The following is a 453,180-nucleotide window of genomic DNA, read 5'->3' on the forward strand; positions in this document are numbered from 1 at the left end:
GCCATAGTCGCCGGGCGCGCTCGCGACGGCGCGGCCGTCCTGCACCAACAGGACATTCGCGCCCTCGCGCGAGTAGATCGGCTTTTTCGCGTAAGTCTGGCCGAGAGAGCCCGCGCGCGGGTCGTCCGCGAAATAACATTCCAGCAGATTGGGATGGCCCGGCGCCATTTCCCACAAGAGCGCCAGCATTCCCTTGTTGGAGAGCACGGCCTTCCAGGGGGGCTCCAGAAAGCGCGTTGCGCGCATCGCGGGCGTGAAGCTGAATTCGTCGGCGAACATCCACTCCCAGGGATAGAGCTTGAAGAGCGTCCCGATCGGCCGCAGGTCGCGGTCGCAGAAGGTCGTCCCCTTCAGGCCGATATCCTGCATGTCGAGCAGCGCCGCAGCGCAGCCCGCCTGACTTGCGCAATCGGCAAGATAGGCGATCGTCCCGAAATCCTCGACGCTCGAGCTCATTGCGCCGAAGTGCACGAAGCTTTTCGGCGCGATGTCGCCCCACCGCGCGATGAGCTTTTCGTGAAGCGCATTGAACTGGTCGGCGTCCTTCGGCAATTCCCCGCTGTCGACGAGTTGCTCCAGCCAGTGCCATTGCACGACGGCCGACTCGAAAAGGCTCGTCGGCGTGTCGGCGTTGTATTCGAGAAGCTTGGGCGGGCTGCGCCCGTCATAGGCGAAGTCGAAGCGCCCGTAGAGCGACGGATCGCGCCGCCGCCAGCTTTCTGCGATGAGGCTGCGCGCATGTTTCGGAACGCGCAGCCGGTCCATCATTGCTTCGCTGTCGACGACGCGGCCGACCAGTTCAAGACACATTGCGTCGAGTTCGCGAGTCGCCGCCTCGATGTCGTCCTCGATCTCCCGGAGCGTGAACACGTAACGCGCGCTCTCGTCCCAATAGGCCTCGCCGTCGATGTAAGCGTAGGCGAAACCGATCTCCTCGAAATGCGGCTCGACGTTCGGGCGCGGCGCGGAGGCTTCGCGTTTCATCAGCCGCCGCCGAAGTGAAAGCCGCCCGCGTGGCCGAAGCCGCCGAACAATACGCCATGGGTCGACCCGGAGCCGCCGCCCCAATGCCAGCCGCCGCTGCTGGATCGGCGATAAGAGGAGCCGCTGCTGCTGTGCCTGCAGATCAACTCCTCGGGATTTGCGGGATCGGGATCGCAGTTCAATTTCTTGTCGAGCCAGTCGATGACCTCGTAGGCGCCCAGCGACAGCGCGCCCATCAAGGCGAGCGAAATCGCCAGCGACCGCTTCTGCCCTGAGATGAACGGCTCATGAGGCGGTTTGGGCCTGTGCGTCACGACCGGCGGCGGCGCGCGCTTGCCGAAGGTCTTCGGCTTCCCCTCCTCGGTCATGACGTCACGGACTCATGCAGGCGGCGCTGAGGAGCCCCGCGGAAATCGAGACCGCCGCGACCCAGATCGCCGCGCCGAGAGCGTTCTCCTCGATCGCCCGGGAAAGGCCGGGATGCGCGAGCCGCGCGAGGCCATAGGCGACGATCTGCGTCAGCAGCGCGACGAAGCCCCAGGTCGCGAATTCCGGGATAGAGCCGGTGTGGTGGATCGCGCCCGCGAGCGCGATGGCGAAACCCAGCAGGCTCCCGCCGAAGGCGATGGCGGCGGAGGCGTTTTGCTCCTCGACGATCAGGCTGAACTCGTCATGGCGCGTCACGCGCGTGTAGATCAGGCAAAAGGCGGCGCTAAAGCCGATAGCGCCGGCGAAATAGACGGCAAAGGCCAAAAGTCCGCTGAAAAAATCCGGCACGGAATCCTCTCTTTCCGAGTCGGACGCAATTGTAGCACAACGGCGCGCGCCAGTTGCCGCCCGGCTCGCGTCATTCCGAATAGGCCAAGGCGCCGGCGGGAAGCTTGGCGGCTACGTCCTCGTAGCGGCTGGTCCGCTTGTCCATCATGGATTCGAACGCGTCGTGAACCTCCGCGACGGTCCGCTCCTTGAGCTTGCGGCCCTGCGCCTCATAGAAGATCGGACGGTTGGCCCGCGCGGGCTTGGGCAGCAGGGCGGCGGCCGATATCTGGGGCGTTTCGACCATCGCCTTCATGAAGCGCTCTGTGTCGTCCGGCCCGAGGAAGTGGATCAGGTAGGTCTCTCCGGGCGTAAGCGCGCGGCCGATCTTTTCGGCGATTCGGGCGCTGTCCTTTTTCAGCATTTCGGCCGCGAGCGCGGCGGAAAGATAGGGGTCGTTGCGCAAGCCGAGGATTTTCGCGCGCGTTTGCGGCGCGACGCTCGCGATGGCGTCCTGCCCGCTGGCGATCGCCCTGGCCTCCTCGACGCGGCCGTAGCGGTGGCCAAAGTCCTTCACCGCCTTGAACCAGGTTTTCTCCACGAATTGGAACAGGCCGGAGGCCGACGACGTCTTCGCCTTGGCGGTGGAGGAGAAATTCGATTCCTTGTCCGCAATCGCCATCAGCAGCGCCGGATCCATGTCCGTCTTGGCGGCGGCCTGGACGACGCGCTCGACGATCGACTGCTGGACCTTCACCGGGCCGAAGCGCATGACTCCCGGCGCATCGGCCGCGTCCCTGCCGTCCGCCAGACGATGCGACCAGGTGAGCGCGGCCTGCTCGAGAGAGAAATCGCTGTCGAGCGCGGAGTCCGCCTCGCCGCGCGCGAGTTGCACAAGGACGCTCGCCGGCGCCCGCGTGCGCGCGATGCGGCTCACACGCTCGGATCTCGGCGACTCGTCGCGTTTGACGGAGAAGGATACGGCTGCGAGCGCCGACAGGATCGCGCCAACACAAAGCGCTCTGAACGCGACATGAGAGCAGCTGTGGGCGCAAAGGAGCGACAGGCGGTCCCGCAGACCCGGCTTGTGCGCAAACTCCGTGGCAGGCGTCGAAAAATCCGTCATTCCTCGCGAAAGCTCCCTCTCTCCGCAAAGCGGCTTGAGCGGGAGTCTAACGCGGCGGCGCGGCGAAAGAGCGACGCCGGGCGTCACGTCCGCGCCACAATCCCCACCCGGCGGAACGCAAAGGACTGCCCGGAAAAACGGCGGGGCGCGGCCATGGCGGCGCGGGGCGCCGATCCGCCGTCACATTTGCGCCATGAAACAGACAGCGAACGCGGGATCGCTTTCGAAATCAGAGCGAGATTTTCGAGAGCAGGCTCTGCAGCAGGTGATATTCCGGCCCGGCGACCGGCGTCGTGCGCGAGAGGAAGTCGACCGGCTTGCCGTCCTCCATGCCGTAATCGGCGACGCGCGTGACCTTCTTGGACTTGTCGAAATACACGGCGACGACGTGCTGGTCCGTAATCTGCTGGGGCATGAAGGCGAGGGAGCGTTCGACGCGCTGGCTGACGTAGTACCAGGCGTCGCCGCCGACCGTGGAGGTCGTGGAAGGCGTGCCGAGCGCCTGCATGACCTGAGGCGCCGCCATGCCCGGCTTCACCTGCGCCAGCCTGCGCTGGTCGATCACAGCGCCGCGGTTGATGACCCCCTCGTAGCCGAGACAGCCGGACAGCGTCAGCGCGACCCCGCATGCCGCGACGAGCCGCAACGCGCCGGCGGCCGCCATATTTCCCGATTGAATGCGCAAGCCCCGCCCCGCCATATAGAACTCCGCCAAACTGGATGTCGCCATTTTTCTCCCGGCGCGAGCGCGCCGCGAGGATCGTAAAGCCGTGTGGCTTGCCTATCCTTCGATTGCAGCGAATGCAAGCCGCTCCCGCAGAGGTTCAGGGCAATGCCGGCGGCCTCTCGCCGGGGGGCTTTCGCTGGAGCTGGCCGCGGGCCACATGTAATTAGACAAAAGATTTTCGACACGCCGAGACGCGGGAGGCCGTCCATGACCGGCAACAGAGTTCATCAAAATCCCCCGCCCCTGTCGCGCCCGCTTTCGCTCGCGGAGACGCCGCCAGAAGGGCTGGAAATCGAAATTGTCGCGACGGAGGCCGAGCGCGCCGCGCTGGCGGAACTCAATGGGCTGCCGGCGATCATGTCGTTCGGGGCGAAGCTGCGTGCGCGGCGCTGGCGCGGCGATGGTCTCGATGTCGAGGGCGAGTTGCGCGCCCGCATCCGCCAGACCTGCGTGCTCACTCTGGAGGAGTTCGACTCGGAGATCGTCGAGCCGATCGAGATGCGTTTCGCGCCCCCGCGGGAGGCGCCCCGCGTGTCCCGACGGCGCGGGGAAGAGGAGCCCGTCGCCGTCGAACACGACGCGCTCGGCGAGGATCCGCCCGACCCGCTGATCGGCGGCGTCGTCGATCTTGGCGCGGTCTCATCCGAATTCCTGACCCTCGCCCTCGACCCCTACCCGCGAAAGCCCGGCGCGGAATTCGTGGAGCCGGCGCCCGAGACGGCGTGGGCCACGGCGTCTCCCTTCGCCCGGCTCCGGGCCGCCGGCGGCGAACCGCCGAAGGACGCGTAGCGTAAATCATGGCCGGACGATGCGACGATGCTGGCGCCTCAAGGCACTTGCGCCGTCGCCCGCCAAATGGCAATCAGCGCCCGTCTGCAAGCAGATAAGGGCCGGCGGGGCGCGAAAGCCCGAACGAAACGAAACCGGCGGTCGGGGGGAAGACGGATAAGATGGCGCAGGAAGTTCGGATCGCGGTCGACGCGATGGGCGGCGATTTCGGCCCGTCCGTGACGATCCCCGGCTGCGCCGCCGCTCTCGACCGCAGGCCGCAGAGCCGTTTCCTGCTCGTCGGCGACGAAAAAGCCATCCAGGCGGAACTCGCCAAAGCGCCGCGCCTCGCCGAGCGCGCCGAAGTGCGCCATTCGGACGTCGCGATCCGCATGGACGACAAGCCGAGCCAGGCCCTGCGCTACGGGCGCCGCGTGTCCTCCATGTGGATGGCGATCGAGGCCGTCAAGAAAGGCGAGGCCGACGCCGCCGTCTCCGCCGGCAACACCGGCGCGCTCATGGCCATGGCGAAGATTTGCCTGCGGACGATGGCCCGCGTCGACCGGCCGGCGCTCGCCTGCCTGTGGCCAACGCTGCGCGGCCAGTCCGTCGTTCTCGACGTCGGCGCCTCCATGGGCGCCAACGCCAGCCACCTCGTCGATCTCGCCATCATGGGGTCGGCCATGGCGCGCATCATTCTCGGGATCGAGCGCCCCACGGTCGGGCTGCTCAACGTCGGCACGGAAGAAATCAAGGGCGTCGAGGAAGTGAAGGCCGCCGCGGCCATCCTTCGCGAGTCCAATCTGCCGGGGCTGGAATACGCCGGCTTCGTCGAGGGCGACGGCATCGGCGCAGGCGCCGCCGACGTCGTCGTGACCGAAGGCTTCACCGGCAACATCACGCTCAAGACCGCGGAAGGCACGGCGAAGCAGATCGCCGCCTATCTCAGGGCCGCCATGAGCGGCTCCCTCCTCGCGAGGCTCGGCTATCTCCTTGCCCGCGGCGCCTTCGCGGAGCTCAAGGGCAAGATGGACACACGCGCGATCAACGGCGGCGTGTTCCTCGGCCTCGAGGGGGTCGTCATCAAGAGCCACGGCGGCGCAGACTCGGTCGGCTTCGCCCGCGCGGTCGAGATCGGCTACGAGATGGCCAGCAGCGATCTGCTCAACCGTATCCGCGACACGGTCGCGCTGGCGCATCAGCTGGAAAGTCGCAGCGCCGTCTCTCCCTCGAACCCGCCCCAGGAAGCCGCTCAGTGACGACGGAACATCCTCTTTTTCGCTCCGTCGTTCTCGGCGTCGGCTCGTATCTCCCCGCAAAGACCCTCACCAACGACGACATGGCGAAGATCGTCGACACGACCGACGAGTGGATCTTTCAGCGCACGGGCATCAAGGAACGGCACATCGCCGCGGAAGGCGAGACGACCTCCATGCTGGGTGAGAAGGCGGCCCGCGCCGCGCTTGCGAACGCCGGCCTCGTTCCCGACGACATCGACCTCATCATCGTCGGCACGTCGACGCCCGACTGGACCTTCCCCTCCACGGCCACGCAAATTCAGGCGGCGCTCGGCGTTTCGCACGGCGTCGCGTTCGATCTACAGGCGGTCTGCTCGGGCTTCGTCTTCGCCGTCGCCACGGCCGACAAATTCCTTCGTTCGGGCTCGCACAAGCGCGCGCTGGTGATCGGCGCCGAGACATTTTCGCGCATCATCGACTGGGAAGACCGCACGACCTGCGTTCTGTTTGGCGACGGCGCCGGCGCGATGGTGCTCGAGGCGCGGCCTTCGACCGGCGGCATGGACGAGCGCGGCGTATTGACCACGCATCTTCGGTCGGACGGACGCCATCGCGCCAAGCTCCATGTCGACGGCGGCCCCTCGGCGACTCAGACGGTCGGCCATCTGCGGATGGAAGGAAAGGAAGTCTTCAAATTCGCGGTCGGCAAGGTGACGGACGTCGTCGTCGACGCCTTCGCCGCCGCCGGGATCACGCCTGAACAGCTCGACTGGTTCGTGCCGCATCAGGCCAATCGCCGTATTATAGACATGTCGGCGCAGAAGCTCGGCATCGCGCCCGAAAAGGTCGTGGCGACGGTGCATCTGCACGGCAACACCTCCGCCGCGAGCGTCCCGCTCGCGCTCTCCGTGGCGGTCGCCGACGGCCGCATCAAGCGAGGCGATCTCGTGATGCTGGAGGCCGTGGGCGGCGGCTTTACCTGGGGCTCGGCGTTAATTCGGTGGTAAGCCAAAGAAAACAATACTGTTTTTATTTATCGCTACTATTTGTCGCGATATTTTATACAACCTGAGCTTGATTTCCTCCGCCAATTCTGAAAAATTCCGAAAAAGAATGGGCAAGCTGACGTCTGCGGCGGTGAATTTGTCGCTTGTGCGCTACCAGTGATTGAAAACCAGCGGATTGCCCACGCTTCGCGTGCGCATGGCGCGGACATTTGGCCCTGCCGCAAAACGTTTTTTGTTGAGAATACGCAAGGCGAAACATGACGGCGGAGGAAAGGCGCGTTGGATCGGCGGGCGGCGGCATTCACGTCAGCGGAGGCGCATCGAGAACCCTCACGCGCGCGGACCTCGCCGACGCAGTGCATAAAAAAATGAACTTTGGCCGCGCGGAGTCGGCCAAAATGGTCGAGATGGTGTTGGAGGAAATTTTCAACTCCATCGTCAACCGCGAAGATGTGAAGCTTTCGTCGTTCGGGGCTTTTCAGGTTCGGGCGAAACGCGAAAGGGTCGGACGCAATCCGAAGACAGGGCAGGACGCAAAGATCAGCGCCCGCCTCGTCGTGACATTCAAGCCCTCGAACATCCTCCGCGATCGGGTCAACAACGGCTTCGACGGCGAACTGCGAGGGGATGGCGCCGACCATCGATACGAAGACGACGACGAGGACGATTGAGCCGAACGGCGGGCCGGGAAACCCGCCTCTTGACAAGACTTCGCGCGGCGTGCGCCAACCGCGCATGGCCAAATCCCGTCCCCAGTTCGTCTGCCAGAATTGCGGCGCCGTCGCGTCGCGCTGGCAGGGCCGCTGCGAATCCTGCGGCGAATGGAACACCATCGTCGAGGAAACCGACCCTGGGCCGGCGGCGGTCCGGGTCATGCGCGGACGGCCCTTCGAACTCGAGGGCCTCGCCGGCTCCGACCGGCCTGCCGCGCGCATCGTCACCGGCATGGACGAATTCGACCGCGTGACCGGCGGCGGTTTCGTGCCGGGCTCGGTCCTTCTGCTCGGCGGAGAGCCCGGCATCGGGAAATCCACCCTGCTCATTCAGGCTTGCGCCGCGCTGGCCCGCCTGGGCGCGCGCGTCATCTACATATCCGGCGAGGAAGCCGTGGCGCAGGTCCGGCTGCGCGCCGCGCGCCTCGATCTCGCCGACGCGCCGGTGGAGCTTGCCTCCGCGACGCAGGTCGAGGACATCCTCGCCACCTGCGCGACGGGCAAACGCGCCGCGCTGATCGTCATCGACTCCATACAGACGATGCACACCGAACTCGCGCCCTCGGCGCCGGGCACGGTGACGCAAGTGCGGGCAAGCGCGCAGGCGCTGCTGCGCTACGCCAAGACCACCGGCTCGACCATCATCCTCGTCGGCCACGTCACCAAGGAAGGCCAGGTCGCGGGCCCGCGCGTCGTCGAGCACATGGTCGACGCCGTGCTCTCTTTCGAGGGCGACGCGGCGCATCATTTCCGCATGCTGCGCGCCTCCAAGAACCGCTTCGGCGCAACCGGCGAGATCGGCGTCTTCGAGATGACCGGCCGCGGGCTCGCGGAGGTCGCCAATCCTTCCGCCCTCTTCCTCGCGGGCCGTGACGCGACCGCTCCCGGCGCGGCGGTGTTCGCCGGCATGGAAGGCCAGCGCCCCATGCTGATCGAGATTCAGGCGCTCGTTGCGCCGACTTCGCTCGGCACGCCGCGGCGCGCCGTCGTCGGTTTCGATCAGAACCGGCTGTCCATGATCCTCGCCGTTCTGGAGGCGCATGGCGGCTTGAAGCTCGGCATGCACGACGTCTATCTCAACGTGGCGGGCGGGATGCGCGCCGACGAGCCCGCAGGCGACCTCGCGGCCGCGGCGGCGCTCGTGTCGTCGCTAACCGGCGCCGTGCTGCCGGCCGATCAGGCCTTCTTCGGCGAGATCGGGCTTTCGGGCGCCATTCGCCCCGTAATTCACGCGGGCATGCGTCTGCGCGAGGCGGCCAAGCTGGGGTTTCATCAAGCCGTGCTCGCCCAGGGTCAGCAGATCAACGACGACGACCGGCGCGCCGGACTGATCCTGCGGCCCTGCGCCGACGTCGCCCAACTCGTCGCGGCGATCGCGCAAAACGCCCCGCGGACCCGCGCCCGCGCCTAAAAATATGGTCAATTATGCTTTCCGCCGACAGCGGAGTTGCGCTAGAAGCTTCCCGTCGCAACCGCCGGGGCGATCGCCCTGCCGCATTCGATGGCCGAGAGCCGAAGCGTTTTCGAGGCGGAATGCTGCGACTGGCGCGCGCGCGGCGCGCTGGCTGTAAAGCGTTCCACGGAATTTCGGGCGTCAGGGCGAAAAAAAGAGGACAGCGATGCCGTCATACCTCGATTTGGCAGTCATTACGATCGTTCTGGTCTCCGGCATGCTGGCCCTCCTGCGCGGCTTCACCCGCGAAGTGCTGGCGATAGCCTCCTGGGTGGCCGCCGCCGTCGCGGCCTATTACTTCCACCCGATGGCGATGCCTTACGTGAAGCCCTACATATCAAAGGAAGAGCTCGCGCTGGCGGCGTCGGTCGCGGCGGTGTTCTTCGTTTCGCTCGTTTTGGTGTCGATCGTCACGGTGAAACTGTCGGACATCATCCTCGATTCCAAGATCGGCGCGCTGGACCGTTCGCTCGGATTTGTCTTCGGCGCGTTGCGCGGGGCGTTGCTCGCGGTGGTCGCCTTCGTTTTCTACGGCTGGCTGGTTCCCGACGCCAACCAGCCGGAATGGGTTCGCAACGCGCGCGCCAAACCTCTCTTGCAGGCGGGCGGCGAGAAGCTGCGCGAATTGCTGCCCGACGACATCGACAGCATCGTCGCCAAGATTAAGGCGAAGAAAGCCGGCGCGCCGGGCGAAGAAGCGCCGCCGGCCGAATCCGATGCCGAAAAGGCGCCGGCGGAGACGCCGCCGGAGGGCGAGAAGACGGACGCCCAGTAAGACGGTGAGATCGGGGAGCGGCGCTTGCCGGCGCTCCCCGCGGGTGGCAAAGACGATGCTGCCGGCGTGGCGCGTCACGCCGATGTCCGCACGGGAGATCCTGAAATGACCGAGTCGGCGCAACACGACCATTTCATTCCCGGCCAGATCGAAGAGACCGACGATCTCGACGGAGACCGGCTCAGGGAATATTGCGGCGTCTTCGGCGTCTTCGACCTGCCCGACGCCGCCGCGATCACCGCGCTCGGCCTGCACGCGCTCCAGCACCGCGGCCAGGAGGCCGCCGGCATCGTCTCCTACGAGGCCGGAAGATTCCATGGCGAGCGGCGCCTCGGCCTCGTCGGCGACCACTTCTCCAAGGAAAGCACCATCAAGCGCTTGCCTGGCTCGGCCGCGATCGGCCATGTGCGCTACGCCACGACGGGCGAAACCATGCTGCGCAACGTGCAGCCCCTTTTCGCCGAACTGAACACAGGCGGCTTCGCTGTTGCACACAACGGCAATTTGACCAACGCCCTGGCGCTTCGCCGGGAGCTGATCATGGAAGGCTCGATCTTCCAGTCGACCTCCGACACGGAGGTGCTTCTCCATCTCGTCGCCCGCAGCCGCCGCGCCCGCGTCGTTGACCGTTTCATCGAGGCGCTGCGCCGGCTCGAAGGCGCTTATTCGCTCGTCGTTCTCTCGGACGAACTCCTGATCGGCGCGCGCGATCCGCTCGGCATCCGTCCGCTCGTGCTCGGCGAACTCGACGGAAAATACATCATCGCCTCCGAGACCTGCGCGCTCGACATCATCGGCGCGCGTTTCGTCCGCGACATCGAGAATGGCGAGATCGTCGTAATTTCAAAGGATGGCCTTGAGAGCATAATGCCCTTCCCGGCGCAGGCGCCGCGTCCCTGCATCTTCGAATATATTTATTTCGCGCGCCCCGATTCGATCGTCCACGGGCGTCCGGTTTACAAGGTTCGCAAAGCCATGGGCCGTGAACTCGCGCGCGAGCAAATCATCGACGCGGACGTCGTCGTGCCGGTGCCCGACTCCGGCGTGCCCGCCGCGCTCGGCTATTCGCAACAGTCGGGCATTCCCTTCGAACTCGGCATCATCCGCAACCATTACGTCGGCCGCACCTTCATCCAGCCGACGCAGTCGGTGCGCGAAATCGGCGTGCGCATGAAGCACAGCGCCAACCGCTGCGTGGTCGAAGGCAAGCGCGTCATTCTGATCGACGACTCGATCGTGCGCGGCACGACATCCGTGAAGATCGTGCAGATGATGCGCGACGCAGGCGCGACGGAAGTGCACTTCCTCATTTCCTCGCCGCCGATCACCCATCCCGACTACTACGGCATCGACACGCCGCAGAAGGAAAAGCTGCTCGCCGCGACACATTCGCTCGAGCAGATGCGCGCCTATGTCGGCGCGGACTCCCTCGCCTTTCTGTCCGTCGACGGGATCTATCGCGCGATGGGCTATGCGGGCCGCGACAACGCCCGTCCGCAATTCACCGACCACTGTTTCACCGGCGACTATCCGACCTCCCTCACGGACCTCGCGGAAGAAAACCGCGCGCAGTTGTCGCTGCTGGCCGAAGCAAGTTGAAAACGGCGCCTGGCCAGGATCGCGTACCGCGGCCCGGTTTGTGGTATGGAGCGTCATGTCCGAGCGCGCCGCAAAAAGAATGAACGCCGCCGAGTTTCTGGGCGGGGTGGACACTCAGCCGAAGGGAAGCTTCGAACCGCTGCGCGGCGAAGTCGTCGCGATGGCGCTGGAACGGGCGGAGCACGGGGGGGTGAAGGCGAGGGTATGGCGCGCACTCGCTGACGCTATCGCGCGCGCGGGGCTCCCCTGCGAAGCCTTCGTGGACAGCCTCGGCGTCGCCGTCGACGAGTTCACCGTCTATCAGCCTGACGTTCTCGTAAATTGCGGCGAGGCGTTTTTTGGCGATTCTCTTGTAGCGCCCTCGCCCGTCGTGACCGTAGCGGTCATCTCGCCGTCCTCGCGCCGCCTGATCCTTCATTATTGTCGCGAGGGCGAGCGACTCGCCGTGTCCCTGCTGCGAGAGGGGACGATCTCGCTCGATCCGCCGGGTCTCTCCATCGGACTGGCCCACATCTTCCCCTAAGACCGGAGCGCCTTTGACCTCCCCCCGCATCGCCCTCGTCACCGGCGCCTCGCGCGGCATTGGCCGCGCCATCGCCCTCGAACTCGCGCGCGACGGCGCGCATGTCGTCGCGATGGCGCGCACGCAGGGGGCGCTGGAAGAACTGGACGACGAGATCCGGACCCTCGGCGGTCAGGCGACGCTCGTCCCCTGCGACGTCACCGACTTCGACGCAATCGACCGTCTCGGCGCGGCGATTTTCGAGCGCTGGGGCAAGCTCGACGCCTTTGTCGGCAATGCAGGCGCGCTGGGGCCGCTGTCGCCGCTTGCGCATGTGGACGTGAAGGACTGGAACCGCGTCATGGCGGTTAACGTCACCGCCAATTGGCGGCTGATCCGCTCCCTCGACCCTCTGCTGCGCGCCTCCGGCGCCGGCCGCGTGGCTTTCATCACCTCCAGCGCGGCTTACAAGGCGACGCCGTTCTGGGGCCCCTACGCGGTCTCCAAGGCGGCGCTCGAAACGCTGGCTCGCACCTATGCGAACGAGGTCCGCGGCGACGGCGTGACCGTCATGATCGCCAATCCGGGACGAATGCGCACGCGCATGCGCGCCCAAGCCATGCCGGGCGAAAACCCGATGACGCTGCCGGCGCCCGAGGATTTCGCAAAAAAATGCCTTCCGCTGCTCAGGCCGGAGTGGCGCGAGAGCGGAAGGCTCTATGACTTTCCCGCCGACCGGCTGATGGATTTTCACCGGCCGGCCTGACGCTCGCGCGGGGCCGGGCCTCGCGCGGCGTTATCATCAGTGGTGGTGGTGATGGCCATGCGGATGCGTGTGCCACTTTCCGCCATGCCTGTGACGATGGCTGTGGCCGTGCGGCGCCGGCGGGGGCGGCGGCGGAACGTAGGTCAGCGTCATGCTCTCGACGCCGGCGTTCCAGCCCAGACCCGATCCGGCCTGCACATTGAACGGCTGCAGCGAGAAGGTGTTGTCGGAGCCGCCGACGAGCATGGCGCCGCCGCCGCCCACGCCGACCTTGGCCGAAACGCCCGGGCCGACATAGTTGCCCGCCAGCGCGCCGGGGCCGACGTGACCCGTCGCCGCGATGACGCCCCAGGCCAGTTCGCCTTCCCCGTTGATCGTTATATTCGGGCCGACCTTCGTCAGCGTGCCCGTGTAATGGGCGGGACCGGCGCCCTCGGCGTCATCGTTGTAGACGCAGTCGATCTGCTGATTCTCGACGAGCACGCTGATGCCGTTGCCGAGCAGCTTGCACTGCAGCGTGCCGATGCGATCAGCGGCCGAAGCGGCGGCGGGCGCCAACAGCGCGAGAGCGCAAGCGCCCGCGAGCGCGCGCGAGAGATTGAAACGGGTGGACATAAGAAGACTCCTCCTCTTTCTTCGCTTCGGGCTTTGCCGCCCCTTGTCTTGCAATCGCAAAACTGAACGATTTGCGACGCATAGAACAAGTATATGACATCCGTCCGGATCGCCACAGTAGCTATACCGGCGCCGCCCGTGCGCGCGTGCGTCGTCGCACAGGACGGCCCTCAGTTAAAGACAGCGCCGATTTCCCTTTCTGTAAAAGCTTGCAAAAAGCGGTCGAGCGGACGATTTTCAGTTAATGAGGCGTTCCCTGCGCTTCTATGCGACGCAAGGACGCGGCGACGGACGTGACCAGATGAGCGCCAAGCTTCCGGTTTTGTACGAGCCAGACCTTTCGGCGGCGGATCTGGAGGCGCTCGCGGCGGCGGTCGCGGCGCTCGAGCGCCAGAGCTTCGCCGGACGAATCGCGTCTCTCGCGGGACGCGACGCCGGCTTCGTCGCATTCACGCTGCCCCCGCATGTTCAGGCCGTCGCCTCCGCCGCGGCGCAGAAGGCGCTGTCGGCCGCGCTCAAAGTGGCGTTGAAGAGTCTGGAGGGCGAGCCGCGCGGCGACTCGGCGCGCTACCATCGCCGCCTCGCCGCCGTCGCGGGCGGCCTTGGCGGCGCCGCTGGCCTCGCCAGCCTGCCGATCGAACTCCCTGTCTCGACGACGATCATGCTGCGCTCGATCGCTGACATTGCGCGCAACGAGGGAGAGAACATCGCGAATCCCGAGACGGGCCTCGCCTGTCTCGAGGTTTTCGCGTTCGGCGGCCATGCTGGCGACAGTCTGATCGAAGGCGGCTATCTCGCTGTGCGCAGCCTGCTCGCGAAATCGGTCAGCGATGCGGCGCGCTATGTTGCGGCGCGCGGCCTTGCGCAGGGGAACGCGCCGGCGCTCGTTCGCCTCATCAGCCAGCTCGCCGCGCGATTTGGCGTCGTCGTGTCGCAGAAAGCCGCCGCGCAGGCGGTTCCGGTCGTCGGCGCCGTCGCCGGCGCGGCGATCAACGTCGCCTTCACCGAACATTTCCAGACGCTCGCCCGCGGGCATTTCACTGTGCGGCGTCTGGAGCGGGTCTACGATCCCGCGCTCGTCCGCCGCCACTATGCGCGGATCGCCCGCGCGGAAGGCTATTGGGAAGCGCCGGGCGCCGCCTGATCATTTGCGCGCGGCGGCCAGAAGATCGTGGTTCTGGCCCATATTGGCGATGACCGATTCATTCTCTTCCAGCAGCACGACGTCGGCCTGCGCGAGGCTGCTCTCGAAATCCGCGACCGACTCGAAACCGTGCTCCCGCAACTGCGCGCCGCCGCCCTGATTGTCGACCAGAAATCTTTTCCGGCCATATTCCCCGGGCGCCTTGCGGACATAGTGCCAGTAATCCGCCTGTGCGGCGCAAGGCGACGCCTCGACGAGATTGGCAATCACCTCGACAAGAAAGCTGCCGCCGACCGCCAGAAGCCTCGGCGCCTTCGCGCAGACGCCGAGGCTGCGGCCCTGAATGGACGCTGTCGGATATTTGGCGTCCGGCCAAACGAGATTGAGCAGGTTCAGCAGATCGCGATCCGTGCCCAGGGCCTCCGGCGCCTCGCGCCAGTCGAAATCATAGCGCGGGATCGGCGACGCCTTGCCGTCCGCGTTCAGCGTCCGCGTCAGTTCACGCGTGGAAATCGCCGAGCCGAGATAATTCCAGTGCGTGCCGCCGCGCGGGAAGAGATCGATCGGATAATCCGGCATCGCAGCGGTCGTCAGCGACGCGCCGTCGACGAAAGCGACGCCGCGGGCTTCGAGCGCCTGCCGATACGCCGCAAGCTTCTCCGTGGTTCCTTTTGCGAGGGACGCGCAATAGAGGCGCTCGGGCAGATAATGGCTGTAGCGCGCGGCCTTGGAGGGCGAGATCAAATAAACGAAGCGCTTGCCCTTCGCTTCCACCAGAGTCTGGGTCTCGCGAACGCCATCCGCCCAAGCCGCGACGGCGACGGGATCCGGTTGCGCGCCGCGACCGCAGAACTCATCGACGTAAAAGCTTTCGAACAGCTCGCGCTCTTTGCCGACGACAATGTTGGGCGCGCCGGATTCGTGGAAAACCGAATAGAGGAACTGGTTCTTTGCGCGGACCGCCAGCGGAAAAACCGGAAGCGATTGGCCGAGACTGGTCGAAACGGCTCTTTGCAAGTCGCCCGACAAAAAGGCGTCGACGGTCCAGGATGGCGGCTTGGGAGCGGGAACGCCCCAGAGCGGCGTGGCGCTACGCACGCGCAGCTTCGGCCACGCGCGCTCGACGGCGAGGTTCCAGACCGTGATGGCGAACAGGACGCCGATTAATCCGGCGCAGGCGAAGATCGGCAAGCGGGCGAGGGAAACGCGCGTCATCGGCCTAGAACCGGAAATAGATGAAAGGTTTGAAGGGATCGGCGACGCCCTTGGCCAGCGCCGCGACGAAAAGCAGCGCCAGCGCGCCATTCGCCGCCAGCGCATAGCGCCGCCGCAGGGCGCTCCAGTCGAAGCCCGGCGCGTCCGCGCCAATGCGCTGAGCCACGCACACGCCCGCTGCGACGATCGCCATGGCCACATATTCCGAAGGCGCCGAGAAGGGCGCGACGCCCTGCGCCCATGGCCGCGCCATCAGCGAAAGCAGGGCGCCGGCCTGTTCCAGCGACGTGGCGCGAAAGAGCGTCCACCCGACCATGACGATGAGCATGGTGACGATATTCGCGAGCCAGTCCGGGAGGCGCCTCAGACGATCGACGAGAAAGAGCCGGTCGAGCACGAGAAACACGCCGTTGTAGGCGCCCCAGAAGATGTAAGTCCACGCCGCGCCGTGCCAAACGCCCGAGGCGAGGAAGCAGACCCACAGATTGACGTAGGTGCGCGCTTCGCCCTTCCGGTTCCCGCCGAGCGGAAAGTAGAGATATTCCCGAATCCAGCTCGTCAGCGACATGTGCCAACGCCGCCAGAAATCGGTGATGCTCGTGGCGATGTAGGGCATGTCGAAATTTTCGAGCAGGCGAAAGCCGAACATGCGCGCGAGACCGATCGCCATGTCAGAGTAGCCCGAGAAATCGAAATAGATTTGCAGCGTGAAGAAGATCACGCCGGCCCAGGCGTCGCCGGAGCCGAGCGTTGCGACGTCGCGCGCGAAGACGGCGTCGGCGCCGCTGGCCATGACGTCGGCGACCAGCAGCTTTTTCACGACCCCAAGCATGAAGCGCGACAAACCGTTCACGAAGTCGTCGACGTCCGCGTGGGGGCAGGTTTCGAACTGGCTCGCGATGTCGTGATATTTGATGATCGGTCCCGCCAGAAGCTTCGGGAAGAAGAATACGTAGAGCCCATAGAGCAGCGGCCGCCGCGCCGGCGCCGTTATCCCGCGATAGACGTCGACGAGATAGGTGATCTTCTCGAAGACGATGAAACTCACGCCGATCGGCAAGGCGATCTCGGGAATGCCGATCCCCGGCAGAGTGAGCGCGCGCAGCAGCGCGTCGAGATTGAACGCGAGGAACCCCGTGTATTTGTAATAGACGAGGATCGCGAGATTGGCGACGACCCCGACCGCAAGCCAGCGCCGCGGCCGCCCGTCGCCCGCCGCCGCGCGCGCGATCCGTTGGGCGACGAGAAGATCGAGCGCGATCGACGCGAAAACCACGAGAACGAAGACGGGTTCGCTCCAGCCGTAAAAGACGACGCTGGCGAGAAGCAGGACGAAGACGCGACGCCGACGGTCGGCTCCGAAGAAAAGATAGAGAAGATAGACCGCCGGCGCGAAGAGAAACAGGAACAGCGGTTCGTAGAAAAGCATGAGATTTCCAGCTTATGGCGGCGACTGTCTACCAAGCCCCGCCGCGAGCGGCAAGGTTGCGTTCACCCCATCGCGAAAAAGCTCAGCTTTTGATTGCAAACGATGTAGGATGCGTCCCATTCGAACCGGCGTCTTATTGAATCGATTTCATGGAGATCGAATTGGGTAGGCTCGCGTTCATCGCCGTTTTGTTGATTTCGCTCACGCCCTTCGCCATCGCCGCCCCCGCGACGCCCTCGAACGCGATCGTCCCGGTCAAGGCGGTCATGCCCGCCCTGCTCCAGCCTCGCATCGAGACGCCGGATTGCCGTCCGCCGCATACGATCCGCTGGCCGGCGCCCTCGCAGTTCGGTCTTTGGGGAACGGAATTTCTGGCGACGCTGCCTGCCTTTCTCGCCATGCAGACGCTGGCGACGCTGGGCTTCCTCTCCGCGGCGGCCGGCCTAGGCGGACTCGTGACGCGGCGCGGGTGGAGCCCGTGCGTGGCCCGAAAAGCGTTGAGCGCCTTGCTGTTCGCGACGCCTTTCGCGGTCGCCGGCCAGATCGGCCCCACGCCCAATCCATCGCATGAACTGGCGAGCTTCGCGTCATTGCTCGCGGTCCTATGCCTATTCGCTCTGCCGGCGTTCGCGGCCTCGCCCTTGTTTCGAACGACGTTCAGGGCGGTCATCCGCCCGGAAGACGACCCCGACGCCGTCAAATGGTTCGTCGCCGGATATGCGGCGGGGGAGCTCCTGCTGATTCTCATGGCTTTCTGGGCCATCCCGCGCCATTCCGCCTACTTCGCCGTCGCATTTGCGTCGATCACGGCCGGAGATCTTCTCGCCGGGCTCGTCGGACGCAATCTCGGACGGCTCAGCTATCGCACCCGCGCCCTTTTCTCCCGGCGGAACTACACCCGCACGCTGGAAGGAAGCGCCTGCGTCGCGGCGACGGCCGCATTCTGTCTTGTCGCCATGGAACCGGAGCTGCCGCCGCAACAGTTCTGGCTGGCGCTCCTGCTGCTGCCGGCGGCGCTCGCCCTAGCCGAAGCCAAGGCGCCGCACCGGTGGGACGAGCCCGCGATGCTCGCCGCCGCCCTGGCGACATCCGTGGCGATCGTGCGCCTGGCGAACGGCTGCTGAGCGCCGCCTAACCTTGCGCGCCCGGCCGCGAGCCCCTATCACCCTCCCCCATGGCCGACGACTTCTCCCCCAAATCCGACTTCCTGCGCGTGCTCATGGAGCGCGGCTTCGTCCACCAGTGCTCGGACTTTCCCGGCCTCGACGAAAAGGCCGCGGCGGGCGGCCTCGCCGCCTATATCGGCTTCGACTGCACGGCGCCGTCGCTCCACGTCGGCTCGCTCCTGCCGATCATGATGCTCGCGTGGCTGCAACGCACAGGCGGGAAGCCCTTGCCGCTGATGGGCGGCGGCACGACGCGCGTCGGCGATCCTTCCGGCAAGGACGAGAGCCGCAAACTGCTGACAATCGAGCAGATCGATTCGAACAAGGCCTCGATCCGGCGCGTCTTCGAGCGCTTCCTGACCTTCGGCGACGGCCCGACCGACGCCCTGATGCTCGACAATGCCGAGTGGCTCGCCCCTCTCAACTACATCGAATTTCTGCGCGAGGTCGGCCGGCACTTTTCAGTCAACCGCATGTTGACGATGGACTCGGTGAAGTTGCGGCTCGAACGCGAGCACGAATTGTCCTTCATCGAGTTCAACTATATGTGTCTCCAGGCCTATGACTTCGTCGAGATCAGCCGCCGCCACGGCGCGCTGTTGCAGATGGGCGGCTCCGACCAATGGGGCAATATCATCACGGGTCTCGACCTCGGCCGCCGCATGGGAACGCCGCAGCTCTACGCCCTGACCTCGCCGCTCCTGACGACGTCCTCGGGCGCCAAGATGGGCAAGACGGCGGCCGGCGCCGTGTGGCTCAACGCCGACATGCTGTCGCCCTATGACTACTGGCAATACTGGCGGAACACGGAAGACGCCGACGTCGCGCGCTTCCTGAAGCTCTTCACCTTCCTGCCCATGGACGACATCGCCCGCCTCGCCGCGCTCGAAGGCGCCGAGATCAACGAAGCGAAGAAGACGCTGGCGACAGAGGCGACCGCGCTAATCCACGGCCGCGAGGCGGCCGAACAGGCGGCGGAAACCGCGCGCGCGACCTTCGAGGAAGGCGCGCTCGGCCTTTCGCTGCCTCGGGTCGCCGTGTCTGCGGAAGAAATCGCGGCGGGCCTCGGCGTGCTTTCAGCGTTCGTCAAGGCCGGCCTCGTCGCGTCGACGGGCGAGGCCCGCCGTCAGATCAAGGGCGGCGGCCTGCGCGTCAACGACGCGGTGGTGACGGACGAACGCGGCGCACTGTCCGAGAAGGACTTTGAGAAGGACGGCGTCGCGAAACTCTCGCTCGGCAAAAAGAAGCACGTGTTGCTGGAGCGCGCTTGAAGCGCGCCGAAGCAATCGAACCCTCGCTCCGCCTCAGCGCCGTTCCGGCATCCGCGCCGTTCCGTCCAGCACGCCCATGATCTTGCGCATCAGTCCCGGCGCGATGGCGGAGAGCGGGTTCACGTTGACGACGGGCGACGAGAGCGATCCCGTGACGCGATAGTTCAGAGCGAAAATCCCCTCGTGCTGGCCGCCGGCGATGACGACGCCGAGGACGGGAATGTTCGACAGCAGACTGTTGAGCGCATAGGCGGGCACATAGGATCCCGACAGGTCGATGCGGTCGCGCGGAAAGTCGAAGAACCCGTCGAAGGTCATACCGATTTCCGGGCCGGACATCACGCCCTCCCGCACAGACAATTGGCCGCTGGCCCAGGTGAAATTAGACTGCAAACGTCCCACACGCACCGAGTCCGGATCGAATCGCATAACGCCCTTGTCGTCCGTGCGCGCGGCGCCGCCTTGGGCCATCAACTGGCGCATGGCGGGCTCGCCCTTCACGTAGAAATCGCGAATCCGGATCGACCCGTCCGCGCGGTTCTGGCCAAGCTGCACAGTAGCGTTCAGAACGCCGCTTTCCATTTTCCGGTAGAGATCGAGAAAGGCGAGGAAAGATCCGCCATCGTTCGTGGAAATTTCCAGTTGCTCGCCGCCGCTCTGGCTGCGCAGCGTCGCCGCGACCTGTTCGCGGCCGAAATTGCCGGTGACGGACAGGGCCCGCGGATGGCCGCCGCGCGTTTCGTAATGAAAATCGACGTTGGAAAGTATCTGCTTCCCGTGGCCGGTGACGATCGGCGCCTTGAAGTCGACGTCGACGTCGTCGACTGAAGCGGCGCCCTTCCCGGAAGCGCCCGTTGCCTTGCCGCCCCCGGAGCGGATGAGCGCGGCGAGCATCGGTCGCGCGTCGAAATTGGATCCGCGCGCGACGATTTTCAGCGCGCCGCCGCCGCGCTGGAGGTCGATCTTCATGTCGTCGCCCGGCGACAGGCGCGCCGGCGACAGTTTCGCAGCGCGAAACGCGCCCTCGCGCGTCAGTTCGATCACGCCCTGCGCCTGGATGGGGCCGGCGTCGAAGCTCAACTGGTCGAGCGCGATTCCATCCCCCCGCTTCGTCAGCAGGAAAGACGCCTTCGCCGGCCGGCCGGCCGCTTTGACGACTCCGGGAATGGGGTTGTCGAAAACGGTTCGGGTGAGATCGAGTTCGATCTGCGTATTGAGGTCTTCCGCGGGCAGCGGCGTGCGCACGACCGCCGCAACGGTACCGCTCACGCCCGGAAGGGAATAGCCGGCGCGCTGGCGCGCCGCTTCGTCGAAAACGAGCGTGACCTGCGCGTGCGCCGGCCCTTTCTCGCCGAAGCCGCGCTTCAGTTCTATCGTCGCCGGCGCGCCGTAAATCCGCCCCGCGCCATTGACGCGCAGACCAGCGCCGTCGGCCAGGACATGCAGGCTGGCGCCCTCCAGCCGCTCCTTCCCGATGAGCCGTTCGATGGTGAGGCTGCTGGCGTTGGCGTCGATCGAGAAAGTCGTCATCTCGTCGCGCGCCTTGTCCCCGATCTCGAAATTGAGCCGCAGCTTGCCGTCGATCTGGCCCTTCAGCGCGGACGAATCGACGGGAACACTCGCATGAGGCGAGACGGCGGGCAGCGACAATATGTCGGCGACCGCCTCGACGTTGCCGGCGATCCGCAGATCGAGCGCCGCCGGAGTGGGGCGCAGCGCATTGTCTGCGACGGAAAACCGCCCTTCGGACAAGGTAAGACGCCGTCCCGGAGCGGTTTCGAGCGCGCCGGACGTCGCCTCGAAACTGGCCGTTCGGCCTGTCACATGGAGACGTCCCGAGACTCCGACGAAGGGCGCGAGCCCGGGCAGAACGTCGATGACCGTGGCGTTGACGACTTCGCCGACGGCTTCGACCGAATCGTCGGGCGGCGGCAGCTCGTAGCGCATGGCGGTCAGCGCGTCGTCGTCGAATTCGCCCGCGCAATGGGCGCGCTTGATTACGCCGACCGGCACATGCGACACGAACCAGGCGCGCACGGGCGGCGTGACATGGGTCGGCCACAGGCGCGCCAGCGTCTGTATCTGCGTGTCGGCGACGTCCAGCGTATAGGCGACGCGCGGCGCGCCGCGATAGACGACGGAGCCCGTGACGTCGACCCGGACATCGGGGCCCGAGAAACGGAAACGGTCGACCAGCACACGCCCCTGCCCGTGCATCACGCGCGCCTGGAGCGCGCCTTCGCTGACCGCGACATCTTTTTCAGCGGCGCGCTCCGGCGCCACGACGGTCGGCCGCAAGAGGCGCAGACCGATCGTCCAGGCGTCCGCGCCGGGATCGGCGCCCGCAGGAAGCTCCGCCGGCGCCGACGCCTCGCCGGCGATGGCCATGTCGAAACCACCGGCCTTGAACTGGACGGGGGCGACGACGATCTTGCGCGCACCCACGTCCCAGGCCGCCTCGGCGCTGATCCTATCGATCATCACGGGTTCGTGATCCGGCTCCTCGAGCCGGAAGAAGCCATGGCCGACCGCGAACCCGCCCTTGGCCTCGAGCACGTTGTCGTCAGGTCCAAGCGCAAAGGACAGGTCAAGCGAGAACGGCGCATCCGTATCGAAGCGCGATGTGCGGAATCCGCCCACGAGCGAGGCCTCGTCGAGCGAGAGATCGCGTAATTTCGCGAGAAATTCCCTCCGGCGCCCCGGCGCTCCCTTGGCCACGGCGACCGCGCTCCAGCGCCGTGACGGCCCCGTCGCCGCGAGGCTGAAGCGCATGGCGCCCTCGCCCTTGTCCAGGCTCAGCGCCACGTCGTCGTAGCGAATCACGCGGTCGATCGTGCGGTCGTCAATGACGAGCCGCCCGTGCCGCAGGCCGACGCGATCGAGCACGCCGATGGGGCTATCTCGGCTTGTCGCGAGGTCCATGACGCCGCGCAGCGCCGCCGCAGCGGTCTTGAGCAGCGCGACGCGCTCCACGGGAACGACGGGCGCTGGGGACTCGGGGGCTGCCGGCGGTTCGACCGGCTTGGCGGCGGAGACTGGTTCGGCCCCGGCCGAAATGGCGACGGCGCCGTCCGGCTGAACGGACAGGCGGAGTTCGAGGTCGAGCACCTCCAGACGCCTCGGCTGGACCCGGCCAAGGAGAAGCGAAGGAAGATCGAGCGACAGCTGCGCGCGGGGCGACGCCACGATGGGGCGCCCGCCCGATTTCACCACGAGGCCGTCGATCGACAGCGTCGGACCGTGATCGGCGTTCGCGATCGACACGCCGGCAAGCTGAAAGTCGTAACGCCCGGCGAAATATTCGTTCAGGGAGGCGACGATTCTCGGCGTGAGCCAGGCGAAGCTGAGGGGTCCGCGCGACAACAGCAAGAAAAAGGCGCCGAGCGCCACCAAGGTGAGCGCCAGCGAGCCGAGGCCGACGCAGGCCGCCCCGCGCGCGAGCCCGCCCATGCGTCCGCGCGGCCGCAGTCTCGGCTGCCGCCGCCGCTCGGCCAGCCGACCGTCGCGATCCTCACGCCCAGCCTGTTCCGTCAATCAACCTCGCTTGCGGCGATCAGGGCCTTTACAGAAAACGATGCGAACTTGTCGCTAGGCGCGCTTGCCCGCCGGCGCCATGTCTGCATTCTTTAGCCGGATTCTAACGGCGGTTGCGACGAAAGGAAGGCGCCATGGCCACGAAAGCGGCGACGACGAAATCCGAGAGGGGTAAATCCAAAGCCGGGACCGCGTCCGCCTCCGCGGCCGAGAAATCGAAGGCGACGGCAAAGGTCGAGGCCGCGCCCGCGGCGGGCCCCGGCGAAGGCGACGCCGCGCCGCAATTCGATCTCCCCGGCGCGGGCGGCGAAACGATTTCGCTCGCCGCGCTGAAGGGAAAGAAGGTCGTCCTTTACTTCTACCCCAAGGACGACACCTCTGGCTGCACCAAGGAAGCGATCGAATTCAACGGCTTGCGAGACAAGTTCGCGAAAGCGAAGACGGTCGTCATCGGCATGTCGCCCGATTCCGTGAAGAGCCACGACAAATTCCGCGACAAATACGAACTCGCCTTCCCCCTCGCGTCGGACGAATCGAAGGACGTTCTCTCCGCCTATGGCGTCTGGGTGGAGAAGAGCATGTACGGCCGCAAATATATGGGGGTCGAGCGCTCCACATTCCTCATCGACGCCGACGGCAAGATCGCGAGGGTCTGGCGCAAGGTGAAGGTTCCCGGCCACGCCGAGGAAGTGCTGGAGGCCGCGAAAAAGCTGTGAGGGGCCGGAAAAGCGTCCCCGCCCTCACGCCGGCGGGGACGGCTGCGCGTCAATTGTGCTCGTGTTCGGCGGCGGGCGCAGTATCAGCCGGCGCGTCGCCGCCTGTCGCCGCCTTCCTGGCGATGATCTTCGCCATGTCGTCGGCGCCCTTTTTTGCCGCCGCGAGATCGGGCTTCAGCGCCAGCGCCGCCTCGTAGTCCGCCCTGGCGCGCTCGAAATCCTTCTTGCCGCGCCAGGCGTTGGCGCGATTCACGAGGGCGTTGACGTTTTTCGGGTCGATTTTCAGCGCGGCGTCGAAATCCGCCAGCGCCTTGTCGAATTCGCCCTTCGCGTAATGGCACGCGCCCCGCCCGTTGTAGGCGGATGCGAGCCTGGGCTCGCGTTTGACCGCCTGCGAGAAATCCTCGATCGCGCGGTCGTGCTCCCCTTTGCCGTGAAGATAGGCTCCGCGGGCGACGAGCGGCGCGGCGGATTTCTTGTCAAGCTTCAACGCCTCTTCGAGATCGGCGAGCATTTTCTCCGCGTCGCCCTTCATGCGCCAGGCCGACGCGCGCGCCATGAAGGCGGCGACATTCTTCCTGTCGCGCGCGATGACCCGATCGTAATCCGCGATGGCGGCGTCGAGATCGCCCTTCGCGTGCTGGGCCGCGCCGCGCGCGAGCATCACGACGGTCGAGGTCGCGTCGAGCTCGAGCGCCTTGCCGAAATCCTCGATGGCGCGGCCATAATCGCCCTTCGCTTGATAGGCGCTGGCGCGATTCACATAAGCCGCGAGCTGATTGTGCTTCGTTTCTTTCCTGATGTCGGCGATGACCTGCGTGCAGCCCTGGATCCGCTGGTCGGGGTCGCCGGAGCGGCAGAGCTTCCAGCCCGGGCTGACGCCGCCTCCATGCGCCGCGCGCGCTTGCGAAACTGTGAGGGCGCCGGCGCAGAAAGCGAGCGCGACCGCCGCGCGGGCGGCGACGGAAAAATGATCGACCATTTGGCGGAAAAGCTCCCTGATGAAGAGTGGCGACGGCATGCTACTCGTTTGGGCGCCGGCCGCAACATCAATAATGCGCTGTTTCCGGCGGGCCCGGCTGCGGATACGCTATCGTTCAATTGCGATTCGCATTTTCCAGGAGTTTTCCATGATCGTCTCCACGACGAACGAGGTTGCGGGTTATCGCATTGTTCGCCATCTCGGACTGGTCCGGGGCATTACGGTGCGATCGCGCTCCGTCGTCGGAAATTTCTTCGGCGGCCTCCAGACGATCTTCGGCGGCAAGCTCTCGGTCTATGTCAATCTTGCGGAGGCGACCCGGCAGGAGGCCTTCGACCACATGTGCGCACACGCCGCCGAGGCGGGCGCAAACGCCATTATCGGAATGCGTTACGACGCCAACGACATCATGGACGGCGTCACCGAGGTTCTCGCCTACGGCACAGCCGTCATCGTGGAACGCGCATAGCGCGAAAAAGCTTCAGACTTCGGGCGAAACTGGGTAGACTGGCGTCAATGAGCCTGCTGACCACCACCGACGAACTGGCCGCCATCTGCGACCGCTTCTCGCGGCACCCCTTCGTGACCGTGGACACCGAATTTTTGCGCGAAACCACCTTCTGGCCGAAGGTGTGCGTGATCCAGATCGCTTCCCCCGAGGAAGCGGTGGCGATCGACGCGCTCGCGGAAGGGATCGACCTGTCGCCCTTTTTCGAGCTTATGGCGAACGCCGAGGTCGTCAAAGTCTTCCACGCCGCCCGCCAGGATCTCGAAATCATCTGGCGGCTCGCGCGGCTGATCCCCGCGCCGCTCTTCGACACACAGGTCGCGGCCATGGTCTGCGGCTTCGGGGAGCAGGCCTCCTATCTCGAACTCGTTAAGGCGATCACCCGCGCAAATCTCGACAAGTCTTCCCGTTTCACCGACTGGTCGCGGCGGCCGCTCTCTCCGGCCCAGATCGACTACGCCATCGCCGACGTCACCCATCTGCGCGACATCTACACCACGCTGAGATCGCGGCTCGAACGCTCCAACCGGCTTGACTGGCTCGCGGACGAAATGGAGACGCTCACCTCGCCCGCGACCTATGAGCAGCACCCGGAGAACGCCTGGGAGCGGCTGCGCCATCGCGCCCGCAAACCCCGCGACCTCGCCGTTCTGATGGAGCTCGCCGCCTGGCGCGAAGCCGAGGCGCAGAGCCGCGACGTCCCGCGCTCCCGCGTGCTCAAGGACGACATGCTCATCGAAATCGCCCAGGCCGCGCCGCGCACGCCCGAGGCGCTCGCCAATCTCCGCTCTTTCCCTAAGGGAATGGAGCGCGCCCGCGCCGGCGCGGACATCATCGCCGCCGTCGAACGCGGCCTCGCCCGCGATCCGGCCAGCATTCCGCGCATCGAGCGGGAGCGGCGCGGCTCGAACGGCGCCACGGTGGAACTGTTGAAGGTGCTGCTGCGGCAGGTCACCGAGCAGACCGGCGTCGCCGCCAAGATGATCGCCACGGTCGAGGATCTGGAGGCGATCGCGGCGGACGACCGCGCCGACGTGCCCGCCCTCAAGGGTTGGCGCCGGACCATTTTCGGCGAGCGCGCGCTTGAACTGAAGCGCGGCCGTCTAGCGCTCGCGATCGAGAACGGCAGAGTGGTGACGCTCGATTGGCAGGACGCCGAGCCCCAGGACGCCGAGCCGGCGCCCTCGACCGAATCGCCCGCTGAAGCCTCGGTCTCGGACTGACCAGCCGAGGCGCGGACCCGCAAACTTCCAGCGAACCAAGCCGCCCGGCCTGTCGCGGCTTCGCGCGGTCGCGCGCTCACGTCAGAAAAGGAAACGCCTGCGCGCCCGAAAAGCGCTTCGGCCACCCCTTCTGCGGCGCTGCGGCCTTCGGACGCAGACCGCTCGTGCGAGGCGTTCCAAGGGTCCAAAACCGGCAAAAGCGTCAGTCCCGCTGAGCGACCGAGGCCGGCAATAATGATAGACACATTCTATCATTTCGGAGCATAGGGCGCTGTCGTCACAGATCTTTTTCTCTTTGTGAGCATAATAATCAACCACGATCTGAGCCAAAAACAAGCTCCTCCGGCTGACGTGGAAATGACTTCTCTATATCCATATAGATCAATGTTATACGATATTTTTTTGCGGCGCAGTATTGAAATGCTGCACCGCGGCGCTACCTTCCTCTCAGCGACGGCCGGCTGCGGCAACGCCAGCCGGAGATAGGACGGAAGGCGCTCAGGGGAGCGCTCTACCGCCTTCGTCGATAGAAGAAAGGAATAGATCATGAAAACACGGTATATCGCGACGGCGCTCGGCGGAGCCCTGGCCCTGACGGCTGCGACGCCCGTGTCGGCCGCCGATTCCTGGTCCGCGATGACGATGAAGCCTTTGATGGCGACCAGTCTCGACGCCGGGGGCGCCCATGTCGTGAGCTATTTCCAGAACGTCGACGGCGCCTGCCGGCTGACCCTGATGATGGCGGACGCCGCGGAAGGGGGCGCGCGGACCCCGGCGCGCGTGCAGCTCACGGTCGCGCCGGGCCGGAGCGCAAATGTCGACGACGCCGACGGCAAATCGTCGCGCTTCACCTGCCTTAAAAGCGCGGAAGCGATGAACGTGATCCGCGTCGATCGGTTCGCCGCCTTTCGGGCGGAGTGATCTCTACCCGCGCGCCTTCCGGATGGCCGCCAAAGCGCGGCCATCCTCACGCCGCCGGCGGCGGCGCCTCTATCCCAAGCCGCGCCGCAACGCCACTCGAATTGTTCATGACGTCCGCGAGCGTGTAGCGGTCCAATACGGCGAAGAGCGCTTGCAACGACTCGTTGAAAACGCGCTGAAGGCCGCAGGCCCCGAAAATCACGCAGCCGTTCTGACCCGCGCCCAGACATTCGGACGCCGCAAATTCCGGCTCGAACATCCGCAACAACCCTCCAACATTGAGTTGGGCCGGCGCCTTCGCGAGACGCAGTCCGCCGTTTCGGCCCCGCGTGGCGATAACCAGATTCAGGCGCGCCAGCTCCAGCGCGACCTTTCGCAAATGGTTCTCGGACGCCGCGAAGGCAGAGGAAATTTCAGGGATCGTCGCGCCCCGCTCTCCGGCTATCGCTAGAAAGATCAGAATTTTGAACGAAAGATCGCTGTGCGTCGTCAGCCGCATCCGTGGTCCTATCGCGAAGCTTTTATGTGGCTCTATCGTCCCGCTTTGGCAGGCTTATTATAAAGATGCATCAGGAATACATCTTTAGGGAGGAACCACCATGTCCAGTCTTTATGAGCGTCTCGGCGGCGAGAAAGCCGTCAACGCCGCCGTCGAACTCTTCTATCGCAAGGTTCTCGCAGATGGGCGCATCGCGCGCTTCTTCGATGGCGTCGACATGGACGACCAGATCGCCAAGCAGAAGTCGTTTCTGACGATGGCCTTCGGCGGCCCGAACAAATACACGGGCCTCGACATGCGCAACGCCCACAAGCGCCTCGTCGCCATGGGGCTGAACGATTCCCATGTCGACGCCGTGATCGAGAACCTCAACAGCACCCTGCGCACGCTCGGCGTTCCCGAGAAGGAAGTCAAGGAGGTTGCGGCGCTCGCCAATTCCGTCCGCGACGACGTGCTCGGTCGCTGATCGCAGTGTCGACGCTCACCTACAAGGATCGCCCGGTGGACATCTCGCCGGGCGAGACCGTCCTCGAAGCGCTGCTGCGGGCGGGCGTCGACGCGCCTTATTCGTGCCGCGCCGGCAATTGCCAATCCTGCTTGCATCGCGCGGTCGAGGGCGGCCCGCCGCCGGAGTCGCAGGTCGGCCTGAGCGACGCCCAGAAGGCGCTGGGTTTCTTCCTTCCCTGCGTCTGCCGGCCCAGGGGGCCGCTCACCATCGTTCCGCCCGACGACGTGGGCGCGTCGCTCGAAGCCACGGTCCATTCGATCGACCAGCTGTCGCACGATATCGTGCGTCTGCGCATCGAGACGGAAAATTTCAGCTACCGGCCGGGTCAATTCCTACAGCTCATCGCCGGCGAAGACCTCAAACGTCATTATTCGCTCGCGAGTCATCCCGAGGAAGATCCCTTCCTCGAAATGCACATTCGCCTGCATCCCAACGGCCGCATGAGCCGGCATGTGATGGAGAAGCTCGGCGCAGGCCACAAAATCCACGTCGCCGGCCCCTCGGGCACGTGCTTCTACGAGGGCGTCGACCCGGACCAGCCGCTCGCCCTGATCGGCGCGGGGACCGGCCTCGCCCCGCTCTACGGCGTGCTGCGCGACGCATTGCGCCAGGGCCATCGCGGACCCATCCGCTTGTATCACGGGGCGCGCGATCCCAAGGGCCTCTACCTGGTGGACGAACTCCAGGCGCTGGCCGGCGCACGCGACAACGTCGACTACTTCCCGTCGCATCTCGACGCGAACGCGCCCCATGGCGGGGACGTCGCCGCGCTGGCGCTGGACGCCGAGACGCCGCGTGTGGCTCAGACCGCCTATTTTCTCTGCGGCGGCGAAAATCTGGTGAAACGGCTCAAGCGCGACCTGTTCATGGCCGGTGCCAGCCTGAAGGCGATTCGGTCGGACGCCTTCACGCCGGCGGCGTGACGACGGCTCGACAGGCCCGCCTCCACGCGACTACGTCGCGATTTCGATCGCGGCGTCGACGCCAAGAAGCCGCCCGAAGGCTTTCAATCGGCTGAGCACCCGGTCGCTCACGAGGTCGGCAAAATCGCCGGGCAAGGTCAGGACGAGCCCCTCCTTGCGAAGACGCAGGCTCGTGCGCGGCAGGACGCCCGGGATCGAGGCCGACAGGAGATAGGCCACCCGCATCGCGGCGCCGAGGAGGCGCGCGCGCACGAAAAGCCGCGTCGTAAGCAGGCTGCGCAGCATCCCCACGCTGTCGCCGCCGTCCGGCCCCTCGTGACGCAGGACAACCGCGAGCGAAAGAAACGCCCGGCCCGGATGGTCGACCGAAACGAACGGCCCCTGCGTGACGACGGTCAGGGCGCGCTCGGAACGATATTCCGGATGCGCGCGCCAGGCGATGTCCGACAGCAGGCAGGCGGCGTGACGCAGACGTCTTTCCTCGGGCGTTTCGTCGATGACGCCCGAGGCCATGAACGCGTCCGTCCAGGCAATCAGATTGTCGCCATAGCCCGGCGCGCGGGAAAACAGAACCTCTAGCTCGCGCGAGGCGGACAGCAAGGGATCGACACGCCGTTCGGACTCGGCCAGGCGATCGAAAAGGAGCCCCTCCCGCACGCCGGCCGCCGAGATGACGATTTCTTTCGGCTTGGCGCGGCGGATGATCTCATCGAGCACGATGGCGCCGTAGGCGAGAAGCGGCCGGCGCGCGGCGGAGACAACGCCGATGTCCTCGATCGCCTCGCTGTCGATATGTTCGACGAGCGCGGCGAAATCCGCCGCCTCATTCGTCTGGATGCGGTAATTGTGCATCACGCCGAGCGGATAATTGCGCTGGCGCATATGCAATTTCGCGAGCGACCGCCAGGTGCCGCCGACCGCGTAGAACGCGCGGCCCTTGAGATGTTCGAGCGGCTTCGCGTCCGCGATGGCCTTGCGGGCGATGCGCGTCGCGTCGCGCGGGGAGCGCCGCGAAGCGTCCATGAGGGCGAGGCCGCCGAGCGGCAGCGTCACGCCTTTCCCGAGTTCTTCGCCCTTCACGTCGATGAGTTCGAGCGAGCCGCCGCCGAGGTCGCCGACGACGCCGTCCGGCTGATGAATCGCCGAAACGACGCCGAGCGCCGACAGTTCCGCTTCGCGCTTGCCGGAGAGGAGACGGATGTCCCGCCCGATCGCCGCGCGCGCGGCGTCAAGAAAGGCGGGGCCGTTCTCCGCGTCGCGCGCGGCCGCCGTCGCAATGACCTCGATGTCCGAAACGCCCATCGTGTCGCACAGCGCGCGATAGCGCCGCAGCGCCATCAACGCCTTGTCGACGCCCTCCGCAGGCAGACGGCCGGTGGTGACGACGCCCTTGCCCAGCCCGCACATCGCCTTTTCGTTGAAGATGGGCGTCGGCGCGCGCGAGAGCGACTGGTAGGCGACGAGGCGCACGGAATTGGAGCCGATGTCGACGATGGCGACCGGCGCCGCCGTCGCCTCGACGGGCTGCTGGCGGAAAAGCGACCTAAGCATCTTGCTGGCGTTTTAGCAGCGAACGCGGCCGCCAGTCCTTGAGCGATTTGCCGCGGCCGGAAAGGCTCGGATGCGTCATGAAATATTTATGCGCGTTGAAGCGCTCCTCGCCGTCTGGCGGCGCGACTCGCTGCGAGGAGCCATCCGGCAGCACGCGATAGCTCTGCTCATTGTCGATGAGATTGGCGAGCATGATCTGATCGAGCAATTGCTGGTGCACCGTCGGATTGACGATGGGCAGCAAGACCTCCACGCGCCGGTCGAGATTGCGCGGCATCAGATCGGCCGACGAGATGTAGACGTGCGCGCGCGGATGCGGCAGCGGGTGGCCGCCGCCGAACGCGTAGACGCGGGCATGCTCCAGAAAGCGCCCGACGATGGATTTGACGCGGATGTTTTCGGAAAGTCCCGGAACGCCGGGCCGCAGGCAGCAGATGCCGCGAACGACGCAGTCGATCGAGACGCCCGCCCTCGACGCGGCGTAAAACGCGTCGATGATCTCGGGATCGACGAGCGCGTTGCATTTCGCCCAGATGGCGCCGGGCTTGCCGGCTTTGACGAATTCGATCTCCCGCTCGATGTGTTCGAGCAGTTTTTTCTTCAGCGAGATCGGCGACACGGCCATGCGTTCGAGCCCCGCGGGCTCGGCGTAGCCGGTGATGTAGTTGAAGATGCGCGAAACGTCGCGGCCGATGACGGGGTCCGCCGTGAAGACGGAGATGTCCGTGTAGATGCGCGCCGTCACGGGATGGTAGTTGCCCGTGCCGATATGGCAGTAGGTCGCAAGCCCCGCGCCCTCGCGCCGCACGACCATCGACAGCTTGCCGTGCGTCTTGAGTTCGATGAAGCCGAAGACAACCTGCGCGCCCGCGCGCTCCAGATCGCGGGCCCAGCGGATATTGGCTTCCTCGTCGAAACGCGCCTTCAGTTCGACGAGCGCGGTAACCGATTTGCCCGCCTCCGCCGCCTCGACGAGCGCGCGGACGATAGGGCTGTTGTTCGAGGTGCGATAGAGCGTCTGCTTGATGGCGATAACGTTCGGATCGCGCGCGGCCTGTTGAAGGAACTGAACAACGACGTCGAACGACTCGTAGGGATGATGGACGCAGAGATCCTTCTGCTTGATGGCCAAGAAACAGTCGCCGCCATTGTCGCGCACGCGCTCCGGGAAGCGCGGATTGTACGGCTTGAATTTCAGATCCGGCCGGTCGAGCGCCACGAGTTCGGAGAGATCGTTGAGCGCAAGCATGCCGTCGATCTCGAACGTCTCGGTCGGCGCGACGTCGAGTTCGTCGGCGACGAGCGCGCGCAGCGTCTCCGGCATGTCGGCGGCGACTTCGAGACGGATCACCGATCCGCGCCGCCGGCGTTTCAGCGCCGTCTCGAAGAACAGCACGAGATCTTCCGCCTCTTCCTCGACCTCGAGATCGCTGTCGCGGATTACGCGGAAAAGCCCCTGCCCGCGCAGCAAATAACCCGGGAAGAGCCGCTGCGCGTTCATCGCAATCAGCGTTTCGAGCAGCATGAAGCGCTCGCGGGTTCCACCGTGATTGGGCAGATGAACGAAGCGCTCGATCTTCGCCGGCAGGCGCACGAGGGCCTGCAGCGTCTTGCGATCGCCGGGCCGAACCAGCTCCAGCGCCAGAGTGAAACCGAGATTGGGAATGAACGGGAACGGATGCGCCGGATCGACGGCGAGCGGCGTCAGGACAGGAAAGATGCGGTTGAGGAAATGATCCTCCAGCCATTCGCGGTCCGGCTTCGAGAGGTCGCCGGGCTCGACGATGACGATGCCGACTTCCTCGATTTCCCGGCGCAGATCGCGCCAGCGGCGCAACTGCTCCTTGGTGAGGCGCACGACGCGCTCGCTGATCTTGGCGAGTTGCTCGGCCGGCGTCAGCCCGTCCTGCGACACGGTGGTGAGGCCGGAGCGCACCTGGCTGCGCAGACCCGCGACGCGCACCATGAAAAATTCATCGAGATTGTTCGCCGAGATCGACAGGAAGCGCAATTGCTCGAGCAGCGGATGATTCTTGTTCGACGCCTCCTCGAGAACGCGCCGGTTGAATTCGAGCCAGGAAAGTTCGCGATTGATGAAGCGTCGCGGCGAAACCGCGAGTTCCTCCGGGTGCTCCAGAATTTCGCCCGCCGGATCCATGACCTCGATCGCGGCGACCTCGACATCGGCCCCGCTGCGCTCGACGTTCTCTTTCATTTTCGCCTTCATGCCGCTCCGTTCCGCCCCTTTGCATCATGCCACAACCGCGCCGCGCGCGGCAGGCGAAAACGTCGCGCCTTCACTCCTCCGCGCCGGGCGGCGGCCCGGCGAAGCGCTCCATCACCTGCGCGGCGAGCGCGCGGGTCACGGGACGCCGCTGGGCGAGCGCCTCCCGATCCAGCGCCGCGACAAAAGCGCGCGCGGCGTCCAGCGAGCGTTCCAGGCGCAGCGCGGCATAGGCGAGCGCCGGAGGCTCGACCAGCAGTTGCCGGTCGCGAAACAGCTTCTCCAGCACGGCGCGCATCAGCTCGTCGTCGGGCGCGCCGATTTCCACCACAGGGGCGCGACGCAATCGTGACAGAAGATCCGGAAGCCGGACGTCGGCGGCGGTCGGCCGCCGGCGCGCGCTCATCAGCACGAAGACCCGGTTCTCCACCGCGACATTGAGCAGATGAAAAAGGGCGGTCTCGTCCGTCGCGCGGTCGACGTCGTCGATGACGATGGCGGCCGGAGACTGCGCCATAAGGCGCCCGACGTCAGGCAGCGCGTACGGATCGGCGCGGCAGGCATGAGCGCGCGCCGTGAAGATCGCGAGCAGGTGGCTCTTGCCGCTCCCCGGCGGGCCGACAAGCAGCAAAATCCTGTCCGGCCAGTCGGGCCAGCGCTCCACCATCGCCAGCGCCGCTTCGTTGGAGGGCGCACGCAGGAAGTCGTCGCGGCCGTAGCGCGGCGCGAGCGGCAGCTCCAGCGGAAGCTGGACTGGCCGGCCCCCCCCTCCCATAGCGGCTCAGGCCCTGTCGCGGGCGTAAGGGCTCTCACGATAGAGCGCGCTGGCGCGGTAGCGGCGGGCGAGAAACCGCATCAGGGCGCCAAGCGCGGCCGCGGCCGGAACCGCGACGATGAGGCCCGTGAAGCCGAAGAGGGCGCCGAAGGCGAGCAGCGCGAACATGATCCACACGGGATGCAGGCCGACGGACGCCCCGACGAGACGCGGAGAGAGCACGTAGCCGTCCATGACGAGGCCGGTGGAGACGATGGCGATCGCCTCGATGGGGAGGTTGATATGCGGCCACGCTTGCACCACCGCGATGATGATCGAGAGGACAAAGGCCGTGATCGACCCCACATAGGGGACGAAACTCAGAAAGCCGGCGATAACGCCGATGAGAAAGCCGAAATTGAGCCCGATCGCGGAGAGCCCCACGGCGTACCAGACCCCCAGGAAGAGACAGACGAGCGACTGTCCGCGCACGAATCCCGCAAGCGCGCGGTCGATGTCGCGCGCGAGCATCCGCACGTCCTCCCGATGACGCGGCGGAACCAGATCGTCGATGATCTGGACCATGTGATCCCAGTCGAGCAGCATGTAAAAGGCGACGACCGGGGTGATGACGATGAGAGATATGACGTTGATCAGCGCATAGCCGCGCCAGACGAGCGACTTGATAAAATCCCCGACCAGCGCCGCGCCCTGGCTGGCGAGGTCGTTGAAATATTTCTGCGCGTCGAAGCTCGCGCCCGCGGCGCCGAGGCCGTATTTCTCGAGCCATTGGTTGATGGTCTCGTTGGTGAATTGCTCGCTCCAGTCCGTGATCAGGCCGTGCAGAGTCTGTAGATAGCCGGGCAGCGCGGTCAGGAATCCGGTCAGCTGATGCGAGAGAATGGGCAGGAGGACGACGAGCGCCGTCACGACGAAAGCGATGAAGGCGACGAGCAGGAGCAGCGCCGCGCCGAGACGCGACGCGCCCATGCGTTGCAGGCGGTCCGCGACGGGATCCAGCAGATAGCCCAGCGCCGTGCCCGCGACGAAGGGCGCGAGGACCGGACTCAAAAGATACAGGACCGCCGCCAGTGCGAGAAGCGTGATCCCCCAGAGCATGAGCTGACGCTCCAGGCTCAGCCCCGCCCATTTGACGCTGCCTCGCGAGAGTGAGTCGCCCGGCTCGACATCGACAACCGCGACCGTCATAGACTCGTCCGCTGGTTTGTGCGCGCCCCGACTACGGGCGGCCGCCGGCTGATCCTTCCGCGCCATTGCTCACGGCCTCATGTACTGGACCCAGAGCGACAGATAGACGCCCGCGGAAGCAACGGTCAATGCGGCGACGCTCGCGATCAACGCGCTTCGTGCTTCGTCCAACCTCAGGCCGTAGGCCTCGCCGGCCAAGACCAATCCGGCGAGCGCGATCTGCAAGGCGGTTGTGATCTTCGAGGAAAAGTGCGGCCTGACCTTGACAGGGCGAGCCAGAAACCACGCCACCAGCACGCCGCCCAGGATCAACGCGTCGCGCGAAACGACGAGGATCGCGAGCCAGGGCGGCAAATCGCCGGCGATCGCCAGCGAAATATAGATCGAAACGATGAGCGCCTTGTCGGCCAGCGGATCGAGCACCGCGCCGAGTTCCGACTGGAGGCTGAAGGTCTTGGCGAGCAGGCCGTCGAGCGCGTCCGAAACGCCCGCGACGGCGAAGATGACGAAGGCCTCGGGCCATCTGCGATCGACGATCATCATGACGGCCGCCGGCGTCAAGACCAGCCTGCCAATCGTGATGAAATTCGGTAGCGACGCAAACCAGTTGAAGGCCATGATCTCTATCTGGCGCGCGCGCGGCGCGTCACAATCCCTTGCGCCTCCCCGCCCGCATGACGAGCGCCGAAACCCCCAGCGCGACCGCGACGAGGCCGAGCAGCAGCGTCGAGATCGCGTTGATCTGCGGGGAAACGCCGAGCCTCACCTGCGAATAGATGCGCATCGGCAGCGTCGTCGCGCCGGGCCCCGTGGCGAAGCTCGCGATCACCAGATCGTCGAGCGAGAGCGTGAAGGCAAGGAGGAAGGCGCTCGCAATGGCCGGCGCGATCTGCGGCAAGGCGACGAGCGCGAAAGCCTTCGCCGGCGTCGCGCCCAAATCCATCGCCGCTTCCTCGAACGTCGGATCGCAGCCGCGCAGCGCCGACAATAGCGCAACCGTGGTGAAGCACATGGTCAGCGTCACATGGCCGATGACGAGCGTCCCGAAGCCGCGGCCGACGCCCAGCGTGACGAAGCAGGAAAGCAGCGCCAGGCCGAGCACGACCTCGGGCAGCACGAGCGGCGCATGAATCGCGCCGAAGAACAGCATCCGCGACCGAAAGGCGCCGTAGCGCGCGAGCGCAATGGCGGCGAGCAGCCCGAGACAGGTCGCGATGGTCGCAGAGACGGCCGCGGCCGCAAGGCTGACCTTGGCGGACTGGATCAGAAGATCGTTGTCCAGAAGCGCGGCGTACCATTTCGTCGAAAAGCCGCCCCAGACGGAAACGAGACGCGACGCGTTGAAGCTCATCGCGGCGAGAATGACGATCGGCGCGTAAAGGAACAGGAAACCGGCGGCGAGAACGGCGCGGCGCGCGGCATTTGCGGCCGCGCTCATCGGCCCCCCTCCTCTTCCCGCAGCCGCGCGCGCTCCCAGATCAGGAGCGGAAAAAGGAGAATGCTCACGAGAACGATCGCCGCCGCCGACGCCGCGGGCCAGTCGTGATTGGCGAAGAAATCGTTCCACAGCGTGCGGCCGATCATCAGCGTGTCGGAGCCGCCGAGCAGATCGGGAATGACGAATTCGCCGACCGCCGGGATGAAAACAAGCAGCGCGCCCGCAACGACGCCCTCGCGCGAGAGCGGCAACGTAACGCGCAGAAAAACCTGCGCCGGCGTGGCGCCGAGATCGGCCGCCGCTTCGCGCAGGCTCGCGTCCTGTCCCTCGAGCGCGGCGTAGATCGGCAGCAGCATGAAGGGCAGATAGGAATAGACGACGCCGACGACGACGGCGCCGGTCGTCGCGAACATCTCGATCGGCGCGTCGACGACGCCCAACGCCATCAGCGCGTTGTTGATGAGCCCTTCGTCCTTGAGGAGCGCGATCCAGGCGTAGACGCGGATGAGAAAGCTCGTCCAAAAGGGCGCGGCCGCGAGACCGATGAGAAAGGGACGCCATGGGCGCGGGCTGCGCGCGATCGCCAGCGCAAAGGGATAGGCGACAAGCAGCGTCGTCGCCGTCGAAACGGCGGCGATCCAGAGCGACGAGACGTATGCGTCGAAATAGAGGCTGTCGGCGAAGAGCGCGCGGTAATTGTCGAGCGTGAGCGTTTGCGCCTTCGCCCACCATTCGGCGAATGTGTCCGTGGGCAGGAAACGCGGCTCATAGGGCGGACGCGCCAGAACGGAGCGCGACAATGAAATCTTGGCGATGAGCAGCATCGGCGCGAGGAAAAAGGCCGCGATCCAGAGATAGGGAACGGCGAGCGTCAGCCGCTGGCCGAGCGAAAGGCGTCGCATCCTCACGCCTCCTCCGCAAACAGCACGCCCGCATCCGGCGCGATGGTCAGTTTCACGTCGTCCCCGATCGCGAATCGCCCCGCGTGCGCGCCGACGCGCAGCGCCATGTCGGGCGCGACGCGCACGCGCAGCAGCGTATATTCGCCGCGAAAGACAAAGTCCTCCACTCGGCCCGGAATGCCCTCCCCGTCCCGCGCCACGCCGATGCGCTCCGGCCGCACGCTCAGCGTCGCGCGCGCCCCTTCCGGCAGCAGGCATTCCGAACGCGGCAGATGCGCAAACGATGCGACGAAAACGGGGCCGCCGTCGCGCGCGACCGCGCCCTCGATGAAATTCGTCTCGCCGACGAAGCCCGCGACGAAGCGCGTCGCCGGCTTCTCGTAGATGTCGATCGGCGAGGCGATCTGCTCCACCTTGCCCGCGCGCATCACGGCGACGCGATCGGCGAGCGCCAGCGCCTCGTCCTGGTCGTGAGTGACGATGACGAAACTCGTCTGCGTCTTCCGCTGGACTTCCTTGAGCTGGAACTGCGTCTCCTCGCGCAGCTTGCGATCCAGCGCGCCGAGCGGCTCGTCGAGCAGCAGCAAGGCGGGGCGCGGCGCCAGCGCGCGGGCGAGCGCGACGCGCTGCTTCTGCCCGCCCGACAATTCATTGATGCGCCGCCGGCCGAAGGGCGCGAGCTGCGTCATCTCCAGCAGTTCGCCGACGCGCGTGCGAATCGCGTCTTCCGGCTCTCCCTTGCGGCGAAGGCCGAAGGCGACGTTCTCGAACACGTCGAGATGCGGGAAGAGCGCATAGGACTGGAACATCATGTTGACGGGCCGCCGATAGGGCGGCACGCCCGCGAGATCCTCGCCCCGCAGCGCAAGCCGCCCGCCGTCCGGCGTCTCGAAGCCGGCGATGCAGCGCATGAGCGTTGTCTTGCCGCAACCCGAGGGGCCGAGCAGCGCGAAGAATTCGCCCGCGCCGACGTCGAGCGAAACGCCGTCGAGCGCGAGGACGGCGCCGTATCTCTTTGTCACGCCTTCGACGGAAAGAAGCGGCGCGCTCACCTGCCGCCCTCGCGGCGAAATTCGGCGCGCCAGTGGCGCACGATCGCGTCGTTCGCCGGAATGTCCTCCAGCGACGCGAGGCGCAGGCCGTCGATCGCGAGCGCCTCAATCTGCGCGCGCGTCAGCGGCCAGGGCGGCCCGTCGACCGCCTGCGCCGCGTCGCGCGCCCGGGAGATGACCAGCAGGGCGCCGCCGGCCGCGACGAATGACGCGAGCGCCCGCGCGGCGTCGGGCAGCAGAACGGCAGGCAGCGCCTGAAGCGTATAGAGTTCGTGCACGAGATCGAAAGCGCCGCGCCACTCTGCGGGCGGGGCGAACAGATCAGCGGCGCGGTAGTCGACCGCGCTTTGCGGAAACCGCCGCCGCGCCCAATCGACAGCGCGTTCGACGAGGTCGAAGGCGGTCACCCGCGCGCCGGCGGCGGCCAGCGCCTCGGCGTTGTCGCCGAGCCCGCATCCGACGTCGAGCGCGCGCAACCCGGCGAGCGAACGCCCCTCGAGCCATTGCGACAGCGCGGGATGCGGCGCGAGCCCCGCCCAGGGAACGCCGGCCGGATCGTCGCCCGCGAGTTTGTAAACCGCCTCGAACCATTCGGCGCGTTTGGGGTCGGCCGCGACGCCGCCTTCGCGCTTGTGCGGATCGATCGCGTCGAGTTTTTCGCGCGCTTTGGCGCGGCGGGCTGCGAAATCGGCCTCGTTCATGACGTCGCTTTCGGTTCGCGCGCTTTCTCCACCCATCGGCCGCTCTCGTCCTGTTGCTGGTAGATCAGCCTGTGGCCCGAGTCGCGCAGTTCCTTCCACTGCGCGCGGGCGTTCTGCAGCTCGTGCGGATCTTCGCCGTCGAAGAGGAGAACCGCGCGTTCGCGGGGCGCCGCCTCGCGCGCGAGCACGGGCGCGATATGGGCGCCGTCGAGGAAAAAGCGCACGTCCGCGCGGTTGGGATTGTCGTCAGCGCAGGTGAGGTAAATCGGCAAGGTCTCGGGCGAGGCGTCTGCCTTCGTCCCATGCGGCAGGAAACTTTCCCGCCTGTACGACCACAAATGCAGATCGAGCGCCCGCAGACGCGCGTCGTTCACCGCCTGGACCGCCACGCGCCAGCCGCGCGAGAGCGAGAGCTCCAGCAAAGTCGGAAGCGTGTCTTCGACCCGGCGCGTCTGGTGGTGATAGAAGGAAATATCGACCATTGGCGCGCTCCCCCGACCCGTGACATGGGCTGTCGTCGGCGAACTCGCGCAGGGCCGCGGGCCTGTCGTCTTTCATCTCCCGGACGATCGACGACGGCGCGCGGCAGCGCGTACGCCTCACCCCTCGTAATAGTCCTTCACCAGCCGGTCGAGCAGCCGCACGCCCCAGCCGGATCCCCAGCTCTGATTGATGTCGCTCGAGGGCGAGCCCATGCCGGTGCCGGCGATGTCGAGATGCGCCCAGGGCGTCTTGCCGACGAAGCGTTGCAGGAATTGCGCGGCGGTGATCGAGCCCGCGTGACGCCCGCCCGTGTTCTTCATGTCGGCGAATTTGGAATCGATCAGCTTGTCGTAAGCGGGACCCATCGGGAAGCGCCACAACTTCTCGCCAGTTGCGGTTCCGGCCTTGGTCAGCCGGTCCGCGAGTTCGTCGTTGTTGGAGAAGAGACCGCCATATTCCTGCCCGAGGGCGACAAGGATCGCGCCCGTCAGCGTCGCGAGATCGACGATCGCCGCCGGCTTGTGCTTCTCGATGACGTAAGTAAGCGCGTCGGCGAGCACCAGGCGGCCTTCGGCGTCGGTGTTGATGACCTCGATCGTCTGGCCCGACATGGACTTCACGATGTCGCCGGGGCGCTGGGCCTTGCCGTCGGGCATGTTCTCGACGAGGCCGAGAACGCCGACGACGTTCGCCCTCGCCTTGCGGGCGGCGACAGCGTAGAGCGCGCCGGCGACGGCAGCGGCGCCGGCCATGTCGCCCTTCATGTCTTCCATGCCGGCGGCGGGCTTGATCGAAATGCCGCCCGTGTCGAAGACGACGCCCTTGCCGACGAAAGCGATGGGCGCGGCGTCACTGGCGCCGCCGTTCCAGCGTAGCACGACGAGGCAGCTTTCGTTCTCGGAGCCCTGCCCCACGCCGAGCAGCGCGCGCATGCCGAGTTCGGCCATCGTCTTTTCGTCGAGGATTTCGACCTCGACGCCGAGCTTCATCAGCTCCGAGGCGCGCCGGGCGAATTCCGCCGGCGGCAGCGCATTGGCGGGCTCGTTGACGAGAGTGCGGGCGAGAGCCACCGCTTCGGCGGTGTGCGCCGCGTCGGCGACAAGCGCTTTCGCGCTCTCCTCGTCCGCCACGCCGAGCGCCGCCTCGATCGGGCCGCCGTCCTTGTCGGCGTCGTCTTTTTTCTTGGTTTTGTAGAGATCGAATTTATAGGCGCGCAGCCAGCCGCCGAGCGCGAATTGCGCCGCCGCGGCGGCGGGCTCCGCCGGCGCCTCCGGCAAGTCGAACAGAATCACGGCCGAAGCGCCCTGCCCGAGCTTGGCCGCCGTCTGGCCGCCGAGCGAAAGATAATCCTCGAATTTCAATGGTTTATCGCCGTCGTCCGGCGTCCCGGCGCCGACGCCCATGACGAGCAGGCGGCTTGCTGGCGCGCCGACGGGCGCCAGAATTTCTAGACACGACCCCGACTTGCCCTTGAATTTCGCGGCTGCGGCGGCGCGGTCGATCTGAGGCTTCGCATCCTTCAGCAGGGTTTTGACGCGATCGGCCATCGCGAGATCCGTTCCCGCGAAGACGACGAGCGTGCGCGGACGGCTGGCGTCCTCCGGCGCCCGCAGCGCCGCCTCGGCGCCGTCGAAAGAAAGAACCTCGAATTTCGCGTTGAGAGACATTTTTGGCCTCGCTGGAGGCGCCGCCGACCGGCGGCGGCCGCGCTGTGAAATGTTGGGCGCGCAATATCGCGGCCAAGGGCGCGGGTCAAATCATGCCCCCAAATCGCCGCGATCCGAACGGAAGATGATTCCGTTGCGAAAAAGCAACGTTCGGTAAATGAATGCGTTGGGAGCCTGCTCGACAGATCGGCGCCGCTTGCGCGGGCGCCCGGCAGCGTCTAGCCATGGCTTTCGGAGTCGCCTCGGGCGCTCGAGTCAGTAACAGCGGGAGCGAACCGGGGCCGATGGCGACGAAGACGCGAATTTGCGCTCCGACGCTTTCGATGCGCGCGGTCCGCGGAGCGTCGTCATGATCGGCGTCACCATCACCCGCTATTTCGCCTGGCGCTTCACGCGCACGATTCTGACGATCTTCTTCACGATTTTCTGCCTGATGTTCGTCGTCATCTTCGTGGAGATGCTGCGGCGCGCGAGCGACAATCCGCAGGCGGGCGCGGGCGTCGTGGCGCTGATGACGGCGATGAAGGTGCCGGCGGCCGCCGAGATGATCCTGCCCTTCGCGGTCCTCTTCGGCTCAATGGCGACCTTCGTCGACCTGACGCGCAAGCTCGAACTGATCGTGGCGCGGGCGGCCGGCATGTCGGTCTGGCAGTTCATTGCGCCGCCCGTGCTCGCGGCGCTCGTCATCGGCATTTTTTCGATCGCCGTTTACAATCCTCTTTCCGCAGAAATGAAGCAGCGGTCCGACCAGATGGAGCTGGAGCTTTTCGGCGTGCCGGGAAGCATCCGAATCGACCACAGCGTGTGGCTGCGCCAGCATGGCGTCGACGGCCTTGCCGTCATCCACGCCATGGACTCGTCGAACGGCGGAATCGACCTCACCGCGGTGAGCGTCAACATTTACGGCAAAGATGGCGGCTTCCTCGAGCGCGTCGAGGCCGGGAAGGCGCATCTGGAGCCTGGCGCCTGGGCGCTGACGGACGCCACCATCAGCGCGCCCGGCGAGCCGGCCCGTCAAGTAAAGACCTATCTGCTCGCGACGGATCTCACGCCCGAGCAGGCGGCCGCCGCGACCACGCCTCCCCAGGGCACCCCCTTCTGGGATCTCCCGGAAATGACCGCCCGGACGGCTGAGGCGGGGCTCGACGCCACCGGCTACAGGTTGCAATTTCAGACGCTTCTGGCCCGGCCGCTACTTCTCGTCGCCATGGTTCTGGTCGCCGCTAGCTTCTCGTTAAGGTTCTTTCGATTTGGCGGCGTTGCGAAGACCCTTTCGGGTGGCGTCGTGGCAGGCTTCGTGCTTTACGTGTTAACTAAAATCCTCTCGGATCTCGGGGGCGCGGGGCTGATCAGTCCGCTCGTCGCCGCATGGTCGCCTGCGCTTGTCGGGAGCATGTTGGGCACGCTCACTTTACTTTATTCGGAGGACGGCTGATGGGCTCGCGCCGCCTCCGCCTTCTCCCCGCGCTTCTCGCCAGCGCCTCCGTTTTCGCCGGAGCGTCCGCCCTTGCGGCGTCGCGCCCCGCGGCGGCGACGCAGGATACGGCCGCGCGCATGGTCGTCGAAGCCAGAGAGATGGTCTACGACGAGAAAAAGAATACGGTGACCGCCCGCGGACAGGTCCAGATCCTTTTCAAGGGCCGGATCCTAGAGGCCGACCGCGTCGTCTACGACCGCAACACGTCGCGCGTTTTCGCGGAGGGCCACGCGAAGCTCACCGAAGCGAACGGAACCGTCGCCCGCGCGGAGCGTTTCGACCTCACCGACGACTTCAAGCAGGGCTTCATCGAAAGCCTGCAGGTCGACTCGGCCAACGACACGCATTTCAGCTCGCCGCGCGCAGAGCGCGCCGACGACATCACGACCTTTCTGATGGGCGCCTACACGGCCTGCGAGGCCTGTAAGGACGACCCCTCGAAGCCGCGCACCTGGGTGCTGAAAGCGAAGCGGATCATCCACGACAACGTCGAGAAGATGATCTACTACGAGGACGCCTCCTTCGAGCTCCTCGGCACGCCGATCGCCTACGTTCCCTTCTGGTCGTCGGCCGATCCGACGGTCAAGCGCAAATCCGGCTTTCTCACGCCGGTCTTCACATACCGCTCCCAGCTCGGAGCCGGCTTCGGCATACCCTACTTCTGGGCGATCTCGCCCGACGCCGATCTGACCATTACGCCCGCCGTCTTCTCCCGTCAGGGGCCTTACCTCACCGGCGAGTTCCGCAAGCGCTTCGACAATGGCAGCCTGTCGTTCCGGGCTGAGGGCGCGCATGTGGGCGATCCGGGCGCCTTCGCCGCCGCCCCGCTCGGCGCGGGCGGCAAGGAATGGCGCGGCGCGCTCCAGACGCAGGGGGAGTTCTCGCTCAACGACCGCTGGCGGGCGGGCTGGGACATCACGGCCCTCTCGGATCGATATTTCCTGCAAGATTACAAGCAGTACAACTATCTGCTTCAGAACTACTTCTTCCGCGAAGCGTCGTCGACGATCTATCTGAACGGCCAGGGCCCGCGCAGCTTCTTCGACATGCGGGGCTATTACTTCCAGGTCCTGTCGCCCAACGACGTGCAGGCGCAGCAGTCGGTCGTGCATCCGGTGACCGACTACAATCGCGTCTTCGACATCGAGCCGGCCAAATTCGCCGGGATCGGCGGACAGGTCGAACTCGACGCGAATGTCACGAGCACGTCGGGCGACGTCGCCAACTACGAATCGATCAATCCGCGCCGGCTCGACGTCATCTACGGGCTCTACAACGTCTGTTCGATCTATTCGCCGACGATCGACCGCAACGGCAGCCAGTGTCTCTTGCGCGGCGTCGGCGGCGATTACGAGCACGCGACGATCAGCGCGAACTGGAAACGCAAGGTCATCGACCCGATCGGCGGCGTATGGACGCCCTTCGCCTTCGCGCGTTTCGTCGGCAGCTATCTGAACTACGACCGCCAGGGGCGGTTCCCGATCTACAGCTACGACGCGTTGTCGGCGACCTATTCGCCGATTCCCAACATAAATCAGGGACTGTTCCTGAACGGCGCGGACAACCGCTTCCGGGGGCAAGCGACGCCCGGCGTCGGCGTGGAGTGGCGCTATCCGCTGCTGGCGAGAAGCCCCATCGGCAATATCGTTTTCGAGCCGATCGTTCAGCTCGTCGCCCGCCCGAACCAGACGTCCATCCCCTCGCTCGTCAACATCGACGCGCAGAGTCTCGTCTTCGACGACTCGACGCTGTTCGAATGGAGCAAGTTCTCAGGCTACGACCGTTTCGAGACCGGCACCCGGCTCAACTACGGCGGCCAGGCGACTCTGGCGCTCACGAACGGCGGTTACGTCAACGCCATGCTCGGTCAGTCGACCCAGATCGCGGGCGCGAACGCCTATTCGACCGCCGACGCCGCGAATGTCGGCCTGAATTCGGGCCTCGACACGCGAACGTCTGACATCGTCGGCCGCTTCGCCTTCGCGCCGGCGTCCTTCGTCAGCTTCATGGCCAAGGCCCGCTTTGACCAGAGCACGATGTGGGCGCGGCGGATCGATCTGCTCTCGACATTCCATATCGATCCGTTGCACCTGGAGCTGCAATACGCGAACTACTCGTCGCAGCCGGCGATTGGCTTCGATGTGCGCCGCCAGGGTCTTTCGGCGACGGGCCGCTACGACCTCACGAAGCATTATTTCCTCAACGGCACCGTCACCTTCGACATGAGCCGTTATCTTTACAACTCCTGCACGAGTCTGACCGGCGTCTGCCCCACGTCGAGCGGCATCAACGTGGTCGGCACGGCGCCGCTGTTCTCGGTCGCGGCGCTCGGCGCGGGCGTCGGCTATCACGACGAATGCACCACGCTGGCGGTCAACTATTCCCAGATCTATCAGCCGCAGTCGACCACCGGCCTGCCGGCGCGCAACCAGTCCGTGATGGTGACCCTGCAGTTCCGCACGCTCGGCGAGGCGCGGTTCAACTACGGCCTCGGTTCCGTGCTGGTGAACGACGGCGTCCGCAATCCGACGTCGAATCTGCGCTGAGCCATGCAACGGGCCGGGCCAAATGACAGGCGTCCGGCCGTTTGTTAGAAGCGCGCGAGCGGAACGCCCCGCGCACGAAGGAGAAAGAGATGCGCCTCCCCCATTTCCTGGCCGCTGCGCCGCGGCGCGCCCTCGCGCTCGCGGCCGCCGTCGCGGCCCTGTCGCTCGCGGCCACGGCAACGACCCGGGCGGCCGGCGAGTTTTCGGCTGCGCAGAAGACGGGGATCGAGAAGATCGTTCATGACTATCTTGTCGCCAACCCGGAAGTCATTCGCGAGGCGATCGACGAACTCGAGAAACGCCAGAAGCAGGCTGAAGCGGCCTCGCGCGAAAAGGCCGTGAACGAGCAGGGCGACAAGCTCCTCGGCTCCGTCAACCAGGCCGTCGTCGGCAATCCCGACGGCGACGTCACGCTCGTCGAATTTTTCGATTACAATTGCGGCTACTGCAAACAGTCGCTCGCCTCGGTCGCCAAGCTCATCGAAAATGACCCCAAATTGCGCGTGGTCCTGAAGGACTTCCCGATCCTCGGCGCCGACTCCGTCGAGACCGCGCAGATCGCGACGGCGGCGCGCATGCAGCTCAGCCCCCAAAAGTTCTGGGAATTCCACAAGAAGCTGCTCTCCACCCGCGGCCATATCGGCAAGCCGCAGGCGCTGGCCGCCGCCAAGGAGGCGGGCGCGGACATGGATCGCCTCGAAAAGGACGCCGCCAGCCCAGAGACTCAAGCGGCGCTGAAGGAAGTCGCCACGCTCGCCGACCAGCTGAAGTTCGACGGCACGCCTTCCTGGGTGATCGGCAAGGAAGCGGTCGTCGGCGGCCTGCCTTATGCGCAGCTGAAAGCCAAGATCGACAATATGCGGAAATGCGGCAAGGCGACCTGCTGAGAAGCAGGGCGCGCCCGCCTTTCCACGCCTGACGGCGACCCCTTAGCCCGGCGCCCGCGGCCGTCTTCCGGACGCGTCGCCGGGCTTTCTTTGTGGACGCAATGAGTCTAAGAAAAGACGCGCGTCGCGCTTGTTGGAACAATGGGATCGTTCGGGAACGCAATGCCAGCCGTACACGTGCTCAACGGTCCCAATCTCAACCTTCTGGGCAAGCGCGAGCCCTCGATATACGGAACCGCCACCCTCGACGACATTCGGGCGACGCTCGAAAAACGCTGCGCGGAGCGCGGCGCCGATCTGATCTTCAAACAGTCCAACAGCGAGGGCGATCTCGTCGCCTGGATTCAGGAGGCGGGACAGGCAGGCGCGCCCGTCATTCTCAACGCGGGGGCGCTGACCCATACGTCCATCGCGCTTTATGACGCGATCAAGGGCGCGCAGGCCTCGGTGATCGAGGTGCATCTCTCCAACGTCCATGCGCGGGAGAGTTTTCGTCACCACTCCTACATCTCCCCTGCGGCGCGGGGCGTGATCCTGGGCTTCGGCCCGCTTTCATATTATCTGGCCCTTGAGGCCATTCTCGAAAACATCTGAGAAAGACCTGGGAAACATGGCGCGCAAAGCTCAAACGCCTTCGAAAGCCGCGCGCGGCCGCAAACCGGCCGCCGCTCCCGCCGCCGCCCGGCTCGCGCCGGCAGCACCGTCGCCGCTGATCGACCCGGCGCTGCTGCGCACCATCGCCGAGCTCGTCGCCGCGAGCGACCTGACCGAATTTGAGGTCGAAAAGGGCGATCTGCGCATTCGCGCCGCCCGCATGCCGGCTCCGGTCTCCGTGCCGGCGACCGTGACGATCGCCGCGCCGCCCGCTCCGCAGGCCTATGCGCCCGCCCCCGTCGCCGCCGCGCCCGCCACGGCGCCCGCCGCAGCTCCGAAGCCCGCCCCGGCCCCCGTCGTCGAGGAATCGCTCGCCGACCACCCCGGCGCGGTGAAATCGCCGATGGTCGGCACGGCCTATCTTCGCCCCAATCCAGACGCCAAGCCCTTTGTCGAGATCGGCGCGCGCGTGTCGGCCGGCGACAAGCTGCTGCTCATCGAAGCGATGAAGACCTTCAACGACATCGTCGCGCCGAAGTCGGGCGTCGTGACCGCCATCATGGTTGAGGACGGACAGCCGGTCGAATATGGCGAACCTCTCCTCGTGATCGAATAAGGTTCGCGAATGTTCGATAAAATCCTCATCGCCAACCGCGGCGAAATCGCGCTGCGCATTCTCCGCGCCGCGAAGGAGCTCGGCATCGCGACCGTCGCCGTGCACTCGACCGCCGACGCTGACGCCATGCACGTCAAGCTGGCCGACGAGTCGGTCTGCATCGGGCCGCCGGCCGCGCGCGATTCCTATCTCAACATCCCCTCGCTGCTCTCGGCCTGCGAAATCACCGGCGCGGACGCGGTGCATCCGGGCTACGGCTTTCTCTCGGAGAACGCCCGTTTCGCCGAAATCCTCGAGGAACACAACATCACCTTCATTGGCCCGAAGTCGGAGCACATCCGTCTGATGGGCGACAAGATCGAGGCCAAGGCGACCGCCAAGCGGCTCGGCATCCCCTGCGTGCCGGGCTCGGACGGCCCGATCCTCTCCGAGAAGGAAGCGCTCAAAGTCGCGCAGAAGATCGGCTTCCCCGTGCTGGTGAAGGCGGCCTCCGGAGGCGGCGGCCGCGGCATGAAGGTCGCCCGCGACGCGCATGATCTCGCCATCGCCATTGCGACCGCGCGCACCGAAGCCAAGGCGGCCTTCGGCGACGATACGGTCTATATCGAGAAATATCTCGAAAAGCCGCGCCACATCGAGATCCAGGTTTTCGGAGACGGCCGCGGGGAAGCGATCCATCTGGGCGAACGCGACTGTTCGCTTCAGCGCCGGCACCAGAAGGTGTTCGAGGAGAGCCCCTCCCCCGCCCTGAACGACGCGCAGCGCCGCGAGATCGGCGAAACCTGCGCGCGGGCGATGCGCGAGCTGCAATACTCCGGCGCGGGCACGATCGAATTCCTCTACGAAAACGGCGAGTTCTATTTCATCGAAATGAACACCCGCATTCAGGTCGAGCATCCGGTGACGGAATCGATCACGGGCGTCGATCTCGTTTGCGAGCAGATTCGCGTCGCGGCCGGTTCGCCGCTGTCGATGAAGCAGGAGGAGGTTCATTTCTACGGCCACGCCATCGAATGCCGCGTGAACGCCGAGCATCCCTCGAGCTTCCGTCCCTCGCCCGGCCGCATCGCCTATTATCACCCGCCGGGCGGCGTGGGCGTGCGCGTCGATTCTGCGGTTTACCAGGGCTACGCCATCCCGCCGAACTACGACTCGCTCATCGGCAAGCTGATTGTCCACGGCCGCAACCGCACCGAGGCGTTGATGCGCCTGCGCCGCTCGCTCGACGAATTCATCGTCGACGGCATCGACACCACCCTGCCGCTGTTCCGCACGCTGGTGCGCAACTCGGACGTGCAGAACGGCATTTACGACATCCACTGGCTGGAGCACTTCCTGGCGACGGGCGGGATCGAGCCAGGGTTCTGAGGCGGAAGGAAAAGAATGGCGCCCGCTTCAATTTGTCGAATTCGGCGCTATCCTGTCGCCATGTCCAAGCCCGGCGCGTCCTACGCCATCACGCCGCAACTTCTGCTGCGCGCTTACTCCATCGGCCTCTTTCCCATGGCGGAGAGCGCCGAGGACGACCAGCTCTTTTGGGTCGATCCCGACAAGCGCGCGATTTTTCCGCTCGACACTTTCATCGTCTCGCGCTCGCTGGCCAAGACGGTGCGCTCGGACAAGTTCGAGGTCGTGGTCGACCGCGATTTCGACGCCGTGATCGAGGGTTGCGCCGCGCCGGCCCTGGATCGTGAGAAGACCTGGATCAACAGCGAGATCCGCAAGCTCTACCGCGAACTCTTCGACATGGGCTTCGCCCATACGGTCGAGTGCCGGCGCGAGGGACGGCTCGTCGGCGGCCTTTACGGGGTCGCCATGCGCGGCGCCTTTTTCGGCGAGAGCATGTTTCACCGGGAGCGCGACGCCTCGAAAGTCGCGCTGACGCATCTCGTCGCCCGGCTGCGGGCCGGCGGCTACCAGCTCCTCGACACGCAATTCATGACGTCGCATCTCGCTTCTCTCGGGGCGATCGAAATTTCGCGCGACGCGTATCATCGCGCGCTCGAGGATGCGCTGTCCGCCAGAGCCGATTTTTACGTCTGGAAGCCCGAAGCGCCGGTGAGCGGCCGCCAGGCGCTGGCGGCGCTCGACGACTGATCAGAACGGCAGAAGCGGACTTCCCGTCGGCTCCACGGGCGTCGCCGCGGGGGCCTCGGCGCGCGGCTTTTTCTTCTTCTTGCGCGGCGCTGGCTGTTCCGCAGGGGCTTCGCCCGTCATGGCGTCCGGCGCGGGAGACTCCGCGGACGGCTGGGGCGGCGCCGAATCGGCCGGTCCGATCGGCGCGTTCTCCACCGGCGCGGGCGCCTTGGGTTCGACCTTGCGCGATTTCTTCTTCTTGCCAGTCTCCGGGGCCGGAGCGGCGGCGGCGTCGGAAGGCGTCGCCGTCTGTTCCGCCGAAGCGGCCGGCGCGACTTCTTCCTTGCCGCCCTTGCAGTCGACCAGCCACACGTCATAGACGGGGTGCTCGACGCCATGGAGGCCCGGGCTCGCGGCGAACATCCAGCCGGAGAAAATGCGTTTGGCCTCCTGCTTGCCTTCCGGCTTGGCGTCGGCCTTCGCCTGCAATTCGAGCTTCGCCTGGCGCTCCTGCTTCGTCACGATCTCGTCGACCTCTACAAAGGCCGTCGTCTGCGGCGTCTCCGTCTGCGGCCGCGTGTTGCACACGCGCGGCGTGACGTTCAGCGTGCCGAACTGCACCGTTTCGTCGATCGCGACGTCGAAATTGATGATCCGGCCGGTCGTCTTGTCGAGCCCGGCGAAGACAGCCGTGGGATGGCGAATGGGTTCGGCGGCGGCTACGCCGAAAAACGCGGCCACAAAGGCGCCGATCGCGGCGCCATAGCGTAGGGATGCTTTCATCGGGTCACCGCGCCGCGCGAGGCGGCCAGAGGAAAACGCAACCAATTTGAAAACAGGAAAGAAAGGCGTTTCCAAGGAGAGCCGGCGTCAGCCTTCTGGCCGCCAGGCGACATAGTCGCCGCCCGAAGGCGCGCGCTGACCGGTCGAGAGCTGCGATCCCGGCGGGCGATAGGCGAGCGGCGTGCCGGTCATGTTCGGCTGATGCGGCAGCTCCCATTCCTTGCGGACATAGCTCTCCTGCGTGGGCGGCGTGTCGACCGTGTGATGAAGCCAGCCGTACCAGCCTTGCGGAACCGCTGAACCTTCGCAATAGCCGTTGAAAATCACCCACCGGCGCTCGATCCCGAGGGCTTTGTCCTTCTTGCCCCCGCGGCGGCGGTAATAGACGTTGCCGAATTCGTCGGTCCCCACGCGCTCGCCATAGAGCAGCGTCCACAAGCCCGTCGAGAGCGTCGCCTTGTTCCACCAGGTGAAGAATCGGACAATGTAGGACATGCGGTCTTCGGCCTCTTGCTCGCGACGCGCCGCCAGATCTCCCGATCCCGGCGCACGCCCGTCGGCGTCGTCGCGTCTCTTATGGCGTCGCAATGCGGCGGTGTCTAGTCTCGCGTGGCGGCGACGAAGGCGCCGAAGGCTCTCGGCCCGTCGCCGGTCTCCGCCTTGCCGGCGACAGCGAGCGTTTTCGCGTCGATGGCCCACAGTTCGTTGGAGAACCAGCTCGTGACGTAAATCCGCGCGCCGTCGGCGCTCGCTGCGATCCCTTCCGGATATTCCCCGACCTTTACGACAGCTACCGGCGCAAGCGTCGAGGCGTCGAAGACGCTGACGCTGTCGGCGTGCTGGTTGGCGACGAACACGCGGCCGGAGGCGAGCGCGACCGTATAGGGTCGGCTCTGTGTCTTGAGCACGGCTACGACCTTTCCGGCGGCGATGTCGATGACGCTGGCGTCGTCCGATTCGACATTCGCCGTATAGGCGCGCGCGCCGTCGGCGTCGATCGTGACGCCGAAGGGATGCCTGCCCACAGGAATGACCGCGCGGCGTTCGAAGCTCGCGGCGTCGATGACCGAGACGGCGTTGTCGTCGCGGTCGGCGACGAGGATGGTCCCGCCGTCGGGCGTCACGGCCACGCCCGAGGCCATCGCGCCGACTCCGACGCTGCGCGTCTCGCCCTTTTCGGGATCGATCTCGACCAAACGACGACCATACAGGTCGGCGACATAGACTCGGCGGCCGTCCGGGGCGACCGCGACGCCGAGCGGCCCGCCCTGAATGTCGATCCGCCGCACGATCTTTCGCGCCTTCGCGTCGACGACCGTCAGAAACCTGCCTTCCGGGCTGGTGACATAGGCGCGGGCGCCGTCGCGGCTCACGGCGATCCCGGCCGGCTTGCCGCCGATCGGCAAACGGGCGAGCGGGGCCATCGTCGCGACGTCGATCACGTCGAGCGCGTCAGCCCCCTGCGCCGTCACGAAGGCTTCGTCGGCGCGGGCCGGCGCGGCGCAGGCGAGGAGCGCAGCCGCGAAGGACGCCACGGCGGCCAAAATGGCGCGGCGGCAAAACCCGCGCCCTCCGTGCGCCGAAACCACGACCTTCACCTCCCCTCCACCCGCGCCTTGAGCGCGGCGAGATTCGCCCGATGCAGCTTTGTCACCGCGGCGAGGGCCGTGTCGTCGTCGAGGCCGGGCGGCGGATCGTTGAAGGGATGGCCGCGATAGAAGCGGCCTTTCCATTCCGCGAGCGTCCGGCCGCCGTCGCCGGGCTTCACCGTCACATGGGTCATGTAATTGATGGCGGGCAGGCGCTTCACGTCGTCGCGGTCGCGATGCCAGGCGAGGGTCATGCGCTCCGCGTCCCATCGCACGAGCGTCTCCTCGACCGCGCCGCCGTCGGCCATCACGAGCCTGCGCTTCGCCTGCTCGGGCGAATTTCCGCCGCGCGCTTCCACGCGCGCGACGCCGGGGAGCCAGTCGTAATTGGCGAAATCGCTCGCCACCGCCCAGACTTTTTCGGGCGGCGCGTCGATGACGATGGTTTCGACGGATTTGAGCGGGGCCGCGCCATGCGCGGCCCAGGAATCCGGACCCGGAACCGGGGACTCCGCATCGGCCGCGACAGCCCCTCGGGCCAGGGGGGCGAGCGCCGCCAGCGCGGCAAGCGCGGCGCGGCGCGTCAGGCTGGACATGTCCGATCCTCCCGGCGGCCCCTCTCGCCCCGGCTTTACTTGCCCTCGAGCTTCGCCTTCAGCGCGTCGAGACCAGTCTTGTAGACGTCCGTGACGGCCTTGACGGCGGCCTCGTCGGAGAGTTCCGGCGGCGGGTCGTTGTTCATGAAGCCGCGATAGAAAGCCCCCTTCCATTCGACTTCCGTCTTGCCGCCCGCGTCCTTGACCGAAATCGTCGCGGCGTAGTTGTTCACCGGCAGAACCTTCACGTCGACATTGTCGATCCGGTATTTGATTGACTTACCGGCGTCATAGGCCTCGATCGACTCCTCGATCACGCCGCCGTTCTTGAGCGTCAGCTTGCGCTTGGCGCCCTTTTCGTTGCCGCCCGTCCCTTCCGTCTTGGCGACGGCCGGATGCCAGCTCATGTCCTGAAAATTGCCGACGACCGCCCAGACCTTGTCGGCCGGGGCGTTGATCTCGACCTTCTCGACGACCTTCTGGCGCGAGGGGCCGTGCGCCAGGGCCGGCGCCGACGCGAGCCCGACGGAAACGAGCGACAGGGCCGCAACGACCACGGCGCGGCGCGCAATCACAAAGGACATGGGAATTTCTCCTGGGGAACCTCTCCTTGGCCGCTTCTCGGGCGGCCCCGCACATAAGGGCGCCCGATGCGGCGGCGTCAAGGCCGGGCGCGCCGAATGGCCGGCGGTCCGACGCTCGCGCCCGCAAGGAAAAGGATGCGGCGCCGAAAACGCCTGTGACGCCCGCAGGCTGTCACACACCCGTCTCACAACCGCGCCATCAGCGCGCCATGCCCTATCTCCGCGCGCTTCTCTTCGTCGCCGCAATGGCGGCGGCGTTCGTCTTCGTCGTTCCCGTGCAGGCGCTCGCGCGGCGGCGCGGATGGGCGATCCAGCACGACATCCAGACCGGCTTCTGCCGCGTCATGCGCCGCATCATCGGCATCGATGTGGCGCCGATCGGCGCCCTGCCCGGCGCCGCTCCGCGGATCGTCGTCGCGAACCATGTGTCCTGGACGGACATCGTCGCGCTCGCGAGCCTCTATCCCTTCGTCTTCCTTGCCAAGAGCGAAGTTGCGCGCTGGCCCGTCCTCGGCTTTCTGGCCAGATTGCAGGGCACGGTCTTCGTGACGCGCGGCGCGCGCGCGGACATTCCGCGCGTCAACGCCGCCTTGAGCCGCGCCCTGCGCCAGGGCCGCGACGTCGTCATCTTCGCGGAAGGCACGTCGAGCGACGGCGCGACAGTCCTGCCTTTCAAGCCCGCGCATTTCGAAGCGGTCGCGCAGCATGGCGACGACGTCGCGATCGCGCCCGCCGCCATTCTTTATTCGGACGGAGAACGGGCGGTCGACGTCGGATGGTATGGCGACATGACTTTCCTGCCGCATCTTTGGAGCTTGATGAAGCGCGGCGGCGTGTGTTGCCGCATCGCTTTCGGAGACGCGATCGCGCCCGCGGGCAAGGATCGCAAGACGCTGGCCACGGAGACGCACGCGCGAGTGTGCGAGATGTTGACGGCGCTTACGCCGCGCGCCGCTCCGCGCCGCTGAAGTAGTCGATATAGCGCGCGCCGATTTCCGCGACCGGCATGACGACGAAGACGTCCGTCGTGTTGAACTTGATGTCGACCACCGCGCCGTCGCCAAAGCGCGCGCCGAGCCGGAGATAGCCCTTGACGAGCGGCGACAAGGCGTCGCGCGCCTTTTTGGCGTCGAGCGCCTCTTTCGGGACCATCGCCATCGGCAGATAGAGATCGCCGCGCGCCCGCACTTTCCACTGCCCTTCCGCGCCGGCGTAATAGGCGAGATAACTCAGCGCCTCCGCATGAGCGGCCGGACTCACGCCGGGGAAACTCGCGCAGCCGATCATCACGTCGATGCGATGCGCGCGCACATAGGCGAGGAGCCCCCGCCACAAAAGCTCGATCGTGCGCTTGCTGCGATGCGACTCCAGCACGCAAGAGCGCCCGAGTTCGAGAATGCGCTTGCCCGGATGGCGTGCGAGCAGCGGCGCGATGTCGTATTCGCCCGCTGAATAGAAGCCGCCCGCCCGCGCCGCCATGTCGCCGCGCAGCAGGCGATACGCGCCGACGATCTTCGGCTTCGTCTTGCCGCGCTTGTTTTTCCAGGCATGGTCGATGACGACGAGATGGTCGCAATATTTGTCGAACCGGTCCGAGTCTCGGCGCGTGAAGGCTGTCTTCGCGTCGGGAATCGCGCCGCCTTCCTTGTAAAAGACCTGAAAGCGCAGGCGCTGCGCCGCGCGGATTTCCTTTTTGCCGCGCGCGAGCCGCGCCTCGAGCGCGCCGAGCCGGCCGAGCGTTTCGTCGAGTTCGGCTTTATTCGGCGGCGGCTGGAGGTTCGCAAGGGCGGCGATCGTTCGGCCAAGGTCCGCGCTGGTCGTCCACATCCGCGTCTCTCTCCTCGCGCTGGTCGAGGACCAATGATCACGAATCGACAAAGCTTTTGTGACGCGGCGCAGGTGACGCCGCGGGCGTGGCGCTCTAGTTTCCGCGCCTCTTCGTCCGGAGGAATGAATGGCCTTGCGCCCGAATCCGTTTCTGCTGTCCTGCGTCTGCGCGCTCGCCGCCGCTCCGGCCTCGGCCGGCGCCCCTCCCCTCGCCGGTTGTTACATGCGGGTTTACGACGCCGCCGAATTGAAGACGCGGCCGGGCCAACTCGTGGGGCGCGCGCAGGTCTCCGTCGTCAGGACCGCCGTGCCGGAAACCCCGGGCGAGACGGAGCCGGTCGTCGCAGATGCGCTGCTCGCGCTGTGGTCGGGCGAGACCGCGTTCACCACGATCGGCACCTGCCACGAGGAAGGCGCCTCGCTCGTCTGCAACGCCGCGGGCTCCGACGAGAAAAAGCCCATTTGCCAAACGCGGGAGGATGGCGTGCGGAACTGCCGAATCGCGCTCGCCGAGCCCGGCTCCTTCCGGCTCGCGCAAACCCCCGAGGGCCTGCTTTTGACCGTCCGCGAGCGACTCGAACTGCCTGGCCCGGAAAGCGGCGCCTATCTCTATCTCGACCCTGACAACGCGGCGAATCGCGCCTTCCTTCTGCGCCCGGCTCCAGAGGCGGCGTGCAAATAGGCCGCGGCGCCGCAAAAGCCGGCTTGCCGAATCTCGCCTTTTCGTCGAGCCTCCTCGCCGCGAGGGACTGGAATTGTCCCCAATATTCACTATTTTCTCCACATATTGTCCGCCTGTTAATATCCGACACAATATCTTGACGATCTCTTCAGACTCGCGCAGTGTGGAGCTACAAGATCATGACGCGGCGGCGGACATTCTCCCCGAGGTCGCGCCGTCTCCGGCGCAAGCCGGCCAGAGGCGTCATTTTGCTTGAGCGTAATCCTCGTATCCGGCGGCGCCGCGCGACCCTTCTGTTCGAAGACGCCTGGCGCGCCTCTTTCGAGTTCGGATCGGCGAACCTCTGCGTCGCTTGGCCGGCGAGCGGCCGTGCGCGAGCGTTGGCTTGCGCCTAAAGGAGATTGAAGGGCATGAAAATCGAGCGGCGTTACACCACGGCGGGCGAGTCTCCTTACGCGTCTATCGAGTTCCGCACGACGAAGAGCGAGATCCGCAATCCCGACGGATCGGTGGTGTTTTCGCTCGAGAATATCGAGGTTCCGGCCCAATGGAGCCAGGTGGCCTGCGACGTGCTCGCGCAGAAATATTTCCGCAAAGCCGGCGTGCCCGCGCGCCTGAAGAAGGTCGAGGAAAACTCGATCCCCTCTTTCCTGTGGCGCTCGGTCGCCGATGCGGAGGCGCTCTCGGAGCTGCCGAAGGATCAGCGCACCGGCTCGGAAATCTCCGCCAAGCAGGTCTTCGACCGCCTCGCCGGCGCCTGGGCCTATTGGGGCTGGAAGGGCGGCTATTTCGACGCGGAGGAAGACGCGCAGGCCTTCATGGACGAATTGCGCTACATGCTCGCCATGCAGATGGCGGCGCCCAATTCGCCGCAATGGTTCAACACCGGCCTGCACTGGGCCTATGGCGTCGACGGGCCGAGCCAGGGTCATTTCTACGTCGACTACGCCAACGGCAAGATGGTGAAGTCGAAGTCGGCCTATGAGCATCCGCAGCCGCACGCCTGTTTCATTCAGTCGATCGAGGACGACCTCGTCAACGACGGCGGCATCATGGATCTCTGGGTGCGCGAGGCGCGCCTCTTCAAATACGGCTCCGGCACAGGCACGAACTTCTCGAAACTGCGCGGCGAAAAGGAGAAGCTCTCGGGAGGCGGCTCCTCCTCGGGTCTGATGTCCTTCCTCAAGATCGGCGACCGCGCGGCGGGCGCGATCAAATCCGGCGGCACGACGCGCCGCGCCGCGAAGATGGTCGTCGTCGACATCGACCACCCCGACGTCGAAGCCTTCATCGACTGGAAGGTGAAGGAGGAAGAGAAGGTCGCGGCGCTCGTCACGGGCTCGAAGATCGTCAAGAGGCGCCTCAAGGCGATCATGCGCGCCTGCATGAACTGCGAGGGTCCGGGGGACGACTGCTTCAATCCGGAAAAGAATCCCGCTCTCAAGCGCGAGATCAAAGCCGCGCGGCGCGACGAAGTGCCGGACAACTATATCAAGCGCGTCATCCAGTTCGCCAAGCAGGGCTACAAGGACATTCAGTTCGACACCTACGACACGGACTGGGACAGCGAGGCCTATCTCACCGTCTCCGGCCAGAACTCGAACAATTCGGTGCGCGTGACGGACGCCTTCCTGAACGCGGTCGAAACGGACGGCGACTGGAATCTCATCAAGCGCCTCGACGGCAAGACGGCGAAGACCGTCAAGGCGCGCGACCTGTGGGAGAAAATCGGTTACGCCGCCTGGGCCTCGGCCGATCCCGGCATTCAGTTCCACACGACAATCAACGACTGGCACACCTGCCCGGCGGGCGGCGAGATCCGCGCCTCCAATCCGTGTTCGGAATATATGTTCCTCGACGATACGGCCTGTAACCTCGCCTCGTTGAACCTGTTGCAGTTCCGCGATCCGGCAACGAAAAAGATCGACGTCGATTCTTATGAGCACGCGGTGCGGCTGTGGACTGTCGTGCTGGAAATCTCTGTGCTGATGGCGCAGTTCCCGTCGAAGGAAATCGCGCAGCTTTCCTATGAATACCGCACGCTCGGCCTCGGCTACGCGAATGTCGGCGGCCTGCTGATGTCTTCGGGCGTCCCTTATGACAGCGAGGCCGGACGCGCGATCGCCGGCGCTCTGTCCGCGATCATGACGGGCGTGTGCTACGCGACTTCCGCCGAGATGGCGAAGGAGCGCGGCCCGTTCGCGCGCTTCATGGAAAATCGGGAGTCCATGCTGCGCGTCATCCGCAACCATCGCCGCGCCGCGCATGGAGAGCGCACGGGCTACGAGGGTCTGCATACGCCGCCCGTTCCGCTCGACTACGCCGCCTGCCCCGATCCGCAGCTGATGGCGCGCGCGGCCGCCGCCTGGGACAAGGCGCTGGCGCAGGGCGAACTCTATGGCTATCGCAATGCGCAGGTCACCGTCGTGGCGCCCACGGGCACGATCGGCCTCGTGATGGATTGCGACACAACCGGCATCGAGCCCGACTTCGCGCTCGTGAAGTTCAAGAAGCTCGCGGGCGGCGGCTATCTTAAGATCGTCAACCGCGCCGTGCCGGAGGCGTTGCGGGCGCTCGGCTATCGCGAGAGCGAGATCGCGGAGATCGAGGCCTACGCGGTCGGCCACGGCTCGCTCGCGCAGGCGCCGGGGATCAATACCGCCACGCTGCGCGCCAAGGGCTTCACGGACGAGAAGATCGCGGCGATCGAGGCCGCCTTGCCTTCGGCCTTCGACATCAAATTCGTCTTCAACAAATGGACGCTCGGGCGGGATTTCCTGGCGAGCGCATTGAAGGTGAGCCCCGAGCAGCTCGAGGACAAGAATTTCGATCTGCTGACGCATCTCGGCTTTTCCAGGCAGGAGATCGAGGCGGCCAATATTCACGCCTGCGGCGCCATGACGCTGGAGGGCGCGCCTTTCCTGAAGGCGGAACATTATCCCGTGTTCGACTGCGCCAATCCCTGCGGCCGCACAGGCAAGCGCTATCTTTCGGTCGAGTCGCACATTCGCATGATGGCGGCGGCGCAGCCCTTCATTTCGGGCGCGATCTCCAAGACCATCAACATGCCGAACGAGGCGACGGTCGAGGATTGCGAGCAGGCCTATCTGCTCTCCTGGCGCCTCGCGCTGAAGGCGAACGCGCTCTATCGCGACGGCTCCAAGCTATCGCAGCCGCTGTCGGCGCAGCTCATTCAGGGCGACGACGACATCGACGCCGCGGAAGCGGTGGAGGAAGTCGTCGCCCAGAACATGCCGGCTCGCGCGGCGCATGTCGCGGAGCGCGTCGTCGAGCGCGTCGTTCATCAGCTGGTTCGCGAGCGCGAGAAGTTGCCGGATCGCCGCAAGGGCTATACGCAGAAGGCGGCGGTCGGCGGCCACAAGGTCTATCTGCGCACGGGCGAATACGCCGACGGGCGCCTCGGCGAAATCTTCATCGACATGCACAAGGAAGGCGCGGCCTTCCGCAGCTTGATGAACAATTTCGCCATCGCCATCTCGCTCGGCCTGCAATATGGCGTGCCGCTCGAGGAATATGTCGACGCTTTCACCTTCACCCGCTTCGAGCCCGCGGGTCCGGTGCAGGGCAATGACGCGATCAAGAATGCGACGTCGATCCTCGACTATGTGTTCCGTGAACTCGCGGTCTCCTATCTCGGCCGCCACGACCTCGCGCATGTGTCGCCAGAGGACATCGGCCACACCGTGCTCGGCAAGGGCGAGCACGAAGGCAAGGCGCCGGAAAACATCGTCTCGCGCGGCCTGTTGCGTTCCAAGACCGACAAGCTGATGGTCGTCAACGGCGGCGCCGTCGCTCTGCGCGAGACGCCGGAAGTGACGCGCGAAGAAGCCGTCGAGCCCCTCTCGACGCTCGGCTGGACCGAGCCCACCAAGACCGTGCAAGGCGTCGCCGAGAAACGCGCCGAAGCGCGGATGAAGGGCTATGTCGGCGAGGCGTGCCCGGAGTGCGCGAATTTTACCTTGGTGCGGAACGGGACGTGTCTGAAGTGCGAGACGTGTGGGTCAACGACGGGGTGCAGCTGAGGACGTAATCTCTCAACCGCTACGGCGGGGCTATTTCCTGCGATGGCGTCGCCAATGATCGCCCGCGCATTCCTCCTCGTTCGAGACGCGCCCTCTGGGGGCTCCTCAGGACGAGGATCGCTTGTTGGCGCTGCTAGAGGCATTCTCCATAAACGCGCATGCGCACGTAAGGCCCCTCACCCTGAGGAGCCTGCAAAACAGGCGTCTCGAAGGGCAAGGGGCCGTCTCCAGTGATGAGTCACGCCACCGCCCGCACCCTCTCCGCCCCGCGCCCCAACTCGGCCTCCGCCGCCTCCGCGCTCATGGTCGAAAACATCCGCTGCAACTCCGCCCCCGTGCGCGGCGCGTAATCCTCGATTCCATCGCGTCCGTAAAAGGCCTTAAACATCGCCCGGGCGCTGTCGAGCGAGAGCGGCCCGACCTCGATCACCTCGTCGATCCGCCCCGGCCGCACGATGGCGGGGTCGAGGCGGTCGAGATGGTTCGTCGTCACGATGAATTTCAGCCCATCCGGCGTCTGCATGCCGTCCATCGAATTCAGGATTTCATGCAGCGGCGCGGCGCGCGCGGCGTCGTCTTCCTTCGCTTTCGTTCCGCGGTCGAGGCCGTTCGCGATCGTGTCGATGTCTTCGATGACGAACAGATCTTTCGCCGTCCCGGACTTGAAGGCCGCGCCGAGGCCATGCAGCGATTTCACATATTTGATGTCGAAATCGAAGTCCGAGGCGAGCGCGTGGATGAGGCTCGTCTTGCCTGTGCCGGGCGGGCCGTGGAGCGCGACGCCGAGCTTCCAGGGAATGCCGCGCGACGCATGCCACTCCTGCGCGCCCAGAAACCAGTTGAAGCGCGCGACAAGCCGATCCTTGATCGCCTGATCGACGAAAACCGTCTCGAGCCCGCGCTTGCGCCGCCGCATGCCGCCGTCGCTTCCGCCGGCGCCGTAAAGCGAGACATAGATCGAGTTTCTGTGCTCCTCGGGCCGGCAGTCCCGCAGGAAGCGCTCGACCACGGCGCGGTCGCGAGTCAGGAAGGAGACAGCGATCGTCTCAAACGGCGTGATCTGCTGCGTGGAGCGCGTCTTGGAATATTTGAAGAGAATTCCTTCATAAACGCCCCAGCCGCCGCCGAAGCCAGTTTTCAGCGCGCCGTCCTTGATCTCCAGCGACCGGCTGAAGAAGTCGAGCCGCCGGCCTTCTATGAAGGCGTCGACGTCGCCGTATTCATTGGAGAGACTTTCGACGAAGACCTTCGTCCACAAGGTTCGCTCGACGAGGCCGAAAACCGTCTCGGGAACCGTTCGCAGGACATACATCGCCGTGCCGAAGGCGAGCGTGCCGACGCCGCCGGCGAGAAGCTGGTTGGAGGCGAGCGCCGAAAATGCGGCGTCGAGAATGGTCATGAGCGCCCTTCGTCCCCGCGTCCGGCGCACCGTCGCGGATACGCCGGGAACGCCCCGGCGTCACAGCCTCAACAGATGAGAACGGCGCGCCGGCGCCGCAAGGCTTGCGCGCGTCGGGCGCGCCCACGCCGCGCAGACTCTCTAAAATTCCCGTCGAACCCGCCTTGCCGGCCCAATGTCCCCGCCCCCTTTATAATAATCAGAGCGCGGTTAGCCGGGGCCGCCCGGCGCGTCTCGCGCTCGCGGAGGAACGGCCATGGAGACGCAACAACCCCTCACCCCCGAACAGCGCGGCGAAGTGCGCGAAGTTGTCGCCGTGTTCGACAATCTCGACGCGCTTCAGTCCGCCATCGACGATCTGCTGACCGACGGCTTCGACCAATCCACGATCAGCCTCCTCGCGGACGAGGCGACCGTGCGGGAGAAACTCGGCGCCGATCGCGTGCCGGCGGAAGCGCTGGAGGACAATCCCGCCGCGCCGCGCAGCGAATACATCGACCCCGAAGCGCGCAATCAGGCAAAGGCCGGGCTAATCGGAGCCCTGATGTATATCGGCGCGATCGGCGGCGCAGGGGCCGTGATGGCGGCGGGCGGCGCGCTCGGCGCGGCCATTGCGGCGGCCATCGTCGCGGGCGGCGGCGGCGGCCTCATTGGCGCAACGCTCGCCCAGATCGTCGGCGCGCGCGAGGCCGCCTGGCTCAAGGACCAGATGCAGCACGGCGGGCTCTTGCTCTGGGCGCGCGTCTGGGACGACGCAAAAGAGAAGACCGCCATCGCCATCATGCGCAGGAACGGCGGCCGCGACGTCCACGCGCATACGGCCGCCGCCTGACGAGGCGTCGCCCTCCCCCAGCGCAACGGGGAGGGCGACCGCTTCACGCGGCAAGCGCTGGGGTCTTACCAGCCCCAGCCCCAACCATTGTCGTATCCCCAGCCGCCACAAACATTGACCCACTGGCGCTGCCAGCCGAAAGCGGTCCACACCCAGTGGGGGCGATAGCAGCCGGAACCCCACGCCGCGCCGTAAACCGGCCAGCCGGCGCCCCAATAATAGCCGCGCCAGGGGCGGCGCCATCCCCACCCCCGATACCCCCAGCCAACGGGGCGATATCCCCAGGGCCGATGACCCCAACCGCCGCCGCCCCAGCCCCAGGGCCGGTGCCCCCAGCCGCCGCCCCAGATGGTGCGCGGCCCGCCGGCGACCACGCCGCCATGCCAGCCCCCGCCGCCGAAGCCGCCGCCATGCCAGCCGCCGCCAAAACCGCCTCCGCGGAAGCCGCCGCCGTGGAAGCCGCCGCCGAATCCGCCTCCATGAAACCCGCCGCCTCCAAGCGTCTGAGCCTCGGCCATGCCCGCCGACGCCAGAAGCGCCGTCGCGAGCGCCGCGGTCGTAATCTTGAGTTTCTGGATCGCCATATCCGCCTCCCTGCTGAAGGGCGCTGAACCGCAGAACCGCGCGGGCGCGCGTTCCGCCGCCCCTCCCGCAACAAAAATAGATGCCGCCGCAAGGGGCGCACTTCAAGGCGAAGACCCTGCGGGGTTTCCGGCCGCCATTCGCATTAAAATAGAAATCTGTGGTTCAGCCTTTTCCTTAGATAAAAAACGCCATGTGTCGCATTCATGCAACAGTTTGGTTCACAGTCGTTACGACGAACAAAATAAATTTCTTTCAACGCCTCCACTTGTACGAAAATCAGAAACCGCATGAAAAAGACAAGACGCTGCGCCAGCGCCGCTGAACGCATCAGATGTGAGCCATTGCAGCATTTTTCATGCCTTTATTTTGCCCGCGCCGCCGCCTAATCGGGAGCCGCGCCGTCGCTGAAACCACGGCGTGCGGAAAGCGTGCGCCTGTTGCGCACGCCGTCAGGAGAGTGCTGTTGAAAAAATTGTTGATTGGAGCCGCCATCCTTCTTTCCTCGAGCTTCGCGGCTGACGCCGCCTGGGTCGGAAAGGCCTCGTACTACAATCTCGGCGGCCGCACCGCGAGCGGCGGCCATGTCGGCGCCTTTACGGCGGCGCATCGAACCCTGCCCTTCGGCGCGAAAGTGCGCGTCACCAATCTGAAGAACAATCGCTCGATCGTCGTGACGATCAATGATCGCGGACCCTTCACCGGCGGCCGCGTGATCGACGTTTCCGCCCATGCCGCCGATGCGCTCGGCTTCCGTTCCGCTGGCGTCGCGCAGGTTAAGGTCGAGCCGGTCTCCGTGGCCGAGGCTCAGTAACGCCACCACAGCGCGGTGATCGCGCCGCGCTCGGCCGGCGAATTGACGCCGCTGAGCGCGGTCACCCCGCCGATCTGCACGGAGATCGCGGGCGTCACGTCATAGACGGCGCTCAGCTGAAATTTCTGCGCGGCGACAAATGTCGCCATGCCGCCCCTCGGCGCAAAAGCCGAGAAGCTTTGCGCCATGACCATCAGCCGGTCCATGGGGCGTAGGCCCGCGGTGCAATCCGCACGCACTTCGTCGCCGTTCTGTCCGCGCGAGCGAAAGCCGAGCTGTGCGTCGAGAAAGCCGGACATGCCGAAAAGGGCGAAGGGACGCCCCATGAGAAGACGGACGTCGAGTTGCGCCGCGTCGCGCATGTCGAGAAACCGCCGCGCCTCCTTCGAGGCCGCTCGAACGCTCGCCTCGAGGGAGAAGACATAGTCGCAATATGCGAAAAGCCGCATGCGCGCGCCCGCGGCGCCGATCCCGAGACCGGCATATTTCGGCCCAGGCGGCCCCGCGACGGAAAGCGGCAGGCCCGCCTTCGCTTCCTCGATCAGAAGATTGAGATGATCCGTCGGAACGGCCGCGCCGTGAAAGTCGAAATAACCGGCTTCGCCCACGAAATTGAGCCAGTCGGCGACGCCGTGCTCGACATAGATCTTCGTCTCGAACTTGCGATAGGACGGCGTCTTGATGAGCCGGCCCTGCGCATCATAGGCGTTGCTGGCGTCGGCGAAAGTAGTCGTGACAATCGCCTGTCCCTTCCCCTCGGGATAGAGCCAGGCGCCCGCCAGCACGGAAAAAGGCGCGCAAAACCAACATATGACACACAATGCCAAAAGCGACGCACGCATGACGCCACGCCAAACGCTGCGCCGGGCGGCGCGATACAGCTTGAACGCTACCGTCAGACCAGGAAGGTGGCAATATGAATGTAAACAGTCTGTCTACAGACGTTCCGTGTACGTTTCTCTCATGTTCTCTGCGGTGAAAGTCTTGCCCTTGTAGAGGACGCTTTCCAGCCGCAACTCGCCCTTGGGATCGAAGGCGTCGGGGCGCAGACGCAATTCGCCGTTTTCGAATTCGAGTCCGAGCATGGCGTAGGCGGCTGAGATCATGCGCGCGGCGGCGCCCGTGTACCAGCCCCAGCCGCCGCGGCCTTCATAGCCCTCGCCTTCATAGACATCGGCCGGCTGCTGATGCGGCGGCAAGCCGTAGATGTCCGCCTCGGCGGGGGTTTCGAGTTTCGAGATCGGCGAAATGGCGATCCAGCTCTCGAAGGCCCGGCGGAACAGTTCCGCCGCCGCCTCGGCGTCGCCGCTCGTTTTCGCCTCCGCGCCGAGCTTGGCCAGCGCGTCCACGAACCAAGAGACGCCATGCGAATATTGCCCGCCGTTCTCTCGAACGCCCGGCGGATATTCCGCGCTCCGGCCCGGATAGGGGTCGGAATGTTCGTTGAACGGCGGCGTCACGAGCAGGATGCGGTTTTTGCGGCCGAGCACAGCGAGCGCCTTTTCGATCGCCTCGCGCCCGCGCGCGAAATCGACCGCATGGGTGAGCGTCGGCCAATGCGCGGTCATGGCGCTCATCGGCGCGATCTCGCGGCCGTCGTCCGCGAAATCGCGCACGTAGCGATCGCCGCGCCAGCATTTGTCGAGCGCGTCTCGCAGTTTCGCGGCGCGTTCGCGATAGCGCTCGGCGCGCGCCCTGTCGCCCTTCTGCTCGAAAAGCGGCGCGATGTCGACGAGGATGCCGTGCAGGAAGAAGCCCAGCCACACGCTCTCGCCCCGCCCTTCGGCGCCGACGAGATGCATGCCGTCGTCCCAGTCCCCGGAACCGACGAGCGGGAGGCCATGCGCGCCGAAACGGTCAAGCGTATAGTCAATCGCTCGGGCGCAGTGACCGAGCAGCGTGTCTTTGTCGCGCGAGATCAGCGGCACGGTCGCCTCGCCCTCCTGATCCTTGGGCACGGGATTGGCCTCGAGGAAGGTCTCGACCGCGTCGAGGATCGCCATGTCGCCAGTGCCCTTGACGTAGCGGATCGTGACATAGGGCAGCCAAAGATGCGGGTCGGACGAATGGGTGCGATCCGCCAGTCCGGTCCCGCCATTGGGCGCGCGATGCCACCATTTGCAGGCGTCGCCCTCGAGATACTGGTGCTTCGCGTGCAGCAGGATTTGCGCGCGGGCGCGCTCCGGCGCGAGATGGATGAGCGGGATCACGTCCTGCAACTGGTCGCGATAGCCCGTCGCCCCCGAGCGCTGCGACGGCCCGGTGCGGCCCCACAGGCGCGAGGCGAGGAGCTGATAGGGCAGCCAGTCGTTGACGAGGCGGTCCACGTCCGGCCTGTTGGTCTTGATGCGCAGCACGGACAACTGCCTGTCCCATGCCGCAACGCTCGCCTCCAGCTCCTTTTTGGCGAAAGCGGGATCTCGCGCGAGCGTCGCGAGCCGCCGCGCCTCCTCCATCGTCGTCGTCTGGCCGAGGGCGACGACGACGGTCGCTTCGTCGCAGGCCGGCACGTCGATGGCGCCGCAAAATGCCGCGACCTTACGCTCGTGCTCCGGCGCGCCGGCGTCCGGATGCCCGTGCTCCACCATGTAGGGCAGATAGGGATTGCGGCTTTCGTGGCCGAGGAAGCGGCGGCGCGACGTTTCCGCGAATTCCGCCGGGATCGAGGTCGAGACGAAGGCCCAGCCCTTGACGAAATTGTTGCGCGGATTTCGGAAATAGATCGTGTGCAGATCCTCGTCGATCACGGACTGGACGGCGCCGAGGCTCTCCGTCGGGATTTCGGCCAGAATGACCTCCATCGCCGGGACGATCTGCAACAGGCGTTCATGCATCGCCTTGTTGCGGATTTTCAGCAGACGAAACTCGATCGGCTCCGTCGGACTCACGAAGACCGTCATCTCCAGTTCGAGATGGTCGCGCTCCGCGCGGAAGATTGCCGAGCCCGGCGCGAAGGTGACGTCGTAGCGCGCGTCGCGGCGACGCAGGGGCACGAAGGTCGGGCTATGCGCGTCCGTGCGGGCAAGATCGTAGACGTAGATCATCTGCCCCGCCGGCGCCATGCGGCCCTCGCCCAAGCGGAAGGGGGTGAAACTGTTCAGGCGGGAATTGCTGGAGAATGAGAAGATGTCGCCGTCGTTCGTCAGAACGCAGCCTTGCCCGACGGCGTTGGCGATGACATGGGCGAAGGGGCGCGGCGTGCCCGGCTCCAGCGTGAGGCTGCGTCCGTCCTCCGAAAAAGCGTATCGGTTGCGCGGCGGCGCCGGCGGCATGACGAGCGACCGCTTGCGCGACAGGGCGCGGTCGAGGATTTCTGGCGCGACAGGGGCGACGCCGAGATGGCGCGCGACGGAATCCGTGGCGCGACCCATGTCCCTCGCCCAGCCGTCGACGATGATCAGCTCGGCCGTTCCCGCCGGCGCGATGTCGATTTCCACGCGCAGGCTCGCGCAGGGATCGAAACCGTAGAGCAGGCCCTCGTCGCCGGGATCGCGCGGCGTTTCGCCGAGGCCGAGCAGACTGTCCGGCGCATTGGTCGGCCCCATGCCGTAGAAGCGGGACTTCACGTCCTCGTAGCCGAGGACCGTCATCCTGGTGTCGGGCCCGGCGCCGATGGCGTGAAAGCCGATTTCCGGCGACAGGCGCCGGTCGGCGTGACGCCGCGCGCCGCCCTTGAGCAGTCGGTTCTGCGCGAAAATGGCGTTGAGCGACCGCACGTACCACGTGCCGACGTGAATGGCGTTGTAGGCCGCGTCGCGCAATTCGACGTTCGTTTCGTTGAGCACCCATTCGCGCAGCGAGGCGAGAACGAGCTTGCGCGGGCGAGGCTCGAGATTGACGATCTTGAGATGCTGGATCTCGACCGCCTCGTCCGGCGCAAGCGAGACCCGCGCCTCGACCGCGAAGCCGTTGTTCTCCGCCATGAAGAAGAGGCAGTTCTCGCCCGCGTCGACGAGATTGGCGCAGGCGCCGGGGCAGCGCGTCGGCGCCTCGCCCACGGACCACAGCTCGCCGCCGTCCTCGCGCAGGAAAAGGAATCGTCCGCGCGGATGGGCGTGGTCGTCCGGCCGGCGCGTGAGGTCGATCGGCGGACCGCCGCGCGCGACGCCCTCGATGCGGATCGCGCCCTGCCCGTCCTGGAACCACTCGCTGGTCATCAGACCGTTGGTGAGCTTCATCGGCCGCGAGCCGGGCGCGCCGCCGGCGCCGGTGACGCCTTCGAGCGGGATTTTCTGCGCCTGGGCGAGGCGCGCGAGCAGGAACAGCACGAGGCCCAGCGCGACGAAGCCCGCATAGGCGAGATAGCCGCCGACGAGATAGGTGTAGGACGGCGGGCGCGTCGCACTCATCTGCTCGGCCGCGCTCCACGCCTTGTCCCATTCCGCGCCGCGCGGAATGTAGAACGGCAGCAGCAGCGGCGCCCAGGTGCCGAAGCGGCGGATGCCCTCCGGTATGGCGCGGCTCACCTGCTCCTTGCCGAGGAAGCGCGCGGCCCTTTCGTCCAGGGCGTCGCCGCCAACGAAGGAGAAATTCACCAGCGTCGCCACGCGCAGGCCCATGTGGTCGAACCAGATGAGCACCCGCAACACGTCATAGGCCAGCAGCGCCGTGAAAATATCGAGACTCCAGGCGCGGAACTCCTCGTCCGGCAGAATGTAGCTCATCCAAATGGCGACGCCGGTGCGAATGAGCCCGTCCTGATTGTACCAGGTCGGGTCCGGCGCCGCCTTGAGGAAAGAGTAGATCACCGGCGCCATCCACAGGCCCCAGCGCAACACGCGCACGGCGTTGTCGACGAGCATGTCGAGCCCTTCCCAGCTCGCCAGCTGGCGCAGGGGCTGAAGGCTGCGCTGGACAAGCGCCGTCAAGAAGAACAGATTGATCGAGAAGAGCGGCGCCGCGAAAACCCACTGAATGACGCCCGACAGCGACTCGTCGTAGAACAGTCGCACCCCGCCGTCGACGACGCCGAGGTCGGTCGCGCCCCATTTCGAGAATAGCGGACGGACGATATAGGGATTGATCGGCTGGCTGGCGGCCGCGTAGTCGAGCGCGGTGTAGGCGTAGAATTTCCTGACCACCGTGCCGAGCTGATCCGCGTCGAAATACCAGGCGATGGCCCCGGCCACGAAAGCGCCCAGCATCGCGCCGAGCGTGTAGACGCGCCAGCTGCGCAGACGCTGACGGCGGCCGCGGGTCAGTTCGCCGACGTCGAAGGCGGCGTCGACGCCCGCATAGGCGAGCGCGCCCGTCGCCGCGCCAAAGAGAAAGCGGTCCGGCCCGCTCGCCGCCGGCAGATCGATCATCAGCGCGATTCCGACCGCCGCGCCCGCCACGAGGCCGCGCGCGTAATTCGAGGGGCGGATGTAGGCCTCCTCGAGACGCCCCAAGAATGGCGGCGTCGAGTCGGTGCTCTCCATGATGGCGCGCGCCAGCGGATAGGTCGCGGCGCCGATCAGCGCCGCGCCGACCGGTCCCGTCATCGTCACGACGGCGAGCGCGGGCGGGAACGAGACGATGAGCCCCACCGCGAGCACCAGCGCCATGAAGACGAGCCCGTACACGAAGCCCTTTTCGGCGCCGGTCTTCCAGTCGTGATAGACCACGACGGACAGCGACGGCGTGGCGCGCAAAAGGCCCGCGATGGCCTGCGTGACGAGATAGGTCTGGCCCCACAGTCCCGCCTGCGCGAGCGCCGCCGCCACGGCCGCCGCCGCCGCTGCGACCGGCGCCGGAACGTAGGGCGTGACGAAGACCGTGACCGCCGTCGCGACGAAGGGCGTCAACGAGGCGAGAAAGGCGGAGACAAACAGAATGCCGTGCGGACGCCATTGCCGCGGCAGGAAACGCCCCAGCGCGAGCGGCACGCCGACGACCACGGCCTCGTTCAGTAGAAACAGAACGAAGGTTCGGCCAACGATTTTTTTCAGGAACTCGGGAACGTCCTGACCGAGGAAAAACGCCTCGCCGATCTGCGTGATCGGCGGCGAGCCGAGCGCGATGATCAAGCTGAACAGGAAGGGGAGCAGGAAGAGCGCGATCCGCAGCGGCATACGCGATCGCGCCGTGAGCGCGACGACGCCGGCGAGGTAAACGATCGTCGCGGCGCCCGCGCCGACGGGCGATAGAAGAAAAAGCTGCTCGAGCGTGTCGGGCGCCCGCCACAGCACCCAGGACCTGTCGCAGAGCGCCGCGAAGACGCCGACGGCCAGAAAGTCGACCGCGAAATTGACCGCCTGCCGGCCGCCCTCGCTCGAGGGACGCAGGAGATAGAGCGCCGCGCCGGAGAAAAAGCCGGCGACAAACAGATGGTCTCTCCCGCCCGACGCCTCGAGCGCCGCGACGACGGCGAAGACGACGCCGAAAAGAATACGCTCGAAAAGTGCGCCGCCAGTCTCCGATTCGCCATGGGTGTGGGCCATGGAGTTCCTCCGGGCGTCCGTTGGCCGGCGCCATCTTATGGTTAATTGCCGGAATCACCGGCAGCCTAGCTGATTCCCTAGCCGCAGGGCGGGGGAAAAGTCGACTCCCGCCTCCGTAACGCGCCTGCGGCGCTTCGCATCGGCCGCCGGAGCCGTTATAGTGAAAAAAGCGTTAATTCCGCGCGCCGGCGAGGGCGAAGCGAGTGAGCGACATGGAAGAGCCAGTGCCCGCATCGACCGACAACGGCCGCCCGACCTTGCGCGTGCGCTCGTCCGGCGCGTCGATCGACCGCATCTCTGCGATCGTCGCGGCTGATAGCGGCGCCGCGAAGGCGGGCGAGCGAAACGCCGATTCGGCCGGCAAGGCGTCGCTGGACCAGCGCATGGCGGGCCTTGCGGCCGCCCTGCGCCGCGCGCGCGTCGAAAACGCGGAACATTCCGCCGCGCTCGCCGATCTGCGCGCCGCGGAGATCGCGCGGCTGGACATTCTCTCCGACGCGCTCTCGCCCGTTCTGGCGCAGGTTCCGCCGGATTGCGACATTTTCGACGTCGCGGTTTCCCCCGGCGAGCGTCCGCGCCTCTTCATCGACCAAATCGGTTTCGTCGAGATGGATCGCGACCGCCGCACCTACCGTTTCCTGCAGGACACGCGGCACGGCCGAATCACGCTGCGTGAGAGCGGCGACGTCGAGGACATGGTCGACGCCGTGACGGATTATATCGCCCATCGCCTCATCGAGCGGGAAAAGGCGCTCGCGATCGATTATGCGAGCGGCGGCGCGGCGCGGACGATCCGTTCCCGCGGCAAACCGACCGAGGCGCGGGCCGGCTTCTGGAGCGGCAATGCGTTTCAGGCGTTTCTGTTCTTTATCGAGTTTCTGGGATCGGCCGCTTTCTTCGGCTTTCTGGCGGTCATCGTCCTATGGGCCTACCGGACCTACGTCGCGCCCTGACTCCAGCTTTCCGCGTCAACCTCCGTCACCTCGCCGGCCTCATTGAGGCCGCGCCGGCGCAGACTGATCCGCAGGGCGCCGTTCTCCCGCTCGATCCGGTAGAGATTATAGGCGGCCGCCGGATAGTGCCCGCCCGGCCGCGCCGAGGCCGAGGCCACGCCGACGACCGGCGTGTTGCCGCCCGCCCCCGAAAGCCATGCGAGGCTCGGCTTGTGGTTGTGCCCATGCAGCACAAGCTCCGCGCCGTGGCGGGCGATCACGGTCTCGAACTCCGCGGCGTCGTCGAGTCCGCGCAGGACGCGGGCGCCGCCGACATGCGGCGGGTGATGCAGGAAGACGACCCGCACGAGCCCCTCGGATCTGGTCTGGTCAAGAAGACGGCCGAGCGCATCGAGCTGGTCTGACCCCAGACGCCCCGACGCGATGAACGGGGCGGTCGGCACGCCGGAGTCGAGACCGATCAGGGCGACGCCCCCGCGCCGGCGCAGGAAGGGAAAGCCCGCCGTCCCGGTGTCTCCCGCCGTCCAGGGCGCGAAGACCTCATGCACGAGTTTCGTCGCGTCGGCGACATAGGCGTCGTGATTGCCGGGCGTGAAGCTCACTTCCCCGGGCGCTCCCAGCGTCGCGAGCCAGTCCTTGGCGAGCGCGATTTCGCCCGGCAGGCCAATGTTCACGATATCGCCGGTCATGACCACATGGTCGGGCGCGTGCGCGCGCATGTCCGCGACGAGGCGCGCGAGCACGCCCATGTCGTGCTGGGCCGAGCGCTTGTAGAGCCAGTTCACATAGCCGGTGACGCGCTTGCCGAGCAGCTCCGCCAGATTAGGCCGGGGAATGGGTCCAATATGCGCGTCGGAGAGATGGGCGAGAAGAAAGCTCACGTTCGACCTTCGTTGTGTCCGAATAGTCCTAGAGCCTTCGCGCGTCATTTGCCATAGTCGCGCCATGAGACAGGAAACGCCCGCGACGAGGGCGCCGGAAAAGGACCGGCCCGAGTCCTCTCTCCGCGCGCGGCTGACGTCGCGGCTCATCACCTTCGGGGCGCTGTTCCAGCGGCCGATGACGCTCGGGGTCCGGGGACTCGTCATCGATTCCGAAGACCGCGTCCTGCTGGTGCGCCACACTTATGTCCCGGGCTTTTATCTGCCCGGCGGCGGCGTGGAAGGCGGCGAGACTCTGTTGCAGGCGCTCACGCGGGAATTGCAGGAGGAAGGCGGCGTGCGGCTGCTCGGCGCGCCGGCGCTTCATGGCGTCTACCTCAACCGCCGCATTTCCGCCCGCGACCACGTTGCGCTCTACGTCGTGCGCCACTTCGCGTGGGAAGGGCCGCGCGAACCCAACCGGGAAATCGCCGAAGCCGGCTTTTTCCCCCTTTCCGATCTGCCAGGCGACGCGACGCCGGCGACGCGCGCCCGCCTCGCGGAGGTCTTGAACGGCGAGCCGGTCTCGCCCTATTGGTGACCCATGTTTCGGATGAAATTTCCCCTGTCGCTCGTCCTGACCGCCGCCCTTGCCGCGCCGGGAGCGGCGCGCGCCCAGAGCGACGCGCAGCATGTGATGGACGCCATCTTCCAGATGTTCGACCAAAACGGCGACGGCTACATCACGACGACGGAGGCCAATCATTTCATCGACAAGACCTTCGCCGACATGGACCCGAAACGCACCGGGAAGATCGCCCCGGCCGCCTGGCTGAATTTCAGCTTCGGCCTCGCCGACATTGCCGCCGACCAGGGTCGCACAGACGCCTATGACCGCGCGAAATACAAGATTTTCAAGCGCTGGGACCGCAGCAGGAGCGGCTTTCTGTCGCTCGATGATTATCGCGCCGGGGTGCTCGGCGACGCGCGCATAGGGGTCGGAGCCAAAGCGGCGGACGAAAAGGATATGAAAATCGACCTCGCCGCCTTCAAGCGCGCGCCCTTCATCCGCCAGCTGATGCGCAGCCTGCATTGAGCGCCAGCGCGCCCAAATCCCGCCAGCCATAGGCGAGGTCAGGCAGGACCATGCCGTAAATTTCCCACACGCCTTCTATTCCGACGGGCGTCGCGCCATGCGCTTCATAGAACGCCCGAGCGTGCAACGCGTCTCGAAACACCCAGACGCTGGCGCTGGCGCAGCCGTTGTCGATCAGGCGCCGGGCCATCGCGGCGAGAAGCCGGCGTCCGACGCCGCGCCGCTGAATGCGCCGCAGCAGATAGAGCGACGAAATTTCTCCCTCGTATCCGAACGGCGCGAGCTTGTCGGAGCTTTGCCGGCGACAATGGCCGAAGCCTGCAGGCCCGCCGGCGTCGTCGAGCGCGAGAAAAATGGCCGCGGCGGGATCGCCGCCCTCCGAGAGCCGCCCCCGCCATCTCCCGGTCCATTCGTCGAGGTCGAGTCCGGCGAGCGTCTCGGCGGGCATCATGCCGGCGTAAGTCTCGCGCCAGCAGGCGATGTGAATTTCCGCAATGGCCGGGGCGTCCTCCGCGGTCGCGCGGCGAATGGGCGTTCTCGTCATCGGGGTCAATCTCTCACGGCGCCGGGAGGCCGCGCAACGCGCCGTTTTGCCCCCGGCGCGGCGCATGATAAGGGCTCGGCGACAAGCCAGCCGCAATGATCGACCTCGTCATCAAATTCTTCCCCCTCACGGCCGCCGACGAAGCGCAGATCGAGAAGCTCGACGAACGCGCCTTCGGACCCGGCCGATACGCGCGCACGGCCTACCGCCTGCGCGAAGGCGTCGCGCCGGATTTGTCGCTTTCCTTCGTTGCGCGCGTCGGCACGCTGCTCGTCGGCGCGAACCGCATGACGCCAATTCTCGTCGGCTCCTCGCCGGCCCTTCTGCTCGGGCCGCTCACGGTGGAGCCGGCCTTCCGCTCGCAGGGGGTGGGCGAAACGCTCGTCAAGCACTCCCTGGACGCCGCGCGGGAAGCCGGTCACGGGCTCGTGCTGCTCGTCGGCGATCTGGACTATTACGCGCGCCTGGGCTTCGCCCGCGTCCCGCGCGGCAAGATCGTCATGCCGGGCCCAGTCGATCCGGACCGCCTGCTCTATTGCGAATTGCGCCCCGGCGCGCTCGACGCCGCAAGCGGCAAAATGCGGCGCGTCTGACACGATGAAGCGCCGCATCCTTCTCGAACGCTATGACGCGCTCGTGCGCGAGCGGGGCCTTCATCCCGACGCCTCCCAGGACGAAGCGGTGACGAAGCTCCAGGCGCTGGTCGACGCGCTCGGCGACGGCGCCCGTCCCGGCGGCGGCCTGTCGCGCCTGCTTCGGTTCGTCGCTCCCGACCGCGAGCGCCCGCGCGGTCTTTATCTCTGGGGGCCGGTCGGGCGCGGCAAGACCATGCTGATGAACCTCTTCTTCGAGGCCGCGCCGGTCGAGCGGAAGCGGAGGACTCATTTCCACGCCTTCATGGCCGACGTGCACGAGCGGCTGCACCGCGCCCGGCGCGCCGCAGCCGAAGGGGTTGCGGACCCGGTCACGGCGATTGCGCAGGAGATCGCAGCGGAGACGCGGCTGCTCTGTTTCGACGAATTCGCCGTGACCGACATCGCCGACGCGACGATTCTCGCACGGCTTTTCACGACGCTCTTCGCGGCGGGCGTCGTCGTCGTCGCCACGTCCAATGTCGAGCCCGGGCGCCTCTATGAAGGCGGCCGCAACCGCGACCTTTTCCTGCCCTTTGTCGCGCTCTTGCAGAAGCGGCTGGACGTCCTACGGCTCGCGGGACCGATCGACTATCGCGCCCGCCACGATTGCGAGGGCGAGGTCTTTTTCGCGCCGGCGGACGCGCGGGCGCACGCTGCGCTGGACGCGCTCTTTTTCTCGCTCACCGGCGTCAAGCACGGCGCGCCGGAGACGATGGAGGTGAAGCGGCGCGCGGTCTTCATTCCGCAGGCGGCCGGCCGTGTGGCGCGCATGGGCTTCGCCGACGTCTGCGGACGCCCGCTCGCCGCCGGGGATTATCTGGCGCTGGCGCAGCGCTTCGACGCCGTCATCGTCGACGACGCGCCCATCCTCGCGCCGGAACAGCGCAACGAGGCGCGCCGCCTTATCATGCTCGTCGACGTGCTTTACGAAGCGCGCGCCCTCCTGGCCATGTCGGCGGCCGTGGAGCCCGAACGCCTCTACGAGGCGCGAGAAGGGAACGAGGCGCGCGAGTTTCGCCGCGCCGTTTCCCGCCTCGCCGAAATGCGCGGGCGCCGCTATCTCGAAAGCTGCGCGGCCGGCAGGCGGCTGCTGGCCCCGACGTCGACCTGAGCCGCGGGCTTCACGGCTTCGCCATGCACTCCTTGATGTCGCTTTCTTTCTTCATGCGCTCGAACGTATCCGCGCAATAGCGCTCGAGGTCGGCCCGCAGCTTGGGATCGCCGGCGGCGGCGCGCATGCCCATGGCGCCGTCGAGCAATTCTTTCTGCGCCGCATGAACCTGTTTGGGCGTCAGCAGCGAAGAACAAGATTCATAGCGCTTGAGCAGGGCGTCGCATTGCGGGATCCCCGTCGGATCGACGGCGTAGGCGGGCATGGCGGCGAGAACGAACAAGCAAGCAAGACGGTATTTCACGGGTCCTGGCCTCATTGGCGTTGTTTGGAGGGAAGCCTTTAGCTCATTTTCGCGTCGGGCGGGACAAGTCTCTGGCGAGACCGGAGCAAATCCCGCGACGGGCGCGCGGCGGGCGCAAAAAACAAAGCGGGCGGCGGGCCTTTCCTGGGACCCGCCGCCCTGCTGTCTCCGGGATAAGTGTCTCGCGAATCCCGAAGAATCCCGTCTCGCTCAGAGACCCGCGAGATAACTCGTCGGATCGACCGGCGTGGAGCCCTTGCGCAGCTCGAAGTGGAGCTGAGGGGAGCCGACATTGCCGGTCTGGCCGGACTTGGCGATCGTCTGTCCGCGCTTCACCGAGTCGCCGCGCTTGACCTCAAGTTCGCCATTGTGGGCGTAAGCGGTGACAAAACCGTTCGGATGGCGGATCAGAACCAGATTGCCGTAGCCTTTCAGCTCGCTGCCGGCGTAGGCGACCGTGCCGCCTTCCGCCGCCTTCACCGGCGTGCCCTCCGGCACGGCGATGTTGATCCCGTCATTGCCGCCAGAGGAGAAGCCCTGAATGATGCGGCCGCGCGCCGGCCAGCGGAATTCGGGCTTGTCGCTCTCCGTGACGGAGACTTTCGTCGCCTCCTCCGCCGGCGGGATGGATGCAGTGGGCGTCGACTTGTCGACCGCCTGTCGCACCGGGGTCGGCGCGGGTTCGGCCGGCTTCTCGGCGGCGGCGAGTTTCTGCTGCTTCTCGGCCTTGGCCTGCTCTTCGCGGGCGGCGGCTTCCTCACGCGCGGCCTGGGCCTTGGCGAGACGCTCGGCCTTCGCCGCTTTGGACGCCTCGGCCTTGGCGAGCTTCGCCTCCTCCGCAGCCTTGGCGGCCTCCGCCTTCGCCGCTTCGGCCTTCGCCATATCGGCCTTGGACTTCGCGGCCTCGGCCTTGGCGAGCTTGGCCTTTTCGGCCGCGGCTTTGGCTTCGGCGGCCTTCAGCTCCGCGGCCTTCCTGGCCTCGGCCTGCTTCGCTTCCGCGACTTTTTTCGCTTCGGCGGCTTTCGCGTCGGCCAGTTTCTTGGCCTCGAGCGCCTTCGCCTCGGCGGCTTTCTTCGCTTCGGCGGCTTTCGCCTCCGCAGCCTTCTGGGCCTCGAGCTTGGCGAGTCGCGCCTCCTCCGCAGCCTTTGCGGCCTCGGCCTTCTTCTGGCGGCGAATCTCTTCGTCCCGCGCAGCAGCTTCGGCCTTCTTGGCCTTGGCCTCTTCCTCGCGAGCCAGCTTGGCGGCGCGCTCGGCCCTAGCCTGCTCCTCGCGGGCGGCCTTGGCGGCGGCTTCCGCCTTGCGCTGCTCCTCGCGGGCGGCGGCGGCTTCGGCCTTGGGATCAGGCTTGGCTTCAGCGACCTTCACCGGCGCGGCGGGGGGCGCGGCCGGCGCGGCATGGGCGACGCCGCCGGCGCGGTAGACCGGAATGATGATGCGAGAACCGGGCTGAACCTGCGAGGCGCTGGCAAAGCCGTTGGAGCGCAGGAGGGCGTCGGTCGGCACGCCGAAGCGCGTCGCCAGCATGCCCGCAGTCTCCCCGGGGCCGACAGTGACCGGCGTGCCGCCGTCAGCAGTCCAGTGGGATCCGCCCGAGCCGGCCGGAACCGGCGCAGCGGAAGCGACTGGCGCTGGAGCGCGCGGCGGCGTCGTCGCCGATGCGGTCGGCGGCGGCAGGGGCCGGGAGTCGACATGCGGCCTCGACGGGATGGCGCCCGTCGGCGCGCGGTCGACGCCGCGAGACGAGATTTTTGGGGCGCCGCCTGAACCGAAAGGATCGGAGAAAGGGTCCGAGAAACGCGAGGCGTCTGAACAGCCCGCCATCAACGCGGCCGCCCCCGCGGCCAGCAGGAGCCGCACTGCGGCCTGCGAATAAGCAATTTGACGCTCTATAGCCATGACGCGACCCACTCGCACGCACCATCAACACGAAAGTTGTATGCGCGAGCGGGTTAAGGAGCCGTTTAAGATGAACGCGGGATGAGTCGCTTCACGAAAATCTTCAGCATATCGGAATCCCTCGGCCTATAGCGCGTTTGCGACGCCAAGCGTCGCGAGTCCAAGGCTGTGCGGACCAAGGTCGGTTTCCCGCATCTCCCCCCCTTCGATGCGGTCAACCTTAATCAATCGTTGACGCGGACGCTCCTCGGGGTCGCTCTGCTCGTTGAGAACGTAAACGAGAGATCCCCCGGGCGAGAGAATTCGAAGCAGCGCGGCGGGCGAAGCCTGAAGCGCGGCCTGAACGACGATGCGATCGAACGCGCCCAGCGCAGGCGCAGGGTCGAGCCCGTCGGCGTGCAGCGCAGCGACGTTCGACGCCGGCAGCGCCGCGAGGCGGCGCGCCGCCTCGATGGCGAGCGTCTGGAAACGCTCCAGCGTGACGACCTCCTGCGCGAGCCGGGCGAGGATCGCCGCGCCATAGCCCGATCCCGTCCCGACTTCGAGCACCCGATGCCCGCGGCCGATGCGCATGACCTCGATCCGGCGGGCGAGGTCGGCCGGGCGGCACATGCTCTGTCCGCAGCCGAGCGGCAAGGCCATGTTGCGATTGGCGAGATCGCGAAACTTGTAGGGCGCGAAAGCCTCGCGCGGCACGGCCTCGATCGCGCGCATCACCGATATGTCGCGCACGCCCGCCTGCCGCACCGCGAGCATCAGCACGGCGCGCTCCTCGAAGGCGGCGGGGGCGACGCCGGGCGCGCTCATAGACCCTCCTCGAAGACGGCGGCGAGCCGCGTGACGCTCGGATGGTCCGTGAGGTCGAGCTGGAGCGGCGTCACCGAGATCTTATTTTCGTCGATCGCCAGCAGGTCCGTGCCTGCCCCCGGCGAGAAATTTCCCCGCTGGAAGGAAATCCAGTGATAGGGGTTCCCTCGCCCATCTTTGCGCTCCTCGATCCGCATGAGATCGTTGCTGCGCCGGCCCTGCATGGTGACGGCCACGCCCTTGACCTCGTCGGCGTGACAATTAGGAAAGTTCACGTTCATCAGCACGTTGCGCGGGATGCCGGCGGCGAGGAGCTTGCGCACGACGGCGAGGCCATGCGCCTCGACGCAGTCCCAGTAAATGGTGCGCCGGCCGGCGAAGAAGTCATAGCACTGAGACAGCGCGATCGCGGGAATGCCGAGGATCGTCGCCTCCATCGCCCCGGCGATGGTGCCGGAATAGGTCACGTCCTCCGCGAGATTCTGACCGCTGTTGACGCCCGAGATCACGAGGTCCGGCGGATGATCGAGCATCAGCTTGCGTACGCCCATGATGACGCAATCCGTCGGCGTGCCCTTCACCGCGAAATGACGGGAGGAGATTTCACGCAGGCGGAGCGGATCGTTGAGCGACAGGGAGTGGGCGACGCCGGACTGTTCGAACTCCGGCGCGACGACGAAAACGTCGTCGGAGAGTTCTCGCGCAATTCTCTCGGCGATGGCGAGGCCGGGCGCATGAACGCCGTCATCATTTGTGACGAGAATGCGCATTCAGGCGGCAACCATGAGAATTTTATCGAAAACCTGACAATAAAAAATCTTCGCGGCGAGGATAGATCGCCTCGGTTTCGCCCTATCTTCTTCAGTGCGAGTAACTTTGTTCAGGAGGCTCATATGCGCAAACTTTGCCTTTCCCTCGTTGCCGCCGTCGCCGTCCTTGGCGCGGCTCCCGCCGCCTATGCATTCGAGGCGATGCTCGGCGGCAGTTTCGGACTGCATGAACATCCGGGTTCGCGTCATCACATCATGACCCTCGGCGCAGGCGACATCGTGAACATCGACCATTGCGACCACGGCTGGTGCGCCGTGACGCACGGACCGCATAGCGGCTACATCTACCTGTCCCGCGTGCTGGACGGCCGGGTTTACGGCCCGCGTGGCGGGACGATGGGCGTTCAGGACAGCGGCCCCGCCGAACTCGGCGCGGCCATCGTCACGGCGCCGTTCGACGCCGCTGGCGAAGTCCTCGACGCAGGCGTCAGCGTCCTGCGCTGAGGGTCTCCCCGAGGTCGGGAAAAGCCTCCAACCGGGAGCTTTTCCCGTTCCTTGAGTTTACGCGCCCGGCGCGATTCGCGTCAGTCCGCTCATATAGGGCCGAAGGACGAGCGGCATCGTCACGGAGCCGTCCGCTTCCTGATAATTTTCCAGCACCGCCACCATGGCGCGGCCGACCGCGACGCCAGAGCCATTCAGCGTATGCACGAAACGCGGCTTGCCGTCCGGGCCGCGCGAGCGGGCGTTCATGCGGCGCGCCTGGAAGTCGCCGCAGACCGAGCAGGATGAAATCTCGCGATATTTGCCCTGCCCCGGCAGCCAGACCTCGAGATCGTAGGTCTTCTGCGAGGCGAAACCCATGTCGCCGGTGCAGAGCACGACCTTGCGATAGGGCAGTTCGAGCGCCTGGAGAACTTTCTCGGCGCAGCCCGTCATCCGCTCATGCTCGTCGAGCGACTGCTCCGGCGTCGTGATCGAGACCAGCTCCACCTTGTAAAACTGGTGCTGGCGGATCATCCCGCGCGTGTCCTTTCCGGCCGCGCCGGCCTCGGCGCGGAAGCAATAGGTGCCGGCGGTGAGACGCATGGGCAGTTGCGACTCGTCGAGAATGGACTCGCGCACGAGGTTCGTGAGCGGCACTTCGGCGGTGGGAATGAGCCAGTAGTCCATAGCCGGCGTAAATTTCGTTGCGTCGCCATCCGCCTTCACAGCGGCGTCGAACGCTTCTTCAAAAGTGAGCTGTCGGACCGCGCCGAACTGATCCTCTCTGAACTTCGGCAATTGCGCCGTGCCGAACATGGCCTCGTCGCGCACGAGCAGCGGCGGGTTCACCTCCATATAGCCGTGCTCGCTCGTGTGCAGATCGAGCATGAATTGCGCGAGCGCGCGTTCGAGCCGCGCGAGCGGCCCCTTGTTCACCACGAAACGCGCGCCCGAGAGCTTGGCGGCGGCCTCGAAATCCATGAAGCCGAGACCCTCGCCGATCTCGAAATGCTCCTTTGGCGTAAAGTCGAATGCGCGCGGCGCGCCCCAGCGGGCGACTTCGACATTGTCGTTCTCATCCTTGCCGTCGGGAACCTCGTCGAGCGGCGTGTTGGGGATGCTCGCGAGCGCATTGTCCAGCTCCGCGACGGCGTAGCGCTCGGCCTCCTCCAGCGCCGGCCAGTTTTCCTTGATCTGCGCGACCTCCGCCTTGAGCGCCTCGGCTTTCGCCGCGTCTCCGGCCTTCATCGCGAGCCCGATTTCCTTCGAGGCGGCGTTGCGGCGCTCCTGTGCGGCCTGCAATTGGGCGATGGCCGCGCGGCGCGCGTCGTCGAAAGCGAGGAGTTGCGCCGACATCGGCGCGAGCCCCCGCCGCTCCCGTCCCTTGTCGAAAAGTCCAGCGTTCTCGCGAATCCATTTGATGTCGTACATGTCGGGCTACCGGCGGGGTGGAGGAAAATTTTTCAAGCTGTCACGCCCGGCCTGCGCCGGACATCCACGCGGCGCCGCCGTGACGTCATGCGGAGGAAACGCCGAAGCCTCTCGGCGTGGATGGCCGGGACAGGCCCGGCCATGACGGCGGGCTGTTCGGCGTCTTTGTCTCGCAGCCGCGATAGAGGGTCAAGCGGACGCAATGTCGCTTATTGCTGCGCCGCCGCCTCTTGCGCCGCGCGTTTCTTCTCGACCATCCGCACGGAATAGATGGAGAGTTCGTAAAGCGCCATGCCGGGAAAGGCGAGCGCGAGCTGGGAGAAGACGTCCGGCGGGGTGAGGATCGCCGCGATGACGAAGACGATGACGATGGCGTAGCGCCGCTTCTCGGCGAGGAATTGCGACGACACGATCCCGACCTGCCCAAGCAGCGTCAGAATCACCGGCATCTGGAAAACGACGCCGAAGGCGAGCACCAGCGTCATGATGAGCGAGAGATATTCCGAGACGCGCGGCAAAAGCTCGATTTGCGCCTTGCCCGGCTCGTTGGCCTGCTGCATCCCGATGAAGAAACGCAGCAGATTGGGCATCACCAGAAAATAGACGACCAGCGCGCCGATCGCGAAAAAGATGGGCGTGGCGAAAAGATAGGGCCGGAACGCCGCGCGCTCGTGCCGGTAAAGCCCCGGCGCGACGAAGGCGTAGAGCTGCGACAGCACGATCGGACATGAGAGGAAGGCGGCGGCAAAGAGCGCGACCTTGATTTGCGTGAAGAAATATTCCTGCGGCGCCGTGTAGATCAGGCGCGCCTCCGGCCCTGCGACCTGCGTATAGGGAATGACCAGGAGGTTGTAGATGTCCTTCGCGAAGAAGAAAGAGAGGATGAACATCGCCAGAAAGGCGAGCAGCGCCTTGATGAGGCGCTCGCGCAACTCCATCAGATGTTCGATCAGCGGGGCCTTGCTGGCCTCGATTTCAACTTCGTCTTCCGGGCTCATTTTTCGGCCTTTTCGGAAGGGCCGCCGGCTTCGCCGTCCCTGGTCTGCGCGGTCTTCGGCGACGCCCTCTCGCCAGGCTCCTGCCCCTCCGCCGCGCCGACAATCTGCTTGCGGGCCTCGGCCATCGGATCGAAAGCGCCGTCGAGTTTGACGCCTTTCATGATCTTTTTGTTCGTCTCCTCGATTTCCTTCTGGAGATCGGAGAGTTCCGCCTCGCGAAGCGCCTCCATGAACTGCCCCTGGAACTCGGCCGCCATGCGGCGCATCCGGCCCGTCATCTGGCCCAGCGTGCGCAGCACGCGCGGCAGATCCTTCGACGGAATCGCGATCAGCGCCACGATGGCGATGACGATGAGCTTGCCGGGGTCGAGATCGAACATTTCCCGTTCCGAGTGGACGGCGGAGGGGCTCCACACATCTTATGAGAGGGGCGGAAGATCGCGCGCCCCCGCTAAATCCAGACTAGGACGACTTTCCTCCGCCGCAGCGGCGCGGGAAAGACCAAAAAAGCCCCGGCCTCTCAAACCTTGTTGCCGTCGGCGGATTTGTCCGCCTCAATGGCGCGGCGTTCGGCGGTCTGCTCGACGGGCTTTTGCGCGTCCGCCACGTCGTCCTCCGCCATGCCCTTCTTGAAGGCCTTGATGCCCTTGGCGACGTCGCCCATCACGTCGGAGATTTTGAACTTCCCGCCGAACAGCACGAAAACGACGCCGCCGACGATGATCCAGTGCCAGATCGACAGGCTGCCCATGACGCGAACCTCCGGAAACATGATGGACCGGGATCGCCGGCCGATGTGAGGGGAACCTATGCGGCCGCGCGCGTAAAAACAAGGCGAAGAGGCCTACGGACGCAGCCTTTTTGCGCCGCCGGCGCGCGCCTCAGGCCTCGTCGTCGTTGAGCGGCTCCGGCGCCTCGGGCTCGTCCGGGAACTCCATTTCGAGGAGTTGCGGAACCTCGTCCTCCAGCGGCTCCTCGTCGTCGCGCAGCATGATGTCGTCGGAAGGCTGCGGCACGCCGAAGCCCTTGGGCAGGCGCCCGTCGAAGAGGCCCGCAGCCTTCAGCTCATCGAGGCCCGGCAGGTCGCCGATCTGCTCGAGCCCGAAATGCATAAGGAAAGAATCGGTGGTGCCGTAAGTGATCGGCCGGCCGGGCGCCTTGCGGCGGCCGCGCAGACGTATCCATCCGGTCTCCAGCAGCGTGTCCAGCGTCCCTTTGGAGATGGCGACGCCGCGAATCTCCTCGATCTCGGCGCGGGTCGCGGGCTGGTGATAGGCGATGATGGCGAGCGTCTCCAGCGCGGCGCGGGAGAGCTTCTTCTCCTCCACCTGCTCGCGCGCGAGGATCCAGTTCAGATCGGCCGCGGTGCGGAAGAACCATTTCTGGCCGACGCGGGTAAGGTTCACGCCGCGATTGGCGTAATGCGCCCGCAGCCGCTCCAGCACCTGCGACAGCTCCACGTCGTCCGAGATTCGCCGCGTCATTTCAGTTTCATCGAGCGGCTCGGCCGAGGCGAAAAGCATCGCCTCGACGATGCGCTCCGCCTCGCGCAGGGCGACTTCGTTGCGTGCGAGCGCCTCGTCGCTGTTGACGTCGAAGAGTTCGACTTTTTCCGCGGGCTGCGCCAAGGCGCGTCCTCCTTATTGGAAGTTTTCGGCCGTCCGTTCCGCCGGGGCCGGGCGCTTGCGTAGCCAGAGCGGCGCGAAGGGCCGGTCCTGTCGAATGTCGAAGCGCCCTTCCCTGACCATTTCCAGCGAGGCGGAAAAAGACGAGGCGCGGACGGTGCGGGCCGTTTGCAGATCAACGCAATATTGCAGCAGGAAGTCGTCCAGCACCGTCCATTCCGCGGCGGCGCCCGCGAGACGCTCCAGCGCCTCGCGGGCCTCCGCCAGCGACCAGACGTTCCGCTGCTTCAGCACGACCCGGGACACGGCGGTCTTCTGCCGCTGCCGGGCGTAGGCCGACAGCAGGTCGAAAAGGCTCGCCTGGTATCTGGGCTGCGAAATCGTCTCGAGCCCCTCCGCCCTGCCGCGCAAGAACATGTCTCGCCCAAGGCGGCCACGCTGAACGAGGTTGTCCGCCGCGAGCCGAATGAGCTCCAGCCGGCGCAGACGCTCGGCGAGCGCGGCGGCGAGATCGGCGGCGGACGGCTCGTCGCTGTTCTTCGGCGGCTCGGGGAGCAGCAGGCGCGACTTGAGAAAGGCGAGCCAGGCGGCCATCACGAGGTAATCCGCCGCGAGTTCCAGCCGCACGCGCCGCGCGGCCTCAATGAAAGCGAGATATTGCTCGGCCAGCGCGAGAATGGAAATACGGGAGAGATCGACCTTCTGCCGGCGCGCGAGCTCCAGCAGCAGATCGAGCGGCCCCTCGAAACCATCGACGTCCACGAGAAAGGCCTCGCCTTCCGCGCGCGGTTCGTCCGACAGATCGAATGGAAGTTCCTGGGCCATTGAATCTCCAGCGAATCGGCGCGCGTTTACGCCTTACTCACCTTGTCGCGCGGAGAGTGTTCTCTTTGAGGCGCCGCCGCAAGGCCGCGACGCCGTCCAAGGCCTTCATCCACAAGATAGAGGGGTGGATAACGCCAGCATCTACTCCCCGTAGATATCGGGAACGGCGATTTCCAGGCCTGGCGGATCGAGCGCGAGGGCGCCCTCACGGATAACGCGGGTGAGGATCTCGATCCCCTCCCCGCGCGTGGCGGAAATAGGCGGCGAGCTTCCCCGGCGCGTCATTCCCGCCAGTCGAGGGCGAGAGAACCTCGACGACGATGACGGGGCTTTCGACGAGGATCGTGTCGGCCGGCAATTCCGGACCACAATAGACTTGGGCGTCGGGCTCGAAGACCGTATCGGCGTCAATCTTCACAGCCATGCCGTCGGGGAGCGCGTGACACGGCAGGCCCGTCCGCCGGATCGCGTCGTGAAGGGCCATGTAAACCCGGCCCTCGGTTTTCGCATGAGCCGCGCGCTCGGACGACTGTGCGAAAACTTCGCCGCCGGCAAGCTCGTAATGTCCCGCCTGCGTCTGCGACCAGGCGAGAATTTCTTCCGCGCTCATGCGCGGCTGGGGAAGAGCGGCGGCGGTCATAACAAAGAAGATAGCCTGACCTCGCGCAATGCGCCACGACGGCGCGTCATGCGACCGCCGCGATCGCCCCCTCGAACTCGGCTGCCGCCGCCGCCAGGTCGAACGCGCCAACCTCCCGCACACACTCCAGCGCCTTCTCCGCCCGCTCCGCCGGCTTTCCGGTCAGTTCCGGCGCGCCTTCGGCGACGGGAGCCGCCTCGGCGAGGTCGCCATTGCAATGCAGGACCATGTCGCAGCCGGCCGCAATCGCCCGCTCGGCGCGGTCGCGGAAGCCGCCGGTCAGCGCCTTCATGGACAGGTCGTCAGTCATCAGCAGGCCGTCGAAGCCGATGAGGCCGCGGATAATCTCGCGCACCACCGTCATCGACTGGGTGCCGGGCGCGTCGGGGTCGATCGCCGTGTAGACGACATGGGCGCTCATCGCCATCGGCAGATCGGCGTTGGCCCTGAAAGGAGGGAAATCGACCGCCTCCAGTTCGGCGCGGGGCGCATCGACGACCGGCAGTTCGAGATGACTGTCGGCTCTGGCGCGGCCGTGGCCGGGGATGTGTTTCATCACCGGCGCGACGCCGCCCGCCATCAACCCTTCGGCGGCGGCGCGGCCGAGACGCGCGGCGCGCGCCGGGTCGCGGCTGTAGGCGCGGTCGCTGATGATAGCGTGCGAGCCTTCCGCCGGCACGTCCAGCACAGGCAGGCAATCGACGTCGATCCCGACTTCGCGCAGGTCGTGCGCCATCAGCCGCGCCCCGAGCCAGGCGAGGCGTTCGGCTTGGGCGGCGTCGGCGCCCGCCGCCTCGAATCGCGCGGCGCTGGGATAGGCGCGCCAGTTCGGCGCATTGAGCCGTTGCACGCGGCCCCCTTCCTGATCCACGAGCACGGGCGCATGGCGGCCGAGCGCCTCGCGCACATCCGCGGTCAGCCGTCCCAACTGCTCGCGACTGTCGACGTTGCGGCGGAAGAGGATGACGCCCCAGGGCGCGGCGTCGCGCAGAAATGCGCGTTCCTCGGCGTCGAGGAAAAGGCCCTTGAGGCCGCAAATGAAGGCGCGCATGGACAACCCTTATCGAAGTGCGCTGTCAGGGCGGCGACGGCGCCGCCAACCAGATGCGCGACGCGGCTCTGGTTCGCTTCGCCGACGCCGGCGGAGGGGCTCAGTTCCCGGCTACGAAACAGCTGCCGCCAGCCGACTTGACCTTGTTGCAGATGGCGGTGGCCGAGTCCTTGCTCACGCCGGCGACCCGGACGCGATAGACCGTTTTGTCGCCCACCTTGGCGGGTTTGAACGTCGGCTTGACGCCATATTTCGCGGCGACCGTCTTGATGAGGGCGCGCGCCTCGTCCTCGCTGCCCGCCGCGCCAAACTGAACGGCGTAGGCGCCGCTCGTCGTGGGCGTCGCCGGGGCGGCCGCATCGCCGCCCGGCGCGGGCGCCGGTTCTGCCGCAGCCGTTTTCGGCGGAGCCTTGGGCTTGGCGGCCTGCGACGTCGTCACGGGCTTGGCCTCCGGCTTCGGGGTCGCGCCCCTGGTCTGCGCGGGTTCGGCCGGCGGGGAACTCGTCGCCTTCGCCACAGCCGGCGGCAAGGCCGCCGCGTCGTCCACGCGACTGCCGTCCGGACGCACGGTGACCGTCTTCACGCGCTTGGGCTGCGCGCCGAGCGCGGGCTCATGCGGCGCGTCCACCGGTCCGGCGCCGAGCTTTACGGCCTTCGGAGCCACGGTCGGATCGATCGCCTGTTCCTGATGCGCGACCACCTGCTTGACGGGCGTGGAATCCTTCCGGTCCAGAACGGCCGCGCCGCTGGCGTTGGGCTGATCCTGCTCCGCGTCGGCCGAAGGCTTCACCTTCACCGGACCGGGCGGCGCGTCGATCACCGCGATCTCCTTGGAGCCGCCGACCCCATTGCGGTGCATGAAGCCCCACGCGATGCTGGCCACCGCGACGACCGATACGGCTGCGATCGCATGCCAGGGACGAAGACGGTCGCGCAGACCGCCGCGCGGTTCGGCCTCCGGCGCTTCCTCGGCTCCGTAATCGAGGTATTGCGAGTCGTCCTGCCAGCCGCCGTCGTCGCCAGGATAGGCAGGGTCGTATTGCTGGCCCGCGTAACCGGGCTCTTCGGCGTAGTCCTGCTCCTGATGGGAGCCGCCGGGCTGGTCGAAGCTTTGGGAGGGATAGGCGCGCGGATCGAACTCCGGCTCGTGGCGCGCGTCGTCGGCATAGCGGCGAGGCTCCGGCGACGGCTGGGGCGCCGCATCGAAAGATCCGCGCAAATCCTCCTCCCACTCCCGCGCGGCGTGCGGAGCGGCCGCGCGCTGCGGCTGCTGGGCGCGCGGATCCGGCAGGATGTGGCCGAAGGGATCGGCGTCCTCGCGCTCGCCCATCAGCCGGGCGAGTTCGCTCAAAGGATCGGCCTTGGCGGCGGGCTTTGGCTCGGGGCCGCGCATGCGACGCTCGAATTCGCTCAGGTCGACGGCGGGGCCTCTGACTGGGGGTTCACGCATGATGCACCTCGATCGCTTCTTCCCAGGCGCGGAGCTGTTCGGAGCGCGTCGCGCGCAAGGCCCAGGGACCGAGGTTTCCGCGTCAACGCATTTCGTCGGGGGCGCTCACGCCGAGAAGTCTTAGGCCCGACCCCAGGACGACAGTTAAGGATAAAACCAACGCGACCCGGGCGCTCGTCAAATCTCTCTCCGTTGCATTAACAAAGCGTAATTGTGGCTGATCTTTGCCGCGGCTCCAATGGGAGTGGAAGACGCTTGCGATTTCATGAAGATAGAAGGCCACGCGATGCGGCTCGTGCGCCGCCGCCGCCGCCTCTATGGCGCGCGGATATTGCGCGATCATGCGCGACAGCTGCGCCTCGCCGTCGTCCGTCAGCAGCTCCAGCTTCGCCTTCGCCAGCGTCGGTAGGGCGACGTCGAGGTCCGGGAAGGCCGCGAGCGCCTGCCGCAGCACGGATTTCGCCCGCGCATGGGCGTACTGGACGTAAAAGACGGGGTTGTCCTTCGACTGCTCGATGACCTTGGAAAGGTCGAAGTCGAGCGGCGCGTCGTTCTTGCGGTAGAGCATCATGAAGCGCACGGCGTCGACGCCGACTTCGTCCACGACCTCGCGAAGCGTGACGAAATCGCCGGCGCGCTTGGACATCTTCACCGGCTCGCCGTTGCGCATCAGCTTCACGAGCTGGCAGAGCTTGACGTCGAGCGCGACCTTGCGATCCGAAAGCGCGGCGACGGCGGCGGCCATGCGCTTCACGTAACCGCCGTGGTCGGCGCCCCAGACGTCGACGAGCGTGTCAAAACCGCGGTCGATCTTGTCCTTGTGATAGGCGATGTCGGCGGCGAAATAGGTCGGCGATCCGTCGGACTTCTTCAGCGCGCGATCGACGTCGTCGCCGAAATCGGTGGAGCGGAACAGCGTCTGCTCGCGGTCCTCCCAATCGTCGGGCAGCTGGCCCTTGGGCGGCGGGAGGCGACCCTCGTAGACGAGACCCTTCTCACGCAGCCATTCGATCGCCGCGTCGATCTTCGAGGGGCCGTTCGAGCGGTCATGCAAGGTGCGCTCGGAGAAGAATATCTCGTGCCGGATGTTCAGCGCGGCGAGATCGTCGCGAATCATGTCCATCATGGCGTCGATGGCGGCCTTCTTGACAATCGGCAACCATTCGCTCTCCGGCTTGTCCAGCAGCGCCCTGCCTTGAGCCTTGGCGAGCGCGGCGCCGACCGGCTTCAGATAATCGCCGGGATAAAGACCTTCGGGAATCGCGATCGTCTCGCCCAGCGCCTCGCGGTAGCGCAGGAAGGCGGAGCGGGCGAGCACGTCGACCTGAGCGCCGGCGTCGTTGATGTAATATTCGCGCGTGACCTCGCAGCCTGAAAAGGCGAGCAGATTGGCGAGCGCGTCGCCGAACACCGCGCCGCGGCCGTGGCCGACATGCATCGGCCCCGTCGGATTGGCCGAGACATATTCGACATTGACCTTTCCCTGCAGCGCGCCCGCCCTGCCCTTCTCGACGCGGCCGAAATTCTCGGGGTCGAGGAGCGCCGAGCGCAGCACCTGCGCGAAGATTTCCGGCTTCAGGCGGATGTTGATGAAGCCTGGTCCGGCGACCTCCGCCGTGGCCACGCCCTCCGATTGCGCCAGCGAAACGCAGATTTCGACCGCCAGCTCCCGCGGATTGGCGAAATGGGCCTTGGCCTCCTTGGCGAAGACCATGGCGGCGTTGCAGGCGAGATCGCCGAGCGCGGCGTCTTTCGGCGGCTCGACCACGAAACGAGACAGGTCGAGCTCGGGAAGGCGGCCCGCGGACTGAATCCCCGTCAGGATCGCGGCGATGCGGGCATGGAAAATGTCGAAAATGTTCATCTGACTTCCGGGGGGAGAGGATCGGGCGCGGGTTTAGCAGGTCCGTCGCGTGAAATCATCCGCCCGGCTCCCTCTCCGAAGAAGACCGCGCCATGCGCGCCCGCGACCGCCCCGAAAACGACGATCAGGCTGATCGCCAGCAGAGAGCGATGCAGCCTTTCCACAAGGGCGAATGTCCCGTCCGGATCGGCGGCCGCGCGGCGCTCGAGCCAGCGGTGGAGAAACAGCGGTTCGGCTGCGAACAGCATCAGCGTGAAGACCGCCCAGACAGCGACCATGCCGTGCATCCACCAGTAACCGACCGAGCGGAAGCGGTCCCACATCTCGAATTCCGCCGTCATATAGAAACCGCTTGCCCCGGCGAGAAGCGTGCTCGCGCGCGCCTGCCAGGCGAAGCGGCGCTCGATCGCATCGAAGAAAGCGAGCTTGTCGCTCCGGTCCATCCGCCGGATCGCCGGCAGCAGCACGGTCGTGACGAAGGCCGCGCCGCCGATCCACAATACGACGGCCGCCACATGCAACGCTCTCGCCAGCGCGAGCTTGTCCATCTGTTTCTCTCCCCCGAATGCCCGCCGGCCGCCCTCACGCGCCGAAGACGCGCTTCACTTCTCCCAGCGCGTAGCGGTCCGTCATTCCGGCGATATAGTCCGCGACGACCACGGCCCGCGCGGCGCCTTCCCGCGCCGCCGCGAGGCTCGCCCACTCCGGCGGCATCCGCGACGGCGTTTCGAGAAAGGCCGGGAAAAGCCGGGAAATCGCGTCGCGGGCGCGCTCCCAGACGTCTATGATCTGGGCGTGGCGATACATATGGGCGAAGAGGAACCGTTTCAGGTCGCGTTCGGCCTCGATCATCGCCGGCGAGAGCCCCACCATCGCCTCCCCCGCCCCGCGCGCCTCCGCCGCGCTTTGCGGCGCCAGCCGGGCGAGCCGGGCCCGCGAGGTCGCGATGGCGTCCTCGACGAAGCGGGTGATGACCCGCCGCACCAGCTCGTGAATGACGCGCCCCCGCTCGAGGCCGGGATGTTTTTCGTCAATTTCGGCGAGCAGGCGCGCGACGAAAGGAGCGCCCGCCGCAATATCGTCGAGCGAAAAGAGCCCGGCGCGCAGACCGTCGTCGATGTCGTGGCCGATATAGGCGATGTCGTCCGCCTGCGCAGCCGCCTGCGCCTCGACGCCCGCATAGCTCGACAGCTCGAGCGGACAAAGCGCGTCGAACTCCAGCACGTAGCGGGCGGGCGGACGCAGCGCCTTCGGCCCCGTCAGCGGCCCGTTGTGCTTGACGATGCCCTCGAGCGTCTCCCAGCAGAGGTCGAGCCCGTCGTAATCCGCATAGCGGCGCTCGAGCAGCGTGACGACCCGCAGCGCCTGCGCGTTATGGTCGAAGCCGCCGTAGGGCTTCATGCAGGCTTCGAGCGCGTCCTCCCCGGCGTGGCCGAAGGGCGTGTGGCCGAGATCGTGCGCGAGCGCGACGGCCTCGGCCAGATCCTCGTCGACCCTGAGCGCCCGGGCGAGCGCGCGGGCGATCTGCCCCACCTCGATCGTATGCGTGAGCCGCGTGCGGAAATGGTCGCCGTCGAGCGGCACGAAGACCTGCGTCTTGTGCGCGAGGCGGCGGAAGGCGGTGGAATGGATGATGCGGTCGCGGTCGCGCTGAAACGCGCTGCGCGTCGGCGACGGCGCCACGGCGAATAAACGTCCGCGGGATGTCGTCGCGTCGCAGGCATAGGGCGCGAGGGGCTCGCGAAGCGCCACGGTCGGGCTCCCGTCATTGAAAGGCCCGGACGCCGGGCCTATGTTGCAGCGCATAGCCCGCATTTCCGGGCCAAAGCAAGAATTCAAGAGGGACATGGGCATGACGGCGACGGCGGCCAGCGATGTGGCGCTCACCGACCAGGCGGCGAAGCGAATCGCCGCGCTCCTCTCCGGCGAGACGCCGGGCGCGGCGTTCCGCGTTTCGGTCGAGGGCGGCGGCTGCTCCGGTTTCCAGTATCAGTTCGCGATCGACCCGTCGCCGACGGCCGAGGACGCGCTAGTGGAGCGGGACGGCGCGCGCGTCGCCATCGACCCGGCCTCCCTGAGCTTTCTGGCCGGCGCAAAAATCGATTTCGTCGATGATCTGATGGGCCAGTCCTTCCGAATCGACAATCCGAACGCGACATCCTCCTGCGGGTGCGGGACGAGCTTCTCGATCTGACGCGCGCCCGTCATTTCGCGGGGCGATACCGACCGGATCGACGGATCACTCACGGAGCTTCCCTTGGACGCGCTTTTCCTCGGCCACGCCTACATCGACGTCACCATGGTGACGGACGACATGCCCACCGGAGATGAAAAGTCGGTGGCGAAGGATTACGCGGTGAGTTTCGGCGGCAACGCCGTCACCGCCGGCTTCGCCTGCGCCAAGCTGGGGCACGACGTGCATATCCTGACGACTCAGGCGCGCGACTGGCTCGGCCATATGTTCGCGGAGATGGCGGACCTTTATGGCGTGCGGCTGCACCCGCGAAAGGTCGCGCGCTCCTCGCTCTCCTTCGTATTGCCAAACGATGGGAAGCGCGCGATTCTGCGCGCCCGCGATGATAATTACCTCCAGCCGTTCCTGCGCCTCGACATTTCCGACGCGAGACTCCTGCATCTCGACGGCCATATGTCCGACGCGGCGCTCTATTACGCCAAGGCGGCGCGAGAAAAGGGCGTGCTCGTCTCTCTCGACGGCGGGGCGCTGCGGCCCTGCATCCGGGAGCTGATCGACTTCGTCGACGTCGCCGTTGTGTCCAAGAAGCTCTGCGAGCAAATGTCGTTCAACGAAATCGAGATGCTCGCGTGGCTGAAGTCGAGGGGATGCCGCGTGGGCGGGGTCACCGTCGGCGAAAAAGGCACGTTCTGGTATGCCGACGGCGGCGAGATCCAGCATTTGCCGTCGCTGCGCGTTCCCGCGGAACAGGTCGTCGACACTTCCGGCGCCGGCGACGTCTTTCACGGCGCCTATTGCGCGTCCTATCTCGAACGCCCCGAAGCGTCCTGGGGCGCGCATTTCGACTTCGCCCGGGCGGCCTCGGCGCACAAGGTCCAGCATCTCGGCAACGAGGCGGGCCTGCCGACCCATGCGGACATTGCCGCCGCAAAAGCGGCCTTCGAGGAAGGGATGAGCCTGGCGCCCGCCGTTTGAGACGAGTTTTCAACAGGGCGCGCAATGGGGGCTTGGCAAATCATCCCCCGCCCTGTATACGCCCCCTCACGTTCCCCGATAGCTCAGCTGGTAGAGCACGCGACTGTTAATCGCTAGGTCGTAGGTTCGAGTCCTACTCGGGGAGCCATTCAAATCAAAGACACTTAGAATCTTTCACAGAGAGTTGGAACCTTCGTGTTTCGCGGCAGTAAGCGCTGAGGCAAGCGCTTGCGGGCGACAGGCGGCGAAGGAGCCGTCGTCCTCCTGACGCCCATCGAGAACCGAGCGTCCGCAAATGATCGCCGCCGGCGAGCCGTCGATGACCACCGCAAGCCGCTCGCTCGTTACGGCGCTACGAAAAGCGCCCATCACGAGCCGGTTGCTCCGCGTGAGCTACGCCTCCTCCCGGGACACGGCCGCGAAAAGTGTCGTATCGAGGCGTAGAATGGAGTGCGCATGACGCAGCCTACGCCATTGAGACTAAAAAGAAAATGCTGACAAATCAAGATATTAGATTCGCCGTCGCGCCTATGATGGATTGGAGAAAAAAGTCTAATATTTCATATATTTGAGTCGCCACGTGTGCAGTTCGTGTGCATTGACTGTTCGCTTTTTCTTCCTCCACGATAACGCGCGCAATGATGCGCTGTCGCGCGATCAGATCCGATCAAGGCAGATTCGAGCGCTCCCCACTCGATTGTGCAAATTATCCTTAAGCCTTTGAAAAATTGATGATACCAGCTAGTTCTGACGGTCAATCACCGACTGCAAGCCCCTACGCTTTTGATTTTGTTGGAAGAATTCCGGGAAAAATATTTTCGAGGTTTCGACATCAAGCTCATTCGGCCTTGAGGCCCAGTTTTTGGCTGCCCAGCGTCGCTGCGGAGGCCGCCCCAAAAATACCGTCAGTTGTCTATGGCAGGATTCACACTTCGGATCGAGCGGCTCGTGAGACCGCATGGTTCCACCACCGATCAGTCCTGGAGCACCCATAATAGGGGCTAGAAAAATGTAATCTTCGTGCTACATATTCGGCTTATCTGTAGTGCGAAGGTGGCAATGCCTACTCCCCATACCCCTCCAGCGGCTGTGCGCCGCGTCCTGCGGAAGCTCGGGGCGGATATCAACGATGCCCGCCGCCGCCGCAAACTGCCGATGGCGGTCGTGGCGGAGCGCGCTTTCACCTCCCGCTCGACCCTGCAAAAGGTCGAAGCTGGCGACACCAATGTCAGCATCGGCATCTATGCGAGCGTCCTTCAAGCCCTCGGTTTGCTTGAAGGGCTGGGCCAAGTCGCCGACATCGGCAATGACAGCGTTGGACAGGCGCTGGCCAGTGCCGATCTGCCCAAGCACGTTCATCTCAAGCGGCCAACAGGATCGTCCCGCGATGGCTGACTTCGAGGTCCACATCGATCTGTACGGCAGCACGCGCCCGATCGGATTGGCAAGGAGCAATCGCGTCCGCGGCACGGAGACCATTCTCTTCGAGTACGACCGTGCATGGCTGGAGGATCCGGACCGCTTTTCGCTCGAGCCGGCACTTGCACTGACGCGCGGCGCCTTCGCTCCTCCCGCCGGTCTGCAAACCTTCGGCTCAATCGGCGACTCGGCTCCTGACACCTGGGGCCGTCGCTTAATGCAGCGCGCCGAACGTCGCCTTGCCGAACGCGGGAACCGCGCTGTTCGGAACTTGGCGGAAAGCGACTACCTGCTCGGGGTTGCAGATGAAACGCGGCTCGGTGCGCTACGGTTTCGTTGGGTTGGCGATAAGACCTTCCAAGCGCCGATCACGACCGGCGTGCCGGCCCTGATCGAACTTGGCCGTCTACTTCAGATCACCGAGCGGATTCTTCGGGACGAGGAAACAGACGAAGATCTTCAGCTCATCTTCGCGCCTGGCTCGTCTCTCGGCGGTGCGCGTCCGAAGGCGTCGGTCATCGATCAACATTGCCATCTATCCATCGCCAAGTTTCCGAAGGAGACCGACGACTACAGCATGGAAACCTGGGAGGAGATCGCGCTGCGGCTGGCCGGCCAAGCCGGCATCGCCACCCCGCAACACCACCTGATCGAAGTCGCCGGTAAGGCGGTGATGCTATCGCGACGCTTCGATCGCGATGGCGCGATCCGCATCCCGTTCCTCTCCGCTATGGCGATGATGGGCGCCAAGGATGGCGACCGTGGCAGCTATCCCGAAATCGTCGATGCGCTCGCCCGGCATGGCGCGCAGGGGAAGACGGACGCCCACGCGCTTTATCGGCGCGTCGTCTTCAATGTGCTGATCTCCAACGTCGACGATCATCTGCGCAACCACGGTTTCCTCTGGCTCGGCAAGGCTGGATGGTCGCTCTCGCCTGCTTACGACCTCAATCCGGTACCGACAGATCTCAAGGCGCGCGTGCTCACGACGAATATCGATCTCGACGAGGGCACCTGCTCGCTCGATCTCCTGGAGAAGGCAGCGGAATATTTCGCGCTGACGCTGACGCAGGCCCGCGCAATCATCAAAGACGTCGCGACGGTGACCGCGACCTGGCGCGATACGGCCAAGGCTGTCGGCGCACGCACGGCCGAGATAGCCCGAATGGCCAGCGCCTTCGAGCATGACGATCTCAAACGGGCGCTGACGCTATGACGAGGACATTTCTGCACAGTTTCGAGCCGGCGACAGCGAGCCCCATCACCGGCACCACCGTCGACCTTGAAGTCTCAGACATCGAGGATGCCGGAATTCGGGAAGTGCTGCAAACGCCCGGCGCGGCATATGGCGCGTGGTCAATCCTCGACGCATTGCCCGCACCGACCGGCCCGGGAACGCCGTTCACCTTCAGGGAGCCGCTTGGACAGGCGCGCGAAGTCAAAGTCGCCCTGTCGGGCCTGTTCGGACGCTTCGTCGCTCGTGCCTATTTGGAGCGCTACTTTAATCTCTCCATCTTTGCCCATCTCGGCAGCCGAACGATCAATCTCGATCGCCGACGGCAAATTAAGGTCACGCGCCTGTCGCGTGGCGATCTGCCCGACTGGATCGCCTGCGTCGCCGATTTGTCCTCTCTGACGGTGGCCGAAGCGAAAGGTTGTCATGATGCCGGAGGACCGGCGAAAGCGCTGAACCGCGCGTGGACACAAGCCGGACGGATCGACGTCACCGCACAAGGTCGCAAGGTCACGTTGAAGCGCATTGCGATCGCAACACGCTGGGGCATGGCCGCGTCAGGCCCGACCGAAGCCCACCTCTCGGTTCGCGATCCGATCGATGAAGGCGAGCCTATCAATCCTCAAGAGAGAGATAAGCTATTCATCGGACTTCTGCGCCTGCACATCGCCAATTTGATAAAGCCGCTCGGTCACGCCGAGCTAGCTGACGCGCTCTACCGCATCACGCACCAGCCATTCGCGCGCAGGCTACAAGACGACCTCGGGCGCGCCCGGACGCTACTGGACGCCGCTCCGGTTAGGGAAGTGGAGAAGGCGACTGCCATAGACGGCCTGATCGGCGGGATCGTCACGCGCGCGGGGCCGATCACTGACGTCGAGGCAGCGCCCGCCGAGCAGGAAGCACTCGCCCGCCTCAACCTTCGGCCGGTCTTCGTTGGGATCGAGCGCGATCTCATCCGCGCCGCCATTGATGCGGAGCCGCAGACTGTGCGAACCCGCCTTACCCAAATCACTCATCCGGATGAATTTCCGCGACCTGACCGCGCCGGCGGCTGGATCGTCCCACTCGGTCAGGAGCGACGCATCATCGGCAGCGCCTGAACCAGCGGACGCAGAATATAGGACACCATGGGAAACAACCGGCAACACCAGACGCGGCATGAACAAGGGCGAAACAGTGGAAGCGCAGGAGAACGATCTTTCGAATGAGGCGGCGGCGCTCGCCGATATCCTGAAATGGTCGACCGATCTCCCGGGCTGGCAACGGGACGCACTACGTCGCCTTTGCAGCCAGACCAAGCTGGAGGCAGCCGACATCACAGCGCTTGTCGCGATCTGCAAGGGCGACGCGGCGGCCGCCCCGCTCGATGCCAGTCACGTGAGGGACCCTGCAGCCAGTCACGCCGTCGTTAGCCTCGGCGCGCTTCATAGCCTGTCTCATGTCAACGCGCTGGCGCCGGGCGAACGCCTCTCGTTCGGCAAAACAGGCCTGACCGTGATCTACGGCGACAATGGCGCTGGCAAATCCGGCTACGCGCGCGTCCTCAAGCAACTCTGCCGAGCCCGCTCGCCGAAAAGCGACGCAATTCTACCGAACATCTACGCGGCTGGCTCCGGCATCCCAGCTGCCAGCGTCGACTTTTTCATCGGCGGACAAAAGCGAAGCGCATCATGGACACAAGGAAACGCGCCTGACTCAATGCTATCAGCTGTCAGCGTTTTCGATTCGCGCACGGCTAACGTCCACGTCGAGAACACCAACGATCTCGCCTACACACCACTGCCACTCCGAATCCTCGCCGGTCTCGCGCAGGCATGCCAGGATGTGAAGGCGAAGCTGACCGCTGAGATAAAGGCACTCCAAGACCAAACGCCCGTGATCCTATCGAAACCCGAATGCAACATGGACACGCCGGTCGGCAAATTGATCGCCGGTCTCTCGGGCAAAGCGAACCGGGAAACCGTCGAAAAGCTCGCGGGTCTGACGGCAGAAGAAGCGACCCGACTTCAAACGCTAAATGCCGACCTTGCCAGCGACCCTGCGCGCACGGTTCGCCAGCTCCAGAACCAGGAGATTCGTATCAGTTCCGCGATTAAGCAACTCGAGCGGCTGACGGCCGCCGCTACGGACGAAAGCCAGGCAGCGCTACGCTCGGCCCACACGCAACTTGCAACTGCGCGCTCTGCCGCCGCAGCCGCCTCCGCGAGTCTGTTCGCCGATGAACCTCTGCCCGACATCGGCTCCAACGTCTGGAAGGCCCTGTGGGAGGCGGCCCGGGATTATTCGCGCGCCTCCGCCTATCCCGACCGCCCGTTCCCTGTAACCGAGATTGGCGCCCATTGCGTCCTTTGCCAGCAGCCGCTCACTGAGGAAACCTCGAAGCGGCTCAGCAGCTTCGAAACTTTTGTGCAGGACGAGAGCAAGCGCCGTGAACAAGAAGCCGTTGACGCCTATGAAAAGAAGCTCGAAGAGGTCTCGTCGCAAGCCCTCTCGATGAAGGACCTCGTCGCGATCGTTGCGACGATCCGCGATGATGTTGGCCAGGATGAAGTCGCGAACACCCTTCGCCGCGAGATCCTCAATCTCGCTTGGCGCCTGCGTGCCATTCTGCGGACCCACAGCCTCGCGACCCAGCCGGCTCTACCGCCAGCAGCGACCATCGCGCTTGATCCACTTCGCACCGTCCTCAGCGGCATCGCGACGCGTATCGAAGGCCTGCAGTCGGAAGCCAGTTCACCGCAGCGCGCCGCGCTCATCGCCGAGCGTGACAGCCTTGCTGACCGCAAGTGGCTCGGCGTGGTGAAATCCGACGTGCTTGCCCAAATAGAGCGCCTCAAGGCCATTGAGGCGATCGAGAACGTCAGCAAGGACACGACCACAAACAAGATCACGACCCAGAGCGCCCGTATCGCGCAAGCTCTCGTCACCAACCGCTTGCGAGGGAGGTTCGCGATCGAGGTAGACAAGCTCGGCGTCGCGGGCCTCGCCATCGAACTTCAGCAGGCAAAAGCCACAGCCGGCGTCCCCTTCTTCCAGGTCCGGCTGATCAACAAGCCGAACGAACCGGTCGGCAAGGTCCTCAGCGAAGGCGAACACCGTTGCGTCGCGCTGGCCGCATTTCTCGCGGAGCTGTCGACCATCGATGCGCAGTCAGCGATCGTGTTCGACGATCCCGTCTCCTCGCTCGACCATTTGCATCGCGACAGGGTCGCCGCTCGATTGGCCGAGGCCGGGCAGACGCGCCAGGTCATCGTCTTCACCCACGACATGGCGTTCTTGCTTCTTCTCGATGAAGCCTGCCGGGCGACCAACGATCGTGACGCAACGCCCGTGGCGTACCGCTTGATCAGTCGCGGGACGGAAAATGCGGGTTATTGTCATCAGGACCCACCGGCCAACGTCATGCCGCTCGACAAGGTAATCGGCGGAATGAAGGCGCATCTCGGCAATGTGAAAATCCATCACGAACGCGGCGACCAGGCGAAATGGCTGCGCGAAGTAACGTCCTTTCAGGATCAACTTCGCACGACTTGGGAGCGCACCGTCGAGGAGGTTGTAGGGCCTGTGATCCGCCGCCTATCCCGCAAGGTGGACACGACGGGCCTCATCAAACTTACCGTCCTCACAGATGCCGATTGCACCGCCATGCGGGAGGCGTTTGGGCGTTGCTCGGCGCTCCTTCACAGTCAGCCCGGTGAGATCAATCCCCGGCTGCCCGCGCCGTCGCTAATTGAGGCCGAAATCGACGCACTGGAAAAGTGGATCGCCGATATCCGTTCGAGGCAGGAGAAGGCAGCGTGATGACGGGTTATCGGACCATTCGGCCTCGCATCGGACCGCCCCATAATCGTGAAATGGTCCGAGCTGAAGCGAGCGTCCGACGTTATCCTGGCCGTCAGGCCCCATTACAGTCTCCCCGTCGAGCGTTGTTTTATGCAAGAGCTTGTGGACAAATGAGAACTTGCGACGATTTGGGCGAGCGCATGGGGGACAACGACACAGCCTTTGCCGATCGCTTGCCTAGCAGGCCGTTGAAAAAGGGGCCCGCGTCGGCTTTATTCCGCTTTGAGCGATATTTTCAGGTCATGTCCGAGCCGGTCTACCTGGCTCGGAGGCGCGGGGCGCGCTCCCTCTCGGCGTCCTGCCTCACGCTGTGGCGAGCAGCTTCGGCAGCCTGACGAGATTATAGGCGGCGGCTGCGAAGGTGAACGCGAAAACGACCCTGTCGCAGCACCGGAACTTCGTTTTCTCCTGCCCGGCGACTGTCTTGATCCAGCTGAAGCCCTCCTCGATCCGCTTGAGGATGCGCAGGCTGAGCCTGTAGCCTTCGTGCCGCGTCGTGCGCCGGTCGATGGCCGACGATCGTCCGCTCACATTCTGCGCGACATGCGGCGTCACCCGCATCGATCGCAGTTCGTTGACGAAATCCTCCGCGTCGTATCCCTTGTCGGCCGCGAGCGTGATCCTCTTCGCGCGATCGGCGCGCGGTTCGATCATATGCAGGGCTGCGACACGTTCGGCGTGGCCGTCGGCCTTGAGAGCATTGGCCTGCGGGGAAGGCCTTCCGCTGCGGCCGAGGCCCTTGGTCTCAGCCGACCCCTTCTGCGCGGAGTAACCCCGCAACGCCCGCGAGAGTGAGAGTGCAGGCCGGGTGTTCCGTGACGGGTTGAGGACCGAGAGAGAGGCTCCCGGCGCCCGTCATGGAGAAGCCCCATGACCCAGGTTGAGATTCTGGATGCCTCGCGCGGCGCCGAGGCCGGCTACAAGGTGGATGCGAGCCGCGGCGCCCGTGTCGGCCGCGTTTCGTCGGAGTGGTTTTCGCGGCCTTCGGATGAGCGCTATCTGTCGCTGTCAGAGCTGTTCGCGACCGTCCATGGGCGGACTGAACGCAGCCGGACACGTACGGTGGAGAGCGCCGCGATTCGTGTGGAGGCAAGCCGCGACGATTCCGAGCGGCTCGCGCTCATGCTCCCAGGCTCGGACGCCCCCGTCGCGCCGACGCATTGGAGCTTCGGCCAGATCGCAAGCCTCGTCGGCGCGCCGGCGACCTATCTTCGTCAGCTGCCAGCGCCGCTCGCCGGCATCAATCTGCAATATGGACTGACCGCGCATCGCGCCGAACAGGTCAAGGCTTTGGAGATTGAAGACGGGCGCGTCGAGCTGCGCGCGGTCACTGGTCCCGATTACGGTCGGATCTACGATCACGAACTCGTTTCCGCCGTGCAGTGCATCGCGGGCAATGGTGTGGGCGATACACGCTGGAAAGTGCCGGGTGTGCTGGACTGGTCGACTGGGATATACAACCCCAATGTCGACGTCACCCAAGACACGACGACGCTCTACGCCTCCGACCGCGACGTCTTCCTGTTCCTCGTCGACGATCTCAATCCGATCGAAGCCGGGCGACTGCCAGATGGCTCTCCCGACCTCTTTTTCCGAGGTTTTTATTGCTGGAATTCTGAAGTTGGCGCCAAGACGCTCGGTATCGCTAGCTTTTATCTTCGCGCAGTCTGTCAGAACCGCAATCTCTGGGGCGTCGAGGATTTCGAGGAGATCACGATTCGTCATTCCAAATATGCGGCCTCACGCTTTGCACATGAAGCGGCGCCGGCGCTGACGCGCTTCGCCAATTCCTCACCCATGCCCTTCATCAACGGCGTCAAGGCCGCGCGGGAACGGATCGTCGCCCGCAATGACGACGACCGTACGGACTTCCTGCGGAAGCGCGGTTTTTCAAAGACCGAGACCGCCAAGATCATCGACACTGTGCTGACCGAAGAAGGCCGTAAGCCCGAGAGCGTCTTATGCCGATATCGGCATAAGACGCTTTATGCGAGTTCGGGATTATGCCGAGTAGCGCCCCCGATCCACCGGATTTGCTTGAAGCTGCAGCCTGATTTTACTCCGGGTATAATCACGGTCCTCTTGGGTCTCGGTAACCCCTTAGGGATGCAAACATGCATATTTCAGCGCCTGACCACTCGGTTACCGCAGACTGACTGCGCCACCCGTGATTTAAACGGATGCGTTGGCGGAGTTTCTTGAACCGATGCCAGGAACGTCCTCCTTCGTGAGCTGCGGAAGCGCCGCCCGCCACTTTTTGTTCTGGCTCAATCGCAACCGCATTGCCATCAGCAGCGTGGACATGGCTGCTGCTTTATTGCTTTGCGAAGCACAGATGCCGCTGCCCTCGCTATAGCCCGAAGCAGTTGATCAATCCGGCCTACATCAGCCGGGTCGGGCGGTTTGTTCGTTTCCTGGAGGATCGCGGCGACGTTCCCCGCACCGACGATGTAGAAGACATCGCCGCACATCTGTCGTCTTACGCGGATCGGCTCACGGCTTTGGCAGCACAGCTGTTGGGCGCGGCGGGTAATTTTTTCGGCAGCTGAACATTTCGCTCGTCTGGGTCGTATTTCGCGGCTTCGATGGCGCGATGTCGACGAAGCCGTCGTCGAACGCTTCGTGCAGCATGACTGCCGCTGCTCGATCGGTGAGGCGCCAAGCTGGAGGAATCGGCGAGAAGAAGCGGCGGCGAGGGGCGCGTCGGTTTCTCGCATTCCTGAAGGACCAGGCGTCATCGCGTCGACCGGCGCAGCGGCTATGCCGGTAGAAGACCCTCGGCTTGCCGAGTTTCGCTTCTGGCTCAGCGGCAGCAGCACCGCCGGGAGCAACCGATGACGATCGATCGTTATCTCCACGAAACGTCGCGGTGGATTCATGGCGGCGCCTATTCCGACCGTGTATGACGCGGCGGCAATCCGGAATGTGGTCCTGAGCCAAGCGCCGTCCCGTTCCCGCTCGTCGTAACGGATGACGGCAACCGCGTGCTGCGAAGCTACCTCCGTTTCCTTGCCGCAAGGAGCGAGTGCCGTCCCGAAGCTTCGCCGGCGGTGCCGTCGGTTGCACGGCGGCGCTTGGCTTCCCTTCCAAAGATACGCGAGCCCCTCGACGATAGAGCGGATCATCTCCTTACCGTGCGGAACCGCGACGCCAGTCCGCCTTCGCGTATCTGGAATTGTCCTTCTTTTGGCGCGGCTCGGCTTGCGGCGGCGACATCCGCCGGCTGCGGATCAGCGACGTCGATTGGACGAACGCGCTGCTATGTGATGGAAAGGGACGTCGCTCCGTCAGCCTGCCGCTGCCGCAGGATGTGGGCGACGAATGCTCGCCTATATCGAGCGCGGCCGTCCGCTGGTTACGGAGGTACATTATTTTTGCGCGTCCAGCTGGATTCACCCCGCTCGCGTCATCCTCAGAGATCGCCGGCATCGTCTCCCGCATTCTGGCGCGAGGCGGAATTGAAGGTGTTCCCACTGGGGCGCATCTGTTCCGACAATTCCATCGGCGACCTCAACGCCGCGAGCAACCGGACGCCAGCCTGGAGTTGGTCGGCGCCGTCCTGCGACATCGATCGCCCGGCACGACCGCCATCTATGCTAAGGTCGATGTGCCGATGCTCATGCGGGTCGCGCAGCCCTGGCCGGAGAGGCGTCATGCTGAGTGAGGATGCGACGCGCTACGTCGCCCTTTATCGCCGGCTCGGGCTCAATTTCAGCGAACAAAGCCGGACGCTCCGCTTGTTTGCCGACTACGCTGAGGCGCACGGAGACCGGCACGTGCATCAGCCGCGTCCACGACTGGTGTCGGATGGTGTCCTCCCCTGTTCGGGCGAGATCGCGCTTCGACACCGTCCGGCGTTTTTGCGCGTTCCTCAACGCGAAGACCTCGGCAGCACCAGGTCCTCCGCCGGCGCCTTCGGCGAGGAAGCCACCGGCGTCCGGCCCCCCATCTTTGGAGCTATGAAATTCGCGCCATTATGGATGCGGCGTACTCGATTCCTCCGAGTGGCTCGATCAGTCCGATTACCTACCACCATCTCTTCGGCCCGTCGGCGGCGACAGGGCTCCGCAATCCCCGGAAGCCCTGGCGCTGCAATGCGATGATCTCACCGAGGATGGCCTGGTCGTTCGTACGGGGAAACCGAGAGCTGGTTGTTGCCGATCCACGCGACGACGCGACAGGCGCTGACGAATTACATCGCCATCCGGAACAGAAACCGGAGGTGATGGCGCTGATCTGTTCATCATAAAAACCGGGCGCGCGCCAAGCAAGGTCAGGGCGCACGTCGTGTTCGTCCAGATCGCGCGTCGCCTCGGACTGCGCGGGCCGACAGGGACATCGGCTGCGTCTGCACGACTTGCGGCACAGCTTTGCTGTACGCTCGTCGAAGTCTCCGGCGCGCATGATCGGCAGATCGTCGCCAATCATATGGTGGCGCTCAGCACATACCTCGGTCATGCGGACATCGCGCACACCTACTGGATCCGGAGGCCACCCGCGGTCTGTATGCCAGCATCGCCGTGGCCAGCGAGCGGTTGTTTAGGGAGGACGCGGCATGACAGCCCTTGCTCTCCATCTGACTCGGTCTTGCGCGAGCACCTCCCGCGATAGTGCAGCGCCAGCCCACATACCGTCGCGAGCTACGCCCATGCCTTCGCCCTGCGCGCTCCGCCGACCGTCTCAAGCGGCGGCCGAGCTCTATTCCGCTATCGAACAAATCGACCCAGAACTTGTGCTGAAGTTTCTCGACCAGAAGGCGAGCGGCTCAACGTCGCCAGATCGCGCAACGCCCGCTTTGCCGCAATCAGATCGTTCTTCCGCTATGTCGAGTACAAGGTCCCGCGACTTGCTGAACAGCGACGCCAATCGGCGTCGCCGATGAAGCGGACCGACAAGGCGTTGATCGACCATCTGACGCGGGAGGAGATACAGGCTTTGCTGGCCGCTCCCAATGCGGACACCAGGCGGCGCAGGGATAGGGCCATGCTGCACTTGACCTATGCCGCCGGATTAGGCGTTCTCCGAACTGCTTTCGTTGCGCATCGCAGACTTCCCGGATCACTCGCTCGCGACAATACGCATTCTTGGAAAAGGGCGGCGCGAGCGCGTGTTACCGCTATGGCGCGAGACGCAGGCGGTTGTGCGGGCGTGGATTGCGGTGCGCCCGGAAGCCTCTGGTCCCTGAGCTGTTTTCTCAATCGAGATGGCAAGCGCATGAGCCGTGACGGTTTTGCGATTCGATCGGCGCTGCACGTCGACATGGCAGCGGCCGCAAAGCAGCCTTCGCTGTTGCGAAGCGGGTAACGCCGCACGCGCTGTGCACAGCTGCGCCATGCACATGCTCGCTGCCACCGGCGACATCCGCAAGGTGTCCCTCGGCTCGGCCACGCAAGCCTGCAAAGCACAGAAGCCTATCTCCGCGTCGACCCTGCGGAAAAAGCTTGCTGTGCTCGCTGCGCACGCGCCGCCAACGATCCAGCAAGGTAGATTTCGCCCACCCGAAATAGGCCGCCGGCGAGCCTTGCTGACATCCAGCGCGCAAAATAGCGGTTGATCGATGAACCGGTCCCTCGGGTCGCAACAACCCGAGGGACCATAATTATGCCGAGTAAATCAGGCTGCAGCTTCAAGCAAAACCGGCGGATCGGCGCCACCTGCATAATCCCGAAAGTGCGCATAAAGCGTCTTCGACTTCGTGCAGGGCATTACGGCGATCGCGCGGAACAAGAAGTGCTGTTCTGCTCGCACCTGTTTTGAATGAGTTGGGGCGACGATAATCCGCAGAGGAAAGGGGCTCCGACACGTCCATTTCAGAGCGTAAGCATATGTCGGAGCCTGAAGCAGCTCCGATGCGGCGGATCGAGGTTTTCACGGGCGCGGGACGCCGGAGAACGTGGGGCTCCGATCAGAAGGCGGCGATCGTCGCTGAGAGCTTTGCGGGAGGACGCGAGCGTTTGTGAAGTGGCGCGGCGGCACTGGGAACCTACGGCGCAGCAGCTTTTTACGTGGCGTCGTCAGGCGCGCAAAGAGACCGCAGGCTCGCGCGGACGCAGGCGCGCCGCCATCGTTTGTTCCGGCAATCATGCAAGGGCCTGCGCCCGCGCCGCCGGCGAAGCGCAAACGCCGCGCCGTCGACCAGGAAATTGGTTCGACGCCGACGATCGAACTTGAAATTGACGGCGTTACGGTTCGGGTCGGACGCGGCGCGCAAGCGAAGACCATCGCGCGGTGATCCGGGCGTTGAACTCGCGAAATGATCGGCCCGACGGGCGCGGTGCGCGTGATGGTGGTGATGGAGCCCGTCCACTTCCGCAAGGGCGCAGAGGGTCTCGCGGCGCTGGGCGCGAGACGATGCAGTGCGATCCCTTCGACGGCGCGATCTACGTCTTTCGCGCGAACGGACGGACCGCATCAAGCTGGTCTTCTGGGACGGCACGGGCGTGTGCCTCTTCGCCAAGCGGCTGGAGGATGGCGAGTTCCGCTGGCCGAAGATCGAAGACGGGCTGATGCCAGTTGTCGGCGGCGCAATTTCGCGCCGCTGGAGGGGCTGGACTGGCGGCGCGTCCACAGCGCTACGCCGGCCGGCCTTGGCGGGATGATCTGCGACACAATGAATTCAGGGGGCGTCCAACAAACGTTTAAAGACCGCAGAAAATATGGTCTTCTGTGTCTATGGCGCAGGCGGTCGAGACGCTTCCCGACGATCCGAATGAACTGAAGGCGATGCTCCTCGCCGAGCGGGCGCGCAACGAGCGCCTCGTTCAGATCATCAAGGAGATGCAGCGTCATCGCTTCGGACGGCGCGCAGAGACGCTTCCCGATGACCAGATGCTGCTGGCGCTCGAACAGGCGCTCCAGCAGACGGAGCTGGTGCGCAGCGGCGGAGGGGGAAGCCAAGTCCGCCGCCGAACGCGAGAAGGCGTCCAAAGTGCGCCGCACGAACCGAGGCGCGCTGCCGGCGCATCTGCCGCGCATCGAGACCGTCGTCGTTGAGGACTACGCCTGCCCCTGCTGCAAGGGACTGCTGCACAAGATCGGCGAAGACGTCTCCGAGCGGCTCGACATCGTCCCGCGCAGTTCCGGGTGCTGGTGATGCGGCGCCCCCTTCGAAATACGCCTGCCGCGCCTGCGAGGCCAACGGCACCTGGCCCCGCCGCGGCTGATCGAGGCCATCTGCCGACCGAGGCGGCAATCGCCCATGTGCGCTCGAGGATGCCGATCACTTGCCGCTTTATCGCCAGGCGCAGATCTACGCCTCATAGGGACATTGCCCGCCACCGTTCGACGCTCGCCGACTGGGTTGGCCGCGCCGCCTGGCATTTGCGGCCCTGTTCATGAGCGGCTTCTGGAACACATCCGGTCGTCGACGAAAATCTTCGCCGACGAGACGACGGCGCCGGGGTGCTCGACCCCGGGCGGGGCCGCACGAAAACCGGCCAACTTTGGGCCTATGCCCGCGACGACCGGCCATGGGGCGGCGCCGATCGGCCGATCGCCTGATATGTCTATGCGCAAAACCGAAGTCCTCCGAGCAGCCGCTCGCGCATCTCGCTGGCTTCACGGGCGTCGTGCAGGTCGACGGTTACGCTGGCTATCGCGCGCTGGCGCACAAGAACAGCGTGGCGCTGGCCTTCTGCTGGTCCCATGTCCGCCGGCGCTTTGACCAACTCGCCGCGCAGGTCCTGCGCCGATCGCCAGCGAGGCGCTCGAACGCATCGGCGCGCTCTACGCCATCGAGAGCGACGTCCGCGCGCAGAACCCGGATGACCGGCGCGCGGCGACAGGACAAACTGCCGATCCTCGACGCCCTCGAGCCATGGCTGCTCTAAAAGCTCGCGCTGATCAGCCAGAAGACCAGGCTCGCCGAGGCGATCCGCTACGTGCTCTCGCGTTGGGACGGCGCTTCATCGACGACGGGCGGCATCCAGATCGACTTCAACATCGTCGAGCGCGCCATCCGCCCCGATTGCCCTCAATCGCAAGAACGCGCTTTTCGCGGGCTCAGACGGCGGCGCAGAGAATTGGGCGATCGTCGCCTCGCGATCGACCTGCAAGCTCACGGGCGTCGATCCGCAGGCCTATTTGGCCGACGTTCTCGTGAAGATCATCAGCGCCACCGCGAGCAAACTCGACGAGCTCATGCCCTGGGCCTACGCGCAGCCGGTCGCTCTCGAAGACGTGGCCTGATAGCAGCGGTTACGCAACAAACGCATCAAGACGCGCGGCTCGACCTCGAGGCGCGGGCGAAAAAGCTGTTCGAGCGAGCGGCGATCAGGCCCGCTGGTGCAGTGGGCCCCGTTCGACAAGATGGTCGTCACGGGCCTTCGCATTGGCCTCAATGATTTCCCGGCGTCGCCCTCAAAGTCAGAGGGCGGCGCTGCGCTTCGTGACGGGTTCGAGGCCGAGAGAAAGTTTCCCGGCTGCCCGTCGCGGAGTCGATCCCGATGGCGAAGTCAGTTCAGAAATCGAAGCTCAGCGCCTCGCGCGACATTCCCTTCAAGAAGCTGATCCTGTCACAGGCGAATGTCCGCAGGATCAAGGGCGTCTCGATCGAAGAACTCGCCGAGGACATCGCACGCCGCACGCTCCTGCAGAGCATCACGGTGCGGCCGGTGCTCACGATCCAGGCGCGGAGACCGGCAGGTCCGAAATCCCGCCGGCCTACGGCGCTACCGCGCGCTCGAACTTCTGGTGAAGCAGAAGCGCCTCGCGCAACGCCCCCATCCCCTGCGTGGCGCGATTGGAGGGAAATGGCCGAAGAAGACAGCCTCGCCTATACGTCGAAGCGCGCGCCCTTGCACCCGCTCGACTGAGTTCCTCTGCCTCCCCGACCTTGCGCGAACAGGAGCCAGGGAGGAGATCGCCGCCTGCTTCGGTCAGCGTCGCCGCTGCCAGTCGTCAACAGCGCCTGCGGCTCGCCTCCGTGTCCCCGGCGCTTCTCGAGGTCTATGCCGAGGACGGCATGACGCTCGACCAGCTGATGGCCTTCACCGTCAATCCCGACCATGAGCGCCAGGAACAGGTCTGGGAGGCGTATCAGCGTCTTGTAGAACAAGGTGGCCATCATTTCCGCCGGCTTCTCACCGAGGGCGCGGTCCGGGCATCGGACAAAGCGGGCGAAATTTCGGCGAAGATGACCGCCGCCGCGGCGGTCCCATCATGCGGGACCTCTTCCAGAGCGACGACGGCGGCTGGTGACAGTACGTCCCCCTTCTCGAGCGGCTCGTCGCGGAGAAGCTGGCCCGCGACGCCGAGCCCCTTCGGGCGGAGGGCTGGAAATGGGTCGAGACGGCGATCGACTTCCCCTATGGCCAGCACCGGACGGGGCTCCGCCATATAGGGCGAACGCCAGCCTCTGAGTGAAGCGGAAGCCGCGACCCGGGAGGCGCTTCGTCTCGAAGCGGATCAGCTCGAAGCCGCCGATCGGACGCCGATGAGATTCCCCAGGACGTCGATGCCTCGCCGAGATCGAGACCGCGCTCGAAGCGATGGAAGACTGTCGGTTATTTATACACCGGAGGACATCGCCCTGGTGGCTGGCGTCTTCGAAGAACGACGGATCGGCGACTGCGGATCGAGCGCGGCTATGTCCGCCCCGAGGACGAAGCGCCGATCCAGGAGCCTGAAGCGCTGATTCGACGAAGGCGAGACAGAGGACGTCGGCGAAGCACCTTTCGAGCAGCCCCATGGTGCGGCGCCGGATGGCGACGATGTGCTCCGGTCTGGCCCTGCGGAGGACGAGGAAGACGAAGGCCTTCGTCCTCTGCCCGACAAATTGCTCGACGGAACTCACCGCCTATCGCACGCTGGCGCTGCGCGAGGCGCTGGCATCGATCCACACATGGCCCTTCCCGCCGCGCTTCACGCCACGGCGCCCTACGGCTCGATCCGCTACGGTTCGGACACCTGCCTGCAGATCTGAGCCAGAATGTTTCCTTTTGGCGCAGGTCGCGGGGCTCTCCACACGCCGCTCGCGGCCAAGGTCGACGCCCGTCATCGACTGGTCGCAGAAGCTGCCGGCGGAGCCGCAAGACCTCTGGGAGGTTCTGACGACCTTTGACGTGGAAGCACGCCAGCGTCGCGCATTGCGTTCCTGACCGTCAACGCCGTGCATGAGCCCTGGAGCCGGCGCCCGCGCGCCATCGCCCATGCCGATCGTCTCGCTGCGTCCCTTTCCCTCGACATCGCGGCGACGGGTTGGACGCCGACGGCCGACAATTTTCTCGGCCGTGTGACCAGGCGCGGGATCGTCCAGGCGGTTCGCGAGGCGAAGGGCGTTGACGTCGCCCGGCGCATCGAAGGGCTGAAGAAAGGCGACATGGCACAGGAGGCGGAGCGACTACTTGCGGAACGCACTGGCTGCCCGAGCCGCTTCGCACGCCCGGACGCGCCCTGCATCTGCATGCTCCGAAAGGAACGCCCTCCGAGCAGACCGCCGAGGAACACGCCATGCCGGTCAAAGAAACGGCGGCGATCGCGCAGCCGAAACCGCCATCGACGCAGCCGCTTCCGAGGAAGATGCTGATGAGGGTGCTCGTCGACGAGCCCCAGGGCGTCGCCGCCGAGAGACCTCCCCGAGGCCGACAGCGTGGGGCTCGCCATGCGTTCTTCCTCTTTTCGGAGGGTGGAGCCGCGCCCAGGTCAGTCGCCTCCGAGCTGGCGCGCCGCCTTGCGCAGGACGCCGAGGCGGCTGACCGCGATCCGTCGAATGGCCGCCGCGAGGGTCGCGACCGGCTTGTCGGCGATGTGCGCAATACGCCCGGCCGCAGCCTGTTCGTCCGACCGACCGGACCAAGAGCGGCAAGGGGTCGCTGAACGACCGACGCCGCCACGGGTGAACATGGCGATCTTCTCGACATCATCCGCGAAAGCGCCCGCTGCGCCGACTTCGTCGGTGCCATTGATGAAGCGCGGCGCTTTCTGAGCCTGCCAAGGGATGACCCGCCGACCGAACGAGGGAGATCGGCTATCCAGGCTCCGAAAGCTTCTTCGGATGCCGCACGACGTCTCTTCCATATGTCGAGACCGATCATAGGCACGTTGGCCGAGCGCTATCTGCGACATCGCGGCATAACGATGCTGCACGATCTCGACAGCCTGCGCTTTCACCACCGTTGCTACTACCGGCCGGAGAAATCCTCCGCTGTCGAAACCTGGCCAGCATTGATCGCCGCCGTCACCGATCTCGACGGCAAGATCACCGGCGCGCATCGCACCTGGCTCGATCGATCGGGGCGCGACAAGGCGCCGATAGCCACCCCTCGACGCGCGATGGGCGACCTTCGCGGCAATGGCGTACGTTTTGGCGCGCCGCTCGACGTCATGGCCGCGGGCGAAGGCATCGAGACCGTGCTCTCGTTGCTATCTCTGCTGTCGACCATGCCGATGGTCGCTGCGCTCTCATCCGCGCATCTCGCCGCGCTGCTTTTGCCATCGACCTTGCGCCGTCTTTACGTCCTTCGCGACAATGACGCCGCCGGCAAGAAGGCTTCGGCGATCCTCGTCAACCGCGCCACCTCCGAGGGCATCGAGGCGGTCATCCTTGTTCCCCAGCTCGGCGACTTCAACGACGATTTACGTCGCCTTGGCGAAGATGCACTGCGCGCAGCGATCCGGACGCAGCTCGCGCCGCAGGATGTCGAGCGCTTCTTCTGGCTCTCGGCGTGAGTTTGCAGGTCGAGCATGTTCGCTGCAGACTTCTCGCCGCCGCCATCCTCGCCAATCCGCTTCCAACCGCCAGATCGCGCCGCAGCCCCGGCCTTCTGAGAGGGCGACCCTTGCGTCGCACGCGCTCGCCCGGCAATGGCTGCGGCCGGCTATTTTCCGTCGCGCCCTGCGGGCGCTTTACAGCGCGAAACAAAATAGCCGGCGCTTCGCCATCCTCCGCTGCGCTTCGGCCCGTCGCTTCGCTCCCGGTGCCGGCCGGACTCGTCCGCCGCCTTTTGTCGCCACGAAGGCCGCGAGGGTCGCGGCCCATCCGACGAAGGAGAGCGCCTATGACGACCGATCGCGACGACCGAGACTTCGAGACCACGCAAGCCGCCTCGCCAACCCAGCGGGTTCTCGCCGAACTCCAACTCTACGGCTACCGCCCCTTTCACGACGAACCCGATCCCCGGCCGCTGCCCGAGCCCAGCACGATCACCGGCGCCGTCGCCGACATCTTCGACGCGCTTGTCGCGACCCTGCGCGACAGCCGCCTCGAGCCCGACCTCGCAGACCTGCTCTGGTCGACAGTCAATCTCTTCCACCGCGCCATCGCCCGCATTGAGCGCGAACTCGACGACAACGAGCAGGCGCAAAAGCGCAGCCAGAAGGAGCAGGATGGCTCCGAAATCCGCTCGGTCGAGCTCGAACGGCTGATCTGCGAGGGGCAGACGCTCATCGAGCGCCGGGACAGCATGGAGTTCTTTCGCGACCAGGCCGCCGACGCCTTCGAACTGCACAGCGGCTCGTCCTGGCGTCCCCGCGGCGGCTCCAAGGTCAATCATCGATCTCTCACAGCGTCGCTGATCGACAGCCGCGACTTTCTCGCCGCCAAGCGCCGCGCCGACACCGAGCTTCTCCTTCCCGCCGGCCCACGGATCGCCTTCACCGGCGGGCTCGACTTCAACGATCATCGCGCGATCTGGGATCGGCTCGACAAGGCGCTGGCGAAACATCCCGGCATGGCGCTGCTCCATGGCGGTTCGCCCAAGGGGGCCGAACGCATCGCTTCCTGCTGGGCCGACAATCGAAAGGTGACGCAGATCGCCTTCAAGCCCGACTGGGCGCGTCACGCCAAGGCGGCCCCCTTCAAGCGCAACGACCGGATGCTCGAAACGCTCCCCATCGGCGTCATCGTCTTCCCCGGCTCCGGCATTTCCGCGAATCTGGCCGACAAGGCGCGGGTCCTCGGCATCCCGGTCTGGAGATACGAGAGCAGCGGCGCATAGGCGCCGCCACTGGTCAATGACGCGCCGTCGCCAAGGATTATCCATGTTCCTCTGACGACGATGTGCGTTGCGCCGCTCTTCGATGTTCCGCCGACCGCGCCACGCGCTCCTGCGCAAACAGAGGTCGCAGACGACGCTTCACATCACGCAGCGAAGACGCCCACAACTGCGGCGCGTCGCTATAGAGCCCGTCGCCACGCAAATGTCGGCGCAATCAAGATTGAGCCTGATGCATTGCGTGAGGCTCTGGACAGCCTGCTCTCCCAGGAAAACGTCGGCGCAGGAGGCGCAGGACTGCGCGCAATCGAAACATTCCTCGATATACCGCGCGAGAGCATGATTCACATTGCCCTGAACGTGAGGATGCGTGCTGATGATCTGCTCTGCGTGCATGGCTTTTCTCCAGATTTATGGAGAATGACCAATGCGCGCCGGCGCCAGATTGTTCCCGGCGCCGGCGCTCTGGATTTGCCGCCCTTACTCTTTTTCGAGAAGGTCGAAGTGGCGGTTGATGCCGGCCTGGACCAGGTTTCCGTCGAATTTGGTCTTGGTGTTGGCGGCGTAGGCGTAGAAGCCGTTGGGCTGCGCGACCGCGGTGAAGGCGGCGACGGATCCGAGGTCGTAGTGGAAATACTCCGCCTTGGCGCTCCAGTTCTTCATGAACACCCATTCGACGCCGCCGCCTGCCGTCCAGCCGATGCGCGAGTCCTGGAAGACGGCTGTGCCGTTGGTGAGGTTCGTTCCGGCCGCGCGCTGCGTCAGGAAGGCCGAGCTCGACGTCACGCCGCCATAGGCCATGCCGCCCGTGCCGTAGACCTGCACGGTCGGCGTGAAGAGATAGCCAAGGCGCCCGCGCAGCGTGCCGAGGTAATTCAGCGTCGTGTTGCGCTGCTGGTAATTCACGAAGGCATTGGCGCCCACAGGAACCGCGGACGACTGCCACTGACCGTCCGTATTGCCGGAAACCGCGCGAAGATCGGTTTCGAGGCCCGCGACGATGTTGTTGTCGAACTTCCAGTTCGTGCCGATCTGGAAGCCGCCGACGAAGCCCGCCAGATTGCTGGGGCCATTGTCGCGGAAGTTGGACGCTGCGGCGACGGGCGCGCTCGCAGGGGCGTTGTCGATCGGATAGACGATGCTGCGCGTCACCGGGCTCGACCAGGCGCCACCGCCGTTGAGGCCGACATAGGCGTCGCGCCAGCTCGGCTTCGGCTCTTTCGCTTCGGGTCCGATTCCCGCCCAGAGCTGCGAGACCGGATCCTGGGTGATCGGCTGGCCATCGCCGAAGGCGTTAGCGCTGACTTCGATGTAAAAGAAGTCGCTAGGGCGAGCCGTCAGACCATTGGTTGTGCCCGTCTGGCCGGGAAAGGACTGTGGGACGAACGGTTGCAGCGCGACCGGCGACCCAAAGCTCGAGGTAAAGCCGCCCGGCCAGAAGCGCGCATAGCTGATGCTCCAATCGATAAACTGGCTCAGCTTGTGCCGAATACGGATATCAAATTCCGAGCCGAGATAGTCGCCCCTGTTGCCGAGAGGCGCCGAAAGATTGGCGCGGCTCCACGGGGCCGCTGTACTTGCGAGCCAATAGGCGCTGAAGGCGGTATCTACTTTTACGTTCTTGGCTGGATCGAACTCAAGCCGTCCCTTCAGATTCTTGGTGTTGTCCCAGGCAAAATAATCGTTACGCGAGAAGGGCTGATTGAAGCCATAGAAGATGTCGAGCGTCTGGTTGGCGCTGTCGAAAGGGCTCTTGTCGCCAGAGCCATAGGCGTAGGACACGCTGACGCGCGGCTTCCAAGCGAGCTTGGAAAAAGTGTATCCGGCTTCGACCGCATAAGCGATCGCATCGTGTTGCACGGTGGTCTGGATCGCGTTGCGCCTGGCGCCAAAGTCACGAAGCTCGCCGCGCCATCCCAATTGTTTGTTGACGTTGGCGTCATAATCCAAATCGCCAAGCACGCCATAGACGCGCAAGCCCGGCGCATAGGTTTCACGCGGAAGTCGTAGCGCGTTCGACGAGTTCAGAACATCCGCAAACTGTTTGCGGCCGAGAAAATAGGGCTGGATCGTCGCATATTCCGACCAGCGGCGGATGCTAAGTACGCCGCCATAAATCCAGTTGCCCCATTCGGGCCGGTCCCATTCATATTGAAGCCGCCTGACCGGGCGCATCAAAAAGGAGTCTAAATCCCAATCATTGTCCTGCTTGCCGAGCTTGATGCGGAAGCCTTCAAAATTATTCGTCGTGTTTCGGAACTGGTTATTGCCGATCAGGCGTCGGTCAAGCAGTTCGAGATGAAACCGTCCCGCACGCAGCGAGAGCGGACGATCATTTCCGAGATCATCCTTTCCAAGCGCGTCCTTGAAGTAGAGTTCGCCATACGCCTGGATCAGCTCGTTCTCGTTGATATCCTGACCTGGCACCGGCTCGTAAATGCTGTTGTGGGAGCGCGCGTCTTCATATTCGACAGCAAAGCGCAATGGATCGAGAATCTTTTTGACGCCGAAATAGGCGCGCGTGCGCGAGAGCCACAGCGAATCTGGAAAATAGCGCCGTTGCGAAACAGGCGCGCCGGTAGCCGTGCTGGTCCAGGGTCGATAATCGTCCTGCCGGTATTCGAACCGGACCCGTTCATCGAGGCCGATGTTGAGCCAGTCGATCCCCTCGAACTGCTTGTACGTCTTGCCGAGCTCCCGGACATAGGCCGGCACGTCCGGCGCAGGGTCGAGCCGGTAGCCGCGCGTCTTGACGTAATAGCTCTTTTTTTCGTCAAACTTGTCGATGGCTTTTGGAGCCGTTTTGCTCTCGGCCTTCCCGCCGTTCGCTTTTCCGTCGGCCGGCTTCGCATCGGCTGCCTTTGGCTCGCCAGCCTTGGGCTTCGACGCCGCGGCCTTTCCGTCTGCTGCTTTCGACAGATCGACCTTGTTCTCCTGCGCGTGAGCGATTCCCGCGACGGCCATGAGCGCCGCGACGGCGACTCCGAGTTTCAGATCTCGCTGAAAGTTCCCCATTTGCCCAGCACTCTCGTTCATGTTTCGACTTATAGCCTGCGCCGCCGCCGCGACATGAACTCATCAAACCGTCAACAGGCCATCATGTCTAGTTATTTAATAGACTAACGCAGCTTCTTCGGGCGACCGTTGCGGGAATGCCACAAGCTTATCTGCTGGCCATCGCTCCGCTTTTGTATAAACCCACAGCGCGTCTGCGATCGCGCCCGAGCAAGCGGCACGAGCGCCTCTCTATTTCTGCAGGACGAAAAAGAGGCGTGGATAGCGGAGCAGCACTTTCCCGTTCGGGCGGCCGGGATAGGCCTGCGCGAGGCGTTCGCGGTAGCGCGCGAGAAACTCCTCGATCTCGGCAGGCGTCAGCAAATCCAGAAACGGGCGCAATCCGGAACCGGCGAACCATTCCACGACGTCATCGGGTCCATCGAGCGGATGCACGTAGATTGTCTGCCAGATGTCGACCTTGCGGCAGAGCGGCGCGAGGAGATCATAATATTCCTCCGCCTGGCCAACGACCGTGAGCGACTTCGCGACAGGCAACAGCCGGCTTGCCCAGGGGCCGTCGGCGGCGACCATGCGCATCGCAGCGTGGGACGGCTCATGCGTGTTGTTCGGCATTTGCACAGCAAGTCGCCCTCCGGGGGGAAGCGCGTGCAGCAGCCGTGTGATAGTGCCGCGATGATCGGGAAGAAAATGCAGCGACGCATTGGCGAAGATGACGTCGGCGCCCTCGGGCGGACGCCAATCGCCGATATCGGCATTCACGAATGAAGCGCCGGGGATGCGCGCGCGGGCAACGTCCAGCATATTGTCGGACGTGTCGACACCGACGACCGCCGCGCCCGGAAAGCGGCTCGCCAGCAGGGCCGTGCTGTTTCCCGGTCCACAGCCGAGGTCGAAGGCAAGCCGGATTTCGCAATAGGGGATGCGGGCGAGAAGATCGCGCGCCGCGCGCGTACGCTCCGCCTCGAATTTGAGATAGAGCTCGGAGTTCCAATCCGCCAGCGCGCGGCGCGGCGCATTTCCGGCGTCGACCCCCCCCTGCTCCAGCGCGGCCGCCGTCAAATGCCCTCTCCGGCGTCGACATATTCGCTTTCCTCGGCGGGAAAGATTCGCGCTTTAGCCAGAGACAGCGGCACGCGGTCGCCAAGGGCCGCCGCGCTTTCGATAGGCGAGTCGATTTCGAGCGTCTGATCGTAGCCGTCGATGGCGATGGTCGCGCGCATGCCGGCGGGCGTGCGGCGCAGGCTCTCCACGCGTCCCTCGAGTTCGCCCGCGCCGCTCGCGGCGACGGCGATGTCGGCGGGACGGAAGAAAACACGCGCGGGGCCGCTGCGCAAACCATGCGTGTCGATATGCAGCTCGCGGTCGCCGAACCTCACATGCCCCGCCGCGACCGTGACAGGCAGCGCCACCGCCTCGCCGACGAAGGAGATGACGAAGGGCGATGCCGGCTGGTCGTAGAGCTGCGCGGGGGTGCCGATCTGCTCGATGCGGCCTTCGTTGAGCACCACGACGCGGTCGGCGAGTTCCATTGCTTCGTCCTGATCGTGGGTGACGAAGACGGTCGTGAGGCCTGTCTCCTTGTGCACCTCGCGCAGCCAGCGGCGCAGATCCTTGCGCACGCGGGCGTCGAGCGCGCCGAAGGGTTCGTCGAGCAGCAGCACGCGCGGCTCGATCGCGAGCGCGCGCGCAAGCGCCACGCGCTGACGCTGGCCGCCCGAAAGCTGCGTGGGATAACGGCCCCCGAGCCCTTCGAGCTGCACGAAGCGCAAAAGCTCGTTGGCCCGCGCCTCGATCGCGCTTCTCGACGGACGCGAGCGGCGCGGCCGCACCTTCAGGCCGTAGGCGATATTGTCGGCCACAGTCATGTGCTTGAAGAGCGCGTAATTTTGGAAGACGAAGCCGACGCGCCGGTCCTGCACGGGAAGATTGGTGGCGTCCTCGCCGTCGAAATAGACATGGCCACGATCAGGGGCATTGAGCCCCGCGATCACGCGTAGCAACGTCGTCTTGCCTGAGCCCGAGGGTCCGAGCAGCGCGACGAGTTCGCCGGGTTGGATGTCGAGCGTTACGTCCCGCAGGGCGGGAAAGGCGCCGAAGTCCTGCTCGACGCCCTGAACGCGAATGGCGAAGCCCTGCTGGCGACCCAAGTTAGTGTCTCCTTCCGCGCGCGGCGAGCGCGTCCGCGTGTCGCCATTCGAGGAAAGTTTTAATCCCGAGAGTGACGAGTGCAAGGCTTGCAAGGAGAACCGAGAGCGCAAAGGCCGCGACATTGTTGTACTCATTGTAAAGGATCTCCACCTGCAGCGGAATGGTGTTGGTGAGGCCGCGAATATGGCCGGAGACGACGGAGACCGCGCCGAACTCTCCCATTGCGCGCGCATTGCACAAAAGCACGCCGTAAAGCAGACCCCATTTTATGTTGGGCAGCGTCACGGTGAGAAATGTCTTGAAGCCAGAGGCGCCGAGCGTCAGCGCCGCCTCCTCCTCCACGCTGCCCTGCTCCTGCATCAGCGGAATGAGTTCGCGCGCGACGAAGGGAAATGTGACGAAGATGGTCGCGAGCACGATGCCCGGCACGGCGAAAATCACCTGAACGCCATGCGCCGAGAGCCAGCCGTCCAGCAGCCCCTGCGAGCCAAAGAGCAGGACATAGACGAGGCCCGCGACGACGGGAGAGACCGAAAAGGGCAGATCGATCAGCGTGATCAGCAGGCTCTTTCCGGGGAAGGAGAATTTGGCGATCGACCAGGCGGCAGCGAGGCCGAACACGAGATTGGCCGGCACGGCGATGGCTGCGACGAGCAGCGTCAGACGGATCGCCGCGCGCGCGTCCGGATCCTGGAACGCCTCGAAGAAAGCCGCGGCTCCTTTGGTTCCCGCCTCGACGAACACCACCATCAGCGGCGCGAAGAGGAAGAGCGACAGGAAGGCGACAGCCGTCGCGATGAGCGCGTAGCGGGCGAAGGGCGAATCCTGCGTGACGGGCCGCACGCGCGCGCGGCGCCGGGCGGCCGGAATGTCGGCTGCGATCGACTCAGACATGACCAAATCTCCTGCGCGCCCACGCCTGGACGAGATTGATCGCAAGAAGCGCCGCAAAGGAAATCGCGAGCATGATGGTTGCGATGCCGGTCGCGCCGGGAATGTCGTATTGTTCGAGCTTCACGACAATAAGCAAAGGCGCAATCTCCGAGACATAGGCGATGTTGCCCGCAATGAAGATCACAGAGCCATATTCGCCGATAGCGCGCGCGAAGGCGAGCGCGAAACCCGTGAGCAGCGCGGGCGCGAGCGGCGGCAGCAAGACGCGCAATACGGTCTGGAGGCGCGAGGCGCCGAGCGTCGCGGAGGCTTCCTCGAGCTCGGTCTCGATCTCCGAGATGAGAGGCTGCACCGTGCGCACGACGAAGGGCAGGCCAATGAAGATCAGCGCGACGAGAATGCCCCAGCGCGTATAGGCGATCTTGATCCCATAGGCCGCGAGAGGCTCGCCGAACCAGCCGTTGGGCGCATAAAGCGCCGCAAGCGAGATGCCCGCGACCGCGGTTGGCAGCGCGAAGGGTAGATCGACGAAGGCGTCGAGCAGGCGCCGGCCGGGGAACTCGTAGCGCGTCAGCACCCAGGCGATGATGAGGCCGAAGAAAAGATCGACGAGCGCGGCGCAGAAGGAGATGAAAAAAGTCGTGCGCAGACCGGCCGCGACGCGCGGCTCGGTCGCGATGTCGTAGAGGCCGGAAAGGCCGAGGCCCGACGAGCGCCAGATGAGCGCTGCCAATGGCAGAAGCACCACGAGCCCCAGATAGAGCAGCGTGTAGCCGAAGGTCAGCCCAAAACCGGGAATGACGCTCGGCGCTTTGAAGCGCCGAGCGTTTTGTCCAGCGAAGTTCGGGGAGGTCACTTCGCCGGCTCTTGCTTCTGTATCTCGTCGAAGATCCCGCCATCGGCGAAATGCTTCTTCTGCGCCGCTGCCCAGCCGCCGAACGTCTTGTCGATGGTGACGAGTTCGAGCTTGGGAAACTTCTTCAGGTCGTCCTTTGCCGCATGTTCAGGATGAACGGGGCGATAGAAGTTCTTCGCGATGATCGCCTGCGCAGCCGGCGAATAGAGGAAGTCAAGATAGGCTTCCGCAAGCGGGCGATTGCCCTTGGATTCGGCGTTGGCGTCGACGACCGAGACGGGCGGCTCCGCGAGGATCGATTGCTTGGGCGCGACGATCTGGAACTTGTCTTCGCCGAATTCCTTGAGCGCGAGGAAGGCCTCGTTCTCCCAGGTGATCAGCACATCGCCCAGCCCGCGCTGCGCAAAGGTGATGGTGGAGCCGCGCGCGCCCGTGTCCATCACCGGCGCGTTCTTGTAGATCGCCTTGACGAAGTCCTTCACCTTGGCCTCGTCGCCGCCGAACTTTTTCAGCCCATAGCCCCAGGCCGCGAGATAGTTCCAGCGCGCCCCGCCAGAGGTCTTCGGGTTGGGGGTGATGACGGCGACGCCGGGCTTGGCCAGATCGTCCCACTCCTTGATCGCCTTGGGATTGCCCTTGCGCACGAGGAACACGATCGTCGAGGTGTAGGGCGCCGAATTGTTCGGGCGGCGCTTCTGCCAGTCCGGAGCGATCTTGCCGCTCTTGGTCGCGATGGCGTCGATGTCGGCGGCAAGCGCCAGCGTGACGATGTCCGCTGCGAGGCCGTCGATCACCGCGCGCGCCTGCGCCCCGGAGCCGCCGTGCGACGCCTGAACCTCGACCGTCTCTCCCGTGCGCGCCTTCCAGTCGGCGATGAAAGCAGGGTTGATCTGCTTATAGAGTTCGCGCGTCGGGTCATATGAGACGTTCAGCAGCGCCTGCCCCGCATTGGCGGTGAATGCCCATACAATGCAGACGCCTCCAATCAAAAATCGAGCCCAAAGGCGCTTCGTGAGCAGTCGATCCATACCTTGCTGCGGCATACCGATTCTCCAGATTTACTTTCAAATTCAACATCGGCAATATTCATATTATTCTATAGAGCTTGTCAACTAGTTATCAAGTTTCGTGGTCGCTTCGTTCAAAGTCCATCAAACAACGCGGTGGAAAGATAGCGCTCTGCGAACGAGGGGATGATGACGACGATGTTTTTTCCCGCGGCGTCCGGGCGCGCGGCGATCTCCAGCGCCGCGGCGACCGCGGCGCCCGACGAGATGCCGACAGGCACGCCTTCGATGCGGGCGAGCTGGCGCGCGGTCTCGAAGGCTGTCTGATTGGCGATGGTGACAATCTCGTCGATCACGCCGCGATCAAGAATGGGCGGTACGAAGCCGGCGCCGATGCCCTGGATCCTGTGTGGTCCCGGCGGGCGACCGGAGAGCACAGCGGAGTCTTCGGGCTCCACGGCGATGACGCGCAAGGACGGGCGACGCGGCTTCAGCACCTGGCCGACGCCAGTGATGGTGCCGCCAGTGCCGACGCCAGAGACGAAATAGTCGATCTCGCCATTGGTGTCGTTCCAGATTTCCTCGGCAGTCGTCAGACGATGAATCTCGGGATTGGCCGGATTCTCAAATTGTTGCGGAATGATCGCGCCGGGGTGCTTCGCGACAAGTTCATCCGCCTTGGCGAGCGCGCCCTTCATGCCTTGCGATGCCGGCGTCAGGACGAGTTCGGCGCCGAGCAAGGCGAGCATCTTGCGCCGCTCGATCGACATGGATTCCGGCATGACCAAAATCAGCCGATAGCCGCGCGCGGCCGCGACGAAAGCGAGCGCGATGCCCGTGTTGCCGGAGGTTGGTTCGACGAGCAGGGTCTTGCCGGGCGTGATGCGCCCGCTCTTCTCCAGCGCGTCGATCATGGCGACGCCGATGCGGTCCTTGACGCTCGAGATCGGATTGAAGAATTCGAGCTTGACGAGAATATTCCCCGTCACGCCTTTCGCGCGCGCCAGACGATCGAGGCGCACGATCGGCGTGTCCCCAATCGTCTCCGTGATGGAGTCATAGATCTTTCCGCGTCCAGGCTTCGCCCCTGGCGTGAAGCTGGCGTTGTGGATTGTCATCTGCGCGCTCCTATTTTTGCTGCCGAGTTGCTCAGGTCCGCTGTCATTCGTCTAAATCCCCGCGCCATGATCGAAGACGTCCATGCGCGCCTTGGCCTGGGTGATGTTGCTGCCGGGCGGCACGCTTTGCGTGAGCCACACATTGCCGCCGATGGACGAGCCGCGGCCGATGGTGATGCGTCCGAGCACAGTGGCGCCGGCGTAGATGACGACGTCGTCCTCGATGATCGGATGGCGCGGCTTGCCCTTTTCCAGATTGCCGGCCTCGTCGACGTCGAAGCGCTTCGCGCCGAGCGTCACCGCTTGATAGAGGCGCACCCGCTTGCCGATGATCGTGGTTTCGCCGATGACGACGCCAGTGCCGTGATCAATGAAGAATCCTTCGTCGATCGTCGCGCCGGGATGAATGTCGATCCCGGTCTCGGAATGCGCGATCTCGGAGACGATGCGGGCGAGCATCGGCGCGCCGAGCAGATAGAGCCGATGCGCCAGACGATGCCGGATGACCGCCGCGACGCCGGGATAGCAGAACACCACCTCATCGACGCTTTTTGCGGCAGGGTCGCCCGCGAAAGCCGCGCGAATGTCTTTGTCCAGCAGGGCGCGCACTTCCGGTAGGCTCTTCGCAAAGGCCTGCGCAATCTCTTCGGCGCGAGCCTGCAGCGCTCCAGACGCGCCTTCCACAGGGAAAAGCTGCAACTCCCGACGGATCTGGTCGCGCAGGGCGCGCAGGGCGCCATCAAGCGTGCGCGCGACAAAGCCGTCCGTCGTCGCCGGGGTCAGTTCGCTCGGACCGAAATGTCGCGGATAGAGCGCCGCGGTTAGATTCTCGACGAGTTCTGCCATCGCGGCGCGTGACGGCAACTCCGGCAAACGACCGTTTCCATAGCGACTGGTCTGCGAGGCCTTGCGCAGAGCGCCGAGCGCTTGCACGATCTCCTCGACCTCTATTGACTTGATGCGGCGCTCGAGCCTGTCGATTTGGTCCGTCATCCAGGAATTGCCTTTTCGGTTCAGGTGGGCGGCCAGCGACTAGACAGTCGCCCGCGCCAACACCTGACATTTTATATAGACTATATCAGCTTCTTTCCGCTGGCAACTGCGCGGAGCGGCATAGTCCGAGATAGTCGACCGATCTTGTAAAGGCTTGGCGTTTTACTAGACGTATCTATTTTGCATCGAGAATTATACCCAATTATTACTCTTGATGCCCAGCTTAATCCGTGTAGAGTGCGACAAGTCGCAAGCATTCGTTTGGCGACCTCTTGTCCTTTGAAGAGCGGCGTTCACGCCGGCGTTTCCATCTGGCCGTCGCCCTCGTTCACATCGCCCTCCAGGGAAGGTTGCATGACCGCAGAACCCGAAGTCCGCCGCACATTGAGCGAGGCGGCGGCCCGCCAACTCGCCAACGCCACGAAGACGCGCCCGCAATGGTCGGGCATTACGCCCCGCTGGCTGGTGTCGTTTCTCCCTTGGGTTCCGGTGGAGGCCGGCATTTACCGCCTGAACCGCGTGAAGGAATCCTCGGCGCTGAGCGACGCCGACGTTCAGTGCAGTCCGGCGCGCGACCGCGACGCCGATCTGCCGGAGACCTTCGTCGATTACGAAGACGCTCCGCGCGAATATTCGATGAATGCGGTGACGACCGTCCTCGACGTGCAGACCCGCGTGTCCGACCTCTACAATCACCCCTATGATCAGATTCAGGAGCAGGTCCGCCTCCTCACCGAGAAGGTGAAGGAGCGGCAGGAAGCCGAGCTGATCAACAATGCGGAATACGGTTTTCTCGCCAATGTCGCGCCGTCGATGAAGATCAAGACCCGCAAGGGTCCGCCGACGCCCGACGATCTCGACGAACTGATTTCGAAGGTCTGGAAGGAGCCGGCGTTCTTCCTCGCGCATCCGCGCGCCATCGCGGCCTTCGGGCGCGAATGCACGCGTCGCGGCGTGCCGCCGCCAACCGTCACCCTGTTCGGCTCGCCCTTCATCACCTGGCGCGGCCTGCCGCTAGTGCCGAGCGACAAGCTCTACATCGACGAGAACGGCAAGACGAACATCCTGCTCTTGCGCACGGGCGAGAAAAAGCAGGGCGTCATCGGCCTCTTCCAGCCGGGCGTTCCCGGCGAGGTGGCGCCGAGCCTTTCGGTTCGCTTCATGGGCATCAACCGCAAGGCGATCGCGTCCTACCTCATCTCGCTCTACTGCTCCGCCGCCGTGTTGACGCATGACGCGCTGGGCGTGCTCGAGGACGTCGACGTGAGCAAGTTCCACGAATATGGCGACAAGCGCGTCTGATCGGCGCCGCGACAATCCATGACACATTGAGAGCCGGCGGCGCCTCCGCCGCCGGCCAAAACGACCAAGGAAGCCGTATCCATGTCGCCCGCGAAGCCTGCAGGTCCCGCGTCCGCCGATCTGCCGCTCGACGCCGTCCCCATTCAGGACGCCGGCCATCACGTAACGCCGGTCTTCGACCCGGACATGATCGCGCGCCTCGCCAACGCCTTTTTCCAGTCGCAGCCTGGGCTGCTCGCGAACCACCCGCTCCCGTTCGGCCCGCCGGCAGCGACGCCAAGCCTACCCGATGCCCCCGCGCCCTCCATCGTAACGACGCTCGCGCCGCATGCCCCGGCCCGTATGCCCTACGGCCCGCCGGACATTCCGCAGACCACGATTCCCTCGGTCATCCCCACCCCGAATATTCCAGCGCCAGCGGCGCCGACCGGCCTGCAATCGCCGACGCGCCCGCTCGGCCTCGACCATGTTCCGCAGCCTGGCGCCTCGCTCGGCAGCACCGGACCGACTGGAGCCCCGGCCGATATCGACTACAGCCTCATTCCACGTTTTCTGGCACCCGATCTCGCCCTGGTTCCGCACGGCCACGCCGCGCCGCCAACATACAGCTCCACCGCGCTCGGCATGAGTGACGCAGGCGTTCCCGGCGGCGGCGCGCCGGCGCAGATCGACAATCTCTACTTTCTACACGAACGCACGCCGTCGAGCGCGCCTGGAGCGCCGGCGACTTCCTATCCGCCGCAGGCGCCCACGGTCGCGCCTCAGCCTGAGCTCGGACATCCCAACATTCCGGTTTCCGCGCCCAGCGCGCCCGCCGTGGCGGAAGCGAGCGTCTCCACTGCGCCCGAAAGCTTCGCGATTTTAGGCCCGTCCGAAGCCGACCCTCATCGACTTTCGGATGTCGCATCGCTCGCCACGCCGCCCGTCGGCGGCGAACAGTTCTCCAGCGGATTCGGCAGCGTTCCCGCGCCGGGCCAATCCGGTCCCGCCGCGAACGACACGCTCTATTTCGTCAGTCACAGCGGGGGACATCCCGGCATTCCCAGCGCGGCGGCCCCGGCGCAGCCTACCGCCGCGCCGCAAGGTTACGAGCCGCAACTCGCCGCCATTCCGGTGGAGACGCGTCAGCTTTTCGATCCCTATCGCGTGAAGCGCGACTTCCCGATCTTGCAGCAGCATGTGCATGGCAAGCCGCTCATCTGGCTCGACAACGCCGCCACGACACAGAAGCCGCAGTCGGTCATCGACCGTCTGTCGCATTTCTACGAATACGAAAACTCAAACATCCACCGCGCCGCCCATGCGCTCGCCGCGCGCTCGACGGACGCTTATGAAGCCGCGCGCGAGAAAGTCCGCCGCTTCCTGAAGGCGCCTTCCGTGAAGGACATCATCTTCGTGCGCGGCGCAACGGAAGGGATTAATCTCGTCGCCCAGGCTTGGGGGCGCCGCAATGTTCAGGAGGGCGACGAAATCGTCGTCTCGCATCTCGAACACCACGCCAACATCGTGCCCTGGCAGATGCTCTGCGCCGAAAAGGGCGCGCGGCTGCGCGTCGCTCCGGTCGATGATCGCGGCCAGCTCATTCTCGAAGAATATGAAAAGCTCCTGAACCCGCGCACGCGCATCGTCACCATGACTCAGGTCTCAAACGCGCTCGGCACAGTGACGCCCGTTCACGAGATCACCGCCATGGCGCATCGCCACGGCGCCTGCGTGCTGATCGACGGCGCGCAGTCGGTTTCGCATATGCCTGTCGACATGCAGTCGATCGGCTGCGACTTCTTTATCTTCTCGGGCCACAAGGTGTTCGGGCCCACCGGCATCGGCGCCGTCTATGGCAAGGACGCCGTTCTCGAACATATGGCTCCCTGGCAGGGCGGGGGCAACATGATCGCCGACGTCACCTTCGAGAAGACGATCTATCAGGACGCCCCTGAGCGTTTCGAGGCCGGCACGGGCAACATCGCCGACGCCGTCGGCCTCGGCGCCGCGATCGATTACGTCGAAGGCATCGGCATGGAGATCATCTCCCGCTATGAGCACGAACTGCTCGTCTATGCGACGGAGAAGATGCGCGCCGTGCCGGGGCTGACCTTCATCGGCACGGCGGCGGAGAAAGCGTCGGTGCTTTCCTTCGTCCTCGCCGGCCACAGCCCGATGGATGTCGGCAAGGCACTGGATCGAGAAGGCATCGCGGTGCGCGCCGGCCACCATTGCGCCCAGCCGATCCTGCGCCGTTTCGGCCTCGAAGCGACGATCCGGCCCTCGCTGGCCTTCTACAACACCTGCGAGGATGTGGACGCCCTTGTGGCCGCCCTCCTCAGGCTGCAGGCCGGCAAAGGGCGCTCGGGCAGATGAGTTGCCTGCTATAGTCTATAGATATAATTGACTATCTCCCCCCCAAGGTGCTAGCCTGACCTATTCAGGACGACGGGCGTCTGCGTGCCTTTTTGCGAGATGCTGACTCCAGGCGTGCGGCGCCGTTCGTCTTTTTCACCGCCTGAGGATCGGTACTGTTGATTACGCGCTGGAGGGGACGGACGGACGAAGGGGCGGACGGCCCGTCGCTTACGGGCCGAGCGGGGAGAGCGCGCCGGGCAACCCGCGGAACAGATCGGCCTCTGGGCAACAGGCAGCGAAGGCGAGGCGCACACGGCTGGCCGTCTCGACGACTCTGGCCGCGACCTTGATCAGCCGGAGCCGCAGGGTCGCGAACTCCGCCTTCGCCAGATCGCGGGCCTTGGGAATGGCGTCGCGCACTGTCAGCATCAACCAATAGGCAGCCGTGTGCAGCACGAGGCGCACCTGATTGGCGACGGCGGACCGGCAGGACGTGCGATCCGACGCCAGCTGCGTCTTGTGCAACTTGATCAGGTTCTCGGCCTGCCCGCGCGCGCAATAGAGGCTGTCGTAGATCCACTCGGGCGAGCCGTGTTCGAGATTGGTGACGACGAAGCGGATGTCGAGGCCGAGCGTCGTCGCCTCGATGCGAGCAACGGCGCGCCGCTCGCGGCTCCATGATTTCGCCTTGTGGCGCGTCTCGGCATAATCGCGCACGACCGGCTTGTCGGAGACAGCGCGCTCGGTACGGATCGCGTCGGCGGCGTCATCGACCTTCCTCGACAGAGGCTTCGAGCCAGGCAGCCCAAAGACGTAATCGACGCCATTGTCCTCGCACCACGCCATCGCCTCTGGCCGGGCGTAATGGCCGTCGCCGCGGAAAGTGAAGCGGGTCTTGGTCCAGCGCTTGCGGACATGCCGCACAAGACGCCGCAGATGCGCGCGCACTTCGACGCCGGACGGCGTCTTGCCCGGCCGCAGGACGACCGCGACCGGACGGCTGCGTTCGGTGTCGTAGACATGGATCGGCAGGAAGCAGCGTTCGTCATAATGCGCGTTGAACAGCGACAGCTGTTGATGGCCATGCACGACATCGCAGGTGTCGTCGATGTCCAGAATGACGGACGCAGGCTCGCGTTCGTAAGACGCCATCCACTGATCGACGAGCGCATAGGTCAGGCGGATCGCATCCTTCAGGGAAGGCGCGTTCTCCAGCCGCGACAGCGTCGGCTGCGAACAAAGATCGGCGCCGGTCTCGGGCAACCTTCCGCAGGCAAGCTTGAACGCGGGATCGGCACGCAGGCTGTCGAGATCGTCGGCGTCCTCATAGCCGCAGGCGATGGCGAAGGCGCGCGCGCGGATCATGTCGGCGAGCGTGTGCGTGATCCGGGACGGATCGCGCCGATCCGGAAAGGCGCGGGCAAGCCTATCGGCGATCCCCAGACGACGTTCGGCCAGCGCCAGCAACATGACGCCGCCATCGGACGTGAGGCGGCCTCCGTCGAAATCGGCTGTGACTTTCTTGCGAGCCACGGCTGGAAACGAGAACGGCAGAATCGTAGTGTCGGTCATGGCGGGCGTGGCTGGCGCGGAATGCGCGTGAGGTTGGCTTAGACACCCGAATCCTACGCGGCATCAAATCGCTATGCTACCCTTGCCAGCCTCGAAACACTCACGTCACGAATAAGAGCGGCTAGCACTCTCCGACCTTAGGCGTTTCGGGGATCTGAGTCGGTGCTGACCAAGAAGGGCAAATACGGCCTCAAGGCCATGGTGCATCTCGCATGCGCCGCGCCCGGCCGTCCCGTCCCGGTCATGGAAATCTCCGACAAGCAAAGCATTCCGAAGAAATTCCTCGACAGCATCCTTTGCGAATTGCGCAACGCCGGATTCGTCCACTCGAAGATGGGCAAAGGCGGCGGTTATCTTCTCGCCCGCCCGGCGCGGGACATCACCATCGGAGAGTTGGTGCGCGCCATCGACGGGCCGCTGGCGCCGGTGCCATGCGCAAGCAAGACACGTTATCGCCGTTGCGACGATTGCTTCGACGAAAGCACCTGCGCCGTCCGACGGGTCATGCAGAATGCGCAACAAGCGCTTTCCGAGGTGCTCGACAATTGCTCGCTGGAACGCATGAGCGAACTAGCGAGAGAAGACGCGCAAGCGCTCTTCTATGACATCTAGCAGGCTGTTGAAAAACCCCTCGCGCTTGCGGCGTTGATATGATTCCCTTTGTTCTCAGACGAGGGGAGAAGCGGATGCGGGGCGAGGATGCGCGGTCTGGCGCGCTGTTCAGCTACGTCGACCTAGAATCGCGGGTTCCGAAATCGCATCCATTGCGGGTGATCCGCGATCTGGCGAACGGGGCGCTCTCGTCTTTGGCCGGGGAGTTTTCGGCGCTCTACGCCTCGACGGGCCGTCCGTCCATTCCGCCGGAGAAGCTGCTGCGCGCCATGCTGCTGCAAGCCTTCTATTCGATCCGCTCCGAGCGCCAGCTCATGGAGCGGCTGGATTTCGACCTTTTGTTTCGCTGGTTCGTGGGGCTCGGGATCGACGATCCGGTGTGGGATCATTCGGTCTTCTCGAAGAACCGCGACCGTCTGCTCGACGGCGACGTCGCGGCGAAGTTTCTTTCCGCCGTGCTGGCGCAGCCGCGCGTGAAGCGGCTTCTGAGTAACGACCATTTCTCGGTTGACCGCACGCTGATCGAAGCCTGGGCGTCGATGAAGAGCTTTGCGCCGAAAGGCGCGAGCGAAGGCTCCAATGACGGGACGGACGATCCGCCTTCCGGCGGCGGCGGGCGCAACCGCGAAGCGGATTTCCATGGCGAGAAGCGTTCGAACGAGACGCACGCCTCGACCAGCGACCCGGAGGCGCGGCTTTACCGCAAGGGCGCGGGCAAGGAGGCGAAGCTGTGTTTCATCGGCCATGCCTTGATGGAGAACCGCAACGCGCTGTTCGTCGACGCGTGCCTGACGAAAGCCGATGGCCACGCCGAGCGCGTCGCCGCGCTGCATATGATCGAGCCGCGCGCCGACCGTACGACGCGAGTCACGCTCGCCGCCGACAAGGGCTATGACGCGGAGGACTTCGTCAACGAGTTGCGGACCATGCGTGTGACGCCGCATGTGGCGCAGAACGTCAGCAGACGATCATCGGCGATCGACGGGCGCACGACGCGGCACGCGGGCTACGGGCTCAGCCAGCGCATCCGCAAGCAGATCGAGGAGGGCTTTGGCTGGATCAAGACGATCGCCGGACAGGAGAAGACGAAGTTTCGGGGCTGCGACAGGGTGGGCTTCGCTTTCACCTTCGCAGCCGCCGCCTCATCGTACTGGACGCGGTTGAATAAGGCGTTGAGACGATTCACAAAAGCGATTCTTTGTCGGCAAACGAAGGATCGCTTTGATGCAGAATACATTCTCTAACGCCTTATCCGAGGCGGTATGCAACCACATCCCGTTGTCTGCTTCAAGGCGCGAAACGCTCGGGTGGCTGGCGTTGCTGATCATGCGGCAGGGCACGATCTGCCTGTGGCGGTTGGCGGCGCATGTCGCGACGGCGGCGGCGACTGATTCTGTACGGCGGCGCTTCTATCGGTTCTTTCAGCACGTCGAACTGGACGGCGCGATGACAGCGCGTGTCGTCGTCGATCTTCTCGGACTGCGCGGCAAGGCGTGGGTTCTGGCGATGGACCGCACCAACTGGGAGTTCGGCAAGACCACCATCAACATCCTGATGGTGTCGGTGCTCTGGAACGGCATGGGCGTTCCGTTGATCTGGACACTGCTGCCCACGGCGGGAAACTCCAACACGAAGGCGCGCACCGAGCTGCTGGATCGTCTGCGAAAGGCGTTTCCCGATCTGAAAATCGCCTCCGTGATGGGCGACCGCGAATTCATCGGCGACGCGTGGATGGCCTATCTGAGCGCGAGGAAAATCCCCTTCGTCCTGCGGCTTCGCGAGAACCAGCATGTCGTGCGCGCGGGCTATGACACTTGGACGATCGCCGACATTGCGCGGCGTCTTTGCAAGGGCGAAAGAATGATCCTCAATGGCAGGTGTCGGCTCGGGCAAAACGCAGGGGCTCACTCGTCGCTGGTGAGGATCGTCGTGATGCGCCTGCCCACGAACGAGCTTCTGGCGCTGGCGTGTTCGGGCCATCCGCATCGGGCGCTCGCCGCCTATCGCCAGAGGTGGACGATCGAAACCCTGTTCGCCAACCTCAAAACCAAAGGCTTCAATCTGGAGGATACGCACATCACCAACGCGGGCAAGCTGTCGACCTTATTGGCCGTGCTGGCGCTCACCGTGACGCTGTGCGTCAAAGCCGGCGTCGCCGCCGCGCGGCTACGCCCGATCCCGATCAAGAAGCATGGCCGGAGGGCGTGGTCACTCTTCGCCCTCGGCGTCGCGACGTTGCACAAAATCGCCGCCTCTGCCAAACCCGCTCAAATAATCGTCTTCCTCCGACAGCTCATGTCGTCGAAACTTCCTGTTAACGAATTGAAATCAATGGCCCGCTGAATGAGAGTCGAGTACGATGCCGCCGCCTATAATCTCATCCGGCTGCCCAAGCTGCTTGCGGCGGCGTGAGCCCGGAGCGTCGAAAAGGACCAGAGCGCGAGCGTCTCGAGCCCAATCGACAGCATCAAGCACGCAAAAATGCCGACCGAAACGGAACGACGCCAAAGCAGACCGCTTTTTCAACAGCCTGCTAGCCCGAAAACCAGCCCCAGAAAAAATTGCGCGATGAGACGCACGGCCTACCTCGTCGCCCAAAGATGGAAATACACGAATACCGTCGTCATTGCGGAAGCCATGAAGGTCGCCGTCGCAACCAGCGATCTGATAGACAGCCGCGAAAGTCTGCCCACGCCGTGGCCACTCGTGCACCCGCCGCCAAGACGCGCGCCCAAGCCCACAAGGAGCCCGGCCAGCACGAGCCAGCCATAGTGAGGCGCGAAGACCGGCGTGACGCGTTCGCCAAACGGGCCGGCCGCGAGGGGCGCCGCGGATAATCCGGCGAGAAAAGCGACGCGCCAGCCCGCGTCGTCGGGCTTCGGGGGGATCAGCCCTGCAAGAATGCTGCTGACGCCGGCGATGCAGCCGGATAGGAGCAACAGCGAGCTGGCGGAGAGTCCGTTGAGCGCGCCGCCAGCCAATGCGCTTGCGGGCGTAAAATGCGTCCAGTCGATCTGCACGAGAACCGCCTCCCCTCAAAGCGCCTCAGAATATTCGCCAATGTTGCGCTGAAGATACGTCCGGAAATTATAGATCCTACCATTACAGTCCTCGCTGCGTGACGTGAAGCGTCGGATGCGGCCTCTTTTCACGCAAGAGCGCGTGGCCCTTTCTGCGGAGAATTTCCTCGAAGGTCTACTCGGCGATGAGCGCCGCAAGACTGGCTGGACCGCGCCGAGGCAGCCGGCGATCCGGGTCCGTGGCGGCAACAAGCGATCCTTGGCCGCGGACGCTGGGATGCAGACGCGTTGCGTGACGTCGTGCGCGATTACGCGCTTGAAACACTGGCCGATGACGACGCGGTTTTCGTCATCGACGGGACGGGGTTCTTAAAGCAGGGCAAGGCGTCCTGCGGTGTCGCGCGGCAATATACAGGCTCGGCGGGCAAGATCTCGAACTGCCAGATCGGCGTCTTCGCCTGCTATGTCACGCCGCGCGGTCATGCGTTCATCGACCGTGAATTGTATCTACCCAAAAGCTGGACCGACTATAAGGGCGCATGGCCAGCGCGCATGTCCCACAGGAGATCGTCGACAGCGCGTCTGGCGGCCTTGCGACCAAGCCAGCGTTGGCGCGCGTCATGATCGAGCGCGCGATTGCCTCGAAAGTTCCGTTCTCTTTCGTGGCCGCCGACACCGTCTATGGCGTCGGCGATATCGATGGCGTTGCGGCGCGCCGGCAAGGGCTATTTGCTCGGCGTGAAATCCATCCGTATCGCTCCTGGGGCAAGCCACAGACCGTCGCCGGAACGGCAAAGGAAATCGCCGAGGGCTTGCCCGCCTCCGCGTGGCGCCGTATCTCGGCGGGCGCGGGAACGAAGGGCGAGCGCTTGCACGACTGGGCCTATCTCGAACTCGCCGATCTCGACGCCGGCGAATACAGCGAGGCGCTCTCCGGACAGGCATGGACACGCGGCCTCTTGATCCGGCGTAAAATCGCCGATGGCGATCTCGCCTTCTTCACAACATGGGCGCCGAGCGGGACATCGATCGAAAGACTGGCGAAAATCGATGGGCGTCGTTGGGCGATCGAAGACAGTTTCGAAACGACGAAGAACGAACTCGGCCTCGATCACAACGAGACGCGTTCCTGGCACGGCTGGCGTCGTCACGTGTCGCTGGTCATGCTCGCCTTCGCCATGATGGCCGCGATCCGCGCTCACGCCAATACGGTCGCGTCACCCCCAAAAACGGTTCGCCGAAAGACGACGCCCTGTTCGCCTCAGAGCTGACGAGCCCGTCGCCTATCCGCTGGTCCATGCAGGAAATCCGCCGCATCGCAACGCGCCTCGCGCGCGATCGCATCCGACCAGAGTTTGTCATCGTCTGGTCGCTCTGGCGACGGGCGCATCAGGCGATGGCCAAGCCCGCCCATATGAAATCGCAAATGTAATGCTAGGCGAGCCGGGACGGATCTTTCCCCGTCGTCGCACATCCGAGTTCGGACAGCTGAACGTCACATCTTCCGAAGACGAGAGCTTGCGGCATCGTTTGACGCGGAGGCTGCGGCGCGGACGCCGCTGCGATGAAGAGGCGCACTGCGGCTCCTCTCGTCGCGAAGGTCGCTCCGGTCTGAGGTCACGTCAACCGAACGCCGCCGACGCTTTCTTTTGCTTCACTTCGTAGCTCGCAGGACTTGTGCTGCAACCGATGTTGCGCGCCAACTCTCCGCATTGATCGCAATCCAGCCCGACGCCACCGCTGGTCTCTCTCTTGGCTGCATCTGGACGAAGGACGGCTGCGCCTCGATCGCCTAAGACGCAACAGCGGGTCAGCAACTTTCTTCCCCTGACGCCTGCGGCGTCATTCCTCGCGAGGCAAGAAAGCCGCTTCTCCACCGTCCTCCGCTTTGCTGCGGCCCCGCGGGTGCGTCGGCGGATCGCCTCCGTCTCTCGAAGCGCCATCGAGATCCCATGACGGCAGACAAGGCGCCGCTTGGTAAAAGCTGATCGCGCGATTGTCGCTGGGAGAAAGATCATGCAGTTTGGAGACGAGAGTGGAATAGCCGGTGAACTGAACGCGATCTTCGTGTCGTTGGAATTGAGCCGAAGCACTTGGTTGATCACGTCGCTGTCGCCGGGCGCGGGCGAGAAGATTTCGCGGCACACGATCGAGGCGGGCAATCTGGCGGCGCTTCTCGAGCGCTTTTCGCTGTTGCGGGCCAAGGCCCGGCAGCGGAGGCAGCGAGAGTATCCAATCGTCACAATCCACGAGGCTGGCTTTGATGGCTTCTGGGTTCACCGCGCACTGTTGTCGGAAGGGATCGACAGCCATGTCGTGGATGCCGCCTCGATCGCGACCTCGCGTCGCAAGCGCCGGGTCAAGACGGACCGCGTCGATGGCGAGACGCTCGTCCGAACCTTGCTCGCCTACAAGCGAGGCGAGCCCCGCATCTGCGCGATGCTGCGCGTCCCGTCGCCGGAATAAGAGGATCGGCGTCGCATCGGGCGCGAGCGCAAGACCCTGATGAGCGAGCGCATCCAGCACAGCAATCGGATCAAGGGACTGCTCTTCTCGCAGGGCATCACGACTTTCTCACCCTTGCGACGCGACCGCCGCGCGCGGCTCGAAGCGCTGACGACCGGCGATGGTCGTCCGCTGCCGGAGCATATGAAACGGCAGATCCTGCGCGAAATCGATCGCCTCGAACAGGTCATGGAGCAGCTGGCGACCGTCGATGCCGAGCGCGACGCCATGCTGGCTGCTGAGAGCAGTCGCGATACGTCTGTTGTAAGAATGTTGACCAACGTCGTTGGCATCGGCGCCGAGTTCGCTGCGGTGCTATGGTCGGAGGGCCTGTTCCGGCGCTTCGACAATCGACGACAGGTCGCCGCCTATGCCGGACTGGCGCCGACGCCATGGCAAAGCGGCGCTGTCGCGCGCGAACAAGGCGTAAGCAAGTCCGGCAACGGTCGACTGCGCAGCACGCTGATCCAGCTCGCCTGGCTCTGGATTCGCCATCAGCCGGGGTCCGAGCTCACCAAATGGTTCCGCAACCGTGTGGCCCAGAACGGCGGCCGGATGAAGAAGACGATGATCACCGCGCTGGCGCGAAAGCTGTTCGTGGCGCTCTGGAAATACGCAACCGCCGGCGTCGACATTGAAGGTGCGGTTGTGCGCGCATGATGTGATCTTGAGTTCCGTCGGGGCGTGATCAGCCCTGCGGATCGAGGTGGGCGACCGTATCTGCGGCCTGGCATAAAACGCCGTCATCGAGTCTGGTATCGCCCTCCTGAACCCATGCCGCCGAAAGCGGGATTATGGTGCGTCCGCCCAGGCGGCGACCGGATGTGAGGTTGATACGTGCATTGGCGCGGATCACGAACGGGTTCGGACCTCGTGTTGAAGTGGAGGAAACGCAACCGCCGCTGGCCGCCTTGACGCTTCTAACGGCGCGACGATCTTCATTGCCGTTTCTCGGCCGACAATGCCGAGCGAAGCCGCCGAGCGGCCTCTCATGGGGCTGGTCTGGCGCCGGGCCGTCCTATGCCTGCAACGGCTTCGCCGACCTTCTTCCCCTGACCGCAAGCGGTCATTCCTCGCGAGGCAACAAGCTCGGCTGCCGCCGTCCTCCGCTGCGCTGCGGCCCAAGGGTGCAGGCGTCCGTCCCGTCACCTCAAGACCGCCACGAGGTCGCATCGGGCGGCTTCGGGCAACAGCCAGGAGATACGACAATGGCTCAGATCGGCACCTTCACCCGGAACGACGACGGCACCTTCACCGGCACGATCCGCACTCTCAACATCAACACCAAGGCGACCATCAAACCCGTTGCCACCAAGGACAGCGAACGCAGTCCCGACTTCCGGGTCGCCGCCAACGGCGTCGAACTGGGCGCAGGCTGGAGCAAGGCCGCCAAGGACTCGGGCGCAGAATACCTCTCGGTGAAGCTCGACGATCCGTCCTTCACGGCCCCGGTCTACGCGACCCTGGTCCAGGGCGACAACGCCGAACACAAGCTCATCTGGTCGCGCTGACTTGCGCTACGGACGCTCCGCCTAAGGCGGAGCGTCCGATCTGCAACCCACAGTATCCCAGAGCACGCCGCCCTCTTGACCAACGGTCCCTCATGTGAGGCCGCGGTGGTCGCGGGTTCGAAAGCGAGATCAACAGGAGAATATCATGGCGAACATCGGCTCCTTCAAAAAGTCCGGCAACGAGTATCAGGGCGAAATCGTCACCCTCAGCGTCCAGGCTCGCGGCGTCCGCATCCTCCCCGAAACCAACCGCGCCAACGACAACGCCCCCAGCCACCGCGTCTTCGTCGGTCGCGCCGAGATCGGGGCCGCCTGGCCGAAGCGCTCCAACGAAGGCCGCGACTATCTCTCTCTGAAGCTCGACGATCCGAGCTTCACCGCGCCGATCTACGCCAACCTCTTCGACGACGAGGAAGGCGACGGCTACAGCCTCATCTGGTCGCGCGGCCGCAAGGCCAACGGCGAGTGATTGCGAGCGCCCCGCCCGAGCAATCGGGCGGGGTAGCCCCAAACTGGCGCGTTGTCTCGACCATCACGGGGCGGCTTTCTTGATCTTTTGCTGCGCGCCGCCGCCACTCGCGCTCGGGGCGGCTTTCGCTTTGCCCCTCGTTATTCGGGCCCCACCTGCCTTGGCGTCGCCGTTCGAAGGCGCGCGACGCCGAGCCTCTTCCTCCAAAGCGACTTCGTCTGGCGCAACGAGCGCCACCTGATCGACGTCCAACGCGAGCGCGAGCTCGTAAAGACTGAGGATTGTCGGGTTTCGCTTACCCTGTTCCAGCCCGCTCAAATACTGTTGCGTGAAGCCTGAACGTTCGGCGAATTGCTCCTGCGTCAGGCCCTTTTCGAGCCTGATCCGCTTCACATTCCGCCCGACCAGCTTCCGCATATCCATGCAGGGAGGCTGGCCTTTTACACACCATAATGTTTATCCACTATAGTATGTAAATCGCGCCCGCCCGCATTGGGACACACCGAGCAAAATTCCTGTAGAATGCTAATGATGCGGCAGGCCAATTTAGGAGACGCGACGTCATGAGCCGTCCCGATCCCATGCCCGTCGCCGATCTTGCGCCCAGCGAAGCGTCCGTCACAGACTATGATCGCGCCCACGCGGCGACGTATCTGCGACTGCTGGACGCGGCCGCCGAAGGCGCTTCATGGGAAGAAGCCTGCCGGATCGTGCTCGGCATTGATCCCGATCGAGAACCGCAACGCGCGGCAAGCGCGCATCAATCTCATCTCGAACGGGCGAGATGGCTCACTGCGGGCGGCTATCGAGATTTGCTCAAAGGCAGCTGAACCGTAGCTTCTGCAGACATTCGATTCGACTCCATCGCCGTCGATTCCCCATTCCGGTCGGATTCTGACGCGATTCTTGACACGTTTCTCCACAACCTTTGCAGGCAATATTCATTCGTCGCGAGAACCCCCATGTCGGATCAGGACTGGCGCTCGCCAAAGGCATACGATTATTTGCAGGACTTGAGCGCTCCGGGCCTCGCCTGGGAGTTTCTCAGACGCAACGCGGATTATCGCGCCGACTTCGCAGACCCAGACATTCGAGCTGCGCTCGACGCCGGCGTCGCCGGTGCGACGCGGCGCTGGGGGTTGCGATTTCGCGGTGGATCCCGAGCTGCGCGCCGACGAAGCGGAGATCTTTTGGCTGCCTGAGCTGCGCACATCGAGCGTCATTCTTGTCGCGTCGCCCATTCCAGCCGCCTCTGACGAGGAAACGACGCGATCGTCTTCGATCGCCCCTTCCGCCGCTGAGTTGCGAACTCATTCCAAATTAGTCGCTCACCGAACAAGTGACGATGGCGAACACGTCCTGTTGCAATCCGTGCGCGACCAATGCCAGCTTTGGCTCCCCGATCGGCAGGCAGGCGACGGACCACTCGCCGCAGTGATCCTGCTCGACGAACTTGCGCCGCACCGAGCCGAAGCCGCGTTGAAATTCTGGCGGTTACTGCGCGACAAGCCGCCGCTTCGCGCCGAACATCCTCCTGATCTGCGCCGCGTCTTCTCCCTTCTTCGCGCCCTCGACGGCCATCTCGGCGGCGCTTCCTATCGCAAGATTGCCGAACGCCTCTTCAGCAAAGCCCGCGTCACCGCCGATCCCTGGAAAACCTCTTCCCTTCGTGACGCCACGATCCGCCTCGTTCGCGGCGGCGTCGCGCTGATGCGCGGCGGCTATCGCAAGTTCCTCAAAAAATAGCGGCGCTCGCCAAAGCTTCTTCGGATGCTGTCGCCGGGTGGCGATTTTCGTCGCCCCCATCTTCGCCATCCCTCCCGCCCGTTTCCCTCCGCCATGGTGATCGAGCCAAGCCGCCGATAGCCGGCGGCGCGCCATGATCTGCCGAGGCCATCCATGTCCGCACAATCCGCGCCCCTGCCGCCGCGTTACCTTCGCACGCCCGAAGCCGCGCGATTTCTTGGTCTTTCAGGCCGCACGCTCGAAAAGCATCGCACCTACGGAACGGGCCCGCGCTACTCGAAACTCGGCGGCCGCGTCGTCTACCGCGTCGAGGACCTGCAAGCCTGGGCCGATCGCGGCGCCAAGGCGTCGACCTCCGACCCCGGCGTCGGAACCGTCCTGCCCGCGCGCCGGCACGCCGACCACCTTGCGCAGCGCGCCGCTCAACCGCGCGGCTGACCTTTCGGGAGCGACGAGAATGACGCCCCGAGACCGACACGCACGCATCTGCGGCGACGAACGGGAGCAGCTCGAACTCTTTCGAGCGCTGCCCGGCGAGCTCGCGCCGCGCGATGCGCAGGACCTCATGGCCTATCCCTTCTTCAGCCTCGCCAAGTCAAAGCGAACGGCGCCCATCGACTTCAGGACGGCTCAAATCGCGATCAAGGTAGAAGCGACCGCCGAGCATGGCATGGCCACCATCTGGGATGCCGACGTGTTGATCTGGGCGGCGTCCCAAATCGTCCAGGCGCGCGATAGAGGCCTCAAGACCTCGCGCCTGATGGCGACGACGCCCTATGAGATTCTCACCTTCATCGGCCGCGCCACGGGCGCGCGCGACTATCAGCGCCTGCGCGCCGCCTTCGACCGGCTGCAGTCAACCAGCGTCGTCACGTCGATCCGTCAAACGACTGAAAGACGCCGGCGGCGCTTCTCCTGGATCAACGAATGGAAGGAGACCGCTGATCCGAGCGGCCGGCCTCTCGGCGTCGAACTGATCGTGCCGGACTGGTTCTATGAAGGCGTCCTCAACGAAGCCTTGGTGCTCACAATCGACCGGGCATATTTCTCGCTGACGGGCGGTCTTGAGCGCTGGCTGTATCGCCTCGTTCGCAAACACGCCGGCAATCAGCAGGGCGGCTGGAGCTTCGATTTCGCGCATCTCCACGCCAAGTCCGGCGCGCTCTCGCCGCTCAAGCATTTTGCGTTCGATCTGCGCGGCATCGTACGGCGCCAGCCCATTCCTAATTACCGGCTCGACATCCGCCGAGGCCCGTTCGGCCGCGAACTTCTCATCTTCACGCCGCTCACTGCCGATCCGCTCGAGCGCGCCGTTCAGCGCCTCGATCGTCGTCTCGCCGCTGTGGAAAAGCTGTGAATAGCCTCGTGCTATCAGGGACCGAATCTATCGTGCTATCGGGGACCAAATCCTCGTGCTATCGGGGACCAAAATGGCGCCCAAGCCATTGTCGTCGAAGCCTTCACGGCGCTCGTAACTTACTAACTTCGGAATCCTTCGGATTCCTTCTAACGGCGGGCGCCTCCCGCTCGACTGCCGCCCCACGAGCAAAAAGCCAGCCGGGAAGAGAAGAAGGCGCGCCCGCATCGCGACATCCGCGACGCGCGCGCAGAGCCGGCCATTCGGGCGACAGTGACACCCCTTCGGCACAGCGAGCCATCGCGCTCCGGCGAGCGGACCAAAATCGGCGCGCATTTCCTCCGTTCGACCATGACGTGACCGGAGGCCAACCATGAACGCGCCGACCGAAGTCGAACTCTATTTCGTCAAAGGCAAAATCGAACGCTGGCTGCGCTTCGGCAAACCGATCAACGAGCGAACGCTTGATCGACGGCGGCGCGTCGCGACATTCGCGCCGGGCGCCATCTTCGCCTTCGTCCGCTGGGCGTCGAATGCGCATGGCACGCTCGTCTCGCGCATCGACATCCTGCGCGCCTGCGACGACGGCGAGCCCTGCTCCACCATTCCGGGCGTAAAGCCCGGCGCGGAAATTTTGCTACGGACGGTCGGCTGGGAGAAGGTACAGCGCGTCCTGCGCGCCATCGACGCCGTCGAAGCGCTTGGCTTTCTTCCGCAGGAAATCTGTCCCGACCATTGGCGGCACGTCCACAACCGGCTCGCAGCCGGTCTGCCGCCGCGCGCCTATTCGCGTGAGCGCCATCGCGCCTGGCTGATGCGTGCTGGCTTGGAGCGAAGCCCATGAGGACGCTCGCTCTCGCTTTCGTCGCCGTCTGCGCAATCGCGTCGACTTTCGCCGAGCGTCCTGTGCCGCTTCTTGTCTGGAACGCCTCCGCCAGCGCGCCCATCGGGCTTTACGCCGTCCATCCGGCTGGTGCCCTCGCTATCACTGATCTCATCGTCGCTCGGCCGCCCGAACTGCTCGCCGAGTGGCTCGCGACGCGCGGCTATCTGCCCAAAGGCGCGCTGCTCATCAAGCGAGTGGCGGCGCTTCCCGGACAGAAAGTCTGCCGAACGGACTTCACAATCTCTGTCGATGGGAGCGCCGTCGCGGAAGCCAACGCGCGCGATCACGCGGGCCGCGACCTGCCGCGCTGGAGCGGATGTTTCACGCTCAGGCCCGGCGAAGTCTTCCTGCTCAATTGGGACCATCCCGCGTCGCTCGACGGGCGGTATTTCGGGGCGCTTCCGGTTGAGGCTGTCGTCGGTCGCGCGCAGCCGATCTGGACGGAGGCGGAGTGATGATCGACCCATCGCTCTGCTGGGATGCAAATTGCACCCGCGCATCAATTGGTCGGCGTTCGGCAAGGCTTCGAACAATTGCGCGCGCCTTGCTCTGCGCCTTGTGGGCGTTTCCTGCATATGCTGAGTCCGCGCACCACGAGACGATATCGAGCCAACTTTCGCGCCGTCTCGCCATCACCAGCGCTCTCACGGAGGCGTCCAATCGCTTCCGGCTACCGGTTCATTGGCTGCGCGCCGTCATGCGCGCCGAGAGCGGCGGCGACGCCAAATCCATCTCCAGGAAGGGCGCGATCGGCCTCATGCAGCTCATGCCCGCGACCTACGCCGAATTGCGGACGCGCTACGGTCTTGGCGCCGACCCTTTCGATCCGCACGACAATATTCAGGCGGGAGCCGCCTACCTTCGTGAGTTGCTCGACCAATATGGCGAGCACGGCTTTCTGGCGGCGTATAACGCCGGCCCGGGACGCTATGAGGACTATCTTCGCGGTCGCTCTCTGCCAGCCGAAACGACGGAATATGTCCGACGGATCGCGTTCGCACTTTCACTCGGCGGAAATTCCGTAGGCCCTTATTCCGCCTCCTCTGGCAACGGTTCCTCTTCAATCTTTGTCGCGATCACCGCACCGGAAAAGCACGACGGTCAACTGCCGAGATACAGCGCCGATGCCGCTTTCGTAGCCGAAGGATCGACACGCCGCTCGCTCATTCCGGCGCGGATAGACGTCAGATTATTTGCAACAGATTTGCACACGGAGAACAGCCCCGACGCTTCGCCCCTCGCTGCTTTTTCACGCTCCTCCAACCTTTTCGCCGTTCGCGGACCTTCAGGAGCATCCCGATGACCCAACTCTCCCATTTTCGCAGGATAGCGCACGTCCTCGCGCCTTTGTGCGCGAGCGGCGCCAAGGGAGCGCCAGCGACCGACCTATTGCAGGATAAAAGGGACAGCCTGCGGCCTTGTCCGGCGGTCGGTTTGTGGTTTCGCTTCAATGCATTCACACAGGCTGTATTTTTCATGCGCAGCCTGTCCATCAAGGCATCCGTCTCGAAAGTCTCAACAATTTCTACCTCTTCTGCGCTTCGCCATGTCGAGTGACGACGACATTCGCATTCGGCCAGGCCGCATCCGCTCGACCAAGCCGGGAAGAACAAGGAGCTTCGTGTCGCGCGTGCTGGCGGCGACACAGAAGGCGGGCGGCCTGCATCGGTCGGGCGCGCACGGAAGGGGGCGGGGCGCCTTCGGCCGCGGCCGGGCGGCGAGCCTCTCGGCGCTGCGCGGCCTGACCTCCCATTCGCGCGGCGTTGTGATCAAGGCGCGCGTCGTAAGGCACGGTCTAAAATCGGCGCAGCTCACGACGCATCTTGCCTATCTACAACGCGACGGCGTCACCCGCGACGGCGCAACCGGACGCATGTTTGACGCCGATGGCGACGAGGCGGATGCGCGAGCCTTCGCAGGACGCTGCCAGAGTGATCGCCATCATTTCCGGTTCATCGTCTCGCCCGATGACGCCCAGGAGCTTTCCGACCTTCGCGCCTTCACCCGTGAACTCATGGGCGAGATGGCGCGCGATCTCGGGACCAAACTTGTTTGGGCGGCGATCGACCATTGGAACACCGAGCATCCCCACATCCATGTCCTGGTACGAGGCCGAGACGACGACGGCGCCGATCTCGTCATCAGCCGCGACTACATTAGCCGGGGTCTTCGCGCCCGTGCCGAGCAGCTTGTCACCTTGGAGCTCGGGCCGCGCAGCGAGCAAGAGATTCGACGGGCTCTCGAGCGGCAGGTCGACGCAGACCGCTGGACGCCGCTCGATCAGGCGCTGGCGCGGGAAGCCGGAACGCAGGACGGACTCGTCGACCTTCGACCGAATGCGTGTCAGGAGAACGATGTTGAACGGTCGATGCTGATCGGTCGCGCGCGCAAGCTCGAAAGGCTTGGGCTCGCCGCGCCGCTCGGCCCCGGCCAGTGGATGATCGGCGAAGAAGCCGAGAGCGTCCTGCGCGCGCTCGGCGAACGCGGCGATATCATCAAGCGCATCCATCGCGGCCTCAGGGAGCGAGGCGTCGAGCGGGCGACCGCCGACTTCGTCTGGGACAGCGACGTGCGCAGCGAGTCGATTATCGGCCGCCTCATCGCGCGCGGTCTCGACGACGAACTCAAGGGCTCGGCCTTTGCGATCGTCGACGGCGTCGACGGCCGCGCGCATCACGTTCGGCTTAGAGACATCGACGCCACGAGCGACGCCGCCCCCGGCGCCATCGTGGAGGTCAGGCGACTTCCTCCCCGGGATGCGGGGACGCCCCTTCTGGTCCTCGCCGTTCGATCCGACCTTTCCATCGAGGAGCAAATCAACGCGACGGGCGCCACCTGGCTCGATCGATGCCTCGTCTCGAGGGAGACTATGCCACTATCGGAATCAGGCTTCGGCCGCGAGGTCCGGGACGCCAGGGAAGCGCGCGCCGACAATCTTGCCACCGAAGGGCTGGCTCGCCGCCAAGGTCAGCGCCTTGTCTTCGCGCGCGATCTTCTCGACACGCTGCGGTCGCGCGAACTGAGCGAAGCTTCCAACCGACTCACAGCGCAGACAGGCCTTCCGCGGCATGCCGTCGCCGAGGGCGAGACCGTTGCTGGCGTATATCGTCAGCGCCTGACTCTCGCGTCGGGCCGCTTCGCCATGATCGACGACGGACTCGGCTTCAGCCTCGTCCCGTGGTCCCCGTCGTTGGAAAAGGAACTCGGCCGGCAGGTGTCGGGCACAATGACGCCAGGGGGCGTAGATTGGAGCTTTGGCCGGAAGAAGGGAATCGGATTGTAGGAGGAGGGGCATTGAGGCGTGCTGCTGGGATTTCCGAGCTCTCGCAGTCCTTGAGGTCACATCTCTCCCGGTATTTACGCGCCGTAGCACGACAGGCTGCGACACCTGATCAAGTCTTCTTGCGGGCGCGAGCGACGACCCCACAAGCTGGCGCCCATGTCCGCCACCCGCATCCTCTGGGGTCAGATCCTCGTCGTCTCCGCCATCGTGCTCGCGACCACATGGGGCGCGACTCAATGGACGGCGTGGCGACTGGCGGATCAGCCGGAGCTGGGTCCGCCCTGGATGTTGGTCGGAGAGTGGCGTCTTTATCCGCCGCCGGCCTTCTTCTGGTGGTGGTATCATTTCGACGCCTATGCGCCGGACGTTTTCGTCGAGGGCGCGGGCATCGCCGCCTCGGGCGGCTTCGTCTCCATCGCCGCCGCCATCGCCATGTCCGTGCATCGCGCACGCGAAGCCCAAAACGTCGTCACCTATGGATCGGCGCGCTGGGCGAGGCCGGAAGAAGTCGAAGCGGCGGGACTCCTTGGGCCCGACGGCGTGGTGCTCGGGAGATTGCAGGAGCGCTATCTACGCCATGACGGCCCCGAACATGTGCTGTGCTTTGCGCCGACGCGCTCTGGCAAAGGCGTCGGCCTTGTGGTGCCGACGCTGCTCACTTGGCCAGGCTCTGTCATCGTCCACGACATCAAGGGCGAGAACTGGTCCTTGACCGCCGGCTGGCGAGCGCGCTTCGGCCGTGTGCTGCTCTTCGATCCGACCAACGCCTCGTCCTCCGCCTATAACCCCTTGCTCGAGGTCCGGCGCGGGCCCGCCGAGGTACGGGACGTCCAGAACGTCGCCGACATTCTCGTCGATCCAGAAGGCGCCCTCGAGCGGCGCAATCATTGGGAGAAAACGAGCCACTCGCTCCTCGTCGGCGCCATCCTCCATGTCCTCTACGCCGAAGCCGACAAGACGCTCGCCGGCGTCGCCAACTTCCTCTCCGATCCCAGACGCCCGATCGAGACAACGCTCCGCGCCATGATGACGACGAAACATCTTGGTGACGCCGGTCCGCACCCGGTGGTGGCGTCGACCGCGCGCGAGCTTCTCAACAAGTCGGAGAATGAGCGCTCAGGCGTTCTCTCGACGGCCATGTCCTTCCTTGGCCTTTATCGAGACCCCGTCGTCGCGAAGGTCACACGGCGCTGCGACTGGCGAATCGCCGACCTTGTCTCGGCCGAGAAACCGGCGACGCTTTACCTCGTGGTGCCGCCCTCCGACATCTCCCGGACCAAGCCGCTAGTGCGCCTGATCCTGAACCAGATCGGGCGGCGGCTGACCGAGGAGCTGGACTCGAAGCAGCGGCGCCATCGGCTGCTGCTCATGCTGGACGAGTTCCCGGCATTGGGGCGACTCGACTTCTTCGAGTCCGCGCTCGCCTTCATGGCGGGATATGGCCTCAAGAGCTTCCTCATCGCCCAGTCGCTCAATCAGATCGAGAAGGCCTACGGACCGAACAACGCCATACTCGACAATTGCCACGTCCGCGTATCCTTTGCGACGAATGACGAGCGCACGGCGAAGCGCGTTTCCGATGCGCTCGGCACCGCGACGGAAATGCGCGCCATGAAGAACTACGCTGGCCATCGCTTAAGCCCCTGGCTCGGGCACCTGATGGTCTCGCGACAGGAAACCGCACGGGCGCTGTTGACGCCCGGAGAGGTGATGCAACTGCCGCACGCCGACGAAATCATTCTCGTCTCCGGCCTGCCGCCTATCCGCGCCAAGAAAGCGCGCTACTATGAAGACCGCCGGTTAAATGGGCGGATACTGCGGCCCCCGGAGCGCCACGTAACCGACGCTGGACTATCGGCCTTGAATTCCGCGGCCTCCAATGTGAGGGACGATTGGTCTGCCTTACCGCCGCCCAAGCGCGAAGCTGGGCCCGACGACGATCCCGCCAATGGCGGAATGCGCCGCGAGCCAGAGCTCCCTGAGCACGAGGACATCGCGCCGATCGAACCCACCCCGGCCCCACCGATCGACGCTTTCGCCGCCTACGCATCGGATGGCGAAGAGGCGATCAAGGCCCGACTTCTCCGCAGTCAGGGCCGCGCGCTCGCCCGCCAGGCGGCGCTCGACCCGGACGATAGCATTGCGTTGTAAGGTGACTGCATGGCGGTGAAACAGCGTCTCTCGGTCTATCTCGACGCCGACATGATGGCGCGGCTGGAAAATCTCGCCGCGACGGAGCGCGTTGCTAAATCTTCGATTGCGGAGGCGGCGATCATTTCCTTTTTGACCGCGGACGACGCTGATCGCTGGGAAGCGGCCCTCACGCGACGGCTCGACCGGCTCACCCGCTCCGTCGATCGCGTGGAGCGCGACCTCGAATTCTCGGTCGAAGCGCTGGCGCTCTATATCCGAGCCTGGCTCACGGCCACGCCGCCTTTGCCGGAAGGCGCGCAAGCGGCGGCACAGGCCAAGGGACGAGAGCGATATGAAAGCTTCATCGAGGCTTTAGGACGGAGGCTGGCAAAGGGGCAGCGATTGGCGAAGGAGGTTTTGGAGGAGGTCCAGTCAAATGTCCGCGACGGGAACTTTTAAAACATTGCGCGTCGTCTATTGCTCTCCCTGCGTGGACGAACATTTTGTGATGGTCCGCTCATGCCCAAAAGCGGTCTTGGCGTATTACCGTTTTGCTGGATCGCTCAGAGCCTGTTTGGAAAATCACGGGTGAGCATTCCGACGGATGAGAACGCCGCCCATGGCGACGTGGATCATGGCGGTTGAGACGTCGATACGGCGCTCGTAATCTCGAACGAGCCTGCGCCAGCGGATCATCCAGCCGAAAGTGCGTTCGACAATCCAGCGACGCGGCAGGACTTCGAAGCCCTTTTGATTGTCTCGGCGACGGATGATCTCGAGCACGAACTCCAGATAGGCGGCCTTGTCCATCAACTTGAGCCGGTCGTAGGCGGCGTCGGCGAAGAGATGTTTCACCCACGGCCAGCGCTTGCGGATGGCGTCGAGGATCGTCTGCGCCCCGGCGCTGTCGGAAATGTCGGCGGTCGTCAGATTGACCATCAGCAAGCGACCATCCGCATCGACCGCGATATGGCGCTTGCGGCCGACGATCTTCTTGCCCGCGTCATAGCCCCGCGTCTGCGCATGCGGCGCCTTGATCGACTGGCTGTCGATAACCGCCGCTGATGGGCTCGCTTCTCGTACTTGTCGTTCCCGATCGAGCATGAGCTCGACGTCATGGATCGTCTGGAACAGGAAACGTCGCGCCAGCTCGCGGAACCAGCCATAGACCGTGCGCCAATGACCGAAATGCACCGGCAGCATCCGCCAGCCGCAGCCTGACCGCACGAGATAGCGCACCGCGTTGATGACTTCGCGAAATTCGACCTCGCGCGGTCGACCCCTGCGTCCCGGCTTCGGCATCAACGGCGCGATCCGCGCCCATTCCTCATCTGTCAGATCAGACGGGTAGCGCTTGGTCTTTCGGGCGATCCTGGCCATCCGGCCCCGCTGCTTGCGTGTCCACATCCAAAGTGTGAATCATATTTGAAGCGAAACAGGAATCCCCAACATTCCGAATTTTCAAACAGATGGGGTGATTGGGGTCTACTCCCGGAAGGGCGGCTGCTCCTGTCGAGATGTGAGAACGTGGTCGGTGTCGTATCGCCACAAGCATCAGGAAGGAGCAGCCATGAGATATTTTGTCGGACTCGACGTGTCATTGGAAGAGACGTCGATCTGTATCGTCGACGAGGCGGGCCGGATCGTGAAAGAGCTTCGCGCCGCAAGTGAGCCGGAGGTTCTCATCGTGACTTTGCGAGATACGGGTCTGACGCTGGAGCGCGTTGGACTGGAAGCCTGCTCGCTGACAGCGTGGCTGCATGACGGACTGACGCAAGCCGGCTTGCCCGCGATCTGCATCGAGACCCGGCAGGCTAATGCGGCGATGAAGACGATGCCGAACAAGACCGACCGCAACGACGCCCGCGCTCTCGCCCAGATCATGCGGACGGGCTGGTTCCGGCAGGTTCATGTCAAGAGCCGGCAATGCCGGCTATGGCGCTCGCTTCTTGTCTCGCGCCGCACAATCCTCAACGAAATGCGGTCGATCGAAAACGTGGTGCGGGCGATCCTGCGGGAAACCGGCGTCAAGCTCGGCACACCGAGCCGGGCGGATTTTGTCGAACGCGTCCGCGAATTGGCCGGCGGTGATTCCGAGGCGACGCCGCTCGTCGAGCCTCTTCTCGCAATCCTCGTGACGATGCTGCGCGAACTCGCTCGTTTGACGAAGCGGGTGCTTGAGGTCGTCCGCAAGGAGGCGGTTTGTCGCCGCTTGATGAGCGTTCCGGGCGTCGGTCCGATCACGGCGCTCGCCTTCCGCGCCACGATCGACCAACCCGATCGCTTCCGGCATTCGAGGGACGTAGGCGCGCATCTCGGCCTGACGCCGGCCCGCTACCAGTCCGGCGAGACAGACATCCAAGGCAGGATCAGCCGATGCGGCGACGAACTCGCCCGCACGGCGCTTTACGAGGCGGCACACACGCTGCTCACACGCAGCCGCAAATGGTCGTCTCTGCGCGCCTGGGGCGTGAAGGTCGCCAAACATCGTGGCATGGCGCGCGCCCGTGTGGCGGTGGCGCGCAAACTCGCCGTCATTCTGCATCGCATGTGGACCGATGGCGTCGAATTCCGCTTTGGCAAGGAGCCCGCCGCGGCGGCGGTCGCTCTGGTCGCCTAACCCGAGCCAAAGCGGGGAGACGAACACAAAGCATTCGCTCGAAAGAGCGATCCGGATCGTTCCCTTGGGGACGATGGGCAAGGCGATCTCGTTAAGAGTCTCGAACCTGCCGGCGAAGGCCCGCAAAGTCGTGAAACAGATTGAGACGCCCGCCTTTCTGACCCCATCATGCGGCGGCCACGCGCCGACCGCGAAGAGAAGCCTGTGACCCACGAGAACGAGACCAGCAAAGAGAGTTACGATCGCCAAAGAGTTACGATTGCGACAGGACGGCTTGACGCCAACGACCCCAATCAGAGAAGGCTCTCAGAATTTACAGCTCAGACTCACCGACATCGCCCTCGGCTCGCCATGGAACATGGCGCCGTTCGAGGTCCAGTTGGCTTGGTTGGTGAGATTGGTGAGGCTGACGTCGATCTTGAGATTGTTGTCGAGGCTGTAGCCGAGCGTCGCGCCGAGCATCCGCTGCGGCGGCAGGGTGAAGCCGGGCGTGTTGGGCAAGGTCGCCTCGGCGCGGCTGGAATAGTAGTAGTTCAGGCCCAGTTCCAGCCCCTTCAGATCGCCACTGTCGAAACTGTAATTGGCCGAAAAATTGTAGACGCGCCGCGGCGCGCCGAGGAGGTCGCTGCCAGCTTGCGAGGGGACATTCGAGTCCTTCGAGACGACGGCGTGCAGAAAGGTCGCCACCGCGTTGACCTTGAGATTGGGAAGCGGCTCGCCGCCAAGATTGACCTCGATCCCGTGGCTGTGCTGCTGGCCGGTGACGAGCGAATAGAAGCCGGACGGATTGGCGGGATTGGGAATCGCGACATTGTCGCGGGTGATGTCGAAAAGCCCCAGCTCGAAGGTCATCTTGGTGTCGAGGAAGCGCCGACGCGCGCCGATCTCATATTGCGTATCCTGCTGGGGCGGTGGCGCTTCACCGCCCAGAAGCCGCACGCCGGTATTGGGAACCAGAGATTGCCCATAGGCAAAAAAGACCTCTGTCTCTCGATCTGCCTTGAAGAGAACGCCCGCACGCGGATTAAAATAGCCCTGCGTCCCCTTGCTTAGACTCGCTGTGGGCTCGCCTGTCAGCGATCCAAAAGGATCGAAGACGCGTTCCCGTTGCGCAAGGATGTCGTAGCGGCCGCCGATGAGGACGCGCCAGTTCTCGCTCAGATCGATGAGATCCTGCCCATAGAGCGAACGTCCGATCGCCCGCGCCACGCCGTTGGACCAATAGGCTCCGGCGTAGTCTACGCCGGGCTGATAGGCGGGAAAGAAGATGTTCAGCGGCGCGGCTTCGTAGCGGGATATGGCGTTGGAATAGCCGAAGAAATAATCCCAATGCTCGAGATTGAAGGAAAGGGTGTGGGACAAGGGGCCTGTATCGACATGTCCATTTAATCTGATCTGCGCATCGAAGCTGCGAATGGCGGTTCGAGAGCGGACAGGATTGCCGAAGAGGACCGACTGAAATCCGTCATAACCCCAGCCGGTGAACCATCCCCAGCGGTTGGCGAAGAGGTAGTAGTCCGCGACGGCGGTTAGCTTCCAATCCACGTTCAAAGCATGTTCGTAAGAGAACGTCACATCGTCATAGACGGGCGATTCATGCTCGTTGGCCGGAACGCCAGCATAAAATTCACGGGGAATAAGAAAGAAAATCGGATCGGCCGGAACGCCGTCGCGATAGACGTAGCGTTCTCCGTTGTGCTCCGCGCGTAGCGTTGTGCGGTCGCCATTATCCGCCGTCCAGGCAATCATAGGCGCGATGTCGAAGCTTCGTGAGCGCACGAAATCGACGAAACTTCCGAGCGTTTGAGCAGAGCCTGTAACACGGAAAAGCAGGTTCTTGCGCTCGTTGAGCGGCGCATTCACATCGATGGCCGTTCGCCGTAACCTAAAAGATCCGAGACTTGTCGAGATATTGGCGAAACTCTCTCCAGTCGGTGCCTTCCGGATGTAATTCGCAGCGCCGCCGTAGCCGCCTAGGCTCAGGACCTATTAAATTTGATTGAGTTGTGATTCACAAGGGGTTCCGATTCGGAGGCCTTGATGATGAGCGATCTGTTTTTACTGAGCCAGCGCCAGATGGCGCGGATTTCGCCATTCTTTCCTCTGGCGCATGGGGTTCCGCGCGTCGACGACCGGCGCGTCGTCAGCGGCATTGTCTACGTGATCAAGCACGGCCTGCAGTGGAAGGACGCGCCCAAAGGCTACGGGCCGCACAAGACGCTTTATAACCGCTTCATCCGCTGGAGCCGGCTCGGCGTCTTCGATCGCATCTTCGCCGCGCTTGCCGGCGAAAGCCCAAGCCCCGAACGCATCATGATCGACTCGACGCATCTGAAAGCGCATCGCACGGCGGCAAGCCTGTTAAAAAAGGGGTTCTTTCCCGCTGTATCGGGCGCACGAAGGGCGGGCTGAACTCCAAACTCCATGTCGTCTGCGACGGCGCCGGCAAACCACTCGTCATGATGCTGACTGAAGGCCAGATGAGCGATCACAAAGGCGCCCGGCTGATGTGCGACGCCCTACCGAAGGCCAAAACGCTGATCGCCGACAAGGGCTATGACAGCGACGCCTTCCGCGACGCGCTCAAAGCGCGCGGAACCGAACCCTGCATTCCGCCACGGCGCAATCGCAAAACGCCGCTCGACTACGACAAGGCGCTCTATCGTCAGCGCCACAAAGTCGAGAACCTGTTCGCCAAACTCAAGGACTGGCGGCGCATCGCAACCCGCTACGACCGTTGCGCCCACACCTTCTTCTCCGCGATCTGCATCGCAGCAGCCGTCACTTTCTTCCTCAATCAATGAGTCCTGAGCCTAACGCCTTGCCAAACAACATGGCGCTTGGACCCTTGAAGAATTCGACGTGATCCACCGTGGAGAGATCGACGCTTTGTGAGGTGTAGCCGTGCGCAGCGCCGTCGAAGAGCGTAACCCCGCTCGGGAACCCGCGCATGACGAAACTTGGAGAATAGGCGGCGTTGGAAGCAGACTCGTTGACGAAGACGCCGCTTTGATCACGCCCGAGGCTTTGTGCGCGCGGCGCGATGTCAGGCTTTTCGCCTGTCTGATGCTCCGGCTTCTCCTCGCGCCACTTGAGCTCTTCCGGCGTCCTCTCGCCAATCCGGGCTTTATGACGTTTGACGATGGACTTGTCCGCTTGTGCGCTGTGGGCGGCCTCATTGCAACGCGCCGAGCCGACAGCGATAAGCACCAGCATCGCGGCGAGCGTAAACGCCTTCATATCGGCCCATGAATCGCTCGCGTGCGAGGGCCGCTAACATTGCAACCCACGGACGAAAAGCGGGAACTGGTAGCGATTTGCGAAAACGGCGCGACGAAACTCTTCGACTGATTTTCTCCGCAAATGACGAAGCGACACATCGCGCCGAAATCGTCGCCGCCGGGAAATATATCGACCACCGCCAATTTTGGCGTTGCCCCTTTCACCACGCCTTGCGTGAGAAGAAAGCCCAGCAATTGGCGGCGCGGATACGCCGACATTGGCAATGAGCGGCGCAGACGTTCGATTTCATTCGTCTCAATCCTCATCGGTGCGTCTCTCAGCTAAGCGACGTAATGACCGGCGCATCCATGTTGGTCGCTGCGACGGACACGATCCGCCTGTCCGCGACGCGCTTTCAGGCGCTTCCACCAAATGCAGGCCCCTGTGAGCGACAGCGACGTCAGTCCCAAGCCGAACAGAAAGACTGCAATTTTATATGCGCCTCCGAACGCCTCGGCCTTATGCAACGCTGCCAACCAATTGGTGATGGTGTCGCCGGCGGCAATTGCGCTGGGAGCGTTGAAGGCGACGAAGGAGCCGTTCGCGGCGTTGAAAGTAACGATCGTTTGTGCTTCTGACGTCGCAATATCCAGATCGCTGTGCACGCCGTAGAGATAGACGCCTTGCGCGCGGTCGAGCGCGAGCCAGCTCTCGCGATCGATTTTAAAACCGTTGTGGCCGCCGACGTCCTGCATGATCTGCCGACCCCGGCTTAGCGCCGCCGCCCAGTCAGGCGACAAATCGCTGACGGTCATCGCTACTTTCGGGCCGGACTTCGGCGCCTCCTGAAATACGAAGAGCGTCCGCATAACCGGCAAGTAGAGTTCGTCTCTGAGATTGAAGGAGACCGACGACCAGGCGAAGACAAGCAGGAGCAGCCATAGCCATAGACCAGTGGCGCGATGGAAGTCATAAAAGACGCGGACCGCGCTGGCCTGAAATTTCACCTGCCAGGCAATCCCCCAGCGTTCGAGCCAACTGCGACGCGCTTTGCCCCCTTTCCCGGCGGACGCGGGAAGAGTGAGCAAGAATCCCACGAAGCAGTCGATCGTCCAGATGAGCGCGGAAACTCCCAGCAGTCGCGCTCCGAATATTCCCATCGCAAGACTGTAGTGAAACCGATAAATGAACGGCATGAGATTCTTGAGCCCTTGCGAGATGTCACCGAAGGCGCGACGCCCCCGTTCCTCTCCCGAATATGGATCGAGGTAGATTTCGGTGAAGTCGATCTTGTAGGGCTTGCTCGTCGCCGGATCGTCGCGCGGCTCCATGCGAATGAGCGTCGTGTCGCCGTCTTCTGCATCGAGAATAATGTCGGTTGCTCGAGCCTGGGGCGCCAACGCTTCAGCACGCGCAATCAGCGTCGCGGGATCGAGGCGAACGACACCTGGCTGAACATGATGCAGTTCAGGTGTCAGATAGTGATCGATTTCTTTGAAAGAGACGCAAAGGCTCCCCGCGAGGCCGATGATCGCAAGATGGCCGGCGAGGTAAAGACCCGCATATCGGTGGAGCGATGCAAGCATTTGCCGGCCCATGCCGCGCCTCCTTGTTGTGGACCGGTCGACCCCATTGGCGCTTTCCCAATGGGGCCGATGCTTTCGAGGCGGGCTTAGAATTCCATACGGATCGAGCCGAGGAATTTCTGGGGCGTGCCGGGCGTGATGAAGGCCCAGCTATTGGTTCCGACATAATAGGTGCGGTCGAAGAGGTTATCGATATTGAGTTGCGCCGTGAATTTCTTGTCGAAGGCGTTGAACGAATAGCTGCCCATGAGATTGAAGATCGCATAGCCCGGCAGCTTGTAGGTATTTCCCGGATCGCCGAAGCGTTCGTCCATCGCCTGAAAACCGCCGCCGACTTTGAGTCCAGCCAACTGGTGGCCCGGCTGGAATTCGTACGTGCTCCACAGGCTGCCGAAATTCGTTGGCGCCAGATACAAGCGATTGCCTGTAAAACCAAGGCCGCCATCGAAGCCGACGTCCTTGGTGATCTTGGCGAAAGGCATATAGGTGTAGGCGCCGATCACCCGCCAACCCGGCAGAATTTCACCGGACAGATCGAATTCGAGGCCCCGTGTTTCGGCTTGCCCGATCGCTCTCGTATAGATTGGATTGACAGGGTCAGGTGTGCCGATATTATTCTTTGTCAAATCCCAATAGGAAGCCGTTGCGAGGAGCTTGCCGTCCAGTAGCTCCGCTTTGACGCCGCCTTCCCACTGCTGGGCCGTTTGTGTTGGCGCCATATTCGCGTCGCGCGCGCGAAACAGCGCGTTGGAGGCGCCAAAGTTTTCCGTATAGCTGCCGTAAACGGACAGCCAGGGGACAGGACGCCACAGAATCGCGCCGCGCGGACTGACTTTATTGTCCTTCGACGTAAGGAAGTGAGCTATCGTGTTCGTCCCGCTCGCGTCGTCGTAGCGAAGGCCGCCCATCAAGAAGATATTGTAGGGTAGTTCGATCTGATCCTGGAAATAGTATCCATTCCACACTTGCGAATAGCCGATCTTTCCGAACGGATTTAAAGGATCCGCATAAATGACGGGATTCGCATAGATTGGATAGGGCAAATAGGTCGGCGCAAAGATATTGAAAGCCGGAGCTGCTGCGCAGCAGTCGTTCTGAAGGTAGTCGTTTATATGAAAATAGTCATAGCCGAAAAGCAGCGTGTGCTTGACGCCAAAAGTGTCGACTTTGCCAGTCAGATTGACAGTCCCATAATACCGGTTCGACTGGGCGCCCGGGGGCGTCAGATTGAAAAACCGGTCCAGGGTTCCATCATTATTCGCAGGGCCAAAGAAAAGGCTGTTGGCCGCTCCAAAGCGCCACCATTCGCCGGTGAAGCGCGTCATCAATTTCCAGTTTTCGTTGAGCTCACGTGTGAAATTGAGGCCGCTCAGGAAGCGGTCTCCAGAACTGCGACTCGTGAGCGGTTCGCTTACATAGCGCGAGCGCGGTATCTGCGCCGGGAAGCCGTACCGGACCATGCGATTTGGATAGAGCGCGGCGAGTTCGGGCGCGACCTGCGCGAGCGAAACCGCTCCGATCGGCGGTATGCCGGGGTCTACCGCATCGTTATAATGCTGATACTCGAATTCGACATTGACGCGCGTGTGCTGGTCCGGTCGCCAACTCACCACCGGAGCAATGAAGAAACGGTTGTTCTTCATGAAATCACGGAATGAATGGGCGTTTTCGTAAGCCATGTTGACGCGATAGAGAATCGATTTGTCCTGCGTCACCGGCCCGGTGGCGTCTACTGTGGTGCGGTAAAAATCAAAGGATCCGATCTGCTGCTGCACCGAATAGTATGCTGCATCGAGCGGCTGCTTGGTCACCAGATTGACGATGCCGCCGGGTTCCGCGCGGCCGTAGAGGATGGAGCCCGGGCCTTTCAGCACTTCGATGCGATCCAGATTGGCGGTATCGCGCTTGCTGGTGCCGCCGCCCAGCGCGCTCGGCATGAAAAAGCCGTCGCGATAGATGGTGTCATTGTAGAAGCCGCGAATCAGAAAGGCGTCCGACCCGCCCTGATTTGACGGGGCAGTCACGACGCCCGACACATTTTGAAGCGCCTGATCGACCCTCACGACCTGCTGGTCCCTCAGAACGGCCTGTGGCACGACCTTGATGCTGGCCGGGGTCTCCATGATCGGCGTGTCGGTCTTGGTCGCGGTCGCCGCGTCGAGGACCTTGTAGACCTTCGGATCGGCGGCGGCCGGTATATTCGGTCCGCCCTGTCCCGATTGACCGCCGCCCGCCGTCTGCGGTTGCGTCGCCGCGCGCGCGACGCCGCGCCCGCCTGCCCCAGCCCGGCCGCCGCCAGACGCCGCCCGCGTCGACGCGCCGACGTCGATCGTCGGCAGCGTCTGCTGGGCGAATGCGCCATGCGTGGCGAGCGCAATCGCCAGAACGCTTGCTCTGCTGAGGATAGGAAGACGCCGCATCGTGATCTCCTGGCTGGACGCCTCTCCGGCGTGACATTCGTGCCGCAAACCGCAACCCCTCGAAGCATCGAGGCAAAGCTGCGCCGAAGACCTGAGTAGCATTCGCGTCTGTCACGCCTCTGCCGTAACCTTTCACGAGTCTGTCACGGGCGTATTTCTTTCAACCTGTTGCAAATCCGCCACGCATCGGAAAAGCTACGAACGACAAATTCGGCACCGACCGGCTCCACCGAAGATCAATGTCTTTTTTTGGACGCAAATAGACTATGAAGGACCTCGCGAGGACCTGGGAGGCATCGTCTATGCGCATTCTGGTCGTGGAAGACGAATTGGAAATTGCAAGCCTGCTGGTAGATCAATTGCAAGACGCCGGATTTGAATGCGACTGCGCGGGAACCGCCGGCGAGGCGTACAGGATGCTCGGGACATCTTCTTATAACCTCGTCCTGCTCGATCGCCGTCTTCCGGACGGAGACGGCGTTTCCCACATCCCGACCTTCCGAAAGGCCAGTCCGAAGTCGCGCATCATTCTTCTGACCGCGAGGGATTCAGCGAATGACAAGGCGCAAGGGCTCGATGCTGGCGCGGATGATTATCTCGCCAAACCATATGAACCGGAGGAACTGCTGGCGCGCATTCGTGCAAGGCTCCGCAATTCTCCCGACGCCGCCTTGCCGCCGATCAAAGTCGGCGCTCTGACGTATGATCAGGGCACAGGTCAGATTTTCGTCCGGGGACGACTCATCGTTCTGCACAGACGGGAGTTTTCGCTACTGGAATCGTTAATGCGCCGCGTGAACCAAGTTGCGGTCAGACAGAGTCTCATGCAGGATATCTGGGGTCGTGACGAAGCAGTTCTGCCGGGCGCACTCGACACGCTCGTCTCTCGGCTGCGGCGCCGACTGGGAGACGAAGGGGCGGAGATCGCCATCCATCTTATTCGCGGACGAGGCTATCTCCTAACCGAGGCTGATGCATGCAAAGACAGCCATCTCTGACGCTCCGGCTGTCGGTTCTGTTGCTCGCCGGTCAGCTATTTTCGTTCGCAATTACAATGGTAGGGCTCCACATCGCGCCACTTGTCAGCGGGGGACCGGCCGCCGCCGTCAAATGGAACTATCTCGCGGAAATGCGTGCGCGCATTTACGTCGCAAACTCGATCGTCAAAACTTCGACAGGGGAGTTGCGGATTGATCCTTCTCCTGATCTACAAAGTCTCCTTCGCGCTCATCCGACTCTGCAATATGCGGTCTTCGATCCGAGCTCCGGCGTAGCGCTCAGCGGATCCTCCCCGGAACTCGCCACTGCGCTGAAGGGGCATAGCGGGATCGTCGCGGACGAAATGCGCGATTTCCGAATGCGTCATCTGCTGGATGGCGAGTTATCGGGATCATACATCCTGCAGGAAACGCCATTCGGTCGCTTGACCATCGCAACTCACGGATATGTTTTCGAGTGGCGCGATTTCTTTTATCACATTGGAAGCGATATCGTTGGCACTCTCAAAGAGAGCGCTTTCACGATTTTAATCGCTATCGGGATTGGTTGGATCACCTTGACAAAGGGCTTGGCGCCTTTGCAAGCCGTCGCTCAGCAGGTCAGCAAAATAGATATTTCATCGCTCAATCGGAAAATTCCGCTCGGGCGAACACCGAGAGAAATTTCACCGCTTGTCGAAGCGGTCAACGACGCGTTTTCTCGACTGGAAGCAGGCGTTACGCGCCAGCAGCGATTTCTCGCCAATGCGGCCCACGAGTTGCGAACGCCGCTGACGATCATGAACGCACGCATCAACGGACCGGAACGTCCTGACTTGAAGAGAGAGCTCGATCGCGATGTTCGGCGCCTGCGGAACATCGTCGAACAATTGCTCGTCTATGCACGGCTTGGCAAGAGTGATGGCATCACATTCGAGCAGATCGATCTGAGTGACATCGTCGCAGCAATCGTCGATGATTATGCACTTATCGCGGTTAAAAGTGGAAAGAGTGTCGAATATCGCGCGTCCGTAGAACACCGATATATGCAGGGCGATCGACGAGCCCTCGAAAGCGTCGTCGGCAACCTGATCGACAACGCACTTCGCGCGGAGCCCCTAGGAGGCGTCGTTATCGTCCGGGTGACGGAGGCAGGCATCGAGGTGATCGATCATGGCGCAGGCATTTCGGATGAAGAAAAGCGCCTTGTATTCGAACCCTTCTGGCGTAAAGAGGAATCAACCTCCGGAGCGGGGCTAGGCTTGGCGATCGCAAAAGAGCTCGTTGAAGAAATGGGCGGCCGAATTCGGGTGGTAGATACGGATCGCGGAGGAGCGACTTTCGAAATCGAGTTTACTGGGCTTTCACCCGCTGCTTAAGCTGCGTCGGGGCCAGTTGCACCCATGTTAGCTAACCTTTCTGGCTGGCTTATTTCCTTCTCTTGGCACGAAAGCACTGATCACTATCGGCCAATCATGGCGCAAAATGGGTCTTGAACCAGTCTCTAGCCGCTCTTATTCGTGACGTGAGTGTTTCGAGGCTGGCAAGGGTAGCATAGCGATTTGATGCCGCGTAGGATTCGGGTGTCTAAGCCAACCTCACGCGCATTCCGCGCCAGCCACGCCCGCCATGACCGACACTACGATTCTGCCGTTCTCGTTTCCAGCCGTGGCTCGCAAGAAAGTCACAGCCGATTTCGACGGAGGCCGCCTCACGTCCGATGGCGGCGTCATGTTGCTGGCGCTGGCCGAACGTCGTCTGGGGATCGCCGATAGGCTTGCCCGCGCCTTTCCGGATCGGCGCGATCCGTCCCGGATCACGCACACGCTCGCCGACATGATCCGCGCGCGCGCCTTCGCCATCGCCTGCGGCTATGAGGACGCCGACGATCTCGACAGCCTGCGTGCCGATCCCGCGTTCAAGCTTGCCTGCGGAAGGTTGCCCGAGACCGGCGCCGATCTTTGTTCGCAGCCGACGCTGTCGCGGCTGGAGAACGCGCCTTCCCTGAAGGATGCGATCCGCCTGACCTATGCGCTCGTCGATCAGTGGATGGCGTCTTACGAACGCGAGCCTGCGTCCGTCATTCTGGACATCGACGACACCTGCGATGTCGTGCATGGCCATCAACAGCTGTCGCTGTTCAACGCGCATTATGACGAACGCTGCTTCCTGCCGATCCATGTCTACGACACCGAACGCAGCCGTCCGGTCGCGGTCGTCCTGCGGCCGGGCAAGACGCCGTCCGGCGTCGAAGTGCGCGCGCATCTGCGGCGTCTTGTGCGGCATGTCCGCAAGCGCTGGACCAAGACCCGCTTCACTTTCCGCGGCGACGGCCATTACGCCCGGCCAGAGGCGATGGCGTGGTGCGAGGACAATGGCGTCGATTACGTCTTTGGGCTGCCTGGCTCGAAGCCTCTGTCGAGGAAGGTCGATGACGCCGCCGACGCGATCCGTACCGAGCGCGCTGTCTCCGACAAGCCGGTCGTGCGCGATTATGCCGAGACGCGCCACAAGGCGAAATCATGGAGCCGCGAGCGGCGCGCCGTTGCTCGCATCGAGGCGACGACGCTCGGCCTCGACATCCGCTTCGTCGTCACCAATCTCGAACACGGCTCGCCCGAGTGGATCTACGACAGCCTCTATTGCGCGCGCGGGCAGGCCGAGAACCTGATCAAGTTGCACAAGACGCAGCTGGCGTCGGATCGCACGTCCTGCCGGTCCGCCGTCGCCAATCAGGTGCGCCTCGTGCTGCACACGGCTGCCTATTGGTTGATGCTGACAGTGCGCGACGCCATTCCCAAGGCCCGCGATCTGGCGAAGGCGGAGTTCGCGACCCTGCGGCTCCGGCTGATCAAGGTCGCGGCCAGAGTCGTCGAGACGGCCAGCCGTGTGCGCCTCGCCTTCGCTGCCTGTTGCCCAGAGGCCGATCTGTTCCGCGGGTTGCCCGGCGCGCTCTCCCCGCTCGGCCCGTAAGCGACGGGCCGTCCGCCCCTTCGTCCGTCCGTCCCCTCCAGCGCGTAATCAACAGTACCGATCCTCAGGCGGTGAAAAAGACGAACGGCGCCGCACGCCTGGAGTCAGCATCTCGCAAAAAGGCACGCAGACGCCCGTCGTCCTGAATAGGTCAGGCTAGACGCAACGAGTGGTAACGCGCTTCGCCGCTTTTTGAAGACAAACATGGCCGGAGGCGCCCTGCCAATCCCCTGTCATTGCACGCCACGGCCCTACGCCCCTAACTGACTTGTTGCACTACCTCGGTTCCGGCCTTTCTTAATCAACCCCGGCTTGGAACCGCCGTCTCGCGGTTCAGCGGAACCGGGGACGGACGTGCACCCTCAAAACGACAACGCCGAAGCGCTATCGCGCAGCACCCGCATGTTGCGTACGGCGCTCGGCGCAGAGATCGCGGGCTGGCTCGAGGACGAGAGCGTCGTCGAGATCATGCTCAATCCCGACGGACGGCTTTGGCTCGATCGCTTGACGAGCGGACTCGAGGATACGGGCGCGCGACTGTCGCCTGAAGATGGCGAGCGGATCATCAGGCTGGTCGCGCATCATGTCGGCGCCGAGGTGCATGCCGGGGCGCCACGCGTCTCGGCGGAGCTGCCGGAAACGGGCGAGCGATTCGAAGGGGTTTTGCCGCCGGTCGTTTATGCGCCAGCCTTCGCCATCCGCAAGCCGGCGGTCGCGGTATTCTCGCTCGACGATTACGTCTCTGCTGGCGTCATGGCGCAAGATCAGGCGGCAATCCTTCGCGCCTCTGTCGCTGAGCGCAAAAACATCCTCGTTGCCGGCGGCACCTCCACCGGCAAGACGACGCTCGCCAACGCCCTGCTCGCCGAGGTCGCCAAAAGTTCTGACCGCGTCGTGGTGATCGAGGATACGCGCGAGCTGCAATGCGCCTCGCCCAATCTCGTGTCGCTGCGCACGAAAGACGGCGTCGCCTCGCTCTCCGATCTGGTCCGCTCCTCGCTCCGGCTTCGCCCTGACCGTATCCCTATCGGCGAAGTGCGGGGGAGCGAAGCGCTCGATCTGCTCAAGGCCTGGGGCACGGGGCATCCCGGCGGCGTCGGCACCATTCACGCGGGATCGGCACTGGGGGCGCTACGCCGTCTCGAACAGCTCATCCAGGAAGCCGTCGTGACGGTTCCGCGCGCGCTGATCGCGGAGACCATTCAAATCATCGCGGTTCTCGCCGGCCGCGGAAGGGACCGGCGATTGATCGAACTCGCCGCCGTCCAGGGCCTCGATTCATACGGCGACTACGCGCTCGCTGACCTCACCTCCGTCACCTTTGGAGACGTTCATGAATAGGTTTCTTACTCGCAATCGATTACGCGCTCGGATTTGTCTTGGGCTTTCCCTCATCGTCTCGATCGCCGCGCTTTCCACGCCGGCCCTCGCCGCCGGCTCCAACATGCCCTGGGAACAGCCGCTCCAGCAGATCCTGCAATCGATCGAGGGCCCCGTCGCCAAAATCATCGCCGTGATCATCATCATCACGACCGGCCTGACGCTCGCCTTCGGCGACACCTCGGGCGGCTTCCGGCGGCTGGTGCAGATCGTCTTTGGGCTCTCGATCGCCTTCGCCGCCTCGAGCTTCTTCCTTTCCTTCTTCTCCTTCGGCGGCGGAGCGCTGATCTGATGGAGAACGAGACCCTTCCCATCGACGGCGCGATCGCGGGCTTTCGCGTTCCCGTCCGCCGGGCGCTCACCGAACCGATCTTTCTCGGCGGCGCGCCGCGATCCATCGCCATTCTGAACGGCACGCTCGCAGCAGCGCTCGGCCTCGGCTTGCGGCTCTGGCTCGCTGGGATCGCCTTCTGGATCGTCGCGCAATTCGCGGCGGTCTGGGCGGCCAAGCGCGATCCCGACTTCCTCGAAGTCGTGCGGCGGCATTTACGCTACCCGGCGCATTTCGGGGTGTGAGGAGAAGCGGGAATGCTGAACCTCGCCGAATATCGCAAGAAGCCGCAAAGCCTTGCCGATTTCCTGCCTTGGGCAGCGCTGGTCGCGCCGGGCGTCGTCCTCAACAAAGATGGCTCGTTGCAGCGAAGCGCGCGCTTTCGCGGTCCAGATCTCGAAAGCGCCACCCAAGCCGAACTCGTCGGCGTCGCGGCGCGGCTCAACAATGCGCTCCGGCGCCTGGGATCCGGCTGGGCGATCTTCTTCGAAGCGCAGCGCAATCCCGCGCAGGATTATCCGGCGAGTTCCTTCCCCGATCCCGTCGCCGCCCTCATCGACGAAGAGCGCCGCGCCCAGTTCGAAGAGGAAGGGGCGCATTTCGAGAGCGGGTACTTTCTGACGCTCGTTTATCTGCCGCCCGAAGACGAGGCGGCAGGCGCCGAGAGCTGGCTCTATGAGGGCCGCTCGCAGGAAGGCGCGCCAAGCGCCGTTCTCTCCAGCTTCATCGACCGAACCGACCGGCTGTTGCAGCTCATCGACGGCTTCGCGCCGGAAGCCGAATGGCTCTCGGATGGCGAGACGCTGACCTATCTCCATTCCTGCGTCTCGACCAAGCGCCACAAGGTCCGCGTTCCCGAGACGCCCATGCATCTCGACGCCATCCTCGCCGACGCGCCGCTAACCGGCGGCCTCGAGCCCCGGCTCGGAGGCAAACATCTGCGCATCCTCACCGTCATGGGTTTCCCCTCCGCGACCCATCCCGGGATCCTCGACGAGCTCAATCGCCTCGCCTTTCCCTATCGATGGTCGACACGAGCCATCACACTCGACAAGACCGACGCGACGAGGGTCGTCACCCGCATCCGCCGGCAATGGTTCGCCAAGCGCAAATCCATCGTGGCGATCCTGAAGGAGGTGATGACCAATGAATCCTCCGTCCTTCTCGACACCGACGCCCACAACAAGGCGCTCGACGCCGACGCCGCGCTGCAGGATCTGGGCTCCGATTTGATCGGTCAAGCCTTTGTGACGGCGACGATCACCGTCTGGGACGAGGATGCCCTTCTCGCAGACGAGAAGCTGCGCCTCGCCGAGAAGGTCATCCAGGGACGCGACTTCACGTCGATGGTCGAGACGGTCAACGCCATCGAGGCCTGGCTCGGCTCGCTTCCGGGTCATGTCTACGCCAATGTCCGTCAGCCGCCGATCTCGACGATCAATCTCGCTCATATGATCCCGCTCTCGGCGGTCTGGGCGGGGCCGCTGACGGACGCGCATCTCGATGCGCCGCCGCTGTTCTTTGGCCGGACCGAAGGCTCGACGCCCTTCCGCTTCTCGCTCCATGTCGGCGACGTCGGCCATACGCTCGTCATCGGACCGACTGGCGCCGGCAAGAGCGTGCTGCTGGCTCTCATGGCGCTGCAGTTCCGTCGCTACGAAGGCTCCCGGATTTTTGTCTTCGACTTCGGGGGATCGGCGCGGGCGGCGACGCTCGCCATAGGCGGGAGCTGGCATGATCTCGGCGGCGCGCTGTCCGCGGAGACAATCGAACCCGTCACCTTGCAGCCTCTCGCCGCGGTAGACGATCCCGCCGAGCGCGGCTGGGCCGCCGAATGGATCGCCTCCATCCTCGCCCGTGAGAATGTCGCCGTCACGCCGGAGGTGAAGGAGCATCTCTGGTCGGCGCTCTCGTCGCTCGCCTCCGCGCCGATTGAAGAGCGCACTCTCACCGGCCTCTCCGTGCTCCTCCAATCCAATCCGCTCAAGCGCGCACTCAAACCCTTTTGCCTGGCCGGGCCGCACGGGCGGCTGCTCGATTCCGATGCGGAGGTTTTGGGCGCCGCGGACGTCCACTGTTTCGAGACGGAGGGCCTCATCGGCTCCGCCGCGGCGCCCGCCGTCCTCTCCTATCTCTTCCACCGCATCGAAGGCCGGCTCGACGGCGCGCCCGCGCTTCTCGTCATCGACGAAGGCTGGCTCGCCCTGGACGATCCCGGCTTCGCCACGCAACTGCGCGAATGGCTCAAGACGCTGAGGAAGAAGAACGCCTCCGTCGTCTTCGCCACCCAGTCGCTCGCCGATATCGAGACAAGCCCGATTGCGCCCGCAATCGTCGAGAGCTGCTCGACGCGGATTTTTCTCCCCAATGAACGCGCGATCGAACCGCAGATCCTGTCGATCTATCGCCGCTTCGGCCTGAACGACCGACAGATCGAGATCATCGCGCGGGCGACGCCCAAGCGCGACTATTACTGCCAGTCGCGGCGCGGCAACCGCCTCTTTGAACTCGGGCTTGGTCCCGTAGCGCTGGCCCTTTGCGCCGCGTCCTCGAAGACTGACCAAAAACTCATCGCCGAGATTTCAGCACGCGCCGGACGCGAGGGGTTCGCACGCGCCTGGCTTTCCGCGCGCGGCCTCGATTGGGCCGCCGAACTTCTGCCTCCCCCCACCGATCTGGAGACATCGTCATGACCCGCATTCGTCGCCTCGCAGCCGCGAGCGCATTCGCATTGTCGCTTGCTTTCCTCAGCGCGCCCGCCTCGGCGCAATTCGTTGTGTTCGATCCGACCAATTACGCCCAGAACGTTCTGACCGCGGCGAACACGCTGCAGCAGATCAACAATCAGGTCACCAGCCTCCAAAACGAGGCACGGATGCTGATCAATCAGGGAAGGAACCTTGCGAACCTTCCCTATTCCTCGCTGCAGACGATCCAGCAGTCGATCTCACAGACCCAGCAGTTGCTTCGCGAGGCCCAGCGCATCGCCTATGACGTGCAGCAAATCGACCAGGCTTTCTCGACGCAGTACGGCCCCGTCAATGCTTCGGTGAGTTCGGCGAGCCTTGTCGACAGCGCCAGGCAGCGCTGGCAAAACTCTCTGTCCGCCTTGCAGGACGCGATGCGCGTTCAGGCCGGCATCGTGCAATCCATCGACACAGCCCGTTCGGAAGCCGGCGCGCTGATCTCGTCCAGCCAGTCCGCGCTTGGCGCGCTGCAGGCGTCGCAGGCCGGCAATCAGCTCCTCGCCCTCCAAAGCAAGCAGCTCGCAGACGTGACAGCGCTCCTCGCCTCGCAAGGCCGCGCCCAGTCGCTCGAACTCGCGCGCAACGCCGAAGCCCAGGAACAGGCGCGCGAGCAAATGCGCCGCTTCGTTGCGCCAGGCCAAGCCTATCAACCCGGCAATGTCGCGATGTTTCATTGAGCGAGGGCTCCGTCATGAACTGGAGAGACTGGCTCGCGCCCGAGAATATCGGCTTTGTCGCCGTCGGGATCGTCATCGGAGCGATCGCGCTCATTGGCGTCGAATCCGCCTGCGACGCCGATGTCGCGGCGCGAACGAAACCGGCGTCGCTCTTGCCGAGCGGCGCGCCTTCGAGAGAGCCCGCCATCGATCCCGAGCTTTTGCGCTGCGCCCAGCTTCCCATTGAAGAGGCGGACGATCCCGCCTGCAAGGCGCTCTGGGCAAAGGAACGCAGGCGCTTTCTTGGGGACCGCAAGTCGACGACGGAGCCGGCCGAACATCTGATCGATATGTTCCCGTCACATCGCTCGCCCGCCGACGGCGTCTTGCCGAAGCCGAAGAGCGAGTAGCGCCATGGGCGGAACCGGCGTCATCGATCGCTTCCTCGAGACCTTCACCCGCTATATCGACTCCGGCTTCGGCCTGCTCGGCGGCGAAGTGGGGTTTGTGGCGACGACGCTGGTCGTCATCGACGTCACCCTCGCCGCGCTGTTCTGGAGCATGGGCTCCGACGAAGACATCATCGCCCGTCTGGTGAAGAAGACCCTGTTCGTCGGCGTCTTCGCCTACCTCATCGGCAATTGGAACAATCTCGCCCGCATCGTCTTCGAAAGTTTTTCGGGATTGGGCCTCAAGGCCGCCGGCGCCGGGCTCTCCGCTGCCGACTTCCTGCGGCCCGGGCGCGTCGCCCAGGTCGGCATCGACGCCGGACGCCCCCTGCTCGATTCCCTCTCGCAGCTTCTGGGCTACGTCTCTTTCTTCGAGAACGTCATCCAGATCGCAATTCTACTCATCGCCTGGCTCATCGTCCTCGTGAGCTTTTTCATTCTGGCGATCCAGCTCTTCGTCACGCTGATTGAATTCAAGCTGACGACGCTTGCCGGCTTCGTTCTCATTCCCTTCGGACTCTTCGGCAAGACCGCCTTTCTTGCCGAACGCGTCCTCGGCAATGTCGTCTCATCGGGCGTCAAGGTGCTGGTGCTTGCCGTCATCGTCGGCATCGGCTCGACGCTCTTCGCGCAATTTACGCAAGGTTTTGCAAGCCAGCCCACCGTCGACGACGCCATGGCGCTGGTCCTCGCCGCCCTCTCCCTTCTCGGTCTCGGAATATTCGGCCCCGGCATCGCCAATGGCATCGTTTCGGGCGGCCCCCAGCTTGGCGCGGGCGCGGTCGTTGGGACCGGGCTTGTCGCGGGCGGCGCGGCAGCGGCTGGATATGGCGCCCTACGCCTTGCGGGCGGCGCGGTCTCTGGGCTCGCCGGAAGGGGTGAGACGCAGGCCGCGGCGACATTGCCGCCCTCACGGGGGCCGCAGCCGCCCGGCGGCGTTGCCCCGCCTTCCGCGCCCCCTGACGGTTCTGGCGGCGGCTCAGGAATTTCGGCTGCGCGGCCATTCGCTTCAGTGGGCGCCGCGGCGGCCCCTCCGCCTGATGGCGGCGTCTCTTCAGGCGGCGGCGTCAATCCGGCGCTATCCGCCGAACCCGCGTGGGCGAAGCGTCTGAAGCGCTCCCAATCCGTCTCGCACGGCGTGTCCATCGCCGCCCATGCTCTCCGCTCCGGCGACGCCCATGGCGGCGGCGCCTCCGTCAATCTGTCCGAGGCCCGCTAATGTTCAAACGAAGCTCCGTCCGCTACGCGCGCACGCCCGAACCCGAAACGCCCTACCAGAAAGCCGCGCAGGTCTGGGACGAGCGCATCGGCTCCGCGCGCGTGCAGGCCAAGAACTGGCGGCTGATCGCCTTTGGCAATCTCTTCCTCGCCGGCGGTCTCGCCGGCGCCCTCGTTTGGGAGAATGCGCGCGGCTCGATCGTTCCCTGGGTCGTTCAGATCGACAAATTCGGCGAGGCGCAGGCCGTCGCCCCCGCCGTCGCGAACTACCAGCCAACCGATCCCCAGATCGCCTGGCATCTCGCCCGCTTCGTCGAGCATGTCCGCTCGATCCCGGCCGACCCCATTGTCGTGCGTCAGAACTGGCTCAAGGCCTATGATTTCGTCACCGACAAGGGCGCGCTGGCCCTCAACGACTACGCCCGCGCGAACGATCCCTTCGCCAAGGTCGGCCAGATCCAGATCGCCGTCGATGTCGCCAGCGTCATTCGCGCTTCGGACGATTCGTTCCGCGTCGCCTGGACCGAGCGCCGTTACGAGAACGCCAGCCTCGCATCCACCGAACGCTGGACCGCCATTCTCACCATCGTCGTTCAGCCGCCCCGCGACGCCGAACGGCTGCGCAAGAACCCGCTCGGCCTTTTCATTCACGCCATCAACTGGTCGAAGGAGCTTGGCCAATGACGCCATTCTCGTTTCGAGCTTTCACGAGCCTGCTTCTCTCGTCATCCCTGCTCGGCGCCTGTTCGACCTTCAAGCCGCCGGAGATCGCCTATGACGATCTGCCGGTTCCGGCGAGCCTGCAGAGCGATCCGCCTGGCCCGGTCAAAATCGTCGAAGTCCCGAAAATCCTGCCGCTCCCCGGCCAGCTCAAATCCCTTGCGCGAGGCAAAAGCGAGCGCCCCGAGCCGATCGACCCGAAGGCGCGGATTGAACAGGCCAACGCCGCCGCGCGCATGGAGCCGCGCCGCGCCGGCTATATCAACGCTGTCCAGATCTATCCCTTCACCGAAGGCGCGCTCTATCAGGTCTATGCCGCGCCGGGCGAGATCACGGACATCGCCCTGCAGGATGGTGAGCAACTCGTGGGCTCGGGCCCCGTCGCCGCCGGCGATACGGTGCGCTGGATCATCGGCGATACAGAGAGCGGCGCGGGCGCCGCCCGCAAGACACATATCATGGTCAAGCCGACCCGCGCGGATCTGATGACCAATCTCGTCATCAACACCGACCGGCGCACCTATCATCTCGAGCTGCGTTCCACCGAGAAGACCTATATGGCTTCGGTCTCCTGGCAATATCCGCAGGATGAACTCATCGCGCTGCGCCGTCAGAACGTCGCCGCCGAGGCCGCCGCGCCGGTCGATGTCGGCCTCGATCTCGCCCGGCTCAATTTCCGCTACGCGATCGACGGCGACGCCGCGCCCTGGCGGCCGCTGCGCGCCTTCGACGACGGCCGCAAGGTCTATATCGAATTCCCGCGCGGGATCTCCCAGGGCGAGATGCCGCCGCTCTTCGTCACCGGCGCCTCCGGCGACAGCCAGCTCGTCAATTATCGCGTGCGCGGCAATCACATGATCGTCGACCGGCTCTTCGCCGCCGCCGAACTGCGCTTCGGGTCCGACGACCAGAGAGTCGTCCGTATCGTGCGCAGCGACGGAAGGTCCGCCATATGAACGCGCCGGAACATGAGAAGAAGCTGGCGGAGGAGCTGCGGCTTCGACCCGAGCGGCCGCCGGTGACGCGGCTCTCGCGCCGCGTGCTGGTCACGCTCGCGGGCGTCTCGTCTGCCGCGCTTCTCGGAATGACCATCTGGGCGCTGCAGGGGCGCTCGCGTTCAGGCCCCACGCCGGAGCTCATCAACACGGACGCGAAGACCACCCCCGACGGCCTTGCGTCCCTGCCGCGCGACTATGCGGGCCTGCCGAAGAACGTCCCCAAGCTCGGGCCGCCGCTTCCCGGCGACCTCGGACGGCCGATCCTCGCGGCCCAAGGGCAATTGCCGTCCACCGGTCCTGATCCCGAACAACAGCGCATTGGCCAGGAGCGCGAGGCGGCGCGGACGGCGAAACTCTTTGCGACGACGAATATGCGCGAGAGGCCGTCGAGCAATGCCGAGGACGCTCAAAGATCGACGGTTGATCCAGGCGTCCACGCATCGGCGTCTCCAACCGAGCCGCCCCCAATCGATCCCGGCGACGTCCAGAACATGCAGGATCGCAAGCTCGCTTTCGTCAATGCGCCCGCCGATCGCCGCACCGTCAGTCCGGACCGCCTCGCCGCCCCGCCGTCGCGCTATGTCCTGCAGGCGGGCGCGGTCATTCCCGCTGCGCTCGTCACGGGCATCCGCTCTGACCTTCCCGGCCAGATCACGGCGCAAGTCACCGAGAACGTCTATGACAGCCCCACGGGGCGCTTTCTGCTTATCCCACAGGGCGCCAAGCTCGTCGGCGTCTACGACTCGCAGATCGCCTTCGGCCAATCGCGCGTGCTCCTCGTGTGGAATCGCCTCATTCTCCCCGATGGGCGCTCAATCGTTCTCGAGCGCCAGCCCGGCGCCGACGCCGCCGGCTATTCCGGGCTGGAGGACGAGGTCGATCATCATTGGCTCCGCCTCGCCGGCGCCGCTGCTTTGTCAACCATTCTCGGCGTCGGGACGCAGCTCGGAACGACCGGCGACGAAAACGCCCTCATCCAGGCGCTGCGCCGCGGCGGCGCACAAAGTCTCAACCAAACGGGCCAGCAGATCGTCGGACGCAATCTAAATATCCAGCCGACGCTCACCATTCGGCCAGGGTTTCCGGTGCGGGTGATCATGACTCGCGATCTCGTCCTCGCGCCTTACCGGGCGCCCGGCGACGTCGCCGCATCAGGAAGCGAGCCATGACCAAATTGAAGCTCTCTTCAGTGGAAGATGAAAAGCCCGTCAAGGTCACCGTGACACTGTCGGCGGCCCTGCATCGCAATCTGGTCGTCTATGCCGAAATCCTCGCGCGCGACTCAGGGAAGGCGATCGAGCCGGAAAAACTCATTGCGCCGATGTTGGAGAGATTCATCGCAAGCGACAGGGGGTTTGGAAAGGCGCGTCGTCGTGAGTAAAGACCGAGAGCGGTGACCCATCCAAGCATGCCAATCCAAAAGCGACCTCTGAATAGCGGAGATTCAGGCCGCACGAATTACACTGATCTCATGCAGCGTCTCGGGCCTCAAATGGGTGTACCGCCGCAGCATCTTCCAGTCCTTATGGCCCGTAACTAAAGCGACCTGCTCTATCGTGAACCCTGCTTCGAAAAGACGGCTCGTGCCTTCATGTCGCAGGTCATGAAAATGCAAATCCTCTATCTTTAATTCGCGGCATTGCCTTCGAAAGGCAGTTCCGACAGACTTCCCATTATAGGGAAAAATCCGTCCCTCGTTCGTCCTGGAGATGGAGCGCTGTTCTTCGATAATCGCGCATGGGTCGTAATCACGGATAGTGAGCAGCGGGATCCTCTGGTTATTTCCGTTCTTCTTTCGAGGATCCTTGCGATCTCGAATGAGCAACATCTTTTCAGCCGGATCAAAATCTTCCCATCGTATTCTGCTGATTTCATCCTGCCGCATAGCAGTTGCAATCGCGAACCGAACTATCCGACCGACCGGAATATGTTGTCTCGGATTATCGTCAAACGACGCGATGATACGATCGATTTCATCCTGCGTCGGCCGACGATCTCGTTCGGTCCCCTTCCCCACCAATCCAAGTCGACCCAGCGCAATGCGCGCAAGATCGATTGGTTCCATGGATACCTGAACGCCATGCACCGCGGCCGCATGCGACAATATCGTCTTGATGTAACCAAGGTCGATCCCGAGCGTAACCGGGCCCGCCCCTTCTTTCGCCCGATCTCGGCCGAATTGGATGAGGCGCTCACGATCCAGCTGACCAAGCTTACAAGCCCCAAGCCTTCGCTCCAGAAAAACCAAGCTGGCGGACTTCGAACGGCCGATCTGTCGGCCCACATCGCGAAGGTCATCTCGATGGAGGCGAACCAGATCGCCGAACGTCTTGGCGTCCCTTCGCGCGCGCTTTGTCGGAGACTCCCCGCGATCAATCCGCCGTTCGATGTCCAGCGCCCACTCCTCCGCGTCGCGACGGCGGAGAAATGAATCGTTGACATATTTTCCCTTGCGCCGAACTTGGACGCGCCAAGATCCCGATTTGAGCTTCGTGAACGTCGCCATTTCGTGTGCGCTCTGTGTGCACTGAAAGATCGAAAGGTAGCGAAAAGTGTCGTATCGAGGCGTAGAATGGAGTGCACACGACGCGACCTACGCCGTTGAGACTAAACAGAAAATGCTGACAAATCAAGATATTAGATTCGCCGTTGCGCCGATGATGGACTGGACGGATCGCCATTGCCGCTATTTCCACCGTCTGCTCTCCCGGCGGGCGCGGCTTTATACGGAGATGCTGACCGCAGGCGCGGCGATCCACGGCGACCGACCGCGGCTCATGGGCTTCGACGCCTTCGAACAGCCCGTCGCCTTCCAGCTCGGCGGCTCTGATCCGGCGCGGCTCGCGCAGGCGGCGCGCATCGTCGCGGATTTCGGCTATTGCGAGGTCAACCTCAACGTCGGCTGTCCCTCGGACCGCGTCCAGAATGGCGCGTTCGGCGCCTGCCTGATGCTGACCCCCGCGCTTGTCGCGGACTGCGTGAAGGCGATGAAGGACGCCGTCTCGCTTCCGGTCACGGTCAAATGCCGCATCGGCGTCGACGACCAGGAACCCGAGAAAGCCCTCTTCGACATGGCGGCGCATTGCGTCGAGGCGGGCGTCGACGCCCTCTTCGTCCATGCGCGAAAGGCCTGGCTGCAAGGGCTTTCGCCAAAGGAAAACCGTGACGTTCCGCCGCTGGACTATCCGCTCGTCCACCGGCTGAAAAAGGCGTTCTGCGAGACGCCGATCGCCATCAACGGTGGCCTGACGACGCTCGACCAGATTCGCGAGCAGCTCGCGGCCGTCGACGGCGTCATGATCGGACGGGCCGCCTACCACGACCCCGGCCTGCTTCTCGCGGTCGATCCGGAGCTTTTCGGCGCGCCCGCCCCCTTCGCCGACTGCTTCGCAGCGGTCGACGCGTTCCTCCCTTATATCGAGCGCGAATGCGCCAAAGGCGAAAAGCTCTCGAACATGACGCGCCACCTTCTTGGCCTGTTCGCCGGCCTGCCGGGCGCGCGAAGCTACCGCCGAAAGCTGGCCCTAGAGGCGGCACGTCCCGGCGCGGGACCTGAAGTCCTCCGCGCCGCCGTCTCCGAAGTGCGGAACGCCGTGGAGAGGATGCGGGAGGCCTCGGCCGCCTGATTTCAGCGCGCCGACAGCGCGACGAGCGCGGCGATCTCGGCCGCCTGTTGCGCAGCGCCAAGCACGTCGCCGGTGTAGCCGCCGATCTGCTTCTGCGCGAGTTTCGACACGCCCGCCGCGGCCGCGAAAGCCGCCATTGACGCCACGACGGTTTGCGCCAGCGTCGCGCCGCCGAAAAATGGCGCAAGGCCAAGGCCCGCGGCAATGTAAAGCGCGAGCCGCATCGCCGAAGGCGCCGGCGGCGCGGCCGCCGACCCAGCGCCGTCCGCCCGCGCCGGCAACAAGGTCATCAGCGGCCCAAGGCCCGCCACGCGCGATACGGCCGAGCTTGCGACAACCGAAAAAGCCGCCAGGAAGACGCCCTGCTCGACAATTGCGGCAAGGGCGAAAACGCGACAGGAAATCGCGATGCAAAGCGCGACCGCGCCAAACGCGCCCAACCGGCTGTCGCGCATGATCGCGAGCTTCTGTTCCCGGTTCACGCCGCCCCCGAAGCCATCCGCAACGTCGGCGAGTCCGTCCTCGTGGAGGGCGCCCGTCGCGAGCGTCAACGCGCCAATGGCGCAAATCGCGGACACGAGCGGCGGCGTGTGTAGCAATGATCCGGCGAGAAGCGTCGCGCCGCCGATCGCGCCAATGATCGCGCCGGCGATCGGCGTCGCCCACGCCGCGCGCGAGAAATCGGGCATGACGCGCCCGTCGCGGCCCGCGCCTACGGGAAGGCGGGAGTAAAACCGCAGGCAGTCGCGAATGTCGTCGGCGATCGAAGCGTGCATGCCCTTTTTTCGCCGAAGGCGCCGCCCGTGTCGAGCGCCTTCCGCGAAAACCTCAGCCGGCAGTCTGCATCACCTGAATCGCTGCAGGCGACAGAACCACAACCATGAGAACCGGCAGGAAAAAGACGATCATCGGAACGGTGAGCTTCGGCGGCAACGCCGCCGCCTTCTTTTCCGCCTCCATCATGCGCATGTCGCGGCTTTCCTGCGCAGTGATGCGCAGCGCCTGACCGAGCGGCGTGCCGTATTTTTCAGCCTGGATCAGCACCGTCGCAATCTGCTTGACGCCTTCGAGGCCGGTGCGGGCCGCGAGATTTGTGTAAGCCGTGCGGCGGTCGGGGAGATAGGAGAGCTCCGCCGTCGCGAGCGCGAACTCCTCGGCAAGCGGAATGGACTGCGCGCCGATCTCCTGCCCGACCTTGCGGAACGCGTGTTCGATCGACATGCCCGACTCGACGCAAATCAGCATCAGGTCGAGTGCGTCGGGGAAGGCGCGTTGCATCGACAGCTGACGGTTCGCGATCGTATTGCTCAGGAACAGCTCCGGCGCTTTCACGCCAAAATAAGTCGCGCCGATGACGATCGCGGCCTGCAACAACCCTCCCATCTCGGGATCGCCGAGCACGAAAATATAGAACACCGCCGCCAGCAGGAAGACGATCGGCGCCACCAGGCGGAAAAACAGAAAAGCAATCTCAGCCTGAGGCCCGCGAAAGCCCGCCGAAGCGAGCTTCATCTTCGAATCCTCCGTGTTGAGCCATTTCGAGAGCGAGAATTTGTCGACGATATTCTTCATGAAGGCCTTCGGCTCCTGCCTCAGGCCCTTGCTCTGCTGGCTCTTGGCGAGCGCGCGCTCGCGCTGGCGAATTCTCTCGCGCTCGCTGGAAACGCTTTTCATGCGCCGGGCCAGCGAGTCATTGCTCAGGAACGGCATCGCGAGCGTGATGATCGTCGCGACGACCGCCACGGCCGTCAATGCGCTGACGACAAACTGCGAACTTGTCGCCTTCTCGAGAATTTCTTCCATCTTGTCCGCCTTGTCGACCCCGACGCCTTCCTTTGAAGACGTTTAAGTCAAATATCGAAGTTAATCATCTTGCGCATGATGAACACCCCGATCGCCATCCAGAACAGACCGCAGGCGATGATCACCTTCCCGATGTTCGTCGTGAACAGAACCATCATATAGGAAGGGGTCGTGAGATAGACCGCTCCGCCGACGAGAAAGGGCAAACTGCCGATGATGCCGGCCGAGGCCTTCGCCTCCGACGACATCGCCTTAACCTTGCCTTTCATCTTCTTGCGATCGCGCAGAACCCGCGAAAGATTGCCAAGCGCCTCCGACAGATTGCCGCCGGACTTTTGTTGAATATTGATGACAATGGAGAAGAACGACGCCTCCGGCACAGGAACGCGTTCCGCGAAGCGCTCAACCGCTTCGCCGATCGACAGCCCGATCGCAGACGATTCAACAATGCGCCGGAACTCGCTCTTTACGGGCTCTTGCCCTTCGCTCGCGATGACTCGGAAACAGTCGGCGACAGGCAGACCCGCTTTCACGCCGCGGATGATGACATCGATCGCGCCGGGAAATTCCTCGATGAACTTACCGATGCGCCGCTTGCGAAGAAATGAAAGCAGCCAGTTCGGAAGACCGAGCACGCCGACGCCAACGCCGCCGATGGCGACCAAGGGATCCCCGTTGACGACATAGAGGAAAAATCCGAACAAGAGCCCAAAAACGACGGACCCCAGCAAGAATGCCTCCTTCGACACCGTGAGGCCCGCTTGCATGATCCGCTGCTCCAGATCGACCCTCTTCTTTTTGTTCTTCTCCTCGACCTCCTTGAGGCTTTCAGCGATCGCCTTGCGCCGCTTCGCAGGATCGACGCCGCCGCGCGACGACGCGCCGCGCTCGGCGGATCCGCTCGTGAGAGCCGCCTGCCGCTTCTGCGCCTTGATGTCGCCAGAGAGATAAGGATAAACGAAAGCGTACATCAGCGCCGCGACGGCGACGCCTATCAGAACAACGACGGCGATCTGGCGGTCCATGGCGCAACTCCTTCGTTTTTATTCCTCGTCACGCACTTCCGACGCGTCGAGCGCCGCAGCGAGTCGCTCATCCTCGCCATAATACCGCGCGCGCTCCCAAAACCGCGGCCGGCCGATCCCGGTAGACCGATGGCGGCCGATGATCTTGCCATTCGCATCTTCGCCCAAAATCTCGTAGACGAACAGATCCTGCATCGTCACCACTTCGCCTTCGAGGCCCATGACCTCCGTAATATGCGTAATGCGGCGTGAACCATCGCGCAGGCGCGCGGCTTGGATGATCACATCGACCGAGGAAACGATCATATCGCGAATTGTCTTAGCAGGCAGAGAAAACCCGCCCATGGTGATCATCGACTCGAGACGTCCCAGCGCTTCGCGCGGCGAGTTGGCGTGCAGCGTGCCCATCGAACCATCGTGACCAGTGTTCATCGCTTGCAGAAGGTCGAAGGCTTCGGGTCCACGAACCTCGCCCACGATGATGCGTTCGGGACGCATACGCAGACAGTTCTTGACCAAGTCGCGCATGGTTACGGCGCCCTGCCCCTCCAGGTTCGGCGGACGCGTTTCAAGACGCACCACATGCGGCTGCTGGAGTTGAAGCTCGGCGGCGTCCTCGCAGGTGATGACGCGCTCATCCGCTTCGATGTAGTTTGTCAAACAATTGAGAAGCGTCGTCTTGCCGGAGCCCGTGCCCCCGGAAATCAGAACATTGCAGCGCACGCGGCCGATGATTTTCAGCACTTCGCCGCCTTCAGGCGAAATTGCGCCAAATTTGATGAGCTGATCGAGGGTAAGTTTGTCCTTTTTGAACTTACGAATTGTCAGCGCCGGACCGTCGATCGCCAGCGGCGGCGCGATGACGTTCACGCGGGAACCATCGAGCAGACGCGCGTCGCAGATCGGCGACGACTCGTCGACGCGGCGGCCAACTTGCGACACGATGCGCTGACAAATATTCATCAGCTGCGAATTGTCGCGAAACCGGATGTTGGTAAGCTGAATTTTGCCGCCGACTTCGATATAGGTCTTGAATGCGCCATTCACCATGATATCGGCGATGTCGTCGCGCGCCAGCAAGGGTTCCAGCGGACCGTAACCGAGAACGTCGTTACAGATATCGTCGAGCAATTCCTCTTGCTCTGCGATCGACATCACCACGTTCTTGATCGCGATGATTTCGTTCACGATGTCGCGAATTTCCTCGCGCGCGTTCTCCGGATCGAGCTTCGAGAGTTGCGCGAGGTCGATCGCTTCGATGAGCGCGCCGAAGATGACGCTTTTCGTGATGTAATACTCTTCGGATTTCTTCTGTTCCGGCTGAGGCGGGGCCGCCGACGCTTCGACGCTGGAGGGCGCCGGGAGCGGCAATTGAGGCTTCACCGCCGGAGCCGCGGCGGACCCGCGCGGGCGGGCCGACGTATCGCCGACATTCGTACGCTTTCCGAACATTGCCGATTATCCTTGCGTCATGCCGTTGCGCGCCGCCTTCAGCTCGCTTTTTTACGCGAGAAACGCTCAAGGAGCGGCGACAGAAGAGTCTTCCTGGCGCGCCGCGCCGTCACGCGTCCCATCAGCGCACGACCCGCATCGTCAAGCGTTTCAACGATCTTCGAGCCCGCTTCCACTTCCGCCAGCATTTGACCATTGTTCGCCGCCGTGCCGAAAAGCTTTGCCTCGAACGGCACGACCCCGAACGGTTCGATCTCGATCGCCTTTGCGAACTCGGAGATGGAAATCTCCGGACGTCGAGGAACGCCGACCATATTGAGGATCACGCGCGGGGGATGGTCGTTGACGCGCGCCGCGCGAAGCGAATCGATAATCGTCTTCGTGTTGCGCAGATTTGCGAGATCCGGCGAGGCCACGATCACGACTTCGTCGGCGGCGACAAGGACCCGTTTGGTCCATGCGGACCACTGGTGCGGCACGTCAAGAACCGTACACGGCGTCGTCGAACGAAGGATGTCGAGAGTGGCGTCGAACGCCTGCTCCGGTAAATCGTAAAGACGGTCAACCGTCGCCGGAGCGGCGAGAATGCTCAGCGTATCGCTGCACTTCGACAGAAGGCGATCGACGAAATTGCTGTCCAGACGCTCCGGAGAAAACACCGCATCTGCGATCCCCTGGGGCGGGTCCTGATTGAAGTCGAGGCCCGTCGTGCCGAAAGGTAAATCGAGGTCGACGATGACGGTCTGATATTCGAGGAGCCGCGAAATCGACCAGGCGAGATTGTGCGCGATCGTCGACGCTCCTACTCCGCCTTTGGCGCCGGCGACTGCGACGACGCGGCCGAGAACCTCGGCGCTCGGCCCGTTATACAGATGCGAGACCTGGCTGATGAACCCGAGAATATCGAGCGGCGCGACAACGTAATCGCTGACGCCGCGCGAGGTCAGCTCACGGTAGAGCGCAATATCGTTTTCATGCCCGACGACCATCACCTTCGTGCCGGCGTCGCAAAACTCGGCGAGGCTGTCGAGCTGCTCGATGAGCGTCGCGCGATCGGCAAACGTCTCCAGCACGATCAGGTTGGGCGTCGGCGCGGATCGATAGGCTTCGATCGCGGCCGCGACCCCGCCCATGTGAACCTTCACATGAGCTTTCGCCATGCGGCGGTCCATCGCCGCGTCCTCGACAACCTGCGCGACGTCCGGCGACTCGCAGAACGCCTGAATCGAAATTCTCGGGACAGGCGCGATCTGGCTCGTCACGTCGTTGAGCGACGCGCGTTCGACTGCTGTATCGGTCATTACGAGCCACCCCCCACATTGCTGATGTCTGTCGCTTTGAGGCGCCACATCGTGCTCGGATCCGTGCCCATGCGCATACGGTTGATGCCGCGCATCCGCATCTCGATGTCGGCGGGCGTTTCGCCGCGCGGATTTGCGAGATCGCGCGGATCGGCGACCTGAGCGGCGAGCGTCGCCTGGGACGCGCAACCGAAATTCCAGTACGACTCGTTCTGCCATCCGTCGAGCGTGCTGCCCGAAGCGAGATCTCTCGGCCATTCGCCGCAACGGTGGCCGACTTTCGCCTTCAGGGACTGGAATGACAGCCGGATCGGCGCTCCGAGCTGGGGATCGGTAACTTGGTAGGTTCCTACCATGATGTTGCCGCGCAAACCCGCCGACGCCAAAGCACGCCGCACGGCGCCGGCTTCGCTCGCGGTCGCGACCGCGGCGCCGCTGCCGACCGGCGTGAGCATCGTGACCTGACCGTGGCCCAGTTCGTTGTACCTCGCGACGAACTCGCGAATGCGGCCTGCCGTTTCCTGGTCGACTCTGCCGTGCCGGCTCGACGGGAAAACGTCGAGGACATGCGGCGCGTCGCTCAAAATGACCGGATGCCGATCGTGGTAATCGTACGGCGTCGCGGGAGGCGGCAAGGTCCGCTGCACACCGCAGGCGCCGAGCGGCGCCGCCAACAACAACGCAAGTAAGCCCCCGCTGCGAAGCGCGCCCAGGCGCTTCACATGCGTTGCAAAGCCGCCTTGCGTCTTCGCCATTTTCAGTTTGGTCGACATTGTCGTCATCCCTCGCGGCCGTCGAGCGTCAATCGTGAATGAAGCCGATACGGCCCTTGAAGTTCTGCATCATCTGCGGATTGTTTCGCGACGAATAAATCCGGTTCATTCGGCCGAGCAGCCAGCCTTGCGGGTCCGAAGCGTCTGCGAAGCCGTCGTCTGGCTTCGAGATTTCCTGCTGCGTCACAGGCCGCACGATGTAGGGCGTGACGATCATCAGCAACTCGGTTTCATTGCGTAGATAGTCGCGCGAGCGGAACAGCGTGCCCAGGATCGGCAGATTGAGCAGCCCCGGAAGGCCGGTGATGGCCTGAGCGGATTTCTGCGTCAGTAAGCCCGCGGAAGCGATCGAGCCGCCTGACGGCAGTTCGACCGTGGTCTCGTTCTTGCGGGTCTTGAAGCCGGGAACAGACACGTTGGCGTAGGTGAAGGTGCTCTGAAGATCGACTTCGGTCACCTCCGCGGCGAGACGCAGCGAAATACGTCCTTCCGACAAAACGACCGGAATGAAGTTCAGCGATACGCCGTAGGATTTGAACACGATGCCGGGCGTACAAACGGGCTGCTGATTGCCGCCGGTGAAGAATGTACATCCGCCGGAGCCCGGCACCGGAATTTCGCCGCCGATGAGCATCTTTGCGGATTCGCCTGAAACCGCAGTCACGGTCGGTTCCGCAAGCAGGCGCGAAACGCCATAGCGCTCGAAGGCTTTCAACGTCGCCTGCGTGCCGTTGGGGCCGTTGATGAGGAGTCCGCTTGCGCTCTGGACGGAGTTGATGGCGAAGGGATTCTCCTGCACCAGACGTCCCCAGTTGCCGTTCAGCAAGGTTTCGCCGCCGGACTGCGCAGAGAAACCGAGCTGCTTGAGGACTTTCCGCTCGACCTCGGCGACGGTCACCTTGAGCATGACCTGGTCTTCGCCGCGGATTGTCATGGCGTTGATGACGTTGCCGTCCGCGGATCCGCCGACGCCGCCGGGAGCCGCCGTAGCAGGCGTGCCGCCAGAAACGGCGCCCGCGCCGCCGCCGCCCATTGCGCGCGAGGCGAATCCCTTGGCGATATCGACCGCGCGCTGCGCCTCGCCCGCCGAGCTAACGGTGCCCGTCAGTATGATGACGTCGTTGACCGTGCGCGCGGTGATGTTCGATTTGGGAAGAGCGGCCTTGAGAAGCGGCATCAGTTCGCCGACGTCGCGACCGATGCTGATCTCGAGATTGGCCACTTGCCGTCCATTGGCGTCGACGGCGAAGATCGTCGTCTGGCCGGCTTCGTTACCCATGATGTAGATTTTGCGCGGCGTGCGCACGACAGCGTCCGCGACCTTGGGATTTCCGACCACGACTTCCACGACGTCGCGCGGAAGGTCGACGATGATCGATTTGCCCTGCCCCATCGAGATCCGCCGCGCGATCAGGGCGCTGTCGTCGGACTCGACGCCCACGCGCTGCCCCTGTGCGCTGGCCGGGACGATTGCGGTCGCCGTCGCGATCGCCACCGTGGTCAGCGCGGCGCCGACGATGTTATGCATGAGGCGGCTCATATGCGGCGCTCCTCGTTTGCTGACGTGTTCGAGATGTAAGGGCTTCATCGGGGCGCTCATTTCATTCTCATATTTGATGCGACGCCGTGCCGGACGACCGTTAGCGTCTCGTCGGTTCCGGAGTCGGCCGGCGTTTCAGCCGCTGCGTCCTTGACGATGGCGTCAGTGATCGGTCTCAACGACAACACGAGCTGTCCAGTGCGCTGGGCGAGAATCACCTGCTCTGCCTGATGCGGATCGAGCTCAAGGGTCGCGGTCGATCCCGTGACGACCGGCTCCGCGCCCTTCTTTTCGACTGTCTGGCCCATAGCCAGGACGCGCACGTTCGAAAGCACCACTTCCGAGTTGTAGACTTCGTGTCCAAGATCCTTGGTCGCTTCCGTGTCGCGATATGTGCGGATCACGTCGACGCGATCATTCGGGAGGATGAAGCCGCCGGCGGTGTTGTTCAGCGTCACGTCGATCGCGATCGCCCGCTTGCCCGGCGACAGCATGGTCGACATCAAACCCGCCGTAACGCCCTTGACGAGACGCTCCTTGCGAATCGGCTCGCCGCCCGAAAACGGGATGCGGACATAGGAGGACTTGACGTCCTCCTTGGCGTTGGGAGCCTCGCTTTTGGAGATCGCGCCGACTGGAACGGAGCCTTTCGGCCAATCGACCCAATTGGTGTCAGCGTCGGTAAGTTCCGTGCCATAAGGCAAATCGCGCGCGGCGACGAGGACCTGATCGGTATTGACGGGCTGCGGCGCTACGACCGGCACTTCCGGCGGCGGGCTCGAGCTGTTCATCATCATGAACGCGGCGCCGCCGGCGGCCACTGCGACTGCGAGAACTGCGATTTGTGCCTTGTTCATCGTGCAATATCCAAGCCTCGCCAAATCGAGGTTGGACACGATTGAAGCGGATAAACGTCAAATTAGGGTTAATCAGATGTTACAAGCTGTCGTTAATCGAAAAACGTGAGGCAGCTTATTAAATTTCTGAATTTGCGCGCCGTTTCCCCGCCTCATTCGAAGAATGGCTGTCCGCGCGTTAACGTCTTCGTCGCAAAAGCCCGAGAGCTTTACGATCGACCGCCTAACGAAGCGGGCTACGGCGCTTTCGGTCAGATGCCGCTTAGCTTCGTCCAAACCCCGGTTTGCGGATAGATCATCAGTCCCGCGATCGCGAGCGCGATTCCGTAGGGTACGCCGTTGTTCTTTTCCGCCAGTCGCTCGACGAATCCGATATCGAGCAGACGGCGCGGCAGTTCGTTCCAGCGCAGCGCGATAATGACGAGCGTCAGCACGCCGCCCGCGATCGACGCCACCACGCCGTAATCCAGCAGGTTTTCCCAACCGAGCCAGAGAGCGGTCGCCGAAGCGAGCTTCGCGTCGCCGCCGCCGACCAGGCCGAACTGGAAGAGCACGAAGGTCAGCGCGAGCATGGCGAGACCGCATGAGACATGCATAACGAACGTGTGAAGCGATAAAGGCAGGTAGGCAGCGAGAATGAAATAGAAGAGGATCAGCAGCAACGACACCCGGTTGGGAATCGTCATCGTGAACAGATCGGAAAAGGCCGCAAAAACCATCAGCATCGGAAAGACGACGAGAGCCACGGCCTCGATCATGGGACGTTCCTAACCCGACATTGCCTCGCGGAGCGCCAGACGCGCCCAGCCGCGGAAGAATGCGGCCAAATCATTAACCTGCCGTTAAGCAGGGAAGTCGCTGATTTGACCGCCGAAAAGCCAACGGCCCCGTTTCCGGGGCCGCCGACGCGTTTCGCTCTCTGTGAGAACTTAGGCGAGGTTGCCCGAAACCTTGGCGAAAGTGCCCGAGAGGTTCGTGCCGAGGGCGCGGACGCCAGCGATGATGGCGACGCCGATCAGCGAGGCGATCAGGCCGTATTCGATAGCGGTGGCGCCCGACTCGTCCTTAACGAAACGCGCGAAAATCTTGCTCATGTTCCTGCTCCGAATCTGTGTTTGCATGTCGTCGGGCCTGCTCCTTTTATGACGACCCGCTCGAACGGCTCTGAAGCTAATCGCCGAACCTTTCAAAGTCGTTGACTGACAAAGCGCCAAATCGCCGAAATCTTGACGCTGAACATGCAATCGCGACATGCTTTCACGCGAAGATGGAAAGCGCCCAAGCCTCCCGCGCAGGGAAGCTGCGGCGGCCGCATCGTCCAAAGCGCCGTTACAGCTAGGAAATGGGAGAAATCCGGATGCGGCGTAGCCAACGACGCGACGCCTCCGCGAGCGAAATAGAAAATTTTAGCAATCGTTCACCATTAGCTGCTTTAGTCGTTTCAACCGCAATGGACGGGCGACGTCGCCGCCTCGAGCGGCGGTCCGATCGTCTGCCCCGTCGAAGACTCGCGGGACTATTTGATCAGAGAGCTTGCAGGATAGCGCCGAGCGACAGCGCTGCATGGTGAACCGCATGACATCGTTTCCGTTCATCCTCCGCGGGGCCATGTACCTGGCCTGTGTATTCGCAGCGTTCCAGGCGTCCGTCGCCGAGGCCGCCGGCGGCGACCGCGCCATTCGCGTCGACCTCGATTACGCGCGCATCGTGAAAATCCCGCAGGGAGCCCAGACGCTCGTCATCGGCAATCCGCTCATCGCGGACGTGACCATGCTCAAGAACAGCCAGCTCATGGTCATCACCGGCAAGAGCTTCGGAACGACCAATCTCATCGTGTTGGACAAATCCGGCGCGCAGGTGGGCGAATCCATCGTCACTGTGGTGCCGGCGGAAGACAAGCTCGTCGTCCAGCGAGGTTCGCATCGCGAGTCGCTGTCCTGCCTTCCCAAATGCGCCCGCGCAGTCGATCTCGCCGACGACATTCAATATATGAACACCGCGATCGAGGCGGTGAAGGCGCACGACAGCGCGGCGACCTCGATCCGGAAATAAAAGCTTTAGCGGATCCGGTAACCACGAAACGCTTTCGCGCCGGGAAGCCGCAGCATCGACAAAATGGGTAACGACCCGGCAACCAATCGCAGTCAGTTTGTGTCGAACTAGCGGGGACGGAGAGGCTCTCTCCGTCCGCGGGCGCTACGGGACAAAGACATGACAGCGGACTTGCTTTCAAACATCAAACTTCCGCGGTTGAAGGGCTTGTCGCGCCGGAAAGGCTTCGTCGCCGACCGCGCGGGAACGACAGCGATCGAATTTGCAATGATTTCGGTGCCCTTCATCGGCCTCATCGGGGCGATTTTCGAGACGGGCACGGTTTACTTCCGCACCGCGCAGCTGCAGATGGCGACCGAGACGGCGAGCCGGTCCGTGCTGACGCACAGCACCGCCGCGGGCCTTACCTACCAGCAGTTCATCAACCAGAATATCTGCACCTGGAAATCGAGCGGAGTCGTGAAACCCGGCACGCTGTCGACCATGTTCGACTGCGACAAGCTCATGGTGGACATTCGCAGCCCTGCGACCTGGGGCGCAGCTGACACCGGCAATAACTTCTACAACTCGCCCAATCCGCCCTCCTCGGTCATCAACATGCCCGCGCCGGGACAGATCGCGATCGTTCGTATCGCCTATCCCATGACGGTCATTTCCGGCATCCTCGGCGGCAGCGTCTTCAAGAGTTCGAGCTACGGCCAGATCCGAAATGGCCAGGTGCAGTACAACGGCGCCTGGACAACGATGCTGATGGGCATCGCCGCCTTCCGCGTGGAGCCCTGATCATGACGCGCATTCAATGGTTCCCGGCCGGAGCCGGCCTTAGGCGGGACGAACGCGGCATCGCGGCGGTCGAATTCGCGCTGATCCTGCCGCTCATGCTGATGATTTACATGGGCCTCGTGGAGTTGTCGCGCGGCATGCGCACGGCGCAGAAGCTCGATCTCGTCGCGCATACGCTCGCCGATCTGACGGCGCAGCAGTTGACCGGCGGCGCCAGCACCGGCCAGGCGGGTCTGACGGAGGCGGATATCACGTCGATCTTTTCGGCGGCGAATACGCTGATGGCGCCCCTTCCCACCAACACGCTGAAAATGACGATCTCGGAGGTGAACATCACCGGCACGCCCGCCGGCGCCCCGACGTCCTGGCAGGCGCGGACGGTCTGGACCGTGACGCGCAACGGCGCGACGCCGCGCCCCTGCCAGGTGCTCACGGCCGCCAATGTGCCGCCGGTCTCGAGCACGACGATGCCGACGAGCTACACGCAGATCACGAACGGCGTCAATCCGACGGAAGGACCTGTGATCGTCGCGGACGTTGTCTACCAATATTCGCCGGGCGTGAGCTTCGAGCTTTTCAGGTGGGGGTCGCCGCCGACCTGGACGATGTCGCGCACAAGCTACGCTCCCGTACGAAACACTTTCTCGCCGCCCCACATCCAATATTACATGAGCTCTGGAACGAACTGTCAGGGAACGCCCTGAGCCGCAAAGCGTCCGAAGCGCGATCGACCGCCGGCGTCCCGCGACGCCGGCGCTCTGTTGTCAGATCGTCTGATTATAGGCGCCGACCTCTGGGTTTTCGCGCAAGATCCCGTCAATGGCGGCGAACATCTCCCGCATCCGCGTCTCGGACTCAGGACTCTCGACGACGACGACGAGTTCCGGCTTGTTCGAGGAGGCGCGCACGAGGCCCCAGGTTCCATCGGCAACCGTCACCCGCACGCCGTTCACCGTCACCACGCCGCGGATCGGCTGGCCGATGAACTGTTCGCCCCGCGCCTTCATGGCCTCGATGCGCGCGGTGACCTTCTTGACGACGTCGTATTTCTTCTCGTCATCGCAATGTGGCGACATCGTCGGCGAGCCCCAGGTCTTCGGCAGATCATCGTAAAGATCGGCCATGCTCTTTCCGGGGTTGCGGTCGAGCATTTCGAGAATATGCACCGCCGTCAGCAGCCCGTCGTCGTAGCCGCGGCCGATCGGCGCGTTGAAGAAGAAATGGCCGGATTTCTCGAAACCGGCGAGCGCATTGAGATCGTTTACGCGACGCTTGATATAAGAGTGGCCGGTCTTCCAATAGTCCGTATGCACGCCGCGCGCGACGAGTTCGGGATCAGTGGCGAAAAGCCCTGTCGACTTCACGTCGACGACGAATTTGGCGCCCGGATAGACCTTGGAAAGGTCGCGCGCGAGCATCACGCCGATCTTGTCGGCGAAAATCTCCTCGCCGTTATTGTCCACCACGCCGCAACGGTCGCCGTCGCCGTCGAAGCCGAGCCCGACGTCTGCGCCCGTCTCGCGCACCTTGGCCGCGATCGCGTGCAGCATCTCCATGTCTTCGGGGTTCGGATTGTAGCGCGGAAAAGTGTAATCCGGCTCGACGTCGAGCGGGATCACCTCGCAGCCGAGGCGCTCGAGCATCTGCGGCGCGAAAGCCCCCGCGGTGCCGTTGCCGCAGGCGACGACGACCTTCATCTTGCGGGCGAAGTTCGGGCGGCGGCAGAGATCGTCGAGATAACGCGCGCCGAAATTCTCGATGTAACGATATGCGCCGCCGCCGGCCTCGCGGAACTTGCCGGAAAGAACGATCTCCTTGAGACGGGTCATCTCCTCCGGGCCGAATGTCACGGGGCGCTGCGCGCCCATCTTTACGCCCGTCCAACCATTGTCGTTGTGCGAGGCCGTCACCATGGCGACCGCCGGCGCGTCGAGGTCGAATTGCGCGAAATAGGCCATGGGCGAGAGCGCCAGACCGATGTCGCGCACGCGCACGCCGGAAGCCATCAGCCCCGCGATGAGCGCGAGCTTGATGGACGCGGAATAGGAACGGTAGTCGTGGCCCGTGACAAGGTCCGGCGCGACGCCCATTTCGTGGATCAGCGTGCCGAGCCCCATGCCGAGCGCCTGCACGCCCATCAGATTCAGCTCGGGCCCGAACTGCCAGCGCGCGTCATATTCACGGAAGCCCGTGGGCTTCACGAGCGGCTTCTGCTCATAATCGAATGTATTCGGGCGCAGGTTTTGAACGGGCGTGGGAAACATCAAAGATCCTTGGCGAAGCGAGGTCAGGCGATCGCCGTCGGTTTACACCGCCGCGACCCGCCTGCACAGCCGCAACCTCTCGATCGCGGGGCAACCGCCGGCCGATCTGCCGCTTCGCGGTTTGCGCGGTCGCTCAGCCCCGCGGCCTCGCCCGCGTCGTCGGCGCCGCCTTCGCGGGATCGTCCGGCCAGGGGTGGCGGGGATAGCGGCCCTTCATTTCCTTTTTCACCTCGTTCCATGAGCCCGCCCAGAACGCGGGCAGGTCGCGCGTCGTCTGGATGGGCCGATGGGCCGGCGACAGCAGTTCGAGCGTCAACGGAACGCGCCCGCGCGCGACGGCGGGATGCGTCGAAAGGCCGAACAGCTCCTGCACGCGCACGGAGAGGAGCGGCCCGTTAGGCGCCGCGTAATCGAGCGCGTGCCGCGAACCGGCGGGCGTCTCGAAATGCGCGGGCGCCTCGGCGTCGAGGCGGCGCATGAGATCGTAGGGCAACAAAGCGGTCAATGCCGCGTCAAGGTCGCCCGGAGAGATGTCGGCCGCCGACGTGCGGCCGAGAACATAGGGCGCAAGCCATTGCTCCGCGCCCTCCGCGAGAGCCACGTCGGAGAGATCGGGCCACTCCTCTCCCCCCGCCCGCCGCAGAAAGGCCACGCGGTCGCGCAATTGCGCCTGCCCCTTCGTCCAGGGCAGCCGCGCGACGCCCAGGGCGGCGACGCCCCGCGCCAGCGCCAGCGCGCTTTCCTCGCCGGGCTCCACCGCGAGATTCTGCTCGCCGAGCCGGATCGCGCCGAGCCGCCGAAACCGCCGCCGCCGCAGGCTCGCGGTCGCAGGATCGAAAACCGTCTCGTCGCGGGTCTCGAGGCGCGCGCCCGCGATCGCCTCGACCTCCTCCGCGTCGAGCGCGCAGGCGGCGAGGATGCGCGCCTGCGCCGCGCGGCCAGTGAGTTCCGCAATCGCCAGGAAAGGCGCGCGCGACAGCGGGTCTTCGACCGGCAGGGAGGCGGCGCGGCCGTTCGCCATGAGGAAATCCCCCTTCGCGCCGCGCGATTTGGCGATCCGGTCGGGATAGGCGAGCGCGATCAGCGCGCCGTCGGAGAGCGGCTTCGGATCTCGCTCCCGCGCCGCCGCCGTCGCGAGCCGCGCCCAGTTGGCCGCGAGGCGCCGCGCGTCGCGGGCGCGTTTCGAGCCGTCGCCATGCAATCTCTCCAGCCGGTGCGACAGGTCCGCGTCATTGCCGCCCAGTCCGCGCTCCGAAAGAAGCATGGCGAGTTCCGCCGCCCGCTCCGCCTCGCCGTGACGCGCGGCCTCTAGCGCCATGCGGGCGAGCCGCGGCGGCAGCGGCAAGGCGCGCAGCGCCCGGCCCTGCTCCGTGAGCCGCCCGTCGGCGTCCAGCGCGCCGAGCTCCCGATCGAGGGCGACCGCTTCTTTCCAGGCGGGGCCCGGCGGCGGATCGAGCCACTTCAACTGCCCCGGATCGGCCACGCCCCAGGCGGCGAGGTCGAGCGCGAGACTCGAAAGATCGGCGGCCAATATTTCCGGCGCCGCGAAGGCGGGAAGCGCGGCGGTCTGCGGCTCGTCCCAGAGGCGGTAACAAACGCCCGGCTCCGCGCGACCCGCGCGGCCGCGGCGCTGGTCGACGCTGGCGCGCGCAGCGCGGACCGTCTCCAGCCGCGACAGGCCGAGGCCGGGCTCATAGAGCTGCACGCGGGAGAGGCCCGAATCGACCACCACCCGCACGCCCTCGATCGTCAGCGAGGTTTCGGCGATCGAGGTCGCGAGCACGACCTTGCGCCGCCCCGGCGCAGAGGGGGAAATGGCGCGATCCTGCTCGCCCTTGTCGAGCGCGCCATAGAGCGGCGCAATGTCCACGTCCGCGAGACGCGCCTCCCCGAGGCGGGCGGCGACGCGCAGGATTTCGCCCTGCCCCGGCAGAAAGGCCAGAACGGAGCCTCTCTCCTCCCCCAGGGCGCGCAGAATGGCGCGGCTCACCGCATCCTCGACGCGCTCATTGGCGTCGCGGCCAAGATAGCGCGTCTCGACCTCAAAGGCGCGGCCTCGGGATACGATTGCCGGCGCGTTCCCCATCAGCGCGGCGACGCGCGCGCCGTCGAGCGTCGCCGACATGGCGACGAGACGCAGATCGTCGCGCAGCCCCGCTTGCGCGTCGAGCGCCAGCGCGAGCCCCAGATCGGCGTCGAGCGAGCGCTCGTGATATTCGTCGAACAGCACGCCCGCGACCCCGTCGAGCGCGGGATCGTCGAGAATCATGCGGGCGAAGACGCCCTCGGTGACGACTTCGATGCGCGTCTTCGCCGAAACCTTCGATTCTAGCCGCATCCGCAGGCCGACCGTCTCGCCCACCTTTTCGCCGAGCGTCGCAGCCATGCGGCCCGCGGCGGCGCGGGCGGCGAGGCGGCGCGGCTCCAGCAAAATGAGCTTGCCGCCCCGCGTCCATTCGGCGTCGAGCAGGGCGAGCGGCGCGCGCGTCGTCTTGCCGGCCCCAGGCGGCGCGACGATCACGAGATTGGGAGCGGAAGCCAGCGCCGACAGAATGTCCGGCAGCACGGCGTCGATAGGGAGGGCGTCCTGTAGGCGTGTCAATTTCAGCTCGGGACGACAAAAAAGCGCCCCCTCCTGTCGGAGGGAGCGCCCTTTACTATCAGGCTTCGCGTCAGGCCGCCTGCTGGATGGCCGAGAGTTTCCAGGCGTCCGGGCCGGAACCAGCGGGACGGCGGAAGGTCCAGACCTCGGTGGCCTGCGTCGCGCCGGGCGAGCCGGGCGCGGGCTTGCCGGTGGTCCGGTCCTCCATGACGTCGACGAGGCCGAAGCGCATGGCGACGGTGGCGTATTCGTCCGCACCCTCGCGCCAGGCTTCCGACAGGTCGCCCTGCAGGAGTTTTACGTCCGAAATCCGGTTGACCACGCCCTTGCGGCGGTTCGCCTCCAGTTCGTCGTCGAAGTAGGACGCCATTTCCGGCGTGGACAGCATGCGCAACGCGCCGATGTCCTCCCGGCTGTAGGCGGCCTGCGATTCGCCAAGCAGGCGCTCGAAGGCGTTGAAATCGGCCGTCTCGACCTTAATCGGCGTCGACCGCGGACGCTGCTGCGCCGCGCCGCCGCCAAAACCCATCGGGCCAAATCCAGAGCCGGCGACTCCCGGACGAAAACCGCCAAACGGCGCACCTCCGCCGAAGTTGAACGTCGAGCCCCGCGCGCCGGCGCCGGCCGCCGCATTGCGTCCCTGCCACCAGACGAAGGCCATGCGCGCCAGGAACGCGATGAGCGCGATCTGCAACAGCAGGCCGATGATCGACATGAAGCCGCCGACGCCGCCCCAGAAACCATGGCCCGTCAACATCCCGAGGAGGCCCGCGCCGAGCAGACCGCCGGCGAGGCCGCCAAAGAAGCCTCGGCCGAAGGACGGGCCGGCATAACCCGGATTATAGCCGGGCTGGCCCATGCCCGGACCCGGACGCGGCGTCAGGCTGCGCTCGAAGGGCGAGGCCATGCCGGGCGCCGTGCGGGTCGGCGGCGGCGCCGACCACGTGCGGGAGCCGCGCGAGCCAAAGCTGCCGCCCCCGCCCATACGCGCCTCTGCGACGGCCGGCGCAAGCGCCAGCAGAGCCGCGAGAGCCAGAGAGATCAGCGATCCGCGCTTATGCGCAAGAAACCGCAACATCGTGAGTTTTCCCCTTTCGCGGGGAGCGTCCGCTCCCCCTCGGTGAGTTGATATAGGGAGGAGCCCGTGAAGCTGCAAAGGCCAGGGCGGCGAAAATCGGATCGACTCTCCTTCCCCAGAAGTTCTTCCCTTCCCCAGAAGTTCTTCAAGGGCTAGGACGGTTCAGAAAAAACCACCCGACGGTCAGCCGCATGCGCCAATATCTCGACCTTCTCGACAAAATCCTGCGCGAGGGCGTTCGCAAGGAGGACCGCACGGGGACGGGCACGCTCTCCATCTTCGGCCACCAGATGCGCTTCGATCTCTCGGAGGGCTTTCCGCTCGTCACAACCAAGCGCGTGCATCTGAAGTCGGTGATCCACGAACTCCTATGGTTCCTGAAGGGCGACACCAATATCCGCTATCTGCGCGAGAACGGCGTCACTATCTGGGACGAATGGGCGGACGAGAACGGCGATCTTGGCCCAATCTATGGGATGCAATGGCGGAGGTGGTCCGCCGGCGGGGCGGAGATCGACCAGATCGGCAATGTCGTCGAGGAGATCAAGATCAATCCCTTCTCGCGCCGCCTCATCGTCTCCGCATGGAACCCGGCGCAGGTGGAGGACATGGCGCTGCCGCCCTGCCACTGCCTGTTTCAGTTCCATGTCGCGGAGGTGGGCGGCGTAAAGCGGCTCTCCTGCCAGCTGTACCAGCGCTCGGCGGATGTTTTTCTGGGCGTTCCCTTCAACATTGCGAGCTATGCGCTGCTCACCCACATGGTTGCGCAAGTTACGGGCTGCGTCCCAGGCGATTTCATCCACAGTCTCGGCGACGCGCATCTTTATCTGAACCACATTGAACTGGCGCGGCTTCAACTCTCGCGCGCGCCGCGCCCCCTGCCCCGCCTGACCCTGAACCCGGCCGTCTCCTCGCTGTTCGACTTCCAATTCGAGCACGTCGCGATCGAGGGCTACGATCCCTGGCCGGCGATACCGGCGCCGATCGCCGTATAGAGGAACGCATGAAACCGAAACTCGTGGCCGTGGTCGCGCGCGCCAGAAACGGCGTGATCGGCGTCGACAACGACCTGCCCTGGCGCCTGTCGAGCGACCTCAAGCGCTTCAAGGCGATCACCATGGGCAAGCCGATGATCATGGGCCGGCGCACATGGGACTCCATCGGCCGCCCCTTGCCGGGCCGCGAAATCGTCGTCCTGACGCGCGACCCGAATTTCCGGCCCGAAGGCGCCCATGTCGCGGCCAATCCGGCGGAGGCGCTGGCGACGGCGCGGCGGCTCGCCGAACTGGTAGGCTCAGAGGAAATCATCATCGCCGGCGGCGGGGACATATTCCGCGCCTTCCTCCCTGAGACCGATTCGATCGAACTCACGGAGGTCGCCCTCGATACCCCCGGCGACGCGCATTTCCCGCCGCTTGACCCGGAGGACTGGGAGGAAATCGCCCGTCACGCCCCGGCGCGCGGCGAAAAGGACGAAGCGGATTTCGAATTCGTGACCCTTCGCCGCCGCTCCGAACCGGCGCCGAAATAAGCCGCAAGAACCAGTTGCAGGGACGCCCCTCTATGGCTATAAGGCGCTTCGAAAGCGGCCCGCGGCCGCTGGTTCGGAGTGTAGCGCAGCCTGGTAGCGCACCTCGTTCGGGACGAGGGGGTCGGAGGTTCGAATCCTCTCACTCCGACCAAACGGTTTCATAGGATATTGATTTTCTTCTGGAAAGATTCGAGACGCTTTCCTTGCGCCCACCTCGGGCTTGAGATTTGATGAGACGCATTGAGAGGCGATGCGTCAGGGCTGCCGTCGTGCCGCGTGCGACCACCCGGCCAGTTAAGGCCTGCCGATGTCGGCGCCCAGCGCGGATTCCTCCTGTTGCTCGAAGGGAAGCTGCTCTGAGCGTTGGTCTGCGGGAGCGGAAGGTCGGCAACGCCAATGACCTCGAAGCGGCTTCCAGCCAGTTTTTTGACGTGCGGATCGTCCAAGTGGATGACCGTGGCGCGCTCGACGGCGGCTATGGTGTGTTTCGGCGTGCAATTTTGATCCCCTAATCCGGGGTCAAACTTCAGTGCCGATTGACAATTTGGGCCTGACTTACGTAGCGCCCACCCTAACTGCATGTCAGTTGCGCGTCGCCCCAAAGACGTCGGCTTGGCCGGCGATGGAGACGTCCTAGTGATTTCAGGTGTTTTGATGGTGGGCGCGACAGGGATTGAACCTGTGACCCCTACGATGTCAACGTAGGACCAATACGATTACAGAGCTTTCCCTAGAGCCCATGATCACCCACAAACACCTGTTATTTAAGCATATGTGATTTGCTTAGTTGCGCTTGGCGAGGCGTGAGATTACCTTTCGGCGCTGACGTATTGCTGACGTGAAGGCGCGGAATGCCCAAGCTCACGAAAACAGTTATTGACCGACTGCCCCCCAACCCCGCCCGCGACGTGTATGCGTGGGATAGCGAAACGCCGGGCTTCGGCGTCCGACTTATGCCGTCGGGCCGCAAGAGCTTCATTATCAACTACCGGACCGAAAGAGGCGTCCAGCGGCGCTTGGTCATCGGCGCGGTTGGCGCAATGACGCCCGACGAAGCCCGCAAGATCGCTCGCGAGCGGCTGTCCGAAGTGAGCCAAGGCCGCGACCCGGTTTCGGAGCGCAAGGAACGCCGAAGCGCTGTCACGGTCGCCGAGCTTTGCGCCGAATATCTCGAAGCAGCGCGCGCCGGGAGCGTGACGACGCGTTTTCGCCGGCCGAAGCGGGCGTCAACGGTCGCAATAGATGAGGGCCGCGTCGCCCGCCACATTCTCCCGCTCTTGGGCAGCAAGATTGCAGCCGAATTGACGCGCGCCGACGTGCAACGCATGGCGGACGCCATCGCCGCTGGCAAAACCGCTGCAACCGTCAAGACGAAGACGCGCGGCGTCGCGCGCGTGACCGGCGGGGCCGGAACCGCCGCCCGCGTCGTCGAATTGTTGGGCGGCATTTGGACTTGGGCCGAACGGCGCGGATACGTCGGCGACAAGAACCCTGCCCACGGGGTTGAGACACAGCGTGGGGAGGCCCGCGACCGCATTCTCTCCCGTGCCGAACTCGGCGCGCTCGGCAAGGCGATTGACAACGCCTCCCCTCGCCTGCCCCAAGCGGCGGCGGCTCTCCGATTGATCTTGCTTACAGGCTTGCGGCGCGAAGAAGCGTGCGGGCTGCGCTGGCGAGAAATCGACTTCGACGGCTCTTGCCTACGTCTTGAGACGACGAAAACCGGCCGTTCAACGCGCCCCGTCGGGAAAGCCGCAATCGACCATCTGCGCTCAATCACGCAAATGGACGATGTATTTGTGTTCCCAAACCGCACGGGCGACGGAAGCGCCGACTTGAAGAAGCAGATTGCCGCGATATTCGACGCCGCCGGACTGACCGACGCGCGGTCGCATGATGCACGCCGAACCTTTGCAACGATAGCCGCCGAACTCGGCTACGGTGACGCGACGATTGCCGAGCTAATCGGACATTCGAAGCGTGGGGTTACGGAACGGCACTACATCCGTCGCCCGGACGCCGTGCTTATCGACGCCGCTTCGCGCGTGGCCGAAACAATCGCAACAGCGTTGCGATAGGGCCGAAGTTAGCGTCAATCCGAGACGCAATCAGAAGCAACGAATGTATAAACTAGCTATGCGACAACACTTATAAGCACTCGTAGCGGTCAATACGATTGACTAAGCCGCAAACCAAGTCGTTATGTGTGTAAAATTCCCGGATATAGTAAATTTCCAGCTTCGCCCTACTTGAGGAATTAGGGCACACGTGCCTATCTTTGCCTCGTCATTACATCTACCAAGATGGGGAAGACGAGGCTTATCATGGAAGCGAAAGAGTTTTTGAGAACTCCCGAGGCGGCCGAATACCTTCGCACGCGCTACGGGATTGGAAACGCCAAGACGCTGGCCAAAGACCGCGTGCGCGGCGGCGGTCCTGAATTTCGGAAATGCGGTCGCGCCGTCGTGTATCCGCGAGCCAGCTTGGATGCATGGGCGCTCGGGAAAATGTCAGCGCCGAAGCGGTCAACGTCCGACAGCAAGGGCGGCTGAAATGATACCGCATGACGATCGCTCCCCCTTGCATATCGGCTTTGTCGCAACGCCTTTTGGCGCGCGCGTTCAATGCCTGTGGGATGTTCCGTAACCGCTGTTATCAGGCCACGTCTTCGAGAGCGACCGGCTGCGCGTAGGCCCAGGGCATGAGCTCGTCGAGTTTGCTCGCGAGATGGCCATTGATGATCTTCACGAGAACGTCGGCCAAATAGGCCTGCGGATCGACGCCATTGAGCTTGCAGGTCTCGATGAGCGAGGCGACGATCGCCCAATTCTCTGCGCCGCCGTCTGAGCCCGCGAAAAGCGCGTTCTTGCGATTGAGGGCAATGGGGCGGATGGCGCGCTCGACGATGTTGGAGTCGATCTCGATGCGCCCGTCGTCGATGAAGCGCGCCAGGCCGTCCCAACGCGAGAGCGCGTAGCGGATCGCCTCGGCGAGCCTGGTCTTCTGGCTGATCAGCGCGAGCTTTTCACGCAGCCATGGCTCGAGGGCGTCGAGGATCGGGCGGGATTTCTCCTGTCGCGCCGCGCGCCGGTCATCCGGGTTCTGCGCGCGGACGTCGCTCTCGATGGCGTAGAGCGCGCCGATGCGTTCGAGCGCCTCGCTGGCGATCGGCGCAGGACCTGCCGCGGCGAGTTCGTAAAAGCGCCGGCGGACATGGGACCAGCAGAAGGCCAGCGCCACGCTGTTCTTGTGCGCCAGCGCGCGATAGCCAGCGTAACCGTCGACCTGCACGACGCCCGTGAAGCCAGCGAGATGCGCGAGCGGCTGCTCGGACTTTCGGTTTTGCGCATAGACATAGACGGCGATCGGCGGATCGGCGCCGCCCCATGGCCGGTCGTCGCGGGCATAGGCCCAAAGTTGGCCGGTTTTCGTGCGGCCCCGCCCGGGGTCGAGCACCGGCGCCGTCGTCTCGTCGGCGAAGATTTTCGTCGACGACCGGATGTGTTCCAGAAGCCGCTCATGAACGGGCCGCAAATGCCAGGCGGCGCGGCCAACCCAGTCGGCGAGCGTCGAACGGTCGAGGGCGATCCCCTGTCGGGCGTAGATCTGCGCCTGGCGATAAAGCGGCAAGTGATCGGCATATTTGGAGACGAGCACATGGGCGATTGCCGCCTCGGTCGGCAGTCCACCCTCGATCAGCCGCGGCGGGGCCGGCGCCTGCACGATTGCGCCCTCGCAGGCGCGGCAGGCGTATTTGGGACGCCGCGTCACCAGCACCCGGAACTGCGCCGGGACGATGTCGAGCCGCTCGGAGACGTCTTCGCCGATCTTGTGCAGCAGTCCCTTGCAGCAGGGGCAGGCGTAGTCCTCGACATCGACGACGGTCTCGATGCGCGGCAGATGCGCCGGCAGCGCGCCTCGGTTCGTGCGGCGCTTTCTGGACGCCTTCTCGCGTTCGGCGGCGGACTTGGCTTCCCCCTCCGCCGCTGCGCCGGCTTCCGTCTGCTCGACCTCTTCGAGCGCCAGCAGCATCTGGTCATCGGGAAGCGTCTCTGCGCGCCGTCCGAAGCGATGACGCTGCATCTCCTTGATGATCTGAACGAGGCGCTCGTTGCGCGCCCGCTCGGCGAGGAGCATCGCCTTCAGTTCATTCGGATCGTCGGGAAGCGTCTCGACCGCCTGCGCCATAGACACAGAAGACCATATTTTCTGCGGTCTTTCGACGCTCTTCGACGCCCTGATTCATTGTGTCGCAGATCATCCCGCCAAGGCCGGCGCCGGCGTCTCCTTCACGCTGTGGACGCGCCGCCAGTCCAGCCCCTCCAGCAGCGCCGAAAATTGCGCCGCCGACAACCGCATCACCCCGTCTTCGATCTTCGGCCAGCGGAACTCGCCATCCTCCAGCCGCTTGGCGAAGAGGCACACGCCCGTGCCGTCCCAGAAGACCAGCTTGATGCGGTCCGTCCGTTTCGCGCGAAAGACGTAGATCGCGCCGTCGAAGGGATCGCACTGCATCGTCTCGCGCACCAGCGCCGCGAGACCCTCTGCGCCCTTGCGGAAGTCGACAGGCTTCGTCGCCACCATCACGCGCACCGCGCCCGTCGGGCCGATCATTTGGCGACTTTCAACGCCCGGATCACCGCAGCGATGGTCTTCGCTTGCGCGCCGCGTCCGACCCGAACCGTAACGCCGTCAATTTCAAGTTCGATCGTCGGCGTCGAACCAATTTCCTGGTCGACGGCGCGGCGTTTGCGCTTCGCCGGCGGCGCGGGCGCAGGCCCTTGCATGATTGCCGGAACAAACAATGGCGGCGCGCCTGCGTCCGCGCGAGCCTCGGTCTCTTTGCGCGCCTGACGACGCCACGTAAAAAGCTGCTGCGCCGTCAGACCGTGCCGCCGCGCCACTTCACAAACGCTCGCGTCCTCCGCAAAGCTCTCAGCGACGATCGCCGCCTTCTGATCGGAGCCCCACGTTCTCCGGCGTCCCGCGCCCGTGAAAACCTCGATCCGCCGCATCGGAGCTGCTTCAGGCTCCGACATATGCTTACGCTCTGAAATCGACATGTGTCGGAGCCCCTTTCGCTCCGATTATCGTCGCCCCAACTCATTCAAAACAGGTGCGAGCAGAACAGCGCTTACGATGTTCCGGGCAAGCTAAATCCGCAACTCGCACAAGCGGAGTGGCAACGACTCTATTGCAAAGCCGGCCCCATCTGTCGGGACATAGACGCTCACGAATTTCCAGTGCCAGCGAAAGTCATCGTGGACGATGGGCGCGGCGGGCTTGCCTTCGCGAACATGGTCATTGCCGAACTCGCGCCCAGCCCCGTTGACGCGAATTTCACGGGGCGTCGCCGAAGCTTCTACAACTGCAAAGGCAAGCGCCCGAACACGAAGGCGCAAATCGAAGAATACCGTGCAGCAAACTTCCACAAAGGGTTTCTCTTTGCGGGACTGGAAATGCTCTACAATCCATTCGAGCGTGACGAGCGACTATACCAAATAGTTGAAGAGGTAGGCTTGCGCGGACTACCGCCGCACTTAGCAGATTTTAACCGCTCACTGAATGAAAGAGCAAGGCGGAAGCGTTGGGAAGCTCTCAAGGGCCTGACGCAATACTACTGACGCGAGCTTTATCAACACCAATAAGAAGCCCTTTCAACAATGCACGATATATCGGAACGCTGTGAAGACGTGACGAACTTGCGCCGTCAACTGTGGGCGCAAGGTCATCGGCCTTTAGCCGTTCGGACCGGCGGCAAAGAGCCCGACGGCATGAATTGGAACGGGCGCGCGCGCGCAAATCCGCCATTCGCGGCGGTTAACCCGGCGCAATCGTGGGCGCTAAATACTGGTCTTTTGTGCGAGGGGCTAAGAGCCGTTGATATTGACGTTGACGACCCGGCGCGAGCGAACGCACTTCGTGGATTGGCGTTCGCGATGCTCGGCGGCGCGCCGGCCCGTGGGCGGCGGAATAGCCATCGCCTTCTTTTGCTCTATCGCGCCGCCCAAGGCACGCCGAAAAAACGCGCAATCGTTTCCGGCGTCTATACAAGCGCCGACGGCAAAGCCGAGAAAGTCGAAATTTTAGGCTAGGCCGTGTGGACGAATTTGATCAAGCAGAGGCCCGCAGCGAAACTGACGATGGACCGGAAGTTTCGGGCTGTCTTTTCGCAGCGTAGGGCGACGCGCTTGAAACGTTTGATGCGTCCCATGCCCTGCTCGATGCGGGCGCGGGCTTTGTAGAGCGTCCTGGCGAAGAATTTCGGTTTGACTTTTTCATTGGCCTTGTGCGGGATGACGGGCGCGACGCCGCGCGCCCTCGCCGCCGCGCGATTGGCCTTGCTGGCGTAGCCTTTGTCGCAAATCGCGGCGCGCGGCTGAATATCGGGGCCGATGTCGAGAAGCGTTTCGAAATGCGGCGCGTCGGCAGCCTCGCCGCCGGTCAGATCGAAAGCGATGATGTCGCCCGACGCGTCCGACTTGGCGTGGATTTTCGTGGTGAACCCGCCGCGCGAACGCCCGAGCGCCTGCGCTTCTTGCCCCCTTTGGCGCCTGCGGCCGATACGTGCGCGCGCACGATGGTTGAATCGAACATCTGGATGAGATGCGCCGTCGAACTCATGGAGGCGAGCGCATCCAAGAAGGCTTCGAACACGCCGGCCTTGCTCAACCGGTCGAAGCGCTTCCAGACGCTGTTCCAGTTGCCGAACCGTTCCGGCAGCGCGCGCCATCGCACGTTTTCGACCGTGAAGAAATGAAGCGCTTCGAGGAAACGGCGGTCATCCTCGCCTTTGCGTCCGCGACGCGGAAGGCAGGCACGAAACACCGCGAGCGTATGCGCCCAGTCTTCCTCATCCATCCGCGTCGACATGGCTTCTGGTCTCCGACTCAGTCGGAGCCCTATGAAATCATGCCTGATTCCGCGTGGGAATCCCCAAGCAATCTTCAATCGTCAATTCGTCCACACGGCCTACGGGCAACAGTTCGTCGCCTATGGCAACCACCCGACAGGCGTTCCGCTCGAATGGTGGCCCTTGCCACCCGACCAATTCGACCGCGCCGCGCTTACGCCGGTCACGGAAAACCAAATCACGGCGTTCCTCGCCGAAGCCGCCAACATCATAGCCGCGCCCATTGAGCAAGCCACGGCGCTCCCGAGGCCCGCTGTTGCGCCTTCCCACGGGGGTTATCCCTTCGCCTCTCCCGAGCCGGCGGGCAACCGTGAACGCGCCTACGCCGCCGACGCCCTCGCGAAGAACGCGGCCGAACTCTCAGGCCTTCACAGCGGCCGGAACCGGGCCTGCAACGCCATCGCCTTCCGCATGGGACGCATGATCGCGGCCGGCTGGATTGAGCGCGAAATGGTCGAAGGCGCGCTTTACGCAGCGATGGAAATTAACGGCTGGCGTGACGACAACCGCCACGGCGACCGCAAGGCATGGGCCACCCTGCAAAGCGGTCTGACAAATGGAATGCAACGACCGCATCCGCCTTTGGAGAAAGCCCCCGAAAACCCGAACCAACAAGCGGAATGGCAAGCGGTCTGGCGTGCCCATCAAGAGTATCTGGCGAGCGTTGGCGGCGGGGTGACGAAGTGAGCAACGTTACCCCGTTCAACGCCAATGCAGTCAATCCCGACTGGCCTCCGATCAAGGCCACGCCGTTTCCGTTCATTGACCCCGCGCACATTCCCCGGCGCGAATGGATTTTTGGCGACCACTACGTGCGAAAATTCGTGTCGGCGACAGTTGCGCCCGGCGGCACTGGCAAGTCGTCGCTCGTCATCGCCGAAGCGCTCGCGCTGACTTCCGGTCGCTTGATCCTCAACGCAACGGCAAGAAACGTCGCTCGCGTTTGGTATCACAACGGCGAAGACCCTATGGACGAATTGCAACGCCGCGTGACGGCGGCGATGTTGCATCATGGAATGCTGCCACAGGACATTGGCAACCAGCTATTCGTAACATCGGGCCGCGATACTGAAATGGTCGTCGTGTCCGCAGATGACGGCAAACCGCGTGTCGATAATGCGGTAATGAATAAGATCATTGCCGAGCTAATCGGCAACGGGATTGACGTTCTAATTATCGACCCGTTCGTTTCATGCCATCGCGTCAACGAAAACGATAATCCGGCGATTGATCTTGTCGCGAAAACATGGGGGCGGATTGCGCAGCAAGCGAATTGCGCAATCGAGCTTGTGCACCACTCGCGCAAGGCCAACGGGAACGACGTGACCGTAGATCACTCGCGCGGCGCTTCGGCTCTTGTTGACGCCGTGCGCTGCGCTCGAATGCTCAACGTCATGACCGACGGCGAAGCGAACGAATATCTAAAGGACATTCCAAATCGCAACCGCCATCTGTTTATCAAGGTCACAAACGGCAAGGCGAATATGTCGCCGCTATCCGCTCGCCCTTGGTGGTATCGCCTTGTTGGCCAGCCTTTGCCTAACGGCGACGTTGTGGGCGTTGTTGAAATTTGGACGCCGCCGAAGCAAGACGACGAACTTTCCGACGACGAGCGCCGCGTGATTATCGACGCCGTGAGAGGCAGACCGTGGCGGACGCATCATCTTTCGCCGGAATGGGTCGGGCGTCCAATCGGCGGCGCACTCGGGCTAGACCCCGACAACGCTGACGACAAAAGACGCATCAAGGCGTTTATCACCAAGCTCGTCAAAGACCGGGTGCTAGCGCCTGCAAAGGCTTTCGGCAAAGACCGAAAGGAATACGACCATTACGAGCTTGCCTGCCCCGATTTGCTGTCTGCGGGGGCTGCGGAGGTTCGCGGCCCGACTTCGACGGCGGGAGGCGAATGAAATGCGAAAACCCCTTATTTTTCATCGTTGCGGAGGTGCGGAGGTTGACTTTGCGGAAGTCACGTTGCGGAGGTTGAAAATCGAACCTCCGCAAAATGGCCAACGGCCGCAAATTTCCGCTCGCAAACCATTGAAAATGCGGGCCGCGGAGGTGCGGAGGTTCATTTCTTCTCTACCTCCGCAACCCCGTCTGCGGAGGTGCGGAGGTTTCCCCTTTAGGGGAACCGCCGCCGCAGACTTCCGCAGCGATGGCTTTGAGCTTCCATCCCATGGGTCCCCCCCCCCCGTGGGTAGCACAAACGAAGGGAGGCGACCGACTAGCAACGAACCGACATAACCGCCTCTGCAATCCCAACACAAGCGAAAGAAGCAACGATGACCGACAAGCACGCCAGACAAATGACCGACGCCGAATTTGAGGCGGAAACCGAAAAGCTGCTCAACGAAAGCCGCAAGCAAATGCAGCGCCGTATGCATCCCAACTTCTTCGCCGCCAACGCTGCCGGGCGCGCAATGAGCGAACGCGGCGAGCCGGCCAACATGCAAGGCTGGCAGGAAGTCTATGAGGAAAAGCTAGCGGAATACCGGGGCAAATCCGGCAACTGACATGACGCTACTGCCCTACGTGCAAACCCAACGCAAACGGACCCGCAATGGCTAGACCCTGCCTTTGCTGCAATCATCCCGAGCGAGATAAGATTGACGCCGCCATTGTCGGCGGCGTCAACGCCGAAGCTATCTCGAAACAATACGGAATAACGAAACAAGCGCTCTGGCGTCATCGTTCCGCGCATCTTCCCAAGGCGGCTATCGAGGCGGCAAAAGCCGAACGCGCCGAAGCCGAAGGGCGACGCGGCGCGACGCTGCTAGAGCAAGCGCATGAGCTTTTGGACAAGGCGCGCGACTTGCTGGCGAAGGCGGAAGACGGCGGCGACATTCAAACCGCGTTGCGCGGCGTCAAAGAGGCGCGCGAATGTCTCGTCTTCATTGGCCGGCTAACCGGCGACGTTGAGCCCGACGCGATCAACATCGTAGTCAACGCGCAATTCGTGGTTTTCCAGCAACTCATAATCGACGCGCTGGCCCCGTATCCCGACGCGTGCGCCGCCGTCGCCGCCCGGCTGGCCCACATTTCGGAACAAGCGCCATGACCCCGCCGCCGGGACTGTCGATTGCCGCCACACAGACGGCCCGTGGACGCGTCAAAACGGGCAAGCGCCCCATGGGTAGCTCCTCAGGCGCTCAACGCGCCCCACAGGCTGCTATGGCCCGCGCCCTTTTGCACGGGTTGGACCCTGTGGCCTTCGCCCGTGACCGTCTCGACTTCACGCCGGACGCTTGGCAAACGCGCTTGCTACAATCGTCGGCGAAGCGCGTCATTCTCAATTGCTCCCGGCAATCCGGCAAATCGACCACGACGGCGGTATTGGCGGCGCATACCGCAATCTATCGGCCGGGCTCGCTTACGTTGCTCGTATCCAAGAGCCTACGCCAGTCGTCGGAGCTATTCGCAAAGGTCAGCGGCTTCCTGTCTCGCGTTCCCGAGGCGAAGCTAATGACGAACAATAAGCTATCCTGCGAACTCGCCAACGGCTCGCGCATTATCAGCCTTCCGGGCGACGGCGACAGCATTCGCGGCTTTTCCGCCGTGACGCTGCTTATCGAAGACGAAGCCGCATTCGTTGACGACACGCTGTATATGGCGGTCCGCCCAATGCTCGCCGTCAGCGGCGGACGGCTAATCCTAATGTCAACGCCTCACGGCAAGCGCGGACATTTCTTCGACGCTTGGCACTCGGCGGACGAAGAATGGCAACGCGAGCGGATAACCGCCTACGACGTGCCGCGCATTACGCGCGAGTTTCTGGATACCGAACGCGCAACCATCGGCGAATGGTGGTTCCGCCAAGAATATATGTGCGAGTTTGTCGATAGCGTGGACCAACTGTTTTCGACTGACTCAATCATGAACGCCCTTACTGACGACGTGCAACCGCTTGCCCTACGGATTTTGTCATGAACGCGCTGACGCCGCCCCTGCATAGATGGCACGAACAAACCGAACCGCAATCGACGGGTTTTGTCGTCGGCGTGGACCTTGGACAATCCAAGGACTACACGGCCATAATCGTCAACGAACGGAAGACGGCGACGGAAACGACATTCGCGCGGGCTCGCTTTGAGCCGACGCCGCAAATCGAGGAACGCAAGGAAGTTGTGCACCATTCGCTTGTGTTCATGCATCGGCCCGCGCTCGGGACGCCCTACCCCAAGATCATCGACCAAGTGCGGGTGCTATTGGCGGACCTTCCCACGCGGTCCGAGCCCCCGAGCCTTGTGGTGGACGCAACCGGCGTGGGAAGGCCATGCGTCGATTTGTTCCGCAAGGAAGGGCTGGACCCGATAGCGTTGACGATTACCGGCGGCGAGCAAGTCAATCGGGTGACGAGCCGCGACGTTCGCGTGCCTAAAAGGATATTGGCGGGGCTGTTGCAAGTGGTGCTGCAAACGAGCCGGCTAAAGATTGCAAGGGGCCTGCCGCACGTGGAAACGCTCGTCAACGAACTTGAGAATTTCAAGGTGAAAATCAGCGTGAGCGGTAACGAGAGTTTCGAGGCGTGGCGTGAAAGCGTTCACGACGACCTTGTGCTTTCAACCGCCATGGCCGTCTGGCAAGCCGAAAATCGGCCGCAGCCGGTAAGGCATTTGCTCAATCGAATGTGGGACATTTGAGGACGAATGCTTTTTCGTTAGCGAAACAGCCCCGGCCGGTAATCCGGCCGGGTCGTAGCGAGCCACGCTCTTAGCTATTGACGATCATTTTAGATCTCCCGTAAGGAGTAGTTGCCGGAACGGCACAAAAATCAATGTCAGCGGCGCACAAGGCAATTTCAAGGCCTTTTTCACTCGACGGTGATTGGAGTCGTGGTTTCTGCCGCAGAATCAGCGATGTGATCCGTAACGATTATTTTCAGGGACGCCTGGCGCGCGGCCACGCTTTCTTTCGCAACGATGGAGTTAATTTCCAAAAATTGGAGGTAGAGCACATCGGTTGATTGCAACGATAACGCCGCCTCGATTGCTTTAGCTCTAGCCTCTGCATTCGGCGGGCAAGAGGCAGTGATTGGCCTGCTTCGCCATGCGTCAATTGCTTGGGTCCGCGGAAGTTCGCCTACATCACTCAAGCCGTCTTTAGTTGACAGGATTGCAAGCGCAGAAATATCCGGTCGGTTCATTCCATCGATTCCGTAATTTCTTATCTTAGTAGCAACGAATATCCGTAACGGATTCTTTGTACCGATTACCCAGTGATTATTTGATCTCTGCCTGATCTCAGAACTACACCAAACACGCTGAATGCGAGCGGCACTTGCTTCGTCAATAAGTATAGTTTCAGCAACTAGCGGATCTGACTTTGTTGCTGTCAGCTCGCGCTTTAAATATGTCGCGGATGCGCCGAGAACACCTATCACGAACGAAGCCATTGTCCCGGACCTTACCTCTTTTGGCATTGCGACAATACCAACGAGGTCACCGATAAGTAATATTAAACACATAATTACCGTTGATAAACCGACGTATTGGAGAGCAAATGTAAAACCCTCATGAAAATACACGGCCTTTGCCAACAGCGAAATTAGTATTAAGAGGACCAATGCAAGAACGCACCAATATACAATTGAGATTATTTTATATCCGGCACCGGCCTTAGTTTCACCGACCCCAGTATCAGACATGGCACGCTCCCAAATGCGCGGTCTACACTCAGAGCATATCACCGTTTCTAGGCAGCGCTACCGACAGGCCTATGTGCATATTTTATGATTTTTGCACGGAATTTACCACGCTGAATCCCAACGGCTTTCCCTGTGCAGAATATACGTGCAAAATTGCCCTATGATTTATGGCTACGCGAGAGTCTCAACCGACGGCCAAAGTGTCGACGCCCAAGTGACGCAGCTAAAGGCTGCCGGTGCGACGAAGGTGTTCGAGGAAACAGCGAGCGGCGCAAAACCAGACCGGGCGCAGCTTCGTCGTGCTCTCGAACGCCTCGGCGAAGGCGACTTGCTGCTTGTTACGCGCCTTGACCGGCTTGCACGGTCAACGCGCGATCTTCTCAATACGCTTGGCTCTGTCGCCGATAAGGGCGCGGGCTTTCGTTCCCTTGGCGACGCTTGGGCAGACACAACCACCCCACATGGGCGACTGATGTTGACGGTCCTGGGCGGTCTTGCTGAATTTGAGCGCGAATTGATCCGCGCTCGCACGGGTGAGGGTCGGGAACGCGCAAAATCACGCGGCGTGAAGCTCGGACGCAAGCCCAAGCTAACCGAGCATCAAAAGAAGGAAGCAATGGGCAGGCGTGAACGAGGCGACGAGACGTTGGCTGAAATCGGCCGTAGCTACAACGTAAGCGGCTGGACCATTGCAAGACTGCGATAGGGATTCAGAGACGCGGCGGACCAAACCTTTTAGCCTTACGGTTTGACGACATGAAAGATGCGCTCAAGCGGATATGCGAACTCCAACCCTATTATTCGGCTGAAAACACCACCGAAATGCGAGAGCGGGGCGCTCAACTCCGGGGCATCCTAAAGCCAGCAATCGAACAATTGGAGCCCATACTCGCGCCAGCGCTCGGGCGATTTGGGAACGACTTCTCCGTAGACGCATCCGACGGGATTGGGCGAAAGACAGAGCTTCCTTGGGTCCGGTTTTGCTCGAAAAGTATGTCGCCGAGCCCCACCGAGGGCTTCTACTCCGTGATCCATTTCTCGACCGACGGGAGCGCCGTCCATGTGACCGCAGGGTGCGGGTCTTCCCGGTTTCATAACGGTAGTTCAGTCCCGCTGCCCGACAGTGAATTAGATGCGCAGACCGCTTGGGCGCGCACCGTGTTGCTTGAAAATTTAGGAACCCTTGAACCGTTTTCCGACGCCCCGGACTTCAAGGCTACGCGGAAACTCCCGATCTCGTTTCAGCGAGCAACAGCAATTGCAAAGCGTGTGCCGTATGAAGAAATTGAAGCTACCGATTTCGAGAAACTTTTGACGCAGGCGGCCGAACGGCTGCGCTACATCTATGAGGCCCAGGCTACGGGCCGTGATTTAAGCCAAGCCGACCAGGCAGAACTCGAATTGCAAGCGGTTTTGAATCCTAGCCACGCGCTTACGTATCGTCAGGGCTATGGGCTTCCGGCTGCAGCGAAAAAGGTGGTTGAACGTCGGGCGATGGCAGTCGCGGAGAAGTGGCTAATAGACAGCGGCTACTTAGTCCACGATTGCTCAAGCAGCCGCCCTTATGATTTCGAAGCAAAAAACGGCAGCGACGTATTAAAGGTCGAAGTTAAGGGGACAACGAGTGACCGCGCGGACGCGCTGCTGATGACGCGTAACGAAGTAGAACTTCATCGGAGCGAAAAAGGCGCTACCGCCCTAATTGTCGTGTCGAAAATCCGCCTTTCAAATCAGAGCGAAGAATATGCCGCCGAGGGCGGCGAAGTTGAAGCAATGCTCGGCTGGGATATCGAGCTATGGGAGCTTGAGCCCACCGCATTTCGTGTGACAAGGAGGCGATGAGGTTTCGCGTTTTATAATAGACCGTATTGCGACGAACAAGTCGCGTCCTATTGTAATTTTAGCCAAACAACTCAGATTTCGCGTGCTGCAGAGTGCCCTCGAACGCGAGCTCTCCTTCAAGATTAATTGTCCAAATCGACTTCGGGTCAGGTTTGAACCCAGTGATTTCTAAGGATGGGCGTCGTAACTCAACCTCTCCAGAATAGTCTAGATATTTTCCACCACTATTCTGTCGAACGACAACGAGATACTTGTTATCTTTTGGCGCATATGGGTACGGAAAGTTAAACGTAAGGATGAGCTTGTCATCTGTAAAAGCAATATCACTCAGAAATAGGCCCTTCCTCAGAAATAAGGAACCCAAAACCTGCTCGGTGCCAGTTAGGTATGGGCAATGGATGTTTCTAGCGGAGAGGAGATATCGGAATGTAGATAAATCCGACTTTGTTCGGAAAACGATCGCGTGCAACCTATCATTAAGCGGGAGACTATCTGGAATCGCGACCTCCGCCATTCTGCAATCGTGTATATATTCTTTTTTGTCCTGAGTTACCGAGCTATCATGGTAGATGGCTTTAAAGTCAAGTGTATCAAAATCGCTGTCGGAAGAAAGCCAAACGTTGCGTTTCCTTTGGATGTTTCCGGCAGAAAAAACAGCATTCGGCATCGTAATGACTTCCGCGAATTTGAATACAAAACAGGCAGGTATCGACATTTGGTTTTCCTGCCTGTAGGGATCACTGCGGCACTTTATACCCTCGGTACGAAGATGGTATCCGTTCTTTGGGCGGAAATATAACCGCGCATTGCCGTGCGACTCCGTGTAAGCTGAGAGCGCCCCCTGGTTAGCTACGTCGTGAAAGTTCGTGACGCGATTGCGTGCAAAAATGCAGCCATCTTCTACAATGCTTATAGCATTGGTGACATGTGTCGTGTGATAAAGAAACTGCGGCCAGAACTTGTGCTGATAGCTTGACGCTAGCCGCTTGCTTTCTTCCTCTATATGTTTTTGTGCACGGGCTATTGAAAGAGGCAAATTTGATCATCTTTCGAGTCAGGCAGTGCAACGGACGTAGCTTTAGCTTTTTTCTCTACCCGACTGATATAAAGTCCGTGAGAAGGAAGCGTATTTTCGCGCTTCATTATCTCGGCAATCTTGACGTAGGGAAGCGCGCCAAGAATCGGGAAAAGGTAAGATTTCAAGCGCCTGGCGTCTCCCGGAAATTGGTCGCTGGAAAGAAATCCAGATTGAATGGTAGCCCACGTCCATTCTAGGAGTTCTGGCCTTAAAAGGACATTTTTGCTGTTCGTTTTTATGAAGATCCCTTCGTCGCCCCATTTCGCTTCAAAGGGCGTCGAATCTTTGAGTGTCTCAAAACGCCCCTTATGTGCGGCGATTTGCGCGTAAACATCATTGCGGAAGTCATCAAAAGAAGCCGGCATCCTAAACGCATGCGTCTCCTTATGCTCCGGAACAAAACCAACCGACACTTGCCGATCATGGACATAGACGGGAATTTCGAGTTTACTTAGATATTTCTCCATCAGCGGCTGCACTTCATCCCAGGATAAATTACCATTTCCGCATCCCAACGGCGGGAATGAGATCGAGGATATTCCCATGTCTTGATAAGACGCGACGAACGTCTTAAGTCCCGCCTCCACGTATTCAATTTTTGACGGCTGCCGCCAAGTCGTCTTCGTTGGAAAATTTAGAATCCAGTGGTCTGGGGCTCGCCATAAATGCAGCTTGCCGACGCTGAGTTCATGTTTGTCGCACAAGCGCTTGTACGCTTTGAACATATCCGGATACCGCTCCTTGAAACCAAGAGCGATACCTTTCCCCATAACGCCGACGACATTCACCGTGTTCACCAGCGTCTGAGCCGGCGAATCAAAGATGCTTGTCCTGACGTAAGTTAGCATGACAGCACCACACTCTCCCCGAATCGGAACTACGTTCTTTTTTTGTTCTAAATTTTAGCGGGTGCAGCGAAGGTTTCCAACAGGGAATTTTGCCCACAGGCAAAGTCAACGTCCGGCGATTGGCGCAGTTCCTTCCCACGGGGTGTGTCAGCTGCTACCGCCCCATTCCGCTCGCCCGATGCCGTGACCAATCGGGCCGAACGTCGCTCGGGCGCGCACCGCAGACCAGACAGCGCAATCGGCGCTTGAGGGTGGGCACTTCGACGGACCCCGGCGATCCGACATATCGACGCTCTCGCGACGGCCGCAGCCGCATTCGACGGCGACGGCGCGGACGCCAAGGCTGCGCATGTTCGCAAGGTCTATGGCCGGGCAAGTGTAGCACGTCGGGGAAGGCATGAGCGCGAGCTTAGGCCGCTGGGGCTCGGGCCGCCAAGATCGGGGCGGCGTCCAGCTGCGCTCGGGGCAAACCCCACCATGGGAAGGGACCAAGCCGGTCGCTCGAATGGCGACCGCGCGACAGCCACGGCCGCGCCTTTTGTGCGTTGCTGACGTATTGCTGACGCGGCTTCACGTCAGCAAGTCACCATCCACCTATGTCTTTGATTTGAATGGTGGGCGCGACAGGGATTGAACCTGTGACCCCTACGATGTCAACGTAGTGCTCTCCCGCTGAGCTACGCGCCCCCTTCCGGGGTCCGCCTCGTCGGCGGTTCGGGTGGCGTGTGTATAGTGGCGGACGCGCCGGGGCGCAAGCGCCTTTCTCGTTAAAAATGCATCCTCCGCTCCCGAACCCACAACGCCCGATCGGGGCGCGCCGAAGCGCGGGCGGGACCGCAACAAAGGTTGACGAAACGTTACATTCTCCGCTCCGTCTCGCGAAAGATTTGTGACAGATGCGGCATTTCATGCCTTGCAGCTTCGACCGGTTATGGCATGCTTGACTTTGCGGCCCTCGCCGGGGCCGCAAGATAAGGAGGTTCCGCATGTCCTTGCAGGGTCATATCGTCGAACTCCAACGCCGCCACGAGGCGCTCAAGAAGGAAATCGAGCAAGAGCAACTCCATCCGAACGCCGACGAGGCGAAAATTCTGGAGCTCAAGCGAAAAAAGCTGCAAATCAAGGACGAACTCGCCAAATTGCAGGGAAGTCCGACGCGCCACTGACGCGTCCCCTGGTCCCCCCAAATTCCAAAGCGAAAGACGTCTCTACATAGGCGGAGGGCGCTCTCCGCCTTATTTTTTGGCGCAACCCCTGCTCGCTGCGAATGCGCCGACAACCACGAGACGCCGCCCAATGCCCGTAACCGCCGACTATTGCCCCGAGACTCTTCACGAGAGCCTGGGAGACCCCTTTTTCGACCGTGTCGAAGCCGCACGCTTTCCAAAAACGATCCTGCGCTTTCGGAACCAGCGCTGGGCGGCGCAGGTCGGGCTCGACGGTTTGACCGACGAGGAATGGATCTCCCACTTCGGCCGCTTCGATCCCCTGCCGGGCGGCCTGCCCCAGCCGCTCGCTCTGCGTTATCACGGCCATCAGTTCCGGGTATACAATCCGGAACTGGGCGACGGCCGTGGATTTCTCTTCGCACAATTGCGAGACGCCGCCGACGGCCGTCTGCTCGACCTCGGCACCAAGGGCAGCGGCCAGACGCCCTGGTCGCGGCGGGGCGACGGGCGGCTGACCCTCAAGGGCGGCGTGCGCGAAATCCTCGCGACCGAAATGCTGGAAGCGCTCGGCGTCGACACCTCCAAGACCTTCAGCCTCATCGAAACCGGCGAGGCGCTCGTGCGGGGCGACGAACCCTCGCCCACGCGCGCGAGCGTGCTGGTGCGCCTGTCGCATTCGCACATCCGGATCGGCACCTTTCAGCGCCTCGCCTTTCATGACGACAAGGCGGCGATCGACCGCCTTCTGGACCACGTCTGCCGCCATTATTTCCCCGCGCTCGCGGAGCTGCCCGGCCCCGGGAAGGCCCGCGCCTTTCTGGAGGCGGTCGTGGCCCGAGTCGCGAAGCTCGGCGCGGGCTATATGGCGGCCGGCTTCGTCCATGGCGTTTTGAACTCGGACAATATCAACGTCACGGGCGAGAGTTTTGATTATGGCCCCTGGCGCTTCGCGCCAGCGTACGATCCCCTCTTCACGGCCGCTTATTTCGACGAGAGCGGGCTTTATTCCTTCGGGCGCCAGCCCGGCGCGCTCGCGTGGAATCTCGCACGGCTCGCGGAATGCCTGCTTCATCTCATCGGCCACGACGCAGCCCAGCAGGCGCTGGACGTCTTCCCCGGCCTGATCCAGCGGGAATACCGCGCCGCGCTCCTGCGCCGGCTGGCGCTCTCCTCCGCCGGCGAAGAGGCCGACGCCCGCCTCGCCAAAGCCTGGACGGATTTCCTGATCGCGACGCGGGCGCCTTTCGAACAAGCCTATTTCGACTGGCGCGGGGGATTGGCCAGCGCCGGGCGCGCCAAGGCCAGCCCTTCGGCGCGCTATTATGAAACGCCCGAATTCGTCGCCGTGCGGGAGGCGTTGGCGGAACATGAAACGACCGAGGCGGCCCGTCTCGATCACGCCTATTTCAAACGGCTCTCGCCCTGCGCCATGCTGATCGACGAGGTCGAGGCCATTTGGGCGCCCATCGCCGACAAGGACGACTGGTCCGCTCTGGAACGAAAGATCGCCGAGATCGCCCTGATGCGAGACGCCTATCGCCTCGCACCGGTCTGAGGCCCGGGACCGCGTTGCGGATTTCCGCTTGAACCCGTCTTGTGTGCGGCGCGATAATCGCAGAGATGATTCACGGCCCCTCGGGGCAGTCTGGTTGCGGCGATGAACGACAATCCCGGCGAGGCGGACCAAAGCGCGATACGCGCCGAGTTGGAGCGCCTGCGCCTCGAACACCATGACCTCGAAGCGGCGATCGACGCCCTGATCGCGGTCGGCGCGCCGGATCAACTCCAGATTCAGCGGCTCAAAAAGCGCAAACTCGTTCTGCGCGATCGCATCGTGCAGCTCGAGGACCAGCTCACGCCGGATATCATTGCCTAGAAGTTAATGAGGCACACGACTTGAAACCCTTTGGCCATAGGCGGCTCCATTGTCCGAATTCGGGACAGAAGCGAACCGCCTCCGGTCAACGAATGGGAAACCAAGTCATGCCTCGTCTCGGTCTTTCGATCAGCGAATCCTACGATCGCCGTCCCAAGGCCCCGAAGCCGGACCAGTACGGCCGCCGCGTCCGCACGGTGGAGGGCGTCCGCGTCGTCGACGCGCGGGAGCATCGGCCGATCTTCACGCCGCTCTATTTCAAGGTTACGGCGGCTCTCGTTCTACTTGCGACGGCGTCGATATCGCTTGCCATGTGGCGGCTCTTCAACTTCCCGCATTGACGTCTTTGGGCATGAAGCCGAGCGCGCGCAACAGTAGGGGCATTGTGAGCCCCTGCACAACGATGGAGAACGCCACCACGGCGAAGGTGGCGACCACGATGACGTCGCGCATGGGCAGCGTGTCGGGGAGCGACAGGGAGAGCGCGAGGCCGAGCGCCCCGCGCAATCCGCCCCACCACAACACGTGTTGCTCGCCAAAGCCGATGCGCCAGCGCGTCGGCAGGAAGAGCGCGCTCAGCGGGTAGACGGTAAGCGCGCGCGCGGCGAGGACGATCCCGATCACCGCGAAAAGCAGCGGCAAACCGTAATCCGCGAACGGCGTGGAAGCGACGTCGACGCCGATCATCATGAAGACCATGGAATTCGCGACAAAGGCCGCGAATTCCCAGAAGCCGTGGACGAACTCCCGGCCCTTGTAGCTGAGATAACTGCGATTCTCCTCGCTCAGCAGGCCGAGGTTGCCCATCATCAGGCCCGCCGTCACACAGGCCAGCACGCCCGAAAGGTGGAAATGCTCGGCGACAAGGAACGAGCCGAAGGCCGCGATGGTGGTGAGCGCGGCCTCGACCAGGTGCTCGGCCGTGCCCATGGCGATGACGATCGCTGTCGCGCCCACGAAGACGCCGACGGCGATACCGCCCAGCACGATACGCGCAAGCGTGGCGAGAATGTCGCCGGCCCCCTGCCCCGCTCCATGGCTCTCGGCCCAGGCCAGCGCCATCACGAACAGCACCGCCGCCGCGCCGTCGTTGAGCAGGCTTTCGCTCTCGACGAGGAGGCGTAGTCGCCCCTTGACGCCATTGTCCTTGAACATGGCGATGATCGCGACAGGGTCGATCGCCGCGATAAGCGCCCCGAAGACGAGCGCGGAGGCCGCCGGCCAGCCAAGCAGCGCGACGCAAGCCCAGGCCACAAAGGCCGCCGAAACGAGCGTTCCTAGCGCCGCCAAAGTGATCAGCGGAAGGGAATCGCGAACCAGCTCGCGCCAGGAAAGCGTCAAGGCTGCTTCAAACAGGAGCGGCGGAAGAATCAGATCGAAGATGAAGTCATGGGTCAGATGCGGTCCGAAGTCTGGACTTGTCGCCGTGATCACGGCGCCGACCAGGACGAGACCGACCGTGTAGGGCAGTTTCACGCGCCGGGCGGCGATGGCGACGATCATTGCGACGGCGAGAACGGCGACGGCTTTCGTGAGTTGTTCGTCCATGGGCCCGGCTCGGATGGCGTGAGGGGAAGCTTGGGCGGTGTTTAAAGCGACCGCCGGGCGAGGTCGATCAAAATCGGCGAAGCGCCAGAGAGACGGGAAATAACGCCGGCCGCCTCTTGACATGATCCGTGTCAAACCTGTTCACTGACGTCAACGGTTCCTTTCGGGGATCAAAAGGGAATGCGGTGCGGGCCTTCGGCCCAAGGCCGCGGCTGCCCCCGCAACTGTAAGCGGCGAGCGCGAGACCAATAAGAGCCACTGGGGCGACCCGGGAAGGCGGTCGAGCGCGACGACCCGCGAGCCAGGAGACCTGCCGTTGTTCGTGGTCACGCGCGAAAGCGCCGGGCGGGGTGCACCGGGGCGGCTCTCATCTGCGTCGCCCCGCCGCGGCGCGGGCGGCGGCCATTCGCAGTGACGGTCCACGTCTGCTGCGAGTCAGCCATGTTTCAACCGCGACGCCGTCTCGGCCTTCCATTTTTCGTCTCAACGATCGCTCTCTCCGCTTCCGCCGCCGCACAGCAGGCGCTTCCGACAATCGACGTCGGCGCGCGCCGTCCCGCCCGCGCGGCCGCGCACGGCCCGCAACCTGCGCAATCGCACGGAACGGGCGGCGCGTCGCCCCTCGTCGCAGCAGTGACGCGCCCGGCGCCTTCCGCTGCGCCGGCGCCACAGCCGTCGGGACCGAAGCCGCCGCCGATCACCTCGTCGAGCGAGAAGTTTTTCACGGGTCCCCAGGTCACGGCCTATCCCTATTCGCGTCCGAGCGAATCGCTTGAAATTGTGCCTGGACTTGTTGTCACGCAGCACTCGGGCGACGGCAAGGCGAACCAGTATTATCTGCGCGGCTTCAATCTCGACCACGGCACGGATCTCGCGATCTATCTCGACGGCATGCCGCTGAACATGCGCACCCACGGCCATGGGCAGGGGTATGCGGACACGAATTTTCTGATCCCGGAACTTCTGTCCTATGTGCTGGCCCGAAAGGGGCCGTATAGCGCGGAAGACGGCGATTTCTCCTCCGCCGGGTCGATCTACATGCAATATATCGACAAGGTCGACAAAGGCTATTTCGGCCTCACCGGCGGCAGTTTCGGCTATGGCCGCGCCTTCGCCATCCAGCCCTACAAGGATTTCGCGGGCGGTTCGGCCTATGGCGCGGCGGAGGCCAACTATTACAACGGCCCGTGGGAGCGGGGCGACAATCTGAGGAAGTTCAACAGCGTGCTGCGCTGGTCGCGCGGCACGGAGACCGACGGCGCGGCGGCGACCTTCATGGGTTACGTCAACAAGTGGTATTCGACCGACCAGATCCCGATGCGCGCCGTGACCTCGGGCCTCAAGTCTCTGTGGGGCACGCTCGACGCCACCGACGGCGGCGCGACGTCGCGCTTCTCGCTCTCCGGGCGCTGGAGCCAGACGGACGGCGATCATTCCACCCGCGTAGAAGGCTACGTCGTTCGCCAGACGCTGGAGCTTTACAACAACTTCACCTATTTCCTCGCGCATCCCGACCTTGGCGACCAGTTCCGTCAATTCGACAATCGCACCATCGTCGGCGTCAACGCCCAGCACGGGATCAAATGGACCGACATGTTCGGAGTTCCCGTCGAGACGCGGATCGGCCTGCAGGGCCGCTATGACGACATCCGCCTGGGTCTGCAGGAGAGCCTGCGGCGCACGCCCTATCAAACGATCGGCAATAATTACGTCGGCGAGGGCAGCATCGGAATCTGGACGGACGCCTCTGTTCATGTAACGCCCTGGCTCACGACGATCGGCGGCGTGCGCTTCGATTATTTCAACGCCAATGTGGCCAACGTCCAGTCGCTCTACGACGCGCCGAAGGTCTTCGACAGCAACGGTTTGCCGGCCTTCGTCTGGGCCGGGCCGTTCAACCAGGGCGTCAAGGGCGCCGCGCTTGTGAGCCCGAAGGCGTCGATCATCGTCGGCCCCTTCTACAAGACCGAGCTTTACTTCAACTACGGCGAGGGCTTCCATTCGACCGACGCGCGCGGCGCGGTGCAGCGCGTCGCGACGACGGAGCTCGGGGATGACGACGCCTTCGTTCCGGTTGCGCGCATTCCGCTGCTCGTGAAATCGCGCGGCGCGGAAATCGGCGCGCGCACGAAATTCATCGAGGGCCTCGATTCGAGCATCAGCTTCTTCTGGCTCAATCTCGAGTCGGAGAACCAGTATGTCGGCGACGCGGGCACGACGGAATTCGGCCGCCCGAGCCGCCGCTACGGCATCGAAATCGCCAACCATTACAAGCCGACGTCCTGGCTGATGTTCGACGGCGACGTGTCCCTTGTGCGCGCCCGCTTCCGCGGCGTCGACCAGCAGGCCTGGCTCGGCTATCTCGATCTGATCGCCCCCGAGGCGCTGCCCTATGGAACCTATCTCGGCAATGCGCCGGGCAATTATCTCTTCAACGCGCCGGCGATCGTCGCGATGGGCGGGCTGGAGATCGGCGAGTCGACGGGCTGGTTCGGCGGGCTGAAATACCGCTATTTCGGCCAGCGGCCGCTGACGCCCGACGGCTACCTCAAATCGCCCGCGACCGGCACGGTCAATGCGCGCCTGGGCTATCGCTGGGCGGACGGCTGGCGCTTCCAGATCGACGCCTTCAACATCTTCAACTCCCGCTCGGACCAGATCACCTACGGCTACGGCTCGCTCCTGCCGAGCGACCCGCTCTACCAGCAGTGCGTGGCCGGAATCGCCCCCGCTCCGGTCTGCGGCGTCGGCGTCATGGACCGCCATTTCAAACCCGTCGAGCCCCCGGCCCTGCGCGTCAGCATCGGAGGGCCGCTGACCGCGTTCTAGCGGCGCAATCCCATTGCGCGGCTTGCCACCCGCACGCCCTTCGTCTATGCGGCTTGGCTTCCCACGCTCGAGCCGATGGATTTTCAAGTGGCGAAGCAGAATGCGCCTGTCGCGGTCATCATGGGGTCGCAGTCCGACTGGGCGACCATGCGCCATGCGGTCGATACGCTCGCCGCGCTCGAGGTTGGCTGCGAGGCGCGGATCGTATCCGCGCATCGCACGCCCGATCGCCTCGTCGCCTTCGCCAAGGGTGCGGAAGCGGAAGGCTTCAAGGTCGTCATCGCGGGCGCTGGCGGCGCAGCGCATCTGCCCGGGATGACGGCCTCCATGACCAATCTCCCGGTGCTCGGCGTGCCGATCGAATCCGCCGCCCTCAAGGGCATGGATTCGCTCATGTCCATCGTGCAGATGCCCGGCGGCGTGCCCGTAGGGACGCTGGCCATCGGCAAGGCGGGCGCCATCAACGCGGCGATACTGGCGGCCTCGATCCTTGCGCTCGAAGACAGGGAGATCGGGGCGCGGCTCGCGGCGTTCCGCGCCCGGCAGACCGCAAGCGTGGCGGAAACGCCGCGAGATGAGGCGTAAAAAATGCTGAAACCCGGTTCGACCATCGGCATTCTCGGCGGGGGACAGCTTGCGCGCATGCTGGCGACGGCCGGCGCGCGGCTGGGCCTGAAGAGCCACGTTTTCTCACCCGTCCCCGACGATCCGGCCTTCGACGTCTGTTCGGCGCATACGCGGGCCGACTTCCTCGACGAGGCGGCGCTGGCCGCCTTCGCGGAGTCGGTGGACGTCGTAACGTATGAATTCGAGAATGTGCCAGCCCGCACGGCGGAGGTGCTCGGGGCGCATCGCCCGGTGCGGCCCAATCCCAAAGTCCTCGCGCTCACGCAAGATCGGCTGATCGAAAAGCAATTCGTCCAGAGCCTCGGCGTCGCCACCGCGCCCTTCGCGGAGGTCGGCGACGTGGACTCGCTGGCGCAGGCCGTGGCGCGGCTCGGGCGCCCCTCTATTCTGAAGACGCGGCGCTTCGGTTATGACGGCAAGGGACAGGCGAAGATCGTCGACGGCGTCGATCTCGCCAGCGCGTTCAAATCGCTCGGCGGCGCGCCCTGCATCCTCGAAGGCTTCGTGCCCTTCGCCAGGGAAGTCTCCGTCGTCGCCGCGCGCGGGGTCGACGGAGACTTCCGCGCCTACGACGTCTGCGAAAATGTGCATGAGAACCACATTCTCGCGACCACCACGGCCCCGGCGGCGATCAGCGAGGCGGCCGCGACGGCTGCGGTCGGCATAACGCGCGCGATCGCGGAAGCGGCCGGTTACGTCGGCGTCATCGCGGTCGAAATGTTCGTCGTCTCCGACTCTGCAGGCGAGCGTCTCGTCGTCAACGAGATCGCGCCGCGCGTGCACAATTCCGGCCACTGGACGCTCGACGGCGCCGTGACCTCGCAGTTCGAGCAACATATGCGCGCAATCGCCGGCATGCCGCTCGGTTCGACCCGCCGTCATGGCAGGGAGGTCGTCATGCGCAACCTCATCGGCGCCGCCGCGGACAAATGGGCGGACATCCTCGCCGAGGACGGCGCCTGCCTGCATCTATACGGCAAGAAGGAAAGCCGCCCGGGTCGCAAAATGGGCCATGTGACGCGGGTGAAGGCCTGAGGCGGGCGGCCCGCCTCCCCTACCCCTGCGCCAGCCAGTCCTGAGCATTCTCCAGAATCGCCGTGATCGCCGGGTGGTCGACCTTCCGGCGCACGGTGATGGCGTAGAAGCTCTCCGACACGCCGTCCAGTTCGCCGATCTTCTTCACGCCGTACTGCCTCTCGATCTGCTCCGCCACCGCGACCGGGGCCACAAAGAGCCCCACGCCCGCCGCCGCGAAGGTCTTCATCAGCGCGCTGTCCTCGATCTCGGCGCGGATCGCGGGGAAGATACGCTTGGCCTCGAACCACAGATCGAGCGACCGGCGGAGCGCGGTCGCCGGCGTCGGGAAGAGGAAAGGCGCGCCTTCGAGCGATCTGGGGAAATTTTCGATATATTTCTCGGCCACCTCCGGCGCGCCGAAGACCGCGACGCCGCACTGGCCGAGCAGGTGATTGTAGACGCGACCGCCGACGGAGGCCGTCGCCGGAGCGTCCGCGAGCACGAGATCGACGCCGTGGAGCGAGAGTTCCGCGAGCAGGCGCTCGACCTTGTCCTCATGGCAGACGACCTGCGTCTCCTCCGGGTTTTGGAGGGCCGGTTCGATGAGCCGGTAGACGACGAGCTTGGGAAGCGCATCCGCGATCCCAACGCTCAGCCTGTGCCCGAGCGCGCCGGCCCTCCCCTTCAGCGCGTTCGTGAGTTCGCGCCCCAGCGCGAAAATTTCGTCGGCGTAATTGAACACCGTGCGCCCCTTCTCCGTCAGGGTCAGCTTCCGGCCTTCCTTGCGTAGAAGCTGTGCGCCGATCGCATCCTCGAAAACGGCAAGCTGGCCGCTGATCGTCGGCTGGGCGAGGCGCAGTTTCTCGCTGGCGCGCGTCACGCTGCCCTCGCGCGCGACGTTCCAGAAGTAGAAGAGATGCTGGTAGTTGAGCCGGTCCATGTTCATCCATCGCAAATGACGATAGATTACATAGATATATTCTAATTTTCAATAGGCGGCTCGGATGTTTGAGTAAGAGGGGCTCGCCCGATCTCCCGATGCGAGTCCCCGTTTGCGTCCGGAGCCCATCGTGACCCGCTTTGTCGCACTCGTCGTCTTCGTCGCAGCGCCGACGCTTTCCGCGACGCAAGCGCCTTCAATGGACTTCTACGAGAGCCTTGGCAAGCCTCGAGAAAAACAGCGCGACGGTCGGGATGCCCGATCGGATCGCGTCGCCTGTCCTGCTCAGCGCGACGTCGCCGCCGGCTCGGCCCGCCGCCAATGGCCGGACGCTCGATACTACGGACGCCACGAGATGGCGTTCGATTGACGAGCAGGCGTCGGAACGCTCCGCCCGCGTCTCACTAGCGCAATCGCCTGCCCCGCGCCGCGAACCTGCAAACCGTCCCAGCGCGACAACTGCGGCGACGGCGTTTGATTGACTCCCCGCCCGCCCGCGATAAGGTCGCTCAATCGCAGAATATTTTTCTTTCCGGGAATGAGCCGCGCGAATGGGCAATGGACGGATTTCCGAGACGACGGGCGTCATCGTCGCGCTGCTGCTCGTCCTTGCCGCGTGCTACAACGCCCAACCCGTGATCGAGCCGGCGATATTTGCGGTCTTTATCATCGAGATCGCCTGGCCGATGCAGAAGTGGCTGCAAGAGCGGATCGGCAAGGCGGCGGCCCTTGCGATCACCTTCGCAGTCACCTCGGTCGTCGTTCTCGCGCTATTGCTGCTGATCGTTTGGGAAGGACGGCAGATTGCGGATTGGATCCGGGAAAACCTGGACCGCATACAGGAGTCGTTGATCCAGTCGACGTCCTGGCTTGAAGATCATGACATTTTCATTTTCGCCGCCATCGCGGATCAGTTCGACGCCCCGACCATCTTGCGCATTCTCCAGGTCGTCGCCCTTCGGATCAACACGATACTGGCGTTCGCCTTGATCGTGATGATTTATGTGATCCTCGGTCTCGGAGAAGCGAGCATATTGGCCGAGCGCGTCGCGGCCTGGAAAAATCCCGAGACGAGCCGCCATCTTCTCGTCGCGGGCCGGCGGATCGGTGAGAAATTTCGCAAATATATGGCCGTGCGCTCTATCGCCAGCGTCGCGACGGGCCTTGCGGTTTGGGGGCTCGCGCGCTTCATGGGCCTCGAACTGGCCGCGGCCTGCGGCGTGCTCGCCTTTTCGCTGAACTATCTCCCCTACATTGGATCGCTGATCGTCACCGTGTTCGTGCCGCTCTTCGCTTTCGTGCAGTTCGGATCCATCGAAACGACCGCCTTCGTCCTCCTGGGCGTCCTGTTCATCCAGGCTGTCATCGGCAGCTATCTCGAACCCGTTTTCGCGGGCAGGGCATTATCGATCTCGCCGCCGCTCGTGCTTTTCTCGATCGTGTTGTGGAGCTTTCTATGGGGGGCTCTCGGCGCCTTCCTCGGCGTTCCGCTCGCGATCGCGGCGATCACCCTCTTCGAGGAGTTTCCTTCGACGCGCGGCTTGGCCGACCTGTTGTCCGGCGGCCGCAGCGTCGTCAGCTGACGCCGCTCCTGCAACAGATTCAGCCCGGAAATCGTGATAGCGACGAGGATCAGAACCGCCGCCGCGACGGGCCACTTGCGAAGAAGCGCCTCGCCACGGTCGATGGTCTCGCCGGCGGCACCGGCAGGGCGGAGCATCCGCCGCACAACTGCTGCAACGTCGCCCTCGGGAACTTCCGGCAGACGATCGGCCCAGCGCCGCCCGATGATCGCCAGAAAAGCGCCCGCGACGATCGGCCAGAGCGCCTCCCAGAAGAGAGCGCTGTCGAGCGCGCCGAAGCCGAGGTTCTCCGCCTCGAAATAGTATGCGGACGGCGCCACGATCGAGGCTGCCGCGACAGCGATCCATGAGCCGACCATGGCGGGCCCCATCCTTTCGCCATAGGGCGTGGCGGCCGCAATTGCGCGCCGCAGGAAGTGCAGCATCAGCAGCGTCGTAGCAATCGCCGAAAGCGTCGACAGCGCGCTTGCGAGCCCGTCGCCAAGCGGCTGCTTGATTGCAAGCTTTGCGACGACGCCGCCAGAAATCGGCAACCCGGCGAGACTCAGGGCCAGCAGGCCGGCAAGCGGCGCCAGCCGTTTCAGGCGGGACGGTCCGCACCCCGACAGAACGCCGACCGCGAGAAACAGCCCGCCCTTCGCAAGACCATGATGGGCCGCGTAAAGCGCGGCTCCCATGGCGGCGCCGGCGTTTCCCGCTGCGAGGCCCGCGCCGAGCGTCGCTGCGACGAGACCCATCTGGCTCACGCTCGAATAGGCCAGCACGGCTTTCGCGTTCCTTTGCGTGAGACCGACGGCGACGCCGTAAAAGGCTCCGAACCATCCGAGCGCGGCGAGCGCCTCGCCCCACGGCGGCAACGCCTGATCGAACGGGAAGAAACGCACGAGCCCGATGACGCCGGCGTTGACGGCGCCGCCGCTCAGAACCGCAGCCGCCGGGACAGGAGCGGCGCGGTAAGTCGAGGGCATCCAGATATGCAACGGAAGCGTGCCGATCTTGCTTCCGAAGCCGAGGATCAGCAGGCCGATCGTCGCGTCGCGCCACGGAGACGCGTTCAGGTTTGCGACGCAGTCGGAGATGAGCAGGCTTCGATCCGGAGTCGCCGCCGCGAGCAGCGCAAAGGCGAGAATCAGAAAGGCCTCCCCGAGCAGAGCGACCGCGAGATACAAACCGCCCGCGTCGTCCCCGGCGCGCGCCCGTGCGACGACAAGGCCATAGGCCGGCAGGCTGACGAGCGCGAAGAAAAGATAAAAGCTCGCGAGATCCGCCGCCATGAACACGCCGATATTGCCGATCAGCGTCGCGAGCCAGAAGGGAACGAACGCGCCGCCACGCACGTCGTCGTCAAGGTAAGCGGCGGCGAAAATCCCGGCCGCGCTCCACAAAAAGGCGGTCACGCCCAACAGCAGCGCGCCTGGCCGATCGAGGACGAGGACGATCGGATAGATCATCTGATCGATGACGAGCGGCCCGGAATCATGCGCCAGAAAGGAGGCTGCGAGGGCGAAAAGCGGCGCGACCGTCAGATAGACGGGCGTAAATCTGCGAAGGCGCGAAGAAGCGCTGGCGAGCAGAAACAGGAACGGAACCGCAAGGGCCAGGGCGAGCGTCTGCGGCCCATGGGCGAAAGTTGCGAGCGCGGGAAAAACATCGTCGCTCATTCGACCCTTCCAATCGCCGCGGGCGCGCCGACTTCGAGCAAGGACGACAACTCCGGCGGCGCAAATCCCAGGACAATTGCGAAAAGAGCAAGGGCCATGGCGAGCGCGACGCCTCCGGGCGGGAGGCTCACGGGCGCGGAGTGTCCGGTCTCGGCGGACGCGAGCGCGAGCGCGATCACGCGATAGAGATAGGTCGCGGTCAACAGCCCGCCGAGAACCATGACGGCGGCCAGAGCCCATTGGCCGGTTTGGACGGAGGCGCTCAGTAGGAGCCACTTGGCGTTGAAGCCGCCGCTTGGAGGAAGGCCCATCAAGGACACGCCCGCGAGCGCGAAGATCACGATGGGCATCGGCGCCCTGCGGCCAAGGCCGCTGAACCCGGACAGACGATCGTGACCCAAAACGTCGGCGATGAGGCCCGCCGAAAGAAACATCGCCGCCTTGGCGAAAGCATGGGAGATCGCCTGAAGCGCCCCGCCGCTCCATGCTGCGCTCGCGGGCGCCCCGTGGCCGAGGGCGAGCGGAAACATCAGGAACAGATATCCGATCTGGGCGACCGTCGAATAGGCGATGATGAGCTTCAGGCGCTCCTGACGCAGCGCGAGGATGTTTCCGGCGAAAATGGCCGCGCAGCCCAGTATGGCGAGAACGGCCGCCGGCGCCTCGCTCATCTGCTGGGGCGCGAGATTGAGCCACAGCCTGACGACGACGAAGAAAGATCCTTTCACGACAAGCGCCGAGAGAACGGCGCTCGCCGGCGGCGCCGCGCCGGCATGCGCGGGCGGCAACCAAAGATGCAGGGGAAAGAGCGCGGTTTTCGCGAGAAGCCCCGCGGTCATCGCGGCGAGCGCAATCGCCGCCGCCGGCTCCGGCTTCATGATTTTCGCGAGAACGCCGATATCGAGCGCGCCATAGGCGGCGTAGACGAGCGTCGCGCCCAATAGGTAGAAGGCGGATCCCAACAATGCGAAGAGCAGGTAGCGCATTGCTGCGACGAATGTCTCCCTTTGTCCCTTCAGGCAGACGAGCGGCACGGCCGCGAAAGTGAGCATTTCCAGCGCGACATAAATGCTGAACAGATCCCAGCCGAGAAAAACGCAATTGAGCGCCGCCCAGATCGCAAGCAGCAAAGTCCAGAATCCGAAGTGCGCGCGGCCTTCCCCCTCCCCCGGCTTCGCCCGAAAGACGTCGCGGGCAAAGAGGCCCGCCGCCGAGGCGATCAGCGCAGTCGTGACGAGCATGGCGGCCGCGACGCCATCGGCTCTTATGGCCACGCCGAGCGGCGGCGGCCAGTCGCCGATGAAATAGACAAGCGGACGCTGGTCGCGCCACACGACGAAGGAGATCGCCGCAGAAAGCGCGACGCCGATCGGCATGAACGCGATGGCCGTCCGTTGCGCCCTGTATCCGCCCAAAACAACTGACAGCAGCATCGCGCCGACAGGCAGCGCGATTGCGAGCGGCAACAGCATGCCCTCCGAGCCCGACGAAACTGGAAAAAGCGCCGAGACGGCCATCAGCTATCGGGCTCCGGACGGTCTGCCTCTGCCCTAGACTCATCCGCAAGAAAGGGCGACCCGGTTTCCGCGAAATAGCGCAACAGCAGCGCCACTGCGAGCGCCGTGGCGGAGAAGGCGACCACAATTCCCGTGATCACCAAAGCCTGTGGCGCGGGATCGGCGCCAAGTCCGGCCGCCGCGCCTCTGCGCGCGACGGCGCCGAACAGGAGAAATACGCCGCCGCCCAAGACATTGAAGGCGACGATCTTGCGCAGAAGATGCGGATTGGCGACGAGCCCGAAGAGGCCCATGCCGATCAGCGCCGCGCCTGCGAGCCCGGCCAGAGTCACAGCGGTCATCTCAGCTGTTTCCCTCTGCTCGGCGCTCCGAGCGCGAGCAAGCCCAAGGCAATCGCAATCGAAAACGTCAACGCCGCCTCGATGACAAGAATGAAAGGCTTCGCGTAGCCTTCGGGATAGGCCAGAAAAGCGCCCGCGAGCGTGAAACCCGCGACGCCGATCCCGAGAAACAAGACGGGCCCGCCGATGAGCGCAAATCTGAGCCAAGGACGGCGGATGGGCGGCGGGTCTGCAAGGCCTGCGACCATGGCGAGAACCCAGACGGCCGCGAGAACAGTGCCGCCCTGAAAGGCGCCGCCCGGCTCTGTCGCGCCTGTCCAGACCAGATGCACGCCGACGAGAATTCCAAGTGGAGGAAGCGTTTGCCCGAGGAAGACGAGCGGCCCTTCGACGCGCGCGTTCCCCGGACGCGGGGGACTTGCGCCCCAATCCCGGTCGGACGCGAAACTCCACACGCCGACGACCGCAAAGACGAGCACGACCGCTTCGAGCAAGGTGTCGATCGCGCGATACGAGAGCAGAACCGCCGTCACAGGATTGCCGAGGCCCGTGGACGGAAGATGCTCCGCCGCAAGAGGCGCAAGCGTCGGCGCCGGCGTCGGCAGCGAGAGAAACGCAATGGCGATCCCTGCCGACAGAGCGGCGCAAAGAAGCGCGATTGCGCCTTTACCAGAGCGTCCGAGCGGTCGCGGGTCATAGCTGTCGCCATGGCCGATGCGCGCGGCGGCGCCAATCAGCAAAGCGCCCGTCACGCCGCCGCCGATGGCGGCTTCCGTCAGCGCGACGTCGACGGCGGAGAGACGAACCCAGACGAGCGCGAGAAGCAAGCCATAAGCGACGAAAGCGACGACCGACGCAATCGCCTGCCGCGCGACGATCGCGTAGAAGGCGACCGCCAGCGTCAGCAGAGCGAGGCTCGCGTCGAAAAGGAAGACGAGAGTCATCTCTTCGCGTTCCCTTCCTTTGCCCGGCGCGCGATGAGCTGGCTGAGCGTCGCCCCGCCGAGCTGCGCGATCGCCCAAACCAGCGCGAGCTTGGCGGCTGAAAGAAAATCGCCGCTCTGCGGCAGCAATCCCAGAACAATCAGCCCGAGGCCGGCGCTGTCCGCCTTCGTCAGCGCATGAAGCCTGGTCAGCGTGTCCGGAAAGCGCAGCAAAGCGACAGAGCCGGTCAGAAAGAAAAACAATCCGCCGCAGACGCAAAGTATCGTGAAGGCGTCAATCGCGAGCGTCGTCATCGGAAGCATTCGAGTTTTCGCTGAAAGCCGTCACAAAGGCGACGCCGGAGAAAGCGGCGAGCAATGCAAGAACGAGCGCGACGTCGGCCGCTCCGCGCGCCCCGCGGACCTCCGCGAGCAATAGCGCCGCTACGCCTCCGGTTCCAAGCAGCTGCGCCGCCATCATACGGTCTGCGTCGCTCGGCCCGCGAAGCACGCGAAAAAGCCCGACCGCCACTACGAGCACAATTATCGCCGCCGCGATGAAAAAGAAATCAGCCACGCACGCCTCTCAGACCGAGCGCTTTTTTCACGCGCGCCTCATCCGCGGCGAGCGACGCGGCGATGGGAACCCTGTCATCGAGACAATGCACCAGAAACACGTCGTCCTGTTCGGTTGCAATCACCACGCTGCCCGGCTGCATCGAGACGAGCGCGGCAAAGGCCTTTCGCGCGGGCCCTTGTGGAATGTCCGAGACAAAGGGCGCCAGACACGGCCGCAACGGAAGATCTCGACGAAGGGCGCGCCGGGCGATGTCTGCGCCGCCGGCGAGAGACTGGAATGGAAGCCTGAGCGCAATTTCGGCGCAAGCGGCAAGGTTCACGCTACCCCTTGCGGGCTTCAGGAGATACAGGCTCGCCGCCGCCGCGCCGACCGCCGATACGAGGCCGACAAGGAAATCCGCCGCCGAAAACCCGGAAATGACGGACCATAGGCAAAGAAAAATCGCGGCTCTGCCAACAAAGCCTATCATATCGCCTCACCTTCCGCCGCATCCCGAGCGCAGCGACTCCAGGCACAGATTGTCATTGAGCAGGACTCGAGGTCTCTGGCGATCGAAAGACGTCCCAGGCGACGAAGAGCACGACGGTGGCAGGCACCGCCAAGGCCACGCCCATCGCCCCGAAGAGCGCGCCGAAGACCATAATGAAAAACAGCAGAGCGATGGGCGGAACCATGAGCGACCGGCCCTGCAGGAAAGGCGTGATGAGATAGCCTTCGACGAAACTCGCGCCGCCCACGGAGAGCGCCGCCAGTGCGGCTGTGTCGACGCCATGCGGGAGGGCGACGAGCGCCGCGATGACGAGTGCGACGACCGAGCCGAAATAGGGAATGAAGGCCAGCGCGCCGCTGATCGTCGCAATCGCCATCGGGGCCGGAACGCCAAAAGCCCAAAGCGGAACCGCGGCGAAGGCGGCGTTCATTACGACCACATAGAGCTGGATCACGAGCCACTGGCGCAACACGACGCCGGAGCGCGAGAGAAACTCGATCATGGCGTCCCGACGCGAAGCAGGCGTCAAGGCCACGAGGCCCGAGGAGGCGCTCGCCGGATCGGCGGCGAGATAGGCCGCCCCTATGACGATGAAGATCGCCGTTCCCAACGCGCCGCTGAGGGCGGCGAGCGCCGCGCCGAATTTGTTGGCGACGGGGGCCGCGGCCTGAGAGAAATCGATGCTCATCAATTTCTCGACGAAACGCCCCCAGGGATGCTCCTCGATCACGCGCTCGATCATCGCCATGGCGGCGGGGATGTCCAGCGCGACCTCGTCATACTGCGCAAGAAGCTGCGCGCCGAATAGTTTCCCGAAGAAATAGGTCGCCGTCACGAGGCCAAGCGCGACGATGAGAAGCGAAACGCCCAGCGGCGCGCCCGCACGACGCGAGACGAAATCGGCCGAGCCGCGCCAGGCGACTGCAAGAAGGATCGTGGCGAAAACGATGGGAAGCAGATCGCTCAGCCGCCAAGCCGCAATCGCGCCTCCAAAGATCGCGACGATGATGAGCGAAACGGTAATCGCTTGGGAAACTAGATCGATGGCTCCGAGGCCGCGCGGATCGCTCCCTTTCAACAAACTGAACTTCATCAGTCGCCCCGAGTGAGAAGAAGCGCGTCGTCCAAGAACGACGCGCGGAAAAGAGGCGTTTAGCTCGCAGCCAGCGCGTCACGCAGCGCTTTTTCCTTGCTGTCGTCGAGCGAGGTTTTCAGGACCATGCCGCCGGTGCCTTTGACGGCCTCGAGAACCTTGTCGCCTGTCACCTTTCTGACGAGCAGAAACAGCGCGGCGTTGCCCGGACGCAGCGATTCCGAGAGTTCCTTCATGAATTTGTCGTTGACGCCGTAATCGGCCAAGGCGCCGCTCAATGCGCCCGACGCCGCGCCCAGCGCGACGCCCAGCAGCGGATTCAGGAAGATCATCCCAATGAGCAACCCCCAGAGCCCGCCAGAAGCTGCGCCTGCGGCGGTCGTATTGAGCAGCTGGTTGAGCTTTACATTGCCGTCGGGCTGCTTGACGGCGATCGCCGCGTCGCCCAGTTCAATCAAATATTCTTTTTGAAGCTCGAAGAGCTTGCTGCGCATCTCCTCGGCCTTTGCTTCCGTCTCATAAACGATGACGACCAGATCCGACATTTCTCCACTCCGCCTTTGAAGCTCCCATAGCGGCGATCGGATCAGCGCCAGGCGCAGATGCGACGCCCGTGCCGCCACCAGCAAACCCGGCGCACCGGCCGACGACGACAGACGCGCCGTCCTCCGCGCCACCAGCAGGTGGTGCGCACCGCGGCCTCTTCAACGAGATTGTCCGGCGAAGCGCCCTCGGCCAGCGCGCCCATCACCGGCGCGGCGCCGGCCTCGGCCGGGAGGAGAGCGGCGCTCGCTCCGGCGACGACTGCGCCGGCGAGAATGCGGTTGAGAAAAGCGCGACGAACGAGATCGGACATGGCTTCCTCCACATAAGGTCTTCACTCAAACCGGCGGATTTTTCGTCCGTGGCGATGACTGTGTCGACCAATCCGCTCTCGGGAAGATCCTCCAGCGCCACAGTCTTCAGGTTCGTTCCGCTGCGCTCTTTATGGCTTAGGACGATGAACGGTCTTTATTTCACTCGCATGACCGATTTGAGTAAAAGCGCTCACGAAAATAGTTTGTCATCATTCCACACCCGAGGCAACCGCATTGTCGACGGCCTGTCTGAGCTGATTGACCTGATCCGAATAGGCGCGGCGCATTTTGGGATCGATGATGGCAATCGGCGCGCTCAACGTCAGCCCTGTTACGCCCGCCACGCCCTGTGCGAGACCCATCGCAGCCCCGCCAACTCGCTCTCCGACGCCGCCCTCCGCTTCCCGCAAGGAGTCGCCATTGATCAGCTGCGTCCCGAGAAAACGCACCACATCGGGGTTTTCCGCAAATTTACTGTGCCGCGTGGGGTTGCTGCTGTCGACCCCCGTAAGATCGACGACATCGACGCCCTTCTCCGAGACCCAGGGCTTCGATTGCAGATCTGCGACGCCAAGCCGTTCGACATTGCCAGCGATGCTGCGCGAAAATTGCAGAGCGCGGTCCTGACGCGAGACGAAGACGACAATCTGGGGGCGCCTTTCTCCGAGGCTTTTAAGTTGCGCGCGAAATACGTCGACGTCGATGTCCGGCGACGCCAGTATCACCGCGTTGATTCGTTCCGGCAGCCCGCCGCGGCGAATCGCCATCTGCCGCAACGACTCCATCGCGAGCCATGCGCCCATGGAATGCGCAAGCACGGTGATCTCGCGAACGGCGGGACTTGCGGCGAGACGCGCGAGCAACTTTTCCAGCGCGTCGCGCGAGACGTTGGCGCTCTCGCGGTCATAGACATATTCGAAGAGACTTCCGCGAGATGGCCAGCTGAACAGAACCGGCGCGGCGTCGGCGCCGGAGTCGTGCGCAATCTGCGCGAAAGAGAACAGCGCGCTTTCGAACCGCGTGTTGAACCCGTGCACGAAAACAAGCGCGCGGCGGCTTTTGGGCGCGTTCTTGCGCAGCCAGCCGTCGAGATCGCCAAGGCCGCCACCCAGCGCCTCGACCCGCGTCACCGCGAATTCCGTCGCCGGGTCGGGCGGCGTCTGACGCGGCCACTGAACCCGCCCGATCTGGCGTGCGCCGTCTGGCGGGATCGATACGACAAAGCGCGAGAGCGACAGCTCTCCGCGTTCGCCGGAAAAAGCCGTCCCACTGTCGGGCGCCGGCGCACGGGTGGTGACGGCTAGCACGTCGAGCCGCGTCGCACCCTGCGCATCCGCCGCTACCGGAGCCAGCACGCCAGTCGGCGCGGCGCAGCCGGCCAGCGCGAACGCGCTGAAAACCAGCGTTGTCCAGTCGCGACGCCGCCGCCGAGACGCCCTCGAGACAATGTACGCGCCCTGGCGCATGCCGGCCGTTTCGATTACGCGTTGCTTCTCTCTGGGCGGAAGACGACGAAAATGGCGCCGATCACCAATCCGATGAGCACGAGAATGAGGGCGGATTGTTTCAGCCAGGCGATGGCCGGCACGGTGAGCGCCAGAAGAATGCCGAGAACGGCGATCTCTCCCGACACGTGAACGCCGGCGACGAAGGTTCCCAGCGCCAGCAGCAGCATGAGCGCAAGGCCCGTCGCGGGGCCGTTGAGGAAGGTGTTGACGGAGGGGAGCAGCAAAATGCCCATCGCGAGCAAAAACGCCGTCCAGTGCAGCGACTGGGTGACGAGAACGCGCCGGCGCTCCGCCTGGCTGGGCGCGCGCCGCCAGCCGATGGCGATGCACGCAAGGCCGATCGCAAAGCCGAGGAACTCCCAATAGCCGTTGAGCGGGCGGCTCGCCATGCTCGTGTAGGCGACCCCGATCAGCGCGAGGATCAGGACGATCAGATACGGCAATCGCGCGCGCAGCCACGACAACGCCCCGCCAGACGTCGGCCTCGATAGGTCGGTTGTGTTCGTCATCGCTGCTTCAACTCTCATGCCAGACAAATATATCGTCACTATACCAAGCTTGCGCGTCCTTGCAAAACCGCACGCGCCTTCGCTTTTGAACAGGGCTTTCGCAAAAAAGCAAAGCTCGCGGCAGCCGCTCATCCGCGAATTGGCGATGCGCCGAGATCCGGACTGGGCCGAGACAAGGCGCGAATCGAATCGCCGCCAATGATCGGCGACCTCTGCGACATCGCCGAACGGCGATCTCTCCCATAGCGCGGCGGCGGAGAAGGCTTTGCCATCTTGCGCGCTTTGTCTGTCTTGGGGAGACGAAGGCGAGGCCGCTCGCAACTGCTTTGGCGACCGCCGTTGCTCGGCGGAACGCGCTCGTATATGCCCTTCCGCGGATGAATGCAGCAGGCATTCGGCGCGGCGGCAGGACGACAAATGCGGGCAATGGCTCTAAAAGCGGCGCGCTGGGCCCTTGGGGGATTGGCCCTCTTCGTGATTTTTTTCGTGGGGTTTCGCGCGCACCAATCGCTGCAGGGTCCGCCCCTCGAGCTTTGGCATACTTACGCGCCGCAGGAACTCAGCGTCGGGGAAATCGACGAAGCGGACTGGGAAAAATACATCCAGGCCGAAGAACGGGCCTTCGCGTCCGTTCGGGAGAACGTCAGCGCCAAGCTGACCGCCGAGGAGCGCGTTTCCTTCAACCGCTATTTCGCCGGGAGCCCGGTGGATCCGGAACATTTTCATCAGAACTGGAACCGCTCCTATCGCCTCGAACCGAATGGGAAGCCGCTTGGCGCTGTCGTTCTGCTGCACGGACTGACCGACTCTCCCTACAGCTTGCGCCACATCGCACAGTTCTACGCGGCGCATGGATTCGCCGCCGTCGCGATCCGCATCCCCGCGCATGGCACGACGCCGGCCGCATTGGCCGACGTCGAGTGGCCCGATTGGCTCGCCGCGACGAGACTGGCCGTGCGCGAAGCCCGCCGGCTGGCGCCGCCGCCCGCGCCGTTGCATATCGTCGGCTTCTCGAATGGCGGATCGCTCGCGCTCAAATACGCCCTCGACGCGATCGAGGACGAACGGCTTCCCCGCGCGGATCGCCTTGCGCTCCTGTCCCCGATGGTGGGGGTCACGGCCTTTGCGCAGTTTGCCGGCCTCGCGGGTTTGCCGGCCATTTTGCCGGCTTTCGCAAGCGCTGCGTGGCTGAGCATTCTGCCCGAGTTCAATCCTTTCAAATACAACTCATTTCCCGTTAACGGCGCCCGCCAGTCGTGGCGTCTCACGGACGCCTTGCAGAGGCAGCTCTCCAGCCTGAGCCGCGACGGCCGCCTGTCGGCGCTCCCGCCGATTCTGACATTTCAATCGGTTCTGGATTTTACCGTCAGCAGCCGCGCGATCCTCTCCGGCCTTTATGAAATCCTGCCGTCAAACGGCTCGGAACTCGTGTTGTTCGACATTAATCGAAACGCCAAGTTCGGGCCCCTCTTCCGGCAATCGGCGGAGACGAAGCTCTCCGAATTGGCGCCGCCCCGGATCCGCAACTTTCGCCTGGCGATCGTGGAGAATGCGGGCGAGGGAACCGACGACGCGCGGGAGCGGGTCATCGAGGCCGGACAAGGCGCGGAGCGAAGCCGTCCGCTCGGGTTGAAATATCCGGGAGGGGTCTATTCGCTTTCCCACGTCGCCTTGCCTTTCCCGCTCAACGATTCCCTTTATGGGCTTTTTCCAGAGGGGGACGAGGACTATGGCGTGCATTTGGGCGCGCTGCCGCTTCGGGGCGAGCGAAACGCGCTGGTGGTCAGTCTGGACGCCCTGATCCGAATGTCGTCGAATCCATTTTTTCCGTATTTGCTGAAACGGATCGAGGAACTTCTTCCGCCCGACGCCAAAAACGCTTCGGCTGACCTCCCCTCGACGGCGCGCCAAAACACGCCGCAAGCGGACGCGAAAGTTCCCGCTCGCCGCCGCCGGCGCTGAAAGCGCGACGCGGCGGAACGCAAGCGTCCGTAGCCTTTCTCGGCCGGAAGACGCGGGCCTTCAATTGCGAGTATCCGCCGACGGTGTTACTATGATTTGCGATCAACATCAAAGCGTATTGATCGGGAGGAGTCGACAACAATGTTAAATGATGAAAACAACACGAAGCTTTCCCGCAGATCTTTTGTGGCCGCGCTCTTTGCGGCGGCGACGCTGATTCCGGCGGTCACGCTCGAAGCTTCCGACGCAGAGGCTCAGGAGTCGGTAGAGCGGCAGTTCAAGGGTTTCCGCCATCAGCCGCGCGTGTCCCGCCCGCGCAGCCCGACGAGGGGATCGCGTCGTCATCGTCGCATCGCGCGCGTTCGCCATACTGGCCGCCCGCAGCCGCGTCCAGACGCCGCCCCCGCGCAGTAATTGTGGGAAGCTTCGCACCGTCCTGCCGGCGCAGGGCGGTGCGGCCTGCCTTCTAATTGAACCGTTCCCATCTCTCAGCGTCCGCCTTTTTCGAGCGCTTCGCGCCGGCGTTATCATTCCATACCGCCGCGGCCTCCCCGCTCCCCTCAGAACGATCCGAAATGCGAGCCGATCGCGATGACGGCCACGAGCGAAAGGATCGCCCCGAGGATCGCGACGACGACAATATCCAGATAGCTCTCATTGTGCTTGCAGTCGCAGACGGCGAGCAGCGTTACAACAGCGCCATTGTGCGGGAGGCTGTCGAGCGTTCCGGCGCCGATCACGGCGACGCGATGCAGTAACGCGGGATCGATCCCTTGCTGTTCGGCAAGACGCAGATAGGTTTCGCCCAGCGTGTCGAGCGCGATCGTGAGGCCGCCCGACGCCGAACCCGTGAGCGAGGCGAGCACATTTGTCGCGATCGCCAGCGACACGAGCGGCCCGCCCCCGATCCCGAGCACCCAGTTCCGCACCGCGGCGAAAGCGGGCATCGCCGCGACGACGGCCCCGAAGCCCACGAGGCTCGCGACGCTGAGCAGCGGAAGCACCGAAGCGGTGACGCCCGCATCGACGCTCTCGCGGACCGCAGGGAGGCGCCGCCAGTTCAAGAAGACAAGCGTGATGATGGCGGCGGCAAGGGCGACGATTACCGACCAGACGCCGCCAACCGCGGCAAGCGTGGTCGGACCCCACCGCTCTTCGGACAGGAACGAATCGTCCATGCGCGGAATGACGCGCAGCGACATCATGAGATTGACGCCAACGACGACGATGAGCGGCAAGGCGGCGACGAATATGTTGGGACCTTCCGCACGCTGGCCGTGCGGAATTTCCGCGAGATCGAATTCGCGCGCGGTTGCGGCGCGCTCGCGGATCGCCTGATCCTGAGCGACATCCGCCGGTTGCGGCGCGTCGCCGAAGCCTTCCCCGCGACGACGCGCGGCGGCTTCCGCGCGCAACAGCCACCACATGCCGAAAATCAGCATGATCAGCGAGGCGATGACGCCGAGCCCCGGCGCCGCGAAAGCCGTCGTGCCAAAAAACGGCATCGGGATCGCGTTTTGAATCGCTGGCGTGCCGGGCAACGCGGACATTGTGAAAGTCGACGTTCCGAGCGCAATGGCTGCGGGCGCGAGACGCCGCGGCGTACCCGCCTTGCGGAACAATTCCTGCGCCATCGGCGCAAGGACGAAGAACGCGACGAAGAGACTGACGCCGCCATAGGTGATGATCGCGCCGGCCAGCACGACAGAGAGGATCGCGCGCCGCGGACCGAACTTCTCCGCCATGAACTGCGAAATCGCCATGACGGAGCCGCTGTCGTCCATCAGCTTGCCGAAGAGCGCGCCAAGCAGGAAGATGGGAAAGAATTGCGCGACAAAACGCGCCGCGCCGCCCATGAAGGTGACGGTCCAATGCGCAAGAAGCGGCTCGCCCGCAAAGAGCGCCGCGGCGAGCGCGGCCGCCGGCGCCAGCAGCAAGACGCTCCAGCCGCGATAGGCGAACCAGATGAGGCCGCAAAGCGCGATCAAAATACCGAGCAGGCCCATCGGATCAAACCCCTTCCAGCAGACTGTCCAGATCGAGCGTGGAGCGACGGCCGATGTCGTCGCCATGCGCCTCGAGAAAAGTTTGCGCGCAGCGTTGGCCCTCGTCGCGCAACATGCAGAGGAAATCCCACTCGGCGAGCAGTTTCGAGGAAGAACTGAGCTTCGTCATCATGTCGGATGTAATGCGGTGCATGCGCATTTCGGCCCATTGCGCGCCCTCGCAGGCGCCGCGGTCCGCCGCCTGACGCAGCAGCGCGATCATGCGCAACTCCTTAAGAAGAACGGAGTTGAAGGACACTTCATTGAGACGGTTCAGTATGTCCGTCGCCGAGCGGGGTTTTTCCTTGCGCTCGACGGGATTGATCTGCACGAGGATCGTATCGCGCGACGTGCATTCCCGCACGAGCGGCGTGATGGTGGGATTGCCGGAAAAGCCGCCGTCCCAATATTCCTCACCGTCGATCTCTATGGCGCGGAACATTGTGGGGAGACATGCGGAGGCGAGGATCGCTTCAGGCGTCAAATCGCTGTTTCTGAAGACGCGGGCGCGTCCCGTCGACACGCTGGTGGCCGTGACGAAGATTTTGATCGGAGCCCGGGCGAGCAAATCGAAATCGACGACCTCGGCCAGGATGCGGCAGAGCGGATTTACATTGTTGCCAAGAAAGTCGTAGGGCGAATACAGCCGCGACAGCAGATCCGTCGCCAGAAAGGCCGGTGAGGAATCCAGGGTCCAGCGGCCGAGCAAGACGTCTACGGGGTTGCGCTGAAGCGGACTGAGCCGCGCCGCCTCCGATACGCGTCGCCAGAAGAGTTCCAGCGTCTCACGGGCGCCCGAACTACCGCCCCTCGCGAAACCGCTGATCAGCGCCGCCGCATTCATGGCGCCAGCGGAGGTGCCCGAGATCCCCTCGATTTTCAACCAATCTTCCTGAAGCAGCCCATCCAGAACGCCCCATGTGAACGCGCCATGCGCGCCTCCTCCCTGGAGGGCGAGGTCAATGCGAATGACATCCCGTTGCATCGCCGACCTTTCAGGCGCGAACGCCAAAGGTTTTCATACGGTAAAACTGTGAAGGGGAAGCAAGACGCGCGCCGCAGACCGTCGCTGGGAGGATGAGGGGAGCCAGACCCAATGGGGGACTATGCGAGGCGCCGGGAGAAGCGCGTTTCTGTAGTGCGGATGGAGACGCCCCTTCACGTCGATTACGTACAAAGGACGTCGCGCGCCTCCACCAGCGCATTCGACAGGAATGATCTCGATCCGCGCTCAGCGCCACTGAACGCAGCGGCGGCGTCCGAAGCCGTGGCGCGTCGTCCAACGACGGGTCCATTTGATGCAGCGCGCGCCAGGAGGCGGACCGAACGTCGTTTGCTGGACGAGAGACGACGCCGCCGTCTCGCGCAGGTCGTCTGCGTCGAACATTATAGCCGCCTGGGACGAACCAGCGGCGCTCATAAATACGCCGCACGCCGCGCTCAGCAGCGCGGTCTTCAAATGCAATCTCACTTGGCAACCTCCCCTAGTGTTATCCCCGCCCAAAGGCGGAGCTTTCGGTCGCGAGATGCGTCCGGAAAGAATTACACAGCTTCCGTTGCCGGGGTCAATAGCCAGCCGTCCCATGCCGCCGTCACGACCTCGCAAGGCGTTGAAAATATCGGCTCTTGGTTACCCGGAGGGTTTCAATCCCAACGTCGTGGGCGCATTTGATTGTGATGACGCGGAACGGAAGGATCAACGCCCCCTCGGGCATGAAGCGACGCCTGCGTCAAACCATTAAGGCCAAGGCCCCTTGTTGGCCTCATAGGCCTCATTGGCGCGCGCGATTTCCGCGTTGCGCGTTGTCGGAGACCATCCGCCGCCGAGCGCCTGATACAGGCTCACCGCCGACTGGAGATGCTCGAGGCGCGCGCGCGTCAGAGCAAATTCATATTGAAAGAACGTGGTCTGCACGGTCGAGAGCGTGACGACGTCGATCGTGCCTTCGAGGAGTTGGGCCTGCGCGGCGTCGAGGGCGATCTTCGAAGCGGCGACCGCCTCCTGACCGATCTTCACGCTTTTCGCCGTTTCTTTCATTGCGATGAGGGCGCTCTCCGTATCGGCGAGCGCAGCGAGAATGCGTTGGCGGTAAAAGGCCGCCGCTTCGGCGAAGCGGCCCTTCTCCAATTCATATTGGCCCTGGAGCGCGTAGCCGTCGAAGAGCGGTTGCGCGAGATTGGCGCCGATCTGCCAGGCGACGGCCTCCGGCCGCATGAGATTGCGCAGCACGATGCTTTGCAGGCCATATTGCCCGTTGAGCGTGATGGACGGAAAGAACGCGGCGCGGGCGCGCAGGACGGAGAACTCCTGTGCGGCGAGCAGCGCCTCCGCCTCGGCGACGTCGGGCCGGCGCAGCAGAACCTCCGATGGCAGGCCGGGGTCGAGACGCGGAAACGTCAGCTTCGTAATTGCCGCGCCCTTTATGTCGAGCGTCTCCGGCGTCTGACCCAGCAATACGGCGAGCGCGACCTTGGTTTGACGCAGGGTCTGCTCGAGCGGCGGGATCGTGGCCTTCTGGCCGGCGACGACCGCGGCTTGCTGTCCATAGTCCAGCATGGTCGCGGCGCCCTTTTCCAGTCGCGCGGCGATCGCGCCAAGCACGCGCTCGGAAATTTTGACGTTCTCATGCGCGATGCGCAATTGCTCCTGAGCCGCGACGACGAGAAGCCAGGCGTTCATGACCGCGGCAACGGTCGCGATCTCTATGACGTCGCGATCGAAGCGCGAGGCGTTGGCGACGAGTCGCGCGGCGTTGGAGGCGTCCTGATTTTTGCCCCAGAAATCAATCTCGTAACTCGCATTCAGGCCAAGCGCGTAAAGGTTGTTGCGCGTGGCGCTGAACACCGCCTGATTTTCGACGAGCGCCGCGGCGTCGCGCTGCCCGGCCGCTTGCAGGAAGGCCTTCGCGGGATTGTAGTTCGGGGTCGCGCTCGTTCGCGTCCCGGGGATCTGGGTGCGCTGCGCCGTCGCGCCGAAACCGATCGCCGGCCAAAGCGCGGAGCTCGCGATACGCGCGCTCGCATCGGCCTGATCGATCCGCGCCATGGCCGCCGCGATCGCAAGATTGTCCTGCAGAGCGGTCTCCACGAGACTGGTCAGCTCTTTCGACCCGAACTTGACGGCGAACGCCGGACCCGCGGCAATCGGCTTCGCGGATTTCGGATCGGCCTCGCGAAAACGTTCCGGCGGCGGCGTGCTCGGGTCGGGCTTTTCCCATTCGAGGTTGCAGCTCGACAGCCCCGTCGTCGCAACGAGGATGGACGCAATATTCCAAGCGCGAAGCCCTGCCAGCATCCGGACCTTCAATCGGGGCCTCCTTCGCGCTGGACAGCGCGTAGCGCCGTCAGCATGGCGCATCCTTCCATCGTTCGACGTTTCGTTGCGCGCCACGGTGCAACGTCTTATCGACGCGCGTCGCGATCCAATATTCGCCGCCCGCCATTTCGTCAGTTATCCACAGAAAAGGCGTGAATGCACGGCCATCTTTGCAGACCGCTACGGCTTTTCCATTTACACCGTTGCCAGCGATCCTAGCAAAGACGGGATGGTCAATTGGTTCGCATTTGGCGTATGGCGACGAGGGGGAGCGCGCGCAGCTTCTTCTTGTGCGCATGTCTCGCGCTTCCCTTTCTGGCGGGATGTGGACGCAACGGAGACGATGAGGCGCTCGCGCCGCGGCCCGTCCGCGCCCTGACGATAGAGAGCGGCAAATTCGGCGAACTGATCGAATTCACTGGCAGTATTCAGCCGGAGAACCAGGTCGTGCTCTCTTTCCGCATCGGCGGCCGCATGATCGAGCGATTCGTCGGGACGGGCGACGCCGTCAGGGCCGGCCAGGTTCTCGCGCGATTGGATCCGCAACCCGAACAGAATGCGCTGCGTTCCGCGCAGGCGCGGCTGACGGCCGCGCAAGGCCGCCTGCGTGAGGCGCGCAACAATTTCGCCCGCGAACAGGCGCTGCTGCCACGCCGCTATACGACGAAAATCCGTTTCGACCAGGCGCAGGCGGCGCTCGAAGCCGCGCAATCGGATGTCGAAGACGCAACGGCGCAGCTCAAGATCGCCCAGGACCGCGTCGGATATACGGAGCTGAAGACCGATGCGGCGGGCACCATTGTCGCGCGCGCGGCTGAAGCGGGCGAGGTCGTGCAGGCGAGCCAGGAGATCTTCCGCCTCGCGCGCCAGGGCGGGTGGGACGCCGTCTTCGACGTGCCCGCCCGCGTGCTGAACCTCGCGCCGAGAGACGCACAGGTCGCATTGTCGCTCACCGAGGAACCGGGCGTCACGGCGATCGGCCGCGTGCGTCAGGTCGATCCGGCGGCGGATCCGAATACGCGGACCTTCCGCGTGCGGGTCACGATCCTGTCCCCGCCGCCGGCGATGCGGCTCGGCGCGAGCATCACGGGGCGCGTTCGACTCGATCCCTCCTCGGGAATCGCCGTGCCGCCGAGCGCGCTGACGGAGGAGGACGGCAAGCCTGCCGTCTGGATCGTCGAGCCCTCTACGATGACGGTTTCATTGCGGCCGATCAAAGTGCTGCGCTTCACGAGCGACGCCGTCTTCGTCTCGGAGGGATTAAAGCCCGAGGACATTGTCGTGACGGCGGGCGTCCAGGCGCTGCATCCGGGCCAGAAAGTGCGTCTGCTGGGCGACGCGCGGCCATGAGCGAGCTCAATCTTTCGGCCTGGGCCCTCAAGCACCGCTCCTTCATGATCTATTGCATGATCGCGGTGACGGTCGCCGGCTTGAGCGCCTATTTCAATTTGGGGCGGGACGAGGATCCGAATTTCACGTTTCGTACGATGGTCGTACAGGCCGCGTGGCCGGGCGCGACGATCGATGAGACGATGAAGCAGGTGACGGAGCGAATCGAACGCAAGTTACAGGAAACGCGCAGCCTCGATTTCATCCGCAGTTACACGCGGCCGGGTTCAACGGTCATCTTCGTCAATTTGAAGGGGTCGACGCCCCCCGACGAAGTCCCTGACATCTGGTATCAGGTGCGCAAGAACATCGGCGACATCCGCCACACGCTGCCGGCGGGCGTGGTCGGACCGGGGTTCAACGACGATTTCGGCGACACCTACGGAATCATTTACGGCTTCACGGCGGATGGCTTCACCGAGCGCGAGTTGCGCGACTACGTCGAGTCCGTTCGCTCGCGCCTCCTCGCGGTTCCCGACGTTTCCAAGATCGAGGTGCTTGGCGCGCAGGACGAAAGGATCTTCATCGAATTTTCCACGCGCCAGCTCGCGGGTCTCGGTATCGACCGGTCGCAGATCATCGCCGTCCTGCAGGAGCAAAACGCCGTGTCGCCGTCGGGGGTCGTGCAGACGGGCGACGAAAAGCTCTCCCTGCGAGTCTCGGGCGCGTTCCAGGATGAGAATGACCTTCTCGCCGTCACCATTCTCGCCAATGGGCGGCTGATCCGGCTGCGCGATATCGCCGAAATCCATCGTGCGCCGGTCGATCCGCCCCAACCGTTGTTTCACGTCAATGGCCGGCCTGCGATCGGCCTCGCCATCGCCATGCGGCCGGGAGGCGACGTTCTCAGGCTCGGGACCAACGTCTCGAAAACGATGGCTGAACTCAAGACCGAACTCCCGGTCGGGATCGAGCCCATTCTCGTGGCGAACCAGCCAAGCATTGTCGAGCATGCGATCGGCGACTTCATGGAATCGCTGTGGCAGGCGATCGCGATCATCATGGGGGTCAGTTTCGTCAGCCTCGGCGTGCGCGCCGGGGCGGTCGTCGCCATCTCGATTCCCCTGACGCTCGCCATCGTCTTTCCGATCATGCAGATGATCGGCATCGATCTCCAGCGCATTTCGCTCGGCGCGCTGATCATTGCGCTCGGCCTTCTCGTGGACGACGCCATGACGACGGTGGACGTCATGACCTCGCGCCTCGCCGCCGGCGACGACAAGGAAACCGCCGCAAGCTACGCCTACAAGAGCGTCGCCATGGCGATGCTGACCGGCTCCTTCGTCTCTGCGGCGGGGTTCGTGCCCATCGGCCTGGCGAAGAGTTCGGCGGGCGAATACACCTTTTCCATATTCGCGGTCGTCTCGATCGCGCTGATCGTCTCCTGGATCGTCGCGGTGCTTTTCACGCCGCTCGTCGGCGTTCTTCTTCTCAAGAAGCCTGAGGAACCAGCGGGCGCCGAAGAGGGACGGGTCTTACAAGCCTTTCGCGGTCTGCTCCTCGCCGCCATGCGCGCGCGCTGGGTCACGATCGGCGCGACGCTCGCATGTTTCGTTCTGGCGCTATTGGTCTCGCCCCTCGTTGCGCGGCAGTTTTTCCCGGCCTCCGACCGGCCGGAACTCGTCATTGATCTTTCCCTGCGACAGAACGCGTCCATCCACGCCAGCCGGGACGTCGTCGAGCGGCTGGACAAAATCCTGAAAGACGACCCTGACGTCGCGAACTGGAGCGCGTATGTCGGGCGGGGCGCGATCCGCTTCTATCTTCCTCTCGACGTGCAACTCGCGCACGACTTCTTCTCGCAATATGTCGTCATCGCGAAGGACGTCGCCGCTCGGGATCGGCTCCACAAGCGGCTCGAGGCCGTTTTGGCCGAGCGCTTTCCGGGGCTGGTCACGCGCATCGCGCCGCTCGAACTCGGTCCGCCCGTCGGTTGGCCGGTTCAGTATCGCGTGAGCGGGCCCGACGTCGAAAGGGTGCGCGAATTCGCGCTCGGTCTCGCAGCGAAAATGGGCGAGAACCCTTCCGTGACGCGCATCAATTTCGACTGGATCGAGCCCGCCCGGGCGGTGCGCGTGAAGATCGACCAGGACAAAGCGCGCCTGCTCGGTCTGAGTTCCCGCGCGCTGGCCAATGCGCTGCAGGGCGTCGCAACCGGTCAGACGATTACGCAGGTGCGCGACGACATCTATCTCGTCGACGTGGTCGCGCGGGCGTCCGACGAGCAACGCATGTCGCTCGAAGCGCTGCAATCGCTGCAGATCGCTCTGCCAAATGGCGGCGTCGCCTCGCTCAATCAGGTCGCGACCTTCGTCTTCGAGCAGGAGAGCCCGCTGATTTGGCGGCGCGACCGCCTGCCGACGCTGACCGTTCAGGCCGACCCTGCCGCCGGTCGGAGCGCGGAGGCCGCCGTCGCATCGCTTGCGGCAAGCGTCGCGGAGATGAACGCCAACCTGCCGCCCGGCTACAAGATCGAGACAGGCGGCACCGTCGAGGAAAGCGCCAAATCGCAAGGCTCCGTCTTCGCGCGCGTGCCGCTGATGCTGTTTCTGATGACGACTTTCCTGATGATTCAACTGCAAAGCTTCAGCCGGATGTTTCTTGTGCTGGCCATCGTGCCGATGGGCCTGATCGGAATCATCGCGGCGCTTCTGATCTTTGGGAAACCTCTGGGTTTCGTCGCCATTCTCGGCATTCTGTCGCTGCTCGGCATGATTGCGCGCAACGCCGTGATCCTCGTCGAACAGATCGAAATCGAGCGCGGTCTGCAAAGCGATCAGTGGAAAGCCGTCGTCGACGCGACACTGTCCCGATTCCGGCCGATCATGCTCACGGCCGTCTCCACCGTGCTCGGCCTTATTCCCATCGCCTCCACCGTTTTTTGGGGTCCGATGGCCTTCGCCGTCATGGGCGGGCTGCTCGTCGCAACCATCCTCACCCTCATCGTCACCCCTGCCCTTTACGTACTCGCTTTCCGCATCCGGGAGGCGGGTTGACCGCGCCCCCGATCGGTGAAATTGCGGGCGCTGACGCCGGCTATATTACCGATCGGCTTCTGGGCGCTTTTTGCCTGGCGCGCGAATAGTTCCAACAGCGCCTTGACCTTGGCCGGCGAGGCGAGTTTGGCCTTTACGGCAGGGAGCGCCTTCGTCAGGATCGAGACAGTTTGAGGAGGTTGCGCGCAATGACTGTTCATCTGGTCGAAAATAAAGAAAGTTGGCATGCGCTGCCGGCGAAGGACGCGATTGCGCGCCTTCAGTGCGATGCGGAAAAAGGGCTCTCCGTCGAAGAGGCCGCGCGTCGTCTGAGCGAATATGGGCCCAATCGGCTGCCCGAAGGGGCAAAGCGCGGCCCTCTGACGCGCTTTCTGCAGCAATTCGACAATATTCTCGTCTACGTGCTGCTCGCGGCCGGCTTCATCAAGCTGATGCTCGGGCTTTGGCTCGACGCCTCCATCATCACCGGCGTCGTTCTGATCAACGCGCTGCTCGGCTTCCTTCAGGAAGGCAAAGCTGAAAAGGCCCTCGACTCCATCCGAAACATGCTGTCCGCGGATGCGCGCGTTCTGCGCGACGGCTCGGCGCGCATCGCGCCCGCCGAGGATCTCGTTCCGGGCGATATCGTGCTGCTCGAGTCGGGCGACCGCGTGCCGGCCGATCTCAGGCTCATCGACGTCAAAAATCTGCGCACGGACGAGGCGGCGCTGACCGGAGAATCCGTGCCGGCCGAAAAGTCGATCGAGCGCGTGTCGGAGAACGCAACGGTCGGAGACCGAGAGAACATGGCCTTCTCCGGCACGCTCGTCGTGTCCGGGCGCGCGACAGGCGTCGTCGTCGCGACCGGCGCGCAGACCGAGCTCGGCCGCATCAATCAGATGCTCGCCTCAGTGGACGCGCTGGAAACGCCGCTTCTGCGCCAGATCGAGGAATTTGGACATACGATCGCGAAAGTGATCGGCTTCGTGTCGGCCGCCGTGTTCGCCTACGCCCGTTGGGTGCGGGATCTGCCGTTCGTCGAGGCGTTTCAGGCTGTGGTCGGCATCGCCGTTTCGGTCATTCCGGAAGGATTGCCGGCGCTCATCACCATCACGCTCGCGATCGGCGTGCAGCGCATGGCGCAACGTCATGCGATCATCCGGCGACTGCCCGCGGTGGAAACGCTCGGATCCGTGTCGCGCATTTGCTCCGACAAGACCGGCACGCTGACGCTGATGGAAATGATGGTGGCCTCGGCGGTCACCGCCGACGCGAGCTATCGCGTCACCGGCGATGGTTACGCGAACGAAGGGCAGATTCTTCTCGGCGACAAGCCCGCCGGCGCCAGTTCCGCCCTGGCGCGGATGGGCGTCGTCTCCGCGCTGTGCAACGACTCGGAGCTGCGTCTCGAAGAAGGCGTCTGGAAGGTTGAAGGCGATCCCACGGAGGCCGCCCTCTACCCCTTCGCCGCGAAGATGGGATTGGATCGCGCCAGCCAACGCGAAGGACACCGTCGCATCGATGCGATCCCTTTCGAGTCGGAACATAAATTCATGGCGACCTTGCATGAGGAGCGCGGCGGCGGACGCCTTCTCCTCGTCAAGGGCGCGCCGGAGGTCATTCTGGCCAACTGCGACCGCGAGGAGAGCGAGACCGGGCCTGCGCCGCTTCGCCGCGATTATTGGGCGGAGGCCGCTGACCGAATGGCGGCTCAGGGCGAACGCGTGCTCGCGCTCGCGTGGCGGCAGAATCCGAGCATATCGACAAAAAGCCTGACGCCGAGCGATCTTCCGACCGATCTCGTGCTGCTCGGCCTCGTCGGACTCATGGATCCGCCCCGCAAGGAAGCGGTGGAGGCCGTCGCCGAATGCCACAAGGGCGGCATTCGCGTGACGATGATCACGGGCGACCACAAAATCACAGCGGCGGCGATCGCCAAAATGCTTGGAATCGGCGACGGCAAAACCGCGGTGGCGGGCGCCGAGATCGAGGCGATGAACGACGCGGCGCTACAGGAAACCGTCCGCAACGTCGATGTCTTCGCGCGCGCGAGCCCGGAGCACAAATTGCGTCTCGTCAAGGCCATTCAGGCCAATGGCGAGGTGGTGGCCATGACGGGCGACGGCGTCAATGACGCGCCGGCGCTCAAGCGCGCCGATATTGGCGTCGCAATGGGCATAAAGGGCACCGAGGTCACGAAGGAGGCGGCGGCGATGGTGCTCGCCGACGACAATTTCGCGTCGATCACCGCCGCGGTCCGAGAAGGGCGAACGGTCTACAACAACATCGAAAAGGCGCTGCTCTTCATGCTGCCGACCAATGTCGCGCAGGCCCTGGTCATTCTCGTGGCGATCGTCGTCGGGTTCATGCTGCCGATCACGGCTCCGCAGATTTTGTGGGTCAATATGGTGACCTCGGTCGCGCTGGGGCTCGTCATTTCATTCGAACCGCATGAGATCGACGTCATGTCGCGGCAGCCGCGCGCCGTCTCCCGCCCGATCCTCGACGGCTTCGGGGTTTGGCGCGTCATATTTGTGGGCGTTTCGCTTCTGGCCCTCACCCTCATCGCCTTTTTCTGGATGAAGTCGCTGCATGCGTCGGATGAGCTTGCCCGCACGGTTGCAGTCAATACGCTGGTCATCGGCCAGGCGTTCTACCTGCTCAACAGCCGCTTCAAGACGGAGTCGTCCCTGTCGATCACGGCCCATCTGGGCAATCCATATCTGCCGATCGGCATCGGCGCCGTCATTGTGCTGCAACTCCTCTTCACCTACGCCGGGCCATTGCAAAGGCTGTTCGGCACCGCGGCCGTGCCGCTCGAGATCTGGCCATGGTTGCTTCTTGGCGGGCTCGTTTTCTTCCTCGTCGTCGAGCTGGAGAAATTCTTCGTGCGACGGTTCGCGCGGGCAAAGCAGCCGTCTCCGCCGCGGGGCGCTCGGGAATCGGCGGCGCGCGCCCTTCAGGAGTTTCACGCCGCGCCGCACCCGGCGCGGAGGTCCGGCCGCTGGCAGCTGGCGCTCGGCGCGCTCGCCGTCGCGGGGCTCGTGGCGGGCGAGGCGTTCATGTTCTGGCGTCAGAGCGGAACGCAATTTGTCACGGCGCCCGTAACAAAGGCGCCAGCGCTGGCGACGACTGATGAGACGCCAGGGCCTCGGGAGGCGATCGCGGACGTGTCCGGCCGCGTTGTGGCGATCCTGTGCGAACAGGGAGCAACGGTCAGCGCCGGACAGGCCTGCGCGCAACTCGATCCTGCGCCGTTCGAACGGACGATTGCGGCTCAAAAGACGGCGCTAGAGGCGGCGCTCGCGCGGCAGGAAGCGAGCGCGCTCGCGGCCGCCCGCGCAAGGGACGACCTTGAGCGCGCCCTGCTGCGCCCGGCCCGCGGCGGACAATCCCGCACGGCCGTGGAGAGAGCAAGGAACGCCCTCGCGCGCGCCGAAAAACGCGTGCAAGCGGATCGCGCCGAGGCGGAGCGCATTCGCGCGGCGCTTTCGGCGGCCGAGGGGGACCTCGCGCGCGCCCGCGTCGTCTCGCCTGTCGACGGAACGATCGCTGCGACAGCGCCGATCGGCCTCGATGTCGTCGCCGGGCAAGGCCCTGCAGTCTTTTCCGTCACGCCACATGGAAGCGGGCGCAAACTCTCCGTGACCGCGCGCGCCGTCGAATACGCCTCGAAAAGAGCAGCGCGCGAGCAGGGGCTCCCTTCTCTTCCGCCGGGCTGGTCATTCCTCTGGGTCCTGCGCGACGGCGTCCCCTCGCCCGTGCGCGTTCAACTGGGCGGGCAGGACGAGGCGCAGGTCGAAATTCTCGGCGGCGATCTATCCGAGGGGGATTTGATCGTCGTCGAAGAAGCGAGCGCATCGAGCGCTCCTTAATCGGCGCAAGGAAACGGGCGCGCCGGGGCGCGCGCCCGACGCTCTTTTTTGCAAGGACGCGCAAGCTTGGTATAGTGACGATATATTTGTCTGGCATGAGAGTTGAAGCAGCGATGACGAACACAACCGACCTATCGAGGCCGACGTCTGGCGGGGCGTTGTCGTGGCTGCGCGCGCGATTGCCGTATCTGATCGTCCTGATCCTCGCGCTGATCGGGGTCGCCTACACGAGCATGGCGAGCCGCCCGCTCAACGGCTATTGGGAGTTCCTCGGCTTTGCGATCGGCCTTGCGTGCATCGCCATCGGCTGGCGGCGCGCGCCCAGCCAGGCGGAGCGCCGGCGCGTTCTCGTCACCCAGTCGCTGCACTGGACGGCGTTTTTGCTCGCGATGGGCATTTTGCTGCTCCCCTCCGTCAACACCTTCCTCAACGGCCCCGCGACGGGCCTTGCGCTCATGCTGCTGCTGGCGCTGGGAACCTTCGTCGCCGGCGTTCACGTGTCGGGAGAGATCGCCGTTCTCGGCATTCTTCTGGCGCTCACCGTGCCGGCCATCGCCTGGCTGAAACAATCCGCCCTCATTCTCGTGCTCATCGGATTGGTGATCGGCGCCATTTTCGTCGTCTTCCGCCCAGAGAGAAGCAACGCGTAATCGAAACGGCCGGCATGCGGCGAGTTGCTTTGGCGTTCGAAACCATCGTCGCCGGCGCCCGTGTTTCGAGAGAGATCACGGTTCTCGGAATCCTTCCGGCGCTCGCCGCACCGGCATCGCCGCCTTCCGATTCAGGGCGCGAATCAACGGAAAGAAGCGCGTCGTCGCCACATTTTCGGCGGAACGGGCTTTCTCGCCGCAGTTTTCATTTGGCGCTCCAATGAGTGCTGGCTGCTTGCTACCATATTGAACAACGCTTTTCCCAGCCAGGCGAAGGCGCTTTTCGCGGCTGCATTGAAATTGCTTAAAAATTCCTCACCATCCGGCGCACGACCTCGTCGCTCGCCCATCGCATTCAAAAAATCTATTAATAATATAGCTTCTTTCTATTTCCCATCTCTCGGCCCGGCGCCTAATTAAAATCGGAAAATCGTGAGGATTCAGATAGTTCCAAAAGGACAAATCATGATGGATCCACTGGCGCGCGTCCAACGCCCGATAGCATCTCTCGAAACTCAATTCAGAAAAACGTCATCTGCATCAAACTCTACGTTGTAGATGACAGAAATATCAAAAATATACACAGTCAATTCGATAGGCCGGCGCCTTGCCAATGAAAACTCCCTATGCTCTATCTTCCAAAAACTTGGGACCGGCCGCCTTGTTCCGCCCTTCGTTCCCGTGCCTCATTCCACGCGCGGCTGCGCAACGTCTGTTGTGGCCTGGTAAGACGCAAGCGTAAGCTCATTTCAGCCAACCCCGAAGCGGAAGGGACGTCTCGCCCCGATGATGGTGGAATTCGACAGACTGACCGGCGGCAGGCTGCTGTTGCTCCTCGGCGCGCTAGGGCTCGGCTACGTCGACGTGCTGTCTAACGTCTCTGGCCATTCCATTCTCACGCCCTACTCCGCCGGCTCGCTGCAAGGCGTGACGCCGAGTTTCGCCTATTGGGGAACGACGTTCTACCTGATCGGCGTCGCGCTCGGCGTCCCGCTCTCTCGGATTTTTTCCGGGAGGTATGGCGAATATCGCGTCCTCGTGCTCGGTTACGTCTGTTATGCGATCGCCTCGCTCGTCGCCGTGTCGAGTCCCACGGTCTATATGTATGCGCCGTCCCGCTTCGTCTTCGGCGTGTTCGGCGGCTTTCTCGCGGTGGTCAGCCAGTCGGCCGCGCTCGGCGAACTGCCCGAAAAGCAATATAAACTCGGCCTCGGCTACTGGAGCGCGCTCGGCATTCTGCCTTACACGCTCGCGGTGTTTCTCGGCGGTTTCTGGGCCGAATACTTTTCCTGGCGGTGGCTCTTCTACACAAACGCCGTCGTCGGTTTCGTGATTGCGGCGGTGGTCGGCGCCCTGCTCTACGGCCGCAGCTACAAGCGCAAGATCGTGCGTTTCGACGCAGTAGGCTTTTTTCTGCTGGCCGTGATCCTGCTCGGCATGCAGATGATCCTCAACATGGGCAACGACTTTGACTGGCTGAACTCGCCGCTCCTGATGATCGAAGAACTGGTTCTCATTGCCGCCGTGCCCGCCTTCATCATCTGGGAATGGGGCGAACGCCACCCGATCATCGACATGCGCCTCTTTTTGCGCTCAAGTTATGCGATCGGCGTCCTGTGCGGCTTCATGGGCTTTCTCACGATCCAAGGGCTGATGTCGCTGCTTTCCGTGCAATTGCAGTTGCTCCTCGGTTACTCATCGTCGCTCGCCGGTCATGTTTTTCTGGTGATGATGATCGCCGGACTGCCGCTCGCAGGCTTCATGTACGAAATCTCGAAGAAAATCGACGTGCGGCTCGTCATCAGCATCATGTTCTTCTGCTCGTCGGCCGTGCTGACATGGCTCGGCATCTTCGACAAAACCGCTTCTTTCGACGCGCTCGTCGTTCCAATCATTTTTCTCGGTTTCTGCGTCGCCGCCCTCTCGGCGCCGTCCTCTACGCTGGCGACGTACGGATTGTCGGGAACGACGTACAAGCGCGCGGCCGAAGAGTTTCTCCTCTGGCGTCTGGTTGGCGGCGCTTTCGGCATTTCGCTACAGACCGTCATCTATTTCCGCCGTACGCCCTGGCATCAGTTGAATCTTTCCGAATATCTCGGGGGACGACGCTTCGCGTCGCTGGACACGATCGCCGCACTGTCGGAAAAGCTGCAGTCGCTCGGCATGTCCGAATCGATTGCCCGCCGCCAGATCGCGCGTCTCATGCGGCAGCAGGCCGGGCTACTCGCGATGAACGACGCCTTCCTCCTCGGAGCCGTCGTATGCTTCCTCCTCGCGATACTGGTCTGGTTCGCGCGCCTGAAGAAAGATCCGGCCGGTTACGCTTCGCATACGACGCCAAAACTTGAGGGCAAGACAGCGGTGGCGAAACATTGATGAGCCCGATTAGTCCTTATCTGAATTGGCTATGTCCGTCGCGGCGCGCGCTCGCCGTCGGCGCCGCGCCGCTGACGTTCGCCTTCGCGGGCTGCATGCCGACCACTCAGGAGGATCGCGCCCAATTCATGCAGCCGCCGGCGATGAGCCGGACGATCGCCGCCTCCGGCGTGGGCAGCGTGAGCGCGCGCGCGTGGCCGAGCCAGCAGTGGTGGCGCGCCTTCCGCAGCGCCGAACTCGACCGGATCGTCGAGAAGGCGCTTGCGGACAATCAGAACCTCAGAAAGGCCGCCGACACGCTGAAGGAGGCGGAGGCCGTCGTCGACATCGCCGGTTCGAGGCTTACGCCCTTCGTCGAGGCTGACCTCGCCTACAAGCAGTATCGCTACGCCGAGAACGGCGTCGCCGCCAGCCTAAATCCCAAGCAAGCGGGGCTCAACAAATCCGCGAGCTTCCTCAATCCCATTTCCGCCAAATGGGAGTTGGACTTCTGGGGCAAGAACCGCGCCCTGCTCGACGCCTCGATCGGCGACGCGCTGGCGCAGGAAGGCGAACTCGAGCAAACGCGCCTGCTGCTGACGACGGGCGTCGCGCGCGCCTATTTGCGCGGCTACATTCTCAGCCAGCAGCTCGCCCTGGCGACTGAACTGACGAAACTGCGCCGTGAAGTGCGGATGCTCGCCGAGAAGCGTTACGAAACGGGCATCGACACGCTCGATGGCGTTCAAATCGCGCGCACGAACGAGGAGACGGCGGTGCGCCGCGAGGCGTCGCTGCGCGCGGCGATCTCCATTCAGGAAAACGCGCTGGCCCGTCTGATGGGCGAAGGCCCCGATGCGGCGCGCGACCTCTTCGCGAAAAAGAAGAGCGTCGCGCCGGTTCAACCTGCGGTCCCGAAGCATCTGCCGATCGAGCTGCTCGCGCACCGCCCCGATCTCACTGCGGCGCTTCGGCGCGCCGAGGCTTGGGCGGACCGTATTCATGCGGCGAAGGCGCTCTTCCTGCCATCGATCGACCTCTCCGTTTCAGCAGGCGTCGAAGCTTCCGTCACGTCGACGAACTTTACCAAGCTCGGAACCTATCTCTTCAATCCAGGCGCGATGGTCTACAGCGTCACGCCGGGCCTGCATCTGCCGATCTTCCAGGGCGGCAAGCTCTCCGGAAACCTCGAGGTTCAGCGCTCAGAATTCGATCAGGCGGTTGACACCTACAACGAAACGCTGCTCGCAGCCGCCCAGCAGGTGGCCGACGCGCTCGCGACCTTGAAGCGCACGCGCGCCGAATATGACGCGCAAACGCGCTTCGTGAAGGCCCGGCAGGGGGAACTGCAACTCGCGCGCGTGAGATTGCGAGACGGCCTGCGCGATCGGCGCGAAGTCGTTCAGGAATACGCCGACATGCTCGACGCCGTTTATACGCAGCGCGGGCTCGAAGGCGAGCGCCTCGTCGCGGCTGTCGATCTCTATCAGGCGCTGGGCGGCGGCTATGACGATCATGGCCACGCCGCGGAGCCGAAGCCCGCGCCGGAGACCGACCCCATCACGCCTGTCGTCGAGACGGTTCAGGCGCTCGGCGGCGGCTGATCTTGTCCGCAAATCAAGCAGAGACACCGAAAACCAACCGAGTCCGCGATGCTCTCACGAAAAAGCATTCGAGCTAGACGCACCTTCCTGCTCCGAGTCGTTCTCTTTGGCGTCGGCATCGGCGTGTTGGCGGCGCTGTTCCGCTGGCTCACCTACGACCGTGACTGGGTGACCACGGATAACGCCTTCGTCACCGGCAACATCATTCCCGTGCAGTCTGACGCCACGGGCGTCGTCGCGCAGGTGCTCGCCGAAGAAACCCAGATGGTGAACAAGGGCGATGTGCTCATCCGCCTCGACGCGCAGCGCGCCCGCGCCGCTCTCGGCGTGGCGGAGGCGGAACTCGGACGCGCGGTGCGCGCTGTCGGCGCGCTTTTCGCCAACCGCCGGCAGGTCTGCCAAAAAGTCACCTCGCGCACGGCGACTCGCGACCGGACGCGGCACGATCTCGCTCGCTACCGCCAGGCGGCGCCGAGCGGCGCAGCGTCGCGTCAGCTGCTTCAAAACACCGAGGACACACTGAACGCGCAGGAGGCAGACTTGCGCGAAGCAAAAGCCGAATTTCAGGCGATCGAGGCGCGCGTCGGCGGCGTGTCGCGGACCAACCATCCGGACATAGAGGTGGCGCGCGCCCGTTTCAATGACGCCTACGTCGAATATCTGCGCCAGAATATTCGCGCGCCGGCGACGGGATATGTCGCGAAGCGCCGCGTGCAGGTCGGCCAGCGCGTCCGGCCCGGCGACCAGATCATGAATATTGTGCCGCTCGACCACCTCTGGGTCGAGGCGAACATGTGGGAAAACCGCATGGACCAGATTCGTCCGGGCCAGCCGGCGATCATCAGGGTCGATCTCTACGGATCCAAAATCACCTTTCACGGCACGGTCGAGGGCCTGGTCCCGGGCTCCGGCAGCGTCTTCGCAACCCTGCCGCCGGACAACGCCACCGGCAACTTCATTCGTATCGTTCAGCGCGTGCCGGTACGTATCGCCATCGACACGGATGAGCTGAAGAAGACGCCGCTGCGCCCCGGCCTCTCGACCATCACTTCGATTAATGTCAGTGCGCCCGAGACCAAGCCGATGAACGACTCGATCGTAAAAACCTCCTCGAACGAATATGCGACCGAGGTCTTCGACAAGGATCTCGCGGAAGCGAAGGCGCGCGCCGACCAGATCGTGAAGGCGAATATCGTCGACGAACCGGATGGCGCCGAAGGCGCCTGCGCGGCGGCGATGCAATAGCCCGTTGTCCAGCGGCCGGCGTCCTGCAAGGCGGCGGGTGTCACTCTAGGAGGAAGACATAAAAAACGCGGCTTCGAAAAGCCGCGTTTTTTTCATCGATCAGGCGCGCCTCAAGCGAATTCCATGATGACCGCGTCGACCGCCAGACTGTCGCCCGGCTTCGCGACGATTTTCTTGATGGTCACGTCGCGTTCGGCGCGCAGCACATTCTCCATCTTCATCGCTTCCACCATGCACAGCGGCTCGCCCGACTTCACCTCCTGACCCTCCCTGACGTCGACGGTCTTCACGAGACCAGGCATCGGGCAGAGGAGATATTTGGAGGCGCCGGCGTCCTTCTTCTTCGGCATGAAGGCGACAAGTTCGGCCTCGCGCTGCGTATAGACGCGCGCCTGCACGCACACGCCCTGATGAGCGAGCTCGTAGCCGTTGAGAATCGCACGAACCTGCACATAGACGGCGCGGCCGTCCACGTCGCCCTTGAACACCGGCTGGCCCGGACGCCAGTGCGAGGAAACGCGATGGGCGCGCTTGTCGCCCTCTGCGAAGCGCACGACCAGCGCCTCGCCCTGCTCCTCGATCGCGACGTCGTAGCGCGTTTCTCCCAGCATGCAGACGCGGTCGCGTGCGAATTCGACCGGGCGGCCGTTGGAGAGCTGTCCGCTGATTTGGCGTTTGCGAGCGTTGCCGATGTGATCCATCAGCGTCGCGACGGCGGCGAGCGTCAGGGCGAGATCGCCCTTGGGCTCCGGCGCAACAAAGCCTTCAGGAAACTCCTCGGCGATGAAGCCGGTGGAGAGCTTGCCTGAACGCCAGCGCTCCATCTGCATCAGCGTCGACAGGAAGGGAATGTTGTGGCGGATGCCGTCGATGACGAAGCGGTCGAGCGCGTCGGCCTGCGCCTGAATGGCGCGCAGACGATCCGGCGCATGGGTGACCAGCTTGGCGATCATCGGATCATAGTGAATCGAAATCTCGCGGCCTTCGGCGACGCCCGTGTCGTTACGCACGGTGACGCCGTTTTCCTTTTTCTCCTCCGGCGGCCGATAGCGGACGAGACGGCCGATCGAGGGCAGGAAGTTGCGGGTCGGGTCTTCGGCGTAAATGCGGCTCTCGACCGCCCAGCCGTTGATCTTGACCTGTTCCTGCACGAGTTGCAGCGGCTCGCCGGCGGCGACGCGGATCATCTGCTCGACGAGGTCGATGCCTGTGATGAGCTCCGTGACCGGATGCTCCACCTGCAGGCGCGTGTTCATCTCGAGGAAGTAGAAGCTCTTGTCCTGGCCCGCGACGAACTCCACCGTGCCGGCCGAGTCGTAATTCACGGCCTTGGCGAGGGCGACGGCCTGCGCGCCCATCTCGGCGCGGGTCGCTTCGTCGAGCAGCGGCGACGGCGCTTCCTCGATCACCTTCTGGTTACGGCGCTGAATCGAACATTCGCGTTCGTTGAGGTGAATGACGTTGCCGTGCTTGTCGCCGAGCACCTGAATTTCGATATGGCGCGGGTTCTGGATGAATTTCTCGACGAAGACGCGATCGTCGCCGAAGGACGACGCGGCCTCGGACTTCGCGCGAGTGAACCCTTCGATGACTTCGGCGTCGTTGAAGGCGATGCGCATGCCCTTGCCGCCGCCGCCGGCGGAGGCCTTCAGCATCACCGGATAGCCGATGTCCTTGGCGATCTTCACCGCCTCTTCGGGCGATTCGATCACGCCGAGATATCCCGGCACGACGCTCACCTTGGCGGCGGAGGCGAATTTCTTCGACTCGATCTTGTCGCCCATCGCCTCGATGGCGCGCGGGTTCGGCCCGATGAAAACGATATTGTTTTCCTTGAGCGCATTCGCGAAGGCGGCGCGCTCCGAGAGAAAACCGTAGCCCGGGTGCACGGCCTCGGCGCCCGTCTGCTTACAGGCGGCGATGATCTTGTCGATGAGCAGGTAGGACTGCGCCGCGGGCGGCGGGCCGAGATGGATGGCCTCGTCGGCCATTTCGACATGGAGCGCGTCGGCGTCGGCGTCCGAATAGACGGCGACCGTGGCGATCCCCATCTTCTTCGCCGTCTTGATGATACGGCAGGCGATTTCGCCACGGTTGGCGATCAAAATCTTGCGAAACATGCGAGCCCCGATTGCCCTTGCTTCCCCGGACGGCGCGACGGTTCTTCTGGCGAGAGCGCTGCCGGCGCCGGCTCCCTCTGAATTCTGTCAGTTCTTGGTTTCCGTCTCGTCCTCGGCGCGCTTCTCCTGCACGCTGTCGACGATGCCGAACGCCTTGGCCTCCTCGGCCGACATGAAGTGATCGCGGTCGAGCGTGCGCTCGACCGTGTCGTAATCCTTGCCGGTGTGGCGAACGTAAATGTCGTTCAGCCGCTTCTTGATCCGCAGGATGTCCTCGGCGTGACGCTGAATGTCCGACGCCTGGCCCTGGAAGCCGCCAGAAGGCTGATGCAGCATGACGCGGGCGTTGGGCAGGGCGAAGCGCAGGCCGGCCTCGCCGGCGCAAAGCAGAAGCGACCCCATCGACGCCGCCTGGCCGACGCAGAGCGTCGAGACCTTGGGCTTGATGAACTGCATCGTATCGTAGATCGCGAGTCCCGACGTCACCACGCCGCCCGGCGAGTTGATGTAGAGTGAGATCTCCTTCTTCGGATTTTCCGATTCAAGGAACAGAAGCTGCGCGATGATCACAGAGGCCATGTGATCTTCCACGGGCCCGGTCAGGAAGATGATTCGTTCGCGGAGCAGGCGTGAATAGATGTCGAACCCACGCTCGCCGCGCGCGGTGTTCTCGATCACCTGCGGAATGAGATACTGGTTGTAGACCTCGATCGGATCACGCATCGCATCGCCTTCCTGAACTAGAGCGCCCACCGTGGGGAAGGCGCTCCAAGGCCGTCTCGCATGGCCTTGCCAGCGGAGGCCGCCCTCCGCCGGAGAAATCGTCGTTCCGTCATATGCCGGCGCGCGCCGGGACGCAAACGAAGCTTACGCTTCGTCTTCCTCCTTGAAGAGTTCCTCGCGCGTCACGGTCTTGTCGGTGATCTTGATCAGCTTCGAGATGTGATCGACGACGCGCTCTTCATAGATCGGGGCGCGCAGCTGAGCGAGCGCCTGCTCGTTGTTGCGGTAGAAATCCCAGACCTGCTTCTCCCGACCCGGGAACATGCGGGCGCGCTCGACGAGCGCTTCGGTCAGATCCTTGTCCTCGACCTTCACGCCCGCGCCCTGGCCGATTTCCGCCAGAACAAGGCCAAGTCGCACGCGGCGCTCGGCGATCTTGCGGAACTCCGCCTTCGTCTCGTCCTCGGTCTTGCCCTCCTCCGCGAGCGGCTCGCCCGTGCGGCGGCTCTCGGTCTCGTGCTGACCCCAGATGTTGTTGAATTCCTGCTCAACGAGCGTCTCGGGCAGTTCGAAGGAATAGCGGCTGTCGAGCGCGTCGAGCAGCGCGCGCTTCAGCTTGTCGCGAGAGGCCTTGTGGAAGTCCGCCTCGAGATTGCCCTTTACCGCGTTCCTCATCGCCTCGAAATTCTCGAAGCCGTATTTCGTGGCGAGCTCCTCGCCGATTTCGAGGGGCTTCGGCGCGGCGACGGCCTTCACCGTCACGTCGAACTCGACGTCCTTGCCGGCGAGGTGCTTGGCCGAATAATCCTCGGGGAACTTGACCTTGACAAGGCGCTGGTCGCCGGCTGCGGCGCCTTCGAGCTGCTCCTCGAAGCCGGGAATGAACATGCCGGAGCCGAGCACCAGATCGATGTCGCCGCCTGTGCCGCCCTCGAAGGGAACGCCCTCGAGCTTGCCGGTGAAGTCGAGCGTGACCTTGTCGCCCTTCTCCGCCTTCGCGCCCTCGTCGCGCGGCTCGAATTCTTGAACGCGATCAGCGAGCGACTTCAGCGCCTTCTCGATGTCGTCCTCGCTCACCTCGGCGACCGGGCGATCGATCGCGATGTCGTCGAAGGAGCCGATCTCGAATTTCGGCAACGTCTCGAAGGTCACGACGAAGGAGAAGTCGCCCTCCGCCGCGAGCGCGCGCTCGACCTCTTCCTGCCCGCCGGGGAAGTCGAGTTTCGGTTCGACGGCGATTCGCAGTTGGTGATCCTCGACGATCTTGCGGTTCGCCTCGTTGACGGCCTCCTGCAGGACGTCGCTCATGATGCTCTTGCCATAGACCTTCTTGAGATGGCCGATCGGCGCCTTGCCGGGGCGGAAGCCCTTGATCTGCGCCTTGGCCTGCACCTCGGCGAGCTGCGCCCCGAGCTTGGCGGCAAGGTCGGCCGCCGGCAGCACGACCTTGAATTCCTGCTTCAAACCCTGCGAGGAGGTTTGCGTCACTTGCATGTCGATCGCCTTCTATAACTTCGTCGCCGCCGGCGCGCGCACGGGCGGTTCATCCGATAATTTCCGCGAAACTGCGGCATCTGGTGCGGGCGGAGGGAGTCGAACCCCCACGACTTTCGTCACCGGAACCTAAATCCGGCGCGTCTACCAGTTCCGCCACGCCCGCGAGAGCGGCCCCTTCTGGACCCGCCGCGAAACCTAAAACCCGCTGGCGCGGGCGACGCTCTATAGCATGGCCCGCGAGGGATGCTCGAAAAAAATACGCGCAGCCGGCGGCCGACGTTTCAGCGACGATCCCGCCTGCCGAGCTCTTCGGCGGTTGCCGGCGGACCCTCTCGGCGCCATAGGGGATTCCCGCCGCTCCGCCGCAACAGGACGAACGCCCATGCTCCTCTCTTCTCGCCGCGATTTCCTCGCCGGCGTCGCCGCGAGCCTCGTCTCGCTGCCGGCGCGCGGCGCCGCGCCCGCGGGCTCGAAAATCATCGAGGCTCGGCCCGGCAAGGCGAAGATCGGCAATGCGGAAACGGATATTCTCGGCTTCGACGGGACGACTCCCGGGCCGGTTCTGCGTTACAGGCAGGGTCAGGATTTGGACGTCCGGCTGGTCAACAGGCTGGACCTTCCCGCCACGATCCATTGGCATGGCCTGCGCGGGGAGAATGCGATGGAGGGCGTCGCGCCGCTGACGCAGGCGGCGGTCGCGCCGGGCGGAAGCTTCGACTACCGGCGCAGGCTGCCGGATCCGGGGCTCTTCTGCTACCGCCCGAGCGTTTACGGAAAGACGCCGGAGCTCATGGGGCGCGGCCTAAAGGGGCTCCTTCTCGTCGACGAGCCCGACCCCCTGCCCGCCGACCACGATCTGCTGCTCGTTCTCGACGACTGGCGCCTCGACGACCAGGGCCGGCCCGAAGGCGGGTTCGACGGCGCTGCCGAGGCGCGCGGCCAAGGGCGGGTCGGCTCCCTTCTCGCCGTCAACGGCAAGGCGGCGCCGGCCACGCAGGAGTTTCCCGCCAACGCCCGCGTCAGACTCCGCCTCGCCAATCTCGCCAATGCGCGGATCATGATCCTGTCCTTCGACGGCGTGCAGCCTTTCGTCGTCGCAATCGACAGCCAGCCCTGCGAGGCCTTCGAACCGGTGCGGCGGAGCATTCCCGTCGCGCCGGGCGCGCGCTTCGAACTGATCTTCGACATGCCGGCGACCGAAGGCGCGAAGGCGCGGGTGATCCTGCGCGGACCAAACGGCGGCGGCAGCGACCTGTTCGTCGCGACTGCGAAAGGCGCCAGGGCGGAAAAGCGCGGGCTGATTTATTCGCTTCCGCAGAACCCGGCGCTGCCCCCGGAAATCAAACTCGCCAACGCCCGGAAGGTCGATCTCGTCATCGAACCGGCTCCGGCCGGCGCGGAACCCGCCTGGATGATCAACGGCGCCCCCGGCAAGGGTTACGAAGGCCCGCCACTTCTCCGCGTGAGCCGAGGCGCGGCCGTTACGCTCGGCTATGTCAACAAATCGCAAGTTGCGCTGGCGATGCACGTCCACGGACACGCGATGCGCCTGCTCCACGATCTCGACGACGGCTGGGAGCCCTATTGGCGCAACGCCGTGATCGTGCCGGCGGGCAAGACCAAGCATGTCGCCTTCGTTGCTGAAAACTCGGGTAAATGGGCCATCCACGACGACATTCTGGAACATGAAGCCGGCGGTCTCGCGACCTGGATGCAAGTAGACTGACGCTCCCGCCACAATCGACTGAATTCAAAGGGGTTAGACATCTGTTTGAAACAACTTGGAGATTTTTCCTTTTTTTTCAGATTTACAGCGGATACTCGGCATTGAGTTAATATCTCAATCAGAGGTTGCAAAGCTGCCGGGAGCCGGCGGCGTGCAACAGAGTTCGCTCTCACGGATGGCTAGATGCGTTCAGCCTTTTCGAGCCGCTGCCGCCCCCCGACGCGAGCCGCAGCCGGCCTTTCGGCCGCGACGGGGGCGAATCGCCGTCGCCGACCTCGCCTCGCGAAGGGACATCCGCGATGACGCAAATCGTCTTTCACGGCCCCAAGAACCCCGACGAGTTTCCCAACTGGCGATTCCAGACGCTGGACATCGACTATCAGGCGGAGACCCGGTCGATCTGGATGACTTACCGCGCCGACGCGCCGCAGTGCTACACGCTCGAGATGCTCGTGGAGCTCCTCCAGCTTCGCGACTCGCTGCGCGCCCTCTACGCGTCCGGAGCGACTGCGCGTTATCCGTTCCGCTACCTCGTCATGGCGGCGAACAGGCCCGGCGTTTTCTCGCTCGGCGGCGATCTCGAGACATTCGCCGGCGCGATCCGGCGGCAGGATTTGTCGACCCTGCTGACCTACGCGCACGCCTGCGTCGATCTGGTCTACAGCTATTCGCAAAGTCTCGACCTTCCGATCGTGACGTTGTGCGCGGCTCACGGGCAATGCCTGGGCGGCGCTCTGGAAGCCGCGCTCGCCTTCGATTTCATCATCGCGGAAGAGGACGCTGTCTTCGGCCTTCCGGAGGTGGCCTTCAACACTTTCCCCGGCATGGGCGCGGTGACGATGCTGACGCGCCGCGTCGGCCCCGCCCTGACCCAGCAGATCGTGATGGGCGGCCGGACCTATACCGGCCGCGAAATGTTCGAACTCGAAGTCGTCGACTCGTTGGCGCCGTCCGGTTCGGCGCGCGCCGCGGCGGTGGAATGGATGCGGGAAGACGGCGACAAGCGCTGGCGGCGGCGCCGGGCCATCGCGGAAGCGCGCCGGCGCAGCCATCCGATCACCCATGACGAACTCATCCGAATCACCGAGCTCTGGGCGGAATGCTCCGCCCGGATCGAGGAAAGGGATTTGCGGCATATGGAGCGGCTGGTGCGCGCGCAGCGCCGCCTCGCCGCGGCGTCTCAAAAGCTGGCGGCGGCGAAGCCTGCTCTTGAATCCAGTTCTTCCTGACGGGCAGCAGGGGAAGCGAGCGAAACCGAATGAGACCCGCGACGAATCTCAAAGCGTCCACCGAAGCGGAAATTTACGCCGACCTCGTCGAGACGCTTTTCGACACGACTCATACGCTCGTCACCGGCATTCTCGCGGGCCTCCTCGCGCCCTTCGTGGCCTGGCTCTCGACGGGCGAGGTCACCTATCTCGCGCTCGTCACGCTGATGGCGGGCATCGGCGCCTATCGCATCGAAATATTGCTGGCCCACCGGCGCGCGCCGATCGCGGAACGCCGGCGCGACGCCGCCAAGTGGGAGCATCGCTACGCCGTCGGAGCGATTTCCTTCATGGCCGCTCTTGGTTTCAGCGCCGCCATCCTGTTCAGCCAGCACCACAATGAGATGATCGGCTACTATGGCGTGATCATCATGACGGGCGTCACCGGCAATCTCGCCAGCCGCAACGCGGCGCGCCCCAACATCGTGTTCTGGCAGGTGATGGGCACCTGCATGCCGCTGGCGATCACGGTGCTGTTCCAGTTTTCCGTCTGGTACTGGGGGCTCTCGGCCTTTCTGATCTTCGGCGCCGTCTCCGTCTTCAAGACGACGAAATTTCTCCACGGCCATCTCGAGTCGGCCCTGCGCAACGGCATCGACGCCATGCGGCAACGGCAGAAATTCAGCATCGCGCTCAACTCCATGACCCACGGGCTGTGTATGGGCGACTCGAGCCTCACGATTACGGTGATGAACCGGAGAATCGTGGAGTTTTTCGGCATCGTCGCGGCGGCGACGCCGATCCGCCTCGAGGCGCTGGCGCAGGCGATCGGCCGCAGCGAGGACATGTCCGCCAGCGAAATCGCCATGTTCGCGGAAAGATGGATGCGCCACGCCGCCATGCCGCACGCCAATGTGTTCATGCACCGGATCGGCGACCGCTATTTCGACTTCCATTGCGAGCGCGCGGACGGCGGCACCTTCATCACGGTCATCGAGGACGTGACCGCTAAGCAGCGCGCGCTGCGGGAAATCGAGCGCATCGCCCATTACGACGAACTGACCGGCCTGCCCAACCGCTATCAATTCCAGGACACGCTTGGCGAAGATCTCGCCCGGCTGCAGCAGGAAGACATGACGGCGGCGTTGCTCAACATCGACCTCGACCGCTTCAAGGAAGTCAACGACACGCTCGGCCATGTCATCGGCGACCAGCTTCTGGCCCATGTCGGCGCGCGGCTGAGCGCCTGCGCGCCGACGCCGGATCTCGTCGCGCGCCTGGGCGGCGACGAGTTCTGCGTCCTCATCCGCGCGTCCCGGGACGCGCCGCAGATCGAGGCGATGACCAGCCGAATTCTCGCCGAAATGAGCCGGCCCTTCCTCATCGAAGGCCATCGGATCACCATCGGCGCCAGCATCGGCGTCGCCGTCGCGCCCGGCGATGCGCAGAGTCCGATCGGGCTGCTCAAATGCAGCGATCTCGCCCTCTATGAAGCCAAGGCCGGGGCGCGCGGCACGGCGGTCTGGTACACGCCGAAGATGCAGGAAGCTCTCTTCAAGAAGCGTCAGATCGAGGACGAGTTGCGGGAGGCGCTGGCCAAGGATCAACTCGTCGTCTTCTACCAGCCGATCGTCGATTCGCGGCGCGGCGTCGTCGTCGCGATGGAGGCGCTCGTGCGCTGGCGCCATCCCGAACGCGGCATGATTTCGCCCGGGGAATTCATTCCGGTCGCGGAGGAAACCGGCCTGATCCTCGACATTGGCGGATGGGTGCTGCGTCGGGCCTGTCAGGACGCCGTAGCCTGGCCTTCGCACGTGCGGGTAGCCGTCAATCTGGCGCCGCTCCAGTTCGGGCAGCCGGATTTGATCGACACCGTCGCCGAGGCGTTGCGCATCACCGGCCTCCCCTCAGAGCGGCTCGAACTCGAAATCACCGAAACCGCGCTGATTTCCAACAACGACGACGTAGCGTCCAAGATGAACGGAATCGCCGCGCTCGGCGTGCGTCTTTCTCTGGACGATTTCGGCACAGGATACAGCAGCCTCGGCTATCTCAACCGGTTCCCGGTGAAGAAGGTCAAGATCGACCAGGCCTTCGCGCGCCAGGCGATCGACTCTCCGAAGACGCAGGCGATCATCGGAGCCATTTCGGTGCTCGCGCGCGACCTGGACCTCGACCTCGTCGCCGAAGGCGTGGAGACGCACGCCCAGCTCGCTTTCATGGCGAGCAAGGGCATCTTCCTGATCCAGGGCTATCTTTACAGCAAGCCGCGGCCGGTCGAGGAACTCGCGCCGCTGCTGGAAAGCTGGGCGGATGCGCCGCGCCTCGAAAGCGCGGCGTAAGTCGCCGCCGGCGGCTCAGGCGCCGAAAACGATGGGACGACGGTCGATCGGCGGCTCCGCGATTCGTTGCGCCCGGAAAATCGCATGCGACGAATTGTAGCGGCGTCCGAACTGCGTCAGAAAGGCCGATACCCCTTGTAGTTCGGGCTGTGGCTCGACGACCTCCTTGACGATCAGCAGGTCTCGCGCCTCCTCCGCGGTGAGCGTCGCGTCGCTCTCGATGAGCCGTTCCGCCCTGCCGAATCCGATACGCCGGCCGATGGCGGCGTAAAGGCCGAAAAGATCGTCCGGATCGCCCGCGAAGGAGAAGCGCGCGTCTTTCTCAGCGACGATCGCGGAGCAGTTCATCGCGAAATCGAAATCCAGCCCGTTGATCAGCGAGCGCGCCCAAGCGAAAGTGATGACGGGCGTATCGACAATCAGATCGGCGTTGGCGGCGATCATCTTGTCGTAACCCTCCGCAGGGCGGGTCGAGTCCGCACCGCCGTGTGCGAAGTCGAACACCAGATACTTCAGATCGGGAAACCGTCCGGCCTCAATGGCGCCGAGCAGGGCGGAAATCTTCTCGACGCTGGCGCGATCGAAGCCCGGCGTCGTTTTGCGCAGCACCAGCGCGTCGAGCGTTTCGAGCCAGAACTCGCGCGGGCCCTCGTGCGGCAGGACCAGTTCCGTAAGCTCCTTCAATTCCTTGGCGGAAAGATAACCCATGGTGGCCTCTGGGGATGGGACTTGGCTGACGCCATTGGTTAAAAAAACCTTAATCCAAAGCCGTCAGAAACGCTAAAATAATTGCGCATCGGTCCCGGCAAAGGGGAAATTTGGTTAATTTTGAAAACCCCGGGCGAGACATCTTCTCCGCCAGGCGCCCGCGCATCCCGAAAGCCGCCGCGTGTGGCCTAAGGTCGCGGGACAGCCGCTCTTGAATTGATATATGCTAATTACAAGCTGTTATTTGCGCTTCCGTCTCCTTGCAGGACGGGAGCGACGCCAAGGTTCCGGAGAGATTTCCCTGGAATCCCGGCGGGGCGCGCATTCATGGCGGAGGGTGCGGCCTTGGCGGCGCGCCGACAAAACGGGGCAACCGCTCGGCAAAGAAGCGGCAAGGCACTGACAAAGGGAGAAACAGGATGATGAAGCGCTTTCTCGTCGCCGTGAGTATGGCGACGATGGGTTTGGTGGCGCAGGCGCACGCGCACGGCGACGTCGGCTCCAATCAGGGTCAGTGCTTGATGAAAATCGGGCCGGACACGATGAGCTTCACGGGCTATCAGCCGCTGAAGTCGCGCGAGCAGTTCTGCGACGACATTCCGGATGCCGGGCCAACGATCATCACCCTCGACGCCCAGCAGGACGAGCTGCGCGACATGAACCTCGAGATGCGCGTGCTGCGCGACGTCGGCCAGAAGGACGACAACGAGAATCTCGAAGCCAATACGGAATATTATTCGCCGCCGAAGAAGTACAAGACCGGCACTCTGACCTTCGACCACAATTTCGTGAACGAGGGCAAATACATCGGCATCGTGAAAGCGCGCAGCGACGACGGCAGCAAGGAATATATCGCCCGCTTCCCCTTCTCCGTCGGTCTGACCGCGAGCAAGGAAATCACCACCTTCTTGGTGCTGGGCCTTGCTGGCGCGGTGGCTTTCGGCTTGTGGTACAAGCACTTCATCATCGACAAGCAGAAGAAGACGTCGGCCTGACCGGCCACATCTGTCAGTCGAGTTCTTCGATGCGGCCGTCGCGTAGCGTTACGCGACGGTCCATTTGTTCCGCGAGATCGAGATTGTGCGTCGCGATGACCGCCGCGAGCCCGGAGTGACGGGCGAGCGTCATCAGCGTCGCAAACACATGTTCCGCGGTGCGCGGGTCGAGATTTCCGGTCGGCTCGTCCGCCAAAAGAAGATGCGGCGCATTGGCGACCGCGCGCGCGATGGCGACACGCTGCTGCTCGCCCCCCGACAGTTCCGACGGCCGATGCGTCGCCCGGACGCCAAGCCTCAGATAATCCAGCAATTGCTGAGCGCGCGTCTCCGCTTCCTTGCGATCGAGCCCGTTGATCATCTGCGGAAGAACGATGTTCTCCAGGGCGGAGAATTCCGGCAGCAGGTGATGGAACTGATAGATGAAACCGATGGTCGCGCGCCGCAGCCCCGTCCTCTCCGCGTCGCTCATCCCGGATGTCGGCGCCGAATTGATCAAGACCTCGCCCCCGTCGGCCCGTTCCAGCAGACCGGCGATGTGCAGCAGGGTCGATTTCCCCGCCCCCGACGGCGCGACGAGCGCAACCGTTTCGCCCGGATAGATCGACAGATTGATGTCGACGAGAATGTCGAGACGCGCCTCGCCCTCGCGATAGTGGCGCGCGATGTTGCGCAATTCGAGAACGGCGTCGCTCATGCGTTCACTCGTGCCGGAGCGCGTCGATCGGATCGAGCGAGGCGGCTTTCCAGGCGGGATAGATCGACGCCAGAACGGCGAGAACGAGCGTCATGACGACGATCATCGTCACTTCGCGCGCATCGACGATCGCGGGCAGTCGGGAGAGAAAATAGAATTCGGCGGGGAACAGATTGGCGTCGAAGGCCGAGTTCAGGAAAACGCGGATCGAGTCGAGGTTCTTGGCGATCAGCAGCCCCAGCAGAAAGCCCGCGATCGTGCCCGTTACGCCGATGGAGGCGCCGATGATGAGAAAAACCCGCAGCACGGAGGCCCGGGTCGCGCCAATCGTGCGCAGGATCGCGATGTCCTGCGTCTTGTCCTTGACCAGCATGGTGAGGCCCGAGACGATGTTGAAGGCCGCGACGACGACAATGAGCGTGAGAATGATGAAAAGAATGTTCTTCTCGACCTGAAGCGTGTCGAAGAAGGTCTTGTTGCGCTGCCGCCAGTCCGTGACGATCATGGGCCGCGTCACCGCTTTCTCAAGCCGCGCGCGAAATGCGTCCATCTCCTCGGGATCGTCGACGAAGGCCTCGACGACAGTCGCCTCGTTCTCCTTGTTGAAGAAGGCCTGCGCCTCGGCGAGCGGCATATAAACGAACACATTGTCGAATTCCGACATGCCGATCGAGAAGATGGCCGTGACCACATAGGCCTTGATGCGCGGCGCGACGCCGAACGGCGTCTGCGCGCCCTTGGCGATGAGCAGGCTCACCTTGTCGCCCACCGACACGCCCAGCGTTTCGGCGAGACGCTGGCCGATGGCGACCCCCTCGCCCTTGTCGAAGCCGGTCAGCGATCCGCTCTTGACGTTGCCCGCGATGCCAGGAAGGCGCACGAGATCCTTCTCGCGGATGCCGCGCACCAATACGCCCGACTGCCCGAATTGAGTGGATATGCCCGCAGCCCCCTCCACCATGGGGATGGCGAGCTTCGCGCCCTGCACTTTCTCGGTCTTGCTGGCGACGTCGTCCCAGTCCGTGAATGGCGTCTCGACGGCCTGCAAAAAGGCGTGGCCGTTGATGCCCATGATCTTGTCCATCAGTTCCCGATGGAACCCGTTCATCACCGAGGTGACGACAATCAGCGTGGCGACGCCGAGCATGATGCCGAGAAAGGAAAAGCCGGCGATGACGGAAACAAAGCCGTCAGCCCGGCGCGCGCGCAGATAGCGCAACGCCACCATCCATTCGAAGGGCGAAAAGGCCTTGAACCCTTTCGCCGGCGACGGAACCGCTTCGCTTTCGCTCATGCGCCGGCCTGCTTCACCGCATCGACGACGCGGGCGACGGCGTCCGCGGGCGACAGAAGCTCGCGCTCGCCGGTCCTGCGGCGCTTCACCTCGACACGCCCCGCCGCGAGCCCCTTCGGACCGACCAAGATTTGCCAGGGCAGTCCGATGAGGTCGAGCGTCGCGAATTTCGCGCCCGGCCGCTCGTCACGGTCGTCGTGGAGAACCTCAAGCCCGGCGTTTTCGAGCTGCTGGACAAGTTCGCCGCAGACCTTGCCGGTCGCCGCGTCGCCGACCTTCAGATCCGCCACGCCGACGTGGAAGGGCGCGACCGTCTCCGGCCAGACGACGCCCGCCTCGTCATGGCCGGCCTCGATGATGGCGGCGACGAGACGTGAGGGGCCGATGCCGTAGGAACCCATCTGCACGACGACCTCCTTGCCGTCGGGGCCGTTCACCACGGCCTTCATGGGCTCCGAATATTTGGTTCCGAAGTAAAAAATATGGCCGACCTCGATCCCGCGCGCGGCGACCTTGGCGTCGTCCGGCACCGCCGCGAAGGCGGCGGCGTCATGCATCTCGCTCGTCGCGGCGTAGCGGCTCGTCCATTTGTCGAATATCCCCTGAAGACCCGCGACGTCGTCGAAATCCACGTCGGCCGGCGGCGCCTCGAAGGAGAGGAAGTCCTTGTGGCAATAGACCTCGCTCTCGCCCGTCTCCGCGAGAATGATGAATTCGTGGGAAAGATTGCCGCCGATCGGGCCGGTGTCGGCCGCCATCGGAATCGCCGTCAGCCCCATGCGCGCGAAGGTGCGCAGGTAAGCCGTGAACATTTTGTTGTAGGAGTGGCGGCTGCCCTCGGCCGTGAGATCGAAGCTATAAGCGTCCTTCATGAGAAATTCGCGCGAGCGCATGACGCCGAAGCGCGGGCGCACCTCGTCGCGGAACTTCCACTGGATATGGTAGAGATTGAGCGGGAGATCCTTGTAGGAGCGCACATAGGCGCGGAAGATCTCCGTGATCATTTCCTCATTGGTCGGCCCGAAGAGCATTTCGCGCTCATGGCGGTCCTGGATGCGCAGCATCTCCTTGCCATAGGCGTCGTAGCGGCCCGATTCGCGCCACAGGTCCGCCGACTGGATCACCGGCATGAGGCATTCGATGGCCCCCGCCCGGTTCTGCTCCTCGCGGATGATGCGCGTGATGTTGTTGAGAACCTTCAGGCCCAAGGGCAGCCAGGCATAGATGCCAGCCGATTCCTGCCGGATCATGCCCGCCCTCAGCATCAGCCGGTGGGAGACGATCTCGGCCTCCTTGGGCGTCTCGCGCAGAATGGGCAGGAAGTAACGGGACAGGCGCATGGGGAATCCATTCTCGATTCGAGGACGCAGAGCATAGCGGCGGCTTGCGGGCGGTTGAAGCGCGCGCGGGCGGAAAAGGCAAGCTTCGGGAGGGACCTCCTTCCCTTTCGCGCCCGGAGACGCCATGTCGGACCCGTCTACCGGAGGAAAGAATGACCGACGATAGCCCCAACGTTCGGGAAAACCCCGCGAAAAGCCGCTTCGAACTCGAAATCGACGGGTCGCTTGCGGTGGCGGAGTATGAATTGGCCGACGGCGTGATGACCTTCACCCACACACGGACGCCGTCCGAGCTACAGGGGCGCGGCGCGGCGTCGAAGCTGATCCGCGGGGCGCTGCTCTCGGCGCGGGCGCAAGAGCTGAAGGTGCGGGCGACATGTTCCTTCGTTGTCGCTTATCTGAAGCGGCATCGGGAGTTTGCCGATCTGGAGGGGTGAGAGACGGCCTCAGCCCCCTTCCGCCTCCGCCGCGAGCTCCAGCCACTGCTCTTCGGCAGTGGCCAAAGCCTTCGCTAGCTCCTCCCGCTGCGCCGCAAGCTTCGCCGCCTCCTGCGGATTGCGGGCGAAAGCGTCCGGCGCGGCGAGCGCCTCGTCCACCCGCGCAAGAAGCTGGGTGAATTTCTCGACCTTCGCCTCGGCCTCCGCGAGCTTGCGGCGGTAGAAGCCGGCGTCCCGGCGCTTCGGCCCCGCCTCGGCCACGGGCGCGAGCGGCGCCTCGCGCTTGGGCTCGACGTTCTTCGTCTTTGACAGGACGAACCTGGCGTATTCGTCCATGTCGCCGTCGAAGGGCTTCACCGTCCCCTCCCCCACCAGCCACAGCCGGTCGGCGCAGGCCTCCAGCAGATAGCGGTCATGCGAGACGAGTACGACGGCGCCCTCATAGTCCATGATCGCCTCGATCAGCGCCGCGCGGCTGTCTATGTCGAGATGGTTCGTCGGCTCGTCGAGAATGAGGAGATGCGGCGCGTTGAAGGAGGTGACGCCCATGAGCAGCCGCGCCTTCTCGCCGCCCGAGAGATGCGCGACCTTCGTATCCGCCCGCGCACCAGAGAAGCCGACTTGCGCCGCCTTCGCCCGCACCCGCGCCTCCGGGGCGTCGGGCATGAGCCGCGAGAAGACGAGATAGGGTGTGTCCTGCTCGTTCAGATCGTCGATCTGATGCTGGGCGAAAAACCCCGCCTCCAGCTTCGCGGCCCGCACCATCTTGCCCGCCATGGGCGGGAGGCGCCCGCCGAGCAGCCTCGCAAAGGTCGATTTGCCGTTTCCGTTGGCGCCCAGAAGGCCGATCCGGTCGTCGTTCGAGATCGAAAGCGTCAGGCGCGAAAGCACCACGCGCTCTCCATAGCCAACGGAGACCTTGTCCAGCGCGATGATGGGCGGCGAGAGCGGTTTCTCCGGCGAGGGCAGATGAATGGGCGGCACGCTGTCGTCGACGATCGCCGCCACCGGCTCCATCCTCTCCAGCATTTTGAGCCGCGACTGGGCCTGCCGCGCCTTGGTCGCCTTGGCGCGGAAGCGGTCGACGAAGGCCTGCAGGCGCCTGCGCTGTTCCTCCTGCTTCTTTGCGCCCTTGGCGGCGAGGAGCTGCGCCTCCCGGCGCTGCTTTTCAAACGAGGAATAATCGCCCTTATAGAGCGTCAGCTTGCCGCGCTCGAGGTGGAGAATGTGCGTCGCCACAGCGTCGAGCAGGTCACGGTCGTGGCTGATGACGATGACGCTCGCCGGATAACGCGCGAGATAATCGACGAGCCAGAGCGTGCCTTCGAGATCGAGATAGTTCGTCGGCTCGTCGAGGAGCAACAGGTCCGGCGCCGAGAACAGCACCGCTGCGAGCGCGACGCGCATCCGCCAGCCGCCGGAGAACTCCGAGAGCGGCCGCTGCTGCGCCTCCGCGTCGAAGCCGAGTCCATGGAGAATGGCGGCGGCGCGCGCCGGGGCGGAATGGGCGTCGATGTCGGCGAGCCGCGTCTGGATCTCGGCGATGTCATGGGCGTCATGCGCGGTCTCGGCGCGGGCGAGAAGTTCCACGCGTTCGACGTCGGCGGCGAGCACGAAGTCGACGAGCTTCGTCGGCCCGCCGGGGGCCTCCTGCTCCACCCGCCCCAGCCGCGTGCGCGCGGGCAGCGCGATATTGCCTGATTCGGCGGCGATTTCCCCGGCGATCAGGCGGAAAAGCGTCGTCTTGCCGGCGCCGTTGCGGCCGACGAAGCCCGCGCGCGCGCGTCCCGGCAGAAAGACGCCCGCATGGTCGAACAGCAGCCGGTCGCCGAGCCGGTAGGTGAGGTCGTTGATGGTGAGCATGTCCGCACGCCCAGTAACAGGCTCGGGCGCGCGTCGCCAGAAGGATTTGGCGGCCGTCGGGGACGAACGGCGGCACGGCGATTGCTTGAAGCTTTCAAAAGGCGAAAACGGAGGAGAACCCGAGGCGAATCAAACTGAGATGAAAGGCATTTGCGTCATGCACCCCGACATGGAAGCCTATCTGTGGATCACGGTGAAAGCCTTCGGTTTCGCGCTGGTCGGCATTTATGCGACGCGCCTCGGCCTTTACGCCTATGAAGCGCTGAAATGGGGCCTGTGAAGGCCGGCCGCGCTGGCGGCCGCCGTCTCCCGGCCGGCGACCTCGCGGGCCTAGCGGCCGACAAACCCAAACTATCGTCGGAACGCGCGACGTCGAGACTTGTCTTGTTCGCCGCGCGCCTCTATACAGCCCTCGCTCGCGCCGCTTGGCGGCGCCGGCCACGCGCCCATCGTCTAGAGGCCTAGGACGTCGCCCTTTCACGGCGAAAACAGGGGTTCGAATCCCCTTGGGCGCGCCATTCCCGAACAAAAGAGAGAACCGCAGACGGCGGCGTGTCCGCCTCCTGCGTCGCTGCGCGCGCCAGCACGGTTTTTGAGCCCGTGATGCGGATTTCCTCGTCGCTGACCGTGACCTCGTCCATGAGGAGCCGGGCATAGGCTTGGCGCAGCTCCGGCGGACCTTCGTAGAGCTTCTCCCTAGCTGTTTGATCCCAGGATTTGATGGTGCGATCTGTTCGAGTGATTGGAAGGATGCGCTATGGGCCAGTTTCTACACGGGAGCGCCCGCACGATAGAGGCGGTTTGCTCTCAGACCCGCCCCCTCCGCCATCGCCCCCCGCTTTACGCCCCTCTGCGCGTCGATAGCCAAGCGCCTCTCCCGCTCCGCCGCCGGCCGGCGTCTTCATGAGCGCTTGCGGCAGATTACGAGGTCCTGGTCGTTGTTGATTCCGCGCGGACGGAACTCCACGATCTCCAGAAACCTGCCCCAGTGCTTGCGGATGTACGCCTCGGAATGGAAGGCGTTGCGGTAGAAATCGGGCAATCCCTCGGTCAGGCGGCCGCCACAATAGAGGAAGCCCTTCAGACGATAGGCGAGCCGCTGCCGCCAGTTCAGCGGCACATCGTGCGTGTCGCGCGTCGTCAGCAGCAATAAACCGCCAGGCTTGGCGATGCGCGCAAGCTCCTTCAGCCACGCGGTCTGCATGTCTTCCGGCAAATGCGTCATGACCGAAATCGAATAGATGAGATCGAACGTATCCGCGGGAGGGTCGACCGGCGGCATGGCGTCGTTCACGAGGAAGGTCGAGTCCGGAAAAGCTTCGCGACACCATGCGATCGCCTCGGCGTCGATGTCGCTTCCGACCATGTCCATGTCGCGCAGCGCCTTGAAATAGGCGAGCACGCGCGCACAACCGCAACCGAAATCGAGGACTTTCGGACGCGCGGCCATCTTCGGAAAATAAGGCTTCGCCGCCTGAGCGAGATTTTCGCAAACGGCCTTGCCGACCCGCTCGAAACTATAGGCCTGCGCCACGCCGTGAACGCGTTTGCGCAGCTTCGCCGGCGGCAACGGACCCGGAAAGCGAAGCTCCGGAGGATTCTCGATGTCCGGCGCGCCGCTGCGGCCTTCCTTGTGGCCGAACTCGATGAAATGAACCTGGGCCGAGGGGAACTGCCCCGCCCGAACCGCTTCGGCCACGTCCTGATTCTCCGAGAGGTAGAACGCCTCGTCGAAAACCTCGTCGAGCAGGGGCGCGCCGGGACGGCCTTCGTGCTGGCCTTTTTCGAGAAAATGCGCCCGAGCCGAGGGATAGGCGCCCACCGCGATTTGCTCCGCGACGTCGGGATTGAGATGGAGGTAGCGCGACTCGTCGAAGAACCGGTAGTCGCCTCTGGCGTCCTTGATCAGCGCGCTCATCTCGACCGTTGTCCTCCGCTCGCAACACGTCCCGGACGATCTTGGCACGAGCTTGAGCAACCGGCCAGGCCCGCGCGTCCCCGCCCCTTGCGCCGGCGGCGGGTCGATGGCAGGAAACCGTCGCCGCACCCGCGCGGGGGAATTCATGTCGCGCAAGCCGCTCCTGTTCGCAACCTTGACGTTCGCGTTCGTCGCGCAGGCGGTCGCCGCGCCAGGCCGCGAAACGAGGCGGGTCGCGACGCCGACGCACGGGAAGCCGCCGTCCGGCGCGCTGATCGACAAGCCGGCCGATCGCCCGACGCCGCAAGAACAGCGCCGAGACGGCTGGAGCGGCTTCTATTTCGGGATCAACGCCGGATCGGGAAGAGCCGAGCAATAAAATGCGGATGAAGACGCCCCGCCCGATTGCGAGAAGGCCTGCGCCGGAATGAACATTCTCCTCCTCGGAGGCTCGAACGCCGGCATGCGGGATGGTTGGGCCGCGCAATTTGCGGCAAAGGCCGCCACGCACACGGTCGAAAACCGCTTTCTCGGCGCAGTGGGCTCTCTCTATGGCGTGATGGCGCTTCTCAAACGCGCGCGCGACGGCGGCCCGCGCCCGGACCTCGTCATCTTCGAATATTGCCTCAACGACATTCTCCTCGTCGACGCCGGCGTTCTCGGCGGGCCGCTCATCATCGACGCGCTCGACGCCGTCGCCGCCATTTGCGCGCGCGAGCGGATCGCCCTGCTCTTCCTCTGTCTGGAGCCGCGGCCGCTGGGCGAAGCAAAACCACGAAAGGCGATCGCGCGCGTGCATCCGCTCTATGCGGAGGCGGCGCAGCGCGGAGCCTTTCCTTGCCTGTGGCTGCGGGAAATCATCGCGGAGGAACTCACGGCCGGGCATTTTGTCGACGAGAACCATCTCAACCCGGAAGCTTCCGGCCGCATTGCGGACGCCGTGCTCGCCGCGATCGAGTCTGGTCTGGCGGTTCCGCGCGGCGCGGGCGTGAGCCTGGCGCGTTTCGACTATATCGACGCGACGCAGGCCACGACGCGGGGACCCTGCCGTTTGCATCGTCTGACGTCGAAAGTCTTCGAGGGGCCATTTCTGGAAATCGCGCGCGGCGGACGAAGTCTTTGGCCCGGCCGCGGGCGCCTCGTCGGACTCATGCTGCAATCGAACGACTCGAGCGGCGTTTACAGCATCCGCGCAAAGGCGCGCATGTTCCGAAAGAATTCGCGATCCCAGATGCAGGAGGCCGTCAGAAACCTCATGCTTCTTCACTACGCGACGCGGGCGATCGACGCCGACGGCGAAGTGGAAATCGCCATGCCGGACGACGAACGACAGCTGATGCGCCTGCCCGAGGACCAGACCATCATCGCCGCCCCCGCCGTCGCGCCGTTCGAGGCGCAGACGCTCGAAATCCACGGCGTGATGCTGTGGCGGCCGCGCGCGTGGCCGGAACGCGCCCGCGACGTTCTGAGCCGCCTGATCAAAGGCCGCGCCGGGCGTTCTGCATCCGCAGGATCAGGCTGAAATCGACGCTCGCAGGTCCATCCGAGGCCGCGAGCGAGGCGCCGTATAGAATGGCGTTGGCGTTCGTCGTCCACGCCGGAACGGCGGCAGGGTTCTGCATGTCGTAATTCGCCGAGAAGCGCGCAATGAACGCCGCGAGCTTCCCGGGATCCTTGAAGTCCTCGACATTCAGCTTCGCCTTCAGAAGACGCGCCTGCGTGTCGACCGGCTGGGCGGAGGTCTTCGGCGATATGCCGAGGGCGGTCTGCACGACTTGAAGCAGCTTCTTGTCGGCCAGCACCCCATAGACGCTCGAAAGTTCCGGCGCGCGTTCGCGAAAATACAGCGCGAGTTCGACGCCGGGATTTTGCTTGCCCTGCTCGGCCTGCATCGCCCGCTCGACATAGCGGCCCGTCACCATTTCCGCGAGCGCCGCCGAGGGAACCGCCGCGCCCTTCCCCGCATAGTCGAAAGCTTTCGCAAAAGCGCGGATGTTGGGATCGCGCAGCGTGTTGGCGAGCGCCTCGGGATTGTCGACGCCCTGCTCCAGCGTCTTGCGCATGAGGCCAACAGCATAGGTTTTGTCGCCGAGTCCGAAGGCCTTCATGGCATAAGCGAACAGGCGCCGATCCTTCAGCAGGGCGTCGATGGAGGTCGCCTTGCCAATATTATCGTTGAAATATCGGGTCTCTGCGGCGACATCCGGCGCACGCGCCGTGATCGCGCGCCATCTGCCGAGGTCGTTGGCGACCGAAAGATAAGAAGCGATCGTCGTCATCTCGCCCGTCCTGAAGCGACAGGCGCCATCGCCCGTCGGACGCGCAGGATGCTACACGAAGTTTGCCCCTGACTAACGGCTGACGCGCCGAACAATCAGGTCGACATTAACGAGTCATTTCTTGCACGGCGCAGGCGATGAAACGGTCAATTCCGTCATGTCGCCATTGAGAACAAAATCGCCGTAATCGAGCTTCAACGCGCGCGATATGCCGTTTTCATAAAGATCGAAGGACAGAATGTAGATGGGCTGGCCGTCGCGTTTTCCCGGCTCGAAATAGGAGACCGTCGTCGGCCAGCGCTTCATGCCTTTCAACGCTTCCGCCTGGGCGGGCTTCTCCGGCGCGGGCGCGTCGGTCGCCCTGCCGATCACCGTGAGCGTCTCGAACGCCTTGTCGCCTTCGCCGGTTCCGTCGTAGACGCGCGCCTCCAGCAGCGGCTCGCCGGCCTTCGCGGCGGCGACGATCCGACGCAGATGCTCCGTCGGAAACAGAACCGGCCCGTCGAGATCGAGACGCGCGCGTTTGGGACGCGTCAGGTCGATTCCGATGCGCGCATCCTTGCCTTTCTGCGCCTTCCCGTCGACTTCCTCGGCGGAAGCGTTGTTCACCTTGGTCTCGACTTTGAAACGATAATCGGCGGCGTCGAGCGATTCGAATGTGGCGGAACGCATGTCCGAGAGCTTCGTTGCGCCCTCCGCCGGCTGCAACTCCGTTATCTGACGGAAGTTCTGCACATATCCGTCGCAGGAGGCCGCGAAGTCGAAAGCGATGCGGCCGCGCGCCTGGGCTGGCGCCTTGGCGCCCGTCGCCTTGGCGAGAGTCAGATCATAAACCGCGCGATGCGTCGCGAGCGGCAGCGTCGTTTCGGCGCGCGCGCACGCGAGCGGCGACGCGCAGACGACCAATGCGGCGGCGAAAAGCGGTCGGATCAAAAACATGGACGGGTTCTCACCAGATGCGGGGCGCCGGCATTGCGTCGCGTGGGCGACGAAATTAGGGTCAGCCCCGCATCCGGGCAATTGTTTTCTCTCCAGGGAGCAAGCGACATGACTAACGCGACCGACACGACGCCGCTCGCGCGCCTTGCGGCGCTCGGGCTCGCCCTGCCCGTGGCGGCGGCGCCCGTGGCGAATTACGTTCCCTTCTCGCGCGCCGGCAATCTGCTGTTCGTCTCTGGTCAATTGCCCATGGGCGCCGGCGGCGTCGATCCCGCGCATAAGGGCAAGCTCGGCGCCGGCGTGTCGCTCGAAGACGGACAGGCGGCGGCGCGGCAGGCGGCGCTGAACGTGCTGGCGCAAGCGAACGCCGCCGTCGGCGATTTGGCCAGATTGCGCGCCGTCCGCATCGGCGGCTATGTCAATTGCGCGCCCGATTTCGGCCAGACGCCACAGGTCGTCAACGGCGCCTCGGATCTTTTCGCCGCCGTTCTGGGCGAAAATGGAAAACATGCGCGCTTCGCGGTCGGCGTTGCGCAGCTTCCGCTCGACGCGGCGGTCGAGGTGGAGGGCGTTTTCGAGATTCTCGCATGACGCGCGACCTCGGCTGGCTGATCGAGCGGCCGATCGCGCATCGGGGACTCCATGACTACGCGCGTGGCGTGATCGAGAATTCGATCGCCGCCGCCCGCGCCGCCGTCTCGGCCGGCTACGCGATCGAATGCGACGTGCAACGCGCCAGCGACGGCGAGATTTTCGTCTTTCACGACGATACGCTCGAACGGCTGACCGAGGGGCGCGGCGACATTCGCGCCCATCACGCCGCGGCGCTGTCGGCGCTGACGCTCGCGGGCGGAGGAGAACAGATCCCTCGGTTCACGGAATTCCTAGACGCCGTGGCCGGGCGCGCCCCGCTCATCGTCGAGATCAAGAGCTTCTTCGACGGCGACATGCGCGCGGCGGAGGGCGCGGCGCGCGCGCTGGCGGCCTACGCCGGCCCCGCCGTCATCGAAAGCTTCGATCCCGACATCGTCGCACATCTCCGCGCCAACGCGCAGAGACTGGGCGTGGCGCATGTTCCGCTCGGGATCGTCGGACAGGCGCGCTACGAAGCGGACGAATGGCCGGGACTCACCGACGCGCAGCGCCGCGACATGACGCATTTCCTGCATTATCCGCGCACGCAGCCGGATTTTCTGTCGTGGAAGGTTGCCGATTATCCGCACGCCGTTCCCGCGCTGCTGCGGGATGCGTTGGATCTCCCGGTGACGACCTGGACCGTACGTTCGTCGGCCCAGGCCGCCGAGGCGCGGCGCTGGGCCGATCAGATCGTTTTCGAAGGCTTCTCGCCGCTTCCCTGACGAAGCGCCCGGACGGGAGCCTCCGGGCGCCGGCCGGTCAGGCGGCGACCAGACCGTTCGCCGGCGTCATGCCGCGCATGTTCTTGAGCTCGACCCGGATGTTGTTTTCGCTCGCGGCCTTCAGGAAGTCCTCCAGCGTCTCCATGATGTCATGATCGATGAAGTTCGCGCGCGTGCCGTCGATCACGAGAAAACTGTCGTCCTCGATGCTCTCCAGAATATTGCGCAAGGGCGCCTTGTTGAGGAAGGAAACGTCCTTCTGTAGCCGCAGCAGGTAATTCTTGCCGTCGCGCGTCAACGTGAAGGCGGAATGAAAATTCCCGTAGAGCACGAAGGAGAGGCCGACCGCCATGCCGATCGCCATGCCTTTCAGCAGATCCGTGAGCAGAATCGCTGCGATGGTGACGGCGAAAGGCGCAAACTGGGCGAAGCCTTTTTCATATTGCTCGATCACGAGCCGGGGCTGGGCGAGCTTGTAGCCGGTGACGATGAGCACCGCCGCGAGGCAGGCGAGCGGGATCATATTCAGAACGGACGCAAAGAACATCACCGCGACGAGCAGCAGGACGCCATGCACGAGGCAGGCGACCTTCGTGTGGGCGCCGGCGTCGATATTCGCCGAACTGCGAACAATGACCGCGGTGATCGGCAGGCCGCCGATCATGCCGCTGATGAAATTGCCGACGCCCTGCGCCTTCAGTTCCTGATTCGTCGGCGCAGTTCGCTTGAGAGGGTCGAGCTTGTCGACCGCTTCCAGGCTCAACAGCGTTTCGAGACTGCCGACCAGCGCGAGCGTCGCGGCCATCAGGTAGATGTCGACTTCAGTCAATTTGCTGAAGTCCGGAAAACGAAACTCGCCCAGGAATTGCGCCGGGCCGCCGATTTCCGGCAGCGCGACGAGATGCTGCGGCGCGATCGTGAACCAGGTTAGAATGTTCTGGGCGAAGAGATTGAAGAAAACGCCGAAAACGACCGCGACGAGCGGCGCCGGAACGAGCGACAGATATCGCCGGTCCCTGATCCGCGGCGTCTCCCACAGCAGTAAAATGGCCATCGACGCCAGCGAAACGACCGTGGCGCCGGGAGAAATCGATTGCAGCGACGACCAGAGGAGGGAAAGGGTCGTGTTGCTGTCGCCCTCGAGGAAGGACAAGTCGCTGTCCGCGTCGGCGTCATAGCCGACGGCGTGCGGCAACTGCTTCATGATCAGGAGGAGGCCGATCGCCGCCAGCATCCCCTTGATGACGGCGGACGGAAAATAGGCGCCGATCTCGCCGGCCCGCGCGTAAGACAGCGCGATCTGGATGAGCCCTGAAATTGCAACCGCCAGCAGCACCCCCTGGAATCCGAATTTCTCGACGCCGCCTGCGACGATGACGGTCAGGCTGGCCGCGGGGCCGGAGACGCTGAGCTGCGATCCGCTGATGATCGAGACGATGAGGCCCGCGACGACGCCGGCGATGACGCCGGACATGGGCGGCGCTCCCGACGCGGCGGCGATGCCGAGGCTGAGCGGCAGCGCGACAAGAAAGACGACGACCCCCGCGGGAATGTCGTGGTCGAGATAACGCAGATAATAATCGAGGTGCTTACGGATCACGATCGGAATCTCCTGTTCGGCTCGCGCGGATCAGTCGGGGAGAATCACGGCTCGTCCAACTGGTAGATCCGGTCGATCTTGCTGTCCGGCCCCAGGGAAATGAGTTGTTTGAGCAATCCGTCGTCGAGCGCGTAGACCCAGCCGTGAACCATCGGCCTGCCTTCGGCTCTCCAAGCGTTCTGAATGATCGACGTAAAGGACAAATGGTTGACCTGCTCGATGACGTTCAGCTCGACGAGCCTGTTCGCCTTGTCCTCGAAGGAATTGATCGCGTCGAGTTCCTCGCGGTGCAGGCGATAGACGTCTTTGACGTGGATCAGCCACTTGTTGAGCAAGGTGAAGTCCGAGCGCTGGTGCGACAACGCCGCTTTGACCCCGCCACAATTGTAATGGCCGCAGACGATGACATGCTTAACCTTCAGAACCTGCACCGCGTATTGAACCACGCTGAGGCAGTTGAAGTCCGTCACGATCACCTGATTGGCGATGTTGCGATGCGCAAAAATGAGGCCCGGCTCCGCATTGACGATGATGTCGGCGGGCACGCGGCTGTCGGCGCAGCCGATCCAGAGGAACTCGGGCTGCTGGCCGCGCGCCAGGCTCTCGAAATACTCGGGCTCCCTCTGTTTCTTTTCCTCGGCCCAGGCCTTGTTCTCGAGAAGCAGCTTTTCGTAGCTTTTCATTTTAGCCCGCATTGCGTGGTTGCGCGTGGAAGCCGGTCTGTCCATGGCGCGCATCATAGCAGCCGGAGCGACAAGTTTCTGCCCCTCCGCGTCATCGCCGCGCGCACCCGCTCGCGCCCGAAACCGTCGTCGCGGGCGCCGCAGCACGGCGGCCGGGCTCGCCGGCCGCCGAATGCGCGTCAGTTAGCCTTGATATCCGGCGCGCGCCAGAACTGACCGGAGAGCAGCACGTCCTTGATCGTCATGCGATCGCCAAAGTGCTTGATCGCGAGCACGGGGATCGTCGAGCGGCGGATGACCTCCGACGCGACGCTGCCAAGGAGGATCGTCGCCGCCTGGCTCCGACCCCGGGTGCCGAGCACGATCAGGTCGGCGCCTTCCGCCGCCGCCACGCGCAGGACCGCGTCGGCGGCGTGGCTGCTTTCGACGAATCTCGACTCGACGGCGACGCCGTCGGTGTCGATCTTGGCAACGAACTGCCGGAAATGCGCCTCTTCCTCGCCGCGGACGATGGCGTCATGCTCTTCGTACCGCAGCACCGACGGATCGAAGTAGACGTGCAGCGCCGTCAGACTGGAAACCTTCGCCGCACGGGCGATCGCGACAGCCTGTCCGAGGGCGTCGGCCGAGCGATCGGAGAAATCGATCGGCGACAGAACCTTCGAGATCGCCGCCGCGCTTCCTTCCGGCGCCATCCACACCGAGCAATGGGTGATCAGCGCGAGGCGCGTGGCGAGAGAACGGTTGCCGGAGCGGCTCTTGCGGTGGCCGAGCAGGATCAGATCCGCGCCGACCTCCAGCGTGAACTTCACCAGTTCGTCCAGACGGCTGGCGCCCTCCCGGGCCTCGAAGGAGATGCGTCCCCGATGCTCTGCGCCGGCGAAACGCCTCCCGACCTCCTCCCGCATCGCTTCGGGCGCCTGCGCGTCGCGCGGGGTCGCGACGTGGACGAAGTGAAGGTCGCGGACAACGCCGAGCCGCGAAAGATATTCGGCGTAATCCAGCAAATGGGCGTCTTCCGGCGTCAGCGACAGCGGAACGGCGACCCTGTTGAACACGCCGTGCCGGAAGGTTTCGGCCTCTATCCCGGGCGCGGGCGCCGCCGCGGCGGCCTTGTGCGCGACAGCCGGGGTGTCGAGGAAGGGGCGGGCGACGAAGTAGAGCACCAGCGCCGAAAGAACGCCTGTGAGGAAGTCCGTCGCCGGCACCATGACGGCGGTGAACGCCATCAGACCGGCGTGGAAACGGTTGTGGCGCAGCACCTCCTTGATCTCGGAGACCTTGATCATGTTGGAGGCGACCCAGAGCAGAATGCCGCCGATGCAGGCCATCGGGACCATTTCGAGGTAGTCCGCGATGAAATAGGCAAGCGTCAGCTTCAGGAAGCCCTTGAAATAGCCCGCGAGCGGCGTGACTGCGCCGGCCTTTATGCTCGTCGCGGTGCGGGCCAGCGCGCCCGTGCAGGGGAAGCCGTTGACCATCGGCGTGACGATCTGCACGAGGCCCTGGCCCCAGAACTCCTTGTCGGGGTTGAACGGCGTGCCGCGATTGTCGGCGAGGCGATCGGCCATCGAGGAGCACAGGAGGCTTTCGACGCCTGAAACGAAGACGATCGCGAGCGCGAAATAGACGATGTCGAACAGGACGCCCCCGCTCATCGCCGGCAGGACCGGCGGCGTGAAGACGAAGAAATTGTTTGGGATCGCGCCGTAGATGTCGCGCACCACGACGATGTCCTTGTTGGACAGGACCGTCGCCGTCAGCGCGGTGCAGGCCGCAATGGCGATCGCCGGAGCGGGGATGAAGATCGAAATACGCAGCAGGATCTTCGTCAGCGCGAAGGTTGCGAGCCCGAGCGCGACCGCCCAGGGGTTGATCTTGTCGAGATTGCCGACAAGCGTCGCCATGGTCGTTTCGAAGCTGCCGAAGAAATCCGCCTCTTCGCCGAGAAGCTCCTTGAAGTCGCGGATGCCCAGCACGGACTCGATGTTCGAGGCGGCGATGGCCACGGCGATGCCGGCGGTGAAGCCGACCACGATCGAGTTCGGCACGAGCTTGGCGTATTTGCCGAGGCCGAACAAGCCCATGCCCATCAGGATCACGCCGCCAATAATGGAGACGAGCACGAGGAAGCCGTGCGCCTCGGCGAAAGAGCCGCCGCCCGCCTCGCCATATTTCCTGACGAGCCCTGCGATAACCGGGATGAAGGCTGCGGTCGGGCCGTAGACCTGATACTTCGAGCCGCCGAAAGTGCGCCCGACGATGCAGGCCAGCGCGCCGGCGATGATGCCCTGCTCCGGCCGCAGGCCCATGGCCATCGAAAAGCCCATGGCCATCGGAATGGCCGTCAGCGCGACGATGAGGCCGGCGCTGAAATCACGATAGGTCGTCTGCAGCCACGTCTCGCGCTTCAGATCTTCGAAGCGGCTGTCCCACAGCGTCATGAACAGCTTCAACCGCCCACCAATCGTGTCGGGCGCCGCGGCCGTGGAGGCCGACGGCGGGTGCGGAAGAGGCCGCGCCGGGCCCGCGAAGGACTTTTGATCAGCGACGTTCATATATTCGTCTCGCTTGTTCCTGTCGGGTTTTCGGGTCTTGTGCCGGTCGCAGACTGCGCTCATGTGACAATCGGCCGGCGTATGGGGCGTCGTCCGCGCCCAGCCGGCCGCATTTCCTGAGGGCGTTTGGCGCTACGGCGAGGGCTTGGTTGGACAGAGCCGCCGCGCCGCTGTCTCTCGAAAGCTCCAGCGCCTGCACTCTAGATGGGCCGCCGACCCCTACAAATATCCATTTCGGGCAAAGTTCGTGGCGCCACAGCCGCTTTTATATTCGACAGAGAAATATAGGGAAAAAAGTTAGACACAATCCAGAAATAATTTCTACGGACCGCTCAATTCGCGCCAGACCTGGGGCAACGTCGCGATGATGTCGTCGGCGATGAGCCCGGGGCCGAAGAGCTCCGCCGCGCGCGCATGCATCCAGGCGGCGCAGGAGGCCGCAAGAAAGCCGTCCATGCGCTGCGCGAGCAGCCCCGCGACGATCCCGGTCAACACGTCGCCCGAGCCGGCCGTCGCAAGCCACGGCGTCGCAAAACTGAGGATCGACGCGCGCCCGTCCGGCGCCGCAACCACCGTGTCCGGCCCTTTATAGAGCACCACGGCGCCGCTCGCCCGCGCCGCATCCCTCGCCTTGTCGAGCTTAGAGCGAAGCGCGCGGTCGCCGTCGCATTCCGCGAAGAGCCGCGCGAACTCGCCGGCGTGCGGGGTCATCACCACGGGCCCCGGCGCGGCGCGGGTCGCGCGCCAGAGCCGGAACGGGTCGCTCTCGAAGCTCGTCAGCGCGTCGGCGTCAAGAACGGCGGCGCGGCGATAGGCCTGCGGCGTCAGCGCCACCTCCACCTGCCGGCAGCTTTCCTCGCTCACGCCGAGCCCGGGGCCGATCGCGACGGCGTTCTTGCGCTCGTCCGCGAGCACTGTCGCGAGGCCCTCCGCGCCGTCCGCCGGCCGCACCATAACGGAGGTGAGCGCGCTCGCATTGACGGGAAGCGCCTCGGTCGGACTGGCGAGCGTCACCAGCCCCGCTCCGGCGCGAAGGGCCGCGGCGGCGGACAGCCGCGCGGCGCCGGTGAAGGACGCGCCCCCCGAAACGACAAGCGCATGGCCGCGCGTATATTTGTGGCCCTCGACCTTTGGCCGCGGCAGCGCCGGCAGCCACAGCTCCGGCATGTTGACGAAGGTTTTCACCTCCATCGACTCGAGCGTCGTCGACCGGATGCCGATATGCGCGCAGGTGAGCCTGCCGCAGCGCGAGCGGCCGGGCAAAAGGAGATGGCCGGTCTTCAACCGGAAGAACGTGACCGTCTCGTCGGCCTCGACGGCGGCGCCGCGAATGGCGCCCGTGGTGCCGTCCACGCCGCTCGGAATATCGACGCTCACAACGTTCTGTCTGGTCTCGCGCCGCCACTGATTGAGGCGGTTCACGAGCGTCTGGGCGGCCGGGTCGAGATCGCGCGCGAGGCCCGTGCCGAACAGCGCGTCGATCACCAAATCGACGCCTTTGAAGTCGCACTCCTGCGCCGGGATCAGCGCGCCGTTCCAGCCCGCCGCCGCCCGCGCCGCGTCGCCGCGCAATTGATCCGGCGGCGTGAGCGCGGCGACGCGCACCTTGTAGCGCTGCGCCCTGAGAAGCCGCGCCGCGACATAGCCGTCGCCGCCATTGTTGCCCGGCCCGCACAGCACGAGGACGCGGCGCCCGCTCGTGCGCTGTAAAATGCGGCTCGTGACGCGCGCGATCGCCGCCGCGGCGCTCTCCATGAGGTCCATGCTCGGCACGCCGCTGTCGATCGTCATGCGATCTGCGCGGGCCATCTGTTCGGTGGTGAGAAGTTCGAGAGGAAAGGGGCTGAGAGGCATGATTTGGCGATGGTGACCGATGGCGGCGACCGGCGCAATGGGCGGCGCCTAATCCTTGACGCCGGAGCACGTTTATTCGGCGCCGCATTCCGCCGCGGCGTTGTTTCCGCTATGCATCTGAAATGCTGACAGCTGTGCTTCTCGCCTATGATGCGCCCGCCCAGCCCTTGCGCCGCGACGCCATCGCGCGCGGCCTTGCATCGCTCGTCGACGCCTGCGTGCAGGGACTGGTCGCCGACGCCGTGCTCGTCGGCGCGCCGGGGCGCGGTCTCGACAAGGTCGCGGACGAAGCGGGCTGCGCGCTGGTCGAGGCGCAGCGGCCGGAGGACGGTCTGTCGGAAGCGCTGTCAATCGCCCGGCGCGACGATGTCCTGCTGCTGCTCGCCGGCTATGCGGTGGAGCGCGGCTTCGTCGACGAGGTCGACGACGCTTTCGCCTATGGAGACCGCCGCCGTCCGCTGGTTTTGCGCGCCGCGCCCAATTCGTTCGTCACGCGCGTGGCGCCCCGCCTTGCCGCGCCGGTCGGGGTCGTCGCCAGCCGCAGCGCCTTGCGCGCGGCGGCGAGCGCCGATCCGAAACGGCTCGCGAGAACCCTGCGCGGCGCGGAGCTGAAAAGCGTCGCGCGCCGCGCCTTCTAGCCGTTACCTTCCGAACGTGTTGCAGTCGTCGATCCGGCCGCTTTTCAGTCCGCGCAACAGCCATTCGGTGCGCTGCGCCGAAGAGCCGTGCGTGAAGCTGTCGGGCACGACGTAGCCGCGTTGCGCGCGTTGCAGACGGTCGTCGCCGATCGCCTGAGCCGAGGCGACCGCCTTCTCGATGTCGCCTTCCTCCAGGAAGCGCTGGCGGGCGTTGCCGTTATTGGCCCAGACGCCCGCGAGGCAATCGGCCATCAGCTCCACGCGCACCGAGAGATTGTTGGCCTCCGCACGGCTCGAGGCGCGCGCCTGCGCGCGCTGCACCTTCGGAAGGATGCCGAGCAGATTCTCGATGTGATGCCCCATCTCGTGCGAAATGACGTAGGCGTAGGCGAAATCGCCGCCGCCGCCGAAACGCTGCTTCATGTCCCGGAAGAACGAGGTGTCGAGATAAATCCGCCGGTCGAGCGGGCAATAGAACGGCCCCATGGCCGACTGCGCCGGCCCGCATTTGGAAGTCGTCGCGCCGTCGAACAGCACAAGCTTCGGCGGTTCGAAGCGAACGCCCTTCTGCTGCGGCAGGATTTCGGACCAGACCGCCTCGTTGGAGCCCACGACCTTAGCGACAAAAAGCCCCATCTGGTCGGTCGGCGTCGAGGGCTCGCGCGGCCGCTCCTCGCGCACGACCTGTCCCCCGCCCCGCATCTTGCCGAGCATTTCGGCGCCGCCGATCAGCAGCGCGGGATTGATGCCGAGCGCCCATCCGATGACGCCGAGAACGATCATCGTTCCAAGGCCGATCCCGCCGCCGCCCATGGAGGGGCCGCCGCCGAACATACCGCCGCCGTCCTCGCCCCGGCGGTCCTCGATGTTCTCGGATGTCTGTAAATCTTCCCACTTCATAACCGGAGGCTCCGCTGGCGCCGTCTGTGACGATGCCGCTTTTGTAATCGACCTGCGCCGCGATGTGTAGGGCGCCGGACCAAGGGAGGGACGCGGCGGCGAGCCTAGGGCGCGCCCCAGTCCTGCGGCCATTCCTGCCGTAAACGGCCGCCGAGCCGGACCGGCGAGATCATGGCCGCGAGCCCGTCGCGTCCGATCTCGACCGCCACGCCGCACAGCGTCGCCTCGCCGTTCGCGGGCTCGTAGCGCTGGCCCGGCGTCTTGCGGATGAAGCGGCGCAGCGGCTCCTCTTTCTCCATGCCGATGACGGAGTCGTAATCCCCGGTCATGCCGGCGTCGGTGAGATAGGCCGTGCCCCCGGGGAGGATTTGCGCGTCGGCGGTGGGCACATGGGTGTGCGTGCCGACGACGAGCGACGCCCGCCCGTCGACAAAATGGCCCATGGCCATCTTCTCGCTCGAGGTTTCGGCGTGCATGTCGACGACGATGGCGTCGCAGCCGACGCCCAGCGGGCAGGCCCCGAGCTCGCGCTCCATCGCGGCGAAGGGATCGTCGATCGCGTCCATGAAGACGCGGCCCATGGGATTGATCACCAGCACCTGCTGGCCGCGCGCGGCGGTGAAGAGATTGGCTCCCCGCCCCGGCGCGCCCGGCGGATAGTTGATGGGCCGCAACAGCCTCGGCTGGCGCTCGATGAAGACGAGCGTCTCTCGCTGGTCGAAGGCGTGATTGCCGAGCGTCACGCAATCGACGCCCGCGAGCAGCATTTCCTCGCAGATCGACTCCGTGATTCCGAACCCGCCGGCCGAATTCTCGCCGTTGCAGACGACGAAATCGAGCGCCCATTTTTCGCGCAGTCGCGGGACGTAGCGGGCGACCGCCGCGCGGCCGGAACGGCCGAGGACGTCGCCGATGAAAAGAAGGCGCATGGGCTGCGCGGGTTGCGGGGCGCTGGACATGGTCCTCAATAGCCCGCGCCAGCCGCCAAATCAAAATCTGTTCTCTCTAAAAGGGAGGAAATCCCGATTGCGGAAACGCCCCGCCTTTCATAGGTGAGGGCGTCTGATGTAACATTCCCGTGAACCGAGCCCCCCGAGAGATGCCCGACGCAGCCGCAAGTCCCGACGCCCCGACGCAGACGCACGCGCCGGAGCGGCCCTACGTCGTTTTCGAGGACGGCCGGGAGGGCGGCCGGGCGCTTCTGTTCGACGAGCCGGACGAGATCATCGTCGCGCGCGAAGCCGGGGAGGTTTCGGACGCCTTCGCGCGAATGGAGGCGGCGACGAAGCGCGGGCTCTACCTCGCAGGTTACGCCAGCTATGAGCTTGGCTATGCGCTGGAGCCCAAATTCAGCGCCCAGACGACGCCGCGTTCGCGCACGCCGCTGCTGCTCTTCGGCGCCTTTCGCGCTCCCAAGCCCTGGACCCTGCCGCCGGCGGAGGCCGCCGCGCCCTTCATTCCGCTCACGCCGGCCTGGACGGAGGCCGAATACGCCGAGCGCTTCCGGAAGTGCCGCGACTATATTTTCGCCGGCGACGTCTATCAGATCAATCTGACCTTCCCGCTCTACGGCCGCTACGAGGGCGATCCGCTCGCGCTCTATCGCGGCCTGCGCCAGCGCCAACCCGTGGCCTATGGCGGCGTCGTGGCGCTCGGAGAGGAGACGGTGGTCTCCCTTTCGCCGGAGGTGTTTTTCGAGGCGCATGGCCGCCATATCCGCGCGCGGCCGATGAAAGGCACCGCGCAGCGCGGCGTGATGCCGACCGAGGATATGGCCCGCGCGCAATATCTCGTCGAAGACGAGAAATCCCGCGCCGAAAACCTCATGATCGTCGACCTGCTGCGCAACGATCTTTCGCGGCTCGCGGAAATCGGCTCGGTGAAGGTCACGGACCTCTTCACCATCGAGACCTATCCCACGCTGCATCAAATGACCTCGGGAATCGAGGCGCGGCTGCGCGCGGACGTCAGGCTCGCCGATCTTTTCACCGGCCTCTTTCCCTGCGGCTCTGTCACGGGCGCGCCCAAAATCCGCGCGATGGAGATCATCCGCGACCTCGAATGCGCCGCGCGCGGGGTCTATTGCGGCTCTCTCGGCCTCATCGCGCCCGACGGGGACGTTCGGTTCAACGTCGCCATCCGCACGCTGACCCTCTTTCCCGGTCACGAACTCGTCTGCAACGTCGGCTCGGCGGTCGTCGCCGACTCGCGCGCCGCGCAAGAGTACGAAGAATGTCTGATCAAGGCGCGCTTCCTCGCCGGGGCGAAGACTTCGGACTGATCGAAACCCTGCTCTGGACGCGCGACGGGGGCTTCGCGCTTCTGCCGGAGCATCTCGCGCGTCTCGCGGCGTCGAGCGCGGCGTTGGGTTTCGTTCACGACGAAGAAAAGGCGGTCGCGGCGCTGACCTCGGCGGTCGCACAAGCCGCGGCGCCGCGCCTGCGCGTGCGTCTCACGCTCGCACGCAACGGCGCGGTCGAGACGGGCGCCATGGCGATCGAACCTGTCCCGCCCGAAACGGTCTGGCGCGTCGCGCGCGCCCGCCGCCGCTTCTCCTCCGGCGATCCTCTCCTGCGCCACAAGACGACGCGTCGCGCGCTCTATGAGGACGAACTTGCCGAGACGGCGAAGCGCTGCGGCGCGGACGAGGTTCTTTTTCTCAACGAACGCGACGAATTGTGCGAAAGCGCGCGCTGCAATCTCTTCGTCCCCGAAGGCGCGACGCTGCTGACGCCGCCGCTGGCCTGCGGGCTTTTGCCCGGGACGTTGCGGGCCAGTCTTCTTGCGTCGGGACGGGCGCGAGAGACCCCGTTGCGCCTCGAAGATTTGCCGGAGGAATTTCTCCTTGGCAATTCGGTGCGCGGCCTCGTTCGGGCAACGCTGGCCGGCTGACGATTATTGGCCGGATCGACGCAAATCTAGCGTTCCAATTGTCAGGGCCTTTAACGCTCGCGCGGGAAGACGGGTTTCCACGAGACAAGACGCGAGGATGTCTCATGCGCGCTTTTTTCGAGATCGTGTCCGCCCACCCGGTCGCTTCGGCCTGGCTCGCCGCGACCATCTGGTTCTGGATCGCCGTGCATGCGGAAACCGGCGGCGCCCGGCGGCGGCGCAGAAGCGAGACGCCGCCCTCGCCGCCTATGTCTGACCAGGCTTGAGCCGGTAGAAAATATGCCGGCCGATCATCTCCATTCGGGTCAGCGCGCGCGCCCAGCGCGGCTTGACATAGGTGGCGTGGTAATGGGTCGATCGGCCAACTTCGGTCAGATAGGTCCGCCCGTCCATCACCTCGCTGGCGATGCGCACCGCCCGCTCCCAGGCGTCTGACTCGGTGATGCGCAGCGACTTGCCTTCGCAGGCGAAGGAGAACTGGCAGGCTTTGTAGCGATGCCGGTTCTGATAGACGACCCCGCAGACGCTCGATGGGTAAAGGCCGCTCTGCACGCGGTTGAGCACCACCTGCGCCACCGCCGCCTGCCCCGCCTCCGGCTCGCTACGCGATTCGAAATAGACAGCCTCCGCCAGGCAGCGCTTTTCGCGATCCAGATTGTCGGGGCTGACGAGCGCCGCGTAGTCCGGACGCGCGCCGTTCTCCGTGGCGGCGGGATTCGCCAGCGCCATCATGGCGCGCGGGAAGGATGAGACCTCGATCGGCAGGGCGTCGGGCTGCGCCGGCGTCGAGGAGCTGAGCGCCATGGCGCGCGACACTTGCGGCGTGGCGCCGTGCAGCGCGCGCTCCTCCATCGCCTGATAGATCGGCTCGCGGGAGGGCTCGGCCGCGGCGCCGGACGTCCCTTTCGAACCGCTCTGCGACGGCGAAACGGCGGCGGCGGATTTCTGGGTCTGCGTCGTCGACAGCGCCTCGGCCTTCGCGGCCTCGGCTTCGTAGAGCGCGTCGTCCCCGGGAACGGCCCCGCGCGGCGCCAGTGCGACGCTCGTGCGCCCCGCATTTTTCCCCTTGATGCTGAACGTCAGCCGCGTCGGCTCGGCGAGGCCCAGCGCCGCCGGATCGACGACGCGCGTCTCGAAGCCCGGGCGCATGGCGACCAGGGGATCGCCCTTGTGCGTGCGATCCACTTCCGGGAAATTCTTCACGTCCGGCTTGAGATCGACATGCGGCTCGCGTTCGTCGGGAATGAAACGAAGATCGTCCGGCGCCCCGACCATGAGTCGCGCGCTCTGCGCCAGCGCGCGCGTCTGGCCGGAAAGGCCGAGGTCTCCCGTCGCGACCTCGCCGAATGACGCCAGCTGGAAGGTCGCGGGCGCCGCCGTCGCACGGGCGCGGGCGGTGAGCGGCGCGACGTTCCAGTCGCTCGCCGATTCCTGCCCGGCGTCCGCCGTGAAGGACACAAGGAGCCCGACGCCCAGCGCCCACGGCGACATGACGTTGAAGGCCCAAGGGGCCATGACGCTGAAAACCCAACGCGCTTTCGACTGACGACGCATAAGCTAGCCCAGGTCCAACCGCCCCATCGCAGGGATCCGGCCCGACGCCGCGCTCCCCATTGCGAAAAATGTGGGGGAATTATCGTCGTATTAGGCTTGCGGAACTGTTGCTGCTGCGCCCAAGTCTGCGTGCCAGAATGACGCAGGCGGGGTCATTCTCCGATCACATGCAGCGCGATTTCCCGGCGGTGCGGACGGCGGCGATGCTCGAAAAGAAAGACGCCCTGCCACGTTCCGAGCGCCAGCGCGCCGCCGAGGATCGGAATGGAAAGCTGCGTCTGCGTCAGCGCGGCGCGGATGTGCGCCGGCATGTCGTCGGGCCCTTCCGTGTCGTGGGCGTAGTCCGCCCCCTCTGGCGCGAGGCGCGAGAAGGTCTTTTCGAGGTCGCGCAGCACGGTCGGATCGGCGTTTTCCTGAACGAGGAGCGAGGCCGAGGTGTGCCGGCAAAAGACCGTCAGCACCCCCTCCGCCATTCGCGCGCTGCGGGCGAAGTCCGCGACGGCGGCCGTGCATTCGTAGAAGCCGCGGCCTGATGTGTCGATTCGCAGAAGCCTCGTCGCCTGTCTCATGGCGCAAATGTGCGGGCGCGCGCGGAAAAGTCCAGCGCAGGCGGCTTGTCATCGCCGCAGGCAGAGGCTAAGCGCGGCCTCGAACCAAGGGAGCGCATATGTCCGGGAGCCTGATCGACGCGGTGACGAACTGGGCCGCCTCCGACTATGGCAAGGAGACGGGCGCGATCGCCCTCGCCGCGCTCGCCTGGGCGGAAGCCGCGACCGTCATTGGCGCCGCCTATATGAAACGGATGATCCCGCTGCGCATCACCGCCATGACGGGCAATCTGCTCGGCGTCACGCTCGGTCTCGTGACCGGCAATCTGCCGACGATCGTGAAACACGCAATCAACTTCCCGCTGAACGCGACGCGCCTGCGCGAGATGCGCCGCCTCATCGACAGCGTGCGGGAAGCCAATAACGGCGATCTGAACATCGAATGGCTCAAACCCTTCATGCATCCCAGGACCGTGCGGGCGACGGATTTCATCTTCGAGAAAGGCGACCCGGCGAACGAGGCCTTTCTCCTGACCGAGGGACAGGTCGAGATCGTCGAGCGCGGCGTCGTCCTCGAAGCCGGCGCGATTTTCGGAGAGATGGCGTTGTTCACGGAACACGGGAAGCGAACCGCCTCTGCCCGATGCCTCACCGACGTCCGCTTGCTCACCATCACCTATGAACAGTTCGAGCAGATCTATTTCCAGAACCCGGAATTCGGCCTCTATATGGTTCGGCTGATCGTGCGGCGCTTCGAGGCAAACCACAGGGGCGAGGAACTCGAGAGCGCGTGAGGGCGACGCAAGGCCTCTTCAAATTTTTTTGCTGCGTCGTCTTGTCGCAGGCGCTGGCCTCGCTAACTCATCAAGGGCAGGCGCGCCGTGATCTGATGCTAGAACAAGATCGCGGCGCGGTCTTATCAGCATCGAGGAGGATTCTGATATGGCGATGTCCGTTCACAGTGGCGAAGAAGTCAGCAAATCCATCATCTGGATCGCCGCCTTCGCGGCGTTCGTCGTCGTAGCGCTCACCTGGGTGCCGGATTGGATCGCTCCGCAGGGCGAACAGGGCGCGCCCGAGGTCGGCCGCACCGTCAAAATGATCAATTGAGGCGAGCGCCCGGGTTTCCGTGCTCCAAAGCCCGGGCGCGAGACAGGTGAGCCATCCCCTCTGTTGAGCGCCGCCGATCTGGCGGCGCCTTTTTCAGGCGCGGTCTTCGGCGGTTTTGCCGAGCGCCGCCTGCGCCGCAGCCAGCCGCGCAATTGGCACGCGGAAGGGCGAACAGGACACATAATCGATCCCGATCCTATCGAAGAACGCGACCGACGCCGGGTCGCCGCCATGCTCGCCACAGACGCCAAGGGAGATCTCCGGCTGCGCCGCGCGGGCGCGCTGGCAGCCGAGCGCGACGAGTTCGCCCACGCCCTCCTGATCGATCGACACGAAGGGATCGTTCGGCAGCACGCCCTTCTCCACATAAACGCCGAGGAACGAGCCCGCGTCGTCGCGCGAAATGCCGAGCGTCGTCTGGGTGAGGTCGTTGGTGCCGAAGGAAAAGAAGTCGGCCGACGGCGCGATGTCTCCGGCGCGCAAGGCGGCGCGCGGCAGTTCGATCATCGTGCCGATGTGGTAGCGGGGACGGATGCCCGTTTCGTCCTCGACGAGGGTCGCCATGGCCTCCACGCGCGCCTTCACGAGATCGAGCTCCGCGCGGGCGAAGACGAGCGGCGCCATGATCTCGATTTGCGCCGGCTCGCCGGTGGAGAGACTCGCCTCGATCGCCGCCTCGAAAATCGCGCGCGCCTGCATATCCACGATCTCGGGGAAGACGACGGCGAGACGCACGCCGCGGAAACCGAGCATGGGATTGAATTCGGAAAGCTGCAGGGCGCGGCGCCTCAGCTTGACCGGGTCCGCGCCCATGGCGCGGGCGACGGCGGCGAGTTCCGAGTCGCTGTGCGGCAGGAATTCGTGCAAAGGCGGATCCAGCAGACGGATCGTGACCGGCAGGCCGGCCATGATCTCGAAAAGATGCTTGAAATCCTCGCGCTGGATCGGCAGCAGCTTCGCGAGCGCGGCGCGGCGGCCTTCCGCGTCGTCGGCGAGAATCATCTCCCGCACGGCGACGATGCGCTCGCCCTCGAAGAACATGTGCTCCGTGCGCGCGAGCCCGATGCCCTCGGCGCCGAAGCGGCGCGCGGCGCGCGCGTCTGACGGCGTCTCGGCGTTGGCGCGCACCTTGAGCCGGCGCACCTCGTCCGCCCAGCCCATCAGCACGGCGAATTCGCCGGTGAGTTCGGGCCGCTGCATCTTCACCTCGCCGGCGATGACATGGCCCGCCGAACCGTCGATGGTGATCTTGTCGCCCTTTGCGAAGCGCTTGCCCGCGACCGTGAAGCTCTGATCCTCGTAGTCGATGCGCAGCGCGCCCGCGCCCGTGACGCAGGGCTTGCCCATGCCGCGCGCGACGACCGCGGCGTGCGAGGTCATGCCGCCGCGCGCGGTGAGAATGCCTTCCGCGGCGTGCATCCCGTGGATGTCCTCGGGGCTCGTCTCGGTGCGCACGAGAATGACCTTGCGGCCGGAGGTCGCGAGCGTCTCCGCCTCCTCCGGGTTGAAGACGATCTCGCCGAAGGCCGCGCCGGGCGACGCGGGCAGGCCCGTGGCGAGGATGTCGCGCCGCGCCGCCGGGTCGATCGTCGGATGCAGCAGCTGGTCGAGGGACCTCGGCTCGACGCGCAGCAGCGCCTCGTCGCGGGAAATGAGCCCTTCGTTCGCCATGTCGACGGCGAGCTTGAGCGCGGCCCGCGCCGTGCGTTTGCCGCTGCGCGTCTGGAGCATCCACAATTTGCCGCGCTCGATCGTGAACTCCATGTCCTGCATGTCGCGGTAATGGCGTTCGAGCCTGTCCGCCACCGCGGCGAATTCCGCGAAGACATTGGGCATCGCCGCTTCGAGCGAAATCTTTTCGCCGGGTGAGGCGCGGCTCGCCGCCTCCGTCAACGGCTGCGGCGTGCGCAGGCCGGCGACCACGTCCTCGCCCTGGGCGTTCATCAGATATTCGCCGTAAAGCTCCTTGACGCCGGTCGAGGGGTTGCGCGTGAAGGCGACGCCGGTCGCGGAATTGGCGTCCATATTGCCGAACACCATCGCCTGCACGTTCACGGCTGTCCCCCAGCTCTCGGGGATATTGTGAAGGTGCCGGTAGACGATGGCGCGATGATTCATCCAGGAGGCGAACACCGCCCGAATGGCGCCCCAGAGCTGCTCGCGCGGATCCTGCGGAAACTCGGCGCCGGCGTTGGCCTCGACGATCGCCTTGAAGCGCGCCGTCGCCGCCCGCCAGTCGTCAGCCGAGAGCTGGGTGTCGAGCGTGAAGCCCTTGCTCTCTTTCAGCTCCTCCAGCGCCTCCTCGAAAATGTGATGCTCCACGCCGAGCACGACGGAGGAATACATCTCGATGAAGCGGCGGTAGCAATCCCAGGCGAAACGGGCGTCACCGGAATAATTGGCCAGCGCCTCGACCGTCTCGTCGTTGAGACCGAGGTTGAGCACCGTGTCCATCATGCCGGGCATGGAGGCGCGGGCGCCCGAGCGCACGGAGACGAGCAGAGGCCATTTCGGGTCGTTGAAGGCGTGGCCGGCCACGCGGCCGATCTCCGCCATGGCGGCGTCGACCTGCGCTTCGAGATCGGCCGGGAAGCTCCGCCCATTGGCGTAGAAATAGGCGCAGACATCGGTGGTGATGGTGAAGCCCGGCGGAACCGGCAGGCCGAGCGACGCCATCTCGGCGAGATTTGCGCCCTTGCCGCCCAGAAGGTCTCGCATGGCCGCCGATCCTTCGGACCGGCCTGCGCTGAAATTATAGACCCATTTCGTCATCGGTTTTCGTCTTGCCGCCGCCCCGGCCCGGCCCGGGGTCGGGCGATTTCCGTTCGGCTTCGCGGACGCACAATAGCAGATAGGTCTAAACAATTGTGCGGACGAGGGCTGTTTTTTCAGGCGCGCCGCCGGGCCGTCTTCGGGAAATCGGCGCCGGCCCCGCGCGGCTTGACAGGGGCAAGGCCATTGCGCTTCTTGGCGCCCACGCGCCGGGCTTCCGGCATTCCTTGCATTTTTCCACTCGAAAGCGGCCCATGCATCGCTACCGTTCGCACACCTGCGGAGAGCCCAACGAAGCGCTCGCGGGTCAGAAAATCCGCCTCTCCGGCTGGTGCCACCGCATCCGCGACCATGGCGGCGTGCTGTTCATCGACCTGCGCGATCATTACGGCCTCACCCAATGCGTGGCGGACCCCGATTCGCCCGCCTTCGCCGAGGCCGAGAAGCTGCGCTCGGAATGGGTCGTGCGTCTCGACGGCGAAGTGCGCAAGCGCCCGGCCGGCACCGAGAACCCGGACATGCCGACCGGTCAGGTCGAAGTCTATGTGAGCGAGATCGAGGTGCTGGGTCCGGCGGGCGAATTGCCCATGCCGGTGTTCGGCGACGTGAACTATCCCGAGGACATTCGCCTCAAATACCGCTTCCTCGATCTGCGCCGCGAGAAGCTGCACAATAACATCATGCTGCGCGGGCGGATCATCGACAGCATCCGCTCGCGCATGAAGGCCGGCGGCTTCTTCGAGTTCCAGACCCCGATCCTGACCGCCTCCTCGCCGGAAGGCGCGCGCGACTTCCTCGTGCCCTCGCGCCTCCACCCCGGCAAGTTCTACGCGCTGCCGCAGGCGCCCCAGCAGTTCAAGCAGCTGCTCATGGTCGCGGGCTTCGACCGCTATTTCCAGATCGCGCCCTGTTTCCGCGACGAGGACGCCAGAGCCGACCGCTCGCCCGGCGAGTTCTACCAGCTCGACGTCGAGATGAGCTTCGTCACGCAGGAAGACGTGTTCGAGGCTATGGAGCCCGTGCTGCGCGGCGTCTTCGAGGAATTTTCCAACGGCAAGCCGGTCACGCAGAAATTCCCGCGCATCCCCTTCCGCGAGGCCATGCTGAAATATGGCTCCGACAAGCCGGATCTGCGCAATCCGCTGATCATTGTCGACGTCTCGGAGGAGTTCGAGGGCGAGAGCGTTTCGTTCAAGGCCTTCAAGGGCAAGACCGTGCGCGCCATCCCCGCGCCCGGCGCAGCCGCGCAGCCGCGCAGCTTCTTCGACAAGCTCAATGACTGGGCGCGCTCGGAAGGCGCGCCGGGGCTGGGCTACATCATCTTCGAGGAAGAGGGCGGCGCGCTCGTCGGCAAGGGACCGATCGCGAAATTCATCCCCGCCGACGTGCAGGCGGCCATCGCCGCAAAGGCCGGCGTGCAGGCCGGCGACGCAGTGTTCTTCTCTGCCGGGGCCGAGACGCCCGCCGCCAAGCTCGCGGGCATGGCGCGCATCCGCATCGGCGCGGAGCTTGGCCTTTCCAAGACGGACGTGTTCGAATTCTGCTGGATCGTCGACTTCCCGATGTATGAGTGGAACGAGGAAGACAAGAAGATCGACTTCTCGCACAATCCCTTCTCCATGCCGCAGGGCGGCATGGAGGCGCTGGAGACGAAAGATCCGCTCGACATCCTCGCCTATCAATACGACATCGTCTGCAACGGCGTGGAGCTGTCCTCGGGCGCCATTCGTAACCATCGCCCGGAGATCATGAAGAAGGCTTTCGAAATCGCGGGCTATGGCGAGGACGTGCTGATCGAGAAATTCGGCGGCATGTATCGCGCCTTCCAATACGGCGCCCCGCCCCATGGCGGCATCGCGCCCGGCGTCGACCGCATCGTGATGCTTCTTGCCGAGGAAGAGAACCTGCGCGAGGTCACGCTCTTCCCCATGAACCAGCGCGCGGAAGACCTGCTCATGGGAGCGCCGTCGGAGGCGACCATGAAGCAGCTCCGCGAACTGCATATCCGGCTGAACCTGCCGGAGGGGAAGGCGTAGATTCTACGCCGTCTCGCGGCCGGACGGGCCCGCGTCCGGCGAGGGATAATGGAACGACGCGTAGCGGATGACGAAAACCGCGAGCGCGAGGATCAACGTGCCGCCGGCGAGGATGAGGACGCCCATATCCGGCGGCGCGTCTTTCTGCACATAGCCGATCATGTGACGCGTCAGCGCGGTAATGCCGACATAAAGAAGAAAACGCACCGGCATATGATTGGTTTTGAAATAGATGCCGACCATCGACCCGATCTCCAGGTAGATGAACAGCAACAACAGGTCTTCGATCGAGGCGTGGCCCTTGCCGGTCATCTCGATGAAAGCCTTGACGGCCGCCCAGACCGTCGCGCCGCCAATGGCGAACAGGCCAAGAAAGTGAAATCCTTCGGCGAGAAGGTCGCCGATGGGGTGGACGGCGGCCCGCATGCGGCTCGTCGCTTCGCTGGCCTTTGACGCAGAATCTTTTTCCAAGCCGCGTTCCTTCCGTGCGCGAGAGCGCGCAGCCGAGCGCGCCTTGCTGGAGAAACGGATAGATGCCCGGCGTTTTCAAGAGAGTTTGTCACCAAACGGCGACGCCGTCACTTACGGCCTTTCGCCCAGTCCCGCACGACTTGCAGCGCGCTCTCGATATGTTTCGTCGCGCCGGAGTCAGAGACGGCCGACAAAATCTTCCCCTCCGGCGAGATCACATAGGAGATGCGGCTCGCGAACATTGGTCCCGCCACGGGCAGGTCGAAGGACGCCTCATAGGCCGTGATCACCTTGAAGCCGGGATCGGCGCCCACTGGGAATTTGTCGCGGCATTCCTTGGTGGAGAATTCGCGTTGCGTCTCGATCTTGTCGCCCGAGACGCCGATGACCGAAGCGTTCATCGCGGCGAATTGATCCATCGCCTCGGCGAATTCATGCGCCTCCTCCGTGCAGACGCTCGTGAAAGACTTTGGATAGAAATAGAGGACGACGGGGCCTTTCTTCAGCGCATCCTTGAGCGAGAAGACGAAGTCCTTTCCGCCCTGCGCGGCCTGAATCGAGAAGTCCGGCGCGGCGTCGCCGGGTTTCAGCATGGCGAGGGCGGCGGTCGCGTAAAGCGAGAAGGCGATTGTCGAAGCCAGCAATTTGACGCGCACGGGCTCGCCCTTTCCAGTTCGGGACCAATTGGAGAGATAGCGGCGCTCGTCTCGCGTTCAAGCAGCCTCGTCCCCGCTCCGCGCGGGAGACCATCAAACGTGAATCACGCGCCCGTAGGCGTCCAGCACGCTCTCGTGCATCGTCTCGGAGAGCGTCGGATGCGGGAAGATCGTGTGGATCAGCTCCTCTTCCGTCGTCTCCAGATTCATCGCGATGACGAAGCCCTGAATGAGTTCCGTCGCCTCAGCGCCGACGAGATGCGCGCCAAGGAGCCGCCCCGTCTTCCTATCGAAAATCGTCTTCACGAGCCCCTCCGGCTCTCCGAGCGCAATGGCCTTCCCGTTGCCGAGATAGGGAAAGCGCCCGACGCGAATATCGTAACCCGCCGCCTTCGCCTTGTCCTCCGTGAGACCCACCGACGCCACCTGCGGATGGCAATAGGTGCAGCCGGGCACGCGCGATTTGTCGAGCGGATGGGGATCGAGGCCGGCGATCGCCTCGACGCAGGCGACGCCCTCATGTTCCGCCTTGTGCGCGAGCATCGGGCCCCCGGCGACATCGCCGATGGCGTAGACGCCGGCTACATTCGTGCGCCCCACGCCGTCGGTCTTTACGACGCCTTTCTCCAACGCGACGCCGAGCGCTTCCAGCCCGAGATCTTCGACATTGGCGACGACGCCCGCCGCCGAAAGCACGCGCTCAACGTCGAGCGTCTCGATCGCGCCATCGGCCGTCTTCAGCGTCGCGACGACGCTATCGGCCTTCCTCTCCAGCCCGGCGACGATCGTCGCCGTCCTGACCTTTATCCCCTGCTTCTCGAAACTCTTGCGCGCGAGGGCCGCGATCTCGGCGTCCTCGGCGGGCAGGATTTGCGGCAAGGCTTCGACGAGCGTCACCTCGACGCCGAAGGTGCGGAAGAAGGAGGCGAATTCGACTCCGATCGCGCCGGCGCCGACGACGAGGAGAGACTTGGGGAAGCGCTCCGGCTTCAGCGCCTCGAAATAGGTCCAGACGAGGCGTCCGTCAGGCTCGAGCCCCGGCAGAACGCGCGGGCGCGCGCCGGTCGCGAGGATGACGTGCTTCGCCTGATAGACGCCCTCCCCCAGCGTCGTCTTCGGCGCGGGCAGTTGCGGCGTCACGGGGGCCTTGGCCGGCGCGGCGACCTTCACCGCGCCCCCGCCCTGAAGCGTCGCCTCGCCCCAGATGACGTCGACCTTGTTCTTCTTGAGCAGGAAGCCCACGCCGGCGTTGAGCCGCCCCGCCGCCTCTCGCGAGCGCGCCACGATCCGCGCCGCGTCGAAACCGGGCGCCGCGCCGGTGACGCCAAAACGCGCGCCGTCGGAAGCGAGCCGGTAGATTTCCGCCGAGCGCAGAAGCGCCTTCGTTGGAATGCAACCCCAGTTGAGGCAGATGCCGCCGAGATGCTCGCGCTCGACCACCGCCGTCTTCAAACCGAGCTGCGCGGCGCGGATCGCCGCCACATAGCCGCCCGGCCCGCCGCCGACGACCAGAATGTCATAATCGCTCATCTCAGCCTCGCCTCGCCGCCGTTCCGCGCCGCAGTGTTATCCGCGCGGGACGGCGACGTCGAGACGGCGCGAACATCGACGTCCGCAAAGGCCAGAAAGCCGACGCCCCTGGAAAAACGAAAAGCGCCCGCCGGACATCCTGGCGGGCGCCTTCAAAAAATCCTTGCGGACCGCAGGGATGCGGCGGATCAGGCGGCCTGCGGCAGCGCGCTCTTCGCCTGCGCCACGATGGCCGCGAAAGCCTCCGGTTGCTCGATCGCGAGCTGCGAGAGAACCTTGCGGTCGACGGCGACGCCCGCCTTGGCGAGACCGTCGATGAAGCGCGAATAGGTCAGCCCATGTTCGCGCACGGCGGCGTTGAGGCGCTGGATCCAGAGCGCGCGGAAGGTGCGCTTCTTGGCCTTGCGGTCGCGCGTGGCGTATTGCATCGCGCGATCGACCGCCGCCTTGGCGGTGCGGATCGTATTCTTGCGACGGCCATAGAAGCCCTTGGCCGCCTTCAGCGTTTTCTTGTGCTTGGCGTGGGACGTGACGCCCCGTTTGACGCGAGCCATGACGAAACTCCTTCAGAATTCTGCTTTTGATCCGGGACGAGGTCAGCCGTTCGGCAGGAAGTATTTCTTGACGTTGTCGCCGTCCGTCTTGAACAGAACGTTCGTCCCGCGCAGATTTCTGATCTGCTTGTTCGTGCGCTTGATCATGCCGTGGCGCTTGCCCTGCTGGGCGTACACCACCTTGCCGGTTCCGGTGATCTTGAAGCGCTTCTTGGCGCCGGATTTCGTCTTCAGCTTGGGCATTTTGCTCTCCTGGGCCACAGCCCCGTTGATCCTTGCGCGCCCCGGTCCAGTGGACCTTTTCCGCTGGACCTTGATGGCGCGTTTCGCGCAAGCGAAAAGAACCGCCACGGCAGCCCATAAACTGGCCGGGCGGTTCGGAAGCGCGGCTTATAAGGCGAAGTCGGCCCCGATTGCAAGGGCGGAGGTGGACATAACTGCCACTTCCGACATATTCAGCTCGGCTCGGCCAGACCGGGCGCGCCAAAACATAAAGCAACCGGAAGGGGAAGGGGCCGCTTGAATGAACGTCCACGCGCCATTGTCAGAAACGATTGCCTCGGAAAGCCCTGTCAATTCGCACAATGAATGGGATCCGCTGGAGGAAATCATTGTCGGCCGCCTCGAGGGCTCGACCATTCCCTCCGACCACCCCGTCGTCACCTGCAACATTCCCGGCATGGCCGCGCGGGCGCAGGCGCTCGCGGCCGGGTTCCGATTCCCCAAATTCATGGTCGAACCCGCCCAGGAAGAACTCGACAATTTCATCAAGGTTCTGGAATCGCTCGGCGTCAAGGTGACCCGGCCGGAGCCCTTCAACCACAAGGCCAAATTCTCGACGCCCTACTGGTCCTCGCGCGGCTTCTGCAACTCCTGCCCGCGCGACTCCATGCTCGTCATCGGCGATGAGATTCTCGAAACGCCCATGGCCTGGCCCTGCCGCTATTTCGAAACCCACTCCTACCGGCCGATCCTGAAGGATTATTTCCGCCGCGGGGCGCGCTGGACCTCGGCGCCCAAGCCGCAACTCACGGACGAGCTGTTCGACCCGAACTTCACGCTCCCGGAAAAAGGCGAGCCAATCCGCTACATCCTCACGGAATTCGAGCCGGTGTTCGACGCCGCCGACTTCTTCCGTTGCGGCCGCGACATCTTCGTCACGCGCTCGAACGTGACGAACAAGATGGGCATTGACTGGCTGCGCCGGCATCTGGGCGAAGGCTACCGCATCCACGAGATCAAGAGCCGCTGCCCGAATCCCATGCACATCGATACGACAATCCTGCCGCTCGGCCCAGGCCGCATCCTCATCAATCCGGAATATATCGACCCCGACGAACTGCCCGACATTCTGAAGAAGTGGGAAATTCTGGTCGCGCCAGAGCCGACGCCAATCGAGGACCGCATCCTCAAGATCACGTCCATGTGCGGCAAGTGGCTGAGCATGAACATTCTCATGATCGACGAGAAGCGCATGATCGTCGATCCGCATCACGTCAACATGATGCGGCAGGTCGAGAAATGGGGCTACGAGCCGATCCCGGTTCCCTTCCTGCATTACGCCGCCTTCGGCGGCGCCTTCCATTGCGCGACGCTGGACGTGCGCCGGCGCGGAACGCTCGAGAGCTACTTCTGATCAGGAGGCGCCGCGCCCGCAGGCGCGGCGTCAATCCGTCACGCCGTTCAGCCGCAGGCCGATGATCCCGAGCACGATGAAGCCGATCGAGGCGAGCCGCATCGGCGTCGTCGGCTCGTCGAAGAGATAGACGCCGACCACCGTGACGGCGGCCACGCTGCCGCCCGTCCAGACTGCATAGGCGGTGCCCGCCGGTATCGTCTTTACGGCGAGGCCGAGACAGCCGACGCTCGCCACCATGAAAAACAGCATGATGACGGTGGGCCAGAAGCGCGTGAAGCCCTCGGCGTATTTCATGCCGACCAGCCAGCCGACTTCGCAAAGACTGCCGATCAGCAGAATGATCCAGGCCATTTCGACGATTCCTTTCCGGATGCTGTTTGCCGGAGGCCTTGTTGAAGCTCTCGCCGCCGGCGTCAAGGCTCAGGCTGGGCGGGGGCGTTTGAATTCTTTCGGCGGCGCCCCACAATAATTCGCAAAGGAGCCGTCGCCATGAGAAAGATTGTCGGCGTCTATCCCGCGCCGGAAGACATTCATTGGGTGGGCGACGGGTTCCCCGTCCGCACGTTGTTTTCGCACAAGGAGCATGGCGAGCGGGTCAGTCCCTTTATTCTTTTCGATTATGCGGGGCCGGTCGATTTTCCGCCCTCGGCGCATCGACGCGGGGTGGGACCGCACCCGCATCGCGGCTTCGAAACCGTGACGATCGTGTTCGACGGCGAGGTCGCGCATCGCGACTCGACCGGAGCGGGCGGAACAGTCGGCCCCGGCGACGTGCAATGGATGACGGCAGGATCCGGCGTGCTGCACGAGGAGTTCCATTCGGAAACCTTCTCGCGAAGCGGCGGACGGTTGGAGATCATTCAGCTCTGGGTCAATCTCCCGGCGCGGCTCAAAATGACGACGCCGAGATACCAGACGCTGCCCGACGCCCGGATCCCACGGGTCGATCTGCCGAACGACAGCGGACTCCTGCGCGTGATCGCCGGCGAATTTTCGGGCGCAACAGGACCCGCGCAGACGGCGACGCCCATGAATATCTGGGACGCTCGCATCGACGCCGAGAAGTCGGCGGCCTTTTCCGCGCCGGAGGGACACAATCTCGTCGCCGTCGTGCTCGACGGTCCGGTCGTCGTCAACGACGCCGGACATGCTCAATCCGGCGAGACGGTCGTCTTCGAGCGTTACGGCGGCGACATTCGCCTCGAGGCGCGGACCGACGCAAAGCTGATGCTCCTCAGCGGCGAGCCGATCGACGAAGATGTCGTTCAGCAAGGCCCCTTCGTGATGAACACGCAGGAAGAACTCGCGCAGGCGGTTGACGATTATCGCTCCGGCCGCTTTGGCGCGATGGCGCCGGTCGGGACATAGACGCCGTCGCAATCCGAGGGAATCGTCCGCCGCGCAGGCGGCGATCGATTTCCTGGCGTGACGCGCGTTGCTCTCGAAAACAGGGATCCGACCGCATCGCTGCGCGTCAGGGGCCCGCGCGCCGACGCTCCACCGGGCGCGGCGCGACCCGTAATTCCTCGATCGTCGCAGCAAGGACGGCGAAATCGACCGGCTTTGTGAGAAAAGCGTCCACGCCGGCGCAACGAGCGGCGCGCTCGTCTTCCTCCTGAGCGCTGGCAGTTAGCGCCAGTATCGGCGTGCGGCCCGCGCGGGCGCGCGCTTCCGCCTCTCTGATGCGGCGCGTCGCCTCGCGCCCGTCGAGTTCGGGCATGAAGAGATCCATGACGATCACGTCGTACGACGCCGTCGCGTCGCTCATGCCCGAAATCGCCAGCGAGGCCGCCTCGGCGCCCGTGCGCGCGCGGGTCGTCGTCGCGCCGAGCTTGTCGAGATGGCGCGTCAGAATGAGCGCGTTGACGTCATTGTCTTCCGCGACAAGGACATGCAGACCGTCGAGCGCGCGCACGGGCTCCGGCGCCGCATGCCTTGGCGCGTCGGGCCGCCGCCGCAAAAGCCGCGCGACGAGCGACGCCATCCGCACCGGCTTGACGAGCCAGCCGTCGAAATCTCGAAGCGCGCTCTCTCCGAAAGCCCGCCGTTCGAGCGGCGAGAAAAGAAGAAACAGGCGTCCGGCCTGCGCGGCCCGCGCGGACTCGGCGAGCTCGGACGTCATCTGCGGACCAAGCGCGCAATCCACGATCACCACGTCGAGGGGTGGGCTGCCGGCGCCCGCAAGCCGCGCGCGTCCGGCTTCCACCCCCGCCGCGATTTCGGCTTCGGCGCCAGCGGCGCTCAGGCTCTGCGCGAGATACGGAGCCTCGAAGACGCTGCCGGCGACGATCAGGGCGCGAAGGCCCTCGAGGGGGATCGCAGACTCGGACGCCGCGCCCGCCGGCGCAGGCAGCGTAAAGGCGAAGGTCGATCCTTTTTCCGACGTCTCCGCAAGCGCGAGGACGCCGCCCATCGCGCCGACGAGACGCCGGGAGATGGCGAGGCCGAGGCCCGTGCCGCCGTGGCGCCGCGTCGCCGAGCCGTCGCCCTGCTCGAACTCCTCGAAGATCGCGGCGCGCGCCGTCAGCGGGACACCGGGCCCCGTGTCGCGCACTTCGAAGCGAATGGCGTCGCCCTCGCGAAGGAGGCGCACGCCGACGCCGCCGGTCTCGGTGAAATTGACGGCGTTGCCGAGGAGATTGACCAGCACCTGCCGCAGCCGCGCCGGATCGCCCTCGATCTCGCGCGGCGCATCCGGCGCGATATAGCTGGCGATTTCGAGACCTTTAGCAAAGGCGCGCGGCGCGAGCAGTTCGACAGCCGATTCGACGACCGGCGAGAGGGCGAAAGTCTCTCGCCGCAATTCGAGCTTGCCCGCTTCGATTTTCGAGAAGTCCAGAATGTCGTCGATGAGCTGGGCCAAAGACCGGCTCGAATCGCCGATCGCCTCGACATAGCTCGCCTGCTCTGCGTCTAGACGCGTCATGGCGAGAAGCTGCGCAAGGCCCATCACGCCATTGAGCGGCGTCCGGATTTCGTGGCTGACCGTCGCGAGAAATCGCGACTTCGCAAGACTGGCGGCTTCCGCCTTGTCCCGCGCCGCCGCGGCGGCGCGCAGCTCCCAAATCTCGTCCCGAAGCTTTTCGAGTTCGGCTTCGACGCCGTCGGCGCGCCCCTTGCGCAAGGCGGCGAAAATCGCCGCACCGAGCAACAGCACGGCGGCTTGCGCGCCAATGAGAACGAGCGCCTCGGCCGCGCTCACGCCGCGATCCGCCCGGAGGAGAGACCGGCCCGATAGGACAAGGCCTCGGCGAGATGCCCCCGGGCGATCCGTTCCGCCCCGTCGAGATCGGCGATGGTGCGCGCGAGCTTCAGCACGCGATGGAAACCGCGCGCGGTCAGCGAAAAGCGGTCGGACGCCTCGCGGATCAGCGACGTCCCGGCCGCGTCGAGATTGGCGACGCGCTCGATCGCCGAAGCCGGCGCCGACGCATTGGCCGAAACGCCGGGAAGCCCCAGCGACTCGTAGCGGGCGCGCTGAAGGGCGCGAGCGCCGCCGACGCGCGCGGCGACCTCGCGCGACCCTTCGGCGGGCGGCGGCAGGACGAGATCCGCCGCCGTCACCGCGGGGACTTCGATCTGGAGGTCGAATCGATCGAGCAGCGGACCCGACAGCCGCGCCTGATATTGCGCCACGCAGCGCTCGTTGGGCTGACGACGGCAGGCGTAGCCCGGATCGAGCGCGTGTCCGCAACGGCACGGATTCATCGCGGCGACGAGCTGGAACCGGGCGGGGTACACGGCGCGATGATTCGCCCACGACACGGCGACCTCGCCCGTCTCGAGCGGCTGTCGCAGGCTGTCGAGAACCTGCGGCTGAAACTCCGGCAACTCGTCGAGAAAGAGAACGCCGTTGTGAGCGAGCGAAATCTCGCCGGGCTTCGCATGACTGCCGCCGCCCACGAGCGCCGCCATCGAGGCGGAATGGTGCGGCGCGCGAAACGGCCGGCGATCGGTGAGCGCTCCGCCCGCGATCTGGCCGGCGACGGAATGGATCATCGACACTTCCAGCAATTCTCGTGGCGTCAGCGGCGGCAGAATCGACGGCAGGCGCGCGGCCAGCATGGATTTGCCCGCGCCGGGCGGCCCGCTCATCAGCAGATTGTGCCCGCCTGCGGCGGCGATCTCCAACGCCCGCTTGGCGCTCTCCTGCCCCTTGATGTCCGAGAGGTCAGCCAAATCGGCGGCGAGCGCGCGCACCGCAGGCTCCGGCCGCGCCAGCGCCTGCGTTCCCTTGATGTGATTCACGAGTTGGATGAGGGAGCGCGGCGCAAGCACGTCCATGTCGCGCGAGGCCCAAGCGGCCTCCGGCCCGCAGTCGCGTGGACAGATGAGACCCTGCCCCCGCGCATTGGCGGCCACCGCCGCCGGCAGCACCCCGGCGACGGGCGTCAGGCTTCCGTCGAGCGCGAGTTCGCCCAGCACGACGAATCCCTCCAGCGCGTCGGATGGAATCGCGCCGATCGCCGCCATCACGCCGAGGGCGATGGGAAGATCGTAATGGCTTCCCTCCTTCGGCATGTCGGCAGGCGCGAGATTGACCGTGATGCGCTTGGCCGGAAGCGCCAAACCCGAGGCGATCAATGCGGCGCGAACGCGCTCGCGCGATTCGGCGACCGCCTTGTCCCCGAGACCCACGACATTGAAAACCACCGCCCCAGGCGAAATCTGCACTTGCACGTCAACCGGCCGCGCCTCGACGCCCTCGAAAGCGACCGTCGCAACCCTGACCGCCATTTCTAACGCTCCAGAAAATAGGCCTGCCCGCCTGAAACGCGACCAAACTAGACGCCGCCTCTTGATTGCGCAAGAACAATATATGAACATACGCGCGATTGAACGACGCGTGGTTGCCGCTGGAACAAAATTGTTTAGGCTCGCGGGCGTTTCGAAAAGCCCGAGGAGGAGGCCGATGATGAGATCAAGCACAGCCGGCGCTATTTTGATGGTGGCGTCCGCGCTGGCCGGCGCGGCGCCCGCGCAGGCGGCGCGCTGCGGTAATGGCGCGGGCGGTTTCGAGGCCTGGAAGCAGGAATTTGCAGAGGAAGCGCGGGGCCGCGTCGGTGCGACCGGCATCGACGCGCTGATGAACACGCATTACAATTCCGCGACAATTTCGGCCGACCGCGGTCAGAAGAGCTTCCATCTTTCGCTCGACGCCTTCATGGCGAAGCGCGGCGCGTCGGCCATCGTTGCGCGCGGGCGGCAACTCAAGCGGTCCCAGGCCGCCCTCTTCTCCTCCATCGAAAGCCGTTACGGCGTGCCGCCGGGCCCGCTCCTCGCCATCTGGGGCATGGAGACCGGGTTCGGCGCCGTGCATGGAAACCAGCACGCCCTTTCGGCGGTCGCGACGCTCGCCTACGACTGCCGGCGGTCCGAATATTTCACGGACCAGCTCTACGCCGCCCTCCAGCTCATCGATAGCGGCCGGCTGTCGCCGAATGCGCGCGGCTCCATGCACGGCGAGATCGGCCAAACGCAGTTCCTCCCGAAGAACATCCTGCACTATGGCGTCGGCAATCTCGACAATGCTTCCGCGGCGTTGATGTCGACGGCGAACTTTCTTCACGCCCACGGTTGGCGGGCTGGCGGCGGGTATCAGCCGGGCGAACCCAATTTTGACGCCATCCAGGCCTGGAACGCCGCTTCCGTTTATCAGCGCGCGATCGCCATCATCGGCAAGCAGATCGACGGCGGCGACGACTGAGAGCTTGCGCTGGCGCGCCGCCAAAGACGAACCCGAAAGCAAATCGCCGCCCCGGTCGGGGCGGCGATTTCATCATCAAAGACCAAACTCCCACGACGCGCTGATCACTCCGCGGCTGTCTTGTATTTCTCGGCGTCGTCGCCGTCGTCATCATGGCGGTTAGCTTCGCCGTCGGCCTTGTCGGCCGGCTCTGCTTCACCCTGAGAGCCAGAGGCGGCGACCGACTCTGCATCCGATTCCGCCTCGGCGGCCGGAACCGGCGGCGTCTTGAAGGCGGCGGCGGCGGTCGTGATATTTGGCGGCGGGTTGCGACGACGGTGGACGAGGTAGATTGCGAAGGCAGCGATCACGCCGATCGCGAGCGTCAGGTAAACAGGCAGGTCGCGCATGAACGTGCGGTCGACCGAAAAGGGGAACCGCGAAACCCAGCGCTCGCCGTGATCGCCCGTCACCGTGACGATGCCGACGAAGTAGCCGCCTTCCTTGAAAGTGTGCTCGAAATTGACCGTGCCGGTGGGATACACCTTCGGCGGCTGGTAGGCGACCGTCACGGCCTCGAGATTTTCGTTCTCTTTCTCCTCGCCGCCCACATCCTTCACGATCCGAAGCTCGATCTTCATGTCGCGCAGCTCTTCCTGCTCCGCGTCCAGCACCATGATCATGGGACCGGTCGACGGAATGTCCTCGCAGAACTCGTTCTTCGAGGCTTCCGGCAGATAGCCGGTGAAGTTCATGATGTCTGGACCGATGAACAGGCGGCAGCGGCCCTCCGCGGCGCCGAGCCGCCCGTGCGCTTCGGCCGGCGCGGCAGCGAATCCGACAAAGGCCAGAGCCGCGGCGACAGCAAGCAACTTCAACGACTTAGCGAAAAGGCGAGGGCAAGAGGCTGTAGCACCGTCACTCATGTTCTCCTCCTGGTCTTCGTGTGACAAGGACACGCGACGCTCAGGAAATTTCGGAATGCGTCGCGCAAATCCCCACTGCGCCTGGGAAGGTCGGACGACGCCGTTGCGCCGATGTTAGCGCATTCTCATGGGACAGCAAGGGTGCGACAATAGGTCATCTATCCCGCTCTGCAACATGACCTGTAGCTGCGAGGTCGAGCCGCCGCCCCGCCGAGCGAACGCTCCCGGACGCAGGCGCGCCTCCGGCCCGTTTTGCGACGCAACAGCCGCGGCCGGAACGATCCCTTAAGGCTGCTGGCGCCTTAACAAGAGTTCATCCGGCAGCGCCTTGCCTCATCAAATGCGCCAAGCCATATTGCAGAGAGCCATAGTGGCTGGGCCGTTGGCGATGGCGGAATGCCGCGCGCGACCGGCCTTGGAGATCGAGAGGATCGCAATGTCTCACTACGACCGCAATACGAGCTTCGGCTACGGCCGCGGGGTCGCTCGGTCGACCACGGCCGAAATCGACGAGGGCCTGCGCGCCTACATGCTCGGCGTCTACAACTACATGACGCTTGGCCTGGCCGTGACGGGTCTCGTGGCGCTGGGCGCCTACATGCTGGCGGTGACGAAGGTCGAGGCCGGCCAGGTCATGCTGACCCCCTTCGGACAGATGATTTACGCCTCGCCGCTGCGCTGGGTCATCATTCTGTCGCCGCTCGCCTTCGTCTTCATGATCGGCGCGCGCGCCAATACGATGTCCGCCGCGACGGCGCGCAACCTGTTCCTGGCCTTCTCGGCCGTGATGGGTCTGTCGATGTCGTCGCTGCTGCTGGTCTTCACCGGCGTGTCCGTCGCCCGGGTGTTCTTCATCACGGCGGCCGCGTTCGGCGGGCTGAGCATATACGGCTATATGACGAAGCGCGACCTCTCCGCCTTTGGTTCGTTCCTCGTGATGGGCGTATGGGGTCTCGTGGTCGCCGGCCTCGTCAACCTGTTCCTGCAGTCGAGCGGGCTTCAGTTCGCGCTGTCGATCCTGTCCGTTCTGATCTTCTCCGGCCTGACCGCCTGGGATACGCAGAACATCAAGGACATGTATTTCGAGAGCGACGGCTACGAAGTCGCGCAGAAAAAGAGCGTGTTCGGCGCGCTGTCGCTGTATCTCGACTTCATCAACATGTTCCAGTCGCTGCTGTTCCTCTTTGGTCAGCGCAACGACTGAGAACCTTGGCGCGATCAAGGAAAGCCCCGGCGAGTCCGGGGCTTTTTTTTGCTATTCCACGCCGACGAGTTTCAGGCCGCGGTCGAGCGCCCGCAGAACGCGGGAGAGATCGTGTCCCCGCCGAAGCACGAGTCCGGAGGACGCAATCACCGCATAGGCGCCCTGGCGCCGCGCGAGTTCGGGATTTTTCTCGATCCGATAAAGAGGCGCTTCGCTGGCGCGTCGAAAAATCGAGAACACGGCCTTCGCCGGCGTGAAGTCGAGCGCGTAATCGCGCCACTCGCCCGCGGCCACTTTCGCGCCGTAGAGATTTAAAAGCGCGTTGAGTTCGCGCCGGTCGAAAGAGACCAGCCCCGCGCTTTTCGACTCGCTCTTGCCCCCCTGTCGCTCGGTCTGAATCGCGCGCATCGATCCTGCGACCACGACCAGCGCAGGGCGGGAACGGCTGGGCTCCGTCGGCTCCGACTCCGCCATCCGACCTTCTCCTCACACAACTGTCATGTTTGCGCGATGGAGGCGAGAGGGCAAGCGCCGTTTGTGCTATCGAGGACGCAATTCGTTTCGACCTGCCTTGAGCGTAGCAAATATCTAAGAAAAATCACAATCTTGCCGAGATTGGGCCTCTTGCATGTCCAACGTGTCGCCCAATATCTTGTCCTCATTGCTGCGACTGGCTTCGACGCGCTTTTCCGGTTTTCGTCAGCCCCCCAGCCCCCCGGGATCGCAAGTCGGCGGTCAACAAAGTCGTAGCGATGGACGGGTCGGCCGGGAGAAATCCCGCGCCGACCCTGTCTTTTCCGGAATTTGCCGAGCAAACCGTTTTCCAAGCCTTGCAAAATCGCGTCGAATGACGAACTGACGGATCGCGGCCGCAAGACCGCCCTCTTTCCCCTTCAAATCAGGCGCTCCTGTTTTGGAGCTGGAACTTTTTTCGGAGACCGCATGACCAACGACGCTGCCACAGCAGACGCGCCGCAGGCCGCTCAATTCGGCTTCGAGGCGGATGTCGCGCAGCTTCTCGAACTGATGACGCACTCCGTTTATTCGGAGCGCGAGGTTTTTCTGCGCGAACTGATCTCCAACGCGGCCGACGCCTGCGAAAAACTGCGTTACGAATCGCTTTCCGACGAAAAACTCGCCGCCCAGGCCGGCGCGCCGCTCGTCGTCATCTCGCTGGACAAGGAGAAGCGGACGCTCACTGTGGCCGACAACGGCGTCGGCATGTCGCGCGAGGAACTCATCAGCGCGCTCGGCGCCATCGCCAATTCGGGCACGCGCGCCTTTCTCGAAAAGCTCGGCAAGGAATCCGGCGATCAGGGCGCCTCGCTCATCGGCCGATTCGGCGTGGGCTTTTATTCAGTCTTCATGGTCGCCGATCTCGTCGAGGTCGCGACGCGCCGCGCGGGCGACGATCAGGCGTGGCTGTGGTCCTCGCAGGGCAAGGGATCGTACGCGATCGTCCCTCTCCCGCTCGAAGACGCGCCGGCGGTCGGCGCGCGCGTGACTCTCCATCTCAACGCGGAGAGCGAAGAGTTTCTTGAGCCCTGGCGAATCGAAAGCATCGTTCGCGAACATTCAGGCGCGGTTTCGACGCCTATCAACCTCGTCGAGGAGCCCGGCAAGGAGCCGCGCCGCATCGCCGACGGCGTCGCCTTGTGGACCCGGCCGAAATCGGAGATCACGCAGGAGCAGTACACGGATTTTTACCGCCAGCTCTCCGGCGCCTTCGACGAACCGGCGCTGACGATCCATTGGCGCGCGGAGGGCCGTTACGAATATACGGTCCTCGCCTTCGTGCCCGGCTCCCGGCCGTTCGATTTCCTGGACCCCGACCGCAAGAGCAAATCCAAGCTCTATGTCCGGCGGGTATTGATCTCGCGCGACGTCGAGATCCTGCCGGAGTGGCTGCGTTTCGTGCGGCTCGTCGTCGACAGCGCGGACATTCCGCTCAACGTTTCGCGCGAGATGGTGCAGAAAAGCCCCGTCCTGGCCGCGATCGGCAAGGCGGTCGCCGGCCGCATCCTTCAGGAACTGACCAAGCTTGCGGAAAACGAACCCGAAAAATTCGCGAAAGTCTGGGACGATTTCGGCGCCGTTCTGAAGGAGGGCCTCTATTTCGACCCGAGCCGCCGCGACGAACTTTTCGCGATCGCGCGTTTCGCCTCCACGAAATCAGAAACGAAAACGCGCACGCTGAAGGATTACGTCGCGGATTTGCGCGAGAACCAGACTGCGATCTACTACATCGCCGGCGACGACGCGAAACGGCTTGCGACGAGCCCGCAACTCGAAGGTTTTCGCGCGCGCGGCGTGGAGGTCCTGCTGCTTGACGACCGGGTGGACCCCTATTGGACAAGCAATGCGCTCGGCTTCGACGGTAAGCCGTTCAAATCCGTGACGCAGGGCGCGGCGGACATCGACCTGATTCCGCTCGTCGAGAAACCGAAGGATCAGTCGCCCCCGTCGGCGGACGTCGGCGAACTCGTGTCGGCGCTCAAGGAGACGCTCGCAGAGTCGGTGGAGGACGTTCGCGTCTCCACGCGCCTGACCGAAAGCGCCGCCTGCCTCGTCGCCTCCGACAAGGGCTTCGACCGGCAACTGGAGCGAATCCTCGCGCAAAGCGGACAGAAAGCCATGTTGGGCAAGCCCGTGCTGGAGATCAACGCCAGGCATCCGGCCGTCACCGCGCTCGTCGCCCTGTTGCGCGACAAGGGCCGCGCGGACGCGGCGGACGGCATGCATCTGCTGCTCGACCTCGCGCGCGTCGCCGACGGCGATGCGCCTGTCGATCCGGCCGCCTTCGCGAGGCGCCTCGGCGCGCTGATCGCCAAAGTCATTTGATGAGAAGCGCGCCGGCGCCTGTGCGTCGAACTTCCGCCGGCGCGCCCGAAACTCCGCCCTCGCGCGCGCAGGCCATCTCCGAGGTCGCGGCTTATCTCGTCGAGAGCGGGATCGAGGCGGCGCTCGCGCAGGAAGACGCGCGCGCCTTGTTGCGCGCGGCGGCGGGGCTGACGCGGCTCGATCTCGCCATGGCGCCGCAAGCGCCGCTCTCGGACGAGGAAGCGTCGACGCTGTCGCGCCTCGCGGCGCGGCGAGCGGCGCGCGAACCCGTGTCGCGAATCCTCGGCGAGCGCGGGTTCTGGACGCTGGACCTCATCGTCGCGCCCAATGTGCTCGATCCTCGCGCGGATACGGAAACGCTCGTCGAAACGACTCTGGCGCTGATCGAAAGGCGCGACGCGCGCTTGACGATTCTCGATCTCGGCGCGGGAACCGGCGCCATTTCCTGCGCGTTGCTGAGCGAATTGCCGGCGGCGCGTTGCGTCGCCGTCGACCTGTCCGAGGACGCCTGCGCGACGACGACTGCAAATCTCGCGCGCTGCGGGCTTTCGGAACGCGCGCGGGCGGTGCGCGGACGTTGGGGCGACGCGCTCGCGGGGCCCTTCGACGTGATCGTTTCCAACCCGCCCTATGTGCGCGCGACGGACATCGCGACGCTCGATCCCGAGGTCAGGCTGTACGACCCTCGGCTCGCGCTCGACGGCGGAACGGACGGCCTCGACTGTTATCGGGAAATCGTCGCGGACCTGCCGCGGCTTCTCGCGCCGGACGGACTCGTGGCCTTCGAAGTCGGTCACGACCAGGCGGTGAGCGTCGCGTCCATTCTCGGCGCGAAGGGTTTCGCCATCGCGCGCGTCGGCCGGGACGCGGGCGGCCATGAGCGCGTCGTCGCCGCCCGCCGGGCGCAGCCACGCCAGTGACAAAATGGTTACACCCGGGCTTTTTCGGGAGAGTCGCGCGGCGCCGCACTTGGCGCAGGGGAGCGCAGCTACTATAGTCAGCTCAAATCCAGCTGTTCGTCGAAATCGAGAGAGGAATCTCGATCTCTTCCGGCTCCGCCTCGCGAGCGGACGCGCGGGACCAGCCGGCAGACGCCGGCGGCAAAGCTGTAGATCTCGGTGGAGTATCGCCACGTCGACGGTAGCGGCGCGCATTCCTTGAAGATGCGCGAGAGCCTCAGTTCGCCGGGCCCCGAGTAAAACGGGCGCGCGGCGTCGCGGCGCGAGACGGAAACGGGTCAGCAGCGGAAAGCGGCGGGAAATTTGGACCGGAAGGGCGCGGCCAGGCGCCTTTTGAACGGATATGTCTGTGCGCCCGAGAACAGGCGCGCGCCGTCCTGTCGTCCCGGCGGAAGGAGCCACAGGCGGCGTCCAGCAGACAATTTGGGTCAGTCGCGCACGGAGCGTGCGAAGCTTTCGGGGGAGTGGATGAGACCAGGACAAAACAAGAGAATGCGGGGGCGCAGCGGGCGCAAGGGCCCCAACCCGCTCACCCGCTCCTACGAATCGAACGGGCCGGACGTCAAGATTCGCGGAACCGCGCAGCATATCGCCGAGAAATATTTGCAGCTCGCCCGCGACGCCCAGTCCTCCGGCGACACGATCATGGCCGAGAGCCTGCTGCAGCACGCCGAGCATTATTTCCGGCTGATCGCCGCGGCTCAGCAGGCCCAGCAGCAGGCGAATGGCTTCGGCCGACCGCAGATGGAAGCGGAAGTCGACGTGGACGACGACGACGATTTCGCCGCCCTGCCCGACCGTTTCGCGCCGCTCTCCGAGCGCCTGCCGCCGCCGGTCTATCAGTCGTCGCCGCAGCCCTTCGCGCCCCAGCAGTCGCAGCCGCATTTCGCGCCGCCTCAAGCCCAGCCACAACCCTTCGAGGAGCGCCCGATCGGCGACATTCGCGTCGATGCGCGGCCGGAGCGCGGCGAACGGCCGCCCCGGCCGGAGCGCCCGCCGTTCCGCGAACGCGGCGGCGAGGGCGAACCGCGCCGCTTCGAGCGCAACCGCGACCGCCGTTTCCCGCGGGCCGAGCCGAGCGACCAGCCGGCGCCGGAGCTGCCGTCCTTCATCACCGCGCCGCCCGCGCGTCCGGCCGCGGCCGAAGCGGAAGCGCCCGAGCCAGGTTTCGCGCCCGCCGAGCGCCCGCAGGCCCGCGAGCATGAAGGCGTGAACTTTCATTTGAGTTCGCGCCGCCGGCGCCGACCGCGTCCGCCGGCGGAAGAGGCGGCCGGCGAGGCGCGCGAGGAGGCCTCGCAGCCGACGGAGCTGCCGTTCGAGCCGGACCGGATCTGATTACGAAAATCGCAAATATTGGAGCCGTCCCATGGGGCGGCTCTTTTCATGTCAGGCGATCGTCAGCGCGTCCCCGACCGCGATGCGCCCGCCGCACGCGATTCGGGCGTAGACGCCGCAGTCGATATGACCGAAATTCACGCGCAGCGTCCGCACGACGTCCATGTCGCGCCGGCCCGTGCCGGGCTCGACGCCGGTGGCCGCGCAGCGATCGGTCATTTTCAGCACATCGAGCGCGACCTCGCCGATCATGAGCCGGCGACCCAGCCATCCCGCCTCCGCCCAGGGCTGCGCGCCCGCGACATAAAGATTGCCGCGAAAGCGCAGCGGATCGACGCGCGCGCCCTGCGCCTTCTCGATCTCCGAGACGCTCGCGAGATTGATGATGGAGACGAAGCCGGATTTCGAATCCGTGAAGCGAAACCCCGCCGGCGCCTCGAGCAGCTTCACGGGGCCTCGCACCTCCGGCTCCCCGATGACGTGCGTTAGAAACGCCTCGATCGCGGCGCGTCCTGCCGCCGTCCGCAGGTCGCCGCGCGCGGCCTCGCGCCCCTCGCGCCAGATCGTCAGCGCGCCCGACTTCTCGTCATAGCGCGTCGCGAGGCCCGCCAGCGCGGCGTTCTTCATCAGCATCAGGAATTTGATCTTGGGCTGATGCTCGGGGGCGGTCGCGTCGAAACCCGAGGGGCCATTCTCCAGCGCGAACAGCCGGTCGCAGGGGAAATAGCCGCCCGCGGGCAGTTCAGCCGATTTGAGCGGCTCCGGCGAGAGACCCTTGACGGGATAGCGATAGAGACTGTCGATGCGCATGGCGGCTCCTGCTCGTTTTTCGGGATCGGCGGCCGCCGCTGATCGAGCAGATTTTACGACAGCTCGAATTCAGGGCCAGACCGGCCCGGCGAGCGGCTTGTGCGACCGCGCACATTCTTCCGGGAGCCACGCCGTTACAACCCCAATGTCCGATTGAAAAGCCTTTCGGGCTCACTGGGCGGCGAATTCACGGGGGCTCCCGCGAGCGCCGCACGACGAAGAGGGGTGTCAAAATGTCTAAGATCAAATCCTTTAAGGCGCTCGGCTTGGGAAGCGCAGTGCTTTTCGGAAGCGTCGCCTCCGCCTCCGCCTCGGACCTGCAAAGCCTCGTCGAGAAGTCGAATCTCGTCGTTCGCACCAGGGTCGCCAACGTCGAATACAAAACCGGCGGACCGGGCGGCTTGCCGTATACGATCGTCACCTTCAACGTACAGGGCGCCTCCCGCGGCGCGGCCGGCGGATCGATTGTCATCCGCTTCCTCGGCGGACCCGACGGACAGGGCAACGTCACTGAGGTCTCCAACGCGCCGATCTTCCAAAAAGGCGATGAGGACATCCTCTTCATCAACAACAACGGCCAGAACAATGGCTGCCCGCTTGTCGATTGCGCGGAAGGCCGCTTCCGCGTCCTCAGGGGCGCCGTTTATGACAGCAATGGCGCGCCGGTCCGTTCCCTCGCAAAGGGCGAAATCGTGGCGAATGGCCAGCCTCCGAAGGAATTCCTGACCGTTCGCTATCCGGCGCCGAAATTCGACGACCTGGTGAAAAACCCCGAAGCCCGGGCGGCCATTCTCGCGCGGGGAATGCCTTTGGAGCAGGCGCGCAAACAATATGAGGCGAACAAGCAGGACATCGTCATGACGATGGTTCCCAGCGGCGGCCAGACCTCGGCGACGGCCGAGGCCGGTCCTACGGTGTCCGCCGACGCCTTCATGAGCGCCGTGTCCGCCAAGGCGCAATCCGTCCGGGCGCCGGCCGCCGCCTTCGCCTCCTTCAATGCGCAGGCTGCCGGCTCCGCCGCCGCCTTTCTCCCGGCCGCCGCGCCGCTATCCGCCGGTCAGCGTCCGATGGCGCAGCGTCCGGCCGACGCGATCGAGGAAGAGCGACGCCTTCCGAAAGACGACGTCTCCCGGCTTCCGAGAAAGGGACAGTAATCCCGAACTTTTCGAGAGAGAATTTCTTCATCAGGGGCACACGACAATGCGTAAACACTTTGCAATCATCGCCGCCTCCGCGGCGTTCCTTTCCAGTGCGGACGCTTTCGCCTATAGCTACTGGACCTGCAACGGCTCGCCAATCAAGTGGAGCGGCAACAATGTCACGATGCGGGCAAGCCCGGTCAGCTTTCCGACGGGTTATTGGCGCAACGCGCTGCAACGCGCCGTCGACATCCACTATCGCAACCCCAGCAATTTCTTTTTCACGCTGGGCACCGACGACACGACGTGGCGGTCAGGCAACGGGGTGAACGAAATCTTTGGCACGAACGATTCCGCGGTCCATGGCGGCGCGCCCGCCGCCGCCCTCACGCGGCGCACCTGCTACTGGGCGTTCGGCTGGCATTACGGGATCAGCGAGTCGGACATCTACTTCAACTACAGCGCTCCCTGGCAATGGACGGGCGACGAACTGAAGACGAGCCTGTGGACGTACAACTTCAATGGGTCGGGCTTGCGCCAGCTGCAAGCGACGGCGATTCATGAACTCGGCCATTCCTCCGGCCTCGGACATGAAAATCGTTGGTACAACATGATGGGCACGGACTTCCAGCATATCTGGGCGAACGGCTCTACCGCCTACGGATATCTCGGCGGCGATTCCGGCCAGGGCTCCGCGTTCCTTTACGGATGGTGGTCGGCCGGACGCGACTTCAGCGCGGCGCACTGGGCATATATGGGCGTAAGCGGCGAATATTCCGCCCATCGGCGCACACAGGTCTACAACACGTCCGGCGCCGCGCTGCCAGTCGCGAACGTCAACAATGAACGCGGCCATTTGGTCAGCCGCGGTCAGACGGTGCAGGTCGAGTTCACCTACGAAAATCAGGGCAGCGTAACGCAGACAATGCCGCTGCGCTGGGTGATTTCGACCAATGACATCATCTCGACGGCGGATACGACGATCGGCACGGGAAGCGTCACGCTGACCCCGGGCGCACATTGGACCGCGCGGACCACGCTGACCTTGCCGAACTGGCTGACCCCCGGCGTCAACTACTGGATCGGCGTCATCGTCGATCCGCTGAACGCAAACGCAGACAATTATCGGCAGAACAACGCGACCTACATCCCGGTCAGAGTCCAATAATAATAGACTGGGTATCTTAAACGGCGGCCGGCCGGCGCCTCGCGGAGCCGGCCGGCCGGCCATTTGAGATCCCAAATCCCGCCAAAGCCGCGGCGCGGCCGCGCCCCTTCGCCGCACCCCGGCCCCTTACGTTCTCGCGCGATTCCCCCTTCAACTCCCGGCCTCTCTCCCCATATCGCTTCCGAGGGCCGCCGGAAGGGGCCGCAATCTGACGGAGGCGCGTCGCCTGACGGGGCTCGCCTCAAGGTCGAGAGGGGAAATTATGAATTTCGAGAAATACACCGAACGCGCGCGCGGATTCGTGCAAAGCGCGCAGAGCCTCGCCACCCGCGAGGGGCATCAACAGTTCACGCCCGAACATATTTTGAAGGTTCTGCTCGACGACGAGCAGGGTCTTTCCTCGGGCCTCATCGACCGCGCGGGCGGCAATTCGCGCGAGGCGCTGGCCCGCACCGAGGCCGCGCTGGCGAAGCTTCCCAAGGTCGGCGGCGCCGGCGCGGGGCAGTTGTATCTGGCGCCCGCAACGGCGCGGCTATTCGCCAACGCCGAGCAGATCGCGCAGAAGGCGGGCGACAGCTACGTCACGGTCGAGCGCCTGCTGCTGGCGCTGGCGCTGGAGAAAGACGCCGAAGCGTCGAAAATTCTCCGCGACGCGGGCGTGACCCCGCAGACCCTGAACGCCGCGATCGAGGATTTGCGCAAGGGCCGCACGGCGGATTCGGCTTCCGCCGAAAACGCCTATGACGCGCTGAAGAAATACGCCCGCGACCTCACGGAAGCGGCGCGCGAGGGCAAGCTCGACCCCGTGATCGGCCGCGACGAAGAAATTCGCCGCACTGTGCAGGTGCTGTCGCGCCGCACGAAGAACAACCCCGTGCTGATCGGCGAACCGGGCGTCGGCAAGACGGCGATCGTCGAAGGACTGGCGTTGCGCATCGTCAATGGCGACGTGCCGGAATCGCTCGAAGACAAGAAGCTGCTCGCGCTCGACATGGGCGCGCTCATCGCCGGCGCGAAATATCGTGGCGAGTTCGAGGAGCGCCTGAAGGCCGTGCTCAGCGAAATCACCGCCGCCGAGGGCAAGATCATCCTCTTCATCGACGAGATGCACACGCTGGTCGGCGCCGGCAAGGCGGATGGCGCGATGGACGCCTCGAACCTCTTAAAGCCCGCGCTCGCGCGCGGCGAGCTGCATTGCGTCGGCGCGACCACGCTCGACGAATACAGGAAGCATGTGGAGAAGGACGCGGCGCTCGCCCGCCGCTTCCAGCCCGTATTCGTCGACGAGCCGACGGTCGAGGATACGATCTCGATTCTGCGCGGGCTGAAAGAGAAATATGAAATGCACCACGGCGTGCGCATCACCGATAGCGCGATCGTGGCGGCGGCGACTTTGTCGAACCGTTACATCTCCGACCGCTTCCTGCCCGACAAGGCGATCGACCTTGTGGACGAGGCTTCGTCGCGCCTGCGCATGCAGATCGACTCCAAGCCCGAAGAGCTCGATGAACTCGACCGCCGCATCATCCAGCTCAAGATCGAGCAGGAGGCGCTGAAGAAGGAAACCGATCAAGCGTCCAAGGATCGTCTTGCAAAGCTCGAAGGCGAATTGGCGGAGCTGGAGGAGAAATCCTCCGCGCTCACCGCACGGTGGAAAGCGGAGAAGGACAAGCTCGGCAGCGCCCAGAAACTCAAGGAGCAGTTGGAGCAGGCGCGCAACGAACTCGCCCAGGCGCAGCGCAGGGGCGAATATCAACGCGCAGGCGAACTTGCTTATGGAGTGATCCCGGAGCTCGAGAAAAAACTCGCGGAAGCCGAGGCGGCCGAGGGCAAGGGCGCGCTGATCGAGGAGGCCGTCACCGCGAACGACATTGCGCAGGTTGTGTCCCGCTGGACGGGCGTGCCTGTCGACAAGATGCTGGAAGGCGAACGCGAAAAACTTCTCCACATGGAGGAGGAACTCGCCAAGCGCGTCGTCGGGCAGCGCGAAGCGGTGGAGGCGGTTTCGACCGCCGTGCGCCGCGCCCGCGCCGGCCTACAGGATCCGAACCGCCCCATCGGCAGCTTCATTTTCCTCGGCCCCACAGGCGTCGGCAAGACGGAGCTCACCAAGGCGCTCGCGAACTTCCTGTTCGACGACGAGACGGCGATGGTGCGCCTCGACATGTCGGAATACATGGAGAAGCACTCGGTCGCCCGCCTCATCGGCGCACCGCCCGGCTATGTCGGCTATGAGGAAGGCGGCGCGCTGACGGAAGCCGTTCGCCGCCGGCCGTATCAAGTCGTGCTCTTCGACGAGATCGAGAAGGCGCACCCGGACGTGTTCAACGTGCTGCTGCAGGTGCTCGACGACGGGCGCCTGACGGACGGCCAGGGCCGCACGGTCGACTTCAAGAACACGCTGATCATCATGACGTCGAATCTCGGCGCCGAATTTTTGGTGATGCAGCGGGAGGGCGAGGATTCGTCGGCGGTGCATGACGAGGTGATGTCGGTGGTGCGTTCGCACTTCCGGCCGGAGTTCCTGAACCGCGTCGACGAGATCATCCTGTTCCACCGACTGCGTCGTGAAGATATGGGCGCGATCGTCGACATTCAGGCGAAGCGGCTCCAGAAGCTTCTGGAAGATCGCAAGATCACGCTGCGTCTGGACGCCAAGGCGCGTGACTGGCTCGCCGCCAAGGGCTACGACCCCGCTTACGGCGCGCGTCCGCTGAAGCGCGTGTTGCAGAAGGAGTTGCAGGACGCGCTGGCCGAACGCCTGCTCGCGGGCGAGATCGTGGATGGGGCGACGGTGGAGATTTCCGCCGAAGGGTCCGCGCTCACGATCGACGGCAAACCGACGCATGGGCCCGCGCGGCCGGTGTTGCGGACGGTGGGGAACGCGTAAGGCGGAGCGGAAAGCATGTGATGACGCCCCTCGCGCGTCGAGACGCCTGCTTCGCAGGCTCCTCAGCACGATTGGCGTTTTCCTTGCGCAGTCGTTAAGGCCTCATCCTGAGGCGCGGGCCAAGCTCGCGTCTCGCAGGATGAGGCCGAGTCGCGGATTCTACAACTTCCTCAGCGCCACTTCTTCAATCTTGTGATCGGCGCCTTTCGTCAAAATCAGGCTCGCCCTCGGCCGCGTCGGCGCGATGTTCTGGCGCAGGTTTTCGAGGTTGATGCGCGTCCAGATGTCCTTTGCGACGCGCTCCGTTTCATCGTCCGAGAGGTCGGCGTATTTTCGGAAGTAGGAACGCGGATCCTTGAAGGCCGTTTCACGCAAATGCAGAAATCGGCTGACGTACCAGCGCTCCAGCTGTTCCTCGCTCGCGTCGAGATAGACCGAAAAATCGAAGAAGTCGGAGACGAAGGGGATTTCCCTCGGCTGGCGCGATGGACGCGCGGCGAGCACGTTGACGCCCTCGACGATGAGAATGTCCGGTCCGTCGACGCAAGCGGTTTCGCCCGGCACCACGTCGTAGACGAGATGCGAATAAACAGGCGCGCAAACATGGCGCCGCCCCGCCTTCACGGCGGAGAGAAAGCGCAGCAGCGCGCGATTGTCGTAGCTTTCGGGAAAACCCTTCTTCTCCATCAGCCCTTCGCGTTCGAGCACGGCGTTGGGCAGGAGAAAGCCGTCGGTCGTGATGAGTTCGACCTTCGGCGTGTTCGGCCAGCGCGACAGCATCGCCTTCAGAATGCGCGCGGTCGTCGATTTGCCGACGGCGACCGAACCCGCGACGCCGATGATGTAGGGCACCTTGCCGTCTTCGGCGCCGAGGAAGCGCTGCGTCGCCTTGAAGAGCCCCTGCGTCGCCGCGACGTAAAGCGCGAGGAGGCGCGACAACGGCAGATAAATCTCGATGACTTCTTCGAGCGAGATGGGGTCGCCGACGGATTTCAGCCGCGTCAGATCGTCGATCGTGAGCGTCAGCGGCGTATCGGCGCGAAGCGACGCCCATTCGGCGCGCGTGAAACGGCGGTAGGGCGAGATCAAGCCGTTTTCCTGCGCGCCGAAATCGCTCATTTCGGCGCTCCGCGCGCGGCCTTCTCCTCGAGGCCCGACTGCGCGGTGCGGCGGCCGAGTTCGGCGACGACGTCGGCGAGCGCGACGCCGCGCGCTTCCAGCAGCACCAGCAGATGATAGAGCACATCCGCCGCTTCGCTCGTCAGCGCCTTTTTGTCGCCCTCCATCGCGGCGATGACGGCCTCGAAGGCTTCCTCGCCGAATTTCTTCGAAATGCGCGGCACGCCCGCGTCGAAAAGCTGCTTGGTGTAGGAATTCGACGCGCTGTCGCTGCGGCGCGACGCGATGAGCGCGGCGAGGTCGTCGAGGGTGAAGGTCATCGGCCCCCTCCCCAGCCCTCCCCCGCTTCGCGGGAGAGCGAGCACGGCGCGGCCTTCATCAAAAGCGTGAATCGTGAGCGTCCCCTCTCCCGCAAAAGCCCGTCGAGAGACGGGCGTCTTTTCAGACGCCCTACGCGGGGGAGGGACAGGGAGGGGGCGTGTTCCAAGCCTAGAATTTCAAAGGTCATCCCACCGCCTCCAACCCATCCAGCCGCATCGGCAGGCCCGCCGCCGCCATATGCCGCTTCGCCTGCGGGATCGTAAATTCGCCGAAATGGAAAATCGACGCGGCGAGCACCGCCGTCGCGTGACCCTCGCGAATGCCGGCGACGAGATGATCGAGATTGCCGACGCCGCCAGAGGCGATGACCGGCACGGTGACCGCGTCCGCCACTGCGCGCGTGAGCGCAATGTCGAAACCGGTCTTGGCGCCGTCGCGATCCATGGAGGTGAGCAGAATCTCGCCAGCGCCGAGCGCCGTCACTTCTCTCGCATAGTCAACTGCGTCGATGCCCGTCGGACGCCGCCCGCCGTGAGTGAAGATCTCCCATTTCTCCGGCCCTGTCCGCTTGGCGTCGATGGCGACGACGATGCATTGCGCGCCGAATTTCTCGGAGGCCTCGCGCACGAACTGCCGATTCGACACGGCCGCGGTGTTGATCGACGCCTTGTCGGCGCCCGCGAGCAGGAGATTGCGAATGTCGTCCAGCGTGCGCACGCCGCCGCCGACGGTGAGCGGCATGAAGCAGGCTTCCGCCGTGCGTTGCACGACGTCGAGCAGGATGCCGCGATTTTCGTGGCTTGCCGTGATGTCTAGAAAGCACAATTCGTCGGCGCCGGCGGCGTCATAGGCGATGGCGCATTCGACGGGATCGCCGGCGTCGCGCAGATCGACGAAATTGACGCCCTTGACGACGCGGCCTTCCTTCACGTCGAGGCAGGGAATGACGCGGGCTTTGAGCATCAGGCGCGCGCCTTCTTGATCAGCGCCAGCGCTTCCTTCGGATCAAGCCGTCCGTCATAGAGCGCGCGCCCCGTAATGGCGCCGGCGAGCCTGGCGCAGTCGGGCTGCAGCAGGCGCTCGATGTCGGCGAGCGAGGCGAGGCCGCCGGAGGCGATGACGGGGATCGTCAAAGCATTGGCGAGCGCCAACGTCTGCTCGATGTTGAGGCCCGTGAGAATCCCGTCGCGCGAAATATCCGTATAGATGATCGCCGCAACGCCCGCGTCCTCGAAACTCTTGCCAAGATCGAGCGCCGACATGCGCGTCGTGCGCGCCCAGCCGTCGACCGCGACCATGCCGTCCTTGGCGTCGACGCCCACCGCGACGCGCCCCGGATAGACGCGCGCGGCCTCGCGCACGAAGGACGGATCCTTCACCGCCGCCGTGCCGATGATGACGCGCGCGACGCCCTTGTCGAGCCAGCCGGAGAGCGTGCGCATGTCGCGAATGCCGCCCCCTAACTGCACCGGAATCGTCAGCGCGCCGAGTATGGACTCGACGGCCGCGGCGTTGCGCGGCGCGCCGGCGAAGGCGCCGTCGAGATCGACGACATGCAGATATTCGAACCCTTGAGCCTCAAAGGCGCGCGCCTGTTCGGCGGGGTCGTCGTTGAAAACGGTGGCGCGGTCCATGTCGCCTTGCGCGAGGCGGACGCACTGGCCTTCCTTGAGATCGATCGCAGGAAAGAGAATCACGGACGCCACCTCAGGAAATTGGCGATGAGCGCGAGGCCGAGCCTCTGACTCTTTTCGGGATGGAACTGGACGCCGACGAGATTGTCGCGCGCGACGGCGGCCGTGAGCGGCGCGCCGTAATCGGTCGTCGCGAGCACATGCGCGGGGTTGGCCGGCGTCAGGTGATAGGAGTGGACGAAATAGGCGTGGAGCCCGTTCTCGCCCGTGGGAACGCCCGCGAAAACCGGGTGGTCGCGGGTCAGTGAGAGCGTATTCCAGCCCATATGCGGAATCTTGAGCAACGGATCGCCCGGCTCGATCGCCACGACGTCGCCGCCGATCCAGTCGAGACCGGGAGCTTCCCCATGCTCCAGCCCGCGCGCGGCCATGAGCTGCATCCCGACGCATATGCCGAGAAACGGGCGCCCGCGCGCGATCACGGTCTCGTGCAGCGCATCGTAGAGCCCAGGCAGCGCAAGGAGGCCCCGGCGGCAATCCGCGAAGGCGCCGACCCCGGGCAGCACCACGCGCCCGGCCCGGCGGACGGCGTCGGGGTCGTTGGTGACGTTCACAACGCCCTCGAGACCCGCCTCCCGCGCGGCGCGCTCAAAGGCCTTCTGCGCCGAGTGCAGATTGCCGGAGCCGTAATCGATGATCGCCGTCGTCAAGCGTCCTTCTCCAAATGCGGTTGCGGCGCGCGCCCGCGGAGGCGGCCGAAGTAAGCCTCCTCGGCCTCCTCCTCATTGTCGCCGATCACCACGTCGCTCTCGACATAGCCGCGCCGCTGCAAGGTCCATGCGAGGAAGCGGTCGCCCTCGAAGCCGAGAATCGTCGCAGCCGCGAGTCCGGCCCAGCTCATGGCGTCGCTGGGTATTTTGAGCGCCTCGCCGGCGCCGCCGATGAGCGCGAGCAGCAGCGTCCAGCCGATCGCGGGAATCCAGGCGCGCTTCCACAGGAGCCAGAAGGGCCCGAAAAAGAACGCCGCGAAGGAAAAGCCGTCGCGCAGGAAGACGATCCTCTCCGGCGCAGGGGTCGCCCCCGCCGCCGCCGGCGGCAAATGAACCGTGTAAATGGCCATCGGCCTTCCCCTCCTCGTCCGGACGCCCGCCCTTCGCGGCTCAGGCGGTCAGCGTGCCCTTGGTGGAAGGCGCCTCGGCCTGCGACCGGCGCGGATCGATCGCGACCGCCTTGCCGAAAGCTCGGGCGAATCCCTTGAAGGCGCTTTCCGCGATATGGTGGCTGTTGACGCCCTTCAGGCTGTCGATATGCAGTCCGATCCGCGCCTGCACGGCGAATGCCTGGAAAAATTCCCGCATCAGCTCCGTGTCGAAGGCTCCGATCCGGTCCGCCGGGAAGGCGACGCCATAGACGAGAAAAGGCCGTCCGGACACGTCCACGACGACGCGGGTCAGGGCCTCGTCGAGCGGAACATGGGCGTCGCCATAACGGGCGATCCCTTTGCGGTCGCCGAGCGCGCGGTCCACAGCCTGCCCGAGCGCGAGGCCGACGTCCTCGACGGTGTGGTGGCCGTCGATGTGCAGATCGCCCTCGGCGCGCACGGTCAGGTCCAGCGGCGCATGGCGGGCGATCTGGTCCAGCATATGGTCGAAAAAGCCGATTCCCGTCGAAATGTCGGATTTCCCCGTTCCGTCGAGATCGACGGCGACGGAGATCGTCGTTTCTTTCGTGTTGCGCTCGATTTTCGCGCTGCGCATGGAGTTGAAGGCCTTCCGAGAGACGCCGCCAGCCGTCCGCCGGCCGCGAGCCGGCAGCTTGTAGCAATTTCGTCGCATCTTCGCCACCCGCCCAGGCAGCAGCGAGGGACTGCTGGCCCTTCGTCCGGCGCCCGCCTATGATCGCGCTTCAAGTCCGGCAAGAAGAACAGATTTCGGGAGATTTCATGAGACCAGCGCTCGTCGCCCTGCCCGCGCTTTTTCTTGGCGCGACCCTGGCCTTCGCGGGAACGCCCGAGGAGGACTATATCGCCGCCCGCGACGCAGCGATCGCGAAGATCAAGACGTTCGAGGCGAAGAATCCGGGCCGCGACGCCGGCAAGATGGAGGAAAAGGCGCTGGCTGATCTGGACAAGCGGCTGCAGGCCGTCATCGGCCCTCTGTCGGTCAAGCCCTACCCGGCGAAGGGCAAGCTTGCGATCGACGCCCTATCGGAGAACGAGGTTGGCGCGGGCGGGCTGGACGCGCTGCGTTTCGCGAGGGACGAGGACGACGTCCAGCAGGTTTACGTGACGACGGACAGCCTGCTGGCGAAATGGCTGAGCAAGCCCGAGGACTGGTGGACCAAGAAGAGCAAGACGCCCCCCGCGATCGGGGAAGCCCTCGCGACCGAGGACTTCTACACCTACGCCATCGGCGCCGACGCCGCGTTTTCCAAGACCACGGACCTCCCGATCGCCACGCCCGACGGCGCGACCCTCGCCGTCGCGATGCTCGGCGGCTGGGCGCAGGACGTCGGCCCCAACCCGAACCAGGAGATCATCGTCGCGCTGCAAAAGGGCGGGAAGGTCTATATCGCCAGCGAGGGCGCGAAGAAACTCAAGAAGATTTCCGCCTGCGAAGCCATGTGGAAAGGCGCCGAGGCCAAGGCCGAGGCGATCTACAAGAAATACACGGACGGCGGCGCCAAGGATCAGAAAGTCTTCGACTCCTACAACGCCGTGCAGGACAAGGCCGACAAGGACTACCGCGCGTGCTACGCCGAACGCACGCCGAAGGAGGCCTTCTTTCCCGCGCTGACGCGAGAGGCGCAAGAAATCGCCGACCGTTTCAAGGGCCCGTGACGAACGGCGGCCGCGCCGCCCTTGTTCGGCGCGCGCCAAACGCCTACATCGGCCAGACATATTTCTCGGGATGGCGGGAATGGAAAGCGAACGCGAGAAGTCGCCCCTCATGCATGCGACGACAATCATCTTGGTGAAGAAACAGGGCGAGACGGTCATCGCCGGCGACGGGCAGGTGAGTCTCGGTCAGACGATCATGAAAGGCAATGCGCGGAAGGTGCGCCGTCTCGGAAAGGGCGACGTCATCGCGGGCTTCGCCGGCGCCACGGCCGACGCATTCACGCTTTTCGAGCGGCTGGAGACCAAGCTCGAGCAATATCCCGGGCAACTCACCCGCGCCTGCGTGGAACTCGCCAAGGACTGGCGCATGGACCGCTATCTGCGCCGGCTCGAGGCGATGATGCTCGTCGCCGATCGGCAGGTGGGACTGGTGCTGACGGGCTCGGGCGACGTGCTGGAGCCGGAGGGCACGGAAACCGGCGCCGTCGCCGCCATCGGCTCGGGCGGAAATTACGCCCTCGCCGCCGGACGCGCGCTTATCGACACCGGCGCCGACGCCGAGACCATCGCGCGGCGCGCGATGAACATCGCCGCCGACATCTGCGTCTATACGAACCACAACATCGTGGTGGAGAAAATCTGATGGCCGATTTCTCGCCGCGCGAGATCGTCTCCGAACTCGATCGCTACATCGTCGGGCAAAACGAAGCCAAGCGCGCCGTCGCGATCGCGCTGCGCAACCGCTGGCGCCGTCTGCAACTCGAAGGGCAGATGCGCGAAGAGGTGATGCCCAAGAACATCCTCATGATCGGCCCCACAGGCTGCGGCAAAACGGAGATCGCGCGCCGTCTCGCCCGCCTCGCCAATGCGCCCTTTCTCAAGGTCGAGGCCACGAAATTCACCGAGGTGGGGTATGTCGGCCGCGACGTGGAGCAGATCGTGCGCGACCTGATCGAGGTCGCTCTGGTGATGGTGAAGGAGCGCCGCCGCAAGGACGTGCAGGCGCGCGCCGAAAAGGCCGCAGAGGAGCGCCTGCTCGACGCGCTCGTCGGCCCCGCCGCCTCTCCCGCGACGCGGGAAACCTTCCGCAAGCGCCTGCGCGACGGAGAACTGGACGACAAGGAAGTCGAGATCGAATTGCAGCAGTCCGGCGGCGGCATGCCGATGTTCGAACTGCCGAACATGCCGGGCGGGAACGTCTCGGCCTTTTCGCTGGGCGACATCTTCGGCAAGGCCCTGCAGCGCGGCAAGCCGCGCAAGCTCGCCGTCGCGGAGGCGCGCGCGCCGCTCGTCGCCGAGGAGAGCGACAAGCTCATCGACCAGGAGGCGAGCGTGCGCGAGGCCATCCACGAGGTCGAGAACAACGGCATCGTCTTCATCGACGAGATGGACAAGATCTGCGCGCGCGAGGGCCGCGGCGGCGCGGACGTCTCGCGCGAGGGCGTGCAGCGCGATCTGCTGCCGCTGATCGAGGGCACGACCGTCGCGACGAAGCACGGGCCGGTGAAGACCGACCATGTGCTCTTCATCGCCTCCGGCGCCTTCCACGTCGCCAAGCCCTCGGATCTTCTGCCGGAGCTTCAGGGCCGCCTGCCGATCCGCGTGGAGCTCGCCTCGCTCAACGAAGAGGATTTCCGGCGCATCCTCACCGAGACGGAAGCCTGCCTGACCAAGCAATATACGGCGCTAATGCGCACGGAAGGGGTGACGCTCGACTTCGCGCCCTCCGCCATCGACGCCATTGCGAAAGTCGCCGTCGCCGTGAACACCTCTGTGGAAAACATCGGCGCGCGGCGCCTGCAGACCGTGATGGAGCGCGTTCTCGACGAAATCAGTTTCACGGCCTCCGACCGCTCGGGCGAAAAGATCGTCATCGACGGCGACTACGTCGAAAAACACATCGGCGATCTGGCGAAGAACCGGGATTTGAGCCGGTTTATTTTGTGAGGTCCGGCGTCGGCGCGGGCCCCTCCCCGGAATCGCCGGGAGGGCCGGCAGCGCACTTGCGCCGAAGGCCCGGCGTTGTCATAACCCCGGCCAAAGTTCCTCGATCCGTAACGGCGCTCTCATGTCCAACTTCCCGCAGCGCGTCTTCTCCGGCGTGCAGTCCACCGGCAATCTGCATCTCGGCAACTATCTCGGCGCGATCATCAAATTCGTCGAACTGCAAAAGAGCTTCGACTGCCTCTATTGCGTCGTCGACCTGCACGCGATCACCGTGCCGCAGGATCCGGTCGAACTGCGCAACAACACGCGCGAAATCGCGGCGGCGTTCCTCGCCTGCGGCATCGACCCGAAGAAGAACATCGTCTTCAACCAGAGCCAGGTGCCGGAGCACGCAGAACTCGCCTGGGTGCTCAATTGCGTCGCGCGCATCGGCTGGCTCAACCGCATGACGCAGTTCAAGGACAAGGCCGGCAAGGACCGTGAAAACGCCTCCGTCGGCCTGCTCGATTATCCGGTGCTGATGGCGGCGGACATTCTCATCTATCGCGCGACGCATGTGCCGGTCGGCGACGACCAGAAGCAGCATCTCGAACTCGCCCGCGACATCGCGCAAAAGTTCAACAACGACTTCGGCCCATCGATCGAACGCAACGGCTTCGGCGAGGCGTTCTTCCCGCTGCCCGAACCGCTGATCTCCGGCCCCGCGACGCGCGTGATGAGTCTGCGCGACGGCACGAAGAAAATGTCGAAGTCCGACGCCTCCGACTATTCGCGCATCAATCTCTCGGACGACGCCGACCAGATCGCGCAGAAGGTGAAAAAGGCGAAGACCGATCCGGAGCCCTTGCCCTCCGAGGAAAGAGGCCTCGAAGGCCGTCCCGAGGCGGATAATCTCGTCGGCATTTTCGCCGCCCTCTCCGGGCGCAGCAAGGCTGATGTGCTCGCCGAGTTCGGCGGGGCGAATTTCTCGACCTTCAAATCCGCGCTCGTCGATCTCGCGGTGGCGAAACTCTCGCCGATCACGGCGCAGATGCGCCGCATCCGCGAGGACGAAGGCTATGTCGACCAGGTGCTGCGCGACGGCTCCGAACGCGCCCGCGCCATCGCCCGCGAGAATATGAACGCCGTGAAGGATATCGTGGGATTCTTGAGGTAAAGCGAGCGGTCGCCTCGCTATCCTCGTCGCGAAAGGAATGGCGCTTACTCATCTTCCATCGCGGCCGAGCGCCGCGGGCTTCGGCCCGCCTGTCGCCCAATCCAGAAGCTCGACCGTGTGCACGATCGGGATCGCCGTACCGGCTCCGATCTGCACCATGCAGCCGAGATTGCCGGCGGCGATCGCATCGGGGGCGACGCTTTCGATATTGGCGACCTTTCGCGCGCGTAGCTGATCCGCCATCTCCGATTGAAGCAGATTGTAGGTTCCCGCCGAGCCGCAACAGATATGTCCTTCCGGCACTGCGACGACCTCGAAGCCCGCGCGCTCCAGCGCTTCAGCCGGCCGGCGCGTGATCTTCTGGCCGTGCTGCAGCGAACAGGCGGAGTGATAGGCGACCTTCAGGCGCGGCGCCGAACGAATCTGCAAATCGAGCTTCTCGACGATCTCGCTCACATCGCAAGCCAGCGCCGAAATGCGCGCCGCCCTTTCGGCGAGCGCCGCATCGTTGCGGAGCATGAAGCCGTAATCCTTCACGCTGGTCCCGCATCCCGACGTGTTGACCACGATATGGTCGAGCCCGCCCGCTTCGATCTCGCGCGTCCAGGCCTCGATATTGGCGCGCGCGAAGGCGTGAGACTGGTCGATCTTGCCGAGATGATGCGGCAGCGCGCCGCAACAGCCCGCGCCCTCGGCGACGACGACCTCGACGCCGTGGCGCGTCAGCAGCCGAACGGTCGCTTCATTGATGCGCGTGTCAAGCACGGTCTGCGCGCAACCGTTCAACAGCGCGACGCGCATCCTGCGCGGCCCCTCAGCGGGAAATAGCTGCGGGCGGTCGACCGGCGACGGCGCCGGAATCTTTGCCGGCGCCAGCGCGAGCAGCGCGCGCAGACGTCGCGGCAGGCGGCCCGCGAAAGGCTTCGCCAGACGAGCGGCGCGCAGTGCGGCGCGAAAGGGCGCGGGACGCGGCAGCGCGAAAGCCAGCAGCGCGCGCAAGGACGTTTCCGCGAAGGGCCGCGAAAAAGTCTTCTCGATATGGGCGCGCGCGTGATCGACGAGATGCATGTAGTGCACGCCCGACGGACAGGTCGTCATGCAGGAAAGACAGGAGAGGCAGCGGTCGATGTGCCGCGTCGTTCGGGCGTCGGCGGGCCGCTCGTTTTCGAGCATTTCCTTGATGAGATAAATGCGGCCGCGCGGACTGTCTAGTTCGTCGCCTGTCAGGAGATAGGTTGGACAGGTCGCGGTGCAGAAGCCGCAATGCACGCAGGCGCGCAGGATCTTCTCCGATTGCGCCATGTCCGGGTCCGCGAGCGCCGCTAGCGAGAAATGCGTCTGCACCTCAATACTCCGCGCGCATTCGCCCGCGCTCCAGAATATGGGCGGGGTCGAAACTTTCCTTCACGCGCTTCGAGAGCGCGGCGAGCGGCGCGGGCTGCGGATGAAACGCCTCCACGCGCGCGCGTATGTCGTCGGAAGCGCGAATGAGCGTCGCATGTCCGCCAAGCGCGTCGACCGCGGCGCGCAGGCGCGCGGCGTGCGCATCCGGCGCCGCTTCGAGACACAGCCAGACGAGCCCGCCCGCCCAATCGAAAAAATGCCCGAGGAGCGGCGCGTTCGCGCGGCGCAAGGCGGCGAGGAGCGGCGCGCCATCCGCCGGCGCGACGGAAACGCGCCAGATCTGTCCGGACAGGGGGGCGACCGGCGCTGCGTCGCGAAGGCCCGCCCAGAGCGCGAGAGACTCCGCGCGCGCCAGCGTTTCGAAACGCGCGCCGCTCTCGCGCAACGCCGCGATGAGCGCGTCGCGACGAGTCGAAACGGAAATCTGCGGTCCTTCCACGCGAAGCAAGGCCGCATTCGCATCGAGCCCCAGCGGCGCCGCGCCCGCCGGCAGCACGGCGAAGGACGACGCTTCGTTCGGCGTTCCGGAGGCGCGTCGCAGTTGCGCGAGGCTCTTCTCTTCGTCAAGGCCGAGGACGAGGAGCGTCTCTTCCGTCTCCGCCTTCGGCAGCACTTTCAGCGTTACGTCCGTGAGCAGCGCGAGCGTGCCGAAAGAGCCGCAAACGAGTTTGGAGAGATCGTAGCCCGTGACGTTTTTCATCACGCGTCCGCCGGACTTCACGATCTCGCCGCGGCCCGTGACGCAACTGAAGCCAAGGAGATGGTCGCGCGCCGCGCCCGCTTTGATCCGCCGCGGACCGGAGGCGTTCACGGCGACGATCCCGCCGATCGTCGCGCTACGCGAGGAGCCGCCGAGGAGGGGCGCATGATCCATGGGCTCGAAGGCGAGTTGCTGGCCATGCGCGTCGAGCAAATCCTCGATGTCGCGCAGGGGCGTTCCGGCGCGGGCGGAAAGCACCAGTTCCTCGGGCTCGTAGAGCGTCACGCCCGCGAGCGCCTTCGTCGACAGCTCCTGCGAAAGCGGCGCATGGCGGCCGAGCCGCCTCTTGGTTCCGGCCCCAGCGATGGCGAGGGGCGCGTTGCGCGCATTCGCCGTCGCGATCGCCTCCGCAGCGTCAGCCGCGTCGCGGATTTCCAGTGTGGCGGGCGCGGCGTTCATCAAAATCTCGGCAGGTCGGGGAACGGCGTCTTGCCGCCGGTGACATGCATCATGCCGAATTCGGCGCAGCGATGCAGCGTCGGAAAGGCTTTGCCGGGGTTGAGACGGTTCATCGGGTCGAAAGCGCATTTGACGCGCAATTGCTGGTCGAGATCCGTCTCGTTGAACATCTCGCCCATCAGGTCGCGCTTTTCGACGCCGACCCCATGCTCGCCCGTCAGCACGCCGCCGACCGCCACGCAGAGCCGGAGAATGTCGAAACCCAGCCTTTCGGCGCGCTCGACGTCGCCCTCGATCGAGGCGTCATAAAGGATCAGGGGGTGAAGATTGCCGTCTCCGGCGTGGAAGACGTTGGCCACCTGCAGGCCATGGCGCTTCGCGAGGTCGTCCATGCCCGCGAGCACCTCCGGCAGGCGCGCGCGCGGGATCGTGCCGTCCATGCACAGATAATCCGGCTTGATGCAGGAAACGGCCGGAAAGGCGTTCTTGCGGCCCGCCCAGAATTGCAGGCGCTCGGCCTCGCTGTTCGACGCCTTCACGGTCGTCGCGCCCGCCTCGCGCGCGATCGTTTCGACGCGCCCGATCAGAAGGTCGACCTCGGCCTGCGTTCCGTCCAATTCGACGATGACGAGCGCCTCGGCGTCGAGCGGATAGCCGCAGGGCTGGAAGCGCTCGGCGGCGTGGATCGTCGCCCGGTCCATCATTTCCATGCCGCCGGGAATGATCCCCTGCGCAATGACCGCGCCGACGAAACGCGCGCCGGCCTCGACGCTCGGAAAACCGACAAGAAGGCCACGGGCGACGGCGGGCTTCTGGAGAATGCGCACCGTGACTTCCGTGACGACGCCGAGCAGCCCCTCCGAGCCCGTCATGAGGCCGAGCAGATCGTAGGCCTCGCTGTCGAGATGCTTGCCGCCGAGGCGGACGACCTCGCCGCCCATCAGCACGACCTCGAGGCCGAGGATGTTGTTCGTCGTCAGCCCGTATTTCAGGCAGTGCACGCCGCCGGCGTTTTCCGCGACATTGCCGCCGATGGAGCAGGCGATCTGCGAGGACGGATCCGGCGCGTAATAGAAGCCCCTGCCCTCCACGGCCTTGGAAATGGCGAGGTTCTGCACGCCTGGCTGAACGCGGGCGCAGCGGTTCTCGTAGTCGATTTCCAGTATGCGGTTGAATTTCGACATCCCCAGCAGGATGCCGTCCTCGAGGGGCATGGAGCCGCCCGACAACGAGGTGCCCGCGCCGCGCGGCACGATCTTGACGTTCATCTCCGCGGCGAGCGCGAGAATGGCCGTCACCTGCGCGACCGTCTCCGGCAGCGCGACGACGAGCGGGAGCGCGCGATACATGGTGAAGGCGTCGCATTCATAGGCGCGGCGCGCGGTCTCGTCGATGATGAGATTGGGCTCCGGCAGGATGGCGCGCAGCCGGCGGATGATCTCGTCCCGGCGGGAAAGGATTTCGGGCTCGGGCGCCGGCATGATGAGCGTCATTGCGTTGCGCCTCCCCTTTGCGCCCGAACCGAGGAAAGTTGCATCCGCCGCGAGGGCGTGGGATCAGGCGCGCGCGGCGCCCCGGCCTGAGAGACATCCCCTAGTCGAGCCGCCCCATCGGCGCAAGGGCGCCCCGGAAGCCTGCTTCGGACAAGGAGCCACGATGAAAATGAAGTTCGCACTGACGCTTGCCGACGCCAAGCGCGCGGCCGCAGCCGCCGCGCGGGAGGCTCAGCGCAACGGCTGGAGCGTCGTGATCGCCATCGTCGACGACGCGGGGCTGCTCATGTATCTGGAGCGCCTCGACGGCGTGCAGCCGGCCTCCTGCGACATCGCCCAGGCCAAGGCGCGGGCCGCGGCGCTGTTCCGCCGCCCGACGAAGGCGCTTGAGGAAAGCGTCGCCGGCGGACGCGTCGCGCTGCTCAGCCTGCCGCACATCACTCCGGTCGAGGGCGGCGTTCCGCTGCTGCACGAGGGTCAGGTCGTGGGCGCCATCGGCGTCTCGGGCGTACAGTCCTTCGAGGACGGCATCGTTGCGAGGGCCGGCGCGGAGGCGCTCGCCGAGCAGGGTTAATCTTCTGTTTACGGTTCTCGCGAAAGCCGGTGGGCGTTCGTCAGGATTTACGCACGGCGGGCGAAGGATCAGCTCGCTTGACCGTCGCCGCCAAGCGCCCGCCGGGCCTCGCCCACGGACTCGGGCGGAAGCGCTTCCGCCGCGACGAAGTCGAGCAGCAACGTCTCGTCGCCGGCAAGATGATCGAGGACGGCTAGATGAAAACCACGATCGGCGAGGAGCGGACGCACGTCGCCCGCGTCGAGCCCCGTCATCGCCAGAAAGCGCGCCAGCCTCTCCTCGTCGCGCGTGAGATAGGCGAGCCCGCGCAGGGCGATCTCCGCCGGCGGCGGTAGATTGGGTTTCGCGGCGCGAAAAGCTGGAGAACCTTTGCCGCTTTTCATTAATCTTCCCGTGGTACTTGTCAGGCAATCGGCACACCCTTTGGAACCCTTGCCGCGTCAAAGGCCCCGCGTCTCACGAGTCGGCCCATGAAAAAGACGGTCCTCATCGTAGAGGATAACGAACTCAATATGAAGCTCTTCAACGATCTGTTGGAGGCGAACGGCCATGCGACGCTGCGCACGAAAAGCGGCGTGGAGGCGATCGCGCTGGCGCGCGAACACCGTCCCGACCTTATCCTGATGGATATTCAGCTGCCGGAAGTCAGCGGGCTCGAAGTCACGCGCTGGCTGAAGGACGATGACGATCTGAAGAACATTCCCGTCATCGCCATTACCGCTTTCGCCATGAAGGGCGACGAGGAGAAAATCCGCCAGGGCGGATGCGAGGCCTATCTGTCGAAACCGATCTCGGTCGCAAAATTTCTCGAGACGGTGAATTCTTTCCTGTCGGAAATGAAGTAGGAGACGTCAGCAATATGACCGCGCGCGTCCTGATCGTCGACGACCTGTTGCCCAACATCAAGCTGCTGGAAGCACGCCTCTCGGCGGAATATTTCGACGTCGTTTCGGCGACGAACGGCCCGGAGGCCCTGCAGCTTTGCCGGGACGGACGCTGCGACATCGTTCTGCTCGACGTCATGATGCCCGGCATGGACGGATTCGAGGTCTGCACCCGCCTGAAGGCGGACCCCGCCACCATGCACCTTCCCGTGGTGATGGTCACGGCCCTCGATCAGCCCGCCGACCGCGTGCGCGGACTGGAATGCGGCGCCGACGATTTCCTCACCAAGCCTGTGGACGAACTGGCGCTGATCGCTCGCGTGCGTTCGCTCACGCGCCTCAAGATCATGCTCGACGAGTTGCGGGCCCGCGCCAACACCTCCGCCAATCTGGGGCTCGCCTCGCGAGAGCCCAATGACGGCGAGCGGGGCCGCATTCTACTCGTCGAGGACCGCATGAGCTCCTCCGACCGGATCGTCGCGGCTCTGCGGGACTATCACAAGGTCGAGGTCGAGAGCTATCCGCAGGAAGCGCTGTTCCGCGCCGCAGAGAACGGCTATGAGCTCGTCATCGTCAGCCTGACGCTTACGGATTTCGACGCGCTGCGCCTGTGCAGCCAGTTGCGCTCGCTGGAGCGCACGCGCGCCATCCCCATCCTGCTGCTCGCCGATCAGGAAGACCGGCCGCGCATCCTGCGCGGGCTCGATCTGGGCGTGAACGACTATATCCTTCGCCCCATCGATCGCAACGAGCTCGTGGCCCGCGTGCGGACGCAACTGCGGCGCAAACGTTACGCCGACAGCCTTCGCGAAAACGTCCAGGCGGCGATCGAACTTGCTGTCGTCGACGCGCTGACCGGCCTGAACAACCGCCGCTTCCTGGAAACGCATCTCGCCAATGCGCTCGATCAGGCGGCGCACAACGGCCGGCCGCTGTCGCTGATGATTCTCGACATCGACCACTTCAAGTCGGTCAACGACACCTACGGCCATGACGCGGGCGACGAAGTGCTGAAAGTGTTCGCGCAGCGAATCAAGCGGGTGCTGCGCGGCGCGGATCTCGTGTGCCGGCTAGGAGGCGAGGAGTTCGTGGTCGTGATGCCAGACACGCCTCTCGCGGTCGCGGAGCGCGTCGCGGAGCGCGTGCGCGCCGCCGTGCAGGGCGCTTATTTCCCGATCGACGCCGCCGCCACCCGCACGATCCCCGTAACAACCTCCATCGGCCTCGCCGAACGCGGAACGGACGCCAACGCCGACGCCCTGCTGAGGCGCGCCGACAAGGCGCTTTACGCCTCGAAAACGGCCGGCCGAAACAGGGTGACGGCCGCCGCCGCCTGAGCCTGAGCGCAACGCAACAAAAAATGAATTCGGGCTTGCAGCCGGCGGCCGGCTGAACTATACAGCGCCTGTCGACGCCGCGTCGGCCGAAGCCTCCCCCACGAGGCCCGTAGAAAAATGGGGCCATAGCTCAGTTGGGAGAGCGCTTCAATGGCATTGAAGAGGTCGTCGGTTCGATTCCGTCTGGCTCCACCATGCTAACTACTTGTTTTTAATGATTTTGTAGCCAGACTCGTAGCCCCCGACATAATAGGGACTTAGCCCCCTCTCGCTCCCGGGAACGCGCCTCAGAGACCCCAAAATCGGAGACTTCGGTCGCCAATTTGAAGTAAGTCTCTGACCTAAAAATTTCGTCTTCCGTCGCTAGGATCGAGACGACCAGAAGAGACTGGTTCGACAAACAAGAGACCGGTTTTTTCTGAGCTGGTCGGGCTGAACCGCGGAACCTCCCCGCGAGGGTGCATGGAGCTATGGCCGAAAGTTGGTGAGGGCTTGAATCGGTAAGGCGGCGTATCGTTGGGGTGTTCGAGCCTCCACTTCTCCATCGAAGGAGTGATACGCCGTGTCCAACGATAACGTCATCAAGCTGATTCAGCCAGGGATGTTCACCGACCATTTGACCGATGTCCTGCGCAATGGGGCCTGCGCCCTGTTGACCCAGGCGGTCGAAGCCGAGGTCGCCGAGTTCTTGAGCCAACATGCCGGTCTCAAGACCGCCGATGGCCATCGGCGCGTTGTGCGCCACGGCCGGCTTCCCAGAGCTATGGCCGAATGTGGGTGACGGGCGCTGATCAAGCGGCGTGGCTTTCTCTGGCGTCGCTGCTTGCGACGCCGTCGACGAATCTGACGCCTTCGATGAGCCGAGGCAACTGATTTGCGCCTTTCAATCTGCGCCAGGTTTTTGACGCCGCTCGAATGAGGGTGAAGACCATGATCTTCACCGTCTTCTGGGACAGAGCGCCCTTGGTGCGCACCGTCCGATGCCGGACGGTGGCGAAGACGCTCTCGATTGGATTGGACGTTCGCAGGTGATCCCAGTGTTCGGCGGGGAAGTCGTAGAACGCCAGCAATGCTTCTTCATCCTTGGTCAGGCAGGCGACGGCCGGCGCGTATTTGGTCCCGTATTTTTCGTTGAAGAGGTTTATCGCCGCGCGCGCCGCCGCCTTGGTTTCTGAGTGATGGATCTCCTGCAGGTTGGCCTTGACCGCCGCCGCCATGGACTTCGGGAACTTGCCGAGAATATTGGAGATCTTGTGGAACCAGCATCGCTGACGCCGCGCGGCTGGATAAATCTCGTCCATTGCTTTCCAGAACCCCAAAGCGCCATCGGCAACCGCAAGTTCGGGGGAGATTGTCAGGCCCCGCGCCTTGAGATCGACAAGCAACTCACGCCAGCTTTGCGCGCTTTCCCGGGCGCCCACATGAAAGCCGAGAAGCTCCTTTTTGCCTTCGGGCGTGGCGCCGATGATGACGAGAATGCATTCCGCTTCCGGCTCCATCCGCGCCTGTAGATAGACGCCGTCCGCCCAGATGTAGACATAGCGGCGAGCCGAGAGATCCCGACGTTGCCAGCGACCATGCTCCTCCCGCCAAGCCTCGATCAGACGAGCGATCACGCCCGGCGATAGGTTCGGGGCCTCTGGGCCGAGAAGGGCCGTCAGCGCCTCCTGAAGGTCGCCCATCGAGACGCCCCGCAGATAAAGAACCGGCAACAAGGCGTCGAGGCTGCGCGACCGGCGCGCCCATCTGGGCAGAATGTTCGAACTGAAGCGAACTTTCGCCGACGCCGGCGCATCGGCGGCGCGATCCCGGACCTTTTGCCGCTGAACGGTTATCGGCCCGATCCCGGTCTGGATGACCCGTTCTGGCCCGACGCCATGCCGCACAACACGTTGGCGGCCATCAGGCAGCCGCTCGTGGGAAAACATCTCGACGAAACTGTCCGCTTCAGCCTTCAGCGCGGCCAAAAGCATGCGTTGTGCGCCTTCTCGGTCAATCTCCGTCAGGGGATCGGAGATCAGACCCCGCTGCCGGAGATGGATGATCGTGCTATCTTCTTCCATGGCGTATCGCTCCTTTGGAGGAGCTGGCAGGATTTAGCACCCGCCACGATACGCCGCCTTTTCAGGCCCAATCACCCAACTTCAGTCATAGCTCGTGCCGGCATGGGCGAGCGCATTGCGCATGAAGTGGACGCGGCAGCGCCGCCAGGTCGATTGCAGCGCCTTGGCGACCGCGGCCTTCAGTCCTTCATGCGCGTCGGAGACGACGAGCCTGACGCCACGCAGCCCCCGGCGGCGCACTGCGCCAAGCTGCACAGCACGGATCCGATCGAGCGCCTGAACGGCGAGATCAAGCGGCGCACCGAGGTCGTCGGCATCTTCCCCAACGAGGCCGCCATCATCCGCCTCGTCGGCGCGATCCTGAACAGAACGACGAAGGGGCCGTCCCGCGCAGCCGATACATGACGCTGGAAACAATCGCGCCGTTCAGCGATGATGCGATCGTCGGGCTGCCCGCCGTGGCCGCCTGACCAACCCGGCTTGCCGGCAAGCGTCGTGATCACGCCAACCAGCTACGCCACACCAAGGGACACGATCACCTTATTCTCGTTCATGGCGTAACGCTCCATCGGGAGGTTCGGGTGGGCTTGGCTGCCAACCCCGTTACGCCGCCTGCTTCACGCCGTCATCACCAAGATTCCGCCATAGCTCGTGTTCGGGCAGGAGAAGGCGGAGCCCAAAGAGGCCGTCGTGGATTTGAAGGCGCTTCACGCCAAGATCGGCGAACTGACTTTGGAGAACGATTTTTTGTCCGGCGCGCTCGGCAAGGCCGGCCTGCCGAGCGCAAAAAGATGATCGACCACGGCCATGACCTCCCGATCGCGCGGCAGGCGAAGGCGCTCGGCCTCGCCCGCAGCACGGTCTACAACATGCCTCGGCCGGTCTTGGCCGAGGATCTGAAGCTGATGCGGCGCCTCGACGAACTGCATCTCGATTATCCCTTCGCGGGGGCGCGAATGCTGCGCGATCTGTTGCGGCGCGAGGGCGTCGTCGCCGGCCGCCGGCATGTGGCGACGCTGATGAGGCGGATGGGGATCGAGGCGATCTACCGGCGGCCGAATGCGAGCAAGCCGTCGCCGGGCCACAAGATCTATCCCTATCTCCTGCGCGGCGTGACGGTCGAGCGGCCGGATCACGTCTGGGCGATGGACATCAGCTACGTCCCGATGCGGCGCGGCTTCGTCTATCTCGTCGTGGTCGTCGACGTGGCGAGCCGGCGCGCGCTGGCGCATCGCGCGTCGATCACGATGGAGGCGGCGTTCTGCGTCGAGGCGCTCGAAGAGGCGTTGGCGATACACGGCAAGCCCGAGATTTTCAACACGGATCAGGGGAGCCAGTTCACCAGCCTCGACTTCACGCGCGTGCTGCTGGACGCGAAGGTCTCGATCAGCATGGACGGCAAGGGCGCCTGGCGCGACAACGTCTTCGTCGAGCGGCTGTGGCGCAGCGTCAAATACGAAGAAGTCTATCTACGCGCCTATGAGAGCGTCTCCGAGGCGCGCGCGTCGATCGCCCGTTATCTCGCCTTCTACAACGAGCGGCGTCCGCGCTCGAGCCATGACGCGCGCACGCCCGACGAGGCCTACTTCGGCATAAAGGAAACGGCGATGGCCGCATGACCGTCGCTTTCGATTTTGCCGCCGCTCTGGTCGGGCCTACGGCCCTCCCGACGCCGCGACAAAATCGAACCGCCCCGCGTTCGGCAACACCCGGCAGAGATCCACTTAAAATCCGCGGGGAGCTGTCCAGAGAACCGAAGCCAGTCTTGATGCCCCCACAGCACCAATCGCAATTCTTCAGCGCGTGGCGGTTATGTATTCCGCCTTATTCAGGTCCGGCATCACGCTTATGGTGTCGTAACCGAAACGCTTCACGATCTTGCACCTACTTGTCGGAAAGTTCGATTTCACATGTTCGAGCACTTTTTTGAAATATTGCTAATGATAACCGAAGTGACAAAGAAATAATTTATTACAGGAGTATGCGAGTGGAATGAACATTGGGGAGCTCGTCAGGAACAATTTACAAACGCCCTCTTGCACGCCCGGCCAGTGAGCGTTATAATAATCGTCTACCATTATTATCCCCTCAGGGATCGTCAAATCCATAGCAATTTTGACGTCGTTGATTGTGTGCTCAGCAAGATGGCAGCCGTCAACGCTGAACATAGAGAAGCCGCCGCCACACTTTTCGCGAATGGCGGCGAGTTCTGGCGCTCTCAAGGTGGTGCTGTCAGCTCGATGAAATGTCACCTCACTTTCAGCAACGTTACAAAGATCAAGGTTTTGCTTGAAAATTGCCAAATCGCCGGCTCCGGCGCCATCGAGATTGAAGCGCTGCATATCGAAAACGTCGATGGCGAAATTTCCTCTATCGACATTTTTCGTTTTGAGGAGGCCTATGAAAAATTTGCCATGGTAGACTCCGATCTCTGCGATCGGAGCACGGACACCAAGTTCCCTTTGAATCGCATCCAGCGGTTCGATCACCTGCCAAAGTTGAGGTATGCACCACCCTTGAATATTGGCGAAATCATTTTCCAGATAGCGCCTAAGCGGGCTCGAAGGTTCTGATACCGCAGCCTGCATGTTAAATCTCACCGGATTCTGAATAAGCCGAGCGCTTTTTTAGCGCGCTTGAATGACAGACCTGAAAACCGCTTCGTTGTCAACTTGTGCCACCCCGCACGGATCAGAACCCATGCGTCCAATCGCGCGGGCCGATGGACATGATGCGCCAGGGGTGATTGTCTTTGGCTGGTCGATCAGCCTTCGCCATGCATCGCAGGCTGAGACGCAAGAGTTTGACGGATTCTCCTTTCGCTCGCTCCGCATCGCGCGGCCGACGCTATCGAGCCGAGGAGCGCCGAAACATGGATTCGTCCCTACCGACGTCTTGAGTGGTCTCGATCAGGAGGTCCCTCAGCCAATTGTGCGCCGGATCCTTCTCATGACGCGGATGCCATAACATCATCAATTCATATCGCGGCAGATCGATGGGAACGGAAAGTATCTTGAGTGGCGCGAGTTGCACGAATTTGTCGGCCATTCTGCGCGGCAGACAGAGCAACAAGTCCGTTTTCTCCAAAACCCAGGGAGTCGCGAGGAAATTCGGCAGCACGAGGGAAATCTTCCGGCGCAGTCCATGCCGGGCGAGGCAGTCGTCGATGAGGCCCGTCCCTCCCTCCCGCCACGTGATCAGCATATGCTTGCATTCCAGAAATTGCGCGAGCGTGATGGCGTTCCCCGGAACCTCTGCGTTGCACCGCCGCGTCAGGCAGACGATGCTTTCGGACATCAATCTCGCCGAGCAGGTATGCGTCGTGCTTCCGAAGATCGCGTTGTAGCCGATGGCGAGATCGATATTCTCTTCCTCGATCGCGATATGGGGCGCGCCGGCGATCGGCTGGCGAATCTGCAGTTCGACATCAGGCGCAATGCGTGACAACGCGTCGGCGATTTTCGGCAGCAAGGTGAAGGCGACGTAATCGCTCGTAGCAATGACAAAACGGCGACGGCTCGTCGCCGGATCAAACGCAGGCGGAGGCTCGACGATCCTTTCTATCTCCCGAAGCACGGCGGCCGTCGGCTTCAGCAACGCGAGGGCGCGCGCCGTCGGCGCCATGCCCATGTTCGTTTTCACAAGTATCGGATCGTCCAGATGGCTGCGCAGCCTGCGCAGCACATGACTCATGGCGGGCTGGCTGATACAGAGTTTTTCCGCGGCGCGGGACACGCTTTTCTCCTCGACGAGCGCTTTCAGCGCCACGAGCAGATTGAGATCGAAAGACCTGAGATTGGTCATCCAGCAGTTCCCTTCGCGCCGGCGCCCGCGGCGAACTTGAGCTTCTCTACTGTTTTAGTTCCCTGAATAGGCCCATGAATTTTTAGAATTTTACCCCCCGCGCTGCTCTCTATAAAGCTGCGGGGCTTGGCTCGCCGAGATAAAGGACAAGATGAAGAGTTCAGGACGCGCCTCGCGGCGCTCCCCATGAAACGGGCGAGCGGCTCAAGCATTGAGGAAAACCGAGGAGAATCGCCATGTCCGTCTCCGTGCCCGCCGACCGTCCGCCGATCGATCCGCATCCGCTCAGCCCCTATGTGGCGTGGGCAGGCAACCGCAACCGCGATCCCATCCTGACCGTGTTCAAGGATATTTTCCCCAAGAGCGGCGCGGTGCTGGAGCTTGCAAGCGGGGCCGGCAATCACGTCAATTATTTCGCGCCCCATTTTCCCGGCCTGTCGTTCCAGCCCTCGGATTATGATGTCGAGGTCTTCGACACGATCAAGAAAAAGCGCGCCGAAGCGGGCAACGCGAACGTTTTCGATCCGATCAGGATCGACCTGACTGCGCCCGAGACATGGCCGAACCCGAGCGACAGGCTCTACGATGCGATCTTCGTCGTGAACCTGTTTCAGGTCGCGCCCGTCTCCATCTGCGACGGCATCGCGCAGGTGGCTGAACGCGTGCTGACGAAAGAAGGCTTCGTGGCGATTTACGGGCCTTTCAAGGTCGACGGCAGTTATACGACCGAGTCGAACGCCGCATTCGACAGGGAAATCCTGGCGCCGAAGGTCGCGGAATGGGGCCTGAAAGACGTTCGCGACCTCGAGCGCGCCGCCAATGCGCATCGTATCGCGCTCAAGAAGATCATCGACATGCCGGCCAACAATTTCATTCTCCTTTTCGGACGCGCGTGAGGGGATCGGAGAGAGCCGCAAGAACATGACGCAGGGCAAGACGGAGCATAAGGGATCCGCGATCGTGATCGGAGTCGGCGCCGAGTCCGGTCTCGGCGCCGCATTGGCGCAGCGCTTTGCCCGAGAAGGACTGCGGGTCACGATCGCGGGCCGCACGCCCCGTCGCCTGGAGCGGGTCGCCGCGGAAATCGCGGCGGCGGGCGGGACGGTCGCCATCGAGGCCGCCGACGCCACGAGCGAGGCCGACGTTTCCGCTCTCTTCCGGGCGGCGGATCATGACGGGAGCCTCGAACTCGTCGCCTACAATGTGGGGAACAACGTCGCCGCTTCCGCGCTGGAGACGACCCCCGCAATGTTCGAACAACTCTGGCGGCAAAACGCGCTCGGCGGTTTCGTCGTCGGGCGGGAGGCCGCCCGGCGGCTTTCGGAACGCGGAAAGGGCACGATCCTTTTCACCGGCGCAACGGCGTCGCTGCGCGCGCGTCCGCCTTTCATGGCCTTCGCGGCGGCCAAGGCGTCGTTGCGCGCCGTCGCTCAAGGCCTCGCGCGCGAATTTGGCCCGAAAGGCGTGCATGTCGCGCATGTCGTCATCGATGGCGTGATCGCAGGCGAATACGCGGCGACCAATTTTGCCGAATACGCCCTCTCGAAGGGCGCGGATGGCGTTCTCGCGGTCGACGACATCGCCGAAGCCTACTGGACGCTCCATTGTCAAAAGCCTACCGCCTGGACACATGAATTGGATCTCAGGCCCTTCAAGGAGCCGTTCTGAGCCCGCGCGGCGCAGGAGAGAGAAAATGACCACGAAAACGAAATGGCGCTTTACCGGCGACTATCTCGAGAATTGCAGTTGCGACATTGTTTGTCCCTGTCTCGTCTCCACCAAGGCGATGATGGCGGAGCCGACCCAAGGGGTTTGCGACAACATTCTCGCCTTCCATATCGACAAGGGAAGCTATGGCGACGTCGCGCTCGACGGGCTGAACGTCGCGCTCGCGGCGCATGCGCCGGGGCCGATGGCCGAGGGAAACTGGACGCTCGCCGTCTACATCGACGAACGGGCGACGGATGCGCAGACCGAAGCGCTGGGCGCGATCTTCGGCGGGGCCGAAGGCGGGCCGATGTCGGCTTTCGCGCCCCTGGTCAGCACGCATCTCGGGGTCAGGAAGACGCCCATCCATTACAGGATCGACGGCAAGTCGCGCTCGGTCGACATACCGGGCGTTCTCGCCGTCGCAGTCGATCCGCTCGCAAGCATGCATCCGAGCGGCGAAATCTGGGGCATGACCGGACATCCGCTCGCGCCGGAGAAAATCGCGTTCGGCGTCGGCCGAGATGGCAATCGGTTCAATGACTATGGCATGGACTGGAATAACGCCGGCCGCAACGGCCATTACGCGCCCATCGAATGGTCGAACTGAGAGAAGGCGGCGGCATGGATCAGACGCGCACGGGTCCGATTGCGTTTCAGCGCAATTTGATTCTCGCCCTGCTGATCGCATTGTCTGTCGGCGCCTGGACGCTGATGGTCTGGCAAGGCGCGGGTCATGACGCGCATATGCGCATGTCTGCGCCGTCGATGGGCCTCGATGCGCCGCTCTTTGTCCTCGTCTGGCTGGCGATGACCATCGCCATGATGTTTCCGACGGCCGCGCCCATGGCGCTCACCTTCCACAGGCTCCAGGCCGCCCGGCGCGAGCGGCGTCAAGCATTCGTTGGCACATGGGTGTTCCTCGCCGGCTATCTGCTCGTCTGGGGCGCGTCCGGCGTCGTCGCTTATCTGGGCGCGATCGCCGCGGAGGCCGCCGCGCAACAACTCGCTCTTTCAGCGGAAACTTCGGCGCGCGTCGGCGGCGTCATTCTCGTGGCGGCGGGACTTTATCAACTGACGCCGCTGAAGGGTCTCTGCCTCACCAAATGCCGCACGCCGCTGAGCTTCATCATGACGTCATGGCGGGAAGGAATGGTGGGCGCGTTGCAGATGGGCGCGATTCATGGCGCCTGGTGCCTCGGATGCTGCTGGCTGCTCTGCGCCGTCATGTTTCCGCTCGGCATGATGAACGTCGCCGCGCTTGCGAGCGTCACGCTCATCGTTTTCGTCGAAAAGACCCTTTCCTGGGGCGCTCTCGCGGGAAAGGCCATGGGGGGAGTCCTCGTCGCCTACGGCCTCCTCGTGATGTTCCATCCGCAGGCGCTGCTCCTCCTCCAATTTTGAGTAGCCGTTTCTCATCGCGGAAACGCGGCCGGATCACGAAAGCGGGCTCTTCTCAGCGGCGGTCGCTCCGAGTGCGGCCCCGCACATTCACGTCGGCGCCTCCTTGCTAAAGTCACCCTCGATTACAGTCTGAGTAGGACATCATGTCGAAGTTTACCAGCGCCATTCTCGGCGCACTCATCGCCTCGGCGATCTTCTTTGCGGTCGGCGGCGGCGTCAGTCATGCGCATACGGTCGACCAGCAGACGGCTTATGTCGTCTTCGTGGGCGACGGGCGGTAAACCTCCTCAACGGCCGATCGGCCCTGGAAATTCGGCGACGCGCGACGGCGTTTCCCCGCGCCGCCGAGGCGCGAGACGGCTCGAACGGCGGGAGCCGCCCCAGGGCGCCGGGAGCGAGCTTCGCCGTGAACGACTCATAAATTCAGACGTTTCGTGTTTAAATCATTGCAAATCGGCGTGCGCCCTCCATATCTTTGGCAGCGCTTCGCCGCTGTTCGAGTAAAATCTTGCCAGCCAGAAAAAATCCGCCGCAACAACCCACCCGTGACGACATCCTCGCTTTTCTCGCGCGCGAGAGGGAGGCCAGCGAACCGCGCAAAATTGGCGTGCGGGAGATTGCCCGCGCTTTCGGACTGAAGGGCGAAGATCGGGCCGCGCTAAAGAAGACGCTCGCCGCGCTCGCGGACGAAGGCGTTCTCGAAAAACGCGGCCGACGCGTGAATCGCAAGGGCGCGCTCCCGCCCGTTACGCTCGTCGACATCACGGCGCGCGACCGCGATGGCGAATTGATCGCGACGCCCGTCGAATGGGAAGAGGACGAACTCGGTCCCCCGCCGCGCATTCTTATTCGCGCGCCGCGCCGCGCCAAGGCGGGCGCCCCCCTGCCCGGCGTCGGCGACCGCGCGCTCGTGCGCGCCGAGCCGGACCGCGACGCCGGTCCCGACGAGCCGCCCTATCTCGGGCGGGTCGTCAAGCTCCTGTCCCGCGCGCGCCACCGCGTGCTCGGCGTCCTGAAGATCGAGCCAAACGGCCACGGCCGCATCCTGCCGATCGACAAGAAACAGGCCGGCCGCGAACTATCCGTCGCCGCCGCCGACATTGGCGAGGGGAAGGACGGCGATCTCGTTTCCGTCGATCTCGTCGGCAAGACGCGCTTCGGTGCGCCGCGCGTCCGGGTGCGCGAAACGCTGGGCTCCGTGACGAGCGAAAAGGCCGTAAGCCTCATCGCGCTGCGGGCCCATGACATCCCTGACGTTTTCCGGCCCGAGGCGATCGCCGAAGCCGAGCGGGCCAGACCTGCGACGATGCAAGACCGGGAGGACTGGCGCGATCTGCCGCTTGTCACCATCGACCCGCCGGACGCGAAAGACCACGACGACGCCGTGCACGCCGCGCCCGACCCGGCGCCGGACAATGAAGGCGGGTTCGTCCTTACCGTCGCCATCGCGGATGTCGCGCATTACGTGCGCCCGCGCTCGCCGCTCGACAAGGACGCGCTGGAGCGCGGCAATTCAGTGTATTTCCCCGACCGCGTCGTGCCGATGCTGCCCGAGCGCATTTCCAACGATCTCTGCTCGCTTCGCGAGGACGAGGACCGCCCCGCCCTCGCCGTGCGGATGCGCGTCACAGGCAAGGGCAAGAAGATCGGACACAGCTTCCATCGCGTGATGATGCGCTCGCGGGCGAAGCTGTCCTACCAGCAGGCGCAGGCGGCCATCGACGGCAATCCGGACGAGAAAACGAAGCCGCTGCTCGACAGCGTGCTGCGGCCTCTCTACGCCGCGCACGAAGCGCTGCAACATGCGCGAAACCTGCGCGCGCCGCTCGACCTCGACCTGCCCGAGCGCAAGATCCTGCTGAAGCCGGACGGCTCCTTCGACCGGGTGATCATTCCGGCGCGTCTGGAAGCGCATCGGCTGATCGAGGAATTCATGATCCTCGCCAATGTCGCAGCGGCGGAGACGCTGGAGGAGCGTCGCCAGCAGCTCATCTACCGCGCGCATGACGAGCCCTCGAAGGAAAAAGTCACCGCGCTCGCCGAGTTCCTCGGCACGATCGGCGTCAAACTCGCCAAGGGACAAGTGCTCAAGCCCGCCAACTTCAACGTGATTCTCGAACGGGTGAAGGGGCTGGAGCATGAGAACATCGTCAACGAGATCATTCTGCGCACGCAGGCGCAGGCGGAATACACGCATGAGAACTACGGCCATTTCGGCCTGAATTTGCGCCGCTATGCGCATTTCACCTCGCCCATCCGGCGCTACGCGGATCTTATCGTGCATCGCGCGCTGATTCGCGCGCTGAAGCTCGGCGAGGGCGCGATGCCGGAAATGCCGGCAGGCGAACTCGCGGAGGTCGCGGCGCGCATCTCAGCGGCGGAGCGGCGCGCCATGGCCGCCGAGCGCGAGACGGTCGACCGCCTCATCGCTCATTATCTCGCCGACCAGATCGGCGCACGGTTCGGCGCGCGAATATCCGGGGTGACCAAATCCGGCCTGTTCGTGAAGCTGATCGAAACGGGCGCAGACGGTTTTGTTCCCGCCGCGACCTTGGGCCGCAAATATTTTTCCTATGACGAGGCGAGCCATTCACTCGCCTCGCGCTCGGGGGTGACCTACCGTCTGGCGGATATAATAGAAGTGCGACTCGTCGAGGCGGCCCCCATCGCCGGCGCGCTGCGCTTCGAGGTAGTGAGCGGCGGCGAACGGCGCGCGCCGCCGCGGAACGGCAGGACGCCCCGCGCCAGAACGCCGAGCGCAGCGTTGCGCGAGACGCGAAAGGCGAAGGCGAGAAAGTGAGCGCATCGGGGCGGCGCGCGTCCGCCTGCTTCAACGTCATCGGCGCGGGACTTGCCCTGCCGCACTGGGCGCCGGATATCGGCGCGCGACACTTCGTGTGGAGATATGGTCGGTCAGGGCCTGGGGGCCGAACGTCAATTTCCTGACGCCGCTTCTCGTGAACGGGTCGGTTCGTAGAAGCGCGGCCGTTTCTGCGGCGGTCCGCCGTCGCGGGCGAACGTTCCCGCCTCTATCACGCGCCCTGGTTCGACGAATTCCGTCTCGCCGCGGCCGGCGCGCTGTTGCTCGGCCGGCATTTTTCTGGCTGGCATGCGCTGGCTATCTCCTCGACACTCTGTTCGGCGCCGGCATGGGCGTTTTTCTGGCGAGACAGGAAGACAGGAAAGCGCTCCAGCCTTGACATCCCGCGCGCCGCACGTATGTTTCGCGCCAATTCGTCCCCCTCCGCTCCTCATGGCGGCGGGCGCGATTTTGTTTTCTCTATCAGACTGGAACGAGCGCAATGGCCAAGTCCGCCATGATCAAGATCAAGCTCCTGTCCACGGCGGACACGGGCTATTTCTACGTCACCAAGAAGAACGCCCGAACCAAGACGGAAAAGCTCGTCTTTAAGAAATATGATCCCGTCGTGCGCAAGCACGTCGAGTTCAAGGAAACCAAGATCAAGTAAGGCGCTTCGCAGGCGGCTCGCGCGCCGCCGGCATGGCTCCTCTGAGACAGCGGCTTACACAAAAAAGGGCTCCGATAAACGGAGCCCTTTTTTACAAACTGAAAGATGACGCCGCGCGCTTCATCTTTGAGGATGAAGGCGGCCGACTGACAATGGCTTCAAGGAGGCCACTCCAACCATCGTCAGCCGGCCAACCCCACGGACCCAGGAGATGCGGCGGACCTGAGCACTCCGCAGGGTATTCGAGTTCTGCCGTTACGCATCGAACGCTTGATCACGCCGTGGGAGATTTTCTAGCCCCCTTCGCCGTCGCCAGACGCGCAACCCATTTGGCGGACATCAAATTACTCCGCCTGCACAAAATTGCAACTATCTGATATGTTTTTTCACAATGAGCTTATAGCGAAAGTGAATTCCCGCGACGGCCGGGCGCTTTTCCGCTAAATAGAAGAAAAATGCGCGCCCTGGGAGCGCGCCCGCTTCGGAGGAAATGTATGACTTCTCGTAATCTGCGTCTGTTAATCGGGCTCGCAGCCGCCTTTGCGCTGACGGGTTGCGGCGACCACACGCCCGGAGACGCGACCGGCGCGAAGGTTCTGCGCAACATATTGGAAAAGAACGGCGTCGACGCCAAGATTGTCTCCTTCAAGAAGGTCAACGCCCGCGAGGTCAAGCGCGACAACATCGACGCCTTCGAGTTGATGTACGAGGCGGAAGTCCAGTTCCCCGAGGGCTTCGAGGCCAAGTGCCGCGACGAACGCGAGCGCGGAAAATGCGCTTTCCTCGGCATCGACGAGGATCGCACCTTCGCAAAGAGCGAAGTGCACACCAGCGAGGGCACGCTTCACTTCTTGAAGACCGAAAAGGGCTGGATGGCCGAGGACAATAACGCCTACTGATTCCATGGCGCCGCGAGCGCCCATCATCGTCATTCCGGCGCGGCTTGGGTCAACCCGGCTGCCCGGAAAAGCGCTTGCCGACATCGGCGGCCGGCCGATGGTCGTGCATGCCTGGGCGCGGGCCGTCGAGGCGGACCTCGGCCCTGTCGCTGTCGCGACCGATTCCGAAGAAATCGCCAGCGCGGTGCGCGCGGCTGGAGGCAAGGCCGTCATGACCGCCGGCTCCCATCTCTGCGGCGCCGACAGGATCGGCGAGGCGCTGCGCCAGCTCGACCCGCATGGCCGTCATGACGCCGTGATCAATCTTCAGGGCGATAATCCGTTCCTGCCAAAAGGGGCGCTCGCGGCGGCGCTGGCGCTGCTCGGAGAGCCATCCGTCGACATCGGAACCCTCGCCTCTCTCGCCGCAGCCAATGAAAGCGACGACCCCAACGCCGTAAAACTCGTCGGGACGGAAATCGCCCCGAATCGTCTTCGCGCCCTTTACTTCACGCGCGCGCAGGCTCCCTGGGGAGAGGGTCCGCTGTTCAAACACACGGGCGTTTATGCTTTTCGTCGCGGGAGCTTCGAGCGCTTCGCCGCGCTGGCGCCCTCGCCGCTCGAGCGGCGCGAACGGCTGGAGCAGCTTCGCGCGCTCGAGGCGGGCATGCGCATCGACGCGGCCGTGCTGGACAAAGCGGGCCCGTCGGTGGATACCGGGCGCGACCTCGCGGCCCTGCGCGCCGCGTCGAGCCGCCAGGAAACACAGTGAGCCAGTTCATCGCCTATCAGGGAGAGCCCGGCGCGAATTCCGACATCGCTTGCCGGGACGCCTATCCGCACATGACCCCCCTGCCCTGCGCGAGCTTCGAAGACGCGTTTGCGGCGGTGACGGAGGGACGCGCCGGCCTGGCGATGATTCCGATCGAAAACTCCATCGCCGGCCGCGTGGCGGACATTCATCATTTCCTGCCGCATTCGGGACTGCATATCGTCGGCGAATATTTTCTGCCGATCCATTTTCACCTGATGGCGCCCAAGGGCGCGACCCGTGACGGGCTGAGGAGCGTCTACAGCCACGTCCATGCGCTCGGGCAATGCCGGCGGGTGATCCGCGATCTCGGATTGGCCGCCTTCACCGCGGGCGACACGGCTGGCGCCGCGCGCGAGGTGTCCGAGTGGAGCGACCCGTCCAAAGCGGCGCTCGCGCCGCGTCTCGCGGCCGAAATCTACGGGCTCGACATTCTGGCGGAAAACGTCGAGGACGAGGCGCACAACACGACACGCTTCGTCGTGCTGTCGAAAAAGAGCCAGTGGGCGCCGGCCGATGGCGGCCCGACGATGACGACGTTCATCTTCCGCGTGCGCAACGTGCCGGCGGCGCTTTACAAGGCGCTCGGCGGATTCGCCACGAACGGAGTCAACATGACCAAGCTCGAGAGCTACATGGTCGACGGCGAATTTGCCGCGACGCGCTTTCTCGTCGATGTCGATGGCCATCCCGAGCAGCCGGCGCTCGCGCGCGCTTTCGAGGAGCTATGCTTTTTCTCGAAGGAAGTAGAGATCCTCGGCGTCTATCCCGCGGCGGAGTTCCGGATCACAAATATCCGCGGTTTCGAACGCGGAGATTGAGCCTCATGCGTCGCGGCCGCGCGGCGCGATCTGGCAAGCCGGCGCGGCCGACGCCGCGTTGCAACCCAGACGAGGGATTGACACCGCGCAAGCGCCACTGCTTTCTTTGCTCGCCCTCTTTGCGTGACCAGACGCGCGCTGTCCGGCCCGCCGTCAGCGCGTAAGTCGCCGCCTCTCGCCCGAGAGCGCCGCGCCCGTCAGGACGGCCAAGAAAAAATTGCAAGCGCTTTGCGCAACGAGGAGAAGTCATGTCGGCCGCTTATGATCCCAACAATATCTTCGGCAAAATCCTGCGCGGCGAAATCCCTTCGCACACGGTCTACGAGGACGACGTGGCGCTCGCCTTCATGGACATCATGCCCCGGGCCGAGGGACATGTGCTCGTGATCCCCAAGGAAGGCGCGCGGAATCTTCTGGATGTGTCGTCCGGCACGCTCGGGGAACTCATGAAGCGTGTTCAGCATGTCGCGAAAGCGCTGGAAAAAGCCTTCAATGCGGACGGGCTGACGCTCCACCAGTTCAATGAGAGCGCCGGCGGACAGGTGATCTACCACCTGCATTTCCATCTTCTTCCGCGCTGGGAAGGCGTGCCGCTACGCCCGCCGGGAACCATGGCCGACGACGCGAAACTGGCGGAGCAGGCAGCGAAGATCAGGGCGGCGATGACGCCATTCGCAGGATAACGGGGGCATTTCCCGATAAAACCCCGCGCCGCCTTTGCGCGGCGAGGGCCCGCCCCGCGGAGCCGGGAGGCGGAAACGGCAAGGCCCCGCCTATTCCTCCGCGACCTTCGCTGGCCGAAGCACGACCGGCCGCAGCAGGAAGGACGGGACATGATCTCCGAGGCCGATGACGGGCGGCCCATCGTCCTCGTGATGGCGCCGCGACCGACGGTCGCGGCGCTCTTCCGAGACGGGACGGCTGCGCGTGTCGCCCTCCGGACGCCGGGGCGCATGCGCCGGCCGGCCCATGGCCACCGGTCCCTCCGCCTCCACGCGCTCGGAACGGCGCGCGCGCTCGCCGCCGGCGCTGCGTTCTCGGCGCCCGCCGCGCTCGCTGCGCGCGCCACGGCGATGCTCATGCGGCCGGGTGGTCTCCATCGGGGGCGGCAGTTCGTCGAAGCCGGGCCCTTCCCACTCGATCGCCTTGCCGATCAGACTCTGGATCTGGTCGACATATTTGGCGTCATCCTCTGTGACGAGGGTCAGCGCCACGCCGGAACGCCCCGCGCGGCCGGTGCGGCCGATTCGGTGGACGTAGTCCTCGCTATGGGTCGGCACGTCGAAGTTGAAGACGTGGCTGACATCCGGAATGTCGAGGCCGCGGGCCGCGACGTCGGAACATACAAGTAGATTCACGTCGCCGTTCTTGAACGCCTCGAGCGAGGCCATGCGCGCGAGCTGGTCCATGTCGCCATGGAGCGCGCCCGCGGAGAAGCCGTGCTTCTGGAGCGAGCGGTGCAGGATCGCCACGTCCCGCTTGCGGTTGCAGAAGATGATCGCATTCTTGAGATTTTCCGCGCCGCGGATGAGGTTGCGCAGCGTTTCCCGCTTGTCGGCGTGTCCGCGCGAGGCGACGAGCGCCTGGCGAATCGTCGAGGCGGTCGTGGAAGCGCGGGCGACCTCGATGCGGATGGGGTTATGCAGGAAAGCCTCAGTGAGGCGGGTGATCTCCGGGGGCATGGTCGCGGAGAAGAAGAGCGTCTGGCGCGTGAAGGGCACCAGCTTGCAGACGCGCTCGATGTCGGGAATGAACCCCATGTCGAGCATACGGTCGGCCTCGTCGATGACGAGGATTTCAATGCCCGTGAGCAACAGCTTGCCGCGGTCGAAGAAGTCGAGCAGGCGGCCCGGCGTCGCGATCAGCACATCCGCGCCGCGCATGATCTTCGCTTCCTGGTCGCCGAAGGAGACGCCGCCGATCAGCAGGGCGACGTTCAGCTTGTGCTGGGCGCCATATTTATTGAAGCTTTCCTCGACCTGCGCCGCGAGCTCGCGGGTCGGCTCCAGAATGAGCGTTCTCGGCATTCGGGCGCGGGCGCGGCCCTGTTCGAGTCGGCTCAGCATCGGAAGCGTGAATGCGGCCGTCTTGCCAGTGCCCGTCTGGGCGATGCCGAGAATGTCCCGGCCCTGTAGCGCTGGCGGTATCGCCTGCGCCTGGATGGGCGTCGGAGTCGTGTAGCCGGATGCTTGTACGGCCGCGAGAACCTTTTCCGAAAGGCCCAATTCGTCGAATGTCATCAATTGTCCTGGTTACGGCTTACGGGAGCGGGAGGCCGCTGCGCGCCAGCCGTGCGAGAAGCGCGCAAGTTTTCTGAGAGAGGGCGCCGTCATCGCCGCGAAGACGGAAGGTTTCGCCCGCAATCGCCGCAAAGAAGCGGGGCGCAATCCATAGAAATATGCTTGAACAACAAAGGGCCGAATGTCAATGAAATTGCGAGCGCCGGGACCGCTTTTTCGGGAATAAATCCCGAAAAGTCGGCGCCGGCCCGAAAGACGGCTAGTTTTTCGCGTCGCCGCAGGGCGAAACGGCGGGAGCGGCGCGTAAGGGAATCGTCGCCGTCGTCACGCCGTCGACGCCGACGCTGCGGATGATCGAATAGCGTTGCGGAGCCTGCGGGACTGGCGCCGCTTTGGCCAAGTCGCGCATGGAGCGCTCGGCAACCAGCGAATCGAACGCGCCGCGGTCGACCATCTGGGCCAACAGCTTCGCCCCGAGCACGCTGCACAGGAAAACGGCGGCGGACAGCGCCGCGAGGCTCCACACCCCACTTTTGTCCCTAAAGCGCGGCTCGAAGGAATTGTCATCGAATTCGGACATGGAGGTCGCCCAAGAAAAGCTGCCTCCTTGTTTATCGCGATATGGTAAATATCTGGTTCACGGTCAGCTATTTGCCACGGTCGCGGCGCCTTTGCCCTTGCCAATGGGCGCGCGAAGCAGAAGACTAAGCCGACCGCGGACCGGCCCCGGGCCGGCGGCCGCAAGACCGCGGCAAAGAAATTGCTCCATGCTCCCCTGAAAGATTTTTTTCGGGGACCTACATGGAAAGGACTGAAGGACACAACGGACGTGGCGGCGTTGATATCCATCAAACCCGAGCAAGGATCGTCGAAGGCGGGGAACGAGTCTCTGCGCTCGATTCCACGCGCCGGCAAAGAGCCGAAAAAATCCGGCGACGGGGGGGCGGGGTCCAGCACGGCGCTGATTACGCGCACGCGGCAGCAGACCCGCCGTCCCAATATGTATCGCGTGTTGTTGCTCAACGACGACTATACCACGCAAGAATTTGTCGTCATCGTATTGCGGAAGTATTTCAACAAGACTTTAGAGGAAGCCACCCGCATCATGCTGCACGTGCATAATCACGGCGTCGGCGAATGCGGCGTCTACACCTATGAAGTCGCCGAAACCAAAGTGACCCAAGTGATGGATTTCGCGAGGAAGCACCAGCATCCCTTGCAATGCATCATGGAGAAAAAATAGGGGATCGCAGCGAATGCCGACGTTCTCGCGCAATCTGAAACAGACTCTGGACCGCGCCCTCGCCTCCGCGCGCGAGCGTCATCACGAATATGCGACGCTCGAACATCTGCTCCTGAGTCTGATCGAGGATGCGGACGCCTCGGCGGTGCTGCGAGCCTGTTCGGTCGACCTCGATCTGCTCGCGAAAAACCTGCGCGATTACATCGACCGCGAGCTTGACAATCTGGTGAATGAAGACGCCGACGAATGCAAACCGACAGCCGGCTTCCAACGCGTGGTGCAGCGCGCCATCATCAGCGTGCAGTCCTCGGGGCGCGAGGACGTGAGCGGCGCCAACGTGCTCGTCGCGCTCTTCGCGGAGCGCGAGAGCCACGCCGTCTATTTCCTGCAGGAGCAGGACATGACCCGCTACGACGCCGTGAACTACATCAGCCACGGCATCGCCAAGCGTCCCGGCCTTTCCGACCAGACGCGCTCGCCGCGCGGCGTGGAGGACGATAGCGAACGCGGCGAGGGCCGCGACGGCCGCGACGGCGAGAGCCGCAAGAAGGAAGGCGCGCTCGAAGCCTATTGCGTCAACCTCAACAAGAAAGCCCGCGACGGCCGGATCGACCCGCTGATCGGCCGGGAGGCCGAGGTGCTGCGCACTATCCAGGTGCTCTGCCGCCGCCACAAAAACAATCCCCTGCTCGTCGGCGATCCCGGCGTGGGCAAGACCGCAATCGCGGAGGGGCTCGCCCGCAAGATCACGCAGGGCGAGGTGCCGGAAGTGCTCGCGGGCGCAACCGTGTTCGCCCTCGACATGGGGGCGTTGCTCGCCGGCACCCGCTATCGCGGCGATTTCGAAGAGCGCCTGAAGCAGGTCGTCAAGGAAATCGAGAACCACAAGAACGCGATCCTGTTCATCGACGAGATCCACACGGTCATCGGCGCCGGCGCGACCTCGGGCGGCGCCATGGACGCCTCGAATCTGCTCAAGCCGGCGCTCGCACAGGGCGTGCTGCGCTGTATCGGCTCGACGACCTACAAGGAATATCGCCAGTATTTCGAAAAGGACCGCGCCCTCGTCCGCCGTTTTCAGAAGATCGACGTCAACGAGCCGTCGATCCCGGACGCGATCGAGATCATGAAGGGCCTCAAGCCCTATTTCGAAGAGTTCCACAAAATCCGCTACACCAGTGACGCGCTGAAGTCGGCGGTAGAGCTGTCGGCGCGCTACATCCACGACCGCAAATTGCCGGACAAGGCGATCGACGTGATCGACGAGACCGGCGCCGCGCAGATGCTGCTGCCGGAGAACAAGCGCAAAAAGACGATTGGCGTCAAGGAGATCGAGGCGACGATCGCCACCATGGCGCGCGTCCCGCCCAAGACTGTCTCCAAGGACGACGCGGAAGTGCTGGCCCATCTCGACGAGACGCTGCGGCGCGTCGTCTACGGACAGGACAAAGCCATTCACGCGCTCACTTCCGCGATCAAGCTCGCCCGCGCGGGCCTGCGCGACCATGAGAAGCCGATCGGCTGCTACCTCTTTTCCGGCCCCACCGGCGTCGGCAAGACGGAAGCCGCGCGCCAGCTTGCGACCTCGCTCGGCATCGAACTCGTGCGCTTCGACATGTCGGAATATATGGAGCGCCACACAGTCAGCCGCCTCATCGGCGCGCCCCCCGGCTATGTCGGCTTCGATCAGGGCGGCCTGCTGACCGACGCCATCGATCAGCACCCGCATTGCGTTCTGCTGCTCGACGAAATCGAGAAGGCGCATCCCGACCTCTACAATATCCTCTTGCAGGTGATGGATCACGGGAAGCTCACCGACCACAACGGCAAGACGATCGATTTCCGCAACGTCATTCTCATCATGACGACGAACGCCGGCGCGGCCGATCTCGCCCGCACGCCGATCGGCTTCACCCGCACGCGCAAGGATCTCGACGACAGCGAGGCGATCAATCGCCTTTTCGCGCCGGAATTCCGCAACCGTCTCGACGCGATCGTGCCCTTCGGCCATCTGCCGGTGGACGTCATCAAGCGCGTCGTCGACAAGTTCATCATGCAGCTCGAGGCGCAGCTCGCCGACCGCAACGTTACGATCGAACTCACGGACGAAGCGCGGGACTGGCTCGTCGAGCATGGCTATGACGAGGCGATGGGCGCGCGGCCGATGTCTCGCGTCATCCACCAGGCGATCAAGACGCCGCTCGCCGACGAAGTCCTCTTCGGCCGGCTGAAGAACGGCGGGGCCGTGCGCGTGGTCGTCGTCGGCGACGACAGCGGCGCGAAAAAGCTCGGCTTCGTCTTCCCCGAGGGGCCCGTGCTGCCGCGCCCGGAACGCGACATCATCGAGGCCGGAAAGAAACGCGCGAGCGCCGAGGAGCCGGAGGCGAGCGCAGACGAACCCCGCCCGCCGGAAGCCGACGAGCCGGACCCGAAATCGGCCTCGATGCAGAGCTAGAAGGTTTTTTCAAAACCCGGGAGCGACATACGCAATCTTAACCATGTCCGGCGAAGATCATGCCGGATGTGGCTTCGCTCGGCGAGCGCTTTTGTCCTCGTTGACCGCGAGGCCAGGGGCGCGCACGACGAAGTCGTGCTGAGGTTTGTCGCTCGCAAGATGCGCATTTGCCACGTCATCGAATCCTCTAGCGGAGGAAGCAGCCGGGTCGTCGCAGGGCTTTTGCGCGACCAGGTCGAGGCTGGCCATGACGTCACGCTGATCTACTCCCCGGTCCGCGCCGAGGCGCAGTTCACCGACGCGGTCGCGGAGATCGGCGGGGCGTTGCGAGTGCGCGCCCTCCCCATGTATCGGGAGGTCGGACCCCACGATGCGGTCTCCGGCTGGCGGCTGTTGCGCGTCCTGCGGGAACTCGGCCCCTTCGACGTCGTTCACGGACACAGCTCGAAAGCCGGGGCGCTCGCGCGCCTCGCCGGCCTGTTCCTCGACAAGACGGTGGTCGTCTACACGCCGCACGCCTTCGTCACGCTCGCGCCCGATGCGAGCCGCCTCTACGGCGTCGTCGAATGGGCCGCGAGCTGGTTTTGCGATGCGATCATCCTGGGATCGAGACAGGAATACGCCCATGCGCGCGAGGCGCTGCATCTGCCGGCCTCGCGCCTGCGGCTCATCCAATTGGGCGTCGATTTCACCCATACGCCGGATCGCCAAAAAGCCCGCGCGGCGCTCGGGCTCTCGCCGGACGCGTTCGTCGTCGGTTTTGTCGGACGCATGGCGCCGCAGAAGAATCCGCTGCGCCTCGCCCGGGTTTTCGGCCTGACGGCCGGCGCGAGGCCGGACCTTCGCTTTGTCGCCGTCGGCAACGGCGAATTGCTGGACGTATTTTCTGCTGAGTTGCACGCCCAGCGGGTGGCGGAAGCGACCACGCTCGCGCCCCACGCCGACGGGCGCGAAATGATGGCGGCGTTCGACTGCCTGGTCTGCGTCAGCGACTATGAGTCCTTCGGGCTCATCTTCCCCGAGGCGCTGGCCGCCGGCGTGCCGATCGTCTCACCGCCTGTGGGCGTGGCGCCCGAGGCCGTCGTCGCGGGCGAAACCGGCGTCCTCACCAGCTTCGAGCCAGATGACATCGCCCGCGGCGTGTTGGAAATAGCGGCGATGACGCCCGACGAACGACGCCGGATGGCGGCGGCCTGCCGCGAGAAAGCCGGCGCTTTCGACGCCGCCACGACCGCGGCGAAAACCCGCGAACTTTATGAGGAACTAACGGCGCGCAAGACGGGCCGGCGCACGGACGAAAAGCCATGACGGACGCGGCGACGAGAGGCGAGTGTGTTCGCGCGCCGCTGACCTTCGACTATGAAAAGCTCGTCGGCTTTTTCGTCTTCGTCTTCGTCGCCTGCGGCGCGATCGGCGTCATCGAACCTTCCCCTTACGACTTCGCGTCGCTGATCGCGATGCCGCTGTGGTTCGTCGGCGGCTTTTCCATCCACCGAAGCTTCTTGGTCTTCGCCTTCATCATCATCGTTTACACGATCACCGGCTTTCTCGCGCTGATCCCCTATTGGGATAGCCCGGATTCGTCGCTCTATCAGTATCAGTCCGCCTATCTGGTGCTGACTGGCCTCTTCTATGCCCTTTACATGGGCAATCGCACCGTCGCGCGCGTCGAATTGTGCCTTAAGGCCTATACCGCCGGCTGCCTCATCGCGGCGTTCACGGGCATTCTCGGCTATTTCGACGTCGCCGGCCTCGGCGGCGAGATTTTCGCTCACGCCGGCCGCGCCTCCGGAACCTTCAAGGATCCGAACGTTCTCGGCTCCTATCTCATCCTCGCGATCAATTATCTCGCGCTCAATCTCACGCTTGGACGGGCGCGAAGCATCCTTCTGACCTCGGCGCTGCTGCTCGTGGTCTTCGCCGGGATGTTTCTCTCCTTTTCGCGCGGCTCCTATGGCGCGACGGTCTTTTCATTCGGGCTGATGATCGCGTCGGTCTTCTTCACGACGAAAGACCTGCGCATGAAGCGCCGCATCCTCGTCGCCACGGCCGGCGCCGTCGCGATGGTGGCCATCGTGGTGGTGGCGCTGCTGTCCGTTCCGGAGACTCGGGAGTTTTTCGCGCAACGCACGGCCGCAACCCAGGATTACGACGAGGGCGCGACCGGCCGCTTCGGCAATCAGATCCGCTCCATCCCCATGCTGCTCGAACGTTTCATGGGATTCGGCCCGCTACGCTTCCGCCTCGTCTTCGACCTCGAGCCGCACAATTCCTACGTCGGCGCCTTCGCCAACAACGGCTGGATCGGCGGCTTTCTTTTTTTTCTGCTCATCGGCGTGACGGTCTACATCGGCCTGCGCCTGATGTTCACCATTTCGCCCTACCAGCGTCAGGCGCAGGTCGTCGCGCCGACCCTCTTCGCCCTTTTCCTTCAGGGCTTCCAGATCGACATCGACCACTGGCGCTTCGTCTTCTTCATGCTCGGCGCCGTATGGGGGCTCGAGGCGTCGCGCGAGCGGTGGATCGAACGGGGCGCGGCGTCGATCATTCCACCTTCGCGCTCCGCCGCGCGGGCTTCTTCTCCGTAGCGAGCGGGCGACGCGCCATCGCCTCGGCCAGATAGCGGCCGGTGTGGCTGCGCTTCTCCTTGACGATGTCCGAAGGCGGCCCGGCCGCGACGATCTCGCCGCCGCCGTCGCCGCCCTCCGGACCCATGTCGATGATCCAGTCAGCCGTCTTGATGACTTCGAGATTGTGCTCGATCACGACGACGGTGTTGCCCTGCTCCACCAGTTCGTGCAGCACTTCGAGCAGCTTCGCCACATCGTGAAAATGCAGACCCGTCGTGGGCTCGTCGAGAATGTAGAGCGTGCGGCCGGTCGAGCGGCGCGACAATTCCTTGGCGAGCTTCACGCGCTGCGCCTCGCCGCCCGAGAGCGTCGTCGCCTGCTGGCCGACATGAATATAGTCGAGGCCGACGCGTTTGAGCGTCTCCATCTTGTCGCGAATGGCGGGCACGGCCTTGAAGAGCGTCGCCGCCTCCTCCACCGTCATGTCCAGCACGTCGGCGATGGATTTCTCGCGATATTTCACTTCCAGCGTTTCCCGATCGTAGCGTTTGCCCTTGCACACGTCGCAAGTGACATAGACGTCCGGCAGGAAGTGCATCTCGATCTTGATGACGCCGTCGCCCTGACAGGCTTCGCAGCGCCCGCCCTTCACATTGAAGGAGAAGCGCCCGGGCGCATAGCCGCGCGCCTTCGCCTCGGGCAGGCCCGCGAACCATTCGCGGATCGGCGTGAAGGCGCCTGTGTAGGTCGCGGGATTGGAGCGCGGCGTGCGGCCGATGGGCGACTGGTCGATGTCGATGATCTTGTCGATATGTTCCAGCCCTTCGAGCCGGTCATGCGGCGCGGGAACTTCATGCGCATTGTTGAGTCGTCGCGCGACCGCCTTGTAAAGCGTCTCGATGACGAGCGTCGACTTGCCGCCGCCGGAGACGCCCGTCACGGCCGTAAAGAGCCCCAGCGGAATTTGCGCGTTGACGTTTTTGAGATTATTGCCGCGCGCGCCTGAGAGCTTGAGCCAGCGGCCCGCCATAGGCTTGCGCAGCGTATGGGCGAGACGCACCTGCTTCGCGCCAGTGAGATATTGACCCGTGAGCGACGCAGGATTGTCCATGATCTCCTGCGGCGTGCCCTGCGCGACGATCTTGCCGCCATGAATGCCGGCGCCGGGGCCGACGTCGACGACATAATCGGCGGCAAGGATCGCGTCCTCGTCATGCTCCACGACGATGACGCTGTTGCCGAGATTGCGCAGGCGCCGCAGCGTGTCGAGCAACCGGTCGTTGTCGCGCTGATGAAGGCCGATCGACGGCTCGTCCAGCACATACAAAACGCCCGTGAGGCCCGAGCCGATCTGCGAGGCGAGACGGATGCGCTGGCTCTCGCCGCCCGAAAGCGTGCCCGAGCTGCGCGAGAGCGTCAGATAATCGAGTCCAACATCGACGAGGAAAGTAAGACGCTCGCGTATCTCCTTAAGGATGCGATAGGCGATCTCGTTCTTCTTCTTGTCGAGCAAGCCCGGCAACTTCGATATCCATTCCAGCGCCGCGCGCACGGAAAGCTCCGAGACTTCGCCAATATGCTTACCGGCGATTTTCACCGCGAGCGCTTCCGGCTTCAGGCGGAAGCCTTCACAGGCGAGGCAGGGCGTCGCCGACATGAAGCGCCCGATCTCCTCGCGCGCCCATTCGCTTTCCGTCTCCATGAAACGGCGTTCGAGATTGACGACGACGCCCTCGAAGGGCTTCTTCACGTCATAGACGCGGAAGCCGTCGTCATAGGAGAATTTGATCTCCTCGCTGCCGGAGCCGAAAAGAATGACATTCTTCGCCTTCTCGGGCAGGTTCTCCCAGGACGTGTCCAGCTTGAACTTGTAATGCCGCCCCAGCGCTTCGAGCGTTTGCATGTAATAGGGCGAGGATGATTTCGCCCAGGGCGCGACGGCGCCCTTGCGCAGGGTCGTCTTCGGATTGGGGATGACGAGATCGGCGTCGACCTTCTGCTCGCAGCCAATGCCGCCGCAGGCAGGACAGGCGCCGAAGGGATTGTTGAAGGAGAAAAGCCGCGGCTCGATTTCGGGGATGGTGAAGCCCGATACGGGACAGGCGAATTTCGACGAGAAGACGATATGACCCGGCGCATAATGCATGGAGACATTGGCCGACGCCTGCGCCAGCGCCAATTCCGCGCCCGCCTTGGCGTCGGCGAATTCGATCACCGCCAGCCCGCCCGACAGATCCAGCGCCGTCTCGAAACTGTCGGCGAGGCGCGCGGAAATGTCCTTGCGCACGACGATGCGGTCCACCACGACGTCGATATCGTGCTTCAATTTCTTGTCGAGCGCGGGCGCGTCGGCGATCTCGTAATAGGTTCCGTCGATCTTCAGGCGCTGGAAGCCGCGCCGCGTGAATTCGGCGATCTCCTTCTTGTATTCGCCCTTGCGGCCGCGCACGATGGGCGCGAGCAGATAGAGGCGGGACCCCTCCGGCAAAGCGAGCACGCGGTCGACCATCTGCGAAACGGTCTGGCTCTCGATCGGCAGGCCTGTCGCCGGCGAATATGGCGTACCCACGCGCGCCCAGAGCAGGCGCATGTAATCGTGGATCTCCGTCACCGTGCCGACGGTGGAGCGCGGGTTCTTGGAGGTCGTCTTCTGCTCGATGGAGATGGCCGGCGAAAGCCCGTCGATCTGGTCGACATCGGGCTTCTGCATCATCTCCAGAAACTGGCGCGCATAAGCCGAGAGCGACTCGACATAGCGGCGCTGGCCTTCGGCGTAGATCGTGTCGAAAGCCAGCGACGACTTGCCCGACCCCGACAGCCCCGTGAACACGACGAATTTGTCGCGCGGGATCGTCAGATCGACGTTCTTGAGATTGTGCTCGCGCGCGCCGCGGATGGAGATCGTTTTCGCGTCGTCGAAAACGCGATCGACCGCCGCGGCGGATTTCATGTTGTTGCTCGCCATATGGAGAAAACTTGCATGTTCGGCGCCGGCGCCCGACGCCTGCCCTTTCCTGCCACGGACGGGGCCGCAAATCCACTGGCGGCCGTTGCCGGAGGGCGTGGGCGGGACTACACGGGGGACATGACCAACGCCCCGCGGAAAACGCCCCTCCATCGCCTGCTCTATGTGCAGGTGCTCGCAGCCATCGCGCTCGGCGCGCTTTTCGGCTTCTTGGCGCCTAAGATGGCCTCCGCCGCCTGGGTGAAGGCGCTGGGCGAGGGTTTCGTCAAGCTCATCAAAATGGTCATTGCGCCGATCATCTTCTGCACGGTCGTCTCGGGCGTCGCCCATATCGAGGACGCCAGGAAGGTGGGGCGGGTGGGTCTCAAGGCGCTGATCTATTTCGAGATCGTCTCGACCTTCGCGCTCGCGCTCGGCCTGCTCGTCGGCAATGTGCTGAAGCCCGGCGGCGACTTCGCGGGCAAGGCCGACGCCGCAGCGATCGCGAAATATACGGACGCGGCGGCGCATCGCAGCGGCGTCGATTTCCTGCTCGACGTCATCCCCGACAGCGCCGTCGGCGCCTTCGCGAGGGGCGAAATCCTCCAGGTGCTGCTTTTCTCGCTGCTCTTCGGCTTCGCGCTCCTCTCGCTCGGCGAGCGCGGCCGGCCGATGCGGATCTGGGTGGACGAGGCAGGCCGCGTCATGTTCGCCCTCATCGGCATCGTGATGAAGACCGCGCCCATCGGCGCCTTCGGAGCCATGGCCTATACGGTCGGAAAATACGGGTCCGCGGCGCTTCTCTCGCTCGGCGGGCTCATCGGCGCCTTCTATCTCACCTCTGCGCTGTTCGTGGCCGTCGTGCTGGGGACCGTTGCCGCGGCGACAGGCTTCAACATTTTCCGCTTTCTCGCCTATCTCAAGGACGAATTGCTGATCGTGCTCGGCACATCGTCGTCGGAAAGCGCCCTGCCCGCCCTGATGGGAAAGCTCCAGCGTCTCGGCTGCTCCCGGTCGGTCGTCGGCCTTGTGGTGCCCACGGGCTACAGCTTCAATCTCGACGGCACGAATATCTACATGACGCTCACGACGCTCTTCATCGCCCGGGCGATGGGCGCCGAGCTGGATTTCGGTCATCAGGCGACGATCCTCGTCGTCGCCATGCTGACGTCGAAGGGCGCGAGCGGCGTCTCCGGGGCCGGGTTCGTCACGCTCGCGGCGACGCTCACCGCCGTTGATCCCGCGCTGGCGCCAGGCATGTCCTTCGTTCTCGGCATTGACAAATTCATGAGCGAATGTCGCGCGCTGACCAATTTCATCGGCAATGGCGTCGCAACCGTCGTTGTCTCCGCCTGGGAGGGCGAACTGGATCGCGAGAAACTGACGGCAGGGCTGTCGCGAGGCGCCGAGACGCCCTCCGCCGCCGAAGCGCCTGGCACGGCGGACTGAACGGCTTGCGCGCTCCGCGCGCCGGTGCTAGAACAAAAAACGAACAATGTTTCGGCCGCGCCGCATGATCTGTGGACAAGCGCATCAGGCGCGTCGGGCGCGGGCGCGTCTGGGTTAATGTGCCGCGCGTCGAGCAAGCGGAGAGAGTCATGGCGGGCAGCGTCAACAAGGTCATTCTGGTCGGCAATCTGGGCCGCGATCCGGAAGTCCGGACCTTTCCCTCGGGCGACCGCGTCGTTTCCTTCTCGCTCGCCACCACCGAATCCTGGCGCGACAAGAATACGGGCGAGCGCAAGGACCGCACCGAGTGGCACAGCGTCCAGATCTTCAACGAGGCCTTGGGCAAGATCGCCGAGCAATATTGCCGCAAGGGCTCCAAGATCTATATCGAAGGCCAGCTTCAGACCCGCGAATTTACGGACAAGGACGGCAATCAAAGAAAGATCACCGAGGTCGTGGTGCCGCGTTTCCGGGGCGAGATGACGCTTCTCGACAGCAAGGGCGGCGGCCGTGGCGAGGGGGATTACGAGGGCGGCGGCTATGGCCAAAGCGGCGGCTCCTTCGGCCGCTCCTCGCCGATGGAGCGGGCGCCCGTCGAGCGCCGACCAGCCCAAGCGAGCGGCGGCGGCCGTCTTTCCGAACAACTCGACGACGATATTCCGTTCTGAGGTTTTCCGCGGCGGGCGCCGCCCGCGTTTCTCGCGATCATGTGTTCCGCCGCCAGCCTCGGCTCGCATCGTCTCGGGGCGGGGCTGTCGTCACGCTGGCCGGCGAGGCGCCCTGCGCGCCGGCCATCCCGCGCACGGCTGGATAATGGTCCGGACGCCGGCGCCGCTAGGGAGCGCGCTGTCCGCCCGGCGCCGCTGAGGCCTTGGCTCGCTTTTCGCGCACTGGTTGCATAGAAAGCGCTATCTATCGCTCCCCGCAATCCACATCATTTTTTCGCGCGGCGTCGCCTCCCCCTTGATCCTCCCGCAAATCAACGGCCCAGCCAGCGGTGAATTTAACGTTAAGGCCAGTTGCATCAAAACTATTCTCAATTGTCTCGAAGATTCGAAGATCGAAAAAAGAATTCGTTAAGGAAACGCTAACACTCTCGCGCGTCATCAGGCGGTTGTTCCCGGGGTCCCGAACGGGCCGAAACCGCCGGAATTTCTAGGGAGCGCGCCGCGATCGACCGCGCTCCCCGCTGATGAACGAGAGCGAAAAATGATCGAACGCGTTAACGAAACCCTTCAGCGCCGCAGCGGCGCAAAAGCGCGCAATTGCGTCGATTTCGTTCACGACTCCCACGGCTTCGCGGCGGTGGAGTTCGGCCTTGTCGCGCTTCCCTTCCTGCTGCTGGTCGTCGCGATTCTCGAATACGCCTACGGCAATTTCGCCCAGTCGCGGCTGGACGCCGTCGTGCAGCAGACCGCCCGGCAGATCATGACCGGCTATGTACAGAACCAGTCCGTCTCCGGCAAAGCGCTCGACGCCGCCCAGTTCCGCGCGCAGATCATGTGCCCCAAGCTCCCGGCGCTGATGAGCTGCGACGACCTTTACGTGGACGTGCAGGCCTTCGACGCGCCGGCCAGCGGCGGCGCGCCGGCGACGACGCCCTATCAGAACTACGTCAACGCCGCGAAGAGCGGGTTGAAGCCGCCGCAACTCGACAACGCCAAGAACGCTTACTGCGTCGGCGGCCCCAAGAAATATGTGGTGCTGCGCGCGGCCTACCCCGCCCCGCTCCTCACCACAGCGCTGCTGTTCCCCAATTCGACCATCTACAAGGGCCGCAAGACCCGCCTCGTCCAGTCGACGGCGACGTTCAAGAACGAGCCGTTCCCCACCTCCAACGTCGGGTGCTGACATGACGCGCGCGAAAGCCATGATCCACAAGAACCTTCTCTCCGAAGACCGCGGCTTTGCAGCCGTCGAATTCGGCCTGGCCCTGCCCGTCCTGGGCCTGATGCTGCTCGGCTTCATCGAACTCGACCGCTACGCCTGGGCCGCGCGCCAGCTCGAAAACGCCGCGAACTCGATCGCGCAAATGCTGTCGCAATCCCAGAAGGTCGAACCGGCCGACATGAAATATGCGCAGGACTCGGTGATGGTCCTGTTTCCCCGCGCGTTGCAGGACAGTGCGCGGCTCGGCCAGAAATGGAGCGACAACATCAAGGTCGGGATGTCGACCGTCGGCTTCGCGCCGACGACCCCCGGTTGCGTCTCCGGCTGCGCCTATCTCGCGAAAGTCGCGTGGAGCGGCGGCTCCGATCGTCGGCCCTGCAATACCTTGTTGGCGCCCGTGCCGAACGCCACGACGCCGAGCCCCACCACCCTGCCGACGGATGTCTTCGGCCCAAACTCGGTCATCGTCGTCGATCTCACCTACGCCTATCGGCCGCTGTTCGCCGCCAAGATTTTCGGCCCCCTCACGATCAAGCGGTCCAGCTATCTGCAGCCGCGTTACGTGAACAATCTGCCTTACGCAGTCGCCGCCGGCGACTCCTTCGTCACCACCTGTGCCTGAGAGCGTGCCATGCGTAATCCTGTGAAGCTCCCCGATTTCTCGCGCGACGAAAACGGCGCAGTCGCGATCGCGATGGGACTCGCGGTCATCCCGCTGGTTCTGGCCTCCGGTCTCGCCGCCGACTACGCCATTCTGCAAACCGCCAAATCGCGTCTCGACGCCTCCGCCGACGCGGCGGCGCTGGCGGCCATCAAGACGGCGCAAAACACCATCGCCGAACTCTCCGTCTCGAACCCGAACCCCAAGCCGCAGGCGATCGCCGCGGCGCGGGCGCAGGCGGAAAAGTCTTTTTTCGCCCAGGCCGGCAAGCGCGCCTCCGACCTTCTGGCGAAGCCGACGATCAATGTGACGATCAACGGCCAGGACGTCTCGGCCACCGTCGCCTACAACGCGGCCATGCCCTCGAATTTCGGCAAGATCGCCGGCGTCAAGCTGATGAATTACAACGGCGGCGCGGGCGCGCAGCTCAAGATGGCGAAGTTTCTGGATTTCTACCTGCTGCTCGACGTTTCCGGCTCCATGGGCCTTCCCTCGACGCCCGCGGGCGAGGCGGCCCTCGCCGCGAAGAACCCCGACGATCTGGCGCAATATCCCACTGGCTGCCGCTTCGCCTGCCATTTCCCCTGGTCGCAGGGCTACAACGTCTCGCGCGCGAACAACATCCAGCTCCGCATCGACGCCGTCGGCGCGGCGGTGGCGCAATTGATGAAAAAGGCGCAAGAGACCGCGACCCTGCCCAAGCAGTATCGGGTGGGCGTCTATCCGTTCATCACCCACGTCAACGCCTTCGTCGACCTCACCGACAATCTGCGCGGCGACCAGTATTCGGTCGAGACGGCGATCAATTACAATTCCGCGACGGGAACGACCGACTTCGGCAAACTGCTGGACTTCGGCGACGACAAGGTCTTCGCCCGCAATCTCAATCCGAATTACAAGGCCAATCCCAACATTCCCGCAGATACTGTCCCGATGGGGTCGGGCGGCACGCATATCACCAACATCTTCCAGGAAATCAACGCCAAAATCGCGACGGTGGGCGACGGCTCGGGCGCCTCGACGTCGCAGCCTTTCGTCTTCTTCGTCTCGGACGGCATGCAGAACAGCCAGCGCTTCGACACGTCGACAGGCGCCTGGCCGGGCGTCACGCCCTATCCGACCCCACCCGGCGTGACCGTCTCGATCCGCGCCATGGACCCGACGCTGTGCGGCGTCCTCAAGGCGCGCGGCGTCACGGTCTCCGTGCTGGAGATCCCCTACCCGACCTTCAGCAATCCGAAGCCCTTCGCCTCCTATCAGGAGTTCAAGGCCAACGACGCAGCTCCCCATCTCCCCTCTGCGATGCAGGCCTGCGCCTCGCCGGGCTTCTACCGCAAGGCCGACACGCCGGCCGACATTGCGGCGGCGATGCAGGACATGTTCGCGCAGGCCGTGCAATCGGCCCGCCTGACGCATTGACGCGCCCCCCGCCGGCCCCATCGGGGCCGGTATTGCCTTGCAATGCCCTTTGCTATAGCAGGACTGTCGCAAAACGCGGCCCGCCGCGTCCCCTCCGGGCGCAACCCTCGAGAGCAGCGACATGAGCCAGAAGCCGATCAACTTCCTGCATCTTTCCACGCTGATCGCCGTCGCGATCCTCGTCGGAACGGAGCTTGTCGGCGCTTCCTGGGCTGCGGGTTGGGCGCTCGGCGGCCTTTTCCAGCTCGACCCGATGGTGAGCCGGGCGCTCGAAGTCCTCTTCTCGCTCATCGGCCTCGTCGGTCTGTATTTCTTCATGCGGACCGCGATCCGCAACGAGCCCATCCGCGGCTGACACTGGGAAGCCTGGCCTCCTTACGCTCCTAAGGCTTTCCGCCCCCGCCGTCGCCGCGTTGCGCCAGCATGGCGACGTCGTTTTCACAGGGATTTCGAGATGATCGACAAGCAGGATCGCCGTTCCTTTCTCAAGGTCGCGGCGGCGACCGGCGCACTCGGCGCCGTCGGCGCCCGCCCCGCGGAGGCCGAGGCCTCCCGCATCTCCAACCTAAAGCTCGGCGAAGCGCAACCCTTCTCCTTCGAGGCGCTGAAGCAGGAAGCGCGGCGGCTCATCAAGGAGCCCTATCGCAAGCCAAATATCCCCTCGCCCGAAATCACCTCGCAGATCGACTACGAGAAATGGGGCGAGATCACCTACAACACCGATCACGCGCTCTTCGCGGACACGAAAGAGCGATTTCCGATCGAGTTCTTTCACCTCGGCATGTTCTTCAAAAAGGCCGTGCGCATTCACGCGGTCGAAAATGGCATGGCGCGCGAAGTGCTGTACGACACGAGCTACTTCAACATGCCGGAGGACTCCATCGCCCGGAAATTGCCGGCGGGCGCGGGCTTCGCGGGCTTCCGCATCCAGGAATCGAAGGACGGTCCGCTCGACTGGAAGAAGAACGACTGGGTGGCCTTCCTCGGCGCCTCCTATTTCCGCGCCATCGGCGAATTGCGCCAGTACGGCCTCTCGGCGCGCGGGGTCGCGCTCGACACCTGGCAGGCCGGCTCAAACGAGGAATTTCCCGACTTCACCCACATCTATATCGGGCCGGAGACCGCCGACGGCGTCGTCCTGCACGCCCTGCTGGAAGGCCCCTCGATCGTCGGCGCCTATAAATTCCTGATGACGCGCGGCAGGGGCGTCGTCATGGACATCGACTGCGCGCTTTATCTGCGCGGCTCCTTCACACGGTTCGGCGTCGCGCCGCTGACATCAATGTATTGGTTTTCGGAGACGAAGAAGCCGACGGCGGTGGATTGGCGCCCGGAGGTGCACGACTCGGACGGGCTTTCCATGTGGACCGGAACGGGCGAGCGGCTGTGGCGTCCGCTCAACAATCCGGATCGCGTGATGGCTTCCGCCTTCGGCGACAATAATCCGAAGGGCTTCGGCCTGATGCAGCGCGACCGCAATTACGACCATTATCTCGACAACGTCTTCTACGACCGTCGCCCGAGCGTGTGGGTCGAACCCAAGGGCGACTGGGGCAAGGGCGCCATTCACCTCATCGAAATCCCGACGGACGACGAAATTCACGACAATATCGTCTGCGTCTGGGTGCCGGAGAAAAAGGCCGTTCCGGGAGCCGAGTTCGAATTCTCCTACCGTTTGCATTGGCTCGCGGACGAGCCCTATCCGACGCAGCTCGCGCGGTGCGTCGGGACGCGACTGGGCAATGGCGGCCAGCCGGGCAAGCCGCGCCCCAAGGGCGTGCGCAAGTTCATGGTGGAGTTTCTGGGCGGGCCGCTCGAGAAACTTCCTTTTGGCGTGAAGCCGGAGCCCGTGCTCTGGGCCTCGCGGGGAAGCTTCTCCTACATCTATACGGAAGCGGTTTTCGACGGCGTGCCCGGCCACTGGCGCGCGCAATTCGACCTGACCGTGGACGGAACGGACCCGGTCGAAATGCGCCTCTATCTCAAGAATGGCGACACGATTCTCTCGGAGAACTGGCTGTATCAGTATCACCCGTTCTGAGCGCGCGTCTCAGTCCATCCGGGTCTGGAAGCCATTCTCGCGCACGATGGCGACAAGTTGTTGCGCCGACTCCCGCCAGCTCGTGCACGCAATGACCGGCGCGACCGGCTTTTCAGCGAGCCCGGCGCGCATCTGCGCGGCGAGATCGTCGGCGTCGAGCAAGGCGAAATAGCGCGCGCTATCGCCCGCGACCTCGTGAAAAACCGGTATGTCGGTCGCGATGACCGGCGCGCCGTAATTCGCAGCCTCGACAATGGGGAGGCCGAAGCCCTCCGCGACCGAGGCGAGAACGAGCGACCGCGTGTGCGAATAGAGCAGCGCAAGATCTGCGTCGCCGGCGCGCTGAAGCCAGAAGAGACGCCGCCCGAACTCGGGATGGCGGCGCAAGCGCTTCTCGAAATGGCGCATGCCCCAGCCGCGCCCGCCGACGATGACATAAGCGAAATCGAGGCCCTCGCCCCATAGACGCTCCAGCGCCTCCAGCACGACAGGATAACCCTTGCGCGGTTCTACCGTGCCGACGCCAAGGAAATATGGTTTGGCGCCGGAGGCGATGCGCTCCGCCTGTTCGGACGGCTTTCCCGTCGTCGCCGGCGAGAAGTCGGCGCCGAGCCGCCACCAGCCGATCGGAAATCCCGGAACCGAAAGATCATGCGCGAGAAGATAGTCGCGCAGGCTGTCCGCCACGGCGCGCGAATCCGCCACGACGCCGTTGCTCTTCAGCACGATGCGGTCGAGCCAGACTCGGAACCGCGCGCTCAAATCTGCCGGGAAGGCGTTCGGATACAGCAGCGGCAGGATATCGTAGAGACAGACGACGCTGCGCCCGCCCCTCGCCTTCACCTCTTCGAGAATGGGGAGATATTCTTCCGTGTGGTTCCAGCTCGCGTCGAGCATCAGGAAGATGTCGCCGTCGGCGATCTCGACGACATCCCGAACGTCGGGATGCGGATAATAGGAAAACAGCCTGCCGTTGTGGATCGCGACGGGAATTCCCGCGCCGATTTCCCACGCATGGCGCGCAATCTCGCGCACGACGCGCTGAATGCCCGTCCCCTTGCCGGAGCGCAAGGTGCTCGTCATGTCGAGCAACAGGCGCGGTTTGGATAAAAGCCGCCCTTCAGGCGATGCGTCCGGCCGGTCGGACGTCCGCCATGCCGGGAGCCTGTTCTTTCGCGCACGATAATCAGGAAAAAGGCGCGCCTGCGCGTTTCTCAGCAGACGCGAAATCGTCCAGTAGAGTTCCTTGACGCGCAGCACGACGAGATTTCGCGCGCGTTTGTAAGCCTGTTCGACGGGCGTCGCGCCGATCTCGTCGACCAGTTCTCGCTCATTCAGCGCGCGCAGATAGGCGGCGATGGCTTCGTCGGATGTCTTCCCGGAGGTCATACGCGCCTCGGCGCTGCGTCAATCTTGGCGGTCGTTCCGCTTCGAGGTTCGCTCGAAGAGGATATCGTAATAACTGCCCAGACTGGGATGCGTTGCGAATTTGTCCTGCCGCACGAGGCTGAAGCCATGCGCGCCGAGAAAGTCGGTCAAGGAGGCGACGGTCGCGCAATTTTCGTAGGATTCGAAATCAGCCGCCTCGGTCTTGATGTAGTCGAAACGATCGAGAAGATCTCCCGCTCCTTGCAGGATCATCAGTTCGGAGCCCTGCGTATCCATCACGAGCGCGTCATAAGCGGACGGGTCGACGCCATGCGCCGCGAGCGCCGTTCGGAGCGTAGCGGATTCCATCTCGATCTCTTCGACGTATTCGACCTCGGGCCAGATGTCCTTATGATATTTCAGCTCCAGGATCGACGACGAGGCGCCGTTGTTGTTCGCGACGCGGAAAACATATTTCTGACCGTCGCAGTCGGTGAGAAGCGCGCGAATGGCCATCTGGTCAGGATAAGGCGCGATATTGGCCTTGAGCTCCTCGAAAACGTCAGGCAGCGCCTCGACCCACACGACGGGCAGACCGAGCCGGGCGTAGGTTTCGCGTTCCTGACCGGAATTTGCGCCGACATGCAGCACGCCCCTGCAGGCGCCGAGGAAACGGTCCTCCTGCGCCACCGGAGCCTCTGGTTGACGCGCCCAAAGGGTCGACAGTTTCTTTCGCAAAGCTTCGAACATGTCGTCTCCTCGGTCGAGCGGCTTATCCGTCGCCGCGGGGACGCCGATCGTTGTCGCGCGACCACGCGAGACGCGCGCCCGACGACGTCATCGCGTCGCGCAACGCCTTCTTAAACGCCCGCCAATGCTTGAACAACCGAAACAGGGCGGCTTCGAGCGGCGAATATGCCGACGGGAATTTCCGAAGCGGAGCCGGGAGCATCTGAACGTCATTATCGTCGATATCAAGATCATGCCATGGCATCCGTCGATTTCCGTGCAGGAAAATCGTTCCGTCGAACCCCTGGAACAGGAACGTCAGCTGACTGAGATCCCGCCGCAGGACGAAGGGCGAATTGTCGGCGATCTCCAGATTCGGAAAGAGATCGTCCCGCACGAAAAAGGCGTTGAACTGCAGGACGCACGCCAGTTGATAGCCCTTGGACGTCGCGAGCGCCGTGAGGGCGGACAAGCTCGAGCCCTGATTTACGTTGGGATCGGGCTGCTGAACGAAATGGCATTCCGTCGGAATCGTCGGATTGAACTCGATCACGACGAGCTTCGGCCGGTATTGCCGGACCGCGTTCCATACGTGATAGTCATTGCCGTCGATATCGATGGACAGAAAATCGAAATCCGCGGGTATCGGCGTCTTGCGAAGCAAGGAGTCGAGGCCGGTCGCCTCGTCAAAACCGACGAAGGCGTTCAGCGGAAAAATCCGGTTATTGCCCTCGTAGAATTTTCCGAGCGCGGCGCAACGCGCCGCGTCTCCTTCGATCAAGACGGCCCGGTAATCCTGCGTCTCGATCAGATTGCGCGTATTGCTGAGATGCTGGCCATCCCAGGCGCCGAACTCGACGCACCAGCGATCGCGTTCTCCGATCCTCGATAGGATCGCTTCTATGATTCCGTCCTCGCCGGTCTGCGAATAGACGTCGGCTTTATGTTCGAGAAGCCAAGCGGAGTCCCGCGCCATAGGTCGATACTTCCTCTACCGGTTTCGCTTCGAACCGGGTTGCGACTCGCGTCGGAAGCCGGCGCCGGGTCCCCAGCCCTAGGGGGTCAGACTGCTCGAAGCAAGGGCAATGAGGATAGTTTCGCGCCATGCTGAGCGGCTTTGGCGAGCACGACGCATCCGCGCAACGCCCCTGATTCCGCGCTCGATGGCGTCGACGGATAAAAGGCGGCCAGACCGTGCGCCTGAAGCGCGGGCGCGATATAGTCCGCGTTGAGGGCTTTGCCCGGACCGTAATCGTCATAGCCATAGCCGTCGTCGCCCGGCACGGCGAAATCGTCGATCATGACGATCGCGTCGGGGCAGCGCGAAAAAATGATGTCGATCTCCTCCGCAAGCGGCAAATCCTCGCCCCAGTGCGCGTCGAGATAGAAGAAAGGATTGGACCCATGATTCGTCCACATGGGACCGTCCAGCAGTTCGCGAAGCACCGCCCGGCTGTCGCCATTCATGATTTTCACATTGCCGTCTCGCCGCAGTCGCATGCGCGAGAAGCCATAGGCGTGGAGATCGAGTTCCGCGCTGAAGACCGGCAATCCGGTCTTGGCGAAGAATTCGGTCGTCGACCCGCGATAGGCGCCAGTCTCCACGATGGCCCAAGGGCGGAACGCTTCCACGAGGGACAGGAACAACGACTTGCGCGCGCGTTGGTTATTGAACGGGCCGCCCCAGGGATCCCGCAAATCCGGGCGCCTGTGATAATCCCACGCGCCCTGCGCGATAGCGCGCCATCGTTTCAAGCTGTCTAGCATTTATGCTCCGGCTTCGTCGCCCTGATGTCATTGTGCCCGGGTCTTGGCCCGGGAGGCCGCGGGGAAAGGATCGCCGCGCGGATTCGACGATTACTTTAGCTGACCGCAAGCTGCTGTCCAAGCGCCGGTTTCTGCGGGGAGGACGGACGCGCGGGCGCCCCGTCCTCAGCCGCGTCGATTCGCGCCAAGCCAGCTCACTATGCGCCGCAAGGGATTTTCACGACCCGCCGCCGTCCCTGCAGCCGGCGGAGTCGGCGGGGCGGGCGTCGCGAGCGCGTTCAGAACGCCGGCGAACAAGTCGTCGATCGAGGCCGCCTCCGGCCGCCATAGCGGCTCACGCGCCCGTAGCCAGGCGAAAATCCGCTGGCTGAATCCGTAGACTTCCAGCTCCTCGGGCGCCTGCGGCATGGCCGCGAAAGCCGCCGCGAGTTCGGGATCGTCCGGCGCGCGCGCGCCGTCGCGCACATAGGCGAGCAATCGGCGGCATTTTTCGATCCAGCCCTCCTTGTTCCAGGCGAGTTCATGATCGAGGTGCACGAGCATCGGCGCCGGCAATGTCCGCGGTTCGACGCCGCCGAGATGAAAGGCGAGCGGCAGCCAGTAATCCCACCATGTGTCGCCGATGCGCCAGCTCTCGTCCCGTTTCAGGGCGCCGAGCGCGCCGGTGGGGAAAAAGAAGGCGTCGAAACCGTAACAATGCTGGCCGGTGGGACGCAGCGTTTGGCGATCCAGATTGATCCGCTCGACGATCGCTACGCTTTTCAGACCTTCCGAAAGACGCTCCGCGAGGCCCGTCTGCGGAATCATCAGGCAATCCGCGTTGACGACGCCGGCCGTCGCCGCGCCGCTGTCTTTCGCCGCGTCGAGAAAATCGACGATGCGCGGGCGCTCGACGCCCGGCGGCAGCTCGATGAAATCGACGCCCGCCGGGTAGGATCGACGAAGGTCGACGAGTTCGGCCGCGCCGTTGAGGCTGATGACGCGGAATCCGCTCCGCCGCCAGGATTCAATGCAGGCCGCCTGCCAGGCGTCGCCGTAATCGCGGCCATTCACCGGGCGTCGCACGCGGGGAGGGATGGACGTGAAGAGAGGGATCTTCGATGCGTAGGGCATTTTCCCTTTCCCGTCGAACGCCGCCAATTGCGCCGCGCGCGTAATTATCCCGCCCTGTCCAGGCCGTCGAGCGGCCGCCGCGACCGGATCGACGGGTTGACGGCTGAAAGATCGACGCCTTACTGCTTTCCCCCGGCAAAACTGGGGACAAATTGCGTCCGATCGTTGAGCGGGGAATGACAGGTGCGCCCGAGAATACTCTTCGCGTCGCGGTTTCGGGGCTCGATGTTCGTTTCCGACCTCCGGCGCGCGCTGGCCGAGACAGAACCTCGCGCAGGCGAATCGTTCCGGCCCATTCTGCTCGTCGGCTTGCCGCGCCTGGCCAGCTTGCTCGCGCCGCTTCTCGGCAAAAGACTGACGCTGGTGCTGGACGGCGCCGAGACGCTCGACGATAAACTCGAGGATCGGCTTCGCGCCGTGCGCGTCGCGAGCTTCTCGTTCGAGACCTATTCGAAACTGCGCCGTCGCGGCGTCGACGCCGCCTTTTTCGATTGGGCTCCCACCGTCGTCGAAGACGACGCGCCTTTGCGTCAGGGCAGATTCCTCGAAAGCGGGCTCGACGCCGAAAGACGCCCGGCGTTGCGGGATCTCTCCTACCTCCTTTCAAAGCCGCTCTGGCTGGCGGCGCTCCTCAGCCTCTTTGCGCGCCCGCGCCGTCCGTCGGGCGTCATCCGCGCCACGGCCGCCGAGGCGGCGCAGCGCGGCGCCGTCTATGTCGCCTCTCCGGGAGCGGGCGGATTGAATGGCGATTTTCTGGAGGCGATGGCGCGCGGCGTCGTCGTCTATGGGCCGGACCGGCGACTTTTCAGGCAATTCATCACCCACGGCGTTTCGGGACTCCTCGCGAGCGGGAGCCTCGCGCCGCCCGCGGAACGCGGCCAAGCCATCGGAGCCATGGCCCGCCGCGTGACAACGCGAGCCCGCCGGCGCTTCGAGGCGGATCAGGCCCGGCTGCGCGCCTTTGTCGCGGGACGGCCGCTGGAGCGCCGCACGATCGCGCAGGTCGAGTGGCCGGCGGCGCCCACGGGGGCGGAAGCGCCGCCCGAACAGGCGACGGAAGGCGGCAAGCGGTCGCGCGGCGACGTCCGCCAGGATCGACCCGGCGCGCCGCTCATTACGGTCGCCATTGTCGTACGGAATGCGCGGGAGCGTTTCGCGCCCACGCTCATGTCCGTGCTCGCCCAGGATTATCCCAATCTCGAAATCGTCGCGGTCGACGGCGCCTCGACCGACGGCACCCGCGACGAAATCGCCGCGCGCGACGCGCTTCTCGACTACTGGGTCAGCGCACGGGACAACGGCCCCTACGACGGCATGAACAAGGCCGCCCGCCTCGCCCGCGGGCGATTCCTGATCTTCATGAACGCCGGTGATTTCTTTCCTCATGAATCCGCGATTTCGGAGGCCTTCGAGGATGCGGACATGTTCGAGGCCGACGTGGTGGTCGGCCATCACGTCTATGTCGAGGCAAGCGGCGTCGAATGTCTCCACAAGGGCGCGAGCTTCGACGAAACATGGAGCATTCTGCGGTCCGGCGACATCAGCTGGCCATGGCTCGCCGGCATCCCCTGCGGACAGGCGGTTTTTATCCGAAGCCAGCTGCTGCGCGAACAGCCGTTCGATCCGGCTTACCGCATCGCGGCCGACCACGCCTTTCTCTATGAGGCCAAAAGGCGCGGCCGCCGATTCGCGCATTGCGACAGCGTCATCGGAGTCTATACGAGCGGCGGTCTTTCAGGCTCCGACGACCGCAAGACGTCCAAGGAATTGCGTCGTCTGGCGCTGACTTACGGTCCGCGCGACAAAATCGACGCCTGGTTCAGCGTCAACATGCCCTACGCCTTCGAGCCGGACTGACGGCGCGAAGATGGCCTAACGCGACGCCTGCGCGACATTCTCCAGATACCAGCCATAGGCGGACCTCAGCCCGTCTTCGAGCGAAATCTCCGGCTTCCAGCCCAGCGCGCGAATGCGGCTCGAATCCATGATTTTGCGCGGCGTGCCATCGGGCTTCGTCGTGTCGAAGGTCAATGCGCCCTTGTAGCCCACGACGTCGGCGATCGTCTCCGCGATTTCCCGGATCGTCACGTCGAACCCTGCGCCGCAGTTGATGTGCTCATATTCGTCGTAGTTGTCGAGACAGAAGACGACGCCCCTCGCGAGATCGTCGACATGAAGAAATTCGCGCAGCGGCGTTCCCGTGCCCCAAACGACGACCTCGGGAGCTCCCTCCAGCTTCGCCTGATGGAATTTGCGCATCAGCGCAGGGATCACATGGCTCGTCTCGAGGTCGAAATTGTCGTTCGGTCCGTAAAGATTGCACGGCATGACCGAAATGTATCGGCGCCCGTGCTGCTGTCGATAGGCCTGGCAGCTCATGATTCCCGCAATCTTGGCGATCGCGTACCACTGGTTCGTTGGCTCGAGCGGCCCCGTCATCAGCGCGGATTCGGCGATCGGCTGCGGCGCGAATTTGGGATAGATGCAGGAGGAGCCCAAAAACACCAGCCGATCGACGCCCGCCTTGTGCGCGCCGTGGATGACGTTGGTCTGGATCGTGAGATTGTCGTAAATGAAATCCGCGGGATAGGTGCTGTTGGCGAGAATGCCGCCGACCTTCGCCGCTGCAAAGATGATCGCGGTCGGTTGATTGGCCCGGAGCCAGAACTCCACCTCGGGCTGCCGTCGAAGGTCGAGCACGGAACGGTCGACCGTAATGACCTTCCGGCCCTGCGATTCGAGAAGGCGGGTAATCGCGGAGCCGACCATGCCGCGGTGCCCGGCCACCCAGATACGCTCCTCCATCGAATTCGGCTCCCTTTTTCCATTCTTTCCGGGCGGCGAGAGCCTGCGCCTCCCGCCCGAAACAGGATGAGCCCGGAGCCCGCCGGCGCGAAATGGATACTCTCTGCAATCATGCCGATCAAGCAACCGGCGAAACGCCGGCCGATCCTGTCACGATCGAGCCGGCCCTCCATATTGCCCGGCCCGGCCTCCCGCACTTCTGTGCTAGAGATCGGCTTCCCGAGCGCAATGAGGGGGCAGGATCGCGCATGTCGACAGAAACGGTTGGCAAGGTCGGACATTCCGTCGCACATTGCGCGCCGGGTTCGGGCGCGCCCGCCGGACGCTACAGGCCGGATATCGATGGGATGCGGGCGGTCGCCGTTCTGGCCGTCATCGTCAATCACTTCGGCGCCGATTTTCTCCCCGGGGGCTTCCTCGGGGTCGACATGTTCTTCGTGATTTCCGGCTTCGTCATCACGACATCCCTCCTCGACCGGGATCACGACAGGTTCCCCGTCCTGCTCGTCGATTTCTATTCGCGGCGGATCAAGCGCCTCCTGCCGGCGCTGATGCTCTGCGTCCTCGTGACGGGACTGCTCGGGGCAATCTTCATCAATCCGGAGTCCGCCGGCTTCTCCCACTCGATGCGCGCCGGCTTCTTTTCCCTGCTGGGCGTTTCGAACATCTATTTCTTCACAGAGGCGATCGACTATTTCGGCCTGTCGGCGAAGCTGAATCTATTCACGCACACCTGGTCTCTCGGCGTGGAGGAACAGTTTTACGTGCTGTTCCCTCCCCTGCTGTGGCTCGCAGGGCGCCTTTCCCGGCGGACGGATAAGCGCGCGACGCTCCTTTCCATTCTCTGCGTCTTGACGGTCCTCTCGATCGTCTCCTTCGCATGGCTGAACAGCGTCATGCCGGACGCCGCCTATTTCCTGATGCCGCCGCGCTTTTTCGAATTGAGCGCGGGATGCCTTGCGGCTATTGCGCCCGCGTGGGCCGCCTCGAAGCTCGACCGGCGCGCCGATACTCTGTCATGGCTCTCGGTCGCGCTGCTTTTCGGCGCCTTTTGCGCGTCCGCCGATCGACAGGCCGTCACGACGCCGCTCGTGGTTCTCGCCTCTGCGGCGCTCATTCTGACGAGTCGCCCGACAGGCGGCCCGTATCGCCTGCTGACGAACAAATGGGCGCTGTTTGTCGGTCTCGCTTCATATTCCCTTTATCTCTGGCACTGGACCGTTCTCTCCGTCAGCCGGTGGACGATCGGGATCGACTGGCGCACGGCCCCGTTCCAGATCGCAGCGATCCTGCTGCTCGGAACGGCCAGCTACGCTTTCGTCGAGCGCCCTCTGCGGCGCGCGCAGTGGTCGAGGCAAAAACTCCTCACGATCGCCTACGGCCTGACGGCGCTCGCCGCCTCGGCCTTTACGATGAACAAGCTGAATACGACGTTCAAGGGCGCGCTTTACGCCGGTTCGCCGGCGGAAATGGCCGCGAAAGGCGTGCTGACCCTGTTCGACGAAAAATTCTACGCCGGAAAAGTCATCTGGCGCCCGCGTCCCTGCGTCCTCTCCTCGAACGACGAGGTCGGAAAAAAGATCGACGCCGACGCTTGCGCTCTCGGCGGACCGACGCAGGCCAGACCGACCTTCCTCGTTATCGGCAATTCGTTCAGCGCGGCTGAATTCGAAATGTATTCGGCGCTTTACGAGAAGGGCGCCGGGAAAGTCGTCGCAACCTCGTCCTGGGGCGCCGCGCCCGTGCCCGAGGTCAAGATCGATAATCCATGGACGCTGGCGAACCAATATTACTGGAGCGCCGTCATCCCGGACCTGAGCGCGCAGCTTCGCGCGGGCGATGTGCTGGTGATGATCAACGACCTTTCCACCTTCACGCCCAAAGCGATGACGCCCGCGGAGGAAGACAGCCTCGCGCGTCTCGAAGCCGGACTGAACAGGATCGCAGGAGAGATGCGCGGCAGGGGAATCAAAATCGTCTTTCAGTCGCACAATCCATTTATGCGCGAATCCGGTTGCACGCCCGACATCGCCAAACCGCAATGGTTCAATCTCTCCGAACGCGCGGGCTGCGTCTACTACACGAAGGCCGAGTCCCTCCAGCGAATGGCCCGGCTTCACGCCACGCTCGACAGGGTCCGTCGAGCGAACCAGAATTTTTTCCTGATGGACCTGTTCCCCGTCCTCTGCCCCGGGAACATATGCGGCTTCTTCAATGACGACCGGACGCCGCTTTATCGCGACGAATGGTCCCATATGAGCGTCGAGGCCGCTTATCTCGCCCGCCCGATCTTTTTGCAAACGGTTCAAAAAGCGCGCGATTCCTCGGCAGACCCGCCTCGAACGGGGGACGCGCCGACCAGCGGGGAGCCGGCCGGGGCTGCGCCCTGACGCAGAGCCTTCCCGCGCGGGCGCCTGCGTGATGAGCGCTCGACAGCCGCGGGCATGGCATAACAAGGAGCAACGCCATCAAACGCCCGCCCGCCATGATCCAGCCCACGGGCATCCGCTTCTCCGTCGCGCCTGTGATGGATTGAAGAAAAAACACAATATTTCATATCTTCGAGTCGCCACGCGCAGTTCGCGCGCATTGACTGTTCGCCTTTTCTTCTTCCACGATTACGCGCGCAACGCCGCGCTGTCGCGCGATCGAATCCTGCTCGCCCGCGCTGGTGCTGGAACCAACGATGCGCTGACATCGCAAGTGGACCTGTCACCGGGAGCCGACCAAACCTGCGTGCGTCCGTTCATCAACTGCGGGTCATAATTTTCGGCGCCCGCGAGCAGCGCAGAAGTGAAACGATTGTCGGCGGCCTCGGCAAACTTCTCCCGAGAGTTTGTGAAGATCGGCATGTAAGAGCCTGTTTGGAAATTCACGGGTGAGCATTTCGACGGATGCGGAGGCCGCCCATGGCGACGTGACTCAAACAATACGGCCTCCGGCAAACCCGGGGCGGTTCAGACCGAAATTTCAAACAGGCTCTGAGAAGCACTTATAGAAACTTTTCATCGCCCAAGTTCTTTGCATCGCAAACCTGGTTGTTCCTGCTTCTCTCGCGCCAAAGGACATCTTTGGCGCTCGCCGGAGCCGTTCACTCGCGCGCGGCGCCGCTCCGGCCGTGCAATTCTCGCAAGCCTTCGGCGCTCACTATCGAATTCCGCACGAACTAAAGTACAGCTGCAGCTTCTGCATGGCTCGATCCGGAGCTTTCGTCCGTTTTTTATTTTATCGATTACGGAACATCCCTTGGACGTCGAGCGTTACTTAAAGGGCGGGAATCGCAAGCGGCCCGACCGCAGCGAGCCGCGCCCAGAAATCCTTTCAAGGTCCGGGGATTCTATTTTGTCGAGCGTGTCCGAGTCGCATAGATCAACGAAAATCTCTCCTGCGGAATTGGCGCTCAAGCGAGCGCTGGACGTCGCCGGCTCCGCCGTCGGCCTGTTGTTGCTTTCGCCCGTCTTCTTCCTCATCGCGCTCGCCATAAAGGCCGACAGTCCCGGGCCGGTATTTTTCAGGCAAACGCGCGTCGGGCGCGGCGGCGAACCGTTTCAAATCTTCAAATTCCGCTCCATGACCGTCGCCGCGCCGAAACTCGGTCCAGCCATCACCACGCGCGACGACAATCGCGTGACGCGCGTCGGCGCCTTCATCCGCAGATGGAAGCTCGACGAACTTCCCCAGCTTTTGAACGTCCTCGCCGGAGACATGTCCCTCGTCGGTCCGCGTCCGGAAGTCCCAGAGTTCATGTCGAGCTACACGCCAGAGCAGCGGGAGGTGATCCTGTCCATGCGGCCCGGCATGACGGATTATGCGGCCATCATCTTCCGCGACGAAAGCGCGCTTCTGTCGAGCCGTGAAAATCCGGCCGAAACGTACCGGCGCGAAATCATGCCGATCAAGTTCGGGCACTACGAACGTTATGCGCGAGATATGTCCCTTGCCACAGATGTCAAAATCATCCTGGCGACCGTCTCGATTATCGCTTTCGGGCGCATCCCCGCGATCCTGGGCATCGAACCGGCCGGGACAAGCGCCGACGCCGCGCAATAATCGGGGGAACTGCGCTGAACCCCGGCTTCGGGCGTTCGAATAAAGACGTCGTCCCGCCCGATCATTGATCTTCCGTAGATTGAGCGCGGTTAGCACCGACAGGCCCGGGGGCCCGAAAGATGAACATGAACGTCAAGATCGATGGCGCCGATGCGGCGCCCTTCACGGCGGTCGGCTACAGGCCAGACATCGACGGTCTGCGCGCCATCGCCGTCGTTTCGGTCGTCATTTTCCATTTGTCCCGTTCGACGCTGCCCGGCGGCTTTCTCGGCGTCGACATGTTTTTCGTGCTTTCCGGCTTTCTCATTACCTCGATCATCTGGCGCGAGGGCGCAGGGGGCGACTTTTCGATCGTCAGATTTTACGATCGCCGCATCAAGCGCATCATGCCGGCGTTGTTGCTCTTGCTCTTGTTCACGAGCGTGTTCGCCTATCTGATCCTGCTCCCAGCGGATCTCATCGGCTATGCGAAGAGCCTTCTCGCCACCCTCGCCTTCTCCGCCAATTTCTATTTCTGGCGCGACACGAGCTACTTCTCGCGCATGGCGGAGGAGAAGCCGCTTCTCCACATCTGGTCGCTGGGCGTCGAGGAGCAGTTCTACCTTCTCTTCCCGCTTCTGCTCGCATTCCTCGCGCGGCGCTGGCCGCGCGCTGCGCTCCCGACGATTTTGGCCCTGACGGCCGTCTCGTTTTCTTTGAACCCGATCGCTTACAATCTCGGGCTCGAGGGGGCCGCCTTCTGGCTGCTTCCCACGCGCGCATGGGAGCTTGGCGCAGGCGCAATTCTCGCGCTTCTGCCAGCGTGGTTTTCTCCGCGCCGGCAGACTGGCGCAGCGCTCGGCCTTGCAGGCGCGCTGCTGGCGCTCGCGGGAATCGCTTATCCCTTCAAGGCGCTTGCGCCGTTGCCGGTCGCCCTTCCTGTCGTCGTCGGCGCGGCATTGGTCATTTACGCAGGGTTTTCGAAAGCTTCGCCCGTGAACCGCGCCCTCAGCGCACGGCCCCTCGTCTTCGTCGGACTGATTTCCTATTCGCTCTATCTGTGGCATTGGCCGATCATCGTCTTCGGCCAGTATTATCTCGTTCGCGATTATACGCTTGCCGAGAAGCTTGCCGCCGCCGCTGTGATGTTCGTCGCGGCGGCCGGGTCATGGCGTTTCATAGAGCGGCCGTTTCGCAGCAAACATATGCCGGTTCGGACGAGCCGTATGGCCGCTGCAGGCGGCTCGGTCGTCTTCGTCAGCGTCGCAACGGCCCTTCTCGCCTATCAGGGGTTCCCGAACCGCTTGAACAAAGAGGCCGCCGTCATCAACGACGCCGTCGGGGCGATGTATCATTGTCCATTGTCCAACTACCGAAGCCTCGGCTCCGCGCGCGTATGTCCGATGACGGCAGGGTTGACGAACCCGGCCGACGCCGAAGTCGTCCTGCTCGGCAACTCGCATGCGCTGATGTACGCCCCCGTCTGGGCCTCGCTTTTCGGCGAACGCGGGCGCTCCGTCCTTTTGATCCTGATGAATGAATGCCTGCCGACGACGCAGGTGAATCTTTCCTCCGTATGCAAGGACGTGGCGAAGGCCAATCTCGGCGAAGTATTATCGCTCGCTCGGGCCAAAATCGTGGTTCTCGGCCTGACATGGTGGAACGGCGCGCGACTCCAGAACGCCGACGGCCAAACTGTCGAAGGCAATGGAACGCCTGAATTGACGGCCGCCATCGACGACTTGATCGGCCAGCTGCGCCGCGCCGGCAAGCAGGTGATTCTGACCGGTCCGACCGCGCAGCCGCATTGGGATGTGCCTTCGGTCATTAGCAGGCAGATCGCCTTCGGCCGCCCGTTCGACCGCAAGCCCTACCTTCCGCTCGCGGATTTCAACCAGCGCTTCGGAAGCGCCATTCGCCATTTCGAACAAAGGCGGGACATCGGCTTCGCGCGGCCTGACGTCGTCCAGTGCTCAGGCGAACGCTGCGAGTTTCTGCTCGACGGCAGATCACTCTTCGCTGACGGAAATCATCTGGCCGAAGCTGAGTTGTGGCGATATCGCGCGCCCTTCGAACGCGCCCTCGAGTCAATCGACGTTCCGCCGAAAAAGACGCCGACGGGCTCGGACTGGCGGTAGAGCATACGCCCGCGGCGAGAGAACAACCCGATCTGCGTCAGATAAAAAAACAGCCCGCGCCTTTACATCCGAGGTCGCGAGCCGTCTCTTTGCCGTCGGCGCATCTGCGCCGCCGAAGGGGTGGAGCTTCGGATCGGGACGTCACGCCCGGCCCGGAAGATCGTTTGCTCATCGTCGGCGATTATCGTTAACAAACAGTTAACGCACAATCAGGCGGCATGGCGGAAATGGACCGCTTTTTGGCGGGTCTCGACCTGTCCCACGCCGACCGGCGCGATACAGTTTTGTTCAGCTGGTTATCCAGGTTCCCCCCTCGGAGCTCGGTTCTCGGATCGGGCTCCTTTTTTTAAATTCCTCAAGCCGTCGCGCCAGCGTCGATGGTGATCACGGTCCCTGTGATACTGCTCGCTTTGTCGTCGAGTAGAAAAGAAACCGCGTTCGCCACATCCTCGGGCGCTGCAAGCCTGCGAAGGGCCGCCCGTCCTGCAATCTTCGCGCGATCCTCCACGCCCAGCGACGCGGTCATCTCGGTCTCGATGAACCCCGGCGCGACGGCGTTCACCGTGACGCCCATACGGCCCACCTCGCGCGCGAGCGATTTCGTGAAGCCGACAAGCGCCGCCTTCGTCGCGCCATAGACTGACAAACCGCTGTAACCAGTCGACGCGATGATCGAGGAAATATTCACGATGCGGCCAGAGCCAGCAGACATCATGTTCCGAACGACATATTTAGACAAGATGATCGGAGCCGTCACATTGACGCGCGTGAGCATCTCGATCTGAGAGTTGTGCATGGTCGCCAGGAGCCCTTCCGTGCCGAGCCCCGCATTGTTGACGAGGCCGTAGGGCGCGCCGAATTCCTTCTTGAGCGCCAGCACGAAATCCGGGATCGCGTCGATGTCGGAAAGGTCCAGCGTGGAGAAGGAGAGCGCGCCGTCGCTGCGGGCGATTTCCTCGCGCAACTCGTCGCTTTCGCGTCGCGCTACAGCAACGACCCGGTACCCCTCCGAAACAAGGCGTCGCGTGATGGAAAGCCCAATTCCCCGGCTGCCGCCCGTGACGATGACGTTGCGCATCACGCCCGCCCCCGCATCAGCTTGCCGCCCGCTGTGAGCGCGAGCGCGGGAACAAAGTCAATCGTCACAGGCGTCTTGTGCCGCTCGAGGCGCATGCGGCATGCCGAGAGAATTTCATCCTTCACCGCCTTCTTGAACTCCGGCGCGGCCTCGGGTTCCTTCAAAATCACCTGGGCCACGATGAGGTCGCCGGTAATCGGATTTCGCCGCGCCCTGACAAGCGACATGCGCACCGCATCATGCATATTGATCACCTGCTCGACCTCTTCCGGATGCACTTTCAGGCCTCCGACATTGATCGTGCCCGCGCGGCGGCCACGGAAGTAAATTCTGTCGCCGACGCGCTCGACGAGATCGTCCGTGTCGACGAAACCCTCTGCATCCGAAAGCGTCAGATCGTCACGTCCGACGTATCGATGCGCGGTACGCCGGGATCTGAGACGCAAGGAACCATCGACGACGCGCATTTCCACATCTCCAACGCCATCGAGGTAAGAAGCGGGAAACCCCTCTCTCCCATCCGTGACTTCGAAGCCCACGCCGGCCTCCGTCGAGGCGTAAGCGTGAACGATGCGCGCGCGCGGAAAAGCGGATCTCAAACTGTCCAAAATCGCACGATCCGCAATTTCTCCCGAAAGGCGAATATACGAAGGTGAAATGCGCGCAGCCTCCGGACTCATCAGCAGACGACGCCAATGCGAAGGCGTCCCCGAAATATGCGTAACGCGGGCTTCGGCCATTCTTGCGACATGATCCGCAAGCGGCTCATCCGAGTCCGTCAGGACCAAATCGGAACCGCTCGTCGCCGCTCGCAAAAAAATCTGCATGCCGCCATATCGGCGAATGTCGTAGAAGGTCGACCAAACCGCGACAGGAGGCCCGCTTACGCGCGGCTGAAACGCGCCGAGAAGCCCTTCGAGACGATGCGCGACGAGTTTTGGCGCGCCCGTCGTCCCCGAGGTAGGCATCACCCATTCCGTCGAGACCGGCTCCGAACGCCTCTCCTTTTCCGGCGACAAATCTCCGACCACGAAGCGCGGCAGATCAAAGCCGAAGTCCTTGGTCTCATCGCTACAAACGATTGCATCGACATTTGCCTGGGCGATCGCTGAAGCTATTCGCTCCGTCGAAAAGTCCGGCGGCGCAACGACCATCCGCGCGGCTAATCCATCGAGCTCCAGCATCGCCAAAGCCGCCGCAAACTGCGAGGATACCCAGATCAGGACCGAGCGTCCGGCAAGCGCGTCGCGTCTTCCGTTCAGCGTCGTTCCAGTTATCGCCTTATGCCAGGAGACGCTCGCGCGGGGACCCGCAAGGCGCCCACACGACTCCAGCGTCGCCTTGCGCGCCAGCTCCGCCAGTTCAAGCGGCTGCGACATTGTCATACAGCGCGACGAAATCCGCGAAGGTCACCGGGAAATAAACCTCCTCCGACGCGGTGAAGGGATCGACGCCGAGCCTGTCCTCCAGCCGCGCGACGATGATTGCGAAGCAAAGCGAGTCGAGTCCGGAGGATGCAAGGACGGCGTCGTCGGTCAGCGGCGCAAGCGTTTTCTCCTGCTCGGCCGCGACCTCTTCCATAACGGAAAGCACTGTTAACCGTATGCTCATTGGCGGCTGCCTCTTCATTGTCGGCTAAGAATGACCTATCTATTTTTGTGTTCAATCCGCAAGTATTTCGCCGCAGAATGGTGAATGTTCATGACGCCGAATAGTCCCCGATGACCAAAGACGCATCCCCCCGCATCCGCTGCCGCATGATCGCCGAACGGGACATGCCCGCCCTCTCCCAACTTCTCGCGCGCGGGTTTCCGGAGCGCACGATCGGCTATTGGGCCAAGGCGCTCGATATCCTGGCGCTTCGCGATGCGCCGGAAGGCTATCCGCGCTTCGGCTATCTTCTGGAGCACGATGACGCACCCGTCGGCGTGATCCTCATGATCTTCACAAGATTCGGCGAAAGGCATATTCGCTGCAACATCTCAAGCTGGTATGTCGACGAGGAATATCGTGGATACGCCTCCTTGCTGATCGCGGCCGCCGTCCGCTACAAGGATGTCACATACGTCAATATTTCTCCCGCGGCGCATACCTGGCGGGTGATCGAGGCGCAGGGCTTTCGCCGCTATTGCGACGGCCAAATGCTCGTCGTTCCCGCGCTTGGAAAATGGGCGCCGAAAGCGAGGGCCCGCCCCTTCGACAAGCGCAAGGATTACGGCGACGCGCTGACACGACAGGAGCGAGACCTGCTCGTCAGCCATGTGGACCACGGTTGTCTTGCCTATGTGGTCCAAGAAAAGCGCGAAGCTCATCCCTTCGTCTTTCTGCCCCGCCGCGTCCTCAAGGGATTCTTCCCCACGCTTCAGCTAATGTATTGTCGCGATATTTCCGACTTCCAGCGTTTCGCCGGTCCGCTCGGCCGCGAACTGCTCCGACTCGGGCATCCCACGGTTCTCGTGGACGCCAGCGAACCCCTCGCCGGACTCATCGGAATCTATATGCGTGATCGCGGTCCCAAATATTTCAAGGGCCCGGACAGGCCGCGTCTCGGCGATCTCGCGTTCTCGGAAATAGTTTTGTTCGGACCATGAGGCCAGCGTGAAAGCCGTAACTGAAACATCCGCCGCCCTGGCGCTCGTCGACCATCTGCGCGCCAATGGCGTGGATCACATTTTCTGCGTTCCCGGCGAGAGCTATCTCTCGGTTCTGGACGCCTGCTACGAACGCGGAATGACGCTCACTGTCTGCCGCAACGAGGCAGGCGCGGCGATGATGGCCGACGCTTACGGCAAGGCGACGGGTCGTCCCGGCATCTGCTTTGTCACGCGCGGCCCCGGCGCCGCCAACGCCTATGCTGGCGTCCACATCGCGCAGCACGACTCGACGCCGATGATCCTCTTCATTGGGCAGATCGAGCGCAGTAATCGCGAACGCGGCGCTTTCCAGGAAGTCGACTATCGCGCCATGTTCGGCGGCCAGACCAAATGGGCGGCCGAAATAGACGACGGCGCGCGCATCGGCGAATACGTCTCCCGCGCCTTCCACGTCGCCCTTGGCGGACGGCCAGGTCCGGTTGCGCTCGCGCTTCCCAAGGATATGCTCGAGGAACGCGTTTTCTCCCGGCTCTGCCCCGCGGCCGCCACTGTCGAAACCGCGCCTGCGGCCGACGCAATCGATGCGCTCGCCGGTTTGATCGCGAAGGCGGAGCGCCCCTTCTTCGTTCTCGGCGGAACCCGATGGGACGAAGAAGCGTCGCGCCGCATGATGGCCTTCGCGACCAACTTCGAGATCCCTGTCGCAACGAGCTACAGACGCCTGCCGCTCTTTGATTCCATGCATGAGTGCTATGCGGGCGATCTCGGCCTCGCAGCAAATCCGAGGCTCGTTTCACGCGTGCAGCGGAGCGATCTCTTCGTGCTCGTCGGCGGGCGTCTCGGCGAAATTCCGTCGCAGGGATACAAGCTCTTCGATATTCCCAATCCAGCTACAAAATTCGTACATGTCTATCCGCAAGCGGAGGAGTTCGGCCGCGTCTATGCACCGACGCTCGCCATACATGCATCCCCGAAGCCTTTCGCGGCAGCCCTTTCGACGCTCACGCCGCCCAAAAGCCGCCCTTGGTGGGAAGAGACCCGCGTCGCGCATCGCGAATATCTCGAGTTCTCCAGAAGCTACGCACCCTCGGCCGATGTGGATCTCGCACAGACCATGATTTGGCTGAACGAAAACCTGCCCCGGGACGCCATCATCTGCAACGGCGCGGGCAATTATGCGTCATGGATACACCGCTATTTCCGATTCCGCCGCTTTGGCTCTCATTTCGCTCCGACCTCGGCGACGATGGGTTATGGCGTTCCCGCCGCTGTCGCGATTCAGCGGCTCTATCCCGAGCATCTCGTCATTTCATTGAACGGCGATGGCGATTTTCTCATGAACGGGCAGGAATTCGCGACAGCCGTCCAGTATCAGCTTCCGGTCATTGTCATCGTTTGCGATAATGCCAGTTATGGCACGATCCGGATGCATCAGGAGCGGAGTTATCCTGCCCGGGTCATCGGCACCGATCTGCATAATCCCGATTTTGCGGCTTACGCGCGCGCCTTCGGAGGCTTCGGCGTCCGCGTCGAAAAAACCGCTGATTTCCCAGCCGCATTCGACGCGGCAAGGAGATCCGGGCTTCCCTCGATCATCCACGTATTAATCGATCCGGATAGAATAACGCCCACCGCAAACCTCTCGACCTTGCGGGCCGAAGCGTTGGCGCGCAGTTGAAACGCTCTTCCGACGTGGCCAAAGCCGCAGGCTCACGGAAACCGATCCTCACGCCGCACGCGGCGAAACAACGGCGGCGCGGCTGTGGGCAAAGTCCCAATAAAGCGCACGCGCGCGCTTGTACATCGGACCTGGCTCCAGAAGACGGTCGTCAATCCGCGACATCGGCGCGACCTTCTGGAAATTTCCGGTCGAGAAAATCTCATCCGCTTTCAGGAAGTCTTCATAGGTCAGCGTCGCTTCAACAACCTCGACGCCATCCGCGCGCAACAGCCCGATCACGCGCTGTCGCGTAACGCCGTTCAGGAACGTCCCATTCGCAGCGGGCGTGAAGACCACGCCATCGCGTGCAAGGAACGCGTTAGAATTCGCAAATTCCGCGATATTGCCCAGCATATCTCGCATCAGGCAATTGTCGAAACCACGGCTCCCCGCCTCGATCAACGCACGTGCTCCATTTGCATAATGGCAACTTGCTTTCGCGCCGACCGGCGCGGTCTCCCCGCTTGGCCGACGAAACGGAGACAAAGTTACAGCGCCGCCCTTCGGCGCAGGCATCGGCGCCTCATAAATCGTCAAACACCAATTCGTCGAGGACGGATCGAATTTAACGCCGCCTCCGAGACCATCTTCGGCCCAGTACATCGGCCGAATGTATAGCTGTGCGTCCCGCGTGAACCGGCGCAATCCGTCGTCCACAAGCTCCCGCCATTCGTCAACCGTGACGACAGGGTCGAGCAACATCTCACGGGCGGAATTGTTGATGCGAGCGAGATGCAACTCCAGATCAGGAGTCACGCCCTCGAATGCGCGGGCGCCGTCGAAAACCATGGAGCCCAGCCAGGCCCCATGTGTTCTTGGGCCCAGGATCGGGGTGTTGCCGTCATGCCATTCCCCCGCGAAAAATGTCCAGGTCTGCGACACGGAGCGAAACACAACTGGCGACGGCATTCCAATCTCCATCAGGCACCGCTGAACATTGCCGGCGCATCGGACGTCCGTCCCCCGACCCCGGCCATTTTCGCGAGTTTTCTCATCACGCGAGCGGCAAACATGATCGGTCGGGGCACCGGATTTCGGCAGAATGCTACCTTGCGGACATATGACTCGACGCACCAGACAGCTTGCGATCCCGCGCGGAACAGCGCATGATCCCCTGGCCCGAGCCGATGCTCGAGGCCCTCGTCGTCGCGCACAATCACGCAACCTTCAAGGATATAAACCGTCTCGTCGACGTCGTAATGCCAGTTGAAGACGCCAGTCGTGCAATCCCACAACAGAGTGCAGGCGCTGCCGTCAATGCTGCGCGAGAGAATGAAATTCCGCGCAACGGGCTTTCCTTCGATCACCCAGGCCGGATTGACCGGACAGGGCTGCATTTCCACCTTGTCGGCCCCCGAAAAAACGATCTTATGATTCGGTGTCATTTGCATCTCGCTGTTCCTCTATGCCGGCAACCAGGAAAAATCACGGCAAGTCCAGAAGCGACTGAACGCCCTCAGGCCATTCCTCGACGTAAAGTCCATGTGTCGCAAACAATGCAATCACGAGACGATCTATTCCAAAGGCAACGCACCCGGAATGCGCTGCCTCGCCCGCTTCGTCGTAAATTTCCCAAGTCTTGCCGAAGTGATCCCTGTGATAATTGAAGCTCATACACGCCGTCGGGGTTCCGCCGAACCGCACAGGAATGAGCAACTCGAATTTCAGCGCCTGCTCGATCTGGTTCGCAGCCATCAATTGCCCGACGCGTCCGAAAAACGGATCGCTCGCGCGATCGAATGAGTAGGGAAGCTGCAAATCATTCACGAGTTTTTCGGCCCGCTTCATCCATTGCTCGCGGAAGTTTGCAATTTGCGCTGGGGCTCCGATACGAACGAACTCCCTCATCCGGAAGGATTGAAGACGATCCAGGTCGCGTGATGGTTCATGACGGAAGCAATCCGCCGCGACATCGAACGTCAGACCGTCGTCCGGAAGCGCGCCACGTCTTGAAACCAGCGGATAAACCGGATAGCAAGCCGCAGGACTCAGCACCAGATTCGCCGCCGTCGTCTCGGCCGTCCAATCGCCTCCCTCTTTGGCTCGCGCGACGGCCGCTGAAACGTCCGCCTCCGTGCCATGAAGGCAGCATACGCAACCGAGCAGTTGAGGAAAGCTGTTCAGATACCCCTGCTTTTCGAGTTGCCGAAGGCTCATTACAGGAGGGAATCGCAAAACCTCCGCCTCTTCAGGTCTATGGCGCGATATCAATCTCTGAAGCGAATCGACGACGTCCTCGTATCGGCGCGTTCTCGCATAAACGCCGTCGACGCCCATCGGCCGGAAGAGATGATCAAGCAACGTCCCATCGTCAGGCCGCTTTGCGGGCGATCGCAACTCGATAGTCATCTTCGTCTCGCTCCCTGAACGTCCCCGATCGATTTCAACGCGTACGCACGATCGACTCCGGCACGCCGCCAATGAGACACGATGACGCGACATTCGTAAGAATTCTATTATTGTTGATCATTACCGACGATGAGAGAATGTCTCTCAGCGGCCGGGCGATGCTGAATTCGCTGTCGTTGCGATAGCCGGCGATGCCACAGGCGTTCAGGGCGTGCATGACGGTCGAGATCGCCGTCTCCGAAGCGCTCACCTTCAAAAGATTGAGAGACGTCTGGAACCCGATTTCCTCCAATGCTGCGTCATTTCCGACGCGACTCATATAATCCGCGACGGCGGCGTCGACGAGATTGACTAGCGTCATCAGTGAAAGAGACGCCTGCGTGGCAAAAGGCGCTCCCGGCGGCAGCGTTCCCTTTGCCGCACGCGCCACCTTCCTCACGAATCCTTGCGCCCGCTCGACGGCTCCCGCCGCAACGCCCGCCCAGCATGCCGCCCAGAGCAAGTGGGTCACCGGCACCATGCTGCGCCGATGAATCCTGTCGTAAGACTCGCTAAGAACTTGCTCAGCGTCTCCCTCGGCGACGAGTTGGAAGCCCTCGCTGCATGTGCCGCGCATCCCCATGACGTCCCAATAAACGGTGCGGTCGAGCCTGTAGTCTCCCTTGAAGAAGAGCGCCAGCACCTGGTCGTTCGGAAGAGAGTCCGGCGACCGGCGCGCGGTAGTGACGATCGCATCCGCCGCCGCACCGTAAGAAACCACCGACGCGTCGCGATTGAGCGAAATGCGGCCGCCATTCCGAACGATGGCGGAAGCGCTCGAGCGTACATTGGCTCCGTTCTGTCCCTCGGTGGTGGATGAGGCGAGAAGCATCTGCTCTGCGCCAATTCGTGTCAAATAGGAGCTATAACGGTCGCTCTTGTCCGCATGGTTGACGACACAGGCGACGTTGGCCGAATGCATCGCATAGATCATCGCGGTCGATGAGCAAACGCGACCAAGTGCGTAGCAGACCTGAGCAACCTCCGCGACGCTACGGCCTTCTCCGCCATGGACTTCAGGAAGCAGGATGCCGAGCAAACGTTGTGCCCGCAGTTCGTCAAAAGCCTCGCCGGGAAAGCGCGCCTCCTGATCCGCCGCATCGGCGTATCTAGCCGCGACAGCGACCGCCGCCGCAACCCGCGTCGCGAAATCATCATCCCTCTGATTGGCGCGCGCTTCGAACTGCGCAATTTTTTGTGCTGTCGCCATGGTTCGCCTCATTCGAGGAGCGCGGTATGCGCGATTTTGTTCTCCATGAGACTAAGCGCTAAATTTGAAATAAGCCACGTTGTTCCTCAAATTGCCGAAGTAAAGGTTAACCTATACAATTATAACGTTAATTGACGGATGGATCTTTACCGCGGATATCCAGGATTCTAACTCTTTGAAGTTCACAACACGGCGCCGCCGAAGGACAGGATAGCGAAAATGCTGGACATGCCGAGGGTTCAAGCCTCCGATCGAATAAACGCCATTGTCGCCGAATTCCTTAGGGATGCGCCGATAGTGCGCCCTGATCAGGATTTGCAGGAACTCGGCCTCACCTCAATGCAGATGGTGAATCTCATGTTGTCGATCGAGGCGGAATTCGATGTCACGATTCCGGCGTCAAAACTGGTTCCGGCCAACTTTCGAACGATTGAGAATATCGAAGCGCTTGTCCGCGATCTTCGCGCCTAAACCACACGCGGCGCCAAACGCGGCGCCGCTTTTCTGCTCAGGCGATTTCGCGCCATACTCCCGTTCTTTCCGAAATCACTCGCAACCAGTCACGATAGAGAGCGATCGAATGATCCCGCCACCGCATGTCGCACGCCTGCTGCGATAGCACAGCGGAGAGCCGATCCGCCGCACATACTTCATCGCCTGACATCACGGCGATCCGCAACGCGTCCAATTCTTCTGAAACGGCCGGACTGAAGTAATTGGCTGGCTGCTCCGGATAATCAGAGCGTTCGCCGCCGAGGTAGCGAAGAACGTCGCGGCGATACTCCTTCAGCAAGGTCTCTGCGTCATACTCGGGATGCCCCTGAAGAAAAACGAAGAGACTCGGCTCCTCACGCCAGAATGTATCTACGCCGACCTCGGTTGAAATTGAAGCGATCGTGAACCCTTTTGCCTCCAAGGCGTCGGGTCGGAGCCCGTTGTGCCGTGAGTGAGGCACGAGCGCGGCGCCTTTTTCCGTTTGCCCGGCCCAATGTTTCCGTACGGGCTCGAAGGCATAAACTCCGCTCACCTTTTTCCGCATCCGCTCCCGCTGAACGCCGGAAAGATGCAACACCGCCGCATGCGCTGCAAGACACGACCAGATCGTCGAAGCCGTATGCGTCGCCGCCCAATCCACCAGCGTTTGTAACTGCGGCCAATAGGGCTCCTGGTCGAGACGCGCGGCTCTGGGTTCGCACCCGGTGACGATCAAGGCGTCGGCCCCGCGACGATAGAGCGTCTCAATATCTTCGTGATTGCGCGCGAGATAGCGCCGCGCTGTTTCGCTTCGCTCCATTCCGGGAAGCGAATAGCATCTCCATCGGATTGCCCGTCCTTCGGCGCCCGCGCGAACCAGTCGCGCGAACTGCGTCTGAGTCGCCGCGAGCGCCTGATCGGGCATGTTGTTGACGAGCGCGATCTCCAGAATCTTGTCCTTGCGCGACGCCGGTCCGGTCATAGCGCAGCCTCCGTGAGCTTCGACGTCCGGGGAGCGCTTGCCGCCGCCGCGAGCGCGCGGTCGAGATCGTCGATGATGTCGTCGATATGCTCGATGCCGATGCTGAGGCGGAGCATCTCGGGCATTACGCCCGCTTTTGCCTGTTCTTGCGGCGACATCTGCCGATGCGTGGTGGAGGCCGGATGACAGGCGAGCGACTTGGCGTCGCCGATATTCACGAGTCGCTTGATGATCGAGAGCGAGTCGTATGCGCGCTTGCCGGCGTCGAGACCGCCTTTCACGCCGAAAGTCAGGAGCGAAGGAACGCGACCGCCGAGGTATTTCTGCGCCAGGCGATAGTAGGGGCTTTCCTGAAAGCCGGCGTAATTGACCCAGGCGACGCGCGGGTCGTCGCGAAGGAACTCAGCCACCTTGCGCGCGTTTTCGACATGGCGTTCGACACGCAGAGCGACGGTTTCCAGTCCCTGTAGCAGGAGAAACGCATTGAAGGGCGACAGCACGGCGCCGGTTGTTCGCTGATAAACGCTGCGCGCCCTTGCGATGTAGGCGTTTTCTCCGAAGCGCTTTGCGTAAACGAGTCCGTGATAGGACGCGTCCGGCTCGTTGAATGTCGGAAAACGTTCGGGATATTTCGTCCAGGGAAATCGGCCGCTATCGATAATGATGCCGCCGAGCGTCGTGCCGTGTCCGCCCATGAATTTCGTCATGGAATGAACGACGATGTCGGCGCCGTGCTCGATGGGTCGTAACAGAATTGGCGTGGCGACCGTATTGTCGACGATAAGCGGAACGCCGTGGGCGTGCGCCACTGCGGCGAGCGCTTCGATATCGCAGATATTGCCCGCGGGATTGCCGACGCTTTCGCAAAAAACGGCCTTTGTTTCGCGGTTGATCATCGCTTCCATGTCGGCGGGCGAGCCGCTCGCGGCAAATCGCACCTGTACGCCCTGGCGTCCCATCACATGCTGGAGAAGCGTGTGGGTCGCGCCATAGAGCGTCGGCGCGGCGACAATGTTGCCGCCGCAGTCCGCTACATTAGCGAAAGAGTAGTAAAGGGCCGCCTGCCCCGTAGCGACCGCCAACGCGCCGACGCCTCCCTCCAGCGCCGCGACGCGGCGCTCAAGGATCGCCGTGGTCGGGTTGGCGATCCGGCTATATCGAAAACCCTCCTCCTCGAGATCGAAAAGCGCGGCGGCGTGATCGGCGCTCTCGAACTCATAGGCCACAGTCTGATAAATCGGAACGGCGACAGAGCGGGTCGTCGGATCGCCTTCATAGCCGCCATGCACCGCGATTGTTTCGTTACGCATGTGATCTTTCTCCCGCGGCGCCCGCCGCCGTGGCCTGCGCCGGGCATTCTCGTTCCCGATGCAGATAAATCGTCTAAACATTTAAGGGGCTTTCCCAGACGCTGCGATGAAAAGCGCGTCGTAACCCTAACAAGGGACGATTCTTTCCTCCGGATTTTCTGGGGATTATCGGATATGGTTGATCGACGGCGCACTTGCGGCGCATAAACCAATTTCCGGTGATCCAAGATGACCCCTTCAGAAACGGCCGTCCAGGCGCCCGCACCGGGGCGATCGGTTAACAAGGACTGGCTGCGTGCGCTGAAACTCACTGCGCCGATCGAACAAAATCCGCTGCGCACGCTGGCCGTCGCATTCGACGAGATTGTCGTCCGGCGCGGCGACGCTCCGGCGCTTCTCAGCGATGGCGGCGGATTCACCTTTCGTCAACTCGCGGAGCGTTCGTTACGCTACGCGCGCTGGGGACTCGCGCAGGGGTTCGCCAAAGGCGACACGGTGGCGCTCGTCATGGAGAACCGGCCGGACTATATCGCGATCTGGCTTGGCCTGACGCGCATCGGCGTTGTCGTCGCATTGATCAACAACAATTTGAGTGGCGCAGCGCTGGCGCATTGCATCCGCGTCGCCTCACCGCGCGTTGTTTTTTCCTCCCAAAGTTGCGCTCTGCCTTGCGTCGAGGCGTTGCGGAGTTCCGACGATGCGCGCCTCGTCGTCTGTGACGACGCGCTGGAAGCCGAATTGGCGGCGCAATCGATCGCGCCGTTGGAGTTAGCGGACAATGTGCGACCAACCCTATCGGACCATGCGCTTTATATTTACACTTCCGGCACAACCGGCCTTCCGAAGGCCGCCATCGTCTCGCACCGGCGCGTGATGAATTGGGCGTTGTGGTTCTGCGGCCTGGTCGACGTCACGCCCGACGACCGCATGTACGACTGCTTGCCGCTCTATCATTCCGTCGGGGGCGTCGTGGCTGTCTGGGCGACGCTGCTCGGCGGCGGATCGGTCGTGCTGCGCGAGCGTTTTTCCGTCTCTGCGTTCTGGGACGACATCCGCCGCTATGATTGCACTTTGTTCCAATACATTGGCGAACTCTGCCGTTATCTCGCGCATGCGCCAGCGAGCGAAAGCGAACGGAAGCACAGGTTGCGCATGGCGATCGGGAATGGACTGCGTCCGGAAGTGTGGTCCATTTTTCAGGAACGCTCCGGCATTCCGCGCATTCTCGAATTCTACGCCGCGACGGAAAGCAATTTCTCGCTCTACAATGTCGAGGGCGAGCCCGGCGCCATTGGCCGCATCCCCGCGTTTCTCGCGGCAAGTCGCGCCGTGAGCCTCGTCAGATACGACATGGATAATGACGCGCCGCTACGCGCGGACAACGGCTTGTGCATTCCCTGCGCCACCGACGAGCCGGGCGAGGCGATCGCCCGCATCGCCAATGATTTCGAAGGCTATCTTGATCGCGCAGCGTCGGAAAAAAAGATTCTGCGCGATGTTTTCCGGCGGGGGGACGCCTGGATGCGAAGCGGCGATCTGATGCGCCGTGACGCGCGCGGTTTTTTCTATTTCGTCGATCGGGTCGGCGACACTTTCCGCTGGAAAGGCGAGAATGTTGCGACGGCGGAAGTGGCGCAGGCGATCGCGTCTTATCCGGGCGTACAGGACGTCACCGTTTACGGCGTGGACGTTCCCGCCCGCGATGGCCGCGCCGGGATGGCGGCGCTCGTCGTGGACGACAGCTTCGACATGACCGGACTGCGCGCGCATCTCTCCGCGCAATTGCCCTCTTACGCGTGGCCGCTGTTCCTGCGTCTTTCCCGCAAGCTGGAGGTCACGGAAACGTTCAAGCATCGCAAGCGTGAACTTGCGGTTCAGGGCTTCGACCCGAGCGCCATCGACGAGCCGGTCTTTTTCGCCGCTCCCGACCGGCCGATATATGAGGCCTTGGATTCGGCGCTTTATCGGCGAATAATTGCCGGCGACGTTCCACTTTAGCGCGACATGCGGGGAGTTGCGGCGATGAATGTCGATCTCGGCGCGTTGTCTGTCGTACTCAATGAAGAGTTGGAGGGCGCGGGGCCTCTTTCCGGCGCGACCTTCGTCGTCAAGGAAAACATCGACGTCGCCGGGCAGGTCTCCACCAACGGCCATCCGCAATGGGCGGCGACGCATCCGCCCGCGCGGGCGAACGCGGCCGTCGTCGACAGGCTCCTCGCAGCGGGCGCACGGCTCGTCGGTAAGGCGCATATGGACGAGATGGCTTACAGTCTGCTCGGCGCCAATCCGCATTTTGGAACGCCGATCAACCCCGCAGCGCAAGATCGGCATCCCGGCGGCTCCTCGTCCGGTTCGGCCGTCGCCGTCGCCGCCGGCCTCGTGACCTTCGCGCTGGGGACGGATACGGCCGGCTCCTGTCGCGCGCCCGCGGCCTTTTGCGGCGTTTTCGGCTTCCGCTCCACGCATAGCGCGATTTCCGTCGACGGCGTCGCGCCGCTCGCGCCCTCCCTCGACGTCATCGGCTGGTTCGCCCGCGATCTCGGCTGCATGGCGGCCGTCGGCGATGCGCTATTGCCGCCCGACTCCGGCGCGGAGGACTACGAGGAGGCCGTGCTGCTGAGCGACGCTTTTCGCGGCGTCGAAACGGAATTCGCCGCCGCCGCGGCGCCCGCCATCGACATGCTGAAAAGCGGGCCATGGCGCGAGGGCCGGCTCGACGACGATTTCCTCAAGACGGCGCTCGCGCATTTTCGCAATCTTCAGGCGCATGAAGCCTGGGCCTCGCACGGCGCCTGGATCGGCGCGAACCATCCAACCTTCGGGAAGGGCGTCGAGGAGCGCTTCGCCATCGCCTCGAAAGTGACGCTCGACCAGAAGAAGGCGGCGCTGGCTTTCGGCGAGGAGGCGAGGAGGCGCATCGACGCGCTGCTCGGCGACAAGGGCTTTCTCGTCATGCCGACGGCGCCCTTCCGCTCGCCGCTCCTCACCGAGAGCGAGGAGCAGCTCGACGCCAAGCGCTACCAGATGATGCGGCTCTTCCTCATCGCCAGCTATTGGGGCCTGCCGCAGATCAGCCTGCCCCTGCCAACGACCGAAGCGCCGGTGGCGCTGTCCTTCGTCGGGCGGGGCGGGACGGACCGCAAGCTCATCGCGCTGGCGCAGCGCTTTTGCGCCAAGATGAAAAAATAGTCCGTCGCATCGTCCGCCCCGTCACCTGCCCGGCGCGAGCAACTCCTTGATTCGCGACGTCAGCCGGTCGCGCACGTCGCGATAAGCGGAAAGAATCGCCTCGCGCGAGCCCTGCGTCGCGGTGGCGTCCGGCGTCGGCCAGTAAACGACCTCGACCGCCATCGTCCGCGTAAACTCCAGCGCCTTGTGATGCGCTTCCGGCGAGAGCGTGACGATGAGGTCGAAATTAGAATCCTCGAGATCTTCGAAGGTGTGGGGCCTGTGGCGCGACATGTCGACGCCGATCTCGTCCATGGCGGCGACGGCGAAGGGATCGGGCTCGCCGCGCTTGATGCCGGCGGAGGCGAAATAGATTTCGCGGCCGAAATAATGCCGCGCTATGGCCTCGGCCATAGGCGAGCGCACCGTGTTCATCGTGCAGGCGAAGAGGACGGATTGCGGACGGGGCATTGTCGCTACCGCGTTTTCATCGCCGAAGAGGCGTCGACGCCGGCGGAAAACGCCGCCATCCGCCTCACCCCTTCCAGTGCAGGGCCGTGATCAGGGTGAAGAGCCGCCGCGCGGTGTCCTGATCGCAATCGATCTTGCCCTTGAGCCGCTCCTGCAGCAGCTGCGCGCCCTCGTTGTGCAGGCCGCGCCGACCCATGTCGATCGCCTCGATCCGGCTCGGCGTCGCCGTGCGGATCGCCGCGTAATAGGCGTCGCAGATCATGAAATAATCTTTGAGAATGCGCTTGAACGGGGTCAGCGACAGAATGTGCGTGACAACGCTGGCGCCCGCCTTGTCGCGTATATCGAAAACGAGCTTCGCGTCCATCAGCGAAATCGTGAGGGCGTAAGGCCCGCCGTCGTGGCCGACGAGCGTGAAGCTGTTATCCTCAATGAGATCGTAGATCGCGATCGCGCGCTCGTGTTCCTGATCGGCCGAGCCGCGCCCGATCGAATTCTCGTCGAGCGTGACCGAAATCAGGCGGTTGTGAGCGCTGGCGTCCACGCTAGGCCCCGAGAGAATTGAGACGGATCGAGACCGAGCGCGCGTGGGCCTGCAGTCCCTCCGCGTCGCCGAGCGTGACGGCCGCGGCGCCGATCGCGCGCAGCGAGTCTGCGTCGCATTTCAGGATCGAGGTGCGCTTCACGAAATCGAGCACGCTGAGGCCGGAGGAGAAACGCGCCGAACGCGCCGTCGGCAGGACGTGATTGCTGCCGCCGACGTAATCGCCGATCGCCTCCGGCGTATAGCCGCCGATGAAGATCGCGCCCGCGTTGGAGACGCGCGCGGCGAGCTCCTCCGCTTCCACGCTGATGATTTCGAGATGTTCGGCGGCGATGCGATCCGCGAGCGGCAAGGCCTCCGCGAGCTTTTTGACGAGGATCACGGCGCCGTAGTCGCGCCAGGAGGCGCCGGCGATTTCGGCGCGAGAGAGCGTCGCGAGATGCCGCTCCACCGCAGCGACGGTCGCGTCGGCGAGCGTGGCGTCGTCGGTGATGAGGATCGACTGCGCGGATTCGTCGTGCTCCGCCTGCGCCAGCAGATCGGCGGCGATCCAGTCGGGATTCGCGGTCTTGTCGGCGAGGATCAGGACCTCGGACGGTCCGGCGATCATGTCGATGCCCACCTGGCCGAAAACGCGGCGCTTCGCGGCCGCGACCCAGGCGTTGCCGGGGCCGACGATCTTGGCGACGGGGGCGATGGTCTTCGTGCCATAGGCCAGCGCCGCCACCGCCTGCGCGCCGCCGATGCGATAGATCTCATCGATGCCGGAGCGCTTCGCGGCGGCGAGCACCAGCGGTTCGACATGGCCGCCCGGCGTCGGAACGACCATCACGATGCGCTTCACCCCCGCGACCTTGGCGGGGACGACGTTCATCGCCACCGAGGACGGATAGGCGGCCGTGCCGCCCGGCACATAGAGGCCGACCGAATCGAGGGGCGACCAGCGCCAGCCAAGTTCGACGCCCGCCGCGTCGCGATAGCGCACATCCTCGGGCTTCTGCTTTTCGTGGAAGGCGGCGATGCGCTCGAGCGCGAGATCGAGCGCCGCGAGTTGCTCCTTCGAGCAGTTGGCTTCGGCGGCCGCGACCTCGGCGGCGGACACGGCGATGCCAGTCTGCGACAGGTCGATGCGGTCGAAGCGTTTGGAATAGTCGATCAGCGCCTCGTCGCCGCGGGCGATCACGTCCTCGATGATGCCGCGGACTGTGTCGTCGACGTCCTGTGACGATTCCCGCTTCATGGCGAGCAGGGACACGAATTGCTGCTCGAAATCAGGGGCGGCGGCGTCCAGGCGCAGGGTCATTTCCATCTCCAACCGGGGTGACGCGGTTGTCATGACCCTTGTGGAGCGTTTTCGTCAAGTTTGGTAATGCGCGTCGTGGGTCGGACGCGACGCCGTCCGCCAGCGCGGGCCGATGTCGCAAAGCTGCGCCTCCACGCATTCCACATCGAGACAAATCGCCGCGCCGCCCGCGAAGGTCAGCCGGATGGTTCCGCCGGGGGCCTCCGGCCCGGGTTCGAATGTGACGGCGAGAAGGACGAGGATCACATCCGGCTGGTCGCGCGAGACGCGGTTGCAGCGCACGCGCTGCACCCCTTCGAAATGCAGCCCCGACCGGCAGCGTTCGAGCCGCCCCTCCATCTCCGCCGCCCAATCAAAGCGCGAGCCGACGAGCGCAAAGCGGCGCTTGGCGGGCAGATAGGCGATGTCGCCGACGCGCACCAGCGCGTCCTGAAGATGCGCGGAAAGAAGCGCGAGATCTTCGCTGTCGAGCGCATGCAGTCGCAGCGCGGGCGCCAGAGTAGTGTCGAGCGGGGTTACGGCCATGCTGATCCTCCCTCTCCCGCGATATGGCGAGAGCCGCAGAGGGACGCAAGTCCGACGAACCCCCTCGACATGGGTCGTGCCGCGCCCCCTTCGCGCGCCCTTTTCGATCGGCTGGATTTGTGGCCTCATTGCTGACGAAAACATTGGGGGGAAACTCGTGGACGAGGCGCCCGAGCACACGCAAGGAAGGACATCGCATGACGGAGCTTTACGCCGCCTATGGGCGGGACATTTTCACCGAGCCGGCGGATGTCGACAACGATACCTTGAGAAATCTCGGACCGCTGCGCCCCATGGCCGGCGTCTGGCGCGGCGTCAAGGGCGTCGACGTGAACCCGAAGGCCGATGGGCCGCAAACGCAGACTTACATCGACCGCATCGTGCTGGAGCCGATCGACCCCCAGACCAACGGGCCGCAGCTTTTTTACGGGCTGCGCTACCATCAGCATGTCGTGAAGCCGGGCGAAGTGGAAACCTATCACGACCAGGTCGGCTACTGGCTCTGGGAGCCATCGACCGGCGTCATCATTCAGACGCTCGCCATTCCGCGCGGCCAGACGGCGATGGCGGTTGGCAAGGCGGACCCCGATGCGACGGAATTCGAACTCGTCGCGACTCGGGGCGTGACGACCTATGGGATTTGCTCCAATCCGTTTCTAGAGGAGGCGTTCAGAACGGACGAGTATCGAATCAGGGTGGCCGTCAACGCCGATGGCACATGGTCCTATGACGAAACCACGACGCTGATGGTCAATGGGGGGACGCCGTTCAAGCACACGGATCGCAGCACGCTGGTGAAGCTCAGCGACGCAGGCCCCAATCCGCTCGCGTCGTCGCACGGTTAACGCATCGGTTCGCGCTCTCCGCTCCGGCGCGCCCTCTGGAATCACGGCCAGCCGAAATGATAGCGTCCGGGTGTTTACCGAATGCCGCTCCCGATCGTCCATTCATGTCCGAAGAGTCCGGTCGCCACTCCAGCGGTCGCCAGGGAACGCGTCGGCCACTGACGTTCTCGCACGCAGCGCGCGGGCGCGAGCGGAAACCGTCAGTCCTGAAACGGATTGTGCACGAGGATCGTGTCGTCGCGCTCGGGGCTCGTGGACAACAGCGCGACGGGCGCTCCAATCAGCTCCTCTATGCGGCGGACATATTTGATCGCCTGGGCCGGAAGCTCGGCCCAGCTTCGGGCGCCGCTCGTCGTCTCCTTCCAGCCGGGGAAGCTCTCGTAAACGGGCGTCACCCGCGATTGCGCCGATTGCGACGCCGGCAGGCGGTCGATGCGCGCCCCGTCCAGCATGTAGTGGGTGCAGATCTTGATTTCCTCGAAGCCGTCGAGAATGTCGAGCTTCGTCAGCGCGACGCCATTGACGCCCGAGGTCTTCACCGCCTGGCGCGTGAGCACGGCGTCGAACCAGCCGCAGCGCCGGCGCCGGCCCGTGTTGGTCCCGAATTCATGGCCGCGGTCGCCGATCAGCTCGCCGATGGCGTCGTTGAGCTCGGTCGGGAAGGGCCCGCCGCCGACGCGCGTCGTATAGGCCTTGGCGATGCCAAGCACATAACCGATCGCGCCTGGCCCCAACCCTGAGCCGCTCGCGGCCGAGGCCGCGACCGTATTTGATGACGTCACGTAAGGGTAGGTGCCGTGATCGACGTCGAGCAGAACGCCCTGCGCGCCCTCGAAGAGGATGCGCTTGCCGGCGCGGCGCTGGGCGTCGAGCAGATCCCAGACGGCGTCCATGAAGGGAAGGATTTTCGGCGCGACCGAGAGCAGCTCTTCCCGCAGCGTCGCCGGGGCGACCTCCGGCAGACCGAGGCCGCGGCGCAAGGGGTTGTGATGCGCGAGGACGCGGGAAATCTTGTCGTCGAGCATATCGGGCTCGGCGAGGTCCATCAGGCGGATGGAGCGGCGGCCGACCTTGTCCTCGTAAGCCGGGCCGATGCCGCGCTTGGTGGTGCCGATCTTGGCGCCGCCGCCGGCGGCCTCCTCGCGATGGGCGTCGAGCTCCCGATGCAGGGAGAGGATGAGCGGCGCGTTCTCCGCGACCTTGAAATTGGCGGGCGCGATCTCGACGCCCTGCTCCCGCAGACGGTCAATCTCGCCGACGAGGAAATGCGGATCGACGACGACCCCGTTGCCGATGACGGAAAGCTTGCCCGGCCGCACGATGCCGGACGGCAGCAGCGCGAGCTTGTAGGTCTTGCCGTCGATGACGAGCGTATGGCCGGCGTTGTGGCCGCCCTGGAAGCGCACGACGACATCCGCCTCCAGCGAGAGCCAGTCGACGATCTTGCCCTTGCCCTCGTCGCCCCACTGGGCGCCGACCACCGCCACATTCGCCATGATCTTGTCTTCGAACCTTCAAAAACGGCAAAAGCCCCGCGCGCGTAACGCGAAGGGCTCGTTACGGGCGGGGTTTAGCGCAGGACGGCGGGGCGGTAAAGACCCGAAGGGTCGCGCGGGCGCGCAACTCCGGCTAACGTGGACGGCGCGGCGGAAGAAACGCCGCTCGACGTCCAGGGAGCGCCCGATGGGATTCATGTTGCGCGGATCATTGCTTGCATTGGGCCTCGCCCTGCTCCCGTCGCTTGCGATCGGGCAGAACGCCTCCACGGTTCAACGCGTAACGTTCAAGGACGGCCGCGCGACGATCAAAGGGACCGTCAAGGGCTATGCGACGAAGGATTACGTGTTTCCCGCCGGCGCGGGCGAGTCGATCGCGGCGACGCTCAAGTCGGGCAAGGGCGGCAATTACTTCAACATCAATCCGCCGGGCTCGGAGGAGGCGATTTTCGTCGGCTCGACCTCGGGCGCGTCCTTCAGCGGCGTCGCCCCGGTGGCCGGCGACTATACGGCGCGGGTCTATCTCATGCGCAACGAGGCGCGGCGGGGCGCGACCGCGAGATATACGCTGACCATCTCGGTCGGCGCCAAGGGCGCGACCGACGAGAGAGGCCCGGACTTCGCCGACGGGCTCACGGGCGGGCCGGACTATTGGGAGGTGACGGGCGTTCCGAAGGGCGACACGCTCAAGGTGCGCGCCGCGCCCTCGCCCCGCGCCGGGATCGTGACGCAGGTTCTCAACACCGCGATCATGAAGAACCATGGTTGCAAGAATACGCGCGGTCAGCGCTGGTGCCGGGTCGAGGACGGCGCGGGGCGCAAAGGGTGGGCAAACGGGAAATATCTGCGCGAGGCGGCCTGGCCGCCGGGATAGTCATCCCCGATGGTAGGGGTGGCCCGAGAGAATCGTCATCGCCCGATAAATCTGCTCCGCCGCCAGTATCCGCACGAGCTGGTGCGGCAGGGTCATCCCGCCGAAGGAAAACACCGCCGCCGCCCGCGCGCGCACGGCGGGATCGAGCCCCTCGGAGCCGCCGATCGCGAACCACAACGCCTTCCGGCCCGCGTCGCGCTCGCGGCCGATGAAGCCGGCGAAATCCGCGCTGTCGACGGGCTTGCCCCGCTCGTCGAAGACCGCCAGCGCCGCGTCGGCGGGCAGCAGGCCGATCATTTCCTCGCCCTCGCGCGCTACGCGCTCGGCCGGGTTTTTGGCTCTGGATTCGTCGATTTCGCGGAGGTCGAGCCCCTCCAGCCCGATGCGGCGCAGCGCGGCGATGCGTTCGGCGTAGCGCCCATAAAGGTCTCTCTCGGGACCGGCCTTCATCCGGCCCACGCAAATTAGACCCAGTCGCACGGCGGCAGGCTCTTCGCTCGCATCATCTGGCCCGAAAACCGCAATGCGGCTCCGGCCCGATGGGTCAGACCAGCCGCATCTCCACCGGCCGGTCGCCGCCCCACATTTTCTCGAGGTTGTAAAACTGGCGCACCTCGGGACGGAAAATGTGGACGATGACGTCGCCGGCGTCGATCAGCACCCAGTCGCACTGGGGAAGGCCCGCGACGCGGGCCGTGACGCCCACCGCCTTGCAAGCCTTGATGACCTTGTCGGCGATAGCGCCGACATGCACGGTCGAGCGTCCGGTCGCGATGATCATTTCATCGGCGAGCGGGGTCTTTCCGCGCAGGTCTATGGAAATGATGTCCTCGGCTTTCGTCTCGTCCAGCGCTTTGAGGACACTCTGCGCGATCGAGCCATCCAACGGCGACTTTGCGCCGATTGCCGGCTGGAGCGGACGTTCCGCTCCCGGATGAACACTTGTCGACAGCGTTGCAACCCTCATGCTTCGCGGCCCGTTCGGCGACCGCGAAAATAGGATGGGACTCTTTGTCACGGAATGCAACATCAAACGCCCAGGGCGCGGGGCGTTCAGAAAAAAACCCGGCGTCTTCAGCCGGGTCTTTGAGGCAGTTCGGGCTAATCGAGAGGCGGGAGGAACCTCAAAGCCAGAACAACTTCACAATAGCTCATTTCCTGAAAAAAGCTCGCGCATTTTTCATCGCAGGCGCCAGCTTTGCGGGAAAAGGACGCCTTGACGCGGGTCAAAGCGCCCTCCCCGCTCGTGGACTCTCCGGAAAGAGCTCATTGAAAGATCGGATTTTCAATCGCTTGAGGCTGATTCTCCCACCCGCGCGCATATTTGTGGCCGAAAGGCAACACAAGCCGAAATTGTAGGAAAACGGCTCGCACGGAGCTTCATCCGCGTCGACCTAAGGAACCAACACCATCGCCCCAGCCGTTTGCCGCGATTCGAGGGCGGCGTGAACCTGCGCGGCTTCCGACAGGGGGAAGGACTCGGGGGGCTCGATCGTCAGCTGTCCACGCTTGATCGCGTGGATCATGTCCTCGGCCATCTCCTCATAATCGCGGCGCTTCGCGATGTGATTGAAAAGCGAGGGCCGGGTCGCGTAGAGAGAGCCCTTTTGCGCCAGCAGCCCGATGTCGAACGCCTCGATGGGGCCGGAGGCCGAGCCGAAGCTCACGAACATGCCGAAAGGTTCAAGACAGTCGAGTGAGGCCGGAAAGGTCGCGCGCCCCACGCCGTCGTAGACGACGTGACAGAGGCGGCCCTTGGTGATTTCCCGCACCCGCTCGGCGAAATTCTCCTCCCGGTAGAGGATCGTCTCGTCCGCGCCGGCCTTGCGCGCGATCTCCGCCTTCTCTGGCGAGCCGACGGTGGCGACGACCTTGGCGCCGAGCGCGCTTGCCCATTGGCAGAGCAACTGCCCCACGCCGCCCGCGCCCGCATGGACGAGAACGCGATGGCCCTTTTTGACGCGGAAGGTCCGCCGCAGCAGATATTGCGCAGTCAGCCCCTTGAGCATCATCACGGCGCCCTGCTCGTAGCTGATCGACTTCGGCAGGTGAATCACCGAATCGGCCGCGATGTTGCGCGCCTCGGCGTAGCCGCCGAGCGCGCCGACATACGCCACGCGATCGCCTTCCTCGAAGTCCTTGACGCCCTCCCCCACGGCGACGATCTGACCCGCGCCCTCGTGGCCGGGCACGAACGGATATTCCGCCGGATAGGCGCCGGTGCGCCGGTAGATGTCGATGAAATTGACGCCGATGGCGCGATGCCGGATCTGCACCTCGCCCGGCCCCGGCGGCGCAAGCTCCGTCTCCTCGAGCTGCAACGCCTCCGGGCCGCCCGGCCGATGCACGCGGATCGCCTTCACCATCGAGTCCTCCGATTTTTCCCTTGTTTCATCTAGCGCGCGCCGTTCAAACGACAAAACCGTGTCGCGGCTGTGACGCCGCCTCCCCGCGCGACGCATCCCCCGGACGGCGCCGGCGCGCCCCAGAATGGCTCGGAGATTTTGAAAGGCTTCGAATCGCGGGGGCTCGGCGGCGCGGCAAAACGCGCCGCGCCGACCCTCGCCCTGCAGGGCGCGGGCCGCTATAACACCCGCAACAGCAGGAGTTCTCCATGACCGAAGTTTACGCGCCCGCCGGCGCGACGACGAAGACCGACATTCTCGTGGCCGGCGCCGGCTCGACCGGACTCGCCGCCGCCCTCGCCTTCGCGCAGTCGGGCCTTAAAACGGCGCTCGTCGGCCGCATCCCGCCGCCCCTCCCGGGCCGCACGGTCGCGCTGTTCGAGGCGTCCGTCCGATTTCTGGACGCGCTCGGCGCCCTGGAGCGCGTAAGGGCGCTCGCCTGCCCGGTCGAGGCGATCCGCATGATCGACGACACGGACCAGCTCTTTCCCGTGCCGGAACTAACGTTGCGCGCGAGCGAAGTCGATCTCCCGGCGCTCGGCGTCAACATCTCCAACGACGAACTCGTCGGCGTGCTGCTCGACCTCGTGCGCGCGCGCCCGGAGATCGAGCTGATCGAAGCAGACATCGTCGATTACGAATTCAACGGCGCGACCGCCGCCGCGATCCTCGCCGACGGGCGCCGCGTCGAGGCGGATTTCATCGTCGCCGCCGACGGCCGCAACAGCCGCGCGCGCGCGGTCGCGGGCATCGACGTGAAGGAATGGACCTATCCGCAGATCGCGCTCACCATGATGCTGCGCCACGAATTCCCCCACGACAACATGTCGACCGAGTGGCACACGCGCTCCGGCCCCTTCACCCTCGTGCCGCTGCCGGCCCACGAGGACGCCCCGCACCGGTCGAGTCTCGTCTGGCTGATGAGCGTCGCGGACGCGCGCCGCCGGCTCGCCAAGCCGCGCGAGGAGCTGGAATATGAAATCGAGGACTACGCCAAGTCCGAATTCGGGACGATGAAGATCGAAAGCGACATCGGTCAGTTCCGCATGGGCGGCATGCAGGTGTCGCAGCACGCCAGAGGCCGTCTCGCTCTCGTTGGGGAAACCTGCCACGTATTTCCGCCGATCGGCGCGCAAGGCCTAAATCTGAGCCTGCGCGACGTGGCCGATCTCGAAGACTGTCTCGGGAGCGTCGATCTGAAGAACGAGCGGGAGCTGTCGCGCGCGCTTGCTCGCTACGACCGCCATCGCCGCGCCGACATCGGTTTCCGCACGCATGGCGTCGACGTGCTCAACCGCTCGCTGATCATCCCTTATCTGCCGGTCGACCTCTTCCGCGGCGCGAGCTTCATCGCCGTCGCGGCGCTGGGTCCGCTGCGCCGCGCGGTTATCCGCGAGGGCGTGCTGCCGCATCTCGTCCTGCCGCGGCTGATGCGCCGGCCGGTCGAGGAGGCGCGCCGCGCGAGCTGACTACAGAAAAAGGCGCGCCAAATTACGGCGCGCCCTGGCTATCCTGCAAAGTTCATATGATGGGCGCAACGCCTTTATCGGCGGCGCCTCACTTCACGGCGATGTCGATTTTCTTTTCTTCGGTCTTCGCCTGCGCGGTCTTGGGCATGGTGACCTTCAGCACGCCCTTTTCGAAAACGGCGGCGATCTTCCCGGCGTCGACGTTCTCCGGCAGGCGGAAGCTGCGCTTGAAGGAGCCGTAGCGGCGTTCCGAGAAGAACATTCCCTCTTCCTTCTCCTCGCGCTCCATTTTCTTCTCGCCGTGGATCACGAGCGCGCCATTCGCGACCTTTACTTCCACGTCCTTCTGGTCGAGGCCCGGGAGCTCCGCGGTCACTTCATATTCCGCGTCGCGTTCGACGAAATCCACGGGCGGCATTCCCTGCCATCCCATGAAACGCTCGAAGGGCTCGAGATCGCCCGAGCGCTTCTGCAACGGCGCTTCGTCGAAGAAGCGGTCAAGTTGACGACGCAGCGCCTCGAAAGGACGCCAATCCCACAAATCCGTAGGGATCATCGCGCCGGCGTCCTTTTTTGCGGGGGTGTTCTGCTGTTCCGCCATATCTGCCTCCGTAAGCGAAATGCTCGATCTGACAAACCCGTTGGAGCGACGAACGGCGTCGGTCCGTGTAAGAGTTGGTCGGCGGCCGAGCGCCTTTCAAGCGTCGCCATTGGCGCAAAATGTCGCGGTTATTCGTCGAGAGAGAGCAGCGCGGCGTCGCCGCCGAGCGACGCCGTGTTGATCGTCGCCGTCGTCTCACGCAGAAAGCGGCGCAAATAATCCGGCCCGCCTGCCTTCGGGCCCGTGCCGGAAAGACCGAAGCCGCCGAAAGGCTGGCTTCCCACCACCGCGCCGATCATGTTGCGATTGACATAGATATTGCCCGCCGGCGCACGTCGCGCGACGCGCTCTATGCGCGCTTCGATGCGCGTCTGAAGGCCGAACGTCAGGCCGTAGCCGCCACCTTCGACCTCCTCCAGAAGCCGATCGAAATCCGCGGCGCTCCAGGTCGCGACATGCAGAACCGGACCGAAAATCTCCTCGTCGAGATCGGAAATCCGGTCGATCCGCACGATATGCGGCGCGACGTAGGTTCCCGACGCCGGCGCGCCGCCGGCGTAGAGCACGCGCCCCTCCGTCCGTCGTCGTGCGATGTAACGATCGAGATTTTCCTTCGCCGCCGCGTCGATCACCGGGCCGATATGCACGCCCGCCTCGCGCGGGTCTCCGATACGCAATTCGCGCACGCCGCCGATCAGCGCCTCCAGCGCCGCGGGCGCGACGTCCTGCTGCAGGCACAGGAGCCGGAGGGCCGAGCAGCGCTGGCCGGCGGAGCGGAAGGCGGAGGCCAGGACGTCGTCGACGACCTGCTCGATCAGCGCGGTCGAGTCGACGATCATGACATTGATCCCGCCCGTCTCGGCGATGAGCGGCGCGATGGCGCCCTTGCGCGCCGCCAGCGCGCGGTTGATGCGCTGCGCTGTCTCGACCGAACCCGTAAAGACGACGCCCGCCGCTCGCGGGTCCGCCACGAGCGCAGCGCCGACGTCTCCGGCGCCCGGCGCGAATTGCAACGCCGCGCGCGGCGCGCCCGCCTCATGCAGCAGTCGCGTCGCCATGGCCGCGACGAGCGGCGTCTGTTCGGCGGGTTTCGCGACGACGCAATTGCCGGCAACGAGCGCGGCGGCGACCTGGCCGAGAAAGATCGCCAGGGGAAAATTCCACGGCGAAATGCAGATGAAGACGCCGCGCGGGACGTAGCGCAGACGGTTGCTCTCTCCGGTCGGCCCCGGCAGATCCGCCTCCCGACCGATCAGACGCGCCTGCGCCGCGTAATAGCGGCACATATCGGCGGCTTCGCGCACTTCCGCGACCGCGTCGTCGAGCGTCTTCCCGGCTTCGTCTTGCAGCAACGCGACGAATCCGCCGCGACGCGCTTCGACCATATCGGCGGCGCGTTCGAGAATTTGCGCGCGGCTCTCGACGGACGTTGCGCGCCATTCGCGAAAAGCGCCAGCTGCCGCGGCGATCATGTCGCGCGCGCCGGCGGCGTCGGTCTCGACGACGCGCCCGACAAGGGCGCCGTCGATCGGCGACCGCACGTCGCGCGCGTCGCCATTGCCGCCGACGCTCGGCCGCGCGTCGGAAGACGGCGGCGCCGAGTCTCTTTCGCGAAGCAGAGCCGCAAGCGCCGTCCGGTCGCCGAATTCCACGCCGCGCGAATTGGCGCGCAACGGGCGAAAGAGTTGCGGCGGCAAGGGCAGATGCGGATGGCGCGCGCGCGACGCATCGCCGACAATGTCGCGCGGATCGGCGATCAGCGCGTCTTCGGGCGCATCGGGATCGGCGGCGCGGGCGACGAAGGAGGAATTGGCGCCGTTCTCGATCAGTCGCCGCACGAGATAAGCGAGAAGATCGCGATGCGGCCCGACGGGCGCATAGACCCGAACCGGGACGCCGCTCATCTCCGCAAGCGCGGCGTAAAGCGCGTCGCCCATGCCGTGCAGGCGCTGGAATTCATAATCCTTGCGATCGCCGGCGCGCGCGAGAATCTCGGCGACGCTGCGGGCGTTGTGCGTGGCGAATTGCGGAAAGAGACGCGGCGCCGACAAGAGCCGCGCCGCGCAGGCGTCGTAGTTCAGGTCGGTCATCGCCTTGCGCGTGAAGACCGGATAGTCGTCGAGCCCGCGCTCCTGCGCCCGCTTGATCTCGCTGTCCCAATAGGCGCCCTTCACGAGGCGGACCATGAACCGTCGGCCATACGCGGCCGCCACCGCGGCGACATAATCGATCACGGCGCCGGCGCGCTTTTGATAGGCCTGCACCGCGACGCCGAAGCCCTCCCAATCTGCGAGCGTGGGATCGGAGACGACGCGCGCGACGACGTCGAGAGAGAGTTCGAGCCGGTCGGCCTCTTCCGCGTCGATCGTGAAGGCGAGCTCGCGCGCCTTCGCGAGGCGCGCGAGCTCCAGCACGCGCGGCGGCAGTTCGCGCAACACCCGCTCGCGCGACAGGGCTTCATAGCGGGGATGGAGCGCCGAGAGCTTGACCGACACGCCCGGGCGGTCGGGCAACGCCGCCTTTCCCGCCCGCGCCCCGATGGCTCGGATCGCCGCCGCATAGGCCTCGAAATAGCGCTCGGCGTCCGCAGCGCTGCGGGCGCCTTCGCCAAGCATATCGAAAGAGAAGCGCTCGCGGCGCCCTTCCGCGCGCGCCAGCGCCTCGCCGATCGTTTCGCCAAACACGAAATGCGCGCCCATGAGCCGCATGGCCTGACGCGCCGCGCCGCGCAGGGCGGGCAGACCGATGCGCCGCGCGAGGTCGGCGACGAGGCCGCGCGGCTCGCCCTGCCCCACGAGACGGGCGGAGAAGCCGAGCGCAAAAGCGCATGCCTGAACGAGAATCGCGTCTGACGCGGCTTCGTGATGCGAAAAATCTCCGGCGGCGAGTTTGTCGGCGACGAGCTGGTCCGCCGTCGCGTCATCCGGCACGCGCAGAAGAGACTCCGCGAGCGCCATGACCGCGAGCCCCTCGCGCGAGGAGAGCGAGAATTCACGCAGAAAATCCTCGACGCCGCCAAACGCGCTGTGTTCCGCCCGCATCCCGCGCACGAGCGCCCGCGCGATCGATTCCACAACTGCACGGGCGTCGGAATCGGATCGCTCGCTCAAAAGGGCGACCGCGACTGTTTCGTCCGGCGGCGCATAGGGCGCAGCGAATGGGAGCGGTAGCGGATTCATGGCGGCGGCCCCGGCGAATGCCTATATGCGGCATATGGGGAGCGGAGGTTCGCCCGGCAAAGGGAAGAAACCTCTATGAAATCCTTGGGGAGCGCCTGTGTCTTCGCCCTCGCGACTGTCGGCGCGCCAGCGGCCGCCCAGCCCATCGCATGGCACGGCGCGGACTGGCGCGTGGAGGACATCGGCGGCCGGAGCGTCATCGACAATGCGCAAACGACCCTGAGCGCGGCGCCCGACGGCAAAGCGCCCGGTTCATTCGGCTGCAACCGCTACTTCAAGAAGGCGACGCGCGACGGCGCTCGGATACGTATCTGGTCGCTTGCGACAACCGGCCGGGCCTGTCCGCGCGCCCTCGTCGGTCAGGAACGCAAGTTTCTCTCCGCCCTCCTGGAAACCCGTTCGGCGCGCTTCGACGTTTACGGACGGATGCAACGCCTCTCCGCGCGCGGCGAGCCGCTGCTGACATTGACGAGGATGTGACGCACGGACGAGGATGTGACGCACGCCTTTAAATCTTGTCGCCCTCGGAACCCGGCGCGACGCACCGCCAGCGGGTCACCTCCACATTGGGGTGCTCGCCCGACCATTGGGCGATGTATGGCATTGCCTGCATCATGCAGTTGCGCGTCGAGCCGCTTCGAGACTCGAGCATCATCTTGCGCTCGTCGCAGGCGACCGGCTGAGCGAGCGTGCAAACCGTCAGGATGAGTTCGACGAAATTCATCGGCAAATCCCCTCGCGACAACGCCGCCAGACCGACGGCGCTTAACCGAAGCAAGGGTAATGCCAGTTATGCGGGCGTCAATATCTCGCCTTTGCCATAAACCGCCGTGTCGCCGCCAAAGCGCTGAAGCTTGCCCGAAAGAAGGGCCGAGGCGGCGGCGCTGTCCGCTTTCAGGCTTCGGGCGAACAGGCGGGCGAAAGTCAAAATATGGGCGCCGCAATCCATATAGGTCGGGCCGAAGTCCTTGCGCTTCGCCAGCGCCAGCGAGCCGCGGCGGTTGAGATAGCCGACGCGGCCGACGGCCTCGCCCAGCACGATGACCGTGCCGGCGATGATGCGCGAGCCCAGATCTTCGCCTGCGTCGCCCTCTATGATCAGGATGCCGCGGCGCAGCCGATCGCCCGCCCGCGCGCCGGCCTTGCCGCGCACGACGACGCGGCCGCCGGACATGCCGCCGAGCTCGCCCGCGAGCGGCGCCGCGAGGAAATCGCCAACGTCGCCCTTGATCTCGATATGCGCGCCTTCATTGCCCGAGGCCGCATAGGCGCCGGCGCTACCGGAGATCGTGATCCTGCCGCCCTTGGCGAGGCGCCCGACCTGCAGGCCGACGTCGCCCTCGACGTGAATGCAGAACTCTGGCAGCAGCTTCGCGCCGACGAGGTCGAAACGCGACGAGCCGCCTTCGTAGCGAAGCGTCTTGAGGTCGCCCTGCGCGATCTTGAAAACATCGCCGACTTTGGTCGAAGCGCGCGTCGTGCCGATTTCGATCTTCTCGATGTCGGCCACGGACTTGCCCGCGAGGCGGTCGGGCGTGAGCGCGGAAAGGTCGACGCGCTGCGGCGGTTCCTGACGGAGCGTGAAGGTGAAGGAACTCACGGCAGCAAATCCTTCAAATGATAGTGGAACGGGCCGAGCTTGCCGCCGTAATTGCCGGCGCCGACGCGCTTGGCGCCCTTCTCCGGGCCCATGTCGATGATCGCCTTGAGGCCCGCGCGCATGGCGACGCGAACCGCTTCGTCGGTGAGGCCATCAATGACGATTTCGAGCGTGCAGCCGATATCGTCCTCAAGCGCGGTTTTGGTCACGCCCTTCAGCGTCGGACAATAGGCGTCGTTGGTCGACGCGCTCATGCCCTTATATTGCGAGCCGACCTTCGAGCCAGAGCGCACGATGCCGCCGGGGAACGGCATGATGGCGTCCGGCACGGCATTGATGGCCTCGACGCCGGCCTCGGTCGCGCGCATGGTGGATTCCCAGTCGGATCCCATGACGAGCAGATTGCCGCCGCCGACGCATTTCTTGAGCACGCCGACCTGGCTCTCGACGAAAAACTCGCCGTCCATGACCGGCACGCGCCAGAAGCGGCGGCCGTCGATCGCCTTCGACATCTGCCATTTGTCGCCAAACTGGCGCATGGAGTCGCCGACCTTGATCTTTAGGTCGCCGTCGAAAGCCGAATAAAGCGCCGTGCCGGGACAGGTGAGGATGCACTGGCCAACGCGATTGACCAGCGCCTTCTCCGCGCCTTTCGCCGAGAAAGCAAAAAAGAGCATGCGCACGCCGGGGCGGCCGTCGGGCGTCTCGTCCTCAGACAACTCGCAGTCAACGCCGGCCTCGCAGTCGCAGCCAATGACGGAAGTGGCGTAGCCGGTCGCCGTCGCGGCGGCCTGATTGGCCCATTTGCGGGTGGGCGCCGTGACGATCAGCCCCGTCGCGGCCATCGGAAACGCCTCCGCGAAACTGTCGTCGATGCGCACGCCGTTGCGAACTATTCCTTGCATGCAACCTCCGCAAAGGCGTCCTTGTTCGGCAGAGCGGCGTCGGGCACGTCGAAAATGCCGCGCGGCAGGCCGTAAAGCTCTTCGTAGTAAGCGTCGAGACGCTTGTTGATGTTCTTGTCGAAGCGCGGGCTGATATGCAGCGTCTTGCCACGCTTGTAATGCGACACCTCGCCGTCCTTCACGACGAGATCGCCGTCCTTGTAGACATAGGCCGCCTTGCGGAACATGCCGGCGACGTCGCGGCTCTTCTTGTAGACCGCGATGTCGGCGATCGAGCCCGGCGCCAGCGTGCCGCGGTCCTTGAAGCCGAAGAGCTTCGCGGCGCCGGAGCGGCTCATCTGCGCGATCTCATAGTAGTTGTATTCGCGCTTGATCGACGGCAGCGTCGTGTGCTCCAGCACCTCGGCCGGCAGACGCGACATCATCTCCTCGCGCAGCTCAGCGCTCATCAGCAGTGCGAAAAGCTCGGGATAGGCGGTAAACGGGCCGCCATTCGGATGGTCCGTGGTGAAGAACACCTGCTCGGGATTCTTGATGAGCAGGAACAACTCGAGACCCGCCGCCCACTGAATGGCGTTGTAGTAGTTCGAGACCTTGTAGGCGTAGGGCACGATGCCGCCGCCATTGGCGTCGCCGTCGAAGATCGCGCCCTTCTTGGGGCTCCCGCCGGGCATGCTGTTGAACTGCTTCAGCACGTCGGAAGAGACCGTCACCGTCTGCGAGAACATCACCTGCCCGACGTCCACCGTGACGTTGGGATTGGCGTTGATCTTCTCGGCGAAGGCGGCGGCGGCCGAGGAAAAGGCGTTCTTGCCTTCCTTGCCATAGGCGTAGAACTGCACATGCGCGAGATGCAGCGGCAGGCCCTGCGACGCGTCGATCGTGGCGAGCGCCGTGTCGATATTGCCGGCGATGCCCAGATTGTTCATGTGCAAATGGAGCGGATGGTGGATGCCCACCGCCTGCGTCGCCTTTTGCAGCGTTTGGAAAATCTGGCGCGACGTCGTGCCGTAAAATGGCACCTCGTCGTCGAGGCCGAAGGCGCGCATATTCTCCTTGAAAGCCTCGCAGCCGCCCGGATTGATGCACTTCAGACCCAGCGAACGCGTGCCGCTCACAGTCTGCGCGACATAATCGTTGATCGCGCTCTCCGACTCGCCCGCTCGGATCTGGCGCAGCAGGAAGTCGTCATTGCCGAGGACCGTCAGCGCGCCCTTGTCGATGATCGGCACGTCGTTGAGTTCGTAATGCGTCTGTAGCGAATGATGAGGCGCCATCGCCGGTTCGACGACCGTGGTGAAACCCATCTGCGCGTAGAGACGCCCCGTCTCATAAGTCGACCATTTGGCCGTCGAGAGCGGCGTATTCGCAAGGCGCGCGCGAATGCTGCGATGCAGCTCCGGGAGCAGCAGGCGCGCGGTGTTCACATTGCCGCCGGCGATATGCGAGTGAATGTCGATCGCGCCGGCCATGACCACATGGCCGGAACAGTCGATCTCCTGATCGGCCTTGCCGCCTGTCGGCGGCGCGACGATGCAGCCGTCCTCGAACCAGACGTCGCCGACGCCATCCTTGCCCGTCGCCGGATCGACGACATGGCCGCCACGCAAAACTGTCAGCAAGGCGCGACCTCCGAAACATGCGCCATGATGGCGTCGATGACTTGCGCGACCGTCGGCGCGTCGGACGGCGTCGCAGCCGCGCGCAGCGTCAGGCCGCCCGTCTCCTGGGCCATGAGCACAGCGTCATGGGTGACGCCGGGCTGGCCGACCTCGATGTAAAGACCGCGCGCGGGCGCGGCGCCCGCGGGGGCGAGCGTAATGAGCGGAATGTCGCTCCGCGACCATGACGGCGCCTCGCCGTCGAAGGCCGAAATCCAGAGCGCCGCATCGGCCTCGCCGCTGTCGACGAGTCGATTCGCCTCGAAGCGCCAGGGATCGTGCTCGGGATAGCCCCGGCCGAAACCCGTGCGCGGCGGGAACCCGGTCATCCAGCCCGCGACCTGCGTCACGCCCGAAGCGCCTGCGCGGCCGCCGATATGAACCCCGGTGAAGCGCGTCGTGACATTCAGCTCCGTAACGAGCGCCTGCATCATTTCGATGGCGAGCGCGTCGAGTCCCGCGGCGGCGGCCCAGACGAAGCAACCGAACTTCGCGTTTTTCAGCGTCTCGGCGACGCCGTCCACGAGTTCGAGTTTCGCCGCGTCGATGATGGTTGGATCGACCCGGCGGCCGCCGACGCGGGCGCGCCAGACGCCAAGAACGCCGGGAATTTGCTTCAGACTCGCGGAAATGACCTTGGCGCCGGGAACGGCGCTGGCCTCGTCCGCCTCTGGACCGATCCAGATCACCTTGCGCGGCTGGCCCGCGTGGGTTCCATGGCGAGGAGCCTGGTCGAGCGCGAGGCGCTCCAGCATGCCGGGCCAGATGCGCGTCAGGCCGGGCCCGACCAGCACAACCACGTCGGCGCGCACGCGCGCTTCGTTGGCGGTCGTCGTGAACATGCCGAAAGAGCGCTTCACGTCGATATCCGCGAGCAGATCGCGCGACGCCATGTGGTCGAAGGCGCCGCGCAGACGCTCGGCCAGAAGAATCGCCGCGCGGGCGCCTGGAACGTCGGCGCCCAGCCCCGCGACGAGGGGAAATTTGGCGCCGCTCAAAATGCTCGCCGCCTGCTTATAGGCGTCTTCGAGCGCAATCGCTTTGCCGTCGAGCGAAGCCTTGCTCATTCGCTTCCTGCCCCGTGCCGCTTTGGCGGTTGTTTTCCATGGCGTGCGGCGGGCGCCGCCCGCGAGACTCGTCCCCTTCGCCGGCGGCGTGAGGAAAACTCTCGGAATTCTGACGATACGCCTCGGCCGGATCGCGCCGCCGCCCCGCCGAAAGCGCGATATGCCTAGCAGCCGTCACGCCCCATGTCGAGACGGTTGCGAGCCGCATTCGAGAGACAGGCGGGAGCGTCGCGCAGCCGTCCCGACTGCGCGGCAAAATCAGTCTACGGCCACGATCACGTCCGACGACTTGATGATGGCCTTCACCTTGGACCCGGGCGCCAGTTCCAAATCCTCGACCGACTCGTTGGTGATCGCGGCCGTGACCGTGATTCCATTGACGTCGATCGTCACGTGAGCAGTGGTGACGCCCTTTTTCACCTCCTTGACGACGCCGTCGAACATGTTGCGGGCTGAAATCTTCATGACTTCCTCCGGGATTGCCGCCCCCATGACGGAGGCGCTATGCAGCGTCGACGCCGAACGCCGGTCCAGCAAGGGCAAATAATAGGCGCCTGAGCGACTCGCCCCGAACGCCGCCGCGCGCGCTCCCGCCCCCGTTCCAAGCGCAACGCCCGGGCCTTCCAGCGCCGAACCTGGCGCTTTTTTTCCGACTTTTCCCGAAGCATGCGGGGGCGCGACGCCAATTGCACGGCTAACCCGATCATGATAAAGCTCTCGCCGAGCTTGAACCTGCCCCAGTCGCTCGGCCCGAGAAGCTGAGACGCAAGAGCAGGGAGCAGCTGCCGAAGATCCAACCGGAGGAAATGACAATGGCCTGGACCACGCCTGTGATCGTCGAAGTTTGCGTTGGCATGGAAGTCACCGCTTACTCGTCGGCCGAAATCTGAGTTTTCGCGCGAGTCGCCGCGTCGGCGCGGCGCTCCGCCCATCAAAATCGAGCCGGTAGGACCAACGGCGCGGCAGCGCGATGTTCTTGCTCGGCTCGATTTTTTTTGCCCGGAATCTGGCTCGAACGTAGCCGCCAAGCCCGGATGACGTCCGCGATGCGCAAGCTTCTCCCTTCTCTCGTCCTGTCGATGGCCGCCCTGACGGCGCCGGCGGGCGCCGAGGTCCTCGACGCGCAGAAGCTGCTCGCCGACGCCAGGACGTCGTTCCAGCCCCTCCCCCCGGTCCCCATCGCGAAGAATCCGGCCGAGACGGCGCGCGTCGAACTGGGGCGGCGACTCTTTTTCGAGAATCGCGTGTCGATGGACGGCAACGTCAGCTGCGCGCACTGTCACCTGCCGGACAAACAGGCGAGCGACGGTCTGCCCAAGGCGATCGGCGTGTTCGGCAAGGAAAATCCGCGTAACGCGCCGTCGATCTTCAACGCCGCGCTCAATTTCAAGCAGCATTGGCGCGGGGACCGCGATTCGCTGGAGGATCAGGCCGAGAAGTCGCTGCTCGGCCCGGCGAGCTTCGGCAACCCCGATCAGACGACGGCGATGGGCAAGTTGAAGGCCATTCCCGATTACGCCGGCGCCTTCGCAAAGGCCTTTCCGGACGACAAGGATCCGATCAGCTCCAAAAACTGGGGCCTCGCCGTCGCCGCCTTTGAGCGCACACTACTGACGCCCGCGCCTTTCGACGCCTTTCTCGCCGGAGACGTCAAGGCGCTTACCGCCGAACAGCAGGCGGGACTGCGCATATTCATCGATACGGGCTGCGCCGCCTGTCACAATGGCGCGGGCGTCGGCGGCGACTCCTTCCAGAAATTCGGCGTGACCGAGGACTATTGGAAAGCGACTGGCGCCAAGATCCCCGACAAAGGCCGCGCGGACGTAACGAAGAACGACGCGGATCTCTATGTCTTCAAGGTTCCGAGCCTGCGAAACGTCGCGGAAACGGCCCCCTATTTCCACGACGGATCGGTCGACGATCTGACGAAAGCCGTCAAGATCATGGGCAAGACGCAGCTCGGCAAAAGCCTCTCCGACAAGGACGCGGCGGAGATCGTCGCCTTTCTCGGGAGTCTGACGGGCGCCGTTCCGGCGAATTATTCCGCGCCGGAGCCCTACGCAGACGCGACGGCGAGATAAGCGCCTTTAGGGAAGAGACGGGACGCCCTCACGCGAGTTTCTGCTCCAGCGCGATGCGCATCAGCTCCATCGGCGTGCGGGCGCCGAGCTTGCGTTTCATGATCGAGCAGCTGTTCGCGATTGTCTTGTAGGAAACCTGGGTCGCCGCCGCGATTTCCGCCATGCCAAGGCCCGAGCCCAGCATGCGCAGGATCTCGAGCTCCCGCGCCGTGAGCGCCGCGAGCGGATTGGCAGGCCCGCCGCCGAGTTTTTCGAAGGCGAGCTGATTGGCGATCTTCGGCATGAGAAACACTTCGCCCGCCGCAACTTCGCGCACCGCCTTCACGAGCAGATAGGGATCGTCGTTTTTCGTGACATAGCCCTTGGCGCCCGCCTCGATGGCGCGGGCGGCGAAGATCGGATCGTCGTTCATGCTGAAAACGACGATGCGCGCCGCTGGATCTGTTTCCAGAATCCGCCGCGTCAATTCCAGGCCCGAGGGGCCGGGCATGGCGATGTCGACGATCGTGACGTCCGGCGCGTGCGCAAGGAAGGCGGCAAGGCCGGACTCGGCGTCGCGCGCGTCGAAAACCTCTATGTCGCCCTCGCCGGCGAGCATGGCCGCGCAACCCGACACGATGATCGGATGATCGTCGACGATGAGAACCCGCATCATTCCTCCAGCGCCCCGCCGGCACATTGACCATCGGAAGCCCATTCGTAAAGTCGCCGCTTCGGGAAGGGAAGCCGTCGATGCTGCAAAGTCTCTCGCTGCGGGCGCGTCTGTCGTTGCTGCTCGGCGGCGTTCTGGCGGCGGGCTTCGCCTTCGGCGTGTCCCTTCTCGTGCTGAACGCGGGCGGGCGCGTGTGGATCGAGGCGGAAGCCGCCACCCGTCTCGCCCGCGAACTGGTGGAGTCGAGCCTGCCGCGGGTCGAAAGTTCGCCCGATCCCCGGGCGGAGTTCGCCCGGCTCATGGACGACGTGCGACGGCTTCGGCATGTGCGCGCCATTCCGGCGGGCGACAACGCGCCCCCCGCGCCGGACGACCTGCGCGCGCCGAAATGGTTCAGCGCGCTGGCGTTGCGGCCGTCTGCGGCGACCCGCGTTCCCACGCCGTTCGGCGCCATCGACATCGCCGTTAATCCCGCCGACGAAATCGCGGAGATTTGGGAGGAGATCGTCTGGATCACGATCGTCGGCGCATGCGTCGCCGCCACGGCCTTCGCGCTCGTCTCCTACGCCGTCTCCCGCGCCCTGCGTCCGATCGGCGCCGTCTCGGACGGGCTGCGGCGACTGGAGCGGGGCGACCATTCGGTGCGCGTGCCCGCCGACGGTCCTCCCGAATTCGTCGTCATCGCCGACCGCATCAACGCCTTGGCGCAGACCCTGCAACGGCTCGACGACGAGAATCGCCGTCTCGTCGCCCGCATGATCCATGTCCAGGATGAAGAACGGCGTGACATCGCGCGCGATCTCCATGATGAGATCGGGCCCTTTCTCTTCACGGTTCGCGCCGGGGTCGGGGCGCTGGCGCGGAAGGCCCGGGCGCCCGGCGCGGAGGCCGCCCGGCTCGCGGAAGACTGCGCGAAGATCGATTCGCAGATCGCCGCCCTCCAGCACGTGAATCGACGAATCTTGGGTCGACTCCGGCCCGCCGCGCTCGAGGAAATGGGACTCGCCGACGCGCTGGAGGCGCTGGCGCGCGGCTGGCGGGAGACGCGGCCGGAAATCGACATCTGCCTCTCGCTCGACGGCGCGCGAGGCTCCATCGACGAGACGACGGCGCTCACGGCCTATCGCGTCGTGCAGGAGGGACTGACCAACGCCGTCCGGCATTCGGGCGCGCGCCGCATCGACGTCGGCGCGGCGCGGGAAGACGATCTGCTGCGCATCGAGGTCGCCGACGACGGAGCCGGACCGCCCGACGCGCCCATCGCCGGCGGGCTGGGCCTGCGCGGCCTGAGCGAGCGCGTCGCCGCGCTCGGCGGCGCGCTGACGCTAACGGACGGCCCCGACGGCGGAGCGCGTCTTTTCGCCGAACTGCCTTTACGCCGTGCGGCGGAAAGGGTTCGCGGAGACCCGGGAAAAGTTCCCGATCCGGACAGGAGAATTTCCAAAGAAAATCGTTATATTTCATAAGTGTAGCGGCTCAGCAACAGGTCGGGAATATTGTCACAAATCACCCGTCCCGCGGAGACGGAAAGCCTTCGATAACGATATAAGTCGGTCCGACAAGGACGCCTAAACCTACCGGGCTGGAGACATGACTTCCAAAAAGCAAGTTTCTTTCCTGGCGCTCGCCGCCGCGCTCTCCTCGGGCGCCGCCGCCGCCCAGCAGACATTGCCGACAATCGAAGTGGGCGGCGCGCCGCTCCGCTCGGCGCCGCGCGCAACCCCGGCGCCGGCTCAGGCCGCCCCCGCCCGTCCGGCGCCAGGTCGTTCCTCCGCGAGCGCAACGCCCGCGCCCGCCGCTCCCGCGACGGGCGCGCCGGCCGCCCCGGCCTCCACTCGCGTCGACGTGAAATATGCGGTTCCCTCCGCCACCTACACGCTCGACGCCAAGGAGTTGCAGAACACGCGCGCCTTCGATCTCGTCAACAACCTTCTGCGTCAGGCGCCGGGCGTCGACGTCACCGACGTGAACGGCAATCCCCTGCAGCCGCAGGTCAATTTCCGCGGCTTCGCCGCCTCGCCGGTCGCCGGCACGCCGCAGGGCCTCGCCGTCTATCAGAACGGCGTGCGCATCAACGAGGCCTGGGGCGACAACGTCTACTGGGACATGATCCCCAATATCGCCATCGACCGCTCCACCATCGTCACCGGCAACCCGCTCTTCGGCCTCAACGCCATCGGCGGCGCGGTGGTCCTCGATATGAAGAACGGCTTCACCTATCAGGGCTTCGAGATCGACGGGCGCGGCGGCAGCTTCAACCGCCGTCAGGGCGCCATGCAATATGGCGTGCAGAAGGGCGACTTCGCGGCCTATCTCGCCCTGGAGGCGCTGGGCGACAAGGGATATCGCCAATTCTCCGGCACGAACATCAAGCGCCTTTACGGCGACATCGGCTGGCGAGGCTCCGAGGGGCTCGAGGTCCATGCGAATGCGACGCTCGCCGGCAACAAGGCGGGCGCCTCGGGTCCGGCGCCGGTCGAACTGGCGGCGGTTGACCAGAGCGCGGTCTATACGACGCCGCAGACTCTCAAGAACACCCTTTCCATGTTCGACCTCAACGGCGTCTATACGCCGACGCCGAGCTGGAAGCTCTTCGGCGACGTGCATTATCGCGCTTTCGATCAGGCGCGCGTCGACGGCAATACGACCGAGTTCGAATGCGAGCCGGGCGAGCCCGTCTGCGAGAACGACAACGGCGATGAAACCACGATCCCGAATTATTTCGACGGCCAGGTTCCGCTCGGCGCCATCGACCGCACCTGGACGCGCTCGCGCACCATCGGCGGAACCGTTCAGGCGACGAACGACGACCGCTATTTCGGCTTTCACAACAAGATCACCGTCGGCGCCAGCATCGACAAGGGCTGGTCGGGCTTCCAGGCCAATCAGGAATTGGGAATCATTCAGCCCAATCTCGCCGTCGGCGGCATCGGCCATATCACCGAGGAACAGGCGAGCGGCATCGCCAGCGTCAATGTTCGCGCCTCCAACACCTATCTCGGCGTCTATGCGCTCGACACGCTCGACGTGACCGACCGGCTGAAAATAACCGCAGGCGCGCGTTTCAACCGCGCGGGCATCGCGCTCTACGATCTGCGCGGCACGGCGCTCAACGGCGCGGACGTCTATACGCGAATCAATCCGGTGGCGGGCGCTACTTACGAGGTGCTGCCGAATACTTTCGCTTACGCCAGCTACTCAGAGGCCAATCGCGCGCCGACGCCGCTGGAGCTCGGCTGCGCCGATCCGGCCCGCCCCTGTCTCATCGACACCTTCCTCGTGGCCGACCCGCCGCTCAAGCAGGTCGAATCGAACACGACCGAATTCGGCCTGCGCGGCAATGTCGAAATGCCGGCCATCTTCCCCAACGCCGGCGGCTATCTGCCGGGCCAGCTTGCGTGGAGCGCGGGCGTCTATCGCACCAACAATTTCAACGACATTCTCGCTGTTCCCAGCACGATCAACGGCCGCGGCTATTTCACCAACGCCGGTTCGACGCGACGCGAGGGCGTGGAAGTGTCGCTGCGCTACACGGACGAGCGGCTCCAGGCTTACGCCAATTACACGATGGTGAACGCGACCTTCCGGTCGACCTTCGCGCTGGGCGCGCCGGACAATCCGCTGGCCCAGCTCTATGGGACGGGCTTCATCGTGGTGACGCCGGGCGCCAATCTCTCCTCGGTCGCGCCGCATCGCTTCAAGGCGGGCGCCGACTACGCCGTGACGCCGCAATGGCGCGTGGGCGCCGACGTGCATTACGCCGCAGGCGGCTTCCTGTTCGGCGACGAGATCAACATCGGCGGCCGCCTGCCCTCCTATGGCGTGCTGAATCTGCGCACCTCCTATCAGATCACGCCGAATGTTGAGGTCTATGGCCTGCTGGAAAACGTCACCAATACGCGCGCCCGCAGCTTCGGCTCTTGGTTCGACACGGGCGACATTTCCTTTCTGACCTTCAACAATCCGCGCATGGTTTCGCTCGGCCCGCCGATCGGCGCCTTCGGCGGCGTCAAGGTGACATACTGACTTGCCCGCTTGCATGAGCTCGACATGAACTGGCGGCCCCTCGGGGCCGCCTTTTTTTGTCGCGGCCAGGCCTTATCGCAACGGCGGAAATCATCCTATATCCTACAGGCGTTGTTCCCGAACTGGAGCTGACATGAACAAGACCTTTCTCGCCGCCGCTCTCACCATCGCCGCGCTGGCGGCGGGGCCGGCGACCCCCGCCCTCGCCAAAAAGGCGCCCCCCGTGGCGGCGCTCGACACAGACAACGACGGCACGGTCGACTTCAACGAACTGAAGAAATCCGCGGAAGCGCTGTTCGACCGGCTTGAAAAGGACGCGGACGGCACGATCGAGCCCAAGGAGCTTCAGGGCCGCCTGTCGAAGAAGGAATTCAAGGCCGCCGATCCCGACAACGACGGCACGCTCGACAAAAATGAATTCCTCGCCGCGGTCGAGTCGCTCTTCAAGGCCGCCGACCCGGACAATGACGGCACGCTCGACGAAAAGGAATTCGCCTCGAAGCAGGGCAAGTCGCTGCTGCGCGTGACCCGATAAATGAGGTCGGCGCGCGGGGTCGGCGACTTGATCCCGCGCGCCAAAGCGGCCATTTAGGGGCCCATGAAAAGCCTCGCCGCCGTTCTTGTTCTTCTTTGCGCCGCCGCGCCCGCGGCCGCGGACGCGCTGAACGTCAAGGTCGGCGTGCTGCGCGAGCAACACTCGCGCGAGACCCTCTCCATCCTCGACATACCCGCCGGCGACGACACGATCGCAGGCGCGCTGCTGGGCGCCGCCGACAACAACACTACCGGCAAATTCACCAATCAGACATTCGAGGCGATAGACGAGAAGCTCGACGAGGGCGCCGACGTTCCGGCGTCCGTCGACGCGCTCATCGACAAGGGCGCGATGTTGATCATCGCCGATCTCGGGCCGGATCGCCTCCTCGTCGCCGCCGAACGCGCGAAGGACAAGGGCGCCCTGCTCTTCAACGTCTCCGCTCCGGACGAACGCCTGCGCGAGGAAGATTGCCGCGCCAATGTCGTACATGTTGCGCCGTCGCGCGCGATGCTTGCCGACGCCCTCGCGCAATATCTGGTGTGGAAGCAGTGGCGCAAATGGCTGCTGATCAAAGGCTCGCATCCCAACGACGAATTGCTGGCGCAGGCCTATCGCCACGCGGCGAAAAAATTCGGCGCGAAGATCGTCGAGGAGCGGGTCTACGAGGACACGGGCGGCGGACGGCGCAGCGACTCCGGCTCCGTTCAGACGCAGCGCCAGATGCCCGTTCTGACGCAAAACGCGCCCGCCTATGACGCGCTCGTCGCCGCGGACGAAAGCGATGTCTTTGCGGGCTATCTCCCCTATCGCACATGGGATCCGCGCCCCGTCGCGGGCTCTGCGGGGCTCTATCCGACGAACTGGGATCCCGCTCACGAGCAATGGGGCGCGCATCAATTGCAGAACCGCTTCATGGCGGCGTTCCGCCGCCCGATGAATGCGCGCGACAACAACGCCTGGCTGGCCATGCGCATGATCGGCGAAGCCGCGACGCGGACCAATTCCAATGCGCCCGATAAGGTGCGCGATTTCATGCTCGGCAAGGATTTCTCGATCGCCGCCTTCAAGGGCGTGCGCCAGACGCTGCGTCCGTGGAACCAGCAATTGCGTCAGCCGATCCTTCTTTCCGACGGACGCATGACCGTCTCCGTCTCGCCGCAGGAGGGCTTCCTGCATCAGGTGAGCGAACTCGACACGCTGGGGCTGGATCAGCCCGAAACCAAATGCAGGTTGAAATGAACAAGTTCTTTGCCGGCGCCTCCTCTCATCGCGGCCGCGCGGAAGGCCGGGGCGCTCGCGCTGTCGCAACGGCGCTGTTCGCCGCCTGCCTCGTCTCACCCGCCCTCGCCTATACGGCCTATGTCAGCAATGAGAAGGGCAACTCCATCACCGTCATCGACACTGACAAGCTCGAAGCGACGGCGACGGTGAAAGTGGGCCGTCGCCCGCGCGGGATCGAGCTGAACAAGGACGGGTCCGAACTTTACATCTGCGCCGGAGACGACGACGCCATTCAGGTGCTCGACACCAAAACCTTGAAGCTCACCAGCAAGCTGCCCTCCGGCCCTGACCCCGAGCTTCTCGCGCTCTCGCCCGGCGGCGACACGATCTTCGTTTCGAACGAGAACGACAATCTCGTCACGCTCATCGACGTGAAGCGCAAGGAGCAGATCGGCGACATTCCCGTCGGGGTCGAGCCGGAAGGCATGGCGGTGAGCCCCGACGGCAAGCTGCTCGTCAACACGTCGGAAACGACGAATATGGCGCATTTGATCGATACGCAGACGAAGGAGATCGTCGCCAATATTCTCGTCGACGCCCGCCCGCGTTTCGCGGAATTCAAGAAGGACGGTTCGGAGCTCTGGGTGTCGTCGGAAGTCGGCGGCACGGTCGCAGTCATCGACCCGGTCAAGCGCGTGCTGAAGCAGAAGATCAGCTTCGAGATTCCGGCGATGTCGAAGGAGGCGATCCAGCCGATCGGCATCTCCTTCACCCGCGACGGCAAACGCGCTTTCGTCGCGCTCGGCCCCGCCAATCGCGTGGCGGTGATCGACGCGGAATCGAAGAAGATCGAGAAATATCTGCTCGTCGGCCAGCGCGTCTGGCATCTCGCCTTCACGCCGGACGAAAAGTATTTGCTCACCGCCAATGGCGTGTCGAACGACGTGTCGGTGATCGACGTCGCCAATCTCAAAGTTGTGAAGTCGATTCCCGTGGGCTCCTTCCCCTGGGGCGTCGTGGTGGCCCCGAAATGAATGAAACGCCAGCGCTTTCGATACGGGGCCTCAGCCACTCCTACGGGACGCGCAAGGCGCTCGACGACGTGTCTTTCAGCGTCGCGCCGGGCAGCTTCACCGTGTTGCTCGGCCTCAACGGCGCAGGCAAGAGCACGCTGTTCTCGCTCGTTACCCGTCTTTACGCGGCGCGTGAGGGCGAGATCGACATTTTCGGCGCGAATGTGATGCGCGAGCCCAGCGCGGCCTTGCGCAAACTCGGCGTCGTCTTTCAGGCGCGCACGCTCGACCTCGAATTGAGCCTGATGCAGAACCTCGTCTATCACGCGGCGCTGCATGGCATAGGTCCGCTCGACGCGCGGCGGCTTGGTCTCGACGCGCTGACGCGCGCGGGACTCGCCGAGCGCGCAAACGACAAGGCCCGCGCGCTGTCGGGCGGCCAGATGCGCCGCGTCGAAATCGCCCGCGCCCTGCTGCACGGGCCGAAGCTGCTGCTGCTCGACGAACCGACCGTCGGCCTCGACATCAAGGCCCGCGCCGATCTCCTCGCCCATGTGCGCGGCCTGGCGCGCGATGAGGGACTCGGCGTGTTGTGGACAACACATCTCATCGACGAGATCGAGGACGATGATCAGGTCGTCATCCTCCATCAGGGCAGGGTGCTGGTGACGGGAACGGCGCGCGAGCTCGTCGCGGCGAATGACGCAGCGAATATCGGAGCGGCCTTCGCCAAGGTCACAGGCGCCGGCGGGGAGCGACTTTCGGCATGAGCGCGACAATGGATGTTTCCCGCAGGGGCTTTACCCCGCGCCAATATCTCGTCTGCCTCTGGGGCGTCGTGTGGCGCGAGGGGCTGCGCTTCCTGCATCAGCGCGAGCGCTTCGTCTCGGCCCTCGTGCGTCCGCTCGTCTGGCTCTTCATCTTCGCCGCGGGCTTCCGGCAGGTGCTCGGCATTTCGATCATCCCGCCCTACGAAACCTATGTGCTCTACGAGGTCTACATCGCGCCGGGCCTGATGGCGATGATCCAGCTCTTCAACGGCATGCAGTCGTCGCTGTCGATGGTCTACGACCGCGAGATGGGCAATATGCGGACGCTGCTCGTCTCGCCCTTCCCGCGCTGGTTCCTGCTCGGCGCCAAGCTTTTCGCAGGCGTCGCCGTGTCCATTCTCCAGGTCTACGCCTTCCTGTTCATCGCCTGGTTCTGGGAGATCGAACCGCCGACCAAATGGGGCTATCTCACCGTGCTGCCCGCGCTCGCCCTCGCCGGCCTGATGCTCGGCGCGCTCGGCATGCTGCTGTCGTCGCTCATCAAGCAACTCGAAAATTTCGCGGGGGTGATGAACTTCGTCATCTTCCCGATGTTCTTCGCCTCCTCGGCGCTTTATCCGCTATGGCGCGTGAAGGAATCGAGCCCGTGGCTTTATTACGTCTGCTCGGTCAATCCGTTCACCCACGCCGTGGAGCTGATCCGTTTCGCCTTTTATGAAAAGATAGAGTGGACGTCGCTCCTCGCGCTCGGCGGCTATACGGCCGTTTTTCTCGTCGCGGCGATCGTCGCCTATGATCCCGCGCGCGGCATGTTGCTCCGCAAGGCCGGGTAGGGACGCCTTATCCCCCGCGCTGCGTCAGCAGCGAGGCCATCGGAAGGCTGGCGCCGATCAGGAGAAGCGCGAGAGCGAGACGGTAATCTTTCGCGGCGCGCAGCCCCGAGCGGACGATGGCGCGGCCGCCCGCCGCAGCGAGCTTCGCGCGCGATTTGACGTCAGCGGCGGCGCGCATCCGGCGCGCGAGGGTCTCCGCCGCAGACGCTTCCCGCGACAGGCTCAGGACATAGCGCCCCACCGGCTCCCGCTGGCGCCAGACCCCCTCTTGCGCGATCTCGACCTGCGCGAGAGAGTCGAGCCGCTCGATGGCGAAGCCGCCGCCGACGCTGGCGGCCGTGCGCGCGTCGAGCGCAAGCCCCGGCGCATGGCGGGCGTAGGCAGGATCGTAAGCGGCCTTGAAGGCGTAGCCGACGCCCTGCGACTCGAGATCCAGCGCCATGGCGATCGGCCGGCCGTCGAGGGTGAGCGCGCGAAGACGCACGCGGGGCGCATCGTCCGCGCCGCCGAAAGCCTCGAGCGCGAAAGCGCGGGTCGCGTCGCGGCAGGCAAGCGCCGTGCCAGACGCTCCCTTCCAGCCGGCGCTCTCGAGGCGCAGGAACGCCTCGAGCGCCTCACGCCCGCCCGGCCCGTTCGCCATTGCTTCAGAAAAGCCGACCGTTCCGATATCGGTGAGCCGGCGCATTCGGCGCTCCGTACTGGAGCGCCGGTTCTTGCGCATATAGGCCCGCGCGTATTGCTCGCCGCTCGCGCCGGGGTCGAGCTCGATCGCCGGCCGGCTCAAGCCATCGACGCGCGCGAGCGCGTAGCCCTCGGCGCCGGCCGCGTCGTCGAGTGCGCGGAAAAAGCCGCGCTTTTCGGTCAGAAACGCGAAGATCACCGCGCCCTGCCCCTCATGCGCGAGAAAGCGCAGCATCGCGCGCAGGATCGCGACGGCGCCGTCGCGGCGGATCAACGGATGGGTCAGCGTCGTGTAAGGATTGACGAAGAGTCCGCAGGCGCGCCCAGGAAACCCGTTGCGCCAGCCCAGCGCCTCGACCGGCGCGAGACCGGCGAGCGCGCCGTCGCGCGCCGGGTCGCGAACGACGACGGCGGGAATGGGCTTTCCGCCGCGCAGATGCCTTTCCGTGGCGATCAGGACATTCGGAGCGTAGAGCGGATTCGGCTCGATCGCGCAATCGGCGAGTTCGCGCCAGGACGCGCGCTCCTCGGCAAGACGCCCGATCGTCGTCCAGCTCACGTCGAAAGGTTGCGCAGAACGACCAAGGTCGTCGGGGAAACTATCCGAAGCCATGCGGTCGCCGCCCGCCAATGAATCGAGGATCGCGGACAGCTTTAGGAATCAGGTCTGAAGAGAGGATTAAGCCGGTCGCAAACGACCGGGCTACTTCTTTCCCTTGGCGGCCTTCGCGGCCTCCTCGGACGCAGCGGCTTCCGCGTAACCTTCGGGCAGTTTCACGCCGCTCGCGAGCTGGGCCCCGAGCGCGATGGCGCGGGCCTCGGTGAGGCGAAGGGCGCAATATCCGAACTCCGACTCCTTGGCGTAGGAGCGGCAAACTTCCTCGCGCCAGGACGAGAATCCCGCCTGTTCCTTCACGACGAAGTCGCGGACCAGCTTGTCCTTTTTGTTGCGGTCGTAAAGAGCGCGGAAGTTGCCGCGCACGGTCTTCTCGACCTTGGCGCGCGCGCCGAGCATTTCCTCCGCCTTCTTGGGGTCGAACTCATTGTCGCCCATTCCCCAGAGTCCGCTCGGATCGGCGCGGCAGTCGGCCTCCTTGATCTCGCAGGCCTTGCCGTCATTTGTCACGAGGATGGCCCCATCGAGGACGTCCAGCGTGAAGGCGCAGGCCGGAAAGTCGATCTGATAGCGACGCAGGCCCGAGCCGCTGTCGCGCGCCGTCAGTTTCAACGGCATTCCAGAGACTTCGACGCGGCATTCCTCGCCCGACCGCGTGAGGCGGTCGCCCGAGAGCGTCAGCCTGGCGACCTGCAAGTCCGCTCCCGAATGCGCGAACTCGATGGCGCTTCCTGTCCCGTCGAGCTTCAGCGGCTTGCCGACGATCGTATCCTCGGACGGCGCCTTGGGCATGACAGCGTGTCCGCTCGATTCGCCCATCGCGCCGCTGCCGCTCACCCGCTTTTTCTTCGGCTTGGCGGCGCCGGACGGGCTCGTCACGGTTCCTTCGGGCGTGGGCGCGACGGCGCCGGGAAGCGCAAGCTGCGCATGGGCAGGCTCCCCCGTCAGAAGCATGGCCAGCGTCGTCGCCGCGGCCGCCCGAGAAAAAAAAGTCGAGGACGCCACGCGAACCCCCGGCAAGGCCTAGCCCCTTTCCCAATGGGCCGCCGGTCCTGCCGGCGGCCGAGACGCCTCAGCGCGGCGCCAGAACCATCACCATTTGCCGGCCTTCCATGGACGGCTCGAGCTCGACCTTCGCCATGTTGGCGGTCTCGGCCTTCACGCGGGTCATCAGGCGGTAGCCGATGTCCTGATGCGCGATCTCGCGACCGCGGAAGCGGAGGGTCACTTTGACCTTGTCGCCTTCCTCGAAGAAACGTCGCACGGCTTTCATCTTCACGTCGTAGTCGTGCTCGTCGATGCCGGGACGCAGCTTGATTTCCTTGACCTCGACCACTTTCTGCTTCTTGCGCGCCTCGGCGGCTTTCTTCTGCTCCGCGAAACGGAAGCGGCCGTAATCGAGAATCTTGCAGACGGGGGGCGTGGAGTTCGGCGCGATCTCGACGAGATCGAGCCCGGCCTGCTCAGCCATGTTAAGCGCGTCCAGCAATTGAACGACGCCGTGATTTTTGCCTTCGGAATCGATCAACTGCACTTCGCGCGCGCGAATTTCACGATTGGTGCGCGGGCCTTCCTTCTGCGGCGCCGCGGTGCTCTTCATTGGCCTGCGAATGGATCGTTCTCCTTCTGGGGGCCGAAAACCTCGGCCATTGGGCAAGTAAACGCGCTGCAGCGCGCGCGTATAGGCTTTTCCGGACGGGGTCCAGACTAGCGGGAACAATCTCACGACTGCGCGTCAAGTCAACTGCCGAAACCGCCCGCCCGCGCTTTATTCACGCCAAAGCCGAGATCAAAGGAAATCATCTATAAGCGCCCAAACCTCTTCCGGCGCGTCCTCGGGCGAAAAATGGCTGACGCCGGGCAACCGCTCGATCCGCAGGTCGGCGACGTAGCGCCCGGTTCCCTCGAGCGTCGCCTCTCCCAGCGCGACATCCTCGGTTCCCCAGACGATCAGCGTCGGCGGCTCGACGGGCGCGGCGAGATCCGTCGCCGCGAAAATGTCGCGGGCCGCCTGCCGGTACCAGTCGAGCATGGCCGTCGCGGCGCCCGGCGCGGCGGCGTTGTCGCGGTAAAGGTCGAGAATCTCCTGCGGAATGGCGTCGCGCCGCCCCGCCGCCTTGCGGATGAGAACGCCAGTCAGAAACCCGCGGCCGGCGGACAGCAGCCAATCCGGCAGGAAGGGCATCTGGAACATGGCGACATAGAAGGATTTTCTTTTCTGCTCGGCGCTTTTCAAGGCGCGACGGAAGCAGAGCGGATGCGGAATATTGATGAAGACCAGCCGCTCCAGCGGGCGCAACTTGCGGATGGCGAAGACCCAGCCGACGAGGCCGCCCCAATCATGTCCCACGAGCGTTGCTGACCGCGCGCCGGAGGCGTCGATGAGCGCGGCGATGTCGCCCGTCAGCGCCGCGAGAGAATAATTTTCCTTGCCTGCGGGCCGGCTGGTGGCGCCGTAGCCGCGCTGATTGACCGCCCAGACCCTGTATCCCTTGGCCGCGAGCGGCGCGACGAGATGGCGCCACATCGCCGCGGTCTCGGGAAAGCCGTGAAGCAGCAACGCAAGGCGCTCCCCCTCCCCCGCCTCGAAAACCTCGAAGTCCAGTCCGTTGGCGGGAACGACGACGCGCCGCGCGCCGGGCAGGGCCTCGGCGGGCGTCAATTCGCCAGCGCCGGGCAACTCGGACAGGGCGTTCCGCCGGACATGGCGGCGCAGCTTTCGCCCGCGTCGCCGCCCGCGGCCGGCTTGGCGATCAGCGACAGTTGACGCTCAACCTGGCCGCTTCCACAGGCAGGGCACTCGGGCGTCTCCTCGAATCGCGCGAGCGTCTCGAAATCGTGGGCGCATTTCTGGCAGCGAAAAGCGTAAAGGGGCATGTCGTCTCTTGATGTCTGACAGGAAGGATCGGGCCTATTTTCGGGTCTTCCCGAACTTTCCGCAAGGCGCGTCCCCTCTGCGGCAAATCGCGCGGACATACGCGCCGGGCGCGCCGTGCGCTAAATTCCGAAGACGAATCGTTCCGCTGGATCAAGAAAATGACCTATCGCGCGCCGCTCCCCGACCTGATCTTTGCGCTTCGCCTCGCTGCGAGCGGCGGCGCAGCCGAAGCGGATGGGGTTTTCGCGGATCTCTCCGGCGGGGTCGCCGAACAGACGCTCGCGGAAGCGGCGAAATTCGCCCAGGAACAATTGCTGCCGCTCGACCGCGCGGGCGACCGCATCGGCGCGCGCTTCGCCGACGGCGCCGTGACCACGCCGCCGGGCTGGCGGGAAGCCTATGCGAAATGGAAGGAAGGCGGCTGGAACGCCCTCGCCGCGAGTCCGGACCATGGCGGGCTCGGCCTGCCCGCGCTGCTCAGCGCCGCCTGCACGGAAATCTGGAACGCCGCCAACATTTCCTTCGCGCTCTGCCCGCTTCTGGGCCATGGGGCGATCGAAGCGATGGAGGCCCACGCCAGCGCGGCGCTGAAGGAGACCTATCTGCGCCGGATCGTGAGCGGCGAATGGACCGCGACGATGAATCTGACCGAGCCGCAGGCCGGCACCGATCTCGCGCTGCTGCGCACGCGCGCCGAGCGCAACGCCGACGGCTCCTACCGCATCGCCGGCCAGAAGATTTTCATCACCTATGGCGAGCACGATCTCGCGGACAACATCGCGCATCTCGTGCTCGCGCGCCTGCCCGACGCGCCCGCGGGCGTGAAAGGCATTTCGCTGTTCCTCGCGCCTAAATTCCTGCCCGATGAAACAGGCGTCTTCACGCGGCGCAATGCGCTGCGCTGCGCGGGAATCGAACGCAAGCTGGGGATCCACGGCTCGCCCACCTGCATCATGATCTACGAGGACGCCATCGGCTTCCTCATCGGCGAGGAAAACAACGGACTCGCCTGCATGTTCACCATGATGAACAACGCCCGCCTCAACGTCGGGCTTCAAGGCGTCGCGCTCGCCGAGCGCGCGACGCAGGCGGCGCTCGCCTATGCGCGCGAACGCAAGCAGGGCCGCGCGCCCGGCGCCTCCGGCGCGAGCGCCATCATCGAGCATCCGGACGTCGCGCGCATGTTGCTGACCATGGCGAGTCTCACGGCGGCGGCGCGCGCGATCTGTTTCGAGACGGCGGCCGCGCTCGACCGCGCGAAACGCGACGCGGACGCGGCGCGCGCGCGGGAAGCGGCCGAGCGCGCAAGTCTGCTCACGCCTGTCGCCAAGGCGTTTTCGACCGACATCGCCAACGAGGCGACGTCGCTCGCCGTGCAGGTTCATGGCGGCATGGGCTACATAGAGGAAACAGGCGTCGCCCAGCTCATGCGCGACGCGCGCATCTGCGCGATCTACGAGGGAACCAATGGCGTTCAGGCCATGGATCTCGTCGGGCGCAAATTGCCCATGTCCGGCGGCGCTGCGTTGACCCGCGAGATTGCGGACATGCGGGCGATCGCGCGAGAGAGCGAATACGCTTCCATCGGCGAAGCGGTCGACGCGCTGGCGCAGGCAAGCAATTATCTCGCGGCGGCGCTGACCCGGGCCCCGGCCGAGGCGCTCGCCGGCGCGACGCCCTATCTGCGTCTTTTCGCGCTCGCGCGCGGCGCCACGCTGCTCGAAAAAGGCGCGAGAGTCGCGCGCCGCGCCGGCGACCACAACGCCGCGCGCTATGAAGCGCTGTCGCATTTCTTCGCGAAGAACGTCGCCGTCGCCGCGCCGGGTCTCGCGAAAATGACGATGGAAGGCGCGCGGTCAGTGACGGACGGAAAAGCGGCCCTCTCAGGCTGAAATCCTCTCCTCGCGCGAAAGCAGCGGGCCGTCAGGCGCCCAACCAATCCCGCAACGCCGCCTGCTCGGCTGCGCTCAGATGCAGGCCCAGCTTCGAGCGCCGCCACAAAATGTCGTCCGCGGTCCGCGCCCATTCATTGTCGACGAGGTAACGCGTTTCCGCTTCGGTGAGCCCGCAGCCGAAATCGCGGCCGAGGTCGGCCATCGACCGCGCCCCATCGAGAACGCGCACGGCGCGCGTCCCGTAAGCGCGGGCGAGGCGCAGGGCGAGCGCGTCGTCGAGGAACGGCTTCTCGGCCTTGAGTTTCGCGAGACAGGCCTCGAACTCCATTTCCCCGCCGGGAAAGACCGCATTCGCTGTCCATGCTTCGCCATGCGGCGGCAAGAAGCCGCGCAAGTCATCGAGCGCATGTTCGGCGAGACGGCGCGCCGTGGTGATCTTGCCGCCGAAGACCGAGAGCGCGGGCGCGCCGTCCTGCGGCGCGTCGAGGTCGAAGGCGTAGTCGCGCGTCACGACCGACGCGTTCAGCGAGCCGTCGTCGTAGAGCGGGCGAAGGCCAGAATAGCTCCACACGACATCCGCGCGCGTCACGGCGCGGCGCAGGAAATGATTGATCGAGTCGAGCAGGTAATCGGTCTCGGCGTCGCTGATCGACGCCGCTCCCGGCGCGCCGTCATAAGGAACGTCCGTGGTGCCGACGAGCGTGAAATCGCGCTCGTAAGGAATGGCGAAGACGATGCGGCCGTCCGGATTTTGAAGAATATAGGCGTGGGCTCCGTCATAAAGTCTGCGCGTGACGAGATGCGACCCTTTCACCAGCCGCACATGCTTGCGCGAATGAACGTGCAGCGCCCCCTCGATCACCTCCGAGACCCATGGCCCCGCGGCGTTCACCAGCGCGCGCGCCTCGATCCGCGCGCCGCCTTCGAGCGTCGCGATCCAGTTGTCGCCTTCGCGCTGCGCCTGCGCGAGCCGGGCTCCGACGTCGATCGTCGCGCCGCGCTCCTTCGCATCGAGCGCGTTCAGGACGACGAGGCGGGAATCTTCCACCCAGCAATCGGCGTAAGTGAAACCGACCGAATAGCTCTCCCGCAAGGGCGCGCCGAGCGCATTGCCCTTCAGCGAGACCATGCGCGAACCCTCGAGCCGTTTGCGGCGCGCGAGATGATCGTAGAGGAAGAGGCCGAGCCGCAGCATCCACACGGGGCGCAGGCCTTTTTCGTGCGGCAGGACAAATTTCAGCGGCCAGATGATGTGGGGCGCGGCGGCGAGCAACAGCTCCCGCTCGGCGAGCGCCTCGTGCACGAGACGGAACTCGTAGAGTTCGAGATAGCGCAGGCCGCCGTGAATGAGTTTCGTGGAGGCGGAAGACGCGCCGCTCGCAAGATCGTTCTGCTCGACAAGCCGGACCGACAGCCCCCGCCCCGCCGCGTCGCGCGCGATGGCGCAGCCGTTGATCCCGCCGCCGATGATGAGAAGATCGTAGATCATGCGCGCCGCTCGCTTTGGCTCGCGCTCAATCTAAGGCGGGCGCGGGCGGACGCAAGGAACGCGCATGAAGCGCCCCCGCCGCGCATCGACGCCGGAGCGGCCCAACCCTCCCCGCAAGGGGGAGGGAAGGACCGCGCCGGTTTGATCAGGCCTGCTGCCGGCTCCGCTGAGGACGATTGCCGGCGCCGCCCTGAGCGCGCGGGCGCTGACCGCTCGCCGGACGCGGGCCGTTCGGGCGCTGTCCGTCGTTCGGCCGCTGGCCCTCGCGATGCGGCGCCTCGCGGCGCGGATGCTTGGGCGCGTTTCGCACGCCGCTCGCGCCCCGCCGCGGACGGCGCTGCGGTTCGGCGTCGTCGTGGCTCTGGTCGGCGCTGCGGCGGTCGGTGACGGGGATCGACTGGCGCGTCAGCTTCTCGATCTGGCGCAGCAGCGAGCGCTCGCCGTTGTCGCACAGCGAAATCGCGCGGCCCGAGGCGCCGGCGCGGGCGGTGCGGCCGATGCGATGGACATAGGCCTCCGGCACTTCCGGGAGCTCGAAGTTCACGACATGCGAGACGCCGTCGACGTCGATGCCGCGCGCCGCGATGTCGGTCGCCACGAGGACGCGCGTGCGACCCCGACGGAAACTGTCGAGCGCGCGGATGCGCTGGCTCTGGCTCTTGTTGCCGTGGATCGCCTCGGCCCCGACGCCCGCCGCGTCGAGATGCTGCGCCACGCGATCCGCCCCGCGTTTGGTGCGCGTGAAGACGATGGCGCGCGAAATCTCCGCGCCGTTCATCAGTTCCACGAGAATGTCGCGCTTGGCGCCGCCGTCAACGAGGAAGACGTGCTGGTCGACCCGCTCGGCGGTCGTCGCCACGGGCGTCACCGCGACCTGCGCGGGGTCGTTCAGCATGTCCTGCGCGAGGCCGGCGATTTCCTTGGGCATGGTGGCCGAAAAGAGCAGCGTCTGGCGCTTCTTCGGCAACTTGGCGACGATCTGGCGGATCGGGACGATGAAGCCCAGATCGAGCATGTGGTCGGCTTCGTCGAGCACCAGCGCCTCGGTCGCCGCCGGCCTGAAGCGGCCCGAGGCGATGTGATCGAGCAGGCGTCCCGGCGTCGCGACGAGCACGTCGAGTCCGCGCGCCAGCATGTCGATCTGCGGGCGATGCGACACGCCGCCGACGATCACGCCGACGCTCGGACGCATGAACTGCCCGTAGGCGCGGAAACTGTCGGCGATCTGCGCCGCGAGTTCGCGCGTCGGCGCCAGCACCAGCGCGCGGGCTGTGAAGGGCGCAGGGCGCCGCCGGTCCGTCGCGAGGCGTTCCAGGATCGGCAGGGCGAAGGCGGCCGTCTTGCCGGTCCCGGTCTGCGCGATGCCGAGAAGATCGCGGCCCTGCAACAGGAAGGGAATCGACTGGGATTGGATGGAGGTGGGGGTCTCGTAGCCTTCGCGAGCGAGGGCGCGAAGAAGAATCTCGGAGAGTCCGAGATCGGAAAATTTGGTCATAGCGTCTTTCATATGCGATCGCGCGCCGCGGCCATCACGCAGGCGCGGTCGGTTCGATCAGGGCGAAAAGGGAGACTTGCCCCGCGTATCGGGCCGTCGTTTGGAGCGTAGGGAGGCTCGACAGCTGGTCGGAGGCCCAAAAAGCGGGGTCCGATCTACGCGGCTGGAGCGCCTCATGCTGCGGCGCAGCGTCTCTCTGCTACAGGAAGCGCGACCGAGGGTCAATGCGGCGTTTTGCGCGGGAGCGATCCGCCGGACTTCCGGCCGGCGGGGTTCGCGTCGCGGACACGGTCACCAATAGACCTGCGCGCGCGCCTCGAAGAGGTCCGGATGCGCGCCGTTGAAATAGAACCCCTGCCGGCTCGGCATCGGCGAGCCAATGAGATTGTAGTCGTTGAGCGGCGCCGAGACGTGCAGCACGTGCGTCCAGTTGAACTGGAGATGGATGCCCCTGTCCGGATACCAGTCGAAGCCGGCGGTCACATTCTCCTGTCGTCCGCCATAAACGCCGGAATTTGCGATGATCGCCTGATTGATCGCATTGGGCTGAACAAAGGTGGCCCAGGCCATCATATTGGCGAGCCCCGAGCCTGAATAAGGCCCGCTGTTCAGATTGATGGCGCTGTAGCGGCCGACGAGGCTGAAGGCGCCAAAGCCGCCGGCGCTCACCGGATTCTTGATCTTTGGCTCGAAGAAATTGGCGCCGGCCTTGTCGGTGGTCGAATAGGCCGTGGCGCGCTCGTCGCCCGTCAGCCAGTAATGGCCATAGACGTAATAGCCGCTGAAATGCTGGCTCGCGCCGCCGGGCGCGTAAATCCCCGAGGCGCGCGCCTGGAGAATCTTGTCCATGTTCCGGTGATAATCGGTCGCGATGTATTCCGCCTGCATGTCGAAGGGGCCATGCGCGGCGGCGACCTCGACGCCGTAGGACACGACGTCGCGCACGCAATGGCCAGCGGCCGAGGTGGTCGGAATGCCGCCGAAGAAGCCGCCGAGCGTATAGGAACCGCAGGAAAGATCGGGCGTCCCGAGCAGACCCTGTCCGAGAATCGTGGCCTCCGAGCGCAGGCGGTTGCCGAGCCTTAGCACGCGGTCGTTCGAAAGACCCGTCGAGTCATTAGGGCTGTGGTACCGCCCCGAAACGCCGATATGAAGCAGATCATGCTCGTCCTTGATCGGCGCATAGGTCATGCGTCCCGAGACGTCGACGTATTGCGCGCCGCCGGTGGACGACCAGCCCGCCGCCTTCGGAACGCCCCAGGAGGCAGGCGTATTCTGCGCCGGATTGATCGAAGCGTCTTCGGGGCTCGTCGAGAATACGCCGAGACGTGCTGTCCAGTTGTCTCCATAGGCGCCGACCGAGACGCCGAGGTGGCGGCTCGGCGCGATGCCTTCCACCGCCATGGCGCGCTCGATCAGCGGGCGGAACTTCGACGACGATGACGACTCAATGCTGAACGGCTCGAATTGGTTGCCGACCATGATGAACATCGGATCCCTGGACCAGGGCAACGTCATCGCCGGGTGCTGGATGCCGAAGAAGAAATCGCGAATGCCGCCGAGCACCTGATTGTTGCCGGTGATCTGACCGGTTCCGGCGAAATCGTATTGTAGCTTGTAGAACCAGATCGCCGCGGCCTTGCCCTCGACCTCGAGACGAATCTGGCGGAAGCCGACCTGACTGGAGAAGCCGTTCAACGGCTGGGTGATGCCCCCGCCGTCGACCATGATGCGGCCGCCGACCTTGAAGCTGTATGCCTTGTCCTCCGTCTCGACGAAAATGCCGTTCTTGAAGCTGACGAAAACCGGCGGCGGAGGCGGCGGAGCTTGCGGGTCCGCCTTGCCGTGCGCGGCGTTGGCGACATTGGCGGCCTTGCTTTGCGCGGCGGCGGCCTGCGCCTTCGCCTCATGCGCCTCCTTGCGCAGCTTGGCGATTTCCGCCTCCAGAGCGCGCAACCGCGCCTCGATGGCGGCGGGGTTGGCAGTGGCGCAGGCCGCGCCAGTCGCGGAGAGCAGCGCGCCTAAGGCCACTCCCGCCGCCGCCCATTTTTTCGTCGTCATCATCATTGTCAGCCTCTAAGTCCAAAACCGCCTAAATATTAGGCCGACCCCATACTCACGCAACTTGTGTGACATAATGGTGACAAACACAGTCTTCGCTGAACGAAAGCATGTTTAAATTGTCAAAAGTTGCGATTCAGCAACACTATAATTTTTGAAATATAGAAGACGCCAATCACTAAATTCAAGTCATTGATTCATAATCGCTTCCACATACCAGAAATATTATAGAAACATTATAGATATATATTTTGATTATGAGATTATATTAGACATTATTCAGAAACATAATCAACAGACCAGACACAGACGTGAAACATGCCCCGACCATTCTCCTCCGCGCATCCGAGCCCTCCCGGCCTGGTTCGCTAGTCAGGAGTTTTCGAAGGGTCTGAAACAGTCGCAGGCTTCTCCCCTGCCGCCCTTTGAGCGCGCCCGCCGTCAAAGGGTCGATGATCGGGCGAAAAGCTCAGCGCCGAAGGGGCGTGGCGGCGGACTTGGCTGAACGAGGCTGAAACAACCCTCGTCGATCAGCCTCTCGCGAGAGCAGAAGCTCGCGAGCGCTCCCGAAAGCGACAGATCGGGACGGAACAATGGTAAAACTAAAAGAGCTCCCCCGAAGCGGATCGAGGGCGTCAAAAAGGAGGAAAAAACTAATCTTCTTTTCTGAGGTTTAGTCGCACGTCTTGAATTTCGACTCAACGCATTTTTTTGCCATCGCCTCGGCCTTCGCGAGTTCATCCGGCGACAAAAGCTTCGCCGACATCTCGCGGGCAGATTTTTTTTCGCCTTCCGTCATCGACAGCATCGGCGACTCAAGCGCGAGCCTCGTCCACATATGGCTACGAACAGGATCGCGAACGACTCCGTTGCCCATGGCGTAAATCGCGCCGAGATTGAGTTGCGCTTCCGCGTCGCCCTGCTCCGCTGCGAGACGAATCCATCGCGCAGCCTCCTTGAAATCCTGCGGCACGCCGACGCCTTCGTAATACATGCTTGCGACATTCATCTGCGCGGCGGCGACCCCCTGCCCGGCCGCGAGCAAGCTCCACTTCATAGCTTCCTTGTAGTCGCGCGGGACGCCCTGCCCTTCGAGATATATGGTTCCGAGATTGGCCTGCGCTGCGGCATTACCGTGTTCGGCCGCGAGCTTGGTCCATTTCAACGCTTCCTTCGGGTCCGCCGGCGCGCCTTTTCCGGCCGCGTAGATTGCGCCGAGTTCGGCTTGTGCGCGGGTGTCGCCCTTCTCGGCCAGCGGCCGAAGCAACTTGAATGCGGAGGCGAAATCGCCCCGTCGCGTCGCATCGGTCGCCGCCTCGTAATCATCTGCGCGCGCCGATCCCGCAACGCACAAAAACACAAAAACAAGCGATGCAAGCTTACAGTCTCGTATCGACATTCCTGACCTTGTCCTTCAAGAACGACAAACGACGCCCCCGGAAAACCGGGAGCGCCTTCATCTTTAAATCCGCCAGCCGCCAGCTGGATCAGTAGTTCCACTGAAGCTGGAAGCGCATCAGATCCGCCGAGAATTGGCGATAGGGCGCGGCCAGCACATTGGTGCGGTTCATGTGCGAATACACAGCCGTAAGCTCGACTTCGGGAAGCGGCTGCCACTCGAGGCCGACGTCGAGTTCGTGCAGCCGCTGAAGCGGCGCGTTCGCCTCGAACTTAGACCCGCCATTGTAGTATTGCCACTTCACGAAGGGGAACATCGTGCCGAGGCCGAACATCGTGTCGTCGTATTTGTACGTCGCCTGGACATAGCCGCCGTTCAGGCCGCCGCTAGTGATATAGGTCTGCGTCGGATCGAGCACGGGACCGCGGCCCCAGTTCCATTCGGCGGACAGACCGAAGGGCTGCGGATAGAGGACGCCGGTGACGGCGACGCGCTCATCCTTCACGCCCTGACAACCGTTGACGCAGGCGGGAACCCACGCCGACGTCGCCGACGGCCATGTGCCGAGATTGAAATTGCCAAGATTGTTGTATCCCGGCGCGCCGACGATCGGAACCCAGCCGGAGCCCGGCAGAAGTCCCGGCGGACGGAAGCCGGCATAGGCGGTCGCCATGCCGAGCGACGGCGTAATGGCCGAGGTTTGCGGGACGAAGCGGCCCGTGTAGCCCTGGATCGACGCTTCGACGATCTGGCCGTTCTCGAAAACGTAAGGATAGGTGAAGCGCGCGACGATATGCGTGTTGCGGTTGAGCTCGATGCGGTTCGCGCCCTGACCGTTGTATACGCCGAGGGCGAGCATTCCGTAGTCGCCCGAGCCCTTCAGGTTGTTCTTCACGAGATCCCTGAAGAGATGACGCATATGCTCGGGCGCGTAATAGAAGAAGATGCCCAAGTCGCGCTCGTCGCGGCAGCAGCTGTTGATCGCGTCGGCGCGGTCTAGCGCGAGACGGTTTTGCGAGGACTGCATATTCTCGAAACCGTAGGGGATCTTCGATTGGCCGACGCGGAAACGGAATTCCTTCTTCTCGTCGATCGAGATGTCGGCGTAGGCGTCGCGCAGCTGCGCGAAATAGCCGGCGGAGTTCGAATAGGTGCCGACCTGGTTATTGTAATAGAAGTAAAGCGGATTGGTGACGACCGACGGCGAGTTGCTGAACGTTCCCGACGGGTTCGACGCCAGATCCGGCTGCACATAAAGATACAGGTGGTCCGTGACGTCGCCGCTGAAGATGAGACGCATACGGCGGATCAGGAAGTTCTGACGGGGCCCGACCGAACGGTCGCCGGGAGAGGCGACATCATTGTAATAAGGCCCAGCCTGCAGAATGTCGTTGTAACGCATCTGTGTGTAGCCGCGCAGGCTGATGCGCTCGTACCAATGCTTCGGCGCCGGCGGCGAGGATGCGGCCGCCTGCCCGCCCGCGGACGCGTGCTGGGCGGAAGCCTTCTCGGCCGCGGCGCGCTCTTTCGCTTCTCTTTTTGCTTGCGCTTCCGCACGCTCCAGCTTCTCGAGGCGTGCGCGCAGCGCGCGAATTTCGGCCGCGGTGTCCGCCGCGGCTGGCGAGGCGACCGCCCCGGCGAGAAGACCCAATCCCGCGACGGCGAGAGCGGTCCGTCCTACTCCTAACTTCATCTGGGAACCCCCGTGGTTAACTTCCGTGCGGGAGTGAAACCGTCGCCAAATGACAGAGCTGTGACAAAGCGGAAGGCAGCTGCAATGTGACAGCCATCAGGTTAAAGACTGTGGTTTGAATGCCACAGACGCATCCTGGAAATAACTGATTCGTGTCGCATTTCGGCAACAGGTGAAAAATAATTTTAGCCCCTTCAATATCAGGCGCCAGTCCTCCGAGCCTTGCCGCGCCCTCCCGTTGCCGCTATCGGAGGGGCCGAATCTTCAACCGCAAGGCCGCCCATGACCACCGCGCTCCAGCCCCGACGACAGGCGGCGTTTCTCTTTATTCTCATCACCGTCGCGCTCGACATGCTGGCGCTGGGCGTCATCATTCCCGTGCTGCCGAAGCTCATCGCGGAATTCGAGGGCGGCGACCTGCGCTCCGCCGCGCGCATCGTGGGCGTCTTCGGCTTTTCCTGGGCGGCGATGCAGTTCCTGTTTCAGCCGGCGCTTGGCGCCCTGTCGGATCATTTCGGCCGCCGTCCCGTGGTCCTGATGTCGAATCTCGGCCTCGGGTTCGATTACGTCTTCATGGCGCTGGCGCCGTCCCTGCCCTTTCTCTTCGTCGGCCGGCTGATCTCCGGCGCGACGGCGGCGAGCGTCTCCACCGCCAACGCCTATATCAGCGACATCACGCCGCCCGAAAAGCGCGCGGGCCGTTTCGGCCTCATCGGCGCGGCCTTCGGACTAGGCTTCATTCTGGGCCCCGCCATCGGCGGCGCGCTGGGAGATTACGACCTGCGTTTCCCCTTCTGGGCGGCCGCGGCCTTCAGCCTCGCCAACGCGCTCTACGGCTATTTCATTCTCCCCGAGTCGCTCGCGCCAGAGAAGCGCACGCCGAAGATCGTCTGGCGCACGGCCAATGTGCTGGGCTCGCTCCAATTTCTGCGCAGCCAGCCGACGCTGACGCTGATCGCGGCGGGGCTGTTCCTGTCCTTCCTCGCGCATGAATCCATGCCGGCGCTGTTCGTTCTTTACACGCAGGAGCGTTATCACTGGGACGCGAGCACGACCGGCTGGGCGCTGGCCCTCGTCGGCGTGTCGCAGACGGTCGTCTCGGGCGCGCTGGTGCGTCCCGCTGTGGCGCGGCTCGGGGAAAAGACCACGCTCGCCATTGCGCTCTCCTGCGGCGCGCTCGGCCTCCTCGCCTACGCCTTCGCGCCGACGGGAACGGTCTTCATGGCGGCGCCGCCGCTCATCGCGCTATGGGGCATGGCGAATCCCTCGTTCCAGGGCCTCGCGACGCGCCTCGCCGGCGCCTCCGAACAGGGCCGTCTGCAAGGCGCGATCGGCAGCCTGCGCGGCGTCTCCGGCATGTTCGGCCCGCTGTTTTTCTCACAGGTCTTTGCGCTCTCGCTTTCCGCCGGCATGTTTGCGGGCGCGGGGTTTTTCATCGCGGCGCTGATGCTGGCGGCGAGCCTCGCCATCGGACTGGCAGCGATCCGGCGGGCGTGACGGCGATCATGCGCGTCAATCATCTGCCTCGCCGCCGCTCGCCCCCTCACGCCCCATAACCCGGCGCCTGCAGACTCATGGCGCTCACGCCGCCGCCGCGGCGCTCGACGCGGATTTTCGTGGCGATGCGCTGTTGCAGAGACTCGACGTGGCTGATGACGCCGACCTTGCGGCCCTGCCCCTGAAGATTTTCCAGCGCGTCGATGGCGACGTCCAGCGTCGCTGAATCCAGCGCGCCGAACCCTTCGTCGATGAACAGCGTATCGACGAAGGAATCGCGCCCTTCAAGCCCCGCCAGCGCCATCGCCAGGGCGAGCGAGGCGAGGAAGCGCTCGCCGCCCGAGAGCGAGCGTGTGGAGCGCCGCTCGTCGCCGAGGTCGCGGTCGACGATCTGAAGCCCGAGCGAGCCCGCCTCCCCCGCGCGCTCCAGCCGGTAACGCGGAGAGAGCAGCGCGAGCCGCCGGTTGGCGAGCGCGACGAGTTGCTCCAGCGTCGCGCTCTGGGCGAAGCGGCGGAACTTGTCTCCGCTCGCCGAGCCGATCGCCTCGTTGACCTCGTCCCAAATCTTTCGCGTAGCGCGGGCGGACGCGATCTCGCCCGCGAGCGTTTCGGCGCGCGCGCGCGCCTCGTCGTCCTGCGCGAGGCGCTGTTGAAGGGCTTCGTCGCGCCTCAGGAGCGCCTCCAACTCGCCGGCCAAGGCCGTCTCCCGCGCGGCGAGCGCCTCGCGCGGCGTCTCCGGCCCGCCGGCGGCCTCCGCCTCGGCGACGTCGCGGCGGCGCTGCTCAACCGCCGCCTCCGCCGCGCGAAGGGCGGACAGGGCCTCCTCGACGCCGGCGCGCATCGCTTCGGCGTCCTCTCGGGAGATCGCGAGCAACGCGGCCGCGGTTTCCTCGTCGGCTCGCGCCGCCGTCAGCGCCGCGCCGAAAGCCTCCTGCGCGGCCGCGAGAGCGGCCTGCGCTTTCTCCAGCGCCTGCTCGGCGCCGGCGGCGCGTTCGTCGCTAGCCGCCTTGTCCTTTTCCGCCTGCGAAAGGGCGTCCCGCGCCCCTTCATGCGCGACGCGCGCGGCCTTGTGTTTTTCCTCGATGCGCGCGCGATGCGGCGCGGTCGCCTCCCCGTCCAGAAGCGCGCCGCGCGCCTCCCGCGCGGCGGCGAGATCCGCTTCGCGCTCGATCCGCGCCTTCGCCGCGGCCTGCGCCTGTTGAGCGAGCGCGCGCTCCTCCGCCGCGAGGGAGGCGATTTCGGGAACGAGCGCCGCGAGGCCCGTCTCGGCCTTCTCCAACGCCTTCTGCGCGTCGCGGAAACGCGCGCCCGCCTCTCCGAGCCGCCTGCGCGCATCGGCGGCGGCGCGGTCGAGATCGCCGGTCGTCAGATCGCAGAGCGTCAGGAAGGGCGCGAGCGCGCGGTCGAGCGACTCGACGCGTTCGCGCGCCGCCTTCAGCGCCTCTTCGAACCGCGCGCGATCTTCCCCCGCGCGACGGCCGAGCGCTTCCGTCTCGGCGCGCGCGGCCTCACGCTTTTCGATGGCGTCGCGATGCGCATCCGCGGCCTTGCGCAGCCGGTCGATCTCGCCGCCGAGACGTTGCGCGGACTCGACGATCTTCCTCAGCGCAACACGCTCATCGGCGACGGTGCGGATCAATGCGTCGATCGGCTCGAGGGCGGCGTCGATGTTTTCCGGCGCATCCCGGTGGGGGCGTTGCGCCAGACGCGCCGCATATTCCCGCCGTGCGTCTTCGAGCGCCTTTTGAGCCTCCTCCCGCCGGCGGGCCGCGTCCTCGCGCAGCGCGCGCATCTTGGCTGCCCGCGCGCTATCCGACGCGATCTCTGCGTCAGTCTGCGCCAGCGCGCGGCGCGCGGCTTCGCGTTTCGCGCGCAATGTCTCGACCAGCGCCCGCGCGGCTTCGTTGGAGTGCCGGAACGGATGGTCCGTCGCGCCGCAAACGGGACACGGCTCTCCGTCTTCGAGACGCGACCGCAGAGTCGCGATTTGCGCGTCAGCGGCGGCTTCCGCCAGTTCCCCAAGCCTTTCAGCCTCTTCCTTCTGCGCCACCTGGGCCGCCCGGGTCGCGCGCAGCGCCGCGAGAACCTGCGCCAGCGCCGCCTCTTCTTCTGCGAGGCGCGCGATGTCTCCCGTCGCGTCTGTCGCTTTCGCCTGCGCAGCCTCGTACGCCCGCGCCCATTGCGCCATCGCCTGCAACAGCTCGTGTGCGCGCGCCAGCTCCTCCGAGCGCCGGTGAGCCGCGGGCGGGTCCAGCTTGGAAAGCGCCGCCTCGCGCTCCCGCAGTTGCGCGAGCAACGCCGCGAGCGCGTCGCGGTCCTTCCTGTCCGCTTCGTCGAAGGCCGCGCGCATGTCCTGCGCGCGCGTCGCTTCGTCGAGCGCCTTTTCCAAGGCGCGCGACGTTTCGCCCGCCTCTTTCGCGAAGCGCGCGCGCTTCGACAGCCAGTCGTCGATGTCCCGCCAGCGCTCGCTCAACGGCTGCGCAGGCGCGAGCGCGTCGAAGGCTTTTCGCGCCGAGTCGCATTGCGCCGCCGCCGCCTGCTCCTGCGCCCGCGCCTGCGCGAGCGCCGCGCGCTTTTTGTCGAAACGCCGAAGGGCGCATTCTTCGTCCGCGCGCGCCTTCGCTGTTTCCTTGTCCAAAGCCTCGACGCGCGCGTCGAGCGCCGCCGCCTGCGTCCAGACCGGCTGGAAACGCTCGATGTCCTCAGCGGCCGCCTCCAGCGCGGCGCGCGCCGCGCGCTCCCGCGTCTGCGCAAGCTCGAGCGCGGCGCCGGCCGCCTCGACCCGCGCGCGCGCCTGCGCCGCCGCCGCCTGCGATTCCGCAACGAGGCTTTCCGCTTTTCGCGCCTCGTCGCGCGGACCGCGCAAGGGCTCGACGCGCGCGAGATCCGCGAGCGTGCGCCGCTGGGGCGCAAGTTCCTGCAACGCACGATCGGCGGCGGCGCGCGACTTCTCCGCCTCCGCAAGCTTCGCCTGCGCCTGCGCCCGCGCGTCGAGACGGCGCAGCGCAGCCTGGGTTTCCTGGCTCTCGGCCGCCAGCGACGCGCGCCGCGCGGCGATATGGGCCATCTCGGCGCCCATTGCGGCGCGTTCCTCATCGGCCATGACGCCGATCTCGGCCTGGCGCTCTTCGAGCGTCGCGAGCGCCCGTTTCGCCGCATCGGCGCGTTCGTAAGCGCGCCGCGACAGAACCCCATAGATTTCCGCGCCGGTGATCTTTTCCAGCAGATCGGCGCGCTCCTTCGCGTCCGCGCGCAGGAAGGCGTCGAAATCGCCCTGGGCGAGGAGCGCCGTGCGGCGGAATTGGTCGAAGGTGAGGTCGGTGAGATCGACAATGCGGCGATTGACTGGCTCGACGCCCGACTCCACCGCCTCGATCATCTCGCCGTTTTCGTCGATGCGCCACAGGCTGCGGCCGCGGTTTTGCAGCTTGCCGGCGGCCTTGCCGCGCGCGCGCATCAGATCGCAGCGCGCGCGATAACGCCGCCCGTCGCGCGCGACGAAATCCGCCTCCGCGAAGCCCCGCCCCGCGCCGCGCCGCAGGATCGCGCGCGGATCGCCGGACGCCAGCGTGTCGCCGGAGGGATCGGGCGCGCCCTCCGCGCCGCCCGGCGCGACGACGCGCGGGAACTTGTCGTAAAGCGCGAGACACAGCGCGTCGAGGATCGTCGACTTGCCCGCGCCCGTCTCGCCGGTGATCGCGAACAGCCCGGCGGAGCGCAGCGGCTCACGCTCGAATTCAATCTCGAAACGCCCGGCGAGACTGGCGAGGTTCTCGCCCCGGATCGCGAGAATGCGCACCTATTGCTCCTCGGCGAGCTGATCGAAACAGCGCAGATGTTCGTCCCCGGGCGCGGTCCCGTGCGCCGCCTCGAAGGCCTCGCGAAACAGATCGAGCGGCTGGCGCTCGGCAAGACGCACCGGCGCCGGTTGCGGGGCGTCGGCGCGCCCCGGCCGCTCGACCGCGAGCGACACGAGACGAACCGGGAACTTCTCGAAAACGGCGTCGATCTCCGCCTTGAGCCCGACGGCCGGACCGTCGACCTTCACCGCGAGATGCACGAAGGGTTTCGCCGCGTCGAGCGTCTGCGGGTGGATGGCGAGCGCCGCGAGCGCCGCTTCAATTTCCGCCGGCGCCAACGCGCCGCGGTGCGGCAGCCGCAAATGAGGAACGGCGCGCGTGAGGGCGACATGCTCGACCGTGACGGCGCCGCCGTCGGCGATCTCGACGATGGTCACGCCATGGGCGTAGTCGATCTCGGTTTTCGACATCGGGATCAGAGCGCCGGAATATCGGATGGTTTCCCGTCCGATGCTCTGCGGGCGATGCAGATGGCCGAGCGCGACATAGGCGGCGTCGGCCGGGAAAATGTCGGGCGGCGCAGCGTGTTCGCCGCCGACCAGAATGCGCCGCTCGGCGCCCTCGGATTCGAGCCCGCCCGCGACATGCAGATGGCCGGTGAGAACGAGCGGCGCCGCGCCGATTTCCCTGCGCGCCGCTGCGACGGCCTCTCGATAAAGTTCTCGCACGCCCCAGACGACGCCTGAGCCCGCGACCTCCGGGCCGGCGATCGGCAGATCGGCCGCGCGCGGATAGGGCAGCATGAGCAGATGCGCGCCCGCTTGCCCGGATGAATCCATTAACGGCAGGAGATGGGTCGACAGATCGAGCGCGCCCGCGCGCCGCGCGACGACGCCCACCGAATGCACGCCCGCCATCTCGAACAGCGCGCGCGGCGCCTCGAGCCGTCCCGCCGGATCGTGATTGCCCGCGAGCAGCGCGATGGTCGCGCGCGGACAGGCGGCGCGCAGGTCGCGCAGCGTATCGTAAAGCAGGCGCTGCGCCTCGGCGGAGGGGTTGAGACTGTCGAAAATGTCGCCGGCGACGATCACGGCGTCGACCGCGCGCGCCCTGGCCGTCGCCACGAGCTGAGAGAGGGCGTCGCGGTGTTCGGCCTCGCGCGGCCATCCCTGCAGCGCGGCCCCCAGATGCCAGTCGGCGGTGTGGAGAAGTCGAATCACGTCAGCCGCAGTAAGCCGCAAGCGGCAGGCTCAAGGCAAGCGATACGCAACGCGCCAGCCCTGGCCTGCCGCCCGGCCCCCCAGCCCAATCAAACCGCGTTACGATACGCCTTACGCGAAAAGACGGTGAGGAACATGATCCAGACGTCGAAGAGCAGCGACCAGTTGTCGATGTAGTAGAGGTCATGCTCGATCCTCAGTCTGATCTTTTCCGGCGAGTCGATCTCGCCGCGCAATCCATTGACCTGCGCCCAGCCGGTGATGCCCGGCTTGACGTTATGGCGGCGCGCATAGAGCGCGATCCGCCGCTCGAAGAGCTGGTCGTGCGCGAGCGCATGGGGACGCGGCCCCACGAGCGACATTTCTCCGCGCAGGACGTTGAAGAGCTGCGGCAGCTCGTCGATGTTGTAGCGGCGCAGGAAGCGGCCGACGCGCGTGATGCGCTTGTCGCCTGCGGTCGCTTGCTTGATCTCTCTGCCGTCGTCCATTGTCGTCATGGTGCGAAACTTCACGATGCGGAACGTCTCGCGGTTGAAGCCGTATCGACGTTGCCAAAACAGGACAGGTCCTTCGCTCTCCAGCCTGATGAGCAAGGCGCAGACCACCAGCAGCGGCGACAAAGAAACGAGCGCGGTCGCGGACACGAGGATGTCGAAGGCGCGCTTGGCGGCGACCTCCAGCAGATTGAGCGGATGGCCGGAGAGGCTCAGGCTCGAAATCGCGCCCACCTTGTCGATCTGCGCGTCGACGAAACGGTCCAGCACGCGCTCCGGTCCCAAATGGATGCGGGCCGGCACGCGCAGGAACGCCGTCACGCAGGCGTCGATCGCCTCCGCGCGCGACCAGGGCGCGAGGATGAAGACGTCGTCGGGCCGCAACATGCGGGCAGAGGCCGCCGCGAGGGTAAGGTCATCTTCGAGCGTCTCCGCATTGTCGCGCAGAACAACCGCCGCAACGACGTTCATGCCACAGGTCCAGGGCTTGTAGCGGTAGGTGAAGGTCTCGACCTCGCGCTCGAATCCGACGAGGAAAATCCGCCGAGCGGAAACCCCGCCCGCGGCGGCGCTGGAGCGCACGAAATGCGAGAGCGTCGCGCGCTGCGCGAAGATCGCGACGAAGCCGACGCCATAGACGAGAAGAAAAGCCGCGCGCGACGTCTCGGAGGTCGATCGGGTCAGGAAGCCGATCGCGACCGCGAGCAGGCTCACCACCGTCCAGAGGCTGAAGCAGCGCCAGGCATGGCCGCGCAATTGCAAGTATTTCGAGAAGCAATATTCGTTACGGACCGCATTGGCCAGAACGAAGGTCGCGGCGGCGATGACGCTGATCTGCAGATTGGAGGCGGTCAGTCCGTTCCAGCCGTAGATCGCCAGATGATAAAGCGCCTGCACCATGACGGCTGAGATCACGATTGTCGAAAAATCCAGCGCGGCGGCGAGGACGGAAAAGGAGGCCCGCACGAAGGCCGTATTGCGCTGCGGCGCCCAAACTGTTCGACTTCTCTCCCGCGACACACGGAAATTTTTGTTTTTATGAATGTTTCCGGTTCTGACGCGCGACGACGCGCTCGTATAATCGACCTGCTGAGACAAGACTCTACTCCGACCGATCCGCGCGTCCTGATTCGGAACAGACAACTGGTCCCCGGGACGCTTCGCCGGTCGCGCTGCAAGGCATAAGCCCCTCACAATTCATGTTGAATTGCGCCTCAGCGGCAGCGCCGCCGTAAGCCTATGACTTGAACGGAGGTTTTGGCTTTCAGCTCCGCCTCGGCAATGGCTTCTTAAAGTTAATGCGGCGCCGAAAATTAATGATTGCCCCGCTTGCGCGGCGGCTTCACAAGGGCGTCATCCTCCCTGTAGACTATTTGGAGTCGCAAAAGGCCGCATGGACCTTGGCGCGGTCCATCGGGCCCTTCTCGAGAAACCGAGAGGCAGGCAGGGTGACCGCTTACTTTCGTCAGCAGACCGTTTCGCCGCAGGCCTGTCCCGCACTGGTGCTCAACGCGGACTACCGTCCCCTGAGCTATTATCCGCTCTCCCTCTGGGGCTGGCAGGACGCTATCAAGGCCGTCTTCCTGGAACGGGTCAATATCGTTTCAGAATACGACAAGACCGTCAAAAGCCCGAGTTTCGAGATGCGGCTGCCCTCCGTCGTGTCCCTCAAGGAATACGTCAGACCCGCCCGCCAGCCGGCGTTCACGCGATTCAACGTCTTCCTTCGCGACCGTTTCACCTGCCAGTATTGCGGCGCGCACGAGGAGCTGACCTTCGACCATGTCATTCCCCGCTCCAAGGGCGGCGCGACGACCTGGGAAAATGTCGTCGCGGCCTGCTCCCCCTGCAATCTGCGCAAGGGGGATCGTCTGCCGCACGAGGCGCATATGACGCCTGCGCAAACGCCGTTCCAGCCGAGCATCGCCGACCTCCACCGCAACGGCCGGCTTTTCCCGCCCAACTATCTGCATGAAAGCTGGATGGACTATCTCTATTGGGATTCGGTGCTCGAGCCGTAAGGCGCGGGGGCGAGGAGCCGGATGCTGCGACGTCTCATGGTCATGGCCTTTGGCTTCGTCGCCGCCTCCGGCGTCGGCGCAGGTTTTCTGGTCGTCTCCGCCCTTTTCGATCCCGCGACGCGCGACGCCGGCTTCGCGCCTCTGATGGCCGGCCTCTTCGCAATCCTCGACGAAGCGCTGCGCGACGGCGACCCGGAGGCCGCAGCTTCGGCGCTGGGCTTCGTGCTATGGGCGGTCGTGATCGCCACCTGCGTCGCGCCGCTCGCCATCGCGGCGCTGATCGGCGAAGCCGCCGGCGCGCGCTCCTTCGTCTGGTATTCCGGCGTCAGCGGCGTGCTTGCGGGGGCCTCGCCCTGGATCGCGCGCGCCGCGAAGGGACTGGAGCGCGCCCAGGCGTTCACGCCGGCCGAGAGCCGCCTTGCACTTTTGTTTTTTCTTACGGGCGCGCTGACGGGCGCGATCTATTGGCTCATCGCCGCGCCCGCGAAACCGGTTGAACCATCGCCCTGAACGGCGCCGTCAGAGCCGGAAGCGCCCCGCGCCCTTGCGCTCGCCGTTGCTGTGCCGCCAGTAGACGAGCACCGCGCCTGCGAGAAGCACCCCCGCCAGCATCGCCGTCGCATAAAATTGCAACGGCCCGCCGACGGTAAAGCCGAATCGCGTGACGCGCCTCGCGCCGGACGCTTCCGTCACCGTGATGAAGGCGGCGTAATTGCCGCTCTCCTCGAAAACGTGCTCGACCGGAACCGCGCCGCCGGGATAAACGCGCGGCGCGAAATAGGCGACAGTGTGGGGCGCGAGATCGTCTTCCTCCGTAAGCGGCTTTCCCGGCTCCTTCACGATTCGCACCTCGATCGGCAGATCGCGCAGGCGCTCCGCGATCAGATCGATCGTGAGGATGATTCGGCCCGTCGCGGGAAAATCCGCACAGAACCTGTCGCGCGAGCGATCCGGCATGTAGGCGACGACGCCGATGAGATCCGGGCCGATCGAAATTTCGCACTGGTCGCGAATCGTCGACGCCTTGTCCATGCTGACGGCCTGCGCCTGCGGAGGCCTCAGAAGCGCGAGGAACAGCGCCGCGCAAAACGCCCGCGTCAACGAGCTTGTCGATGACATGTTTCTCTCCAATCAACGCCCGGCCTTCGCCGCGCGACAAGGACCGCCCATCCGGCTCAAATCCCCGGTTTTTCTTGAACTGACAAGTGGCTCAGGATTGACGCCCCCGGCCGGAAGTGCTCTTAACCGACCATGGCTGATTATTATTCGTTGATCTCGCGCGCCATTGCCGCTCTCCCCCAGCAGACGCCGGACGCGAGACAGGCCGTCTATGAACGGGCGCGGAAAGCGCTGTTCAACCAGCTGCGCGGGATTCAGCCGCCCGTCGCGGAGGCCGACATCGCAGCGGAAGGCAGGGCGCTCGAGGAAGCCATCACCCGGCTCGAAATCGAAATCGCCGCTCGGAACGCGCCGGCTGCCCAACCCGCGCCCGCCGAAGCCGGGGCGGCCGCCGCAATGAAGCCAGCCGCCCCGGAACCTTCGAAGGCGGCTTCGGCGCCTCAGCCGGCCCCGGACCGCACCGCGGAGGACGCCTGGCGCGACACGCTCGCCGCCGCCGAGAACGAAACGCCAGCCGCGCGCGAACCCCAACGGCCCGCGGCGCCCCTGCCGCTGCCGCCCAAGTCGCGGCGCCCCGCGCCGCGGACTCTGGCGCTCGGCGGCGTGCTTCTCGCGCTCATCGCCGTTGTCGGCTCCCTCGCCTGGTATCTCCGCGAACGCCCCGAGGATCTTGCGAAGCTGAAGCCGGAAGACGACTCGTCGCAATCGGAGACGGCGGAAGCCGGCAAATTCGACGACCGTGTCGACGGCGGCGCCGCTGCGCCCGCGCCCGCTCCCGCCAAGCGCGCAACGACCGCGGTGCCCGTGGCGCAGAAGGCGGAGCTCTGGGTCGCGTCGCTTCAGGAGCCCAACAAGGTCGACCGCATCTATAACGCGACTGTCGTCTGGCGGCTCGAGAATGTCGGCGGCGGCCCCGGCGAGCCGGTCGCCTCCGCGATCCGCGGCGACGTCGACATCCCGGACGCAAAGATGAAGATGAGCCTGCTGTTCCGCAAGAATAACGACGCGACTCTCTCCGCCTCGCATACGATCAATGTTTCGTTCAAACCGGCCGCCGACAGCCCGCTCGGCGGCGTGAAAGCCATCGGGCCAATCCAGATGCGCCGCCCCGACGCGCAGTCGGGCGAGAAGGTCGCCGGCATCCCGGTGCCGATCACGGACAATAATTTTCTCATCGGCCTGATGCGCGGCGACCGCGAGGCGCGCAACATCCAGTTGCTGCGCTCGCTCTCGGTGCTCGACCTGCCGCTGCAACTTAACGACGGCCGCGCGGCGACGATCAATATGGAGAAAGGCGCGTCCGGCGAACGCGTCTTCGCCGACGCCATCGACTCCTGGGGCAAATAAGCGTCACACGAAGGCCAGCCGGTAAACGAAGGAATTCGCGCCCTTCCGACTCACCCAATCGCATTCGGGCGGAAGCGCGCCCTGATCGGCGACCGAAATATCCCATGGCCGGCCCATCAGCGCATTCTCCTCCGCATCCCATACGATCCAGCCGAAGGCCGGATCGCGCCTGATCCAGATGTCCTTGTCGGCCCGGCGCCACTGCGGAAAACCCTCCGCCGCCGCCGCTGCATGAAAGCGGTAGACCGCGCCGTCGCTCAGCCGCCGCATCTCGATCGTCGCGTCCTGAGTCATCGAGCCCTCACATGACGAGCGTGAGCGTTTTCGCCGCGCGCGTCACGCCCGTATAGAGCCAGCGCGCGCGATGTTCGCGGAAGGCGAAGGACTCGTCGAAGAGCGCCACATCGTCCCATTGCGAGCCCTGCGCCTTGTGCACGGTGAGCGCGTAGCCGAAATCGAATTCGTCCGAGTCCTTGCGCAACGCGTATGGGATTTCCCCCTCGCCGCCCTCGAAGAAGTGCGGGATGACGGCGACGCGCTGGAACTTGCCGGTCTCGCCCTCCTCCGGGGTCACGAGCATTCTGATCTTGCCGCGCCTGAGCGCCCCCGCGCTTTTCACCGTGAACAGCGCGCCGTTGAGCAGGCCCTTCTTGCGATTGTTGCGCAGGCAGACGAGCTTTTCCCCGGACTGCGGAAACGTTCCCGCGAAGCCGCGCAATTCCCGCAGACGGCCGTTGTAGGCGCGCCGGGTTTTGTTGAGGCCGACAAGCACTTGGTCGGCCCCCGTGACGAGCCCGGGATCGAGCCCCTCGCGCGAGACGACGCGCGCCTCGCCATAGTCGCCGCGCTGCAGCGTTCCGCCATCGCGGATAATCATGGAGAGACGGATGATCGGGTTGTCCGCCGCCTGTCGATGGACTTCCGTCAGCATCACGTCCGGCTCCGCCTCGGTGAAAAAGCCGCCGCCCTTCACCGGCGGCAATTGCGCCGGATCGCCGAGCACCAAAACCTTTTTGCCGAAGGACAGAAGATCGCGCCCAAGTTCCTCGTCAACCATCGAACATTCGTCGATGACGATCAGCCGCGCGCGCGACGCATCGCTTTCGTCATTGAGCACGAAGGACGGCTCCGCCGTCTCCGAATCGGTCGCGCGATAGATGAGGCTATGGATCGTGCGCGCATCCTTGCATCCCTTGGAGCGCATGACGAGCGCCGCCTTGCCGGTGAAGGCCGCAAAGGCGACGTCGCCATCGACATGCTCCGCGATGTGGCGCGCGAGCGTAGACTTGCCCGTGCCGGCGTAGCCGAAGAGGCGGAACACCTGCGGGCCGCGAGGCGTCTCCAGCCAGCGGGCCACCGCGGTCAGCGCATTGTCCTGCTCGGGCGTCCAGACAGGCATGTTTCCGTGAGGCGGGATCGAATCGGGAACATGCACACTGCCGGAGCCAGCATCCTCTCACAAGCGGGGGTCGCTCCAGACGGCGCTATTGCGCGAGCTGCATCAACAGGCTGATCTTGGTGAGGATGTTCTCGATCGCGAGCAGCAGCCCTGCCCAGATCGCCACCCAAAGCGCGACAAATTTGGGGTTACGAAAGAGTTCCTTTGCTTCGACCATGGCCGCGCTCCTCACGTTCAACGCCGAATGCGTCGAATTGACGCCGCAACGCCGCCCTCGGCGTGAATTTCATTGAGAGAAGTTTTACCCGCGCCCTCTAGCGTCGAGACAGTGAGAAATCTGACAAAGAGCGGGCGTTATGAGCGTATTGGCGAGCCTGAGCGACAAGCTGCACCCCGTTCTTTTCTCCCCTGGCTCGCATTTTTCGCTCTATTCGCTGGCGGCGGGTCTCGTCCTCGGCTTCGGCTTTCTCGCCCATCGACGATACCGGCGGCGCGGCCGTCTGCGGCTGAAGGCGCTGTCGCGCGCCTTCTTTTCCCGCAAGCTGCTGCTGAACCGCTCGACGAAGGCGGACGCCTTCTACTTCTTCGTCAATGTCTTCGTCACCGGCGTCCTCATCGGCTGGGGCTGTCTCGCGGTCGGCCAGGTCGCGGATTTCACGCAAGGCGCGCTTGTCGATCGTTTCGGCTTCCGCCCCGAGACCGGCGCGCCGCAGTGGCTGCTGCGCGCCCTGGTCACCGTCGTCGGCTTCCTCGCCTTCGAATTCGGCTATTGGTTCGACCATTATCTCAAGCACCGCATTCCCGCCTTGTGGGAGATGCACAAGACGCATCACACGGCCGAGCGGCTCACGCCCTTGACGGTATGGCGCGTCCATCCGCTCGACTCGCTGATGTTCACCAATGTCGTCGCGCTCTGCGTCGGCGCCTCCTGCGGCGTCCTCGCCTTCGCGCTCGGCCAGCATGTTTCCGCATTCGGCGTCGACGGCGCCAATGTCATCCTCGTGCTGTTCTTCTTCACCTTCGTTCATTTGCAGCATTCGGAAGTCTGGCTGCCGCTGCGCGGCGTCTGGGGCCGGCTGTTGATGAGCCCGGCGCATCACCAGATTCATCACTCGATCGACCCGGCCCATTACAACAGCAACATGGGCAATGCTCTCGCGATCTACGACTGGCTGTTCGGCACGCTCGTCATCCCCCAGGAGGAGTCGCCGCGCCTCGCTTTCGGCGTCGAGGAGCCGGGCGTCGATCCGCATTGCGTGACGGAACTCGTGCTGACGCCGTTCCGCAACGTCGCCGCGGCGCTGATCCCGAAGGTTCCCGCGCCCGAGGCGTCGATTCCGCTCGAAAAGCCGGCCCGGATCAGCCAGTGAAGCCGCCGGTCAGCAGCGCGGCGCCGAGCAGCGCCGCGCCCAGACCGTAAAGCGGCAGGCGTTCCTCGAAACGCGCGGACGCCATGAAGCGCGCAAGCGCGCCGGCCGGCAGAAACATCATCGCGAGCCCTCTGAAAAGCGTGATCCAGCCGATGAGGGACACGAGGATTTCCACCCAGCCGCTCCAGCGATCATGACCGATGACCATGGCGAGCCCGATCGCGAGCCGGACGAGTCCGATCACGGACAGAAAAACGGGATCTTTCTCCACGCGCGCGACGAGCGCGAGCGCGGCGTCCCTGCGAAGCAGCAGCCACAGGCCTGCGAAAAGGGAATAGGCGCCAAGGAGCTTGGCGACAAAGGCCGTCAGCGGCGACATGCAGCGCCTCCCGCAATGCCCCCCTGCCCCGCGCTCAAACCGCCGAGGAGTGGCGCGCCGGCGCTGCTTGTAGATAGGCGTCGAAAGCGGCGGCGGCGAGCCTGACGAAGGGGCGGCCGCGTTCGGTGACGCTGACCCGCCGCCCCGCCAACGTCACCACGCCATCGTTCGCGAGCGCCTGCAACTGGACGCGGGCGTCGTCGAAAGCGTCGGCGGGAAACCCGTGCTCCAGCGCGACGGCGCCGAAATCCGCGGCGAAATCGCACATCAGCCGCTCGATCACGTCGCCGCGGGCGAGATCCTCGATCGAGAAAGCGAGCCCGCGCGTCACCGGAAAACGATCCGCCTCGACCGCGCGGCGCCAGCCCGCGAGATCAGTGGCGTTGCCCACGAAGCCCTGCGGCAGGCGGCCGATCGACGACACGCCGAATGGCAGCAGGGCTGTGGCGGCGTCGATCGTATAGCCCTGGAAATTGCGCCGCATCCGGCCGTCCCTGGCCGCGACGGCGAGCGGGTCGTCGGCGCGGGCGAAATGATCGAGGCCGATCGCCTCGTAACCCACGCCCTCCAGCGTCCTGCGCGCCGCGGCGGCCTGCGCCAGCCGCTCGGCCGCGCCGGGAAGCGCCGCGGCGTCGATGAGCTTCTGATTGGCCTTGAACCAGGGCACATGGGCGTAACCGAAGACCGCAAGCCGTTGCGGCGTCAGCGACGCCGCGAGCGTCGCGGTGCGCGCGGCGTCCTCGACGCTCTGGCGCGGCAAACCATACATCAGGTCGAGATTTACCGCGCCGACCCCGGCCGCGCGAACCAGCGCGACGGCGCGCTCGACGACCTCGAAGGGCTGGAGGCGCCCGGCCGCCTCCTGGACATGCGGGTTGAGATCCTGCACGCCGAAGGACACGCGGTTGATCCCCGCGCGCGCCAGCGCTTCGGCCATGGGAACGTCGAGGATGCGCGGGTCGAGTTCGATGGCGTGCTCGGTCTCGGGCGTCACGTCGAAGAGGTCGCGCACGCGCTCGACGATCTCGCCGAAACGCGCCGGCCCCAAAATGCTCGGCGTGCCGCCGCCCCAATGAATGCTCGCGACGCTGCGCGCGCGGGTCGATCGGGCGGTGAGCTCGACCTCCCGCAGCAGCGTCTCCTTGTAGGCGGTGAGCGGCGCCTCCTGCCGCACGGCCTTGGTGTGGCAACCGCAGTAGGAGCAGATCGCGGCGCAGAAGGGAACGTGAAAATAAAGCGACAGCGAGGCGTGCGGATCGAGCGCGGCGAGCCAGTCGCGCATCTGCGCGTCGCCGACGTCTTTCGAGAAATGCGGCGCCGTCGGATAACTCG

At 64.4% G+C, this 453,180-nt stretch carries 416 protein-coding genes, 6 tRNA genes, 13 pseudogenes and 1 riboswitch (2 of these 436 cut by a window edge); of the genes and pseudogenes, 222 read left to right on the forward strand and 213 right to left on the reverse strand.

Annotation, left to right across the window (positions count from 1 at the left end; translation table 11 throughout):
* The 5 genes from ACV959_RS10640 to ACV959_RS10660 form a co-directional block, all read right to left on the reverse strand.
* Positions 1-984, reverse strand: the 5' portion of a protein-coding gene (locus ACV959_RS10640; protein WP_475736581.1) for a glutathionylspermidine synthase family protein. It extends 174 nt beyond the left edge of the window; 984 of the gene's 1,158 nt are visible here — the first part of the coding sequence; the start codon lies at positions 982-984; its stop codon lies beyond the left edge, outside the window.
* Positions 984-1,352: a hypothetical protein gene (locus tag ACV959_RS10645; protein WP_475736582.1), complete on the reverse strand. Its 369-nt coding sequence runs from the start codon at positions 1,350-1,352 to the stop codon at positions 984-986. The genes ACV959_RS10640 and ACV959_RS10645 overlap by 1 nt, the downstream gene beginning before the upstream one ends.
* A 4-nt stretch (positions 1,353-1,356) precedes the next feature.
* On the reverse strand, positions 1,357-1,761 hold the full coding sequence (locus ACV959_RS10650) for a DUF350 domain-containing protein (RefSeq protein WP_475736583.1): 405 nt from the start codon (positions 1,759-1,761) through the stop codon (positions 1,357-1,359).
* A 70-nt stretch (positions 1,762-1,831) separates the two neighbouring features.
* Positions 1,832-2,953: a transglycosylase SLT domain-containing protein gene (locus ACV959_RS10655; protein WP_475736584.1), complete on the reverse strand. Its 1,122-nt coding sequence runs from the start codon at positions 2,951-2,953 to the stop codon at positions 1,832-1,834.
* Between the two features lie 142 nt (positions 2,954-3,095).
* Positions 3,096-3,596 carry an outer membrane protein assembly factor BamE gene (locus ACV959_RS10660; protein WP_475736585.1) on the reverse strand — a complete coding sequence of 167 codons (501 nt, stop codon included), beginning with the start codon at positions 3,594-3,596 and terminating at the stop codon, positions 3,096-3,098.
* Between the two features lie 204 nt (positions 3,597-3,800).
* On the opposite strand from ACV959_RS10660, the gene ACV959_RS10665 reads away from it, so the two are divergent.
* The 9 genes from ACV959_RS10665 to ACV959_RS10705 all read left to right on the forward strand — a co-directional run bounded on the left by ACV959_RS10665 (position 3,801) and on the right by ACV959_RS10705 (position 12,414).
* A complete protein-coding gene (locus ACV959_RS10665) occupies positions 3,801-4,382 on the forward strand; it encodes a YceD family protein (protein ID WP_475736586.1) in 582 nt (193 codons plus the stop codon).
* Between the two features lie 161 nt (positions 4,383-4,543).
* Positions 4,544-5,620: a phosphate acyltransferase PlsX gene (plsX, locus tag ACV959_RS10670; RefSeq protein ID WP_475736587.1), complete on the forward strand. Its 1,077-nt coding sequence runs from the start codon at positions 4,544-4,546 to the stop codon at positions 5,618-5,620.
* Positions 5,617-6,606: a beta-ketoacyl-ACP synthase III gene (locus ACV959_RS10675; protein WP_475736588.1), complete on the forward strand. Its 990-nt coding sequence runs from the start codon at positions 5,617-5,619 to the stop codon at positions 6,604-6,606. The genes plsX and ACV959_RS10675 overlap by 4 nt, the downstream gene beginning before the upstream one ends.
* A gap of 257 nt (positions 6,607-6,863) precedes the next feature.
* Complete coding sequence (locus tag ACV959_RS10680) at positions 6,864-7,277, forward strand: integration host factor subunit alpha (protein ID WP_475736589.1); 414 nt, start codon at positions 6,864-6,866, stop codon at positions 7,275-7,277.
* Positions 7,278-7,341: 64 nt separating this feature from the next.
* Entirely contained in the window at positions 7,342-8,730 is a 1,389-nt protein-coding gene (gene radA, locus ACV959_RS10685; protein ID WP_475736590.1) for a DNA repair protein RadA, read from the forward strand.
* Between the two features lie 208 nt (positions 8,731-8,938).
* A complete protein-coding gene (locus tag ACV959_RS10690) occupies positions 8,939-9,547 on the forward strand; it encodes a CvpA family protein (RefSeq protein WP_475736591.1) in 609 nt (202 codons plus the stop codon).
* A gap of 105 nt (positions 9,548-9,652) precedes the next feature.
* Positions 9,653-11,146 (forward strand): amidophosphoribosyltransferase, encoded by a 1,494-nt coding sequence (purF, locus tag ACV959_RS10695; protein WP_475736592.1) that lies wholly within the window; start codon positions 9,653-9,655, stop codon positions 11,144-11,146.
* A gap of 55 nt (positions 11,147-11,201) precedes the next feature.
* Positions 11,202-11,669 carry a Uma2 family endonuclease gene (locus ACV959_RS10700; protein WP_475736593.1) on the forward strand — a complete coding sequence of 156 codons (468 nt, stop codon included), beginning with the start codon at positions 11,202-11,204 and terminating at the stop codon, positions 11,667-11,669.
* A gap of 13 nt (positions 11,670-11,682) precedes the next feature.
* A complete protein-coding gene (locus ACV959_RS10705; protein WP_475736594.1) occupies positions 11,683-12,414 on the forward strand; it encodes an SDR family NAD(P)-dependent oxidoreductase in 732 nt (243 codons plus the stop codon).
* A gap of 36 nt (positions 12,415-12,450) precedes the next feature.
* Here the strand turns inward: ACV959_RS10705 and ACV959_RS10710 are convergent, their stop codons facing one another.
* Positions 12,451-13,029, reverse strand: a complete 579-nt coding sequence (locus ACV959_RS10710; RefSeq protein WP_475736595.1) for a DUF992 domain-containing protein — start codon at positions 13,027-13,029, stop codon at positions 12,451-12,453.
* Between the two features lie 301 nt (positions 13,030-13,330).
* On the opposite strand from ACV959_RS10710, the gene ACV959_RS10715 reads away from it, so the two are divergent.
* A complete protein-coding gene (locus tag ACV959_RS10715; RefSeq protein WP_475736596.1) occupies positions 13,331-14,173 on the forward strand; it encodes an EcsC family protein in 843 nt (280 codons plus the stop codon).
* Here the strand turns inward: ACV959_RS10715 and ACV959_RS10720 are convergent, their stop codons facing one another.
* Positions 14,174-15,388 carry an alginate O-acetyltransferase AlgX-related protein gene (locus ACV959_RS10720; protein WP_475736597.1) on the reverse strand — a complete coding sequence of 405 codons (1,215 nt, stop codon included), beginning with the start codon at positions 15,386-15,388 and terminating at the stop codon, positions 14,174-14,176.
* A 4-nt stretch (positions 15,389-15,392) separates the two neighbouring features.
* Positions 15,393-16,817: an MBOAT family O-acyltransferase gene (locus ACV959_RS10725; RefSeq protein ID WP_475736598.1), complete on the reverse strand. Its 1,425-nt coding sequence runs from the start codon at positions 16,815-16,817 to the stop codon at positions 15,393-15,395.
* A gap of 161 nt (positions 16,818-16,978) precedes the next feature.
* On the opposite strand from ACV959_RS10725, the gene ACV959_RS10730 reads away from it, so the two are divergent.
* Both ACV959_RS10730 and tyrS read left to right on the forward strand, forming a co-directional pair.
* Complete coding sequence (locus tag ACV959_RS10730; protein ID WP_475736599.1) at positions 16,979-17,941, forward strand: hypothetical protein; 963 nt, start codon at positions 16,979-16,981, stop codon at positions 17,939-17,941.
* A gap of 50 nt (positions 17,942-17,991) precedes the next feature.
* Positions 17,992-19,254, forward strand: a complete 1,263-nt coding sequence (gene tyrS / locus ACV959_RS10735) for a tyrosine--tRNA ligase (RefSeq protein ID WP_475736600.1) — start codon at positions 17,992-17,994, stop codon at positions 19,252-19,254.
* Between the two features lie 33 nt (positions 19,255-19,287).
* Here the strand turns inward: tyrS and ACV959_RS10740 are convergent, their stop codons facing one another.
* Entirely contained in the window at positions 19,288-22,788 is a 3,501-nt protein-coding gene (locus ACV959_RS10740; RefSeq protein ID WP_475736601.1) for an AsmA-like C-terminal region-containing protein, read from the reverse strand.
* A 134-nt stretch (positions 22,789-22,922) separates the two neighbouring features.
* Between ACV959_RS10740 and bcp the strand changes: the two genes are divergently transcribed.
* Positions 22,923-23,504 (forward strand): thioredoxin-dependent thiol peroxidase, encoded by a 582-nt coding sequence (gene bcp, locus ACV959_RS10745; protein ID WP_475736602.1) that lies wholly within the window; start codon positions 22,923-22,925, stop codon positions 23,502-23,504.
* Between the two features lie 49 nt (positions 23,505-23,553).
* Here the strand turns inward: bcp and ACV959_RS10750 are convergent, their stop codons facing one another.
* Positions 23,554-24,525: a tetratricopeptide repeat protein gene (locus ACV959_RS10750; RefSeq protein WP_475736603.1), complete on the reverse strand. Its 972-nt coding sequence runs from the start codon at positions 24,523-24,525 to the stop codon at positions 23,554-23,556.
* A gap of 109 nt (positions 24,526-24,634) precedes the next feature.
* Here ACV959_RS10750 and ACV959_RS10755 point away from each other — a divergent pair, with 109 nt between their 5' ends.
* From ACV959_RS10755 to ACV959_RS10765, 3 genes are all read left to right on the forward strand, one after another.
* Positions 24,635-24,955 (forward strand): YbjQ family protein, encoded by a 321-nt coding sequence (locus ACV959_RS10755; protein WP_475736604.1) that lies wholly within the window; start codon positions 24,635-24,637, stop codon positions 24,953-24,955.
* Between the two features lie 47 nt (positions 24,956-25,002).
* Entirely contained in the window at positions 25,003-26,217 is a 1,215-nt protein-coding gene (gene rnd / locus ACV959_RS10760; RefSeq protein ID WP_475736605.1) for a ribonuclease D, read from the forward strand.
* A gap of 546 nt (positions 26,218-26,763) precedes the next feature.
* The gene (locus tag ACV959_RS10765) at positions 26,764-27,138 is read left to right on the forward strand and encodes a hypothetical protein (protein WP_475736606.1); all 375 of its coding nucleotides are present in this window, start codon (positions 26,764-26,766) and stop codon (positions 27,136-27,138) included.
* A gap of 46 nt (positions 27,139-27,184) precedes the next feature.
* On the opposite strand, the gene ACV959_RS10770 is transcribed toward ACV959_RS10765, so the two are convergent.
* Positions 27,185-27,637, reverse strand: a complete 453-nt coding sequence (locus ACV959_RS10770; RefSeq protein ID WP_475736607.1) for an RrF2 family transcriptional regulator — start codon at positions 27,635-27,637, stop codon at positions 27,185-27,187.
* A gap of 100 nt (positions 27,638-27,737) precedes the next feature.
* Here ACV959_RS10770 and ACV959_RS10775 point away from each other — a divergent pair, with 100 nt between their 5' ends.
* Positions 27,738-28,103, forward strand: coding sequence for a group I truncated hemoglobin (locus ACV959_RS10775; protein ID WP_475736608.1), 366 nt, complete (start codon positions 27,738-27,740; stop codon positions 28,101-28,103).
* Positions 28,104-28,108: 5 nt separating this feature from the next.
* Positions 28,109-29,068: a 2Fe-2S iron-sulfur cluster-binding protein gene (locus tag ACV959_RS10780; RefSeq protein WP_475736609.1), complete on the forward strand. Its 960-nt coding sequence runs from the start codon at positions 28,109-28,111 to the stop codon at positions 29,066-29,068.
* Between the two features lie 30 nt (positions 29,069-29,098).
* Here ACV959_RS10780 and ppx read toward each other — a convergent pair whose 3' ends face one another.
* The 11 genes from ppx to ACV959_RS10835 form a co-directional block, all read right to left on the reverse strand.
* Positions 29,099-30,619, reverse strand: coding sequence for an exopolyphosphatase (gene ppx, locus ACV959_RS10785; RefSeq protein WP_475736610.1), 1,521 nt, complete (start codon positions 30,617-30,619; stop codon positions 29,099-29,101).
* Positions 30,612-32,834, reverse strand: a complete 2,223-nt coding sequence (locus ACV959_RS10790) for an RNA degradosome polyphosphate kinase (protein WP_475736611.1) — start codon at positions 32,832-32,834, stop codon at positions 30,612-30,614. The genes ppx and ACV959_RS10790 overlap by 8 nt, the downstream gene beginning before the upstream one ends.
* A gap of 82 nt (positions 32,835-32,916) precedes the next feature.
* Entirely contained in the window at positions 32,917-33,618 is a 702-nt protein-coding gene (locus tag ACV959_RS10795; RefSeq protein ID WP_475736612.1) for a P-loop NTPase family protein, read from the reverse strand.
* A 6-nt stretch (positions 33,619-33,624) separates the two neighbouring features.
* Positions 33,625-34,806, reverse strand: a complete 1,182-nt coding sequence (locus tag ACV959_RS10800; RefSeq protein WP_475736613.1) for an AI-2E family transporter — start codon at positions 34,804-34,806, stop codon at positions 33,625-33,627.
* A gap of 69 nt (positions 34,807-34,875) precedes the next feature.
* Positions 34,876-35,424 (reverse strand): CDP-alcohol phosphatidyltransferase family protein, encoded by a 549-nt coding sequence (locus tag ACV959_RS10805; RefSeq protein ID WP_475736614.1) that lies wholly within the window; start codon positions 35,422-35,424, stop codon positions 34,876-34,878.
* Positions 35,425-35,452: 28 nt separating this feature from the next.
* Positions 35,453-36,244, reverse strand: coding sequence for an ABC transporter permease (locus ACV959_RS10810; protein ID WP_475736615.1), 792 nt, complete (start codon positions 36,242-36,244; stop codon positions 35,453-35,455).
* Positions 36,241-37,146, reverse strand: coding sequence for an ABC transporter permease (locus ACV959_RS10815; RefSeq protein ID WP_475736616.1), 906 nt, complete (start codon positions 37,144-37,146; stop codon positions 36,241-36,243). Before ACV959_RS10815 ends, ACV959_RS10810 begins: the two co-directional genes overlap by 4 nt.
* 2 nt (positions 37,147-37,148) lie before the next feature.
* Entirely contained in the window at positions 37,149-38,198 is a 1,050-nt protein-coding gene (locus ACV959_RS10820) for an ABC transporter ATP-binding protein (RefSeq protein ID WP_475736617.1), read from the reverse strand.
* Positions 38,195-38,899 carry a class I SAM-dependent methyltransferase gene (locus tag ACV959_RS10825; protein ID WP_475736618.1) on the reverse strand — a complete coding sequence of 235 codons (705 nt, stop codon included), beginning with the start codon at positions 38,897-38,899 and terminating at the stop codon, positions 38,195-38,197. The genes ACV959_RS10820 and ACV959_RS10825 overlap by 4 nt, the downstream gene beginning before the upstream one ends.
* Positions 38,896-39,381 carry a DNA polymerase III subunit chi gene (locus ACV959_RS10830; protein WP_475736619.1) on the reverse strand — a complete coding sequence of 162 codons (486 nt, stop codon included), beginning with the start codon at positions 39,379-39,381 and terminating at the stop codon, positions 38,896-38,898. Before ACV959_RS10830 ends, ACV959_RS10825 begins: the two co-directional genes overlap by 4 nt.
* A gap of 117 nt (positions 39,382-39,498) precedes the next feature.
* Positions 39,499-41,049 carry a leucyl aminopeptidase gene (locus ACV959_RS10835; protein WP_475736620.1) on the reverse strand — a complete coding sequence of 517 codons (1,551 nt, stop codon included), beginning with the start codon at positions 41,047-41,049 and terminating at the stop codon, positions 39,499-39,501.
* A 349-nt stretch (positions 41,050-41,398) separates the two neighbouring features.
* Between ACV959_RS10835 and lptG the strand changes: the two genes are divergently transcribed.
* From lptG to aat, 7 genes are all read left to right on the forward strand, one after another.
* Positions 41,399-42,484 (forward strand): LPS export ABC transporter permease LptG, encoded by a 1,086-nt coding sequence (gene lptG / locus ACV959_RS10840; RefSeq protein WP_475736621.1) that lies wholly within the window; start codon positions 41,399-41,401, stop codon positions 42,482-42,484.
* Positions 42,484-45,072, forward strand: coding sequence for an LPS-assembly protein LptD (locus tag ACV959_RS10845; protein ID WP_475736622.1), 2,589 nt, complete (start codon positions 42,484-42,486; stop codon positions 45,070-45,072). The genes lptG and ACV959_RS10845 overlap by 1 nt, the downstream gene beginning before the upstream one ends.
* An 89-nt stretch (positions 45,073-45,161) precedes the next feature.
* Complete coding sequence (locus tag ACV959_RS10850; protein ID WP_475736623.1) at positions 45,162-45,959, forward strand: DsbA family protein; 798 nt, start codon at positions 45,162-45,164, stop codon at positions 45,957-45,959.
* Positions 45,960-46,121: 162 nt separating this feature from the next.
* Positions 46,122-46,553, forward strand: a complete 432-nt coding sequence (gene aroQ / locus ACV959_RS10855) for a type II 3-dehydroquinate dehydratase (RefSeq protein WP_475736624.1) — start codon at positions 46,122-46,124, stop codon at positions 46,551-46,553.
* Positions 46,554-46,569: 16 nt separating this feature from the next.
* On the forward strand, positions 46,570-47,169 hold the full coding sequence (gene accB, locus ACV959_RS10860; RefSeq protein WP_475736625.1) for an acetyl-CoA carboxylase biotin carboxyl carrier protein: 600 nt from the start codon (positions 46,570-46,572) through the stop codon (positions 47,167-47,169).
* Positions 47,170-47,178: 9 nt separating this feature from the next.
* Positions 47,179-48,537, forward strand: coding sequence for an acetyl-CoA carboxylase biotin carboxylase subunit (gene accC, locus ACV959_RS10865; RefSeq protein WP_475736626.1), 1,359 nt, complete (start codon positions 47,179-47,181; stop codon positions 48,535-48,537).
* A gap of 60 nt (positions 48,538-48,597) precedes the next feature.
* Positions 48,598-49,266, forward strand: a complete 669-nt coding sequence (gene aat, locus ACV959_RS10870; protein ID WP_475736627.1) for a leucyl/phenylalanyl-tRNA--protein transferase — start codon at positions 48,598-48,600, stop codon at positions 49,264-49,266.
* On the opposite strand, the gene ACV959_RS10875 is transcribed toward aat, so the two are convergent.
* From ACV959_RS10875 to ACV959_RS10895, 5 genes are all read right to left on the reverse strand, one after another.
* On the reverse strand, positions 49,267-50,028 hold the full coding sequence (locus ACV959_RS10875; RefSeq protein ID WP_475736628.1) for a DUF2155 domain-containing protein: 762 nt from the start codon (positions 50,026-50,028) through the stop codon (positions 49,267-49,269).
* A gap of 87 nt (positions 50,029-50,115) precedes the next feature.
* Positions 50,116-50,523 carry an NADH:ubiquinone oxidoreductase subunit NDUFA12 gene (locus tag ACV959_RS10880; RefSeq protein ID WP_475736629.1) on the reverse strand — a complete coding sequence of 136 codons (408 nt, stop codon included), beginning with the start codon at positions 50,521-50,523 and terminating at the stop codon, positions 50,116-50,118.
* A 104-nt stretch (positions 50,524-50,627) separates the two neighbouring features.
* Positions 50,628-51,617, reverse strand: a complete 990-nt coding sequence (locus ACV959_RS10885; RefSeq protein WP_475739648.1) for a YncE family protein — start codon at positions 51,615-51,617, stop codon at positions 50,628-50,630.
* Between the two features lie 5 nt (positions 51,618-51,622).
* The gene (locus tag ACV959_RS10890; RefSeq protein ID WP_475736630.1) at positions 51,623-52,213 is read right to left on the reverse strand and encodes an SRPBCC family protein; all 591 of its coding nucleotides are present in this window, start codon (positions 52,211-52,213) and stop codon (positions 51,623-51,625) included.
* A 35-nt stretch (positions 52,214-52,248) separates the two neighbouring features.
* Positions 52,249-52,797 (reverse strand): SRPBCC family protein, encoded by a 549-nt coding sequence (locus ACV959_RS10895; RefSeq protein WP_475736631.1) that lies wholly within the window; start codon positions 52,795-52,797, stop codon positions 52,249-52,251.
* A 209-nt stretch (positions 52,798-53,006) separates the two neighbouring features.
* On the opposite strand from ACV959_RS10895, the gene ACV959_RS10900 reads away from it, so the two are divergent.
* Positions 53,007-53,765, forward strand: a complete 759-nt coding sequence (locus ACV959_RS10900; protein WP_475736632.1) for a lysophospholipid acyltransferase family protein — start codon at positions 53,007-53,009, stop codon at positions 53,763-53,765.
* On the opposite strand, the gene olsB is transcribed toward ACV959_RS10900, so the two are convergent.
* Positions 53,737-54,624 carry a l-ornithine N(alpha)-acyltransferase gene (olsB, locus tag ACV959_RS10905; RefSeq protein ID WP_475736633.1) on the reverse strand — a complete coding sequence of 296 codons (888 nt, stop codon included), beginning with the start codon at positions 54,622-54,624 and terminating at the stop codon, positions 53,737-53,739. The genes ACV959_RS10900 and olsB overlap by 29 nt on opposite strands.
* A 127-nt stretch (positions 54,625-54,751) precedes the next feature.
* Here olsB and ACV959_RS10910 point away from each other — a divergent pair, with 127 nt between their 5' ends.
* Positions 54,752-55,306 carry a hypothetical protein gene (locus ACV959_RS10910; protein ID WP_475736634.1) on the forward strand — a complete coding sequence of 185 codons (555 nt, stop codon included), beginning with the start codon at positions 54,752-54,754 and terminating at the stop codon, positions 55,304-55,306.
* A 410-nt stretch (positions 55,307-55,716) separates the two neighbouring features.
* Positions 55,717-59,349: a vitamin B12-dependent ribonucleotide reductase gene (locus tag ACV959_RS10915; protein WP_475736635.1), complete on the forward strand. Its 3,633-nt coding sequence runs from the start codon at positions 55,717-55,719 to the stop codon at positions 59,347-59,349.
* A 238-nt stretch (positions 59,350-59,587) separates the two neighbouring features.
* On the opposite strand, the gene ACV959_RS10920 is transcribed toward ACV959_RS10915, so the two are convergent.
* Positions 59,588-60,748 carry an AAA family ATPase gene (locus tag ACV959_RS10920; RefSeq protein WP_475736636.1) on the reverse strand — a complete coding sequence of 387 codons (1,161 nt, stop codon included), beginning with the start codon at positions 60,746-60,748 and terminating at the stop codon, positions 59,588-59,590.
* 256 nt (positions 60,749-61,004) lie between these two features.
* Between ACV959_RS10920 and ACV959_RS10925 the strand changes: the two genes are divergently transcribed.
* On the forward strand, positions 61,005-61,580 hold the full coding sequence (locus tag ACV959_RS10925) for a hypothetical protein (RefSeq protein ID WP_475736637.1): 576 nt from the start codon (positions 61,005-61,007) through the stop codon (positions 61,578-61,580).
* 65 nt (positions 61,581-61,645) lie between these two features.
* Here the strand turns inward: ACV959_RS10925 and ACV959_RS10930 are convergent, their stop codons facing one another.
* Positions 61,646-62,164: a hypothetical protein gene (locus ACV959_RS10930; RefSeq protein ID WP_475736638.1), complete on the reverse strand. Its 519-nt coding sequence runs from the start codon at positions 62,162-62,164 to the stop codon at positions 61,646-61,648.
* On the opposite strand from ACV959_RS10930, the gene ACV959_RS10935 reads away from it, so the two are divergent.
* On the forward strand, positions 62,145-62,456 hold the full coding sequence (locus ACV959_RS10935; RefSeq protein WP_475736639.1) for a hypothetical protein: 312 nt from the start codon (positions 62,145-62,147) through the stop codon (positions 62,454-62,456). The genes ACV959_RS10930 and ACV959_RS10935 overlap by 20 nt on opposite strands.
* Positions 62,457-62,628: 172 nt before the next feature.
* Positions 62,629-62,976 carry a septal ring lytic transglycosylase RlpA family protein gene (locus ACV959_RS10940; protein ID WP_475736640.1) on the forward strand — a complete coding sequence of 116 codons (348 nt, stop codon included), beginning with the start codon at positions 62,629-62,631 and terminating at the stop codon, positions 62,974-62,976.
* On the opposite strand, the gene ACV959_RS10945 is transcribed toward ACV959_RS10940, so the two are convergent.
* Both ACV959_RS10945 and ACV959_RS10950 read right to left on the reverse strand, forming a co-directional pair.
* Entirely contained in the window at positions 62,970-63,761 is a 792-nt protein-coding gene (locus tag ACV959_RS10945) for a hypothetical protein (protein WP_475736641.1), read from the reverse strand. The two genes, ACV959_RS10940 and ACV959_RS10945, sit on opposite strands and share 7 nt — an antisense overlap.
* Before the next feature lie 150 nt (positions 63,762-63,911).
* Entirely contained in the window at positions 63,912-69,398 is a 5,487-nt protein-coding gene (locus ACV959_RS10950) for a GH36-type glycosyl hydrolase domain-containing protein (RefSeq protein WP_475736642.1), read from the reverse strand.
* Between the two features lie 383 nt (positions 69,399-69,781).
* On the opposite strand from ACV959_RS10950, the gene ACV959_RS10955 reads away from it, so the two are divergent.
* Entirely contained in the window at positions 69,782-70,351 is a 570-nt protein-coding gene (locus tag ACV959_RS10955; protein ID WP_475739649.1) for a hypothetical protein, read from the forward strand.
* Here ACV959_RS10955 and ACV959_RS10960 read toward each other — a convergent pair.
* Positions 70,336-71,232: a metallophosphoesterase family protein gene (locus ACV959_RS10960; RefSeq protein WP_475736643.1), complete on the reverse strand. Its 897-nt coding sequence runs from the start codon at positions 71,230-71,232 to the stop codon at positions 70,336-70,338. The two genes, ACV959_RS10955 and ACV959_RS10960, sit on opposite strands and share 16 nt — an antisense overlap.
* Before the next feature lie 64 nt (positions 71,233-71,296).
* Between ACV959_RS10960 and ACV959_RS10965 the strand changes: the two genes are divergently transcribed.
* Both ACV959_RS10965 and ACV959_RS10970 read left to right on the forward strand, forming a co-directional pair.
* Entirely contained in the window at positions 71,297-71,812 is a 516-nt protein-coding gene (locus ACV959_RS10965) for an NUDIX domain-containing protein (RefSeq protein WP_475736644.1), read from the forward strand.
* Between the two features lie 12 nt (positions 71,813-71,824).
* The gene (locus tag ACV959_RS10970) at positions 71,825-72,307 is read left to right on the forward strand and encodes an EF-hand domain-containing protein (RefSeq protein ID WP_475736645.1); all 483 of its coding nucleotides are present in this window, start codon (positions 71,825-71,827) and stop codon (positions 72,305-72,307) included.
* Here the strand turns inward: ACV959_RS10970 and ACV959_RS10975 are convergent.
* On the reverse strand, positions 72,276-72,851 hold the full coding sequence (locus ACV959_RS10975; protein WP_475736646.1) for an N-acetyltransferase family protein: 576 nt from the start codon (positions 72,849-72,851) through the stop codon (positions 72,276-72,278). The genes ACV959_RS10970 and ACV959_RS10975 overlap by 32 nt on opposite strands.
* Before the next feature lie 95 nt (positions 72,852-72,946).
* On the opposite strand from ACV959_RS10975, the gene ACV959_RS10980 reads away from it, so the two are divergent.
* Complete coding sequence (locus tag ACV959_RS10980; RefSeq protein ID WP_475736647.1) at positions 72,947-73,444, forward strand: GNAT family N-acetyltransferase; 498 nt, start codon at positions 72,947-72,949, stop codon at positions 73,442-73,444.
* Between the two features lie 4 nt (positions 73,445-73,448).
* A complete protein-coding gene (zapE, locus tag ACV959_RS10985) occupies positions 73,449-74,597 on the forward strand; it encodes a cell division protein ZapE (protein WP_475736648.1) in 1,149 nt (382 codons plus the stop codon).
* 10 nt (positions 74,598-74,607) lie between these two features.
* Here zapE and ACV959_RS10990 read toward each other — a convergent pair whose 3' ends face one another.
* The 4 genes from ACV959_RS10990 to surE form a co-directional block, all read right to left on the reverse strand.
* Complete coding sequence (locus ACV959_RS10990; RefSeq protein ID WP_475736649.1) at positions 74,608-74,901, reverse strand: hypothetical protein; 294 nt, start codon at positions 74,899-74,901, stop codon at positions 74,608-74,610.
* 210 nt (positions 74,902-75,111) lie between these two features.
* A complete protein-coding gene (locus tag ACV959_RS10995; protein WP_475736650.1) occupies positions 75,112-76,797 on the reverse strand; it encodes a peptidoglycan DD-metalloendopeptidase family protein in 1,686 nt (561 codons plus the stop codon).
* A 126-nt stretch (positions 76,798-76,923) separates the two neighbouring features.
* Positions 76,924-77,604 carry a protein-L-isoaspartate O-methyltransferase family protein gene (locus ACV959_RS11000; protein WP_475736651.1) on the reverse strand — a complete coding sequence of 227 codons (681 nt, stop codon included), beginning with the start codon at positions 77,602-77,604 and terminating at the stop codon, positions 76,924-76,926.
* The gene (gene surE, locus ACV959_RS11005; protein WP_475736652.1) at positions 77,601-78,374 is read right to left on the reverse strand and encodes a 5'/3'-nucleotidase SurE; all 774 of its coding nucleotides are present in this window, start codon (positions 78,372-78,374) and stop codon (positions 77,601-77,603) included. The genes ACV959_RS11000 and surE overlap by 4 nt, the downstream gene beginning before the upstream one ends.
* 123 nt (positions 78,375-78,497) lie before the next feature.
* Between surE and ACV959_RS11010 the strand changes: the two genes are divergently transcribed.
* Positions 78,498-78,878 carry an SH3 domain-containing protein gene (locus ACV959_RS11010; protein WP_475736653.1) on the forward strand — a complete coding sequence of 127 codons (381 nt, stop codon included), beginning with the start codon at positions 78,498-78,500 and terminating at the stop codon, positions 78,876-78,878.
* 57 nt (positions 78,879-78,935) lie between these two features.
* On the opposite strand, the gene serS is transcribed toward ACV959_RS11010, so the two are convergent.
* The 12 genes from serS to ACV959_RS11070 form a co-directional block, all read right to left on the reverse strand.
* Positions 78,936-80,291, reverse strand: a complete 1,356-nt coding sequence (gene serS / locus ACV959_RS11015; RefSeq protein ID WP_475736654.1) for a serine--tRNA ligase — start codon at positions 80,289-80,291, stop codon at positions 78,936-78,938.
* 209 nt (positions 80,292-80,500) lie between these two features.
* Positions 80,501-81,289 (reverse strand): twin-arginine translocase subunit TatC, encoded by a 789-nt coding sequence (gene tatC, locus ACV959_RS11020; protein WP_475736655.1) that lies wholly within the window; start codon positions 81,287-81,289, stop codon positions 80,501-80,503.
* On the reverse strand, positions 81,286-81,669 hold the full coding sequence (locus ACV959_RS11025; protein WP_475736656.1) for a Sec-independent protein translocase subunit TatA/TatB: 384 nt from the start codon (positions 81,667-81,669) through the stop codon (positions 81,286-81,288). The genes tatC and ACV959_RS11025 overlap by 4 nt, the downstream gene beginning before the upstream one ends.
* Before the next feature lie 140 nt (positions 81,670-81,809).
* On the reverse strand, positions 81,810-82,040 hold the full coding sequence (locus tag ACV959_RS11030) for a twin-arginine translocase TatA/TatE family subunit (protein WP_475739650.1): 231 nt from the start codon (positions 82,038-82,040) through the stop codon (positions 81,810-81,812).
* Positions 82,041-82,170: 130 nt separating this feature from the next.
* Positions 82,171-82,917, reverse strand: a complete 747-nt coding sequence (gene scpB / locus ACV959_RS11035) for an SMC-Scp complex subunit ScpB (protein WP_475736657.1) — start codon at positions 82,915-82,917, stop codon at positions 82,171-82,173.
* A gap of 12 nt (positions 82,918-82,929) precedes the next feature.
* Positions 82,930-83,739, reverse strand: a complete 810-nt coding sequence (locus ACV959_RS11040; protein WP_475736658.1) for a segregation and condensation protein A — start codon at positions 83,737-83,739, stop codon at positions 82,930-82,932.
* A 205-nt stretch (positions 83,740-83,944) separates the two neighbouring features.
* Positions 83,945-84,349, reverse strand: coding sequence for a Uma2 family endonuclease (locus ACV959_RS11045; RefSeq protein WP_475736659.1), 405 nt, complete (start codon positions 84,347-84,349; stop codon positions 83,945-83,947).
* Positions 84,350-84,425: 76 nt separating this feature from the next.
* Positions 84,426-85,430 carry a beta-N-acetylhexosaminidase gene (gene nagZ, locus ACV959_RS11050; RefSeq protein ID WP_475736660.1) on the reverse strand — a complete coding sequence of 335 codons (1,005 nt, stop codon included), beginning with the start codon at positions 85,428-85,430 and terminating at the stop codon, positions 84,426-84,428.
* 100 nt (positions 85,431-85,530) lie between these two features.
* Positions 85,531-86,880, reverse strand: coding sequence for an SPOR domain-containing protein (locus ACV959_RS11055; protein WP_475736661.1), 1,350 nt, complete (start codon positions 86,878-86,880; stop codon positions 85,531-85,533).
* Positions 86,881-86,962: 82 nt separating this feature from the next.
* Positions 86,963-88,744, reverse strand: a complete 1,782-nt coding sequence (gene argS / locus ACV959_RS11060; protein ID WP_475736662.1) for an arginine--tRNA ligase — start codon at positions 88,742-88,744, stop codon at positions 86,963-86,965.
* Positions 88,741-89,292, reverse strand: coding sequence for a hypothetical protein (locus ACV959_RS11065; RefSeq protein WP_475736663.1), 552 nt, complete (start codon positions 89,290-89,292; stop codon positions 88,741-88,743). The genes argS and ACV959_RS11065 overlap by 4 nt, the downstream gene beginning before the upstream one ends.
* Positions 89,293-89,326: 34 nt before the next feature.
* A complete protein-coding gene (locus ACV959_RS11070) occupies positions 89,327-90,496 on the reverse strand; it encodes a deoxyguanosinetriphosphate triphosphohydrolase (RefSeq protein WP_475736664.1) in 1,170 nt (389 codons plus the stop codon).
* Positions 90,497-90,596: 100 nt separating this feature from the next.
* On the opposite strand from ACV959_RS11070, the gene erpA reads away from it, so the two are divergent.
* The 7 genes from erpA to ACV959_RS11105 all read left to right on the forward strand — a co-directional run bounded on the left by erpA (position 90,597) and on the right by ACV959_RS11105 (position 98,370).
* A complete protein-coding gene (erpA, locus tag ACV959_RS11075) occupies positions 90,597-90,938 on the forward strand; it encodes an iron-sulfur cluster insertion protein ErpA (protein ID WP_475736665.1) in 342 nt (113 codons plus the stop codon).
* A gap of 63 nt (positions 90,939-91,001) precedes the next feature.
* The gene (locus ACV959_RS11080; protein ID WP_475736666.1) at positions 91,002-91,913 is read left to right on the forward strand and encodes a PfkB family carbohydrate kinase; all 912 of its coding nucleotides are present in this window, start codon (positions 91,002-91,004) and stop codon (positions 91,911-91,913) included.
* A gap of 72 nt (positions 91,914-91,985) precedes the next feature.
* Positions 91,986-92,061 (forward strand) — tRNA-Asn (locus tag ACV959_RS11085).
* A 911-nt stretch (positions 92,062-92,972) separates the two neighbouring features.
* Positions 92,973-93,308, forward strand: a complete 336-nt coding sequence (locus ACV959_RS11090; RefSeq protein ID WP_475736667.1) for a helix-turn-helix domain-containing protein — start codon at positions 92,973-92,975, stop codon at positions 93,306-93,308.
* Positions 93,301-94,548, forward strand: a complete 1,248-nt coding sequence (locus ACV959_RS11095) for a type II toxin-antitoxin system HipA family toxin (protein WP_475736668.1) — start codon at positions 93,301-93,303, stop codon at positions 94,546-94,548. The genes ACV959_RS11090 and ACV959_RS11095 overlap by 8 nt, the downstream gene beginning before the upstream one ends.
* A complete protein-coding gene (locus ACV959_RS11100; protein WP_475736669.1) occupies positions 94,545-95,669 on the forward strand; it encodes a hypothetical protein in 1,125 nt (374 codons plus the stop codon). The genes ACV959_RS11095 and ACV959_RS11100 overlap by 4 nt, the downstream gene beginning before the upstream one ends.
* Positions 95,670-95,727: 58 nt before the next feature.
* Entirely contained in the window at positions 95,728-98,370 is a 2,643-nt protein-coding gene (locus ACV959_RS11105; protein WP_475736670.1) for an AAA family ATPase, read from the forward strand.
* Between the two features lie 345 nt (positions 98,371-98,715).
* Here ACV959_RS11105 and ACV959_RS11110 read toward each other — a convergent pair.
* A pseudogene (locus ACV959_RS11110) lies at positions 98,716-99,102 on the reverse strand (transposase); the annotation flags it as partial.
* Positions 99,103-99,282: 180 nt separating this feature from the next.
* Here ACV959_RS11110 and ACV959_RS11115 point away from each other — a divergent pair.
* From ACV959_RS11115 to ACV959_RS11150, 8 genes and pseudogenes are all read left to right on the forward strand, one after another.
* Positions 99,283-100,371, forward strand: a pseudogene (locus tag ACV959_RS11115) (DUF932 domain-containing protein); the annotation flags it as partial.
* A gap of 407 nt (positions 100,372-100,778) precedes the next feature.
* Positions 100,779-100,961 carry a hypothetical protein gene (locus ACV959_RS11120; protein ID WP_475736671.1) on the forward strand — a complete coding sequence of 61 codons (183 nt, stop codon included), beginning with the start codon at positions 100,779-100,781 and terminating at the stop codon, positions 100,959-100,961.
* Positions 100,962-101,587: 626 nt separating this feature from the next.
* Complete coding sequence (locus tag ACV959_RS11125) at positions 101,588-102,076, forward strand: site-specific integrase (RefSeq protein ID WP_475736672.1); 489 nt, start codon at positions 101,588-101,590, stop codon at positions 102,074-102,076.
* A gap of 2,418 nt (positions 102,077-104,494) precedes the next feature.
* A complete protein-coding gene (locus ACV959_RS11130) occupies positions 104,495-104,644 on the forward strand; it encodes a hypothetical protein (protein ID WP_475736673.1) in 150 nt (49 codons plus the stop codon).
* 124 nt (positions 104,645-104,768) lie between these two features.
* On the forward strand, positions 104,769-105,011 hold the full coding sequence (tnpB, locus tag ACV959_RS11135; RefSeq protein ID WP_475736674.1) for an IS66 family insertion sequence element accessory protein TnpB: 243 nt from the start codon (positions 104,769-104,771) through the stop codon (positions 105,009-105,011).
* 178 nt (positions 105,012-105,189) lie between these two features.
* A pseudogene (locus tag ACV959_RS11140) lies at positions 105,190-105,331 on the forward strand (IS66 family transposase); the annotation flags it as partial.
* A gap of 9 nt (positions 105,332-105,340) precedes the next feature.
* Complete coding sequence (locus ACV959_RS11145; protein WP_475739651.1) at positions 105,341-105,505, forward strand: IS66 family transposase zinc-finger binding domain-containing protein; 165 nt, start codon at positions 105,341-105,343, stop codon at positions 105,503-105,505.
* A 376-nt stretch (positions 105,506-105,881) separates the two neighbouring features.
* The gene (locus ACV959_RS11150) at positions 105,882-106,241 is read left to right on the forward strand and encodes an IS66 family transposase (protein ID WP_475736675.1); all 360 of its coding nucleotides are present in this window, start codon (positions 105,882-105,884) and stop codon (positions 106,239-106,241) included.
* Positions 106,242-106,316: 75 nt separating this feature from the next.
* Here the strand turns inward: ACV959_RS11150 and ACV959_RS11155 are convergent, their stop codons facing one another.
* Positions 106,317-106,472, reverse strand: coding sequence for a hypothetical protein (locus ACV959_RS11155; protein ID WP_475736676.1), 156 nt, complete (start codon positions 106,470-106,472; stop codon positions 106,317-106,319).
* A 22-nt stretch (positions 106,473-106,494) separates the two neighbouring features.
* Between ACV959_RS11155 and ACV959_RS11160 the strand changes: the two genes are divergently transcribed.
* Positions 106,495-106,599 carry a hypothetical protein gene (locus ACV959_RS11160; protein ID WP_475736677.1) on the forward strand — a complete coding sequence of 35 codons (105 nt, stop codon included), beginning with the start codon at positions 106,495-106,497 and terminating at the stop codon, positions 106,597-106,599.
* A gap of 257 nt (positions 106,600-106,856) precedes the next feature.
* Positions 106,857-107,225, forward strand: a complete 369-nt coding sequence (locus ACV959_RS11165) for a hypothetical protein (RefSeq protein ID WP_475736678.1) — start codon at positions 106,857-106,859, stop codon at positions 107,223-107,225.
* A 250-nt stretch (positions 107,226-107,475) separates the two neighbouring features.
* Here the strand turns inward: ACV959_RS11165 and ACV959_RS11170 are convergent, their stop codons facing one another.
* Positions 107,476-107,748, reverse strand: a complete 273-nt coding sequence (locus tag ACV959_RS11170; RefSeq protein WP_475736679.1) for a hypothetical protein — start codon at positions 107,746-107,748, stop codon at positions 107,476-107,478.
* Positions 107,749-108,124: 376 nt separating this feature from the next.
* Here ACV959_RS11170 and ACV959_RS11175 point away from each other — a divergent pair, with 376 nt between their 5' ends.
* The 3 genes and pseudogenes from ACV959_RS11175 to ACV959_RS11185 all read left to right on the forward strand — a co-directional run bounded on the left by ACV959_RS11175 (position 108,125) and on the right by ACV959_RS11185 (position 111,347).
* Positions 108,125-108,334 carry a hypothetical protein gene (locus ACV959_RS11175; RefSeq protein ID WP_475736680.1) on the forward strand — a complete coding sequence of 70 codons (210 nt, stop codon included), beginning with the start codon at positions 108,125-108,127 and terminating at the stop codon, positions 108,332-108,334.
* Positions 108,335-109,068: 734 nt separating this feature from the next.
* A pseudogene (locus ACV959_RS11180) lies at positions 109,069-110,079 on the forward strand (DUF7146 domain-containing protein).
* A 329-nt stretch (positions 110,080-110,408) separates the two neighbouring features.
* Positions 110,409-111,347 (forward strand): DUF2493 domain-containing protein, encoded by a 939-nt coding sequence (locus ACV959_RS11185; protein ID WP_475736681.1) that lies wholly within the window; start codon positions 110,409-110,411, stop codon positions 111,345-111,347.
* Between the two features lie 138 nt (positions 111,348-111,485).
* Here ACV959_RS11185 and ACV959_RS11190 read toward each other — a convergent pair whose 3' ends face one another.
* From ACV959_RS11190 to epsC, 9 genes are all read right to left on the reverse strand, one after another.
* The gene (locus ACV959_RS11190; RefSeq protein WP_475736682.1) at positions 111,486-111,740 is read right to left on the reverse strand and encodes a four-helix bundle copper-binding protein; all 255 of its coding nucleotides are present in this window, start codon (positions 111,738-111,740) and stop codon (positions 111,486-111,488) included.
* Between the two features lie 84 nt (positions 111,741-111,824).
* Complete coding sequence (locus tag ACV959_RS11195) at positions 111,825-114,359, reverse strand: alginate export family protein (RefSeq protein WP_475736683.1); 2,535 nt, start codon at positions 114,357-114,359, stop codon at positions 111,825-111,827.
* A 231-nt stretch (positions 114,360-114,590) separates the two neighbouring features.
* Positions 114,591-115,361, reverse strand: coding sequence for a trans-aconitate 2-methyltransferase (tam, locus tag ACV959_RS11200; protein WP_475739653.1), 771 nt, complete (start codon positions 115,359-115,361; stop codon positions 114,591-114,593).
* Between the two features lie 56 nt (positions 115,362-115,417).
* Positions 115,418-116,509, reverse strand: a complete 1,092-nt coding sequence (locus tag ACV959_RS11205) for a sulfate/molybdate ABC transporter ATP-binding protein (protein WP_475736684.1) — start codon at positions 116,507-116,509, stop codon at positions 115,418-115,420.
* A gap of 1 nt (position 116,510) precedes the next feature.
* Positions 116,511-117,404: a sulfate ABC transporter permease subunit CysW gene (gene cysW, locus ACV959_RS11210; protein WP_475736685.1), complete on the reverse strand. Its 894-nt coding sequence runs from the start codon at positions 117,402-117,404 to the stop codon at positions 116,511-116,513.
* Positions 117,397-118,260, reverse strand: coding sequence for a sulfate ABC transporter permease subunit CysT (gene cysT / locus ACV959_RS11215; RefSeq protein ID WP_475736686.1), 864 nt, complete (start codon positions 118,258-118,260; stop codon positions 117,397-117,399). The genes cysW and cysT overlap by 8 nt, the downstream gene beginning before the upstream one ends.
* Positions 118,257-119,303 (reverse strand): sulfate ABC transporter substrate-binding protein, encoded by a 1,047-nt coding sequence (locus tag ACV959_RS11220; RefSeq protein WP_475736687.1) that lies wholly within the window; start codon positions 119,301-119,303, stop codon positions 118,257-118,259. Before ACV959_RS11220 ends, cysT begins: the two co-directional genes overlap by 4 nt.
* A gap of 98 nt (positions 119,304-119,401) precedes the next feature.
* A complete protein-coding gene (cysK, locus tag ACV959_RS11225; RefSeq protein ID WP_475736688.1) occupies positions 119,402-120,385 on the reverse strand; it encodes a cysteine synthase A in 984 nt (327 codons plus the stop codon).
* Positions 120,386-120,436: 51 nt separating this feature from the next.
* Positions 120,437-121,378, reverse strand: coding sequence for a serine O-acetyltransferase EpsC (gene epsC / locus ACV959_RS11230; protein WP_475736689.1), 942 nt, complete (start codon positions 121,376-121,378; stop codon positions 120,437-120,439).
* Positions 121,379-121,732: 354 nt separating this feature from the next.
* Here epsC and ACV959_RS11235 point away from each other — a divergent pair, with 354 nt between their 5' ends.
* A complete protein-coding gene (locus ACV959_RS11235; protein ID WP_475736690.1) occupies positions 121,733-122,680 on the forward strand; it encodes a family 2A encapsulin nanocompartment shell protein in 948 nt (315 codons plus the stop codon).
* Positions 122,681-122,761: 81 nt separating this feature from the next.
* Positions 122,762-125,038: a family 2A encapsulin nanocompartment cargo protein cysteine desulfurase gene (locus ACV959_RS11240; RefSeq protein ID WP_475736691.1), complete on the forward strand. Its 2,277-nt coding sequence runs from the start codon at positions 122,762-122,764 to the stop codon at positions 125,036-125,038.
* 210 nt (positions 125,039-125,248) lie between these two features.
* Here ACV959_RS11240 and ACV959_RS11245 read toward each other — a convergent pair whose 3' ends face one another.
* Positions 125,249-126,592, reverse strand: coding sequence for an IS1380 family transposase (locus ACV959_RS11245; RefSeq protein ID WP_475736692.1), 1,344 nt, complete (start codon positions 126,590-126,592; stop codon positions 125,249-125,251).
* Positions 126,593-126,754: 162 nt separating this feature from the next.
* Here ACV959_RS11245 and ACV959_RS11250 point away from each other — a divergent pair, with 162 nt between their 5' ends.
* The 3 genes from ACV959_RS11250 (at position 126,755) to ACV959_RS11260 (ending at position 129,547) form a co-directional block, all read left to right on the forward strand.
* Complete coding sequence (locus ACV959_RS11250; protein ID WP_475736693.1) at positions 126,755-127,204, forward strand: RrF2 family transcriptional regulator; 450 nt, start codon at positions 126,755-126,757, stop codon at positions 127,202-127,204.
* Positions 127,205-127,278: 74 nt separating this feature from the next.
* On the forward strand, positions 127,279-128,448 hold the full coding sequence (locus ACV959_RS11255) for an IS5 family transposase (protein WP_475736694.1): 1,170 nt from the start codon (positions 127,279-127,281) through the stop codon (positions 128,446-128,448).
* Positions 128,449-128,530: 82 nt separating this feature from the next.
* Positions 128,531-129,547, forward strand: a complete 1,017-nt coding sequence (locus ACV959_RS11260) for an IS4 family transposase (RefSeq protein ID WP_475736695.1) — start codon at positions 128,531-128,533, stop codon at positions 129,545-129,547.
* A 239-nt stretch (positions 129,548-129,786) separates the two neighbouring features.
* On the opposite strand, the gene ACV959_RS11265 is transcribed toward ACV959_RS11260, so the two are convergent.
* Complete coding sequence (locus ACV959_RS11265; RefSeq protein ID WP_475736696.1) at positions 129,787-130,224, reverse strand: YeeE/YedE family protein; 438 nt, start codon at positions 130,222-130,224, stop codon at positions 129,787-129,789.
* A 300-nt stretch (positions 130,225-130,524) separates the two neighbouring features.
* Between ACV959_RS11265 and ACV959_RS11270 the strand changes: the two genes are divergently transcribed.
* From ACV959_RS11270 to ACV959_RS11290, 5 genes and pseudogenes are all read left to right on the forward strand, one after another.
* Positions 130,525-130,848 (forward strand): transposase, encoded by a 324-nt coding sequence (locus ACV959_RS11270; protein ID WP_475736697.1) that lies wholly within the window; start codon positions 130,525-130,527, stop codon positions 130,846-130,848.
* A complete protein-coding gene (locus ACV959_RS11275) occupies positions 130,764-131,495 on the forward strand; it encodes an IS701 family transposase (RefSeq protein ID WP_475736698.1) in 732 nt (243 codons plus the stop codon). The genes ACV959_RS11270 and ACV959_RS11275 overlap by 85 nt, the downstream gene beginning before the upstream one ends.
* A 745-nt stretch (positions 131,496-132,240) precedes the next feature.
* Positions 132,241-133,389, forward strand: a pseudogene (locus tag ACV959_RS11280) (IS110 family RNA-guided transposase).
* Between the two features lie 548 nt (positions 133,390-133,937).
* Positions 133,938-134,240, forward strand: coding sequence for a DUF736 domain-containing protein (locus ACV959_RS11285; RefSeq protein WP_475736699.1), 303 nt, complete (start codon positions 133,938-133,940; stop codon positions 134,238-134,240).
* Positions 134,241-134,385: 145 nt separating this feature from the next.
* On the forward strand, positions 134,386-134,709 hold the full coding sequence (locus tag ACV959_RS11290) for a DUF736 domain-containing protein (RefSeq protein ID WP_475736700.1): 324 nt from the start codon (positions 134,386-134,388) through the stop codon (positions 134,707-134,709).
* Positions 134,710-134,922: 213 nt separating this feature from the next.
* On the opposite strand, the pseudogene ACV959_RS11295 reads toward ACV959_RS11290, so the two are convergent.
* Positions 134,923-135,132 (reverse strand): annotated as a pseudogene (locus tag ACV959_RS11295) (helix-turn-helix domain-containing protein); the annotation flags it as partial.
* A 140-nt stretch (positions 135,133-135,272) separates the two neighbouring features.
* On the opposite strand from ACV959_RS11295, the gene ACV959_RS11300 reads away from it, so the two are divergent.
* The 12 genes from ACV959_RS11300 (at position 135,273) to ACV959_RS11355 (ending at position 144,573) form a co-directional block, all read left to right on the forward strand.
* Positions 135,273-135,539: a DNA -binding domain-containing protein gene (locus ACV959_RS11300; protein ID WP_475736701.1), complete on the forward strand. Its 267-nt coding sequence runs from the start codon at positions 135,273-135,275 to the stop codon at positions 135,537-135,539.
* 132 nt (positions 135,540-135,671) lie between these two features.
* Positions 135,672-135,911 (forward strand): transcriptional regulator domain-containing protein, encoded by a 240-nt coding sequence (locus ACV959_RS11305; protein ID WP_475736702.1) that lies wholly within the window; start codon positions 135,672-135,674, stop codon positions 135,909-135,911.
* A 232-nt stretch (positions 135,912-136,143) separates the two neighbouring features.
* Positions 136,144-136,455, forward strand: coding sequence for a DUF2285 domain-containing protein (locus ACV959_RS11310; RefSeq protein ID WP_475736703.1), 312 nt, complete (start codon positions 136,144-136,146; stop codon positions 136,453-136,455).
* Between the two features lie 153 nt (positions 136,456-136,608).
* Positions 136,609-136,893 (forward strand): helix-turn-helix transcriptional regulator, encoded by a 285-nt coding sequence (locus tag ACV959_RS11315; RefSeq protein ID WP_475736704.1) that lies wholly within the window; start codon positions 136,609-136,611, stop codon positions 136,891-136,893.
* A 19-nt stretch (positions 136,894-136,912) separates the two neighbouring features.
* Positions 136,913-137,812, forward strand: coding sequence for a replication initiator protein A (locus tag ACV959_RS11320; protein ID WP_475736705.1), 900 nt, complete (start codon positions 136,913-136,915; stop codon positions 137,810-137,812).
* Positions 137,813-138,185: 373 nt separating this feature from the next.
* Positions 138,186-138,656 (forward strand): DUF2840 domain-containing protein, encoded by a 471-nt coding sequence (locus ACV959_RS11325; RefSeq protein ID WP_475736706.1) that lies wholly within the window; start codon positions 138,186-138,188, stop codon positions 138,654-138,656.
* The gene (locus ACV959_RS11330; RefSeq protein ID WP_475736707.1) at positions 138,653-139,153 is read left to right on the forward strand and encodes a S26 family signal peptidase; all 501 of its coding nucleotides are present in this window, start codon (positions 138,653-138,655) and stop codon (positions 139,151-139,153) included. The genes ACV959_RS11325 and ACV959_RS11330 overlap by 4 nt, the downstream gene beginning before the upstream one ends.
* Positions 139,154-139,395: 242 nt before the next feature.
* Complete coding sequence (locus ACV959_RS11335) at positions 139,396-140,001, forward strand: lytic transglycosylase domain-containing protein (RefSeq protein ID WP_475736708.1); 606 nt, start codon at positions 139,396-139,398, stop codon at positions 139,999-140,001.
* Positions 139,998-140,255: a hypothetical protein gene (locus ACV959_RS11340; protein WP_475736709.1), complete on the forward strand. Its 258-nt coding sequence runs from the start codon at positions 139,998-140,000 to the stop codon at positions 140,253-140,255. The genes ACV959_RS11335 and ACV959_RS11340 overlap by 4 nt, the downstream gene beginning before the upstream one ends.
* Positions 140,245-141,981 carry a relaxase/mobilization nuclease domain-containing protein gene (locus tag ACV959_RS11345; RefSeq protein ID WP_475736710.1) on the forward strand — a complete coding sequence of 579 codons (1,737 nt, stop codon included), beginning with the start codon at positions 140,245-140,247 and terminating at the stop codon, positions 141,979-141,981. Before ACV959_RS11340 ends, ACV959_RS11345 begins: the two co-directional genes overlap by 11 nt.
* Before the next feature lie 156 nt (positions 141,982-142,137).
* Positions 142,138-144,132, forward strand: a complete 1,995-nt coding sequence (locus tag ACV959_RS11350) for a conjugal transfer protein TraG (RefSeq protein ID WP_475736711.1) — start codon at positions 142,138-142,140, stop codon at positions 144,130-144,132.
* Positions 144,133-144,141: 9 nt separating this feature from the next.
* Positions 144,142-144,573 (forward strand): ribbon-helix-helix protein, CopG family, encoded by a 432-nt coding sequence (locus tag ACV959_RS11355; protein ID WP_475736712.1) that lies wholly within the window; start codon positions 144,142-144,144, stop codon positions 144,571-144,573.
* A 123-nt stretch (positions 144,574-144,696) separates the two neighbouring features.
* Here ACV959_RS11355 and ACV959_RS11360 read toward each other — a convergent pair whose 3' ends face one another.
* Positions 144,697-145,521: an IS5 family transposase gene (locus tag ACV959_RS11360; RefSeq protein WP_475736713.1), complete on the reverse strand. Its 825-nt coding sequence runs from the start codon at positions 145,519-145,521 to the stop codon at positions 144,697-144,699.
* A gap of 163 nt (positions 145,522-145,684) precedes the next feature.
* On the opposite strand from ACV959_RS11360, the gene ACV959_RS11365 reads away from it, so the two are divergent.
* Positions 145,685-146,734: an IS110 family RNA-guided transposase gene (locus ACV959_RS11365; protein WP_475736714.1), complete on the forward strand. Its 1,050-nt coding sequence runs from the start codon at positions 145,685-145,687 to the stop codon at positions 146,732-146,734.
* Positions 146,735-147,040: 306 nt separating this feature from the next.
* Here ACV959_RS11365 and ACV959_RS11370 read toward each other — a convergent pair whose 3' ends face one another.
* On the reverse strand, positions 147,041-148,597 hold the full coding sequence (locus ACV959_RS11370) for a TonB-dependent receptor (RefSeq protein WP_475736715.1): 1,557 nt from the start codon (positions 148,595-148,597) through the stop codon (positions 147,041-147,043).
* A gap of 213 nt (positions 148,598-148,810) precedes the next feature.
* Here ACV959_RS11370 and ACV959_RS11375 point away from each other — a divergent pair.
* Positions 148,811-148,948 (forward strand): annotated as a pseudogene (locus ACV959_RS11375) (transposase); the annotation flags it as partial.
* 26 nt (positions 148,949-148,974) lie between these two features.
* Complete coding sequence (locus ACV959_RS11380; RefSeq protein ID WP_475739598.1) at positions 148,975-149,538, forward strand: IS5 family transposase; 564 nt, start codon at positions 148,975-148,977, stop codon at positions 149,536-149,538.
* Here ACV959_RS11380 and ACV959_RS11385 read toward each other — a convergent pair.
* From ACV959_RS11385 to ACV959_RS11400, 4 genes are all read right to left on the reverse strand, one after another.
* On the reverse strand, positions 149,528-149,974 hold the full coding sequence (locus ACV959_RS11385; RefSeq protein ID WP_475736716.1) for a TonB-dependent receptor plug domain-containing protein: 447 nt from the start codon (positions 149,972-149,974) through the stop codon (positions 149,528-149,530). The genes ACV959_RS11380 and ACV959_RS11385 overlap by 11 nt on opposite strands.
* Positions 149,971-150,282, reverse strand: coding sequence for a hypothetical protein (locus ACV959_RS11390; RefSeq protein ID WP_475736717.1), 312 nt, complete (start codon positions 150,280-150,282; stop codon positions 149,971-149,973). Before ACV959_RS11390 ends, ACV959_RS11385 begins: the two co-directional genes overlap by 4 nt.
* A 15-nt stretch (positions 150,283-150,297) precedes the next feature.
* The gene (locus tag ACV959_RS11395) at positions 150,298-151,554 is read right to left on the reverse strand and encodes a PepSY-associated TM helix domain-containing protein (protein ID WP_475736718.1); all 1,257 of its coding nucleotides are present in this window, start codon (positions 151,552-151,554) and stop codon (positions 150,298-150,300) included.
* Positions 151,555-151,628: 74 nt separating this feature from the next.
* Positions 151,629-153,665, reverse strand: coding sequence for a TonB-dependent siderophore receptor (locus tag ACV959_RS11400; RefSeq protein ID WP_475736719.1), 2,037 nt, complete (start codon positions 153,663-153,665; stop codon positions 151,629-151,631).
* Between the two features lie 599 nt (positions 153,666-154,264).
* Between ACV959_RS11400 and ACV959_RS11405 the strand changes: the two genes are divergently transcribed.
* The 14 genes from ACV959_RS11405 (at position 154,265) to ACV959_RS11470 (ending at position 167,792) form a co-directional block, all read left to right on the forward strand.
* Complete coding sequence (locus ACV959_RS11405) at positions 154,265-154,960, forward strand: response regulator transcription factor (protein WP_475736720.1); 696 nt, start codon at positions 154,265-154,267, stop codon at positions 154,958-154,960.
* Positions 154,939-156,318 (forward strand): sensor histidine kinase, encoded by a 1,380-nt coding sequence (locus ACV959_RS11410; protein ID WP_475736721.1) that lies wholly within the window; start codon positions 154,939-154,941, stop codon positions 156,316-156,318. The genes ACV959_RS11405 and ACV959_RS11410 overlap by 22 nt, the downstream gene beginning before the upstream one ends.
* 250 nt (positions 156,319-156,568) lie before the next feature.
* A complete protein-coding gene (locus ACV959_RS11415; protein WP_475736692.1) occupies positions 156,569-157,912 on the forward strand; it encodes an IS1380 family transposase in 1,344 nt (447 codons plus the stop codon).
* 402 nt (positions 157,913-158,314) lie between these two features.
* Positions 158,315-159,253, forward strand: a complete 939-nt coding sequence (gene trbB / locus ACV959_RS11420) for a P-type conjugative transfer ATPase TrbB (RefSeq protein ID WP_475739654.1) — start codon at positions 158,315-158,317, stop codon at positions 159,251-159,253.
* Positions 159,246-159,584, forward strand: coding sequence for a TrbC/VirB2 family type IV secretion system protein (locus ACV959_RS11425; protein ID WP_475736722.1), 339 nt, complete (start codon positions 159,246-159,248; stop codon positions 159,582-159,584). Before trbB ends, ACV959_RS11425 begins: the two co-directional genes overlap by 8 nt.
* Entirely contained in the window at positions 159,584-159,868 is a 285-nt protein-coding gene (locus tag ACV959_RS11430) for a VirB3 family type IV secretion system protein (RefSeq protein ID WP_475736723.1), read from the forward strand. The genes ACV959_RS11425 and ACV959_RS11430 overlap by 1 nt, the downstream gene beginning before the upstream one ends.
* 12 nt (positions 159,869-159,880) lie before the next feature.
* Complete coding sequence (trbE, locus tag ACV959_RS11435) at positions 159,881-162,316, forward strand: conjugal transfer protein TrbE (protein WP_475736724.1); 2,436 nt, start codon at positions 159,881-159,883, stop codon at positions 162,314-162,316.
* Positions 162,313-163,047: a P-type conjugative transfer protein TrbJ gene (trbJ, locus tag ACV959_RS11440; protein WP_475736725.1), complete on the forward strand. Its 735-nt coding sequence runs from the start codon at positions 162,313-162,315 to the stop codon at positions 163,045-163,047. The genes trbE and trbJ overlap by 4 nt, the downstream gene beginning before the upstream one ends.
* Before the next feature lie 14 nt (positions 163,048-163,061).
* On the forward strand, positions 163,062-163,436 hold the full coding sequence (trbK-alt, locus tag ACV959_RS11445; RefSeq protein WP_475736726.1) for a putative entry exclusion protein TrbK-alt: 375 nt from the start codon (positions 163,062-163,064) through the stop codon (positions 163,434-163,436).
* Positions 163,437-163,440: 4 nt separating this feature from the next.
* The gene (gene trbL, locus ACV959_RS11450; protein ID WP_475736727.1) at positions 163,441-164,694 is read left to right on the forward strand and encodes a P-type conjugative transfer protein TrbL; all 1,254 of its coding nucleotides are present in this window, start codon (positions 163,441-163,443) and stop codon (positions 164,692-164,694) included.
* Positions 164,694-165,377: a conjugal transfer protein TrbF gene (gene trbF, locus ACV959_RS11455; protein ID WP_475736728.1), complete on the forward strand. Its 684-nt coding sequence runs from the start codon at positions 164,694-164,696 to the stop codon at positions 165,375-165,377. Before trbL ends, trbF begins: the two co-directional genes overlap by 1 nt.
* Positions 165,374-166,369 (forward strand): P-type conjugative transfer protein TrbG, encoded by a 996-nt coding sequence (trbG, locus tag ACV959_RS11460; RefSeq protein ID WP_475736729.1) that lies wholly within the window; start codon positions 165,374-165,376, stop codon positions 166,367-166,369. Before trbF ends, trbG begins: the two co-directional genes overlap by 4 nt.
* Complete coding sequence (locus tag ACV959_RS11465; protein ID WP_475736730.1) at positions 166,366-167,580, forward strand: TraB/TrbI/VirB10 family type IV secretion system protein; 1,215 nt, start codon at positions 166,366-166,368, stop codon at positions 167,578-167,580. Before trbG ends, ACV959_RS11465 begins: the two co-directional genes overlap by 4 nt.
* The gene (locus tag ACV959_RS11470; RefSeq protein ID WP_475736731.1) at positions 167,577-167,792 is read left to right on the forward strand and encodes a DUF2274 domain-containing protein; all 216 of its coding nucleotides are present in this window, start codon (positions 167,577-167,579) and stop codon (positions 167,790-167,792) included. The genes ACV959_RS11465 and ACV959_RS11470 overlap by 4 nt, the downstream gene beginning before the upstream one ends.
* Positions 167,793-167,855: 63 nt before the next feature.
* On the opposite strand, the gene ACV959_RS11475 is transcribed toward ACV959_RS11470, so the two are convergent.
* Positions 167,856-168,917: a site-specific integrase gene (locus ACV959_RS11475; protein WP_475736732.1), complete on the reverse strand. Its 1,062-nt coding sequence runs from the start codon at positions 168,915-168,917 to the stop codon at positions 167,856-167,858.
* Between the two features lie 112 nt (positions 168,918-169,029).
* Here ACV959_RS11475 and dusA point away from each other — a divergent pair, with 112 nt between their 5' ends.
* Positions 169,030-170,037: a tRNA dihydrouridine(20/20a) synthase DusA gene (dusA, locus tag ACV959_RS11480; RefSeq protein ID WP_475736733.1), complete on the forward strand. Its 1,008-nt coding sequence runs from the start codon at positions 169,030-169,032 to the stop codon at positions 170,035-170,037.
* Positions 170,038-170,039: 2 nt separating this feature from the next.
* Here dusA and cobS read toward each other — a convergent pair whose 3' ends face one another.
* The 10 genes from cobS to ACV959_RS11530 all read right to left on the reverse strand — a co-directional run bounded on the left by cobS (position 170,040) and on the right by ACV959_RS11530 (position 179,882).
* Positions 170,040-170,813 carry an adenosylcobinamide-GDP ribazoletransferase gene (gene cobS, locus ACV959_RS11485; protein ID WP_475736734.1) on the reverse strand — a complete coding sequence of 258 codons (774 nt, stop codon included), beginning with the start codon at positions 170,811-170,813 and terminating at the stop codon, positions 170,040-170,042.
* 52 nt (positions 170,814-170,865) lie between these two features.
* A complete protein-coding gene (locus ACV959_RS11490; protein WP_475736735.1) occupies positions 170,866-171,840 on the reverse strand; it encodes a type II secretion system F family protein in 975 nt (324 codons plus the stop codon).
* 47 nt (positions 171,841-171,887) lie between these two features.
* On the reverse strand, positions 171,888-172,865 hold the full coding sequence (locus ACV959_RS11495; protein ID WP_475736736.1) for a type II secretion system F family protein: 978 nt from the start codon (positions 172,863-172,865) through the stop codon (positions 171,888-171,890).
* An 18-nt stretch (positions 172,866-172,883) separates the two neighbouring features.
* Positions 172,884-174,317, reverse strand: coding sequence for a CpaF family protein (locus ACV959_RS11500; protein WP_475736737.1), 1,434 nt, complete (start codon positions 174,315-174,317; stop codon positions 172,884-172,886).
* A gap of 38 nt (positions 174,318-174,355) precedes the next feature.
* A complete protein-coding gene (locus ACV959_RS11505; RefSeq protein WP_475736738.1) occupies positions 174,356-175,618 on the reverse strand; it encodes a CpaE/TadZ family protein in 1,263 nt (420 codons plus the stop codon).
* Complete coding sequence (locus ACV959_RS11510) at positions 175,618-176,391, reverse strand: CpaD family pilus assembly protein (RefSeq protein WP_475736739.1); 774 nt, start codon at positions 176,389-176,391, stop codon at positions 175,618-175,620. Before ACV959_RS11510 ends, ACV959_RS11505 begins: the two co-directional genes overlap by 1 nt.
* A 28-nt stretch (positions 176,392-176,419) precedes the next feature.
* Positions 176,420-177,931 carry a type II and III secretion system protein family protein gene (locus ACV959_RS11515; protein WP_475736740.1) on the reverse strand — a complete coding sequence of 504 codons (1,512 nt, stop codon included), beginning with the start codon at positions 177,929-177,931 and terminating at the stop codon, positions 176,420-176,422.
* A 56-nt stretch (positions 177,932-177,987) separates the two neighbouring features.
* The gene (gene cpaB, locus ACV959_RS11520; protein ID WP_475736741.1) at positions 177,988-178,788 is read right to left on the reverse strand and encodes a Flp pilus assembly protein CpaB; all 801 of its coding nucleotides are present in this window, start codon (positions 178,786-178,788) and stop codon (positions 177,988-177,990) included.
* A gap of 251 nt (positions 178,789-179,039) precedes the next feature.
* Entirely contained in the window at positions 179,040-179,546 is a 507-nt protein-coding gene (locus ACV959_RS11525) for an A24 family peptidase (protein ID WP_475736742.1), read from the reverse strand.
* 171 nt (positions 179,547-179,717) lie between these two features.
* Positions 179,718-179,882, reverse strand: a complete 165-nt coding sequence (locus tag ACV959_RS11530) for a Flp family type IVb pilin (protein ID WP_475736743.1) — start codon at positions 179,880-179,882, stop codon at positions 179,718-179,720.
* 481 nt (positions 179,883-180,363) lie between these two features.
* Between ACV959_RS11530 and ACV959_RS11535 the strand changes: the two genes are divergently transcribed.
* From ACV959_RS11535 to ACV959_RS11545, 3 genes are all read left to right on the forward strand, one after another.
* Positions 180,364-180,840, forward strand: a complete 477-nt coding sequence (locus ACV959_RS11535) for a pilus assembly protein N-terminal domain-containing protein (protein ID WP_475736744.1) — start codon at positions 180,364-180,366, stop codon at positions 180,838-180,840.
* A 159-nt stretch (positions 180,841-180,999) separates the two neighbouring features.
* Positions 181,000-181,623 carry a TadE/TadG family type IV pilus assembly protein gene (locus tag ACV959_RS11540; RefSeq protein WP_475736745.1) on the forward strand — a complete coding sequence of 208 codons (624 nt, stop codon included), beginning with the start codon at positions 181,000-181,002 and terminating at the stop codon, positions 181,621-181,623.
* A gap of 2 nt (positions 181,624-181,625) precedes the next feature.
* Complete coding sequence (locus ACV959_RS11545; protein WP_475736746.1) at positions 181,626-182,327, forward strand: TadE/TadG family type IV pilus assembly protein; 702 nt, start codon at positions 181,626-181,628, stop codon at positions 182,325-182,327.
* A gap of 60 nt (positions 182,328-182,387) precedes the next feature.
* On the opposite strand, the gene ACV959_RS11550 is transcribed toward ACV959_RS11545, so the two are convergent.
* The 3 genes from ACV959_RS11550 to ACV959_RS11560 all read right to left on the reverse strand — a co-directional run bounded on the left by ACV959_RS11550 (position 182,388) and on the right by ACV959_RS11560 (position 187,567).
* Positions 182,388-183,887 carry a phosphomannomutase/phosphoglucomutase gene (locus ACV959_RS11550; RefSeq protein ID WP_475736747.1) on the reverse strand — a complete coding sequence of 500 codons (1,500 nt, stop codon included), beginning with the start codon at positions 183,885-183,887 and terminating at the stop codon, positions 182,388-182,390.
* Between the two features lie 133 nt (positions 183,888-184,020).
* Positions 184,021-186,489, reverse strand: coding sequence for an ATP-dependent helicase HrpB (gene hrpB, locus ACV959_RS11555; protein ID WP_475736748.1), 2,469 nt, complete (start codon positions 186,487-186,489; stop codon positions 184,021-184,023).
* Positions 186,490-186,559: 70 nt separating this feature from the next.
* On the reverse strand, positions 186,560-187,567 hold the full coding sequence (locus ACV959_RS11560; RefSeq protein WP_475736749.1) for a TIM44-like domain-containing protein: 1,008 nt from the start codon (positions 187,565-187,567) through the stop codon (positions 186,560-186,562).
* A gap of 191 nt (positions 187,568-187,758) precedes the next feature.
* Between ACV959_RS11560 and ACV959_RS11565 the strand changes: the two genes are divergently transcribed.
* The 5 genes from ACV959_RS11565 to ACV959_RS11585 all read left to right on the forward strand — a co-directional run bounded on the left by ACV959_RS11565 (position 187,759) and on the right by ACV959_RS11585 (position 191,650).
* Complete coding sequence (locus ACV959_RS11565) at positions 187,759-188,562, forward strand: thymidylate synthase (RefSeq protein ID WP_475736750.1); 804 nt, start codon at positions 187,759-187,761, stop codon at positions 188,560-188,562.
* 8 nt (positions 188,563-188,570) lie between these two features.
* A complete protein-coding gene (locus tag ACV959_RS11570; protein WP_475736751.1) occupies positions 188,571-189,098 on the forward strand; it encodes a dihydrofolate reductase in 528 nt (175 codons plus the stop codon).
* Positions 189,099-189,172: 74 nt separating this feature from the next.
* Positions 189,173-189,249: transfer RNA gene (locus ACV959_RS11575), tRNA-Pro, on the forward strand.
* 700 nt (positions 189,250-189,949) lie between these two features.
* Entirely contained in the window at positions 189,950-191,176 is a 1,227-nt protein-coding gene (locus ACV959_RS11580; RefSeq protein WP_475736752.1) for a tyrosine-type recombinase/integrase, read from the forward strand.
* 246 nt (positions 191,177-191,422) lie between these two features.
* On the forward strand, positions 191,423-191,650 hold the full coding sequence (locus ACV959_RS11585; protein WP_475736753.1) for a helix-turn-helix transcriptional regulator: 228 nt from the start codon (positions 191,423-191,425) through the stop codon (positions 191,648-191,650).
* A 103-nt stretch (positions 191,651-191,753) separates the two neighbouring features.
* Here ACV959_RS11585 and tnpC read toward each other — a convergent pair whose 3' ends face one another.
* The 3 genes from tnpC to tnpA all read right to left on the reverse strand — a co-directional run bounded on the left by tnpC (position 191,754) and on the right by tnpA (position 194,161).
* Positions 191,754-193,286 carry an IS66 family transposase gene (gene tnpC / locus ACV959_RS11590; protein WP_475736307.1) on the reverse strand — a complete coding sequence of 511 codons (1,533 nt, stop codon included), beginning with the start codon at positions 193,284-193,286 and terminating at the stop codon, positions 191,754-191,756.
* A 69-nt stretch (positions 193,287-193,355) separates the two neighbouring features.
* The gene (gene tnpB / locus ACV959_RS11595) at positions 193,356-193,712 is read right to left on the reverse strand and encodes an IS66 family insertion sequence element accessory protein TnpB (protein ID WP_475736306.1); all 357 of its coding nucleotides are present in this window, start codon (positions 193,710-193,712) and stop codon (positions 193,356-193,358) included.
* Complete coding sequence (gene tnpA / locus ACV959_RS11600; protein ID WP_475736305.1) at positions 193,709-194,161, reverse strand: IS66-like element accessory protein TnpA; 453 nt, start codon at positions 194,159-194,161, stop codon at positions 193,709-193,711. The genes tnpB (ACV959_RS11595) and tnpA overlap by 4 nt, the downstream gene beginning before the upstream one ends.
* Positions 194,162-194,341: 180 nt before the next feature.
* Between tnpA and ACV959_RS11605 the strand changes: the two genes are divergently transcribed.
* Together ACV959_RS11605 and ACV959_RS11610 are read left to right on the forward strand one after the other, a co-directional pair.
* Positions 194,342-194,722: a hypothetical protein gene (locus ACV959_RS11605; protein ID WP_475736754.1), complete on the forward strand. Its 381-nt coding sequence runs from the start codon at positions 194,342-194,344 to the stop codon at positions 194,720-194,722.
* Between the two features lie 39 nt (positions 194,723-194,761).
* A complete protein-coding gene (locus tag ACV959_RS11610; protein ID WP_475736755.1) occupies positions 194,762-195,193 on the forward strand; it encodes a bifunctional DNA primase/polymerase in 432 nt (143 codons plus the stop codon).
* On the opposite strand, the gene ACV959_RS11615 is transcribed toward ACV959_RS11610, so the two are convergent.
* Both ACV959_RS11615 and ACV959_RS11620 read right to left on the reverse strand, forming a co-directional pair.
* Positions 195,190-195,831 (reverse strand): IS5 family transposase, encoded by a 642-nt coding sequence (locus ACV959_RS11615; protein ID WP_475736756.1) that lies wholly within the window; start codon positions 195,829-195,831, stop codon positions 195,190-195,192. The genes ACV959_RS11610 and ACV959_RS11615 overlap by 4 nt on opposite strands.
* Positions 195,801-195,971, reverse strand: a pseudogene (locus ACV959_RS11620) (hypothetical protein); the annotation flags it as partial. The gene ACV959_RS11615 and the pseudogene ACV959_RS11620, both read right to left, overlap by 31 nt.
* Positions 195,972-196,002: 31 nt before the next feature.
* Here ACV959_RS11620 and ACV959_RS11625 point away from each other — a divergent pair.
* The 6 genes from ACV959_RS11625 to ACV959_RS11650 all read left to right on the forward strand — a co-directional run bounded on the left by ACV959_RS11625 (position 196,003) and on the right by ACV959_RS11650 (position 200,654).
* Positions 196,003-196,698 (forward strand): hypothetical protein, encoded by a 696-nt coding sequence (locus ACV959_RS11625; RefSeq protein ID WP_475736757.1) that lies wholly within the window; start codon positions 196,003-196,005, stop codon positions 196,696-196,698.
* A complete protein-coding gene (locus tag ACV959_RS11630; protein ID WP_475736758.1) occupies positions 196,695-197,921 on the forward strand; it encodes an AAA family ATPase in 1,227 nt (408 codons plus the stop codon). The genes ACV959_RS11625 and ACV959_RS11630 overlap by 4 nt, the downstream gene beginning before the upstream one ends.
* A gap of 375 nt (positions 197,922-198,296) precedes the next feature.
* A complete protein-coding gene (locus ACV959_RS11635; RefSeq protein WP_442756732.1) occupies positions 198,297-198,527 on the forward strand; it encodes a hypothetical protein in 231 nt (76 codons plus the stop codon).
* A gap of 47 nt (positions 198,528-198,574) precedes the next feature.
* Positions 198,575-199,072, forward strand: a complete 498-nt coding sequence (locus ACV959_RS11640) for a hypothetical protein (RefSeq protein WP_475736759.1) — start codon at positions 198,575-198,577, stop codon at positions 199,070-199,072.
* The gene (locus tag ACV959_RS11645; protein WP_475736760.1) at positions 199,069-199,941 is read left to right on the forward strand and encodes a terminase large subunit domain-containing protein; all 873 of its coding nucleotides are present in this window, start codon (positions 199,069-199,071) and stop codon (positions 199,939-199,941) included. The genes ACV959_RS11640 and ACV959_RS11645 overlap by 4 nt, the downstream gene beginning before the upstream one ends.
* Positions 199,938-200,654, forward strand: coding sequence for a hypothetical protein (locus ACV959_RS11650; RefSeq protein WP_475736761.1), 717 nt, complete (start codon positions 199,938-199,940; stop codon positions 200,652-200,654). Before ACV959_RS11645 ends, ACV959_RS11650 begins: the two co-directional genes overlap by 4 nt.
* Before the next feature lie 170 nt (positions 200,655-200,824).
* On the opposite strand, the gene ACV959_RS11655 is transcribed toward ACV959_RS11650, so the two are convergent.
* Positions 200,825-201,658, reverse strand: coding sequence for a hypothetical protein (locus ACV959_RS11655; RefSeq protein ID WP_475736762.1), 834 nt, complete (start codon positions 201,656-201,658; stop codon positions 200,825-200,827).
* A 160-nt stretch (positions 201,659-201,818) separates the two neighbouring features.
* On the opposite strand from ACV959_RS11655, the gene ACV959_RS11660 reads away from it, so the two are divergent.
* On the forward strand, positions 201,819-202,364 hold the full coding sequence (locus ACV959_RS11660; protein WP_475736763.1) for a recombinase family protein: 546 nt from the start codon (positions 201,819-201,821) through the stop codon (positions 202,362-202,364).
* A 50-nt stretch (positions 202,365-202,414) separates the two neighbouring features.
* Positions 202,415-203,500, forward strand: a complete 1,086-nt coding sequence (locus ACV959_RS11665) for an MrcB family domain-containing protein (RefSeq protein ID WP_475736764.1) — start codon at positions 202,415-202,417, stop codon at positions 203,498-203,500.
* Between the two features lie 58 nt (positions 203,501-203,558).
* On the opposite strand, the gene ACV959_RS11670 is transcribed toward ACV959_RS11665, so the two are convergent.
* The 3 genes from ACV959_RS11670 to ACV959_RS11680 all read right to left on the reverse strand — a co-directional run bounded on the left by ACV959_RS11670 (position 203,559) and on the right by ACV959_RS11680 (position 206,113).
* Positions 203,559-204,536 carry a DarT ssDNA thymidine ADP-ribosyltransferase family protein gene (locus ACV959_RS11670; protein WP_475736765.1) on the reverse strand — a complete coding sequence of 326 codons (978 nt, stop codon included), beginning with the start codon at positions 204,534-204,536 and terminating at the stop codon, positions 203,559-203,561.
* Positions 204,521-205,426: a macro domain-containing protein gene (locus ACV959_RS11675; RefSeq protein ID WP_475736766.1), complete on the reverse strand. Its 906-nt coding sequence runs from the start codon at positions 205,424-205,426 to the stop codon at positions 204,521-204,523. Before ACV959_RS11675 ends, ACV959_RS11670 begins: the two co-directional genes overlap by 16 nt.
* A 612-nt stretch (positions 205,427-206,038) precedes the next feature.
* Positions 206,039-206,113 (reverse strand) — tRNA-Val (locus ACV959_RS11680).
* A 299-nt stretch (positions 206,114-206,412) separates the two neighbouring features.
* On the opposite strand from ACV959_RS11680, the gene ACV959_RS11685 reads away from it, so the two are divergent.
* The 4 genes from ACV959_RS11685 to ACV959_RS11700 all read left to right on the forward strand — a co-directional run bounded on the left by ACV959_RS11685 (position 206,413) and on the right by ACV959_RS11700 (position 208,812).
* Positions 206,413-206,592, forward strand: a complete 180-nt coding sequence (locus ACV959_RS11685; protein WP_475736767.1) for a YdcH family protein — start codon at positions 206,413-206,415, stop codon at positions 206,590-206,592.
* 130 nt (positions 206,593-206,722) lie between these two features.
* Complete coding sequence (locus ACV959_RS11690; protein WP_475736768.1) at positions 206,723-208,150, forward strand: protein adenylyltransferase SelO family protein; 1,428 nt, start codon at positions 206,723-206,725, stop codon at positions 208,148-208,150.
* Between the two features lie 102 nt (positions 208,151-208,252).
* Positions 208,253-208,471 (forward strand): YdcH family protein, encoded by a 219-nt coding sequence (locus tag ACV959_RS11695; protein WP_475736769.1) that lies wholly within the window; start codon positions 208,253-208,255, stop codon positions 208,469-208,471.
* Positions 208,472-208,578: 107 nt separating this feature from the next.
* Positions 208,579-208,812 carry a hypothetical protein gene (locus tag ACV959_RS11700; RefSeq protein ID WP_475736770.1) on the forward strand — a complete coding sequence of 78 codons (234 nt, stop codon included), beginning with the start codon at positions 208,579-208,581 and terminating at the stop codon, positions 208,810-208,812.
* On the opposite strand, the gene ACV959_RS11705 is transcribed toward ACV959_RS11700, so the two are convergent.
* The gene (locus tag ACV959_RS11705) at positions 208,796-210,019 is read right to left on the reverse strand and encodes a cation:proton antiporter (protein WP_475736771.1); all 1,224 of its coding nucleotides are present in this window, start codon (positions 210,017-210,019) and stop codon (positions 208,796-208,798) included. The genes ACV959_RS11700 and ACV959_RS11705 overlap by 17 nt on opposite strands.
* A 137-nt stretch (positions 210,020-210,156) precedes the next feature.
* Positions 210,157-210,351, forward strand: a riboswitch (cobalamin riboswitch).
* A 109-nt stretch (positions 210,352-210,460) separates the two neighbouring features.
* Between ACV959_RS11705 and ACV959_RS11710 the strand changes: the two genes are divergently transcribed.
* The 3 genes from ACV959_RS11710 (at position 210,461) to ACV959_RS11720 (ending at position 214,510) form a co-directional block, all read left to right on the forward strand.
* Positions 210,461-212,848 (forward strand): TonB-dependent receptor, encoded by a 2,388-nt coding sequence (locus tag ACV959_RS11710; protein ID WP_475736772.1) that lies wholly within the window; start codon positions 210,461-210,463, stop codon positions 212,846-212,848.
* Between the two features lie 120 nt (positions 212,849-212,968).
* On the forward strand, positions 212,969-213,433 hold the full coding sequence (purE, locus tag ACV959_RS11715) for a 5-(carboxyamino)imidazole ribonucleotide mutase (protein ID WP_475739655.1): 465 nt from the start codon (positions 212,969-212,971) through the stop codon (positions 213,431-213,433).
* 3 nt (positions 213,434-213,436) lie between these two features.
* Positions 213,437-214,510 (forward strand): 5-(carboxyamino)imidazole ribonucleotide synthase, encoded by a 1,074-nt coding sequence (locus tag ACV959_RS11720; RefSeq protein WP_475736773.1) that lies wholly within the window; start codon positions 213,437-213,439, stop codon positions 214,508-214,510.
* A 19-nt stretch (positions 214,511-214,529) separates the two neighbouring features.
* Here ACV959_RS11720 and nhaR read toward each other — a convergent pair whose 3' ends face one another.
* Positions 214,530-215,432, reverse strand: coding sequence for a transcriptional activator NhaR (gene nhaR / locus ACV959_RS11725; RefSeq protein WP_475736774.1), 903 nt, complete (start codon positions 215,430-215,432; stop codon positions 214,530-214,532).
* 130 nt (positions 215,433-215,562) lie between these two features.
* Between nhaR and ACV959_RS11730 the strand changes: the two genes are divergently transcribed.
* Both ACV959_RS11730 and ACV959_RS11735 read left to right on the forward strand, forming a co-directional pair.
* On the forward strand, positions 215,563-215,802 hold the full coding sequence (locus ACV959_RS11730) for a hypothetical protein (protein WP_475736775.1): 240 nt from the start codon (positions 215,563-215,565) through the stop codon (positions 215,800-215,802).
* A gap of 181 nt (positions 215,803-215,983) precedes the next feature.
* Positions 215,984-217,015: an AI-2E family transporter gene (locus ACV959_RS11735; RefSeq protein WP_475736776.1), complete on the forward strand. Its 1,032-nt coding sequence runs from the start codon at positions 215,984-215,986 to the stop codon at positions 217,013-217,015.
* A gap of 605 nt (positions 217,016-217,620) precedes the next feature.
* Here the strand turns inward: ACV959_RS11735 and ACV959_RS11740 are convergent.
* The 12 genes and pseudogenes from ACV959_RS11740 to ACV959_RS11795 form a co-directional block, all read right to left on the reverse strand.
* Positions 217,621-218,676, reverse strand: a pseudogene (locus tag ACV959_RS11740) (proton-conducting transporter transmembrane domain-containing protein); the annotation flags it as partial.
* Positions 218,673-220,193 carry a complex I subunit 5 family protein gene (locus ACV959_RS11745; protein WP_475736777.1) on the reverse strand — a complete coding sequence of 507 codons (1,521 nt, stop codon included), beginning with the start codon at positions 220,191-220,193 and terminating at the stop codon, positions 218,673-218,675. The pseudogene ACV959_RS11740 and the gene ACV959_RS11745, both read right to left, overlap by 4 nt.
* Complete coding sequence (locus ACV959_RS11750; RefSeq protein WP_475736778.1) at positions 220,193-220,534, reverse strand: NADH-quinone oxidoreductase subunit K; 342 nt, start codon at positions 220,532-220,534, stop codon at positions 220,193-220,195. The genes ACV959_RS11745 and ACV959_RS11750 overlap by 1 nt, the downstream gene beginning before the upstream one ends.
* Positions 220,531-221,478 carry a Na(+)/H(+) antiporter subunit B gene (locus ACV959_RS11755; RefSeq protein WP_475736779.1) on the reverse strand — a complete coding sequence of 316 codons (948 nt, stop codon included), beginning with the start codon at positions 221,476-221,478 and terminating at the stop codon, positions 220,531-220,533. Before ACV959_RS11755 ends, ACV959_RS11750 begins: the two co-directional genes overlap by 4 nt.
* Positions 221,475-221,780, reverse strand: coding sequence for a cation:proton antiporter (locus ACV959_RS11760; protein WP_475736780.1), 306 nt, complete (start codon positions 221,778-221,780; stop codon positions 221,475-221,477). The genes ACV959_RS11755 and ACV959_RS11760 overlap by 4 nt, the downstream gene beginning before the upstream one ends.
* Positions 221,752-222,033, reverse strand: a complete 282-nt coding sequence (locus tag ACV959_RS11765; RefSeq protein ID WP_475736781.1) for an MrpF/PhaF family protein — start codon at positions 222,031-222,033, stop codon at positions 221,752-221,754. Before ACV959_RS11765 ends, ACV959_RS11760 begins: the two co-directional genes overlap by 29 nt.
* Positions 222,026-222,505 carry a Na+/H+ antiporter subunit E gene (locus ACV959_RS11770; RefSeq protein ID WP_475736782.1) on the reverse strand — a complete coding sequence of 160 codons (480 nt, stop codon included), beginning with the start codon at positions 222,503-222,505 and terminating at the stop codon, positions 222,026-222,028. The genes ACV959_RS11765 and ACV959_RS11770 overlap by 8 nt, the downstream gene beginning before the upstream one ends.
* A gap of 52 nt (positions 222,506-222,557) precedes the next feature.
* Positions 222,558-223,619: an AI-2E family transporter gene (locus ACV959_RS11775; protein WP_475736783.1), complete on the reverse strand. Its 1,062-nt coding sequence runs from the start codon at positions 223,617-223,619 to the stop codon at positions 222,558-222,560.
* A gap of 59 nt (positions 223,620-223,678) precedes the next feature.
* Positions 223,679-224,164 (reverse strand): DUF1269 domain-containing protein, encoded by a 486-nt coding sequence (locus ACV959_RS11780; RefSeq protein ID WP_475736784.1) that lies wholly within the window; start codon positions 224,162-224,164, stop codon positions 223,679-223,681.
* 41 nt (positions 224,165-224,205) lie between these two features.
* Entirely contained in the window at positions 224,206-224,475 is a 270-nt protein-coding gene (locus ACV959_RS11785) for a hypothetical protein (RefSeq protein WP_475736785.1), read from the reverse strand.
* A 210-nt stretch (positions 224,476-224,685) separates the two neighbouring features.
* Entirely contained in the window at positions 224,686-225,942 is a 1,257-nt protein-coding gene (locus ACV959_RS11790; RefSeq protein ID WP_475736786.1) for an alpha/beta hydrolase, read from the reverse strand.
* A gap of 14 nt (positions 225,943-225,956) precedes the next feature.
* Entirely contained in the window at positions 225,957-226,493 is a 537-nt protein-coding gene (locus tag ACV959_RS11795; RefSeq protein WP_475736787.1) for a hypothetical protein, read from the reverse strand.
* Positions 226,494-226,910: 417 nt separating this feature from the next.
* Here ACV959_RS11795 and ACV959_RS11800 point away from each other — a divergent pair, with 417 nt between their 5' ends.
* The gene (locus ACV959_RS11800; RefSeq protein ID WP_475736788.1) at positions 226,911-228,455 is read left to right on the forward strand and encodes an alpha/beta hydrolase; all 1,545 of its coding nucleotides are present in this window, start codon (positions 226,911-226,913) and stop codon (positions 228,453-228,455) included.
* Positions 228,456-229,015: 560 nt separating this feature from the next.
* Here ACV959_RS11800 and ACV959_RS11805 read toward each other — a convergent pair.
* From ACV959_RS11805 to ACV959_RS11820, 4 genes are all read right to left on the reverse strand, one after another.
* Complete coding sequence (locus ACV959_RS11805; protein WP_475739656.1) at positions 229,016-230,461, reverse strand: GntP family permease; 1,446 nt, start codon at positions 230,459-230,461, stop codon at positions 229,016-229,018.
* 4 nt (positions 230,462-230,465) lie between these two features.
* Entirely contained in the window at positions 230,466-231,485 is a 1,020-nt protein-coding gene (locus ACV959_RS11810) for a patatin-like phospholipase family protein (RefSeq protein ID WP_475736789.1), read from the reverse strand.
* A gap of 246 nt (positions 231,486-231,731) precedes the next feature.
* On the reverse strand, positions 231,732-231,887 hold the full coding sequence (locus ACV959_RS11815; RefSeq protein ID WP_475736790.1) for a hypothetical protein: 156 nt from the start codon (positions 231,885-231,887) through the stop codon (positions 231,732-231,734).
* A gap of 351 nt (positions 231,888-232,238) precedes the next feature.
* Positions 232,239-233,807, reverse strand: a complete 1,569-nt coding sequence (locus ACV959_RS11820) for an efflux transporter outer membrane subunit (RefSeq protein ID WP_475736791.1) — start codon at positions 233,805-233,807, stop codon at positions 232,239-232,241.
* Between the two features lie 297 nt (positions 233,808-234,104).
* Between ACV959_RS11820 and ACV959_RS11825 the strand changes: the two genes are divergently transcribed.
* The 7 genes from ACV959_RS11825 to ACV959_RS11855 all read left to right on the forward strand — a co-directional run bounded on the left by ACV959_RS11825 (position 234,105) and on the right by ACV959_RS11855 (position 247,909).
* A complete protein-coding gene (locus ACV959_RS11825) occupies positions 234,105-235,166 on the forward strand; it encodes an efflux RND transporter periplasmic adaptor subunit (protein WP_475736792.1) in 1,062 nt (353 codons plus the stop codon).
* Positions 235,163-238,201 (forward strand): efflux RND transporter permease subunit, encoded by a 3,039-nt coding sequence (locus ACV959_RS11830; RefSeq protein WP_475736793.1) that lies wholly within the window; start codon positions 235,163-235,165, stop codon positions 238,199-238,201. Before ACV959_RS11825 ends, ACV959_RS11830 begins: the two co-directional genes overlap by 4 nt.
* A 188-nt stretch (positions 238,202-238,389) precedes the next feature.
* Positions 238,390-242,055, forward strand: a complete 3,666-nt coding sequence (locus ACV959_RS11835) for an HAD-IC family P-type ATPase (protein WP_475736794.1) — start codon at positions 238,390-238,392, stop codon at positions 242,053-242,055.
* Between the two features lie 113 nt (positions 242,056-242,168).
* Positions 242,169-242,705: a hypothetical protein gene (locus tag ACV959_RS11840; protein WP_475736787.1), complete on the forward strand. Its 537-nt coding sequence runs from the start codon at positions 242,169-242,171 to the stop codon at positions 242,703-242,705.
* A 786-nt stretch (positions 242,706-243,491) separates the two neighbouring features.
* Positions 243,492-245,081 (forward strand): MFS transporter, encoded by a 1,590-nt coding sequence (locus ACV959_RS11845; RefSeq protein WP_475736795.1) that lies wholly within the window; start codon positions 243,492-243,494, stop codon positions 245,079-245,081.
* Entirely contained in the window at positions 245,081-246,664 is a 1,584-nt protein-coding gene (locus ACV959_RS11850) for an efflux transporter outer membrane subunit (RefSeq protein WP_475736796.1), read from the forward strand. Before ACV959_RS11845 ends, ACV959_RS11850 begins: the two co-directional genes overlap by 1 nt.
* Before the next feature lie 48 nt (positions 246,665-246,712).
* Entirely contained in the window at positions 246,713-247,909 is a 1,197-nt protein-coding gene (locus ACV959_RS11855) for an HlyD family secretion protein (protein WP_475736797.1), read from the forward strand.
* A gap of 110 nt (positions 247,910-248,019) precedes the next feature.
* On the opposite strand, the gene ACV959_RS11860 is transcribed toward ACV959_RS11855, so the two are convergent.
* The 4 genes from ACV959_RS11860 to ACV959_RS11875 all read right to left on the reverse strand — a co-directional run bounded on the left by ACV959_RS11860 (position 248,020) and on the right by ACV959_RS11875 (position 252,412).
* The gene (locus tag ACV959_RS11860) at positions 248,020-250,029 is read right to left on the reverse strand and encodes an acetyl-CoA carboxylase biotin carboxylase subunit (protein ID WP_475736798.1); all 2,010 of its coding nucleotides are present in this window, start codon (positions 250,027-250,029) and stop codon (positions 248,020-248,022) included.
* A gap of 87 nt (positions 250,030-250,116) precedes the next feature.
* Positions 250,117-250,752: an ATP-dependent Clp protease proteolytic subunit gene (locus ACV959_RS11865; RefSeq protein WP_475736799.1), complete on the reverse strand. Its 636-nt coding sequence runs from the start codon at positions 250,750-250,752 to the stop codon at positions 250,117-250,119.
* A gap of 144 nt (positions 250,753-250,896) precedes the next feature.
* Positions 250,897-252,246: a trigger factor gene (tig, locus tag ACV959_RS11870; protein ID WP_475736800.1), complete on the reverse strand. Its 1,350-nt coding sequence runs from the start codon at positions 252,244-252,246 to the stop codon at positions 250,897-250,899.
* 81 nt (positions 252,247-252,327) lie between these two features.
* Positions 252,328-252,412 (reverse strand) — tRNA-Leu (locus tag ACV959_RS11875).
* A 219-nt stretch (positions 252,413-252,631) separates the two neighbouring features.
* Between ACV959_RS11875 and ACV959_RS11880 the strand changes: the two genes are divergently transcribed.
* The 3 genes from ACV959_RS11880 to ACV959_RS11890 all read left to right on the forward strand — a co-directional run bounded on the left by ACV959_RS11880 (position 252,632) and on the right by ACV959_RS11890 (position 257,525).
* A complete protein-coding gene (locus ACV959_RS11880) occupies positions 252,632-253,975 on the forward strand; it encodes a multicopper oxidase family protein (RefSeq protein WP_475736801.1) in 1,344 nt (447 codons plus the stop codon).
* Positions 253,976-254,274: 299 nt separating this feature from the next.
* Positions 254,275-255,204, forward strand: a complete 930-nt coding sequence (locus tag ACV959_RS11885) for a crotonase/enoyl-CoA hydratase family protein (protein ID WP_475736802.1) — start codon at positions 254,275-254,277, stop codon at positions 255,202-255,204.
* 29 nt (positions 255,205-255,233) lie between these two features.
* A complete protein-coding gene (locus ACV959_RS11890; RefSeq protein WP_475736803.1) occupies positions 255,234-257,525 on the forward strand; it encodes a putative bifunctional diguanylate cyclase/phosphodiesterase in 2,292 nt (763 codons plus the stop codon).
* A gap of 15 nt (positions 257,526-257,540) precedes the next feature.
* On the opposite strand, the gene ACV959_RS11895 is transcribed toward ACV959_RS11890, so the two are convergent.
* Complete coding sequence (locus tag ACV959_RS11895) at positions 257,541-258,233, reverse strand: Clp protease/crotonase-like domain-containing protein (protein ID WP_475736804.1); 693 nt, start codon at positions 258,231-258,233, stop codon at positions 257,541-257,543.
* 419 nt (positions 258,234-258,652) lie between these two features.
* Between ACV959_RS11895 and ACV959_RS11900 the strand changes: the two genes are divergently transcribed.
* Positions 258,653-259,228: a hypothetical protein gene (locus ACV959_RS11900; RefSeq protein WP_475736805.1), complete on the forward strand. Its 576-nt coding sequence runs from the start codon at positions 258,653-258,655 to the stop codon at positions 259,226-259,228.
* A 13-nt stretch (positions 259,229-259,241) separates the two neighbouring features.
* Here the strand turns inward: ACV959_RS11900 and ACV959_RS11905 are convergent, their stop codons facing one another.
* From ACV959_RS11905 to proS, 3 genes are read right to left on the reverse strand one after another with little or no spacing between them, the layout of a single operon-like run.
* Positions 259,242-259,925: an ABC transporter ATP-binding protein gene (locus tag ACV959_RS11905; RefSeq protein ID WP_475736806.1), complete on the reverse strand. Its 684-nt coding sequence runs from the start codon at positions 259,923-259,925 to the stop codon at positions 259,242-259,244.
* 4 nt (positions 259,926-259,929) lie between these two features.
* Complete coding sequence (locus ACV959_RS11910; protein WP_475736807.1) at positions 259,930-261,219, reverse strand: lipoprotein-releasing ABC transporter permease subunit; 1,290 nt, start codon at positions 261,217-261,219, stop codon at positions 259,930-259,932.
* Positions 261,216-262,559 (reverse strand): proline--tRNA ligase, encoded by a 1,344-nt coding sequence (gene proS / locus ACV959_RS11915; protein WP_475736808.1) that lies wholly within the window; start codon positions 262,557-262,559, stop codon positions 261,216-261,218. Before proS ends, ACV959_RS11910 begins: the two co-directional genes overlap by 4 nt.
* A 152-nt stretch (positions 262,560-262,711) precedes the next feature.
* Between proS and ACV959_RS11920 the strand changes: the two genes are divergently transcribed.
* Positions 262,712-262,996 (forward strand): GNAT family N-acetyltransferase, encoded by a 285-nt coding sequence (locus ACV959_RS11920; protein WP_475736809.1) that lies wholly within the window; start codon positions 262,712-262,714, stop codon positions 262,994-262,996.
* 9 nt (positions 262,997-263,005) lie between these two features.
* Here ACV959_RS11920 and ACV959_RS11925 read toward each other — a convergent pair whose 3' ends face one another.
* A complete protein-coding gene (locus ACV959_RS11925; RefSeq protein WP_475736810.1) occupies positions 263,006-264,859 on the reverse strand; it encodes an ABC-F family ATP-binding cassette domain-containing protein in 1,854 nt (617 codons plus the stop codon).
* 157 nt (positions 264,860-265,016) lie between these two features.
* Between ACV959_RS11925 and ACV959_RS11930 the strand changes: the two genes are divergently transcribed.
* Positions 265,017-265,139, forward strand: coding sequence for a hypothetical protein (locus ACV959_RS11930; RefSeq protein ID WP_475736811.1), 123 nt, complete (start codon positions 265,017-265,019; stop codon positions 265,137-265,139).
* 162 nt (positions 265,140-265,301) lie between these two features.
* Positions 265,302-265,377, forward strand: a tRNA-Glu gene (locus tag ACV959_RS11935).
* A gap of 383 nt (positions 265,378-265,760) precedes the next feature.
* On the opposite strand, the gene ACV959_RS11940 is transcribed toward ACV959_RS11935, so the two are convergent.
* Complete coding sequence (locus tag ACV959_RS11940; RefSeq protein WP_475736812.1) at positions 265,761-266,777, reverse strand: class I SAM-dependent methyltransferase; 1,017 nt, start codon at positions 266,775-266,777, stop codon at positions 265,761-265,763.
* Positions 266,778-266,922: 145 nt separating this feature from the next.
* Between ACV959_RS11940 and ACV959_RS11945 the strand changes: the two genes are divergently transcribed.
* Positions 266,923-267,156 (forward strand): hypothetical protein, encoded by a 234-nt coding sequence (locus tag ACV959_RS11945; protein WP_475736813.1) that lies wholly within the window; start codon positions 266,923-266,925, stop codon positions 267,154-267,156.
* Between the two features lie 48 nt (positions 267,157-267,204).
* Positions 267,205-268,299 carry an SGNH/GDSL hydrolase family protein gene (locus ACV959_RS11950; RefSeq protein WP_475736814.1) on the forward strand — a complete coding sequence of 365 codons (1,095 nt, stop codon included), beginning with the start codon at positions 267,205-267,207 and terminating at the stop codon, positions 268,297-268,299.
* Here ACV959_RS11950 and ACV959_RS11955 read toward each other — a convergent pair.
* Both ACV959_RS11955 and ACV959_RS11960 read right to left on the reverse strand, forming a co-directional pair.
* Positions 268,256-269,056 carry a DUF1217 domain-containing protein gene (locus ACV959_RS11955; protein ID WP_475736815.1) on the reverse strand — a complete coding sequence of 267 codons (801 nt, stop codon included), beginning with the start codon at positions 269,054-269,056 and terminating at the stop codon, positions 268,256-268,258. The two genes, ACV959_RS11950 and ACV959_RS11955, sit on opposite strands and share 44 nt — an antisense overlap.
* Positions 269,057-269,170: 114 nt before the next feature.
* On the reverse strand, positions 269,171-269,995 hold the full coding sequence (locus ACV959_RS11960) for a cell envelope integrity EipB family protein (protein ID WP_475736816.1): 825 nt from the start codon (positions 269,993-269,995) through the stop codon (positions 269,171-269,173).
* Between the two features lie 108 nt (positions 269,996-270,103).
* Here ACV959_RS11960 and ACV959_RS11965 point away from each other — a divergent pair, with 108 nt between their 5' ends.
* Both ACV959_RS11965 and ACV959_RS11970 read left to right on the forward strand, forming a co-directional pair.
* Complete coding sequence (locus ACV959_RS11965; protein ID WP_475736817.1) at positions 270,104-270,586, forward strand: RidA family protein; 483 nt, start codon at positions 270,104-270,106, stop codon at positions 270,584-270,586.
* Entirely contained in the window at positions 270,583-271,353 is a 771-nt protein-coding gene (locus tag ACV959_RS11970; protein WP_475736818.1) for a glycerophosphodiester phosphodiesterase family protein, read from the forward strand. Before ACV959_RS11965 ends, ACV959_RS11970 begins: the two co-directional genes overlap by 4 nt.
* A gap of 37 nt (positions 271,354-271,390) precedes the next feature.
* Here the strand turns inward: ACV959_RS11970 and ACV959_RS11975 are convergent, their stop codons facing one another.
* From ACV959_RS11975 to ACV959_RS11990, 4 genes are all read right to left on the reverse strand, one after another.
* Complete coding sequence (locus tag ACV959_RS11975; RefSeq protein ID WP_475736819.1) at positions 271,391-272,953, reverse strand: SulP family inorganic anion transporter; 1,563 nt, start codon at positions 272,951-272,953, stop codon at positions 271,391-271,393.
* A 44-nt stretch (positions 272,954-272,997) separates the two neighbouring features.
* Positions 272,998-273,636: a carbonic anhydrase gene (locus ACV959_RS11980; protein WP_475736820.1), complete on the reverse strand. Its 639-nt coding sequence runs from the start codon at positions 273,634-273,636 to the stop codon at positions 272,998-273,000.
* Between the two features lie 179 nt (positions 273,637-273,815).
* Positions 273,816-276,257 (reverse strand): SulP family inorganic anion transporter, encoded by a 2,442-nt coding sequence (locus ACV959_RS11985; protein ID WP_475736821.1) that lies wholly within the window; start codon positions 276,255-276,257, stop codon positions 273,816-273,818.
* A gap of 258 nt (positions 276,258-276,515) precedes the next feature.
* The gene (locus ACV959_RS11990) at positions 276,516-278,048 is read right to left on the reverse strand and encodes an NAD(P)H-hydrate dehydratase (RefSeq protein WP_475736822.1); all 1,533 of its coding nucleotides are present in this window, start codon (positions 278,046-278,048) and stop codon (positions 276,516-276,518) included.
* Positions 278,049-278,170: 122 nt separating this feature from the next.
* On the opposite strand from ACV959_RS11990, the gene ACV959_RS11995 reads away from it, so the two are divergent.
* Positions 278,171-278,686 (forward strand): transposase, encoded by a 516-nt coding sequence (locus ACV959_RS11995; RefSeq protein WP_475736823.1) that lies wholly within the window; start codon positions 278,171-278,173, stop codon positions 278,684-278,686.
* A gap of 3 nt (positions 278,687-278,689) precedes the next feature.
* On the opposite strand, the gene ypfJ is transcribed toward ACV959_RS11995, so the two are convergent.
* Positions 278,690-279,586, reverse strand: a complete 897-nt coding sequence (ypfJ, locus tag ACV959_RS12000) for a KPN_02809 family neutral zinc metallopeptidase (RefSeq protein ID WP_475736824.1) — start codon at positions 279,584-279,586, stop codon at positions 278,690-278,692.
* A gap of 104 nt (positions 279,587-279,690) precedes the next feature.
* Positions 279,691-280,515 (reverse strand): TIGR00282 family metallophosphoesterase, encoded by an 825-nt coding sequence (locus tag ACV959_RS12005; protein ID WP_475736825.1) that lies wholly within the window; start codon positions 280,513-280,515, stop codon positions 279,691-279,693.
* Positions 280,516-280,685: 170 nt separating this feature from the next.
* On the opposite strand from ACV959_RS12005, the gene ACV959_RS12010 reads away from it, so the two are divergent.
* The 3 genes from ACV959_RS12010 to ACV959_RS12020 all read left to right on the forward strand — a co-directional run bounded on the left by ACV959_RS12010 (position 280,686) and on the right by ACV959_RS12020 (position 282,744).
* Positions 280,686-281,867 (forward strand): aminodeoxychorismate synthase component I, encoded by a 1,182-nt coding sequence (locus ACV959_RS12010; RefSeq protein WP_475736826.1) that lies wholly within the window; start codon positions 280,686-280,688, stop codon positions 281,865-281,867.
* Positions 281,819-282,478, forward strand: coding sequence for an aminotransferase class IV (locus tag ACV959_RS12015; protein ID WP_475736827.1), 660 nt, complete (start codon positions 281,819-281,821; stop codon positions 282,476-282,478). The genes ACV959_RS12010 and ACV959_RS12015 overlap by 49 nt, the downstream gene beginning before the upstream one ends.
* Positions 282,479-282,582: 104 nt before the next feature.
* Complete coding sequence (locus ACV959_RS12020; RefSeq protein WP_475736828.1) at positions 282,583-282,744, forward strand: hypothetical protein; 162 nt, start codon at positions 282,583-282,585, stop codon at positions 282,742-282,744.
* Here ACV959_RS12020 and ACV959_RS12025 read toward each other — a convergent pair.
* Together ACV959_RS12025 and ACV959_RS12030 are read right to left on the reverse strand one after the other, a co-directional pair.
* Entirely contained in the window at positions 282,725-283,993 is a 1,269-nt protein-coding gene (locus tag ACV959_RS12025; protein WP_475736829.1) for a cell wall hydrolase, read from the reverse strand. The two genes, ACV959_RS12020 and ACV959_RS12025, sit on opposite strands and share 20 nt — an antisense overlap.
* Before the next feature lie 191 nt (positions 283,994-284,184).
* Complete coding sequence (locus ACV959_RS12030; RefSeq protein ID WP_475736830.1) at positions 284,185-284,601, reverse strand: secondary thiamine-phosphate synthase enzyme YjbQ; 417 nt, start codon at positions 284,599-284,601, stop codon at positions 284,185-284,187.
* A 98-nt stretch (positions 284,602-284,699) separates the two neighbouring features.
* Between ACV959_RS12030 and ACV959_RS12035 the strand changes: the two genes are divergently transcribed.
* Both ACV959_RS12035 and ACV959_RS12040 read left to right on the forward strand, forming a co-directional pair.
* On the forward strand, positions 284,700-285,374 hold the full coding sequence (locus ACV959_RS12035) for a Crp/Fnr family transcriptional regulator (protein ID WP_475736831.1): 675 nt from the start codon (positions 284,700-284,702) through the stop codon (positions 285,372-285,374).
* Positions 285,375-285,522: 148 nt separating this feature from the next.
* The gene (locus tag ACV959_RS12040) at positions 285,523-285,690 is read left to right on the forward strand and encodes a hypothetical protein (RefSeq protein WP_475736832.1); all 168 of its coding nucleotides are present in this window, start codon (positions 285,523-285,525) and stop codon (positions 285,688-285,690) included.
* Between the two features lie 93 nt (positions 285,691-285,783).
* Here ACV959_RS12040 and ppdK read toward each other — a convergent pair whose 3' ends face one another.
* Positions 285,784-288,462: a pyruvate, phosphate dikinase gene (gene ppdK / locus ACV959_RS12045; protein WP_475736833.1), complete on the reverse strand. Its 2,679-nt coding sequence runs from the start codon at positions 288,460-288,462 to the stop codon at positions 285,784-285,786.
* Between the two features lie 254 nt (positions 288,463-288,716).
* Between ppdK and aspS the strand changes: the two genes are divergently transcribed.
* A complete protein-coding gene (gene aspS / locus ACV959_RS12050) occupies positions 288,717-290,498 on the forward strand; it encodes an aspartate--tRNA ligase (RefSeq protein WP_475736834.1) in 1,782 nt (593 codons plus the stop codon).
* Between the two features lie 3 nt (positions 290,499-290,501).
* Here the strand turns inward: aspS and ACV959_RS12055 are convergent, their stop codons facing one another.
* The 5 genes from ACV959_RS12055 to rpmI all read right to left on the reverse strand — a co-directional run bounded on the left by ACV959_RS12055 (position 290,502) and on the right by rpmI (position 293,952).
* A complete protein-coding gene (locus ACV959_RS12055; RefSeq protein ID WP_475736835.1) occupies positions 290,502-290,969 on the reverse strand; it encodes a phosphate-starvation-inducible protein PsiE in 468 nt (155 codons plus the stop codon).
* Between the two features lie 107 nt (positions 290,970-291,076).
* Positions 291,077-291,562, reverse strand: a complete 486-nt coding sequence (locus ACV959_RS12060; RefSeq protein WP_475739657.1) for a peroxiredoxin — start codon at positions 291,560-291,562, stop codon at positions 291,077-291,079.
* A gap of 156 nt (positions 291,563-291,718) precedes the next feature.
* Entirely contained in the window at positions 291,719-293,155 is a 1,437-nt protein-coding gene (gene lpdA, locus ACV959_RS12065) for a dihydrolipoyl dehydrogenase (protein WP_475736836.1), read from the reverse strand.
* A 188-nt stretch (positions 293,156-293,343) separates the two neighbouring features.
* Entirely contained in the window at positions 293,344-293,709 is a 366-nt protein-coding gene (gene rplT, locus ACV959_RS12070; RefSeq protein ID WP_475736837.1) for a 50S ribosomal protein L20, read from the reverse strand.
* 42 nt (positions 293,710-293,751) lie between these two features.
* On the reverse strand, positions 293,752-293,952 hold the full coding sequence (gene rpmI, locus ACV959_RS12075) for a 50S ribosomal protein L35 (RefSeq protein WP_014890449.1): 201 nt from the start codon (positions 293,950-293,952) through the stop codon (positions 293,752-293,754).
* Between the two features lie 280 nt (positions 293,953-294,232).
* Here rpmI and ACV959_RS12080 point away from each other — a divergent pair, with 280 nt between their 5' ends.
* On the forward strand, positions 294,233-295,345 hold the full coding sequence (locus tag ACV959_RS12080) for an amidinotransferase (RefSeq protein ID WP_475736838.1): 1,113 nt from the start codon (positions 294,233-294,235) through the stop codon (positions 295,343-295,345).
* A gap of 30 nt (positions 295,346-295,375) precedes the next feature.
* Here the strand turns inward: ACV959_RS12080 and ACV959_RS12085 are convergent, their stop codons facing one another.
* A complete protein-coding gene (locus tag ACV959_RS12085) occupies positions 295,376-295,699 on the reverse strand; it encodes a DMT family transporter (RefSeq protein ID WP_475736839.1) in 324 nt (107 codons plus the stop codon).
* A 138-nt stretch (positions 295,700-295,837) separates the two neighbouring features.
* On the opposite strand from ACV959_RS12085, the gene ACV959_RS12090 reads away from it, so the two are divergent.
* Entirely contained in the window at positions 295,838-296,716 is an 879-nt protein-coding gene (locus tag ACV959_RS12090) for a pirin family protein (RefSeq protein WP_475736840.1), read from the forward strand.
* A gap of 106 nt (positions 296,717-296,822) precedes the next feature.
* On the opposite strand, the gene ACV959_RS12095 is transcribed toward ACV959_RS12090, so the two are convergent.
* The gene (locus ACV959_RS12095; RefSeq protein ID WP_475736841.1) at positions 296,823-298,550 is read right to left on the reverse strand and encodes an ATP-binding protein; all 1,728 of its coding nucleotides are present in this window, start codon (positions 298,548-298,550) and stop codon (positions 296,823-296,825) included.
* Entirely contained in the window at positions 298,547-300,085 is a 1,539-nt protein-coding gene (locus ACV959_RS12100; RefSeq protein WP_475736842.1) for a YifB family Mg chelatase-like AAA ATPase, read from the reverse strand. Before ACV959_RS12100 ends, ACV959_RS12095 begins: the two co-directional genes overlap by 4 nt.
* A gap of 178 nt (positions 300,086-300,263) precedes the next feature.
* On the opposite strand from ACV959_RS12100, the gene ACV959_RS12105 reads away from it, so the two are divergent.
* A complete protein-coding gene (locus tag ACV959_RS12105; protein WP_475736843.1) occupies positions 300,264-301,055 on the forward strand; it encodes a lytic murein transglycosylase in 792 nt (263 codons plus the stop codon).
* A 104-nt stretch (positions 301,056-301,159) separates the two neighbouring features.
* On the opposite strand, the gene ACV959_RS12110 is transcribed toward ACV959_RS12105, so the two are convergent.
* Positions 301,160-301,993, reverse strand: a complete 834-nt coding sequence (locus ACV959_RS12110; RefSeq protein ID WP_475736844.1) for a hypothetical protein — start codon at positions 301,991-301,993, stop codon at positions 301,160-301,162.
* Between the two features lie 403 nt (positions 301,994-302,396).
* Between ACV959_RS12110 and ACV959_RS12115 the strand changes: the two genes are divergently transcribed.
* The gene (locus ACV959_RS12115) at positions 302,397-303,164 is read left to right on the forward strand and encodes a Bax inhibitor-1/YccA family protein (RefSeq protein WP_475736845.1); all 768 of its coding nucleotides are present in this window, start codon (positions 302,397-302,399) and stop codon (positions 303,162-303,164) included.
* A gap of 51 nt (positions 303,165-303,215) precedes the next feature.
* Here the strand turns inward: ACV959_RS12115 and ACV959_RS12120 are convergent, their stop codons facing one another.
* Positions 303,216-303,638 (reverse strand): DUF2794 domain-containing protein, encoded by a 423-nt coding sequence (locus tag ACV959_RS12120; RefSeq protein WP_475736846.1) that lies wholly within the window; start codon positions 303,636-303,638, stop codon positions 303,216-303,218.
* A gap of 468 nt (positions 303,639-304,106) precedes the next feature.
* On the opposite strand from ACV959_RS12120, the gene htpG reads away from it, so the two are divergent.
* The 3 genes from htpG to ACV959_RS12135 all read left to right on the forward strand — a co-directional run bounded on the left by htpG (position 304,107) and on the right by ACV959_RS12135 (position 308,299).
* Complete coding sequence (htpG, locus tag ACV959_RS12125) at positions 304,107-306,005, forward strand: molecular chaperone HtpG (RefSeq protein ID WP_475736847.1); 1,899 nt, start codon at positions 304,107-304,109, stop codon at positions 306,003-306,005.
* Positions 306,006-306,025: 20 nt separating this feature from the next.
* On the forward strand, positions 306,026-306,925 hold the full coding sequence (gene prmC / locus ACV959_RS12130) for a peptide chain release factor N(5)-glutamine methyltransferase (protein ID WP_475736848.1): 900 nt from the start codon (positions 306,026-306,028) through the stop codon (positions 306,923-306,925).
* A 531-nt stretch (positions 306,926-307,456) separates the two neighbouring features.
* Positions 307,457-308,299 carry a DUF4167 domain-containing protein gene (locus ACV959_RS12135; protein ID WP_475736849.1) on the forward strand — a complete coding sequence of 281 codons (843 nt, stop codon included), beginning with the start codon at positions 307,457-307,459 and terminating at the stop codon, positions 308,297-308,299.
* 51 nt (positions 308,300-308,350) lie between these two features.
* Here the strand turns inward: ACV959_RS12135 and ACV959_RS12140 are convergent, their stop codons facing one another.
* Positions 308,351-309,109, reverse strand: a complete 759-nt coding sequence (locus ACV959_RS12140) for an MOSC domain-containing protein (protein WP_475736850.1) — start codon at positions 309,107-309,109, stop codon at positions 308,351-308,353.
* 278 nt (positions 309,110-309,387) lie between these two features.
* On the opposite strand from ACV959_RS12140, the gene ACV959_RS12145 reads away from it, so the two are divergent.
* The 3 genes from ACV959_RS12145 to clpB all read left to right on the forward strand — a co-directional run bounded on the left by ACV959_RS12145 (position 309,388) and on the right by clpB (position 314,306).
* On the forward strand, positions 309,388-310,263 hold the full coding sequence (locus tag ACV959_RS12145) for a hypothetical protein (protein WP_475736851.1): 876 nt from the start codon (positions 309,388-309,390) through the stop codon (positions 310,261-310,263).
* 46 nt (positions 310,264-310,309) lie between these two features.
* On the forward strand, positions 310,310-311,416 hold the full coding sequence (locus ACV959_RS12150; protein ID WP_475736852.1) for a zinc metalloprotease: 1,107 nt from the start codon (positions 310,310-310,312) through the stop codon (positions 311,414-311,416).
* 262 nt (positions 311,417-311,678) lie between these two features.
* Entirely contained in the window at positions 311,679-314,306 is a 2,628-nt protein-coding gene (clpB, locus tag ACV959_RS12155) for an ATP-dependent chaperone ClpB (protein WP_475736853.1), read from the forward strand.
* A 159-nt stretch (positions 314,307-314,465) separates the two neighbouring features.
* On the opposite strand, the gene coaA is transcribed toward clpB, so the two are convergent.
* From coaA to hisB, 7 genes are all read right to left on the reverse strand, one after another.
* Entirely contained in the window at positions 314,466-315,425 is a 960-nt protein-coding gene (coaA, locus tag ACV959_RS12160; RefSeq protein WP_475736854.1) for a type I pantothenate kinase, read from the reverse strand.
* Entirely contained in the window at positions 315,422-315,745 is a 324-nt protein-coding gene (locus ACV959_RS12165; RefSeq protein WP_475736855.1) for a phosphoribosyl-ATP diphosphatase, read from the reverse strand. The genes coaA and ACV959_RS12165 overlap by 4 nt, the downstream gene beginning before the upstream one ends.
* 184 nt (positions 315,746-315,929) lie before the next feature.
* The gene (hisF, locus tag ACV959_RS12170) at positions 315,930-316,709 is read right to left on the reverse strand and encodes an imidazole glycerol phosphate synthase subunit HisF (protein ID WP_475736856.1); all 780 of its coding nucleotides are present in this window, start codon (positions 316,707-316,709) and stop codon (positions 315,930-315,932) included.
* Positions 316,709-317,443, reverse strand: a complete 735-nt coding sequence (hisA, locus tag ACV959_RS12175) for a 1-(5-phosphoribosyl)-5-[(5-phosphoribosylamino)methylideneamino]imidazole-4-carboxamide isomerase (protein WP_475736857.1) — start codon at positions 317,441-317,443, stop codon at positions 316,709-316,711. The genes hisF and hisA overlap by 1 nt, the downstream gene beginning before the upstream one ends.
* Positions 317,440-318,090, reverse strand: a complete 651-nt coding sequence (hisH, locus tag ACV959_RS12180; RefSeq protein WP_475736858.1) for an imidazole glycerol phosphate synthase subunit HisH — start codon at positions 318,088-318,090, stop codon at positions 317,440-317,442. Before hisH ends, hisA begins: the two co-directional genes overlap by 4 nt.
* Entirely contained in the window at positions 318,087-318,500 is a 414-nt protein-coding gene (locus ACV959_RS12185; protein ID WP_475736859.1) for a DUF2628 domain-containing protein, read from the reverse strand. The genes hisH and ACV959_RS12185 overlap by 4 nt, the downstream gene beginning before the upstream one ends.
* A gap of 40 nt (positions 318,501-318,540) precedes the next feature.
* Positions 318,541-319,137: an imidazoleglycerol-phosphate dehydratase HisB gene (gene hisB / locus ACV959_RS12190; RefSeq protein ID WP_475736860.1), complete on the reverse strand. Its 597-nt coding sequence runs from the start codon at positions 319,135-319,137 to the stop codon at positions 318,541-318,543.
* A gap of 185 nt (positions 319,138-319,322) precedes the next feature.
* Here hisB and ACV959_RS12195 point away from each other — a divergent pair, with 185 nt between their 5' ends.
* The 4 genes from ACV959_RS12195 (at position 319,323) to trpS (ending at position 323,322) form a co-directional block, all read left to right on the forward strand.
* On the forward strand, positions 319,323-320,219 hold the full coding sequence (locus ACV959_RS12195; RefSeq protein ID WP_475736861.1) for a hypothetical protein: 897 nt from the start codon (positions 319,323-319,325) through the stop codon (positions 320,217-320,219).
* Positions 320,220-320,298: 79 nt separating this feature from the next.
* Positions 320,299-320,862, forward strand: a complete 564-nt coding sequence (gene hslV / locus ACV959_RS12200; RefSeq protein WP_475736862.1) for an ATP-dependent protease subunit HslV — start codon at positions 320,299-320,301, stop codon at positions 320,860-320,862.
* The gene (hslU, locus tag ACV959_RS12205) at positions 320,862-322,166 is read left to right on the forward strand and encodes an ATP-dependent protease ATPase subunit HslU (RefSeq protein ID WP_475736863.1); all 1,305 of its coding nucleotides are present in this window, start codon (positions 320,862-320,864) and stop codon (positions 322,164-322,166) included. The genes hslV and hslU overlap by 1 nt, the downstream gene beginning before the upstream one ends.
* Before the next feature lie 121 nt (positions 322,167-322,287).
* Complete coding sequence (gene trpS, locus ACV959_RS12210; protein WP_475736864.1) at positions 322,288-323,322, forward strand: tryptophan--tRNA ligase; 1,035 nt, start codon at positions 322,288-322,290, stop codon at positions 323,320-323,322.
* 48 nt (positions 323,323-323,370) lie between these two features.
* Here trpS and glcF read toward each other — a convergent pair whose 3' ends face one another.
* From glcF to ACV959_RS12225, 3 genes are read right to left on the reverse strand one after another with little or no spacing between them, the layout of a single operon-like run.
* On the reverse strand, positions 323,371-324,666 hold the full coding sequence (gene glcF, locus ACV959_RS12215) for a glycolate oxidase subunit GlcF (protein ID WP_475736865.1): 1,296 nt from the start codon (positions 324,664-324,666) through the stop codon (positions 323,371-323,373).
* 1 nt (position 324,667) lies between these two features.
* Positions 324,668-325,885, reverse strand: a complete 1,218-nt coding sequence (glcE, locus tag ACV959_RS12220; protein ID WP_475736866.1) for a glycolate oxidase subunit GlcE — start codon at positions 325,883-325,885, stop codon at positions 324,668-324,670.
* On the reverse strand, positions 325,885-327,378 hold the full coding sequence (locus ACV959_RS12225) for an FAD-linked oxidase C-terminal domain-containing protein (protein WP_475736867.1): 1,494 nt from the start codon (positions 327,376-327,378) through the stop codon (positions 325,885-325,887). Before ACV959_RS12225 ends, glcE begins: the two co-directional genes overlap by 1 nt.
* Positions 327,379-327,547: 169 nt before the next feature.
* On the opposite strand from ACV959_RS12225, the gene ACV959_RS12230 reads away from it, so the two are divergent.
* On the forward strand, positions 327,548-327,952 hold the full coding sequence (locus tag ACV959_RS12230) for a GlcG/HbpS family heme-binding protein (protein ID WP_475736868.1): 405 nt from the start codon (positions 327,548-327,550) through the stop codon (positions 327,950-327,952).
* Between the two features lie 68 nt (positions 327,953-328,020).
* Here ACV959_RS12230 and ACV959_RS12235 read toward each other — a convergent pair whose 3' ends face one another.
* A complete protein-coding gene (locus ACV959_RS12235) occupies positions 328,021-328,335 on the reverse strand; it encodes a DUF3572 domain-containing protein (RefSeq protein WP_475736869.1) in 315 nt (104 codons plus the stop codon).
* A gap of 87 nt (positions 328,336-328,422) precedes the next feature.
* On the opposite strand from ACV959_RS12235, the gene ACV959_RS12240 reads away from it, so the two are divergent.
* From ACV959_RS12240 to ACV959_RS12255, 4 genes and pseudogenes are all read left to right on the forward strand, one after another.
* Positions 328,423-328,797 (forward strand): response regulator, encoded by a 375-nt coding sequence (locus ACV959_RS12240; RefSeq protein ID WP_475736870.1) that lies wholly within the window; start codon positions 328,423-328,425, stop codon positions 328,795-328,797.
* A 14-nt stretch (positions 328,798-328,811) separates the two neighbouring features.
* Positions 328,812-330,173, forward strand: a complete 1,362-nt coding sequence (locus ACV959_RS12245; protein WP_475736871.1) for a PleD family two-component system response regulator — start codon at positions 328,812-328,814, stop codon at positions 330,171-330,173.
* A gap of 119 nt (positions 330,174-330,292) precedes the next feature.
* A tRNA-Ala gene (locus ACV959_RS12250) sits at positions 330,293-330,368 on the forward strand.
* Positions 330,369-330,735: 367 nt separating this feature from the next.
* Positions 330,736-330,930 (forward strand): annotated as a pseudogene (locus tag ACV959_RS12255) (IS256 family transposase); the annotation flags it as partial.
* A gap of 34 nt (positions 330,931-330,964) precedes the next feature.
* Here the strand turns inward: ACV959_RS12255 and ACV959_RS12260 are convergent.
* On the reverse strand, positions 330,965-332,236 hold the full coding sequence (locus ACV959_RS12260; protein ID WP_475736872.1) for an IS256 family transposase: 1,272 nt from the start codon (positions 332,234-332,236) through the stop codon (positions 330,965-330,967).
* A gap of 99 nt (positions 332,237-332,335) precedes the next feature.
* Positions 332,336-332,470, reverse strand: a pseudogene (locus ACV959_RS12265) (transposase); the annotation flags it as partial.
* Here ACV959_RS12265 and ACV959_RS12270 point away from each other — a divergent pair.
* Positions 332,465-332,706: pseudogene (locus tag ACV959_RS12270) on the forward strand (transposase); the annotation flags it as partial. The pseudogenes ACV959_RS12265 and ACV959_RS12270 overlap by 6 nt on opposite strands.
* 181 nt (positions 332,707-332,887) lie before the next feature.
* A pseudogene (locus ACV959_RS12275) lies at positions 332,888-333,855 on the forward strand (IS3 family transposase); the annotation flags it as partial.
* Positions 333,856-334,173: 318 nt separating this feature from the next.
* Here ACV959_RS12275 and ACV959_RS12280 read toward each other — a convergent pair.
* Both ACV959_RS12280 and ACV959_RS12285 read right to left on the reverse strand, forming a co-directional pair.
* Positions 334,174-334,824 carry a class I SAM-dependent methyltransferase gene (locus ACV959_RS12280; protein WP_475736873.1) on the reverse strand — a complete coding sequence of 217 codons (651 nt, stop codon included), beginning with the start codon at positions 334,822-334,824 and terminating at the stop codon, positions 334,174-334,176.
* A 259-nt stretch (positions 334,825-335,083) separates the two neighbouring features.
* Positions 335,084-336,040, reverse strand: a complete 957-nt coding sequence (locus ACV959_RS12285; protein ID WP_475736874.1) for a LysR family transcriptional regulator — start codon at positions 336,038-336,040, stop codon at positions 335,084-335,086.
* 236 nt (positions 336,041-336,276) lie between these two features.
* Between ACV959_RS12285 and ACV959_RS12290 the strand changes: the two genes are divergently transcribed.
* From ACV959_RS12290 to ACV959_RS12340, 11 genes are all read left to right on the forward strand, one after another.
* Complete coding sequence (locus ACV959_RS12290) at positions 336,277-336,936, forward strand: DUF938 domain-containing protein (protein ID WP_475736875.1); 660 nt, start codon at positions 336,277-336,279, stop codon at positions 336,934-336,936.
* Positions 336,937-336,961: 25 nt separating this feature from the next.
* Complete coding sequence (locus tag ACV959_RS12295) at positions 336,962-337,708, forward strand: SDR family NAD(P)-dependent oxidoreductase (protein ID WP_475736876.1); 747 nt, start codon at positions 336,962-336,964, stop codon at positions 337,706-337,708.
* A 25-nt stretch (positions 337,709-337,733) separates the two neighbouring features.
* Positions 337,734-338,357 (forward strand): DUF1326 domain-containing protein, encoded by a 624-nt coding sequence (locus ACV959_RS12300; RefSeq protein WP_475736877.1) that lies wholly within the window; start codon positions 337,734-337,736, stop codon positions 338,355-338,357.
* Positions 338,345-339,151 carry a DUF2182 domain-containing protein gene (locus ACV959_RS12305; RefSeq protein WP_475736878.1) on the forward strand — a complete coding sequence of 269 codons (807 nt, stop codon included), beginning with the start codon at positions 338,345-338,347 and terminating at the stop codon, positions 339,149-339,151. Before ACV959_RS12300 ends, ACV959_RS12305 begins: the two co-directional genes overlap by 13 nt.
* 143 nt (positions 339,152-339,294) lie before the next feature.
* Positions 339,295-339,432 (forward strand): hypothetical protein, encoded by a 138-nt coding sequence (locus tag ACV959_RS12310; protein WP_475736879.1) that lies wholly within the window; start codon positions 339,295-339,297, stop codon positions 339,430-339,432.
* A 227-nt stretch (positions 339,433-339,659) separates the two neighbouring features.
* Positions 339,660-341,951 carry a ribonuclease R gene (rnr, locus tag ACV959_RS12315; RefSeq protein ID WP_475736880.1) on the forward strand — a complete coding sequence of 764 codons (2,292 nt, stop codon included), beginning with the start codon at positions 339,660-339,662 and terminating at the stop codon, positions 341,949-341,951.
* A 502-nt stretch (positions 341,952-342,453) separates the two neighbouring features.
* Entirely contained in the window at positions 342,454-342,621 is a 168-nt protein-coding gene (gene rpmG, locus ACV959_RS12320; RefSeq protein WP_014892635.1) for a 50S ribosomal protein L33, read from the forward strand.
* Positions 342,622-343,115: 494 nt separating this feature from the next.
* Positions 343,116-343,520 carry a hypothetical protein gene (locus ACV959_RS12325; protein ID WP_475736881.1) on the forward strand — a complete coding sequence of 135 codons (405 nt, stop codon included), beginning with the start codon at positions 343,116-343,118 and terminating at the stop codon, positions 343,518-343,520.
* Between the two features lie 4 nt (positions 343,521-343,524).
* Positions 343,525-344,271 (forward strand): 3-deoxy-manno-octulosonate cytidylyltransferase, encoded by a 747-nt coding sequence (locus tag ACV959_RS12330; RefSeq protein ID WP_475736882.1) that lies wholly within the window; start codon positions 343,525-343,527, stop codon positions 344,269-344,271.
* Positions 344,268-345,131 (forward strand): prephenate dehydratase, encoded by an 864-nt coding sequence (locus tag ACV959_RS12335; RefSeq protein ID WP_475736883.1) that lies wholly within the window; start codon positions 344,268-344,270, stop codon positions 345,129-345,131. The genes ACV959_RS12330 and ACV959_RS12335 overlap by 4 nt, the downstream gene beginning before the upstream one ends.
* Before the next feature lie 248 nt (positions 345,132-345,379).
* Positions 345,380-345,814, forward strand: coding sequence for an HIT family protein (locus ACV959_RS12340; RefSeq protein WP_475736884.1), 435 nt, complete (start codon positions 345,380-345,382; stop codon positions 345,812-345,814).
* Positions 345,815-345,904: 90 nt separating this feature from the next.
* Here ACV959_RS12340 and ACV959_RS12345 read toward each other — a convergent pair whose 3' ends face one another.
* The gene (locus tag ACV959_RS12345) at positions 345,905-347,371 is read right to left on the reverse strand and encodes a DEAD/DEAH box helicase (protein WP_475736885.1); all 1,467 of its coding nucleotides are present in this window, start codon (positions 347,369-347,371) and stop codon (positions 345,905-345,907) included.
* A gap of 259 nt (positions 347,372-347,630) precedes the next feature.
* Positions 347,631-347,951: a hypothetical protein gene (locus ACV959_RS12350; protein ID WP_475736886.1), complete on the reverse strand. Its 321-nt coding sequence runs from the start codon at positions 347,949-347,951 to the stop codon at positions 347,631-347,633.
* Between the two features lie 309 nt (positions 347,952-348,260).
* Here ACV959_RS12350 and clpS point away from each other — a divergent pair, with 309 nt between their 5' ends.
* The 4 genes from clpS (at position 348,261) to ACV959_RS12370 (ending at position 353,657) form a co-directional block, all read left to right on the forward strand.
* Positions 348,261-348,614, forward strand: coding sequence for an ATP-dependent Clp protease adapter ClpS (gene clpS, locus ACV959_RS12355; protein ID WP_475739658.1), 354 nt, complete (start codon positions 348,261-348,263; stop codon positions 348,612-348,614).
* Between the two features lie 13 nt (positions 348,615-348,627).
* Positions 348,628-351,069, forward strand: coding sequence for an ATP-dependent Clp protease ATP-binding subunit ClpA (gene clpA, locus ACV959_RS12360; protein WP_475736887.1), 2,442 nt, complete (start codon positions 348,628-348,630; stop codon positions 351,067-351,069).
* Between the two features lie 66 nt (positions 351,070-351,135).
* Positions 351,136-352,377 carry a glycosyltransferase gene (locus tag ACV959_RS12365; protein ID WP_475736888.1) on the forward strand — a complete coding sequence of 414 codons (1,242 nt, stop codon included), beginning with the start codon at positions 351,136-351,138 and terminating at the stop codon, positions 352,375-352,377.
* Positions 352,374-353,657, forward strand: a complete 1,284-nt coding sequence (locus ACV959_RS12370; protein ID WP_475736889.1) for an O-antigen ligase family protein — start codon at positions 352,374-352,376, stop codon at positions 353,655-353,657. Before ACV959_RS12365 ends, ACV959_RS12370 begins: the two co-directional genes overlap by 4 nt.
* Here ACV959_RS12370 and uvrA read toward each other — a convergent pair.
* Positions 353,614-356,589, reverse strand: a complete 2,976-nt coding sequence (uvrA, locus tag ACV959_RS12375) for an excinuclease ABC subunit UvrA (RefSeq protein WP_475736890.1) — start codon at positions 356,587-356,589, stop codon at positions 353,614-353,616. The two genes, ACV959_RS12370 and uvrA, sit on opposite strands and share 44 nt — an antisense overlap.
* A 135-nt stretch (positions 356,590-356,724) precedes the next feature.
* Here uvrA and dctA point away from each other — a divergent pair, with 135 nt between their 5' ends.
* The 7 genes from dctA to ACV959_RS12410 all read left to right on the forward strand — a co-directional run bounded on the left by dctA (position 356,725) and on the right by ACV959_RS12410 (position 364,043).
* Positions 356,725-358,032: a C4-dicarboxylate transporter DctA gene (dctA, locus tag ACV959_RS12380; protein ID WP_475736891.1), complete on the forward strand. Its 1,308-nt coding sequence runs from the start codon at positions 356,725-356,727 to the stop codon at positions 358,030-358,032.
* A 149-nt stretch (positions 358,033-358,181) separates the two neighbouring features.
* Positions 358,182-358,700: a single-stranded DNA-binding protein gene (gene ssb, locus ACV959_RS12385; protein ID WP_475736892.1), complete on the forward strand. Its 519-nt coding sequence runs from the start codon at positions 358,182-358,184 to the stop codon at positions 358,698-358,700.
* Positions 358,701-359,241: 541 nt separating this feature from the next.
* Positions 359,242-359,883 (forward strand): TadE/TadG family type IV pilus assembly protein, encoded by a 642-nt coding sequence (locus ACV959_RS12390; RefSeq protein WP_475736893.1) that lies wholly within the window; start codon positions 359,242-359,244, stop codon positions 359,881-359,883.
* A 1-nt stretch (position 359,884) separates the two neighbouring features.
* The gene (locus tag ACV959_RS12395) at positions 359,885-360,544 is read left to right on the forward strand and encodes a TadE/TadG family type IV pilus assembly protein (protein WP_475736894.1); all 660 of its coding nucleotides are present in this window, start codon (positions 359,885-359,887) and stop codon (positions 360,542-360,544) included.
* Between the two features lie 9 nt (positions 360,545-360,553).
* Entirely contained in the window at positions 360,554-362,002 is a 1,449-nt protein-coding gene (locus tag ACV959_RS12400; RefSeq protein ID WP_475736895.1) for a pilus assembly protein TadG-related protein, read from the forward strand.
* A gap of 121 nt (positions 362,003-362,123) precedes the next feature.
* Positions 362,124-362,357, forward strand: coding sequence for a hypothetical protein (locus tag ACV959_RS12405; protein WP_475736896.1), 234 nt, complete (start codon positions 362,124-362,126; stop codon positions 362,355-362,357).
* 99 nt (positions 362,358-362,456) lie between these two features.
* Positions 362,457-364,043, forward strand: coding sequence for an OpgD/OpgG family glucan biosynthesis protein (locus ACV959_RS12410; protein WP_475736897.1), 1,587 nt, complete (start codon positions 362,457-362,459; stop codon positions 364,041-364,043).
* A gap of 9 nt (positions 364,044-364,052) precedes the next feature.
* On the opposite strand, the gene ACV959_RS12415 is transcribed toward ACV959_RS12410, so the two are convergent.
* The 5 genes from ACV959_RS12415 to ACV959_RS12435 form a co-directional block, all read right to left on the reverse strand.
* A complete protein-coding gene (locus tag ACV959_RS12415) occupies positions 364,053-365,432 on the reverse strand; it encodes a glycosyltransferase family 4 protein (protein ID WP_475736898.1) in 1,380 nt (459 codons plus the stop codon).
* An 18-nt stretch (positions 365,433-365,450) separates the two neighbouring features.
* Positions 365,451-366,161 (reverse strand): FkbM family methyltransferase, encoded by a 711-nt coding sequence (locus ACV959_RS12420; RefSeq protein ID WP_475736899.1) that lies wholly within the window; start codon positions 366,159-366,161, stop codon positions 365,451-365,453.
* Positions 366,162-366,183: 22 nt separating this feature from the next.
* Positions 366,184-367,116 (reverse strand): FkbM family methyltransferase, encoded by a 933-nt coding sequence (locus tag ACV959_RS12425; RefSeq protein WP_475736900.1) that lies wholly within the window; start codon positions 367,114-367,116, stop codon positions 366,184-366,186.
* A gap of 86 nt (positions 367,117-367,202) precedes the next feature.
* Complete coding sequence (locus ACV959_RS12430) at positions 367,203-367,907, reverse strand: hypothetical protein (RefSeq protein ID WP_475736901.1); 705 nt, start codon at positions 367,905-367,907, stop codon at positions 367,203-367,205.
* A 165-nt stretch (positions 367,908-368,072) separates the two neighbouring features.
* A complete protein-coding gene (locus ACV959_RS12435) occupies positions 368,073-369,020 on the reverse strand; it encodes a hypothetical protein (protein WP_475736902.1) in 948 nt (315 codons plus the stop codon).
* Between the two features lie 225 nt (positions 369,021-369,245).
* Between ACV959_RS12435 and ACV959_RS12440 the strand changes: the two genes are divergently transcribed.
* On the forward strand, positions 369,246-370,877 hold the full coding sequence (locus ACV959_RS12440) for a glycosyltransferase (protein ID WP_475736903.1): 1,632 nt from the start codon (positions 369,246-369,248) through the stop codon (positions 370,875-370,877).
* 15 nt (positions 370,878-370,892) lie between these two features.
* On the opposite strand, the gene fcl is transcribed toward ACV959_RS12440, so the two are convergent.
* Positions 370,893-371,825, reverse strand: a complete 933-nt coding sequence (gene fcl / locus ACV959_RS12445; protein WP_475736904.1) for a GDP-L-fucose synthase — start codon at positions 371,823-371,825, stop codon at positions 370,893-370,895.
* Between the two features lie 248 nt (positions 371,826-372,073).
* On the opposite strand from fcl, the gene ACV959_RS12450 reads away from it, so the two are divergent.
* The 4 genes from ACV959_RS12450 to ACV959_RS12465 all read left to right on the forward strand — a co-directional run bounded on the left by ACV959_RS12450 (position 372,074) and on the right by ACV959_RS12465 (position 377,992).
* The gene (locus ACV959_RS12450) at positions 372,074-374,215 is read left to right on the forward strand and encodes an acyltransferase family protein (RefSeq protein ID WP_475736905.1); all 2,142 of its coding nucleotides are present in this window, start codon (positions 372,074-372,076) and stop codon (positions 374,213-374,215) included.
* 31 nt (positions 374,216-374,246) lie between these two features.
* On the forward strand, positions 374,247-374,591 hold the full coding sequence (locus ACV959_RS12455) for a hypothetical protein (protein WP_475736906.1): 345 nt from the start codon (positions 374,247-374,249) through the stop codon (positions 374,589-374,591).
* 627 nt (positions 374,592-375,218) lie between these two features.
* Positions 375,219-375,875, forward strand: coding sequence for a sugar transferase (locus ACV959_RS12460; protein ID WP_475736907.1), 657 nt, complete (start codon positions 375,219-375,221; stop codon positions 375,873-375,875).
* 125 nt (positions 375,876-376,000) lie between these two features.
* Entirely contained in the window at positions 376,001-377,992 is a 1,992-nt protein-coding gene (locus ACV959_RS12465; RefSeq protein ID WP_475736908.1) for an acyltransferase family protein, read from the forward strand.
* Between the two features lie 355 nt (positions 377,993-378,347).
* On the opposite strand, the gene ACV959_RS12470 is transcribed toward ACV959_RS12465, so the two are convergent.
* Genes ACV959_RS12470 through ACV959_RS12480 form a run of 3 tightly spaced genes read right to left on the reverse strand, consistent with a single transcriptional unit; the run spans position 378,348 to position 380,681 of the window.
* Entirely contained in the window at positions 378,348-379,070 is a 723-nt protein-coding gene (locus ACV959_RS12470; RefSeq protein ID WP_475736909.1) for an SDR family NAD(P)-dependent oxidoreductase, read from the reverse strand.
* The gene (locus ACV959_RS12475; RefSeq protein ID WP_475736910.1) at positions 379,070-380,449 is read right to left on the reverse strand and encodes a class I adenylate-forming enzyme family protein; all 1,380 of its coding nucleotides are present in this window, start codon (positions 380,447-380,449) and stop codon (positions 379,070-379,072) included. Before ACV959_RS12475 ends, ACV959_RS12470 begins: the two co-directional genes overlap by 1 nt.
* On the reverse strand, positions 380,433-380,681 hold the full coding sequence (locus ACV959_RS12480; RefSeq protein WP_475736911.1) for a phosphopantetheine-binding protein: 249 nt from the start codon (positions 380,679-380,681) through the stop codon (positions 380,433-380,435). Before ACV959_RS12480 ends, ACV959_RS12475 begins: the two co-directional genes overlap by 17 nt.
* A gap of 110 nt (positions 380,682-380,791) precedes the next feature.
* Between ACV959_RS12480 and ACV959_RS12485 the strand changes: the two genes are divergently transcribed.
* Both ACV959_RS12485 and ACV959_RS12490 read left to right on the forward strand, forming a co-directional pair.
* Complete coding sequence (locus ACV959_RS12485) at positions 380,792-381,661, forward strand: GNAT family N-acetyltransferase (RefSeq protein ID WP_475736912.1); 870 nt, start codon at positions 380,792-380,794, stop codon at positions 381,659-381,661.
* Positions 381,662-381,668: 7 nt separating this feature from the next.
* Complete coding sequence (locus ACV959_RS12490) at positions 381,669-383,342, forward strand: thiamine pyrophosphate-binding protein (protein ID WP_475736913.1); 1,674 nt, start codon at positions 381,669-381,671, stop codon at positions 383,340-383,342.
* Positions 383,343-383,390: 48 nt separating this feature from the next.
* On the opposite strand, the gene ACV959_RS12495 is transcribed toward ACV959_RS12490, so the two are convergent.
* The 4 genes from ACV959_RS12495 to ACV959_RS12510 are packed head-to-tail and all read right to left on the reverse strand — an operon-like array spanning position 383,391 to position 386,994.
* Positions 383,391-384,293 carry a branched-chain amino acid aminotransferase gene (locus ACV959_RS12495; RefSeq protein WP_475739659.1) on the reverse strand — a complete coding sequence of 301 codons (903 nt, stop codon included), beginning with the start codon at positions 384,291-384,293 and terminating at the stop codon, positions 383,391-383,393.
* An 11-nt stretch (positions 384,294-384,304) separates the two neighbouring features.
* Entirely contained in the window at positions 384,305-384,769 is a 465-nt protein-coding gene (locus ACV959_RS12500; protein ID WP_475736914.1) for a cupin domain-containing protein, read from the reverse strand.
* A gap of 40 nt (positions 384,770-384,809) precedes the next feature.
* Entirely contained in the window at positions 384,810-385,733 is a 924-nt protein-coding gene (locus ACV959_RS12505) for an amino acid--[acyl-carrier-protein] ligase (RefSeq protein WP_475736915.1), read from the reverse strand.
* Positions 385,734-385,767: 34 nt separating this feature from the next.
* Positions 385,768-386,994, reverse strand: a complete 1,227-nt coding sequence (locus ACV959_RS12510; protein WP_475736916.1) for an acyl-CoA dehydrogenase family protein — start codon at positions 386,992-386,994, stop codon at positions 385,768-385,770.
* 207 nt (positions 386,995-387,201) lie between these two features.
* Here ACV959_RS12510 and ACV959_RS12515 point away from each other — a divergent pair, with 207 nt between their 5' ends.
* The gene (locus ACV959_RS12515) at positions 387,202-387,453 is read left to right on the forward strand and encodes a phosphopantetheine-binding protein (RefSeq protein ID WP_475736917.1); all 252 of its coding nucleotides are present in this window, start codon (positions 387,202-387,204) and stop codon (positions 387,451-387,453) included.
* A gap of 37 nt (positions 387,454-387,490) precedes the next feature.
* Here the strand turns inward: ACV959_RS12515 and ACV959_RS12520 are convergent, their stop codons facing one another.
* Positions 387,491-388,438, reverse strand: coding sequence for a homoserine O-acetyltransferase/O-succinyltransferase family protein (locus ACV959_RS12520; protein ID WP_475736918.1), 948 nt, complete (start codon positions 388,436-388,438; stop codon positions 387,491-387,493).
* Positions 388,435-389,748 (reverse strand): O-acetylhomoserine aminocarboxypropyltransferase/cysteine synthase family protein, encoded by a 1,314-nt coding sequence (locus ACV959_RS12525; RefSeq protein ID WP_475736919.1) that lies wholly within the window; start codon positions 389,746-389,748, stop codon positions 388,435-388,437. Before ACV959_RS12525 ends, ACV959_RS12520 begins: the two co-directional genes overlap by 4 nt.
* Positions 389,749-389,976: 228 nt before the next feature.
* On the opposite strand from ACV959_RS12525, the gene ACV959_RS12530 reads away from it, so the two are divergent.
* Both ACV959_RS12530 and ACV959_RS12535 read left to right on the forward strand, forming a co-directional pair.
* Positions 389,977-391,746: a long-chain-acyl-CoA synthetase gene (locus ACV959_RS12530; RefSeq protein ID WP_475736920.1), complete on the forward strand. Its 1,770-nt coding sequence runs from the start codon at positions 389,977-389,979 to the stop codon at positions 391,744-391,746.
* 24 nt (positions 391,747-391,770) lie between these two features.
* Positions 391,771-392,937, forward strand: a complete 1,167-nt coding sequence (locus ACV959_RS12535) for an amidase (RefSeq protein WP_475736921.1) — start codon at positions 391,771-391,773, stop codon at positions 392,935-392,937.
* A gap of 21 nt (positions 392,938-392,958) precedes the next feature.
* Here ACV959_RS12535 and ACV959_RS12540 read toward each other — a convergent pair whose 3' ends face one another.
* From ACV959_RS12540 to ACV959_RS12555, 4 genes are all read right to left on the reverse strand, one after another.
* Positions 392,959-393,387 (reverse strand): arsenate-mycothiol transferase ArsC, encoded by a 429-nt coding sequence (locus ACV959_RS12540; RefSeq protein ID WP_475736922.1) that lies wholly within the window; start codon positions 393,385-393,387, stop codon positions 392,959-392,961.
* Between the two features lie 64 nt (positions 393,388-393,451).
* The gene (locus ACV959_RS12545) at positions 393,452-393,931 is read right to left on the reverse strand and encodes a UPF0262 family protein (RefSeq protein WP_475736923.1); all 480 of its coding nucleotides are present in this window, start codon (positions 393,929-393,931) and stop codon (positions 393,452-393,454) included.
* A 1-nt stretch (position 393,932) separates the two neighbouring features.
* Positions 393,933-395,234 (reverse strand): histidinol dehydrogenase, encoded by a 1,302-nt coding sequence (gene hisD, locus ACV959_RS12550; protein WP_475736924.1) that lies wholly within the window; start codon positions 395,232-395,234, stop codon positions 393,933-393,935.
* A 54-nt stretch (positions 395,235-395,288) separates the two neighbouring features.
* Positions 395,289-395,759, reverse strand: coding sequence for a DUF2948 family protein (locus tag ACV959_RS12555; RefSeq protein ID WP_475736925.1), 471 nt, complete (start codon positions 395,757-395,759; stop codon positions 395,289-395,291).
* A gap of 197 nt (positions 395,760-395,956) precedes the next feature.
* Between ACV959_RS12555 and ACV959_RS12560 the strand changes: the two genes are divergently transcribed.
* The gene (locus tag ACV959_RS12560; RefSeq protein WP_475736926.1) at positions 395,957-396,604 is read left to right on the forward strand and encodes an FABP family protein; all 648 of its coding nucleotides are present in this window, start codon (positions 395,957-395,959) and stop codon (positions 396,602-396,604) included.
* A 200-nt stretch (positions 396,605-396,804) separates the two neighbouring features.
* Here the strand turns inward: ACV959_RS12560 and ACV959_RS12565 are convergent, their stop codons facing one another.
* Complete coding sequence (locus tag ACV959_RS12565) at positions 396,805-398,100, reverse strand: adenylosuccinate synthase (RefSeq protein WP_475736927.1); 1,296 nt, start codon at positions 398,098-398,100, stop codon at positions 396,805-396,807.
* Between the two features lie 187 nt (positions 398,101-398,287).
* Here ACV959_RS12565 and ACV959_RS12570 point away from each other — a divergent pair, with 187 nt between their 5' ends.
* Positions 398,288-398,974 (forward strand): SH3 domain-containing protein, encoded by a 687-nt coding sequence (locus ACV959_RS12570; RefSeq protein WP_475736928.1) that lies wholly within the window; start codon positions 398,288-398,290, stop codon positions 398,972-398,974.
* Here the strand turns inward: ACV959_RS12570 and rlmH are convergent, their stop codons facing one another.
* From rlmH to ACV959_RS12585, 3 genes are all read right to left on the reverse strand, one after another.
* On the reverse strand, positions 398,975-399,454 hold the full coding sequence (rlmH, locus tag ACV959_RS12575) for a 23S rRNA (pseudouridine(1915)-N(3))-methyltransferase RlmH (RefSeq protein WP_475736929.1): 480 nt from the start codon (positions 399,452-399,454) through the stop codon (positions 398,975-398,977).
* Positions 399,455-399,518: 64 nt separating this feature from the next.
* Positions 399,519-399,941, reverse strand: coding sequence for a ribosome silencing factor (rsfS, locus tag ACV959_RS12580; RefSeq protein WP_475736930.1), 423 nt, complete (start codon positions 399,939-399,941; stop codon positions 399,519-399,521).
* A 427-nt stretch (positions 399,942-400,368) separates the two neighbouring features.
* Entirely contained in the window at positions 400,369-401,340 is a 972-nt protein-coding gene (locus tag ACV959_RS12585) for a quinone oxidoreductase family protein (protein ID WP_475736931.1), read from the reverse strand.
* 248 nt (positions 401,341-401,588) lie between these two features.
* On the opposite strand from ACV959_RS12585, the gene ACV959_RS12590 reads away from it, so the two are divergent.
* Complete coding sequence (locus ACV959_RS12590) at positions 401,589-402,848, forward strand: FAD-dependent monooxygenase (RefSeq protein WP_475736932.1); 1,260 nt, start codon at positions 401,589-401,591, stop codon at positions 402,846-402,848.
* Positions 402,849-402,936: 88 nt separating this feature from the next.
* Here the strand turns inward: ACV959_RS12590 and ACV959_RS12595 are convergent, their stop codons facing one another.
* Positions 402,937-403,449: an Hsp20/alpha crystallin family protein gene (locus ACV959_RS12595; protein WP_475736933.1), complete on the reverse strand. Its 513-nt coding sequence runs from the start codon at positions 403,447-403,449 to the stop codon at positions 402,937-402,939.
* Between the two features lie 128 nt (positions 403,450-403,577).
* A complete protein-coding gene (putA, locus tag ACV959_RS12600) occupies positions 403,578-406,628 on the reverse strand; it encodes a bifunctional proline dehydrogenase/L-glutamate gamma-semialdehyde dehydrogenase PutA (protein WP_475736934.1) in 3,051 nt (1,016 codons plus the stop codon).
* Between the two features lie 75 nt (positions 406,629-406,703).
* Here putA and ACV959_RS12605 point away from each other — a divergent pair, with 75 nt between their 5' ends.
* The gene (locus tag ACV959_RS12605) at positions 406,704-407,108 is read left to right on the forward strand and encodes an META domain-containing protein (RefSeq protein ID WP_475736935.1); all 405 of its coding nucleotides are present in this window, start codon (positions 406,704-406,706) and stop codon (positions 407,106-407,108) included.
* Between the two features lie 28 nt (positions 407,109-407,136).
* Here the strand turns inward: ACV959_RS12605 and ACV959_RS12610 are convergent, their stop codons facing one another.
* The 6 genes from ACV959_RS12610 to ACV959_RS12635 all read right to left on the reverse strand — a co-directional run bounded on the left by ACV959_RS12610 (position 407,137) and on the right by ACV959_RS12635 (position 412,326).
* The gene (locus tag ACV959_RS12610; protein WP_475736936.1) at positions 407,137-407,352 is read right to left on the reverse strand and encodes a hypothetical protein; all 216 of its coding nucleotides are present in this window, start codon (positions 407,350-407,352) and stop codon (positions 407,137-407,139) included.
* A gap of 66 nt (positions 407,353-407,418) precedes the next feature.
* Positions 407,419-408,228 (reverse strand): formylmethanofuran dehydrogenase subunit C, encoded by an 810-nt coding sequence (locus ACV959_RS12615; RefSeq protein WP_475736937.1) that lies wholly within the window; start codon positions 408,226-408,228, stop codon positions 407,419-407,421.
* Positions 408,225-409,133 carry a formylmethanofuran--tetrahydromethanopterin N-formyltransferase gene (gene fhcD / locus ACV959_RS12620; protein WP_475736938.1) on the reverse strand — a complete coding sequence of 303 codons (909 nt, stop codon included), beginning with the start codon at positions 409,131-409,133 and terminating at the stop codon, positions 408,225-408,227. The genes ACV959_RS12615 and fhcD overlap by 4 nt, the downstream gene beginning before the upstream one ends.
* Positions 409,121-410,755, reverse strand: a complete 1,635-nt coding sequence (locus ACV959_RS12625) for a formylmethanofuran dehydrogenase subunit A (protein ID WP_475736939.1) — start codon at positions 410,753-410,755, stop codon at positions 409,121-409,123. Before ACV959_RS12625 ends, fhcD begins: the two co-directional genes overlap by 13 nt.
* The gene (locus tag ACV959_RS12630; protein WP_475736940.1) at positions 410,749-411,861 is read right to left on the reverse strand and encodes a formylmethanofuran dehydrogenase; all 1,113 of its coding nucleotides are present in this window, start codon (positions 411,859-411,861) and stop codon (positions 410,749-410,751) included. The genes ACV959_RS12625 and ACV959_RS12630 overlap by 7 nt, the downstream gene beginning before the upstream one ends.
* A gap of 258 nt (positions 411,862-412,119) precedes the next feature.
* A complete protein-coding gene (locus ACV959_RS12635) occupies positions 412,120-412,326 on the reverse strand; it encodes a TOBE domain-containing protein (protein WP_475736941.1) in 207 nt (68 codons plus the stop codon).
* A 347-nt stretch (positions 412,327-412,673) separates the two neighbouring features.
* Between ACV959_RS12635 and pqqA the strand changes: the two genes are divergently transcribed.
* Both pqqA and ACV959_RS12645 read left to right on the forward strand, forming a co-directional pair.
* Entirely contained in the window at positions 412,674-412,751 is a 78-nt protein-coding gene (pqqA, locus tag ACV959_RS12640; protein WP_154420341.1) for a pyrroloquinoline quinone precursor peptide PqqA, read from the forward strand.
* Between the two features lie 156 nt (positions 412,752-412,907).
* Positions 412,908-413,942, forward strand: a complete 1,035-nt coding sequence (locus tag ACV959_RS12645) for a cytochrome-c peroxidase (protein ID WP_475736942.1) — start codon at positions 412,908-412,910, stop codon at positions 413,940-413,942.
* A 28-nt stretch (positions 413,943-413,970) separates the two neighbouring features.
* Here the strand turns inward: ACV959_RS12645 and ACV959_RS12650 are convergent, their stop codons facing one another.
* The gene (locus ACV959_RS12650; protein ID WP_475736943.1) at positions 413,971-414,594 is read right to left on the reverse strand and encodes a response regulator transcription factor; all 624 of its coding nucleotides are present in this window, start codon (positions 414,592-414,594) and stop codon (positions 413,971-413,973) included.
* A gap of 80 nt (positions 414,595-414,674) precedes the next feature.
* Here ACV959_RS12650 and ACV959_RS12655 point away from each other — a divergent pair, with 80 nt between their 5' ends.
* The 7 genes from ACV959_RS12655 (at position 414,675) to ACV959_RS12685 (ending at position 422,995) form a co-directional block, all read left to right on the forward strand.
* On the forward strand, positions 414,675-416,060 hold the full coding sequence (locus ACV959_RS12655) for an ATP-binding protein (protein WP_475736944.1): 1,386 nt from the start codon (positions 414,675-414,677) through the stop codon (positions 416,058-416,060).
* A gap of 124 nt (positions 416,061-416,184) precedes the next feature.
* Positions 416,185-418,620 carry a TonB-dependent receptor gene (locus ACV959_RS12660; protein ID WP_475736945.1) on the forward strand — a complete coding sequence of 812 codons (2,436 nt, stop codon included), beginning with the start codon at positions 416,185-416,187 and terminating at the stop codon, positions 418,618-418,620.
* A 133-nt stretch (positions 418,621-418,753) separates the two neighbouring features.
* Entirely contained in the window at positions 418,754-419,155 is a 402-nt protein-coding gene (locus ACV959_RS12665) for an EF-hand domain-containing protein (RefSeq protein WP_475736946.1), read from the forward strand.
* 63 nt (positions 419,156-419,218) lie between these two features.
* Positions 419,219-420,397, forward strand: a complete 1,179-nt coding sequence (locus ACV959_RS12670) for an ABC transporter substrate-binding protein (protein ID WP_475736947.1) — start codon at positions 419,219-419,221, stop codon at positions 420,395-420,397.
* Positions 420,394-421,413: a YVTN family beta-propeller repeat protein gene (locus tag ACV959_RS12675; RefSeq protein WP_475736948.1), complete on the forward strand. Its 1,020-nt coding sequence runs from the start codon at positions 420,394-420,396 to the stop codon at positions 421,411-421,413. The genes ACV959_RS12670 and ACV959_RS12675 overlap by 4 nt, the downstream gene beginning before the upstream one ends.
* Positions 421,410-422,162 (forward strand): ABC transporter ATP-binding protein, encoded by a 753-nt coding sequence (locus ACV959_RS12680; protein ID WP_475736949.1) that lies wholly within the window; start codon positions 421,410-421,412, stop codon positions 422,160-422,162. The genes ACV959_RS12675 and ACV959_RS12680 overlap by 4 nt, the downstream gene beginning before the upstream one ends.
* The gene (locus ACV959_RS12685) at positions 422,159-422,995 is read left to right on the forward strand and encodes an ABC transporter permease (protein WP_475736950.1); all 837 of its coding nucleotides are present in this window, start codon (positions 422,159-422,161) and stop codon (positions 422,993-422,995) included. Before ACV959_RS12680 ends, ACV959_RS12685 begins: the two co-directional genes overlap by 4 nt.
* Positions 422,996-423,002: 7 nt before the next feature.
* Here ACV959_RS12685 and ACV959_RS12690 read toward each other — a convergent pair whose 3' ends face one another.
* From ACV959_RS12690 to ACV959_RS12710, 5 genes are all read right to left on the reverse strand, one after another.
* The gene (locus ACV959_RS12690; protein ID WP_475736951.1) at positions 423,003-424,289 is read right to left on the reverse strand and encodes a GNAT family N-acetyltransferase; all 1,287 of its coding nucleotides are present in this window, start codon (positions 424,287-424,289) and stop codon (positions 423,003-423,005) included.
* 90 nt (positions 424,290-424,379) lie between these two features.
* Positions 424,380-425,246, reverse strand: a complete 867-nt coding sequence (locus ACV959_RS12695; protein ID WP_475736952.1) for a hypothetical protein — start codon at positions 425,244-425,246, stop codon at positions 424,380-424,382.
* A 118-nt stretch (positions 425,247-425,364) separates the two neighbouring features.
* A complete protein-coding gene (gene infC, locus ACV959_RS12700; protein ID WP_475736953.1) occupies positions 425,365-425,892 on the reverse strand; it encodes a translation initiation factor IF-3 in 528 nt (175 codons plus the stop codon).
* A 189-nt stretch (positions 425,893-426,081) separates the two neighbouring features.
* The gene (locus tag ACV959_RS12705) at positions 426,082-426,954 is read right to left on the reverse strand and encodes an alpha/beta fold hydrolase (protein ID WP_475736954.1); all 873 of its coding nucleotides are present in this window, start codon (positions 426,952-426,954) and stop codon (positions 426,082-426,084) included.
* Positions 426,951-427,169: an FmdB family zinc ribbon protein gene (locus tag ACV959_RS12710; RefSeq protein WP_475736955.1), complete on the reverse strand. Its 219-nt coding sequence runs from the start codon at positions 427,167-427,169 to the stop codon at positions 426,951-426,953. Before ACV959_RS12710 ends, ACV959_RS12705 begins: the two co-directional genes overlap by 4 nt.
* Positions 427,170-427,328: 159 nt before the next feature.
* Between ACV959_RS12710 and ACV959_RS12715 the strand changes: the two genes are divergently transcribed.
* Positions 427,329-429,062: an acyl-CoA dehydrogenase gene (locus ACV959_RS12715; RefSeq protein WP_475736956.1), complete on the forward strand. Its 1,734-nt coding sequence runs from the start codon at positions 427,329-427,331 to the stop codon at positions 429,060-429,062.
* A 31-nt stretch (positions 429,063-429,093) separates the two neighbouring features.
* Here the strand turns inward: ACV959_RS12715 and glpD are convergent, their stop codons facing one another.
* From glpD to ACV959_RS12740, 5 genes are all read right to left on the reverse strand, one after another.
* Positions 429,094-430,554: a glycerol-3-phosphate dehydrogenase gene (glpD, locus tag ACV959_RS12720; protein ID WP_475736957.1), complete on the reverse strand. Its 1,461-nt coding sequence runs from the start codon at positions 430,552-430,554 to the stop codon at positions 429,094-429,096.
* Positions 430,555-430,699: 145 nt separating this feature from the next.
* On the reverse strand, positions 430,700-432,049 hold the full coding sequence (locus tag ACV959_RS12725; protein WP_475736958.1) for a DEAD/DEAH box helicase: 1,350 nt from the start codon (positions 432,047-432,049) through the stop codon (positions 430,700-430,702).
* Positions 432,050-432,340: 291 nt separating this feature from the next.
* Positions 432,341-434,116 (reverse strand): OprO/OprP family phosphate-selective porin, encoded by a 1,776-nt coding sequence (locus tag ACV959_RS12730; RefSeq protein WP_475736959.1) that lies wholly within the window; start codon positions 434,114-434,116, stop codon positions 432,341-432,343.
* A gap of 667 nt (positions 434,117-434,783) precedes the next feature.
* Positions 434,784-435,509: a tetratricopeptide repeat protein gene (locus tag ACV959_RS12735; protein WP_475736960.1), complete on the reverse strand. Its 726-nt coding sequence runs from the start codon at positions 435,507-435,509 to the stop codon at positions 434,784-434,786.
* A gap of 88 nt (positions 435,510-435,597) precedes the next feature.
* Positions 435,598-437,202: a porin gene (locus tag ACV959_RS12740; protein ID WP_475736961.1), complete on the reverse strand. Its 1,605-nt coding sequence runs from the start codon at positions 437,200-437,202 to the stop codon at positions 435,598-435,600.
* 282 nt (positions 437,203-437,484) lie between these two features.
* Between ACV959_RS12740 and ACV959_RS12745 the strand changes: the two genes are divergently transcribed.
* The gene (locus tag ACV959_RS12745) at positions 437,485-438,699 is read left to right on the forward strand and encodes a TCR/Tet family MFS transporter (protein WP_475736962.1); all 1,215 of its coding nucleotides are present in this window, start codon (positions 437,485-437,487) and stop codon (positions 438,697-438,699) included.
* Positions 438,700-438,745: 46 nt separating this feature from the next.
* Here the strand turns inward: ACV959_RS12745 and ACV959_RS12750 are convergent, their stop codons facing one another.
* The 3 genes from ACV959_RS12750 to ACV959_RS12760 form a co-directional block, all read right to left on the reverse strand.
* Positions 438,746-442,498 carry an AAA family ATPase gene (locus tag ACV959_RS12750; RefSeq protein ID WP_475736963.1) on the reverse strand — a complete coding sequence of 1,251 codons (3,753 nt, stop codon included), beginning with the start codon at positions 442,496-442,498 and terminating at the stop codon, positions 438,746-438,748.
* Positions 442,499-443,719, reverse strand: a complete 1,221-nt coding sequence (locus ACV959_RS12755) for an exonuclease SbcCD subunit D (RefSeq protein WP_475736964.1) — start codon at positions 443,717-443,719, stop codon at positions 442,499-442,501.
* 89 nt (positions 443,720-443,808) lie between these two features.
* A complete protein-coding gene (locus tag ACV959_RS12760; RefSeq protein ID WP_475736965.1) occupies positions 443,809-445,179 on the reverse strand; it encodes an undecaprenyl-phosphate glucose phosphotransferase in 1,371 nt (456 codons plus the stop codon).
* A gap of 536 nt (positions 445,180-445,715) precedes the next feature.
* Between ACV959_RS12760 and ACV959_RS12765 the strand changes: the two genes are divergently transcribed.
* A complete protein-coding gene (locus ACV959_RS12765) occupies positions 445,716-446,234 on the forward strand; it encodes an HNH endonuclease (protein WP_475739661.1) in 519 nt (172 codons plus the stop codon).
* A 21-nt stretch (positions 446,235-446,255) separates the two neighbouring features.
* Positions 446,256-446,744, forward strand: a complete 489-nt coding sequence (locus ACV959_RS12770; protein WP_475736966.1) for a hypothetical protein — start codon at positions 446,256-446,258, stop codon at positions 446,742-446,744.
* A gap of 9 nt (positions 446,745-446,753) precedes the next feature.
* Here ACV959_RS12770 and ACV959_RS12775 read toward each other — a convergent pair whose 3' ends face one another.
* Positions 446,754-447,353, reverse strand: a complete 600-nt coding sequence (locus tag ACV959_RS12775; RefSeq protein ID WP_475736967.1) for a hypothetical protein — start codon at positions 447,351-447,353, stop codon at positions 446,754-446,756.
* 132 nt (positions 447,354-447,485) lie between these two features.
* On the opposite strand from ACV959_RS12775, the gene ACV959_RS12780 reads away from it, so the two are divergent.
* Positions 447,486-448,700 (forward strand): hypothetical protein, encoded by a 1,215-nt coding sequence (locus ACV959_RS12780; protein ID WP_475736968.1) that lies wholly within the window; start codon positions 447,486-447,488, stop codon positions 448,698-448,700.
* A gap of 3 nt (positions 448,701-448,703) precedes the next feature.
* Here the strand turns inward: ACV959_RS12780 and ACV959_RS12785 are convergent, their stop codons facing one another.
* The 3 genes from ACV959_RS12785 to ACV959_RS12795 form a co-directional block, all read right to left on the reverse strand.
* A complete protein-coding gene (locus ACV959_RS12785; protein WP_475736969.1) occupies positions 448,704-448,994 on the reverse strand; it encodes a hypothetical protein in 291 nt (96 codons plus the stop codon).
* Positions 448,995-449,001: 7 nt separating this feature from the next.
* Positions 449,002-450,099 (reverse strand): ATP-dependent DNA helicase, encoded by a 1,098-nt coding sequence (locus ACV959_RS12790; RefSeq protein ID WP_475736970.1) that lies wholly within the window; start codon positions 450,097-450,099, stop codon positions 449,002-449,004.
* Between the two features lie 85 nt (positions 450,100-450,184).
* Positions 450,185-450,316, reverse strand: coding sequence for a hypothetical protein (locus tag ACV959_RS12795; protein ID WP_475736971.1), 132 nt, complete (start codon positions 450,314-450,316; stop codon positions 450,185-450,187).
* A gap of 139 nt (positions 450,317-450,455) precedes the next feature.
* On the opposite strand from ACV959_RS12795, the gene ACV959_RS12800 reads away from it, so the two are divergent.
* Complete coding sequence (locus tag ACV959_RS12800) at positions 450,456-451,469, forward strand: sterol desaturase family protein (RefSeq protein ID WP_475736972.1); 1,014 nt, start codon at positions 450,456-450,458, stop codon at positions 451,467-451,469.
* Here the strand turns inward: ACV959_RS12800 and ACV959_RS12805 are convergent.
* Positions 451,459-451,848, reverse strand: coding sequence for a hypothetical protein (locus ACV959_RS12805; RefSeq protein WP_475736973.1), 390 nt, complete (start codon positions 451,846-451,848; stop codon positions 451,459-451,461). The two genes, ACV959_RS12800 and ACV959_RS12805, sit on opposite strands and share 11 nt — an antisense overlap.
* Positions 451,849-451,882: 34 nt before the next feature.
* Positions 451,883-453,180, reverse strand: partial view of an oxygen-independent coproporphyrinogen III oxidase gene (hemN, locus tag ACV959_RS12810; protein WP_475736974.1) — the 3' portion only. The gene runs 49 nt beyond the window's last position; the window shows 1,298 of its 1,347 coding nt (coding positions 50-1,347); the start codon falls outside the window, past its right edge — the gene reads right to left on this strand; it ends in the stop codon at positions 451,883-451,885.

The organism is Methylocystis sp. Se48, from assembly GCF_056269425.1.

Bases quoted from the DNA above. Each gene is read 5' to 3' on its own strand.
- ACV959_RS10645 (WP_475736582.1), bottom strand. From the start codon at position 1,352: ATGACCGAGGAGGGGAAGCCGAAGACCTTCGGCAAGCGCGCGCCGCCG.
- ACV959_RS10660 (WP_475736585.1), bottom strand. From the start codon at position 3,596: ATGGCGACATCCAGTTTGGCGGAGTTCTATATGGCGGGGCGGGGCTTG.
- ACV959_RS10665 (WP_475736586.1), top strand. From the start codon at position 3,801: ATGACCGGCAACAGAGTTCATCAAAATCCCCCGCCCCTGTCGCGCCCG.
- plsX (WP_475736587.1), top strand. From the start codon at position 4,544: ATGGCGCAGGAAGTTCGGATCGCGGTCGACGCGATGGGCGGCGATTTC.
- ACV959_RS10680 (WP_475736589.1), top strand. From the start codon at position 6,864: ATGACGGCGGAGGAAAGGCGCGTTGGATCGGCGGGCGGCGGCATTCAC.
- radA (WP_475736590.1), top strand. From the start codon at position 7,342: ATGGCCAAATCCCGTCCCCAGTTCGTCTGCCAGAATTGCGGCGCCGTC.
- ACV959_RS10690 (WP_475736591.1), top strand. From the start codon at position 8,939: ATGCCGTCATACCTCGATTTGGCAGTCATTACGATCGTTCTGGTCTCC.
- purF (WP_475736592.1), top strand. From the start codon at position 9,653: ATGACCGAGTCGGCGCAACACGACCATTTCATTCCCGGCCAGATCGAA.
- ACV959_RS10700 (WP_475736593.1), top strand. From the start codon at position 11,202: ATGTCCGAGCGCGCCGCAAAAAGAATGAACGCCGCCGAGTTTCTGGGC.
- ACV959_RS10710 (WP_475736595.1), bottom strand. From the start codon at position 13,029: ATGTCCACCCGTTTCAATCTCTCGCGCGCGCTCGCGGGCGCTTGCGCT.
- ACV959_RS10715 (WP_475736596.1), top strand. From the start codon at position 13,331: ATGAGCGCCAAGCTTCCGGTTTTGTACGAGCCAGACCTTTCGGCGGCG.
- ACV959_RS10720 (WP_475736597.1), bottom strand. From the start codon at position 15,388: ATGACGCGCGTTTCCCTCGCCCGCTTGCCGATCTTCGCCTGCGCCGGA.
- ACV959_RS10725 (WP_475736598.1), bottom strand. From the start codon at position 16,817: ATGCTTTTCTACGAACCGCTGTTCCTGTTTCTCTTCGCGCCGGCGGTC.
- tyrS (WP_475736600.1), top strand. From the start codon at position 17,992: ATGGCCGACGACTTCTCCCCCAAATCCGACTTCCTGCGCGTGCTCATG.
- bcp (WP_475736602.1), top strand. From the start codon at position 22,923: ATGGCCACGAAAGCGGCGACGACGAAATCCGAGAGGGGTAAATCCAAA.
- ACV959_RS10750 (WP_475736603.1), bottom strand. From the start codon at position 24,525: ATGCCGTCGCCACTCTTCATCAGGGAGCTTTTCCGCCAAATGGTCGAT.
- ACV959_RS10755 (WP_475736604.1), top strand. From the start codon at position 24,635: ATGATCGTCTCCACGACGAACGAGGTTGCGGGTTATCGCATTGTTCGC.
- rnd (WP_475736605.1), top strand. From the start codon at position 25,003: ATGAGCCTGCTGACCACCACCGACGAACTGGCCGCCATCTGCGACCGC.
- ACV959_RS10765 (WP_475736606.1), top strand. From the start codon at position 26,764: ATGAAAACACGGTATATCGCGACGGCGCTCGGCGGAGCCCTGGCCCTG.
- ACV959_RS10770 (WP_475736607.1), bottom strand. From the start codon at position 27,637: ATGCGGCTGACGACGCACAGCGATCTTTCGTTCAAAATTCTGATCTTT.
- ACV959_RS10775 (WP_475736608.1), top strand. From the start codon at position 27,738: ATGTCCAGTCTTTATGAGCGTCTCGGCGGCGAGAAAGCCGTCAACGCC.
- ppx (WP_475736610.1), bottom strand. From the start codon at position 30,619: ATGCTTAGGTCGCTTTTCCGCCAGCAGCCCGTCGAGGCGACGGCGGCG.
- ACV959_RS10790 (WP_475736611.1), bottom strand. From the start codon at position 32,834: ATGAAAGAGAACGTCGAGCGCAGCGGGGCCGATGTCGAGGTCGCCGCG.
- ACV959_RS10795 (WP_475736612.1), bottom strand. From the start codon at position 33,618: ATGGGAGGGGGGGGCCGGCCAGTCCAGCTTCCGCTGGAGCTGCCGCTC.
- ACV959_RS10800 (WP_475736613.1), bottom strand. From the start codon at position 34,806: ATGACGGTCGCGGTTGTCGATGTCGAGCCGGGCGACTCACTCTCGCGA.
- ACV959_RS10805 (WP_475736614.1), bottom strand. From the start codon at position 35,424: ATGGCCTTCAACTGGTTTGCGTCGCTACCGAATTTCATCACGATTGGC.
- ACV959_RS10810 (WP_475736615.1), bottom strand. From the start codon at position 36,244: ATGAGCGCGGCCGCAAATGCCGCGCGCCGCGCCGTTCTCGCCGCCGGT.
- ACV959_RS10815 (WP_475736616.1), bottom strand. From the start codon at position 37,146: ATGCGACGCCTTTCGCTCGGCCAGCGGCTGACGCTCGCCGTTCCCTAT.
- ACV959_RS10825 (WP_475736618.1), bottom strand. From the start codon at position 38,899: ATGAACGAGGCCGATTTCGCAGCCCGCCGCGCCAAAGCGCGCGAAAAA.
- ACV959_RS10830 (WP_475736619.1), bottom strand. From the start codon at position 39,381: ATGGTCGATATTTCCTTCTATCACCACCAGACGCGCCGGGTCGAAGAC.
- ACV959_RS10835 (WP_475736620.1), bottom strand. From the start codon at position 41,049: ATGTCTCTCAACGCGAAATTCGAGGTTCTTTCTTTCGACGGCGCCGAG.
- lptG (WP_475736621.1), top strand. From the start codon at position 41,399: ATGATCGGCGTCACCATCACCCGCTATTTCGCCTGGCGCTTCACGCGC.
- ACV959_RS10845 (WP_475736622.1), top strand. From the start codon at position 42,484: ATGGGCTCGCGCCGCCTCCGCCTTCTCCCCGCGCTTCTCGCCAGCGCC.
- ACV959_RS10850 (WP_475736623.1), top strand. From the start codon at position 45,162: ATGCGCCTCCCCCATTTCCTGGCCGCTGCGCCGCGGCGCGCCCTCGCG.
- aroQ (WP_475736624.1), top strand. From the start codon at position 46,122: ATGCCAGCCGTACACGTGCTCAACGGTCCCAATCTCAACCTTCTGGGC.
- accB (WP_475736625.1), top strand. From the start codon at position 46,570: ATGGCGCGCAAAGCTCAAACGCCTTCGAAAGCCGCGCGCGGCCGCAAA.
- accC (WP_475736626.1), top strand. From the start codon at position 47,179: ATGTTCGATAAAATCCTCATCGCCAACCGCGGCGAAATCGCGCTGCGC.
- aat (WP_475736627.1), top strand. From the start codon at position 48,598: ATGTCCAAGCCCGGCGCGTCCTACGCCATCACGCCGCAACTTCTGCTG.
- ACV959_RS10875 (WP_475736628.1), bottom strand. From the start codon at position 50,028: ATGAAAGCATCCCTACGCTATGGCGCCGCGATCGGCGCCTTTGTGGCC.
- ACV959_RS10880 (WP_475736629.1), bottom strand. From the start codon at position 50,523: ATGTCCTACATTGTCCGATTCTTCACCTGGTGGAACAAGGCGACGCTC.
- ACV959_RS10890 (WP_475736630.1), bottom strand. From the start codon at position 52,213: ATGTCCAGCCTGACGCGCCGCGCCGCGCTTGCCGCGCTGGCGGCGCTC.
- ACV959_RS10895 (WP_475736631.1), bottom strand. From the start codon at position 52,797: ATGTCCTTTGTGATTGCGCGCCGCGCCGTGGTCGTTGCGGCCCTGTCG.
- ACV959_RS10900 (WP_475736632.1), top strand. From the start codon at position 53,007: ATGCCCTATCTCCGCGCGCTTCTCTTCGTCGCCGCAATGGCGGCGGCG.
- olsB (WP_475736633.1), bottom strand. From the start codon at position 54,624: ATGTGGACGACCAGCGCGGACCTTGGCCGAACGATCGCCGCCCTTGCG.
- ACV959_RS10910 (WP_475736634.1), top strand. From the start codon at position 54,752: ATGGCCTTGCGCCCGAATCCGTTTCTGCTGTCCTGCGTCTGCGCGCTC.
- ACV959_RS10915 (WP_475736635.1), top strand. From the start codon at position 55,717: ATGAAAATCGAGCGGCGTTACACCACGGCGGGCGAGTCTCCTTACGCG.
- ACV959_RS10920 (WP_475736636.1), bottom strand. From the start codon at position 60,748: ATGACCATTCTCGACGCCGCATTTTCGGCGCTCGCCTCCAACCAGCTT.
- ACV959_RS10925 (WP_475736637.1), top strand. From the start codon at position 61,005: ATGGAGACGCAACAACCCCTCACCCCCGAACAGCGCGGCGAAGTGCGC.
- ACV959_RS10930 (WP_475736638.1), bottom strand. From the start codon at position 62,164: ATGGCGATCCAGAAACTCAAGATTACGACCGCGGCGCTCGCGACGGCG.
- ACV959_RS10950 (WP_475736642.1), bottom strand. From the start codon at position 69,398: ATGGCCCACACCCATGGCGAATCGGAGACTGGCGGCGCACTTTTCGAG.
- ACV959_RS10955 (WP_475739649.1), top strand. From the start codon at position 69,782: ATGGCGGGCCTTGCGGCCGCCCTGCGCCGCGCGCGCGTCGAAAACGCG.
- ACV959_RS10965 (WP_475736644.1), top strand. From the start codon at position 71,297: ATGAGACAGGAAACGCCCGCGACGAGGGCGCCGGAAAAGGACCGGCCC.
- ACV959_RS10970 (WP_475736645.1), top strand. From the start codon at position 71,825: ATGAAATTTCCCCTGTCGCTCGTCCTGACCGCCGCCCTTGCCGCGCCG.
- ACV959_RS10975 (WP_475736646.1), bottom strand. From the start codon at position 72,851: ATGACGAGAACGCCCATTCGCCGCGCGACCGCGGAGGACGCCCCGGCC.
- ACV959_RS10980 (WP_475736647.1), top strand. From the start codon at position 72,947: ATGATCGACCTCGTCATCAAATTCTTCCCCCTCACGGCCGCCGACGAA.
- zapE (WP_475736648.1), top strand. From the start codon at position 73,449: ATGAAGCGCCGCATCCTTCTCGAACGCTATGACGCGCTCGTGCGCGAG.
- ACV959_RS10995 (WP_475736650.1), bottom strand. From the start codon at position 76,797: ATGGCTATAGAGCGTCAAATTGCTTATTCGCAGGCCGCAGTGCGGCTC.
- ACV959_RS11000 (WP_475736651.1), bottom strand. From the start codon at position 77,604: ATGAGCGCGCCCGGCGTCGCCCCCGCCGCCTTCGAGGAGCGCGCCGTG.
- surE (WP_475736652.1), bottom strand. From the start codon at position 78,374: ATGCGCATTCTCGTCACAAATGATGACGGCGTTCATGCGCCCGGCCTC.
- ACV959_RS11010 (WP_475736653.1), top strand. From the start codon at position 78,498: ATGCGCAAACTTTGCCTTTCCCTCGTTGCCGCCGTCGCCGTCCTTGGC.
- serS (WP_475736654.1), bottom strand. From the start codon at position 80,291: ATGTACGACATCAAATGGATTCGCGAGAACGCTGGACTTTTCGACAAG.
- tatC (WP_475736655.1), bottom strand. From the start codon at position 81,289: ATGAGCCCGGAAGACGAAGTTGAAATCGAGGCCAGCAAGGCCCCGCTG.
- ACV959_RS11025 (WP_475736656.1), bottom strand. From the start codon at position 81,669: ATGTTCGATCTCGACCCCGGCAAGCTCATCGTCATCGCCATCGTGGCG.
- ACV959_RS11030 (WP_475739650.1), bottom strand. From the start codon at position 82,040: ATGGGCAGCCTGTCGATCTGGCACTGGATCATCGTCGGCGGCGTCGTT.
- ACV959_RS11040 (WP_475736658.1), bottom strand. From the start codon at position 83,739: ATGGCCCAGGAACTTCCATTCGATCTGTCGGACGAACCGCGCGCGGAA.
- ACV959_RS11045 (WP_475736659.1), bottom strand. From the start codon at position 84,349: ATGAGCGCGGAAGAAATTCTCGCCTGGTCGCAGACGCAGGCGGGACAT.
- nagZ (WP_475736660.1), bottom strand. From the start codon at position 85,430: ATGCGCGCCTTCATTTGCGGCCTCAAGGGCCTTTTCCTCGACGCCGAG.
- ACV959_RS11055 (WP_475736661.1), bottom strand. From the start codon at position 86,880: ATGCGTGAACCCCCAGTCAGAGGCCCCGCCGTCGACCTGAGCGAATTC.
- argS (WP_475736662.1), bottom strand. From the start codon at position 88,744: ATGAACATTTTCGACATTTTCCATGCCCGCATCGCCGCGATCCTGACG.
- ACV959_RS11065 (WP_475736663.1), bottom strand. From the start codon at position 89,292: ATGGACAAGCTCGCGCTGGCGAGAGCGTTGCATGTGGCGGCCGTCGTA.
- erpA (WP_475736665.1), top strand. From the start codon at position 90,597: ATGACGGCGACGGCGGCCAGCGATGTGGCGCTCACCGACCAGGCGGCG.
- ACV959_RS11090 (WP_475736667.1), top strand. From the start codon at position 92,973: ATGCCTACTCCCCATACCCCTCCAGCGGCTGTGCGCCGCGTCCTGCGG.
- ACV959_RS11095 (WP_475736668.1), top strand. From the start codon at position 93,301: ATGGCTGACTTCGAGGTCCACATCGATCTGTACGGCAGCACGCGCCCG.
- ACV959_RS11100 (WP_475736669.1), top strand. From the start codon at position 94,545: ATGACGAGGACATTTCTGCACAGTTTCGAGCCGGCGACAGCGAGCCCC.
- ACV959_RS11105 (WP_475736670.1), top strand. From the start codon at position 95,728: ATGAACAAGGGCGAAACAGTGGAAGCGCAGGAGAACGATCTTTCGAAT.
- ACV959_RS11130 (WP_475736673.1), top strand. From the start codon at position 104,495: ATGCAAGGGCCTGCGCCCGCGCCGCCGGCGAAGCGCAAACGCCGCGCC.
- ACV959_RS11150 (WP_475736675.1), top strand. From the start codon at position 105,882: ATGGGGCGGCGCCGATCGGCCGATCGCCTGATATGTCTATGCGCAAAA.
- ACV959_RS11165 (WP_475736678.1), top strand. From the start codon at position 106,857: ATGGCGAAGTCAGTTCAGAAATCGAAGCTCAGCGCCTCGCGCGACATT.
- ACV959_RS11170 (WP_475736679.1), bottom strand. From the start codon at position 107,748: ATGGCGGAGCCCCGTCCGGTGCTGGCCATAGGGGAAGTCGATCGCCGT.
- ACV959_RS11185 (WP_475736681.1), top strand. From the start codon at position 110,409: ATGACGACCGATCGCGACGACCGAGACTTCGAGACCACGCAAGCCGCC.
- ACV959_RS11190 (WP_475736682.1), bottom strand. From the start codon at position 111,740: ATGCACGCAGAGCAGATCATCAGCACGCATCCTCACGTTCAGGGCAAT.
- ACV959_RS11195 (WP_475736683.1), bottom strand. From the start codon at position 114,359: ATGGGGAACTTTCAGCGAGATCTGAAACTCGGAGTCGCCGTCGCGGCG.
- cysW (WP_475736685.1), bottom strand. From the start codon at position 117,404: ATGTCTGAGTCGATCGCAGCCGACATTCCGGCCGCCCGGCGCCGCGCG.
- ACV959_RS11220 (WP_475736687.1), bottom strand. From the start codon at position 119,303: ATGCCGCAGCAAGGTATGGATCGACTGCTCACGAAGCGCCTTTGGGCT.
- cysK (WP_475736688.1), bottom strand. From the start codon at position 120,385: ATGACAATCCACAACGCCAGCTTCACGCCAGGGGCGAAGCCTGGACGC.
- epsC (WP_475736689.1), bottom strand. From the start codon at position 121,378: ATGACGGACCAAATCGACAGGCTCGAGCGCCGCATCAAGTCAATAGAG.
- ACV959_RS11235 (WP_475736690.1), top strand. From the start codon at position 121,733: ATGACCGCAGAACCCGAAGTCCGCCGCACATTGAGCGAGGCGGCGGCC.
- ACV959_RS11240 (WP_475736691.1), top strand. From the start codon at position 122,762: ATGTCGCCCGCGAAGCCTGCAGGTCCCGCGTCCGCCGATCTGCCGCTC.
- ACV959_RS11245 (WP_475736692.1), bottom strand. From the start codon at position 126,592: ATGACCGACACTACGATTCTGCCGTTCTCGTTTCCAGCCGTGGCTCGC.
- ACV959_RS11255 (WP_475736694.1), top strand. From the start codon at position 127,279: ATGCGGGGCGAGGATGCGCGGTCTGGCGCGCTGTTCAGCTACGTCGAC.
- ACV959_RS11260 (WP_475736695.1), top strand. From the start codon at position 128,531: ATGCGGCAGGGCACGATCTGCCTGTGGCGGTTGGCGGCGCATGTCGCG.
- ACV959_RS11275 (WP_475736698.1), top strand. From the start codon at position 130,764: ATGGCCAGCGCGCATGTCCCACAGGAGATCGTCGACAGCGCGTCTGGC.
- ACV959_RS11285 (WP_475736699.1), top strand. From the start codon at position 133,938: ATGGCTCAGATCGGCACCTTCACCCGGAACGACGACGGCACCTTCACC.
- ACV959_RS11290 (WP_475736700.1), top strand. From the start codon at position 134,386: ATGGCGAACATCGGCTCCTTCAAAAAGTCCGGCAACGAGTATCAGGGC.
- ACV959_RS11300 (WP_475736701.1), top strand. From the start codon at position 135,273: ATGAGCCGTCCCGATCCCATGCCCGTCGCCGATCTTGCGCCCAGCGAA.
- ACV959_RS11305 (WP_475736702.1), top strand. From the start codon at position 135,672: ATGTCGGATCAGGACTGGCGCTCGCCAAAGGCATACGATTATTTGCAG.
- ACV959_RS11315 (WP_475736704.1), top strand. From the start codon at position 136,609: ATGTCCGCACAATCCGCGCCCCTGCCGCCGCGTTACCTTCGCACGCCC.
- ACV959_RS11320 (WP_475736705.1), top strand. From the start codon at position 136,913: ATGACGCCCCGAGACCGACACGCACGCATCTGCGGCGACGAACGGGAG.
- ACV959_RS11325 (WP_475736706.1), top strand. From the start codon at position 138,186: ATGAACGCGCCGACCGAAGTCGAACTCTATTTCGTCAAAGGCAAAATC.
- ACV959_RS11330 (WP_475736707.1), top strand. From the start codon at position 138,653: ATGAGGACGCTCGCTCTCGCTTTCGTCGCCGTCTGCGCAATCGCGTCG.
- ACV959_RS11335 (WP_475736708.1), top strand. From the start codon at position 139,396: ATGCGCGCCGAGAGCGGCGGCGACGCCAAATCCATCTCCAGGAAGGGC.
- ACV959_RS11340 (WP_475736709.1), top strand. From the start codon at position 139,998: ATGACCCAACTCTCCCATTTTCGCAGGATAGCGCACGTCCTCGCGCCT.
- ACV959_RS11345 (WP_475736710.1), top strand. From the start codon at position 140,245: ATGTCGAGTGACGACGACATTCGCATTCGGCCAGGCCGCATCCGCTCG.
- ACV959_RS11350 (WP_475736711.1), top strand. From the start codon at position 142,138: ATGTCCGCCACCCGCATCCTCTGGGGTCAGATCCTCGTCGTCTCCGCC.
- ACV959_RS11355 (WP_475736712.1), top strand. From the start codon at position 144,142: ATGGCGGTGAAACAGCGTCTCTCGGTCTATCTCGACGCCGACATGATG.
- ACV959_RS11360 (WP_475736713.1), bottom strand. From the start codon at position 145,521: ATGTGGACACGCAAGCAGCGGGGCCGGATGGCCAGGATCGCCCGAAAG.
- ACV959_RS11365 (WP_475736714.1), top strand. From the start codon at position 145,685: ATGAGATATTTTGTCGGACTCGACGTGTCATTGGAAGAGACGTCGATC.
- ACV959_RS11385 (WP_475736716.1), bottom strand. From the start codon at position 149,974: ATGAAGGCGTTTACGCTCGCCGCGATGCTGGTGCTTATCGCTGTCGGC.
- ACV959_RS11390 (WP_475736717.1), bottom strand. From the start codon at position 150,282: ATGAGGATTGAGACGAATGAAATCGAACGTCTGCGCCGCTCATTGCCA.
- ACV959_RS11395 (WP_475736718.1), bottom strand. From the start codon at position 151,554: ATGGGCCGGCAAATGCTTGCATCGCTCCACCGATATGCGGGTCTTTAC.
- ACV959_RS11400 (WP_475736719.1), bottom strand. From the start codon at position 153,665: ATGGAGACCCCGGCCAGCATCAAGGTCGTGCCACAGGCCGTTCTGAGG.
- ACV959_RS11405 (WP_475736720.1), top strand. From the start codon at position 154,265: ATGCGCATTCTGGTCGTGGAAGACGAATTGGAAATTGCAAGCCTGCTG.
- ACV959_RS11410 (WP_475736721.1), top strand. From the start codon at position 154,939: ATGCAAAGACAGCCATCTCTGACGCTCCGGCTGTCGGTTCTGTTGCTC.
- ACV959_RS11415 (WP_475736692.1), top strand. From the start codon at position 156,569: ATGACCGACACTACGATTCTGCCGTTCTCGTTTCCAGCCGTGGCTCGC.
- trbB (WP_475739654.1), top strand. From the start codon at position 158,315: ATGTTGCGTACGGCGCTCGGCGCAGAGATCGCGGGCTGGCTCGAGGAC.
- ACV959_RS11425 (WP_475736722.1), top strand. From the start codon at position 159,246: ATGAATAGGTTTCTTACTCGCAATCGATTACGCGCTCGGATTTGTCTT.
- ACV959_RS11430 (WP_475736723.1), top strand. From the start codon at position 159,584: ATGGAGAACGAGACCCTTCCCATCGACGGCGCGATCGCGGGCTTTCGC.
- trbE (WP_475736724.1), top strand. From the start codon at position 159,881: ATGCTGAACCTCGCCGAATATCGCAAGAAGCCGCAAAGCCTTGCCGAT.
- trbJ (WP_475736725.1), top strand. From the start codon at position 162,313: ATGACCCGCATTCGTCGCCTCGCAGCCGCGAGCGCATTCGCATTGTCG.
- trbK-alt (WP_475736726.1), top strand. From the start codon at position 163,062: ATGAACTGGAGAGACTGGCTCGCGCCCGAGAATATCGGCTTTGTCGCC.
- trbL (WP_475736727.1), top strand. From the start codon at position 163,441: ATGGGCGGAACCGGCGTCATCGATCGCTTCCTCGAGACCTTCACCCGC.
- trbF (WP_475736728.1), top strand. From the start codon at position 164,694: ATGTTCAAACGAAGCTCCGTCCGCTACGCGCGCACGCCCGAACCCGAA.
- trbG (WP_475736729.1), top strand. From the start codon at position 165,374: ATGACGCCATTCTCGTTTCGAGCTTTCACGAGCCTGCTTCTCTCGTCA.
- ACV959_RS11465 (WP_475736730.1), top strand. From the start codon at position 166,366: ATGAACGCGCCGGAACATGAGAAGAAGCTGGCGGAGGAGCTGCGGCTT.
- ACV959_RS11470 (WP_475736731.1), top strand. From the start codon at position 167,577: ATGACCAAATTGAAGCTCTCTTCAGTGGAAGATGAAAAGCCCGTCAAG.
- ACV959_RS11475 (WP_475736732.1), bottom strand. From the start codon at position 168,917: ATGGCGACGTTCACGAAGCTCAAATCGGGATCTTGGCGCGTCCAAGTT.
- dusA (WP_475736733.1), top strand. From the start codon at position 169,030: ATGCTGACAAATCAAGATATTAGATTCGCCGTTGCGCCGATGATGGAC.
- cobS (WP_475736734.1), bottom strand. From the start codon at position 170,813: ATGCACGCTTCGATCGCCGACGACATTCGCGACTGCCTGCGGTTTTAC.
- ACV959_RS11490 (WP_475736735.1), bottom strand. From the start codon at position 171,840: ATGGAAGAAATTCTCGAGAAGGCGACAAGTTCGCAGTTTGTCGTCAGC.
- ACV959_RS11495 (WP_475736736.1), bottom strand. From the start codon at position 172,865: ATGGACCGCCAGATCGCCGTCGTTGTTCTGATAGGCGTCGCCGTCGCG.
- ACV959_RS11500 (WP_475736737.1), bottom strand. From the start codon at position 174,317: ATGTTCGGAAAGCGTACGAATGTCGGCGATACGTCGGCCCGCCCGCGC.
- ACV959_RS11505 (WP_475736738.1), bottom strand. From the start codon at position 175,618: ATGACCGATACAGCAGTCGAACGCGCGTCGCTCAACGACGTGACGAGC.
- ACV959_RS11510 (WP_475736739.1), bottom strand. From the start codon at position 176,391: ATGTCGACCAAACTGAAAATGGCGAAGACGCAAGGCGGCTTTGCAACG.
- ACV959_RS11515 (WP_475736740.1), bottom strand. From the start codon at position 177,931: ATGAGCCGCCTCATGCATAACATCGTCGGCGCCGCGCTGACCACGGTG.
- cpaB (WP_475736741.1), bottom strand. From the start codon at position 178,788: ATGAACAAGGCACAAATCGCAGTTCTCGCAGTCGCAGTGGCCGCCGGC.
- ACV959_RS11525 (WP_475736742.1), bottom strand. From the start codon at position 179,546: ATGATCGAGGCCGTGGCTCTCGTCGTCTTTCCGATGCTGATGGTTTTT.
- ACV959_RS11530 (WP_475736743.1), bottom strand. From the start codon at position 179,882: ATGAGCAAGATTTTCGCGCGTTTCGTTAAGGACGAGTCGGGCGCCACC.
- ACV959_RS11535 (WP_475736744.1), top strand. From the start codon at position 180,364: ATGACATCGTTTCCGTTCATCCTCCGCGGGGCCATGTACCTGGCCTGT.
- ACV959_RS11540 (WP_475736745.1), top strand. From the start codon at position 181,000: ATGACAGCGGACTTGCTTTCAAACATCAAACTTCCGCGGTTGAAGGGC.
- ACV959_RS11545 (WP_475736746.1), top strand. From the start codon at position 181,626: ATGACGCGCATTCAATGGTTCCCGGCCGGAGCCGGCCTTAGGCGGGAC.
- ACV959_RS11550 (WP_475736747.1), bottom strand. From the start codon at position 183,887: ATGTTTCCCACGCCCGTTCAAAACCTGCGCCCGAATACATTCGATTAT.
- ACV959_RS11560 (WP_475736749.1), bottom strand. From the start codon at position 187,567: ATGTTGCGGTTTCTTGCGCATAAGCGCGGATCGCTGATCTCTCTGGCT.
- ACV959_RS11565 (WP_475736750.1), top strand. From the start codon at position 187,759: ATGCGCCAATATCTCGACCTTCTCGACAAAATCCTGCGCGAGGGCGTT.
- ACV959_RS11570 (WP_475736751.1), top strand. From the start codon at position 188,571: ATGAAACCGAAACTCGTGGCCGTGGTCGCGCGCGCCAGAAACGGCGTG.
- ACV959_RS11580 (WP_475736752.1), top strand. From the start codon at position 189,950: ATGCCCAAGCTCACGAAAACAGTTATTGACCGACTGCCCCCCAACCCC.
- ACV959_RS11585 (WP_475736753.1), top strand. From the start codon at position 191,423: ATGGAAGCGAAAGAGTTTTTGAGAACTCCCGAGGCGGCCGAATACCTT.
- tnpC (WP_475736307.1), bottom strand. From the start codon at position 193,286: ATGGCGCAGGCGGTCGAGACGCTTCCCGACGATCCGAATGAACTGAAG.
- tnpB (WP_475736306.1), bottom strand. From the start codon at position 193,712: ATGATCGGCCCGACGGGCGCGGTGCGCGTGATGGTGGCGACGAAGCCT.
- tnpA (WP_475736305.1), bottom strand. From the start codon at position 194,161: ATGTCGATTTCAGAGCGTAAGCATATGTCGGAGCCTGAAGCAGCTCCG.
- ACV959_RS11610 (WP_475736755.1), top strand. From the start codon at position 194,762: ATGCACGATATATCGGAACGCTGTGAAGACGTGACGAACTTGCGCCGT.
- ACV959_RS11615 (WP_475736756.1), bottom strand. From the start codon at position 195,831: ATGGCGCGCGCTGCCGGAACGGTTCGGCAACTGGAACAGCGTCTGGAA.
- ACV959_RS11625 (WP_475736757.1), top strand. From the start codon at position 196,003: ATGAAATCATGCCTGATTCCGCGTGGGAATCCCCAAGCAATCTTCAAT.
- ACV959_RS11635 (WP_442756732.1), top strand. From the start codon at position 198,297: ATGACCGACAAGCACGCCAGACAAATGACCGACGCCGAATTTGAGGCG.
- ACV959_RS11640 (WP_475736759.1), top strand. From the start codon at position 198,575: ATGGCTAGACCCTGCCTTTGCTGCAATCATCCCGAGCGAGATAAGATT.
- ACV959_RS11645 (WP_475736760.1), top strand. From the start codon at position 199,069: ATGACCCCGCCGCCGGGACTGTCGATTGCCGCCACACAGACGGCCCGT.
- ACV959_RS11650 (WP_475736761.1), top strand. From the start codon at position 199,938: ATGAACGCGCTGACGCCGCCCCTGCATAGATGGCACGAACAAACCGAA.
- ACV959_RS11655 (WP_475736762.1), bottom strand. From the start codon at position 201,658: ATGTCTGATACTGGGGTCGGTGAAACTAAGGCCGGTGCCGGATATAAA.
- ACV959_RS11660 (WP_475736763.1), top strand. From the start codon at position 201,819: ATGATTTATGGCTACGCGAGAGTCTCAACCGACGGCCAAAGTGTCGAC.
- ACV959_RS11665 (WP_475736764.1), top strand. From the start codon at position 202,415: ATGAAAGATGCGCTCAAGCGGATATGCGAACTCCAACCCTATTATTCG.
- ACV959_RS11675 (WP_475736766.1), bottom strand. From the start codon at position 205,426: ATGCTAACTTACGTCAGGACAAGCATCTTTGATTCGCCGGCTCAGACG.
- ACV959_RS11685 (WP_475736767.1), top strand. From the start codon at position 206,413: ATGTCCTTGCAGGGTCATATCGTCGAACTCCAACGCCGCCACGAGGCG.
- ACV959_RS11690 (WP_475736768.1), top strand. From the start codon at position 206,723: ATGCCCGTAACCGCCGACTATTGCCCCGAGACTCTTCACGAGAGCCTG.
- ACV959_RS11695 (WP_475736769.1), top strand. From the start codon at position 208,253: ATGAACGACAATCCCGGCGAGGCGGACCAAAGCGCGATACGCGCCGAG.
- ACV959_RS11700 (WP_475736770.1), top strand. From the start codon at position 208,579: ATGCCTCGTCTCGGTCTTTCGATCAGCGAATCCTACGATCGCCGTCCC.
- ACV959_RS11705 (WP_475736771.1), bottom strand. From the start codon at position 210,019: ATGGACGAACAACTCACGAAAGCCGTCGCCGTTCTCGCCGTCGCAATG.
- ACV959_RS11710 (WP_475736772.1), top strand. From the start codon at position 210,461: ATGTTTCAACCGCGACGCCGTCTCGGCCTTCCATTTTTCGTCTCAACG.
- purE (WP_475739655.1), top strand. From the start codon at position 212,969: ATGGGGTCGCAGTCCGACTGGGCGACCATGCGCCATGCGGTCGATACG.
- ACV959_RS11720 (WP_475736773.1), top strand. From the start codon at position 213,437: ATGCTGAAACCCGGTTCGACCATCGGCATTCTCGGCGGGGGACAGCTT.
- nhaR (WP_475736774.1), bottom strand. From the start codon at position 215,432: ATGGACCGGCTCAACTACCAGCATCTCTTCTACTTCTGGAACGTCGCG.
- ACV959_RS11735 (WP_475736776.1), top strand. From the start codon at position 215,984: ATGGGCAATGGACGGATTTCCGAGACGACGGGCGTCATCGTCGCGCTG.
- ACV959_RS11745 (WP_475736777.1), bottom strand. From the start codon at position 220,193: ATGGCCGTCTCGGCGCTTTTTCCAGTTTCGTCGGGCTCGGAGGGCATG.
- ACV959_RS11750 (WP_475736778.1), bottom strand. From the start codon at position 220,534: ATGACCGCTGTGACTCTGGCCGGGCTCGCAGGCGCGGCGCTGATCGGC.
- ACV959_RS11755 (WP_475736779.1), bottom strand. From the start codon at position 221,478: ATGACTCTCGTCTTCCTTTTCGACGCGAGCCTCGCTCTGCTGACGCTG.
- ACV959_RS11760 (WP_475736780.1), bottom strand. From the start codon at position 221,780: ATGCTTCCGATGACGACGCTCGCGATTGACGCCTTCACGATACTTTGC.
- ACV959_RS11770 (WP_475736782.1), bottom strand. From the start codon at position 222,505: ATGATAGGCTTTGTTGGCAGAGCCGCGATTTTTCTTTGCCTATGGTCC.
- ACV959_RS11775 (WP_475736783.1), bottom strand. From the start codon at position 223,619: ATGAAGTTCAGTTTGTTGAAAGGGAGCGATCCGCGCGGCCTCGGAGCC.
- ACV959_RS11780 (WP_475736784.1), bottom strand. From the start codon at position 224,164: ATGTCGGATCTGGTCGTCATCGTTTATGAGACGGAAGCAAAGGCCGAG.
- ACV959_RS11785 (WP_475736785.1), bottom strand. From the start codon at position 224,475: ATGTCCGATCTCGTTCGTCGCGCTTTTCTCAACCGCATTCTCGCCGGC.
- ACV959_RS11790 (WP_475736786.1), bottom strand. From the start codon at position 225,942: ATGCGCCAGGGCGCGTACATTGTCTCGAGGGCGTCTCGGCGGCGGCGT.
- ACV959_RS11795 (WP_475736787.1), bottom strand. From the start codon at position 226,493: ATGACGAACACAACCGACCTATCGAGGCCGACGTCTGGCGGGGCGTTG.
- ACV959_RS11800 (WP_475736788.1), top strand. From the start codon at position 226,911: ATGCGGGCAATGGCTCTAAAAGCGGCGCGCTGGGCCCTTGGGGGATTG.
- ACV959_RS11805 (WP_475739656.1), bottom strand. From the start codon at position 230,461: ATGGGCCTGCTCGGTATTTTGATCGCGCTTTGCGGCCTCATCTGGTTC.
- ACV959_RS11810 (WP_475736789.1), bottom strand. From the start codon at position 231,485: ATGCAACGGGATGTCATTCGCATTGACCTCGCCCTCCAGGGAGGAGGC.
- ACV959_RS11815 (WP_475736790.1), bottom strand. From the start codon at position 231,887: ATGTTCGACGCAGACGACCTGCGCGAGACGGCGGCGTCGTCTCTCGTC.
- ACV959_RS11830 (WP_475736793.1), top strand. From the start codon at position 235,163: ATGAGCGAGCTCAATCTTTCGGCCTGGGCCCTCAAGCACCGCTCCTTC.
- ACV959_RS11835 (WP_475736794.1), top strand. From the start codon at position 238,390: ATGACTGTTCATCTGGTCGAAAATAAAGAAAGTTGGCATGCGCTGCCG.
- ACV959_RS11840 (WP_475736787.1), top strand. From the start codon at position 242,169: ATGACGAACACAACCGACCTATCGAGGCCGACGTCTGGCGGGGCGTTG.
- ACV959_RS11845 (WP_475736795.1), top strand. From the start codon at position 243,492: ATGATGGTGGAATTCGACAGACTGACCGGCGGCAGGCTGCTGTTGCTC.
- ACV959_RS11850 (WP_475736796.1), top strand. From the start codon at position 245,081: ATGAGCCCGATTAGTCCTTATCTGAATTGGCTATGTCCGTCGCGGCGC.
- ACV959_RS11855 (WP_475736797.1), top strand. From the start codon at position 246,713: ATGCTCTCACGAAAAAGCATTCGAGCTAGACGCACCTTCCTGCTCCGA.
- ACV959_RS11860 (WP_475736798.1), bottom strand. From the start codon at position 250,029: ATGTTTCGCAAGATTTTGATCGCCAACCGTGGCGAAATCGCCTGCCGT.
- ACV959_RS11865 (WP_475736799.1), bottom strand. From the start codon at position 250,752: ATGCGTGATCCGATCGAGGTCTACAACCAGTATCTCATTCCGCAGGTG.
- tig (WP_475736800.1), bottom strand. From the start codon at position 252,246: ATGCAAGTGACGCAAACCTCCTCGCAGGGTTTGAAGCAGGAATTCAAG.
- ACV959_RS11880 (WP_475736801.1), top strand. From the start codon at position 252,632: ATGCTCCTCTCTTCTCGCCGCGATTTCCTCGCCGGCGTCGCCGCGAGC.
- ACV959_RS11885 (WP_475736802.1), top strand. From the start codon at position 254,275: ATGACGCAAATCGTCTTTCACGGCCCCAAGAACCCCGACGAGTTTCCC.
- ACV959_RS11890 (WP_475736803.1), top strand. From the start codon at position 255,234: ATGAGACCCGCGACGAATCTCAAAGCGTCCACCGAAGCGGAAATTTAC.
- ACV959_RS11895 (WP_475736804.1), bottom strand. From the start codon at position 258,233: ATGGGTTATCTTTCCGCCAAGGAATTGAAGGAGCTTACGGAACTGGTC.
- ACV959_RS11900 (WP_475736805.1), top strand. From the start codon at position 258,653: ATGATGAAGCGCTTTCTCGTCGCCGTGAGTATGGCGACGATGGGTTTG.
- ACV959_RS11905 (WP_475736806.1), bottom strand. From the start codon at position 259,925: ATGAGCGACGCCGTTCTCGAATTGCGCAACATCGCGCGCCACTATCGC.
- ACV959_RS11910 (WP_475736807.1), bottom strand. From the start codon at position 261,219: ATGAGCGAAAGCGAAGCGGTTCCGTCGCCGGCGAAAGGGTTCAAGGCC.
- proS (WP_475736808.1), bottom strand. From the start codon at position 262,559: ATGCGCCTGTCCCGTTACTTCCTGCCCATTCTGCGCGAGACGCCCAAG.
- ACV959_RS11920 (WP_475736809.1), top strand. From the start codon at position 262,712: ATGACCGACGATAGCCCCAACGTTCGGGAAAACCCCGCGAAAAGCCGC.
- ACV959_RS11925 (WP_475736810.1), bottom strand. From the start codon at position 264,859: ATGCTCACCATCAACGACCTCACCTACCGGCTCGGCGACCGGCTGCTG.
- ACV959_RS11930 (WP_475736811.1), top strand. From the start codon at position 265,017: ATGCACCCCGACATGGAAGCCTATCTGTGGATCACGGTGAAAGCCTTC.
- ACV959_RS11940 (WP_475736812.1), bottom strand. From the start codon at position 266,777: ATGAGCGCGCTGATCAAGGACGCCAGAGGCGACTACCGGTTCTTCGAC.
- ACV959_RS11945 (WP_475736813.1), top strand. From the start codon at position 266,923: ATGTCGCGCAAGCCGCTCCTGTTCGCAACCTTGACGTTCGCGTTCGTC.
- ACV959_RS11950 (WP_475736814.1), top strand. From the start codon at position 267,205: ATGAACATTCTCCTCCTCGGAGGCTCGAACGCCGGCATGCGGGATGGT.
- ACV959_RS11955 (WP_475736815.1), bottom strand. From the start codon at position 269,056: ATGACGACGATCGCTTCTTATCTTTCGGTCGCCAACGACCTCGGCAGA.
- ACV959_RS11960 (WP_475736816.1), bottom strand. From the start codon at position 269,995: ATGTTTTTGATCCGACCGCTTTTCGCCGCCGCATTGGTCGTCTGCGCG.
- ACV959_RS11965 (WP_475736817.1), top strand. From the start codon at position 270,104: ATGACTAACGCGACCGACACGACGCCGCTCGCGCGCCTTGCGGCGCTC.
- ACV959_RS11970 (WP_475736818.1), top strand. From the start codon at position 270,583: ATGACGCGCGACCTCGGCTGGCTGATCGAGCGGCCGATCGCGCATCGG.
- ACV959_RS11980 (WP_475736820.1), bottom strand. From the start codon at position 273,636: ATGAAAAGCTACGAAAAGCTGCTTCTCGAGAACAAGGCCTGGGCCGAG.
- ACV959_RS11985 (WP_475736821.1), bottom strand. From the start codon at position 276,257: ATGAGCGCAGTCTGCGACCGGCACAAGACCCGAAAACCCGACAGGAAC.
- ACV959_RS11990 (WP_475736822.1), bottom strand. From the start codon at position 278,048: ATGCCTCTCAGCCCCTTTCCTCTCGAACTTCTCACCACCGAACAGATG.
- ACV959_RS11995 (WP_475736823.1), top strand. From the start codon at position 278,171: ATGCTGACAGCTGTGCTTCTCGCCTATGATGCGCCCGCCCAGCCCTTG.
- ypfJ (WP_475736824.1), bottom strand. From the start codon at position 279,586: ATGAAGTGGGAAGATTTACAGACATCCGAGAACATCGAGGACCGCCGG.
- ACV959_RS12005 (WP_475736825.1), bottom strand. From the start codon at position 280,515: ATGCGCCTTCTTTTCATCGGCGACGTCCTCGGCCGTTCCGGCCGCGCG.
- ACV959_RS12010 (WP_475736826.1), top strand. From the start codon at position 280,686: ATGCCCGACGCAGCCGCAAGTCCCGACGCCCCGACGCAGACGCACGCG.
- ACV959_RS12015 (WP_475736827.1), top strand. From the start codon at position 281,819: ATGTCTGATCAAGGCGCGCTTCCTCGCCGGGGCGAAGACTTCGGACTG.
- ACV959_RS12020 (WP_475736828.1), top strand. From the start codon at position 282,583: ATGCGCGCTTTTTTCGAGATCGTGTCCGCCCACCCGGTCGCTTCGGCC.
- ACV959_RS12025 (WP_475736829.1), bottom strand. From the start codon at position 283,993: ATGGCCCCTTGGGCCTTCAACGTCATGTCGCCGTGGGCGCTGGGCGTC.
- ACV959_RS12030 (WP_475736830.1), bottom strand. From the start codon at position 284,601: ATGAGACAGGCGACGAGGCTTCTGCGAATCGACACATCAGGCCGCGGC.
- ACV959_RS12035 (WP_475736831.1), top strand. From the start codon at position 284,700: ATGTCCGGGAGCCTGATCGACGCGGTGACGAACTGGGCCGCCTCCGAC.
- ACV959_RS12040 (WP_475736832.1), top strand. From the start codon at position 285,523: ATGGCGATGTCCGTTCACAGTGGCGAAGAAGTCAGCAAATCCATCATC.
- ppdK (WP_475736833.1), bottom strand. From the start codon at position 288,462: ATGACGAAATGGGTCTATAATTTCAGCGCAGGCCGGTCCGAAGGATCG.
- aspS (WP_475736834.1), top strand. From the start codon at position 288,717: ATGCATCGCTACCGTTCGCACACCTGCGGAGAGCCCAACGAAGCGCTC.
- ACV959_RS12060 (WP_475739657.1), bottom strand. From the start codon at position 291,562: ATGCTGAAACCCGGCGACGCCGCGCCGGACTTCTCGATTCAGGCCGCG.
- lpdA (WP_475736836.1), bottom strand. From the start codon at position 293,155: ATGAGCGATTATGACATTCTGGTCGTCGGCGGCGGGCCGGGCGGCTAT.
- rplT (WP_475736837.1), bottom strand. From the start codon at position 293,709: ATGGCTCGCGTCAAACGGGGCGTCACGTCCCACGCCAAGCACAAGAAA.
- rpmI (WP_014890449.1), bottom strand. From the start codon at position 293,952: ATGCCCAAGCTGAAGACGAAATCCGGCGCCAAGAAGCGCTTCAAGATC.
- ACV959_RS12080 (WP_475736838.1), top strand. From the start codon at position 294,233: ATGAACGTCCACGCGCCATTGTCAGAAACGATTGCCTCGGAAAGCCCT.
- ACV959_RS12085 (WP_475736839.1), bottom strand. From the start codon at position 295,699: ATGGCCTGGATCATTCTGCTGATCGGCAGTCTTTGCGAAGTCGGCTGG.
- ACV959_RS12090 (WP_475736840.1), top strand. From the start codon at position 295,838: ATGAGAAAGATTGTCGGCGTCTATCCCGCGCCGGAAGACATTCATTGG.
- ACV959_RS12100 (WP_475736842.1), bottom strand. From the start codon at position 300,085: ATGGCGGTCAGGGTTGCGACGGTCGCTTTCGAGGGCGTCGAGGCGCGG.
- ACV959_RS12105 (WP_475736843.1), top strand. From the start codon at position 300,264: ATGAGATCAAGCACAGCCGGCGCTATTTTGATGGTGGCGTCCGCGCTG.
- ACV959_RS12115 (WP_475736845.1), top strand. From the start codon at position 302,397: ATGTCTCACTACGACCGCAATACGAGCTTCGGCTACGGCCGCGGGGTC.
- ACV959_RS12120 (WP_475736846.1), bottom strand. From the start codon at position 303,638: ATGGCGGAGTCGGAGCCGACGGAGCCCAGCCGTTCCCGCCCTGCGCTG.
- htpG (WP_475736847.1), top strand. From the start codon at position 304,107: ATGACCAACGACGCTGCCACAGCAGACGCGCCGCAGGCCGCTCAATTC.
- ACV959_RS12135 (WP_475736849.1), top strand. From the start codon at position 307,457: ATGCGGGGGCGCAGCGGGCGCAAGGGCCCCAACCCGCTCACCCGCTCC.
- ACV959_RS12140 (WP_475736850.1), bottom strand. From the start codon at position 309,109: ATGCGCATCGACAGTCTCTATCGCTATCCCGTCAAGGGTCTCTCGCCG.
- ACV959_RS12150 (WP_475736852.1), top strand. From the start codon at position 310,310: ATGCGTAAACACTTTGCAATCATCGCCGCCTCCGCGGCGTTCCTTTCC.
- clpB (WP_475736853.1), top strand. From the start codon at position 311,679: ATGAATTTCGAGAAATACACCGAACGCGCGCGCGGATTCGTGCAAAGC.
- coaA (WP_475736854.1), bottom strand. From the start codon at position 315,425: ATGAGCGATTTCGGCGCGCAGGAAAACGGCTTGATCTCGCCCTACCGC.
- ACV959_RS12165 (WP_475736855.1), bottom strand. From the start codon at position 315,745: ATGACCTTCACCCTCGACGACCTCGCCGCGCTCATCGCGTCGCGCCGC.
- hisF (WP_475736856.1), bottom strand. From the start codon at position 316,709: ATGCTCAAAGCCCGCGTCATTCCCTGCCTCGACGTGAAGGAAGGCCGC.
- ACV959_RS12185 (WP_475736859.1), bottom strand. From the start codon at position 318,500: ATGGCCATTTACACGGTTCATTTGCCGCCGGCGGCGGCGGGGGCGACC.
- hisB (WP_475736860.1), bottom strand. From the start codon at position 319,137: ATGCGCAGCGCGAAAATCGAGCGCAACACGAAAGAAACGACGATCTCC.
- ACV959_RS12195 (WP_475736861.1), top strand. From the start codon at position 319,323: ATGAGACCAGCGCTCGTCGCCCTGCCCGCGCTTTTTCTTGGCGCGACC.
- hslV (WP_475736862.1), top strand. From the start codon at position 320,299: ATGGAAAGCGAACGCGAGAAGTCGCCCCTCATGCATGCGACGACAATC.
- hslU (WP_475736863.1), top strand. From the start codon at position 320,862: ATGGCCGATTTCTCGCCGCGCGAGATCGTCTCCGAACTCGATCGCTAC.
- trpS (WP_475736864.1), top strand. From the start codon at position 322,288: ATGTCCAACTTCCCGCAGCGCGTCTTCTCCGGCGTGCAGTCCACCGGC.
- glcE (WP_475736866.1), bottom strand. From the start codon at position 325,885: ATGAACGCCGCGCCCGCCACACTGGAAATCCGCGACGCGGCTGACGCT.
- ACV959_RS12225 (WP_475736867.1), bottom strand. From the start codon at position 327,378: ATGACGCTCATCATGCCGGCGCCCGAGCCCGAAATCCTTTCCCGCCGG.
- ACV959_RS12230 (WP_475736868.1), top strand. From the start codon at position 327,548: ATGAAGTTCGCACTGACGCTTGCCGACGCCAAGCGCGCGGCCGCAGCC.
- ACV959_RS12235 (WP_475736869.1), bottom strand. From the start codon at position 328,335: ATGAAAAGCGGCAAAGGTTCTCCAGCTTTTCGCGCCGCGAAACCCAAT.
- ACV959_RS12240 (WP_475736870.1), top strand. From the start codon at position 328,423: ATGAAAAAGACGGTCCTCATCGTAGAGGATAACGAACTCAATATGAAG.
- ACV959_RS12245 (WP_475736871.1), top strand. From the start codon at position 328,812: ATGACCGCGCGCGTCCTGATCGTCGACGACCTGTTGCCCAACATCAAG.
- ACV959_RS12260 (WP_475736872.1), bottom strand. From the start codon at position 332,236: ATGGAAGAAGATAGCACGATCATCCATCTCCGGCAGCGGGGTCTGATC.
- ACV959_RS12280 (WP_475736873.1), bottom strand. From the start codon at position 334,824: ATGCAGGCTGCGGTATCAGAACCTTCGAGCCCGCTTAGGCGCTATCTG.
- ACV959_RS12285 (WP_475736874.1), bottom strand. From the start codon at position 336,040: ATGACCAATCTCAGGTCTTTCGATCTCAATCTGCTCGTGGCGCTGAAA.
- ACV959_RS12290 (WP_475736875.1), top strand. From the start codon at position 336,277: ATGTCCGTCTCCGTGCCCGCCGACCGTCCGCCGATCGATCCGCATCCG.
- ACV959_RS12295 (WP_475736876.1), top strand. From the start codon at position 336,962: ATGACGCAGGGCAAGACGGAGCATAAGGGATCCGCGATCGTGATCGGA.
- ACV959_RS12300 (WP_475736877.1), top strand. From the start codon at position 337,734: ATGACCACGAAAACGAAATGGCGCTTTACCGGCGACTATCTCGAGAAT.
- ACV959_RS12305 (WP_475736878.1), top strand. From the start codon at position 338,345: ATGGTCGAACTGAGAGAAGGCGGCGGCATGGATCAGACGCGCACGGGT.
- ACV959_RS12310 (WP_475736879.1), top strand. From the start codon at position 339,295: ATGTCGAAGTTTACCAGCGCCATTCTCGGCGCACTCATCGCCTCGGCG.
- rpmG (WP_014892635.1), top strand. From the start codon at position 342,454: ATGGCCAAGTCCGCCATGATCAAGATCAAGCTCCTGTCCACGGCGGAC.
- ACV959_RS12325 (WP_475736881.1), top strand. From the start codon at position 343,116: ATGACTTCTCGTAATCTGCGTCTGTTAATCGGGCTCGCAGCCGCCTTT.
- ACV959_RS12330 (WP_475736882.1), top strand. From the start codon at position 343,525: ATGGCGCCGCGAGCGCCCATCATCGTCATTCCGGCGCGGCTTGGGTCA.
- ACV959_RS12340 (WP_475736884.1), top strand. From the start codon at position 345,380: ATGTCGGCCGCTTATGATCCCAACAATATCTTCGGCAAAATCCTGCGC.
- ACV959_RS12345 (WP_475736885.1), bottom strand. From the start codon at position 347,371: ATGACATTCGACGAATTGGGCCTTTCGGAAAAGGTTCTCGCGGCCGTA.
- ACV959_RS12350 (WP_475736886.1), bottom strand. From the start codon at position 347,951: ATGTCCGAATTCGATGACAATTCCTTCGAGCCGCGCTTTAGGGACAAA.
- clpA (WP_475736887.1), top strand. From the start codon at position 348,628: ATGCCGACGTTCTCGCGCAATCTGAAACAGACTCTGGACCGCGCCCTC.
- ACV959_RS12365 (WP_475736888.1), top strand. From the start codon at position 351,136: ATGTGGCTTCGCTCGGCGAGCGCTTTTGTCCTCGTTGACCGCGAGGCC.
- ACV959_RS12370 (WP_475736889.1), top strand. From the start codon at position 352,374: ATGACGGACGCGGCGACGAGAGGCGAGTGTGTTCGCGCGCCGCTGACC.
- uvrA (WP_475736890.1), bottom strand. From the start codon at position 356,589: ATGAAATCCGCCGCGGCGGTCGATCGCGTTTTCGACGACGCGAAAACG.
- dctA (WP_475736891.1), top strand. From the start codon at position 356,725: ATGACCAACGCCCCGCGGAAAACGCCCCTCCATCGCCTGCTCTATGTG.
- ssb (WP_475736892.1), top strand. From the start codon at position 358,182: ATGGCGGGCAGCGTCAACAAGGTCATTCTGGTCGGCAATCTGGGCCGC.
- ACV959_RS12390 (WP_475736893.1), top strand. From the start codon at position 359,242: ATGATCGAACGCGTTAACGAAACCCTTCAGCGCCGCAGCGGCGCAAAA.
- ACV959_RS12395 (WP_475736894.1), top strand. From the start codon at position 359,885: ATGACGCGCGCGAAAGCCATGATCCACAAGAACCTTCTCTCCGAAGAC.
- ACV959_RS12400 (WP_475736895.1), top strand. From the start codon at position 360,554: ATGCGTAATCCTGTGAAGCTCCCCGATTTCTCGCGCGACGAAAACGGC.
- ACV959_RS12405 (WP_475736896.1), top strand. From the start codon at position 362,124: ATGAGCCAGAAGCCGATCAACTTCCTGCATCTTTCCACGCTGATCGCC.
- ACV959_RS12410 (WP_475736897.1), top strand. From the start codon at position 362,457: ATGATCGACAAGCAGGATCGCCGTTCCTTTCTCAAGGTCGCGGCGGCG.
- ACV959_RS12415 (WP_475736898.1), bottom strand. From the start codon at position 365,432: ATGACCTCCGGGAAGACATCCGACGAAGCCATCGCCGCCTATCTGCGC.
- ACV959_RS12420 (WP_475736899.1), bottom strand. From the start codon at position 366,161: ATGTTCGAAGCTTTGCGAAAGAAACTGTCGACCCTTTGGGCGCGTCAA.
- ACV959_RS12425 (WP_475736900.1), bottom strand. From the start codon at position 367,116: ATGGCGCGGGACTCCGCTTGGCTTCTCGAACATAAAGCCGACGTCTAT.
- ACV959_RS12430 (WP_475736901.1), bottom strand. From the start codon at position 367,907: ATGCTAGACAGCTTGAAACGATGGCGCGCTATCGCGCAGGGCGCGTGG.
- ACV959_RS12435 (WP_475736902.1), bottom strand. From the start codon at position 369,020: ATGCCCTACGCATCGAAGATCCCTCTCTTCACGTCCATCCCTCCCCGC.
- ACV959_RS12440 (WP_475736903.1), top strand. From the start codon at position 369,246: ATGTTCGTTTCCGACCTCCGGCGCGCGCTGGCCGAGACAGAACCTCGC.
- fcl (WP_475736904.1), bottom strand. From the start codon at position 371,825: ATGGAGGAGCGTATCTGGGTGGCCGGGCACCGCGGCATGGTCGGCTCC.
- ACV959_RS12450 (WP_475736905.1), top strand. From the start codon at position 372,074: ATGTCGACAGAAACGGTTGGCAAGGTCGGACATTCCGTCGCACATTGC.
- ACV959_RS12455 (WP_475736906.1), top strand. From the start codon at position 374,247: ATGAGCGCTCGACAGCCGCGGGCATGGCATAACAAGGAGCAACGCCAT.
- ACV959_RS12465 (WP_475736908.1), top strand. From the start codon at position 376,001: ATGAACGTCAAGATCGATGGCGCCGATGCGGCGCCCTTCACGGCGGTC.
- ACV959_RS12470 (WP_475736909.1), bottom strand. From the start codon at position 379,070: ATGCGCAACGTCATCGTCACGGGCGGCAGCCGGGGAATTGGGCTTTCC.
- ACV959_RS12475 (WP_475736910.1), bottom strand. From the start codon at position 380,449: ATGTCGCAGCCGCTTGAACTGGCGGAGCTGGCGCGCAAGGCGACGCTG.
- ACV959_RS12480 (WP_475736911.1), bottom strand. From the start codon at position 380,681: ATGAGCATACGGTTAACAGTGCTTTCCGTTATGGAAGAGGTCGCGGCC.
- ACV959_RS12485 (WP_475736912.1), top strand. From the start codon at position 380,792: ATGACCAAAGACGCATCCCCCCGCATCCGCTGCCGCATGATCGCCGAA.
- ACV959_RS12495 (WP_475739659.1), bottom strand. From the start codon at position 384,293: ATGCCGTCGCCAGTTGTGTTTCGCTCCGTGTCGCAGACCTGGACATTT.
- ACV959_RS12500 (WP_475736914.1), bottom strand. From the start codon at position 384,769: ATGACACCGAATCATAAGATCGTTTTTTCGGGGGCCGACAAGGTGGAA.
- ACV959_RS12505 (WP_475736915.1), bottom strand. From the start codon at position 385,733: ATGACTATCGAGTTGCGATCGCCCGCAAAGCGGCCTGACGATGGGACG.
- ACV959_RS12510 (WP_475736916.1), bottom strand. From the start codon at position 386,994: ATGAGGCGAACCATGGCGACAGCACAAAAAATTGCGCAGTTCGAAGCG.
- ACV959_RS12515 (WP_475736917.1), top strand. From the start codon at position 387,202: ATGCTGGACATGCCGAGGGTTCAAGCCTCCGATCGAATAAACGCCATT.
- ACV959_RS12520 (WP_475736918.1), bottom strand. From the start codon at position 388,438: ATGACCGGACCGGCGTCGCGCAAGGACAAGATTCTGGAGATCGCGCTC.
- ACV959_RS12525 (WP_475736919.1), bottom strand. From the start codon at position 389,748: ATGCGTAACGAAACAATCGCGGTGCATGGCGGCTATGAAGGCGATCCG.
- ACV959_RS12530 (WP_475736920.1), top strand. From the start codon at position 389,977: ATGACCCCTTCAGAAACGGCCGTCCAGGCGCCCGCACCGGGGCGATCG.
- ACV959_RS12535 (WP_475736921.1), top strand. From the start codon at position 391,771: ATGAATGTCGATCTCGGCGCGTTGTCTGTCGTACTCAATGAAGAGTTG.
- ACV959_RS12540 (WP_475736922.1), bottom strand. From the start codon at position 393,387: ATGCCCCGTCCGCAATCCGTCCTCTTCGCCTGCACGATGAACACGGTG.
- hisD (WP_475736924.1), bottom strand. From the start codon at position 395,234: ATGACCCTGCGCCTGGACGCCGCCGCCCCTGATTTCGAGCAGCAATTC.
- ACV959_RS12555 (WP_475736925.1), bottom strand. From the start codon at position 395,759: ATGGCCGTAACCCCGCTCGACACTACTCTGGCGCCCGCGCTGCGACTG.
- ACV959_RS12560 (WP_475736926.1), top strand. From the start codon at position 395,957: ATGACGGAGCTTTACGCCGCCTATGGGCGGGACATTTTCACCGAGCCG.
- ACV959_RS12565 (WP_475736927.1), bottom strand. From the start codon at position 398,100: ATGGCGAATGTGGCGGTGGTCGGCGCCCAGTGGGGCGACGAGGGCAAG.
- ACV959_RS12570 (WP_475736928.1), top strand. From the start codon at position 398,288: ATGGGATTCATGTTGCGCGGATCATTGCTTGCATTGGGCCTCGCCCTG.
- rsfS (WP_475736930.1), bottom strand. From the start codon at position 399,941: ATGAGGGTTGCAACGCTGTCGACAAGTGTTCATCCGGGAGCGGAACGT.
- ACV959_RS12585 (WP_475736931.1), bottom strand. From the start codon at position 401,340: ATGGTGAAGGCGATCCGCGTGCATCGGCCGGGCGGCCCGGAGGCGTTG.
- ACV959_RS12590 (WP_475736932.1), top strand. From the start codon at position 401,589: ATGACCGAAGTTTACGCGCCCGCCGGCGCGACGACGAAGACCGACATT.
- ACV959_RS12595 (WP_475736933.1), bottom strand. From the start codon at position 403,449: ATGGCGGAACAGCAGAACACCCCCGCAAAAAAGGACGCCGGCGCGATG.
- putA (WP_475736934.1), bottom strand. From the start codon at position 406,628: ATGAATCCGCTACCGCTCCCATTCGCTGCGCCCTATGCGCCGCCGGAC.
- ACV959_RS12605 (WP_475736935.1), top strand. From the start codon at position 406,704: ATGAAATCCTTGGGGAGCGCCTGTGTCTTCGCCCTCGCGACTGTCGGC.
- ACV959_RS12610 (WP_475736936.1), bottom strand. From the start codon at position 407,352: ATGAATTTCGTCGAACTCATCCTGACGGTTTGCACGCTCGCTCAGCCG.
- fhcD (WP_475736938.1), bottom strand. From the start codon at position 409,133: ATGCAAGGAATAGTTCGCAACGGCGTGCGCATCGACGACAGTTTCGCG.
- ACV959_RS12630 (WP_475736940.1), bottom strand. From the start codon at position 411,861: ATGAGCAAGGCTTCGCTCGACGGCAAAGCGATTGCGCTCGAAGACGCC.
- ACV959_RS12635 (WP_475736941.1), bottom strand. From the start codon at position 412,326: ATGAAGATTTCAGCCCGCAACATGTTCGACGGCGTCGTCAAGGAGGTG.
- pqqA (WP_154420341.1), top strand. From the start codon at position 412,674: ATGGCCTGGACCACGCCTGTGATCGTCGAAGTTTGCGTTGGCATGGAA.
- ACV959_RS12645 (WP_475736942.1), top strand. From the start codon at position 412,908: ATGCGCAAGCTTCTCCCTTCTCTCGTCCTGTCGATGGCCGCCCTGACG.
- ACV959_RS12650 (WP_475736943.1), bottom strand. From the start codon at position 414,594: ATGCGGGTTCTCATCGTCGACGATCATCCGATCATCGTGTCGGGTTGC.
- ACV959_RS12655 (WP_475736944.1), top strand. From the start codon at position 414,675: ATGCTGCAAAGTCTCTCGCTGCGGGCGCGTCTGTCGTTGCTGCTCGGC.
- ACV959_RS12660 (WP_475736945.1), top strand. From the start codon at position 416,185: ATGACTTCCAAAAAGCAAGTTTCTTTCCTGGCGCTCGCCGCCGCGCTC.
- ACV959_RS12665 (WP_475736946.1), top strand. From the start codon at position 418,754: ATGAACAAGACCTTTCTCGCCGCCGCTCTCACCATCGCCGCGCTGGCG.
- ACV959_RS12670 (WP_475736947.1), top strand. From the start codon at position 419,219: ATGAAAAGCCTCGCCGCCGTTCTTGTTCTTCTTTGCGCCGCCGCGCCC.
- ACV959_RS12675 (WP_475736948.1), top strand. From the start codon at position 420,394: ATGAACAAGTTCTTTGCCGGCGCCTCCTCTCATCGCGGCCGCGCGGAA.
- ACV959_RS12680 (WP_475736949.1), top strand. From the start codon at position 421,410: ATGAATGAAACGCCAGCGCTTTCGATACGGGGCCTCAGCCACTCCTAC.
- ACV959_RS12685 (WP_475736950.1), top strand. From the start codon at position 422,159: ATGAGCGCGACAATGGATGTTTCCCGCAGGGGCTTTACCCCGCGCCAA.
- ACV959_RS12690 (WP_475736951.1), bottom strand. From the start codon at position 424,289: ATGGCTTCGGATAGTTTCCCCGACGACCTTGGTCGTTCTGCGCAACCT.
- ACV959_RS12695 (WP_475736952.1), bottom strand. From the start codon at position 425,246: ATGCTTCTGACGGGGGAGCCTGCCCATGCGCAGCTTGCGCTTCCCGGC.
- infC (WP_475736953.1), bottom strand. From the start codon at position 425,892: ATGAAGAGCACCGCGGCGCCGCAGAAGGAAGGCCCGCGCACCAATCGT.
- ACV959_RS12710 (WP_475736955.1), bottom strand. From the start codon at position 427,169: ATGCCCCTTTACGCTTTTCGCTGCCAGAAATGCGCCCACGATTTCGAG.
- ACV959_RS12715 (WP_475736956.1), top strand. From the start codon at position 427,329: ATGACCTATCGCGCGCCGCTCCCCGACCTGATCTTTGCGCTTCGCCTC.
- glpD (WP_475736957.1), bottom strand. From the start codon at position 430,554: ATGATCTACGATCTTCTCATCATCGGCGGCGGGATCAACGGCTGCGCC.
- ACV959_RS12725 (WP_475736958.1), bottom strand. From the start codon at position 432,049: ATGACCAAATTTTCCGATCTCGGACTCTCCGAGATTCTTCTTCGCGCC.
- ACV959_RS12730 (WP_475736959.1), bottom strand. From the start codon at position 434,116: ATGATGATGACGACGAAAAAATGGGCGGCGGCGGGAGTGGCCTTAGGC.
- ACV959_RS12735 (WP_475736960.1), bottom strand. From the start codon at position 435,509: ATGTCGATACGAGACTGTAAGCTTGCATCGCTTGTTTTTGTGTTTTTG.
- ACV959_RS12740 (WP_475736961.1), bottom strand. From the start codon at position 437,202: ATGAAGTTAGGAGTAGGACGGACCGCTCTCGCCGTCGCGGGATTGGGT.
- ACV959_RS12745 (WP_475736962.1), top strand. From the start codon at position 437,485: ATGACCACCGCGCTCCAGCCCCGACGACAGGCGGCGTTTCTCTTTATT.
- ACV959_RS12770 (WP_475736966.1), top strand. From the start codon at position 446,256: ATGCTGCGACGTCTCATGGTCATGGCCTTTGGCTTCGTCGCCGCCTCC.
- ACV959_RS12775 (WP_475736967.1), bottom strand. From the start codon at position 447,353: ATGTCATCGACAAGCTCGTTGACGCGGGCGTTTTGCGCGGCGCTGTTC.
- ACV959_RS12780 (WP_475736968.1), top strand. From the start codon at position 447,486: ATGGCTGATTATTATTCGTTGATCTCGCGCGCCATTGCCGCTCTCCCC.
- ACV959_RS12785 (WP_475736969.1), bottom strand. From the start codon at position 448,994: ATGACTCAGGACGCGACGATCGAGATGCGGCGGCTGAGCGACGGCGCG.
- ACV959_RS12790 (WP_475736970.1), bottom strand. From the start codon at position 450,099: ATGCCTGTCTGGACGCCCGAGCAGGACAATGCGCTGACCGCGGTGGCC.
- ACV959_RS12795 (WP_475736971.1), bottom strand. From the start codon at position 450,316: ATGGTCGAAGCAAAGGAACTCTTTCGTAACCCCAAATTTGTCGCGCTT.
- ACV959_RS12800 (WP_475736972.1), top strand. From the start codon at position 450,456: ATGAGCGTATTGGCGAGCCTGAGCGACAAGCTGCACCCCGTTCTTTTC.
- ACV959_RS12805 (WP_475736973.1), bottom strand. From the start codon at position 451,848: ATGTCGCCGCTGACGGCCTTTGTCGCCAAGCTCCTTGGCGCCTATTCC.